The following is a 461373-nucleotide window of genomic DNA, read 5'->3' as shown; positions in this document are numbered from 1 at the left end:
TGCAGCACGCGCAGCAGGCTGGTTTGCGCATCCAGCGGCATTTCGCCGATTTCATCGAGCAGCAGGGTGCCGCCATCCGCCAGCTCAAATTTGCCGGCGGAACCGCCACGGCGCGAGCCGGTAAAGGCGCCATCCACGTAACCGAAAAGCTCGCTCTGCACCAGATCGCGCGGCAAGGCGCCGCAGTTAACGGCAACGAAGGGCTCGTTGCTGCGTGCGCTGCCGTTGTGGATCGCCTGGGCAAACAGCTCTTTGCCGGTGCCGCTCTCGCCGGTAAGCAGTACGGTGCTGTCGCTGCGGCTGCTGGTGCGCGCCTTGGCGATGGCTTCCCGTATGCGGCTGGAATGGCCGTAAATCATGTCAAAGGTATAGCTGGCGCTGATGCCCATCACGCGGCGGGTGATAGCGCGAATACGCTGGTTCTCCCGTAGGGAGAGCACCCGGCCGTCATCCGGTGCGGGCATCAGTGAAATCACGCAGGAGAGGGCCGGCTTGCCTTCGGGCATAAAGACCATTTCACGATCGTTGCAAAACGGCATGGTCAGCAGCGAGCCGGACTGCGGGCGCAGCAACTCGTCGAGGGACAGGTCGCCAGGCTCCAGTCCGTCAAAAATCTGGCGTGCATAACGGTTGACGGTTTTCAGCCTGCCGTGGCGATCGCAGACAATAACGCCTTCATTCAGCGTTTCCAGAATGGACTGTTGCTCCGCCAGCAGCCGGCGCAACTGCAGCTGTTGGCCGACGGCCTCCGCCGCCGCCTGTACCGTGCCCAGGGTGTGGGCGTTGAAGTTATCCGGCGTGGCGGTGAGCGTCAGCACGCCGATCATCACACCCTCGGCGTTACGCACCGGCGCCGCCGCACATTGGCGATGGCGCTGACGCAGAGCCATTTTCCAGTTTTCACCGCTTAACACATATACCAGGCGCTGCTCTCGCAGGCAGCGTGCGGTGCAGTTGGTGCCCTGAACTTCCTCGCGCAGAATGCTGCCGACCGGCGTCAAATCCGCCCCACAGTAATGGAGGGTGACGCCGTTGGCGTCGGTCAGGTTGATGTGGCCGTCAGGGTTGTAGGCCAGCAGGTTTTCCATAATGCTGTGCGCCACCTTAATCAGCTCGCTATTTTGCGCCAGAATCGCCTGCAACTTATCTGCCGGCGGCGAGTGATACACGAATTCCTCGGGGTCAATGCCGTTTTCGCGCGAACGCTGCCAGGATTGCAAGATCGACTTGCGGATCCAGCCGGGTTGCCCACCCTCGTTAAACGCCTGCCAGCCTTGCCAAAACAGGCTGTCCCATTCACCGGCCTCCGGGCCTTCCGGGAGGCTGAAAATCGGGTCGCTCTCATCTTTGATCGGCATCAGTCCGGCGGCAGTGTGCATGCGGTTCTCCAGTTTGGAATGTAATGTTCATTTTATTGACATGTGAAATTGACATGTCAATTTAGTTGTCACTCTGTTGTGACTATCTGTGCAGCGCCTCACAAATTCCCCGCTTTTCGAGCTGGCATCTCCTTTGCAATACCCACGGTGAACTCCGTAGCCCGACAAGGGCGTTAATCCACATAAGGAATCACTATGAGTCATTCACCCCAAAACTTGCGCGTTGGTCTGATTGGTGCCGGCCGCATGGGCAGTTTCCATGCGGAGTCATTGGCGCGGCGCGTGCCGGGCGCCGTTTTGGCCGCTGTGGCCGATCCGCTGCCGGGCGCCGCGCAGCGGTTGGCGGACAGGCTGGGCGTCAACGCCTTTAGCGATTTGCAGAGCATGCTGGATGACAGCGAAATTGAGGCGGTAGTCATTGCCTCCCCGGCACGTACCCATGCGGAATGGGTGATTGCCGCCGCCCGGGCCGGTAAGCATGTGTTCTGCGAAAAACCTATGGCCATCACGCTGGAAGAGGCGGATCGGGCCATCGCCGCCGCAAAACAGGCGGGCGTCGTGCTGCAAGTGGGGTTTAATCGCCGCTTTGTCAGCGGCTTTGCCGCCGCCATTGCGGCCGTAAAGGAGGGGGAGAATGGCGTTACCCAGCTTTCCCGATCGGTAACGCGCGATCCGCAGTTGCGCGATCCGGCGCCGATCCCCGCCTGGACCATTTTTTTGGAAACGCTGATCCACGATTTTGACACGCTGTTGCACTTCAACCCGGGTGCCCGTCCGGTTGAGGTGTATGCGCTGGCGGATGCGCTGGTGCGCCCGGACTTCAAGGATAAGGGGCTACTGGACACCGCCGTGGTGACTATCCGTTTTGATAACGGCGCTATCGCCACCGCAGAAGCCAACTTCCAGGCGGTCTACGGCTACGACGTGCGCGGCGAGGTGTTTGGCAGCAAAGGGATGCTGCAGGCGGGCAATATCAACCTGAATAACTGTGTGCGGTATCACGCCGGCGGCATCGCCATCGAAACCTCGCGTCAGGATACCGATCTGCTGCATGACGCTTATGTGGCGGAGTTGACTGAATTCGCCCGCTGTGTCCAGCAGAGGGAAACGCCGCGCGCGACCGGACAGGACGCCCGCAATGCGCTGGAGATTGCATTGGCCTGTATCGAATCGGTGAAACAGGGCAAACCGATCAAGCTGGGGGGACAATAATGGCCGGATATCAGCTGTCCGTGTGCGCCGAGATGGTGTTTCTCGATCTGCCGTTTGTTGAACGGGTAGCGCGTATTCATGCGCTCGGCTTCGGCGTCGAGATCTGGAACTGGGAAAACAAAGATCTTGATGCGCTGATTGGTACCGGCGCGCGTTTTACTTCGATGACCGGTTATCTCGCCGGCAACCTGACCGACGATGAGGATATCTCCCAACTGTTGCAAACGGCGGAACGGTCGCTCGCCATCGCGCAGCGGCTGAACTGCCCCAGCCTGAATCTGCACGGCACCGGCCTGGATCCCAAGGGGTTGCCGGTGAAGCCGGTAGAGGTGGTGACCGGTGCCATGTGGCTGAAGGCGGCCGATACGCTGGGCAAACTGGCGCAACGGGGTGAGCGCGCCGGCAAGGTGTTCACGCTGGAAAACCTCAACCTGGCGCGGGACCATCCGGGCACGCCCTTTGCCAAAGCCTGCGACACGCTGGCCTTGGTTGAGGCGGTCAACAGCCCTGGCCTGAAGATGAACCTCGATCTTTACCATGCGCAAATCGGCGAGGGTAATCTCATTGAGCTTATTCGCCGTTGCGGACCGGCGATCGGCGAAATCCAGGTGGCCGACGTACCGGGGCGACAACAGCCGGGGACCGGTGAAATCAACTACCGGGCCATCGCCCGCGCGTTGGACGAGATCGGCTATCGGGGCGTAGTGGCATTGGAAGGATGGGCATCCGATGACAGCACCGCGGCGCTGCAACAGTTCCGCGACCATTTCATTTTATAACCGCAGTAAACCCGGGCAGTGGTCTGTTGCCCGGGATAAAGAGTGATGCATTGATTTTAATAATAAATTTATCTCAACCTACAGGATGACATCATGAAAATCAGAAGCTTGCCGTTGATATTGCTTAGCCTGTTTCTGGCCTTTGGCGCCCAGGCGAAAACCTATAAGGTCGGCGTCGCGCTGGCCAATTTCGATCTCAACTTCGTGTCCATTTTACGCTCGCAAATGGCGAGCGAGCTTAAGCGCTTGAACATGGACGGCCAGTTTGTCGATGCCAAAGGCGACGTGGCGCTGCAAGTACAGCAGGTGGACGACTTTATCAACCTGGGGGTGGACGCCATTATCCTCAACCCGGTGGATACCCAGGGCGTGAAGCCGATGATGGATGCCGCCGAGCGGGCCCACATCCCGCTGATTTTCGTCAACCGCAAACCGGAAGTTAAGCTGGGTAATGCCATGGCGTATGTGGGATCGGACTCGGCGGAGGGGGGCAAGTTGCAAATGGAGGCGCTGGCGAAACGGATGAATTATCGCGGCAATGTGGCGATCCTGATGGGGGCCCTGTCCAACGAAGAGGCGCGCGAACGTACCCGCGCGGTGGAAGAGGTGATCGCCAAGTATAAGGACATGAAGGTACTGGAAAAGCAGACCGCCAAATGGCAGCGCAATGAAGCGGTGGATGTGGTGTCCGGGTGGTTGCTGAACGGCCGACCGATCGACGCTATCGCCGCCAATAACGATGAAATGGCGATTGGCGCCATCATGGCGCTGAACCAGGCTAAAAACAAAAGCATCCTGGTGGCGGGCATTGACGGTACGCCGGACGGCCTGCAGTTTATTAAAAACGGTGGCATGGTATTGACCATTTTCCAGGACGCCAAAGGGCAGGCAACCGGGGCGGTGCAGGTCACCAAGGCGCTGCTGGAAAAACAAAAGACCGAGGCTTACAACTGGGTGCCTTATAAAACCATCACTCAGCAGGATCTGGCGGAGTTTGTGGCCGCCAATCAACAATAGCCGCAGGATCTGCGGCTATTGTCGGATGGTTTCATTACTCAGGCGACGGTGCGCGGGGTGCGCTTGGCCAGCATTCGCAGCGCCAGGCCGCCCGCCGCCGCCAGCGTGGCCAGCAACACCACGCCAGGCCAACCGGCGCTTTCGAGGACTTTGCTGCCGAGAGCGGCACCGCTCGCCATACCGATAAACACCAGGGTAAACAGGATGGCATTCAGGCGGCTGCGGGCAGCCGGGTTGATGGCGTAAATAATGGTCTGGTGCGCCACCAGCGTCGCCTGGATACCGAGATCAAAACCTACCGCGCTCAGCGCGATGAGCGCCAGCTGTGCGGGCAGCGGAAGCCAGGGCAGCAGAAACATCAGAGCGAATGAACACACCACCATGGCGGCGCCGATTTTAGTGACATAGTCCGGCCCGTGACGATCGGCCAGCATGCCCGCCAGGGGGGCGGCCAGCGCACCGGCCGCGCCTGCCAGCCCAAAAGCGCCGGCTACTGCGCTGCCAAGCTGATATTTTTCCGCCAGCATGACCGCCAGCGTCGACCAGAAAGCGCTGAACGCGACCGACAACAAGCCCTGAGCCAACGCCGCACGTCGCAGTTCCGGGTAATCGGCCCACAGTTTCCCCAATGAGCGCAGCAGCGCCGGGTAGCTCAGCGTGGTATTGGGTTTAAAACGCGGCAGTACCGCGCCGATCGTGAGGGTGATGACCAGCACCCCCAATGCCGCCAGCATATAAACGCTGCGCCAGCCGAAATATTCCGCCACCACGCCGCTGAACACGCGCGAGAGTAAAATGCCGGCCAGCAACCCGGTCATCACCGTGCCCACCGTTTTGCCCCGGTTGGCGTCTGAAGCGAGTGTGGCGGCCGCCGGGATAATGTCCTGCGCCACCGTAGCGGCCAAACCGACAGCCAGGCTGCTGAGCAACAACAATGGAAATGAAGAAGAAAAACCGCACAGCAGCAGGGTGAGTGCCAGCAGCACGCCTTTTATCCGAATGATCTGGCGGCGATCGTGACGGTCGCCCAGCGGGGCCAGCAGCAGGATGCCCAGCGCATAGCCCGCCTGGGTCAGCGTGGGCACCATGCCGGTATCACTGACCCCGGCGTGGAACGTATCGCCCATAATGCTCAGCATCGGCTGGCTGTAGTAAATGGACGCCACGCTCAGACCGGCACCGGCGGCCAGCAGGAAAACGATTTTGGCGGAAAGCGCAGGGTCAGGCGCGGTGGTAGCTGATGAAATCAGGCTCATGATGGTTATCCAGAACGAGTAAAGTGGAGCTATTCTTGCCAGTTTTCGGCGGAAACTGTAGCCCCAGTACAGGTAAAACTGTTATACGTAATACGTATGAATAAAAATCCATTTCCCAATGGCGACCGTATAGCCATGCTGCAAACTCTGGTACGCATTGTCGACAGCGGCAGCCTCTCGGCTGCGGCGGCGCAAATGAACACTTCGCAGCCCACCATCAGCCGGCGTCTCCAGGTGCTGGAGCAACTGCTTGGCGTTAAATTAATCCAGCGTACGACTCACGCCATGAAGCTGACGGACGACGGCGAGCGTTGTTATCAGCACGCACGCAAGCTGATTGAGCACTGGCAAATCATGGAGGATGAACTGCGCGGCGTGCGTGATGAACCCGTGGGCGTATTGCGGGTGCGCGCGCCGCATGCCTTTGGCCAGGATCAACTGATTGGCCCCTTGGGGGATTACCTGCAACGCTATCGTCAGACCAGCGTGGAGTGGACGCTCAACGATCATTCACCCGATTTCATTCCAGAAGGCGTGGACTGCGCGATCCACGTCGGTGCGGTGACCGATCCTTCGGTGGTCGCGGTGCTGCTGGCGCAGGTACCGCGCATTGTGGTGGCCGCGCCTGAACTGCTGGCGCGCCATACGCCGCTGGCGCAGATCGGTGATTTGGCGCAGTTGCCCTGGCTGGCGCTAAACAGTTTTTATCGCAATGAAGTGACGTTGACGCATACCGCCAGCGGCGAAGATTTCCGTTTTGACATCGTCCCCAGGCTGAGCACCGACAGCCTTTATGCCGTGCGCAAGGCGGCGCTGAACGGCGTGGGGGTGGCCATGTTGTCGTCCTGGGTGGTCAAACAGGATCTGGAGCAGGGGCTGCTTACCCCGTTGATGCCGGACTGGCACGCTGCGCCCTTGCCGATTTACCTGCTTTACCCCTATGCCAGTTATTATCCGGCGCGGTTGCGTAAATTCCTTGAGCTGATGAAAGAGGTGATGCCACGCATCACCGGCGCACAGGCGCCACTGCCGTGAGGGCGACGGCCTGGTAGGCTCCACAGCGGAATAGGTCGTCAGCGGGGCGATAAACAGCGTAAATGTAAAGTTTCTGCGGGCGGATTCAACCTGATTGGCGAGAGTATCTGTTTGATAATCGAAGAACACCTACTGTCCATTTCATTCGAGAGAATCGCCCATGCACTTTACTCAAGCCATTGCCAGACTGCCTGCCGATAGCTGCGGCAGCGGCCAGACCACCGCTCAATTGGGCGCGCCGGATATCGCCGCCACCGGCCGCCAGTTTTTGGCCTATGTGGATACCTTACTGCGCCTGGGGCTGAAAGTGACGGTGTTACCGGCGGCCCCGGCCTTCCCGGACGCCCACTTTGTGGAAGATACGGCTGTGGTGATGCCGGAGCTGGCCGTGATCACCCATCCGGGTGCGCCGAGCCGCCAGGGTGAGGTTGACACCATTGCGCCGCTGTTTGCAGGCGAGCGCCCGGTGGTGCGGATGAGCCGGCACGGCCACCTTGACGGCGGCGACGTGCTGCTGGTCGACCGTCAGTTTTTTATTGGCCTGACGGCGCGCACCGATGAAGCCGGCATTGGCGAATTTGCCGCTGCGGTCGAGCCCTATGGCTACCGGGTGACCGCCATTGAAGTCAGCGCCGGGCTGCACCTGAAATCCATCGTCAACTATGTTGGCCGCAATACCCTGCTACTGACGGAAGACTACCGGCGCCATCCTGCCTTTAGCGGTTTTAACGCCATCGTTATCCCCGAAACGGAGTCCTACGCCGGCAACACGCTGTGGATCAACGATACCTTGATTACCCCACAGGGTTACCCGCACACGTTGGCCCAAATCGAAAAGTTGGGCATGCCTGTCGTTCAGCTCGACACCAGCGAATTTAAAAAAATGGACGGCGGCCTGACCTGTCTGTCACTTCGTTTCTAGCGCTTTCTTTCACCGGGGATCTCAGTCATGAAAAAAACATTAGCGGTTCTACTGACCAGCCTGGCCCTGGGTGGCCCGGCGGCGGCCCAGTCTTTCGATACCATCAGCTTTGGCGTCGATGGCGGTTATCCGCCTTTTGACGTGCTTTCGCCCAGCGGCGAGATCACCGGTTTTGACATCGATATCGCCAATGCGCTGTGTACGCAGCTGCAGGCCAAATGCGTTTTCGTCAAACAGCCTTTTGAAAGCATGATCGCGGCGCTTAATGCGCGTAAGTTCGATGCCATTATCGCGTCGCTGACCATCACCGACGAGCGCAAGAAAGAAGTGGATTTCACCGATCGCTACTACCGCAGCTCGGCGCAGTTGGTGGCGCGCAAGGGCAGCCCGTTGCTGCCGGATGCCGCCAGCCTGAAAGGCAAAACGGTAGGCGTGCAGACCGGTTCCATTCATGAAACCTACGCGAAGAAACATTGGGGCGGACAGGGCGTGAAGATCGTTTCTTATGCCAACCAGGACAATGTCTATCTGGATTTGATGTCCGGGCGGATTAATGCGTCGTTGCAGGATAATACCCAGGCGGCCAGCAGCTTTATCGACACCCCACGCGGGCAAAAGTTTGCCTTCGCCGGCCCGGCGATTACGGACAGCAGCATCTCTTCTGACGTGGGCATCGCGGTAGGCAAAGACAACCCGGCGTTGCGTGACGCACTCAACGGCGCCATTAAGGCCATCCGTGCCGACGGCACCTATGACGCTATCCAGAAAAAGTATTTCAGCTTCGACATTTACGGCGGCTAAACCGGCGCGCTGGGGCCGGCTGGCCCGGCATGAAGTCAAGAATGGGAGGCCGGGAATGGTCATCGAGTATTTGCCGTTGCTGGCTCACGGCGCGGCGCTGTCGCTGTGCGTGATGTTGGTTTCGCTGGCGGTGGCGGTGGCGCTGGCGCTCGGCCTGATTAATGCGCTGATCAAGCTGTTTGGCCCGCGCTGGCTGCGCTGGTTATCGACGGGTTACACCACGCTGGTGCGCGGCATTCCCGAACTGGTGATTATGCTGCTGCTGTTCTTTGGCGGCGAAATGCTGGTCAACGGCTTTCTTGGCCTGCTGGGGCTGGGGCCGCTGCGCTTCAACACCTTTATCTCCGGCGTGCTGGCGATTGGTTTCGTGTTTGGCGCTTACTACACGGAAACCTTTCGCGGCGCTTTTCTCACCGTCGAGCGCGGCCAGCTGGAAGCGGCAATGGCCTACGGCATGCGCCCAGGGCAGGTGTTTCGCCGCGTTCTGCTGCCGCAAATGCTGAGTTTCGCCATTCCCGGGATCAACAATAACTGGCTCGGCTTGATGAAAGCCTCGGCGCTGGTGTCGATCCTGGGGCTGGAGGACATGGTGTGGCTGGCGGAGCAAGCGGGGCGGGCAACACAAAAACCTTTCCTGTTCTATTTCCTGGTGGCGCTGATCTATATGGTGATTACTGCGATCTCCAGCTGGGGCTTTAGCCTGCTGGCGCGCCGCTACGCTCTGGCTTCCTCGACCGCTGCAGGAGCTCGCTGATGACTCTGCAAGATATGCTGGATGTGGCACCCAGTTTTTTGTGGAGCGACGGCTCGGATGTGACCGGGCTGGCGCTGACGGCCAAACTGTTTTTGCTGTCGGTGGTGCCGGGCCTGCTGCTGGCGGTGCTGATGGCGGTCGGCCAGGTGTATGGCCCGCGCTCGCTCTCCTGGTTGATCCGTGGCATCACCTATTTTTTCCGCAGTACGCCGCTGTATCTGCAATTGATGCTGATTTACTACGGCCTGTCGCAGTTCGACGTGGTGCAGTTGGGCTGGCAGGACGATCAGCCTTTTTGGCTGCTGTTTCGTGACGCCACCTTTTGCGCCACGCTGGCGTTGGTGCTCAATACCAGCGCCTACGTCGCGGAGCTGTTGGCCGGCATGATGGGCACCTTTCCCAGGCAAGAGTGGGTCGCCGGTGAGGCGTTTGGCATGAGCCAGTGGCAGATAATTCGCCGGCTGGTGTTGCCGGCGACGTTACGGCGGGGAATTCCGGCGTTGAATAACGAGATGGTCTTTCTGCTGCATGCCACTTCACTGGCCAGCACGGTGACGCTGCTGGATATTACCGGAGTGGCGCGTGCTTTTTATGCCGCCACCTATTCGCCGTTTATTCCCTTCCTGATGGCGGCGGCGCTTTATCTGCTCTGCACCTTCCTGCTGATCTTCCTGTTTTCACGGGCAGAACGGCGCTGGTTGGCCTTTATTCGCCGTGACTGAGGCGGCTCAGGATCGCTTGATGGATTGCAACTCGGTCAGCGTAACGATTTTATCCACCCGGAATTTTTTACTGGTCAGCCAGGCGTCGGCCAGCAGCCGGTAGCTTTCCATGCTGCGGCAGCCGATGCGCACCAGAAAATCGAAACTGCCGCTCACCAGCCAGCAATCCAGCACCTCTGGGGTATTGCGTATTTCCTGCTCGAACGCCGGCTGCGAATGGCCGTGATCGGCCAGCGAGATTTGCGCCTGTATCACAAAGGCATGTTCCGGTTCCGGCAGTTCGATAATGGCGCTGTAGCCGCGGATAATGCCGTCGCGCTCCAGCCCGCGTACCCGTTCCTGGCAGGGGCGAGCGGTCAGGTTGACCTGCTCGGAGAGCTTTTGATAGGAAATGCGGCCATCCCGGCACAGTATTTCAAGGATTTTTTTGTCGATTCGATCAAGCCGGGCTTTTTTTTCCACAGATAGGGCGTCCAATGAAAAGTAAACATCATAAGTTACCTGAACATGCCCTGGGGGGGCAGCGCCAATTCACCAGTTTTCATTTCGGCCAGCCCGGCCAGGGCGAAAAGATTTACCTGCAGGCCGGTCTGCATGCCGACGAGGTGCCCGGCATGCTGGTGCTCAGGATATCGGCCGCCAACTGAGTTTATGAGGGATTGCGTTGTTTACTGCTACCCATTCATTCCCATGGAAAACCTTGCTCCCAGCTTTCCACTAGCAGGTCTATAAAGGCCCGAATTCGCGGTGATAAATGTCGTTTACTGGGATAAATGAGTCGGACAGGTTCCGGAGGGAAAGGAAACTCCTCAAGCACCGGTATTAACTTACCGCTACGCAAATCTTCTCCAAGCAAATAGGTAGGTAAGTGGACTATACCAAATCCGGCAATTGCCGATGCCCGCATGGCTTCCGAACTGTCGAGGTTAAGCCGCCCGGGTCCTTCATAAACAAAAGTGCCTTCCGGAGTTGCAAACCGCCAACTGCGTCTCTTTTCTGCACTCAGAAGAAAAATAGTGTCATGCCTGGTTAAGTCTGCGGGTGTTTCTGGAACGCCCCGTGAGGATAAATACTCGGGAGATGCACAAGTGACAATGTGCTGCGAAGCAATCGTTCGGGTAAGAATGCGGGAGTCATCGCGAGGTTCACCGATGCGAATGGCAATATCAAAGCCTTCTTCAATAAGATCAACAAACCTGTCGCTAAAGGACACCTCCGCACGAAGTTCCGGCCACTTTTTCAGATAAACATCCAGAATGGGGAGGATATGGCGCTGCCCAAAAGAAAGCGGCGCACTCAGCCGGAGAGTCCCCGTTGGCTTACCCCTGCGCATGGCCATGGCTGCATCGACCTCTTCCAGATCATCCAGTATCTGTCGGCAACGATCGAACATGACCCTCCCTTCATCGGTCAGACTCAGACTCCGGGTGGTACGGTTAAGGAGACGAACCCCCATACGCGTTTCGAGCCTGACAATACTCTTGCCAATGGCAGAACGTGTGAGCCCGAGGGAACCCGCGGCGTGGGTGTAACTCCCGGCTTTTACAGCCGCGACGAACGCGGCGATATCACCAATGCTGTTGATCTCCATGCTTTATTTATCTCATCCAATACGGGCGTTAACGTACCCTGATACGGGAAGCACATTCCCTAAATGTTTATATATTATAGGTTCCTGCTATTTTTTAACGCAAATACAAACAGGAATAAAAATGCTGAATAAACAAACCAAGCAAGCCGTAAAAGAATGGTCAGAAAGCCTGGCCGGCCTGGGGCCAATCCTAACGGGTGAGGATATCCTAACGCCTATGAGTGAGGTGCGTGACGCCTATACCCGAATGCTGGCTAATAATCCTGCACCTGCCGGTGTGAGTTTTACTGAGGTCGACATGGGGGGCGTACCGGGAACGCTGGTGACTCCCGACAACCTTGAAACTGATGCCATCGTTATGTACATCCACGGCGGGGCTTACATTGTCGGCGAACCGGCGGGCTATCACGGTATTGGTGGTAACTACGCCAGCATGCTGGGCGCACGGGTTTACATGCCGGATTACCGTCTGGCGCCGGAGTATCCTTTCCCTACGCCCGTTACCGATACCGTTCGTGCGTATGAGTGGTTAATTGAACGGGGCTTTGACGCCAGCAAAATCGTACTGGCGGGCGAGTCTGCGGGCGGAGCGATGGTGGTTACCGTTATGGTTGCTGCACGCAATAAGGGCCTGCCGCTTCCAGCCGGCGGTGTTTCTATTTCCCCATGGGCCAACCTTGAGCACACGGGCGTCTCCATGACCAACCGGGGAGGCCTTGATCCTCTGAACACCAAGGCCGGTCTGGATTTCCTGGCACGCATATTTCTGGGCGATGCGTTGCCTAATCACCCAATGGCATCACCCGTGTTTGCCGATGTAACGGGTCTGCCGCCGGTGCTGGTTCAGATTGGCGAAAACGAACTGATGCTGAGCGACGCGATGCGTCTGGCAACTCATCTGGGTGACAACCGCGTTCGCGTAAATCTGGAAGTCTGGCCAGGTATGTTCCACGCCTGGCATTTCTTCTCCACGCTGCAGCCAGAAGCCGTACAGGCTCTGGAAAGCTCTGTCGTCTTTATGAAGCAGGCTCTGCGGGATGCAGCGAAGTAATCATCAATGATGAACTAAAGATCGTTGCTAACAGATTTTTACCATGAAATGGCTTCAGGAGACAGAATGAGCGAGTTATTGAATATCTACACAATGAATGGAATAAGTCTTAATAATCGTGTCGTTATGGCCCCAATGACCCGATCGCGGGCTTATAACCTTGTTCCCACTGACAGTATGGTCACCTACTATCGCCAGCGCGCAACAGCAGGTTTAATTGTTTCCGAAGGTTCACCTGTTTCAATGGAAGGTCGTGGACAAGCGTACACGCCGGGAATTTACACTGACGAACAGATAGAGGGCTGGAAAAAGGTGACTGAGGCAGTACATGCGCAAGGTGGGAAAATTTTCATCCAGCTTTGGCATGTAGGACGTTCCTCACACATTGCTCACCAGCCTGATGGGCAGGCACCGGTCAGCTCCGTCTCACGCGTTGCAGAAGGCTGCACCACTCACATTCCCGGTGATAACTGTCAGTCTGTGCGCGTATTTCACAGCCAGCCACGCGCATTAGCAACGGATGAAGTCCCGCGGGTGACGCAGGATTTCGTTCGAGCGGCTAAAAATGCTATCGAGGCGGGTTTTGACGGTGTGGAAATCCACGCTGCTAACGGCTACATCTTCGAGCAATTTATCAATGGTGGACTTAACGACAGAACAGATCGTTATGGCGGTAATATTGCCAATCGTCTGCGGTTTACGCTGGAAACTGTGGATGCCGTCTCTGCAGCCATCGGGAGTCATCTGACAGGTATCCGTATAGCACCCTTTGGCCGCCTGCAGGATATGCATGGCTTTGATGATGAGCAGGATACCTGGTTATCTTTGGGTATCGAACTACGTCGTCGATATCTCGCATATGTGCACTTGAGCGATCAGGAATCTCTCGGAGCTCAGGCCATTCCTGCTGGCTTCCTGACAAAGTTTCGCAAGGCCTACGAAGGTACCCTCATCGCAGCGGGCAGCTATACACAGGAGCGCGCAGAAATGGCACTCAGGGAGGGTTTTGCCGACTTAATCGCATTTGGGCGTCCTTTCATAGCCAATCCAGATCTCGTTAAACGCATGAAGAACGGATGGCCGATGGCTGTTTCTGATAAGGATACGTTCTATACCGGGCGAGATGCAGGTTATATAGATTATCCCACGTATCACGTGGATTAAGTTCCCTGAAGCTGGAACGTATCCGGAATGCCTCCGATCCTAATACAGCTCCGGTTTTCACGCCTTTGGGAGAGGAGGAATTCTATTAATAGGGAACCAACAAAATAAATATCGATATTTCATATAATTACTTCGTTAGCGTAGTTTTTTACATCATGGGCCTTCAAACCCCTCTATCAGCAGATCGCTGCCGGTAACGAATCCGGTGTCCGGGCCAGGAAAATCAGCCGCCGAAATCGCTTCTTCATCAGGCGAGGCCATCCGTTTGGCGGGAGACGCGGCAATCAGTGTCCGGTACCCTTTGCCAATCCCTGAATCCAGTTCATGTTGCGCCAAAGCGTGGCAACGATCCCCGGGCGGATTGCATTCACCCGTGCCATGAATGAATAGCGGGAAAGATGGCTAGCCGACCACCGTCCATGTTAAATTTGCTTGGTGCTCCGTAACGCCTTCTGACAAAGAGAATTAAAAATGAAGATCGGCTATTTTTTCCCTATTGCGATTATTATTGCGGCCTTGGTTCTGCTGACCCTGTTTTTTGTCGGCGGCTATGCCACTCCGGGCGGTTGAGCGCCATCATGTAACCGTTCGGGCCAGAGAAGTCAGTGTCTATGAGCACCGCTAAACCGCGCCGCCCGCATGGGCGATGGGTCTATTACATTTTATATGAGGATATTCTGTGGCCTTGCCCCGTCAAGTGGGAGTGGGAAAGCAGTTACAATGCCTGGTTGCCTTTCTACTACTCGCCAACCCTGGAATTCGTTGCCGGTAACCCCGCCAAAGCGACAAAAATCACCAAAGCCAAAACCAAGACCAAGGTCTGAACCGGGTCGTTTGACGAACCCAAGGCCGTCTGGCTACCCTTAACTTGTCTCTGGCGCCAGCGCCCACACGTCCTCTGCCGCTAAGGAAGCCTGACCATGCGCAACTTTTCTTGCCCGAACTGCGGGCAACAGCTGTCGTTTGAAAATTCGCTGTGTTTGTCTTGCTCAAGCTCTTTGGGTTTCGATTTGCCTGGCCGGAGATTGGTGGTTATCCCGGCACTCGCCCCTGTGGGCGACGGCAAGCCGGAACAGGGGCACCTGTGCGCCAATATGCATATTGCACAGTGCAACTGGCTGGTGGAGCAAGAAGGGGATCTGTGCGCGTCGTGTCGCCTGACCCAAACCCGGCCGGCGGACGATGATGCGGAAGCGCTCCCGTTGTTTGCCGAAGCCGAAACGGCCAAACGCCGCCTGATACTGGAGTTGACCGAACTGGGCCTGCCAATCGTCAGTAAAAATGACGATCCGGACAACGGGCTGATCTTCGAATTGCTTTCCAGCGAACGGCGGCAGGTGCTGACCGGCCATGCGAACGGCGTAATTACGCTTGATCTGGAGGAGGGGGATGACGTTCACCGCGAGCAACTGCGCGTTTCCATGGGCGAACCTTACCGTACGTTACTGGGTCACTTCCGCCATGAGGTGGGGCATTATTATTACAGCCTGTTGATCATTCAGCCCGAACAGCGACAGGCGTTTGTCGATCTGTTTGGCGACCCGGATGCGGATTACCAGCAGGCGCTGGATCGGCACTACCAGCAGGGCGCGCCGGAAGGCTGGCATGAGTGCTACGTTTCCGCCTATGCCACCATGCACGCTGCCGAGGACTGGGCGGAAACCTTTGCTCATTATCTGCATATTCGCGACACCCTGGACACCGCGGCGGCCTATGGTTTCGCCTCGCCAGACGCTGCTTTCGGCCATTCGGCTGAAACGCCCGATTTCGATCGCCTGATCGCGCTCTGGTTACCGGTATCCTGGGCGCTGAACCAGCTCAATAGGTCGATGGGGCACGCCGACCTTTATCCCTTTGTGTTACCGGCACCGGTGCTGGAGAAAATGCGATTTATTCACCAGACCATTGCCGACGCGAATAAAAAGGGCACTGGACTGCCAGTGCCCTGACGGGTTGACTTAAAGCGACATGTCGACCACCACGCGGCCGGTGATTTTGCCCTCACGCATACGGCCGAAGATGTCGTTGATTTGCTCCAGCGGCTCTACCGAGATGGTTGCCGCGACCTTCTTATGGCCGGCAAAGTCCAGCGCTTCTTGCAGATCCTTGCGCGTACCGACAATCGAACCCCGCACCGTAGTGCCGTCCAGCACCATATTGAAGATTGAAAGGTCAAAGCTGCCCGGCGGCAGGCCGTTCAATACCATGGTACCGCCGCGCCGCATCACGGTGGTGGCCTGTTCAAACGCCTTTGGCGACACCGCAGTCACCAGCACGCCATGCGCGCCGCCGAACTCCTGCTGGAAAAAGCGGCCAGGATCGACGTTTCGCGCGTTAGCCACCACCGAAGCGCCCAGGCTTTTGGCGAAGGCCAGCTTGTCATCGTCAATATCGACCGCCGCCACGTTCAACCCCATGGCGGTGGCGTATTGGATCGCCAGATGCCCGAGACCGCCGATACCGGAGATGACCACCCAGTCGCCGGCCTTGGTATTGGTCATTTTCAGACCTTTATAGACGGTGACGCCGGCGCAGAGGATCGGTGAGATAGACAGAAAATCGACGTTATCGGGCAAGATACCCACGTAATTGGCATCGGCCAGGCAGTACTCGGCAAAGCTGCCGTTGACCGAATAGCCTGAGTTTTGCTGGGAATGGCACAACGTTTCCCAGCCGCCGAGACAGTGTTCGCAATGCCCGCAGGCGGAATAAAGCCAGGGTACACCTACGCGGTCGCCCTCTTTTACGTGAGTAACGCCTGCGCCCACCGCTACCACATGGCCGACACCCTCATGCCCGGGAATAAACGGCGGATTGGGTTTGACCGGCCAGTCGCCGTCGGCGGCGTGCAGATCGGTATGGCACACCCCGGTGGCGGCGATCTTGACCACGATTTTGCCGGGCGCGACCTCCGGGATCGGGACCTCTTTAATCACCAAGGGTTGTCCAAACGCAGTCACCACAGCAGCTTTCATCGTTTTCATTTTTCAGACCTCGAGAAGTTGTAGGGTTGGAACAGGCAATATTCAGTTAAAACAAGCCCTGCGGTTTGGCGTCATAGCTAACCAACAGGTTTTTCACCTGCTGATAATGCGACAACGCGACCTTGTGCGTTTCGCGGCCGACACCGGAGTTTTTATAACCGCCGAAGGCGGCATGCGCCGGGTAGAGGTGATAACAGTTGGTCCAGACACGCCCGGCCTTGATGGCACGGCCCATGCGATAGGCGCGATTGCTGTCACGGGTCCACAGGCCTGCGCCCAGCCCGAACTCGGTGTCGTTGGCCAGCGCCAGCGCTTCGGCTTCGTCTTTGAAGGTGGTGATGCCGATGACCGGTCCAAAGATCTCTTCACGGAAGAAACGCATGCTGTTATTACCGGTGATGAGCGTTGGCTGGAGATAAAAACCTTGCTGCAACGTCTGTTCCTGGCTGGTGCGCTCGCCGCCGGCAATGATTTTCCCGCCTTCGTTTTTGGCGATCTCGATGTAAGAGAGGATCTTGTCGAACTGCTGTTGGGACGCCTGCGCGCCGATCATGGTGTCGGTGTCAAACGGGTCGCCCTGACGAATGGCGGTGATGCGCGTCAGCACTTTCTCCATAAATTGCGGGTAGATTGACTCCTGGATCAGCGCGCGCGAAGGGCAGGTGCAGACTTCACCCTGATTGAAGAAACCGAGGATCAGCCCCTCAACCGCCTTATCGATAAACTCCGGTTCGGCCTGCATGATGTCTTCAAAGAAGATATTGGGCGATTTCCCACCCAGCTCCACGGTGCTGGGAATGATATTCTCCGCCGCGCAGGCCAGGATATGCCTGCCCACCGGGGTTGAACCGGTAAAGGCGATTTTGTCGATGCGTTTGCTGGTCGCCAACGCCTCACCGGCCTCTTTGCCAAAGCCGTGGACCACGTTGAGCACGCCCGGCGGCAGCAGATCGCCAATCAACTCCAGCAGCACGCAAATGCTGAGCGGTGTCTGTTCTGCCGGTTTGAGCACCACGCAGTTGCCGGCGGTCAGCGCCGGGGCCAGTTTCCAGGCCGCCATCAGCAGCGGGAAGTTCCACGGGATAATCTGCCCAACCACGCCCAGCGGTTCGTAAATATGGTAGGCCAGGGTGTTCTGGTCAATCTCTGTCGCGGTACCTTCCTGCGCGCGCAGGCAACCGGCGAAATAGCGGAAATGGTCGATCGCCAGCGGGATGTCCGCATTCAGCGTTTCGCGGATCGGCTTGCCGTTGTCCCAGCTTTCGGTCAGCGCCAGCATTTCCAGCTGCGATTCCATGCGGTCCGCGATGGCCAGCATCACGTTGGCGCGGTTTTGTGCGCTGGTGTTGCCCCAGGCTTCTGCGGCGGCGTGCGCCGCATCCAGAGCACGCTCAATATCCTGCGCGTCGGAGCGGGGGAACTCGGCGACAGTTTTCCCGGTTACCGGGGAGGTGTCGGTAAAGTAGTTACCGGAAACGGGTTCGACAAATTTGCCGCCAATGTAATTGCCGTAGCGTTGTTTGAAAGAAACCAGCGAGCCAGGCAAACCGGGATGGACATATTTCATGTTAAACACCTCTCAAAGAAACACGGGCTGTAGGTTGGGCGCCAGGCTTTGGCACCCTGTCTAAACATAAGCATTGCCTATGCCACATTGTTCCATTCTTTAGGTGTTTATTTGTAAAACCATTTAATATCATTAAGTTAATTATTTTAAATATCCGCAATCGGCAATAAGAACGGTGATTTAACATTCAGTTCTATTATTTTTTGTGTTCCATGTCGCAACGCATGAGACACATTCATGATACAAAAATGCAACACTTTTGCGCGGGAGAAAGGCATGTTGCATAAAGACCGGACAGCCGTAACGGGGTTCGCCTCCGACCATGAAAGCAGGCCTCTCCCCAACCCACTGTCAGAGTCCTGGCAGCGCAGCCAACACTACGGCCTGAATCGGGCCGACGACCACGTTCCCTTTGTGCGGCCGGCCGTGCTGAATGAAGTGCGCGGGCAAAACGGCTGGGTGGCGCAACTGGCTCAACCGCTGATTGCGCGTTTGGGTGGCGAAATCAACCGACAACCTTCCATCATTGTGGTGTCTGATGCCAGCGGGCTGGTGCTGGAGACCTGCGGCAATACCCATTTCTTGCGCAAGGCGTCACGCATAGCGCTGGCACCGGGCAATCAATGGGGGGAGCAAGAGCGCGGCACCAACGCGATCGGCACTGCGCTGGCGCTGGGAGAGTTGTGCGAGGTGAATGGCGACGAGCACTTTCTCAATCAGAACGCAGGGCTTTATTGCTCAGCCGCGCCGATTTTTCGGCCAGACGGGCAAATCGGCGGGGTGCTGGATATCTCTACGCCGGTGCAACGCCCGTACGGCGACGCCCGGTCACTGATTCTGCAGGCGGTCCGGCACATTGAGCATCAATGGGTGAAGAGCACGATCACGGCTCACCACTGGACGCTCAGCCTGCACGGCGATGCGCATATCCTCGGTACTGCGCATGAACTGATTCTGGTCTTCCGCGATGACGTTTTAACTGCCGCCAACCGGCTGGCGATGCAAGAATTTAACCTTTCACCGGCCTCCTTTGGGGCGCTGGATTTCGCCACGCTGTTCCCGCAGATGTCGCGACAGACGTTGAACGCGCCCTGTCAGACACGGGCAGCCAACAATCGCCGTTATTACTCGCTGCTGGAGATGCCGGAGCGGCATTCACATGTCGTCAGGCCCTTTGTTCAGCCTTTTGATCGGGACGGTGCAGACAAACAGAAAGCGTTGCGTATTTTGAACGCCGGCCTTGCACTGTGCATTACCGGGGAAACCGGCTGCGGCAAGGAGCACTTCAGCCGGCGGCTGTTCCAGGAAAGCAAATGGCGGGAGGGCAACTTTGTGGCGATCAACTGCGCGGCGCTGCCTGAAAACCTGATCGAATCCGAGCTGTTTGGTTATGCGCCCGGTGCCTTTACCGGTGCCAATCCCAAGGGGTACGCGGGCAAGATCAGGGAGGCCGACGGCGGGGTGCTGTTCCTGGACGAGATTGGCGATATGCCGCTGAGCCTGCAAACGCGGTTGCTGCGCGTACTGCAGGAAAAAACCGTCACCCCGCTGGGTAGCCGCCACGCCTGTTCGGTAGATTTTACGCTGATCTGCGCCACCAACCGCAATCTGGACAACCTGGTGGCGGCCGGGGAATTCCGCGAGGATCTGCTGTACCGCATTCAGGAGTTCAGCCTGTGCATCTCACCGCTGCGGCAGCGGGCGCATGTCGATCGCTTCATTCTCAGCCTTTGGCATGATCTGGGCGCCGATAAGCGCGGCATCAGGCTGGCGCCGGACGCGTTGGCCGCGTTGGCCCGCTATTCGTGGCCCGGTAATGTACGGCAGCTGTTGAGTACGCTGAAGGTGTTGCTGGCGTTGGCGGATGACGACAACCTGATTGCGCTTGAGGATCTGCCGGAACAGTTTAATGCGCTGCCGCCGCTTTGCGCGGAGGCCAACAGCGTTTCGCAAACCGAGCCGGAGGTGTTTGCCGCCATCAGAAATGCCAACGGCAATATCAGCCAGGCGGCCAAGTCGCTGGGCGTATCTCGCAGCACGCTTTATCGCAAAATGGAGAAAAAGCGCCTCAATGCAGATTGAATGATCGTAAACCAGAAAACCAAGGTGAAATTAGCCCTTCAAATAACAGGTCACCAACAAGATTAATTCACGTTTTAGATCTGATGACGTTAATTGCCCACGCCGCGATGCATCATGCACGACGCCTTCAATTGCAGAAGCCAGCACTTTGCTGGCGACTTGCGCTCGTTCTGAACCCAACTGACTGGCAGTAAAGGCAGCGTAATACTCAGCATAGCGGCATTCAAAGTCATGATGTGCGTCACGCCCGGAGAGCGGCACTTCATCAAGTAAAACGCGGTGCAAACGCGGATTGATTAAATGCGCGGCGATTATGCCATCAATCATTAGTTCAACCTTCGCCATCAATGAGTCGGCCTGCGTAGCCTCGTTGGCGTTAAGGGTTTCAAAAACCAGCAATATCGACGCCAGGTGTTGCTTGCGTATCGCTTCTGCCAGAGCCAACTTATTGGGAAAATACTGGTAAAGCGAACCAATACTGACCCCGGCAATACGAGCCACTTCATTGGTATTAAATTTTGCCCATCCGTTTTCAGCCAATAAGCGAGTAGCAACATCCAGAATGATGCCGACCAAAAATCGTGAACGGCTTTGCTGCGGCATTTTACGCATGCTTCTTGCTGTATCTGGAACACGAGTATTCACGTGATGGCTCTCCGATTGATAATGCGAGTATTAACTCACATATCAAAAGGGAAATAAAATGGTCTTTGCAACTCAGTACAACAGGAAAATCAATCTGCTTAAACGCTCTTCCGGCATGCCAGGGCCCGATAACTTTGAGATTATTGAGCATCCTGATATAGCCTGTGGCGAGAATGAGATATTGGTTCGCAATCGCTGGTTTCGGGTCTCAATATCTACCCGCCTGATGATGAGTGAAGAAGCCGAAAGTGTAAAAGGCATTCCGTTTCCACCCATCAACATTGGCGATACGCTGGCAGACGCGGCAATTGGCGAGATTGTGTCTGCGCCTGCTGCAAGCGGTTTGCAACCGGGTGAGTTCGTGCTGCATCCGTTTGGCTGGCGAGAATATGCCGCTGTCGACATCGATCTCTGCACTCGATTAGGCACCAAGCTGCTTAATCCTGCCGCCTATCTGGGGCATGGCTGGACGGCATATGCGGCTCTGACGCGTGCGACGCAGGTTAAACCTGACGATGTGGTTTTTGTTTCGAGCGGAGCGGGCGCGATTGGCTCCATGGCGGGACAAATTGCCCGTAAGCTTGGAGCCAAACGAGTCATTGGCAGTACCGGAACGCCTGAAAAAGCTTCATGGATGAAGCAGGAATTGGGTTATGACGAGGTTATCATTCGCGGTGACGGCACTATCAGCGACCAACTGCAGCGCTATGCGCCCGACGGCATTGACTTATTTATTGATATTGTGGGCGGTGAGCAATTGGAAGCCGCGGTTTCTCACACTCGGGAAGGTGCGAGGCTGGTCCTGCTTGGGGCGTTATCGGCCGAACTTGCAGGTGCAAAGTCGACCAAATATGCTCCTGTGGAAATAGACGCTTTCGCTATTATCGTCAAGGGAGTTACGATGCGCGGATACAGTGCTGACGAAAATCCGGAAGTCTTTGCTGAATGGCTTTCCTGTCTATCACAACCTTCATGGGCGGACATCGAATTTCCTGTGACCCGGTTTAAAGGACTGGAATCGGCACCCTTGGCACTGAAAGAGACTTGTTCCGGCAAGGCACGCGGTCTGGTACTGGTTACGCTTTAAACCACATTTAAGGGCGCCGGCGGTAAGAACCGGCGCCTTGAAAGCCGGAAGATCAGTCCCCCAATCCCAGTGGATTGATTTCAGAACGTTCGATTTTCTCGTCGCTTTCCGCCCAGCGATCCAGCACTTTCAGGTAGCTGCCGTTGGCGATGGCGCTGTTGAGCGAAGCCTGCACGGCATCAACCAGGCCGTTGCCCTTTTTCAACGTCACGGCGATGTTGGCACTGCGCGGCCAGCCGCCCGGCACTATGCCGACCAGCTTGGTTTTACCGTTTAATTTAGCCTGATAGGCACCGGCTACGTTCGGCCCGAAAGTCGCCTCGGCCCGGCCGGATTGGATCGCCAGCGTAGAGGCCGCTTTGTCGGTGACGTAGATCGGCTGTAGAGCGGGCAGCCCTTTGACCTGATTCTCTTTATCCCATGCCAGCAACACCGCCTCCTGATTGGTGCCGGAGTCGACGATGATCTTCTTGCCGGCGATATCCGGTGCGGATTTTATCGAGGTGATTTTACTGTCGGCCTTCACGTAGAAGCCCAGCGTGTCCTGGCGATAAGTGGCAAAATCGAATTTGGTTTTACGCTCATGGGTGACGGTGATGTTATAAATTGCCGCGTCGTATTTCCCTGAGGTCACCCCCAGCGGCCAGTCTTCCCAGGATGTTGGCACCAGTTTGAGTTTTAGCCCAAGCCCATCGGCGACCAGCCGGGCAATATCCGACTCGCTGCCAATCACCGTTTTATTGTCGCGGGCGTACAGCCCGAACGGCGGGGCGCTGCCCAATATCGATACGGCCACGGTTAACGTACCCGGCTCAACGAACTTAAATCCCGCCGGGATCTTGGCGACGGCCTCTGGGCTTTTAACCGTGTTGATCGGGGTTTCATTGGCGATCAGATCAATTCCCGGTGCGGCATTGGCGATGAAGGACATGCTCAGGAGTGCCGCCGCTGCGGTTAATTTAGCGCTATACATCATGATTATTACCTGCATTATTATGTTGTTGAGGCGGTCTGCTCACTATCCTCGAAGCCGCTAAATCTGTGAACGAACAAAATTAACTAACTAATTTTAGAAAAATCGGGTTGCAGCGAAATGTTACCCGCCTCAATCGTCGATTTCTTCGTTATCGCGAACATTGGCCCGCAGCAGATTAAGCACGTTGGGTGCTTCAACGGCTTTGCTGAACAAAAAGCCCTGTCCCAAATAAAAACCGGCATTGCACAGCGTCTGGCGTTGCTGCTCGGTTTCAATCCCTTCGGCGATGATATCAATGGACAATTTCTGCCCCAAAATGCCCATGCTTTCGACGATGCCCAATATGGCCGGCTCGTCGTTCATCCGGCGGATAAAATCGCAATCCAGTTTAATGCAGTCCAGCGGGTAATCCATGATGTGCGTAAAGGCAGAATGTCCGGTGCCAAAGTCATCGAGCGCAATCCTGATGCCCATTTCCTTGAGCATTTGCAAGGCCCGCAAAACATACTTCGAACCGTGTTTGTCGAACGCATGTTCGGTGACTTCCAGCTCGATAAGGTGGTGCGGAATGCGGAACATCAGCAATCGTTGCAGGAAGGTTTCGGCATAGTTATCGCGTAAAAACTCGATAGGGGACGCGTTCAACGACACCGGCAAGACTTCTACGCCGGCGGCGATCCAGCGTGAGATGTCGGCAAAGACTTTCATCTGCATGGCTTCACTGATTTTTGTCGCCAGTTCATAGTCGCTGAAGGCTTCACTGACGGTATCCGGCAACTGCATGCCGTTCACCGGGCTATACCAGCGCAATAGCGCCTCAAAACCCACGATCTCGCCGTTGCTCAAATTGACTTTCGGTTGATAGCTGGGGCGGATGCGGTTATCACGCACAATCTGCCGTGCGTGGTTAAGCTGTGAGGCCCGCGCTTTTGCTTTCTCCATCATTTGTTGATTGAACATGTAAACGCCGCCGCGGCCGCCGTCCTTAAGTTCATACAGCGCGGTATCGGCGCACTTCATCAGTTCCGACGGGTCGTGGGCATCCTGAGGATAAACGGCGCAACCGATGCTCATGCCGCAATGCAGCGCCTTGCCGCCGTGGGTGATCGGCGATTCGAGTTGCAGCAGAAAGTTATTGGCGATTTTGAAGATATCCTGCTCATTCTCCACGTCGCTGATGACCACCGCAAACTCATCGCCGCCGAGCCGGGACACAAAAGAGTCAGGATTCAGGTGCGCCGTGAGCCTGTTGGATAACACCCGCAGCAGATGATCGCCCGCAGCATGCCCAAGGGTGTCGTTAACCAGTTTAAAGTGGTCGAGATCCAACAGAATCAGCCCGAGCAATTTATTGTTGCTCAGGGCGCGTTTCATTTCCTGTTTTAACTTTTTCTTGAATAACCGCCGGTTAGGCAAACCGGTCAGTTCGTCATATTCACTGGCGATCAGCAAACGTTTCTCCGCTATTCTTTGCGAGGTCACATCGCGGGAAACGCACAATATATTTTGTATCCGGCCATTTTTATCGGTGACCGGGCTGAGGATATTATCCCAATGCTGCATCTTGCCATTTGGCGTGGCACTAAGGCCGGCGAATCTGGCATTGTGACCATTCAATACCTTGCGCAGCGCTTTTCTGCCACGCTTGCGTATTTCTACCGGCAGCAACCCCAGCCACGACATGCCAAACTTTTTTTGGTTTTCATCCAGGCCAAGAGCAATGCAGCCCGCTCGGTTCATATGCAGCAACGAACCGTCATTATTGACGATCTTGATGCAGTCGACGCTGGCGTCGAGCATGTTTTGCTGCGCGGCAAGGGTCGCGGCGAGGATGTGTTTTTCCAGTACTTGTTCGTGGATATCCACGCAGGTGAGACACCAGCGCGGTTCTCCAGGCAGGGGATCTTTGGCCGCGTTGAACGACAGCAAAAACCAGCGAAACTCACCGCTGCAATGGCGCAGGCGGCTTTCATTCACGAATGAGGTGGCGGTAGTCATTGCCTGCAGCCACAGGCTGCGCACCTGCGCATGATCGGCCGGGTGCAGGGCTTTCAGCCAGCCGTCATCCTCATTATCAAATGCAGCCCCGCCGGTATATTCGCGCCACCCTTTATTAAAGTGTCCGCCCAGGCTTTTACCCACGCCAATGAGGTTCGGTAAACCGTCAAAAATTACATTAGCTATATCAACAGGATGATTCTCATCACTGCGATCAGGTAAAACATTCATGCTTTTTTCCTTCTGAAAACCGCCTGAGATTCGCTCCAAAAGGAACTGTTCTAATAATATTCGTGCCTGCGGGAATATGCCAATAATCGGGCCTGGGGCGGTAAAAAACCGATTGAAAGAATGAGATATAATGCCGGGTAAAACAGTAGGATTATTCTTGTAAAGCGAGGGTTATTTTCTATGGATTAACGCTAATTCGCGATAATTCATAAAAAACGCCCCTGTCATGTGAAAGGGGCGTTTTGTTATTGCGAACCTTGAGCGTTACTTATCAAGCGCGTAGGCGATCACGTAGTCGCCACGGTCCGGTGACTGGCGTGCTCCGCCGGCGGAGATCAGAATGTACTGCTTACCGGTGGTCGGTGAGACGTAGCTCATCGGAGTGCCGCCGCTGCCGACCGGCAGACGAGCTTTCCATACTTCTTTACCGGTGGATGAATCAAATGCCCGCAGGTAGTAATCCTGGGTGCCGGCGATAAACACCAGCCCGCCCTGGGTTGCCAGCGTGCCGCCCAACGTTGGCATGCCTACCGGCATCGGGGCGCGCATTTTAATGCCGAATGGCCCGGTATCTTGTACCGTACCGGCCGGAACTTGCCACACCACTTTCTGGGTTTTCAGATCGATAGCGGACAGGGTGCCGAACGGCGGTTTCTGGCACGGAATGCCCAGCGGTGACATAAAGCGGTTCTTGTTGACGCCGTAAGGGGTGCCTTTTAACGGCACGGCGCCCATACCGGCGTTAACCGATTCGCCGCCGTTGCTGGCCGGCGCGTTGGCGTCGGTTTTTTGCGGGATCATCTGCACCCACAGACCCAAACGCATATCGTTGGCGAAGATGTAGTGGTTGTTCGGATCGACAGACAATCCACCCCAGTTCATACCGCCCAGCGAACCCGGGAAGCTGAGCGAGAGATCGGTGTCCGGCGCGGTGAACAGGCCATCATAACGCATCGATTTAAAGCTGATGCGGCACATCAACTGATCGAACGGCGTTGCACCCCACATGTCGGATTCGGTCAACTTTTCAGCGCCAATCTGCGGCATGCCGACAGAGAAGGGCTGCGTCGCCGAATACTGCTCGCCCGGAATGTTGCGGGTTTTCACCGGCAGCTCTTTCACTTCGGTCAGTGGCTTGCCGGTGTGGCGATCCAGCACGAAGATCTGCCCGGTTTTACCGCCGAAGACCAGTGCAGGGCGAGTGGTGCCGTCCTTCATCGGGAAATCGATCAGGCTAGGCTGCATCGGGACATCGAAGTCCCACAGATCGTTATGTACGGTCTGATAAACCCACTTTTCTTTCCCGGTTGTCGCATCGAGCGCCAGAATGGACGCGCCGTATTTGTGGTCCAGCGCATTGCGGTTCGCGCCCCAAAGGTCCACAGAGGAGCTGCCCATCGGCATGAACACGGTGTTCATCGCCGGGTCGTAGGACATCGGTGCCCAGGAGTTCGGCGTGCTGCGCACAAAGGTCTGGCCCGGTTTCAACGCCGCATTCGGCTCTTGATTGCCTGGGTCGAACGCCCAGCGCATTTCACCGGTGATCACGTTAAAACCGCGCAGCACGCCGCCAGGCATGTCGGTTTGCACGTTATCGGCCACGCGGCCACCCACGACGACGGTAGTGCCCGCCAGCGTAGGGGCGGAGGTCAGCTGGTATTTCGGATCCGAGGCATCGCCCAGGCCGGCTTTCAGATCGACGATGCCGTTGTTGCCAAAGTTCTGACAGAACTCGCCGTTATCGGCGTTGATCGCGACCAGACGCGCATCGATGGTGTTCATCAGAATACGGCGCTGGCAGCTGTCACCGGCGGCAAGCTGAACCGGTGCCGCAGGGGTTGAGCCTGGGACAGTCGGTTGTGGCAGGGTTTTGGTGGCGTCGAAGTAGGCCAGGCCGCGGCAGCGGTTCCAGACCTGCGATTGCGCGTTGATTTCACGCTTCCAGATCTCTTTCCCGCTGTCGGCTTCAACGGCGATGATGTTGTTGTGCGGCGTACACAGGAAGATGCGATTGCCGATTTGCAGCGGCGTCTGCTGGTCTTCTGCGCCGTTACCGCCAGGGCTGATCGGCGTATCGCCGGTGTGGAAGGTCCAGGCGACTTTCAGATCTTTCACGTTGTCGCGGGTAATCTGGTCCAGCGCCACGAAACGGCTGCCGCCTGGAGTATTGCCGTAGTTGTCCCAGTCTTTTTGCTGTTTGGCTTTATCTACCGGGATCAACGGCAACTGCTGGCCGCTGAAAGCGACGGTGGGGTGCGGCTGGAACATCTGCACGAAGGCGCCGACCATACCCACAGCCAGCACGGCGGAGAGCAGATAAGAGAGTTTCGCCAGCGGCGATTTCCCTTCCGGTTTACGCAGCGCGGGCCAGCTAAGGAAGGCCAGAATCATCAGGCCGGTTGGTACCATCAGCCGTGAAATCAGGGGCCAGAAATCAAAACCGGCGTCGGCCACTGACCAAATCAGCGTGCCGATGAAAACCAGCAGGAACAGCGTGACTGCCGAAGATTTGCGGCGGAAGAATTGAACGGCGGAAAGCAGGGTGACGATACCGGCAATCAGGAAGTAGGCGCTGCCGCCGAGCGAGACTAACTTTCCGCCGGCAATGGCGAAAAATAAGCCGGTAACGGCAAGAATTACCCCTAATAAACAACACCATAATTTAAGTTTTATACCCGGCCGGGTAGTTGAATCAGACATGTTCAGGCAGTCTCCGAAAATAATGTGTCTTACGACTCGTTTACCAAAGTGTAATCGTTGCTCCGCACCCTGCATTGAGGCAGGGCGCGGAGCAAAAAATTAAACAGTGAATGTGCCGAATTGTACCATTTGATTCGTTAGGCTGTTAAGGATATGTTGCTTTCAAACCAGGATATTACTCAATTTTATAACGACGCGAAGATGCGGCGGTGCCAGAAGGACAACGCATTCTGGTCAATCTGCTCCAGATATTCAGGCGGTGGATGGTTTTCCAAGACATTTTCGCGTGCATTCTGAAAGCCAGGAACGCCACCGTGGGGCTGCCTGCGCAGAAGGATATTTCTTGCTTCGGCCAGTTCTCGGTCGCTTAACTGCGCCAATTCCCGTTCCATTTGCTGCAAAAAAGTTGCGGTATAATGATCCAGCTGCGCAACGGTATATTTGGGGGATTGTAACGCAAAGAAAATACCTTCGACGTCGACGCAGCGATAATAGGCACAGTGCACGACATAACCAATATTTTGATCGACGCGCAGACGCTGGAAATAGCGCGGGGCATAAAGCTGCGCCAGCAGTTGTAGCGCCCAACGCGCGCCGGCCGATGTTTCCGGCAGCGGATAAAACAGTAACCGAGCGTTTTCATCGCCGTTCTCCGCGAGTGCGACGCGCTCTGCACGAGTACGAATGCGGTATTCCCCGACGGGAACGATCGGCTCGGGAAAATCATTGAGCGAATGCGCCAACTCTTGTCGTAAAACCTCATTCCCGCCGACCAGCGTGGCTTGCCAGCTCACGAGGCCCGGCGTTAATCCTGCCGACAATGCGGCCGGCAACTGCGCCAATAATCGACGGATGGCGATGTCGCCTTGTTCCCGCGCCTGCGCACGCCGGCAGGTTCTGGTTGCGTCACGCTGCATTGCGGGTGACATCGCCGCCAGCCTGCGGTTGATGGCGGTGACGGCGCGGCACATCAAGGTATCCTCTCCGGCCAGTTGCAGTAACCACACTCCCTGGTGACGTTCGACGCTCAGATGCCCATCCTGATGCGCCAACTCTGCCGCCAGGGTACGCAATGCCGATTGCAGGAGATAACCCCGTTGTTCCTCAAAAAGCACATCCGGCGCGGGCCGCAACAGCAAAACGGGAGAACCCTCATCCTGAGGCAGATGTTTTAACGGTGCGTGGCCGGCGGGCGGGGTTGCACCAGGTGGAGATGCGGCGTCTACAGGGAAGAAAGTGAAGCGTGCATTGGCAGGCGGCGCGCTTTGCGGATGGAATAGGGTCAGTTTTAAAGGCAACCCTCGATACTCGGTGACTTCGCCGCCGGCACCGGGTCGTACAGATAAACGGCTCATTGGGGCAGACGAAAGCATGGCGATCTGTTCTGCCCAATGGTCGGTCGCTTGCACCGGCGGCAGACCGAAGGCGTTCGCCCGTAATTGATCGAGTGGGGCAAGGCGGTCAAATGCCCGATTCGCCAGACGGCTATAATGCTCGCGCTGGCGTTCGGTCAGGCAGGTCAATTGCTGCAACCAGTTAAACAGAGCGGCTTCAATGGCCGCCGCTTCTGCGGTTGAGCCCTGAATAACGGTGAACGCCAGCGTGAGCAGTGAACAGGCCTCGCCGCATGTTGCGTGAATTAGCCTGACAGCGTCGCAGTATTCCTCTGCGCGCAGCCAGGCCATCAGGCCGCCAGGCGCTTCATCCAGCAGCAGGCACTCCAACAACCGCAGCCATTGGCGCTGTGTTGCCGGTTGTTGATTGAGGGCAAAGGTCAATCGCAACTGCGGTGCGCCAGGCAAATCGAGCGTGCGGTCGCCTATCGGAACAGCCTGTGAGACGGCCGGCGCTGGATGGCAACTCCCCCTGGCAATGCGCGCGCCATATTCTTCGGCCATGGCGCGTAATTGATCCGGCGACTGGGGCCCTTGCAGCCACAACGTCATGTTAGTGGCGTTGTAATGCCGTTGATAAAACTGTTGCAGCGCAGAGCGCAGCACCGCCATATCCTTGCCAAAGCCGGCGCGGTTGCCGATATGGAAGCGATGCATCGCCGCGATGCCGTCAAAGGCCTGCTGCTGTGCCGCCTCACAGAGTGTTTCTCCCTCCGTGCGCAGTAATTGATATTCGGCGTCAATGATATCCGCCTCTTGATCCAGCGCGTCAGTTGCCAGCAGCGGGGCGATCAGCATATCGATCAGACGGTCAATGCCGGCATCAAATTGCTCGGGGCCGACTTCAAAAAAGAAGAAAGTATGCGTCGCATGAGTGGTGGCGTTAAGACGCCCTCCCTGAGAAGGTGCCCAGTTCATTAAGCCTTCTCGTGCCTGGAATCGTTCGCTGCCGCGAAACAGCATATGTTCAAGCAGATGCGCCAGCCCCGGCCATGCGAGCGGTTCGTGGTAGCTGCCCGCATCGACCTGCATCAGCGCGGCGGCGCGGGTCGCTGCGGGATCGCTGATCAGATTGACTCGCAATCCGTTGCCGAGTCGCACAGATGAGGCGTGACGTCCCATGATTTAGCCTTTGAAGATTAACTTCGAGTTGGCGGCGTTGCGAAAACGCAGTTGCTCAATCCCGATTTGCGTATGGTTGGCGGCCTCGCGTGCGGCCAATATGGTGCCGTGGTGCGGCGATTTAGAACACACAGGGTCGGCATTTTGGGCGTCGCCGGTCAGCATGAACGCCTGGCAGCGACAACCGCCGTAATCTTTCTCTTTCTCGGAGCAGGAACGGCACGGCTCCGGCATCCAGTCATAGCCCCGATAGCGATTAAAACCAAAGGAGTGATACCAGATGTGTTGCAAGTCATGTTCCAGCACCGAAGGGAACTTTACCGGCAATTGACGCGCGCTGTGGCAGGGCAACGCCATGCCTTCCGGCGTCACGCTCAGAAATATCGCGCCCCAGCCGCCCATGCACCCTTTAGGCCGTTCTTCGTAATAATCGGGCGTGACGAACAGCAGGTTTGCCAGATTACCGCTGTCGCGCATTTTTTCGCGGTAACGCTTCACGACCTCTTCCGCACGCGCAATTTGTTCGCGGGTCGGCAGCAGGCCTTCGCGGTTTAACTGCGCCCAGCCATAGAACTGACAGGTCGCCAGTTCGACATCGTCGGCTTCCAGTTGAATGGCCAGCTCGATGATGCGGTCTATTTGATCGATATTGTGGCGATGCAGCACGAAGTTGAGCACCATCGGGTAGCCGAGTGCCTTAACCGCTTTCGCCATCGCCAATTTCTGCTGGAATGCCTTGGCGGATCCCGCCAGTGCAGCATTCAGCGTTTCATCGCTGGCTTGAAAACTGATCTGGATATGGTCCAACCCGGCGTCCGCGAAGGTTTGCAGTTTTTTCTCGGTCAGCCCGATACCGGAGGTGATCAGGTTGGTATAAAAACCCAGATCGCGCGCGGCGGCGATCAGCTCGGGCAAATCCTTGCGTACCAGCGGCTCACCGCCGGAAAAGCCCAACTGTACGCTGCCCATTGCCCTAGCCTGGCGGAACACGTCAATCCACTGTTCGGTGGTCAGCTCTTGCTCCTGGGCGGCAAAATCGAGCGGATTGGAACAGTAGGGGCATTGCAACGGGCAGCGGTAAGTCAGCTCCGCCAACAGCCAGAGCGGGGGATTCACCGCAGGGGCGGCGGTTATGTCAGTCACGGAAAATCACCCATTTTTGCGCATAGGCGCGTTGGAAAAACTCGACTACGTCGTCCGCCAACCCCTGCGCCTCCGGGAAACGGGCATTCAGTTGGCCAATGATGTCATTCAGCGTCGACTTGCCATCGACCAGTTGCAAAATGAGTGCAGCGCTTTCGTTCAGCTTGGCCATGCCCTCCGGATAGAGAATGACATGGCTATTTTGCACTTCTTCCCATTGCAGGCGATAACCGCGCCGGAATAACGGGGTTTGTTCTCGGTTCAGCGTCATTACACCAACCTCCGGTTATGCCACACCCGCGCGTCGGTCACGCAGTGGTAAGGGGGCCTGTTAAGGGTATAAGCCATGCTCATGGCATCCAGCATGCTCCAGAGGATATCCAGTTTGAACTGCAGGATCTCCAGCATGCGTTGTTGTTTCTCCACGGTATCGCAATAATCCAGCGCCAGCGCCAAGCCGTGCTCAACGTCGCGGTTGGCTTGCCCCAGACGGCTGCGGAAGTAATCGTAACCTTCCGCATCAATCCACGGATAATGCTGCGGCCAGCTATCAAGACGCGACTGGTGGATTTGCGGCGCAAACAGTTCGGTCAGCGAACTGCATGCCGCTTCTTGCCAGCATGCGCGGCGAGCGAAGTTGACGTAGGCATCCACCGCAAAGCGCACACCCGGCAACACCAACTCCTCAGACAGCAGGACGTCGCGCTCAAGGCCTACCGCCTCGCCGAGGCGCAGCCAGGCTTCAATGCCGCCTTCGCTATCGCCGTATCCGTCGTGATCGAGAATGCGCTGCACCCATTTGCGCCGTGTGTGCGGTTGCGGGCAGTTGGCCATGATCGCCGCATCCTTGATCGGAATGCTGGTCTGATAATAAAAGCGGTTAGCCACCCAGCCCTGGATCTGTTCCCGCGTCGCTTCACCGTTGTGCATCGCGATGTGATACGGGTGATGGATATGATAATAGGCGCCTTTGGCGCGCAGCGCCGCTTCGAACGCCGCTGCCGAGAGTGGCTGTTGCTGTGTCATGGTACTCACCTACAGTTCAATGTTCATTCCGTCCCAACTCACTTCAATGCCGGCGTCGGTCAGGCTTTGGCGCTCAGCGGAGTCTTCGTCAAGAATGGGATTGGTATTGTTAATGTGGATCAGGATCTTGCGTTTGGCCGGCAGGCTGCCGAGCAATGCCGCCAGCCCCTGTTCTTCGGCCAGCGCCAGATGGCCCATGTCTTTGCCGGTGTTGTGGCCGACACCGAGGCTGGCCAACTCATTGTCACGCCACAAGGTACCGTCGATCAGCAGGCAATCTGCACGCTGTAGCCAGGGGAGCAACGCATCGTCCGGCTCGCCAAGGCCGGGGGCGTAGAGCAGGCTGGTGCCGCGCAGCGTATCTTCAATAAACAGGGCGACGTTGTGGCCTGGCAGCGGGCGATTGCGATAGCGAGAATAAGGCGGCGCATTGCTCAAGATCGGTATTGCGGTGAAGCGGATCCTTGGGCAAACCGCCGTCTGGAACGATTCCAGCGGAACGACAGGGTGATGAATCAAGCCGCCATTCCAATGAGAAAGCATGGTAAAGACCGGGAAACCGGTGTTGAGATCGTCGTGAACTTCACGGGTGCACCAAACCTGGTGTGGGCAACCTTCGCGCAAACTGAGTAAACCTGCACTGTGATCGATTTGGCTGTCGGTCAGGATAATGGCGCCGATGCCGGTACCGCGAAGCACGTCGGGGTTATTCAATTCAGGCGCAGCAAGCAGTTGTTGGCAAATATCGGGAGAGGCGTTGCACAGCACCCAGTTTTTACCGTCGTCGCTGATGGCAATCGAGGATTGCGTCCGGGGCGAGGCGTTGAGCGTCTTGTCGCGTACCCCCTGACAGTTTTTGCAGTTGCAGTTCCATTGTGGAAAACCGCCGCCTGCTGCAGAGCCGAGAACTTTAATCTGCATGTATTGACCAGGAAAAGAGGAAAAGAAGTGCCCGCTCCAGGGGAACGGGCAGACGGGGCGATTAACGGTTGGAAATGTACAGTGTTACTTCCAGCCCCAGACGCAGATCAACAAATTCTGGTTTGCTCCAAGTTGTCATAGCGGTACTCCTGTTGTGTGAATCAAGATGGGACAAGTCAGGCAACAAAATCGATCTCACCCGACGCGGCCCAGATGTTGATGAAATATGATGAAATTCGCAACCTTATAAAGGTAAGTTTTTTATTCGCCCCACGAAGCGGCCAAGGTTCTGAGCCAATTACGCCAGGCCAATTTCTCCAATAACCGGTCATCAAAACCTGCATGCGACATTGCTTGCATCAGGTGCGGTAAACCGCTTACGTCACCAAGCTGTTGCGGAATGTTCACCCCATCGAAGTCAGAACCGAATCCGACGCGATCTTCACCAAGTTTAGCGATCAAAAACTCAATGTGTTTAACAATTTCTGTCAAAGGTGTCGTTGCACTGTCACGTTTTCCGTCAGCGCGAAGAAACGCAGTACCGAAATTAACCCCAACGAAACCATTGCTTTGCGCGATAGTTTCCAATTGTGCATCGGTCAGATTGCGTGGTTGCGGGCACAATGTATGGGCATTTGAGTGAGTGGCGACCAGAGGGCGGTTGCTGAGCGCGGCCGTGTCCCAAAAGGCTTTTTCATTCATGTGCGAAACGTCGAGCATGATACGGCGCTGATTGCAGGCGCGGATGAGCGCTTTACCTGCCGGCGTTAAACCCGCACCACTGTCCGGGGATCCGGGAAATGACCCGGTGACGCCTTCGCCGAACGCATTGGGCAGATTCCAGAAAGGCCCAATACTGCGTACACCCAAATCATAAAACCGATCGAGGCGCGTCAGCTCTGCATCCAATGCGCCGGCGCCTTCGATATGCAGCACTGCGGCAATGAGCTGATGGCGCCGGCAATATTCTATCTCACTGAGGGTGCGGCATATTCGCAGTCGGCCTTCAGAGGCTTGTTCCAACCGATACATTATGGCGATCTGCGCTTCGGTGATCGCCAACGGATCGTAACTGGCGAGAGCTTGCTCTTCGGTCTGGTTACGCATCTGCGCGACATAGCTCACCGGGGGGATGAATACCGCAAATAACCCGCCGAAAAATCCGCCGCGTTTCATGCGCGCAAAGTCCAGATGACCGTTTTCCACCCTGGAGTAAAAGGCAGCAACGGGATCGTCTGGGTGATCCAGCCAAAGCTTGAGCAGCAAATCGTTATGGCCGTCAAAAACAGGCAAGGGGGATAAAATTGTCATGAGTTCCACTGTAAAAATGACCGGTCTGAGGCGGCGACAGGATTATACGGGCCATATTATCGCGCCGGGCAGCGACTGGGTAGCGCCGTCTGGCCCAGGGTCGCGGACGGGCTTCTCGCAGCGTATCTCTGATTCGGTACGGTAAGCGTGCCAATGAAGAAGATATTTGCAGCGGTTAAAACGATTTTTAATGCAATTTAACCGGCGCTATAACCGACTGATTATTTATCGATAGTTACGGCATTGTTTAGTCGTTATCTGCCTAAACTACTTTTCCGACGGATCCTGAAGCACCCCCTAAGAAGGGGCGGCCTGTAAAAAGCGAGTTTCTTTAGTTTCATTAATTTCTTGCGAATATTTACCGTATATAACTAAGGGGTGGACAATTTTCAGCCTTATTTTTTTAATCGAGGGGGTAGCGTGAGGTTTCCGACAATAGTTTTTATTGCCGTTATTTTTTGCACGCCGGCGGCTTTTGCTCGTGGGCTGCCATCCCAGATTCAACCGATATCCTGGGTTTCCTGCAAAAGCAGTTCGTTTAATCAATGGTTCGACGGGGCGAAGATCCCTGCGCGGCTACAATGCGGCTATGTGGAAGCACCTTTATCCTACGGCAGTGACAATACCCATGAAAAAGTCAGGCTGGCAGTCACACGCTTGCCTGCGACCGGTAAGAAGCAGGGCAGCGTGCTGTCGATTCCCGGCGGGCCAGGGCTGCCGGGGATACAGGTGCCTATCGAAACGGAAGAACTCAATGAAGGTTTCGATATTATCGGTTATGACCCTCGAGGCGTCGGGCAATCCAGGCCGAAAATTTCATGTTCCACTCAACCGGATGACAATACTGATGATGTTGCGGGGAATACGGCTAATACCGCCGATGCCGAAAAAGTGAGTAAGACCTGGCTGGAGGGCTGTATTAATCGTACGACGCTCCACGTCTTGAAACACCTGGGTACGGATGAAGCGGTCAATGATGTGGACGTTATCAGAGCCGCTTTGGGTGAGGATAAACTGAATGCTATCGCTTTTTCATACGGCACTCAGGTAGCGGCACTCTACGCAGAGCGCTTCCCGAAGAATATAGGGGCTCTCGTATTCGACGGGGTGATGGACATCTCGGACGATGCGTTCAGCAGTGATTACAAACAGGCATTGTCCTTCCAGCATTCATTTGAGCGTTTTGCCGCTTATTGTGAAGAAGAGCAGCAGTGCCAATTAACGAAAGCCCATGCCACAGCGAACTATCATTCGTTGCTGGAAAAGGTAGATAACCTGGCGTTGACGGATGAAAACGGCGAGGAAATAGGCGCGGGTAATATCATTAGCGCGACCACGAAAACGCTTTATTCCTCTGAGGATTGGCCTGAGTTGGCTAAATTGCTGCGTTCAATCGATAGCGACAAGTTTGATTACCAGGCGTTGGCCATTTTGGATAAAACCGATGAGCAAGCTACGGAGGCAGAGCAAAATATCCGCCCCAGAGCGGTTAATATCCCTAAACCACAATACCTGACAGACAGTAACGCTGATGTGAATGCCGCAAGCGCTGCCGAAGAAGAAGCGGCTAATTTAACCTTGATCGGCTGCATCGATTCGGCCAATCCGGGGGGAAACCTAAAACAGAGCCGGCTCAAAGAGCAGAAGTTAGTGGATGCATCCCCTTTCAGTAACTACCCGGTAAAAGCGCAATCTCCACGTAATGTCTGCGACCTCTGGCCATTTAAAGGGACAATGCCGGCGCATATCCCCGTAGTTTCTGCCGAATTGCCGCCATTGTTATTTGTTGCACAGCTTTATGATCCAGCAACCCCTTATGAGGGAGCGAAACGGATGGCGACGTTTTTTAACAGCCCTTTGATTACGGTGAATGGCGACGGGCATACGATTGCGCTTTCTAACGTGAATCAATGCGTAGATGATGAAGTGATTGATTATTTTATTTCCCCTAAGAAAGTAAGGGCCAATAAAAATTGTTAGCCTTGATGGATAATTAATAGACCGCGGGCGCCAATATATTGTGTCTTCGATATTCCTGGCACTTTACTCTTTGTCTTTTTGGTTTATTTAGTTTCATAAGGTTATGCAATCAGTATTCATTACGTTAATATTCCCGCTCCACTATGCAGTGCTTCGATTGATTGGGCGTCATCGTTTTACTGTACTGCATAGTGGGCACTATTAAAGCCAACCGAATCAAACCAATAAACACCTTTCATGATAATGGTTGCGCTGCGTAATTATTTTCACCAACCTTCCGTTGAGTTCTCTTTACCCTAAACCGTTTTGACGCTTTTATTGCGCTTATCCGACGTTTTGCTCCAGCACAAGTGACGCGTTACGGCATCTGTTTGCTTTTTCATGATGTCGGTGCCTGCCGGCGACAAACACTCAACACCAATTGCCGAAGCCACGATGGGCCGGATCCACTTCGGAACGCGGGTGCCACATTTGCGAGACGGTAATACCCTGGGTTTTTACCGGCAGTTCAAAAGCGAAAAGTGTGGCGACAACCCCGTTCCCATTAACTACAGGTTGATTGATAAGAAAAGACGCGGGCACCAGCGCCACCAGGTCCGACGCCTGCGCCACCGCCAGCGCGGCGGGAAAGCTCGGTACCACGGCGGCGATATTCCGCTCCAGCCCCAGTTCTGCCAGCGCCTGGTCGACCGGCCCGGTTATCCGCCTGGTGCCGTTGTTGGATACCTTCCTGCGCCTTAATGCGACAGAGCCCGATAACATCAGCGGGGTAATGTAACCGTTTAAAGATTTTTTTTGGATGAGAGGCATAAGCAAGCAGTTAACATCAAAAAAAAACAGCACGTTACCTGACCAGACCTTAATACGACAGAACTCGGGAACCCCCGGCATCTTTTTCCTCAGTGTTATATGATTTCCCAGCAGCCGTACCGGCTGCACACCCTGTACAGGAGACTATTATGAGCACAACGCTGTTCAGCACCCCTTCGGTGACGGTCCTCGACAACCGCGGCCTCGTCGTGCGCGACATCGCGTATCACCGCCCCCCTGATGTCCCTGAGGTGACAAATGAACGCATCACACACCACCAGTATGATGCGCGCGGCGCCCTGACGAAGAGCGCCGACCCGCGCCTGCACGCCGTCGGACTGGCGAACGTCACCCCCCTCACGGACTTGACCGGCACCGTACTGCGCACGGTCAGCGCCGACGCCGGCACCACCCTGGCCCTCAGCGATGCCGCCGGACGGCCGCTCATTGCGGTCCGCAATGTCCGTACCGCCCACGACGGCACCGAGGACAGAACCCAGGTAGTGACCCACACCTGGCAATATGAGGACGCGACGTTGCCCGGGCGCCCACTGAGCGTGACGGAACAGGTTACCGGCGAAGCCGCCCGCATCACGGAGCGCTTCGTGTATGCCGGCAATACTGATGCAGAGAAAGTCCTGAATCTGGCCGGACAGTGCGTCAGCCTCTACGACACGGCCGGTCTGGTGCAGACCGACAGCCTGGCACTGACCGGCGTACCGTTGTCCGTCTCCCGCCGCCTGCTGAAGGACGCAGATAGCCCGGATGTGGTGACCGACTGGCAGGGTAACGACAGCGCCGCCTGGAACGCCCTGTTGGACGGCGAGACGTTCACCATCCTGAGCACCGTCGACGCCAGCGGTGCCGTACTGACCACCACGGATGCCAAAGGCAACGCACAGCGGGTAGTGTACGACGTGGCGGGCCTGCTTAGCGGCAGTTGGCTGACGCTGAAGGGGGGCACGGAGCAGGTTATCGTCAAATCCCAGACGTACTCGGCGGCCGGGCAGAAGCTGTGCGAGGAGCACGGCAATGGGGTGGTGACGACGTACACGTATGAAGCCCAGACGCAGCGCCTGACCGGGATTAAAACCGAGCGTCCCGCCGGGCACGCCTCCGGGGCGAAGGTGTTGCAGGACCTGCGCTACGACTATGACCCGGTCGGCAACGTACTGAAGGTGGCCAACGATGCGGAAGAGACCCGCTTCTGGCGCAACCAGAAAGTGGTGCCGGAGAACACGTACGTCTACGACAGCCTGTACCAACTGGTCAGTGCCACCGGGCGCGAGATGGCGAATGCGAGCCAACAGGGCAGTGGCTTACCGCGTGCCACCGTCCCCCTTCCCACCGACAGCGCTGCGTATACAAACTATACCCGCACCTATACCTACGACGAAGCCGGCAACTTGACACAAATCAGGCACAGCGCACCGGCGACAGGCAACAACCACACCACGGATATCACGGTCAGCGACCGCAGCAACCGGGGTGTGCTGAGCACGCTGACGGAAAATCCGGCAGACGTTGACGCCCTGTTCACGGCGGGTGGTCAGCAGAAACAGCTGCTGGCGGGACAGAGCCTAGTCTGGACGCCGCGCAACGAACTGTTGAAGGTAACGCCGGTGGTGCGCGACGGCGGAACGGATGACCGGGAAAGCTACCGGTATGACGCAGGCAGCCAGCGCATACTGAAAGTCAGCGTGCAGAAAACCGCGAACAGCACACAGACGCAGCGGGTGGTGTACCTGCCGGGACTGGAGCTGAGGACGACAAAGGCCGGCGATACGGAAACGGGGCGCCTGCAGGTCATCACCGTCGGCGAGGCGGGCCGGGCGCAGGTGCGGGTGCTGCACTGGGAGAAAGGTAAGCCGGACAGCATTGACAATAACCAGCTGCGCTACAGCTATGACAATCTCATCGGCAGCAGCGGGCTGGAGCTGGACGGCGACGGCAACATTATCAGCCTGGAGGAGTACTACCCGTACGGAGGTACGGCTGTCCTGACGGCACGCAACGCGGTGGAGGCGGACTACAAAACGGACCGCTACTCGGGCAAGGAGCGGGATGCGACGGGGCTGTACTACTACGGCTACCGGTATTATCAGCCGTGGGCGGGACGGTGGCTGAGCGCAGATCCTGCGGGTACGATTGACGGGCTGAACCTGTTCAGGATGGTACGGAATAACCCGGTGACAATGATTGATTCAGAAGGATTAGCCCCTGTATACGCTCCCCGACGGGTTAGTGATACTATTGATGATTTATCAACTCAATTATCAAATACCTTATTCTCTGTGAAGCGTACAAATGATAAGGGTTCAGAGCAGACCAAATGGAAATTAAACGACACAGAGGAGAACAGTGTTCCCATAAATACTAGAGTGAATGAGTATGAATATACTACTTGGGGTCGTGATCGGGGAAGTTTGAGAACCTTTGCAGATGAAAAAATGGTCTTTTATTTCGATGATATATATAAAAATAAAAAGCGCCTGAACATTGTAGGGCATGGGTCCGTTGATGGAAAAGGAAATGGGCAGATGGGGGTAATTTTGGAAGGGAAAAAAGATAATTTAAGTGGCAAAGATCTTAAATATGCATTCGACTTTCGTCATGGAAAGGGGAGTTTAGAAAAGTATAATTACATTCGTTTAATATCATGCTGCTCAGCAGAAGGAATCAACCCTCTGGGACAACAAGTCGCTGATGAATTTGGTTTGGAAACAAAGGCATATAAAGGGCTTGTCCTATCCCTTCCCCCTGAAGTGCTTGACGCGAATAAGCTTAACAGTGAATTTATAGGCACTCGTCCAGATGGAAAAACCATTGATTACAATAAAATCCTCATTAATGCTAAGCAAACCTACGTGGTTAAATTACCACCGACAACGCCTGAAAAGTTAGCCAAATGGACTGGGTATAGTCCAGTAAAATTCAAGCCTAAGAACCTATCCCAAAAGGTGTAGTGGCACACTGATACTGGCCACCTGATCGGAGGTGATATGCTCACCTCCACAACACGACAGGTGATCAAATGGCTAAACATTTCACGGCTGAATTTAAGCTCGAAGCGAGACTGTAATTTAAATTGTGTATCTGCCTGTTTTTGATATGTTCACTCCAACAACGGAGACAGGCAAATTATGGACGAAAACAAACTCAAAGCACTGGCTGCTGAACTGGCTAAAGGCCTTAAAACCGAAGCTGATCTTAACCAGTTTTCTCGGATGCTCACGAAGCTTACCGTCGAAACAGCACTCAATGCTGAGCTGACCGACCATCTCGGGCATGAGAAAAATGCGCCCAAAAAAGGCTCTAATACCCGCAACGGCTACTCGTCAAAAACGCTGCTTTGCGATGACGGCGAGATTGAACTGAACACGCCGCGTGATCGTGAAAATACCTTTGAACCTCAGTTGATTAAGAAGAACCAGACGCGCATTACGCAGATGGACAGCCAGATTTTGTCTCTGTACGCCAAAGGTATGACCACGCGCGAAATCGTCGCGACGTTCAAAGAAATGTACGACGCGGATGTATCGCCCACGCTGATAATCCCACAATGTTTACTGCAAACAGCCAACCGTAGTGCTGCGGATCGACGCCGAAGTACGTGATGTACACAAACGAATCGGCGCGATGGCCATGATTATCATCAGGGTAGAAAGCATTTGTGCTGCACGAGTGCGGCTAAAGAGATCGCGGATCATTGCTCGTGCCAGCATCGGGCCGGTACAGGCCCCTAACGCCTGAAAAACACGCCAGAAGACAATTTGCACGATATCTGTTGATAATGCGCAGCCCACCGAGCCGATGATGAATAGGCCTAAACCGATAAATAGCGGCAGACGACGCCCGTAACGATCGCTAATCGGTCCCCAAATCAGTTGCGCAATGCAAAAGCCGATAAGGAACCCTGTGATCGTCAGCTCAGCATCACCCTGCAAATCTTTCGCCATGACGGGCATAGCCGGAAGATAGATGTCGGTTGATAAAGAGGTAACAGCCATCAGGGCGCTGAGAATGAGTAGAAATGATAGACCTGTATTGTTAGCTGTAGCTGACTGTGTACGCGTCTGTTGATTAAGCATGGTGATCCGTCGGACATGAAGATATAAGGGCATGTTAACGGGTTTGTGCATGCTGATAACCACAGGTGGGAGGATAGGGACTATGAATGACATTCATTAATATTGTGAATTGCGAAGGCAGTGAAAAAATAATTTGAACAGGCGCTTATCTTAGGCCTTATGGGGAAGAATCGAGGTATCGTTTCAGGCTCGATTTGTGATTGCAGACAAGGGCACGAATTATCAGATCATAAAACAGCATACCCCCCTAACATGGCAGTTGGAACCGCTCCCCATTGAATGGCTATCGGGTCATGTGGGTTAAATTTGAAAATGGTCAGCCGGTAGGTACCCCAAAAACGGTCGTAAGCGGTTTCTTGACCGACGATCAGAAGCAGGTCCGCGGTTTGCCGGTTGGGCTGGCGATGGATCGTCAGGGGGGCGTTCTGATTGCCGATGACGCGGGTAATTCACTCTGGCGCATCAGCGCTGCGCAATAATAGATTGCAATGCCGATTTCGTCAGGCCGTTCCGGGTAGTTGGCACTGCCTGACGAAAAGGCAGCGGTATTAATCGCAGCTATTTGGCTTTGAAAAATTAATATCTCGGTGAGTACCCAATAATGTATTCGGAAGTGGTTGGGTTTTTAGGGTTTTTAGGGTTTTTAGGGTTTTTAGGGTTTTTAGGGTTTTTAGGTTTTTTTAGTTTCATAAGGTTATGAAATCAGTATTCATTACGTTAATATTCTCGTTCCACTATGCAGTGCTTCGATTGATTGGGCGTCATCGTTTTACTGTACTGCATAGTGGGCACTATTAAAGCCAACCGAATCAAACCAATAAACACCTTTCATGATAATGGTTGCGCTGCGTAATTATTTTCACCAACCTTCCGTTGAGTTCTCTTTACCCTAAACCGTTTTGACGCTTTTATTGCGCTTATCCGACGTTTTGCTCCAGCACAAGTGACGCGTTACGGCATCTGTTTGCTTTTTCATGATGCCGGTGCCTGCCGGCGGCAAACACTCAACACCAATTGCCGAAGCCAACGATGGGCCGGATCCACTTCGGAACGCGGGTGCCACATTTGCGAGACGGTAATACCCTGGGTTTTTACCGGCAGTTCAAAAGCGAAAAGTGTGGCGACAACCCCGTTCCCATTAACGACAGGTTGATTGATAAGAAAAGACGCGGGCACCAGCGCCACCAGGTCCGACGCCTGCGCCACCGCCAGCGCGGCGGGAAAGCTCGGTACCACGGCGGCGATATTCCTCTCCAGCCCCAGTTCTGCCAGCGCCTGGTCCACTGGCCCGGCTACCCGCCCGCTGCGCGAGGCGACGACATGCCCGCAGGCAACATAGTGCTCGAGGGTAACGTCAGGCTGCAGCGCCAGCGGATGGCCCTTTCTTGCCACCCCTACGAACCTGTCCCTGAATAGCGCCTGCAGGCGTATTTCCGGCCCCATGTCGCCCAACACGCCGATCTCGAGATCAACCAGGCCTTCTCGCAAAGGCTTTGAGCTTTTCTCGGGCTTTGGCGCAAAGCGCAGGCGCACTAAAGGGGCCGCCGCTGCCGCCGCCGCGATAAGCGCAGGGCCAAAAGCCTCCACAAAGCCGTCGTTGGCACGCAGGATAAAGGTTCGTTCCAGCGTGGCCGGATCCAACTCAACGGCAGAAGGGCGGAGCACGGCGCGTGCCTCAAAAAGGGTATTTTGCGTACGCTCGCGTATCTCTTCGGCATAAGGTGTCAGCACCATATTGCGCCCGGCGCGCACCAGTAAAGGATCGCCGGTTGCGGTGCGCAAGCGGCTGAGCGTGCGGCTCATGGCCGAGGCGCTTAACCCAAGACGCCGCGCTGCGCCGGCCACGCTGCCTTCGGCCAGTAACACGTCGAGGGCAATGAGCAGGTTGAGATCGGGTTCCGTCACGCTGTTTAGTCTCCTGAACCAAAGAAAAAGGGAGAAGGCGTTTTGCGCAGGTTATAACTGCAAATGCTGCGTCTTCCGCCTTCTATTATGCATGGTTATATTTGCTGCATGACAAGATATCTCATGTTCGGAGGAAGTAATTTATGCCAACCTGTTCTGCTCAAAAGACCGTTCTGCTGATTGGCGCATCCCGTGGATTAGGGCTCGCCATGACGGAGGAATATCTGGCGCGCGGTCATAAAGTGATCGCTACAGGGCGCGACGGCTCCAAAGGTGCACTACACCAGCTGGCGGAAAAATATCCTGACTCGCTGGAGGTTGAGACGGTCGATATCACGGTGCCCGCACAACTTGAGGAACTGCATGCGCGGCTCGGCGAGCGGCAAATTGATCTGTTTTTCGTCAATGCCGGCGTCAAAAACGACGACAGCGAAACGATCGCGGACGTATCGACCGAAGAGTTCATCCGGGTGATGGTGACGAATTCGCTGAGCCCGATGCGGGCCATAGAGATATTTCAGCAGAAGGTGGCTCCAGACGGGACGATAGGCGTGATGTCTTCGGGGCAAGGCAGCCTGACCAACAACACTAATGGGCAGTATGAAGTATACCGAGGCAGCAAGGCGGCGCTGAATATGTTTATGCGCAGTTTTGCCGCGCGTCACAGTGACGATACCAGAACGCTGTTGCTGATGGCGCCGGGGTGGGTACAAACCGATATGGGCGGGGCGCAAGCTCGCTTAACCATCGAAGAAAGCATTCCGAATTTGGTCAACGTGATTGAAGAGTATGCCGGGCGCTCGGGGCTGCATTACCTCGATTACCTGGGCCGGGTTGTGCCTTGGTAAATAGGGCGACTATGCATCAATCTGCAATAAAAAAGCCGATAGCAGAATGCTATCGGCTTTTGACTGCTATTAACGGCAAACCGGTTTAAGCGGTCGGCAACTGCTGCGCAGTGGTTTCCACCAGCGCCAGCAACACTTTAATGTCTTCCAGGCTCACGGTCGGATTCAGTAACGTCATTTTCAGGCAGGTAACGCCGTCAAACTCGGTAACGCCCACGTTGGCGCGGCCCGATTCCAGCAAGGCATCGCCAATTCGCTGGTTGAACAAGGCAATCGCCGCATCGCCGCTCGCCGCCAACTGCGGCGGAAGGTAGCGGAACAGGACGCTGGCCAACTGCGGCTGCATAACCAGTTCCAGCGAGGGTTGATCGCCGATGTAATGCGCAACCTGCTGTGCCAGCGTAACGCCGTGATCGATGATCTCCGCGTACTGCTTTTGCCCCAGAGCTTCCAGACCCATCCACAGTTTCAACGCATCAAAACGGCGGGTGGTTTGCAGCGATTTGGACACCAGATTCGGCACGCCCTGCGCTTCGTCGAACTCGGAGTTCAGGTAGGCCGCCTGATAGCGCATCAGCTCATAGTGGCGCGCTTCTTTCAGCAAGAAAGCGCCGCAACTGATGGTCTGGAAGAATTGCTTGTGGAAGTCCAACGTAATGGAATCCACCAATTCAATGCCATCCAGATAATCGCGGTATTTCTCCGACAGCAACAATGCACCGCCCCAGGCTGCATCGACATGCACCCAGATCTGGTGTTTCGCCGCCAGCTGCGCGATGGCGCGCAGGGGATCAATAGCGCCGGCATCCGTGGTGCCTGCGGTCGCTACGATCGCCAGGATCTGCTCGCCGTTGGCTTCGGCCTGCGCCACTTTTTCGGCTAAATCGTTCAGATCCATGCGCGCGAACCGATCGGTTTTCACCAGCGTGACGGATTGGTAACCCAGGCCCAGCAACGCCATGTTCTTTTGCACCGAGAAGTGGGCGTTTTCAGAACATAAGACTTTAATCTTTCTCAGGTTGCCTACCAGGCCATCTTGCTGGATAGAGTGCCCCTGGCGCGCAAAGAAGGCGTCGCGCGCCAACATCAGGCCCATCAGGTTGCTCTGGGTACCGCCGCTGGTGAACACCCCGGCATCGCCAGGCTGATAACCCACCTGGGTGCGCAACCATTCGATCAACTTCATCTCAATGATGGTGGCTGACGGGCTTTGATCCCAGGAGTCCATGCTTTGGTTGGTGGCGTTAATCAAGACCTCAGCGGCCTGGCTGACCACCAGGCTTGGGCAATGCAAGTGCGCCACGCACTGCGGGTGGTGAACCGACAGGCTGTCTTTTAAAAAGTACTCAATCGCGCGTTCAATCGCGGCCTGGTTGCCCAGGCCCTGCGGATTGAAATCGAGCGTAATGCGTTCACGCAGTTCGGCAACGGTTTTCCCCTGATACATCTCAGGTTGTTGCAGCCACTGCACAACGGCCTGGCTACTTTGTGCAATCGCTTGCTGGTATGCCTCGGTGCTTTGCGCCGAGGCCGCCAGAATCGGGTTTAACTTGGACATCGCGGTCATTCACTCCACATCAGACGGGTTTGACGCCGGCCGCTAACAGGGCTTGTTCAAATTTATCCAGGAAAATACCCAACTCATCGTTGGTGATCAGCAAGGATGGCAGTAAGCGCAGCACGCAGCCATTGCGGCCACCGCGCTCCAGAATCAGCCCGGCTTCAAAGCATTTTTTCTGCAGCAGTGCGGATAATTGGCCATCGGCAGGGTAGCAACCCATATGATCTTGCGCTTCGCCTGGTTTGACGATCTCAATACCAATCATCAGACCCAGACCACGTACGTGACCTATCACCGGATAACGTTTTTGCAGCTCGGCCAGGCGGGCTTTCAGCCATTCGCCCTGGGCGGCCACTTTTTCGGCAATCTGGTTGTCTTTAAGGTGCTGCAGGGTGGTCAGGCCGGTCGCCATCGCCAATTGGTTGCCGCGGAAAGTACCGGTATGGTGGCCAGGCTCCCAGGCGTCAAACTGTTTCTTGATGGCCAATACGGCCAATGGCAAACCGCCGCCTACGGCTTTCGACATAACGATGATGTCCGGCTCAATGCCCGCGTGCTCAAAGGCGAAGAATTTGCCCGTACGCGCAAAGCCGGCCTGAACTTCATCGATGATCAGCAAAATGCCGTGTTCCTGAGTGACTTTGCGAATGCGCTGCAACCACTCGGCCGGGGCCGGGTTAACGCCGCCTTCACCCTGAACGGCTTCCAGAATGACGGCCGCAGGTTTGCGTACGCCGCTTTCGACGTCATTGATCAGGTTTTCGAAATAGTAGGTCAATGCCTTGACGCCGGCCTCGCCGCCAATGCCCAGCGGGCAGCGGTACAGGTGCGGGTAGGGCATGAACTGGACTTCCGGCATCATGCCGTTGATGGCTTCTTTCGGTGACAGGTTACCCGTTACCGCCAGCGCGCCATGGGTCATGCCATGATAGCCGCCGGAGAAGCTGATCACGCTGGAGCGACCGGTGTGTTTTTTGGCCAGCTTAAGTGCGGCTTCAACGGCGTCTGCGCCGGATGGGCCGGTGAACTGCAGGCAATACTCTTTGCCCTGGCCGGGTAACAAGGAGAGCAGGTATTCGGAGAAACGATCTTTCAATGGCGTGGTCAGATCGAGGGTATGTAACGGCAAGCCGCTGGTAATGACATCTTGGATGCTTTTCAGCATGTCAGGGTGGTTATGCCCAAGCGCCAGGGTTCCGGCGCCAGCCAGGCAGTCAAGATACTGATTATTCTCAACGTCTGTGATCCACACGCCTTCTGCTTTGGCGATGGCGAGTGGCAATTTGCGTGGATAACTTCTGACATTCGATTCAAATTCGGCCTGTCTCGCCAAATAGGTTTCATTGTTTGCATTTAATGAATTCGCAACTAAAGTGTCAATACGGACTTTATCCGTCATCATATCTCTCCTACAACCGGGAGTGTCAAAACGCCCTGGTTGAATTAATTGAATTTAAAAGTAAACCCGGTAAAAAATCGCGTCCAATATATGGCTTTTTAGCCTGGGACTCAATAGCTTATTTCCCTTTGATTTTATTGGGTTTTTTGTACCTTCGTCAATATGTTGCTGTTTTTGTGACCATTCATGCCACCCCCTGGGGCCGTACCCTTGGCCAAAATGTTTGCTGACAACATTTACACGCGCTTTTTGTGTGGCGATAGACTGACCGCCAGAGGACGGTTCGTTCGCCAGGGTGCGCCAGTAGCGGCCTTGAGCCGAGGCGACGCTTAAATCAATAAATATCGAATAATTGCAGGCGTATTTGATTATCATGGTGAGTATATATTCTGATGAATACATAATTTTTATTTGAGGATCTTTGCGGATAATTAATCGGAGTGCTATATTCAAAATTCCATATTTTATCGACTCTTCACATTCAAAGTCATTTGAATAAATATAAAGATCACGCTAATAGAGTTAAACATAAAAACATTAGCATTCAAAGTGACTTTAATTTTTCCTTCATGTGCCGCCACGGGATAATCACGCCTTTTATTTTTCTTCGAAAAAAGGAGGGCGCTGTTTTTATTGTATTTATGTGAGGCTTCTATGAACTCTATTTATCGGGCGTTATTCTACGCCTTTGCATTAGCGCTGTCTTTTTTTAGCGGCACCGCAGTTATTGCCGGCCAGTTAATATTGAAAAATACCTCTTTATCACCCATTACCTGTACGGTGGACGGCTGGACGGTCTCTTCAGGCAGCAGTTTCGATTGGTTCATTAAGGTGCAGCCGGGGCAGTCATTCTTTGTGGGGCAGAACACCAGCAGGCCGAAAGATCCTGTTATCAATTGGGCCAATTGCAATAACTTGCAGACTCGCGCGATGACCATTACGCCCAGCGGCCCAAATCAAACCCTGGTGTTGAATGGGCGGCAAACGCAAGTATTGAACGTTTCGCTTTATCCTTTTCTTCCTACGCTACCCACGGATAATTTCGAAAATTTGGTCGCCTATGTTGTGCAAACTTATCAGTCGCAGCATCCGCAGGTGTTACTCAATGCAGTGCTGAATCCGCAGGTGAATATTTACAGTTTTACTGATTTGCCAGCCCTGCTGGGCAACGATGGATTTGATGTGATGGAGCTTGATGTCCTTTACCTGGGTTTTCTGGCGGATAATCAGTTGATCAATCCCGCCGAGATTACCGGCGAAGCGCCCTGGGCCGTGGCGCTGGCGGGGGCAACTTACCAAGGTAAGTTATGGGCGATCCCCAGTTGGCTCTGCATGAACTTTATCTACGCATTCGATCAGGCGATTCAGCAGCAGCAAAGCCTGTCGCAAATGCTGAATTATTTGAAGACCCAAACGTCGTCAGTCACCAAATTGGTGGGCAGCTTTAACGGCAGTTGGACCATTCCTTCCGACTATATCAACGCTTATGTGCAGACCTACGGTTACGGTGCGCTTCAGCAGGCGATGCAAATGCCGCCTGACAACGACGTCGTTCATCAATTGGTTTCACTGTCTGATACCTGCACTTTTAACGGTATCAATAAGTGCACCAATAACACCTATCACAACGCCCCGAATGGCGGTGTCGAGCAAGTTTTCGCCTCCGGGCAGGCCAGCACCGACATGGGATTTTCCGAACAGTCTTTCTTCGTGAACCTCTATTCGTCAACGCAAAAATCGCTGTATGTCGTGCCAACCCCTTGGGGAGAACACCCCCAGCCACTGTTATTTGAAGACGCTTTCGTTACCAGCGCCGCGACATGCAAGCCGGGCAGCCAATGTGCGCTCAATGCGCAAGCGTTCACCACGTTAATGACCGGCACGGCGATGAAAAATTATATCGTGCAGTCCAAAGATCTGCCTGCCGGTACGCCGTGGCGGACATTGTTGGTGGCCACTCAGCAATTCTGGCAACAGTCGATCATTACCGATAACAGTTATTACCAACAGCTATCGCCGATATTTATGACGGCAAAGGCTTTTCCTAATAACTTCACCCCGCAAAGCCAGGTTGCCATGGCCAATGGCATTTGCAATGCCTTAAAACAGCAGCAGCCTGATTTTGTTTGTAAAAGCAATAATAGCACCCGCATGTTAGCCCCATCTCACGGCAGTTCCACCATCAACCCAGGCACCGTTGAAAGCAGGAGAGGTTTATGAGTATTGGACCCGTTTCCGGTAATGGCATCGCCATCACCTTACCCGTAGGAAAAACGTTATTTTGGACCGCCAATGTTCAGGCATCGTACTCACAATATGTTGTGGTTCGCGACTCGACGAATCAGGTGGTTATTGATAGCAAAGGTTCATCGACAGGCGGGCATTCGCCAACCCAAATTGGCCAGGGCTCGTTTGTTACCGCCGGCAGCGGGGTTTATACCGTTTTCATTGGCTATAACGATGGCCAGTCCTGGTCCCAGGTTATGTGGGATGAAATCGCGTTAAATATCGGCAGCCAGATTTATTCCAGTTGTTTCAATTTCATTAGTGAAGACGGCGCGGATCAGGATTTCAATGATACCTGCCTGACACTGACCTGGTTTAACAGCATTGGTTGAGGAGCACAGACATGGCAATTGGACCCGTAAATGGCAATGGTATTGCCATCAATATTCCCTCCGGGAAAATAGTTTTTTGGTCTGCTTTGGTTCAAAGCTCGGCAAACCAATTTATTCAGCTGAAAGACAGCAGTTCAAACGTGGTCTTCACCACCCAGGGGGCCAGCTCCAGCGGCGGTACCCCTACGCAGATAGGCGAGGGGTTCTTCCAGGCTGCCGATGCCAGCGGGAATTACACTATCTGGATCGGCACCAATAACGGGCAACGTTATTCGCAGGTGATCTGGTCGCAGGATGTGATTACCAGCGGTGCTACGGTTTACTTTGGCAAATACATTTTTGCCAGCGAAGACTATACCGACAATGATTACAACGATTCATTGCTACAGCTGCAGTGGTTCCAGTTCGTGGGTTAAGCCCCGCAACCAAAAGGCAGATCGAGCCGGGCGGGGCAAAACCGCCTGGCTCGAAAAGATCCTCGCACCAATAACAAATCTGACAACGCATTGATGGAGGTAGTTATGAAGGCACTAGCGGGTAAAAATCAAATGTCTTATGGCGGCAATGGTGGGTCTTTCAGCGCAATCCAGGATACCGGCGGCCAACAGGTGGTGATCAAGAGCGGCAGCAAAATCGATTCCATACAAATTGGCAATAGCAAATATGGCGGTGGCGGCGGTGGTACGTCGGCCAGTTTCAAGCTTCCGCAAGATGGGAAATTTACTATTTTGCGCTTGTGCACCAATGATGATGTCGTCGGTTATATCAAGCTGGTATGCGATGGCGTGACCTATGAAGCGGGGAGAGTCACCGGGGATGGCGATTTGTCTTTTGGCAGCGGATTGACCGTATCCTTCGCGGGCTTTTCATCCGGATCCATGATTGACATGATCTTGTTCAATACTTATTGCTGACCTGATTGTTGAAGGCGGCAGCGGGTACTCATTGGCGCACGCACGCGCACGATGGGCATCCGCCACATTTGCATGCTCGGCACGACAGCACGCGAGTCGGTCGGTTTGACGTTGCGTTGGGCGCAAGCCGACATTTTTACCACGACGGTCGCCTGTCCTGGAACGCCGTCGTCAACCATATCCGTGCGATGCATTGCAGACTGAATCTCTCTACCGGCATCTCGGGAGAAGGAGCGATCGTGCGCACGAAATACAAATAGGTAGGGCGGTGCCATGGGAAACAAAAATAATCTTGATGTCAAAGTGCTCGAGAATCAGGCGGCCAACCTGAAAGGGAAAGCGAACTTGCTCACTGCGTCGTCAAGCGAACCCGGATATTCCAATGCACCGACTTACAGTTCCCTTGGCTATGAGGTCGATCCGCGTACAGGGACGCTGCAGGTTACCCTTTCGCCGCCGACTTTCTTTGGCGCCCTGGGCAGCAACATCACGCCATCCATCGTTTATAGCCCGCAATCGATCGCCTCGGGGATCACGCTTCTTGGGCTTCCCTTGGGCTGGAGCTATTCATTCAGTTATATCGCGGCGAGCCAGGTATTCATCAATGGTTCGTCCGCTTACTACATCGACGATGTGTATGAGTCGGGTTTGCGCTACTACAACCTGAAGGATCTCGTCTTCACCAGCGATTCGGGGACCTTCCCTTACGATAATCAGCTAAAGTACAGCAATACATTGCAATTTATCAGCGGCGAAACGCAGTATTTCGACGCTCACGGCAGATTGCTTGGCGTGGTGGACCGCTGGGGCAACCATGCCATTTTTTATTACACGCAAGAGGGCGATGTCTATAGCAGCAAGTTGTCCAGCATCGTCGGGTTCGCCGGGCAGAGGATCACCTTCGCTTATAGCGGAGAGGGCATCGAGATCGCTTATCCCCAGGGAGGGCAGAACGCTATCTCCTTCACCTATCTGGTGGATAACCAAAGCTATTTGGTGGGTTATGTCAATCCGCTTGGGCAAAAGTTCACCATCGCCAATCGGGGTGGGTTGGTCAGGAACGATTTGATTTCTCAGATCACTTATCCGAACAGCGCCTCGGTCGTCTATGAATACACCACTCTGCGTTATTACGTCGATGCGAACCGGTCGCAGTTTTATCGCATCGATGGCATCGCCGCGACAAGGCAGATCTATGTCGATACCACCGGACAAACCCAGACAAGGTCGGTTTCCTATTCCTATGATCCCAACGGCGATGCCCACGACTATACGGGGTATCCGACGTACGTCATGGGGAAATATCAAGATACCCTGCTGCAAAGCAATGATGACGATTACCGTTATGTGAGCCAGGTCGACGATGGCGTGCTCGTTGTGGAGCATCAATACAATCGGCTCCATCTCGAGCTGGCGACGAAGACCTTTACCAAGGATGCTCAGCCCCGGCTTATTCAGCAGGTCACCAATACGTTCATCAGCGAAACCGACGGGAAATATTTTCCGCCGTACTACGAATTAAAACTGATACCGAATTATCAGACCCCCATCAAGGTGATGACCGAGATCTACAACGACGCGGGGGAAAGGTTGATCAGCGAGATAGAATCGGACTTCGACGACTACGGCGCGCCGACGGAAGTCCGCTCTTATGGCAGCAGAGTGGCGGGCGATGCGCCCAAACTGCTCAACAAGGTACAAACTCTTTACGACTATGCCGGCTATGGGCAGCTTGTCCAGCAGGATACTTATGACTATACGGATGGGACCATCGTCAGAAGAATCGCCAATAGCCTGACCGACGACAAGAAGAATATCGCCACGAGCACAGACGGCTTTGTCGTCTCCGCCTTTAGCCCTAACAAGAAGATTACTTATCGCTACAACGCCGCGGGCAAGGTTATTTACGAAAAGCTGGAATGGGCCGATGGCGCAAGCCATGCGCTGGAGAGTACGGAGACCTCGACCCGTTACGCCCTTGCCGTTCCCGTGTTGACGATCACCAGCATCAATGCGCAAGGCATACCGAATACGACTGAAATCGATACGGTGACGGGATGGATGATCAGCCAGGCTAATGCCCTGAGTTATGGTTCCAGCTATACGTATGACAATATCGGCCGCCAACTGACCTCGATCGATCCCATGGGTGTAGTGACGGAGTACATTTTCGACGATTCCGTCAACAAGGCCACGACCCGATATGCCAACGGATTCGAGACCTATGTCTATAACAATGGGTTTACGGACAGGGTCAAAACCGCCGACAACGGCGGCTATGACAAGGCGGAGCGTACGCTCACCGCCAATGGGTACAACGACAAGGGCCAATTGATCTGGACCGAAGGCATCCTGGGCACCGATTCGCGGATCTTGTACGCCTATGACAGCAGAAATCAGTTGGTCACGGCGACGGATGCGTCAGGCAATGTCAATCGCTACGAATATGACGCCGTGGCTCAAACCAAGACGGAATTCTTTAACGACGTCTTGGTGAGCAGGTTGAGCAAGAATGACAATGTGCTCGACGAAGTCACTTACTCCAGCCTGCTTTCTTCCGAGAGGGTGTCGGCGACGAGCCTCTCCAACAGCTATTCGAACATCATCAAGTCACTGACGGGGGAGCCATCGGCAGGGAAGGAATGGCTGGCAGCCTCCTTCCAATACGATGTCAATAACCAGGTCAGTTCCTACAGCGCGACAGGCAGTGACGACATCGTGCAACGCCAGGATATTTCCAGGGATTTATTTACCAATGCGGTATTCACCGGTGTCCATGTCAGCGCGCCTGAAACGCAAGAGTCCACCGCCGGCGGCGATACCTATTTTTACGATAACTTGAATCAGTTGCTCACCGACACCAATGCGCTCGGCCAGCAATACACCTATGTCTATAACGAGATCGGCCTGGTATCCAGTTACACGGATTATGCGGGAACGGTGTTCGCATGCGACTACAACGCCAATAACCAGTTGGTATCGGTTGCATGGACTGACCAGGGGGCACAGTGCAAGAAGCAATATACCTATGATCCCTTGACGCATAAGGTGCGGCAAATAGAAGAGTTCCGCCAGGGGGAGAGCAAAGGGAGTATTGCGTATGACTATGGTTTGGGCGGTGCGATTAAATCGGTGACCTATCCCGACGGGAAAAAGATCCTTTATGAATATGACCTCGGCACGGGACTGCTCAGCAAATTCACCGATGCCATCGGGAAGGTCACGCAATATACGTACGACAATTACGGCCGGATAACTCGGCAACAGATCGTCGGAGAGGATTACAGCGTCCAGACCGACTATTACAGCAAAGAGGAGAGCGCCGCCAACAGCGGCAAACTCAAGTCGATCCGGGTCAGCAACGGCATCTCGAGCCGTTTCTCCTATGATGGTTTCGGTTCCCTTGCGCAGGCGGTCATCACCGATACGTCCGAGGGTGCGACCAGCCCTGTTTTGCTGGAGACGCAATATTCCTATGATCCGATCACCCGTAACCTGGTCAAGCTGCAATCCAGCTCGGGCGCATTTGCGCAAGATGCCAATTTGAATTATCTGGCGAACTACAGTTTCGACAGCCGCAACCAGCTCACGGAAGAGCGGAAACAAATCCTGGGCGGCGACGTTGCCGTCACGGCGTATCGGTATGATGCGGCCTGCAACGTCATCCGGGAAGATCGCAGGGTCGGAACGACCAGCCAGTCGACGACCTATACCTACGATCAGGACAACAAGTTATTGCGCATCGACGCCTCGTCCGGCGCAAGAAACTTCGCCTACGACGCCAATGGCAATTTGACCGACGATGGGGCGGGCGGCACATATCGCTACAACGCGCAAAACAGGCTGATCGGATATAGCGATGCCGGCGGCAATCTGATCGCCGAATACGATTACTACCCCGATGGGCTGCGGGCCAGTAAAAAGGTCAATGATGGTGTGGCGATAGGGTTTTATTACGACTATTCCTCATCCCCCAATATCGTCAATGAGATACAGGGAGATAAAACCAGCCACTACCTGGCGCAGGGCAGCAAGAGATACGTTCGCCTGGTCGACAGCGCAGGGATCACCGTCGCCGAATATTTCATCGCATCCTTCCGGGACGTCGTCGGCGTCGTCGATGCTTCCTGCGAGATGGATGCCAGCTACGCTTACGAACCCTATGGGCAAGAAGAGGGTGCCAGTCATCTTGATGCCGATATCAGCGTAAATCCATTCAGATATACCGCCGAATATACCGACCTCGAGTCTTCCCTGATCTATCTGAGGGCGCGTTACTACCATCCCGGAATCAAGCGCTTCATGGGCCGGGATACCACCGACCTTATCAACCGCTACAACTATGCAAATGGCAATCCCATCATGGGCAGCGATCCCAGTGGGAATTTGGGCATAGGATGGGTGATCGGTGCGGCTATCGCGGGCATCGCCGTGGGCCTTATTACGGGTGGTGTGGGCGCATTGGCCCTGGGTACGGGCATGGGCGCCGCCATCACTGTCGGCGCGGTGGCGGGCGTGGCCGGCACCGCGGCCAGTAATGGCATCACGGAATGGGGTCTCCATGCGAGCGGCGAACCTGGATTGAGCGCCAAAGACTGGGGCGTCAGCCTGTTGGCGGGAGCGGTGTCCGGCGTAGTCGGAGCCGGCGTCGGCGGTGTGGTCGGTCGTGGAGCGATGAGCACCGCGATGAATGCGGGCTGGTCTGCCGGGAGAGTCACGGCTGTCGGTGTCCTGTCGGCTTCAGCGTCCGGCGGTTTCTCCGGCTCGGTGGCCTCCGCCGGCGTCACTGCCGGCTTCGATCATCAGGCATTCTTCAGTGCTGAAGTGTGGGAAAACATCGGCATCAGCGCCGCGGTTGGCATAGGAGCCGGCGTGATGGCATCGGGCGCGCATTTTGGTTTCGGGAAAATCGGCGGCATCCGTACTACACCCGTTGAGATGAGTGCCTCGGAGTTCAGCATCATTACGGACAGGACCACGCCTAATACCATTCTTGAGTTCAACCCTCGGGAAGCCTCTCAATGGCAAGGCAGCAATCTGGGGGCGATGACCGGGGGGCAGGATACTGTGATTGTGCATGGGCATCCGCGATTCTCCTTCCCTGAGGATGTGCAAGGCAGGTATCGGTATGCCTCCGCCAAGACCACGGCCCAGGCGATACAGAATAATATCGGCGGCGGGGGCACCGTAAGGCTGATTTCTTGCTCCGCAGGAAAATGGATAGGCGTGGAAAACATGGCGCAAACCATTGCCAATACGCTCAGTCGGCCGGTAGAGGCCTATACCGTCGACGTCAGCATTGCTGAGGTGGTCAATGGCACAGTGACGCCTGTCACTTATCAGCCTGTGTAGAAGCGGCACCTCGCTGGGAGCACGGCTGTGCCGTCCGTCTGATGTGGTACAGGATGGTCTGTCTGTGCCACAGAAGAGTGGGGTAACCAAGGAGCAGGGTGGAAAAGTCGCTGATGCACAGGTAGCGGACCAAATAGACCCTGAAGAGACATTCTCAGGTGTTGAATGTACCCATTCACCCTGAGGATGGTTTACCTCCTGGTGCTTTGCGTGGATCTGAGTGACATCACCTACCCATACAAAAAGCAGGAGGTCTGGAACGGGTATTTTTCCATCCTGAGATGAGTTTATTTTCGATAATCCATGCTTAATTGAAATTGCTGGTTTTTAACTGAAAAAATAAATCAAGGATATAATAACGACGCAAACGGAGCATATAAACACACTCCCGGAGAATTCCCTTAATGAATCCAAATAATCCTTGCCGTCGGCATTTAATTTACTAATGGCTTCCTTTTCATTTTCGGCTTCTACTTCGATATGATGTTTCCTAAACCCTTTCTGTTTCATCTCTTTAATTAATGAGTGTGTAACTGATCCCTTTGGGATTGCTTTTGCATTATCAGCGCTTATGAACACAACATATTTACTCATGATTTCCTCCATGAAGGCATAGAACTTCACATCTGTTCATTTATCGGTTAATTGGCGTTTAGCACCGGGCTCTTTCGGTTCGGTAGTATGCCGATCGTAGCCTGATGATACTTGCCCACTCCCATCTCTATCCTGCCATCCGCCAGACACTCTGTCATATTGACAGCTTAATATTTCCTTTGTGAATACTTTCATTTGAAATTATTATGCTCGGTAGTCTTATAAACGTCAGGATTACATAGTATCCATATAGGGTATTTGAAAAATGGTAAATTTAATTAAGTTGTAGGCATTGTCACAATATATACAAAAAAAGTAATTAAATCCGGGATGAGCTTGAATAGGTGTGACGGGTGATTCGTCATATTGGTTTGTCTGCTTCCTGCTCAGAAAGGGCCCACTCTTACACAATGCTCCTGAACGCTGTATGCTTTTTTGCGTAGCCTGACTGGCTGCATAACCTGTACAGGAGAATCCCATGAACACATCGCTGTTCAGCAAGACCCCGACGGTCACGGTCCTCGACAACCGCGGCCTGACCGTGCGCACCCTGGAGTATCAACGCAATCCCCACGCTCCGAATGTCACCTACACACACATCACCCGTCAGCGATACGACCCCCGCGGTTTTCTGTCTCAGTGCGCCGACTGGCGCCAGCACGAGGCCGGCCGGGTGAACTTCTCATACCTTACCGACCTTGCCGGCAGCGTTCTGCGCGCGCAGGGCGCCGATAACGGCACCACCCTGTCCCTGAGCGACATCGCCGGCCGCCGGTTGCTGGGTATCGACGCCAACGGCGTCACCCGCACCTGGCTGTATGAAGACGCCGGGCTGCCCGGGCGCCCGCTTGCCACTCTGGAACAGCCGGACGGTCAGGCTGCCCGCATCACCGAACGCTTCGTCTATGCGGACAATGCTGATGCGAATAAAACCCTGAACCTGGCCGGACTGTGCACCCACCATTATGATACGGCCGGTCTGGTACAGACGGACAGCGTGGCCCTGACCGGCATGCCGCTCTCCGTCACCCGCCGTCTGCTGAAGGACGCGGAGAATCCGGACGCTGTGGCCGACTGGCAGGGCGAAGATACCTCAGCCTGGAACGACCTGCTGGAGGGTGAGACACATACCAGCCTGACCCGCGTGGATGCCACCGGCACGGTGCTGACCACCACGGATGCAAAAGGTCACAGGCAACGGGTGGCGTACGACGTCGCGGGCCTGCTCTCGGGCAGCTGGCTGACGCTGAAAGAGGGTAAGGAGCAGGTTATCGTACAGTCGCTGACCTACTCCGCGGCCGGGCAGAAGCTGCGGGAGGAACATGGCAACGGCGTGGTGACCACCTACACCTATGAGCCGCAGACGCAGCGCCTGGTCGGGATTAAAACGGTGCGGCCGGCCGGGCATGCGGCGGGGGCCAGGATGCTCCAGGACCTGCGCTATGACTACGACCCGGTGGGTAACGTGCTCAGTATCCGCAATGACGCCGAAGAGACGCGCTTCTGGCGCAACCAGAAAGTGGTGCCGGAGAACAGGTTCGTCTACGACAGCCTGTACCGTCTGGCCAGCGCCTCCGGGCGCGAGATGGCCAATGCCGGTCAGCAGTCCACGGGCTTGCCGCACATCGCCGTTCCCCTCCCCACCGACAGTGGTGCCTGCACCAACTACACCCGCACTTACAAGTACGACGAATCCGGCAACCTGACCCGGATAAGCCACAGTGCACCGGCGACAGGCAACAACTACAGCATCAACATCACGGTGAGCAAGCACAGCAACCGCGGCGTACTGAGCACGCTTGCCAGCACTGCGGCATACGTGGACGAGCAGTTCACGGCAGGGGGGCAGCAGAAGTGGTTACAGCCGGGACAGGCGCTTGTCTGGACGCCGCGCAACGAGCTGCTGCAGGTAACGCGGGTGGTGCGGGACGGCGGAACGGATGACAGGGAGAGCTACCGCTATGACGCGGGCAGCCGGCGCATCCTCAAGGTCGGCGCGCAGAAAACGGGCAATGGCATGCAGACGCAGCGTGCGCTGTACCTGCCGGGGCTGGAGCAGCGGACCACAAAATCCGGAGAAACAGAAACGGAAAGCCTGCAGGTCATCACGGTGGGCGAGGCGGGCCGGGCGCAGGTGCGGGTGCTGCACTGGGAGAGCGGCTGGCCGGAGAGTACCGGCAACGACCAGCCCCGTTACAGTTACGACAGCCTGATTGGCAGCAGCGGGCTGGAGGTGGACGGAGCGGGGAACATTATCAGCCTGGAGGAGTACTACCCGTACGGTGGCACGGCGGTGTGGACGGCGCGAAGCCAGGTGGAGGCGGACTACAAGACCGTGCGTTATTCGGGCAAGGAGCGGGACGCGACGGGTCTTTACTATTACGGCTACCGGTATTACCAGCCATGGGCGGGCCGGTGGCTGAGCGCGGACCCGGCGGGGGCGGTGGACGGGCTGAACCTGTTCAGGATGTGCAGGAATAATCCGGTAACATTAGTCGATGAAGAAGGATTGACGCCAATATATCCAATATCGGATGAAAGAATAGATTTTGAAATTAAAATTGCTCAGGATGTTTTGGGTGAGGCCATCCGAAAATTAAATCAACAGTATTTATCCAAGAATACAAAGGAAAAAATAAGGGCTGTGTTTAAGACGGCATCGAGAGAAGGTAAAATAAAAACATCCGGATTTAGAAGTGAGCTTCTTGACAGGTTTTTGGCGATGCAAGAATCTCTACGGATAAGTAAAGTACTGTATGATGAAGAAGCGGCGCTGCGTAAATTTGCGGCCTATGTGTACGGTAATGACAAAAAAAGAAACATACACATATCATCAATTTACACGAATAAGATTGGGGAGGTGGATAATATAACCACGTTACTGCATGAAGTATCCCATTTTAATGATGTTAAGCGCAGTGGGAAATTCAATAGGATATATAAAAATGAAGGTTCTTGGGATCACTATTATACTCATATGCCAACATATAAATACTCCAAAACCAAGGAGTATATTGATGAGGCTATTTCTGGGTTTGATGATTTTTATATGAGCATAAACCCGGATAAAAGGGTAACAAAGGCAGGAATAAAAACCAGCATGTTAAACCTGGCACTGGAAAATGCGGATCATCTCGCCATTACAGCCTTAAGTCTGGGGCAGGAGAAAATGAAATTGTATTCAGAAACACCATCAGCAGGAAATCGTTTTGTTAAACGCAATGTTAATAAGCCTGTGAAGCATAGTCGTCCTTTACATAAAAATCATTAGTAACAGTATTGTTGGGCCCTCTCGGCTGCCGGTAAGACCGCTAAAGCGGCTTATTGCTCGTCGATGCCGGTATCTCAACGCGAAGCCTGCAAATCTCCGCAGGCTTTATTTTTTTGTAATGAATTGATAATAAACAATAAATTTAATTTTTCTGGCGCAAGACTTTTTTTGCTGACACCTTACAGCAAGGCGCATTTTTTCAGTGATCAATGTCGATTAATTTTGTGATTACATATCGTTTATTACATTGATAAGGTGACTTGTACCCCATTATTTTCCATTGTTATCCCGTTGTTATCGGAAAGGTGACTTATCTCTCTTTTTAATTGGCCGCCTAGATCTATTTTTTCATTGTTTTAGCTAAAACCTTTCAGCTAACGTTAAGGACAGCACCATGAAAAAGTTAATTACAATTTCGGCGGTTATCTCTTTGATTTCGTGCGCAGTAAACGCTCAGACCATTGTATTGACCGACTCGGAAAAAGGCATTGAACAAGGCAATTGGCAGACCGACAGCCAAAAGCTGAACATCGCAGGGGCAGGCTTCAGCTTACAGCAGCAGGTACTGCACGGCGGAAAACAGGAAGGTTCCAAGGTGATCACCTTAAGCAGCGCCGGCCTGACGATAGCTCTGAGCCCGACACGCGGCATGAATATTCTGAATGTGAAGGGGTCAGACGTCCGGCTGGGCTGGGATTCACCGGTGACCGAAGTGGTCAACCCGGCTTATATCAATCTGGACAGCCGCAATGGGTTGGGGTGGCTGGACGGTTTTAATGAAATGATGGTGCGCTGCGGCTTTGAATGGACCGGGCACCCTGGCGTCGACAACGGCACGCTTTACACGCTGCATGGCCGTGCCGGCAACACGCCTGCCTCGAAAGTGGTGATCGATATCGCCGAAAAAGCCCCGTACGAAGTCCGCATTCGCGGGTTGCTGAAAGAAAATACCTTCAAGAAAAGCAACCTGGAAACCTGGACTGAACTGCGTTATATCCCTGGCTCACAATCGTTTTCAATCCATGATCGCGTGACCAACCGCGCCGATTACCCACGGGATTACGAAATCATTTACCACAGCAATTTTGGCAAACCCTTGCTGGAAGAAGGTGCGGTATTCAGCGCACCGATCAAGGAAATTTCACCCTTTAACGACTACGCCAAAGCCGGCCTGAAAGATTGGGCAACCTATCAGGGCCCGACCAAAGGTTTTGACGAAATGGTGTTCAACATCCTGCCTTATGCGGATGCGCAGGGCAAAACGCTCGCCATGCTGCACAACCGGAGCGGGGATCGCGGTGTGGCGATAGGTTTCGATACCCACCAGTTACCGCTGCTGACACTGTGGAAGAATACGGATACCGAACGCCAGGGGTACGTCACCGGCATCGAACCGGGGACCAACTATGCCTATCCGGTGAAAATCGAACGGGAACAAGGGCGTATCAAACAGTTGCAGCCTGGCCAAAGTGCCGACTTCGAGCTGACCTATACCTTGCTGAAAGATGCTGAACAGGTGAAGTTGTATCAGGACAAGATCAAGACGCTGCAGGGGAGCAATCAGCCCAAACTGGTTGAGACGCCTATCGCAGTAGAATAGTCGTCAGCAGGAACTGAACCGATCGCGGGCCAACCTTGTTGGCCCGTTTTGTTTTCCGGCGGCTATCGCTTAACGCTTGTGCCTGTCCGGGATAATCAAATCCCCGCGCAGCACGCAGGCACCGAGCATATCCCGGGTTTTCTCCGTCAACCAACTGACGATGCGCGCCGCCATGGCGTCCATTGAATATTCGATCGAGGGGATCGCCGGAATGCCGGGTAAATGCAGCGAACCGGCCAGGCTAAAGACCATGATGTCGTCCGGTACGGATTTATTGAACGCCTGTAGCTGGGTAATCACCCGCTGTGCTTCCTGCTCGTCCGCCACCAGCAGCGCGTTGAAATTGAGCGTGGTGGCGTTATTGAGCAGTACCTGTACCGCGACGGAAGAGGTGGTCGAATCCATAAACACCAGGTTGCGATTGAACGGCAAAAAGTTGTTTTCCAGCGCAAGCTTGTAACCGAGCAGCAGTTGATCGGCAGAGCCGCCGGCATCCGGATGGATCAAGGCTATTTGGCGTCTGCCTTGGCTAATCAGGTAATTGCAGGCGCTTTCGGCGGCGAAAGCGTGGTCGAATTGAATGCTGTTGGGCGTGTCGGCCTCAACGCAATCGACCAGGATCACGTTGTCATTCGGGATGTTGAGCGGGAAACGGGCGCCGATAATCAGCACGTCGTCGCACAACCCGCAGGTGAGTTCGTCCAGTGCGTTCATGACGCCCGCTTTGGTGTTGGCGAAACGCAGCAGCAGATGTTTTTGATGCTGGCTGAGCTGTTTTTCCAGCGCATAAAGATAACCTGTGGTCTGGTTAATGTTCTCCTGCGCGCAGATAACCCCGATGCAGCCCGTCGATTGGCTAAGCAATGATTGCGCGATCACATTTGGCCGGTAATTTAGCTCTTCTGCTGCCTGCAATACCGCGAGACGGCTGGCTTCCTTAACGCCGCGCGATCCACTCAACACCCGTGAGACTGTGGCTTTTGACACCCCAGCTAAACGTGATACATCGTTGATTGTTGACATCTTTCTCTCCTGACAGGCCCAAGCTGCAGCCTGTAAAAAACCATCCGGTAATGGCTCACATTATCGCCGCCAGCAGTATAACCCTTTTCTTTTTTTCATGGAAACCGATTTTCCATACCATGTCAAAACCCCTCGAAGTGAGGCGGAAATATGTGATGCAAATCCAATAAAAAACCCTTGCACTGCCTAGATCATGATGAGTATCACACTTCCACTCTCACCTGATGGAAAACGGTTTCCGTATGATATCCAATCATTCCCGCATTCACGTTAATTACCCGTTGAGGATGGTTGTCGATGTACAAAATCATGCTGTGTTGTTCCGCCGGGATGTCTACCAGCCTGCTGGTCAGGAAAATGGTGGAGGCTGCGGATGAAAGGGGGTTGCCGGTCGAGATCGACGCCTATGGCGTAGCCGAGTTCGATACGCAGTTTCCGCGCTATCAGGTGGTGCTGCTGGGGCCGCAGGTAAAATATATGCTTAAAACACTGTCAGAAAAGGCTGCCGTCCAAGGCATACCCGTTCAGCCCATTGATCCGATGGACTACGGCATGCAGCGCGGTGAGAAGGTACTGGACTATGCTCTGTCGCTGATCGCAGCGGCGCACTAAAAAGGTGTTCCTATGAGTTCGTTATATCAGTCAATGATTGCCGTCATCGAGCAATCCATCACTCCGCTGGCCGGCCGCCTGGGGCAGCAGAAATATGTCATTGCCATCCGCGATGGTTTTACCGCCGCGTTGCCGTTTATGATTATTGGTTCGTTCATGCTGGTCTTTATCTTTCCGCCGTTCTCCGCCGATACCACGAACAGCTTTGCGCGTGGCTGGCTGGATTTTTCGCAGACTTATCGCGAACAGCTGATGTTGCCGTTCAACCTGAGTATGGGAGTGATGACCTTCTTTATCTCCGTGGGAATTGGCGCCAGCCTCGGACGGCAGTTTAATCTCGATCCGGTGATGTCCGGCTTGCTGGCATTTATGGCCTTTTTGCTGGTGGCTGCCCCTTATGCGGACGGCAAAATATCTACCCAGTATCTTTCCGGGCAAGGGATTTTCACCGCCCTGATCACCGCCATTTACTCAACCCGCGTTTACGCCTGGCTCAAACAGAACAATATCACCATCCGCCTGCCGAAAGAGGTGCCCACCGGCGTGGCGCGTTCGTTCGAGATCCTGATCCCGGTGCTGGTGGTGATTGGTACGCTGCATCCGCTGAATCTGTTTATCGAAGCGCAAACCGGCATGATCCTGCCGCAGGCGATTATGCATCTGCTGGAACCGCTGGTGTCCGCCTCGGATTCGCTGCCCGCCATCTTGCTGTCGGTATTGCTGTGCCAGATTTTCTGGTTCGCCGGCATCCATGGTTCATTGATCGTCACCGGCATCATGAACCCGTTCTGGATGGCGAACCTGTCGGCAAACCAGGCGGCGCTGGCGGCCGGGGCGGCATTGCCACACGTTTATTTGCAGGGTTTCTGGGATCACTATCTGCTGATTGGCGGCGTAGGTTCGACGTTACCGCTGGCTTTCCTGCTGTTGCGCAGCCGCGTTGCCCACCTGCGCACCATCGGCAAGATGGGCGTGGTGCCGAGCTTCTTTAACATCAATGAGCCGATCCTGTTTGGTGCGCCGATCATCATGAACCCGATGTTGTTCATCCCCTTCGTTTGCGTTCCGCTGATCAACGCCGTACTGGCCTATACCGCGACGCGTTTGGGATGGCTGGCGCAGGTGGTCTCGCTCACGCCGTGGACCACGCCGGCGCCCATCGGTGCCTCCTGGGCGGCGAACTGGGCGTTCAGCCCGGTGGTGATGTGCGTCATCTGTATGGTGATGTCCGCCCTGATGTACTTGCCGTTCCTGCGTGCCTACGAGCGCTCTTTAATGAAAACCGAAGAGCAAAAAGCGCAGAGCGCTGCACCGCTGGCCGAAACCCTCGGCAACAATTGATATTTATGGAGAAGCGAAGCATGAAATACGTATTTCCCGAGCACTTCTGGTGGGGCAGCGCCAGCTCCGCGCTGCAAACCGAAGGGGACAGCCGGCAGGGCGGTAAAAGCCCGACAATCTGGGACAACTGGTACGCCAATGAGCCCTGGCGTTTTCATCAGCAGGTGGGGCCGCAGGAGACGTCAACCTTTTACCGGAACTGGCGTCAGGATATCGCGCTGCTGAAACAGCTCAACCATAACAGTTTTCGGACCTCCCTCAGCTGGTCGCGGCTGATCCCGGACGGAACGGGCGAGGTGAATCCGCAAGCGGTGGCGTTTTACAACAACGTGATTGATGAGCTGCTGGCGCAGGGCATCAAGCCGTTTATTACGCTGTTCCACTTCGACATGCCGATGGCGATGCAGGAGAAGGGCGGCTGGGAAAACCGCGATGTGGTCGCTGCCTTTAGCCGCTATGCGCAGGTCTGTTTTGAGCTGTTTGGCGACCGGGTAATGCATTGGTTCACCTTCAATGAGCCGATTGTGCCGGTCGAAGGCGGCTACCTGTATGATTTCCACTACCCCAACGTGGTCGACTTTAAGCGCGCGGCGACGGTGGCATACCACACGGTACTGGCGCATGCGTCGGCGGTGCAGGCGTTTCGCGCCGGGCTTTATGCCGGGGAGATCGGTATCGTGCTGAACCTGACGCCGTCCTACCCGCGTTCGCAAAATCCGGCGGATGTGAGTGCCGCGCACCACGCCGACCTGCTGTTTAACCGCAGTTTTCTCGACCCGGTGCTGCGTGGCGAGTATCCGGCCGATCTGGTGGCTTTGCTGAAAACCTGGGATCAGCTTCCGGCCTGCCGGCCAGGCGATCGGGCGCTGATTGCCGAAGGAAAGATTGACCTGCTCGGGGTTAACTATTACCAGCCGCGCCGCGTGAAATGCCGCGACAGCGCCGTAAACCCGCTAGCGCCCTTTATGCCTGAATGGTTATTCGAAAACTATGAAATGCCCGGCAGAAAAATGAACCCTTACCGCGGCTGGGAAATTTACGAGCCGGGTATTTATGACATTCTGACAAACTTGCGCGTTAACTATGACAACCCGCGCTGTTTTATTTCCGAAAACGGCATGGGGGTGGAAAACGAGCAACGCTTTGCGGAAAACGGCCAAATCAACGATCGCTATCGTATTGAGTTTGTTTCCGAACACCTTAAATGGCTGCATAAAGGCATTAGCGAAGGCAGTAATTGCCTCGGCTATCACATGTGGACGTTTATTGATAACTGGTCATGGTGCAACGGATATAAAAATCGCTACGGTCTGGTGCAATTGGATTTAGCCAGCCAGCAACGCACCGTCAAGAAAAGCGGAGAGTGGTTTGCCGCCACCGCCGCAGACAATGGGTTTAACGAACAGGAGACAAATGATGATTGAATTGGAAGAGGCGGTCATGGAGATTATCGTCAACGCCGGCCAGTCGCGCAGCCTGTGCTTTGAAGCGTTGCGCGCCGCGCGGGAAGGCAACATCAGCGAAGCCAAAGCGCTGTTGCAGCAGGCCGATGGTTTCTCGCGCCAGGCGCATCATATGCAAACCAAACTGATCGAACAGGATGCCGGTGAAGCCCGGCAGCCAATGACCTTGATTATGGTACATGCGCAGGATCATTTAATGACGTCTTTACTGGCGCGTGAATTATCGGAAGAGATCATTCACCTTTACCAACGTTAATAACACATTGTTCATTGCAACAAGGGGAATAATTACGAAGAAGATTTAATTGCTCTGTACCCATATCAATAATAAATAATCAGCTTGTTTTGGTGATAGCACGGTTTTTTTTAAAAAAAAACCAAAACAGGATGGCTGTTATCTAAATATAAACCAGCCCACAGGATATTATTAAGGCTGCCTTCGGGTGGCTGATAATATCACCTGTGTACAATTGAGATAACCATGAAAATATATAATAAATTGCCAATAGCGCTGGCGGTAATGGCCGCGCTTTGCTCTGGATCCGTACTCGCTCAAGAATTTACCCAAGAGCAAATCGATGCCATCGTGGCAAAAGCGGTCGATAAAGCCCTGGCGGAACGGCAGGCGAAAATAGATACCGCCATGAATAAGAAAGCCGATGTCATTACCGAGCCGCAAAGCGCTGCACAGTCGCCGGATATGGCGATCCCGTTTGGCGTCAAATTTTCTGGTTACGCCCGTTACGGCGCGCAGTTCCAGGGCGGCGATCAGAAATTCGTCGGCGTTGACGGCTCCTACAACGGCGCATCCGCACTGGGCCGCCTGGGCAACGAAGGCAACGGCGGCGAATTCCAGCTGTCCAAAGCGTTCAAAGGCGATAACGGCGCAATCTGGGATGTCAATGTGATGTTCGACCACTGGGGTGACGAGGTAAACCTCAAGAAAGCCTATGCCGGCGTCACCAATATTCTGGCCTCGAACCTTAATGCCTATCTGTGGGCCGGCCGCGATTTTCATCAGCGTCCGCAACAGGGCATCAACGACTATTTCTGGATGACCCACGATGGCCAGGGCGCGGGGGTGAAGAACTTTGATATCGGCGGCGTACAGTTTGACGTCGCCGCCGTCGCTGCCGTTGAGTCCTGTGATCCGAGAGTGGCGGAAGACGAAGCCAACCCGTCGCGCATCACCTGTACCGGCGGTTCAGGAACCGGCGATAAAGGCAACTACGCGCTGACCTCGAAAATTCATGGCATGAAGGTCGGTCCGCTGGATTTGGAACTTTACGCCAACTATGGCTTCGATTCGAAAGCGGTGGAAAGCGATGAGCGCCTGAAAGCCTGGCAGGGCGGCGTGGTGCTGAGTCATACCGGCGACAAAGGGGTGAATAGAGTCATCGCCCGTTACTCCAACAATGCGGATAACAGCGTTTACAACAAAACGGACGAGTTGACGGCGGTTTACGCCAGCTTCGAGGGGAACTACAAGTTTACCCAGCAGGCGCAGGTGGAATACCTGCTCGCCTTCCATGATTACTCCAACGATGCCGACGGCACTGACGATCGCCGTAACTACGGCGCGATTGTGCGGCCGATGTATTGGTGGAACGACGTGCATTCAACCTGGCTGGAGGCGGGCTACCAACGGGTAGACTACGACCAGGGCGGCGATAACCACGGCTGGAAACTCACGCTGTCGCAGAATATTTCGATTGCGATGGGGCCGGAGTTCCGTCCTATGCTGCGCTTCTACGTTACCGGCGGCGAGGTGGATAACAAACATACCGCCCGCGTGAACGGCACCGACGACGATACCCAACTGGATTCGTTCAACGTCGGCGCAATGTGGGAAGCCTGGTTCTGATGACAGACCCGCGGGGTGGCTGCAGAGGTGGCCACCCCGTTGCCCCGTCTATTTGTTGTCGATGAGCAGCAAGTTTCGTTGAATGAAGTCATCAATGTCTTCTTCCGCCTGTTTCAAGGCTTGCGCAGAAGGCAGGGTGAAAAGATGTTCACCGTAACCAAACAGCATGGCGTCCAGTTGCCGCGCTACGCGCTGTGCGTCCACATGGCGAAACGTTTTTTCCTCCATGCCGGATACAATGATCTGAGACAGCACCTGATGCCACTCGTCTAAAAATGACTGCATCAGCGCCGAGTAAGCTTCGTTATGCGTGGAGAGCAGCCATAATGAACCATACAGTTTCCTGGTGGGATCGGGTGTTTCGGAGATCATGCCATCGATAAATTCTTGCAGTTTCCGAGCGGCGGGCAAGGGCGTAATGAGAGTGCGGAACTCTTCCAGTTCGCCATGCATGAAGTTTGTTAAGGCTTCGAGGCACAGGGATTGCCAGTCTTTAAAATAGTGATAAATATGACTGCGGGAGATGCCTACGTATTCGGTAAGTTCGCGCGTGGTGACTTTTTCAATGCCTTTTTCTATAAACAGTTCTACAACGCCATTTAGAATTTTCTCTCTCATCAACTCAGATTTACCTTTCATCTATCTCCTCCCATTGACTTTGAGCAACTGCTCAAATAGCATGCCTTCATTGTTTTGAGCAGTCGCTCTAATTTTGAATTTTAACAGAAAAGACCATAATGAACAGTCAAAACCTTCCGGCAGCGCCTGTGGCCGGCAGTGCGTCCAACACCCTGAAATTACTGGCAAGACGCCACCGCAAAAAGTTGTTTTTTACCTTCCTGCTGGTGGTTGCAGAGAACGCCATGTATCTGCTGTATCCGGTGCTGGCGGGCATTTCCATTAACGCCATCCTGTCGGGGCAGACGTTAAATGCGGTGTTGTATGGAATGATGATCTTATTCATATGGTGCCTTGGCGCTGCGCGCAGAAGCGTGGATACGCGCACCTTTGCCAGAATTTATGCGGCTCTGGCGGTATCTGTGGTCATGACGCAACGTAAAAACAAGCTCAACCCGTCTACCGTTGCCGCGCGTGTGGCGCTATCGAGAGAATTCGTCGATTTCTTCGAGTTGCATTTGCCGATGCTGATCACGTCACTGGCCTCCATGATCGGGGCTGCGGTGATGTTGCTGGTCATTGAATTTTGGGCGGGCATTGCTTGTCTGGCCATACTGGCGTTTCTGGCCTGCTTCCTTTCCGGTTATGCCCATAAAAACGAAGCGCTGTATAACAAACTTAATAACCGCCTTGAAAAAGAGGTGGATTTCGTTAACAAGGCCACCGTGCTCTCCCTGGAGAGGCATTATTTGACACTCGCCAAATTGCGCATACGGCTCTCCGATCGCGAAGCGCTGGGGTATCTGTCGATCGGTGTACTTGTCGCTTTGTTGTTTAGCCTGACTATTGCCTGGATGACTCAGTCGTCGGGGATCACGGCCGGCCATATTTACTCGGTAATGACTTATTTGTGGATGTTTGCCACCAGTCTGGATGACGGCCCGCAACTATTGGAAAAATATTCGGAGCTTAAAGACATCGGTAAACGGGTGAATACCGAGACCGGGGAGGAGGCGTAAGGTTTATCGGTTTTTTAAATATGCATGAAGAATACATTTCGGGCCTATACACCACGTTTAAATCAATACGGATATCATTACATGTCCACCGGAAATCGCCCGACGCAGGGTAACAATCACTGGGCGAGAGCCTTAGCCTTTGAAATTCCATTCAATTTTTTGATAACTGATAACATAATATTGTAAGATAAATGATTGAAAACAGGCTGGGCTATATCTATGTCTCTGAAAATAATAGCGAAAAATCTTGGGTTATCTATCACGGCCGTCAGTCGCGCACTCAATGGTCACAGCGATATTTCTGAAGAGACACGGAATATTATTAAAGCCGAAGCCGAGCGGATTGGTTATCAACCCAATACCAATGCGCAACGTCTGAAAAAGGGAAAAAGCGATGCTGTCGGCCTGGTTTATCCTTATGCATCCTCACTGAGTAATGACTTCTTTTTTGCAATGGTTAGCGCTATCGGCCATCAATTAGCCAAAAAAGAGGTCGATTTTCTTTTGATCACTGACGAGCAGCAGGGAGAATGTCAGACCTTTATTCGATTGATCGAAGGCAGGCGCATCGATGCCCTCATTGTTGCGCATACGCTGGAGCAGGATCCCAGGCTGGCCTTGCTGCAGCAAAAAAAGGTGCCTTTTCTGGCCCTGGGTCGCAGTCAGTTACCCCAACCCTACGCCTGGTTCGATTTTGATAATCGGCTGGGCCTTGATATCGCGACAGAACATCTTATTACTCTGGGCCATCGCCGCATCTCGCTGTTAAGCGAAGACCGCCAGCAAGCCTTTATCATGCAGCGGCGTCAGGGTTACCGTGATGCACTGTTGCGGCACGCTTTGTCTTGTTCTCCGTATTTGAAAACTGCGGATGTGACGCGTCGGGCGGGTTATCGCGCGACGCTGGAACTATTGGCTTTGCCAGAGCCACCCACGGCGATTATTACCGACGGCAGCGTACAGGGCGAAGGGGCCGTAGCCGCACTGCGGGAGGTGGGGCGCTTGAGTGGGCCTGATGCCGTGGCGTTAATCGTTTATGACGGTTTGCCGGAAGATTGCCTGACCAGAGTTGATGCGACAGCCATTATCCAGGCCACGCGGGAAGAGGTGGGTAACCAGATTGCGCAAATGACCCTGGCGCTGATGGCTGGAGAGCCTGTTGAAAAGATCCAGATGTTGTGGCAACCCACGCTACGTCAAGGTACGACCACTTTTCCGCTCAAATCCTAAGGCACACGTAACCGTTCTTCCTGTCGTGTAGATACAGGCGCCTAAAAAACGCCGTTTTTCTCAATCCAAATCACACTTCTTAAACGTTTAAGTTGATCACTTAAACGTTTAAGTTCATCTATGGTTCCATCAATTACATGATGGAGCCTGACCATGAATTCAGAAATTGTTCGACTGACCAGCACAGATACCGATTTGATCATCCGCTGCCACCCTTTTGCTGAAATCCTCTATTGGGGCCCAAAACTCGTCAGATTTTCGCCAGAAGACGTCGCTTCATTACAAAGGCCCGTAGCGAACGGCAAGCTTGACGTTGATCTCCCTTTGACCTTTGCGATGGAGTATGGGCGCGGCCAATTTGGTTCGCCGGGGATTGAGGGGCATAGCGATGGATATCACGCGGCCCCCGTATTTACGACGACCAAGGTGGATATCAAGCCCGGTGCGGTGACGGTGACCAGTGAAGATGAGCTGGCGGCATTACAGTTGATCAGTGAACTGAGGCTTGACGCGCAAACGGGCGTATTGCAGATACGCCATACGCTGAAGAACCTTCATCATCGGCCATGGCAACTGCACCGTCTGGCGGTCACATTGCCCGTACCGGAGCATGCCGTTGAGGCGATGGCGTTTCATGGGCGTTGGTTAAGGGAGTTTCAGCCGCACCGTGTCAGGTTGGAACACGGCGGTTTTATACAAGAGAGCCGTCGGGGACGGAGTTCTCACGAGTACTTTCCCGCTTTTGTAGTCGGGGATGCAGGGTTTAGTGAGCAACGCGGTGCGGTATGGGGAGTGCATCTCGGCTGGAGCGGCAATCACCGTTTGCGGGCGGATGTGAAAACCGACGGTCGGCGAGTCGTGCAGGCCGAAGCGCTCTATCTGCCAGGAGAGATAAGCCTTGGCGAAGGGGAGTCATGTTCCACGCCATGGGTTTACGCCGCATTCTCTCAGGCGGGTTTAAACGGTATGAGCCAGGCTTACCATGCTTTCCTGCGTCAATCCCTGATCCGTTTTTCAGCGAAACAAACCAGGCCGGTGCATCTCAATACCTGGGAAGGTATCTATTTCGATCATGATCCTGCTTACATTATGCAAATGGCAAGTAAAGCCGCAGAGATCGGTGTAGAGCGTTTCATTATCGATGATGGCTGGTTTCGCGGGCGCAACCACGATCAAGCCGGCTTGGGTGACTGGTATTTGGATGAACAAAAATATCCAGAGGGTTTAATGCCCATTATCGAGCATGTGAAATCATTAGGTATGTCTTTTGGCATTTGGGTTGAACCGGAAATGATCAACCCCGACTCGGACCTCTTCCGTCTGCATCCCGACTGGGTGTTGCAATTGCCGGGTTATCAGCAACCCACGGGGCGCTATCAGTATGTGCTGGATCTCAATCATCCCGACGTGTTTGATTATTTATTGGCACGGCTGAGTTGGCTGTTAAGCGAACATCCTGTCGAATACATCAAATGGGATATGAATCGCGAACTGGTCCAGCCGGGGCATCAGGGCAAACTGGCCGCAGATGCGCAAACCCACCAATTTTATCGGCTGCTTGATGAGCTTAACCGACGTTTTCCGCATGTCGAAATCGAGTCCTGCGCTTCTGGCGGTGGGCGTATCGATTACGGCGTGCTGGAACGAACTCAGCGTTTCTGGGTCTCCGACAATAACGACGCGCTTGAACGACAAGCTATTCAACGCGGCATGAGCTATTTTTTCCCTCCTGAAGTGATGGGGCAGCATATTGGCCACCGTCGCTGTCATGCAACGCAACGGCAACACTCTATCGGCTTCCGAGGCCTGACGGCACTGTTCGGGCATATGGGTATTGAGCTTGATCCGGTTCAGTCCGACGAGGAAGAACTGCATGGTTATCGCCATTATATTCAACTGCATAAAACACTTCGGCCTTTATTGCATGGCGGAACTACATGGCGGGTGGATATGCCTGACGATACGATTCAGGTTAGCGGTGTCGTCAGTCAGGACCAGACGTGTGCGGTATTTATGATGGCTCAGTTACAAATGTTGAATTATTCACTTGCAGGCAAGGTGCGTTTCCCTGGGTTACTGCCGGAAGCGCAATACGAGGTCAGCCTGCTGGATAGCCCGGAAATCAAAACCGTGCGTGAAGGCGGGGGGACGATGCGTGAACTGCCATCCTGGTTGCGTCAGCCGATGGTGGTCTCCGGCGACTGGTTGATGCAAGCCGGCCTGGCGCTCCCTGTGTTGGCTCCGGAAAGCGCGTTACTGATAGGGCTTAAACAAGTCTGAATGTTCAGATCATTGATGATACAGACGCTAAACGGCCGCTTTGGCGGTCGTTAAGACCAGAACAATACCTTCATCGGACAAACACCTCATGAACATGAGCTCTTGCTATTACAGAAAAAACCGTAACTTCTGGATATTCGGTACATTCTTTTTCCTTTATTTTTTTATTATGGCGACCTGCTTTCCATTTCTGCCTATCTGGTTGCATGAAGTCATTGGCTTAAATAAAACTGACACGGGAATCGTTTTTTCCAGCCTGTCGTTATTCGCTATAATATTTCAGCCTATCCTCGGGGTTTTATCCGACAAGCTCGGCGTCAAAAAGCATCTTTTATGGGTGATAACGATATTGCTGCTGTTTTTTGCCCCGTTCTTTTTGTATGTGTTCGCGCCACTGCTAAAGGTTAATATTATTCTTGGCGCTTTGCTGGGTGGGGTTTATATCGGTTTTGTCTTTAATTCCGGTGCGGGTGCCATTGAAGCCTATGTGGAAAGAATTAGCCGCCAGAGCGCGTTCGAATACGGTAAAGCCAGAATGTTTGGCTGTTTTGGTTGGGGGATTTGCGCATCTACGGCAGGGATATTATTCAGCATCAACCCTGACATCGTTTTCTGGATGGGGTCGGGTGCGGCCATCATCCTGGCGGTGCTGTTACTGATGGCGAAAACTGAAAACAGCAACACCATTACCGTGATGAATGCGCTCGGTGCTAACTCATCACAGTTCAGCATGCACCTGGTCTTTGACCTGTTTAAACAACGTAAATTCTGGCTATTGGTTCTGTATGTCATTGGTGTGGCTTGTATCTACGATGTGTTTGATCAACAGTTTGCCAACTTTTTCAAATCGTTCTTTGCCACGCCGGAAGAAGGAAACCTGATCTTCGGTTTCGTCACTACCGGTGGGGAAGCCGCCAATGCGCTAATCATGTTCTTATCCCCGTGGATTATTAACCGGATTGGAGCGAAAAATGCTTTGCTGGTGGCCGGCATGATTATGTCAATCCGCATTCTGGGTTCTTCGATTGCCGATTCTGTGGTGGAAGTCATTATCCTGAAAATGCTGCATGCGTTTGAAGTGCCATTTTTGTTGATCGGCGTATTTAAGTATATATCCAATACTTTTGATACCAGACTGTCGGCCACTATTTACCTGGTCGGGTTTCAATTCTCCAAACAATTGATGTCTATTTTCTTGTCGTCAATGGCCGGGAATTTATACGACCGAATTGGATTTAGCCATACTTATATGATACTTGGCGGCATTGCGCTGGTGTTTACTCTCCTTTCGGCATTTACATTATCTGGAGAGCGGGCAGTCAAACCAGCCCAGAGTATAGCGAGTTAATCACGACATGACTTGTTATAGCCGAAGGTTAATTAGTCGCGTTTGTGCGGTTGTCGAAAAATACCCTGCACCGGAAATCGCCCGGTGCAGGGTAATGGCTCAAAGTAACAGACGGCGGATATCGGCCAACAGGCCGGTCAGATAAACGCTAAAACGAGCGGCGAGGGCGCCGTCAATCACCCGGTGGTCGTAGCTCAGCGACAGCGGCAACAGCAGGCGGGGAATAAATTCCCGATTGTCCCACACAGGTTGCCAACACGCGGTCGAGATCCCCAGTATCGCGACCTCCGGAGCATTGATGATCGGGGTAAACGCCAGCCCGCCAATGCCCCCCAGCGAGGACAAGGTGAAGCAGCCGCCGCTCATCTCTGAGGCTGTCAATGCGCTTTCGCGCGCCTTTTTGCTCAATGCTGCGATCTCCTGCGCCAACTGCGTCACGCTTTTTTCATCAACGTTGCGTACTACCGGTACCACCAATCCCTGTGGAGTTTCCACGGCAAAACCGATGTGCAGGTACTTCTTCATAATCAGCTGCTCGCCGTCGATATCCAGCGAAGCATTGAACTGAGGAAATGCCCTTAACGCAACGGAGCTGGCTTTGAGCAGAAATGCCAGCAGGGTAATTTTTACGCCTTCCGGGCCGTTTTCACGGTTCAGCGTTGCCCGCAGCGCTTCCAGCTCGGTAATATCGGCGTGATCATGCTGCGTTACATGCGGGATCAACGCCCAGTTTCGGCTCAGGTTGGCGGCCGACATTCTTTGGATCCGCGTTAGCGGCCGGCGTTCAGTTTCACCGAACCGGCTGAAATCGACCTCAGGCCACGGCAGCAACGCCGCGGTGCGTGTTGACGTCGTCTGAGGTTGAGCGCTCAGAACGGATCTGACATGTTGCATAACATCATTGCGGGTAATGCGCCCCTGTCGGGCGCTGCCGGTTAAACGTTGCAGGTCGACCCCAAGCTCGCGAGCCAAACGGTACACCAGCGGGCTGGCATAAGGTGCAATACCCTGGCGGGCCGGCGCTGTCGGTTCGCGAACGGCTGCGGGCATGGCCGGCACGGGTGAGGGCGCTGGTTCGGCAGCTTTCACCGGCAGCGGCTCGTTTGGCGTCTCTTCTTCGACCTCAATGGCGGCGATCGGGCTACCGGCCGACAGCCGGTCATTCGGCTTGACCAGCAACTCAGTGACGCGGCCACTGAAGGTGGCGGGGATCTCCAACGTCGCCTTGTCGGATTCCAGAGTAATCAACCCCTGATCCAGCGTAATGTAATCCCCCACGGCAACCAGTATCTCGACCAGCGGGATTTGCTGGTCGTCGCCGATGTCCGGTACTACGGCATGTCTTATTTCTGGCATCTTGATTCCCTGTGCTCCTAAGGTGGCAAATCTGTCACTCATCGTTATGAATAGGGATCAGACATAGGCCGGATCCGGCTTATCGCTGTCGATGCCATAGCGTTGCAGGGCCTGGCTGACCAGCGTCGGCGCGATTTTGCCTTCATCGGCCAGGGCTTTAAGCGCTGCCACTACGATGAAATAACGATCCACCTCAAAGCAGCGCCGCAGCGATTCGCGGGTGTCCGAGCGGCCAAAGCCGTCAGTGCCCAGTGCCACGAAACGACGATCCTGAACGTAAGGGCGGATTTGGTCGGCAACGATTTTCATGTAATCCGTCGCGACCACCAACGGCCCAACGTGGCCTTCCAGGCATTGAGCGACATAGCTGGTACGACCCGGTTGCTCAGGATGCAGCAGGTTCCAACGCTCGGTTTTCATTCCCTCGCGGCGCAGTTCGGTCAGGCTGGTGGCGCTCCATATCTCGCTGGCGATGGAGAAGTCATCGGCCAGCAACCGGCCGGCGGCGATCACTTCGCGCAAAATGGCTCCGCTGCCCATTAATTGCACCTGTGGCTGATGGTCTGCCGGTGCGGATTGGAACAGATACATGCCTTTCAAGATCCCGGCTTCGGCACCTGCCGGCATATCAGGTTGCGGGTAATTTTCATTGAGTAAAGTGATGTAGTAATAAATATCCTGCTGTTCTGCATACATGCGTTGGAGGCCATTTTGCACAATGGTCGCCAGCTCATAGGGGAAAGTGGGATCGTAAGATACGCAAGAGGGGATCACGGATGAGAGTACGTGACTGTGGCCGTCATCGTGCTGCAGACCTTCGCCCATCAATGTGGTGCGGCCCGATGTGGCACCCAGCAGGAAACCGCGCGTGCGGGCATCGGCGGCGGCCCAGGCCAGATCGCCGACACGCTGCAGCCCGAACATGGAGTAAAAGATATAAAACGGAATGGTGGTCAGGCCATGGTTGCTGTACGCGGTACCGGCGGCGATCCAAGAGGCGATAGCGCCGGATTCATTGATGCCTTCCTGCAGGATTTGCCCCTCTTTCGCTTCTTTGTAGTAGCTGAGCTGGCCTGCATCCTGCGGAGTATAGAGTTGGCCAAGGTAGGAGTGGATACCAATCTGACGGAACAGGCCTTCCATGCCAAAGGTGCGTGATTCATCCGGGACGATCGGTACTACTCGCTCACTCAACTGCGGATCTTTCAGCAGAGTGCCGAGGATGCGAACAAAGGCCATGGTCGTCGAAGCGCCGCGTTCGCCGCTGTCTTTCAACAGAGCCGAAAATGCGCTCAACGGCGGGACCGGCAGCGTTTCTGCCGTGGCTATGCGCGCAGGCACATAGCCGCCCATTTGGCTACGTCGGGCAGCGAAATAGCGAGCTTCCTCGCTGTCTGGTGCAGGTTTCAGGTAAGGCATTTCCTCCAATTGAGAGTCGCTGACCGGCAGTGCGAAGCGATCGCGGAAGGCGCGTACTGCGTCGGCGCTCATTTTTTTCAATTGGTGGTTAATGTTTTGGCCTTCTCCCGCTTCCCCCATGCCAAATCCCTTAACGGTTTTAGCCAGGATCACCGTCGGTTGCCCACTGTGGGTGCTGGCTTGCGCATAAGCCGCGTACACTTTTTCCGGATCGTGGCCACCGCGGGTCAGTGCCCAGATCTCTTCGTCTGTCATATCTGCTACCAGTTGCAGCAATTGCGGGTATTTACCGAAGAAGTGTTCGCGCACGTAAGCGCCGCTTTGCGATTTAAACGTCTGATAATCGCCGTCGACGCATTCCATCATGCGCTGGCGCAGCAGGCCGCTCTGGTCGCGTTCCAGCAACGCATCCCAACCACCGCCCCACATCACTTTGATTACCTGCCAGCCGGCTGCGCGGAAGGTTGCTTCCAGCTCCTGGACAATCTTGCTGTTGCCGCGCACCGGGCCATCCAGCCGCTGGAGGTTGCAGTTGACGACAAAGATCAGATTATCCAGTTTCTCGCGCCCGCCAAGTGCGATTGCGGCCAGAGATTCCGGTTGATCCATCTCGCCATCGCCCAGGAAGGCCCAAACTTTGCGACCCTGAGGGCTTTTTAACCCGCGATATTCCAGATAGCGCATAAAACGCGCCTGATAGGCTGCAGTGAGCGGCCCCAGGCCCATGGAAACCGTTGGGAATTGCCAGAAGTCGGGCATCAGACGGGGATGTGGGTAGGAGGACAGGCCATCGCGATCGGCTTCCCGGCGGAAATTGTCCAGTTGCGCTTCGCTGATGCGGCCTTCCAGATAGGCGCGGCCGTAAATACCCGGTGCCGAATGGCCCTGAATGTAGATCATATCGCCATCAAAGCTGTCGGTGCGGCCGCGGAAGAAGTGATTAAACCCAACTTCATACAGCACGGCGGCGGAGGCATAAGTGGCTATGTGTCCTCCGACATTGGAATGTTTGCCGGCGCGCAATACCATGACCATCGCGTTCCAGCGCACATAGGCGCTCAATCGCTGTTCCAACTCGAGGTTACCAGGGTAGACCGGTTGCCGTTCTCTGGAAATGCTATTGAGGTAAGGGGTGGTGACCCGGCCATGCAAGTCGCCGTGCCGGATGACATCCTGATCGAGCAATTGGTCGATCAGATAGTGAGTGCGCGTGCGGCCTTCGGCCGTATGAACGGCGTCCATTGCTGCCAGCCACTCGTGGGTTTCCTGCGAGTCGACATCAGGTGAGTTCATGACAATTCTCCAAGTGCGATAAACCGGCTCGGCGAGCCGGGTTTGGGTTACCTGCTTCAATCCATCCCATGACTGAGCAAGACTTATTATCAATTGCAATTGCAACAATGGCGACGAGCATACTATCAGTGTAAAATGCAATTGCAAATGCAATCGTATCTGGAAGGAAAATGCATCATGTCTTCAGGTGAACCCGATCTCTGGTTTTCTTATGTGCGATCTCATCGGCTGATGATCCGCGAAATTGAGCAGCGTTTGTCGCAGGCGGGGCTTCCGCCGTACGCCTGGTATGACACGCTGTGGGGACTGGAGAGCCACCCGCAAGGTTCACGCAGAATGCATGAGCTGGCGGACGTACTGGTGATCGAACGTTATAACCTGACCCGGCTGGTCGACCGACTGGAAAAAGAGGGATTGGTGAGCCGCATTCGTTCGGCCGAAGACGGCCGGGCGGCGTTTGTGAGCATCACAGTGAAGGGGAAAGACTTGCGCAAACGGATGTGGGCCATTTATCAGGCCACGGTAGCCGAGCTGTTTCTCAGGCAGTTTACTCCGGATCAGCAGGCGGTATTTGCCACCGCGCTGGACAACGCCTCAGAGGCGGCGCGCCGCCTGCACGAATAGGGCCGTGCTTATAAGGTTACCCTGTGAACCGGTTAAGTGCAGCCTTGGCCAGAGGAGAAACGGGCCGGCCGATAGTTTTCAAGCATGTCCAGCGCCTTACCGGTGACCAACTCTTCACTGATCATCCTCCCCAGGGTAGCTGCGCAGGTCACTGCCGGATGCATGACCGCCACGTAAACGCCGGTTGTATCACCAATAAATCCGATGATCGGGCATCCATCTGCCGGCACAGGCCGCTGCCCCACAGATTGGCTGAGCAACTGTGCCGACTCTGTGCCTGTTAAAGCGATTTTCATCGCCGCCAGCGTGTCAGAGGCGATGTCATCGATTCCGCCTGTTGCCGGATAATCTTCGACGGCCAGAATATCCCCGTTTCGGGCATGGCGAACTTCGATGTCATGGCCTGAAATCAAGGTGTTAACTACGTGCCCTGTCGCGCCGAACCGCAATAAAATGGCCGGCGAAGCCATGATCGGGAGCGGGGTACCAATGGCATCGAGCAGGGGCGATATGCCCGTTCCGCACGCCAGGATGAGGCAATCCGCCTGTAATACGCCCTCCGGAGTCTCGATACCGGTAATTTTGTTTCCCTCACGGGTAAACCCGATTACCGCCGTCTGGCTTTTCAGCGTGGCTCCGAGACGACAGGCTTTATCCAGCAGGACACGGGTGGCGTCTATCGGATCAACGGCCCCATCTTGCTGCGCATAATAGGCCCGCTGCGGTGGGTTATTCAGCGCGGGTTCAAGCTGGGATATGCCCGGTTGCCGAAGCAAGCTATCGTCGGCCTGGCTCTCCAGTGAAAAATCGTCGTAACTGAGTGCCCCTGTCCAGTTCACCCAGAGTTCCGGGAGTTCTTTTGCCAGCCGGCGCCAATCCGCCACCGAAGCGCGGCGAAGAAGGGCATCTGGCGCATCATCACTCACCGTAGTGTGTATCCAGCCAAAAGAGCTGCCGGTGGCCCCAGACGCTGGCTGGCCTTTATCGATAACGGTCACTTTTATCCCGCGGCTGGCCAGGTGATAGGCTATCGATGCACCCATAATTCCCGCGCCCACAACCATCATGTGTTTTTCTGTGGCACCCATACCGAATCCTTCGTGTCTCTGTCCGTTCAATAAAGAATTTTGCCAGCCTCGCAGGCCATCATTCCGGGATCACCATCTGGATTGCGCGTGTGCCAATCTCGGCCCCGGTGACGGTATCAATGGCTATAGCGTTGACTTCAGTTCCCGCCTCGGCATCCAGCAGGCGGAGCAACTTGCCTTCGCCACGGTGCTTTCTCCCCCAGGCGCCAATCATGATAAGCACCGGCAAAAAGTCGCGGCCAGCCTCTGTCAAAATATACTCCTCACGTAATGGGCGCTCCGAATACTGCCGTTTCTCAAGCAGATTCTCCTCGGTCAACATTGCCAGCCGTTTGGTCAGCATGGTGGGGGCAATCCCCAGGCTTTTGCGGAACTGGTCAAAGCGCGTCATCCCGGAATTGGCATCACGCAGGATCAGCATTGTCCAGGCATCGCCAAGAAAAGCGACGCTGCGGGCGATGGGGCAGATGTTTTCAGAATATGGATTTGTGCTCATGGCTTTTACCTCACTAACTACCGAAACGATACTATCATGCAGGATCGCCTTCGCCGACTTTTTTGTTAGTATCATTTTAGTATTGACTGGCTACTAAAACGATACTAACTTAAGCCGGGTAATCACTGCGACCTGGCGGTGCCGGTACGTGCCTGAGGCACATTTATCCATCACTGATATCTCTATGGCACTGCGGAATGTGAAACCACACTGCCTTTTGGAAAAGATCACTATGAAAAAGACAGTCTTAATTACAGGTGCATCATCGGGTTTTGGGCTGATGCTCGCCAACAGCCTTCACCAGCAGGGGTTTACCGTTATCGGCACCAGCCGTGAACCGGAGAAATACGCGGCTAAAGTCCCGTTCAAGCTGTTGAAGTTGAATATTGACGACGACAGCTCAATGACCTCGTTTGTTTACGAATTATTCCAGTTCACTGAACGGTTGGATGTGCTGGTCAATAATGCCGGTTTTATGGTGACCGGCCTTGCCGAAGAAACGTCGATTGACCTGGGAAGACAACAATTTGAAACCAACTTCTGGGGTACGGTTAAGCTGACGAATGCCTTGCTGCCTTATTTCAGGGCACAAAAGCAGGGGCAAATCATTACGGTCAGTTCTATTGTTGGCCTGATCGGCCCGCCGAACCTGTCTTATTACACGGCGTCAAAACACGCCGTTCAGGGTTATTTCAAATCCCTGCGCTTCGAACTGGAACAATTCAATATCAAAGTCAGCATGGTCGAGCCGATGTGGTTTAAAACCAACCTGGGCCATAATGCCGTTTCCGCACAAGGCCGTGACATTGCCGACTACAACACCTATCGCAAGCAGGCCATGGCCGCGACGCAGAAGGGCATTGATGACGCCGAAGCGCCTGATGCGGTGATCAAAACCATTTCCGACTTGATAACGGCAAAGAAACCGAAATTCAGCAATCCTGTAGGGAAAATGAGCGGAATGATCCTGTTCCTTCAACACCACATGCCAAAAATGTTTGAGGGTGCAATTCTGAAAAGCGTGAAGTCTGCATAAACAGAAATAATGTCTGCGATGTTTAACTGAAATTTAAATGATTTCAATGAGGGGCCGACCATGAAATATTACCTGTGCAAATTTATACCGCCACGAGCGAATTTTCTGACCACGATGTCTGCTGACGAACAAAAATGGATGCAGCAACACGGTGATTTTTTGAACGAGCTGCTTGCCCAGGGCCTGATCGTGGCTCATGGCCCGGTGATTGATGAAAAGGGCGGTTATGGCGTCTCGCTCTACCAAATTCCCGATGAGCAAAATATCGCGGCCATCACGGCGGAAGATCCCATTGTGAAGAATGGTGTTGGCCACTACGAACATTACTCCATGCTGCATTTGAAAGCCCGCGGCTAACCTCAGTCGGCGAAACGTTATCGCCCGTGAGAGGGAGTTATCCCGAAGGGTAAAGATTGATCTTCGAGGCCTGGGGCCGACGGCTGAAAATGACCGGCCCCAAATCTTATCAGGCAACTGCATCAGGGCTATCGTGCGCCAGTGTTAGTGCCGCCAAATTGTTCTCGATCCAGTCTGCTAAATCGCGAACTTTGGCCGCAGCTTCTTTTCCAAGTGGCGTGAGCGTGTATTCTACACGTAGCGGGACGATGTTGTAGTCATAGCGGTTAATCATGCCGTCTTTCTCTAATAACTGAAGAGTTTGAGCCAGCATTCGCTCGCTTACTCCCCCAATCCTGCGGCGAATTTCACTGAACCTCAGTGTTCCGGGCAGCAGCGCGATCAGAATAAGAACTCCCCAGCGGCTGGTAAGATGGCTCAATATTTCGCGTGAAGGACAGGCCGCGATCATTACGTCGCCGCGCAACATTTTTTCGGATAAAGGTTCAACTAAGGAGTTTGTCATAGAGCCTCTTTGGACAGGTGAAATCATGTCTCACTTACTTTTTTGTACGTACTTACTATAAGTTAGTATCTGATCTATAGTCGAGTCGTGATTAACCGAAAAATCAAATTTCAAGGAGTTATGCCATGACTATTGCCATCACCGGTGCTACAGGCCAGTTAGGTCGTATCGTTATTGATAAGCTTAAACAGAAAGTGGCGGTCAGCGACATCGTTGCTTTGGTACGCAACCCGGAAAAAGCGCAATCGTTAGGAGTTAGTGTGCGTGCTGCCGACTATGCGCACCCTGACACGCTCGACGCGGCATTGACTGGCATCGACAGCCTTTTGTTGATCTCTTCGAGTGAAGTCGGTCAACGTACCGTCCAGCACGCCAATGTGATCGCCGCCGCGAAGAAGGCGGGCGTGAAGCACATTGTCTACACAAGCCTGCTCCATGCGGACGTATCGCCTCTGAACCTGGCTGGCGAACATATTGCAACAGAGACCGCGATTAAGGCCTCTGGCCTTTCCTACACGATCATGCGCAACGGTTGGTACACAGAAAACAACACCGGCACCGTTGGCGCAGCACTGGCCAATGGTGCCTTTATGGGAAGCGCCGGTGAAGGCCGGATTTCCTCGGCCAGCCGTGAGGATTTCGCAGAAGCGGCAGTGGCGGTTTTGAGCGGTTCCGGCCACGTGAATGTGACCTACGAATTGGCCGGCGACACTGCATGGACACTGAAAGATCTGGCAGATGAGGTATCCCGCCAGACGGGCAAGGACATCGCATATCATAACCTTCCTGAAGCCGATTATGCGGCGGCACTGCATAGTTTTGGCCTGCCGGCAGATCTCGCCGATGCGATCGCATCCTGGGATGTGGGCGCTTCGCAGGGCGCGTTATTCGATGCAGGTGGTGCGTTATCCAGGCTTATCGGCCGCCCGACAACCCCGCTGGCAACCAGCGTTGAACAGGCTCTGAAGACTAGCTGACCACCTATGATTTTTCGGAACTGGCCTGGAATGGCGAGCCGTTGCCTCTTGAACAAAGGCCCGCGCATGCCAGGCTTGTACCAGGATCAGCCTCCGGTGCCAGGCGCCGGGGTGTTGAGCAGCTGTTGCTCCCACAGCAAGGCGATGCCGCTGCCGCCAACATGGTATTTCAGTATGTCCGCCAGAGCCGCCGTATGCTCTGTGCGGGCCCAGTCGCGCTGCCACTCGGACGCGACCGCCAGCCAGGTCATTATGTTCGCGCCGGCGGCGATCATGCGTTGGATAGCGACTTCATGAGCCTCGACTGACACACCACCTGAGGCGTCGGTAACGACAGTCACATCCCATCCTTCACCGAGCGCCTGTATCGCCGGCATCGCAACGCATATTTCAGTCCACAGACCCGCGATAATCAGCTGTTTGCGGCCTGTTGCCTTGACCGCATCGACCACCTTCGGGTCTTCCCAGGTATTGATAAAGGTTCGATCTATTACCTCCTGTTCAGGAAATACCTCCGTGATCTGTGGAAAAATCAGCCCACCTCGGTCGGCAATCACGCTCGTCAGGATGGTCGGAACGCCAAAGGTCTTGGCGGTCTTCGCCAGCGCCGTCGCATTATTGACAACCATTTGCGGCTCGTGGCTGTTCAGGTTAGCCAGTTGGTAAGGTTGGTGGTCAATCAACACGAGAACAGAGTCTTCAGGGCGGAGAAGGGAATCAAGGCCGTTACGAAAGGTCATTGTTGGTTTCCTCTGCTGTAGTTAGTTGGATGGAACGTCCAGAAACATGCACCTGCGGCGACGTTTTCTGGAATCAGTATTGTGCTGTGCCCATATTTGATACGGTAGTGCCATTCTGTGGAAAGTCGTGTTGCATGATGGGGAACGCTGAATGAACATTGAGGAACTACAGACATTCGTCGAAATTGCCGATGCAGGCGGGATTTCGACCGCGGCACTTCGGCTCGGTGTGTCCAAGTCGATCGTCAGTCGCCGGCTTGCGCGGCTTGAAATGGAACTGGGTGCCCAGTTGATTACGCGTTCTACCCGGGGAACGGTTCTTACAGAAGCCGGGGCCGCGTTTCGGGACTATGCCGCCAGGATCTGCGTTGAGATCGAGGTGGCCAAAGAGACGATTTCGCCCGAAGGTGAGCTGCGTGGCCGCCTGCGGGTTGCCGTGCCGATTTCCTTTGGTCCGACGCACTTCGCTCCCGTGATAGCGGAAATGGCGCGCCGACATCCTTTGCTTCACATCCAAACCAGCTACAGCGACCGCTTTGTCGATCTGATCGCGGAAGGTTACGACTGTGCGATACGGGTGGGTTATCTGGCGGACTCCAATTTGATTGCGAGACGCATTGGTCCAATTTATGGCCGGCTGGTCGCGAGCCCAGACTACATTAAGACGTATGGCAAACCCGAGACGCCTGAAGAACTCGTCGCTCATCAGGCGCTGATGCAAGGTACAGAGGCCTGGCAACTTACGGATGGCGGCAAGACCATCACCGTCCATCCTCAGGGGCGTTTCAAGGCTGATAATGGGATAGCTCTGGTGGCTGCGGCACTGGCAGGGCTCGGAATTGCTTATCTGCCGGATTGCCTTACCCACGAACATATTGCCGCGGGAAAGCTCATCCCACTCATGGAGCGTCATTCACCTCCGCCGGCTGGCGCATATATCATCCGTCCGCCAGGGCAGTATCCTGCACGTAGGATACGAGCCCTGACCGAAATCCTGATCGAGCATTTCGATCACTCGCCGCACTTTGTGGGAACGCATCATAAACAGTCCGATAACAGTGGCCAGTAGGGATCGCATTATGGCCCAGGGGGCCAATAGTGGCATTTAGTGACAATGTCACTAGTTATGTTAAATGACAGGCCAGATAACCAAGTGAATAACTCCATATTATTTAGGCAATTAACTGAAGGTGACGCGGATGATGCTCTGGCATTTCGCTTGAACACCTTGAAAACCGCTCCCTGAGGTTTTCGACATACTTTACGAGGAGAGCTGGCCAGAAGCAGTCAGGATTCTGCGAGCTACAGCGAAGAACCCAGAGTATGAAAGAATGCCGATAGGGTTACAGTGAGGAAGTACTGATGTATCGGCTGATTAAGGGGGTTATTTAACGGTGCGTTTTGGCGAAATCTGCAAAGCCATGGCAGCTAATTCATTTCAGATTTCACGTAGCGCGATCAAAAAAAGAAGGGCATTTTGACCAATTCCACCGGTTTCTTGCCCGTGCTTCAATCATTGGAGGTCCAGCCCCGAGTGCAGGCGACGCGTAACAATGCAGATATCGTCGACGAATGACTGCATGACGATTTTGAATAAACCAGTCGTTTGGAACAACGCTATGACAAAACGGTAAACAGTTGCCGAACTGGAAAATGGAAACTGGCCATCCGCAGATTTTTGCCGAGGAGTTCACGCTGACGATGATTGACGAGAGCGTTGCTGAGATTTAAAAGTTTTCAACTTGATGCAGACGGCAAGGTGGCTCGCCGCATAACGCGTTCGTCAATCTGGTTGTTGTCTTCATTAGAAGGCAGCGGTCATTGGCAAACGCTTTTTCATCAGGACACGGCGATCGATGAGTGAGACCTGAATGTTTACACCAGGACAATGGGCAAGGATGGATACGCCTGAGCAAATTCTGCGAAAGAAGCCGGCAAAGACTGAAGGTGAGGAGAGATAGAGCCTAAAGGAATAGTCCGGTGCGTATCCCTTAATGCAATTTAACATAATATACATTATGCGCACCTAGGTAAGGATACGTAGATTCTGAGGTTTTGGCCTTTGTCATGACCTTATCCGCATTCTGCCTCAGATCGTGCTTTGCGCTAGCCACACTGTTCGTCCTTGGCATTCAGGATCTTCTAAGACCATCTTCACAACGCGAAAGCCATTTTCATGCAGTAACTGCCGATACTCAGCCGGCGCCAGGCTCGAATGATACAATGGCTCGCCTTCAAATGTGCCAATCGCTTCGCCATCACTTGGGCCACTGGTAAACATTAATCCTGCTTTGCTGCCAGCATGCTTGCGAAAAACTTTGAACATCTGACGTTGGTCATTACGAGTAAGATGAAAAAAACTGTCCCAGGCAATCAGCCCGCCAAAGGTTTCATCCAGTGCCAATTCCCGCATGTCTGCCACTCGCCACTGCTGATACGGAAATGTCTTCAGGCATGAGTCAATCATCGATCCTGAGCTATCAATCCCCATTATGCCAAAACCCTGTTGAATGAAATATTCAGCGATCGGTGTTCCATTACCACAACCGATATCCAGGAGCCTTGCATTTGTCGGTACCAGATTCAGGAATCTGTCCAGCCAAGGCCGTTCAAACAGATCGGTTGTCCGCAACCTTTTCCAGGCTTCAGCATGCTGTTCGTATAAACTGATGATCTTCGCGGCCGCAAAATGAGTCATTTGCCCTCTTCTTTTTGATCGCGCTACGTGAAATCTGAGAAAGATTGGCACCTCTGACCTTACAGAATGCGCCAATATTTACCGGTAAAAATCATACTCGGCACCCGATTAAGGACGCGTCTTCAAGATTTGTTGTTTCGAAAAAACGTCTCAAGCCTAAGCTTCTGTACGCCGTCTTCAGTGAAATTTTCAGGTGAAAGCCAGCCAACAAGAGACTGCTCAATGACCGGCCATTCAGTATCTATAACAGACAACCAATCGGTATCACGGTTACGTTGTTTACGGGTCATGGCTTGACGAAATCTCCCTTCAAATATAAACCCCATTCTCTCGGCTGCCTTCCTTGAAGCTTCATTCAGTGAATCACAACGCCATACAACGCGACGATAACCCAGAGAAAAGGCGTTATTCAGCAATAAGTAAATGGCCTCAGTTCCCATGGCAGTTCTTTGCATCAGCGGTGACCAAGTGACATGCCCAATTTCCAGCGCACCGTTAACCGTATCCATATTGCTAAAGCAGACAACCCCAACCGGAGCGGCACTTTTTACGTCCGTCACGGCCCATGAAACAAGGCTGCTGTCTTCGATTTTATTCTTAAGCCAAGACATCATTTCCTGTAAACAGACCGGTCTTTCTGCGCCAAGCCAGGTCCAGTCTCTGTCATCCTCTGCCAGAGAAAATGCATGGAATAAGCCTTCGCAGTGGCTTATCTCAAGGGGCAAGAGATTGCAGTATTGACCGTTAAGCGGGCTATGGTCTGGGAGAGATACCGGCTGCCACTCAGGTAAGGAAAAGCCAACTGGCTGACCATAAATATTTGTATTCAACGCGTTCACCTTTTGTTCTTTCAGCAATTTTGGGCCTGTAGATTTCACCAAAATACGTCGTTTAAATGCTGCAAACGCCTTCGCTAAGTGACGTTGTCACCTGAAATCACCTGCGTAAGTAGCGGTTCTGCCAGGAAATGTGCCAACAGATTATCAATAACCAACTGGACCGTTGCGTCAATGGCTTCGGGAGACCGCCCGGCGATATGCGGCGTTAAAATAACGTTGGTTAACCGCACAAGTTCCGGCGGCACGGTAGGTTCCCCCTCGACTACATCAAGAGCTGCACCGGCGATGCGCTGATGTTGCAGGGCGTTGATAAGCGCCGGGGTATCCACCACGCTACCGCGCGCAATGTTGATCAGAAATCCGTTTGGGCCCAGAGCATCAAGCACCTCCGCGTTAACGATGTGGCTGGTTTGCCCGCCGCCTGGGGTTGCGATCACCAAAAAATCAGCCCATTCGGCCAGGGCGACCGGGCTTGAACAATAGCGATAAGGCGTGTCGTTACGCGGCTTGCGGTTGTGGTAAGCCACGGGCATCTCAAAACCCCTGGCCCCGCGCTGGGCAATCTGCATACCAATGTTACCGAGGCCGAGGATCCCCAGTTTTTTGCCGAAAACCATCGGGCGCGGTTGCCGTGCTTGCTTCCATTCCCCGCGGCGAACGGCCGCATCGGCCTGCGGGATCCCACGGGCAATAGCCATCAGCAGTGTTAACGCGTGGTCAGCAACCGAAGCATCATTGGTACCGGGGCCATGCGTCACGACAATCCCCCGCGCCTGTGCGGCAGTGAGGTCGATATTCTCGTAGCCCGCGCCGAGGGCGCAGATGATTTCAAGCGCCGGCAGTGCGGATATTTCGTCTGTGCTGAGCCCAATGGAACCGTTGGTCAGCACCGCCTGTACATCGACCCTTGCTTTTTGTGCCCTCCATGCCGCTACCGAACTGGCGGCATGGACGGTAAAACCAGCCAGCTCAAGGCTGGCATGATGTTCATGCGCAAGTTCAACCAGTATCAGAAGATGACGTTTCATAGAGAAGGTTCCAGCGGTAAGAAAACTATCGCCAGAATACCGCGACGGCGTCCGGACCTTAAACCGGAAAGTGCTGATTACGAATCTGTGCCTCAGTTCTCTGTGTTGGATGGCCGCAAAAAAGTGCTATTGATATTCAAAGTTAGATTTAGTGAATTATCCCAGAAGCCGGCTGGCATCCGTTAGCTCACTGCCGCGACGATATGTTCACGCAGCCATTGATGCGCCGGATCGCGGTGGGATCGTTCGTGCCACAGCATGGCCATTTCGAATCCGGGGACCTCAATGGGCGCTTCAACCACTTGCAGCGCCCGGTTATTGCGCACCAGCCGCCAAGGCAGCATGGCCACCAGATCGGAACTGGCCAGAACAGACATGATAAACAGGAAATGAGGAACCGAGAGCACCACCCGGCGTTGCAGGCCGGCCTCCGACAATACGCTGTCCGTATTGCCGAAAAATCCCCCGCCGTCCGGCGATACCACCACGTGCTCCAGCCGGCAGAACTGTTCCAGCGTAGGGGTTACCGCCAGTTGAGGATGACCGGCGCGGCCTGCCAGGACGTAACGTTCGCTAAACAGGGTACGCCGGCGCAGATTCTCTGGCGATCCTTCATGCGTATGAAAAGCAAGATCAATTTCCCCTTGCTCCGCCTGCCGGGCGAGGCGAGCGGGCACGGCTTCGAAGACCGCCAACCGGGTGCCCGGTGCCACAGAACGCAGGCTAATCAAGGCGGGCAAGATGATGGTCGATTCACCATAGTCGGAAGCGGCCACCCGCCAGGTATTGCCGGCGCTGGCGGGATCAAAAGGGCTCGCTGGCGCCACCGCTTGTTCCAGCGCCTCAAGCGCCTGCCGCAAAGGCTCGCGTAGCGCCTCGGCACGTGCGGTAGGCCGCATGCCTCGTGGCCCTGGCAGCAACAGCGGGTCGCCAAAAATCTCCCTCAACTTGGCGAGATGCACGCTAACCGAGGGCTGAGAGAAATTAAGGCGTTGCGCCGCTCGCGTCACATTATGTTCGGCGAGCAAGGCATCCAGCGTCACCAGCAAATTGAGATCCAGTCGTCTGAGATTAGTCATGGCAATACCTGGAATGTTGGAAATTCATTTCTAATATACCTGACAAAAACCTACCCTGCTTTTATCTTGCAACGGAGGTCTACCATGAATGCTCTTCTCGTTTACGCACACCCAGAACCGCAGTCACTGAACGGTTCGCTAAGAGATTTTTCAATCAAGCGGCTGGAGGATGCCGGGCATACCGTTCAGGTGTCCGACCTTTACGCCATGCAGTGGAAAGCCGTGCTCGACGCGGATGACAGCACGGCAAAACAAACGGGTGAACGGTTCGATCCTGTGCACGATTCCCAACGTGCATTTGCCGATGGGTTGCAAAGCAAAGACATTGAACTCGAACAGCAAAAACTGCTGTGGGCCGATGCGGTGATCCTGCAATTCCCTCTGTGGTGGTTTTCGATGCCGGCGATCCTCAAAGGCTGGGTGGAACGGGTTTACGCCTACGGTTTTGCCTATGGCGTAGGGGAACACTCCGATACTCACTGGGGCGATCGTTATGGCGAAGGTACGCTGGCCGGCAAGCGCGCCATGCTGATGGTCACCGCCGGCGGTTGGGAAACGCATTACGGCCCGCGCGGTATCAACGGCCCTATCGATGACATTTTATTCCCGATCCAGCATGGGATTTTGCATTATCCCGGTTTTGACATATTGCCGCCGTTCGTTATCTACCGAACCGACAAGATCGACACAGCGCGGTTTGCCGCGGCCTGTGAGGTACTCGGCCAACGTTTGGACAGCCTGTGGGATACCCCGCCTATTCCGTTCCGGCGGCAAAATGCCGGGGAATACCATATCCCTGAGCTGTCTCTGAAAGAGCATATCGCGCCAGGCCGCTCGGGGTTCACTGTGCATAGCAGCGATAATCAATAACTCTTCCGCGCGCGCCATTGAATACCAATACGGCGCGCGCGGTACAGGGTTAGTTCAGATTGGCGATAAAGGCTCGATACTCCGACGCGCTGCGTTCAATATCATGATGATTTAATTGTTCAACTTCGGCGTCCGGGGTATTTTCCTTGCCGTAGAATGCATGGAATGAACCGTATTTTGCCTGCACATAGTTAACCGTGATTTCAAAAGGCCGCAAAATTTCATCCAGTGAGTACTTATATCTGCCCTCCTGCGAGTACCCCTTCTCGCTGATCCCTGCCGTGACGGCCAGTGCAATCTTGCGATCTTTCATCTTATAACCACTGCTCGAACCATAGGCCCAGCCGTAGGTAAATACATCATCCAGCCACTTCTTCAGGAGCGGCGGCGAACTGAACCAGAACACTGGAAACTGCAGAACGATTTTTTCATGTTGTTCAATCAGTTGCTGCTCTTTTTCGACATCAATTCGCCAGTCTGGATAGGCTTTATATAATTCATGAATGGTATAAATATCGGGATATTTCCTCAGTTCGGTCAGCCAGGCTTTATTTATCATCGAGTTTTCGATATCAGGATGAGCGACCACCACCAGCGTTTTCATTCAGACTTCCCCTTTCAATGAGTTCACCGGGGCATCATATGCTATGCTTTCCTAATGTAAAATACGCACACTGACTACATATACTAACCTTTAGGAAAGTATCAAATGAACCTTGAAGATATCTGCAGCCCAACGGGCATCGACCTCGAACAGACCGGATACGGCTATACGCTGTCGGTGATCAGCGGGAAATACAAAATGATTATTATGTACTGGCTGGCACAATATAAGCCGGTATTACGCTTCAACGAATTACAGCGCTGCATCGGCACCATTTCTTATAAAACGCTAAGTTCGACGTTAAAAGAGCTGGAAAGAGACGGCATCGTCATCAGAAAGGAGTACCCGCAGATCCCGCCCAAGGTCGAATACAGCCTCTCGGAGCGTGGACGCACGCTGATCCCGGTCATCGATATGATGTGTGCCTGGGGGGAAACTCACCGCCCTGAAGCGGTCAGCCATGCGGACGAATAAATAATTGCTCAGTCATTGGTTGGCCCCACTGTTCACCCTGCTGCTCTTCTGCCAGGACAAAGCCGAGGCTTTCATACAGATGGCGGGCTGCATCCAGCCCTTTGAACGTCCACAGGTGCGTTTCACGAAACCCGCGTTCATCGCAAAAAGCCACCGCCCGGTTCAGCAATTTCCGGCCTACACCGCTGCCGCGCAGGCTGTCGTCAATGATAAAGGCACGCAAATGAGCGCGGTTATCGCCCAGTGACTCGCCGTCGATGGAAACCGAACCGACAATTCGGCCGCCGCTGAGCGCGGACCAGGTCTCGTTCAGCGGATGAGACAGGCGCCCGGCGAGATCGGCCAGTGCCGTACCCACCGTAGATTCAAAAAATGCGCCGAACCCAACCGTCCGCGAATAATACTGCATATGCATTTCCAGCGTTCTGGCGACAAAACCGGGGCGGTAACCACTGACAATCTCTGTCTCCGGTACCGGCGCTGCCTCTCCGGCCCGGTGGGCGCGCAATGCGGCAGCATAGGTTTGCAAACCGGCGGCAATGTCGGCGCAGGCTGCCGCCGGCAGAATGTCCAACGCATTCAGCACCTGCCGTTCGGCAAAACTATTAATCCCCGCCAACGTTTGCCGCCCTTGTTCCGTCAGCCGCAGAATTCTCTCCCGCGCGTCACGCTCGCCGGGTTGCGTAGCCAGTTCTCCCGCCTTGATTAATTTGTTCAGCATGCGGCTGACGCTGGATTTTTCCAGATTGAGCACCGTACACAGTTGTGCGGCGGTATCAACCTGCCTATCGCCTATTTCGATCAACGCATGCACGGCGGACGGCGGCAAGTCAGTCCCCGCCAAAGTGCTGCCCATAAAACCCAGCTCACGCACCAGATGGCGCGAGGCATCCCTGATGGGATGTAAATACAGACGGCGTTCGGCGATTGGCATAATAGCCTCTTTAATATGGTTGTATAATACAACCATATCAGGGAAAGCTACAAAATCAAGAATACGAATCAACCCTCCTGGGCTGGTCGTTGCAGGCGCTGTCCGTTTCCTATCACCCATGCCGCCAGCATCAGCAAAACTGCACCGCCGATCAACGGCGCGGCTACGCCGATGGAATCCAACAAGTGCCCGCCGAAAGCCCCGCCCAACATGATGGCTAATTGAATGGACGCCACCATCAGGCCGCCGCCGCTCTCCGGTTCGTCATTAATCTCCCTGGCAAGCCAGGTAGACCAGCACACCGGAATGGCCGCGTTCAGCATGCCCCATCCGACCATCATCACCGCGACGCCTGCAAATACATGGCCCGTACCGACCATGCCGAGGGTCACCACCGCCAGGCCGACCGGCAACCAAACCAGCAGCCGATACAGATGATTGCGCTGCAGCATGACGCTGGCAAAATGCGTGCCGGCGAAACCTGCGGCCCCCAGGCACAACAACAGCAAGGAAAGTTTGTCTGAGTCAACACCTGTCGCGCCTTCCAGAAAGGGACGGAAATAGGTGAATGCGGCAAAAGCACCGGCAAAGGTCAGCATGACCGCAAGCATACCTATGGCGACATAGCGGCGTTTGAGCAAACCGAACAGGCGTGTGACCGGAATGGTAGCCTGCGGCGGCATCGACGGCAGGCTTTTCGCCTGCCAGACGAGGTTGATCAAGACCAGGGGAATCAGGCCTGCAAACACCCAGCGCCATCCGAAGTGCCCACCCAAATAGGCACCAATCGGTGCCGCGAACGCGGTGGCGACCGCATTACCCATGTAAATGGTGCCGAGTGCTTTGGGCACCAGGTGCGCAGGAACCAGCCGGATCACCGTGGCGGTAGCCAGCGACCAGAAACCGCCCACGGCCAAACCCAGCAGTGCGCGGGCGACCATTAACAAGGAAAAGCTGGGTGCCAGAGCGATCAAAATCAGCGACAGCAGCATAAGCACCGTCATGCTCATCAATACATAGCGGCGATCAAAACGGCCTGCTATCGGGCCGATAAACAAGCTGGCCAATACGGCAAACAGACCTGAGATGGAAATTGCCTGCCCCGCCATGCCCTGCGTAGTATGCAGATCGCCGGCGATAGGCGTCAGCAGGCTGACAGGCATAAACTCTGAGGCGATCAGCAGTGCCACGCACAGCGCCATTGAACCGACGGCACTCGCCAGAGAGCTTCTTGACGAGGATCGGGTTGAGGTGGTCATGGGTTACTCCGAAATGAAAATGTCCCGTAAAACAACAGGCATATTGTGAGGCAAGATGAGCGAACGCAGTCAAATACAAGTCAGATTGACTCTGACAAACACCCTTTTCAATTCCCTGGGGAGATTGTTACGCGCATGCTTCCCGGTTGATTAAGAGCCTCAATGCCTGAAGTGATTTTGCCAATTTTGATCACCCCTGCGGCTTCAGGTCCGTGGCCTCGGTAAAAAGCAATGTTCCCCCACGGGGCATAATAAGCAATGTCCCCGGTGGCGCCGGCAGCAGACTCGGGGGCCGCGTCTTGCGAAAGGCGATGTGGCAGCGCGCCGCTGATTTTCTCCGCATCACCGTAGTCTTTAAGCGTTATGGTGAGTGGCAGCAGCTTGACGAAGCTCCGCGCCGTCGGATTATCCTCAAGCGTCGCCGTTAGATAGGTGGAACCTATGGCTATCCGAATATCATGCATTTTTACCTGCCGTGTAGCGGCTCCTCTCTGGTTCTCGGAACTGTCTTGGGCTGCTTGTAATGTGCCGACTGCCGGCAGCATAAAAAGTAGGGCTGCATATTGGCTAACCCGCATAGAGGTCTTTCCCATGGCATGTTTTTCATAGTCGACGTCTTCTCCGCGCTGTTAAGCTCAGGTTGAAGACCGCGCCAATGCGCGGCCTGAGGTTGCGGAGACGAAACGCTTACTTCAGATTGCTGTGGAAGAAGGAAGCCAGCTTGGCGAACGGGATCAGGTCGGTACGGTCATACAGATCCACATGGCCGGCACCCGGCACGATGACCAGTTCTTTCGGTTGGCCGGCCAGTTTATAGGCCTCTTCGCTGAACTCGCGCGAGTGCGCTTCAGAACCCGTGATGAACAGCATCGGACGAGGAGAGATCGTCTCAATGTCGTTGAACGGATAGAAGTTCAGGAACTTGACGATACTGGTCAGCGTCGGATGGGTAGTCAGCGTCGGCGACGAACCCTTAGGGGTGAATTCACCGCGCGGCGTGCGGTAATAGTCATAGAACTCACGCTGGATAGCCGGCGTGTCCGCTGTCAATTCATGCACGGTACCACTGACGTATTCGGTTTTTCCGCCCGCGAACTCCACATCACGCTGTGCGGATGCCGCTGCGATCATCTGCTTTCTCTGTTCCAGCGTTTGCGAATGTTTAAGTCCATTGCGTACTGCCGCACCCATATCATACATACTGACCGTCGCAACGGCTTTGATGCGCGAGTCGATTTTCGCGGCGCTGATGACGAAGCTGCCGCTTCCGCAAATGCCCAGCACGCCAATCTGTTCTTTATCAACCCACGGTTGGGTTCTCAGGTAGTCAACCGCTGCGCTGAACGCTTCTGCATAAAGGTCTGGCGCCACGACGTTACGGGGTTGCCCGTCACTCTCGCCCCAGAAAGACTGATCGATAGCCAGCGTGACAAACCCTTGCTCAGCGAGCTTCTGCGCATAAAGGTTCGAGCTCTGCTCCTTCACCGCCCCCATCGGGTGGCCAATGACTATCGCAGGATAGTGGGTGCCCTGCTGCCGATTTTTGGGCATGTACAGGTTCCCTACAATCTTCATTTTGAATTGATTGTTAAAGGTGACCTTTTGCGTCGTTACCTTATCGCTCCGGTAAAAGTTATTTGCGCCGTTCGACATATCGGCTGCCATAGAGGTGAATGAACTGACCAGCAGGGCCAGAGATAACGCTATTTTTTTCATCTGATTACTCTCGGTTGAAATAGTGAAGTTAATTTCTTCGGTGTTCGTTTAAATAAATCGGGGAATAAAAACTCAAACCTGAACGCGGGTCATTTATTTGAACGACTCATTTCAAGTTGATGTAAAGGGCTTGTCGACGCAGTCAATATAGCAATAATGATTAGAACAATTAATGCCAGAAATCTTTACGCTTTTGTGAGTAAAATTCATTAATACTTTTCCCTCAGCCTGCATTTGGATAAGATGATACGCACTCAGGCACCTGCCCCATCAAAGCCTGAACCCAGCCCCAGAGGAGAAGCAAAGTGGATGATCTCAAAGCCTTTCTGTGCATCGCCAGATTGCAGAGCTTTACCAAAGCGGCGGCGGAGATTGGCGTCACCCCTTCGGCCCTGAGCCACACGATCAAAACGCTGGAGGAAAAACTGGGGTATCGCTTGCTGACCCGAACCACCCGCAGCGTGGCCCCGACCGAAGAAGGTGAAATGCTGATGCGTAGCCTGGGGCCCTTATTCGAGCAGATAAGCGATGAGCTGGAAAAGTTGGGGGCGATGAGGAACACACCGACCGGGACGATACGCCTGACGGGTGCCGATGATTCCGTTCAGTACCTTATCCGGCCTGTGCTGGCAGATTTTTTGAAAAAATACCCTGAGATCAATATTGAAATCGGTATCGATTACGGCTTTACCAATATCGTTCAGGAGCGCTTTGATGCCGGCATACGCCTGGGCGAATCTATTGACAAGGACATGGTGGCGGTAAGGATCAGCCGGGACTGGCGATTGTGCGTGGTGGCGACGCCCGCTTATTTCCAACAATATGCCGCCCCGCAAACCCCGAACGATCTTATCCGGCATAACTGCATCAATATCCGCCATTCAATTACCAGCGGTGTTTATGCCTGGGAGTTTGAAAAAGGTAAACGTCAGTTCAGCGTAAAGGTTAAGGGGCAATTCACGGCAAACAGCACGGTGCATCAGTTAGACGCCGTGCTGGCGGGTATCGGCATTGCTTACCTGCCCGATTACCTGGTAGCCCCTTATCTCCAGAGCGGGCAACTGACGGAAATTCTCTCTGAATGGTGCCCGTATTTTCAGGGATACCATCTTTATTATCCCCATCGCCGCCACGGTTCGCCGGCCTTTATGGCTCTGGTCGATATCCTGAAGGAAAATTACCGCAAGACCCTTTAGCCGCGCCGGTGGCTACTCTGACTGGGGCTTAGGCGGCACCCTCGCCTTTTTTCAGTTCTTTCAGGTATTTGTAGACCGTCGCGCGCCCCAGGGATAACACGTTGGCGATATAATCGGCGGCGCTTTTGGCTTTGAAAGCACCCTCATTATAGAGATCGATCACCAATTGCTTTTTTTGCTCACGGCTCAATGATGACAGCGACGTGTTCTGAAGGCGGATCCACTCATGCAGGAAGGTATTGATCTTCTCTTGCCAGTCATCCTTGAACAGCTGCTGCGGCTGCGGTTGCAGACGCGTCACCGACAAGAACATGTCCAGCGCATTTCTGGCGTCCTCAAACATGCCGGTGCTCAGGTTGACGCACAGCAGATAGCTCGGATTGCCCTGTTCATCGCGGGCGGGAATGCTCACCGAGCGCATTTTTTTGCCGTCCCAGTTGAGCTTTTCATAAGGGCCGGTGACCGGCGTGCCGCTGTTGATATCAAAATCGTCCAGGCCGGCATCGTCACCCGGTTTGCGTTTCGACAGGTTATTGGCGAGGTAGGCGACTTGGTTGGTCGACAGATCGTGTATCACCACTTCCACATTAGGGAAAAACAGGGCTGCGATGCCGTCGGCGATCGACTGCAATAATTCAAGTTGGGACGTGGGTTTCAGCACTCTGCCGTTTCTCCGTAGCGATAAGCATGATGACTTTTGCCGATTTTCATCATCTGGTCAGCCGCTTAGCATACCTTACTTGCTGTGGAATGCCGAGCGGGAGAGCGGCCGCCCTGCTGCCGCTTGCTCCTTGATTCACCGCTGCGTTGACAGCACATTTTGAGTCCGAAGCGGCAAAATGCCACCAGCCCTTTTGTTAACGAGAAGTGAATGTTGCTGCACATCATAAAACGACATTTCGAACTGCGCGGTCGCCCACATTTTGTATATGCAGTCTGTTAATGGCATAAGATTTTCAATATATCAGCCAGTTGACGCCGGTTTCGTTTAATAAAAACACGATATCAGGCCGTTTTAACATGAATTCCCCGCCGCCGTCAGGAAACGGCATTGTCAACACGATGCTTAAATAAAATGAAACTTTTTGATCACATTCAAGCTTCTGACAAATAGATAAAGGCAGGGTTTATGCGTTTTTTGTGCATAAAGCATGAATACCTCCCGTAACCTCCTGACAAAAGTAATTAACTATTCATTTTCACCCGTCAAAACCCATTGGAAACCGGCCTGCAGCCCGATCAGGGGGGGCTAACAACCGACAGGTTTAATGGTAAATTTAGCGTCGCAAAAGTGTTATGCACTTAGTAATCCACGGTTAAACAAAATAAATACCTAGATAAAAAAAGGTTGGTTATGGAAAAGCTATCCTACGCTTCAGAAAGCAGCACAACGGCCTGGGCCACCTACTTGCAACAAATCGACCGCGTTGCACCCTACCTCGGTGACCTGTCTCGTTGGGTTGATACCCTGCGTCATCCCAAGCGTGCGCTGATTGTCGACATCCCATTGCAGATGGACGACGGTTCTATCCGCCACTTCGAAGGTTTCCGCGTTCAGCACAACCTGTCGCGCGGCCCGGGCAAAGGCGGCATCCGTTACCATCCGGATGTTGATCTCGATGAAGTCATGGCATTGTCAGCATGGATGACCATCAAATGTGCGGCGGTCAACCTGCCGTACGGCGGCGCCAAAGGCGGTATCCGCGTCGATCCTTTCAAACTGTCTGAAGGCGAGCTGGAGCGACTGACCCGCCGCTACACCAGCGAAATCGGTTTTATCATCGGGCCGCAGAAAGATATTCCTGCGCCGGACGTCGGCACCAACTCGAAAGTCATGGCCTGGATGATGGATACCTATTCCATGAATCAGGGCACCACTATCACCGGAGTGGTCACCGGCAAGCCTATTCACCTCGGCGGTTCTCTGGGCCGTGAAAAAGCCACCGGCCGCGGCGTGTTCGTCACCGGTAGCGAAGTGGCCAAACGTCTCGGCGTTGAAATTGAAGGGGCCAAAGTCGCGGTGCAGGGCTTTGGTAACGTAGGCAGCGAGGCTGCGCGCCTGTTCGTTGGCGTCGGTGCCCGCGTAGTGGTGATTCAGGACCACTCAGCTACCCTGTTCAACCCGGACGGCATCGATCTGGCCGCGCTGACCGAATGGCAGACCAAGAACAAGCAGATCGCGGGCTTCCCTGGTGCCAAAGAGATCGAAAGCGAAGCTTTCTGGTCGGTCGACATGGATATCCTGATCCCTGCGGCACTGGAAGGCCAGATCACCCGCCAACGCGCAGAAATCCTGAGCGCCAAGCTGGTACTGGAAGGCGCTAACGGCCCTACCTATCCGGATGCGGACGACGTGCTGCGCTCACGCAATATCACCGTAGTGCCTGACGTTATCTGTAACGCCGGCGGCGTGACCGTCAGTTACTTCGAGTGGGTACAGGATATGGCCAGCTACTTCTGGAGCGAGAGCGAAATCAACGAGCGTATGGACAAGATCATGACCGACGCTATGGTTCACGTCTGGAACAAGGCCGAAGAGAAAACATGCAGCCTGCGTACGGCGGCTTATATCGTCGCCTGTGAACGCATCCTGACCGCACGTAAAGAGCGTGGCATTTACCCAGGTTAATACCTGAGTCGATGTTCTGTACTTCCCGGCCTGCTTTGTGGGCCGGGATATTCTCCCTTCCCACTCAGTGCAAAAGCCTTTTAAAGTGCCGATCATCGGCAATAGCGCTCATTATCTTTCCCTGATTGCTCACTAGATAGATTCATTCATTTTGATGACCACTTTGCCTTTCGCCCGCCCCTGAGCGAGGTAGGCAAGCGCACTCTTTGCTTCCTCAAACAGAAATACCTTGTCGATCACTGGCTTGATACGCTCGGTTTCGAGCAATTTGCCGATCTCGGTGAGCTGATCGCCATCAGGATGGACGAACAGAAATGAGTAGGTAACGTCTCGTTTTTTCGACAGTCGCATTATCTTGCGGCTCATTAACCCGAAGACCAGCGTCAGGAAGAGGTTTAGCCGCCGGGCTCGGGCGAACGCCGCATCCAGGGGGCCGATGAGAGAGACGATACTGCCGCCAGGCTTGAGGATACTGACGGATTTTTCAAGGGTATCGCCCCTGAGAGTGCCAAGAACCACATCGTAACCACTTAACACTTTTTCGAATTCTTGCTGCTTGTAGTCAACCACTTCGTCTGCACCCAGGCGGCTCACCCATTCCACGTTGCTCGTACTGGTGGTCGTTCCTACCGTTGCGCCAAGGGATTTTGCCAACTGTATCGCAAAGGTGCCAATACCACCGGAGCCTGCGGGGATGAACACCTTCTGGCCAGGTTGAAGTCTGGCGCGCTCTTTCAGTGCCTGCCAGGAAGTGAGAGCAACCATCGGCAGCGAAGCCGCCTGCACGAAGTCCAGATTTGCCGGTTTCATTGCCGCCGCGCTTTCGGGTACTACGGCAAATTCGGCGAGAGACCCCGCCCCCAGATCGAAAATGCTGGCGAAGACGGCATCGCCGGGCTTGAAGCGTGTCACGCGGCTGCCAACCTCGGTGACGACACCCGACAAATCGCTACCCAGGGTGGCAGGAAGCTGGAAAGAGAGTACGGCTTTAAATATTCCGGTTGGGATCATGTTGTCGATCGGGTTCAGGCCGGCGGCATAGACTTTAACCAGGATTTCATCGGCTTTCAGTGCAGGGCAAGCGACCTCGGTGAAATCTATTTCAGGTGATTTGCCATATCGTTTGAAGGTGAGCGCTTTCATCGTTTTATTTTTCATCTGTTATTCCCCGCGTTACGCTTGCTGATAAATGCATTCACTTCACTTTCATGAGGCTTGTACCCGCAGTGGAAGGGTTTAACTCTCTGCTGAACAACCTGCAAGGCAGTTTGATATTGTTCTGCAGAGAGTCGTTATTTTGCTAGATGGTTTTATACCGCTCTGCGGCTTCATCTTGCTTTATGTCGGACAACAGAGCCTGGCGCGCGGTATCGAGCGCATCCCAGCGTGCTGCGTTGTGCAGCGGCGGGATGGTGACGAGTTCACGGCGATCAAAGCCGACCAGCGCGGCGTCGACCAACTCCCCCACCTCCATCATTTTTGGCAATGTGCTGAGGTCGATGCCGGCACGTTCCCAAATTTCCGTATAGGTTCCGGCAGGCAGTACGGCCTGAACATAAACCCCCTTCGGCGACAGCTCAATATTCATGCCCTGAGACAAGAACAGGACGAAAGCCTTGGTTGCGCCATAGACAGACATGGCAAATTCCGGTGCCAACCCCACCACAGAGCTGATGTTGACGATCGAACCTTCACCCGCTTGCGCAAACCGTGGCGCCACCGCGCAGGAAAGGCGCGTCAGGGCGGTCGTGTTGAGTGCGATGAGTTGCTCTATCGAGTCTGGCGTCTGCTCGATAAAATTGCCAGACTGCGCGATGCCCGCGTTATTGATAAGAATGCCTATCTGAGTGTCCTCGCGAAGGCGTGTTTCTACCTTGGCCAAATCGCTGGATTGGGTCAGGTCGGCAGGCAGCACATCGACGGAAATGCCGTGTTCTTTTTGCAAACGATCGGCAAGGGTATCAAGCTTTGCCTTGTCGCGAGCGACCAGCACAAGGTCGTGGCCACGGCGCGCGAAGCGCTCGGCGTAAACTGCGCCAATGCCGGTAGAGGCGCCGGTAATAAGAACTGAAGATGTTGTCATAGCGTTAGTTTCCACATTGATAATTAAACAGATACCGCGCTTGTGCGGCGTATATTGTCGTGCTGCCGCCAACGGCATTATTCGGGGGAATTACAGTGGCGGATAATCGGTGTATCCCTCTGCGCCGCCGCCATAGAGCGTTTCTGGGATGAATGCGGCCAGAGGCGCGTCCTTCTTCAACCTTTCCACCAAATCGGGGTTAGCGATGAAGGGCCGCCCGAAAGCGAACAGATCGGCCTTGCCTTCGGCAAGTTGGGCCGCAGCCAAAGCCAGGTCATAGCCATTGTTGCCGATATAGGTATTTTTAAAGCGTCGGCGCAGAGAATCGTAATCAAAGGGCACTGCGTCACGAGGGCCGCCCGTTGCCCCTTCGACCACATGAAGGTAGACGATGCCTAATGTGTTGAGTTGATCGACGAGGTAATCATATTGCCCCTGCGGATCGCTGCTCGTAATGGCATTGGCGGGTGAAACGGGTGAAATGCGGACGCCAGTCCGCTCAGCGCCGATCTCCCCTGTCACGGCAGCCGTGACTTCCAACAGCAGTCGCGCACGATTTTCAATGGAACCGCCGTAAATATCAGTGCGCTGATTCGCACCATCCTTGAGGAATTGCTCCAACAGGTAGCCATTCGCACCATGAATCTCTACACCGTCGAACCCCGCGGCTATTGCATTGGCTGCAGCCTGTCGGAAATCGTCGATAATTTGCTTTATCTCTTCTGTTTCAAGCGCGCGCGGTTCAGAAACGTCAGAGAAACCGTTGTTCACAAAGGTCTTGGTCTCGGCTCTGATGGCTGATGGTGCGACTGGCGCTGCGCCGTCAGGCTGCAAGTCGACATGGGATACACGGCCCACGTGCCATAATTGTACGAAGATTCGCCCGCCTTCGGCATGTACCGCATCAGTCACTTTGCGCCACCCCTCGATTTGCGCATGCGTATAGATCCCCGGCGTATCCTGATAGCCCTGCGCCTGCGCCGAGATCTGCGTGGCCTCGGTAATCAACAGACCTGCGGTGGCTCGCTGCGCGTAGTACGTCGCCGCCAGTTCGCTGGGCACCAAACCTGTGCTCGCACGATTGCGCGTTAACGGCGCCATCACAATGCGGTTGGCGAGCGTGATTGAGCCAAGGGTATAGGGTTGAAATAACGTTTGATTAGTCATGTTTTTCCTTCGCCAGGTTGTTCGGAAGTTGCCGTCACTAATCATGATGATCACAATCTAAGAAGTCAATCCATTTGATTATGACCATCATCTATATGTGCTGTCCTCTGGATCGCGGCGGTATCAAAAAGCCTGACATGGGTTCGCGTTCCCTGCCCCTATAAGCTATATGTTAGGGATCCTTTCCCCCTCCGGAGAACCTCCTCATGAGCAAGAAAAAGATCCTGATGCTGGTCGGCGACTATGCCGAAGATTACGAAACCATGGTGCCGTTTCAGGCATTGCAGATGATTGGTCACCAGGTGGACGCAGTCTGCCCCGATAAAGTCAAAGGCGACTACATCATGACGGCGATCCATGATTTTGACGGTGCGCAGACCTACAGTGAAAAACCCGGCCACCGCTTTATCCTGAATGCCGATTTTGCCGCCGCACGGGAGGAGGATTATGACGCCCTGCTGATCCCCGGCGGCAGAGCGCCCGAATATTTGCGCCTGAACCCGCAGGTGATCAAGTTGGTGCAGGCTTTTGACGCCGCACGCAAACCGATAGCCGCCGTCTGCCACGGCCCGCAACTGCTGGCCGCCGCCAACGTGTTGAAAGGCAGAACCTGCAGCGCCTACCCGGCCTGCGCCCCTGAAGTGCAGTTAGCCGGCGGGCATTATGCGGATATTGGTATCGATCAGGCTCACGTTGACGGCAATCTGGTGACCGCGCCGGCCTGGCCGGCACATCCGCAGTGGTTGGCGAAATTTGCCGAGGTGTTGGAACACTAAAACCGGCGTAAAAAAGGCCCGCAATCGGACATGCGGGCCAACAGCACAAGGCATCTATTCTGATGCTGCCTCTATACCCGTCGTCTTTCAAGCTGCAGCGTTGTTACCTGCACGCGTTCACCCCAGTCACTTACCGGAGTAAGCTCCTGCGGATGAACGAGCTGGGCGCCTAGCTGCAACTTGAAAGCCATAGGGTATTCATAAGAAGTTCTCTTTTCCGCTGGCGTTAATTTAGCGTCCGGGAGCAGAAAATAATGCGTTATGTTATCCGCACCGGTTTCGCATCATTTTAATTGTTCAATCAGAAAATGGATATCATAAAGCCAGCGTTTAGCCCGGGCGGATCGTACCAGCATGTAAACATACAGTGGCCGGATCCTTTCCATCTCCAGATCCCAGTTATTCATGCGGCGAGGCGACCCGGAGAATAATATTCCCGACTTTGTTTCCTGCCGGAAATACAGCTCATGATTGTAACTGCTGTTATCTATGCCGAAGGTGTCGAAATAGCCACGCATCAGCGTCTCAGACATCGGCAAGGTCAGGTTAAGCTCTTTGTTTATCTCGGTATTCAGAGTGACGGCAATGCCCTTTTTAAGCAAGGCGGGCGCGTTATATCTGTCGACAACGGAAATCACTTGTTGCTGAATATCACTGTCCATTTCAACCTCAATATATTTGGCCGCGGGAAAGATGCGATATTGTTCTGACCTTTCTTATTGGGGCGAGTTCTGCGGGCCGTGACTATTTTCCTTTTCTTTACATTCCTCTCGTCGGATAAATATAAAAAACGCAGGGAGTTCTCTCCCTGCGTAATCGGTTTATTGATTGCGAATAAATTTAACGGGTCAGGATCGTGCTATTGGCGATCACGCTATCCCCCTGCTTCTCCGCCGTAATACCGCCACCCAGTACCTTATACAGCGTAATCAGATTCTGGTACCGCGTTTGCTGCGCGCCGATCAACGACTGGCGGGCGGTGTACAGTGTCCGCTGCGCGTCCAGCATGTTCAGGTAGGTATCCACGCCGTGGCGATAACGCAGTTCTGCCAGGCGATAATACTCCCGCGAAGCGGCTACGTAGCCGGTTTGCGCCGCCAGTTGCTCCCCAATGGTGCCTTTGCGCGCCAGCGCATCGGCAGTTTCCTGGAACGCCGTCTGCACCGTTTTCTCATAGGTGGCGACGTACAGATCCTTTTGCGCCTTGGTGTAGTTGAGCTGCGAGGTGTTATAACCGCCGGTGAAAATCGGCAGGCTGATGCTCGGCGCAAAGGACCAGACGCCGGCGCCCTTGCTGAACAGAGACGAAAGCTCCCCGCTGCCCACGCCGCCGCTGGCGGTCAGGCTGATCGACGGAAAGAACGCCGCACGCGCGGAGCCGATGCTGGCATTGGCCGACTTCAGATTATGCTCGGCTTCCAGCACGTCCGGCCGGTTCAGCAGCACCTGCGACGACACATTGGCCGGCATGTCTTTCATGATAGCGGACAGCGCCTCGATCCCGCTCGGCAACAGGCTTTCAGGCACGCTTCGCCCTACCACCAGATCCAGCGCGTTTTTCGCCTGCGCGGCGCTGGTGGTGTAGCTGGCGACGTCTGAGCGCGCCTGCTGATAAACCGTGTCCGCCGAAGCCACATCCACCATCGACAGAATGCCGTTTTGCTGGTTTTTACGCGTCACTTCCAGCGACAGCCTGGCGCTTTCCATCGTATCTTGGGCGGCCGTCAACAGGCTGCGTTCCGCCGCCACGTTCACCCAGTCGGTGACGATATCGGCGATCAGCGTCAGGCGCGTACTTTTTGCCGCCTCCGACTCCGCCAGATAGGTCTCGAATTTTGCGCGCGACAGGCTGCGGTTTTTACCGAACAGATCCAACTCAAATGAACTGGTGCCGGCGCTGGCTTCGTAGCTCTGGCTGATCGCGGTCGCATTGCCGTTGCCGGTCAGGGAGCGTGAGCGAGTGCCATCCACGCCCGCGTTGATGGTAGGGAACAGTTCGGAACGCTGTTCACCGTATAACGCCCGCGCCGACTCAATGTTGGCGATAGCTTCGCGCAGGTCGCGACTGCTGGTCAGCCCCATCGCCACCACCTGCCGCAGCCGCGCATCCACCACATAATCGCGCCACGGGATATCCGGATAGCTCAGCGAAAGCTTATCGCTCGGCGCAGCATAGGCGGCACCTTGCGGCAGGTTTGCCGGCACCGGCGCCTGCGGCCGTCGGTAGTCCGGATCCAGTGAAATACAGCCTGCCAGCAACAGGGGGAATGTCAGAGTTATCAAACGTTGCAGCACATTATTCTCCTGCCTGTGGCGCGGTGCTTTCTACCTGTTTGGCGACGACCGGTTTACGTGCAAATACCCGACGAACCAAAACGTAGAACAAAGGAACAAAGAAGATCGCCAATAGTGTCGCGGTAAGGGTGCCGCCGATAATCCCGGTGCCAATGGCAATTCGGCTGTTGGCGCCGGCACCGGTGGAAATCGCCAGCGGCAACACCCCGGCGGTAAACGCCAGCGACGTCATCAGGATGGGCCGCAAGCGCATACGGGATGCTTCGACCGCCGAGGCGATCAGCGTTTCCCCGTGCTGGTACTTCTCTTCGGCAAATTCCACGATCAGAATGGCGTTCTTGGCCGACAGGCCAATAATGGTCAACAGCGCCACCTGGAAGTAGATGTCGTTTTCCAGACCGCGCAGCGTGACCGCCAACAGCGAGCCCACCACGCCCATCGGCACCACCATCATGACCGCGAACGGGATCGACCAGCTCTCATACAACGCCGCCAGGCACAGGAACACCACCAATAGCGCGATGGCATACAGCGATCCCGCCTGGCCGCTGGTCAGACGCTCCTGATAAGAAAGCCCGCTCCAGGAGTAACTGCTGCCTGCGGAGAACTTCGCCGCCAGCTTTTCCATTTCATCCATCGCGGTGCCGGAACTGGTGCCCGGAGCGCCTTCGCCGGTGATTTCGAAGGACGAAAGCCCGTTATAACGCGACAGGTTTTCCGGCCCGTAGATCCAGCGGGATGAGGCAAAGGCCGAGAACGGCGTCATGCTGGTCGTGGTCGTGCCTGAACTGGTGCCGGTTGAGCTGCCGCGCACAAACCATTTATCCAGATCCTCAGGTTTGGAGCGGAACTCCACGTCCCCCTGCATATAGACTTTCTTCACCCGGTTGCGGTCGATAAAGTCGTTGACATAGGTGCTGCCGAAAGAGCTGGTGAGGGTGCTGCTGACGTCGCCGGCGCTCAGGCCCAGCGCCTGCAGTTTGTCATTATCGATATCCACCTGCAGTTGCGGGGTATCCGGCAAGGTGTTGGCGCGCACGGCGATCAGGTTCTGATTTTTACCGGCGGCGGCAACAATTTGGTCACGCATCGCCTGCAGTTCCGCGCGGGTCGTTGCCCCTTTGGCCTGCAATTCGAAGGTGAACCCGTTGGACTGGCCAAAACCGTCGATCGACGGCGGGCTCATCGAAAACACCTGGGCATCGCGGATACTGGCAAAGTGCCCCATCGCACGCTTGGCAATCGCATCAGCGGTGTTCTCGCTGCCGCTGCGCTGGCTCCAGTCCTTGAGGCTGACGAAGGCCATGCCGGCGTTCTGGCCGCTGCCGCTCAAACCAAAGCCGTTGATGGTAAAGATGGTATTGACGTTGGCTTTCTCATTGTTGAGGAAGTAATCCTTCACCTCGTCGCTGACCACTGAGGTACGGGCGTCGGTCGCACCGGCCGGCAGCGTATATTGCACCATTACCATCCCTTGATCTTCGTTAGGCAGGAAACCGGTCGGCAGGCGCATATACATGACGGCGGCCGCTATCAGCAACAGGCCGTACATCAGCAGATAACGCATTGGGCGGTGAATCACCATGCCGACCTTGTCGGCATACTTCGCCTGCAGCCGGTCATAGCCCCGGTTGAATTTGCCCAGCAGGCCTTTGTCGGTCAGTTCCTCATGGGCGGGTTTCAGCAAGGTGGCGCACAGCGCCGGTGCCAGCGTTAGCGCCAGGATCACCGAAAGCGCCATGGAAGAGACGATAGTGACGGAGAACTGGCGGTAGATCACCCCGGTGGAACCGCCGAAGAACGCCATCGGCAGGAATACCGCAGACAGCACCATCGCAATGCCCACCAATGCGCCGGTGATCTCTTTCATCGACTTTTCCGTCGCTTCGCGCGGCGGCAGTTTTTCTTCGCGCATCACGCGCTCGACGTTCTCCACCACCACGATGGCGTCATCCACCAACAGCCCGATTGCCAGCACCATGCCAAACAGCGTCAGGGTGTTGATCGAATAACCGAACACTGCCAGTACGCCAAAGGTGCCGAGCAGCACCACCGGCACGGTAATGGTCGGGATCAGCGTCGTACGCAGGTTCTGCAGGAAGATGAACATCACGATCACCACCAGCACCACCGCTTCGAACAGCGTCTTCACCACTTCTTCAATCGAGATGTTGATAAAGTCGGTGCTGTCTTTCGGGTACGCGACCTTGTAGCCGTCCGGCATGGATGACTGGTATTCCGCCACCTTGGCTTTGACCAGTTTGGCGGTGTTGAGCGCATTGGCCCCTGCGGCCAGCTTGACCGCAATACCCGCCGCAGGGTGGCCGTTCAGGCGGGCGCTGGAAGAGTAATCTTCATTGCCCAGTTCAACCCGCGCCACGTCGCCCAGGCGCACCAGGGCCCCGCTGCTGTCGCTTTTCAGGATGATATTGCGAAATTGCTCCGGCGTTTGCAGCCGTGACTGCGCCTTGACCGTGGCGGTCAGTTGCTGATCGTCGCCGGCCGGCAAATCGCCGACCTTACCCGCGGAAACCTGGGTGTTCTGCGCCTCAATCGCCGTCTCCACATCCGACGGCATCAGCGAATAGGACGCCAGCCTGGTCGGATTCAGCCAGATACGCATGGCGTATTCCGAGCCGAACACCTGCACGTCGCCCACGCCGTTAATGCGCGACAACGGGTCTTGCAGGTTACTGACCAGATAGTCGGCGATATCGGCCATCGTCGCCTTGTCGGTCTCATCGTACAGACCGACGATCAGCAAAAAGCTGCTCTGCGATTTCTTGACCGTTACCCCTTGCGCGGTGACTTCAGACGGCAAGCGGCTTTCCGCCTGCTGCACCTTGTTTTGCACCTGTACCTGAGCGATGTCCGGATCGGTACCCTGATCGAAGGTCACGTTGATGCTCACCGAACCGTCGGAACTGCTGGTCGACGAGAAATACAGCAGGCCGTCCAGGCCGGTGAGCTGCTGCTCAATAACCTGCGTCACGCTGTTTTCCAGGGTTTCCGCATCAGCGCCCGGATAGGTAGCCGAAATGGCGATCTGCGGTGGTGAAACGTCCGGGTATTGCGAAATGGGCAGCGAGTTGATCGACATCAGGCCACACAGCATGATGATGATCGCGATCACCCAGGCAAACACCGGCCGCCGAATAAAGAACTGCGCCATGATTACTGCTCCCCACCGTTAGCCGTACCGGTCGCCGTCTGCTGTTGCACTTCAACGGCTTTAACTTCGGCCCCGGCGGCCACCTTACTGGTGCCTTCGACGATCAGGCGATCGCCGTCGTTCAACCCTTTACTGACCAGCCAGTTGCTGCCGATTACCCGTTCGGTGGTGACCGTGCGCTGCTCAACCTTGTTTTGCGCATTGACCACCAGCGCAGTGGCTTCACCTTTGGCATTGCGGGTAATGCCCTGCTGCGGCGCCAGAATGCCATTCGGATCGACGCCGTTATCTACCCTGGCGTGAACGTACATGCCCGGCAGCAATTGATGCTCAGGGTTAGGGAAGACGGCGCGTAGCGTAACTGAGCCGGTAGACTCATCCACCGACACTTCCGTCAGTTCCAGTTTGCCGTCATGCTGATAAGGCGTGCCGTCTTCAAGTTTGATGGCGACTGGAGTGACATCGTCACGTTTTAAGGACGCCTGCAGTTTGCGCAGCCTGAGCAGTTGGCTGCTGGATTGCGTGAGATCGACATAGATGGGATCCAGCGCGCGGATGGTGGCCAGAGCATCGGTCTGGCTGGCGGTAACCAGCGCGCCCGGCGTCACCGAGGAAATACCGATGCGGCCGGAAATCGGCGCGCGCACCTGGGTGTAAGCGAGATTGATTTTGGTGGTTTCCAACGCCGCCTGATACTGGTCGACGGAAGCGACCGCCTCCAGATAGGTCGCCATCGCATCGTCCGCATCCTGTTTGGAGACGCCATTCTCTTTCACCAGTGCTGCGTAACGTTGCGCCTTCAGACGGCTGGCTTTCACCGTCGCCTGAGCATTTTTCAACTGGGCAGCCGCCTGGTTATAACTGGCCTGATAAGTGGCGGGATCGATTTGATACAGTACCTGGCCGGCTTTTACCTCGGCCCCTTCGGTAAACAGACGCTGTTTGATAATGCCGTCAACCTGCGGGCGAACGTCCGAGGTCATGGTGGCGTTGACCCTGCCGCTCAAATCGCTGCTCAGCGTGACCGGTTGGCGGTGCAGCGTCGCGACCCCAACCTCCGGCGTGCCGCCCGCTCCCATCGGGCCCCCGCCGGGTTTGCCATCACAGGCGGCCAACATTAGCGCCAGGCTGACAAGAAAAATCTTTTTCCTTTGCATCGAATATCTATCCTATTGAGAACGTTTATTCTCAATATATAGACTCTGGTATTTTTAGTCTGACAGGGTTACGTAAGGATTCGGTAAAAGTCCTTCGCAAAGCATGAGAAACGCCGCTGCAAACCCTACTTTTGCCGTAGAGGCACGTCTTTCAGCAGCCAGGTCAGCGCACAGGCCAGCACCATTACCCAGGCGGCAATCTGGTACACCGAGTGGATCGCCCCGCCGAAAGCCTGCAGATAGTCTTGCTGCAAGGCCGCCGGCAAATGGTGTACCCCAGCTGCGCCCAGAGAACGCGGCAACTGCGCCCCCTCCGGCAACAACACGGCCAGGCGGCTGTGCAGCACGTTGGTAAAAATCGCGCCAAATACCGCCACGCCGATCGAACCGCCAATCGAGCGGAACAACGTGGCGCTGGAGGTCGCAACCCCCATGTGCTGCGGCTCTACGCTGTTTTGCGCCGCCAGAATCATCACCTGCATCACCATGCCCAATCCCAGCCCCAACAGGCTGATATAGAGATACAGCTGGTGCACCGGCGTCGAATTTGTCAGCGTGCCGAGCAGGATCATGCCGGCCAACGCGCACAGGGTGCCGATAATCGGGAAAATACGGTATTTACCCCTTTTACTGATCAGTCTGCCGCTGACGATCGAGCTGATCATAATGCCGCCCATCAGCGGCAACAGCTGCATCCCGGCCTGCGAAGGCGTCGAATCTTTCACCACCTGCAAATACAGCGGCAGGAAGGTTACCGAACCAAACAGCGACATGCCGATGATAAAACCGATCAGGCTGCATAATACAAAGGTGCGATTACGAAACAGCCCCAGCGGAATGATCGGCTCGCTCGCCAGCCGCTCTTCGTAGATAAACCCGCCCAGCGACACCAACCCAAAGGCCAGAATGCACCACAGTTGGCCGTCCGACCAGGCCATGACAGTGCCGCCCTGGCTGGTAAAGAGGATGATGCAGGTCAGCGCCGAGGCGAGGTAAGCCGCCCCCAGATAGTCGATTTGGTGTTTAACCCGGCTGACCCGCGACTGGAATACCGCGCCGATCACCGACAGGGCGAAAACCCCCAGCGGCAGATTGATATAGAAGATCCAGCGCCAGGAGAAATGCTGCACCAGCAACCCGCCGATCAGCGGCCCGATCACCGTCGCCAGGCCAAACACCCCGCCGAACAACCCCTGATAGCGCCCGCGATCGGCCGGTGGGATCACGTCGCCCACCACCGCCATGGTCACCACCAACAAACCGCCGCCACCCAGTCCTTGCAATGCCCGCATCAGGATCAATTGCGTCATGTTCTGCGCCAATCCGCACAACACCGAACCGAGCAAAAACACCACGATGGCGATTTGCAGCACGATCTTGCGGCCGAACAGATCGCCGAACTTGCCATACAACGGCACCACGATGGTCGAAGCCAGCAGATAGGCCGTCACGACCCAGGACAAATTCTCCAACCCGCCGAACTCGCCGACGATGGTCGGCAGCGCGGTCGAGACGATAGTCTGATCGAGCGCCGCCAGCAGCATCACCAGCAGCAGCGCGGAGAACAGCAAACGGATCGAGGGCGCCTGTTCAGATGCCCTGCCGTTATCTTCGTTGCCTGCTGTGTTATCAATGCCCATTCAAGTGAGTCCGCTTGTAATTAATTAACTGAGTAATTAATATATGAGTTATTCTTTTCTCCGGTCAATGGATCTCGCCGCGATGACAGCACAAAACGTTAAAAAAACCGCCTCTCCACGCCGCCCTGGCAGGCCCAGCGGCGCTGCCAACGGGGCAGAGAAACGGGAACATCTGCTCGACACTGCGTTGAATTTGTTCGCCCGCCAGGGCATTGCCGATACCTCGCTGAACGCCATTGCCCGCGAGGCAGGCGTTACCCCGGCGATGCTGCACTACTACTTTCACAACCGCGAACAACTGCTCGATGTGCTGATAGACGAGCGTTTCCTGCCGGTGAGAATTGCCGCCGGCGACGTTTTCGACGCCAACCAGGACGATCCGGTCGCTGCCTTCACCGAGTTGGCACAGCGGTTTATCGATATTTCCATCGCGCATCCGTGGTTCGCCCCGCTGTGGTTGCGCGAAGTGATGAGCGACAGCGGCGTATTGAAGCAGCGGATGGACGAGCGCTTCGGCGACAAACAGCGCAAAACGGCGATGCAATCCATCGTTCGTTGGCAGGCGGAAGGCAAACTGCATGCCGATCTGGAGCCATCCCTGTTGATTGTCACCCTGTTTGGCATGACGCTGCTGCCGCTGGCCACCGCGTCAAAATGGCAGCGCAATAACTCCCTCAGCCCGCTGCGCGCCGAAGACATTGCCCGGCACGCTATTACGTTGCTCACCCACGGCCTCGGGCCGCAACGCTGAAAAGAGATCCATTCTGGTGCGGGCCGCTCCCGCACCGGGTGCAATACCGTCGTTGACCTGCCCGCTTTCCCGCTATTTGCGCCAGTCGCTTAACTGGCACCCTTTTTGCTTTGGCTACTCCGCCTAATTTGGCTTTTTAATCAGGGGTAGCGCTATGTTTCAAATAATTAGAGTGGCATTTGTTTTATTGACCTTAGGTTGCGCCAACGCGGCGACCGCCGCCGGTGAGTTACCGCACATCGTTATTTTGGCCACTGGCGGCACCATTGCCGGCTCGGCAGCCTCCAATACCCAAACCACCGGCTACAAAGCCGGGGCGCTGGGGGTTGAGACGTTGATCGCCGCAGTGCCTGAAATGCAGAAAGTCGCCCGGGTGGACGGCGAGCAGATTGCCAATATCGGCAGTGAAAACATGACCAGCGAGATCCTGCTCAAGCTGTCAAAACGCGTCAACGAACTGCTGGCGCGCGATGACGTCGCCGGCGTGGTGATCACCCACGGCACCGACACGCTGGACGAATCGCCCTACTTCCTTAACCTGACGGTAAAAAGCAACAAGCCGGTGGTGTTCACCGCCGCCATGCGTCCGGCGACCGCCATCAGCGCCGACGGCCCGATGAACCTGCTGGATGCGGTGACCGTTGCCGCCGATAAACAGGCAGCAGGCCGCGGCGTGATGGTGGTGCTGAACGATCGCATTGGCTCCGCCCGCTTCAGCACCAAAACCAACGCCACCACGCTGGACACCTTCAAGGCGCCGGAGGAAGGCTATTTGGGGGTGATTGTCGGCGGCAAACCTTACTTTGAAACCCGGGTGGATAAAATTCACACCACCCGCTCGGTATTTGACGTGCGCAATGTCAGCGCGCTGCCGAAAGTCGACATTATTTACGGTTATCAGGACGATCCTGAATACATGTATGACGCCGCCATTCAGCACAAGGTAGACGGGATTGTTTATGCCGGCACCGGTGCCGGTTCGGTGTCGGTGCGCAGTTCTGCCGGGATCAAGAAAGCGGAAAAAGCCGGCGTGCTGGTCGTTCGCGCCAGCCGCACCGGCAGCGGAGTCGTTCCTGAAGATGCCGGCCAGCCCGGCCTGGTTTCCGACTCGCTCAACCCGGCTAAATCACGCATTCTGTTGATGCTGGCGCTGACCAAAACCCATAACCCGCAGGTGATCCAGGACTATTTCCACACCTATTAACCTGCTCTGTCACGTCCCGGCAACAGGCCGGGACGTCCATGCCGTTTTATCTGGCCAACAGCGGACGGCGGCCAGAAAGCAGAGTCAGGGAGAAATGCGCTGCCAGCCCGAAGATCAACCCCCAGAATACCGACGCCATGCCTAAAAAGTTCATGCCGGATGCGGTGACCAGAAAGGTGATTAATGCCGCTTCCCGCTGCTTCTCGTCGGCCATTGCTCCGGTCAACCCGGTGCTGATTGCGCCAAACAGCGCCAGCCCGGCCAGGGAGATGATCAGCTCCTTGGGCAAGGCGGTAAACACCGAGGCCAGCGTCGCGCCGAAAATCCCCATCACAATGTAGAAAATACCGCTCGCCACGCCGGCGATGTAACGTTTGCTTTTCTCCCGGTGTGCCTCTTCGCTGGTACATATCGCGGCGGTGATGGCCGCCAGATTCACCCCGTGCGAGCCAAAGGGGGCCAGCAACACCGAGGCAATCGCGGTCATCGAGACGATCGGCCGGGCCGGCGTGGCGTAACCTGAGGAGCGCAACACCGCCATGCCGGGTACGTACTGACCGGTCAGCGTTACCAGCGTAAGCGGCAGTGCGATATTAATGATGGCGTGCCAACTCCAGGCCGGGGTAATCAGGACCGGATGCGCGACGCTGACGACAATATCCCCGCTGTGCAACATGCCGCTCATTCCCGCTACTGTACCGCCGGCAAACAGCACGGCGACAATGGCATAGCGTGGCAACAGGCGTTTAAACAACAGATAGGTTACGAACATGGTCATGACCAGCGTCGGTTGCAGTTGAATGGACACAAACAACTCGGCGCCGAAGTGGAATAAAATGCCGGCCAACATGGCGGCGGCAATTGAACGCGGTAATTTACCGATCAGTTTATCGAAGGCGCCGGACAGGCCGATGACGGCGATAATGAGCGAGGAAACGATATAGGCCCCTACCGCCTCGTTGATCGTCACCCCAGGCAATAACCCGACCAGCAGCGCCGCGCCGGGGGTTGACCAGGCGGTGATCACCGGCACCCGCAGGCGCCAACTTAAAACCAGCCCGGTGATGCCGCTGCCGATGGAGATGGCCCAAATCCAGGAGGAGATCACCTCCGTGGACAAGTGCGCCGCACTGGCGGCCTGAAACACGATGATCAACGGGCCGGCGTAAGACACTATCACCGCAATGGCCCCCGCCACTACCGCCGAAAGAGAAAAATCCTGTCGTAATCTGTCCATCATTACCCCTATCAATGCACATCGATTAAATCGATGTAATAAACAAAAAAGAAAGCATCCCGATAAATCAATTTAAAAACAATAAATTACCAACAACCGTTTAAGCAAAATCCATTCAATAACATCAATTGAATCAACTCAATTTAAGTCGATTGTATCCGTGTAATTCTTTCTGTGTTAATACTTATTACATCAATTTAATGGCTGGCTTATACTGTAATCGTCTTATCCTCGCCCTGCTGCCAACACTGCCAGAGCAGGAAACCTGTGGGGACAGCCATTCAAAGCATACAGAGGGCCTATGTGGACACCGCGCTTCAGTGAGAAAAATGCCCCGGTGTATTTGCTGATTGCAGATGCGCTGCAAAATGACATCAACAACGGCGTACTGCCTGCCGGTTCACGTTTGCCTACATTGAAAGAGCTGGCGCAGACGCTGGCCGTTACGCCGGGCACCGTTAATCGCGCCTATGAAGAAGCTGCGCGGCGCGGTCTGGTTCAGGGCGAAGTGGGCCGCGGAACCTTTGTGCTCGCCACGCCTGAAAGGACTATGGAAAACGTTCAGTTGCCGCACTTCAGCCCTTCATCTTCCGCCCGGCGGGATCATATCGATCTGTCGGTGATCAAACCGGAGGTGCAAGCTCAGGAACAGGGGATCCGCACGGCGCTCGAGCATCTGGTCGCCAGCCCGGAACTGGGGTTGGCGCTCGACTATTCGCCGGAAGGCGGGCATCCGGCGCATCGCGATGCCGGCGCCAACTGGCTGCGGCGTTTTTTGCCTGACGTACACTGGCAGCAAGTGGTGTTGACCGCCGGCGCTCAGCACGGTTTGCTGGTCGCCATCAACGCACTGACGGCGCACCAGGATCTTATCCTGTGCGAAGCGCTGTGTTATCCGGGCATTATCTCGCTGGTACACGGCAATGGGCGGCGGTTGCGCGGGGTTGAAATGGATAGCGAGGGCATCGTGCCCGACTCGCTGAGAGCACTGTGCCGCCAGGAAAAACCGGCGATGCTGATCTGCGTGGCGAGCTGCCAAAACCCCACTACGGTGGTGATGTCGAACGCCAGACGGGCCGAAATCGCGCAGATTGCCCGCGAGTTCGATTTTTACATTCTCGATGATGATATTTACGGTTTTCTTACCGCAGAACCGGTCGAGGCACTGTCTTCGTTTGCCCCTGAACGCTCGGTGTACCTGACCAGCCTGTCGAAAAGCATCTCACCGGCGTTGCGCATCGGTTATCTGCATGCGCCGGCGGAAACCCTGTCGCGGCTGACGTCGATGGTGCGAACCAGCATCTGGATGCCTTCCCCGCTTATCGCGCAGTTGGCCAGCAATATCATTACCTCCGGCATTGGGGCTGAAATGCTGCAAACCCAGAGGCAAGAAGCGGCGGCGCGCCAGGCCATCGCCGCAGAGGTTTTCCACGGGCTGGAGGTCGCTTCGCAACCCTATGGCTACCACATTTGGGTCAACCTGCCGGAACCCTGGACCAGCGATGAATTCGCCAATCTGGCGCGCGCTCAGGGGGTGAATATCTCCAGCGGCACGCAATTCCTGGCCGAACGCAGCGGCCACACGCGTGCCGTGCGCATCGTGCTGATGTCGCCAACCAGCCGCAGCGAATTGAAATTTGCCCTGACCAAGCTGCGCAGCATGATCGAATCTGCAGAGCCCCGCCTGTATTACTGAGGCCCTGGCCCGGCGCGCTTTACCGCGCCGGGCTAGCCTTGTTCAATCAGCATCACCGCCGTGGTATCTGCCTCGAGTGCTTCAAAAATGTGCTCCCGATCGGCGGAGTAACTGATGTAATCCCCCGCACTCAACTCCACCGTCTGCTCCGTCGGGCCGATTCGCGCTCTGCCGCTGCTGATAATCACATGCTCAATGGTCCCCGGCATATGGGGGCGTGAAACCCGCGCCTCACCCGGCTGAACGCGCAAACGGTAAATATCTCGCTGTGCCCCCGGTGGACAGGTTGCCAGCAACGTAGCGGCATAGTTGGCCTGTTCGGAAACCGTGGTGACTCCTTCGTTGGCGCGGATCACCTGCACATGCTGGCGCGGTTGAGAGATTAGCCGGCTGACCGGCACGTCGAGGGCCATCGCCAGCGACCACAAGGTTTCCAGGCTCGGGTTACCGCTGCCGGTTTCCAATTGGGAAAGCGTCGATTTTGCGATGCCGGCGCGGCGCGCCAGTTCGGTCACCGACAGCCCCAACCGCTCGCGTTCACGGCGAATGGCGGCTGAAAGCAGGCCGATGGGCGTGCCGATATTGCTGGAGTTGTCGCTCATTGTTCACCATATCATTCATTTGTTCGACTTGACGAACAGGTGCGAGCTGTTCATCATAATGTTCAGTTGTTCATTTTAATGGTGTTCGTCGATAGCGGCAAGCACAGCACTCAATCAGGGAGAAGGTAAATGAAGGCAAACACCCGCGGCGTATTGCAGATGACCCTGGCGATGGTGATCTCCGGCACCGTCGGCTGGCCGGTGATCGCGCTGGGGCAACCGGCGACGACGGTGGTTTTCTGGCGTTGCGCGTTTGGCGCCCTGGCGATGTTGATCGCCTGCGCCCTGCTCGGCCTGTTGAAGAAAGACATGCTGACCCGCCGTCAGGCCGCCATGGCGGTGCTGGGTGGCATGGCGCTGGTGCTGAATTGGACGCTGCTGTTCGGCGCTTATTCCCATGCCTCTATCGCCGTAGCCACGGTGACCTACCACGTTCAGCCCTTTATGCTGGTCGGGTTGGGCGTGCTGTTGTTTGGCGAAAAACTGACGGCGAATAAACTGGGTTGGCTGCTGTTGGCCTTTGGCGGCATGCTGCTGATTATTACCGGCCGCCCAAGCGCTAACGGTTCGGGGTCGGATTACTTTATCGGCGTGCTGTTGGCGTTGGGTGCCGCGTTTATGTATGCGGTGGCGGCGGCGATCGTCAAAGGGCTAAAAACCGTACCGCCGCATTTGATCGTGTTGATTCAGCTCAGCGTCGGGGTGATCGTGCTGGCGCCGTTCGCCGGCCTGGCCCACCTGCCGTCAACGGCCAATGTCTGGCTGCTGTTGGCGACTATCGGCCTGGTGCATACCGGGCTGATGTCCTCACTGCTGTACAGCGCAATCCAGAAAATCCCCACCAGTCTGGTCGGCGCATTGTCATTCATCTACCCGCTGGTAGCGATCATCGTCGATTGGGCGGTATTCGGGCACCACCTCAGCCTGATGCAGCTATTGGGCGCAGCCGCCATCCTGATTGCCGCGGCGGGCATGAACTTTGGCTGGCGGGTGATACGTGCGGGTAAAACCGCCCGGACAGCGGATGGGCAGTAACCGGCGGGTTATTTTTTCAAGGCGTGCAGGCTGACGATCACCTTCTGCAACGCCCTGTTCAGCGGCTTATCCTGGCGCAGCACGATGCCTAAAGTGCGCTCAAGCGCGGGCGCAAGAGATTCTCCCCGGGTGCCGGACAGTGCCATGCGCGGCACAATGCTGTACCCCAACCCGGCGGCAACCATCTCTTTAATCGCCTCGATGCTGCCCAGTTCCATCACCGGCGCCGGTTTAACCCCCGCGCTCAGAAACCAGTCATCAATCAGGCGGCGGGTGCTGCTGCCGGATTCAAAAGCCACCCACGGGAGCGCACCCAGGGTTTGCGGGGTATAGGTAACCGGCAAATCCGGGAAATCTGCCGGGAAAATGACGGCAAATTCGTCCTGCAACAGCGGCGTCAGCTGCAAACTACGGCCATTGGCCGGAAAGGTCACCAACGCGATATCGATGCGGTTTTCTTCCACAGCTTTCAGCATGTCATCGGTGTTGCCGGTGCGTACCCCGACGTTCAACAAGGGGTAAGCCTGTTTCAACTCACGCAGCAGCGTCGGCAGCAAATGGATACAGGCCGTAGCGCCGGTACCCAGGATCACGGTGCCGGCAATCTCCTGCGCGTGGCCGGCCATAGCGCTCAACGCATTATCCACCGCCGTATTGATGTGGCTGATGTGTTCCAGGAGCGCCTCACCGGCGGACGTCGGCCGCACGCGCCTGGCGACCCGCTCCAGCAGCCGAACTTGCAGCCGCTGTTCCAATTGCCGGATCTGCAAGCTGACGGCGGGCTGCGTCAGCCCCAGCAAGTCCCCCGCGGCGGAAAAACTCCCTTGCCTGGCTACCAAGGCAAAGGTCTGAAGCTGATCCAAATTAAGCTTGCCCACCACGACATACCCCTTCTGCAAAATGCCCGATGCCGGTCCCCCACATGAGGAACCGGCATCGTTGAGTGTATCCTTGCGGGCCGTCTTTGTAATCAGGGCGACGGCCAGAGCGGTCTCCCTGTTCGGCAAGCTGGGTAGCCCTTTATGGGCTTTCTTCTCTTTTGCAGAAAAACGGACAGCGGTGAAAGTATTATCCCGAAAACCACAAAAGCTAAGCGAAATAACGTATTCGATCGGTTTTAAAATAACTGTTACCTCTATTAAGCAGACACGGAGGAGGAATTAACGATGACGCGTTATGTGTGGAATAACCGGCTGAAACAGCGCATCCGTTTCAGTTACTGGAATGAGCTGTGCGTCACTGGTTGCGCGGGTAGAGCCTTCTAACTCGCTGATATTCTTTACCGGAGCGGGAAAATCATCCCTCGTCTATCGCAAAGCTAATTAATCGCTAAGCAATGGACTATTTATAATAAGCCTTTACTTTACACCGCAACCTGCAAATTATTATTATCACTTTGTACCCCGCCGCTGTACCAACTTAAATTTTAATTATATTTCATCGCGCTACGCCCGCGGCAGCGCGCTATTTACTGCTGTCTCCCGTATTGAGGACATCGTTATGGTTGTTTCTGTTTCACCTGCGCCGGATGCGGCCAATTTTCCTCCCGCAGAAGAACGGACCCACAGGATTGTTGACGACCAACAGGCGCTGGATGCAGCACGGCAAGTCGCCGTGGCCGCTGCGCCAGAAGCCCATCTGCGTGACCGCCAACGGTGCTATCCGTTGCAACAGCTGGCGCTGTTTACCCAGTCTGGCCTCGGTGGCATTTCCATCCCACGTGAATACGGTGGGCCGGAACTGTCCTTTAGCACGCTGGCGGAGGTATTTCGCCTGATTTCCGCCGTTGATCCGGCGCTGGGGCAAATTCCACAAAACCATTTCGGACTGATTCAGTTAATCCGTGATGCCGGCAGCGAAGAACAGAAACGGCGTATTTTCGCGGCGGTGCTGGCCGGCCAACGCATCGGGAACGGTGGCCCGGAGAAAAACAGCAAGCACACGCTGGATATGCAGAGCCGCTTACGGCAAACCGCAGACGGCCTGCGCTTTACCGGCGACAAATTTTACTCCACCGGCGCGCTGTTCGCTCATATCGTCGCCGCCAAGGCTCTCGACGATCGGCAGCAGCCGGTACTGGCATTGATCCCCCACCCGACTGCCGGCCTGGAGATCGTTGATGACTGGTCCGGCATGGGGCAGCGCACCACCGCCAGCGGCACGATGCGCCTGCGTGAGGTCCTGGTCGATCCGGCCAATGTGATCCCTCTGTTGCCGCTGGCAGAAAAACCGACGATTCAGGGCGCCGTTTCCCAACTGATTCAGGCTGCCATCGATGCCGGCATTGCGCAGGGCGCGCTGGACGAGGCCACCCAGTTTATTCGCGAGCGTTCTCGCCCCTGGATCGATGCAGGTGTCGAACGCAACGCTGACGATCCCTACATCCTGGCCGACGTCGGCCGGCTCAGCATGGAGCTGAGCGCTGCGAACGCCCTGTTGCGCCGTGCGGCGCGGACGCTGGATGAGGTTGACCACCGGCTGGTGACCGCCGAGAGCGCCGCAGCGGCGTCGATCGCAGTCGCCGAAGCCAAGGTGCTGACCACGGAAGTGGCGCTGTTGGCCAGCGAAAAGCTGTTCGAATGGTCCGGCAGCCGCGCCACGTTGGCGGAGCATGGCCTCGATCGCCACTGGCGCAACGCCCGCACCCACACGTTGCACGATCCGGTGCGCTGGAAATACCACGCCATTGGCGAGTACTACCTCAACGGCCGCTTTCCGGCGCGCCATTCGTGGATATAAAGGAGCAGAACATGACCACCCAGGTCGCCCCTCAACGCGTGGCGCAACGCATTACCAGCCCCAAACAGGCGCTGGAGACCGCACACCGGCTGGCGGAGCAATTCAGTCCGACCGCCGCTGAGCGTGACAGCCAACGGCGATTGCCGGTTGCCGAACTGGCAGACCTGTTCGCCTCCGGCCTCGGCGCGATTACCGTGCCGCAAGAATTTGGCGGCCCGGCGTTGTCGAACCGCGTGCTGGCGCAGGTCATCGCTATTCTCAGCCAGGGTGATGCGTCGATCGGCCAGGTGCCGCAAAATCACTATTACGCGCTGGAAGTGCTGCGTGTGAATGGTTCACCGCAGCAGCAACGTCGGCTGTACCAGGAAGCGCTGGACGGAGTGCATTTCGGCAATGCGCTGGCGGAGTTTGCCAGCAAAGCCGCCCACCACCGCAGCACCTCGCTGGCCAGGCATGAAGGCCAATGGCTGCTGTCCGGCCAAAAATTTTACGCTACCGGCGCGTTGTACGCCGGACGCATCCCGACCGCCGCGCGGGGTGATGACGGTAAAGAACAGTTGGTGTTTTTGCCGCGTAATACGCCTGGCCTGAGCATCACCGACGACTGGTCCGGCTTTGGTCAGCGCACCACCGGCAGCGGTAGCGTGACGCTGGAACAGTGCCCGGTCGATGAAGAGGATATCGTGCCCTTCCAAACGGCGTTTGAACGGCCGACGCCGGTTGGCCCGCTGGCGCAAATCATGCATGCCGCCATCGATCAGGGCATCGCCAAAGCCGCGTGGCAGGACATGCTGCAATTTGTTCGCAGCCGTTCGCGCCCGTGGATTGATGCCGGCGTCGAACACGCCAGCGAGGACCCGCTGACGCTGGACCGCATCGGCAAAATTTCCGCCCGCATTCAGGCCGGTGACGCCCTGCTGGCGGTGGCCGGTGACGCTATCGATACAGCTCAGCGCCACAGCGATGCCCTGTCGGTCGCACAAGCCTCGATTGAGGTCGCCACGGCGCGCGCCTGGACCACCGAGGTCGCGCTGGCCGCCGGTAATCTGCTGTTTGAGCTGGCCGGTAGCCGTGCCACGTTGCAGGAAGATAATCTCGATCGCCACTGGCGCAACGCCCGAACCCACACCTTGCACGACCCGGTACGCTGGAAATACCCGGCGATCGGCAATTACGTGCTGAACGGGGTGCTGCCGCCACGCCGGGGGACGCTGTAATGAGCGCCATCGCCAAAGAGGTTCTGCTGAACGCCTTCAACATGAACTGCGTCGGCCATATTCATCACGGCATGTGGACCCATCCGCAGGATCGCTCCACCGAGTTCAACCAGCTCAGCTACTGGACCGAGCTTGCGCAGTTGCTGGAGCGTGGGCTGTTCGACGGGTTGTTTATCGCCGATATCCTCGGCGTTTACGATGTCTATCAGCAAAACATCGCCCTGACCGCCCGCGAGTCGATACAGCTGCCGGTTAACGATCCGCTGCTGCTGGTGTCGGCGATGGCCGGGGTGACCCAACATCTGGGCTTCGGCATTACCGCCAACCTGAGTTACGAAGCGCCCTATCCCTTTGCCCGTCGCTTGTCGACGCTGGACCACCTAACCCAGGGCCGCATCGGCTGGAATATCGTCACCGGCTATCTGGACAGCGCCGCGCGTGCGATGGGGCTGAACGAACAGATCGGTCACGATCGCCGTTACGATCAGGCCGATGAGTTTCTCGACGTGGCCTATCAGTTATGGGAAGGCAGTTGGGAAGATGACGCCGTGTTGGCCGATCGTCAACGGCGGATTTACGCCGATGCGCAGAAGATCCACAAGGTTACCCACCGCGGCGAATTTTATCAGGTGGAGGGCTATCACCTGTCTTCACCTTCGCCGCAGCGTACCCCGCTGCTGTTCCAGGCCGGCAGCTCGGCACGGGGTATTCAGTTCGCCGCCCGCCACGCGGAGTGCACCTTCGTTAACCACGCCACCCCGGCGGTAATGAAAGCGCAGGTGGACAAGCTGCGTACCGCAGCGGTGGCGGCCGGCCGTCAGCGACAGGATTTGAAAGTGTTTATGGGGGTCGGCGTTATCGTTGCGCCAACTGCCACCGAGGCGCAGGACAAATACCGTGAATATCTGCGTTACGCCAGCCCCGAAGCCGGTCTGGCGCATTTTTCCAGCTCGACCGGCATCGATCTTTCACGCTTTGGTCTGGACGACCCGATCCAGGCCGGGCCGACGCAGGCCATTGAGTCGGTAACCCAAACCTACCGCGGTTGGACCCGCCGCCAACTGCTGGAACAGCACGCCATGGGCGGACGTTATCCGTTGGTGGTGGGCGATCCGCAACAGGTGGCGGATACGTTGCTGCAATGGGTGGATCAGGCCGATATCGATGGGTTTAACCTGACGCGCATCGTTAACCCAGGCAGCTACCGCGATTTTATCGATCTGGTGGTGCCGGAGTTGCAAGCGCGTGGCCGCTACAAAACCGCCTACCGCGCCGGCAGCCTGCGGCAAAAGCTGTTTCGACAGCAGGACCGCTTGCCGCACAGCCATCCGGCGGCCGGCTGGCGTCTGGGCGCGTCTTTACCCGTTTGAACCCTTACTTTTTTTGAAGGAACAACTCTATGACAATACACTTTCGGACCTTAACACTGCTGTTTTCGGCTCTGCTGGCACTCTCCGGCGCGGCGGTCGCGGCCAATGACTACAGCGGTGCCCTGAAAGTCGGCACCACCGCCGCCTTCGCCCCACCGCTGGAGGTGGCGGCGGAAGAGGCTCGCAAACAGGGGTTGAAGGTCGATATCATCGAATTCAGCGACTGGACCGCGCCGAACGTCAGCTTGGAAAACGGCGATATCGACGTCAACCTGTTCCAGCACCTGCCGTTCCTGCACAACGCCAATAAAGAAGGCAATTTCCACCTGGTGGCCTATGCCCCGGCGATTATCAATAACGTCGGGCTGTACTCCAAAAAATACCAGAGCATCGCCGATCTGCCGGAGGGCGCCAAAGTGGCGATCGCCAACGACGTGATTAACGGCGGTCGCGGCCTGTTGCTGTTGCAAAAGGCTGGGCTGATTAAGCTCAAACCGGGCTCCGGCCTGCAGGCGACCCAGGCAGATATCGTCAGTAACCCTAAACACATCAAAATTATCGAAGTGGAAGCGGTGCAACTGGCACGCACGCTGGAGGAAGTTGACCTGGCGCAGGGCTATCCGCACTACCTGCGGCTGTCCGGCACCGTCGATCCCAACAGCGCCCTGCTGTTCGACGGTCTGGAAAACCCGGAGTACGTGATCCAGTTCGTGGTCCGCGATGGCCATCAGGACGACCCGCGCCTGCGCAAGTTTGTCGACGTTTACCAGCATTCGCCGGTCGTGCGTGCCAAACTCGACAGTTTCTACGGCAAGCTGTATCAGCCGGGCTGGAGCCAGTAGTTTATGTCCAGCCTGATTTTGCCTAACCCAGACGCCCTCGTCGCCGACGAGGTGGTGCGCCGCCATGATGACACCCACCTGCGCTTTACCCGGCTCAGCAAGCGTTACCCCGGCCAACTGACCGAGGCGCTGAAGGAGATCTCCCTGGGCATTCGCCGTGGGGAGATATTCGGCATTATCGGCCGCAGCGGTGCCGGCAAGTCGTCCCTGATCCGCACCATCAACCGGCTGGAACGCCCCAGCGACGGTAGCGTTGAGGTCGATGGCGTTGATATCGGCCAATTGAATGAAGATCAACTGGTGGCCTACCGGCGGCGCACCGGCATGATTTTCCAGCACTTCAACCTGCTGTCGGCCAAAACCGTCCGGCAGAATATCGAGTTGCCGCTGCGGGTAGCGGGCGTGCCGGTCGCCGAGCGGCGCAGCAGAGTGGACGCATTGCTGGAGCTGGTCGGGCTGAGCGACTACCCGGACGCCTACCCGGCACAGCTTTCCGGCGGGCAGAAACAGCGGGTCGGCATCGCCAGGGCGCTGGTGCATAATCCCGAATTGCTGTTGTGCGATGAAGCCACCTCCGCGCTCGATCCGGAAACCACCCGCGCCATTCTGGCGCTGTTACAGCGTATCAACCGTGAGTTCAACATCACCATCGTGCTGATTACCCATGAAATGGAGGTGATCCATGATATCTGCCACCGGGTAGCGGTGCTGGAACGGGGTAAGATTATCGAATGCGGCCCGGTGTGGCAGGTGTACGGCAACCCGCAGCAGGAAACGACCCGTATCCTGCTGACCCCTTCCCACGATCGCTTGCCGGAGGAATGGGTTGGGCGGATCGCCGCCACGCCTCCCACGCCGGATGCACCGCAATTGATCCGGTTACGCTACCGCGGCCAAGGTGCATCGCTGGAGTTAAACCACGTACTGGCGGCTTTTCAGGGCAGCGTGACGCTGGTGGAAAGCGCCATTGAGCATATTCAGGGGCGCGCCATCGGTTATCTGTTGTTAACCGTGACGCCGTCACCGAATAATCGAACCATTCCGCAGACGCTGGCCGACAGCGTAGAGGTCCTGGGCTATGTCACTGTTGCTTGAACGGCTGTGGGCCGGATTTCTCGATACGTTACTGATGGTGGGCGTTTCTTCCCTGTTGGCGCTGGTGCTGGGATTGCCGCTGGCGATCCTGTTGGTGGTCAGTGAACGCGGCGGATTGTATGAACAGGTTGGCGTTCAGCGGGTGCTCGGCTGGTTGGTGAATCTGTTCCGCTCGATCCCCTTTCTGATCCTGATGGTGGCGCTGATCCCCTTCACCCGCATGATTGTCGGCACCTCTTACGGCGTATGGGCCGCAGTGGTGCCGCTGACCATCGCCGCCATGCCGTTTTTCGCGCGTATCGCCGAAGTCAGTCTGCGAGAGGTGGATCACGGCCTGGTGGAAGCGGCGCAGGCAATGGGTTGCCGCCGTGGGCATATCATTCGCCATGTGCTGCTACCGGAAGCCATGCCTGGCATTGTCAGCGGCTTTACCATCACCCTGGTGACCATGATTAACGCCTCTGCAATGGCCGGTGCAATAGGCGCTGGCGGCCTGGGTGACCTGGCTTACCGTTATGGTTACCAGCGTTTTGACACCCAGGTGATGCTCACCGTCATCGTGGTGTTGGTGGCGCTGGTGACCCTGCTGCAATTTTTTGGCGATCGGCTTTCCCGCCGGTTAAACCATCGTCACTAACCCTTACTGACTGGACATGTGTAATGAAAAAACTGAAAGCCTCGCTGATCGCCGCTTCGCTGCTGTTGGGGACATTCGCTCTGCCGACCGTTGCGGCGCAGGAAAAACCGCAGCAAATCACCATCGGTTACCAGAAAGCCAATATCTTCGCCCTGCTGAAATATCGCGGTACGCTGGAGCAAGCCCTGACGCCGCAGGGCATCAAGGTGCGCTGGATTGAGTTTCCCGCCGGGCCGCAAATGCTCGAAGGGCTGAACGTCGGCAGCATTGATCTTGCGGCTACCGGCGATGCGCCACCGGCCTTTGCCCAGGCAGCCAAAGCCGATTTGATCTATCTGGGGCATTCGCCGGCCAGCCCGAAAACCGAAGCCATAGTGGTGCCGCAGGATTCGTCGATCAAAACCGTTGCCGACCTCAAAGGCAAACGCGTTGCGCTGAACAAAGGCTCCGACGTCAACTACCTGTTGGTCAGCGCACTTGAACAGGCCGGGCTGAGCTACAAAGACGTAACGCCGGTGTATTTGCCGCCGAGTGACGCCCGCGCCGCCTTCCAGCGCGGCAGCGTAGACGCCTGGGTGATTTGGGACCCTTACTACGCCGAGGTGGAAACCCACGCCAATGCCCGCCTGCTGAAGGATGCCGAAGGTCTGGTGCCGCATTACACCTTCTATCTCGCCAGCCGCCACTTTGCCGAAACCTATCCGGACAGCGCAAAATTGGTGATCGACCAGCTAAGTGAACTGAGCGCCTGGGCCAATACCCATCAGGGCGACGCGGCGAAGATCCTGGCGCAAAGCACCGGGTTGGAGCAGGCAATTTGGGCCAGAGCCCTAGCCCGCATGCCGTTCGGCAGCCAACGCATGACGCCGGCGGTATTTGCCGAACAGCAGCAACTGGCCGACAAGTTCACCGCGATTGGCCTGCTGCCGGTCAAGGTAGACGTCAGCGCCGCACGCTGGTCTGAGGATAAGTAACTTGCTGAATATCTTTGTAATAATTCAGCTAAGCAAAGCGATATTCGGCATTTAACCCGCGGGGATATTTTTACTATTATCAGGATATGTCTCTGGAAGCCTTTTCTTTCAGGGCCTGTCTAACGGAGTTTTTGTCCTTGTTTCGTTCGTCGCGAACTTACTTTGGCCGCACTTTTGTGCGGCTTTTCTTTGTGTGGTTAAAAACACGCTAAACGTGCAATTTTCCACGTTATTCAGGCGCCTCCCTCTATAATGTTTCCAGTGAAAATATATGACCCCTACAGGGTGGAATCGGAGTTAAATAGCTCCCTGACAGAAACCTGAACAGGAACCATGACATGACACGTTTTATCCTTATGCCGCTTGCCACTGTTATTCTGGCAGGTTGTGCGCCAATGAAACCCTCAGGATGTGAAAAAACCAGCGCCGTGGGTGATTGTATTTATGTAAGGGGTGCCGAAAACACCACGTCGAAGGTTGTTCAGCCGCCCAATTTGGGCTGTGACGGGCAAGTTTTTTACGAACGTCCGTTTTATCCCGCTGCCGCAATGGCGAAAAAGATTGACGGTAAAATAACAGGTATGTTTGACGTTGATGATAGAGGTAAAGCAAAGAATATCGAACTAACGGGAAATCCCGAATTCTATTATGAAGCGAAAAGCGCTATTGCTCGTAGCTGCTGGAAACCCGGTAGCTTGCATGAAAAAGTCTCGTTTACCTTCAACGTTACCGGTGATGCAACTCTGGGGGCCGGGGGATAAAAAAACCGGCGCAGAGTATTCTGCGCCGGCTGGGTTATCGCGTCTTGGCCTAATAGTGCTGCAGGTGAAGAGCATGCAGAGCACCGATACGCCGTGAATCCGTCCATAGAGGCTCGTATCGCGCGTCCATGCGCTCAACGGTCGGCTAACCTGCATGCTCCCCACCCGTATCAAGCTTGGGGTATCGCGGTATTAAACGCAGTTATTTAGCGCCCTTTCGCCAGCTTGTGCAAGGTTGCCGCCAACAGATCCACTTCCTCGTAGGTATTGTAAAACGCCAGCGATGGCCGCACCGTGGCTTCGACGCCAAAGCGCCGCAGGATCGGTTGGGCACAGTGATGGCCGGAACGCACCGCAATGCCCTCACGGTTAAGCGCGTTGCCCACTTCTTCGGTACGGTAGCCGCTCAGCACAAACGACAGCACGCTGGCCTTGTTGGCTGCGGTGCCAATCAGGCGCAGGCCGGGAATGCGGATCAACTGCCCGGTGGCATACTCCAGCAATTCATGCTCGTAACGGTTGATGTTGTCCAGCCCCAGGCGTTCGACGTAGTCCAACGCCGCCCCCAATCCCACCGCGTCGGCGATGTTGCCGGTGCCGGCTTCAAACCTGGCCGGTGCCGGCTGGTACAGCGTTTTCTCAAAGGTGACATCGGCAATCATATTGCCGCCACCCTGCCACGGCGGCAGGGTTTCCAGCAGCTCCGCCTTGCCGTACACCGCACCGATGCCGGTTGGGCCAAACACCTTATGGCCGGAGAACACGTAAAAATCCGCATCCAGCGCCTGTACGTTAACCTTCAGGTGCGATACCGCCTGTGCGCCGTCCACCAACACCCGAGCGCCGGCCTGATGAGCCAGCGCAATCACCTGCTCGACCGGCGTCACCGTGCCCAGCGCATTGGATACCTGGGTGATCGAAACCAAACGGGTACGCGGCGACAAGAGCTTGCGGTATTCATCCAGCAGAATCTGCCCGCTGTCATCAACCGGGATCACCCGAATTTTGGCCCCCACGCTGGCGGCAAGCTGCTGCCAGGGCACGATGTTGGCATGGTGTTCCAACTGGGAAACCACGATTTCATCGCCCTCGCCGATGTGTTGGCGGCCAAAGGTGTTGGCAATCAGGTTGATGGCTTCCGTTGCCCCTCGGGTAAAGATAATTTCCGCCGGTGATTTGGCCCCCAAAAAACGGGCGACGCTGTTTCTGGCCCCTTCATAGGCGTCCGTTGCCCTGGCGGCCAGCTCATGCGCCGCACGGTGGATATTCGAGTTTTCATGGGCGTAGAAATACGCCAGCCGATCGATAACCACCTGCGGTTTATGGGTGGTGGCGGCGTTATCCAACCACACCAGGGGTTTGCCGTTAACCCGTTCCGCAAGAATGGGAAAGTCGCGGCGTACGGCATGCACATCAAAACTGCTGCGCGGCCGTTGCTGCGGCGCCGTTTCTTGCCGTGGCTGCCCGTGCTCCAGGAAATAATACTGCCCGCTGGTCGCATCTTGCGCTACACCGCTAACCGGCGCGGCGATGGCGGGAAACAGCGATCCGATAACCGACTCCAGCCCACCGTTGACCGCCCCGGCGAAGGGTTGGTCGCTAAGATGCTCCTGCCCGGTCAGCGCCTGGTTCGCCAGACCGTCCAGCCCGGTATCCGGCGGCAAGCGTTTTTGCTGCGTCTGATTTTCGCTCAGAAAATAGAACCCCGCCGTCACCGCCGGATCCCGTGGCTGAGGCAGCGTCGGCGGAGCCAAAAAGGCCTGCCGCTCTGCGCCCTGCTGCCAACCGGACAACGTTTGTGCCTCCAGGCCGTCGGTGGCCAGTGCCGGCTCGAGAGCCGGCGTAGAGATCTGTGGCAACACCGTCGGGGCGCCAGCCGGTTGCAGCCCTGCACCAACCTCACGCCCAGGCAAGGCACTGAAGATCTGATTAGCCAGGTTAGCCAGCGCGTTAACGTCCGGCAATCCGGCTGACGGCTGCGCCTCGTGAGGCAATGAACTACTTGTAACTGTCTGGATAGTCATGATATTTGCTCACATCAACATCGTCTAAAACGGCAACGGCATCTTCAGTCAGAACCGCCAATGAGCAGTAAAGGGAGATCAGGTAGGAGGCTATCGCATTGCGGTTAATCCCCATAAAACGCACCGACAGCCCCGGGCTTTGCTCACCGGCGACGCCCGGCTGGTAAAGGCCAATGACGCCCTGACGTTTTTCCCCGGTGCGCAGCAGGATAATTTTGGTTTTGCCTTCTTCGTCGATGGGCAGCTTATCCGAGGGGATCAGCGGCAAGCCACGCCAGGTGAGAAACTGCGAACCAAACAGACTGACGGTTGGCGGCGGCACGCCACGGCGGGTGCACTCGCGGCCAAAGGCGGCGATGGCTAACGGATGCGCCAGGAAGAAACCGGGTTCTTTCCATACTTTGGTGATCAGTTCGTCCAGATCGTCAGGCGTCGGCGCACCGGTCAGCGTTGAAATACGCTGGGCGTCATCAACGCTTGCCAATAAGCCGTACTCAGGGTTGTTGATCAGTTCGTTTTCCTGGCGCTCTTTAATGGTTTCAATGGTCAGGCGCAACTGCTCACGAATTTGATCGTGCGGGCTGCTGTATAAATCGGAGACGCGGGTATGCACATCCAGAATGGTGGTAACGGCATTGAGAAAATACTCGCGCGGCGCTTCTTCGTAATCCACATAGGTCTGCGGTAATAACCCTTCATCGCGCTGCGAGCAGGCAACCTGAACATTTAACGGGTTCTTGACCTTGTTCAGGCGGAATATCCCTGCCTCGACCGGTGTCCATTGCAGCAAATGCACCAACCAGCGCGGTGTGATAATGGATAATTGCGGGGCGGTTTTTGTCGCGTTAGCCAATTGCCGCGCTGCATTATCCCCTAATGCAAGCCGGGCATCATTTTGTTGAGACATGGTTGTTTCTCCTGAAAAAAATAGGCTGGTGATAAATAATTAATAATTACCGGTTAAATAGCGCGTTAAATAAAATATCGATTTATTGATTTACGTTTCGCAGACCTCACTGCGGACTAATTAACATGATTGAAATGCGCCAAATTAAATACCTGAGCCAAATTCATGACTGTCGCTCTGGATATTTGCCTGACGAATATTACTGCCCGGTTTAACGCTGCGCGTCAGCCAGACGTTGCCGCCAATGGACGACCCTTTGCCAATGGTAATTCTGCCCAACAAAGTGGCACCGGCGTAGATCACCACATCGTCTTCAATAATCGGATGGCGTGGCTGCCCTTTTTGCAGAATGCCGGACTCCTCGGTGACAAAGCGTTTGGCGCCCAGCGTGACCGCCTGATAGAGACGTACCCGCTTGCCGATAATGGCAGTTTCGCCAATCACTACGCCAGTGCCGTGATCGATAAAAAACCCGTCATCGATTTGCGCACCGGGATGAATATCGATCCCGGTTTCACCGTGAGCCTTTTCGGCGATGATGCGCGCCAGCAAAGGAACGCCCGCGAGATAGAAATAGTGCGCCAGCCGGTGGTGGATAATGGCGTTGACGCCGGGGAAACACAGTAGTACCTCGTCCACGCTGCGCGCCGAAGGATCGCCGTGATAAGCGGCCAGAATGTCGCTGTCCAACCGGCGACGGATGGCCGGCAACACGGTGGCGAACTGCCGCACCAGCGTCACTGCCTGCGCATTGAGCGAGTCCCCAGGCTCGGCGTCGTCGCCCTCAGAACGGCTAAACCCCAGAGCAAGGCGCACCTGAATCAACAGCGCATTCAGCACCGCATCCAGCGTATGGCCAACGAAGTAATCTTCGCTTTCATGGCGCAGATCGTCCGGCCCCAATCGCATCGGGAATAAAATCGCCCGTAGCGATTCGGTTATTTCGCCGACCGCACTTTTCGACGGCAGTTCCTTTTGCCCGGAAAGCGACGCCTGGCCACTGCGCTCGCGCCAGGACAGCCGCGCTGAGCGCAGCTCATTAACGATATCGGCAAGTTGCCAGTTGGTATTTTCTTGCGGCTGAGAAAAGCGAGTCATAATTCCCTCTGTTTATGTGATAACACCCAATGACCCACTCGGTTCGAGCACCGTCAGGCTGTCTTTAGCCAGGGCAAATGTCGCGCACCCTCAATCCCGCCTTGCATCCCGTAAGCCTGCGCATAACCGGCTTTCAGGGCGGCCAGCACCGCATCGGCGGAGCGTTTGCCGGTTTGGCACAGCAAGATGACCTGCTGTTGTTTGTCGACAGCTTTGCTTAACTCAAGGAAAAAGCGTGGGTTGCGGATTTTGTTCGAGCCGGTTAACCAGGGAACCTGCACGGATTGCTCAACGTAGCCAAAGGTTTTTCGCTCTTCCGGGGTACGGATGTCCACCAACACCGCCGCCCCGCTGTTGACTAATTGCCAACTGGCTTCCGGCGTCAGATCGCGTTCAAAAACGGCGGTATTTTGGGCGACGTAGTTATCCCTGCCTGGGTTATCCGCATTCACGTTGGAATGGGCGTTAAACCTTTGTGCAGATGCGTAGGACATATTTACCTCCGGCATATTCTCTATTTTTCAGTAGGGTCGTTTTCTTTCATTAACTTCAATTTATTACCCTTTCCGACCAGCAATAAATAACTTTTCATTAGGGCTTATAGTAAAAGCATCTAGCCCGGCTTAGCTAAAATCAGGCTAATGAAAACCAATTATTGGCTTATGAATTTCGATTTTTGCGTGGCCATGTTACAGCGTGCTGTTACCCGTTTTCTCCCGCCGATCACATTACGGGTAACACAGTTTGTTAACACTCTTCAGCGTGATATCTGTCGCAAAACCGCCGTCTGAAAACCGCTTTGATAACAGCAACGAAACAATGGTGTTTTCTGAACAGGTAAAAATGATGACCGATACCCCAAATAACGTGTTGTTAATCGCCCCGGTAATGGACAGCCTGCTTGCCCGCCTTGAGGCCAACTTTGTGGTGCACCCTCTCTACGAACAGGCTGACCCGGCCGCTTTCCTGGCAGCTAATGGCGGAACCTTCACCGCCCTGGTCACCCGCGGCGATATTGGCGTTGCTACGTCGGTACTGGAACAACTGCCGAATCTGGGGCTGATTGCCGTTTTCGGCGTGGGTACCGACGCCATTGACCTGAGTTATACCCGGCAGCACGGCATCGCGGTCACCATCACCTCCGGCGCACTGACGGAAGACGTGGCGGATATGGCGCTGGGGTTGCTGCTGGCAACCGCGCGCCAGCTGTGCCACTACGACCGTTTTGTGCGTGAAGGCCGCTGGCTGCAGGAAGCGCCGGGCCTGTCGGTACAGGTCAGCGGCAAACGCCTCGGTATTTTTGGCATGGGCAACATCGGCCGCGCCATTGCCCAGCGCGCTGCCGGTTTCAACATGCATATTCAATACGCCAGCCACCAACAGGATGGCGCATTACCCTATGCCTACTTCCCTGATCCCCTCTCGCTGGCGCGGGATAGCGACTTCTTTGTTATCGCCATTTCCGGCGGTAAAGACAGCATCGGCCTGGTGGACAAGACGATCTTCAACGCTCTGCCGCCGCACGCGCTGGTGATTAACATTGCCCGCGGCAGCATCGTTAATGAACAGGATCTGATCGATGCCCTGCAAAGCGGCGCCATCGCAGGTGCCGGACTGGACGTCTACGCCGACGAGCCAAGGGTGCCCGCCGCGCTGATTGGCATGAACAACGTGGTGCTGCAACCCCACGTCGCCAGTGGCACGCACGAAACCCGGCAAAAGATGAGCGACATCGTGTTCGCCAACGTCAGTGCCTATTTCGGGCACCAGCCTCTGCCCAACGCTATCGAATAATTAACAGGCTTTACTCATTTTGAACGACAGAACCTTATTTATACCCTATGAATTTCAAGCTGCAGCCAACAACGCTGCGGCTTGAAAGGCGACGGGTATACCTTGTGCCCGCAAAGAGAGATCGCTATGGATAATAAAATCCCCAACACCCGCTGGTTGCGGGTTATTGCCCCGATCCTGATCGCCTGCATTATTTCTTTTATGGACCGGGTTAATATCAGTTTTGCGCTGCCCGGAGGCATGGAAAGTGATTTGGGCATCACCAGCCAGATGGCCGGCCTGGCCAGCGGCATTTTCTTTATCGGTTACCTGTTTTTGCAGGTACCCGGTGGGCGCATCGCGGTTAACGGCAGCGGCAAACGTTTTATCGCCTGGTCTTTGTGCGCGTGGGCGGTAGTTTCGGTGGCCACCGGATTTGTCACCAATCACTATCAATTGCTGGTGCTGCGCTTTGTTCTGGGCATTTCCGAAGGGGGCATGTTGCCGGTGGTGCTGACCATGATCAGTAACTGGTTCCCGGAGAAAGAACTGGGGCGCGCCAACGCTTTCGTCATGATGTTCGCCCCTCTTGGCGGCATGCTTACCGCACCGATCTCCGGTGCCATCATCAATCAGCTCGACTGGCGCTGGCTGTTTATTCTCGAAGGGTTGCTGTCGCTGCTGGTGCTGGCCATCTGGTGGCTGTTGATCAGCGATCGACCGCAGGAGGCGCGTTGGTTGCCGGCCCGCGAGCGTGAATATCTGATAACCGAATTGGCGCGTGAACGCCAGATGCGCAGTAAAGCGCAGCCGGTCAGTAATGCCCCGCTAAGAGATGTGTTTCGCAATAAAGGGCTGATGAAGCTGGTGCTGCTGAACTTCTTTTATCAAACCGGCGATTACGGCTACACCCTGTGGCTGCCCACCATCCTGAAAAATCTCACCGGCGGCAATATGGCCTCGGTCGGATTTCTGGCCATTTTACCCTTCGTCGCCACGCTGCTGGGGATTTACCTGATTTCGGTACTCACCGACAAAACCGGCAAGCGCCGCCTGTGGGTGATGGTTTCACTGTTCTGCTTCGCCGCCGCGCTGTTGGCTTCGGTAGTACTGCGCCATAATGTGGTGGCGGCCTATATCGCCCTGGTGGTCTGCGGATTCTTCCTCAAGGCCGCTACCAGCCCGTTCTGGTCGATGCCTGGCCGCATCGCCTCGGCGGAGGTGGCCGGCGGCGCACGCGGCGTGATCAACGGCCTGGGCAACCTGGGCGGTTTCTGCGGGCCTTATCTGGTGGGCGTGATGATTTATCTGTACGGCCAGAACGTCGCCGTCTGCGGGCTGGCCGTCTCGCTGATTATCGCCGGTATTATCGCCTGGCGCCTGCCGAAGGAGTGCGATCTGACCGGGTCCGAACCGGCACATGACGCCCTGCTGGAAAAGGCTAAACGCGCCTGAAAAGCAACGGAAACCACGAGCGGGCTACGGCAAAATTTGCTATGTTAGCCCGCTGATTAAGCTCTGTTGCCACTAGCCGGATAAGTCTATGTTTACCCATAAAGCAATCGCCGAACTCAACGCGCTGGAAATGATGGTTTATAACTACGTCATCAAAAACAAGAACCCGGTGATGTACATGACGATCCGCGAACTGGCCGAAGCCGCTGGGGTGTCTACCACCACCGTGTTGCGCTTTTGCAAGAAAATGGGGTGCGAGGGGTATTCCGAATTCCGTATCCGTTTCAAGCTGTATCTGGAACAGGCGGAAGTGATGCCGATGGATTTTGGCACCAGTGAAATCATCAGCTTTTTTAAAAGCATCAACAACGACGAGTTTAATCAACAAATCGATCAGGCGGTGCAGCATATCGCCGCGGCGGAACGCATTATTTTCGTCGGCGTAAGCACCTCGGGCGCGTTGGGCAGATACGGTGCGCGTTTCTTTTCCAACGTCGGAAAATTCAGCACCCATATTGACGACCCTTATTACCCGATCAACAGCGATATGTATAAAAGCGCGGTGGCGATTATGCTTTCGGTCTCCGGCGAAACCGAAGAGATCCTGCGTCTCGCCAGCCAGTTCAGCCTGCATCACTGCAAGATTGTCAGCATCACCAACAACGAAACCTCGTCGCTGGCAAAAATTGCGGACTTCAACCTCTCCTACCACGTTCCCCAACAGCTTATTGCCGGCCAACATAATATCACCACCCAGATCCCGGTCATTTACATTATTGAAACCATCGGCAAGCGGCTGGGGAATATTAACGCCGCAAAATAAAACAGCCTGTTTTTTTAATGTGACAAGTTACCGAAGCGACAATTTGTTATATCGTGACTTTTAATTCCAGCTTGTTACTCTATTCTCAGACGCTAACAAAATAGCCTTTCATTAATAAACGAATGAGAATCCAACAATGAAACAGCAACAGTTACCGAAAGATTTTCTGTGGGGTGGCGCCGTCGCGGCGCACCAGGTTGAAGGCGGTTGGGATCAGGGCGGTAAAGGCCCAAGCATCGCCGACGTGCTCTCGGGCGGCTCGCACGGCGTGGATCGCGTGATGACCGATGGCGTGTTGGAAGGTTATAGCTACCCAAACCATGAAGCCGTGGATTTCTACGGCCGCTATAAGCAGGACGTGGCGCTGTTTGCCGAAATGGGCTTCAAATGCTTCCGCACCTCAATAGCCTGGACGCGCATCTTCCCTAAAGGGGATGAGCTGGAGCCGAATGAAGCCGGCCTGCAATTCTACGACGACCTGTTCGATGAACTGCTGAAATACAACATTCAACCGGTGATCACCCTGTCCCACTTTGAAATGCCTTATCACCTGGTGAAGGAATACGGCGGCTGGAAAAACCGTCAGGTGGTAGATTTCTTCGTGCGTTTCAGCGAAGTGGTGTTGCGCCGCTATCAGCACAAAGTGAAATACTGGATGACCTTCAACGAGATCAACAACCAGAGCAACTACCAGTATCCGCTGTTTGGCTACTGCTGTTCGGGCGTGGTGTACAGCGAAGAACAGAACCCGGAGCAAACGCTGTATCAGGTATTGCACCATCAGTTCGTCGCCAGTGCGCAGGTAGTGAAACTCGGTCACCAGATTAACCCGGAATTCAAGATCGGTTGCATGTTGGCCTGCGTGCCCTTCTATCCGTTCTCCTGCAAGCCGGACGACGTCATGTACAGCGTCGAGGCGATGCACCAGCGTTACCTGTTCACCGACGTGCAGGTGCGCGGTTACTACCCGTCTTACCTGCTGCGCGACTGGCAGCGTAAAGGCTTCCAGATTGAAATGCAGCCGCAGGACGAGCAAACCCTGCGCGAAGGTTGCGCGGACTACATCGGTTTCAGCTATTACATGAGCAACGCCCTGCAGGCGGATGCGCCAAGCAGCAGCGACGCCATGTTCGGCTTCCCGGGCAACGTGCCGAACCCGCACGTTAAAGCCTCCGACTGGGGCTGGCAGATTGACCCGGTTGGGCTGCGTTATTCGCTGAACGTGTTGTATGAACGCTACCAGAAACCGCTGTTTATCGTCGAGAACGGCTTTGGTGCTTTTGACAAAGTAGAGGCCGACGGCAAAATCAACGACGACTATCGCATCGACTACCTGAGCGCGCATATCGAACAGATGAAGAAAGCGGTGATCGAAGACGGCGTAGATCTGATCGGTTACACCCCGTGGGGCTGTATCGACTGCGTGTCCTTCACTACCGGCGAGTACGGCAAGCGTTATGGCTTTATTTATGTAGACAAGCATGACGACGGCACCGGCACCCTCGAGCGTTCGCGCAAAAAGAGCTTTGACTGGTACCGCAACGTGATCGCCAGCAACGGCGAACAGCTTTAAAACTCACTGATTTTGCTTATGAAAACGAGAATGAGCCACAGCGATGCGGCTCATTTTTATTGGACCTTTGACATCCTCACTCGCTCAATAAAAACAATCAAAGCGCCAATCAACATTGATACGAAAAGCATTAAAACAAAAGTTACAAACCCGTCGAAACCATTCAGCGTGTTTATATATTTAATCGTGCAGATACACGTAAATAATGTAAACGCATAACCCATCGATTTCTTGATGCATCCATTCATTGTCAGCCTCGAAAATTCCCATACTACTAACCGAACCACTCTTATTTACCTGAGCGGACATTGTCGTCTGGTATCATCAAATAAGTTGATAATGGTTATCATTATCGAAGTTGAAATATCAGTGACCGCAAACGACATGTCAACCAGTGAAGTAGACAACCGTGACCGACGTCCGAGTTCCTTTGCTTCTTAATATCTCCTCGGAGCATCCTGTTCATTTGCTCTCGTTACATAACCTGAAGTTATGTAAAAAGCCGCTAGATTTCACTTTATCGTAACACTTCGGCTTGCGTAGACTCAGTGTGGGGACCGGGTTTCTCCCCCTTCGCGCTGACATAACAACAAACAGATCAGCCCTTTGTATCCTGCCTATGCCATGAGGATTTCCGCATGAGCCAGATAAACGAACTTTACCATCGCAACTACGATCGGCACCCGCCGGCGCTGGTGCCGGAATATAAAACCAGCGTGCTGCGCTCACCGAAGAACGCATTGATCTCGCTGCAAAATTCGCTATCAGAAATCACCGGTCCGGTATTCGGCCAGCATGAGCTGGGAGCACTGGATAACGATCTGATCCTTAACTATGCCAAACAGGGTCTGCCGATCGGCGAGCGGATCATTGTGCACGGCTATGTGCGTGACGAGAACGGCCTGCCGCTGCGCAATGCGCTGGTAGAAGTGTGGCAGGCCAACGCCGGCGGACGTTACCGCCATAAAAAGGATCAGTATCTGGCACCGATAGATCCTAATTTCGGCGGTTGTGGCCGCATGCTGACCGACGATAACGGCTATTACTTCTTCCGCACCATCAAGCCCGGCCCCTATCCGTGGCGCAACCGGGTCAACGACTGGCGCCCCGCCCATATTCATTTCTCGCTGTCCGGCGACGCCTTCGCCCAGCGGCTGATCACCCAAATGTACTTTGAGGGCGATCCGCTGATTGCCAGTTGCCCAATCGTCCGTGCCATCAAAAATGACGATGCGGTACGCACGCTGATCGCCGGGCTGGACAAAACCGCCTCGATTCAACTGGACAGCCTGGCCTATCGCTTCGATCTGGTGCTGCGCGGCCACCGCGCTACGCTGTTTGAAAACCGTCTGCAGGGGAAAGCATAATGCCGCAACAGTATCTGCCGGAAACGCCGTCGCAAACCGCCGGGCCTTATGTCCACATCGGTCTGGCCCCTCTTGCCGCCGGCTTCGACATCTTTGAAAACAACTTCAATCAGGTTCTGACCCAGCCGGAAACCCAGGGCGAGCGCATCACTATCGAAGGCCGGGTGTTCGACGGCAGCGGCACGCCGATCCGCGATGTGCTGCTGGAAATCTGGCAGGCCAATGCGCATGGCCGCTACAACCACCCTGGAGATCAACAGCAAGACAAGCCGCTGGACGGCGCTTTTCGCGGTTGGGGCCGCAGCTGCTCAGATTTTGAAACCGGCCACTATCGCTTTGAAACCATCAAGCCGGGCGCAGTTTGCGGGCGTGACGGCCGCCTGATGGCACCGCACGTTAATCTGTGGATCGTCGCGCGCGGCATCAATCTTGGGCTGCATACCAGGATGTATTTTGCCGACGAAGATGCCGCCAACCAGCAAGATCCGGTGCTGAATCTGATCGAACTGGAGGTACGCCGAAAAACGCTGATCGCCCATCCCGAGCGTCGTGGCGACGAGCTGGTGTATCGTTTTGACATTGTTGTTCAGGGCGAGCGCGAAACGGTATTCTTCGACCTGTAATTCCCGCCACCGCAGCGGCCGCAAAAAATCTGCACGCCAGTGCAAATATGCGGCCGCCGTCACTTGTTGCCTCTGGGGAAAATTCCCTACACTGGGGCATGAAAAAAGCCAATTTATTTATACAACGCATGCGCTTGCGCCACATCAACGGGTTTGTCGCGGTGGCGCAGGAGCGCTCGCTGAGTCGCGCAGCCGACAAACTGAGCCTGAGCCAGCCGGCACTGTCGAAAACGCTGAGTGAACTGGAAGCCCTGACCGGTAACCGCCTGCTGGTGCGCAGCCGTCAGGGAACCCGGTTGACCGAACAAGGTGAACAGTTTTTGGGGTATGCCACGCGGGTGCTGGAGGCGCTGACCGCCGCCGGGCACGCGCTGGACAGGCTTGACGACGCGCCGGCGCGGGTGCTGCGTATCGGCGCATTGCCGACCACCGCGCTGGGCATGCTGCCTCAGTCCATCGGCCAGTATCAGCAGGCGCGCCCTTATTCACGTATTCAGGTGATCACCGCCAAAAATACCGAATTGCTGACGCAGCTCAAAGCGGGTGACATCGACGTGGCGATTGGCCGCATGGCCGAACCGGAAATGATGAGCGGGATTGCCTTCGAACTGCTGCTGCTGGAATCATTGCTGATGGTGACGCGTCCGGGGCACCCGCTGCTGAGCGAGACCGTCACCCTCGAGCAGGCGCTGAGCTATCCGGCCATTTTGTCGCCCAAAGGCACGGTGCCGCGCCACAATACCGAGAACCTGTTATCTACCCAGGGATTCAGCCTGCCCGGTCAGTATATCGAAACGCTGTCCGCCTCTTTGGCGCGCCAGATGACGTTGCAATTTGACTATGTGTGGTTTGTGCCTTCCAGCGCAGTTAAAGCCGATATCGCCGCCGGGCAGCTTATTCCCCTGCCGCTGCCCACCCAGGGGATGGAGGAAGCGGTGGGTATTTTGAGTCGTAATGACGGCGAGCTGAGTGAAGCGTCGCTGGCGTTTATCGCCACCGTGCGCCGCATCGCCAACGCCACAGGTTCCGCTTAGTTCGCCTCGCGATCCTGCTCGGCGAAAACCTCCTCCGCCAGGTGGAATGCCGAGTTTGCCGCCGGCAGGCCGCAATACAGCGCGCTTTGCATCAATACCTCTTTGATCTCCTCGCGGGTCACGCCATTATTTGCTGCCGCTTTCAGGTGCATGCGCAGCTCGGCTTCGCGGTTAAGGGCGATCAACATGGCAATGGTAATCAGGCTGCGGGTGTGGCGCGCCAGCCCCGGCCGGGTCCAGATCTCCCCCCAGGCATAGCGGCTGATAAAGTGCTGAAACTCTTCGTTCAGCGGGCTGAGCCGGTCAAGGCTGCGGTCAACGTGGGCATCCCCCAGTACGGCCCGTCGTACCTCAATGCCCTGCTGATAACGTTGTTCATCATTCATGCCGTTTTGCTCCTGCGGTTAACCGGGATGCCTGATCCAGCACCCGTTGAGTAAATGTCTGCGCGCTGCCGAGATAACGTTGCGGATCCAGCAATGCGGCCAGCCGCTCTGGGGTTAAATGAGCCATGACCCTGCTGTCTTCCAGCAAGACGTCGAGCAACGTGCGCTGCTGCGCCAGCGCCAGATGGCACTGTTTTTCAATAAGCTGATGCGCCTGCTGGCGGCCGATAACCTCGCCCAGCGCCATAGTGACGGACTCGGCCATGATCAACCCGCCGGTTAACTTCAGGTTATGTTGCATCTGCTGCGGGAATACCTGCAAACCGGCGATCAAATCGCCCGCCGTGTGCAATGCGCCCGTCGCCAGCATCACCAACTCTGGCAGGCTTTCCCATTCGGCGTGCCAGCCGCCCAGCCCGCGTTCGTGTTCCTGCACCATAGCGGCATACAACCCACCGACCAGCGCCGGAACCCGGTTGGCCGCCGCGAGGATCGCCGCGCAGGCCACCGGATTGCGTTTATGTGGCATGGTGGAAGAACCGCCACGCCCTTCTGCCGCCGGTTCGGCGATCTCCGCCACTTCGGTTTGCATCAGTAAAGAGATGTCCCGAGCCAGTTTGCCCAGCGTACCGGTTAAACCGGCGTACCAGCCGGCAATCTCCAGCAGACGATCGCGCTGGCTGTGCCAGGGCGTATCCGCTGCGCTCAGTTGCAACCGCGCGGCCAGAGCCGTCACCAGCAGATCGCCTTCCCCGCGCAGTGACGCCAGCGTCCCCGCCGCGCCGCCCAGTTGCAGCGCCAGCACCCGAGAGCGCATTTCATCCAGCCGTTGACGATAGCGCAGCAAAGCATCCAGCGAACCGGCCAACTTTAGCCCCAGCGTGGTCGGCAGCGCGTGCTGCATCCAGGTTCGCCCGACCAGCACGCAATCCTGATGCCGCGTAATTTGTTGCACCAGCGCCGCCATCAACCGGTTCAGATCCTGTTGCGTGATGGCGATGGCATGCCGCAGTTGCAGCATCAGGCCGCTGTCGATAGCGTCCTGGCTGGTTGCGCCCCAATGAACGAAGCGTGCGGCGTCGGTATCCCGTTGCGCTACCAACGCCGTGAGTTGCTTCACCAGCGGAATAGCCAGATTGCCGGCCTGCGCCGCAGCCTGCGCCAGCGCGGCGCTGTCTAATAAATGACTGTGGCAACAGGCGGCGATATGCTGCGCAGCCTCTGGCGGAATGATCCCCAGCCCGGCTTGTGCCGTGGCCAGCGCCGCTTCGAAATCCAGCATGCCCTGCAGAGTGGCGGCATCGCTGAAACATTCGCTAACCGCTGAAGACCGCAACAGCGGCGTCAATAATTCCATAAATTCTCCGACCTTAAAGGGGCTTTTTCCGATGATGGCGCGGCCCAAGGCCGGCTGCAAGAGCGATAAACGCTGCTTTGGGCGATAATCGAAACATTGGGCATCTTTCTGCTACCGGTTGCGTTTTTTGTGATCCCGGTGGGGTCAGCTCATCTGAAAAGGCGAGCCGACGTAATTTTCCGCCAGCACCGTCATGGCGCTGCGCGACTTCACCGTATATTGCAGTTCCGACAGCTGCAGCCGCTGCTGGAATGGGCTGCCGTCAGGGTGGGTGTGCAGCATATTGGTCATCCACCAGGAAAAATGCTCGGCGCGCCATACCCGCTTAAGCGCATCGTCGCTGTAGCTGTCCAGCCGCCGCCAGCTTTTGCGCAGATAAAACTCCTCCAGCGCTTGTGACAGCAGGCAGACGTCCGCCATCGCCAGATTCAACCCCTTCGCACCGGTCGGCGGCACGATATGCGCCGCATCCCCCGCCAGCAGCAGGCGCTTGCAGCGCATGGGCTCGGTGACAAAGCTGCGCATGCCCACCACGTTTTTCTGAAAAATACGGCCTTTTTTCAGCGACCAGCCATCGTGATTTTCCAGCCGTGTTTCCAGTTCATTCCAGATGCGATCGTCCGACCATTGGGCGACGTTTTCCGCCGGATCGCACTGGAAATACATCCGCTGCACGCCCGCCGAACGGGTACTGATCAGCGCAAAGCCGCGTGCGTGTCGGGCGTAAATCAATTCATCGCTGGACGGTGGCGCCTCCACCAGAATGCCGAACCAGCCGAAGGGATAGATCCGGGTGTAATCCTGTCTCAGCCCACCGGGCATCGCCGCGCGGCTGATACCGTGAAAACCGTCGCAACCTATAACGAAATCGCAGCTTAACTGCCGCTGTTCGCCAGCGTGGCGGTAGCGAACCTGCGGCCGTTCGCTGTCCAGCGCCTGCAATGACACCTGCTCAACCTCAAAATAGAGCTGGGCCTGCGCCGCTTGCCGTGCGGCGATCATATCCTTCAACACCTCGTGCTGGGCATAAACGGTGATCGCCCGGTCAGTGAGCTCGGTGAGATCTATTCGGTGCTGTTGGCCGCCAAATGCCAGCCGGATACCCTGGTGCTGCGCACCTTCCCTGCGCATGCGCTCGCCAAGCCCGGTTTGATTGAGCAGATCTACCGTACCCTGTTCTAGCACCCCGGCACGAATAGTGGATTCCACCGCCTGCCGGCTGCGCGTCTCCAGCACCACGGACTCAATGCCCTGCAGATGCAGCAGGTGCGACAACATCAATCCAGCCGGGCCTGCGCCGATAATGGCAACCTGTGTACGCATGTTTATCTCCTTATAGCGCTTTGTTGAGCGAACCGGGCAGCGCCGGCGTGCGGGTGGAAAAATGTTTGATCATCAGCGCCAACGCAGCAACCAGCGCCGGAATGGCCAACAGGGTAAAAATGGTGCTGAACGACAGCTGCATTTGCATCAGCACCCCGCCGCTCATGGCGCCAAGGATGCCGCCAAAGCGCCCCAATCCCAGCATCCAGGCCACACCGGTCGCCCGTCCCTGGGTCGGATAGAAACCGGCGGCCAGCGCCGGCATTGAAGACTGTGCCCCGTTCATGCAGGTACCGGCGATGAATACCGTCACCGCCATCAGTATCGGATGGGTATAAACATAGCCAATCGCGCAGACAAACAGCCCGGTCAGCAGATACCCCACTGCCACCACCTTGTGCGGGTTCATCCGGTCCATCAGCCAACCGATAATCAACACGCCAATGCCGCCGCCCAGAGGAAACAGCGCAGTAATCAGCGAAGCCTGGCGGATGGATGCACCGGTTTCACGGATCAATAGCGGCAACCAGCTGGTCAGCAGGTAGAAAATCATCAGACCCATAAAATAGGTAAGGCACAGCATCAGCGTGCCCATCAGATAGCGCTGGGAGAAAATCACGCCCAGCGCCGATTTCGCCTTCACCTGGCCGCTTTCACTCAGGGTAAAACGCAACGAGTCCGGCAAGTTGATCGGTGCTATGCGCTTGAGCACCGCAGCGATGCGTTCGCGAGGATAACCGTGCACCACCATGAAACGCGCAGATTCCGGCAAGGCGACAATCAACACCACCGCCAGCAGCAGCGGCATTACGCCGCCCAGTACCATCACGCTCTGCCAGCCAAAGTGCGGGATCAGCCAGGCGGAAACGAAACCGCCCAGTGAGGAACCCAGCGGAAAGCCGCAGAACATCAGGTTCACCAGCAGTGCGCGTTTACGTTCAGGCGCATATTCCGACATCAGGGTGGCGGCATTCGGCATCGCTGCCCCCAGCCCCAGCCCGGTTAAAAAACGCAGCAATGTCAGCATGGGCAAGGAGGTGGCGAATGCCGTCAGCAGGCTGAAACCGCCAAACAGGATCAGCGACATCACCAGCACCTTTTTACGACCAATGCGGTCCGCCAACGGCCCGGCGGTCAGCGCCCCCACCGCCAGCCCCACCAGAGCGGCACTCATCACCGGCCCCAGCGAGGTCTTCTCAATTCCCCAGTCCTGCACCAGCGAAGTGGCGATAAAACCGATGATCGCAGTATCGAATCCGTCCAGCGCTACCGTTAAAAAGCACAGTATCAGGATCATCCACTGATAACGGGAAAAGGGTTTGTCATTGATAAACGATTGAATCTCTAAGGTGTTGTGATCGGACATTGGCGTTTCCTAAGTTGGCCTGGCGCAATAAGCCTGGCGGGAACGGCCAGACTCGACGCTGGCACAACCGCTAATTGTGCGATTATCGGAACTTGGTTCGTTAATCGACTTTCAAATCAAAACACCGCCGACAATAAGTTTCAATATTGTTAAATTAATTAGCGTGCGATTACCGAACGAGAAAAGACTAATGTTTTAAGAAGTTTTTAATTTTCAATTGGGTGAGAATTTTTTCGCAAAAAGGAAGGAATTGAGTTCTGTGAGCAAATTAACACTGGTGAAACATGACTTTCAGCCGCGCACCGGTCAGATTAGCCGGCGCGCTGCCTCAACGATCAAATGCTCTTGGCGATTTCGCCTGTGGGTAACTGAGCCTGGCGATTAAAGCCCCGGATACCCTTCAGGAAGATGGCGCAGGCGGTGATCACCGCTGGAATGGCGATAATGGCAAAGATGCGCTCGAATCCCCAGCCCAGCGCCAGCATCTCTGCACCGGCAAAGGCGCTGAGGATAGCGCCGATGCGCCCGACGCCGTGCATCCAGCTGGAGCCGGTCGCCCGCGCCTCCGTCGGGTAATAGTGCGCCGACAGCGCATTCATGCCGGTATTGGCGCCGTTCAGGCAAAAACCGCAGGCCAACGCCAGCACGCCGAGCATCACGCTACTGTGAGAAGCCAAGCCTATCAACACCGTGAAACAGGCTCCCAGCAGGTAGATAACGCCCAGTGCCCTGTGAGGATTAACCCGATCCATCAGCCAACCGGCAAACAGCGAGCCTGCAGTGCCGCCGGCTTGATAAAGCGCCGTAATTACCGCCGCTTGCGCCACACTCATCCCGATGCCTTTCACCAGCGTCGGCAGCCAGCTGCCAAGCAGATAGACCAGGAACAACGCCATAAAATACCCCAGCCATAGCATGACGCTGCCAAAACGGTACTGAGGCGACACCACAATCTGCATCGAGCCTTTACCGGGGGCTACCAGCGGCGGCAAAGTGTAGCGCGTGTTGGCGTCGGTACTCCCCGGCGCCAGTTTTTCCACAATCTTGCCGATGCGTTCAGGGCTGGCGCGCTTGGTCACCAGGAATCGCACCGATTCCGGCAGCTTGGCGAGCAGCAGCGGCACGCTAAGCAACGGCAGTATGCCCCCCAGCAGCAGCAGCGCATGCCAGCCCATCTGCGGAATAATCCATGAGGCGGCGAATCCCCCCAGCGCAGCGCCGAAGGTAAATCCGCAGAACACGACGGTGATAATGAACGACCGTTTCTTTTCCGGCGCATATTCGGATATCAGGGTGCCGACGTTCGGCATTGCCGCCCCCAGCCCCAGGCCGGTCATGAAGCGGAAGAAAATCATTTGCTCGATATTCTGCGAAAATGCGGTGATCAGCGTCCACAAGCCAAAAAAGAACACGCTGTTGATGATAATCACCCTACGACCCATCCAATCCGCCAGCGGCCCGGACAGCAACGCGCCTATCGTCAGGCCGATCAACGCCGCACTGATCACCATGCCAAGTTGATGATTGCCAACGCCCCATTCGCTTTTCAGCTCCGGCGCGATAAAGCCCATCAGGGTAATATCGAAGCCATCCAGTGCAATAACGATAAATCCAAGCAAAACGATCAATTTTTGATACCCGGATAACGGGCGATCGTTAATCAGTGTGCGAACATCAATTTCGTTTGAAGCCACAATGTCTTCCTCCGTACAGTCGGCTCAGGCCGCAAATGTCGTTATAAGCGTCGGGACTGTCTCCGCGTCGCTGTGTTATTCGCTTTACGGCCACCAGGGCTACAGGCGCAGATGAATGCAAATGTTCGATAATCGCACCAACATTCAAATATCGCACTTCCAATGTAAGAACTCTCAAGCGAGTCGGCAACGGAGGGTATCGATAATCTGGGCGGTTATCGAACCCATTGGTACGTTTGTCGCCAAGTTAAAACACCGCTCTACCGAGAGCCGATAATACAAAACGCTGAAAACTAATATAATTAATAACCTTATTGCCGGGTGAAACGCCAGCGCAGCGGCGAAAAATAATGTTGTCGAAGTGTGAGGAAGATCATCATGACGATGCCGGCACTCACGGATTGCTTAACATTCAGGCAACATGATACCGATCACAAATCGAAAATAGCCGGTTTACACAAGGTACCAAATGGTTCATTTTTTCTTCGTGTCGTGATCCACGGCCCTGAACCCGGAGAAACCATGAAGACTAATGAACAACCTCGCCCGCTCTATTTGCTCGCCCTGCTGGGCCAGGGCATTCAGGGATCGCTGTCACCGCAGCTGTACGAGCAGGAGGCCCGTCGGCAAGGCCTGCGTTGCGCCTATCAACTGCTCGATTTCACCCAGCGCGGTTGGGCCGACGAGCGCCTGCCGGAGGTGCTCGACAGCTTGGCGCTGTTGGGTTTCACCGGCTGTAATATCACGCATCCGTTCAAGCAACAGGTCATTCCCTGGCTGGATGAGCTGTCGCCTCAGGCCAGCGCCATTGGCGCAGTCAATACCGTGCTGTTTCGCAATGGCAAACGCATTGGCCACAACACCGATTGCGACGGGTTTATCACCCACTTTAGCCAAGGGTTGAGCGGCGAAAATATCAATCGCGTGGTGCAGGTGGGCGCAGGCGGCGCGGGCTATGCGGTGGCTTATGGCTTATTGGCGCACGGAGTCGGCCATTTGATGTTGCACGATCGGGATCCGGCGCGCAGCCGCAGCCTGCAACAGCAGTTGGCCCGGCACTTTGGCGAACAGCGGATCGGCGTGACGGAAGACGTGGCCGGGGCGTTGGCCGACAGCGACGGCCTGGTACAGGCCACGCCGATCGGCATGACCGGCCACCCGGGCATGCCGGTGGATATCGACTGGCTGCAACCGCGCCACTGGTTGGCGGACGTGATTTATGTTCCCCGGGAAACCGAGTTGGTGAAAAAGGCCCGCGCCAAAGGCTGCCGGGCTATCGTGGGCGACGGCATGGTGGTGAACCAGGCAGCGCTGGCGTTTCAGCTGTATACCGGGCACGCGCCGGATACCGCAAGCATGAGCCAGGTATTCCGGCAAGCCGGCTGACCGGAACGGGCGCGGTGATGAACCGCGCCCTGCCATCAGCGCAATTGCCGCATCGCCGCCAAACGTGCCGCACCATTTACCGCACCATACTGGGCGTACCCGCCAAGCCTTTGCAGTAATTCAAAGAAAAATCGCCCTTCGGCAAACGGCCGGCTGTAAACGTGCAACAGCTCGCCGCCCTGCGCGTCGCGATCGTAGAGAATATGGTACTGTGCCAGCCGGGCGATAAAGGCGTCGTCGAGATCAAAACGGGCAGCCAGATCTTCGTAGTAGTTATCGGCGATGGTCAACAACTGCATACCCTTGGCCTTGGCCTGTTCAACCGCCTGAAAAATATCCCCGGTCGAAAACGCGACGTGCTGTAGCCCGGCGCCGTGGTAGGTCTCCACCGTTCTGGCGCTGAGCGTCGCGTTGCTCTGCGAGACGTTCAGCGGCAGGCGGATGCCGTTACAACGGCTGTGCATCACCCGGCTGTGCACCAGCCCGTAAGGATCCGGCAGCAGTTGTTCGCCGTCCGGTTCGAAACCCGGCACGCAGCGCAAAAACATCACCCAGCTTTTTAATGCGTTTTCAGGCATCGCCACCGCCAGATGATCGATGCCCTCAAGTTCAGACGCCGTGCGTGTCGGCTTGTCCCGCAAATGGAAGTCATCCTGATAAATCGCCGCTTCGCCGCCGTTAACCGGGGTCTCAACCAGGTATATCAGGCTACCGTCTGGAGCGCACAGCGCCGGGATGCGGTGTTCATTCGGGCCAACCTGCCCCTGATAAACCGGATAACCGAAATCTTGCGCCCGCTGTAGCAAAGCGGACGGGTTAGCCACCCGCCAGGCCATGGCGCACAGCGAAGCGCCATGCCGCTCACGGTAATCAGCGGCAAATGAGTCGTTTTGCTGGTTAAGGATGATGCGCACCGCGCCGTTTTGATACAGCGTCACGGCCTTGGAACGGTGCTCACCGCGCAGGCTGAACCCCATCTGCCGCAGCCAACCGGCCAAGTTTTCCGCCTCCTGCCTGTTTACCGCAAACTCGATAAACTCGATCTGCCGGCTTTCAGGCAAAGGTGCGCTGCTGAATAACTCAGGCGTGGGCGGCTGGGTGGCGGCCACCTGTTCTTCCAGGTACAGCAGCGAGCGCAGGCCGTCCTGCGCCGTGGGCGCACTCGGCGTGGCGCGAAAACCGTCGTTGAAAATCTCCAGCGACCAGGGGCCGGTGTAGCCTTTTTCAACCAGTTTGCGGGTAAATTCGACCAGCGGTAATTCCCCCTGTCCGGGGAAACAACGAAAATGCCGGCTCCATTCGATCACCTCCATGTTCATCAATGGCGCATCGGCCAGTTGCAGGAAGCTGATTTTCTCCGCCGGGATATCCTCCAGGTGATCGAGGTTATCGCCCAGCGCCAAAATATGAAAACTGTCCAGCACCAGCCCCAGCGCCGGGCTGTCGACGGCGCGAACCCGCTCCCAGGCCTGACGATAGCGGTTCACATGCCGCCCCCAGGCGAGCGCCTCGTACCCCACCACCATGCCCTGTTGCTGAGCCAGGCAGGCCAGACGCCCCAGATCCTCAATCTGCAGTTCAATCTCTGCGGAGCAGTCTGGCGCTACGTTGCTGCAAAGCAGCATGCGGTCGCAGCCAAGCTCTTGCATCAGTGCAAACTTGCGCCGCACGCGTTCGAGATTGGCCGCCAGCCGATCGCGTGGGCCGCCCTCAAAGTCGCGAAATGGCTGGAACAGTGTAATCGCCAGCCCAAGATCCTGCGCCAGACGGCGGATATCCGCCGGTTTGCCGGGATAATACAGCAGGTCGTTTTCAAAAATCTCCACGCCGTCAAAACCGGCGGCGGCAATGGCTTCCAGCTTTTCCGGCAGGGTTCCTGCGATGGATACGGTGGCAATTGAACGAAACATGACTTTTCCCCTTTGCGACAGTGGTTACAAATCGGCTCGCCGCCGTTAAAGGGGAAACGGGCGGCGGCATATGCAGTTATAAATGTACCATAAGGTTCATTGTGTCAATGTGCCGCCCGCGAACGTTAACAACTCTTTAACCCGGATCACAAAAGCGCCCGCTGCGGAGGATGTCAGGCGCTATTTGAGGTTAAGCATCTTCCCGAGCAAGATATCTGTGGGTTCGAGTATGTCCGTATCAATCCCTGCCGAGGGTGTGAAGGTCAATTCGCCAAAGATGACTTTGCCATTGGAGATATAGAAATCGACGCGGACAAATTCAAAGGGCTCAGACAATATTCTGGCGTACTCAAAGAGTTCATCGTAACCTTCGGGCTTAACAAAAGCATCGATCTCTTCCTGGCTGAGAGCCAGGCAGTCTTGGCTATAACAAAGAAACTTGAAGTCTTTATCGAAGAAGTAATATTTTGGCATGCCGGTTTCCCTACCGACGCAAAGTAATGTGCAGTAAGGAACGCCATGGAAGCAGTATATTTTATAATCATCAGGGCCAACGCCATTAGATGACTCTATGAATTTCTCACCTATTATTTTTTTATTGATGTTCTTGTAATTTAATTCCGCATAGACCTTCCAATAGTCCTCACGCATCCAGTTTTCAATGGTTTTCGACGTTTTTACGATATCCAGAGAACTTTTATCCTGACAAATCAGGTTGTAACCCGAACCATGGTTTCCCTTGATCACGAACTTATCAGGTAAGGAACCCCATGGGATCTCATGAACCGAATCGCAGGCGAAGTAGAGTTCATTGAGAATTTCCTCACATCCCTTGGCCTTTAGATACTCTCTGACTGCGTATTTATCCGCACATTGCGTGACCAGTGCATTGTTGCTGTAATCGTTGAGTTTGAGATAATTTATCTTCTCGTTCCATGTCGACGGTGGGTTTAAATTCAATCTTTTTCCGAATGCCCTTTCGTATATAAATCTCGTCTTGAACGTCGGCGCAAATGTAGCCAATTGATTCATGATGAATTTATTAATGTATTTTCTCATGCAAGCCATCTCATCATTTGATTAAAATATTAAAAAGGTGACCGAGAGGTCCCAAAGGAATTTAAAGCGATTGGCTGTTCTTGCTCACTGCGCCATTGAATCATCGCCGGGGTGGTGCTCAGATCAAATTGATTCTGACCTAAAGCTCGATTGAGAATGCGCGCCGAACGCCAGGCTATCAGGCTAAGCTGAGGATCGGCGATACCGTGATGGTGCATGCTGGCGTTGACAGCAAACAGGCAATTCTCATGTACCCCTTCCCGCTCAAGGGTAAAATCAGAAGCGATACGGTATTGCCCATCGGCGGTGGTTAACAAACGATCGGCCAGGGAATCAAGAAAGGCCGGACGGGCCTGTTCATAACCGGTGGCAAAGATAACCACGTCTGCATCAAAGCTTTCTCGCCCTTGATCAAGGTGATGCAGCGTCTCTAACTGATAAGCATTGTCTTTGGCATTAAGGGCCGTAACTGAACGGCTGGGTAGCAAGCGCACCCATCGCTTCTCACGGAGCACATCGAAGTGGTGATACATGGCGCGATAAATTGCCAACAGAGACTCGCTGGTGATGCCATCAGAAGTCATCCTTTGTTCCAATAGCATATGTTCTTTGGCCGCGTGACCGAGTGTGTAGAAGTTGTCGACATAATCTGGCGTAAAATACTCGTTGGCAAAGGCGGCTTCATCAAGTGCGTTGTAGTTGTTGCGCCGAGATATCCAGCTAAGTTGTTCTGGCCGACCCCATTCCCCCTGGAAAATATTCAGGAACAGGTCAGCACCGCTTTGGCCTCCCCCCACAATGGCCACGCGTTTTCCGGCAAGTTTTGGCTGACGCAACATCATTTCGCTGGCGTGAAAACATTGATCATTTTGTTGGGTTACGCAGTCCGGCAATTTGATTTGCTTGCCGATACCCACACACAGGTGTTTAGCGTAAAACACATCATTTTGAGTGGTGACGACAAACTGCCGTTGATTGTCATCAAAGTCCACACGACGAACCTCTTGATTGAACATCAGCGAATCCAACCCCGTTGCCGCCCAGTTGAGATAATCGGCAAACTCTTCGCGTGACGCGGTACGCTGCTCAGTCGTCAGGAAGCGGTAGAACTTTTTACTCTTCACCAGATAGTTGAGAAAACTATAAGGATTGGTTGGCGAGACGGCCGTGACCAGATCCTTCAAAAAATGGGTCTGCATGCTGCTATCCGCCAGGATCATGCCTGGGTGCCAAGAAAAGTGCGGTTTGCGTTCGAGGAATTTGCAATTGAAACCCTCGATTTCGCTTCCAAGCGCAGCAAGGCTGAGGTTGGACGGACCGATACCAATACCGATAAAGTCCAAACGCTGGTTCATTGAGTGTGCTCCTGAGTGAATAAAAATATTTCCAAAAAATATATCCCGTGGTCCGGTAAAGTAACGCAACTAAACTAAATAGTGGCATTGGGTTTATTGACGTCCTCAGCGTGAGGCACGATTTTCATTCACCCGCTGCGTATTGTTACTGTTCCCTAACGCTCACCATTAGCGACCACAAGATAAAAACATTAAGATAACCGAAATAGTCCGCCATTTTATTTCACTTAAAAATCTCACGTATCACGTTTTGACAAGCGACTTTCAGCTAAAATAAAAAACACGGCACAGCGCTATAAAAGGAGAATGTTTCAGGAGATAATTTAGAGACAATAAAACCCAATAGATCAATAGAAAAATCCATAACATGTCCCTATGTTATCTGCATGTCCCGCATAACATCATCCTTAATTTGACATTGCCGAATCAGAGTAGCGGCAAAGCGGCAGCCTGGCATGTAAAAAAACATAAAATAAAACTCAACGCGCTTTGTTAATGTAAAAATAAAAGTGAAATCGTCAATATTCATAAAATTTCACTTTGGTTTAGCCATGATTGCAGGCGTTTCTCCAGGTTGCAAGGCTTCTAAAATAAAACGAAAATTCAATTAAATAACTTTAAAATCAATAAGTTAAATAAAATAAATTGTAAAACCACGGCTAAATCTTGCCTTGCGCAATGTCTGTATGCCGCCCACCCTCTCGCAGTGCGTTTTTTGCACAATTTGAAGTTCACCATCGGACTGTTTATCCGGGTTTGCTTTTCGCCACCGCTTTTTTCAGATATTTTATCCTGCCGTTGTCACCTATACGGCAGATACTCCTCCTCGTTTTCCCGCAATATCCATGCTCTGACATCAATGAGCGCCTTATCGGCATGGCCCACACCTCATTTTCAACACGTCGATTCCCCTTGAACAGCGACAAGTCAAATTAAGTCTTTCGGCGTTGAAAGGAAAATGACAGGAGACGTATGAACTACAGTCCATCAGGGAAAAAAGTGCAAACCAACTTCGTAATAATTAACCAGAGGAAAGACTGAATCGGGGAAGCCGGAGGGGGTGAAAAAACACTTTCCGTACGATTCTCCATCCGTTTACATCACTCATTTTTTAAACCCAGAGTTGAGGTTTTTATATCAAACGCAGCCTCTGTTCAGATGGATATATTCTCTACCCGGTGATGAGAAACAAGAAAACAGTCCCTTATTAATAGGATTCTCTCGCAGATTCAGGTTCTTTCTTTACCCCCTATTCCATACTTTTATAGCTGCCGATTGAGCGATCGTCGCTCAACGCAGCGGTATCATCCTGCGCCCCGTCATCGCCTGTTTGAGCAACATGATGGCGCTCACAAAAGCGCCGCCGCAGCGGATTGTATTACCCGGTCACCCCGGTTACTCTTAACCGGTGTACCCAAACGATAAGTGACTGATGTGTTGAACAATGATGATATCCCCGCCACCAAACGCAAAAACGACCCGGTCGGCCTGAAACAGCGAATTTTTGCCGGGGCGCTGAGTGAGTTTGCCGAGGCGGGCCTGAAAGGCGCCCGCATGGAGAACATTGCCGAGCACGCGGCCACCACCAAACGCATGGTGGTTTATCATTTCAAGAACAAGGAGTCGCTCTATCTGGAGGTGCTCGAACACGTGTACCAGCATATTCGCGCGCACGAAACCGCGCTGGATCTGCAAGCGTTGCCGCCAGTGGAGGCGATGACCCGGCTGGTTGAGGAAAGCTTCAACTACCATGCGGAGCACCCTGACTTCATCCGCGTGATTTGCATGGAGAACATGCTGCGTGGCCAGTACATCCGCCAGTCACCGCGCATTAAGGCACTGAATCAGAGCGCCTTGAGTTTGCTGGAAGATATCTTGCAGCGCGGCAAGCAAAGCCGGGAGTTTACTGCAGATGCCAGCGCCGCCGACGTGCACCGCTTGATCAGCAGCCTGTGTTTCCACTATGTTGCCAACCAGTACACCTTTAATACGCTGTTCGAAAGTCATGAACCGCCGGAAGACCAGGTTATCCATAACCGGCGGCTGGCCGTCGTGGCGACCCTGCGCTATCTGGCGCTGTAAGCATTTAAACCGGGAGCCTGAATGGCCAAGATCTCTGCCGGCGAAGACATCGCCATCCATGACATTACGCTGTCCGCCGCCAGCGGCGATCCTTTCAAGGGCGATCCCAATTTTATGGCCTCGCTGGCGCGGGGGCTGGAGGTGATCCAGGCCTTTACCCCGCAACGCCGCCTGATGTCGATTTCGCAAATCAGCCAGAAAACCGGCATTCCGCGCGCAGCGGTGCGTCGTTGCCTGTATACCCTGAACAAGCTGGGGTTTGTTTACGCGCAGGACGGTAAAAACTTCGAGCTGCGCCCGCGTATTCTGACGCTGGCCCATGCCTATCTCGGCTCGACACCCTTGGCCAAAGCCACCCAACCGGTGCTGAAACACATCAGCCAATTGCTGAATGAATCCTGTTCCATCGCCACGCTGGACGGCGACAACATTTTGTATATCGCCCGCGCCTCCGCCGAACGCATCATGACTATCGATCTGAACATAGGCAGCCGGCTGCCGGCGTTCGCCACTTCGATGGGGCGCGTGCTGCTGAGCCATCTGCCGGCGGATAAGCGGGATGATTACCTGCAACGCATCACCCTGATGCGCTATACGCAATACACCATCGGTTCCATCGACAAACTGCGCGAAGAGCTGGATAAGGTCCGCGCGCAGGGTTATGCGATTAACGATCAAGAGCTGGAAATCGGCCTGCGTTCCATTGCCGTGCCGATCACCTCGGCCAACGGCAGCGTAACCGCGGCGTTAAACGTCGGCGTACAGGCCGGCCATGTCCCGGTAAGTGAATTGACCGAGCGCATCTTGCCGATCCTGCTCGAAGGCGCGCAAGAGCTTTCCCTGCTGACGCACTAACCGGCCTCGTGCACGTTGGCCAGGTATTTCGCCATCTCCGCCGCTGGCACCATGCCGCCGCCGGTAGCCCATACCAGGTGAGTGGCTTGGTTCATCTGCCGTTCATCCAGCCCGCGCCCGGCCAGCCATTCGGAGTTAGCCGCCACGCGCCACGGCCCCGCCATGCCCGCCAGCGCCGAAGGTTCCAGCTGAATATGTTCCTGGCTATCCAACAGCCCAAGCAGCGCGAACATCTCGCGATCGCTTAACGTATAAAAAGCGCTGAGCAGGCGCTCCATGGCGCGGCCAACAAAGCCGGAAGCGCGCCCAACCGCCAGCCCGTCCGCTGCGGTTTGGTTATCGATGCCAAGATCCTGAACCGCGATCCGATCATGCAGCCCGGTATAGACCCCAAGCAGCATGCAGGGCGAGTGCGTCGGTTCGGCAAAGATGCAGTGAACGTGGTCGCCAAAGGCCAGCTTCAACCCGAAAGCCACCCCGCCCGGCCCGCCGCCGACGCCGCAGGGCAGATAGACAAACAGCGGGTGCTGCGCGTCAACCCGAATGCCGCGCTCGGCGAACTGCCGCTTCAGGCGGCCACCGGCCACCGCATAACCGAGAAACAGCGTTTGCGAGTTTTCGTCATCGATAAAAAAGCAGCTCGGATCGCCCGCCGCCTGTAACCGGCCCTGCTCGACGGCAACGCCGTAATCCTGTTCGTACTCGACCACGTTGACGCCATTGTCGCGCAGCTTCTGCTTTTTCCATTCGCGCGCATCCGCCGACATGTGCACGCTAACGCTGAACCCCAGCCTGGCGCTGATGATGCCGATCGACATCCCCAGATTACCGGTTGACCCCACGGCAATGCGATAACGGCTGAAAAACTGGCGAAACTCTTCCGAGAACAGCTTGCCGTAGTCGTCCGTAAGCTGTAACAACCCCGCCGCCAGCGCCAGTTTTTCCGCATGCGCCAGCACCTCGTAGATGCCCCCGCGCGCTTTGATTGAGCCGGAGATCGGCAGATGGCTGTCTTTTTTCAGCAGCAAATGGCCACCGAGTTTCAGTCCATAACGCTGGTCGAGCGCAGTTTGCATCGCCGGGATGGCGACAACCTCGGATTCGATCACGCCGTTGGCGGCCCGGGTTTCCGGAAAAGCGGCGCTCAGATAGGGGGCGAAACGCGCCAGCCGCTGCTCCGCGTCGGCGACGTCGTCAGCAGCCAATCCCACGTACGGTAACCCCGCCTGCAAGGTCGTTGCACGCGGGTTGAACCAGGTTATCGGTTTGAGGTCGATCAGGTCCTGCACCAAAGGGAATTGCGTAATCCACTGCTGAATCTGTGATTCATCCATTGTTATTCTCTACGCTACGTAACGATTTCCCTTAGGGTGCAGCGATTCAGCGGCGCTGACAAATGATAAAAACTCAGCCTTGCGTGAGCGGCATTAATGCAAAAACTGATTTTGTTGCACGGCTGGCGTAACTATTACCCCACCGCAGCCCCAAACAGCAGGCCAACGCCGGAGGAAACCGCCATCGCCAGCGCGCTCCAGAACAGGATACGCACTACGCCCGGGCGGATAGGTGCGCCGCCAGCCCTGGCGGCAATCCCGCCGAGAACGCCCAAAGACACCAGTGCGGAAACAACGATAGCCGGAATGGTCCATGCGACCGGCGCCAGCACCGCGACCAGTAACGGCAGCAGCGCCCCGACGGAAAAGCTCAGCGCCGAGGCCAGCGCCGCCTGCAATGGCCGCGCCGTGGTGATGGCCGAAATCCCCAATTCATCGCGGGCATGGGCCCCCAACGCATCATGCGTCATCAGTTTTTCAGCCACCTGTTTGGCCAGCGCCAAATCCAACCCGCGATGCACATAGATAGAGGTCAGTTCACGGTACTCGCCCGGGTAATCGCTGAGCAACTCCGACTGCTCCTCCGCCAGTGCGGCCTTTTCCGTATCTGCCTGCGATGACACCGAGACGTATTCGCCGGTAGCCATCGACATCGCGCCGGCGACCAGCCCGGCAATGCCGGCAAGCAAGATGCCGCCGTGCGCCGCATTGGCCGCCGCCACGCCGAGCAACAGGCTGGCCGTCGAGACAATCCCGTCGTTTGCACCAAGCACCGCCGCCCGGAGCCAACCTATATTCTCAATGCTGTGCCGCTCTTTGTGCATCATGTCCGTCCTTGTTGCGGGGATAAAGTTAGCCGCGAGCCGCCGCTTCCAGCCCGGCGATATCCAGTTTGACCATCTGCAGCATAGCTTCAGTCACCCGTTTCACCTTCGCGCTGTCGGGGTCGCTCATCAACTCCCCCAACCGCCGGGGGACAATTTGCCAGCTCAACCCCCAGCGATCGCGCAACCAGCCGCACTGCTCTATAGTGCCGCCTTCGCTTAACGAAGCCCACAGCCGATCCACTTCCGCCTGATCCGCGCATTCAACCATAATCGAAAAACTGTGATTGAAAGCATCGAGCGGGCCGGCTTCGATAGCCGCATAGCGCTGATCGCCGAGGGTAAAGGCCGCCAGTTTTACGCTGCCTGCAGGGCCGCTCGGAGTATCGGCGGGCAAGGTGGAGCTCCAGGTCAGGGAAGAACCGGGGATCAGCGCGATGTAACAACGCAACGCGGCTTCCATGTCTTTTTCAAACCACAGGTGTTGTGTGATCTTCATCTTACCCTCTCCGTTACTCGTCAAGGATCGGTTCGAAACCGCCGAAAATCATGCGTTTGCCGTCAAACGGCATCTGCTCGCCCAGCGCTTTCATGCGCGGGTCGTTCATCATTTTCTCGTTGGCGGCGTCACGCACCGCTTTTGAGGGGTATTCGATCCAGCTGAAAACCACCACTTCATCGGCCTCGGCTTTCACTGCACCGCGAAAATCGGTGAGTTTACCTTCGGGCACGTCGTTGCCCCAACATTCGACAACCCGCGTCGCACCGAACTCTTTAAACAAGGGTGCGGCCGTGGCGGCCAGCTTAAGGTACGCCTCTTTCTTGGCGGCAGGCACCGCCACAACAAAGCCATCAACATAGTTCATGAGATGATTCCTCTTGTCCGTTTGGACATCAGGTATGGCGCAAGCGACATTGCCCGCGCTCCCTTCCATTTTAGACCCCCTGGCCGGGGTCAACCATGAACGGCAAGCTGCGGGTTTCAGCGGTCGCTGTAAATCAGTGGGGATATTTCTGGCGTGGCGACCCGGTTGCGGCCGCTGTTTTTGGCTTTATAGACGGCCATGTCGGCGATTTTCAACAGATTATCGAGATTTTGCTCCGTACCGCCGATGCAGGTAACCATGCCGATGCTGACGGTGATTTGCAGATGATTGCCTGCAGGCATGGCGATCGATTCGATTTCCACCCGCCGGCGCAGACGTTCGGCCAGATACACCGCATCTTGCTGGCGCTCGATAAGCGCAACGATCGCGAATTCCTCCCCGCCCATGCGGCCAAACAGATCGGAGTCGCGCAGGTCGCCGGTAATGGCGCGGGTAAAGGAAATCAGTGCGGCGTCACCGCCGGAGTGCCCAAAGCGATCGTTGATGGATTTGAAGTAGTCGATGTCCAGCATCATGACGCACACCTGCTCGCCTTTTTGGCTGAGCAACCGCGAGCCGCGCTGCATAAAGGCATTACGCGTCAGCACGTGGGTCAGCGCGTCATGGTTCGCCACGTGTTCCAACTGCCGCAACAGCGCATTGCGGGCGAAATTCATGCTGGCGATCGCAATCGGCCCCAGAGCCAACAGCGCTACTCCGAGCCGCATCGACACGGTGTTCTGCAGCGCCTGCATATCGACGTTAATGGCGATCAAACCCAAATCAATGGCCAGATGGCACCATAAAACGTAGATCAGCACCACCACCAGGGTGGTGAACAGTGAAAACGACATCGCCAGCCACAACAGGATCGGCATCGGGAAAATCACGGCGCCAGGCCCGCCAATCAGGATACTGCCAACGCAAGCCAGCAATAACAGGATCAGAACCGCCAGTTTTCTGCCGGTGTGATACCACGCGTGCCGCCGGGTAATGCCCTGAGCTATACCGCGCAGGTAAGCTCGCCAATCCGCAGGAAAGGCCAGAATAAACGGCATCAGCGTAATGTAATTGGTAAACTCCGAAGACATCCACAGCGCCAGGGCGGGGAAATACTCGCGATCGAACAGCAGCACCGAGGCCAAGGCACCTATTACTCCGGTGGCGGCGGCGCTGGCCAGACAAATGGCAAACAGATAAACGCTGGCTGAGGTGCGTTCCAGCGTTCTGACCTGCGGCGGCAAACGCTTAAACAACTGATACCCCACCGCGACACCGGCAATATTGGCGCCGTTCAGCAACAGGGCTTTGTCGAGTGTGCTGCCGGTGATCAGATCCGCCGTCAAATACCCCAACATCGCCATCAGCCAACCCAGACGGCTGACAAGGGCCGGATAACGAACGAACACCGCCAGCAACACCGCATTGCTCGGCCAAAATGCCGCCAGAAAGCCAATGGGCCGGCTCTCGATACCGAAGATACAGGCGGCGAACACCAGTACAAAGACGGTGAGCGCAGGCTGTAATTTTGTGGTGTCAGGTGACTGGGTGGTGTGCATCTTGCTTCCAGAGCGTTCGAAGAATACGGGTAAAATCCTGCCAACATGATGAGGGGCGACAACCGATTCATCATACCTGAGGATACGCGCGAAAAACGCGTGATTCGATCACCTGTTAATTGAAGATTTGCCAATATATTAATAGATCAACTGTAGCGTCAAATCGCGCTTTGCACCTGCCTTCCAGCACGCATACCGCAAAGCAGGTCAAGGGCATGGGCAATTTGCAGCTAACGGGGGGGAGCCACACAGCCTGAGCCTGTGGCCATGATGTTTGGACCTTTGGCGCCGTTATCAACGGCGCCTTGTTGTGGCAGATTTTTTCGTAATTTCAAAGCACCTTTCGGTACATCACAAAACCGGGTCTGTCCGCCAGCTTGTCGTACAACCTTATGGCGTTAAGGTTGGTTTCATGCGTATTCCAATAGACCCGCGGCAAAGCGAGACTCTCGGCCCGCGCATAGACGGCATTAATCAATGCCTTCGCGACGCCTTTTCCCCGGGCCGCTTCATCGGTAAACAGATCTTGCAGATAACAGTTGGGTTGGATCTGAATAGTGCTGCGGTGCAACAGATAATGTGTCAGCCCCACCAACTTGCCGTCGTCTTCCGCCACCAACGCATGCATAGGTTCATAGGCGTCAAAAAAACGCGACCAGGTGGTTTGCGTCACCTCATCCGGCAATGCCGTAGCGCCCTGGCGACCATAAAACGCATTGTATCCCTGCCACAATAGATTCCATGCAGCAAAATCTCGCGTTTCAAGTTCCCTGATTTTAATGGCTCCGCTCATGCTTTCCTCTATAACCCGATGATTATCAGCATGTAGCTTAGTCCGTACTGCAATATTGCGCTAAGTCGGTGCGCACCAAATGATAAAGCCTCTTAACGCCGATGCGCCAGCGAACGGACCAGACGATCGCCCAGGGTTTGTACGCCCTGCACCAGAATTACCAGAATAATCACCGTCGCGATCATCACCTGATTGTTGAAGCGTTGATAGCCATAACGGATCGCCAGATCGCCTAATCCGCCACCGCCGATCACGCCGGCCATGGAAGAAAAACCAATCAACATCACCACCGTCAGCGTCAACCCGGCCAACAGCGTCGGCAAGGCTTCCGGCAGCAGCACTTTAAAAATGACGTGGCGCACATTGCCGCCCATCGACAAAATCGCCTCGATCCGCCCTTTTTCCACCTCATCCAGCGCCGACTCGACGATGCGCGCAAAGAACGGAAAAGCGCCAATGGTGATCGGCACTACCGCTGCGGAACTGCCTAACGTGGTGCCGATAATCAGCCTGGTTAACGGGATCAAGGCAATCAACAGCACCACAAACGGCAGCGATCGCCCCAGATTGACGATAGCGCCCAGCGCGCCATTGAGGCGCGGTGCGGGCAATATGCCCTGCTTGCGGGTGATAAACAGCACCACGCCAAGCGGCAGACCGATCAATAAGGTAAACAGCGATGCCAGCGCCACCATATACAAGGTTTCGCCGGTGGCGTTCAGCACCAGCGCCAGAAGATCTTCCCAGGGCAATTGGTTTCTCATAGCAGTTCGGCCCTCACGCCCCGTTGATTGAGGAACGCCACCACCTCCGCCAGCGGCAAGCCGCCCTGCGGCGATCGCAATCCCACACGGAAACGGCCGACACTCTGGCCGGCAATCAGTTCAACGCCCCCACCCAGCAGCGTAACGTCCACCGCATGGCGCTGCGCCAGTTCACTGAGCACCGGCGAGGCGCGCACGCTGTCGAAAAATGTCAGCTCCGCCACCTGGGTTTCCGCTTCTACCGGCGTCAGGCAACCCGGCAACAGCGCCTGCCCGAGGGAGGATGCCGGGTCTGCCAACAGCTCGCCAATCGGCCCCCATTCAACCACCCGCCCGGCGGCCAGTAGCGCAGCATGGTCACAAATGGCCTTGACCACGCCCAGTTCGTGGGTGATCAGCACAATGGTTAATCCCAACTGGCGGTTGATGTCTTTTAACAAGGCAAGAATAGAAGCGGTAGTTTCCGGATCCAGCGCGCTGGTCGCTTCATCGGACAGCAAATAGTCTGGCCGGGCTGCCAGCGCCCGGGCGATGCCGACGCGCTGTTTCTGCCCGCCGGAAAGCTGAGAAGGAAAAGCTCGCGCCTTGTCGTTCAACCCGACCAGATCGAGCAATTCACCGGCGCGGCGAATACGTTCCGCACGCGGCACGCCGGCGATCTCCAGCGGCACCGTGATGTTATCCCGGACGTTGCGGGCATGCAGCAGATTGAACCCCTGAAATATCATGCCGATACGTTGGCGCTGGCGCCGCAGTTCAGGTTCGCTCAGTTGGGTCAGATCGCGCCCGTCCATCAAAATGCGGCCCGTGCTGGGTCGCTCCAGCAAATTAAGGCAGCGGATCAGGGTGCTCTTGCCTGCGCCGCTGCGGCCGATAATGCCGAACACCGAGCCGTCGTTAATGGTAAGCGACACCTGCTCCAGCGCAGGCGGTTCACCGGTGCCGTAGCTTTTACCGAGCCGTTCTACGACAATCATCAGCCCGCATCCGCAGGTGTCACGGGGATCACCGAGCCCTGATATTTTTGCCGAATAAATTTGGCCACTTCCGGCGACTGCAAATCTTTGGCCAGTTGTTTGATGCGCGGATCGTTCTCCAGTTGCGGCGTAGTGACCAGAATATTGGCATACGGATTATTTTTCGGGCTTTCCAGCCCCAGCGCGTCCTTGGCTGGCGTAAGCCCCGCCTCCAGCGCATAGTTGCCGTTAATCACCGCCAAATCGACGTCATCCAATGCACGCGGGATCTGCGGCGATTCAATCTCCAGTATCTTGAGGTGTTTGGGGTTACCGGCGATGTCTTTTGGCGTTGCCTGATCCCTGGACGGATCGTTAAAACCGGCTTTCAGGGTAATCAGCTCTTGTGCCTGCAGCAGGTACAGCGCCCGGCTCAGGTTGGTGACGTTATTCGGCACCGCCACCTTGGCGTTGTCCGGTATCTCGCTCAGCTTTTTATACTTGCTCGAGTAAATGCCCAGCGGTTCGATATGCACGCTGGCCGCCACGGCAAATTTTGTGCCCAGCGCCTGTTCCTGCGAATGCAGATAAGGCAGGTGCTGGAAGTAGTTGGCATCCACGTCGCCGTGCGCCAACAGTTCATTGGAATTCACGCCGTTACTGATCTCAATCACCTTCAGTTTCAGCTGTGGATCAATTTTCTGCACGTAGGCCAGGATCTCCGCATGGGGCACCGGATCGGCCGCCACCCGCAGCGGTTCCGCCGCCAGCAGAGAGGCCGGTAGCGCCAGCGCCGTCAGCAGCGCCAAGCGGGAAATTGTCGTTTTAAACATGGTCACCCCCAATGAAAGATCAAAACTCTGCGCCGATTAAGAACCGTACATTCTTATTTATGGTTATTTGATGCCATAAAGTAATAAAAAACTAGCACCGAGCCTTCGCACGCCACCAATACCATTCCGTTATAAGGTATTAATAATCATAATCTTATTAATGAATTAGCTTTCCCGGAAATGGCATATGGGATCCTTTCCTTCATTGCTACGCTGGCAATCTCGTTCCCCACAGGCTGGCGCTCCCATGGATTATTATCTCGGCATCGACATAGGCACTTCGAAGATCAAATCGGTTTTATTCGACGAGCAGTTTAATCAATGCCAGGTCGCCAGCGCCGACAACCTGACCGAAGTGCCGTTCCCCGGCTATGCCGAGCAAGATATGGAACAGTTGTGGCGCAATGTGGTCACGACATTGCGAGCGCTGGCCGACTCGCCCTTGTTGCAACAAGGGCGTATCCGCGCCATTGGCCTCTCGGGCCAGGGCGAAGGCGCCTGGCTGGTCGATGCCGCAGGGCACCCGGTCCGCAAGGCCATTTTATGGAGCGACACCCGCAGCGCGCCGTTGGTGGCACGTTTAAAGCAGCAGCCGGAACGGGAAGAAAGGCTGTTTCGGCAAACCGGGACCCGCCTGCTGCCGTGCAACAGTTCGCTGATCCTGAAATGGTTGGCGGAAAATCAACCCGACGCGCTAAGTAATGCGCGCTATTTTTTCTTCGCCAAAGACTGGATCCGCTATCGCCTCACCGGTGCGGCACACCTTGAGTTGACGGATACCGGCACCTCGCTGCTGGATCTTCACAGCGAAACGCTCTCCAACGAGGTTTTGACAACGCTGGGACTGCAGGCTCTTCGCCCGCTGTTCCCGCCGCTGCTGCGCCCTGGCCAACGCGCCGGAGAGATCACGGAACAGGCGGCGGCTGTCACCGGGCTGGCGGCGGGCATTCCAGTGTGCGCCGGGGCGCTGGATGTGTCGGCGGCAGCGCTGGGCATTGGTGCCGTGAATCATGACGACGTATACACCCTGTTGGGCACCAGCTGCTGCACCGGCATTGTCTGCGACAGCCTGGCGCGGGTCAGCCCGAAGACGCGCTTTGTCGCCCATGCGCAGCAAGGACGTTATATCAACCTGTTCGCCATGCAGGCGGGCACGCCGAATCTGGACTGGGCGGTTCGTGAGCTGGGCGGCGATGGCGATCTCGAGCGTATTGGCGAGCAGATCGCTGCCATTCCCGCCGGCAGCGGCGGCGTGCTCTATCAGCCCTATCTGAACGGTGAGCGGGCGCCTTTTTACAGCCAGGCGGCCCGCGCAGGTTTTTTCGGCATCGGTCAGCATACCGGCAATCTGCACCTGCTGCGGGCGGTGTTTGAAGGGCTGGCGTTCGCCATTAAAGACTCGCTGCATGATTACCCGCCGCAGGGCGATCTTTACCTTGCCGGCGGCGGAGCCGCTTCGGCCGTCTGGTTGCAGATCATCGCCGATTGCACCGGCCGGCGAGTGATTACCAGCCGGGTGAAAGAGCTGAGCGCGCGAGGTGTGGCTATTTTGGCGGCGCAAAGCATCGGAGTGACGGTGTCACATGAAGTGCTTGTTCAGGCCGAAAACCGCCGGCTATTTATTCCCGATCCGGCCAATCAGCAGATCTATCAGGCGCTCTACCCACTGTTCCGCCAGTTACGCCTTCAGCTTGAACCGCTGTGGCAGAGCCGGGAGCAAATACTCAATGCCCTTAACGCAGGAAGCCCCGCACCATGAAAACCCTCTTTACCGCCGAATACGCCGGCTCGCTTGATGATTTCCGCCAATTGGGCGAACTGGTCATTCGCGGTTGGGCGGCCGGCGAAAGCAAGCTGACCGAAGACGCGCTGATTGATCTGGCCCATGACGCCAGCTTTATCATCACCAGCTACGACGATATTACCGCCCGGGTGATCGACGCCTGCCCGCAGTTGAAACTGATTGCCTGCACCCGTGCCAATCCGGTCAATATTGACCTGCAGGCCGCCGCACGGCGCAATATTCCGGTGATCTACACCCCCGGCCGCAATTCGGACGCTGCGGCGGAACTGACGCTGGCGTTGATGCTGAGCCTGGCCCGCCATATTCCCCAGGCCCACGCAGCGCTCAAGCGTGGTGAATTCACCCGCGAACAACCGCACGCGGCGGTGGCCAAAGAGGGTCTGCGCAGCGATGTGGTGTGGGACGTGGATAAGTCCAGCCCCTATGAAGTATTTAAAGGCAGCGAACTGCGCAACAAAACGCTGGGCATCGTCGGTTACGGCAGCATTGGCCAACGCGTCGGCCGCATTGCCCGGGCTTTCGGCATGCGGCTGTTGGTGGCGGACCCTTACGTTTCCGCCGTGGAAATTAACGAACCGGGCATTGAGAAAACCACGCTGGAACGGCTGTTCAGCGACGCCGATTTTATCAGCCTGCACCTGAAGGCGACGCCGCAAACCGATGGGCTGATTGGTCGTGAATTGTTTAACCGCATGAAACCCAATGCGCTGTTTATCAATACCTCGCGTGCGGCGGTGGTGATTGAAGAAGATCTGATTACCGCCCTGCGGGAGAAACGGTTGGCCGGCGCTGCGCTGGACGTGTACGCCAGCGAGCCTGTTTACCGCCGGCATCCGTTTATCACCGAATTCGACAACGTGGTGATCACGCCGCATATCGCCGGCGCCACGCGGGAGACGCTGGTCAAACATACCGAGATGATCGCACAGGACATACAACGCTATCTCAAAGGCGAGCCGCTACTCTACGTCTGGCGCTAAGCGCTGTACGGCGTTTGCTGCATAAACCGCCGGGTGTGTTCCCAGTCGATCACGCCGGCGTCCGATCCCAACCCACCGGCAACCAGCCCAGCCACCGCCGTAGCCAGCAGGCAGGCTTCCGGTACCGCCAGCCCACGGCTTAGCCCGGCGATAAACCCACCGCAGTAGCTGTCGCCGCAGCCGGTGGTGTCTACGACCTCAAACTGACCCCTTAATATATTTTTTACGAGAAAGTAAAACTTCATCTTCGATTATTTCATTTTGGTGGGCAGCTTTACTTATATTAAAAATAAGTCCATCTACGACCAGTCGGCGTCGATATCGACGCCGACCGTGCGTAATCAGCGTTTACTACCGTTCTTTTGCTGCGCATTAAGGTTGGTTTGCCCGTCGCATCATTTACCTTTTGGAATGTCATCTTTATTATGAATATCAAAATGAATTTTTGTAATAGGTACATCTCCTTCCATGACGAGATATAAATCTTTTAATATATTTAAATTTACCTCTATTTTTGATTCATTTGACATGGTGAAGTTTGAAACTTCCACAATAGTTGAAGAGCAATCCAATAAAAATGAACCAATTGCAATATACTCAAAACTTTTCGTATCACGAAAGTAAATTGCGCAAGTTATTGGTTCTGACTGCTTGAGTAAATGAACATATCCATCATCTGTAACTCCACTTATAAAACCTTGTCTTACCTCACCTAATTCATGAAATTTAATTATTATTTCTAGTTTTTTCATTAATTCCCGATCGCCTTCATGGCTAATTTTTATAGTCGTTACAATATCATGTTTTATACTGATTCCTAAATATCCGACGTATTCATCTAAATTATAATCAATATTAGGAAGAGTGGCATGATCTCCACTTTCAAAATGATAATGGCGATAGGTATCTTTAGTAAGTTCTTTAGAAAGTATTGCATTTACAGCAGAGGGGACTTTAAGTGATTTTGGCTTGAATCCTTTCTCGCATCGATTTGCATATACTCCTTCGAATGTATATTTTTTTCCTTCAAAATTTGGTAATTCAAAAGCCAGAATCTGGTTATCAAAAAAACAAACGTCTTCCATATGTGTTATCTCTTTAATTAATTAAATATCGGAAGTATCCGCTATTTTTGTACTAAAAAGCAGGAAAGATATTACTTTGTTAATGTAACTAATGTTTATATAATGCATGTTCTTATATTAGTCAATGTTCTTTAGTTTTTTTATAATTTGATGATGGATTTTTGTATACCCGCTAGTGATTAACGTGGACATCTTTATGTCGTAGAAACAGCCAACTTTTCTTTTACCTAACCAAAGTGCTGAGAGAAATTGGCCGTATTGAGTGAACCGCCCGCCGGGTTCAGCCGGATCTGCTCAATAAACTGCACGCCACCGCCTGCCGGGATAGCGCTCACGGGCCGCCCCGCGATATCGAGCAAGGTTAAACCGACAAATACCGCATCATATTGACTCACTGCCGGCCTCCGCCTGTTGCGTTTGTTTTAACCGGCTTTGGATAAAGGACAGTGCTAGCGCCACCACCAGGATCACGCCGGTCAGCGCGTCTTTCACCATAAAATTCAGTCCCATCAGGTTCAGACCGTTCGCCACCATGCCCAGGAACAGCACGCCAACCAGCGTACCCGGCACGTTGGGGCGCCCCTGCGGATGAAACGCGGTGCCGATAAACACCGCTGCGATAGCGTCCAGCAAATAGGCCTGTCCGGCCAGCGGGGTAAACTGGCGCAGGTTGGCCGAAAGGATCACGCCGCCCAGCGCGCAGGTCATGCCTGAGGCGATCAACAGCCAGCACAGGTAACGACCATTGCGGATCCCCACCGCGCGGGCCGCCTGCGGGTTCAGGCCGATGGCATGAATGCGCTTGCCGAAGATGGTGCGCTCGAAAAACAGAAAGTAGCCCAGCAGCAGTACGGCAGCGATAACTATCGGTAACGGCACGCCGCCGAGATTGCCCACCGCCAGATCGTGATACTGCTGCGCCATGCGGCGGTAGGCTATCGATCCCCCGCCATCGGTATAAATGCGTTCGATGCTGCTGCCGATGAAAAAGGTGCCAAGCGTCGCCAAAAAGGGCTTAACCCGGAAGTAAACGATCAACAACGCATTGAGTACGCCAACCAGCGCACCGCCGGCCAACGCGGCGACTATCGCCATTTGCCAACTGAGCTGATATTGCTTCAGGGCGATCAACGCAAAGGCGGCGCCGAAATCCAATGCGACGCCCACCGACAGGTCAACGCCACCGGCGGTCACCACCAGCGTCATGGCCAGCGCGACAATCAGCAATATTGCGTTACCCTGTAACAAGTTACTGAGATTACCCAGGCTGTAAAACACGCTACTGCCCCAGGAGAAAAACAGGAAAAACACGATGACAATCAGCATAAAGCCGTAGCGAATCAGCAGTTTGTTCAATGCCTTCATGAGTTTGCCCCCCGGCGTTGCCTGGCAGCGGCGGCCAGTACCAGCAGGATCAAACCGCCTTTGATCGCCCCGACCCAAAAGATGTCTACCCGCAACAGCGCCAATCCATTCGACAAGGCATTAACCAGCAAGGCCCCCAGCAGCGCCCCCCAGATGGTCACAACTCGTCGGCGCGAGAAGGCCGCGCCAATAAAAGTCGCCAGTACCATTTCCAACAGTAAAGGCTCTTCACTGCCGGGCGAACTGCCCGAGCCGCGAGCCACCAGGGCAAAGGCCGCCAAACCGGCCGCCGCAGCCGCCAGCAGATAAGATCCCATCACCAGCGGTTTGACGCGCAGGCCGGAGATTTCCGCCGCCTCGCGGTTACCGCCCGCCGCCTGCAACTGCATGCCCCAACGGGTGTGATGCAGCACCCAGCCAAACAGCGCCATTGCGGCGAGCATTAGCCACACCATCAGCGGCAACCCCAGCCAGGTGTCGTCACGCAGTGCGACAATGGCCGCATCGCTGACGCTGATGCGCCGCTGTTGGGTGATCAGGTTGGCGATACCCACCACCGCCACCGAGCTGGCCAGCGTTGCCAACAACGGCGGCAACCCGACAACCACCACCAGCAAAGCATTGACGCCCCCCGCCAGCAGCGCCGCGCCAAACGCCAGCGCCGCCAGCCACAGATACCCGTCACCGCTGTGGGTCAGGCCGTTACTGATGATGGCCGCCGCCAACACGGCGATCGCCGGCAGGGAAATATCGATACCACCGGAAACCACGTCATCGCCGCCGCCGGTAATCACGCAGGTCAGGCCAAAACACAGTATCGCCAAGGGCACGCTTTGTTTGAGGATAGTGCTCAGATTCTGCCAACTGGTGAAATACGGCGCCTGCAGACAGAAAAACACCAGCAGCGCGGCAAACAGCAACAACGGAATTTTATCGACGATCTGCTCTCCGGGCGGCAGAAAACGGTGGCGGGAGGCCCCTGCCGCCACATTGCTCTCAGTCAGTTGGCTCATAGAACCGGCTCCTGTAATAAAGGGGATACCGTTGAACCGCCGCTGGTCAACGCCAGCAGCACGTCCTGCGTCAGCCCGGCGGTACGGACATTCGCGACTATCTCGCCGCGCAACATCACCAGAATGCGATCGCACAACCCAATCAGTTCGCTGCCGTCGCTGGACGACACCAGCACGCAGCGCCCTTCAGCCGCCTGGGCAGCCACCAGTTGGTAAATCTCTGCCTTGGCACCGATGTCTACGCCCAGGGTAGGTTCGTCGAGGATCAACAGTTGCGGGTTAGTCGCCAGCCAACGCGCCAGAATCGCCTTTTGCTGATTGCCGCCGCTTAACAAACGCACTGGCAATTGCAGATTGCGCGGGCGGATATCCAACTGCTCCGCCAGCGCTTTGGCGCGCAACCGGGCCTTTTTGCGCAGTTCCCAACCCGCGCGCGCCAACGCCCCGAGCGACGCCAGGTTAATGTTGTCCGCCACCGGCAAGGGCAACACCAAACCGGTATGGCGCCGGTCACGGGGCACCAGCGCCATCCCGGCGGCGATGGCCTGCGCCGGAGAGGCAATGCGTATCGGCTTACCGGCTATGCGTAGTTGCCCCTGCTTCAGTGGGCGTAATCCGTAGAGAGTGTCGACCAACGCTTCTCGTCCGGAGCCAAGCAGCCCGGCTACGCCGACTATCTCCCCCGGCGCCAGCTGCAAGCTGACACCGCGCAACTGTGTGCCGTCCGACAGGCATTCTGCGCTAAGCCAAGGCTCAGCCACCGCCCGCTGAGCCGGGCGCGGGGCAAACAGGCTGGTGATTTCGCGGCCGACCATCATCGGGATCATGCGCGCGATATCGCCATCGCCCAATTGTTGTAGGGTGCCGACGTTGCGCCCATTGCGAAACACCGTGACACGGTCACAAATCTGGGCGATTTCCGTTAGATAGTGAGAGACATAAATAATGGCGATGCCGCGCTGTTTCAGGCGAGCGATGGCGTTAAACAGCAATTGCGACTCTCTGGCTTCAAGCGGCGCAGTAGGCTCGTCAAACACCACCAGTTGCGCCTGCCCGTCGATTAACGCCCGGGCTATCTGCACCAGCTTGCGTTCGGCAATGCTGAGATCGCGGATCAGCCGGTTACCGTCCAGGCGGGTGTCCAGCACCTGTAACAGAAATCGTTCCGCGTCATGGCGCATGCCGCGCTTGTCCAGCCCTAACCAGCGGTTACGCCGTTCCTGTCCGACATACACGGATTCCGCCACGGTAAAGTGCGGGATCAAATGCAGTTCCTGATGGATAAACCGCACCCCGGCCGCCCGAATCGCCGCCGGGGTGACGGAAGCCAGCCGCCGGCCGCCAATGCGGATCTCCCCGCCGTCTGGCGCATAAACCCCGGCGAGGATCTTGATCAAGGTGGATTTACCGGCGCCATTTTCGCCAATCAGGCCGTGAATCTCCCCTGGCAGCACCCGCAGTGAGGCACCGCTCAGCGCCTGGGTACCGGGAAAACGTTTCTCGATGCCAATCATTTCCAGGCCGCCCACGGCGGGAACAGCCTGCGTTTCCTCCTGGCTCATGGCGTTATTTCAGCTCGCCGTAGCCGAGCTGCTTGTACACCGCCTTCGCCTCTTCCGGCCCTTTCACCGGCAATACCGGCACAAAGGTTTGCGGTTGCAACTTCTCGCCGGCGAAATGGCGCGCCACATTATCCGCTGAAGTGGTGCCGATTAACCGCGGCTGTTGCGCCACGTTGGCGACCAACGGGCTACCCTTCTCCGCCATGATTTCCAGGGTTTCCGGCCCGGCGTCGATCGCCGTGACCTTAACGTCACCGGCGCGGCCACTCTCTTCCAGCGCCTGAACGATACCGATCGCCGGCTGATCCCAGCAGGCGACGTGAATCGCATCCAGCGTGCCTTTCGGGTGTTGGCTCAGTAGTTCGAGGGTTTTCTTGCGCGCATCTTCCGGCGAGTTGGCGTATTGCTCGGCCAGCTCCGGTTGAATGATTTTGATGTCCGGATAATCTTTCAACACGTACTTCCACAGATCGTAGCGAATGCCGCAGATACGCAATGAGTTGGAGAAGGCGTTGAACACCGCCACATTGCCTTTGCCGCCCAGCGCCTCGGCGGTATAACGGCCGATGGTACTGCCGATGCTGTAGTTGTCAGAAGTGGTGTTGTTGATTGAATAAGGCGATACGTGGTCAACGGTGAATACCGGGATCCCGGCGGCGCGCAATGCTTTGAATTTAGGCTCGACGGCGCTGTCGCCCAAAATACTGATCACCGCATCCACCTTGCGCGCCAGCAGGATATCGTGATTGTCGGCATGCACCTGGTTATCGCGGCCGCCATCGACCGCCACCACTTTGCCACCCAGATGCTCCACTTCGTCGCTGGCACCTTTGAATGCTTCGCGATCCCAAAAATGCTGCGTGCCGACTACCGCCACGCCAATGGTTTTCCCCTGCAGCGAAAGCGCTGCCTGGGTACCCTGAGCAGCGAAAACTGACAGTGCCAGCGCTGTGATTTTAATAAGTTTTTTTGTCATTTCTGTTATTACCCTGTTATTCATCCCCTGATGGAACGAACAAAAGCTAGCAACAGGCTATGGTAAAGCGAAATAACAAAACCGGTTATGGTTAGTTAAAAATCGGGATTGTTCCTTGCGATGAAAATGTGGCCGGTACAGCTCTCCTTTTACAAAAAGGTCCCGGCCGCAAAGTGGGTCGAATAAGCCTCTATGCCTGATAAATCCGCGCTTCATAAGGGCGCAACCGCTGCGGCTCTTCGCTCTGCGGGTAATTGCCCAACCGCAGTTGCCAACTGTTCAGTGCCAGAGATTCGGGATCAACCTGCTGCGGTTCGCCGCTCAGGTTGCACAGCACCAGCAGTTGCCGGTCATCCAGGGTGCGGGTATAGGCGTAAATATGCCGATGTTCAGCCAGCAATAATCGATAACGACCATACAGCAGCGCCGGGGTCTGTTTGCGTAGCCGAATCAGCGCGCGGTAGAAATTCAGCACCGAGTCCGGCTCCTCACTTTGGCGCGCCACGTTGATATCGCGGTAGTTGGCGTTAAGCGCAAACCAGGGCGTTGCGGCGCTAAAGCCGCCGTTAGGCCCGTCGTTCCACGGCATTGGCGTGCGCGAGTTATCACGCGAACTGCGGCTCAGCGTCGCCAGGATCCGATCCTCATCCATTCCCTGTCGGCGCAGCTCGGCAGCACGATTTTTGGTGGCGACGTCGTTAAAGTCATCCAGGCAGCCGAAATGGGTGTTGGTCATGCCCAATTCCTGCCCCTGATAAATAAACGGCGTTCCCTGCATCAGAAAATACAGCGCGGCTATGGCCGTAGCGCTTTCGCGTTGGTAGCGCCCGTCGTCCCCCCATTTCGATACCACGCGCGGAATATCGTGGTTCTCGACGTACAGCGCGTTCCAGCCCTTACCCTCCAATAGCGTCTGCCAGCGAGTGAATATGCTTTTCAGGCCGATAACATCCAGCCCGGCATCCGGCGCCTGCTGGTTGGCGGTTTCCCACAGCTTGACGTGCTCGAACTGGAAAATCATGTTCAACCTGCCATGCCGTTCCCCCACCCAGTCCTCACCCTGTTCCGCCGAGGCGCCGTTCATTTCCCCCACCGTCATGATGTCGTAGCGGTTAAACACCTGTTCGCACATCTCATCAACGTAATCCAGCAGCCCGTCGTAGTTGAGATGCCGTTCGAACGACGGCACGTAACGCAACCCCAGCGGGTTCGGCATGTCGCTCAGCCCGGGTTGTTTTTTCATATGGCAGATGGCGTCGATGCGGAAACCGTCGATGCCCTTGTCCAGCCACCAACGCATCATGTCATACAGCGCTGCGCGCACCTGCGGGTTCTCCCAGTTCAGATCCGGCTGGCGCTCAGAAAACAGATGCAGGAAGTATTGTTCGCTGCCGGGGTGATACTTCCAGGCCGAGCCGTTGAAAATGCTCTCCCAGTTATTGGGTTCCGCGCCGTTTTTGCCGTCGCGCCAAATATACCAGTCGCGCCTGGCGCTGGATTTTGATGAACAGGATTCAATAAACCACGGATGTTCGTCCGACGTGTGGTTCACCACCAGATCGAGTATCAGCCGCATGCCGCGCGCATGCGCCTCCGCCAGTAGGCGATCAAAATCCGCCATGGTGCCAAATTCGCTCATAATCGCCTGATAGTCGCTGATATCGTAGCCATTATCGTCGTTTGGCGAGCGGTACATCGGGCAGATCCACAGGGCGTCTACGCCCAGCCACTGCAAATAGTCCAGCCGCGCGGTAATGCCGTTCAGATCGCCAATGCCGTCACCGTTGGAGTCCATAAAGCTGCGCGGGTAGATTTGATAAACCACCGCCTCTTTCCACCATCGCGCCGTTTGCGCACCGCTCATGTCATGCTTCCTTATCATCGGTTAATGTGCCTGTTCGGACGCCAGAATACGTGGGAAAGCGCGGCCCTGGCGGTCAAACAGATAACAACACTCTACCGGCAGGCGCACGCCGACGGTTTCTCCGGCCTGAATGGTCGAGCGTTCGGGATTGCGCAGCACCCAGGGTTCCGCCACGTTGCCGTTATCCAGATAGAGGTAGGTTTCGTTGCCCATATGCTCGACGAACATCACCTCGCCCTGAAACTCGCACTGCGCCTGTTCACCGCCGCGAATATGCTCCGGACGAATGCCTACGTTGACGCTCTGGCCTTCCGCCGCCACCGGCGTGGCGATCGGCAGCACCAGCGCTTTGCCGTTGTCCAGCTCCACCACGCTCTGCCGCTCACCGGCGCGCCGCAGAATGGCCGGGATCAGGTTCATTTTCGGCGAGCCGATAAACTGCGCGACAAATTCATTGGCCGGCTGGTCGTAAAGCTCCAGCGGCGTTCCCACCTGCTCGATATGCCCTTTGTTGAGCACCACGATGCGGTCGGCCAGCGTCATGGCTTCGACCTGATCGTGAGTCACGTAAATAATGGTCGAACCCAGACGTTTATGCAGCGAAGCCACCTCCATGCGCATTTGTACGCGCAGCGATGCATCAAGGTTGGACAAGGGTTCATCGAACAAAAACAGCTTCGGTTCGCGCACTATGGCGCGGCCAATCGCCACCCGCTGGCGTTGCCCGCCGGACAAATCCTTCGGACGCCGCTCCAGCAAGGGTTCAAGCTGCAAAATGCGGGCGCTTTCGCGCACCCGGCTGTCGATCTCCTCCGCCGAATGACCGGCCAGCTCCAGCGCGAACGCCATGTTTTTGTAGACGCTCATGTGCGGATAAAGCGCGTAGGACTGGAACACCATGCCGATACCGCGCTCGGCCGGCGTATCGTCATTGACGTAGTTGCCATCGATATACATGCCGCCGCCGCTGATCTCCTCCAGCCCGGCAATCATGCGCAGCAACGTCGACTTGCCGCAGCCGGAGGGCCCGACGATCACCACGAACTCCCCGCTGTTGATCTGCAGATCCAGCGACTTGATCACCTCTGCGTTTGCGCCATAGCGTTTTTGCAGTTTTTCCAGCGTTAATTGCGCCATATTCCTCCCGAACCCCAGGTAGTTGCATTCAACGGGGCGCAAGCACGCGCCCCGCCATCCGGCTTATTTCAGGTAATCGAGCCACGGCCCCTGGCGTGAGATCATCACGTCCACCAGTTCCGGTATCGCGCGGCATTTATCGTTGACCGAATCTACCAGCAGCGCCTGGATAACCAGGTCGCGCGAGCCTTCAATCACCGCGTCGGCGGTCAGATCGTGAATCGCAATCTGATTGCTCAGCAGGCCGCCGATGCCCGCAGGCATGTCGACCTTGATGCCATGCACACCCTTGCGGTCGATAATCGCCGGGACTTCAACGGCAATAAACGCCGGCAGTTGCTTGATAAAACCTCGGTTCGGAATGTTGACCGCAGACTCTTCATAACCGGAGTCGGTAAGGATCCCTTCCATGATCGGCACTACGCGTTCTTTCAGCTTCAGTTCGATTTTCGGCTGCACCTGCCCCAGATAGTTGCGGTAGAAGGTGTAGAAATCGAGGATACCGCGGTGATCGCTGACCTCGCTGGCCCAGCGGATGTACTCGCCAAAGTGGCTGTCGCCGGTGATCGGCAGATGGTGAAACTTCTCCAGGATCTCTTTGAACAGCGTGCGGTCCGCCCACGGATAGGCGCTGTCTTTACCGCCCAACGCATCGCGCTCGGTGCTGCCTTCGGTCTCCACCAGTTTGCCGTGATTGCGGGTGTAGGCCAGAATGTCGCTGTAGCCCGGCAGGCGCGAGAAATAGTCCGGTGCCTTGGCGCGTACGTCGGGGTAAGCGTCTTTGCCGCTGTCTTTATAGCTGGCCTCCAGCAACACGCTGAAGTGGTTTAACCCGCCAGCGCGCAGAGTGAGATTGTCGAAGGAGGTGCCGAGCATTTCCGGCAGATAGCGCTCCAGTGAGGCGATTTCATGGCACATGCCGACAAAATTGAGCTGCGGGAAGCGGCGGTGCACGGTGGTGCAAATGCGGCTCATCGGGTTCGAATAGTTGAATACCCAGGCGTTCGGGCAAATGTCCGCCACGTCGGCGCAGATGTCGAGGATCGGTGGAATGATCCGCAGCGAGTGGAACAGCCCGCCGGGGCCACCGTTCTCGCCATACACCTGCTGAATGCCGTACTGCTGCGGGATCTGCCAGTCGAGATCCCACAGCGCAAAGCGGTCGCCCACTTCAATGGAGATAATCACGAACTCCGCTCCGCTCAGCGCGGTTTTGCGATCTGTGGTGGCGCTGACGGTAAACGGCAGATCTTCCGTGGCCAGGAAATCACGGGCGGTTTTCTCGGTCACTGCCAGCGCGGTCGGGTTGATGTCATGCAGCACGATTTCACTGCCGTACAGCGTCTTGCTCTGGAAGATGTCGCCCAGGGTACCGTAGCCGAATTGCGCGCTGCCTGCGCCCACTAAAACGATTTTTGTAGCCATTGCATTTCTCCTGCTTCAGGGTTAATCGAAAATCAGCCTTTTACTGCGCCGTTGGTTAATCCGCTGACGATGCGGCGCTGGAAGATCAGAACCAGCACGATGATCGGCAGTGTGACGATGACCGAGGCCGCCATGATGGTGCCCCAGGGGAGTTCGAACTGAGAGGCGCCCTGCAGCATGCCGATCGCCACCGGCACGGTGCGCTTGCCGCTGGAGATGACAAACGTCAGGGCGAACATGAATTCATTCCAGGCGCCGATAAACGCCAGCAACCCGGTGGTCACCAGCGACGGCCCCATGATGGGCGCGAAGATGCGGGTAATGATGGTCCAGGTATTGGCACCGTCGACGATCGCCGCCTCTTCCAGCTCCGCCGGGATCGACTTCATAAAGGTGGTCAGCACCCAGACGGTAAACGGCAGCGAAAAGGTGGTGTAGGACAGCACCAACGCCCCCAGCGAATCGTACAGCCCCATAAAGCGCACCAGTTCGAACATGCCGGACAGCACCGCTACCTGGGGGAACATCGAGACGCACAAAATGGTGAACAGCAGATATTTGCGGCCGCGAAAACTGATGCGCGCCAGCGCGAAAGCGGCGGTAATCGACACCAGCAGGCAGATGCCCACCGTCAACGTCGCCACGACGATCGAGTTCAACAAGCTGCGTGCGATGCCGTTATCCATCAACGCCGTCAGATAATTGCCCCAGTGTGGCGTTCCCGGCAGGTAAGCGACCTGGAACAGGCTGCCCCCCGAACGCAGCGAGGTGATCAGCGCGTAGTAAAAGGGAAACAAACAGATGACGCTGGCCAGCGCGGCGCCGGCGAAAATCAGCGCCTTATGGCCATATTTTTGCTGTTGGCGAGTCAGTTTCATGCGCGTTTCTCCTTGTCATTCAGGCGGCTCAGCGTGAGGAAACAGGCGGCGATACCGGCCACCATCATGAACACCAGCACCGAAGCGGCCGAGCCGGAGCCCATTTCCTGATAGCTGACCATGCGGTCGCGGGCATAACCGGACACCGAGATGGTGGCTTCACTGTTGGAGGTCAGCACATAGATCAGGTCGAATACCCGCAGTGCATCCATCACCCGGAAAATCAGTGCAACTATCATCGCCGGCATGATTAAAGGCAAAGTGATGCGCCGGAACCGCTGCCAGGCGTTAGCCCCATCCACCCGCGCAGCTTCGTACAGATCGCCGGGGATAAGCTGCAACGCGGCCAGCAGCATCAGCGCCATAAACGGCGTGGTTTTCCAGACGTCCGCAATCACCACCGCCCACATCGACAGCCCCGGCTCCGCGACCCAGGCCAGCGGCGCGGCGATAATCCCCGACTTGAGCAGCAGATCGTTCACCACGCCGTACTGATCGTGGAACATCCAGCCCCACATCTTGGCGGAGACAATGGTAGGAATCGCCCAGGGCACCAAAATGGCGGTGCGCACCAGCCCCTGGCCGCGAAATTTCTGGTTCATCAGCAGCGCCAGCAGCATGCCGAACACCAGTTCCAGCGATACCGACAGCAGGCTGAAACGCAGCGTATTGCCCACCGCCTGCCACCACTGCGGATCCGCCAGTACGCCGTACGAGTGGCCGCCCCCGGTCAGATCCAGATAGTTGGCGAAGCCGACAAAGCGGTATTCATCCGGTGCATCCAGCATGGCGTCGGTAAAGCTGTAAAACAGGGTGCGCAGCAGCGGCCAGCCGGCAACCGCCGCCAGCAGCAACATGGCCGGCGCTACCAACAGCCAGGCGATACGGCTGCGGCGCTGCCGGTGATTAAGCTTGCTGCGCCTGACCGGCTGCACTGCCGCCGGAGCGGGCGTGGCCGTCAGGGATAATGTGTGCGTATCGCGTTTCATGCATCAGACTCCGGGCCGTTAATGGGGGGAATTGCACTGCCTTCAACGCCATCCTCTGGCTTTAATCCGCTCCAGCCGCTGCTGTAAATCCGCCACTGCCGTGACACCGTCACTGTCACCGCGCAACACATTGAAGGTGGCGTTGTAGATGGCTTTCGAGACCTGCGCATACTGCCTTTTGGTCTGCGTCGCCGGGCGCGGCATCGCCTGCGAGAAAATACCTTTGAAATCCGACAGATACGGCGCCTGCGCCAACACCTTGGGATCGTCATACAGCGCGGTACGAGACGGCGCCCAGCCCATCAGCGCCAGCGCCTTTTTCTGCGATTCGGCGTCGCTGACGATTTTCAGCAGCGCTATCGCCGCCGTGGGGTTTTTGGTGTAGGCGCTGATCGCCCACTGCCAACCGCCCAGAGCGCTGACCGAGTTGCCGTCCGCACCCTTTGGCAGCGGCAACACGCCGACCTTGCCTTTGATTGCACTGCTGCTGTCCTGCGCCAGTACATAGGCATAGGGCCAGTTGCGCATAAACAGCGCGTCGCCGTTCTGGAATACCGCGCGGGATTCTTCCTCCATGTAACCCAACACACCCTTTGGCGAGATAGTACCGATCCAGCCGGCGGCCCTGTTCAACGCCTGCGCCGCCTGCGGGTTATTGATGGTGATGTTGCCGTTGGCGTCGATAAACCCTCCGCCGTTCTGCGAGGCCACCCATTCCAGCGCGTTGCAGGTCAGCCCTTCGTAGGATTTACCCTGGAACACCAGCCCCCAGAAATTCTTATGGCCCGCCTGCCGTTCACCCTGCTGAATGCGGGTAGCGATGCGCGTCAGTTCATCCCAGGTGACCGGCGGCTGTTCGCCGTACTTTTCCAACAGATCTTTGCGGTAATAGAGCGCGCCGGTGTCCAGATAAGCCGGCACCGCCTTGACCCGCCCATTGACTACGTTGTTCTGCCAGGCGGCGGGGAAAAAATCCTGCCGGATATCGCTCACGCTGTCGGTCAGATCCAACAGGTGTTTGTTCAACACGCCGATCCACACGGTATCGGCCTGAAACAGATCAATGGCGCTGGAATCTTTGGCGGCAAACAACTGCTGAAACAGCGACAGTTTTTCGTCGGAGGCGCGGGGAAGATCGATAAACTCCAGGGTATGGCCGGTCTGAGCCTCAAAGCGCTGCTTAATCTCATTGCAGAACAGACGCCCTTCTTTGCTGGGCGCACATTCCATCCGCAAGGTATCGGCCAGCGCCTGGCCGGACATCAGCGCCAGTGCGGTAGCGACCATACTCGGTATCAATCTTCTCATTGCGTCCTCTCTGGTGGCGGCTGGGAATACCGGCATAAGAGCAAACTATCGAAGGCGGGCTATTGGCGGAAATCGTTTTTTGCCGCTAAGATATAGAAACTTTCTATACCAATAGCGGAAAACATGATCGTGGACAAAATTCTGCGGCAGTTTATCGAAGTAGCGATGTTCAAAAATGTGAGTCATGCAGCAAACAAGCTGTGCCTGAGCCAGCCGACGCTGACCCACAACATGAAGAAACTGGAAGAGAACCTGGGGGTGCAACTGCTGGAGCGCACTTCAACCGGGGTTAACACCACCGAATACGGCGATCTGCTGCTGGAACAGGCGCAGATGATGCAGCGCATTTATGACAACACGCTGATCAAGCTGGCGTTCATCAAGGCACGCCAGGAACAGAGCCTGCGCATGGGTACCGGCCACGCCTGGTGGTATATGTTCGTGCGCGACAGCTTTAATGCCTACCGCAGCCTGCACTCTACGGTGAATATTCATATCGATCTGGGTAACCACCTGCGCCTGATGGATCTGCTGCTGGGCGGGGATATCGATATGTTTATCGGTCATGAAATTCAGGGGTTGAACCCCAAGGCCGGCATCAGCTTTTTGCCGCTGTTCAGCACCACCGACAGCATGTTCGTCCGCAGCGGGCATCCGCTGGCAGGCCGGCAGGTTGGGCCGGACGAATTATTGGATTACCCCTGCGTGGAGCTGACGCCGGATGAAAGCCGCTATCAACATATGGTGGAAGACATGCAGCCGAAGAAAATGGCGCGTAACAGGCTACATCTGGCGGAACGGGTGATTTGCTCGACTAACTCGATGATGTCGGCGGTGGACATGATCAACGATTCTGACGCGGTGATGCTGGCTTATCCCACCTGCATGGCGGGTTATTTCGCCGACTACGGCATTGTGCCGCTGAAAACGACGCAGGAAAGCCTGCGTTGCACGGTGGGTATTTACCTGATGCGCGAAAAGGCAGATGCGCCCCACGTGGTGCAGATGCAGGCGTTAATGCATCAGCATCTGGAGCAGATCCGCCCTCTGTTGCTGTAGTTATTTCTCGCCGGTCACTGCGATCAACGCCTGATACAAGGGCCGGGCGTTGCCTGGCCCCACCACCAGTTGAAACTCGGGGGTTCGGCGCGACGTTTCCACCTCCAGCAACGCCTTAACCCCATCCAGTGCCTCAATCCCCGGCCGATCCAAACGGCTGCCATCGCGCAGTTCCGCCCTGATGCGGCTGGCGCAGTATCGCAGTTTGATCAGATTGTCCGCCCCGCCAAATGCCGCCAACACCGATGCCGCCAGCTCATGCTTTTCCATTATGCCTCCTGAGAGAGTTTGCCACATGCCGCTGCAGCATAGGGCCGCTCACCGGGCAAAGTGAAATTGATTTCAGCCGAGAGGATATAGAGTGAATCTATGGCGGACAAAAAACGGCAATCATTGATATCCCTGCGCCACCGGTAATACGTCGTTTTATTATCGAATTTGGTGACCGCCTGAACGGTCACCTTTCCCCCCATGACGTTTATACATAAATTTATACGTAATATCCTACTTCCACAGTCTTTCCTTTATTATTTCATAATGGTCATTTTTTAGATTCTCATATTTCCAAATAAATAACCCACCAAGATTAAAATCCAACACTTGGTCGATATAATAATTTAAATTCCAGTCAGTCAATCCCCTTGTTGTCAGGGCAAGGATACATTTCTTTTTTTCGGCACCATGCGATAACGTCCGTTTTAAAGCCGGAATGACATTGCCGAGAATATCCTCTTTACTCCACATCGCAGACGCATAGCAATAATGGATAAAACGGTCGCATTGGCCTGACAAGATGAGTTTTTTTATCTTTTCGTTTAAACTCACTCCGGTGCTTGTTTCAGGGTGGTTGTAAGAATAACCGGCAATAAAACCTAAACTCGTCTCTTTCTGACAGTTTTTGAGTAGTTTCATTGCTTCTATAACCAAATCCATATTCATATTGCATTCATCGTCAAAATCCACTCCGTCCCAACCCTGACTTTTGGTGGCCTCCGCGATCCTTGATACTTCCTCTTGATTAGAGGGTTTACCCTCAGGAGAACATCCACCTCCACCATATACCCAAAGCGTTTTCCCTTTAAATCCAGGACTGCCTGTAGGTTTATTTTGTTTTTCAGGGCTCCATCCTGGGTTCATGGATGTCCCCGTGGTTAACCCTTCAAGGTTAGTCACCATTCCATACATCATCACATCGAACTCTTTCCGTGATTCATTAAGCAGTGACTGACTCCACCCACCAATAATAAATTTATTCATAACGCATGCCTCCTTGTAAATTGCCTAACCTTCATGGTTTGTATTTCTCTACCAGCGCATACAGGATCGCGGTAGTTTCAGCGTCCATTTTATTACCAAAAAACGAACTCGGCGGTTAAATCCCTTCACTGAACGATAACTATTATAATCAACCTGATACATATAGATTCCTTTCATAAATAAAACGATGCAATCAGTTTGCTCAACTGAATCATTATACAAAGTTCACCAGATCACCTGGTGGTTATTATTTGTACAGCATTTTATGTATAGGTAAGAGTTGTTTCGTAAAGTTATATCATTGCTTAATTAAATGGCCCGGTCGCAAAGCGGGTTGAACAAGCCCCTATGCCTGATAAATCTGCGCCTCATAAGGGCCGACTCCTCGCTGTCCGGTCATTGTTGCCGGTCCCCCAAAGTGCAGATTGTGCCTCCTGAGAGCGTTTGCCGCATGCCGTTGCAGCATAAACACGGTCGCCGGGCAAGGGTTTCGGCCGGTAGGATATAGAGTGAATCTATGGCGGACAAAAAAACGGCAATCATTGATATCCCTGCGCCACCGGCAGCGCTATGGTAGGCCCTGAGTTCACAGAATAACCAGGGACCGCAGATGAACCGATTAATCTGGGCTATCGTTATATCATTACTGATCGTTTGCATGCTGCTCTACATAATGACCGGCGCCAAGGTCTGAAGCCCTGACACGACGATCAAAAAGGGTATCCGCGGTAATGCACGGCAGTGACATTGATTTCAGGAGAGTGAAATGAAAGCGATAATCCCTGCGCTGCTGATTTTTGTCCTTTCCGGTTGTTTCAGCGGCAGAGGCGGCCCACAAGACGTGCCGCCACCGCCGGCGCAAAACGATCCGCATACCTGCAATAATTCATCCGCCAGCGCCAACAGCGAATGTTCGCAATCGGTAGTGCCGCCAATGCATTAAGCGGCGGACTGGCGGGCCACCGATTAGTGCATCGGCCCGCCGCCCTCCCAGCCAAGATTAAGAAGACTGCTCTTCTTCGTTGGCCAGATTCTTCGCCTGCTGTTTCATAAACACCACTTCCTGCGGGCTGGACATGCTGACCCGCTGCGCGCGCAGCAGTTTAAGAATATTAAACAGCAATTCGCTTTTGGTAGCGCCGACCATACGCGGGCTGGCAACGTAACCGGTCACGCTGAGAATGATGCCTTCCGGACCAAGCTGGCTGAAGCGGACATAAGGCGCCGGCGTTTCCTGAATGGCTTCATACTCCTGATAGGCGCTGAGCAGGATATTGCGCACCTGCTCAGGATCGATTTCCGTCGGGAAGGTCAACGCAATGGTCACCACGCCCTGGGCGTTGCCCATGGTGGCGTTACGCACGTTCTGCGAAATCAGCTGCGAGTTGGGCACGATCATCGTCGAACGGTCGCTGAGTTGGATTTCGGTGGCGCGGATGTTAATCCGGCGCACATCCCCCTCTACACCGCCGATACCGATCATATCGCCGACTTTCACCGGCCGCTCGGTCAGCAGGATCATGCCGGAAATAAAGTTCTTCACAATCTCCTGCAAGCCAAAACCGATACCGACCGACAACGCACTGACAATCCACGCCAGGTTACTCCACTGGATGCCCAGCGCCGCCAGGGTAATCAGGATCAGCAGCACATAACCCACGTTGCTGAACAGCGTGACCAGGGATGCACGGATGCCGATATCTGAAATGGTTTTCGGCAGCAGTTCATGGCTCAGCCAACGCTGGGTCACCCGCATGATATAGATGCCGATGGCCAGGCAGATCACCGCGTTGATCAGGTTGCCGGGCACGATGTTCAGGCTCTTCAACCCTTCGCCACTCAGAATGGCGATAATCTTGTCCAACAGCGAGTTAGGCGTGGTGGTGCCGAAGGTGCCGTTAAACAGCGCGACAATCATCAGCAACAGCAAAGAACATTTGGCGACGGCGGTGAGGATTATCGCCATCTGCTCCAAATGCCGGTCCTTGAAGTTAAATGATTTCTTGAGCATTTTGCCGCTGGCGGTTTGCGGCGAGAAAATCGCGCCGCACAGGTCGACGGCAAACAGCAGCAGGAAATAGAACGCCATCAGCACCAGAGCGATCCAGATCACCTGATAGGTCAGGAAACGGGCGAAAGCGATATAGCCAATCAGCAGCGAGAACAGGATGACCAGCGAGCCCACCAGCGTGCCCATGTGCAGCAACCCGCTGATGGTGGAACGTTTCTCGACGTGTTCGCCCTGCTGCTCCAGTTTGCGGCGGATGCGTTGGGCACGCAGCGGCATCGCCAGCAGCACCATGCCGATCAACCCGGCCACCAGACCATTACCGAAAATGGTCGCGGCCAGGCTGGCGCTTACCACGTTATTGATTTGTTCAATGGTACCGAACGCCAGCGCCAACCCCGCCAGCAACGGCGAGAAGAAACGCAGACCGGAGGCGACGGCGTCATCCAGCGAGGCCAAACGCCATGACGGGCGGTTAAGCGAAAGCGTCGCGCGGCCCAGTCCGGCGATCAGTGCGCAGAAGATCCCCAGCCGATTAAACCCCTCGGCGAAATCCTCCAGCATGGCCGGCAGCGGCTGTACGCGGGTAAAGGTGATATACAGCAGATTCAGCGCGATGCCGGTGGTGATGACCGTGACGCTGACGGTCACCATCGCCATAAAGCTGCGGCGCAAACGCCCGTCCGGCAGATAACGAATGCTCACCCAGGCCAGGAAACGCTCGGAGAAATAGCGGCCCCATGACCAGATAACGACCGCCAATAGCAGCAGGCCAAGGGTGCCGTAGCGCCACTCCTCCTGCCAACTGGCATCCCACACCTCTTTCATGGCGACATGGAACTGATCCAGCCGCTGTGCGTCATCGGCCGTAGGTTGCACGATCGGCGACCAGAACTTGGCCCCCAACACGCTGCCGGTATTTAGCGCCAGCTGGGTTTTGAACGCCACGCGGCGCATATCACCGATTTGCTGCCCCAGATCGAGCACGCCGGTTCTCATCTCTTGTGCGCGTTTTACCGCATCATCCAGCTGCTTCTTGCTGTTGTTCAACGCGTTGCGCTGTTGTACCACGGCAGCGGTTTCAGGCATCGAACCGGCGGCGGGTTGCGGGCCCAGGACGTCCAACTGCCCCTGCAGCTTTTCCTGCGCCGGTTGCAGATCGGTTGCCAGTTTTTCCAGCCCCGCAGCCAGCTCGTCGGTGGTCTGCCTCAGCTTGCTGAGTTGGGTATCTGTGCTGGCCTTGGAAACCTGCTGTTTAATGCTGTCCAACTGCTTTTGGTAGTTTTTCAGCGCGGTGGCGGCATCCGGTGCGCTGATGGCAACAGGGTCATCCTGAGCGGCGACGCTGGTCAGCGGCGCCAACTGCAACCCAAACAGCAGGAACAGGAAAAGAATAATCTGACGGGGTTTTAACATAAATTCAGTGCTCGGCAATGGCATGATAGACAGACGAAACAAACGGGCCGGTATTGATTATTTACCGGCCCGTTTGGTTAAGCATAAACTGGGATTATGATAGCTGCTTAATCTCAGCTTAAATATCAGTATTATTCCCATTCAGCAAGATTATTCCTACTGCTGCATCGCCGCGAACGGCATGACCGGAAACCTGGCTGTTTTTGGTCGTTAGCCTACTGATAACCCGAATTATTAGGCGGTGGCATATCCTGAAGGATCCCCCTATACTCAGCTCACCTATTAACCAACATTATAAAAGGAGGATTACTATGCCGATGTGTGAATTGTTTTTTTACTCACACTTCTATAGTAATTGCCGCTGCTCAAGCATTACCGGTATCGTGCTGCGATAACCCAGGCTTGAGCGAAGCTTACTAAAATCTGAGTCCCTTCCCTCCGGCTTACCGGGTTGTCGTCAGCGATGTTTGACGATAGGCAGTTGCATGCCTGTAACTCTTGAGTAAGCAATGAGCACATTATTATCTGCACAATCCGTCGGTTACGACAACGCGTTCGGCCCGCTGCTGGCCGAGGTTTCCTTCAGCCTGAAAAAAGGCGATCGCATCGGTTTAATCGGCCACAACGGCTGCGGCAAAAGCACCCTGCTTAAAATCCTCAGCGGCGATCTGTCTGCCGGCAGTGGCAGCCTAACCCTCGCTCATCAGTGCCTGATGGCGCGAGTGGAGCAGCATCTTCCCCCCGAACTGCACGGCTGCACCCTGCTTGAGGCGGTGCTGGCACGCCTGCCGGAAAACCAGCGCGTCAACGAAAGTTGGCAAGGCGAAGTCCTGCTGGCCCAACTGGGTTTTGCCGCGTCATCCTGGACATTGACCGCCGGTACCCTGAGCGGTGGCCAGCATACCCGCCTGCTGCTGGCGCGCGCGCTGATACGCCGGCCGGACCTGCTGTTGCTGGATGAACCCAGCAACCATCTGGATCTGCCGACGCTGTTGTGGCTCGAGCGGTTCCTGCAAGGCTGGCCAGGCAGTTTCGTGCTGGTGTCTCACGATCGCTACCTGCTGGATAAGGTGACCAACTGTACCTGGATACTGCGCGACAAAACCCTGCAGTTCTTCCGCTTGCCCTGCTCTGCTGCGCGTCAGGCGCTGGAGGACAAGGACGCGGCGGATACGCATCGCCGGCAGGCGGAGCAAAAGGAGATCGACCGGGTGGAAAAAAGCGCCCAGCGGCTGGCGGTCTGGGGACGGGTGTACGACAACGAGGATCTGGCCCGCAAGGCCAAACAGATGGAAAAACGGGTCGATCGTCTGAAAGAGGATCAAACCCGGTTGACGGCTGGTACCCAGTGGCGGCTCCGGCTGCGGGGCGAAGCCCTGGACGCCGATCGCCTGTTGGCTCTGCCACAGCTGGATGTACGCCCGGCAGCCGATGCGCCGGTGCTGTTTCGCCTGGCGCACCTGCGGGTGAAAAGCGGCGATCGCATCGCCATCGTCGGCCGTAACGGCTGCGGTAAATCCTCGCTGTTGCAGCATCTGTGGCGGGAATACCAAAGCGCCGTTTCCGGTGACGTGGTATTCCACCCCAAGGTACGTCTCGGGTATTACGATCAGAGCCTCCAGCAGTTGCAGGATGGCGATACGCTGAGCGAAGCGTTGACGCACTTCGCTCCGCTGACCGAAGAGCAGCGCAAAATGGCGCTGATTGGCGCCGGTTTCCCTTATCTGCGCCATCAGCAACGGATCAGCGCCCTGAGCGGCGGCGAGCGTTCGCGCCTGCTGTTTGTCGGCCTGACGCTGGCCAACCATTCACTGTTGCTGCTCGACGAGCCGACCAACCATCTGGACATGGAAGGCAAAGAGGAACTGGCGGAAACCCTGCGCGAGTTTGCAGGCGCAGTGATGCTGGTCACTCACGACCGGATGCTGATAGAAAACAGCTGCAACCGCTTCTGGCTGATTGATCATCAACAGCTGGAAGAGTGGCAGGATCTGGAACCGGTCTATGCCCGGCTGGCGGAACAACGCGGTGCCGAACCCCAAGCGGCCAGGCAAACCGTCCCCGGCGACAGCGAGGGGTTACAGCATGACGAAGAGCGGTTGCTGGCCTGCTTGTTCGAACTCGAGGCTAAACTGCAGGAGGATTTGGCGCGCAAAACCAGGCACCAAAAACCGGCGTTGCAACGGCAATGGCGTAACGAAATTGCTGAAATCACTGTCCGGCTGAAGCTGGACTGACCTTCACAGGCCGCCTGTTTTGGCGGCCTTTATTATCTCGTCGAGACGATATTTGTCCTGTTCACTCACCTGCAGCCAGCGTTGTCGGCAGGTGTCCCTGGGGTTAAACACATCGGATTTGACAAGAGAAGTACCCTGCGCCTCTCGATAAAATACGTAGCTCGCGAAGCCATGCCACCGCAAGTGAACTAAGGCCTTAGATTTCCACACTCCAGTGCGGGAAGGAACGTTTCAGTTTCTAAATGGTGTGACGCCATTTCGGCGTGGTAGGTTTGCACACCGTGTTCTGGTTACCAAAGAAGCCGACTTCGTTCACGGCGTCATTTTCACTGCGGGTTTCCAGCCATTTCACAGGAACAAAATACTCTGACTTATCGGGATCATCTGCGTTCCAGTGATAGAGATCGCTGTACTTAAGCACGTCCATCGCGAGTTTTTCGCCGTCTTCGGTGCTAATGGTAAAGCTGCTGGCAGGCTCAACGGCGCTCTGCACAATATCGACGCCGACGTAACCCGTTGCCGGGATTTTCACCCACACACGGTCGCCGGGTTGTAATTGTTTTAAGGTCTGGCTGTACCAGCTTCCGCCGCCCGCACTGATAAACCCGTAGCGTCGTGCCTCTTCCCAGACTCGGCTGTTTGGATCACCAAACGAGACATAAAACTCACCGTTCCAGGGTTCCTTCGCGTTGGCACTTGTTCCGGCAGTGGCCTGTGCGGCGTTGGTTTGCGTTTCGCTCGGGTCGATAAGCCAGGCGCGACTTAAGAACTGCTCATCACCGTGCTGGAACACTTTGAAGAACAGGACGTTAATCGAGATGCCGTTCTTGCTCAGATAGTCCACAATGCGCTCGGTCGATGGATCCAACTCTGCCGCCACAATGATGATTTGGTGCGACTGGTTGAGTGACTCTTCTTCCAATTCTGACGCCCTCCCGATCCCGAGCTGGCGGGCAATGGCCGTGGCCCCCATCTTCTCCTTGGTATACAGACGCCGGACTTCAGCAGGATCTATAGAGGGCTTTCTTCCGCGGTACACGCCCCGGGCTTTCGCCGCAGCAATCCCTTCCATCTGACGCTCACGTCGCAGATTGGTTTCAAACTCAGCGAAAACACCCAGCATATCGAGGAAGGCTTTACCTGCTGCCGAGCGCGTGTCCACAGGCTGTTCTGTAGCCCTGAGCGTACGCCCTGCTGCTTCAGGGCAAACACGATATCCTGCAGATCCTTAATGCTGCGGGCCAGACGATCCACCCGGGTCACCATCAGCATGTCACCGGGACGCAGGAACTCCAGCAACAGCAGTAACTCATCCCTTCCGGTCCGGCTGCTTCGATTGATGATTGCTAAAAAGGCAAGTTAATATTAAATATTGTTACATTGCCCTTTTATTGTCGCAGAAGGATTCTTCCTCACCTTTATGTTAAAATTCACATTTTCACTGTGTTCCACAGTTTTCATTACGGAATAGGCTTCAAGTCCAAATGACTCAAGTACTCTTTTTGTTGATTTCCCATTCGGGGTTCTAAGGAAGAATGCGTTAAAAAGTTCATCGCCTGATAAACCATAAGTTTCATTTAGTGTCCCCGAATTGAGGACGTCAACCCTAACAACTTGCTTTGGCAACATTCCGACAAAATTAAATTTCTCTGAACTCAATGCATATTGATGTTGTGCAATATGACTAGCAAAATAGGGCTCTCTGGAGATCTCACCACGCCCTCCCTCTCTAAAGTTAGAAATAAAATCCCATTTTTCTTTACCAAATCGATTCAAGAACTTACTATTTTTAGGGTGTTTTTTGCTTACGGATAAAATACTGCCATCATCTTTAAATGTATGAGAGAAATTCTCTGGATTAGCTATGTAAATCAGTGCGTTTTTATCAAATTTCGTTTCCTCATGAAAAGAAAACAAAACACTTTGTATCTCTGCTGATTTTCTTTCTGTTGTTTCACTTTTTTTATTAGAAAATTGAGGCACTTGCTGAATATGCCTAACGATAGAATTCACATCCTCCGCTGTTAATTGCATGTAACTTAGCGCATTTTTTACATCATCAATTGAACCAGGATTTCGTTTAAGTATATTGCTGGTAATTTGTTCAAGCTGGGCAGATGATATTAATCCATCCTCGTCCCTCAGAGTAACAGGATTATTCCTGCACATCCTGAACAGGTTCAGGCCGTCCACCGTGCCTGCCGGGTCCGCGCTGAGCCAGCGGCCCGCCCACGGTTGGTAATAACGATACCCGTAGTAGTACATCCCCGTCGCATCCCGCTCTTTGCCAGAGTAGCGTATGGTTTTATATTCCGCTTCCACCGCACTGCGCACTGCCCATACAGCTGTCCCGCCGTACGGGTAGTATTCCTCCATACTGATAATGTTGCCGTCGCCGTCCAGTTCAAGCTGACCGCTGCCAGCCAGGTTATCGTAACTGTATCGTATTTGGTTGGTGTGGATACCTGCTGGCTGACCCGTTTCCCAGTGCAGCACCCGCACCTGCGCGCGGTCCGCCACACCCACCGTAATAACCTGCAGGCCTTCCGTTCCCGTATCGCCCGCTTTTGTACTGCGCAGCTCCAGCCCCGGCAGGTACAGCACTCGCTGCGTCTGTACGTTGTTGCCAGTTTTCTGTACGCTGACCTTCAGGATTCGTTGACTGCCTGCGTCGTAGCGGTAACTTTCCCGGTCATCCGTGCTGCCATCGCGCACCACCGGCGTTACCTTCAGTAGCTCGTTACGCGGCGTCCAGATGAGGCTCTGTCCCGGCTGCAGTTGCCTCTGCAGCCCGCCCGCCGTGAACAGCATGTCCACCTCGGACGGATTTTCCGTCAGTGTGCTCAGCACACCCTGGTTGCTGCTCTCGCTGACCGTGATGTCCGTTGTGTAACTGTTGTTCGTAGCCGGGGCGCTATGTCTGATTTGTGTCAGGTTGCCGGCATTGTCGTAGCTGTAAGTGCGGGTATAGTTTGTAAACGCAGAGCTGTCGGTGGGGAGGGGAACGGCGGCAGAGGGGAGATTGCTGCCCTGCTGTCTGGCGTTTGCCATCTCGCGCCCGGTGGCGCTGACCAGTTGATACAGGCTGTCGTAGGCGTACGTGTTCTCCGGCACCACTTTCTGGTTGCGCCAGAAGCGGGTCTCTTCCGCATCGTTGCTGACCTTCAGCACATTACCCACCGGGTCATACTTATAGCGCAGGTCCTGCAGTACTTTTGCCCCGGAGGCATGACCTGCCGGGCGTTCTGTTTTCATCCCGGTCAGGCGCTGCGTCTGCGGCTCGTAGGTATAGGTAGTCACCACGCCGTTGCCGTGCTCCTCGCGCAGTTTCTGCCCGGCGGCGGAGTACGTCAGGGACTTAACGATAATCTGCTCCGTCCCGTCCTTCACCGTCAGCCAGTTGCCTGACAGCAGACCCGCCACGTCATAGGCCATGCGCTGCTGGTTACCTTTTGCATCCTTGGTGGTCAGCACCGCACCGGTGGCATCCGCCGTGGTCAGCGTGGTGTACGCCTCACCGTCGAGCTGGTCATTCCATGCAGAGGCATCCCCACCCTGCCAGTCGGCGACGGTGTCCGGGTTGTCCGCATCCTTCAGCAGGCGGCGGGTGACCGAGAGCGACTCGCCGGTCAGGGCGATACTGTTGGTCTGCACCAGACCGGCGGTGTCGTAGTGGCTGACGCACTGTCCGGCCAGGTTCAGGGCCTGCTCCGCGTCGGTATTGCCGGCATAGACGAAGCGCTCCGCAGTGCGTGACATGCCGTCCGGGGTCTGCTCCGTGATACTCAACGGACGACCGGACAGCGAAGCCTCCTCATACTGCCAGCGGCGGGTCACCGCCTGGCTTCTGTCTGCTGTCCCGTCGTCTGCGATGCGGATATTGCTGACCGCGATAAAGGGTCGGCCGGCTGTGTCGCTGAGTGCCACGGTGGTCCCGGCATCTGTGCTGACGGTGCGCATAACGCTGCCGGCCAGGTCGGTGAGGTAGATGAAGTTCGTCAGCCTGGCTGCCTGCAGGCGCGGGTCGGCGCTGCGCGACAGGGCGCCGCGGGCGTCGTACTGATGGCGGGTGATGCGCTCACTGGTGACGTCCGGGGTATCAGGATGGCGATGGTACGCGATGTAGCGCACATTAAGGCCGCGGTTGTCGAGCACCGTGACCGTCGGGGTTTTACTGAATGATGGTATATACAAAAAACATCCCCTAATAACCGTTGATGTAATTATCTGTGTGATGCCATGAGCCTCAGTATCGTCTACCGGGCTGCATTAAACTCGCTGGCAGCTGCACCATGAATACGGCATATATCTTGATACAAAAACACCTACCTTTTTGCAGGTTTATCAAGCCATTTAATATTATTAACCTTGGCGAATTTATTCGCCTTCGCAATAACTTCCTTATCAACTTCAGAATTTAGCGCCATAGCCGAGATCCCCTCTTTAAAGTAAACCGGGGCATGCGATTGCCATTCATAATACTCAGTAAAACTCACATCCGCACCAGGATTGCTAATTATATTGTGCATTTGATCCAATTGATTGCCACTCGAATTTGCGATCAAGGGATATAAATTACCTTGAAAACCAGTGGAGTTAACTAGATCTTTAGCACCACTTTCTCTACGATATATGCCATAAGAATCCCATGCAGTAAATGTCATATTCCCTTTCAATTCATTATTTAAGAACATGGCGCCACTGCCATACGATGCAGCCCCCCCTTTATGATCATCAAAAGAAATCGAGCCGTATTTTTGCCTAGCCATCGGAGCGTAATGTCCCGGCGCTTTAAAAAAACCCCTATCAAATCTTTTATCTTTATAAATTTCACCACCACCACTAATATCCATTAGTGTTTCTTCAGCACCATTTCGAATTCTTAGATAATCTTTATTTGTGCGTACTTCCAATTCCCATGTATTCTTTAAGCGCTGATCCTTATCTTTGTAGAACAGAAGGATTTCATCCGGCTTAAAGTTAAAGCTTAATGAGGTGGAGGAGATTTTATCGTAAAACTTTTCTACGGTCTCCCCAAGCTGTTGGCCGCTTAGATTAAATTTATCTCCTACTCTTCTTTCGGCTAATGCTTTGTCTTGTTCTCTTCGCGAAAGCAAAAATGGTTTTATTACATTGTTTAAATTATCAAGTACTCCCTGCTCCACACTATTCAATTTTGGTTTGCGACCATCCGGGTCAAAAAATGAGGCTGGATTATTTCTGCACATGCGGAACAGATTCAGCCCGTCCACCGTGCCTGCCGGGTCAGCACTGAGCCAGCGCCCCGCCCACGGCTGATAATACCGGTAGCCGTAGTAGTACAGCCCCGTCGCATCCCGCTCCTTGCCCGAGTAGCGGTCCGTTTTGTAGTCCGCCTCCACCGCGTTGCGTGCCGTCAGGACAGCCGTACCTCCGTACGGGTAGTACTCCTCCAGGCTGATAATGTTGCCGTCGCCGTCCAGCTCCAGCCCGCTGCTGCCGATGAGATTGTCATAGCTGTAGCGCAGCTGGTTATTGTCAATGCTGTCCGGCTTACCTTTCTCCCAGTGCAGCACCCGCACCTGCGCCCGGCCCGCCTCGCCGACGGTGATGACCTGCAGGCGCCCCGTTTCCGTATCGCCGGCCTTTGTCGTCCTCAGCTCCAGTCCTGGCAGGTACACCACCCGCTGCGTCTGTGTGCTGTTCGCGGTTTTCTGCGCGCTGACCTTCAGCATGCGCTGGCTGCCCGCGTCGTAGCGGTAGCTTTCCCGGTCGTCCGTACCACCGTGGCGCATCACCGGTGTTACCGTCAGCAGTTCATTACGTGACGTCCAGTTGAGCGTCTGACCTGGCTGCAGCCGCATCTGCTGTCCGCCTGCCGTGAACAGCGTGTCCACGTCAGCCGGGTTTTCCGTCAGCGTGCTCAGCACGCCCCGGTTGCTGCGGTCGCTGATGGTGATATTTGTGGTGTAAGTGTTGTTTGTCGCGGGGGCGCTGTGCCGTATCTGCATCAGGTTGCCGGCGACATCGTAAGAGTACGTCCGGGTGTAGTTCGTGTACGCGGCACTGTCGGTGGGAAGAGGAACGGCGGCGGACGGTAACCCGGTGGACTGCGAACCGGCGCCAGCCATCTCGCGCCCGGTGGCGCTGACCAACTGGTATAGGCTGTCATAGACGTAGGTGTTCTCCGGCACCACTTTCTGGTTGCGCCAGAAGCGGGTCTCTTCGGCATCATTGCTGACCTTCAGCACGTTGCCCACCGGGTCGTAGTCGTAGCGCAGGTCCTGCAACACTTTCGCCCCCGAGGCGTGCCCGGCCGGCCGCTCGGTTTTAATCCCGACCAGACGCTGCGTCTCGGGCTCGTACGCGTAGGTGGTCACCACGCCGTTGCCATGCACCTCGCGCAGCTTCTGCCCGGCGGCGGAGTACGTCAGGGACTGCAAGATGACCTGCTCTGTACCGCCCTTCAGGGTTAGCCAACTGCCGGACAGCAGACCCGCCACGTCGTAGGCCACGCGCTGCAGGTTGCCTTTTGCATCAGTGGTGGTCAGCACCGCGCCGGTGGCGTCGGCGGTGGTCAGGGTTGCATGCACAGCACTATCCAGCCGGTCATTCCAGGCGGAGGCGTCTGTACCTTGCCAGTCGGCCACCAGCGCCGGATTATCCGCGTCCTTCAGCAGGCGGCGGGTGACTGACAGCGGCACGCCAGAGAGCGCCACGCTGTCGGTCTGCACCAGGCCGGCAGTGTCGTAATGGCTGACGCATGTGCCAGCCAGGTTGAGGGCCTGCTCGGCGTGCGTGTTGCCGGCATACGCGAAGCGTTCCGTGATGCGGACCGCTTCGCTGGCCACTTGCTCCGTCATACTCACCGGACGGCCCGGAAGCGCTGAGCCTTCATACTGCCAGGTACGGGTGATACCGTTGGCGTCGATACCCAGAAACGGGCGGCCTGCAATGTCGTTCAGCTGTACGGTGATACCGGCATCAGCGCTGACGGTGCGCATAACGCTGCCGGCCAGGTCGGTGAGGTAGATGAAGTTCGTCAGCCTGGCTGCCTGCAGGCGCGGGTCGGCGCGGCGCGACAGGGCGCCGCGGGCGTCGTACTGATGGCGGGTGATGCGCTCACTGGTGACGTCCGGGGTAACAGGATGGCGATGGTACGCGATGTTGCGCACATTAAGGCCACGATTGTCGAGGACCGTGACCGTTGGGGTGTTGGTATACACATCAATGGTGGTTCGAGTCATTATCACTAATACTCCTAAAAGCGCCCAGCAGGTTAAACATCGGCAGTGTCGTTCTCGTCTTCGCTGACGGTGAACCACGGCGTGAACAGCGTACGTTTCAACCCGCCTTTCGCGGTGACCACCTGCACTACGCGCCCGAGTGGGTCGTGATACGCCGTATCTGCGTACAAATCCTGACGAGCGCTGTCATCGCTGACATAACGCCAATCATTGAGGAAGAACGGCTGATAAGTACGTACAGGCAGGCCTTTGTTGTCGTACTCAGTGCGTCCCGTGACGGCCCAGCGAGTCTCGGTCAAAGCCGTCGTTGGTTGCCCGGTACCATCCGTCACCAGGCTGCCGTCTGTCGCGCGTAGCCAAGCCTCTCCGGTAGCCTGGCGGACAGCCGTCTGTAACAGACGACCAAAGCCATCACTGAAGCTAACTTGCTGGCGTATTTGCTGGGCATTGTCACTGTCATACCGGTCCGTCGTCAGCGTGACGGTCTGTGGGGGCTGGGCCGGTGTGCCCAAAAGGTGCGTATACCTCTCTGGCGTCATGCGGCGCCGTGCCATTGCAGTAATGTAGCCATCTTCTGTCACCCCCCTGGCTGATATCAGCCCATCCCGTTTGTCGGCCAACTCCTGAAGCCGCTGTCGGGAGACTCGTGGCATCCAGCTGTCAGCAAAGTAAACCTGACAAGTTGATACCGGTAACGGTCCGATCAGCGTCAGGGCCTCATCCTCCGTTGCCGGCAAGGTGAATATCGTGTCGCTGTAACCGGCTGGCTGACCGTTTTCGGTACCGGAGAAGCGACTCTGCGTTATCCGCCCTAACGCATCCATTGTTACGGTGTGCGTGTTGTTATTCGCATCCTTCAGGGCTGCAGGCGAAAGAAAACGCCAATCATATGCGGCACTGACAGTCAGCCCAGAGGGGTCTTGATGCTGAATAATCACACAGTGATATTTATCCCTGAACACGGTATTGATGCCGGTCAGGGGGCTGTTGCGTATGCTCCGTGGCAGCCAGAACTGTGCTGCGTCACCGTATTCGGTCTGTGCGGAGCGGGCCAGCCACACCTGTCGGTTCTGTTCATCCGGACGGGCGCATACCCCAGCGATGTCAACTGACCGTCAACGCTGTGGATCTGCTCGGTCCGGGCAATCAGCGGACTGATGGAGCCCGCTTCTATAGCACTATGGTTCATGGGGGGTCCTTTTCGGTGTATGGTATAATGAGATCAATTCAATGCAGAGTGGCGTGTTCCATTGCCTGTAAAACGGCTCGTGCATTAAACCAACGCATGTCAATTTTTTACGATATCCCCATGAGATTATGTGTCCAAAATTAATATAATTGGAAGGGGTGTATAATCATTTTCTATTCCAAATGATGTGATTAAATTCAACTTGTGATTTTCATATTTCACCGAATTTAATTAATTCAATTCGCTTTATGTTGATGTAAATTATTACCAAGCTATTCATTGGTGGTGCATCAGTCAGAGTTTGACTCAAAAAGACGGACTCAAGCACATACCATGCACATGGTTATTGGCGAGCCGTTCGGCCATGATAACGATGATACATCAATGATATTGAAATTTTTTACATCACCTCTATCGAGTTTTTTGGAAAAAATGTTCAAGTATATTAATCCGAGAACACATACCATGAAAATACTTTGCGATACGTCTATAAATACCATGCAATACAGTTATTTTAATTGGGAATAATTTATATATTCATCTTATCAAAAAAAAATCCCAGGCCGATAGAGAATTGGCCATATTTCTACAACAAGGAAAGCGACAGCAGGTAACGCTAAATCAAGCCGTTACCTGCTGCAATAGGTTAAATATTACTCTTGGCGTGTAATATGTCCGTTTCTCTAGCCGATATTTGATCTGCGCCGCATGTCTTGTGCCGTGAAAGATCAACCTGACGGGCTGACTTCATAATATGAGACTTAGCCACAGGATGCCTATCAAATCCAGACATCGTTGACCGCAGTACGTTCTCCCCGTTCGTCACCGGTGTTCAACACGCCGCGAGGTTCGATAAGCATCAGTTGGGTTTCGATCTCGGCAGAGGTTTTGTGTTCGATGCCGCGCGGGACCACATACATCTCGCCCGCATTGACCAGCACATGGCCATCGCGAAAATCAATGCGCAAAACGCCGTCCAATACGATAAGGGTTTCATCGGTTTCGGCATGCGTATGCCAGACGAAGTCACCGTGAATTCTGACCACTTTAAACTGGTAGTCATTCATCTCGGCAATCACTTTCGGCTGCCATTGTTCGGTAAACAGAGAGAGTTTATGAGCGAAATTAATAGGTTGATACATTTTCAGGCTCCTTGGTTAACAGGAGCCCAGCATAGTGGGCCCGGCGGGCGGCAATCTTGAATGATTGTGCAACTTCTGGCTCAACCTCCTTTGATAAACCTCAGCCAGCGACCAGGAGAAACACCAAAATTGCTGATAAATTGGCGCGTCATGTGGCTTTGATCCGCAAATCCCGCATCGATTGAAATATCTGCCAGATTATGGCCCGCCAACATCCGCCGTCTGCAATGTTCAAGACGGCGCATAGTGACGTAGCGGTAGGGGCTGGTGCCAAACAGCACCCGAAAATCCCGGCTCAGACTCCAGCGATCTCTGCCGCTGATCAAAGAAAGCTCATCCAGGGTAATATTCTTATCGAAACAGGAATGGATATATTCCCTTGCCCTTTCAGCCGCCTGATAGTCAAACGCCCGCCGTTGATAACGTTGCCCCCCGACAACGGCCAGGGTTTGCGCCAGGTCATAAAGCGCATCCTCTTCCTCAAGCGTTTCAAACGGATCTTCCATGGCCCTGAGCAAGGGTTGAGCCGCAGCAAAGAGCCGTGGGTCACCGGAAAGACCGCCCGGAATAAAGGGCAATGGCTTGCCGCCGAGTATCTTTTGGATTAATGCAGGCTCGACATAAACCATGCGGTACTGAAACCCCTCTTGCGTACCCGCCTCCCCGTCATGAAGTTCATCCGGATGCAATACCAGGGTGCCGCCGGGCAAGCTATGACGCCTGCCGCCACGATAGTTGAAACTCTGCACACCGGACAACGTACGGCCAATGGCGTAGGTATCGTGGCGATGGAGCTCATAGCCGTGCCCACCGAAAAAGGCTTCGATACGCTCAATTTGCATTGGGGAGCGGGCCGGTTTAACCCAGTCTTGCAGGTCTTTACTTCGTGACATGGGGGGATACCTGCGTCTGTCGAGACAACGATGATTGGAGGACGGTTATTGATAATCGTTAAAGCTCGCGTTGGCTAGTTGGTCCGTTAAAAATGACCATTTCAAGATAATGAAAGTCGAAATCTCGGCATAAAGACAGCTTTTTACCCGCTAATCTGGACGCATTCTCATTGAAGAGTGTGACGCATGTTGATATCCAAAAGGCTGACGATTGCCTTACTTCCCTTGTTATCTGCCGGCTGCGTGGTGGGCCCAGGTCAACCTCCCCTCACCACTCTGCCGCTCGCGGCTAAGCCTTTGGCAAAAACGAAAACTATCACACCCGATACGCCGGATAAATGGTGGTCTTTGTATCAGGATCCCGCCTTAAACCAGGCTGTCGAGCAGGCGTTGAGCAACAACCGGGATCTGCGTGCGGCAGCGGCAAATCTGCTTGCGGCCCAGGCAGTTTTACGTGAAACCGATGCGCAAAAACTGCCCAGCACAAGTTTCGCGGCCAAGGGTGGATATGGCAGTTCGCTAGACGATCAAATCGAGGCGGCGTTAGGTCAAAGCGACAATATCCGCACCGGCAGCCGCTATAGCGCCGGGATCGATCTGCAATGGGAACTCGATCTGTTTGGCCGCCTGCGTTCACAGTCCGGCGCGGCACAGGCAGGCACGGAGTCTGCTCAGGCCGAAGAAGACGGCGTGCGCGTGTGGGTTGCCGCCGAAACGACCCGGGCCTGGCTCAGCGCCTGTAGCTACGGTCAACGGATCGGTATTGCTCAACGGGCTTTGGCGCAGGTTGAGCAAGGGCAGCAGATTACCGAAGCGCTGTATCAATCCGGGGCCGGTGTCGCGCTGGATGTGGTGCGTGCTAAAGGTTTGGTTTACCAAACTCGCGCCGACCTGCCGGTGTTGAAAGCCAAACGTCAGCGCGTATTGGCTGAACTTGCGGTGTTAATGGGCCGCCTGCCTGCCAATCCCCCCGCACAGGCGCTTGCCTGCCTGAAACCGCCAACGCTGGCGTATCGCGGCTTGCCTGACAACGACGGTTTAGCCCTGTTACGCCGTCGCCCCGATGTACGCGAGGCACAACAACAGCTTGCCGCCGCAACGGCCAATATTCGCGTAGCGACCACCGATCTCTATCCGCGCATTTCGCTGGGGGCCAACATGCTCAGCTCCGCTCACCAGCCTGAAGATTGGGGTAACAGCGGCGCCACGGTCTGGAGCATCGGACCGTTGATCTCATGGTCCTTCCCCAATATTACGGAGGCCCGCGCACGCATCGCGCAGGCTGGTGCCAAGGAAAGTGCGGCACTCGCGCATTTTGACGGCACGATTTTGGCTGCGCTGAAAGAGCTACAGGTGAGCTTGACAGGCTATGACTCGGCCCTGCAGCAGCAAAAACTCCTTCAGCAGGCTGCCGAAAACAGTCGACAAGCGCTGAAACTATCGACGCTTGCCTATCAGGACGGCGCGGCAACCGCCCTCGACTATCTCGATAATCAACGTAACTACGTCGCCGTTCAGAGTGAGTTGGCGCGCGCAAACACGCGGGTGATTGAGGCTCAGGTGACGTTATTTAAAGCCCTGGGTGGCGGATGGCAGCAGGCTCCCTCTGTGGTGCTCCCGGTACCTCAGCGGTCTAAAACCGCTTCCAGCATGTTATTTCCTCCTGTTTTTAAAAGAGAATCATAATAATGACCGAAAATACTTCGCCTGCTAAAACGCCGGTTTTTGCTGCCCGACGCGCAAAACCACGGCCCCGAACTCTGGCCGGCATCCTGTTGGTTACCCTGTTGGTGTTGGCCTGGGGAATTTACTGGTGGACTACTGGCCGCTGGATGATCGAGACCGATGACGCCTATGCGCGCGCCGACATTGTCACGCTGGCCCCCCGCATCAACGGCTATCTGGTCGCCGTGGAGGTGCAGGACAATCAACAGGTAAAAGCCGGCCAGGTACTGGCCCGAATCGATTCCCGCGATTATCGGGCCAAGGTTGAGCTGGCCGAAGCCGCAGTCGCGGCGGCGATTGCCGAAAATGACGTGAAACAGGCGCGTATCGCCAATCTGGCCGCTCGTCAGCAGCAGCAGACAAGCCTGATTGCAGAAGCTCAAGCCGCCGTCCGCGCCGCCGTCGCAGAATCAAATCGCTCGGCCCTGGAGGACCAGCGCCAGCATCGCCTGGCGCGCCAAAACATCAGCAGCGCCCAACAGGTAGAATCGGCTGACGCGGATGCCCGTAAAACCGCCGCACAGCTGGCGCAGGCGGAGGCGCGGCTCGCCGGCCAGCAGCAGGCGCTGTCCGTACTCGCCAGCAGCCAACAGGCTACCGAAGCCGAGCGGGACAAGGCGAAAGCCATGCAGACGCAAGCGCAGGCCATGCTGGCAATCGCACGCATTAATCTGGCGAGCACCCGGATTGCCAGTCCGATCGACGGCACTGTGGGTGAGCATGCTTTGCGGGCCGGCCAATATGTCGAGACGGGTTCGCCGCTGCTTGCCGTGGTTCCCGGCAATACTTACGTGATTGCCAACTTTAAGGAAACGCAAATTGACCCAATGCAGGTTGGCCAACCTGCCGAGGTACGGGTAGATGCGTTTGATGGGCAGGTTTTCAAGGGCAAGATCGAAAGCTTTTCCCCTGCCTCCGGGGCGCAATTTGCGCTGCTTCCCCCGGATAACGCCACCGGAAACTTTACCAAAATCGTCCAACGGATGCCGGTGCGAATTCGCCTTGATGCCGGCCAGCCAAGGGTTGAACAGGTTCGCCCCGGAATGTCGGTGATGGTGACGGTGGACACCCGCCATGAGTAGCCGTATCTCGACCCAGACCACGGTCATGCCCAATACAGACAAGATCTCGTTACGCACCTGGGTGGCCGTATTGGGCAGTGTCGTCGGCTGTTTCATGGCGGGCATGAATGTACACGTCACCAACGCTTCATTACCCGACGTGCGGGGTTCGCTGGGTGCCACCTTTGAAGAAGGATCATGGATCACCACCGCCTATCTGGTGGCCGAGATCATCATCATCCCGATAACCGGTTGGTTAGTCTCGATATTTTCCATGCGCCGCGTGCTGATGGTCGGAACCTCTGGATTTGTGCTCTTCTCCATGGCCTGCTCGCTGGCCCCCAATATTCAGACCATGATCCTCGCCCGTGCGCTGCAGGGCGCGTTTGGCGGCGTGCTGATCCCCTTGTCGTTTCAGCTAATCGTCGGCGAATTGCCCTCTCACAAGCATTCTCTCGGCATGGCGCTGTTTGCGGTAGCTAACAATGTTGCGCAGGCGGCAGGCCCTTCACTGGGCGGTTGGTTAACCGATGCCTACTCATGGCGCTGGATATTTTATCTGCAAGTCCCCCCTGGGATAGTGCTGCTGGCCGCCATTGGCTGGTCGGTCAAACCGCAGCCCATGAGGCTTGAGAAACTCAAACAGGGTGACTGGTGGGGAATTATCACCATGGCGATTGGCCTTTCCTCTCTGCAAATCATGCTGGAGGAAGGCGGACGAGAGGACTGGTTTGCTTCGTCCTTTATCGTCAATTGCACCTTGCTGGCCGTGTTGGGGATTGCCGGTTTTATTTATGCGGAGCTTAAGAGCAAGACGCCGTTTATTAATTTACGCTTACTGGGCCGCTATAATTTCGGCCTCGCCAGTCTGATGCAGTTTTGCTTCGGCGCGGTGGTGTTTGGCGTGGTGTTCCTGGTGCCCAACTATTTCGCCGAAGTGCACGGATACAACGCCAGCCAGATCGGGGCAATGATGATCCCTTACGGCATTATTCAATTTATCATGTCGTTCGCTACGCCTCGACTGATGCGCTGGACCAGCGCCCGCACCGCGATCGTGGCCGGATTCTTGATTACCGGCCTCGGTTGCCTGATGAACATTCACCTCAATCCCGATGCGGCTTATAACGTCATTGTTCCTTCGCTGATCGTGCGCGGCATCGGGCAATCGTTAGTGGTGGTGGCGTTGGGGGTGATGGCAATTCAAGGGCTGGAAAAGGATCAAGTGGGATCGGCATCGGGGCTTTTTTCGATGGTGCGCAACATCGGCGGGGCTATCGGTATCGCCCTTTCCAGCCAGATCGTGGTTGAGCGTGAAAAACTGCATGCGCAGCGCATTGGCGAATCTGTTACCTCTTTTGCTCAGGCGACGCAGGAACGGCTGGTCGAGACAGTCAGAATGCTCTCGCACGGCCATCTCGATCACGCCGCGGCCCTGTATGGCGCGGGGGCGGCAAGGTTGCGCCTGCAGGCTTTGGGGTTGATTGATCAGATCCTGCATCGTGATGCCCTGCTGCTGGCCTACAGCGACGCTTTTTACCTTGCCGGGCTGGCAATGCTGGCCTGCGTGCTGGCAGGGTTCTTTTTGCGAAAAAACTGAGCGCTAACGATAAAACTCGGAAGGCCGCAATCCAAACTGGCGTTTAAAGGCGGCGGCAAAGGCGCTTTGGCTTTCGTAACCGTGCTGCAGCGCCACCTGCACAATCGGCATGCCTTGAGCCAGGCATTCGAGTGACAAAAGCAGGCGCGCCTGCTGCCGCCAACGCCCAAAGGTGATGCCGGTTTGCCGCTGAAACTGACGATGGAACGTCTTGGCGCTCATCGCTAAATCAGCGGCCCAGTCATCGGCGGCACGGTTATCGGCGGGATCTTCGGACAGTGTCTGGCAAACGCGCAGTATCCGCGCATCCAGTGGCCAGGGAAGATTAAAGGGCAGTACGGGCAAAGAACATAGCTCATCGAGGATAAAACGCATCAAACGGCCGTCGCGGCTTTCCAGATCGTAATGGCCCGTGACTTTGGTCGCGGCAAGGATCAACTCACGCAGCAAAGGTGAAATCTCGATTACGCAGTCTGCGTCGGGCAATCCGGGAATAGCATCCTGATTGACGAAAATACTGCGCATTCGCGCCACACCGCGCATACGCACGGTGTGACTGACGCCCGCTATCAGCCACACGCCCCGGCTCGGCGGGACGACCCAACGGCCTACATCCGTTTCAATGACCAACACCCCTTCCACCGCATAAACCAGCTGCGAACGCCGATGGCTGTGCGCGGGGATCACGTGACCGTTGGAGTAATCGACGGCAACGCCGGTGACGGGCATCGCGATGGAATCATGATAGTGATCGGAAGCAAACTCGGCCATCGCTCGTCCTCGGGTTTCAAACAGCAATACCAACTTGTTGGTTTACCGATATTTTATCTTGTTTGGGCCTTTATTGTCATCCCACTGTCGCAGCGATGCAGGCTCACAAAGCGGGCTTGATCGGTTCCACGTGCCCTATCGCCCGCGAAATGGTGGGATAACTCGCCCGCAGTTGGCGTTCTATACAGTCCACCGCGTCGTGAGCCGCCACAATGGACGCGGCCGGCGACACCCGGCAATGGAAATTGACGATAATGCCCTCTGCCGTTTTGCGCGCCCGAATGTTATGCACGTCCTGCACCATCTCCCCCTTTTCCACCGCAGTTCGCAGGATCTGGCGAATGTTGGCCAGTTCATCCGGCTCTACGTCCTTACTGGCCACCCAATGGTGCATTTGCGGTTCAAGGTGAGTTTCGATTTCCGTATCTTCGCCGATGGCCTGGCGCAGCAGGTTTTCAATCTCGCTGGCGATATCGTGCGCCTGCGCCACGCTGGCGCTGGCCGGCACCGCCAGATCCATGCTGATCGACATGCGTTCCGGCAATTGCTGCAACGCCACATTTTGCACCACCGCGCCGTGATTGGCGGCGATCACCCGGATGCGGGTCGCCATGTCTTCATCGCTGCGGGTTTGCGGGTTGGCAATCACCGTGGCTTCGGCATGGGCATACTGCCGCTCCAGACGCTCGGCGATGGACTGCTTCAGCGCGTTGATGCGCTCCAGCGGCAAAGTGCGGCAGACCGCGACGGTCACCTCAATAAACAGGGCCGCACCGGCGTTGCGAATGCGGATATTTTCGGTGGCCAGTATCGCCGGAAAATTATCCAGTAACACGCCGATCTCCTCTTTGGCACCGAAGGGGGCGGTGTCCATCAGCGAATCGAACGAACGTTTGCCCAGCTTCACGGCTGCGACCACGATAAAGCAGGCCACGATCAACGCTGCGATCGCATCTGCGCGGCCGAACCCCAACAACACAAATACCATCCCCAGCAGCACCACGGCGGAAGACAACATGTCGGAGAAGAAGTGCAGCGCATCGGCTTCCAGCGCCGCGCTGTCGGTGGCCTTCGCCACGCGATTCAGCGCCTTGACGCGGAAATAGTCGACCACAATCGAGATCAACAGTACCGCAATCACCACCGGCGCGGCGACAATCTCATGCGCCTGCCCCAGCAGGCTGGTGCCGGCCTCGTAAACAATCCAGCCCGCCGCGCCCAACAGCAGCAGCACTTCAAACAACGCCGCCAGATTTTCGACCTTGCCGTGCCCAAAGTGGTGGTCCTCATCGGCCGGTTTGTCGCTGATACGCACTGCCAGCCAGGTAATGCTGGTGGCGACAAAATCGGTGAAAGAGTGGATCCCTTCGGAAATAAGACCAATGCTGCCGGTAAAAATGCCTGCAGTAAATTTCCCGGTTGCCAATAGCCCGCTGGCTATCATCGAGTTTCTGGCAACGGACTGTTTTTCATTTTGCATAATACGGCTCATATTCGAAGGGGAATTTATTTTTTCATTTTCGCAGACAATTGCCAGACAAAAGCAACCAGCAGCATACTACCCGAGAATGCCAGCATTAAACTAGCCAGGAATTCTGATTTTCCGGTTGAATAAAAATAAATCTCATTAACACCCGCAGAGATCATTAAAATGGCATACAACAGGCCAAGAATAAAAATAATCATTATCGTTTCACTCGTTAAAACCGCAGGCGGCGGTCAGAGTTTTATCGGTATCCTCCCCGTCGTAAATAAAGCACTTCGGGGAGGATGCATTCAGGCGGTTCTTCGGCGTTCATTAATCATCCCATTTGGTGCTCATATAGGCGGCTAACAGGCCCAGTGAGCTGATGATGCTCAGGAATCCTACAAAAACAGTCATGTTTCCCATTGTTATTTCCTCGGTTAAGGGTTATCGATAAAAACCTCTTTAATTAAAAAGTGGGTTAAATAATTATTCATTGCTATTAACGCGCCTCCTTATTGGGTGAGATTAAATATCCGCTCCGGCCGCGACACGAAGCGGATTTCGGTTTAAATATGCAGAATGTGCTGGGCAATTTTGAAATAGATAATCAGGCCGGTACCATCGATAAAGGTGGCGATAAATGGCGCAGACACCACCGCCGGATCTATCCCCACTCTTTTCAGCAGCATAGGGATAATCGAGGACACAATCGCGCTCCAGACGGTTATCGCCACCAGCGACAGGCTGACGACCATCGTCACGTCCATGCCCACCCCCATGATCCAGGCGCGAACCCAGGCGGCGACACCGATAGTGGCGGCGATCAGCAGTGAGGTAGACACCTCTTTGCGGATCACCGCGCCCAGGTTACGCAGGCTGACTTCACCCAGCGCCATGGCGCGTACCAGTGTGGAGGTGATCTGCGTACCGCTGTTACCGCCGGTGCCAATCAGCAGCGGGATGAAAAACGCCAGGGCGATCGCCGCTTCCAGCTGGTCTTCAAACGCCTTCAGTACGTTGCCGGTGTAGGCTTCGGCGACGAACAGCATCAGCAACCAAACCGAACGTTTGCGCCACAGCGCCCAGGGGCTGGTTTCCAGATAGGGCTTGTCCAGCGGCAGACTGGCGCCCTGTCGTTGCGCATCCTCGGTATTTTCATCCTCAATCAGCCGGGCGATTTCTTTTTCCCCCAATACCCCAACCAGGGTTTTATTCACCACCACCGGCACCACGTCCAGCCCGCCCTTGCCCAATAAATGGGCAACGTCATTGCGATCGTCGTCGGGCGATACCTGGAAATAGCTGTGATTGATCATTACCCCAACGGCTTTATCATCGTCCTCGCACTGCAACAATTTTTTAACCGACAGTGTGCCGCGCAATTGATAATCGTCGGCGGTGACAAACAGCTGGGTTGGAATTTCGTCCGTTTTAAGCTGTGAAAGAAAATATTCCTTGGCTTTATTTACCGTCATATTACCGGGAACGGTAATGAAATTGGCGTTCATATAGCCGGCTACCGAAGACTCGTCAAGAGTTTCAGTGTGGGCCGGCGCCGGGGATGAGTAATTTTGATGTGACTTCATCATGTTAGTCCCTATTTCTGTTTAAACTTCAACAGCGAATCGCATAGGGGCGTTAACCACAGAGGGAGTGCAGACAGCCTATCTCCGCGTCCAGGTTTTAGCACTATACAACGTATCTGATGTATTTATCAGAAGTTACCTTGGGCTAAACCTTAATCCGATAAAGCCTGTCTTAACCTTGGGCATCTCTCGATGTCGTCAGATCAGTAACCTGTGTTTGTATAGGAGCCTCGCCAAACGAGATACTGCATATAAACTACGGGGGGCATTATAGAGGCGTTTTTTTGGCGGCGGGGGTAAATCCGGCTCGCCGTTTATGGAACATTTAGAAAAAACCATTTTAACCACAAAGATAATAAAAATGGGGCAGGAAAATCCCACCCTATTATTACGATGTCAATGAGCGATAATATAGGCGTTCTTGTCGTACAATGGCCCCTGCCGGGTAAAGTCGATGCCTTTCACATAGGGTATTTTAGATGTCCTTGTGAATTGAGCGTGCTGACTGAGGATTTAATGATTTGGATGTGTGTAGTAAATCTTGCTAACCACAGTCCATTTACCTTCGACCTTCAGCAGATGGAAGAAGTCGGTGAAGGAGATGCCGGACATGTCGTTGGCGTCGATCCGAGCGCTAGCCGCCGTACCAACGATTTCGATGCGGGCGATAACCGCCTGTGCGTTAGGAGATGGTCGGAAATCCTTGTCGATCCCATCGAACAGGCTTTGAATCGGGCCACCGACCAGATTGCCATCGGCGCCGACGCTGTACATCGTCGCATTTTTGCTGAATGCGGGTTTCATGATGCTGCTCTTGGCCTGCTTGCAGCCCTCGATGTACTTGTTCAGCACTTCGGCGATGGCTTGATATTCTTGTACATAGGTAGGCTTGCTCATGGTTTTTACTACTGATATGTGTTGGTCGCGCGATAGTCGTTCTGCTTGGGCCGTCGCACTCAAGTCCGTAATCATTACGCCGAAAAATAACGCCTTGAGAATAGTTGTTTTCATTTGGTTGCTCCTAACCAAGGGTTTGACGTACTCATTAATCCTCAGCTGCAAAAAAACGCAGCAGACATCGCGAGAAACTTTCTGCCGCTATAGCCTCGCAATGAAATGAGTGGCGTATTTTCTGTCATTAATGCCGCAGCTTTGCCGTGACCTTTGGGTTCCTTGGTTTTGAAATTACTGGCTCAGGTTATTCTTGAGCTCCTGAGATGCCTGCGCGATCGCACTGCGGGGCGCAGGCAGGTGGCTGAACGCGTTCGACAACCCAAAATCGTGAATCATGCCGTTGTAGCGCACCGACTTCACATGCACACCCGCCGCGTCGAGCTTGCGGCCGTAAGCTTCGGCTTCATCGCGCAGGACATCGAATTCGGCAGTCTGGATCAGCGTCGGTGGCAACCCCTTCAACTGCTCGGTCGTCGCCTGCAGCGGCGAAGTGTAAATATGCTTGCGTGCCTCGGCGTCGGTTGTGTAATTGTCCCAGAACCACACCATCAAGTCCTTCGTCAGGAAATAGCCGTTGGCAAACTCCGTGTACGACGGCGTGTCGAAATTTGCATCCGTCACCGGGCACAGCAAAACTTGCGAACGCAGTGCAGGTGAGCCCTTCTCGTTCGCCATCAAGGCAACTGCGGCAGCCAAGTTGCCGCCTGCGCTGTTGCCAGCCACTGAGAGGCGATTGCCGTCGACGTTGATCTCTTCGCCATGCTCGGCCACCCATTTTGTCGCGGCATAGGCTTGCTCGATGGCGACGCCGTATCCCACCTCAGGCGACAGGCTGTAGTTGACGAAAACCGCCACCGTACCAGAGCCCACCACCAGGTCACGCACTAGTCGTTCGTGGGTCGGGAAGTCGCCCAGCACCCAGCCACCGCCGTGGAAGAACATGAACGCAGGCAGGGTCTTCTGTTGGCTGCCGACCGGGCGGACGATGGTCAGTTTCAGGTCGCTGTCATTGATACGAATCGTCTTCTCGCTGACTTCAGCTGCCGGCAAGGCCATGCTAGAGGCAGCTTGGGCAGCCACCAACGTGGCGCGGGCATCGGTCGGCGTCATGCTGTCGAGCGTCGGGCCGCCTTCAAGAGATTGCAAGAATTTCGCAATGTTGTGTTCGACGCCGGGTCGGTCGGCTGCAGAAGCGTTACCAGGCGACAGGGGCACGACGGAAAGGGCGAAAGCGGAGGTAAGAGTTTTCATGATGTTTCCTTTTTATTGCCTTAGTGTGTGTAATTAAATTGCGGCCTGTTTTATTACTATGTTGCGCCTTCGGTCAGGCGGTCGAAGACAGCGTATTCCAAGCGGTATGCCGGACTCACAGTTGCAGCGCCGCCAGGCCGCAAAGAAAAAAACGACAGACAGGGCTGGAAGCTTCATCTGCCGCGTGTGCTCAAGGCGCGACGTGGGTGTGGAATATTTTGCTGACGACTGTCCACTTGCCATCGACTTTCAGCAGATGGAAGAAGTCGGTGAAGGAGATGCCGGACATGTCGTTGGCGTCGATCCGAGCGCTAGCCGCCGTACCGACGATCTCGATGCGCACTATTGCTGCCGGGGCATCAGGAGATGGGCGGAAACCTTTGTCGATCCCATCGAACAGAATTGGAATCGCGCCGCCGGCCAGCTTACCGTCACCATCGACGCTAAACATCGTTGCTTGCTCACTGAAGGCTGGCTTCATGATGCTGCTTTTGGCCTGTTTGCAGCCCTCAATGTACTGGTTCAACACCTCGTTGATGGCTTGGTATTCGTGCACGTAAGTAGGATTGCTCATGTTAGTACTCCTGATGATTAATTCGAGTCGAGGTAAAAAACCTGCCACTTTTGGCTGGCATAGAGATCACCCCCAGCCCCCTCCGCAGCGGCATCCACTGCTGGGGCCCAAGACCCCAACTTTTGAAGCTTGGTTTTGCAATGGCCGAGCCACCAGCCGGCCTTTTATTAGTTGCCAGTAGGCTTACTCGGCTAGCGCAGGCCAATCGGTGTAACCTTTTGCACCGTTGCCGTAATAGGTTTCGCGTGGCGCGATGGCAAGTTCAGCGTCATTTTGCAAACGATGCACCAAATCTGGATTGGCAATGAACGGACGGCCAAATGCCACTGCATCAACCTTGCCTTCAGCGCGACGAGTAACGGCCAGTTCAAGGTCGTAATTGTTGTTGCCTATGTAGGGTCCTTTGAAACGCGCACGTAATGCATCGAGATCTACGTTTTCAGGCACGACGCGCGACGTAGCTGTTGCGCCCTCGACAAAATGCATATAAGCGAGCTGGAAGCGATTCAGTTGCTCAATCAGATAGCCATAGGTTTGCATTACCTGGCTATCCAAAGGCGTGTTGCCCGCATCTGGCGTCACGGGAGAGAGACGAATACCAACGCGGTCATGACCCCATACCTCGACGACTGCGGCGGTTACTTCCAACGTGAGTCGTGCACGATTCTCAATCGAACCACCATATTGGTCGGTTCGCTGATTGGTAGAATCGCGCAGGAACTGATCGAGCAAATAGCTATTGGCAGAGTGCACTTCAACACCATCAAAGCCGGCACGTTTTGCGCATGCGGCGGCGTGTCGGTATTGCTCGATGATGCCTGGAAGCTCGGATATTTCCAGTGCTCGCGGCATGGAGACATCCATCATTCCGATTTCGGTGTAGGTCTGCCCTTCTGCCCTAATCGCGGATGGCGCTACCGGCGCCATGCCATCGGGCTGCAGGTCCACATGCGAGAAGCGTCCCACATGCCACAGTTGGCAAACAATAAGACCACCAGCGGCATGCACCGCATCTGTTACCAGTTTCCAGCCTGCTACTTGCTCTTCAGTCCAGATACCTGGCGTCAATGCATACCCCCGCGCCTGCGCGGAAATATTGGTCGCTTCACTAATGATCAGACCGGCGCTGGCACGCTGTGCGTAGTAACGAGCGTGCATTTCGTTGGGTACGCCATCTGGCCCCATGCGGCTACGCGTTAACGAGGCCATGACAATACGGTTAGCCAGAGATAAGGCTCCTAAAGTCATTGGAATGAAAAGATCCGTTGATGGGTTGTTGAGTGTCATTGTGATTCCTAGTGATAACTGTTATGCCGGATGAAACTCCTTGCTGTATTAACTATGGAGATCAATGATAATGACGTAAATAGTCATAGGTGTGGATACAGTATGAGCAAAAAAGTCATAATGCAGGGCCCGACCCGCGCTGAGGGCATAGAGGGTTCGCTTCCTTTACCGCCGGTGCATCTTCCCGGTCTTTTGACTTTCGAGGCTGCAGCTAGACATTTGAACTTCGCTCGCGCCGCCGCAGAAATCGGCGTCACGCCAACTGCGGTATCACGCACTATCAAAAGTGTGGAAGCGCAACTCAATGTGCGCCTATTCAATCGCACAACACGCAGTGTCAGCCTGACCGAGGCCGGCGCGTCATTGAACGCAGCATTAGCACCTGCGCTTGCTTTGATCAGAGACTCCTTGTCACAAGCCTTGCTCGCGACCGATCAACCATCTGGCACAGTGCGCCTCAACTCTTCGTACGTTGCCTACCGCATCTTGATCGAACCGCATTTAACCGCCTTCATTGAAAAATTCCCGCTGATTAATGTTGAAGTATCACTGGATAACCAACTTAGCGATATCGTTAATGCCGGTTTCGATATCGGCATACGCATGGGGAAAAGAGTGCAAAACGACATGGTCGCAGTACAGTTGGGAGCGGCACAAAAAAGAATTGTGGTGGCTGCGCCGGATTACTTCAGTAAGCGGGCTGAGCCACAGACGCTGGAGCAACTGTTGAAACAAAACTGCATTCGCCAGCGGTATTCAGTTAGCGGAAGATTCTTTGAGTGGGAGTTTGATGATGGGAGGCACAGGGTTCAAATCGATGTTCAAGGGCGTTTTATATTTGACGAGATGAGATCCGTTCTAGATGCGGCAATACAAGGCCAAGGAATCGGTTTCGTTTTCGAGGACTTTGCGAAGCAAGAATTAGAAAACGGCACGCTTAGTCAGATATTGAAGCAGCACAGCGGCGCGGACGATGCGTTTCATCTTTACTACCCGCATCGTAAACACATGCCAGGCAAGCTGCGTGCGTTTGTTGATTTCATGCGTAGTGCTAATAAGGTGGAGAAGTTTTGATTTAACTTTCCCAATGCAGCATGTTCAGAAACATTGAGTAACCAGCACAAATGAAGTGAGAACAAGAACAAAAGGCAAGATTACTCATTTGTATAACGCTGTGAGTTCAATCGATGGATGCAACACACGGGTTAAGCACCGTATGGGTGTTGTCCCAATACTGGGTGTTACGCCCCACCATCACTTTTTCGTTAACCCCCCACTACGTTAACCGGAAAGCGCCGTTACTAACGAAATTCTGCGGCTGCGTCCAGTTTCTGCCGTATTTTTCTACCGCCTTGCGGTTCACCGGCAACACCGGAAAATGCACCAACTGCTTGATAACTCATAACCAAAAGACGTGATGAATTTCTTTCATTATCAAATAAATACCCGCCATGATGGCAGGCATGGGCTTACAGCGGCTGGAACAGCGTCAGTTGCAATCCGGCCGGCGCTTCCAGCCGATTATTGATCGAATTGAAGGGCGTAACCCGTGGCTCGGACAGCACCTGCGCGCCGCCCTGCACCAGACTGGTCGTGGTCGCGGCAATATCGGTCACCTCAAATGCCACCCTGACCCAACCGGAGACGCGCTCTCCCACTTCGATCTGGTCGATATAGGCGGCGGTGGAAGGTTCCACCAGCTCAAGCGTGGCCTTGCCCGCCTCGAGGATCGCTACCCTGCCGCTGTCTGGCGGCACCGCATCGACCTGGGTCAACCCCAGCCGATCGCGGTAGAAAGCCAGGGCGTTATCAAAATCTTCGGTGGTGATCACCAGACGAAGCTGTTTTACCGATGATGCGGACATGGTTATCTCCTGGTTATTTGGCTGAGTAATTTTCATCTGCTAACCTGCATACAGAAAATAACCTGCCACCATTCGGCAATTCAAAGTCATAGTTCTCAGCCAAAGATGAAAATAACTCATCATGAAAAGAAAACTGCCGCCCCTGGGGGCATTACGGGCTTTTGACGCGGTCGCCAGACTGCAGAGTTTTAAACTGGCCGCTGAAGAAATTGGCGTTTCGCCGACGGCCATCAGCCACCAAATTCGGCTGCTGGAAAGCCTGCTGGGCGTCAGCGTATTTGAAAGAACGCCGCGCAAGGTGGCATTGACCGATGACGGCAAGATCCTGCAACAGGCCAGCGCTCGGGCGTTCAACCTGCTGCAGGCGGCGGTGGAAAATATCGGTGAACGCCATCGGCCGGCGGTGTTGACGTTATCTGCCACCACGGCGCTGATCACCCACTGGCTGGTGCCGCGTTTGCCGGCGCTGATGCAGCAGTTTCCCGCCCTCGACCTGCGGTTGCACGCCGATGACCGCATTGTGGATTTGCGCAGCAAACAGATTGATGTGGCGATCCGCTACGGCAACAAGCCGGATGAGCTGCTGTCGCCGCGATTGCTGCAACGGGACCGCTTCGTGCTGGTCGTCAGCCCGCAGTTGAATGTCGCTTCAATCTCGGATCTGTCGCAGACCACGCTGATACACATCGATGGCCGCCAGGTGCCGCAACCGCCCCCAGACTGGCCGCGTTGGCGCAGCGAGTTTGGCCCGACGGCGCTGGCGGTCGATACCGGCCCGCGCTTTACCGACGAGGCCCACGCCATTCAGGCGGCAATCGCCGGCCAGGGGGCGGTTATCGCCAGCCAACTGATGGTGCAGCATGCGCTGGAGAGTGGCCTGCTGATGGCACCGTTCGGGTACTCGCTGCCGGGCGCTGCGCATTATTTTGTCAGCAACCCCGACGGCAATCACGGCCACGCGGTAGCGCAACTGGCAGACTGGTTTGAGAGTGAGATGACGGATCCTGAGAAGGCGAGCGCGTGAGGGGATATTGTCAACTGCATGAATTCTGTCGACATTAGACAATCAGCTCAGAGTATTCAGGCTGAAGCTTAATTTTTCCTTAGGAAGAGTTAATTAATGAGCGGATTCAAAAAATAATTTAATACGAATCGTTTTCACTATCATTATTAATGTTCTTGGCTACAATCGGGCCTGCTTGCGCTCGCCAGGCGATATTCGCTTTTCTTCTTCGACCTCTAAAAAGGATAACAGTATGAAGCTGCGTCTTTCTTCTCTGGGCCCCGTTGCCCTGCTCGCCTCATCGATGATGCTGGCGTTTTCCGTTAATGCGGCCCCTGCCGATGACGGCATCGTTATTTATAACGCCCAGCACGAAAACCTGGTGAAATCCTGGGTAGACGGCTTCACCAAGGACACCGGCATCAAAGTCACCCTGCGTAACGGCGGTGACAGCGAGTTGGGCAACCAATTGGTGCAGGAAGGCAGCGCGTCCCCCGCCGACGTTTTTCTGACGGAGAACTCCCCGGCGATGGTGTTGGTGGACAACGCCAAGCTGTTTGCCCCACTGGATGCAGCGACACTGGCGCAGGTCGAACCGCAGTACCGCCCACAGCATGGCCGCTGGATCGGCATCGCCGCCCGCTCAACCGTATTCGTCTACAACCCGGCGAAACTGACCGAAGCGCAATTGCCTAAATCGCTGCTGGATCTGGCCAAGCCGGAATGGAAAGGCCGTTGGGCCGCTTCGCCGTCTGGCGCAGATTTCCAGGCGATCGTCAGCGCGCTGCTGGAGCTGAAAGGCGAAAAAGCCACGCTGGAATGGCTGAAAGCGATGAAAACCAACTTCACCGCTTATAAGGGCAACAGCACGGTGATGAAAGCGGTCAATGCCGGCCAAATCGACAGCGGCGTGATCTATCACTATTATCCGTTCGTCGACGGTGCCAAGACCGGCGAAAACAGCAAAAACGTCAAACTCTATTACTTCAAACACCAGGATCCGGGCGCGTTCGTCAGCACCTCCGGCGGCGGCGTGCTGGCATCCAGCAAGCACCAGCAGCAGGCTCAGGCCTTCGTGAAGTGGATCACCGGCAAAAACGGCCAGGACATTCTGCGTACCAATAACGCCTTCGAATATGCGGTAGGCGTGAACGCGGCTTCCAATCCTAAGCTGGTGCCGCTGAAAGAACTGGACGCGCCGCAAATCGACGCTTCACAGCTGAACGGTAAAAAAGTGGTTGAACTGATGACCGAGGCCGGGCTGCTGTAAGCCGGTTTTAGAGAGCTTTTACCCTATGTCGAATATTGGCCTCAACGCCAGCGGCGCCACGACGCGTTACACCACCACCCGGCGGCACCAGCGGCCGGGGCTGTTTATCGTGGCGGCCGCCCTTTTACTCTCCCTGTTGGCCCTGTTGCCGCTGGGGTTTGTCGTCAGCGTGGCGTTTGAAACCGGCTGGCAAACGGTAAAAGCTCTGGTATTCCGCCCCCGGGTGGCAGAACTGTTGCTTAATACCCTGTTACTGGTGGTATTCACGCTGCCAATTTGTGCCATTCTGGGGGTCACGCTGGCCTGGCTGACGGAGCGCACCACGCTGCCGGGCCGCCGCATCTGGTCGCTGCTGGCCACTGCGCCGCTGGCGGTTCCGGCATTCGTGCAAAGCTATGCCTGGATCAGCCTGGTGCCTTCGATGCATGGGCTGGGAGCCGGGATCTTTATTTCAGTCATTGCCTACTTCCCGTTTATTTACCTGCCGGCCGCAGCGGTGCTGCGCCGCCTGGATCCCGGCATTGAAGACGTAGCGACTTCGCTCGGTACCCGGCCGTTGGCGGTGTTTTTCCGCGTGGTGTTACCGCAGCTCAAACTGGCGACCTGGGGCGGCTCACTCCTGATCGCGCTGCATCTGCTGGCGGAGTACGGCCTGTACGCGATGATCCGTTTTGACACCTTCACCACCGCCATTTTCGATCAGTTCCAGTCCACCTTTAACGGCCCGGCAGCCAATATGCTGGCCGGGGTGCTGGTACTGTGCTGCCTGGGTTTACTGCTGCTGGAGGCCGCCAGCCGCGGCCGTGCTCGCTATGCCCGCGTCGGCTCCGGCAGTGCCCGCAGCCAAACGCCCTATCGCCTGGGCCCGGCGGTAACCCTGCTGGCCCTGTTACTGCCATTGAGCCTTACCGCGCTGGCATTGGGCGTGCCCTTTATCACCCTGACCCGTTGGCTGACTCTGGGCGGAATCGAGGTCTGGCGCAATGCCGAGTTACTGCCTGCGTTGCTGCAAACGCTGTCGCTGGCCGCCAGCGGCGCACTGCTGATCACGCTGTGCGCCATTCCGATGGCCTGGCTGTCGGTTCGTTATCCGGCGCGGCTGTATCGCCTGCTGGAAGGCTGCAATTACGTCACCAGTTCGCTGCCCGGCATCGTGGTGGCGCTGGCGTTGGTGACCATTACCATTCACGGTTTCCGGCCGATTTATCAGACTGAAATCACGCTGCTGCTGGCCTATTTGTTGATGTTTATGCCCCGGGCGTTGATCAACCTGCGCGCCGGCATTGCCCAGGCACCGGTGGAGCTGGAAAACGTGGCGCGCAGCCTTGGCCGCTCGCCGGCGCAGGCCTTGTGGAGTACCACTTTGCGGCTGGCCGCACCCGGCGCGGCTGCCGGTGCCGCCCTGGTGTTTATGGCGATAACCAATGAGCTGACCGCAACGCTGCTGCTGGCGCCGAACGGAACCCGCACGCTGGCGACTGGCTTCTGGGCGCTGACCAGCGAGATCGACTACGTGGCGGCCGCCCCTTACGCACTGATTATGGTGGCGTTATCGTTGCCATTGACCTGGCTTCTTTATTCTCAATCTAAACGCACGGCGGGATTATGAGTACGCTTCAACTGCAGGGTATCGGTAAGTCCTATAATTCGGTCAAGGTCCTGGAACACGTGGATTTGCAGGTGGCACAGGGCAGCCGCACCGCGATTGTCGGCCCTTCCGGCTCGGGAAAAACCACCTTGCTGCGCATTATCGCCGGCTTTGAAATACCGGACAGCGGTCAGGTCATCTTGCAGGGCCTGCCTATGGCCAACGGCAGCGGTTGGGTACCGGCGCACCTGCGCGGCATTGGCTTTGTACCGCAGGACGGCGCGCTGTTTCCGCACTTTACCGTGGCCGGGAATATCGGTTTCGGCCTGAAGGGCAGCAAGCGCGACAAGCAGCAGCGAGTTGATGCGCTGATGGACATGGTGGCGCTGGATCGGCGGCTGGGCGCACTGTGGCCGCATGAGCTTTCCGGCGGGCAACAGCAGCGGGTGGCGCTGGCGCGCGCGCTGTCTCAGCAACCCAAGCTGATGCTGTTGGACGAGCCCTTCTCCGCCCTGGATACCGGCCTGCGCGCCGCCACCCGCAAAGCGGTGGCGGAACTGCTGGCGGAAGCCAGGGTGGCGTCAATTCTGGTGACCCACGATCAGACGGAAGCGTTGTCGTTTGCCGATCAGGTCGCCGTCATGCGCAATGGCCGGCTGGCACAGGTCGGCCCGCCGCAGGATCTCTATCTGCGGCCGGTAGATGAGCCGACCGCCACTTTCCTGGGGGAAACCTTGGTGCTTTCGGCCAAACTTGAACAAGGCTGGGCCGATTGCGTGCTGGGGCGGATTGCGGTGGACGATCGCCACCGCCAAGGGCCTGCCCGCATCATGCTGCGTCCGGAACAAATCCAAATCAGCCTGTCCGAACCGGCGCAGCAGGGCCAGGCGGTGGTCACCAGCATCGACTTCGCCGGTTTTGTCTCGACCCTAAACCTGCGAATGAGCGGCAGCGACGCCGCTATCGAAATAAAAACCGTCAGTCGCGAAGGTATCCGCGCTGGTTCTCACGTCAGCCTGAACATTATCGGGCAGGCGCATATCTTTGCCGGGTAACCTTCCGGGGCGGCTCGCCGTCCCGAACATTCAGGCTCCACCTATCGCAGCCATTGCTTAGTAAATCCCCCTTCATCAACTACGATTATTCTGTGACCGGTTCATTCAGTTGAAGGTCCAGAAGGTAACCCATTGAGGATTATCATAATTATTCATGCTATTTAAGCCGCCCTTCTTTAACGCGGCTAAGAAAGGTTAATTATGGCACGTACTACCCCTATCGAACGCTACCGCAATATCGGCATCTCGGCGCACATTGATGCCGGCAAAACCACCACTACCGAGCGGATTCTGTTTTACACCGGGGTCAGTCACAAGCTGGGTGAAGTGCACGACGGTGCGGCCACCATGGACTGGATGGCGCAGGAACAAGAGCGCGGCATCACCATTACCTCGGCGGCGACCACCTGCTTCTGGAACGGCATGCAGCATAATTATCCGCAGCACCGCATCAATATTATCGATACCCCGGGGCACGTTGACTTTACCATCGAGGTCGAGCGCTCAATGCGCGTGCTGGACGGCGCGGTCATGGTCTATGACTCGGTGGGCGGCGTGCAGCCACAGTCTGAAACCGTCTGGCGGCAAGCCAATAAATACAAGGTGCCGCGGCTGGCGTTCGTCAACAAGATGGACCGCGTCGGAGCCGACTTCTTCCGCGTGCGCAAAATGATGATCGAACGTTTGAAAGCCAATCCGGTGCCGATCGTCATCCCGATTGGCGCCGAAGAACACTTCACCGGCGTAGTGGATTTGGTGCGCATGAAGGCCATCCTGTGGGACGAAGCTTCGCAGGGCATGAGTTTCAGCTTTGAAGAGATCCCGGCCGAGCTGCGCGATTCCGCACAAGAATGGCGGGATAAAATGATCGAAGCTGCCGCCGAAGGCTCGGAAGAGCTGATGGACAAATACCTCAACCAGCAACCGCTGAGCGAAGAAGAGATTGTTCGCGGCCTGCGCCTGCGCACTATAGCCGGTGAGATCCAGCCGATGCTGTGCGGCTCGGCCTTCCGCAACAAGGGCGTGCAGCGCATGCTCGACGCGGTGATCGAACTGATGCCCTCGCCGCTTGACGTGCCGCCGATGGAAGGCCATGACGAGCACGACAATATCATCATCCGCCGGGCCGCCGACGACGAAAAATTCTCGGCGCTGGCGTTCAAGCTGATGACCGATCCCTTCGTGGGCCAACTGACCTTCGTGCGGGTGTATTCCGGCGTGCTGGCCAAGGGCAACAGCGTTTATAACCCGATCAAAGACAAGAAAGAGCGCATTGGCCGCATCGTGCAGATGCACGCCAACGACCGCAAAGAGGTCGAAGAACTGCACGCCGGCGATATCGCCGCCTGCGTGGGGCTGAAAGACGTCACCACCGGCGACACCCTGTGCGATCCTGGCGCCATTATCACGCTGGAGAAAATGGTGTTCCCGGAACCGGTGATTGCGCAGGCGATTGAACCGAAAACCAAAGCCGACCAGGAAAAAATGGGCATCGCGCTGCAGCGCCTCACCTCCGAGGATCCGTCGTTCCGCGTACGCACCGATGAAGACTCCGGTCAGACCATTATTTACGGCATGGGCGAGCTGCACCTGGAAATTATCGTCGACCGCATGCGCCGTGAATTTGGCGTCGCCACCACCACCGGTAAACCGCAGGTGTCTTACCGCGAAACCATCCGCAAACGCGTGGTCGACGTGGAGGGTAAATTTGTGCGGCAGTCCGGCGGCAAAGGCCAATATGGCCACGTGGTGTTAACGGTGGAACCGAACGAACCGGGCAAAGGCTTCGAGTTCTTCGATGAAATCAAAGGCGGCGTGATCCCGGGCGAATATATTCCTGCGGTGAAAAAAGGCGTGCTGGAGGCGCTGAATAACGGCGTGCTGGCCGGCTATCAGATGGTTGACGTCAAGGTGCATCTGACCTTCGGCTCATACCATGACGTCGACTCCTCTGAACAAGCCTTCCGTATGGCGGCGATCTTTGGTTTTAGAGACGCCTGCCGTGAGGCTGACCCGGTGATCCTGGAGCCGATCATGGCGGTAGAAGTGGAAACGCCGGAAGACTATGCCGGCAGCGTGATGGGCGACCTGTCGTCGCGGCGCGGTCTGGTGCAAGGCATGGAGGATATCCCCGGTGGCGGCGGCAAGGAGATCCGCGCCAAGGTGCCGCTGTCCGAGATGTTTGGTTACTCAACCACCCTGCGCTCGATGTCCCAGGGCCGCGCGACTTACACCATGGAGTTCAGCCACTACGCCGAAGCGCCGCGCAACGTGGCCGAAGAGATCATTCACCACAGTAAACGTTAAGGGGTTCACTGCCTGCCGCCTTCGCGGCAGGCGTCACTCTTTCTCTGCCAACTGCACTACTACCGGCTGCGGCTTGATACGCATCGCATACACCACCCCGATCATCAGGCAGGCGATGCCGCACAGCGTCAACAGCGGCGGCCACGTTTGGCGCAGCATGAAGGTGTAGACCAGCCCCGCCAGAATTTCGAAGACGATCAGCGGCCCCACCAACACCGTCGGCAAGCGCTGGCTCGCCTCATTCCAGCACAGCGCGCCAATCCACGAACACAGCATGCCGATGGCAATCATCAACGGGACAAACACGTCCGGCCTTGGCCCAAACGGCAGCGCGAATCCCGGCTGAGTGAAAGCCAACTGGCCGCAAACCAACAGGTAACCCGCCAACGCCAGCGGCAAGGTGACTACCCCCTGCGCCGTCGCCCAGGTGGCTGGCCTTTGGTCCGGATTTTCCCGCAGCCAGCGGGCATTGCGCAGCGGGAACCAGGTCCAGCAGGCCACCGCCAACAACGCCAGCCCCAGGCCGCTGATATAGCGCCAGAGATCGAGCGGTGCCGTATTGCCCTTCAGTTCGGCGACGTTGACGAATGCCAGCCCGCAGGCGATCAACACCAGCGCCGGCGTTAACTTCCGCCAGGAAAGCCGCCCGTCATGCCGGCTGTAGAACAGGTTGGCAGTGACCGAAATCACCACCGGCAGCGTGCCGATAATCATGGTGGAAACCGGCGCCCCGGTGCGTTGAATGGCGCTGGCCAGGCACAGGTAATACAGCAGGTTGCCGATCGCCGTCAGTTTGAGCGCTTCAAGCCAGTCTTTACGCTGCAGCTTTCGCAACCGGCGGCGATCGAGCCACGCCAACGGCAAGGCGATCAGGCCGAAGGCCAGGTAGCGCCCGGTGGATTGTAACGCCGCAGGATATTCGGGGATCAATACCGGGCCGACAAAAATCAGCCCCCACATCAGCCCGGCCGAGAGGGCAAATAACACGCCAACAAACATAATGACTCCATCAACCCGTGAATACATTTCAGGGGCAGCGTAGCGCAATCCATGGTGGCAATATTGTAGCAGGTTGCTGTTTTAGCGGGTCATGGCACGATCTGGTTATGGGGATTATCAATGCCGGTCAAAGCGTAAACAACAACCTCTGTACCCACGATACAGAGGCTGTTGTGATAGTGATAAAAATTTCATTTAACGAAATGGAACTCCAGGGTCTCTGCCAGAGTTATTATTGCAGGTTCCGCCAATACCAATGGCTGCGGAACCCATCGCCGTCGCAATCCCTGCACCATTTCGGCTAGCAAATGCTCCAGCGATGCCAATAGCGCCAGAGGCAATAGCAGCCACACAAGGATTTGATAAATCTTGAAATAACCCACAATTTTTAGCAGCAAGATTAGGTTGAAAACCATTAGCCTGAGCCCCATATCCAATGCCGCGGTAAGTTTCCTTGTCCCCGCCATTGTTTCCATCTCCGCTACCGCTGATTAACTGTTGTTCTTTTAAAGTAAGTATTATCATCATATTCCTTTTCGATGTTTTATTTTATGAGCTATTTTTTACTATTGAACCAAAGCCACTTAATTGGCTTTATAATCAATTCCGCCAACTTTATTGAACCATACAAAACGAACAAGGGTATCAGTACCCTATCCAAACCTTCCGGGATTACAACAACTCCCCAGGAAATATGCAATGTATTAAGTAGGGTTGTCATTATAAAAATCGACAATAGCGAAGTGACCGATAATTCAATAACGTTCTGCATCTTCACCCTTTACACCCTCCATTATTTTATATTTAAATCAACAAGTAAAATCAATTACTTAGGTAGAACACCAGGGAGCCACCAGTTTTCATGACCTAAATCAAACCGGAGAAGTGGCTGCAGCCTTCATTATCAACCTGGTCAATGTTATTATTAAATTTCGCCAAAAAAACACATATAAAAACAAGTGTGAATTAGTTGATAATATAAGCCACCTGCTTTAGTCAGAACGCTAATAAATATAAATTACGTCATCTTGATAATTATTACCCGATAAACATCAAAACATCAATGCCAAAAAAGATAAATATCTTTAAAAATTCGATGCGAAGCGTTAGCTTTCTGCCAATACGTCCGTCTGGTAATTAATCCTGTAATGCTCTAACTGTCAGAGAATTGAATGTCACCTTCCCTTGGCATCCCCGCATTCTTGCAAGCCTATATTAATGGCGATACTTAGCGGGCCATGACCTGCTTTTGATAGCGCACTGGCGTGACGCCGTAACGGTTGGCGAAAGCGCGGGTTAAATGCGCCTGATCGGTCAGCCCCGCCGCCGCGGCTACCTGCGCGGCAGGCATGCCGTGCCCCAGCATCAGCTTGGCTTGCGAAAGACGGATCGCCATCAACATCTGCTGAGGCGATACATGGTATTCGGTTTTGAATTTGCGCAAAAAATGGTACGGGCTGAGCGACACCAGCGCCGCCAACTGTTCCAGCGTAATAGCGGCGGAAAAGTTATCGCGCAGGTAGGTTTTGACGATGTCGAAACGGTGCGCCGGCTCATCTTTCAGCGGCCGGGCAATACGTGCGTGGGGGCGAAATATCGTCACCACTTGCAGCAGCAGATCATCAATCGTCATCGGATCCCGCGCTTGCCACAGTGCGGCCAGCGTCGCCGATAATTGCCGCGCCGCCTGCGGATCCTGGCGTACCGCATCGGTAAACCAAAACCCCTGCTCGCCGGACAGCAACTCCAGCACCTGGGGTTCAAGATAGAGCATGCGGTAATTCCAGCCACCGGCCGTTTCCGCCTCCCCGGTGTGAAGTTCGTCCGGGTTCATCAACACCAGCGAACCCGGTGCCGCCAGATGCTGTGCGCCACGATAACGGAAACGCTCGGCGCCGACATCGACGGTGCCGATGGCGAAAGCATCGTGGGTATGGGGTTCAAAGACATAGCGCTCGATATGGGCGTGGTAAAGCTCTACGCCCGGCAGTTGCGGCAACTGCCGGAACTGCGCGCAATCTTTTTCGAAGGGGAACTGCTGAGGAACACCCTGCACTCTATCTCCATCTCCTGCAATCGCCCGGCATCAAGGCCGAACCTGGCTTGTATGATAGTCAAACCAACGCCGTTTGAGTAGTGCGCAACGCGGTTCCCTGGACGATCGCGCTCATTCGGCGTAGGGTATTTTACCCATCGCCCGGTGCCTGTTGATCGGCGTCAGCGGGTTTGATTATCCTGCCGCAGAGCGGGAAAACGGTGTTTAACTCCCTGAAAGTAAGAGGCAAAAATGTATCCAGATACTCAACTCTATATTGACGGACAATGGCGCAGCGCAGTTGCCGGCAAAACCATACCGGTTACCAACCCCGCTACCGATGAGGTCATTGGCAACGTGGCGCACGCCGCACAGGCCGATCTCGATCTGGCGTTGGCCGCTACCGAACGCGGTTTTAAACTCTGGCGCGACACCTCCGCCTATCAGCGTGCCATCCTGATGCGTAAAGCCGCCGCCTTGCTGCGCGAGCGCGCAGAATCTATCGCCGCCATCATGACGCAGGAACAGGGTAAACCGGTGGCGCAGGCCAAGGTTGAGATCCTTAACTCGGCAGACGTCATTGACTGGTTTGCCGGCGAAGCCAGCCGCACCTACGGCCAAATCATCCCTGCCCGCAGCCGCGATGTTCAGCAGCAAACCCTTAAGCTGCCGGTCGGCCCGGTTGCCGCCTTTACACCCTGGAACTTCCCGATCAACCAGATCGTGCGCAAGCTGTCCGCCGCGCTGGCCGCCGGTTGCTCGATCATCATCAAAGGCCCGGAAGAAACCCCGGCCTCACCGGCAGAGCTGATCAGAGCCTTTGCCGACGCAGGCATCCCGGCCGGCGTGATCGCGCTGGTGTACGGCACCCCGGCGGATATCTCCGAATACCTGATCCCGCACCCGATCATTCGCAAGATCTCGTTCACCGGTTCCACCCGCGTGGGCAAACATCTGGCAGCGCTGGCCGGGCAGCATATGAAAAAGGCCACCATGGAGCTGGGCGGCCACGCGCCGGTGTTGATTTTTGACGATGCCGATCTCGACGCCGCCGCCAAAGAGCTGGCACTGGCCAAGTTCCGCAATGCCGGACAGGTCTGTATCGCCCCGACCCGTTTCCTGATCCAGCAAGGCGTCTATGAAGCCTTTGTAGAGAAATTCACCGCAGCGGTACACGACATCAAGCTGGGCAACGGATTGGATGAAGGCGTGACCATGGGGCCAATGGTGCTGGAACGCAGCGTCACAGCCATCGATGCCTTCGTGAAGGACGCCATCGCCCAGGGTGCCAAGGTCAGCACCGGCGGTAACACTCTGCCGGGCAGCGGCAACTTCTTTGAGCCAACGGTGCTGCGCGACGTCCCGCTGAGCGCGCGAGCGATGTCTGAAGAGCCATTTGGCCCGGTCGCCCTGCTGCGTCCGTTTGCCACCTATGAGGAAGCGATAGCCGAGGCCAACCGCCTGCCTTACGGTCTGGCGGCCTATGCCTACAGCCGCAGCATCGCCACGGTAAGCGCGCTGGGGCGCGATGTGGAAAGCGGCATGCTCAGCATCAATCATATCGGTTTCGGCCTGCCTGAAACGCCGTTTGGCGGAGTGAAAGACTCCGGTCACGGCACAGAAGGCGGCAGCGAGGCGATCGAGTCTTACCTGGAGACCCGTTTCGTGACCGTCGCCGGTCGTTAAACCCTCGCAGCCGAAAACGTCAATGCCCCGCAATGCGGGGCATTAGTCACACCAGGCACAGCATTCAGTACATTAACAAAAGGTTAAACGGCCTTGTCAAACAGCAGCCGCGCCGCCGGGGTTAACCCCAGCATATGGATGCAGGCGTGAACCATGCCCGGCAACCGTTCGCAGCGCACCGCCACCCCGTCCTCACGCAATCGTTGCGCATATTGCTCGGCCTCATCGCGTAGCGGATCGTATTCGCAGCTCAGAATGGTCGCCGGTGGCAACCGCCCCAAGGTTATTGCATGCAATGGCTCGGCGTAAAGGGCACGCGTATTCCCCTCTTTACCCAAATATGTCGCCCAGCAAAACGCCATCACTTCCCGGGTCAAGAAATACCCCTGCGCGTAGTCGTCATAACTGGCGGTATTCATTGCACCGCTTAGCGCCGGATACAGCAACAGCTGATGTTCGATCGGCGGTCCTGCGCGGTCGCGGGCCAGCAACGCCACGGCCGCCGCCAGATTGCCGCCTGCGCTGTCGCCGCCAACCGCGATGCGCCCGGCGATAATCCCCAGTTCATCCGCCCGCTCAACCACGGCGCACAATGCCTGGTAAAAATCCTCCAGCGGCCGCGGGAACGGATGCTCCGGCGCCAGCCGGTAATCAACCGACAGGATCAACCGGCCCGTGGCATTGGCCAGTGCCTGGCAAGGCCGATCATACAGCGCCAACGAGCCCAGGCACCAACCGCCGCCGTGGGCGTACAGCATCGCCGGCAAAGGTTCTGTCGCCGCATCCTGTGGAAGATAAGCGCGAATGACGATCTCATGACCGTCGTTGGCGGTTATCGCAAAATCCCGCACGCCGCCGCTGGCTTCAGCTTCGCCCTGCAACTGCAACAACCCAGACTCGGCGGCAGCGCGCATCTCGGCCAGGGAGCCGGGTGCCGCCGCACCTGCCGTATCCGCCAGAAAACGGGCGATTTGCGTATCAAGCGGCATTGGTCTGCGCCTCCGACAGGAATGGCACCACCAGGGCGATAAACGCCTCATGACACTCTTCGGTAATAAAATGGCCGCAGCCGGCGACCGTCTCGCCCCGCAGATCCACGGCGTTATCCCGCAATGTGACAAAAGGCGCATCGCCAGTGGCGTGTTCTGCGCCGATGGTCATCACCGGCATGTCGAGCCGGGTCTCGGCACGCCGCTGGTTTTGCCGCACGGTCTCGGGAATGGCGCGGTAGTAATCAAAACCGGCGCGCAGACTACCCGGTGCGGAATAAGCGGCAATATAGGTTTCTGCGGCCACCCGATCGCGGCGATAAGACCAGCGGTTAAAGATGTAGCTGAGATACTCCCTCTCACGCCCCAGCGTCAACGCCTCCGGCAGATCCGCCAGTTGGTTGAACATGAAATGCCACAGGAAGATGTTTTGGTCCGGTGACACAAAAATCGGCGGTGCCGGTGCCAACCCAGGGATCACCGCTTCGGTCAGTACCAGCCTTTCCACCGCCTGCGGATAGTCGCTGGCCAGCGCATAGCCGATCCACATGCCAATATCGTGGCCGACCAGCGAATAACTCGGGTGCCCAAGCTGCAGCATGGTCTGATGCAGCACGGCTGCGACGCTGCCGGTGTCGTAACCGCCGGTGGGTTTATCAGAATCGCCGATGCCCGGCGGATCCACCGCAATCGCCTTAAAACCGGCCGCTGCCAGCGCCTGCATTACATAACGCCAGGTATACCAGGTCTGTGGCCAGCCAGGGATCAGCAACACCGGCCGGCCTTCGCCGAGGGTGACGCAGTGAATACGGTTGCCGTTGACCCGTGCATAGACGTGTTCGGGTTCAGGTCCATTCAGCATGGACCCGTTATTTTGCATTTTCATGGGTGTTCTCCGTAGTGGAATAATGCGGCTCAGCGCAGGCCGAGCAAAGTATTGATCTGTTGCTGGTCAACCGGAGCGCCGGCAAAGTCGTCAAACACCTTGTCGGTGACGTTGATGATATGGTCGCGGATAAAAGCCGCCCCTTCACGGGCGCCGTCCTGCGGGTGCTTAAGGCAACATTCCCATTCCAGCGTCGCCCAACCTGCGTAGCCGTGCTGCGTCAAGCGGGAGAAAATACCTTTGAAATCCACCTGGCCGTCGCCCAGCGAGCGGAAACGCCCGGCGCGTTCGGTCCACGACTGGTAACCGCCATAAATGCCCTGTCGGCCAGTTGGGTTGAACTCGGCGTCCTTGACGTGGAACATGCGGATAAAATCTTTATAAATATCGATGTAATCCAGGTAGTTCAGCTGTTGCAGCACGAAGTGGCTCGGGTCAAACAGGATCTGGCAGCGCGGGTGGCCGCCGACGCGCTGGTGAAACATTTCAAACGTCACGCCGTCGTGCAGGTCTTCACTGGGGTGAATTTCATAACACAGGTTCACGCCCTGCTCGTCGCAGGCATTGAGCACCGGCAACCAGCGTTTCGCCAGCTCATCGAACGCCGTCTCGATCAACCCGGCCGGGCGCTGCGGGAACGGAAACAGGTAGGGCCATGCCAGCGAACCGGAAAAGGTGCCCATGTCGCTCAGCCCCAGCCGCGCAGAGGCTTTGGCCGCCAACAGCAGTTGTTGCCGTGCCCATTCGCCGCGTGCCTGCGGGTTGCCGTGCAGCACCGGTGGCGCAAAACTGTCGCACAACGCGTCATAAGCCGGGTGCACCGCCATCAACTGACCAAAAATGTGGGTGGTCAGTTCACTGACCACCAGCCCCTTGTCGGCCAACATGCCGATCAGTTCATCACAGTAAGTCTGGCTTTCCGCTGCGGTGGCCAAATCGAACAGGCGGCGATCCCACGCGGGGATTTGCAGCGCTTTAAAACCGGTTTCCGCCGCCCATTGTGCAATGGCGGGCAGGCTGTTAAAGGGTGCGGCATCGTCACTGAATTGTGCAAGATGCAGGCTTGGACCTTTCAAGGTTTTCATCGTAAACTCCTATTGGTTGTCGATTGACAAACAATAGGCTCAAATGACCCCTACAGCAAGCAGATTTTAGAAATTCGTTGGCGTCAGGGGCGATTTAAGCGATCCTATCTCGCTGAATGACAGGCAAACAGGAGCCGACCGATGGCAGGCAGACCACGTGAATTCGACCGTGAACAGGCATTACTGAAGGCACGGGATCTCTTTTGGCGCCAGGGATACGAAGGCACCTCGATGTCAGATCTGGTGGCCGAACTGGGTATCGCCTCAGCACGTATTTACAAGGCGTTCGGTTCGAAGGAATTGCTGTTCCGCGAAGCCATCGCCAGCTACGAAAACCATGAAGGCGGTTTTGCCGAACGCGCCTTCAGTGAGGAAAACGGCGTGCGGGCGGCGATACAGCGCCTGCTGGAAGACGCGGTGGCGCTCTACAGCCGTGGCGATCTGCCGCAGGGTTGCATGGTGGTCTCTTCCGCCGCCAGCGTCAGCGCTGAAAACAGCGGCATCAAAACCTGGCTGGCGGAACACCGCCTGCAGCGCACCCAGGGCATTATTGAGCGGTTGCAGCTGGCGGTGAAAAACGGGGAATTACCGGCAGATACCGACGCCGATAGCCTGGGCGACTACTTCGCGGTCTTTTTGCACGGATTATCGATACAAGCACGTGACGGCGTCACAAAAGAACGGCTGCTAGCGGCGGTTAACGTGGCGTTATCCGCGCTGGGCGGCGGGCATTAATCCTCGGGTAAATCAACAATCACCAGCGTGCCGTGGCTGCCTGCCAACACGCGGTGCGGTACGCCGGCAGCGGCCTGATACAGTTGCCCGGCGTTCACCGTAATTTCTTCGCCCTGCACCGCCAACCTCAGTTGGCCTTCGATCACCAGCAGCGCCTCATGGTATTCGTGAACCTCATCGTCAATGGCGCGCTGATCCATTCGCAACACTTTGATATTGGCCGAACCGACGCGCCCCAGAATGCTGGAACGCCATGCCTGCGGCAAACCGGCAGCCAGAGCAGTAAGATCAAACAGTGACATAAACCCTCAAAGCAAAGCCGCGCCCATTGCGCCACCGCACTATAGCCTGCGCGATGCCTGTGGCTAAATAACCGTTGCTTGTAACCTATAGCCAGACCTTCACACCGGTACCCGGCGGCTGATCTCCACCACCTGATCGCTCGGGAGATAGTAATAATCCGTCACGTGCATGCCGTTACGCACCATCAACGCAAAGATGCTGCGCTGCCACGCCGGCAATCTGCTGTCGTCTTCGCGGCGCACCACGGTTTCATGCCCCAGGTAATAGGTGGCGTCGTCAAAATTCAACCCGGTTTTCTGCGCCTCGGCATGGTGCAATAACCGGGGAATGTTCGGCCGTTCCATAAAGCCGTAACTGGCCACGCCGCACCAGAAACCCGGTGACTGCTGTCGCATCACCAACCGCTCGGCATTCGCCACCCGCGGCTCGTTCACGATCATGATGTTCAGCGTCAATACATCGGCGTGCAGCGAGCCGTTACGTTTGACGTGCCATTTCATCACCGGCGGCGTGCCATTCATATTGCGCGTAAGAAATATCGCCGTACCCGGCACCCGAGGAATGGCCTGCGCTTCGATCTGAGCCAGGAAATCCACCAGCGGCATGCTCTTTTCACCCAGCGTGCGTGAAGCCGCCGCCACGCCGCGATGCCAGATCAGCATCACGCCATAAACCAGGCTGGCCAGCAGCAACGGCACATAACCCCCTTGCAGCACCTTGCTGAGGTTAGCCACCAAAAAGCTGAGATCGACGATAAAAAAACCACCGGCAACCAGCAGGCTGGCGGTGAACCCCCAGCGCCACACCTCGCGCATAGCCACAAACAGCAAACCGCTGGTCATGATCATGGTGAGCGAAACGGCGATGCCGTAGGCGGCGGCAAGGTTATCGGAGGATTTGAAGAACACCGTCAGAAAGACCGTCACCGCCATCAGCAACCAGTTGATGGCACCGATGTAAATTTGGCCGTAGCTCTCTTCGGTGGTTTGCTTCACCCGCAAGCGCGGCAACCAGCCAAGCTGGATCGCCTGACGAGTCATGGAAAAAGCCCCGCTGATGATCGCCTGGCTGGCGATGATGGTGGCAAGGGTAGCCAGGATCACCAAGGGTATTTGCATTATCGGCGGGCACAAGCGGAAGAAAATATTCTGGGTCACGTCGGCGCCTGAGAGGATCAACGCGGCCTGCCCGGCATAGTTCAGCAACAGGCTGGGGAAAACGATGCCGAACCAGGCAAGCCAGATTGGCCTTTTGCCAAAGTGCCCCATGTCGGCATACAGCGCCTCTGCGCCGGTGACGCAGAGGAACACCCCGCCCAGAACCAGAAAACTGGTCACCCCGTTTGAGAACAGAAAGTTAATGCCGTACAAAGGATTCAACGCCATCAGCACCGCAGGGTGCTGGATAATTCCCCAAACGCCCAGGACGGCGATCGAGAAAAACCACAGCGCCATAATCGGACCAAACACCTTGCCGATACGTGCAGTGCCCAGCGGTTGGATAGCGAACAAGCTGACCAGGATCACCACCGCCGCAGGTAAAATATAGGGCTGCGATTCGGGCAGAACAATGTTCAACCCTTCCAGCGCCGACAATACCGAGATCGCCGGGGTGATCGCCCCATCGCCATAAATCAGCGCCGCGCCGAACAAGCCGGCAAATACCACCATCGGCCGGGCGCTCTTCTTGCTGACCAGCAGCGACATCAAAGCCATGATGCCGCCCTCGCCGCGGTTATCGATCCGCATGGCGAACATGGCGTATTTGAGCGAGGTCACTATCACCAGCGTCCAGAAAATCAGCGACAACAAGCCGAGGATCACCGGTGCGGAAGGCGCATCGCCAGACAGATAAAGCACGGTTTTCAGGGTATACAGCGGGCTGGTGCCGATATCCCCGAACACCACGCCCAACGCGCCACCGGCCAGCAGCGGCAGACTCATTTTTGGCGTTTGTTCCAGCTCGTTTTCTGCAGTCATCGGACATTCCTGTTGGCCCATTGCACTCTATTCAGGATAGTCAATTCAGGCAGTTAGCGCGTGTATCTTTATTGGCCTGCGGCCTCACGCAGCAACCATTTTTGCAGGTTCAGCCCCTCTTGCGACAGCTCGCTGTCCGCCCGCACGCACAGGTAATAATCGCGGCCATCGTCAATCGGCCGGTCAAACAACTTAACCAGTTCGCCGCTGTCAAGATAGGGTTCGATCAGCGGCTCGCGCATCAGGGCGCAGCCCAGTCCCGACTGCACCGCCGCCAGCGTCAGCAGGCCATCCTCGAACATCGGCCCGGTGCTGCGCAGCGGCCGCCTGACGCCGGCCTGCTGGAACCACTGCATCCAGGTATTGCGTTCTTCGTCGTGCAACAACGGCAGCGGCGCAAGCTGATCCGGCGTATCCAGCAGCCCGTGCAGCCTGATAAAACTGCGGCTGCACACCGGCACCATTTTGCCGGACATCAGTTTTTCGCTGCGATAGCCGGTCCATTGCCCCACGCCAAAGCGAATCGAAATATCGGCTGCGTCGCTCAGATAGTTGCGGTGATTGGCGTACACCACGTTGATGTCGATATCGGGATTCTCGCGCAAAAAGCTGTGCAAACGCGGAATAAACCAACCCATGCCGAACAGCGGGATCAGGCTGATGGTCACCTGCCGGGAGGCCGATTGCTCGCGCACATGCTCCGTCGCCTGGCGCAGCACGTTAAACGCCGAACGGATCGAGCGGTAATACTCGCGCCCTTCGCTGCGCAGGATCAGCTTGCGCCCCTGCCGTTCGGTGAGCGGCATTTGCAGAAAAGCCTCCAGCGTTTTGAGTTGATGGCTGACGGCCGAAGGCGAGATCGCCAGTTCCTTCGCTGCCGCGGTAATGCTGCCCAGGCGGGCGATAGCCTCGAACGCCCTTACGGCGCGCAGTGGCGGATCGTTCGGCAGCAGTGAGTCGCACTCTTCTGTTTTTTTCATATATTGACTATTTTGGTAAAAAAATGTCCGTGGGTTAAAATTAATATACAAATAAATCAATAAATTAAAAACACACATTTTTTATATAAGAAATTATTTTTCCGTATTTCACAATTTTTTTAAATTCCCTACTCTGTGCCTCCTGAATCATTATTTTCGGGACTCTCCCTATGGATACGCTGGTACAGCAGACCGTCAACGGACTGATGCTCGGCAGTATTTATGCGCTGATCGCCCTGGGTTACACCATGGTGTACGGCATTTTGCGCATTATCAATTTCGCCCACGGCGATGTGCTGATGGTCGGCGCACTGAGCGCCCTGTCGGCCATCGGCGTGTTGCAGCATCATTTCCCCTCTCTGTCGCCGTACACAGTGCTGTTGCTGGCGACGATGATCGCCATGGCGATATGTGCGCTGGTGTCGATGAGCATTGAGCGCCTGGCCTATCGCCGCCTGCGCAATGCCCCACGTCTGGCCCCGTTGATCAGTGGCATTGGCGTCTCGTTGCTGCTGCAAACCTTGGCGATGCTGATCTGGTCGCGCAATCCGTTGATGTTCCCGCAACTGCTGCCCATGTCTCCTATCGCCTTGACTCAGGGCAGCGCCGGGCATGCGCCGGCGGTGATCACCGGTACCGGTATCGCCACGCTGGTTGTCGCCGTGCTGGTGATGGCCGGGCTGCTGTTGCTGGTCGAACATTCGCGCTTTGGCCGCGCGATGCGTGCCACGGCGGAAAATCCGCAGGTCGCCGGCCTGATGGGCATCGATCCCAACCGGGTGATCGTTTTGACCTTCGCTCTCGGCGGTGCGCTGGCGGCAGTGGCGGGCATCATGATGGCCAGCAACTACGGTAACGCCGGTTTCTCCATGGGTTTCCTGCCGGGGATCAAGGCGTTTACCGCCGCAGTATTGGGCGGCATTGGCAACCTGCGCGGCGCCATGCTCGGCGGATTATTGCTGGGGCTATTTGAATCGCTGGGCACCGGTTATCTCGGCGAACTGACCGGCGGCACCTTCGGCAGCAATTATCAGGACGTTTTCGCCTTCCTGATACTGATTGCGGTGCTGGTATTACGCCCATCCGGGCTGCTGGGCGAGCGTGTCGCCACTCGTGCCTGAGGAGATAAAATGACCGTTCTGACCACCACCCTGCAAACCGCCACCCCAGGCCGCGCCAGGCTCGGCGTCGCGCTGTTCATGCTCGGCCTGCTGCTGGCCCCCTGGTTGGCCGGGGCCGCCGGCGGCAACTATTGGGTGCGGGTGATCGACTTCGCGTTGCTGTACCTGATGCTGGCGCTGGGGTTGAATATCGTCGTCGGCCTGACCGGCCTGCTGGACATGGGATTTATCGCCTTTTACGCCGTGGGCGCCTATCTGACTGCGCTGCTGTCTTCGCCGCACCTGACCGAACAGTTTCCGCTGCTGTTGCATTGGTTCCCGAATGGGTTGCATCTGTCCATCCTGCTGCTGATACCGCTGTCCGCCGTGCTGGCGGCGCTGTGCGGCATCCTGCTCGGTGCGCCGACGCTGCGCCTGCGCGGCGACTATCTGGCGATCGTCACGCTGGGCTTTGGCGAAATCGTGCGCATTCTGATGCGCAACCTCGATCGCCCGGTCAATATCACCAACGGCCCAAAGGGCATTTCCGGCATCGATCCTGTCAGTCTGTTCGGCCTGAAGTTTTCAGGCATGCACGAGTGGTTCGGCCTCCGTTTTTCCTCGCTGTATTTGTATTACTACCTGTTCGCCGCCCTGCTGCTGGCGATCCTGTTTATCTGCCTGCGCCTGCAGCACTCACGGGTCGGCCGCGCCTGGACCGCCATCCGCGAAGATGAGGACGCAGCGCGGGCGATGGGCATCAACACCCGTAACTTCAAGCTGCTGGCGTTCGCCATCGGCGCCACGTTCGGCGGCATCGCCGGTGCGCTGTTCGCGGCGTTCCAGGGATTTGTCTCACCGGAGTCCTTCACCCTGCAAGAGTCGATAGCCGTACTGGCGATGGTGGTGCTGGGCGGTATGGGCCACATTCCTGGCGTGATCCTCGGCGCCTTGCTGCTGGCGGCGCTGCCTGAACTGCTGCGCAGCACCATGGGGCCGCTGCAACAGGCCCTGTTCGGCCAGGTGTGGGTCGACCCGGAAATTATCCGCCAACTGTTCTACGGCCTGGCGCTGATTCTGGTCATGCTGTATCGCCCGGCGGGTTTGTGGCCGGCGCGTCATCAATCTGGAGCCGCCTCATGACGCCATTACTCACCCTTAACCACGTCAGTAAACGTTTTGGCGGGCTGACCGCGGTGGACGACGTCAGCATGAGTATCCGCCAGGGGGAAATCTATGGGTTGATCGGGCCGAACGGCGCCGGTAAAACCACCTGCTTCAATCTGATTACCGGCCTGTACCGCGCCGATGGTGGGGAGTTCCGCCTGCTGGACCGCCGCTACAAACCGCAGGCGATCGACAAAGTCGTGCAGGCCGGTATCGCCCGCACCTTTCAGAACCTGCGGTTGTTCAACGAGATGAGCGTGCTGGAAAACGTGATGGTGGGCTGCCATGTACGCACCCGCAACGGCCTGTGGGCGGCTATTTCGCGCCATCGCCGTGCCCGCGAGGAAGAACGGGCAACGCGGGAGAAGTCCCACGCGCTGCTGGAGTACGTCGGCATCAGTCAATTTGCCCATTATCGCGCCGGCGATCTTTCCTATGGCCACCAGCGGCGGCTGGAAATTGCCCGGGCGCTGGCAACCGACCCGCAGTTATTGGCGCTGGATGAACCGGCCGCCGGCATGAACGCAGCAGAGAAAGTGGCGCTGCGCGAGCTGCTGCAACGCATCCGCGAAAGCGGCAAAACCCTGCTGCTGATAGAGCACGACGTCAAGTTGGTGATGGGATTGTGCGACCGCCTGACGGTGCTCGACTACGGCAAAGTCATCGCCGAAGGCGAACCGGCTCAGGTAAGGCGCGAACCGGCGGTGATCCGGGCTTATCTGGGAGGATCCGCGCATGTCTGAACCCTTACTGTCGGTCAAACGGCTAAAAGTGTCTTACGGCGGCATTCATGCGGTGAAAGGCATCGATTTTACGGTTAACCACGGCGAACAGGTGACATTGATCGGCGCCAACGGTGCGGGCAAAACCTCCAGCCTGCGCGCGTTGACCGGCCTGCAACCCTTCGAAGGTGACATCCTGTTCGACGGCCGGTCCATTCGCGGCGTTCCCCCGCATCGGCTGCTGCAACAGGGGTTGGTGATGGTGCCGGAGGGCCGTGGCATTTTCGCCCGCATGACGGTATTGGAAAACTTGCAGTTGGGCGCCTACTCCCGCCACGATAAACCGGCGGTACGGCAGGATCTGGAGCGGGTTTGCGCCCTTTTCCCACGTTTGCGCGAACGGCTGCGGCAACAAGCCGGTCTTCTCTCCGGCGGCGAACAACAGATGGTGGCGATGGGCCGTGCGCTGCTCAGCCGGCCACGCCTGTTGGTGCTGGATGAGCCGTCAATGGGCCTGGCACCGATCGTGGTCGACGCCATTTTTGACGTGATCAAAACCCTCGCCAGTGACGGTGTCACGCTATTGCTGGTGGAACAAAATGCCCGGTTGGCGCTGGAGTCGACCGAGCACGCCTACGTGCTGGACAGCGGCAGCCTGAGCCACAGCGGCCGGTCTGCCGACATGCTCGACGATGAAAAAATCAAACAAGCCTATCTGGGCGAATAACCGTTTTTACTTTTAACCGCACCGGGAGTTTTACATGAACAAGATAACTCGCTTTAAGCCGCTGGTCCTGGCCGCCGCCGTTCTGGCTACCCTTGGCGCTGCTGCGCCTGCGTGGGCCGCCGACACCATCCTGATCGGTCTGGCCGGCCCACTGACCGGCCCTTCCGCCCGTATCGGCAAGGATCTGGAAAACGGCGCTCAGTTGGCGATCGCCGACGCCAACGCCCAGAAACCGACGCTGAACGGCAAACCGGTCACCTTTAAACTGCTTTCCGAGGACGACCAGTCCGACCCGCGTACCGCCGTTGCAGTGGCGCAGCGTCTGGTGGACGAAGGTGTCGCCGGCGTGGTCGGCCATTGGAATACCGGCACCAGCATCCCGGCGGCGCGCATTTATCACGATGCCGGCATTGCCCAGGTTGCACCGGTTGCCACAGGTCATGCCTATACTCAACAAGGGTTTGATACCAGCTTTCGCGTGATGGGCCATGATGACGACGGTGGTAATTACGCCGGTGAATATGCCGTCAAGGTGCTGAAAGCCAAGCGCATTGCAATCATCGACGATCGCACCGCGTTCGGCCAGGGGTTGGCGGACGAGTTTATCAAGTCGCTGGCGGCACAGGGTGTACAACCGGTAGCGCGTGAATACGTCGATGACAAAACCGTCGATTTCAGCGCGGTGCTGACCACCGTTCGCAGCAAGAATGCCGATCTGATCTTCTTCGGCGGCGTGGATTCACAGGCGGCACCGCTGGCCCGCCGCATCAAACAGTTGGGCATGAACACTCAACTGATGGGTGCCGGCGGCTTCGTCAGCCAAACCTTCCTGACGCTGGCGCAGAAAGAAGGCGAAGGCGTGGTGGCGCTGGAACCGGGCCTGCCGCTGGAACAGATGCCGGGCGGCAAAGCTTTTGAGCAGGCTTACCGCGACCGCTACAAAACCCACATCGAACTGCATGCGCCGTTCGCCTATGACGCCACCCGGGTATTGATTGCCGCCATTGAGCAGGCAGGATCCGCCAATCCGGCCGATTATCTGCCGAAACTGCGCGCCATTCATTATCAGGGCGTCACCGGCAACATCGCATTCGATCCGCAGGGCAACCTGCAACAGCCAAGCTTCACCCTCTACAAGGTGGTCGACGGCAAATGGCAGCCGCAGAGCGTGTTGGGCGGCGCTAAAACACAATAATAAAGCAAGGGGAGCAAGGTGATGAGCTGTGCAAAAAACGAATTGGGTATTCTGGCCCGTCGGCGTATAGAGGCCGAGATCATCAAGCCGATCTACCAGATTCTGGTGCGTGAGATCGGCAAAGAACGCGCGCAGGCGGTGATTGGCGAAGCCATCGAAAACGCCGCCATCGATGCAGGCAAGCAGTTTGCCGCGCAGGAGCCGAATGGCGCCGATTTGCAGAGTTTCGCCGCCTTGCAGTATCTGTGGGAAAAAGACGACGCGCTGCAAGTGAAGGTGCTCCATCAAGACGAACAGCAGTTCGACTATAACGTCACCCGCTGTCGCTATGCCGAGATGTATCACGAGATGGGGCTGGGCGAGATTGGCCATCTGCTGTCTTGCGCCCGCGACAGCCAGTTTATCGTCGGTTATGCGCCGGATGTCGAACTGCAACGCACCCAAACCATTATGTCCGGCGCGCCCTGCTGCGATTTCCGCTATGCCGCAAAACCGTCGGGAGAGAAAAAATGATCCCTCAGGTTAACGGCGAGCGTCTGTGGCAAAGCCTGCGCGATATGGCGCAGTTCGGCGCCATCCCGAAAGACGGCGTCACCCGGCTGGCGCTGAGCGAGGAAGATCGTCAGGCGCGCGATCAATTGCGTGCCTGGGCGCTGGAAGCGGGATGCAGCGTGCGGGTCGATCGCATGGGCAATATGTTTTTGCGCCGCGAAGGAACCCGCCCGGAACTGGCACCGGTCGTCACCGGCTCCCACGTCGACTCCCAGCCCAACGGCGGGCGCTTTGACGGCATTTACGGCGTGCTGGCCGGGTTGGAAGTGATCCGCACCCTGAACGATGGCCAGATTGCTACCGAGCGCGCACTGGAGGTGGTTAACTGGACTAACGAGGAAGGTGCCCGCTTCGCCCCGGCGATGATCGCCTCCGGCGTGTTTGCCGGCGTGTTCGATGAAGAATACGGCCTGTCGCGTCGCGATGCGCAGGGCATCAGTATCGGCGAAGCGCTGAAGCAAATCGGCTATGACGGCGAAGACCCGGTCGGAGGCAGGCCAATCCACGCCGCCTTTGAGCTGCATATCGAGCAAGGCCCGATCCTCGAGGCGGAAAACATCGAAATTGGCGTGGTGACCAGCGCGCAGGGCCAGCGCTGGTATGAGCTGGAGATCCTCGGTTTCAGCGCCCATGCGGGCACCACGCCGATGGAGCGGCGCCGCGACGCCCTGCTCGGCTTTGCCGCTATGGTCACGGCGGTCAATCAGATCGGCCTGGATTTCATGCCGGACGCGCGCGCCACGGTAGGCATGGCGCAGATCACCCCCAACTCGCGCAATGTGGTGCCGGGCAAGGTGTTTTTCAGCGTCGAGTTCCGTCATCCGCAGGAGGCGGTGCTGGAACAGATGGAGCAGCGGTTGCTGGCGGCGGTCGCCGAGGTCGATGCCGGCACGTTGAGCGCTCGCGCCGAACGCATCTTCCAGTATCGGCCGATACGCTTTGATGAAAACTGTATCGACAGCGTACGCCAGGCCGCGCAGGCGCTGGGTTATTCGCACCGGGAGATGGTTTCCGGCGCCGGTCACGATGCCTGCTATCTGAGCCGGGTGGCCCCCACGGCGATGATTTTTATTCCCTGCGTGGACGGCATCAGCCACAACGAGCTGGAAAATATTTCGCCCGCCTGGGCCACCGCCGGTGCCAACGTGCTGCTCAACGCGCTGCTGGCGCAAACGGGCGCCTGATCCCCTCGCCCCGGTTAACCGGCCGGGGCAATAGCAAAAAATATTCAACGAATCGGTTGAATATTCACCTCCGTGTTCTATATTCAACCATATGGTTAAATTATCTTCCTCACAGCTGGACGCCATTTTTCACGCGCTTTCCGACCCGACGCGCCGCGCTATTTTGCGCGCGCTGGCCGACGGCGAGCACAGCATTGGTGAACTGGCCGCGCCGTTGCAGATGTCGTTTGCCGGCGCCTCCAAGCATATCAAAGCACTCGAGCTTGCAGGCCTGGTGCAGCGAACCGTGCAGGGAAGAAACCATATCTGCCGGCTTGAACCCGGGCCAATGGCGCAGGCCATGCAATGGCTGCAAACCTACGAGCATTTCTGGACAGAACGGCTGGACGCGCTGGAAGTCGCGCTGCGACAGCCTGAACAGTATCCTCCCAAGGAGTGAACCATGAACGACTACGGTATGATTATTGAAACCGGCACGCTGCGCATTCAGCGGCTGCTGCCTGGCCCGATCGAACGGGTCTGGGCCTACCTGACGGAATCCGACAAACGCGCCACCTGGTTGGCCGCCGGCGTGATGACGCTGGAAAAAGGCGCTGCGGTGGAGCTGGTATTCCGCAATTCGGATCTGACGGGCGAACACGAGCAGACCCCCGCCAAATACCAACAAGGCGGCTGCAGCGGCAAACACCTCGGTCATATCACCTGCCTTTTCCCGCCGCGGCTGTTGAGCTTTACATGGGCGGAGCAGGAACAGGGCCGCCCTTCCGAAGTGACGTTTGAACTGACCGAACAGGACAACGCAGTGCTGCTGACGGTCACCCACCGACGCCTGGCCAACCGCGACGAAATGCTCAGCGTGGCCGGCGGATGGCACACCCATCTCGATATCCTGCTCGACCGCCTGCACGATCGCCAACCACGACCGTTCTGGAGCACCCACGCCAAGCTGGAGGAAGAGTACCGGGCAAGGCTGTAATCAGCTTTCGTCCCGGCGTCTGAACGCCAGGTAACCGGTAACCAGCGTAAAACCGCCGACCAGCAACACCAGCAGAATAAAGCCGTGGTGATTGCTGGCCAGCGGGATCCCCCCCACGTTCATGCCGAAGAAACCGGCGACGATGTTGATCGGCAGCGCCAGCACGGTGATCACCGTCAGGGTGTACAGCGTACGGTTGTTCTGCTCCATTTGCTTGGCGCCAATCTCCTCTTGCAGCAGGCGAATGCGCTCGGTCAGGCTGGCCAGATCGTTCAGTACCACGGTGAACTCTTCGGTAAACTGCCGCAGGTCCTGCACCACGTCCCGGCTCAGCCAGGCCGGTGGCCGGTTCAGCAGGCGGAACAGCGCGGCCGGCTCCGGGGCCAACAGACGCTGAAAACGCAACAGCATACGGCGCATGCGCCCCAGTTCGGTGCGGTTGCGTTTCACATGGTTACTCAGCAGACGATCTTCAATGGTGTCGACATACTGGTTGGCCTGCCGCACCACCTGCTCCAGCACCTCTTCCTGTTCTTCCAGCAAGTGCGCCAACAGCTCGGTGGACGAGGCCAACTGCAATGGCCCCAGACGGCCCAGCAGCCGTTCGATCAACCGCAGCGGCTTGTGCCGCACGGTAACCACCAGCCCGCTGCGGCAATACAACCACAGCGTGGCGATCTCCGGATTATTTTCTTTGGGATGGAAAATTACGTCGTTGAGCACCGCAAACAGATCATCTCCCTGCCGTTCGATGCGCGTGGTGTGGGAGCCGTGACGGATTTCATCGAAGAAAAAGTCGGAGATCGCAAAGTGATTTTTCAGCCATTTCTCCGCCGCCGCATGGTTCAGATTAAGGTGCAGCCAGATAAATCCCCCGCCCGGCGACAGATCCCGGTAAGCCTGGCAGGCCTGTTGCGAAGAGACGCGCAGCGGCGGTTCTGCCGTGCGGAACACGTGGCCGTAAATCAGCCCGGTAACCTCATCATCAAAATCAAGCTTGTGCATTTTATCCGCAACCGTTTGAACCATAAATCTTTATCCCGAATAACTGCATTAATCAATAAACCAGACTCAGCCTTTATATCAATCTTTAAATACCAACGTTAATAATTTTCACTTTTCCAGATGATTAATATTACCGTCATAAAAAAGTCACATTATTTCCCAATACTTTCATGGCAACGCCGTTCAACACCGTCAGTATTCTAATGAAGTTTATCGGGAAGGTCCTTTATGAGCGATAACAGCGCCGTTCAAGCAGGTGTTCCAGCTGCGTCCAGCCTGCCAAAGATCTACCAAAAGAACAGTCGACTCACTGTTCTTTTTTTTGTTTTTTTATTAGTACTGGGGATCGCTTTTGCCGGAGTAAATCTATTTAACGACGTGACCGATGCCGGTGCGATATATACCAGCTACCTGCCTTTTCTTTTATTGGGGTTAGCGTTGCTTATTGCACTGGGCTTTGAATTCGTTAATGGTTTTCACGATACCGCCAATGCGGTAGCTACGGTTATTTACACCCATTCGCTGTCGCCGATGGTAGCGGTGGTCTGGTCGGGATTTTTCAACTTCCTCGGCGTTTTGCTCTCCAGCGGTGTGGTGGCGTTCGGCATCATTTCGTTGCTGCCGGTTGAATTGATCCTGCAAGCCGGCACCGGTAACGGTTTTGCCATGGTTTACGCCCTGCTGTTCTCGGCCATTATCTGGAACCTGGGTACCTGGTGGCTCGGGCTGCCTGCCTCCTCGTCACATACGTTGATTGGTTCCATCATCGGCGTGGGCGTGGCTAACGCCCTGATCCACGGCCGCACCGGCACCAGCGGCGTGGACTGGGGACAGGCGATTAAAGTGGGTTATGCGTTGCTGCTTTCGCCGGTGATCGGTTTTGTGTTTGCCGCCCTGCTGCTGCTGGCGTTGAAGGTGTTCGTTAAAAACCGTCAGCTGTACACCGCACCCAAGAATGATGCGCCGCCGCCGTTGTGGATCCGTGGTTTGCTGATCCTTACCTGCACCGGCGTCTCCTTCGCCCACGGCTCCAACGACGGGCAAAAAGGCATGGGCCTGATCATGCTGATCCTGGTCGGCACCATGCCGATCGCCTATGCCCTGAACCGCTCGATGTCGCCGGAGCAAATCCCGCGCGTGGCCGCGTTGGCGGAGGTCACCAAAAACGATCTGCTGCGCCAATTCCCGGCAGTCCGCCAGGTACCACCGCGCGAGGTGCTGACCGGTTACGTGCGCACCAACGAACTGACGCCGGACGTAGTGCCCGCGCTGGCGCAGCTGACCGGTGCCATCGGCGATCAAGTCCGCCAGTACGGCTCGGTCGACAAGATCCCGGCGCAGGCAGTGTCCAACACCCGTAACGATATGTATCTGGCATCGGAAGCCATCAAGCACCTGAAAGCGGAAAAGCAGCTTCAGTTTTCCGCCGACTCACAGCGCAATCTGGATGCGTTGAAAAGCGACCTGGACAGCGCCACCCGCTTTATCCCGTTCTGGGTCAAGGTGGTGGTGGCGATTGCCCTCGGCCTTGGCACCATGGTCGGCTGGCGGCGTATCGTGGTTACCGTTGGGGAAAAAATCGGTAAAAGCCACCTTACTTACGCCCAGGGTGCCAGCGCCGAGTTGGTGGCGATGACCACCATAGGTGCGGCAGACGCCTTCGGCCTGCCGGTTTCGACCACCCATGTGCTGTCCTCCGGCATCGCCGGCACCATGGCAGCCAACCGCTCCGGCCTGCAAATGTCGACCCTGCGCAACCTGCTGATGGCCTGGGTTCTGACGCTGCCGGCCTCGGTACTGCTTTCCGCCGGGCTGTACTGGGTTTTCACTCATTTCTAAAACCGGGTTAACACGGAGAATCAATTATGGCTATGCATGAATTTAACCGCGACGACACCTTCAACCAGCGCCTGCTGCAGGAGTTTTATGACAGCTATGACGAGGAGCTGGAAATGGAGCTGGATGACCTGCGGTTTGACGACACCGAAGTGGACAGCGATCAGAAAAAAGCCTGGCGCAAACAGTATTTCCGCGAGCTGCTGCGGCTGCAGGGCGAACTGGTGAAGCTGCAGGATTGGGTGATGCGCACTGGCCACCGGGTGGTGATCCTGTTTGAAGGCCGCGACGCCGCCGGCAAAGGCGGGGTGATCAAACGCATCACCCAGCGCCTGAACCCGCGCACCTGCCGCGTGGCCGCGCTGCCGGCACCGAACGATCGCGAGCGCACCCAGTGGTATTTCCAGCGCTACATCGCTCACCTGCCGGCGGCGGGTGAAATCGTGCTGTTCGACCGCAGTTGGTACAACCGCGCCGGCGTGGAAAAAGTGATGGGTTTTTGCAACGACGAGGAATACGAAGAGTTTTTCCGCAGCGTGCCGGAATTTGAAAAAATGCTGACGCGCAGCGGTATTCAGATCGTCAAATACTGGTTCTCGATCACCGATGACGAGCAGGAGTTGCGCTTCCTCAGCCGCATCCACGATCCGCTGAAACAGTGGAAGCTCAGCCCGATGGATTTGGAGAGCCGCCGTCGCTGGGAAGACTACACCGAGGCCAAAGAAGTCATGTTAGCGCGCACTAACATCCCGGAAGCGCCGTGGTGGGTGGTTCAGGGCGTCGACAAGAAAAAGGCGCGACTGAACTGCATCAGCCACCTGCTTCAGCAACTGCCTTACGAAGAGACTGAAGGCAACGTGATCACCCTGCCGCCTCGCAAGCGCAGCCCTGACTATAACCGCCATCCGGTGCCTGACGATATGGTGGTCCCTGAAGTGTATTGATTTTCAATCGGGGGATGGATTGCCATCCCCCTGCCTGACATCGTGATGGATACTCCGGTCTTTTGCCTGCATATTCATCGCCTTCACCCTATTTTCTCCACATTTGCTGTGCAGACTCTTGCTGATATTTTTTAGACGTTTAGGGTAAGAGCCTCGTTTGTCATGTCATTCCTGAATTGTGTTTTCCCTTTTTCCCTGCGGTGTTTTCATGCCGTTATCGCCCTCGGCCTGCTGTTGGTACTCTCTCCGGCGCAAGCCGCAGCCCCGCTGGTATTGCACTCAAAAGCGGTGCTGGTCGTCAATCAGCGCACCGGCAAAACGCTGTTCCAGAGACAGGCCAATCGCGCATTACCCATCGCTTCGCTGACCAAGCTGATTTTAAGCTGGATTAAGCTAAGAAATGCCCCAATAAAAAAGTATTGATGACCAGTCGTTAAAGAACCGGCAAATCATCCCACTAGCACGATCGCATATCGTTTACCGCCCAGATAACAACGCTGAGCACTCCGATGGCGAATTCACGCGTATGCAGGTATGAGCAACCTTTCGGGCTGAGAGTAATGGAGCCCATAAATGCACTCTGTATATCTGATTGGAGAAGCATGATCTATCCACCTTGACACTGTTTAAATATACAGTATAACTAAAAATGCAAAACAACAAAGGAGAATGATTTATGGCATCTTTAAGTACTGACGATAACCTCCGTGACGATTTGTCCTCTACCGCTTCTGGCAAGGGGGCATCGTTAGTTGCCCTAGAACAGGGTGGAAATGTTCAACAAAGCATTAATATCGTTATACCTGAATGGTATGGTGCGAAAGGAAATGGCCAGGATGATGATAGCATTGCATTCAACCAGGCTGCGAATACCGGTAAGAACTTGTATTTAACTCCAGGTAAAACTTATCTTTTAACATCACCTTGCATCCTACCGTTTATTACAAACTATGAGAATGGAGAGCGTAGATCTATTTATGGAAACGGTGCAAAATTAAAAACAACAGGTGCATACAGCCCTTTTAACCAATACACAAATGGAACCAATTCTTCTTTAAGCGCTGTCGTTTATGGATGGAATTTTTTCGATATTTCAATTGAAGGATTTGCCAATAAAGACTCATCTTATAATGCCGTAAATGGAGCTCATGGTATATCATATGGTTTCGGAAAAGCTTATAACATTAACGGATTTGGTTTGTGTAATGTCATAAGAGCATATGGCGAAACACTCACCAGAGATTTATATGGGGATGAATTACGCAACGCTCTATATTCTTGCTACCCGTACCCTAAAGATGTATCAAGAGGAAATAACAAGTTATTCAACGCCTCTGTAAACTGGTGTTCAGGAGATGGTCTTATCCTTAAAGGAAATGACATTCATGTTGATGGTTTCTATTATAAATATGCTGGATGCATTACAGCTAACAACACGGATGGAAGTAATGCAGTACGAGGAGTCGCTATTTCCGCAGGTGCAGACGGAGTGCCTGCCTCATCTATTGTGATTAACAATATTGCCGGGGAGTTTTATGGTTCCGGCTCGCTAAACATAAACGCTTCAAATGTGACGATTTCTGGCGGAATAAATTTGGGCAGTTACTACAAAGATAATTTCAAAGCAGACCTTAGTTCAGCGGCCATATGGCTTAATGTGACTAATGCTGTGATTGGCGATATAAAATGCGAGAATATCTTCACCGGACTCGGCATTAACCCGGGGTGTTCTGATTTTTATATAAGCTCATTCTCTGCCAGAAGCAAGTATAACGTTAGCAATCATCCATTTTTCTCAATCGGTGATTCAGCAGATACAAAAATAACACGTGGTTATATTGGAAATATAAACCTTTTTGGTGAAAGCGCAATAAACAATGATGTTTATATAAATACTGCTGGAGTTACTATTGATTCAATTTACATATCCCAGATGAACAATCAAGATGGGGGGAGTTCAGTAACAATTGCAAAATCCGCGACAATTAATAACATTTCGCTTATATCCACCTCATCAGCCGTGACTAACAATATTTTAAATTTTTTAGCACCAGCCAGAGTGCAAAACATATACATTGAAAGGGTGTTTGGCACAGCCATTACTGTTGCAAATGATATTGCACCAAAGCTAGACCGTATATCTCTGGTAAACAAGCAAGGAACAAAACCACCAATTGTCATAAATGGCACTGGCTCTATAAGCCTTCAATGGGGCAATGTAACGATATCTGGCCCATCGTTAGCAAACCCAAGGATATCTGGCTCACTTACTATGGAAGGATACTCAGGAAATGACTGGAAACGAAATGTAGAAACAGTATCAGGTGTTGTTTCGTATCCGACAAAAGACACATTCACACTAACTTAACTCTTATAGATACTTGATAGAATGAAGCAGCAAGAATAAGGCTGCTTCATTAATAAACCCTTATTCAATATAATTTAAAGTCTCATAGCAATTGTTGATTTTTTTAAAATTTTTATGATTGCGACTCAAAAGTACCCGGTAGTTCTTGCATACAGTTATCGGAAGCCGTTGATGCGGCGATCGCTTTCAACTTCAGCACACTCTACAAATAGCCGGGGTCCATCCCGGTCACTGTCTGGTGATGAGAACCCTGATTAAGGGGCAGCCGGTAGTGATAATTCTGCTGGGAGCCCAGCAGCGTTATGGCCACTACGCCGATGCGCTGCGTCTGAAAACCTGGCTGGAGTCCTGAGTGCTTGCGTAGCCTGGCTTAAACCGCGCTGCGCATATCTAAATCCGTTTTTTATCAATGGAATATCCTATCCCGAATCAGTATTAAGCTCCTGGCGACCCACATGGTATTGATCATAAATAATTGATGATAAAGGAGCGGGAAAATGGCTTATGCCTTAAGCGTGTTGGATAAAAGTCCGATTGCCGAAGGAGAAAGCGCCGCCCAGGCGCTGACGCGTACGCTGCATCTGGCGCAGCAGGCGGAAATCTGGGGCTATCGCCGTTTCTGGCTGGCGGAGCATCACAACACCCCGCAGCTCGCCTGCCCTTCGCCCGAAGTGTTGATCGCCTATTTACTCGGGCAAACCTCGCGTATTCGCATCGGTTCAGGCGGCGTAATGCTGCAACATTACAGCGCTTATAAGGTTGCGGAAAACTTCAACCTGCTGGCAACGCTCGCACCGGGCCGGGTGGATCTGGGCGTGGGGAAAGCTCCCGGCGGGCTGCCGCTCTCTACCCAGGCGTTGCAGGCCGCGCACGACCAGCAGAATAAGCCGGATTTTCCGCAGCAGTTGGCCCAGCTCAATGCTTATCTGAATGACGATGCGCAACCTGGCCTGAGCGCCACTCCGCAGCCTGAGCAATCCGCTCAACGTTTTCTGCTGGGCGCCAGCAGCGAAAGCGCTCAACTGGCCGCCGAGCACGGCTGGGCCTTTGTTTTTGCCGCCCAGCTCAATGGCAATCCGGATGATATTCAGCGGGCGCTGGCGCACTATTCCGCGCAAAGCGGCGGCCGCAAAGCCCTGCTGGCGGTAGCGGCGATCGTCGCGGACACGGCCGCGCAGGCCAAAGAGCTGGCGGCCGGGATCCAGCAATACCGCGTGCATGTGGCCGGCGGGCAGAGCGTGACGGTGGGCAGCCTGGAACAGGCGGAGAGTTTTGTGCAGCAGGCCGGCGCCACCGATTACCGCATCGAACCGCGCGAAAACCACATTCTGCTCGGCACTGCACAGCAGGTGCGCCGGCAGTTGGACCAACTGCACCAGCTCTATGGCGTGGAAGAGTTCGTTATTGATACACCGGTCAGCCAACCCGCAGCGCGCCTGGCCTCTTTGCAACTGTTGGCGCAGGAGAGCCTGGCGTTGGTTTGATCGGGGAACCGGGGCCATAAGCGTTAAATCGGCATTGACCCTTGGCCATACCGATTTAATGCCTTGTCTTCAGTTAACCAGGGTACCGGCAACCATCGCCACCGCCAAATCCTGCGCCAGCCGCTCCCGTTCTTCCGCAAGCAGGTTGGCCAGGCTGATGCGGACAGCCGGGCCACTTTTCAGTCGGAACGGCTCGCCGCTTTGCACCAGCCAGCCGCGCTGCGCCATGATTTGGCTGGCTGCGGCTTCAGAACGCACCGGCAACCAGATATGCACGCCTTCCCCCTGTGGCAACGACGTGCCGGCCAGAGCGCCCAATTGCGCTGCCAGCGCATCGCGCCGCGCCTGATAGGTTTCCTGCGCCCGTAATAGCAAGCCATCGCCCTGCACCTGCGTCCATAATTTGACGGCAATCTGCTGCAAGATATGGCTAACCCAGCGCTCACGGATGTATTGATCGGCACGCATCGCTTGCAATAACGGCGGTGCACCACAGGCCAACGCAATGCGCAGATCCGGGCTGAGGAACTTGCTCAGTGACAACACATACAGACCGTTGTCGGCACCGCAGGGTAAATGCAGCGGCTGCTGCGACAGCGGCCCCCAGAAATCATCGACAATCGCCAGGCAGCCGGGCTGTTGCGCCAGGAACTCACGCCAACACTTGGCACGGGCAGCACTGAGCGACATGCCGGTCGGGTTCTGCGCGCGTGGCGTGAGGATCACTGCGCAACCCAGCGTTGCGGCATCCTTCTCCGGCAGTTGGCACCCTTGTTCATCTATCGCCAGCGGCAGCGGTTTCAGGCGCAGATGCCGCAGCAACGTCAACAACGGCGGCCAACAAGGATCTTCCACCCATACCGCCGCCCCCGGTGCCGCATGGCAGCGCAGCGCCTTTTCAATCGCATCCAGCGCGCCGGAAAACACCGCCGGTTCGCCCAACTCTGCACCTTGCTCGCTGAGCCACTTGCTGCCCAGCGCGCATAATGCCGGTAAATCACCGCTGACGTCATAGCCATTCTGCTGCGGAAATACGTCATCCTTGCCCAGCGACAGCGCCGGTAACAGCGCCGCATCCAGATTGCCACTGGCCAAGTCGCACAGGCCTTCAGGCACCAGTCGTACGCTACGTACCGCCTTTAACGGCGGCTCCAGCACCTGAGTACCGGCGCGGCCACGAGTGGCCACCAACCCGGCATCCCGCAGCTTGGCATACGCACTGGCCACGGTATTGGGGTTCACCCCCAGCTCCCCGGCCAACTGACGCACCGGCGGCAACAGGTCACCCGGTTGCAAGTCGCCCCGCTTTATCTGCGCGCCGATCCGTTCAGCAATCTGGACAGCGCTGCCGCCTTTTGCATACAATGACCCCATACATAAAACCTTTTTGTATTAGTTCAAAGTAGTTTACCCGTTTCGAACGCAAAAGTTAAGGGGTCAAAATGGAAAAACATTACGTACTCGACATTCAGCATGCCGGCAAAGCCTTCGCTCGTTTGCAGATGTTCACGCCCTGGGCTGCCGACCACCTGCAACAGGCCCGCGCGCTATTTCCCGCAGCGCAGGGCTATCAATTACACATCAGCCAGGTCAAAGAGCGCCGGATTGTTTATCAGAGCGGTACCAACGGCATTACCGTGCTCGGCGATGCGCTGGAATTGGAGCCTTATCACGACGCCAGGGAAGTAGAGCAATGAAAAAAGTTGTCGCTATCAGGCATGTAAATTTTGAAAACCTCGGTATTCTGGGATCGCTGCTTTCACTGCGTGGCTATCAGATTGATTATTACGATGCCAGCCGTGACGATATCCGTGCCATCCATAATGAAGACACCGATTTGCTGGTGGTGCTCGGTGGGCCCATCAGCGCCGCTCAGCATTTTGCCGGGTAGCAACAGTATCCGTTTCTCAACGACGAATTGACGCTGGTAACCCAGCGGTTACAGCAACGTCGCCCCACGATCGGCATTTGCCTGGGGGCGCAGGTGATGGCTCAGGCTTTGGGAGCCGGCGTCGTCTCGCTGGGAGTGAAAGAGATCGGTTACGCGCCGCTGACGCTGGCGGAAAATGAAGACTCCGTATTGGCGCCGCTGGCAGCAACGCCGGTGCTGCACTGGCACGGGGATATGTTTACCCTGCCTGAGGGTGCAACCTGTCTGGCCAGCACCGAGGTTTGCCGTTATCAGGCGTTTGAATATCAGGGCTTCGCGCTGGGATTGCAGTTCCACCTGGAGGCCGACCATCGCGATATTGAACGCTGGCTGGTCGGTCACGCCTGTGAGCTGGAGTTGGCCGGCATTGCCCCGCAGCAATTGCGCGAGCAGGCCGCACGCCATGGCGCGGAATTGGCACAGCGTGCCCGCCAGGTGTTTGTGCGCTGGCTGGATAAAAACGAACAAAGGACGTGTTAGATGCAACAGACTTTTCAATTGCAACCGCCGCAAATTGATGTGATCAGCATTCAATCGCAGGTGGTGTATGGCAGCGTCGGCAATGGTATCGCCTATCGCACCCTGCTGAAAAAGGGGCTGGAAGCGCTGCAGGTACCCAGCGTGCTGTTCGGCTGCCCGCCCTATTACGGTGCCCCCAGCGGCGGCGTGATTTCCGCCGAATGGTTCAGCGGCTTTCTCGAAGATTTGATCGCTCGCGGCGTGATGAAACGCACCCGAGCGGTAATTGTCGGCTATCTGGGGGATGTCGGCCAATGTCATATTCTGGACACCTGGTTGCAGCGCGTTCGCGCTATCAATCCGCAGATAAAAATCTATATCGACCCGGTGATGGGCGATTACGGTGAAGGCGTGTATGTGGACCCGCGCATCGTCAATTACTACCGTTCGCCGTTCCTGCGCCTCGCCAACGGCCTGACGCCCAATGGGTTTGAACTGGAACAGCTTTGCGGACACAGCCTGGTTACGTGTGAACAGACGCTGCACGCCGCGCAGGCGCTGTTGAATGACACTACCGAGTGGGTGTTGGTGACCAGCGCGCCGGGCATAGCGGAAAACGACGATGAGCTTGGGTTATTGCTGGTCAGCCGCAATCAAGTGCAAAGCTATACCCACCCCAAAATCAAATCGAAGGTGAAAGGCACCGGCGACATGTTTACCGCGCTGCTGGTCAGCCATTTGCTGCACGGCAAAAGCCTCAACGACGCCATAGTTACCTCCGGTGGCGAAGTGTGTGACGTGTTGGCGGAAGCGGAACATTTCGGGTGGGAGGAGATTGGCAGCCTGCGTGCCTTGAGATAGAACAGAATCATCGAGGGGCAGCCCGCTGCCCCTGTTCGTCTGCTTCAGCGTTTCTTCTTTTTATTGAAATCCAATTCGAACGCAAACACCGCACTCTGTATTTTTCTTTCCATGGCCAGGCCGAGATTGATAAAGCGGCATGACAAACGCGAGAAATGCACCGGTTTGTCATCTTCGTCCAGCTCCTGATCTTCATTGATCACCATCAGCTCCATATTAACCTTGAAGCTGCCATAGCTGCCCAGATCCAACAGCGCCTTTTTGAACAGGATGCCCGGTTGAAGCTTGTCCGGTAACGGGCCATCGAAGCGCAAGCCCACACCGCCGGCAGAGAGATCGTGGATCCTTAACTGATATGCGGTGCCGTCAGCATATTCGCCGCTGCAGAGAAACTGACGCCAGTGTGGCGTGGTGACGCGGAACTGGCGACGACGCTGAATGTAAACCAGCTCTTTAGGCAGGCAGGTAGAACAGACTTGAACGCCCAGTTGGTCGGTAAATTTGGGTTGGCCGACGGTGAATTCGATCTTCGCGTCGTGGCTTTCAATCACGACGGTAAACTCGCCGTCCGCCACGCTATCCGCCTTGTCGCCGCTGAAGACGATATTGTCCGGCCCGACGCTCAATAACAGACTCTGAAACTGCTGCTGCTGGTTAACGACCCGCAGCGGTGTGCGTTGTTTACAAATTTCACGCAAAATCGCCAGAACTTCAAAACGCTCCCGTTTGATAAACAATCCGTTATCATTGTGCTCCACACGTCTCTCCTGACTCTTCCCGATGGCGATACTAATTCCTTGCAGTTATCATCACTGGGAATATTCCTAAAGTCAAATTTGCCAGCGATGCCAGGCCTGTGGGAGCAGTCTTGCGAAGCGTTTTGCCCAGGCCCGCTGGCCCGTTTCATCGGCGATCAGGTCCTGCCGGATCTCGATGCCAACGTAAGGTAACCGGCGCCGTTCCGCATGCACCGGCAAGGTGTAATCCGTCGCATCGGTCATCGCATAAGGTTCGTTGACCCCCACCTGCAAATCCCCTTCCTCCCGCAGCAACTCAGCCAGCAGGTGGGCAAACTCCGGTTGGCGGTTAAACAGCAACCCAACCTGCCAGGGACGCGAGTTACCCTTGAACACCGGCGTAAAACTGTGCATCGCGATAATGGCGGTCGGCTTTTCGCGCAGCTGCCGTTCGCCCAGCGTATCGTCAATGCTGTGATGATACGGCAGGAAAATTTCACGCTCGCGAGCCAACGCGTGCTCTGCATCAATGCCGATATTGCCGGGAACAGGCGTCAGTTCCGACAGATGCGGGATCGAACTGGCGATACCGGGCGCCCGGTTGCAGTCAATCACTAAACGTGAGTAACGCTGATGAATCAACGTGGCGTCCAGATGGCGACTAAGATGACGTGAAACCGCCAAGGCACCGATATCCCAACCGATATGACGGTCGATTTCACCGGGCGGCAGGCCCAGATCGCCCAAACGTTGCGGTATCGCCTGGCCGGCGTGATCGCACAGTAATAAAAAGGGTGCGGTGCCGTTGGGCGTTTCAACCGCAACGGCGGGAGGTTCCTCGGCAGATAGCAACTGCGGGACAAAGGACTGTGACATGCAAAACTCCTGGGTGGGATAAACCTTTATCCTAGCGCTATCCCACCGCAGGCCCCAAGCCGGGGCTTAGATCAAAAACGTATGAACGCGTGGCCGATCACTCTATGCAAGTTTCCTGCGGTTGATGAACTGCAATATAACGCTGGAAGCGCGACGGTTTAAGCCGGGTGAGATCAACCAATACCAGTCCGTCGATACAGTTGTTGAACGCCGGATCGGTGCCGAAATCAATAAACTGCACCCCGCCCGGCTCGCACAGCTCGGTATACTGTTTATACAAGGTGGGGATCGAGCAACCGATGTTGCTCAGCAGGCTTTTCAGCCGCACCAGATCTTCTTGATAATTATCGCCGGCAAACTGCGCCAGGACCTGCGGCAACGAAGCCGGATATGGCTGGCGCGACTGCGCCAGCGCGCTCCCCGGTGAGAAATACAGCCGGTAGAAGGCGATCAACAAATCGCGCGCCGCCACCGGCATACCGCCGGAGATGGAGACCGGCCCAAACAGATAGCGATACTGCGGGTATTTGGCCAGATAGGCGCCAATGCCCAACCACAGGTAATCCAGCCCACGCTTGCCCCAATAGGCCGGTTGGATAAAGCTGCGACCCAGTTCGATGCCCTGCGCCAGGATCGGTGCCATATCGCGGTCATAATGAAACAGGCTGTTGCTGTAGATACTTTCCAGGCCCTTGCGCTCCAGCTGCTCTGCGGTGGGAATAAAACGGTAAGCGCCGACAATTTCCAGCTCGTCCGCATCCCACAGCACCAGGTGATAATAGTCGTCGTCATAGCTGTCCAGATCGCGCCGACGGCCGGAGCCTTCGCCCACTGCGCGGAAAGCGATCTCGCGCAGGCGGCCTAACTCACGCAGAATGGGCGTACGTGCCTCATCCTGGCGGCGATACAAGTAAATGATTTTACCGTCCGGCGTTACGCCCAGTCGCTCGCAGTTTGCCAGCGCCTTCTTCAACTCCAGCCGATCCTCAGGCAGGGCGATGGCCGATTCGCTGGCGAACAGCCCTTCCTTGCCCTGGCCCAGACGATAAACGTGACGACGGAAGCGCTCGGCCAAATCTTTGGCACTGGTGTGGCCATCGTGCCAGTTGGCAAACGGAATGCGGCCGCCAACGCGGATTTTGATACGGCCGCCCTGCTGCTGGAACATTTCACGCACCAGCAACAAGGTGGATAAAGGACGGTAAACCAGCGAGGTGAAATAAAACAGGTTGCTGTTACGCGCGCTGATGTGGATCGGCACAATCGGTGCCCGCGCCTTGGCCGCCAGACGCAAGAAGCCGGTATGCCAGTGGCCGTCGCGAATGCCTTTCGGGCTCATGCGCGACACTTCACCGGCGGGGAACAGGATCAGCGCGCCCTGTTTATCGAGTTGCTCCTGCATGCCTTCGATTTGCTTGCGGCTGGTTTTATAGCCTACGTTGTCCACCGGCACGAACAGGCTGCGCAACGGTTCGATATAGGTCAGCAGTTGACTGGCTACCACTTTCACATCCGGCCGCACCGCCGCGACTGCACGCAGCAGCACCAACCCGTCCAGCGATCCGATCGGGTGGTTTGCCACCAGCACCACCGGCCCCTGGCTGGGAATATTTTCCAGATCACCGTCTACCAGTTCACAGCTGAGGTTGAAGTAGTCCACCACTTGCTCGATCAAATCCAGCCCCTTCAGGTGCGGATAATCGGCGGCAAACTGTTTGAATTCTTTTTCGAAGAGTAAAGTTCTCAGCAGGCTACGCTGCCAGGCCGGGGTATTGCGGTGTGGAAATGCATCTTGCAACAGAGAATCCAAGCTGAACATCGCGTTATCTCCTGGCTTAGTCGCTGCAAACTTATGCCAGCGCCATGACCCTAACATGTCAGTTACATGACAAAAAAATGAAATCCCTCGACCTATCAGGTATAGCAAATTATTGAAGATCAGGTGGCGATGGTTTTTCCATCACCGCCGGTGCCGCATTTTATGCCCCTGAAACCTGTACCTCTACCTCCGCAACGATGCCCAGGCAAAGCACCGAGGCACGCAACCATCGGATAAAAAGCGTCCCCTTGCGCCAACATGACTCCTGTGAGATCCCCCTCCATCTTCATGTCCGAAATCCGCCATCGCACCGCCGCATTTCGTGTAATAATCCCCCCATCAAACGAGAGGAGTAATCAAAATGCAGACCTTTTTTATTGATCGTATGGCGACCCCCGTTGGCGAGCTGGTGCTGATTGCCGACGAACAGGACCGCTTGCGCGCTATCGACTGGACCGAGCACGAAGTGCGCCTGATGAAACTGCTGAATACCCATTACCGCGCCGACCGTTTCCAATTGCAGGAAAAAGCCAACCCCGGCGGCCTGACCGACATCATGCAGCGCTATTTTGCCGGTGAGCTGGCGGTGATTGACAGCCTGCCAGTCATGACCGCAGGCACGGAGTTTCAGCGTACCGTCTGGCAGCAACTGCGCCGGATACCCTGCGGCGAGATCATTACCTATGGCGAATTGGCGAAACGCATCGGGCGCCCGACCGCCTCCCGCGCGGTGGGTATGGCCAATGGCTCCAATCCGATCAGCATCGTGGTGCCTTGCCACCGGGTGATTGGTTCGCAGGGGGCGTTGACCGGTTATGCCGGGGGCGTGCAACGCAAACAGTGGCTGTTGAAACACGAAGGCTATTTGCAGAACGATCTGCTTTAATTCACGTCGCCAGCCATATCGGCGCGCTTCTGCGCGGAGAAGGAAACGGGTTCAGCCGGAACGCATCAGGCAATATCACCAGGTTCCGGCCATAAATGCGCACCTCAGGATGGTAAACACCGATAGTGAAATAGTGCTTACCCTAAAAACCCTGCCTGACCCGAGGTTTCTGACGGTTACAGACGGCCGTCGGGCGGGCAAAGCATTTTCATAAGTTATGAGAAAATCAAAAGTATTCAGTCAACTACAGGATAATCAGCGGCATAACAGAACAAAATTCGCACACAATGCCCCTGTTCATGTTAATGCTACTCTTATCACCTGCGGCAAAAGATGTTAAAATTGACGCATATCAATTATTGAATGAGCGTAATCTATGATCCCGGAAAAACGCGTGATTCGTCGTATCCAGTCTGGTGGTTGTGCGATCCATTGTCAGGACTGCAGCATCAGCCAGCTGTGCATTCCTTTTACTCTTAATGCTCATGAGCTGGACCAGCTCGACAACATTATCGAAAGGAAAAAGCCTATCCAGAAGGGGCAGACCCTGTTTAAGGCCGGCGATGAACTGAAGTCGTTGTACGCTATCCGCTCCGGGACCATCAAAAGCTACACCATTACCGAACAGGGTGACGAACAAATCACCGGCTTCCATCTGGCAGGCGATCTGGTCGGTTTTGACGCCATTGGCGGCCTGAAGCATCCAAGCTTCGCTCAGGCGCTGGAAACCGCCATGGTCTGCGAGATCCCGTTTGAAACCCTGGACGACCTTTCCGGTAAAATGCCTAACCTGCGCCAGCAAATCATGCGTTTGATGAGCGGCGAGATTAAGGGCGACCAGGACATGATCCTGCTGCTGTCGAAGAAAAACGCCGAAGAGCGCCTGGCGGCATTCGTATACAACCTGTCGCGCCGCTTTGCGGAACGGGGCTTCTCACCGCGTGAGTTCCGCCTGACCATGACCCGTGGCGACATCGGCAACTATCTCGGCCTGACGGTTGAGACCATCAGCCGCCTGCTGGGCCGCTTCCAGAAAAGCGAAATCCTCAGCGTGAAGGGCAAGTACATCACCATCGAAAACGTCGACGCCCTGTCGGTGTTGGCCGGCACACCCCGCATCAACGTAGCCGTAAGCGCCTGATCCCATACCAGGTCAATAATTCCGCAGAATTATTGACCTGGCACATCTCCACCGCTGTTCTGTTATTCAATGTTGGGTTACTCTGTAAATTAACAGACTGTTGATTTTCAGCTGTAAGGAGGCCCTATGGCGAAGTATCAGAATCTTCTGGTGGCTATTGACCCCAATCAGGACGATCAGCCGGCGCTGCGTCGGGCGGTTTACCTGGTCAAACGGAACGGCGGGCGTATCAAAGCCTTCCTTCCTATCTATGACTTCTCTTACGAGATGACGACCCTGCTCTCCCCCGACGAACGGACGGCGATGCGGCAAGGCGTTATCAGCCAACGCGCCGCGTGGATTAACGAGCAATGCCGTTTTTACCTCGACGAAGGCGTTCCTATTGAAATCAAAGTGGTCTGGCATAACCGCCCTTTCGAGGCAATTATCCAGGAAGTGATCACCGCCAAGCATGATTTACTGCTGAAAATGGCACATCAGCACGACCGGCTGGAATCGGTCATTTTCACGCCGACCGACTGGCACCTGTTACGCAAATGTCCGTGCCCGGTGTGGATGGTCAAAGATCAACCCTGGCCGGAAGGCGGCAAAGCGGTGGTCGCCGTCAATCTGGCCAGCGAAGAACCCTACCACGATCCGCTGAACATCAGGCTGGTGCAGGAAACCGTCGAACTGGCGCAAAACGTCAACCAGACGGAAGTGCATCTGGTCGGGGCCTACCCTGTTACCCCCATCAATATCGCCATCGAACTGCCTGATTTTGATCCCAGCGTCTATAACGACGCCATTCGCGGACAGCATCTGATCGCCATGAAGGCATTAAGGCAGAAGTTCTGTATTAACGAAGAGTTCACCCATGTTGAAAAAGGCCTGCCGGAAGAGGTGATCCCGGACTTGGCCGAACACTTGCAGGCTGGCGTGGTGGTGTTGGGGACATTAGGCCGCACCGGTATCTCGGCGGCGTTTATCGGCAACACGGCAGAACATGTGATCGACCATCTGAAATGTGACCTGCTGGTGATTAAGCCGGATAACTTCAACTGCCCGATCGAAGTCGATGAAGACGATGAGCACGACGACGAGGACTGATCTTCGGGCATAAAAAAACACGGGCCAATTAAGGCCCGTGTTTTTATTGGCTGCGGTTAAGCCTGCAACGCTCTCAGTATCGCTTCCACACTCTCTTTGGCATCGCCAAACAGCATCTGGGTGTTCTCTTTGAAGAACAGCGGGTTCTGTACGCCGGCGTAACCGGTGTTCATCGATCGTTTAAAGGCAATTACGTTTTGCGCCTTCCACACTTCCAGTACCGGCATGCCGGCGATTGGGCTGCGCGGATCCTCCAGCGCGGCCGGGTTCACCGTGTCGTTGGCGCCGATCACCAGCACGGTATCGGTATCCGGGAAATCTTCGTTGATTTCGTCCATCTCCAACACCACGTCGTACGGCACCCTGGCTTCCGCCAGCAGCACGTTCATGTGGCCCGGTAAACGCCCGGCAACCGGGTGAATGCCGAAGCGCACTTTGATACCGCGCGCGCGCAATTTTTCGGTGATTTCCGCCACCGGATACTGCGCCTGCGCGACCGCCATGCCATAACCTGGGGTGATGATCACCGAAGTGGAGTTCTTCAGTTGCTCAGCCACCTCTTCCGCCGTGGTTTCACGATACTCGCCCATTTCTTCCGCATTGCCGGTCGAGGAACCATCGGTACCGAAACCGCCGGCGATAACGCTGATAAACGAACGGTTCATCGCCTTGCACATAATGTAAGACAGAATGGCGCCCGAGGAACCCACCAACGCGCCGGTAACGATCAGCAGATCGTTGCTCAGCATAAAGCCCGCGGCGGCGGCGGCCCAGCCCGAATAGGAGTTGAGCATCGACACTACTACCGGCATGTCCGCACCACCGATAGAAGCAACCAGATGCCAACCGAACGCCAGCGCGATCGCGGTCATCAACACCAATGCCACCGCCTGCCAGCCCACGCTGTCGGCGCGAACGAATACCACCAGCAGCAGGAAGGAGACCACCAACGCCGCCAGGTTCATCTTGTGGCGATTCGGCAAAGCCAGCGGTTTGGATGAGATGATGCCGCGCAGTTTACCGAAAGCGACAATCGAACCGGTGAAGGTGACCGCACCGATAAAGATGCCGAGGAACACTTCGGTCAGATGGATATTCTCCATCACCGGCTCCATCGGTGCGCCGTGATCCAGGTAGCTGTTCAAGCCCACCAACACTGCCGCCAGGCCAACGAAACTGTGCAGCACCGCCACCAACTCCGGCATTTCGGTCATTTCGACTTTTTTCGCCAGATAGACGCCGATGGAGCCACCGATAATCATCGCAATGATGATCCAGCCCACGTTGCCGGAATCCGGCCCGAGGATGGTGGCAATCAGCGCAATCGCCATCCCGGCGACGCCAAACAGGTTGCCCTGCTTCGACGTTTCATGGCGCGACAGGCCGGCCAGGCTGCAAATAAACAAAATAGCGGCAACAATGTATGCAGCTGTAACTAATCCTCCAGACATCTGTTACCCCTTAGTTCTTGCGGAACATCTTCAGCATGCGCTGAGTGACGGTGAATCCACCAAAAATATTGATGCTGGCAATCAGCACGGCGATGAAGGAGAGGAAACTCACCCAGCCGCCGTGACCAATCTGCAATAATGCACCGACCACGATAATCCCCGAGATCGCATTGGTGACCGACATCAATGGGGTATGCAATGCATGGCTGACGTTCCAGACCACGTAGTAACCCACCACGCAGGCCAGCGCAAACACGGTAAAGTGAGACAGGAACTCTTTTGGCGCCGCATTGGCCAGCCAGCCGAACAGGACAATCGCCAGCGCGATCAGCCCGTATTTCAGCCAAGGTGAAACCGGTTTTGCCGCCGGTTTAGCGATCGGAGCCGCCGCTTGCGCCTGTTTCGGCTGTGCAGAAACCTGGATTGGCGGAGCAGGCCAGGTCACCTCGCCGCTGCGCACCACGGTGACGCCGCGGATCACGGTGTCTTCGAAATCGATATCGATTTCACCGTTTTTCTCTTTCGACAGCAATTTCAGCAGGTTAACCAGGTTGGTGCCGTAAAGTTGCGAAGACTGAGTCGGCAAGCGGCTTGGCAGATCGGTATAGCCAATGATTTTTACGCCATTATCGGTGACGGTCACGCGGTCGGCCACCGTCAGCTCACAGTTGCCGCCGTTTTGCGCGGCCAGATCGACGATCACGCTGCCCGGCTTCATCGAAGCCACCATCTCTTTAGTAATAAGCTTTGGTGCCGGTTTACCCGGGATCAGCGCAGTGGTGACAATAATGTCGACCTCTGCCGCCTGGGCGGCAAACAGCGCCATCTCGGCCTTGATAAAGGCTTCGGACATCACTTTGGCATAACCGTCGCCGCTGCCCGCTTCTTCCTCAAAGTCCAGCTCGAGGAATTCCGCGCCCATGCTCTGTACTTGCTCTTTAACTTCCGGGCGGGTGTCGAAGGCACGCACAATCGCCCCCAGACTACCTGCAGCGCCAATCGCCGCCAACCCCGCTACGCCTGCGCCGATGATCATCACTTTTGCCGGTGGAACCTTCCCGGCGGCGGTGATCTGGCCGGTGAAGAAACGGCCAAACTCGTGCGCCGCTTCAACAATAGCGCGGTAGCCGGCGATATTGGCCATCGAGCTCAGCGCATCCATCGACTGCGCGCGGGAGATGCGCGGCACCGAATCCATCGCCATCGCGGTGACGTTACGCGCCGCCAGCTTTTCGATAAGCTCCGGGTTTTGCGCCGGCCAGATAAAACTGACCAACGTACTGCCCTCACGCATTAACGCGATCTCGTCCTCTTGTGGCGCATTCACTTTCAGAATCAGATCCGATTGCCAGACGTCGGCAGTATCGGTGATCGTTGCTCCTGCGGTTTCATACGCCGCATTGTCAAAACTTGCCAGTTTACCCGCGTCGCTTTCGACAGCGACGGTAAAGCCCAGCTTCAGCAGTTGTTCCACCGTTTTCGGCGTTGCTGCAACCCGGGCTTCATTGGCCAACCGTTCTCTTGGTACACCAATACGCATAATGTTCCCTTCTCACCTGTCTTTGATGATGTTTATTATCTTCCTACCCATAGCAGTAGCGCCGGCTGACATCTGTCTCCATCGTCTTTCAAGACTGCGCGTTGGTGGCCGCAATTTGAAAGCGGGAGGCATACTTGTCGGCATAGAATTAAGGCACCCTCTATAACCTACTGAAAATAGGGTCGATGATCCATAATTGCTTACGCATTCATGCTCGTTTTTACATAAAAATTCAGACAACGACATGACAAATCGCAATTTAAAGTTAAAAAGCCGCGTACAACGCCGTTTTTGCTGCACAATTGTGACGGACACCTGCCTGGAGATATCTGGCCCTGCGCGGCCAAAATGAATGAAAGTTATAAAATTGTGAATAATTAACACTTATGCCATCAAAGACTTTATTATTGAAACTTATGGCGATTACCCGGCAAATGACGTAAACAATCCTTCATGGGATTTGTCTCATGCGATGACATAAAATGCTGAGACACTTGTCGAGATTACATGTAATAATCGGCGGCTGAATTACCCATAAACAGTTCAGCACGTTATAAACGTTAATGCGCTTGGCGAAAGGATTTTTTATGAAGCTGAAGAACACGATCATCGCATCAGCCTTGTTATCACTCACTGCGCTGTCTGCTCATGCTGCGCTTGAGTTAACGCCTGAAAAAGCAGCGGCGTTGAAGCCGTTTGATCGCATCACTATTACCGGCCGCTTTAATGCCATCAATGAAGCCGTTGATGCCGTATCCCGCCGTGCAGACAAACTGGGCGCAGACTCCTTCTACATCCAGGACAGCAACAACAGCAACAACGGCGGCAACTGGCGCGTCACCGCAGATCTTTATCATAAAGACGCGGCAGAAGTGAGCAAGGAACCGAAGTACCGCGTCATCAACGGCGTGACCGAATTGCCGAAAGAACAGGCCTTCCTGCTTGAGCCCTACGATACGGTCAGCGTCAGCGGTTTCTACCGCAGCCAGCCGGACATCAACGACGCCATCACCAAAGAAGCGAAAAAGAAAGGCGCAGCCTCGTTCTTTATCGTGCGTCAGGTCGATGCCAACCAGGGCGGCAACCAGTTCATCACTGCTTACATCTACAAAGCCGATGCGCCCAAGCGCGTAGTTCAGAGCCCGGATGCCATTCCTGCCGATTCTGAAGCCGGCAAAGCCGCACTTGCTGCCGGTGGCGCAGCCGCCGCCAATGTTGAAATCCCGGGCGTCGCTTCCTCAGGGTCGCCGAGCCGTGACGTAGGCCGTTTCTTCGAAACTCAGTCTTCTACCGGTCAACGCTATACCGTCACGCTGCCGAATGGCACCAAGATTCAGGAAGTGAACAACGTTACCGCCGCACAGATGGTGCCGTTCGATTCCGTGACCTTCACCGGCCACTTCAACAGCATGACGGACATTTCCACCGAAGTGGCGAAGCGTGCCGCTGCGAAAGGTGCCAAGTTCTACCACGTGACTCGTCAGTGGCAGAACAAAAGTGGCGGCAACCTGACCGTGAGCGCCGATCTGTTTAAATAAGTGTCACTTCGCGGTTTACTCTCGGGCAGCCATTGAGCTGCCCGTTTTTATGCCGCTTACCGCCCCACCGGTTGAATAATTTTTTGTAAATTCCGCATATTCAATCATTGCATCCGTAACGATCCATCCGTAGAATTTGCGCCTGTTTTTAGGGCTATTATCTATTTGTTCAGTAATTGTCATTACGTTGTTACTGCCAAGCAGTTCCCTTACAGTTGTTTATTCTGCGCTCAGGATCCGTCATTGGAAAAAAAACTAGGTCTTACCGCGTTAACCGCATTGGTGCTCAGTTCCATGCTGGGCGCCGGGGTTTTCAGCCTGCCGCAAAACATGGCGCAGGTCGCCAGCCCGGCCGCACTGCTGCTGGGTTGGGCGATCACCGGTGTCGGCATCCTGTTTCTCGCTTTCGCCATGCTGTTGCTCACCCGCCTGCGGCCCGATCTGGACGGCGGGATCTTCACTTATGCAAAAGAAGGTTTCGGTGAACTGGTAGGCTTCTGTTCCGCCTGGGGGTATTGGCTATGTGCGGTGATCGCCAACGTATCTTATCTGGTGATCGTGTTTGCCGCGCTGAGCTTGTTTACCGATCGCGGCGGTGAAGTCATTTTGGGTGACGGCAATACCTGGCAGGCGCTGGTGGCGGAATCGTTGCTGCTGTGGGTCGTACATGCGCTGGTGCTACGCGGGGTGCAAACCGCCGCCAGCATCAACCTGGCGGCAACATTGGCCAAGCTTTTGCCGCTTGGGCTGTTTGCCGTACTGGCAGCCATTGCGTTCAAAATGGACGTATTCACTCTGGATTTTCACGGCGTCGCGCTCGGCAAACCGGTGTGGGAACAGGTTAAAAACACCATGCTGATTACCCTGTGGGTATTCATCGGCGTGGAAGGTGCGGTGGTGGTGTCCGCGCGGGCACGCCATAAAAAAGATGTGGGCCGTGCAACCATGCTGGCGGTGCTCTCCGCGCTAGCGGTTTATCTGCTGGTGACCCTGTTGTCGTTGGGGGTGGTGCCACGCAGTGAACTGGCCGGAATGCGCAATCCCTCGATGGCAGTGCTGATGGTCGATCTGATTGGTCCATGGGGGGATGTAATTATCGCCGCCGGCCTGATCGTTTCGGTATGCGGCGCGTATCTGAGCTGGACGATTATGGCCGCTGAAGTGCCGCTGCTGGCTGCCCAGCACGGTGCTTTTCCTAAAATATTCCGCAAGCAGAACAAGAATCACGCGCCTTCGGCTTCGCTATGGCTGACCAATATTGCAGTGCAGTTCGCGCTGGTGGTGATCTGGCTGACCGGCAGCAACTATAATTCGCTGCTGACTATCGCCTCGGAAATGATTTTGGTGCCTTACTTCCTGGTTGGCGCCTTCTTGTTCAAGGTTGCGCTGCTCCGCCAGGACAAACGACTGATGTTCGCCGCCACCGGCGCTTGTCTGTATGGCATTTGGCTGCTGTACGCTTCAGGGTTGATGCATCTGTTGATGTCGGTGCTGTTGTATGCGCCGGGGCTGCTGGTGTTTATCTATGCCAGACGTGGGCATGAAGATGTCAAGCTGCTGAGTCAGCTGGAGAAAAGTAGCATTTTGCTGTTACTGGTGGCCACGGTACCGGCCGGCTGGTTTATGTTGCAGTAGTGAGAAGCGGCCGGGTGGAACCACCCGGTCAATTACCTTAGGATGCACGCAGGGTAATGGTCATGCGTTCCTCTACCTGAGAGATGGTCACCCCCTCAATGCACTCTTGCTGAATGGCCGCCAACTGTTGTTGGTCCAGCGCATACGGCAGTTTAATGTCGAACACTGCCAACCCCTGCTGTTGCGCCAGATCGATCAGGCGCACGATATTGGTTTCGTCGCTGACCTGGGTGGATACCACCTGCAGCGCCAGTTCCTTCAACTGCTCTTTCCGCGTTTGCGAAGCGCAAGCCTGAGATTTCAATACCATGCCAAAAAATGGCATCACACCATAGATTGCATCAACAAAGCGCCAGTGCTTCTTGACCGATGCGGACAGAAAATCCATGTAATCAAAGCAGATTTTCTCACTGCGCGCGACGGATGCAAGGTGACTGCTGTTCATCCCTTCCTTCCTCTCATTGCCAGTGTATTACATCCTGAAATGGATAATCGATGCGAAGCTTTAACGAATTTCCGACGTATAATGGCATAATTCCCCTATTGTTTGCCAGTCTGTCCAGGAGCTTTAATCAATGGAACATCACAACTCAGCGCCGGTGCTGATCACGGGCGGCGCACGCCGGATTGGGCTGGCGCTGGCCAGGTCCTTCTTGCAACGCGACATCCCCGTCATCATTGCCTATCGTAGCGATTACCCGGCGCTGAAAGAGCTGAAAGGACTGGGGGCGACTTGCATTCAGGGCGATTTTTCGACTCACGAAGGCATTTACCGCTTTGCCGAACGGGTTCGCCAGACCGCACCGAAACTGCGTGCAGTGATCCACAACGCCAGCGCCTGGCAGGCCGAGTCTGCGGAGGTGCCACCGGAGCAGGTTATGGCGGCGATGCTGCAAATCCACGTTTACACCCCTTATCTGCTGAATCAGTTACTGGAGCCCTGCCTGCTTGGTCAGGGGCAGGCAGGCGCCGATATTATCCATTTGACCGACTATGTGGTGGAAAAAGGCAGCGACAAGCATATCGCTTATGCTGCCAGCAAGGCCGCGCTCGACAACATGACCCGCTCCTTCGCCCGTAAACTGGCACCGGAGGTCAAGGTCAACGCCATCGCGCCGGCGTTGATTATTTTCAATCCGGGCGATGATGAGCCTTATCGTCAGCAGGCGCTGGCAAAGTCGCTGATGAAAATCGCTCCGGGTGAAAGCGAAGTGGTCAACCTGGTCAATTACTTGCTGGACAGCCGTTATGTCACCGGCCGCACCCATGGTGTGGACGGAGGGCGGCCCCTGCGCTAGGCAAAGATGTGCATGGCGTATCGCTGAGCCCCGCGTTATGCTGAACTCCGTTATTCTTATAAAACCGCTGAATATGCATAAAATTGTTTTTGTGGAAGACGATCCGGAAGTCGGCAAGCTGATTGCCGCCTATTTGGGCAAGCACGATATCGAAGTGCTGATTGAGCCACGTGGCGACAGCGCGCAAGCTCGCATTGAGCAAGAATTGCCGGACCTGGTCCTGCTCGACATTATGCTGCCCGGAAAAGACGGCATGACGCTGTGTCGCGATTTGCGCCCGACCTTTCCTGGGCCGATCGTATTGCTGACTTCACTCGACAGCGATATGAACCATATCCTTTCATTGGAAATGGGCGCCAACGATTACATTCTGAAAACCACTCCGCCGGCGGTTTTACTGGCGCGGCTGCGTTTACATCTGCGCCAGCATGGCAATCACCCCAAGGAAGAGTCAACGCAACCGATCACCCAGCACAACGCGCTGCACTTCGGGTTGCTATGCATCGATCCGGTCAATCGCCAGGTGACGCTGGGCGATGAGGTGATCACCCTATCCACCTCGGATTTCGATCTGCTTTGGGAACTGGCTACCCACGCCGGCCAGATCATGGACCGCGAGGCGCTGCTGCAAAACTTGCGCGGCGTGAGCTACGACGGCCTTGATAGAAGCATCGACGTGGCGATTTCCCGCCTGCGCCGCAAACTGTACGACAATGCGCTGGAGCCCTTCCGCGTCAAAACCGTGCGCAATAAAGGTTACCTGTTCGCCCCAAATGCCTGGGAGTTCGTGCAGCAATGAGAAAGCTTTTCGTCCAGTTCTTCCTGCTGCTGTTCGTCTGCTTTCTGGTGATGGCGATGTTGGTGGGCCTGGTGTACAAGGTCACGGCCGAACGCGCCGGCCGCCAGTCAATGGATGACCTGATGAAAAGCTCGCTGTACCTGATGCGCAGCGAGCTGCGGGAAATTCCGTTGAAAGACTGGAACAAGACCATCGCGACGCTGGACTTGAACCTGTCGTTCAAGCTGCACATCGAACCGCTCGGCAAACAGGATCTGAGTGAAGATCTGAAAAAACGGCTACGCCTCGGCGAAATTATCGCTCTCGACGATCAATACACCTTTATGCAGCGCATTCCGCGCAGTCATTATGTGTTGGTGGTCGGCCCCATTCCTTATCTGTTCTATTTGCATCAAATGCGGCTGTTGGATCTGGCGCTGCTGGTGTTTATCGGCATGTCGTTGGCGTTGCCGGTATTTTTATGGATGCGCCCGCATTGGCAGGATTTGCTCAAGCTGGAGAATGCCGCTCAGCGCCTTGGTGCCGGGCATCTGGATGAGCGCACCCATTTCGACCCGACCTCCAGCCTGAACCGTTTGGGGGTGGCATTCAACCAGATGGCGGATAACGTCAATACCCTGATTGCCAGTAAAAAGCAGCTGATAGACGGTATTGCCCATGAATTGCGTACTCCTCTGGTGCGGCTGCGCTACCGGCTGGCAATGAGCGATAACCTTTCCGATAGCGAACAACAGGCGCTAAACCGCGATATCGGTCAGCTGGAATCGCTGATAGACGAGTTGCTGACTTACGCGCGACTGGATCGTCCGCAGGTGGCGCTGAACATAGAACCGCTCGATCTGCCCAAGTGGCTGCAAGATAAAGTAGAAGATATGCGTCTGATCCATCCCGAGCGCGAGATCCAGCTGGATATTCCGCATGTCGGGGATTTTGGCGGCGTCGATTTACGGCTGATGGAGCGGGTGCTGGATAATCTGGTGAACAATGCCTTGCGCTACAGCGAACAGCGACTGCGTATCGGCCTGTGGTTTGACGGCGACGCCGCCTGCCTGCAGGTAGAAGACGACGGACCTGGCATTCCACCTGAAGAGCGTGAACGCGTGTTCGAACCCTTCGTGCGTCTCGATCCCAGCCGCGATCGCGCCACCGGCGGCTGCGGGCTGGGCCTCGCGATTGTTCATTCTATCGCCGTCGCTTATCAGGGCCAGGTTTACGTAGACGCCAGCTCACTCGGCGGGGCCAGCTTCCGTTTCTGCTGGCCAGTGAAACCCACTTTCAATTTAAAAGCAGACCCGGTGTAACCCCCATCAGTTCAACTGAGGGAGCGATCAGGTTATCCGGCTCACAATAATAGGAAGCCAAACAATGACATCTGCACATACGCCTTCATCCGCCTATCACGAACTGCGTGCCATTTTCACCCGGCTATCGCGCTTCGGCCACCTTTCCGCCATTGCCGGCTGGGATATGCAGACCATGATGCCGCCGGGCGGCAACAGAGCGCGTTCGGAAGCCTTGGCCGAACTGAGCGTGTTGCAGCACCAGATTTTAACGGCAGAAAAAACCGGCCATCTGTTTGAACGTGCGCAGCAGGAAACGCTCGATGGTTTTGACCAGGCCAATTTGCTGGAAATGCGCCGCCAATACGACAACGCCGTACTGGTGCCGGAGTCGCTGGTTGAGGCTAAATCACTGGCCGGTGCGCGTTGCGAACACGCCTGGCGCTCTCAACGCCCGGCCAACGACTGGGAAGGATTTTCGGAGAACCTGCGTGAAGTGGTCAAACTGACCCGTCAGGAAGCGCAGATCCGCGCTGAAGCGGCGGGTTCCAGCCGTTACGACGCCCTGCTCAACCTGTATGAACCTGGCATGCGCGGCAGCGATATCGACCGTATTTTTGGCGACCTTAAAACCTGGCTACCCGACCTGCTGCAAAAAGTGGTCGCCAGGCAGGCTCAGGAACCTTGCCTCGTTCCCGAGGGCCCGTTCAAGGTCGATGCCCAGCGCCAACTGGGCTTGAACGTGATGAAACTGCTCGGTTTCAACTTCGACGGGGGCCGTGTTGACGTCAGCGCTCACCCCTTCTGCGGCGGCGTGCCGGAAGATGTGCGTATCACTACCCGCTACAATGAAAAAGAATTCCATACCGCATTGCTCGGGATTATTCACGAAACCGGCCATGCACGTTACGAGCAAAACCTGCCGCGTGATTGGCTGGGCCAACCGGTGGCGCAGGCGCGTTCTACTGCGATCCACGAATCGCAAAGCCTGCTGTTTGAAATGCAGTTGGCGCGTGGCAGCGACTTCCTGAAAATTCTGCGTCCTTTGATTATCAAGCAATTCGGTGAGCAGCCGGCGCTGGAAGAAAGCAACTTCATCCGCCTGAATCAACGCGTCAAACCTGGCCTGATCCGTGTGGATGCGGACGAAGTGAGTTACCCGGCGCATGTGATCCTGCGCTATGAAATAGAGAAAGCCCTGGTCGAAGGCAATATCGAAGTGGAAGATATCCCTGCGCTGTGGAACGAAAAAATGCGCGATTATCTCGGCCTGGACACCGTAGGTAACTACCGCAACGGCTGCATGCAGGATATCCATTGGACCGACGGCGCTTTCGGCTACTTCCCGACTTACACGCTCGGCGCGATGTATGCCGCGCAACTGTTCCACAGCGTGCGCGAAGCTCTGCCCTCGCTGAGCAATGACATCGCCGAAGGTAACCTGAACCCGCTGTTCCACTGGCTGAAACAGAATATCTGGCATCACGGCAGCCGCTTCTCTACCGATGCGCTGATCACCAAGGCGACCGGCGAAGCGTTAAACCCGCGCTATTTCCGTCAGCATCTGGAAAATCGCTACCTGTAACGCCCCCAGGCACGGGCCTACCCGTGCCTTTCTCCCCTGCCTGGCCGACGTCTCCCCATAGAGCACAGTCTTTACTTGCGACACCTTATGTTACAGAGTGCCGATTGGTTGCTCTACATATGTATGTTGTAACTAAAATAACCCAAATGCCACCGTATCGCTACGGTGACCGGGCTATCGCGCCGCGTGCGCGCTGATCATCTCTACCAATTGTGGGCGCAGCTGAGGCGGCAAATCGTGGCCCATATTCGGGATGACCTGCAGTTGCGAATGGGCTATCGCTCTGGCGACGGCGACACCACCGGCTTTACGCACCATGCGATCGGCATTGCCGTGGATCACCAGCGTCGGTGCCGTGATCCGGCGGCTGTAACGCCGCAAATCACCACTGCCGAGTAGCGCGGATAATTGGCGTTGCAGTCCTTCGGCATCCATCCCCCGCTTTAATAACCGCCTTACCAGCGTATCAAGCTCCGCCTCCTCTACCGGATAGGCCGGGCTACCCAGTGCGCGCAGCCCCTCTTTCAGAGACTGGCATTGCTGTTGCGGCGTCGCATTTGCCGGCGGACGACGCAACAGCAGTTTCAGCAGCGAAGGTGCCGGCGGCGGCAATAATGGTTGGTTGGTGCTGGAAAACAAAATGGTCAGCGCCTTTACCCGCTGCGGATATTCAGCCGCCAGTACCTGCGCAATCATTCCACCCATCGAGGCGCCCAATATGTGCGCCCGAGCTATTTGCAGGTGATCCAGCAAATGCACCGCGTCTTTCGCCATGTCTTCAAGCGAATACGGCACCCGGGTTTGCCAGCCCAACTGAGCCCGTAATATCAATAGCCACAAGGGCTGCGATCTTTTGCCCTGCGTCTTGCCGGACAGGCCTACATCGCGGTTATCGAAGCGAATCACCCGAAAGCCCTTTTCCACCAATGCACGGCAGAACTCCTCCGGCCACAGCAACATCTGCGCGCCGATGCCCATAATCAACAGCAGCGGCGGATGAGCGATATTGCCCCAGTCTTCATAAGCTATCGGAACCTCACCCTGTTCGGTGAGCCCACGGCGGATTGCGATATCGTTCATTTACTGTCCCTTTTTGCGTTGTGGGGCCGTGCATCGTAGCGGCCGCAGGCTAGTTCCCACGGCTTGTACATTAGGTTACACGCCGAAACCAATCACTCACGGAAAGCATTCCGCCATTTGCCTACTATCTTAACACCGGCCCCGCAGTGGGCTTGATACATGACAAGTAATTTGAGGACTCTTCGATGAAAAAAGTATTAGCTCTGGTTGTTGCCGCTGCAATGGGTCTGTCTTCTGTTGCCTTCGCTGCTGACGCGGCCACTACCGCACCTGCGGCGACAGCTACCACTACTGCTGCTGCACCGGCTAAAACCACTCACGTGAAAAAACATCACGCGAAGAAAGCGGCAGTTCAAAAAGCGCAGGCGGCTAAAAAGCATCACAAAGCCACCGCTAAAAAAGCCCCGGCTCAGAAAGCCCAGGCAGCAAAAAAACACCACAAAAAAGCCAGCCATAAAAAAGCGGCGTAACAGCAATCTGATGTGAGGTTCCCCTCACCAGACCAGAATTGATTTGTCCAACACCCGGTTCGCCGGGTGTTTTTTCATCGGGGGTTCTCATCAATGCTGCGCCGTTACTTATTTGAAATCATTCTGATCGCCCTGATCCTGTGCGGGTTGATCGCCACCTTCTTTTATTTGTAGCCGCAGATCCCCCTCGGGTTATAAATTATCGAAAAATCAATCACTGCCCATCCACACAATAGCTAAATCAGTCTATAGTTAGCATTCCGTGTGTTTATGGATGATTCGTATTTGCCAGGCAAGAGACCTATGCGCATAACCGTTTTGCTGTTGCTGTGCTCATTCCCGCTCGCACTCCCCCTCTCAGCACGGGCCGACAGCCCATCCGACACGTCGACGGCTGAGCAAACCCGCTTGTTTTTTGGCAAGGATGAACGGATAAAAGTCACAGAAACCGAGGGTTGGCCCTGGCAGGCGATTGGCCAGGTAGAAACGGCCAGCGGCAACTTGTGCACCGCCACACTGATCTCCCCTCATCTGGCGTTGACTGCCGGCCATTGCGTACTGGCGCCGCCAGGCCAATTGGATAAAGCCATCTCCCTGCGCTTTGTTGCCGGCAATAAAAGCTGGAAATACCAGACCGACAATATTGAAACCTTGGTCGACCGCAAGTTAGGGAAAAAACTCAAGCCTGACGGCGAGGGCTGGATTGTACCGCCGGCTGCCGCAGCCTATGACTTTGCGCTGATCCGCCTGAAGGATAAAAGACCGCTGCCGATTAAACCTCTGCCGCTGTGGCAAGGCGACAGCAAAGCGCTGACTCTGGCGATGAAGCAGGCCAAGCGGCTGATTACCCAAGCGGGTTACCCGGAAGACCACCTGGACGATCTTTACAGCCACCAGAACTGTAAAGTGACGGGTTGGGCGCAGCAGGGAGTGTTGTCGCACCAGTGCGATACCCTGCCCGGAGACAGCGGTTCGCCCTTGCTGCTGAAAACCGCCGACGGCTGGTCGTTGATCGCCATTCAAAGCTCCGCGCCGGCGGCCAAAGACCGTTACCGTGCCGATAACCGCGCGTTGGCAGTGACCGGCATTCGCGATGCGCTGGACGCGCTGGATGCAGGAAAGTAACGACGGGGTCAGCATGCTGACCCCTCTTTGTTTTAAGCTGAAAGCTGCTCGATAGTCTGCATGATGCGTTTGTCCGAAATCGGGTAAGGCGTACCGAGTTGCTGGGCGAACAGGCTGACGCGCAGCTCTTCGATCATCCAGCGTACTTCTTTCACTTCGTCATCCTGCCGGCGTTTCGGCGGCAGCTTGTTCAGCCACTGTTGCCATGCCTGCTGCACCTGATCCACCCGCAGCATCTGCGCGCGGTCGCGGTGCGGATCAATCGCCAGCTTCTCCAGCCGGCGTTCAATCGCTTGCAAATAGCGCAGCGTATCCGGCAGGCGCTTCCAGCCGTTGTTGGTGACGAATCCACGATAAATCAGGCCGCCAAGCTGGTTTTTGATATCCGACAGCGCCAGCGCCAACGACATGTCCACCCGGCCTTTCAACCGCTTGTTGATGTTGAACACCGTGGTCAGGATTTGCTCGACTTGCCTGGCCACCCCCACCACCGTTTCATTCAACTCGCCGCGCACCAACTCCTGCAGGCGCGCGAAGTTATCTTCCTGCCATACCGGCCCGCCATGTTCGGCAATCAGTTTGTCGATACCGCACGAGATGCAGTCGTCGATCAAATCCAACACCTTGCCGTAAGGGTTAAAATACAGCCCGAGCTTGGCTTTGTTGGGCAACTTTTCATGCAGATATTTGATCGGTGAAGGAATATTCAGCAACAACAGGCGGCGCGTGCCTTGCCACATCGCCTGTTGCTGCTCCTGCTCGCTGTCGAACAGGCGGATCGCCACGCTGTCTTTTTCATCCACCAGCGCCGGGTAGGCTTTCATCGAGTAGCCGCCGCGTTTCTGCTCATAAAACTCGGGCAATTTACCGAAGCTCCAGATATGCAAATTGCTTTGTTCCAGCCCGTCATCCGCCACCGCCGACAGCGTCTCCTGCACTTTATCCTTCAGTTGCAGCTTCAGCGCCGTCAGATCCTTACCTTCGAGCAAGGTTTTGTGATTTTCGCCGACGACCCGGAAAGTCATTTTAAGATGATCGGGCACCTGATCCCAATGCCAGTCTTCACGTGACACTGTCACCCCTGTCATGCGCCGCAGTTCGCGCTCCAGCGCATCCAGCAGCGGCAGCTCCAGCGCGGTCACCCTCCCGAGGAAAGCCTCGGCGTAGTTCGGTGCCGGGACAAAGTTACGGCGAACCGGCTTCGGCAGCGACTTGATCAGCGCAATCACCAGCTCACGGCGAATACCCGGGATCTGCCATTCAAAGCCCTGATCTTCAATCTGGTTGAGAATAGGCAGCGGAATGTGCACCGTGACGCCATCGGCGTCGGTGCCCGGTTCGAACTGATAAGTCAGGCGCAGCTTGAGATTGCCCTGGTGCCAGGCATTCGGGTAGTCCAGCGCGCTGACTTTGTTGGCGCCGTCCTTGATCAGCATCTCTTTTTCAAAGCTGAGCAGATCCGGCTTTTGTTTACCGGCGGTTTTCCACCAGTTGTCAAAATGACGCCCGGACACCACATCGCTCGGTATTCGCTGGTCGTAGAAACTGAACAGGGTTTCGTCATCCACCAAAATGTCACGGCGACGCGATTTATGCTCCAGCTCTTCCACTTCGGCGAGCAGCTTCAGGTTGGCGCTGAAGAATGCATGCCGCGTCTGCCAGTCGCCTTCCACCAACGCATGGCGGATAAACAGCTCACGGCACAGCAGCGGATCAATAGTGCTGTAATTGACTGGCCGCGCAGCGACAATCGGCAACCCAAACAGTGTCACTTTTTCATTGGCCATCACCGCGCCCTGGGATTTCGACCAGTGCGGTTCGCTATAACTGTGTTTCACCAGGTGCTGGGCCAGCGGTTCAATCCACTCAGGCTCGATGCGTGCGGCGATGCGGCCCCACAGGCGGCTGGTTTCCACCAGTTCGGCCACCATCGTCCACTTCGGCGGCTTCTTGAACAGGCCGGAGCCGGGGAAGATCGAGAACCGGGCGTTGCGGGCACCGGTAAACTCCTGCTTGTCGGCATCCTTCTGGCCGATGTGCGACAGCAGCCCGGTGAGCAACGCGGTATGCACGCTGCGGTAATCGGAAGGCTCGCTGTTAACCGGCAGCCCCAGTTCTTTCACCACCTGGCGCAGTTGGGTGTAGATATCCTGCCATTCGCGCACCCGCAGGTAGTTAAGGAAATCATTGCGGCACAGCCGACGGAACTGGCTGGAGGAGTGCTCTTTTTGCTGCTCTTTCAGGTAGTCCCACAAGTTAACGTAGGCCAGGAAGTCCGAGTCTTTGTCGGCGAAGCGGCGGTGTTTCTCGTCCGACGCCTGCTGTTTGTCCATCGGCCGCTCTCGCGGATCCTGGATCGACAACGCGGCGGTGATGATCATCACCTCACGCACGCTGCCGCTCTTTTGCGCTTCCAGTACCATGCGCGCCAGGCGCGGATCGATAGGCAACTGCGCCAGTTGGCGGCCCTGCGGGGTGAGTTGGTAATGGCCATTTTCGGCCGTTTTAATCGCACCCAACTCTTCCAACAGGCGCACGCCGTCCAGAATATTGCGCTTGTCCGGCGCTTCGACAAACGGGAATGCGGCGATATCGCCCAGCCCGAGCGACGTCATCTGCAAGATAACCGACGCCAGGTTGGTGCGCAGGATCTCCGGATCGGTAAACTCCGGCCGCGACAGGAAATCCTGTTCGGAGTACAGGCGGATACAGATACCGTCCGACACGCGGCCACAGCGGCCTTTACGCTGGTTGGCGGAGGCCTGTGATACCGGCTCGATCGGCAGGCGCTGGACCTTGGTACGGAAACTGTAGCGGCTGATGCGCGCGGTGCCCGGATCGATGACATATTTGATGCCCGGCACCGTCAGCGAGGTTTCCGCCACGTTGGTCGCCAGCACAATGCGGCGGCCATGATGCGACTGGAACACCCGGTTTTGTTCGCTGTTCGATAGCCGCGCATACAGCGGCAATACTTCGGTATGCGGTAAATCAAGACGGTTCAAGGCGTCGGCGGTGTCGCGAATTTCACGCTCGCCGCTCATAAAGATCAGGATATCCCCCAGCCCTTCATGGCCGAGTTCATCTACCGCGTCGAAAATCGCCTGCAGTTGATCGCGGTCGGTATCCTCGGCGTCGTCCACCACCGGGCGATAACGCACCTCGACCGGATAAGTGCGGCCGGAAACTTCGATAATCGGCGCGTTATTGAAATGGCGCGAAAACCGCTGCGGATCTATGGTCGCCGAAGTGATGATGACTTTCAGATCGGGGCGCTTCGGCAACAGTTCGCGCAGATACCCGAGGATAAAGTCGATATTCAGGCTGCGTTCGTGCGCTTCATCGATAATCAGCGTGTCGTATTGCATCAACAGCCGATCCTGCTGGATTTCCGCCAGCAGAATACCGTCGGTCATCAGCTTGACCAGCGTATTTTCACTGACCTGATCGTTAAAGCGCACCTTATAACCGACGCTGCCGCCGAGCGGCGTTTCCAGTTCATCGGCAATGCGGTTTGCTACGGTGCGTGCCGCCAGGCGCCGTGGCTGGGTATGGCCGATCAGCCCCTTCACCCCACGCCCCAGCTCCAGGCAGATCTTCGGCAACTGGGTGGTTTTTCCCGAACCGGTTTCACCGGCGACAATCACGACCTGATGGTCACGAATCGCATTCAGGATATCCTGCTTTTTCTGGCTGACCGGCAGGTTTTCCGGATAGGTGATTTTCGGGCAAGAGGCAGCGCGCGCCTGCACTTTCTGCAACGCCGCCGCAATGTCACTTTCTACTTCAGCGGCGACCGCCAACTGAGCATCGGGATTTTTGATTTTTCGTGCGCCCTGCAACCGACGTTGCAGGCGTTGTTGATCACGGAGCATCAGTTCGCCCAGTTGGGCAGAGGATGCCGCGAGCGGAGATTTCACGTTCGGTATTCCTTGTCTCATCGCTGCCGTATCAAGCTTTAGCAACGGTTTAATAATGTATTGGCACGGTTTCAGCTTTAGCCGCTCAGAGTATCACAAGCCGCTTTTTCCCCATAACGCCTCTGTTCAAGAGGCATTGAGTCATTCAATAAAATCGAACAAAGAACTCGAAATATTGCGCTATCACTGTTGGATAAATGTGAATAAAGTGTACCGCATGCAAGGGACGCTTTGTCCTGATGTCACTGTCATAACGTAAGGAATTACCGATGAGCAAAGTATTGGTTCTCAAATCAAGCATCCTGGCGGGCTATTCTCAGTCTAATCAACTGGCCGACTTCTTCGTGGAACAGTGGGCCAACACCCACGGCAACGACACCATTACCGTCCGCGATCTGGCCGCACAGCCAATCCCGGTGCTTGACGGCGAACTGGTTGGCGCGCTGCGCCCTTCCGATACGCCACTGACCCCACGTCAGCAAGAAGCGCTGGCGCTGTCAGACGAACTGATTGCCGAGCTGCAGGCCAATGACACCATCGTTATGGCGGCGCCGATGTATAACTTCAACATCCCGACCCAGCTGAAAAACTATTTCGACCTGATTGCCCGCGCCGGCGTGACCTTCCGTTACACCGAAAACGGCCCGGAAGGCCTGGTGAAAGGCAAGCGCGCCATCATCCTGACCAGCCGCGGCGGCATTCATAAAGGCACCGCAACCGATCTGGTTGAACCTTATCTGCGTCTGTTCCTGGGCTTCATCGGCATTACCGACGTTGAGTTCGTGTTCGCCGAAGGTATCGCCTACGGCCCGGACGTCGCAACCAAAGCGCAGGCCGATGCCAAGGCCGTGCTGGCGCAGGTTGTTGCCGCCTGATGCTTATCGCAGGGGCAGTATGCCCCTGCCGAACCACACAGGCCTGCGTTAACGCCCGTCAAACTTGTACTGCCCTCAAAATAATTCCCGATCTGTATCGCGATTGCGCGCCAAACGGCGCGCTTTTTTATTTCTTCAACCACTGGCCATTAATGCCGCGCACATACTCCCCCGCAGGCGCACGCGTCACCAGCTTCTGCCCGGCCATACGCGCCACTTCATCAATGGCGATATGGTTACCGTCCGCCACTTCCTGATATTTTAGGGTTCGCCCGGCGTTAATGTTTTTCACCAAAGTCAGGGTTTCGGCGTCCTGTTTGACCGGCGCAATATAGCCGCTAAGCGTCTCGCCCACACGGCCCTGCTGTTTGGCTTCATCAAGCGTCAGCGCCATCGCCATACCACTGAATAACCAGGCGGCACCCATCAAGCCTAAATAACATTTTTTCATTTTTGTTTGGCTCCTAGAACAGACCGCTTTGGGTTTTCAGCAGATTATCCACGTCCTTATCCACCTTGATATGAATTTCATGTTCGATCTTCACGTTCATATTGATGGTAATCGGGTCTTTGGGCGTCGCGACCTCAATACGCGGCACGCAGCCGCTCAGTAAAGACGTGCCCAACACGGCGACCAGCAAGGGTCCGCTGATGATTTTCATGGTTGTTCCCCAGGTTTTGAGAGGGCCTGTTCAAGCCACTCCTGTAAATTGTCGCCAAAACGCAGACTGCGCCATAGCTGAAACACGTTTTCCTGATGGGTATAATTCAGGATAACCTCACGTTTGGCACTTTTCTGCGGATTTACCCCGTCAATGCGCGCTTTTAGCGTCAGCTCGCCCAGGTTATCGAGATCGACACTGGCCTGAGAACGGTTGATCTCCATGTAGCGCAGCCAGTCTATCGCCGCGCCGGTCGCCAAATTATTGCTGCCGATAGCATCGGCCATGTCCTTGTCCAGCCGCAGCGTCAGCATGCCAGCATTGGCGATCCACCCATTGCGCACCAGCCATTTGGGGTGATTGAGGTACAAAGGCAGTTCGCCGTCGACCTTGCCGGACATGGCAAACTGCTTTGGCTTCAACGCGGTAAACAGCGCGCTGAGATCCACTTTATCCAGCTTCAGCACCGCAGCATCATGTTGCGGCATCCGCAATGCCGACAGGCTGATATGCCCGTTCAGCGCATCCAGGCCGACATTGCTCAGCGTTAACGGCGCCGGCTCGCTGTAGGGATAAAAGCCCTGAAGATCGGCAGTGATATTCTGCATTTCGAACAGGTTGCTGAATGACTTGATGCGCAACGTTACCGGCCGTTTGGCGCCCAGTTGCCACAAATGATTTTTGAATCGGTAGGACATGACAAAATCCAGACCGCTCATCTCACCGTCCTTCAGCCACATGCCGCCATTGTTCACGACCCAGTGGCCTCCGGCTTCAAAGCCCTGCACGCGGGCAGCCGAGAAGGCCGACTGAGCATAAAACTCGCCATCGCGCAGCGTGATATTGAGATCCGGCGAGATCAGTGGCTGGAATACTTTCAGCGATTGTTTCGGCCACCAGCCTTCACCGCGCAGCCGTTCGCCGTCCCAGCGGCCATGCAGCGCTATTGGCCCAATCTGTTCCGCCTGCAATTTGCCCTGCCACTGGAAGCTGTCCGGCGTGGTGCCTTTAAGCTGTAGCGCCAGCACCGGCGAGGGTAAATGGCCACCGTCCGTAAAGCTGACCTTGCCGGCAACCAGTTGTATATCGGCATTGAACGCCGGGTTCCGCTCACCACGCTGCCAGCGCAGTGGCTGACCAAGGCTGAGACGCGGCGCATCCACCGTCACCAGGCCGTACTTCAGCTTGTCGAAGCCGGTGGAAAGACGGTCGAGAACAATCGTCGTGTCCTGCCAACTGCCGCTGCCGGCAACGTCCCAGGCCGCCTGCAACGGCGGTAACTGACCCTTTCCCCAATAGCGCCATTGCCAGTTGCCGTGATCCGGCCAAAAATCCTGTGCCTTACCGTCCAGGTGCAGTTTAAAACGCCCCCAGTAGCTGTCGCTGGCGTTGATGATGGCCTGCAGGCGGCCGGTAATGCCGGCGGCGGTAACCTTGACGCCGGCCAGCGGCAGGCGCGCCTCTTCCAGCTTCATTTCTGGCGAGGCGTTGCCCCACAGACGCAGCAACGACCCTGGTTGCAAGACCAGCGTCGGATTAAGGATAGTGCCACTGAGAATACCGGGAATAGAAGCGGTCATGGAAAAATCGGCCAGATTAGCCTGGCCGGTCAGTTGGAAGCGCAGATCGCTGTCAATCAATCCGACCTTGCCCGGCCCCAGCGTCAACACTGCATTGCCTTTACCATTGTGACCGGCGGTAATGACATTCAAACGAGCGCTGATTTGGGTTTCATCCAGCCCCTTGCTCCAGTCGTGCAGTGCCACGCTCAGCCCGCCGTTAAGCGGCTGCCGGCTATAGGGCCAACGCCACTCTCCTTGATTGATGCTGACCTGCTGCGGGGTGATTTCCCAGGGTAACGTCACCAGCGGTTTATCGTCGCCCTTTTCCGTTAGCGTCAACACGCCTTGCTGCTGTTGCCAGCGCATATCGAGCAGCAACGGCTTTTCCAGATAGCCGGTTTGCATCTCGCCCTGCAACGCGCCCTGAACGGGCATGCTGTCCAAATCCAGCGGGATGGCAATCTTGCCGGTCAGATGCAGCGGTTGCGAGCTGTTGGGCGGAGTAAGCGTCAGGCTGTTCAGCGTCAGTTGCTGGTGATCATCCAACACGGCTTCGGCGCTGAGGTTTTTCCCCTGATACTGCAGACGTTGGCCACCAGCCGAAGCGTGCAATTGCAGTTTGCCGGCATAGTGTTGCCACGGGATCACCGTGAAATCATTGATGGTGATATCCAGCAGCGGCAATTGTTTTTGCACCCTGTCGAGCGCCAGAGGAGCGCTGTCGGCATCGCCGGCTGGCAATTTTGATAAACAGGCGCTATCAATGCTGAGTTTGTCGCCGATCAGTTGCCAGCGCCCCTGCCGATAAGCCAACCGGGTCGGCCCCACGGCGGCCAGCAAACAATCCTGCGCGGTAAATCGGGCGCCATCCAGTTGCAAGGCCCCCTGCTGCCACCGCAGTTTACCCTGCAAAACCAACTGACTGCCCTGCGGCAACCAATGGGTAAGCACGCGCGGCAGCCAGCGCGGCAGCGTTTGCCACAGCGCCAACAGCAGGATCACAATACCCATCACAATCCCTATGAATACTTTCAATCGCTTAGTCATTAAATGATTGCTTCATTCCTGAGTTGGGCATTAATCCCCCGAACCGAACGCCGTGTAGGGTAAGTCTATGCCTGAATTGGCAATAATGATGGCACGAATTTGACATAGGGTGAAGTCGATAGCGCAGGCAACGCCTGTTCAGGCGGGTTTCCAGTCATCAATGCTGACTCTGTAGGGTTTAGTTACATATTCACTGCGTGAATACGTTATGTTTCGGACTTTTGTTATTGTAGTTGCCTTTGTTCATTAATAGTCTTGCAAGCATTCTAACAAAAGTCAGCCGCGAGCTTACTGTACTAGAGAAGCCATTCCCCACCCCCCGTGGGGATTTTTTTGCCTCGCTCTCCGCCGCCTCCCGCTACTCTTAAACCTGCCCTCAATAAAAATCTCACCCATGCCGGAATGAGCTAACCAATTGTAGAATTTACTAAAATCTGTTAAATTTGTCACAAAATCACGGTGGAGAAACCACGATGAAATTGGCGATATACAGCACCAAACAGTATGACCGTAAATATCTCGAACTGGTGAATCAACAGTTTGGCTATGAGCTGGAATTCTTCGACTTTCTGCTCAGCAAGAAAACCGCCAAAACTGCCGCCGGTTGCAAAGCGGTATGCATTTTCGTCAATGACGACGGCAGCCGTGAAGTGCTTGAAGAACTGGCGGCGTTGGGGGTTGAAATCCTGGCCCTGCGCTGCGCCGGTTTCAACAATGTGGACCTGGACGCCGCCAAAGAATTGGGCATCAAAGTAGTACGCGTGCCGGCTTATTCGCCGGAGGCAGTGGCGGAACACGCCGTAGGGATGATGATGTGCCTTAACCGCCGCATCCACCGCGCCTACCAACGCACCCGCGACGCCAACTTCTCGCTTGAGGGGCTGATCGGCTTCAACATGCATAATCGCACCGCCGGGGTGATTGGCACCGGTAAAATTGGTGTGGCGACCATGCGCATCCTGAAAGGGTTCGGCATGAAACTGTTGGCTTACGATCCCTACCCAAGTGCGCAGGCGCTGGAGTTGGGCGCAGAATATGTTGATCTGAAAACGCTGTACGCGCAATCAGACGTGATCACCCTGCACTGCCCTCTGACGCCGGAAAACCATCATCTGCTGAATACCGACGCTTTTGCCATGATGAGAGACGGCGTCATGATCATCAACACCAGCCGCGGCGGGCTGATTGATTCCTCGGCGGCGATTGACGCGCTGAAGCAACAAAAAATCGGCGCTCTGGGGATGGACGTGTATGAGAATGAACGCGACTTGTTCTTCGAAGACAAATCCAATGACGTGATTCAGGATGACGTATTCCGCCGTCTGTCAGCCTGTCACAACGTGTTGTTCACCGGTCACCAGGCTTTCCTGACTGAGGAGGCGCTGACCAGCATTTCGGAAACCACGCTGAAAAACGTCAACCAGTTGGATCGCGGGGAAAATTGCCCTAATCAGCTTAATGCCTGAATTTTCAGTGAGGAAAACGCATGAAAAAGTGTCTGTCGGCGGCGTTAGCGGCGCTGTTATTAGCGGGGTGTGGAATGAACCAGAACAGTAAAACCGTTACGGAAAGCGACCTGTTACATCACAATTTCGTGCTGCAAAGCGTGGACGGCGTTGCGGTGAAGCCACAGCCCGGTAGCGCCCCAAGTATTGAGTTCGGTGAAAAAATGCATGTTTCCGGCGCGATGTGTAACCGTTTCTTCGGCAGCGGCCAGTTGCAAAACGGCGTGCTGACGGTGCAAAACCTGGCCTCAACGCGCAAGCTGTGTACCGATGAGCAACGCAATCAGTGGGATCAAACGATCGGCGCAGTGCTGGGAAAAGGCGCAAAAGTCAGCCTTAACGCTCAGCAACTCACGCTGAGCGGTGGCGACCATATCCTGGTATATACCCTGCGAGACTGGGTGCAGTGATCCCTGTTTACCAGGCTGCTAAAGCGGCCTGGTCTTCTTTCGCCTTAACCGGCGGTTGAGCAAGCTCCTTGCCCCAGAGTCCACTCTTCACACTGCTTGCCGTTCGGCATCTGGCACATTCTTACCGCCTCGCCGTTTAAATTATGAGCCACGGTAGTGACGCCACCCACGCTGGCGCAATTGGCGCTGGTCTGTAACGTATTGATTCTTGCACTATTGCCCTGCTGAACTGGTTCTTCATTCTTGCTGCTGCATGCGGCCAAAAGCAGTACGGCGCCGGCAAGCAGCCACGTTGATTTTTGCATTATTTTCACTCCTGAACCCGGAACTGCGCTGTGTAAAATCGCCATTGCTGATAACTCGCGTCACTTTAATGCGGACACGTTCAGTTATCTTTGATGCAAACCCGTTTAATTTAGCCTGATAAATTAATTATGGAAATATATTCCTGCAATTATTTGGCGTTTATTTGAACAGAATCGACATTATTATCGTTACAGGATTTCTTTCCCTCTGATACCCATCGGGTGTCAAAGGTCGGCGACGTAACACGGCTTGCAGACAAAGGAGTTTCAATCGCGAGGGGCAGCGGTCACCACATTCGAATTTTACCAGCGAGTGAAGTCGTGTCGGTGGCCTTGGGCGGCTGCGCAACTCTTGGCTATCGGCGTGGGAGATATTGCGAACTTTGCGGTTACGGATTAATACATTCGTGACATTCAGGTTGCAGCTTCATTGGCCCAAACTGAAATGATCAGGGGGTTAATCCCTTATTTTCCGTTATTTACTCCTGAATTATTCAGCCAGCGTCACTGAATGTCACGCCGGCTATTTTCACATTAAAATAACAATCAATGAGCCGCCGTTTTCGACAGTAAATTAATCACCAGTACGCCGGCAATAATTAATCCCATGCCGATCACCGCCGGTAGATCCAGCTTTTGCTGATAGACAAATACGGCAGCTATCGACACCAGAACAATGCCCATACCCGACCAAATAGCATAAACAATCCCCAGCGGCATGGTTTTCACCACCATCGACAGCCCCCAGAAAGCCACGGCGTAGCCCACGATAACCGCCAGCGACGGCCACAATCGGGTAAAACCTTCGGAGGCTTTCAGCATGGTGGTGGCGATCACTTCAGCAACAATCGCCATGGTCAAATAGATAAATCCGCTCATCGTCTTTTCTTCTGTAAGTGAACATGTTCACCAGTATGGCGCGTCGTGAATAAATTGTCGTTAAACCACCCGATTAATTCTCCGTTTTAAAACGATTTTTATCGAAGATATTACCTGCGCGTGCTTCCTGCCGATTTTTCGCCCGCCACACAAACGCGATAAAGGGCCAATATATCCCTCTGCTAGACTTTGTTAATTACTGCAAGAGGCAACTTTTGCGGCTTTTTGAGCAATGAAAGGTAAAGTCGATGATTACTACAGATGGTAATAATGCAGTCGCTTCCGTCGCCTATCGCACCAGCGAAGTGATTGCCATCTACCCGATCACCCCCAGTTCAACCATGGCGGAACAGGCGGATGCCTGGTCCGGCGACGGTCGTCCAAACATCTGGGGAGACGTGCCGCGCGTGATGGAAATGCAGTCGGAAGGCGGAGCCATCGCCACGGTGCACGGTGCGCTGCAAACCGGCGCGCTGTCGACCTCATTCACCTCATCGCAGGGCCTGCTGCTGATGATCCCGACACTGTACAAACTGGCCGGTGAATTGACGCCGTTTGTATTGCACGTCGCCGCACGCACCGTGGCGACCCATGCGCTGTCGATCTTCGGCGATCATTCCGACGTAATGGCCGTACGTCAGACCGGTTGCGCCATGCTGTGCGCCAGTAGCGTCCAGGAAGCGCAAGACTTTGCGCTGATTTCCCAAACGGCGTCCCTCAACAGTCGCCTGCCGTTTATTCATTTTTTTGATGGTTTCCGCACCTCGCACGAAATCAATAAAATCGTGCCGCTGGACGACGACGCCCTGCGCAAGATGCTGCCGCAGGAGGCGATTGACGCCCACCGCAGCCGTGCGCTGTCGCCGGATCACCCGGTGGTGCGCGGCACTTCCGCTAATCCGGATACCTATTTCCAGTCGCGTGAAGCCACTAATCCCTGGTACGACAGCGCCTGCCAGCATGTGATTGATGCAATGGATAAATTTGCGCAGATCACCGGGCGGGCATATCAACCCTTTGAATATTACGGCCACCCGCAGGCCGAGCGTGTAGTGATCCTGATGGGTTCCGCGATCGGCACCTGCGAAGAGGCGATTGACACCCTGTTGACGCGTGGCGAAAAGGTCGGCGTATTGAAAGTGCGGTTGTTCAGGCCCTTCTCCGCTCGGCACCTGCTCAGCGTGCTGCCGGAAAGTGCCCGGAAAATCGCCGTACTGGACCGCACCAAAGAGCCTGGCGCGCTGGCGGAGCCGCTGTACCTGGATGTGATGACCGCGCTGGCCGAGGCCTTCAGCCGTGGCGAACGCGCGGACATGCCGATGGTGATCGGTGGCCGTTACGGTTTGTCTTCGAAGGAGTTCGGGCCGGACTGTGCATTGGCGGTATTCAACGAGCTGCAACTTGCCAGACCGCGTCCGCGCTTCACCGTCGGTATTTTCGACGATGTGACCGGCCTTTCCCTGCCGCTCAGCGAAGAAACCCTGCCGCAGCGCGCTTCGCTGGAGGCGTTGTTCTACGGCCTGGGCAGCGACGGCTCCGTCTCCGCCACCAAGAACAACATCAAAATCATCGGCAACAGCACGCCGATGTACGCACAAGGGTATTTTGTCTACGACTCCAAAAAGGCCGGCGGCCTGACGGTTTCTCACCTGCGCGTCAGCGAACAGCCGATCAATTCGGCCTATCTGGTCAGCCGCGCCGACTTCGTCGGTTGCCATCAACTGCAGTTTATCGATACCTACCAGATGGCGGAGCGTCTGAAGCCCGGCGGCATCTTCCTGCTTAACACGCCATACGGTGCCGAAGAGGCGTGGTCACGGCTACCGCAGGAAGTTCAGGCGGTGCTGCAACAGCGCCAGGCTCGTTTCTATATTATCAACGCGGCAAAACTGGCACGCGAGTGCCAACTCGGAGCGCGCATCAATACCGTTATGCAGATGGCGTTTTTCCGACTCACGCAAATTCTGCCGGGCGACTTGGCACTGCAGCAACTGCGGGACGCTATCGCCCGCAGCTACGGCAGCAAAGGCCAGGAGATCGTCGAACGCAACTGGCAAGCGCTGGATGCCACGCTTGATGCATTGATTGAGATCCCGCTGCAACCGGTCGACGCCGGCAGCCCGCTGCGCCCACCGGTAGTCTCGGATGCCGCACCCGACTTTGTCAAAACCGTTACCGCCGCGATGCTGGCCGGGTTGGGCGATGCGCTGCCGGTCTCGGCCTTCCCACCGGACGGAACCTGGCCGGTCGGCACTACCCAATGGGAGAAACGCAATATCGCCGAGACGATCCCGCTCTGGCAGCCGGATCTCTGCACCCAGTGCAACCACTGCGTCGCCGCTTGCCCGCACTCCGCCATTCGCGCCAAAGTGGTGCAACCGCAGGCGATGGAGCACGCCCCCGCCAGCTTGCAGTCGCTGGATGTCAAAGCGCGTGATATGCGCGGCCAGAAGTATGTGCTGCAGGTAGCGCCGGAAGATTGTACCGGCTGTAACCTGTGCGTAGAGGTGTGTCCGGCCAAAGATCGCCAGAATCCGGACATCAAGGCGATCAACATGGCTTCGCGGCTCGATAATCTCGATGCGGAAAAACGGCATTACGATTTCTTCCTGCAATTGCCGGAGATCGACCCGGCGCAGATTGAGCGCATCGACATCCGCACTTCGCAGTTGATCTCGCCGCTGTTCGAATATTCCGGCGCCTGCTCGGGCTGCGGCGAGACGCCGTACATCAAGCTGCTGACCCAGCTCTACGGCGACCGGCTGCTGATTGCCAATGCCACCGGATGTTCATCGATTTACGGCGGTAATCTGCCGACCACGCCTTATACCACCAACGCCGAAGGCCGCGGCCCGGCGTGGGCCAACTCGCTGTTCGAAGATAACGCCGAATTTGGTCTGGGCTTCAGGTTGACGGTCGATCAGCACCGGAGTCGTGTGCTGCGGTTGCTGAATACCCTGTCGCCGCAACTGCCGGAGCCGTTGGTCAACGCTTTGCAGATGCAGGACGTCGCGCCCGAACCACGCCGCAAACAGATCGCTGAATTGCGTGGCCTGCTGGCGCAGATCGAGGGTGACGACGCTCGCCAACTGGCGACCGACGCCGATTATCTGGTGGATAAATCCATCTGGCTGATTGGCGGCGACGGCTGGGCCTACGATATTGGTTTCGGCGGTTTGGATCACGTCCTCAGTCTGACCGAGAACGTCAACATGCTGGTGCTGGATACCCAGTGTTACTCCAACACTGGCGGGCAACAGTCGAAAGCCACGCCGCTCGGTGCGGTAACCAAGTTCGGCGAGCACGGCAAACGAAAGGCACGCAAGGATCTGGGCGTCAGTATGATGATGTACGGCCATGTCTATGTGGCGCAGATTTCGCTGGGGGCACAGCTTAACCAGACGGTGAAGGCCATTCAGGAAGCAGAGGCCTATCCGGGCCCATCACTGATTATCGCCTACAGCCCGTGCGAGGAGCACGGTTACGATTTGGCGCTCAGCCACGATCAGATGAAACAGTTGACTGCCACCGGTTTCTGGCCGCTGTACCGTTTCGATCCGCGCCGCACCGACCAGGGTAAACCCGCGCTGGCGCTGGATTCTCGGCCGCCAAACAGCGAGCTGACCGAAACCCTGCTCAAAGAACAGCGCTTCCGCCGCCTGAACTCGCAGCAGCCGGAGGTCGCCAGTGCGCTGTACCAGGCCGCAGAGAAAGAGCTGAAAGAGAAGTACGACTTCCTCAGTATGTTGGCCGGCAAGACGGAAAAATCGTCCGCCGAGTAAATACCCCTTCAGGGCGCGATCGGTTCGCGCCCTGCTTCCAGCCAGCTTTGCCGCTGGGCTTCTTTTACCGCACCGCGTACGTAGCTTTCTTTTCCCTGCCATTGCGCAACGTCGAACCGCGCCTTCTCAATCACCGGCTGATAACGACGTAAAACAAAGCAATAACCCGGCCTGCAAGAATTTTCGCATAGTCCCCGCTACCATGATGAACCCTTATACAGTTCTGCCGTTGGGATAACGCCCGGCAAACCGGCAATATGTCAGGAGTGAAGTTCGGCTACGGTCATGGTGAAGAGCAGCTTTCCCTCACCCCGATTGGCATAATGATGCGGCACATCGGTGCTGGCGACGGCAGAAGAACCCGCAGGAATAATCATCTCGGTACTCCCCACCTTCAGGCTGAGAACGCCCTGCTCAACATGCAGCAGCTCGAAGGTGCCTTGAGGATGGCCCGCTGAGGCAAACAGCTCATCAGGAAACATCTCCCAGCGCCACAGCTCAATCATATCCGGCCCGCGCGTCCCCGCCAGCAAACGGGCTGTACCGCCTGAGTCACCCGTCCATAATGTAGGTATTTCCTTTTTATCGATAAGGTAAGCGGAGGGCGCATCGGTGACATTAACGATATCGGCTACAGAAAGGCCCAGCGCCGCCGCTATTTTGCACAATATGGCAATGCTCGGGTTAGCTGCACCCTTCTCGATTTCTACCAGCATCCCTTTGCTGACACCGGCCCTGCGTGACAGCTCATCAAGGGTCAATTTCTTGTTTTTTCGGTGCTGTTTGATGGTGCTTGAAACCGCTTCATTGACGGTTTGAATATCCGCGCCGTGCTCGGTCGATATATTGACTTTATTGGTCATTAGTCATTACCATGAAATAAATTAGTCATTATAGGATTATCAGATGTTTTCAGTTCTTCCGTCAATCGATCCCAAAGTGTCCTCCGTGGCACCCGGCTTCAGAGCCTTGAGCATTGCCGTTGAAGCCGCACCTATTACCAACCCGAGGATTGCCGACCAGGCTTTGAAACAGGCTTGTCATTCGATTTCTGCGGGTGACGCGCCCTGGGCCGAGGCTCATCTTGCCGCCTGGGGAGAGGCATTTACCCGATTCGGCGCCAAACCCAAACGCACCCCTTGTTCAGCGGAAGCTTTGCGCAAACGGGTTCTGCGAGACGGCTCGCTACCCAGTATTGATCCCGTTGTTGATCTTTATAATGCCATCAGCATTCGCTATGCCATTCCCGTTGGCGGGGAAAATGTTGAAGCCTATGTCGGGCAACCCAGGTTAGTGGTTGCCGATGGAAGCGAGCTGTTTGATACGGTGAAAGACGGTGAGGTTACGCATGAATCGCCGGAACCGGGGGAAGTGGTCTGGCGCGACGATCTGGGTGTAACTTGCCGTCGCTGGAACTGGCGCCAGGGGGTAAGAACCCGGCTGAACGCAGATGCCGGCAAGATGTGGTTTATTCTGGAAAGCCTGCCGGCCATGCCGTTACAGGCGCTGTATGATGCCGGTGAAGAGTTGATCGAGGGGCTGCATCAGATGATGCCGGGCGTAAAAACCGAGCAGACACTGATTGGTTTCGATCTGGCTGAAGAGCACCAAACAAAGTAAAAAAGACGGCTTTCGCTCCTCATTGGGCCATGTCTGGGGCTGATGCATAAAACGCGCTGGTATTCGGCGGCGTAATCCGTACCATACGCGACATACTTTTGCCTGCTGGTTGCTGCCAGCTGGCGCGAACCCATTTTTATCGCAAACCAGATGGGGCATGATATGCACAAAGGGCCTTCAAGGCCTAAGGTGCAAAGCGGGAAGATATGAATACTGACCCAAATAGCCTGTTGAATGCTAAACTCTCGGTCTAAATATCATGCCCCCATAGTGCCCCCCATTGAAAACGAGCACGATTTAAATGTCAGAAAAACAAACCGTTAGTCAAAAAGAGCAGTACAACCTCAACAAATTGCAAAAGCGCCTGCGTCGCAACGTGGGCCAGGCGATCGCCGATTTCAACATGATTGAAGAAGGCGACCGCATCATGGTCTGCCTGTCCGGTGGCAAAGACAGCTACACCATGCTGGAAATCCTGCGCAACCTGCAGCAAAGCGCGCCGGTGAACTTCTCGCTGGTTGCGGTCAACCTCGACCAGAAACAGCCGGGCTTCCCCGAGCATATCCTGCCGGCTTATCTGGAAAACCTGGGGGTGGAATACAAGATTGTCGAGGAAAATACCTACAGCATCGTCAAAGACAAGATCCCTGAAGGCAAAACCACCTGCTCACTGTGTTCTCGCCTGCGCCGCGGCATTCTTTACCGCACCGCCACCGAGCTGGGCGCGACCAAGATTGCCCTCGGCCACCACCGTGACGACATTCTGCAAACGCTGTTCCTCAATATGTTCTATGGCGGCAAGCTGAAAGGCATGCCACCCAAGCTGATGAGCGACGATGGCAAGCATGTGGTGATCCGTCCGCTGGCCTATTGCCGCGAAAAAGACATCGAGCGTTTCTCGGTGGCTAAAGAATTCCCCATTATTCCGTGTAATCTGTGCGGTTCGCAGCCAAACCTGCAACGTCAGGTGATTGGCGACATGCTGCGCGACTGGGATAAACGCTATCCGGGCCGCCTGGAAACCATGTTCAGCGCAATGCAAAACGTGGTGCCTTCACACCTGAGCGATTACAACCTTTTTGATTTCAAAGAGATTCACCACGGCAGTGAAGTGGTTGACGGTGGCGATCTGGCTTTTGATCGTGAAGATATTCCGATGCAACCGGTCGGCTGGCAGCCAGAAGATGCGGATGAAGCCGCACCGGCGCTGGAACGTTTAAACGTTCTCGAAATCAAGTAAACCGCTGCGCCGCCCGTTTTCTGCGGGCGGCGTTTCTGCCCGCAGACAGTTTTCGATCCTGCTCACAATTCCAGCATAATTTATCGGACAGTGCCGTCTTTACTCTATACTGTACATTTATACAGTCACAAGGAGATTGCCGATGAACATTACCCCCTGCGTATCCCACGTTTCCCTGGGCACCAATCATTTCGATGCCGCCGCCGAATTCTACGATAGCACGCTCTCCGCATTAGGTTGCCGACGAGTGCTGGAGCATCCTGGCGCTATTGGCTATGGCCGTGATTACCCGGAGTTCTGGTTGCAGGTGCCGATAGACAACCAACCCGCAGCGACCGGTAACGGTATGCACGTAGGTTTTTTCGCCACCAGCAAGCAGCAGGTCGATGATTTTTACCGGTTGGCGTTACAGGCAGGCGCAAAAGATGAAGGAGCCCCTGGATCACGGCCGCACTATGGCGAAGCCTATTACGGGTGCTTTGTGCGCGACCTGGACGGGCATAAAATCGAGGCCAGTTTCTGGGACGAAAGCGCGGCCTGAAGGCGGTAAATTGCAGACAAAAAAATGCCGGTGGTTAGACCGGCATCGTATGAATCAATGTGCTATGCAGTAATTCTAAATAATAAGAAAGTAAGACAATTATGGAGCGCAACGCCCATCGCTTGACGTTGCATTCACCTGCGAGAGAGATCATGCCCCATTTTCCCGAGGCAAAAGTTGATATCGCTCAATGTTAACCGGGTTTTCACGCTTTTTTGGCTACAGCCAACGGCTGCGTTTCAGCCACCAGGCCACACCGAGCACCAGGCCCGTCAGCATCAGGCAAAAGGTGGCAAAGCCAAAGGGATTACCGCCACCAGGAATGCCGCCCAGGTTAACGCCGAACAATCCGGTCAAAAACGTGGTGGGCAAGAACACCATTGCCAGTAGCGACATGGTGTAAGTACGGCGGTTCATGGCATCGGCCATCACGGTGGTGATTTCATCGGAAAGGATCGCGGTGCGCGCAATGCTGCCATCCAGATCGTCCAGGCCGCGCCCCAGCCGGTCGGCAACATCTTGCATGCGCCGTCGGTCGTCATCGTTCATCCAGGGCAACCGCTCGCTCGCCAGCCGGGAAAATACGTCGCGCTGCGGCGCCATGTAGCGGCGCAACACAATCAGTTGTTTGCGTATCAGTGCCAACTGCCCGCGCTCCGGAATTTGCTGCTCCAAAAGCGCATCTTCCAAATCGATGATCTTATCGTGCAGATCCTCTATAAAATCGCTGGTGTGATCGTTCAAGGCATCGGCAATTTCCACCAGCCAGTTGCCGCTGTTGGTTGGCCCAGTACCGCTTTGCAGATCGCTCACCACCTGATCGATGGAGTACACCTTACGATGTCGGGTAGAAACGATCAGTTTATCGGTCATATAAACGCGAATGGTCACCAACTGATCCGGCCGCGAGTTGGCGTTGAAATTAATACTGCGCAACGTGATCATGGTGCCATCGCCCAAGCGGCTGACCCTCGGACGCGAGCTTTCCCCCGATAACGCTTCTCTTACCGCATCCGGCAACAACGGCGTAGTGTTCAGCCATTCAGCGCTGGCCGGGTGCGCATAATCCAGATGCAGCCAGCAAGGCTCATCGCAGGTGATTTTATCATCGTAGTCAATCGATGTTACGCCGCCCTTGCCATCGAGCTGGTAGGCATACACCGCATCAGGAACCTGTAACTCGCGCCCCTCAATGACATCCATTCCTTATCCCCTTCGCTTTTCAGTTACACCAGAGTCTAGCGTTAATGCTTTGCGACTCAAAGATAAAGCCACCCGATGGTTACCCCTGACCCGCGCCTTATGCGTTAACATGGGTGAATAATGCCCAACTTTCAGCCCGGTCCCCCATGAAATGCACATCGACGTTACTGCTGGCCTCTGTTTTGACACTGGCTCCTGCGCCTTTTTATCCGCTGTTTGCCGCAGATAATTCACTCGAGGGCATCGCTGATGCCTATCAGCTCAAGCTCGATGACTCGGCAGGTAATTTGCCTTACTACGTCGTAAAATCCCACGGGCGCACGCCACATTCCGCTTTAGTCGTGCTGCACGGTTACCCCAGGGATGCCGGAAAAACGCTGACTGCGGCCCTGAAGGCGGCCCAACTGGCAGATAAAACCGACGACACTTTACTGGTTGCGCCGCTCTATCCGGTTCCCGCCGCTCAGGCCAGGCGCTGCCATTCGCCCGGCGTTCCTGCGGCGCAGCCGGATGATACATTGTGGAGTTGCAGTTCCTGGATCGAGGGTGGGTTGGATTTACAGTCAAGAGTCAGCTCGTTTTCCGCACTTGACCAATTGATCGCCGAGCTGAAAATCAAATGGCCGCAGTTACGGCAGGTCACTGTCGCTGGGTTTTCCGCCGGCGCGCAGTTCGTGCAGCACTATGTCGGGTTTGCGGAACCGCCCACCGGCGTGAGCCTGCGTTATGTCGTGTCCGACCCCGGCAGTTGGCTTTACTTTGATCGTTTTCGGCCACAGCCGGTTGCCGACTGGCGTAGCTGTAGTCAGGAAAAAGGCTGCGGCTTTACCTGGACGGAAATGACCGCTGACTCATGCCCAAACCTAAATCGCTGGAAATACGGTATTGAAAATATCCCCGGGTTTCACGGTCAAACCCGCGAAACTGTGCGCCAACGCTATGCCGCGGCGGACATCACTTATATTGAGGGCGAAAAAGATACCGGGCACGCACCCGGCACCTTCTACAAGATACTCGACAAATCCTGTGCTGCGCAGGCTCAGGGCCCCTATCGTCTGCAACGCGGCGTCGCCTATGCGGCTTACGATCGGCGTTTTATCGCCCCGAGTGTCAAGCGTCAGTTACTGATCGTCCCCGGCTGCGCGCACGACGTGTCTTGCATATTTCCTTCCTCTGTTGCGCGCAGCGCGTTGTTTGTGTCGCCATTAGCCAAATAAAAGCCCCGCATTTGAGCGGGGCCTGAAAAGTACCTTAAGAACAACGCTGATCAATCAGTGCTGCAAAATATACATCGTCTGGCTGTAAGCCACGTCTTCCGGATTGGTGATCGGGTAACCTTTTACCCAAGGCTTGATCAGGCGACCGTTGGTGTACTGGTAAATTGGCGCGATCGGTGCCTGTTCCGCAATGATCTGTTCCGCTTTATTGTAATCCGCCGTCAGAGCCTTTGCGTTGGTTTCCCGGCTGGCCTGCGCCAGCAGATTGTCATACCTGGCGCTCTTGAATTTGGCGATGTTGCCGCTGTGGGATGAACTCAACAACGACAGGAAGGTCGATGCCTCGTTGTAATCGCCCACCCAGGAAGCACGCACTACGTCGAAGTTACCGGTGTTGCGGCTGTCGATATAGGTTTTCCATTCCTGGTTTTGCAGCTTGACGTCAATACCGAGCGTTTTCTTCCACATCGAAGCCACGGCAATCGCGATTTTCTGATGGCTTTCAGAGGTGTTGTACAGCAATGTCAGCTTTAACGGGTTATTTGGGCCGTAGCCGGCGGCCTGCATCAGCGTCTTGGCCTGCGCATTCAGTTCCGCCTGCGATTGCTGCTGCATCAGGCTCACTTCCGGTTTAAACCCGGCGGTGACGTCCGGTGTGAAGTGATAAGCCGGTTTCTCACCGGTGCCCAGCACTTTTTCGGCAATAATTTTACGGTCGATCGCATAAGACAGCGCTTTACGCACTCGCACATCGTTGGTCGGCGCACGTTGGGTATTGAAGGCGTAATAATAGGTACCGAGCTGATCCGGGGTATAAACCTGGTCCGGGATATCTTTCAGCAACTTCTGGTACATGTTTTTCGGGAAGGACTCAGTGATATCAATGTCGCCGGCCAGATAGCGCTTGGTGGCATTGGACTCCTGGTTGATCGGCACAAAGGTTACTTTGGTCAGCACGGTATGTGCGTGATCCCAGTAATGTTCATTTGGCGTCAGCACCAGTTTCTCGTTGACCACACGTTCCTGCAGTTTGAATGCACCATTGCCCACCAGGTTGCCGACTTTGGTCCAGTCATTGCCGAACTTCTCCACCACCGACCGGTTCACCGGGAACAGGCTGAAGTTGGCGGTCAGGCTGACAAAATAGGGTACCGGTTTGTTCAACTGCACTTTAAAGGTGTAATCGTCCAACGCCGTTACGCCCAGCTTGTCGGCAGGCAGCTTGCCTGCAATGATCTCGTCGGCGTTCTGAATACCGGCCAATTGGGCGAACCAGGCGAAAGGTGACAGATTTTTCGGCTCGACCAGGCGTTGCCAGCTATAAACGAAATCTTTTGCCGTTACAGGGTCACCGTTTGACCAGCGCGCATCTTTGCGCAACGTGAAGATATAGGTTTGGTTATCGGACGTTTGCCAACGGGTGGCAACGCCAGGGATCACCTTGCCGTTGGCATCCTGATTCACCAGCCCTTCGAACAGATCGCGTGCCAATTGCGCCTCCGGCAACCCCACTGCCTTGATCGGATCCAGCGAAGCCGGCTCATCTTTAATATGACGCACAATTTCCTGCTTTTCCGCCAGAGTGGTGCCTGGGGGAACCTGCGCCGCCATCGCGCTGCTTAATCCTGCGCCAATAGCCACTGCACACAACGCCAAACGAAAACCTTGCTGAATTTTTCTTCTCGTCATTCTGATTCATCCCCGTTAACCATCTGAATTTTTTATCATATAGCACAAGATCCCTCTCACCTATAGCTCAGGGCGGACAAGATGCAAAAACTGAGGGCCAGACAATAAAAAATGCCCGTGCGACAGCGTCGGCACGGGCATTTTGGTCTCAGGCGTGATTAGTCGTAAAGATGAATGCTGTTGATGCGGTAGCTGAACTCTTCACCCTCTTCCTCGTCGAAAATGGTGAAGAAGCTTTGTTCGGCGAGCGGTTTAGAATAAATATCGGTCTTCTGCATCTGGCGCGACTCGGCATCGTCATAACCATAGTCGAGATAGAAGGTGTTTTTCTGGTAGTCGACGTGCAGGGTAAAGGGATAATTGGACTCATCGCCGCGCCCATCGTCATTCTTCACCACGCCGAACCATTCCCCCTGACGGATCTGGTTTTCCTCATCCACGCCGCACAGCAGCGTGATGGTATCCTTTTCATTTTCGCTATAGCTGGCAACTATTCTGGCTACTGGCATGTTAAATCCCCTGCTTGGTTATTGGGTTAGCTTTGCCGATAGTATAACAACAGCGAAATGGCCGGCGCGGTTTTATTGTTGCCTGCGCCAACGCACAGCTCACATATCAGGCAAAGGTGAAACGATTGCTCTGGGAAAGATGAGCCAAAGCGTAATACACTGAATAAAATGATAATGACTCTCGACGTTTAACCCAGGGACAACACCATGATCCAGCATCGACCGCGCAGTGAACGTGGCCAATTGGCCGTTGCAGGAGAGAATTACGGCAGTTCGCTGTTAGGCGCACCGTTGCTCTATTTCCCCGCAGCCATCAGCGGCCCGGAAACCGGGCTGATCATCGCCGGTACCCACGGTGACGAGGGGGCCGCTATCGTCACCCTTTCTTGTGCGCTACGCAGCATTGCGCCAAACCGGCTGCGCCATCACGTGGTGTTGGCGGTCAATCCCGACGGCTGCCAACTGGGGTTGCGCGCCAATGCCAACGGCGTTGACCTGAACCGTAACTTCCCCGCCGCCAACTGGCGCTCCGGCGATACGGTTTATCGTTGGAACAGTGCGGCAGAAGCGCGGGACGTCAAGCTGTCAACCGGCGGCCGTCCCGGTTCGGAACCGGAAACCCAGGCGCTGTGTCACCTGATTCATCGGCTGAAACCGCGCTGGGTAGTGTCGTTTCATGAACCCTTGGCCTGCATTGAAGATCCCGCCAGTTCCCAACTCGGTGTCTGGCTTTCACATAAATTTGCCTTGCCGCTGGTCACCAGCGTGGGTTACGAAACGCCGGGTTCGTTCGGCAGTTGGTGCGCCGATTTGTCGCTGCCTTGCATTACCGCCGAGTTTCCGCCAATTTCCGCCGATGCCGCCAGCGAGAGTTACCTCGATGCGATGGCAGAGTTGCTGACCTACCAGGATTAATTCTGCCGCGGGGCGAGATTGATCGCCCCATAGTCGAAATCCAGCCCCGCATCAACGTCCCGTGCCAGCCAGGTTGGGCCATCCAAATCCACAAAGCGCGCTCCCGGGGCCAGCGGTAACGCCGCGTTGATTGCCCGTGAAGTACACAACATGCAGCCGAGCATAATGGCAAACCCCTGCTCCCGCGCCTGCGCAGCCAGCGCGAGCGCTTCCGTCAGGCCACCGGTTTTATCCAGTTTGATATTGACCATCTGATAGCGGCCGATAAGCGCCGGCAGATCGCGGCGGGTGTGGCAGCTCTCATCGGCACAAATCGGCAGCGGGTGGATAAAGTTCTCCAGCGCGCCGTCATCGGCGGCAGACAGTGGCTGTTCCAACATCGCCACGTCCAGATCCGCCAACAGTTGACAACGCGCCGCCAGCCCCTCCGCCTGCCAGGATTCGTTGGCATCGACGATCAGCGTCGCATTCGGCACCGCTGCGCGGATAGCCACCAGTCGTTCGCTGATCAGGTGATTATCCAGCTTGATTTTCAACAGACGAGCGCCCTGCTGGTCGAGTTCGCGCGCAGCGAACGCCATGGCCTCCGGCGAGCCGATGCTGACGGTTTGCGCCATCAGGATGCGTTCCGGCTCCATGACACCGCTGCGCTGCCAGCGGCTCTGGCCGCTTAGACGGCACTCCAGATCCCATAGCGCCGAATCCACCGCATTCCGCGCCGCGCCCGCCGGCATCAGAGACTGCAATTGCTCACGCGTCACTCCCCGCTCGATAGCCGGTGCCACCTCGGCCAGTTGCGCCAGCACCGAGGCTTCACTTTCGCCATAGCGCGCATACGGCGTACATTCGCCGATACCGCGTACACCCTGCAGTTCAATCTCGACCACCACCACTTTCGCTTCGGTGCGGCTGCCGCGGGCAATGACAAAGGCGGTATGCAATGGCCAGGCTTCTGGGTAAAAACGCATGCTTCTCATAACGGCTCCTGAGCAAAAATAGCGCATAAAATCGGGCGAACAGGCGAATAGTTTTTGGACACAACCTAATATATACAACTATTTAGCAAACTTTATATATCCAACCCACAATTGTTGACTTAAACTGACGCCAGGGCGTGAACCTAATGGTAATCCCAGCCATTGGGACTGTTTTATTAGGCTCATACCCTTTGTATAAACACCTGTAAAAGGAACCAAGCCAATGACTCAGACAGTACATTTCCAAGGTAACCCGGTCAGCGTTGCAGGCCACCTGCCACAGTCGGGCGAACAAGCCAAAGCATTCTCGCTGGTTGCCAAAGACCTGTCAGACGTAGCGCTAAGCAGCTTCGCGGGTAAACGCAAAGTCCTGAACATCTTCCCAAGTATTGATACCGGCGTTTGCGCTGCCTCGGTACGTAAATTCAACCAACTGGCGAGCGGTCTGGATAATACCGTGGTGCTGTGCATCTCCTCCGATCTGCCGTTCGCCCAGTCACGCTTCTGCGGCGCGGAAGGCCTGAGCAACGTAGTGACGCTGTCCACCCTGCGTGGCGCGGAATTCAAACAGGCTTACGGCGTTGAAATCGCTGAAGGCCCGTTGGCGGGTCTGACGGCGCGTGCGGTCGTGGTGCTGGATGGCCAGGATAATGTGCTGTACAGCGAGTTGGTGAATGAGATCACCAACGAGCCGGATTACGATGCTGCGCTGGCTGCACTGAAGTGATGTAACCAGGGCCGGCTTTCGCGGGCTCTGATCAGCGAAACGGGCGCCTCGGCGCCCGTTTTTTATTCTTCGCTTTCCCCTGTCGCCTTGCGGCTGCTCAACCCATACTCACGCAGCTTATTGGCGATCGCGGTATGTGAAACCCCCAGACGCTTCGCCAGTTTTCTCGTACTCGGGTAAGTGCGGTACAACCGCGTCAGCACCGAACGCTCGAAACGCTTGCTGATATCGTCCAGCGAACCGTCCAGCACTTCGTCGCCCAGCGACATCTCGACCTCAAACTCCGGCAATACGATATCCTGCGGACGCAGTTCAAAGCCTTCAGTTTGCGTCAGAGCGCGGTAAATGGCGTTTTTCAGCTGCCGCACGTTACCTGGCCAACCGTACTTGCTGAGGAAACTGCCCAGATCGTTCGCCAACTTCGGCCGCGCCACACCCTGTTCGTCGGCAAAGCGCGCCACAAACAGCTCGGTCAACGGCATGATGTCCTGCGGACGCTCGCGCAGCGGCGGAATAGTGATGGTCAGTACGTTAAGGCGATAATAGAGGTCCTCGCGGAATTCACCGCGCTGCACCAGCTCAGTCAAGTTTTTCTGGGTGGCGCAGATGACTCGCACATCCACGTGTACTTCATGCTCTTCCCCTACGCGGCGGAAAGTGCCGTCGTTGATGAAACGCAGCAGTTTGGTTTGCATTCGCGGCGACATTTCACCGATCTCATCCAGCAGCACCGAGCCGCCGTGCGCCTGCTCGAAGAAGCCCTTTTTGCCTTCCAGCGCATTGGGATAAGCGCCAGGCGCATGGCCGAACAATTCGCTTTCCACCACGTCATCCGGCAGTGCCGCGCAATTTAACGCCAGAAACGGCTGTTTGCCGCGTGGGCTGCGCAGGTGGCAGGCGCGAGCCAGGATGTCTTTGCCGGTGCCGGTGTCGCCGACCAGCAGCAATGGCGCATCCAGCATCGCCAGTTTACGGGCCTGCTCCAGCACCTGGCGCATTTTCGGGCTGACGGCCACGATATGATCGAATTCGGTATCGTCGTTCACCGACAGGTTCTGTAGCTGGCGCCCCATGCGCGCGGTCGACTTGAGCATGACCACCGCACCAACGGTGGCGTTCTGCTGGTTTTCGTCTTCCAGGTAGATGGGCGTGATATCCATCAGGAAATCCTGACTGCGGATCACGACACGTTCTGAGTGCGGCGCCGTTTGTTCGCTCTCCAGCCAGCGGTTGAAGTTATAGCCACCAATCAGAGCCGTAGCCGTTTGATTGCGGATTTTATCTTCGCTGAAGCTGAACAACACCTGTGCTGCCGGGTTGGCCAACTCGACCTTGCCCCGCATATCAATCGAAAATACCGGCTCCGGCATCGACTCCAGCAGCGCCCGCAACGCACGGTGTTCGCGCTCGGATGGCATGAAGTTAACGGTGCGCACGTCGGTCACACCGGCAATGCGGCGGATTTCCGCCATCAGCGCGCGGAAGGTGTCAAAATCCAGCTGGGAAAAATTGAGGTAAATGCGGCCGATGGGATCGATTTCGATACCCCGTAAATCAATGCTGCGCGATACCAAAAGATCGAGTAATTCTCGAGTCAGACCGAGTCGGTCTTCGCAAAATACTTCCAAACGCATCAGTATTGGCCTTATCTCTGCAGGTGCGGGGATGACTGACGATGATGATACTCTCTCACCCCGAGCGGTAGAAGCAATCTGTCAGCAAAAGTTGACAGAACTCTGATTTATCGCTGTCGTTGATGATTTTAAACGCAAGTAAATAACACCATCGGCGTCATTTTAGTTCATTCGCAGAGAGTTATGATAACCGGCAATAATTTTTTAGATAAATATAATGTGATTGCAGGGAGATCGTCTTTCGTCAACCAGGGGTTACGTATCAAGCTGAGCGGCGGTCATTGATGCAGAAATAAGCAACTGCGCCCGGGTGGGCGCAGTTGGCGAGTTATTTGGCTTTGTTATCGTTTTTTTTCATGGCGTCTTTCAGTTGACCGACCAACTGACTGCGGAAATCCCCAAGTTTGGGCTTCTCACCTTCCAGCCAAGGGAGCGGGCGGCACAGTTCCATGGCCTTGATGCCCAGCCTGGCGGTCAGCAAGCCTGCGCCAATCCCCTGGGCTGCGCGCGCTGACAGCCGTGCGGCGAGATCCTGTGACATCCAATCCATCCCCACCTCACGCACCAGCTCCGACGCCCCGGCAAAGGCGATATTCAGCAGCACCAGGCGGAACAGCCGCAGACGGCTGAAATAGCCCAGCTCGATGCCGTACAACGCCGCAATGCGGTTGATCAGCCGAATGTTACGCCAGGCGATAAACGCCATATCCACCAGCGCCAGCGGGCTGACGGCGATCATTAACGTGGATTCGGCCGCCGAACGGCTGATTTCACGGCGCGCCTGATTATCCAATACCGGTTGCACCAGCTTGGCATAAAGCGCTACCACTTCACGGTCGTTTTGAGTTTCATGCAGTGAAGCCTGCCAGCGTTGTAACGCCGGGTGGCCCTGATCGAGGCCGGCCTGCCGCGCCAGCTTCTCGCAGAACTCTCGGCCCTTGCCCAACCCGTGGCTGTGCAACAGTTCTCGCGCTACGTCGCGCTCTTCCGCACGCTGGCGCAGACGATACAACCGGCGCCATTCGGTCACGACCGAACCCACCCCGGCAAACACGATCAAGCCGCCTGCCACGCCGCCGCCCATGGCAATCCAATCCTGCTGCACCCAGGCGGTATGCACCCACTGCACGCCCTGCGCCACTACGCTGACGCCGAACAGCGCCAACCCGGCGGTAACCATTTTGCGCCACAGACTGCGTTTGGGTTTCAGCGCAGCATTGATAATGCCTTCGGCACGCCCTTCGTCCTCTTCCTGCTCCAACTCCGGCGCGGCCGGGAAAAAACGCTCAGCCTGCTGTTCATCAAAGGCGACGTTGGCGCGCAATACTGGCTCTTGCGGCGGCTGCAACGGCTCTTCAAAATCGATACGCGGCTTTATAGGTTCGCTCATCGCAATTTATCTCCCAATAAAAACTCCATCACCGCATCCAGGCGGATATGCGGCAGCGGGCTGTCCACGCTCATGGCCCGAGGCCGAAACTCATCAAAGTGGAAACCCTGGTTTTGCCAGAAAGCCGGCCCCGGCAAACGCGCCGGTACTTCGCCGGGGAACACCGTCAATGGTGCGCCATCGTCGAGGCGATTGCCCTTCAAGGCCGGGATCCGCTGCCCCTGGTGATCGACGATGCCGCTTTCGGTCGCCTGCACGGAGGCCAACCCCACACAGTCCATACTGATGCCCTCAAACGCCGCGTTCTGCCACGCTTCCTGCACCAACTGCTGCAACAACGACACCAGATTGGCGTGCTGGTCGGCAGTAATGTGATCGGCCTTGGTGGCGGCAAACATCAGCTTGTCGATGGTCGGCGAGAACAACCGGCGGAACAACGTGCGCTTGCCGTAGTGGAAACTTTGCATCAGTTGGGTCAGCGCCAGACGCATGTCGTTGAATGCCTGTGGGCCGCTGTTGAGCGGTTGCAGGCAGTCAACCAGCACAATCTGCCGATCGAAACGGACGAAATGTTCTTTATAGAAGTTTTTGACGATTGACTGGCAGTAGTAATTGAAACGCGCCCGCAGCATGCCGATGTTGGTGTGCTTGTCAGCCTGCGCCAGTTTCGATTCGCCGAGACTGTCGACATTGGGCCACGGGAAGAATTGCAGTGCCGGCGCACCGGCCAGATCGCCCGGCAGCACGAAACGGCCCGGCTGGATAAAGTGCAAGCCTTCGCTTTTGCAGCGCAGCAGATAATCGGTGTAAGCCTGAGCAATAGCCGCCAACTTGTTTTCGTCGGCCGGCGCGAACGGATCGCAGCCTTTGCACAGCTCAAGCCAGGGTTTGGCCCACTCGGCGCGATCGCCCTGCAACAGACCGGCCATCTGACGCGACCAGGCCAGATAGTCCTGTTCCAGCATGGGCAAGTCCAGCAACCACTCGCCGGGATAATCGACGATCTCCAGATACAGCGTCGAAGTATCTTTAAAATGCCGCAGCAACGAGTCGTTGGAACGGTAACGCAGCGCCAGGCGAATTTCGCTGACGCCACGCGTCGGGGTCGGCCAGCTTGGCGGAGTGCCATAAAGCTGCGCCAACCCTTCGTCATAGGTAAAACGTTGAATGCCAAGATCGCGCTGCGGAATGCGTTTCACGCCCAGAAGTCGCTCTTCGCGCACTGGCGAAAACAACGGCATGCGCGCACCGCTGTGAACGTGCAGCAGTTGGTTGACGAAGGCGGTGATAAAGGCGGTTTTACCGCTGCGGCTAAGGCCGGTCACCGCCAGGCGCAAATGGCGATCCATCCCGCGGTTGACCAGCGAGGTTAACTCATTTTGCAGTCGTTTCATTGTTCTCCTTGGCGTAACGCCCAAATACCTTGTTCAGGCCTTTGCGGAACAGGGGTTCCAGCACCAGCGCCAGCACAAAGCGAATCGGTTTGCGACCAACGGTCCGCAACAACCAGCCGGCCGCGCCGGCAGGGCCGTAATTCAGTAACGCTATGATGATCACTTTAGACAATGTCTTCAACACTGTACCTGCTCCTTGTTTGATTCCAGCGGATTTAACGGCTTTTGCGGCATAGGTTTTATTCATTATCAATGCCCTCCGGCACGGTTTGCTTTAAAAAGGATATGGCAGGCACAATGCCTGACCTGCGCCACGCGCAGGTCATAGCACGCGAGGCAGGATTACAACTTGCGGAAACGACTCTGCACGCCGAAGGTATCCGACGTGACATAACGCTCAACCTGACGCAGTTGCTGTTCGCCACTGCCCAGTTCGTACTCCAATTGGTCGAGCAACTGGCGCGGTGTCTTGTAATTTTCGCCTTCGAAACGGCTGGCCGGCGCTTCATCCAGCACGAAAACCAGCGCGAAATAGGCCACCAGCGTGAAGAAAAACAGGCCGAAAATCATCGACAGCACCACTATTACGCGGATCAGGCGCACCGGCACGTCAAAATAATGAGCCAGACCGGCGCAAACGCCCTTCACCATGCCTTCCTCAGGTACGCGATAAAGCTTTTTACTGCCCAGAGTGTTGCTCATCAAGACTGTCTCCAGTTCGGGTGTTCTGCATCGAGGATTTCTTCCAGCGCCTGAATGCGTTCACGCATGCGCTTGGCATCGTCGGCCAACTGCGCCAGACGCTGCATTTCCTGATGGCTCAGTTGAATGCCGTTTTGTTGCCGATTGCTGTAATGCAGCCAAAGCCAAATCGGTGCGACAAACAACACAAAGATTGTCAACGGGATGGCAAGTAGTAGAGCACTCATTTCTTTTCCTTCTTATTGCGTCTTTAATAGGCGGCCACATTACCGTGGCCGCTGTAGCCTTACTCAGTACGGTTCATTTTGGCTTTCAGCGCCGCCAGTTGCTCGCTGATGGCATCGTCGGCTTTCAGCTCGGCAAATTCCTGGTCCAGAGACTTCTTTTTACCGATGATGACGCTTTCCGCTTCGGCTTCCATATGATCGATACGGCGTTCGAACTGTTCGAAACGCGCCATCGCCTCATCCAGTTTGCCGCTGTCGAGCTGGCGGCGCACGTCGCGGGAAGAGGATGCTGCCTGATGGCGCAGCGTTAACGCCTGCTGGCGCGCCCGGGTTTCGGTCAGCTTGTTTTCCAGCTCGCCGATTTCGCTTTTCATCCGGGCCAGCGTCTCTTCCACGGTAGACACTTCGTGAGTCAGCGTTGAGATCAGGTCAGCTACCTTCTGTTTTTCGATCAGCGCCGCACGGGCCAGATCTTCTTTATCCTTGCGCAATGCCAGTTCGGCCTTGTCCTGCCAATCGTTGAGCTGATTTTCACCCTGCTCAATGCGACGCAGCAGTTGCTTTTTCTCCGCCAGCGCACGCGCCGAGGTGGAGCGCACTTCAACCAGCGTGTCTTCCATCTCCTGGATCATCAGGCGCACCAGTTTTTGCGGATCTTCCGCCTTATCCAGCAGCGTATTGATATTGGCGTTCACGATGTCGGCAAAACGAGAAAAAATACCCATAATTCACTTCCTCTTGGTTCTGATGGCGTCTGAAGCGCCGCGTTAAGTAATACATCTTGCCCAAAGACTTAATCAAAACCCGTGCCAACTTTTATTTCATTGAATAATAACGATTATTTATTTTTGACTCTCCACCAGCATGCTGTAGAGTGATTATTTTCACCAAACATTGGCGAATTTCATCATGAGCGAACAGTTAGAAAACCTGCTGGGCGAAGCGAACGCCTTTGTCGAAGTATTGGAGCAAGTCTCGCAACTGGCAAAGTTGAACAAGCCGGTGTTGGTGATCGGCGAACGCGGCACCGGTAAGGAGCTGATCGCCCATCGTCTGCACTACCTTTCCAACCGCTGGCAAGGGCCGTTTATCTCGCTTAACTGCGCGGCTTTGAACGAAAACTTACTGGATTCCGAGCTGTTCGGCCATGAAGCGGGTGCCTTTACCGGTGCGCAGAAACGCCACCTGGGCCGCTTTGAACGCGCCGACGGCGGCACGCTGTTTCTCGACGAACTGGCCACCGCCCCCATGCTGGTGCAGGAAAAATTGTTGCGGGTGATCGAATACGGGCATCTGGAGCGCGTAGGCGGTAGCCAACCGCTGCAGGTTGATGTGCGGTTGGTGTGCGCCACCAACGATGACTTGCCTGCGCTGGCCGCTGCGGGGAAATTCCGCGCCGATCTGCTGGACCGGCTGGCGTTCGACGTCGTTCAACTGCCGCCGCTACGCCGGCGCCAGCAAGACATCATGCTGCTGGCCGAACATTTTGCGATTCAGATGTGCCGCGAGCTGTCGCTGCAACTGTTCCCCGGCTTTACCGAACGCGCCAGAGATACGCTGCTCGCCTATAACTGGCCAGGCAACGTGCGGGAACTGAAAAACGTGGTGGAACGTTCCGTATACCGGCACGGCACCAGCGCCAGCGCGCTGGATGACATCGTTATCAATCCCTTTGCCCAACGGGAGACCCCTCTTACACCACCGGCTCGCGAAACGCGCAATGATCGACCGATGCTGCCGGTCGATTTAAAAGCCTGGCAGTTGGAACAGGAAAAATCGCTGATCGAAACGGCGCTGCAACAAGGGAAATTTAACCAACGCAAGGCAGCGAGCCTGCTGGGGCTAACCTACCATCAGTTGAGGGGCATGCTGAAAAAACATGCGCTATTGCAAAACGGGGATGCGGACGAAGAATAACGGGCAAAAAAAAGCCAGCACCCGAGCTGGCTTAAAAAACACTGGAAGCAATGTGAGCAATGTCGTGCCTTTCACAGTCGGGCCACTAATCCTGGCCTTCCGTGAACTGCCAGGTGATGATAATGGTTATCAGTATCACCTGTAAAGCGATTTGTTGAGAATTATTCCCATTACCACACTAATGTTGTGCACTTACCATTCAGGGAAGGGATCGGTCATATCCAGCCAATAGTCCACCCCCGCCGCCATTTGGTCATCATTCAGCAGGCAGGCATCCAACAAACGGGTGATTTCCGCCTGCCGCAGGTGCTGGCCGATAAACACCAATTCCTGACGCATATCGCCAAACGGCTCCACCCATTTTGCCTTAATCTGCGCCCGGGTTTCTTCATCTTGCGGCCAGTTCTCCTGCGCCAGCGCGCGCCAGAAGGTGCCCGCCAGCCCATAATGCGCGATGCCACCGGCCTGGTTCCACTGCCCCGCTTGCCGCGGGCGAGTAGCCAGCCAGAAGAACCCCTTTGAGCGCAACAGCTTGCCGCCCCCCCAATCGCCGTTGATCATCCGATAAAACTTATCCGGGTCAAAGGGTCGCCGCGCCTGATAGACAAAGCTGCTGATGCCATAATTTTCCGTCTCCGGAACATGTTCACCCCGCAACTCCTTCAACCAGCCTGGCGCCTGTTGGGCTTTTTCGAAGCTGAAACTGCCGGTGTTTAATACCGCCTTCAGCGGTAATTTACCGGGGGAAATAGGGATAATATTGGCGACCGGGTTCAGGCTGGCAAGCAGTGCCATGATTTCCCCTTGCTGTTCTGGCGTCAACAAGTCGGTTTTACTCACCAGCATCACGTCACAAAATTCGATTTGCTCGATCAGCAGGTCCGCCACGCTGCGCAGATCGTCCTCGCCCAGGCTTTGCCCGGCCTCCTGCAAGGTCTGAGCCTGCTGGTATTGCTGCATGAAGTTCACGCCATCCACCACCGTGACCAGCGTATCCAGCCGGGCGAACTGCGACAGGCTTTCACCCTGTTCGTCTTCAAAGGTGAAAGTTTCCGCCACCGGCAGCGGCTCTGAGATCCCACTGGATTCAATCAGCAGATAATCGAAACGACCGGCCAGCGCCAGTTCACGTACCGAAATCAACAGATCTTCACGCAGCGTGCAGCAAATGCAGCCGTTGCTCATTTCCACCAGCTTTTCCTGTCGGCGATCGAGCTGGACCTGGTTCTCGATCAGCGCGGCATCAATGTTCACTTCGCTCATGTCATTAACTATCACCGCCACGCGCATGCCTTGGCGGTTATTCAGAATATGGTTCAGCACCGTGGTTTTACCGGCGCCGAGAAAACCGGAAAGTACGGTAACGGGTAACGGATTCATCAGGTTCCTCGCTTAAAACTCATTACGTAATGCCTGGTAGCCGCGAACCAGTTCGACATTCGTGGCGGCCACTTCTTCAGAAAATTGCAGCGCGCGGCGATCAACCTGGCGATACAACGACAGATCGCTGTCGGCACCGACGCGTTCGGTAGATGGGATATACAGGTTCTCCGGTAGCGTGACGCCATCCACCACCGCGTTGTAGCGCACCACGCAGCCGGAACGGATATGGCAGTTGAACAGCACGCTGTTGAACCCGATAAACACCCGATCCTCTATGCGGCACGGGCCGTGAACAATCGCGCGATGCGCGATGGAGCTGTAGCTGCCGATGGTGACCGCCGCTCCGCTTTTCGAGTGGATCACCACGCCGTCCTGAATATTCGAGTGAGAACCGATAACGATCGGTTCCATATCGCCGGCGGCATTCAGTTCATCGGCGCGGATCACCGCGTAGGGGCCAACGTAGACAAAATCTTCGACAATCACCCGGCCACAGATAATGGCGGTAGGATCGATATAGGCCTTTGGCGATACCTGCGGCAGGTGGCCGCTGGGGTTTTTACGCAGCATCGCCTTCCTCCCGCCAGCTCAGTTCGGCCACCGCATTGTGGGCATGCAGGCTTTCCTGATGCTCAACCCGCAGCGAGAAACCTCGCTGGCCACATTGGCTGCGCAGCATCCGGTACAGCCGACGCGCGGCATCTTCGCAAAACATCAGGTTCTGACCGTTAGCCAGGGCAAATGCCTGTTCGTCTCGACGCTTTACCAATGTTTGCGACGGCGTACCCAGCGCATGCTCAATGCGATCGATTAAATTGACCGCCGGTAACGCCGGTTCACTGCCAGTCAGTACCTGCGTCACCCAGGCCCAACTGCGCTGGCTGTGCGGAGTCGCGGGCATTCCCTGCTCACCCAACCAATCGATCACCTGCTGCCGATCGACCCTCTCCGACTCCTGTTCAAAATCAAACTGAAACTGCTGTTGCGCCAGTTGGCGGCTGAGCGCCGCCGAGCTGGGACAGGTGGAGGAATACGGCACGCCGACCGTCAGCGATAGCGCCAGAGCCTTGGTCAACCTGGCATCAATGCGCAACGGGTAGGCTTTCCAGCCGCGGTGTGGCGACAGCAATGCTGGCCGCGACAACAGCAGCTCGCCGCTGATGCTCAGGCTGGCACGGTCGCTGTGTTCGGGCTGAGAAGCCAAAATGGCATTTAGCGTCTGCCCGATGCGCTGCGGCGTCAGCTCGCCCTGCGTCAATTCGTCCAGCGCCAGATACAGCCGTGACATGTGTATTCCCCGCGAACCTTGACGGTTGGCGAGAAGATTGATGCCAACGTTGACCTTCGTCATCAACGGCTTGCCCGCCAACTCCAACGGCAGCGCTATCTCTTGCATCCCAACCCAATCGAGCCCGACTTCACTCATCTCACCCTGCCTGGCCTGGGCATCCGGCAACGGCTGGGGTGGTGGAAGTGCAATCTTGTTCATACGTCCCCTTGCGATTATTGATATCGTGCCTGAGGACGGTAACATAAAATTGTTATGTTATAACATATCATTTGCGTTATTTTTTGCCTGTGACGGCAAAGTGTTCAATCAAGTAGCAGAAAACTCAGCCATTTTGCTCAATGGATTGGGCAGTTCGCCAGAGTGCGATACACTAACGCTATTGCTTATTAACCCATGAAGCCTCTATGCGTGGTTTACCCCTTTGGATCCTGTCATTGAGCTGCCTGGCGAGTTCCGCCATGGCCTCAACACCGCCCGCGCCCATCGCGGCGACGCCGTTGCCGGACATCCGCCAGAGCGGCTTTGTCTATTGCGTCAGTGGCATACTGAACACCTTTAATCCGCAGATGGCCAGCAGCGGGCTGACTGTCGATACCCTGGCCGCGCAGTTGTACGACCGCCTGCTGGATGTCGACCCTTATACCTACCGGCTGATCCCCGAACTGGCGCAAAGCTGGGAAGTGCTGGATAACGGCGCAACCTACCGTTTCCACCTGCGCAAGGACGTGCCATTCCAGACCACCGCCTGGTTTACGCCGACGCGCAAATTGAACGCCGACGACGTGGTGTTCAGCTTTGAACGCATGTTTAATCAGAAGCATCCGTATCATGACGTCAACGGCGGCGAGTACCCTTACTTCGACAGCCTGCAGTTTGGCGACTCGGTGCAAAGCGTGAAGAAGCTCGACGACTATACCGTCGAGATCCGCCTGCAGGCGCCGGACGCCTCGTTTTTGTGGCATATCGCGACCCACTACGCTCCGGTGATGTCGGCAGAATATGCGCAAGATCTGACGCGCGAAGGCCATCAGGAAATGATCGATCGTGAGCCGGTCGGCACCGGTCCCTTCCTGTTGAATGAATATCGTTCGGGGCAATATATCCGTCTGGCGCGCAATGACCTGTACTGGAAAGGCCAGCCACGCATGCCACAGGTGGTGATCGATCTGGGTGCCGGCGGCACCGGCCGGTTGTCGAAGTTGTTGACCGGCGAGTGCGATGTGCTCGCCTATCCCGCAGCCAGCCAGCTCTCGATTCTGCGCGACGACCCGCGTCTGCGCCTTACGCTTCGGCCGGGCATGAACATCGCCTATCTGGCTTTCAATACCCGTAAACCGCCGTTGAACGATTTAAAAGTGCGTCAGGCCATTTCACTGGCTATCAACAACCAACGCCTGATGCAGTCGATTTATTACGGCACGGCGGAAACCGCTGCCTCCATTCTGCCGCGCGCCTCGTGGGCCTACGACAATGAAGCTCACGTTACCGAGTTTGATCCGGCAAAATCGCGCGAAATGCTCAAGCAAGCGGGTATTGAATCCTTGAATCTGAAGCTGTGGGTACCTACCGCATCACAGTCCTATAACCCCAGCCCACTGAAGACCGCCGAACTGATCCAGGCCGATTTGGGCCAGGTTGGCATTAACGTCACTATCGTGCCGGTCGAAGGCCGCTTCCAGGAAGCGCGGCTGATGGAGATGAATCACGATCTGACCCTCACCGGCTGGGCCACCGACAGCAACGACCCGGACAGTTTCTTCCGGCCGCTGTTGAGCTGCGCGGCAATCCGCTCGCAAACCAACTATGCTCACTGGTGTGAGCCGGAGTTTGACGAGGTGCTGCAAAATGCGTTGCTGTCACAGCAGTTGTCGCAACGCATCGAAAACTACCAGAAGGCGCAAAAAATTCTTGAGCAGCAACTGCCGGTGTTGCCACTGGCGTCCTCATTGCGCCTGCAGGCTTACCGCTACGACATCAAGGGACTGGTATTGAGCCCATTCGGCAATGCGTCATTTGCCGGGGTGTACCGTGAATCCGCGGAGGGGCCGAAAAAGTGATTATCTTTACCTTGCGCCGCATCTTGTTGCTGCTGATCACGTTGTTCCTCCTGACTCTGGTCAGCTTTAGCCTGAGCTATTTCACGCCACGCGCGCCGTTGAACGGTGCCGCTCTGCTCGATGCCTACCACTTTTATTTTGTCAGCCTGCTGCACTGGGATTTTGGCGTTTCCAGCATTAACGGCCAGGCGATCAGCGAGCAACTGCGTGAAGTGTTCCCCGCCACCATGGAGCTGTGCATTCTTGCTTTTACTCTGGCGTTATTTATCGGCATTCCGTTGGGGATTATCGCCGGCGTAATGCGCGGCAAATGGCAGGACACCGCCATCAGCACTTTTGCTCTGCTCGGGTTTTCGATGCCGGTTTTCTGGTTGGCGTTGCTGCTGATGCTGTTTTTCTCGCTGCACCTTGGCTGGTTGCCGGTTTCCGGCCGTTTCGATCTGCTGTATCAGGTCAAGCCCATCACCGGTTTTGCGCTGATTGATGCCTGGCTGTCGGATTCGCCGTACCGTTCCGAGATGATCGGCAGCGCGTTGCGCCATATGATTTTGCCTATTGCCGCGCTGGCGGTAGCGCCCACCACCGAAGTGGTGCGCCTGATGCGGATCAGCACCGACGACGTGCTCAGCCAAAACTACATCAAAGCCGCCGCAACCCGGGGGTTATCCCGCTTTACCATTATCCGTCGCCACGTGCTGCATAACGCACTGCCGCCTATCGTGCCCAAGCTGGGGCTGCAATTCTCCACCATGCTGACGCTGGCGATGATCACCGAAGTGGTCTTCAGTTGGCCTGGCCTCGGCCGCTGGATGATTAACGCCATCCGCCAGCAGGATTATGCGGCGATCTCTGCCGGCATAATGGTGGTCGGCACGCTGGTGATCACCGTTAACGTATTGGCCGACATTTTGGGTGCGGCAACCAACCCATTGAAACATAAGGAATGGTATGCCCTTAGATAACGTATACCGCGAAAAGAAAATGCCCAGCCCGCTGCTGTACACCTGGCGGATTTTTTACGGCGATGCCCTGGCTATGATCGGCTTCTACGGCGTGATCGCGCTGCTGCTGCTTTGCGTATTCGGCAGCCTGCTGGCACCCTATGCGCTCGATCAACAGTTCCTGGGCTATCAGTTGCTGCCGCCTTCCTGGTCGCGCTACGGCAACGTATCCTTCTTTCTCGGCACTGACGATCTTGGCCGCGATATTCTTAGCCGCCTGCTGACCGGTACTGCAGCGACCTTTGGGTCGGCGTTATTGGTTACCCTGGCCGCCGCCTTTTTCGGCGTGATCCTCGGCGTATTTGCCGGCGTTACCCACGGCCTGCGCTCGGCGGTGCTGAACCATATTCTCGATACCCTGCTCTCCATTCCCTCGCTGCTGCTGGCGATTGTGGTGGTGGCGTTCCTTGGGCCAAAGCTCGAGCACGCGATGCTGGCGGTCTGGCTGGCGCTGTTGCCGCGCATGGTGCGCACCATTTACAGCGCGGTGCACGACGAGCTGGAAAAAGAATATGTAGTGGCGGTGCGTCTCGACGGCGCCTCCACGCCGCAAATCCTGTGGTACGCGGTGATGCCGAATATCGCTGCGGTGCTGGTAACCGAATTTACTCGCGCACTGTCGATGGCGATCCTTGACATCGCCGCACTCGGCTTCCTCGATCTCGGCGCGCAATTGCCTTCGCCGGAATGGGGCGCCATGCTCGGCGATTCGCTGGAGTTGGTGTACGTCGCGCCCTGGACGGTAATGTTGCCCGGTGCGGCGATCCTGATCAGCGTGCTGCTGGTTAACCTGTTGGGCGACGGTATGCGCCGCGCAATCAACGCAGGAGTGGAATAATGCCTTTACTTGATATCCGCAACCTGACGATTGAATTTATGACCGCCGACGGGCCGGTCAAAGCGGTCGATCGCGTCAGCATGACGCTGACCGAAGGTGAAGTACGAGGTCTGGTGGGTGAATCCGGCTCGGGCAAAAGCCTGATCGCCAAAGCGATTTGCGGCGTAACCAAAGACAACTGGCGCGTCACCGCCGACCGTTTCCGCTTTAATGATATCGATCTGTTGCAGTTGACGCCGCGCGAGCGACGCAAGCTGGTCGGGCATAACGTCTCGATGATTTTCCAGGAGCCGCAGTCGTGCCTGGATCCTTCGGAAAGCATCGGCCGCCAACTGGCGCAGGCGATCCCTGGCTGGACTTATAAAGGCCGCTGGTGGCAGCGTTTCAACTGGCGCAAACGTCGCGCCATTGAGTTGTTGCACCGGGTTGGCATCAAAGATCATGTCGACATCATGGGCAGCTTTCCTTATGAGCTGACCGAAGGCGAATGCCAGAAAGTGATGATCGCCATCGCCCTGGCCAACCAGCCGCGCCTGCTGATCGCCGACGAGCCGACCAACGCCATGGAGCCCACCACCCAGGCGCAGATTTTCCGCCTGCTGGCCCGGCTGAATCAAAACAACAACACCACCATTTTGTTGATCAGCCACGATCTACAAATGATGAGCAAATGGGCCGACCGGGTGAACGTGTTGTACTGCGGCCAGACGGTAGAAAGCGCGCAGTGTGAAGATCTGCTGGCGGCGCCTCATCATCCGTACACTCAGGCGCTGATCCGCTCAATGCCGGATTTTGGCCGCTCGTTGCCGCATAAAAGCCGGCTCAATACGTTGCCGGGCGCCATTCCGTCACTGGAACATCTGCCGATCGGTTGCCGTCTGGGGCCACGCTGCCCCTATGCGCAGAAAAAGTGCATCGAGACGCCGCGTCTGCGCCCGGTGAAAAACCACTTCTTCGCCTGCCACTTCCCGTTGAACATGGAGGAGCAATAACATGGAAACGCTGTTGGAAGTGCGCAACCTGACCAAAACCTACCGTTACCGCACCGGGCTGTTCCGTCGCCAGCACGTTGAGGCGGTGAAATCGGTCAGCTTTACCCTTCGTGAGCGGCAGACGCTGGCGATCATCGGTGAAAACGGTTCCGGTAAATCGACGCTGGCCAAGATGTTGTCCGGCATGGTTGAGCCTTCATCCGGCGAACTGCTGATCGACGATCGCCGGCTCGACTACGGCGATTACCGCTACCGCAGCCAGCGCATCCGCATGATATTTCAGGATCCGAGCACGTCACTTAATCCGCGCCAACGCATCGGCCAACTGCTTGACGCCCCGCTGCGGCTGAATACCGATCTGGAAGGCCCGCAGCGCGAACAGCGCATCTATCAGACGCTGCGCCAGGTGGGGATGCTGCCGGACCACGCTTATTACTATCCGCATATGCTGGCCTCCGGCCAGAAACAGCGGGTGGCGCTGGCCCGAGCGTTGATCCTGCAGCCCAAGGTCATCGTCGCCGATGAGGCGCTGGCTTCGCTGGACATGTCGATACGTTCGCAGATCATCAACCTGATGCTGGAACTGCAGGAGAAACACGGAATTTCGTACATCTATGTAACTCAGCATCTGGGCATGATGAAGCACATCAGCGATCAGGTCATGGTAATGCACGAAGGGGAAATCGTTGAACGCGGCAGCACCGCCGAGGTGTTGGCTGCGCCGTTGCACGATCTGACCAAACGGCTGATCGCCAGCCACTTCGGCGAAGCGCTTACCGCAGACGCCTGGCGGCGCGACGGCGGCCGATTCTGACGCTTGCAGGAAACCCGCTTTCGAGCGGGTTTTTTATTGCCGAACAGCCCACTGCGCTTATCCAATATCCTCAAATACAAATTACAATTTTGTTATATATCATTATATTTTATTCCATTCAGTTATTGATTAGCACTTAACATTATTTTATCTCGTCAATCGAATCGGTGAGGATATCCCCTACGTTGAGCTTATTAAACGACAGGATATCGCACTGATGAACAGCCCACGCAATCGTCGACTCGCGCAGTTTCTGCTCGCTTTAGCCGCAGGTTTCTCTGTTTATGGCCACGCATTGTGTTGCGATGATCGTCGCTGATCCTGCCATTCCGTGCCCGTATCCGGGCATGTACCTCTTTTGTCTCGCCGCCGCTGCCTGTCGCACCGGTGGCTGTCGTTCATGATTAAGGATTACCGCCCTATGGAACTACTACGTCGACAACATAATGCCCAGTGGTATCACGAAACCCAAAGTAGCGTTCGCGGAGACCAGCCGCTTGAGCCGCAGGCAGCCACCCTCCGCGACAGATTTCTGCTGGGGTTGGGCGCATTTGCCGACGAAGCGCTGAACACCGCACTGACCGCCCGTGCCGGGGTGTTTAACGCCTCGCATGCCGGTTATCATGTGCTGTTCCCGGACCAGGTGGAACTGACAAGATTAGTGACATTGTCACCTTACGATCGCCTCAGCACCGCGCTGACCGTGGCTCAGGTGACCGGCGTACAATCTCTTTGTAGCCATTACGCTGCCCGCCTCGCCCCGCTGCACAGCCCCGACGCCTCCCGTGAAAGCAACATCCGCCTCGCCCAGATCACCCAATACGCCCGCCAGCTAGCCAGCCAACCGACCCTGATTTGCAGCAAAGCGCTGCAACAGCTCACTGATGTCGGTTTAAGCCCGGCGGATATCGTGACCTTTTCGCAGATTATCGGTTTTGTCAGTTACCAGGCGCGCGTCGTCGCCGGAGTGGCTGCGCTGGCCGGGCGGCCAACGGCAGTAGTGCCGGGTTTTCCGAATATAGAGGATGCCGAAGGCGTGGAATTCACCGAAGAGGAATTGGCTTGGCAATCCCGGTTACCGCCGATAACGCAGGAAGACGCCCGGGCAGAGCAACTCGACGTGCTCGACCAAAGTCACCCGGACGCCCGCAGCGAGCCTTATTTTCTGCTGCTGGCCCACGATGCCCCCGCGTTACGTGAACGCAACGGCGTTTTTAACAGCATCAACGCGGACGGCTACGGCCTGTCGGCGCGGCTGAAAGCGCTGGCGACACTGGCGGTTGCGCGTATTAACGGCAGCCGCTACTGCGCCTCGACCGTGGCGCAGGATATTCAGGACGCCGCGTTGGCAGATGCCATTTTCACCGACATTAACCGCGGGCTGGAGATCAGCGATAATCCTGTGGCCCAGGCGGTGATCCGCGTTGCCGCAGACCTGACCCGCACGCCGGAAAAATTCACTCCGCGCAGCGTGCAACCGCTGTTTAACAGCGGCCTGAATCAGGCCCAGGCGCTGGACGTGATCCTCACCGCCGCGCTCTACGCCTGGGAGAACCGTTTACGTCAGACCCTCGGCGATACGCAGGCGCCCGGCGAAAGCCAACCGGCATAATTACTGCTGCAGCCAATTGCCGGCAGCGTCAAAAAAGTGCTGAGCCAACGGCGTTGCCCGCCCCGGCTCAGCAATCACCACTGCCGCATGTCGTGACATGGCAGGAATGGCGATTGGCCGCCGCTGCAGGTCCGGCGTCATGGCCGGCAGCAGGTTACCTTGCGGAAACAGACCGCAACCCAGGCCAACAAAAATGCCCTCCAGCAGTTGGAATATCGACGTGGTTTCCATGCGCGCATGCAGCGTCAAACCGGCTTCACGGAAGTGTTGATCGAGGTAACGACGGAAGTAACGCGTGGGTTCAGCCAGGCACAGCGGCAGCGCGGTCACCTCCGCCAGCGTCAGCGGTTTGTCCCCCACCAATTGCGGGAAGTGCTGCGGATGGAATACCAGTTCGATACCCGAGTCCGCCAAAGGTTGCGACTGGAAGTGCAGCTCTTTCAACGTCGCCAACTCGAAGAAACCGATACCGATATCCACGGTATGCGCCGTCAAGGCTTCCAGCAACTGATCGGCGCTCAGCACCGCAATCCGGTAGTCCAACTGAGGAAAACGTTCGCTAACCGCCTTCAGCATCTGCGCCAGCGAAATGCTGCACTGCGGAACGGCACCGATACGCAGGGTGCCGTTAAAGCCGTGCTTGAGCGATTCCACCTCCAGTTTCAATCCCTGATAAACCGACACAATCTCGCGCGCCCACGCCAATACACGCTCACCTTCCGCGGTAAAACCTTCAAAGTTATTACCGCGGTTGATCAACGAAACTCCCAATTCTTTTTCCAGATTTTTCAACCGCATGGATAACGTCGGCTGGCTAACGAAGCTGGCCTCCGCCGCCCGGCCAAAATGGCGTTCTCGTTCCAGATTACAGAGGTAAATCAGTTGTTTGATATCCATAAAGCGGCTCGAAAAATAATGACTACCCTCAGTATATCATCGCGGGGGCTTTTTGGGCGCAGTGCCCGATGGCTCAGAGTTTCAGCTTCACATAGTCCATCAGGCGCGAGAACATACCGCCGTTGTTTACCGGCTGCAGCGCCACCAGCGGCAGGGTTTTCAATAGATTGCCGTTATCGCTGATGCGGATCTCCCCAATCGGCTGTCCCTTTGTCAGCGGGGCGTCAAGACGCGAAGGGGTTATCACATACTGGGCTTTCAACTTGTCCGCCTCGCGCTTTGGCAAGCTGAGGTATTGATCCTGCTCGCTGCCCACCGGCACCAGATGGCGATCGCCATACCACACTTTTTCCTGCCCCAGAGTTTGCCCTGCGCTAAACAGATGCACGGTGGCGAAATCTCGCAGACCCCAGGTCAGCAGTTTACGGGCCTGATCTTCTCGCCCTTTGGCGCTTTTACCGCCCATCACGACAGCAATCAAACGCCGGTCGCCTTCGGTCGCGGAGGCAATAATGTTAAAACCGGCCGATGCGGTATGGCCCGTTTTCAGGCCGTCTACCCGCAGGTTTTTATCCCACAGCAGCCCATTGCGGTTCTGTTGGGTAATCCCGTTCCAGGACAGCGATTTTTCGCTGTACATATGATATTCCGCCGGTTCGCTCATGATGATGGCACGCGAAATCAGCGCCAGATCGCCGGCCGTAGTGAACTGGCCTGGCGCGTCCAGCCCGTGGACGGTTTCAAAATGGGTATTTTGCAGGCCAAGCTGAACGCTTTTTTCATTCATCAGTTTGACGAACGCGGCCTGGCTGCCCGCCACGTAGTCCGCCATCGCCACGCAGGCATCGTTGCCGGAGTCAATAATAATGCCGCGACTGAGATCACGCACCGTGACCCTGTCACCGGGTTTCAGGAACATCAGCGAGGACCCCTTGAACACCGGATTGCCCTGCGCCCAGGCGTCTTTGCCCACGGTCACCACGTCATCCAGGCCAATTTTGTGCTGATCGAGCGCATGATCAATCACCAATCCGGTCATCAGTTTGGTCAGGCTGGCCGGATTGCGCCGCTCGTCCGCATTGTTCTCCGCCAGTACCTGACCGGTGGTGTAATCCATCAATACGTAAGAAGCCGCGTCTATCGCCGGCGGTGTATTGAGAGGAAAACTGAGTGGCGTATCCGCCGCCTGTACCGCCAACGGCAGCCAAATTCCGGTTATCACAGACAATACTGAACGCTTCACTCACCCATCCTTAAATAAAATTCTAATATAATCCGAGAGATAGACTGCCCTAAAGCGGCGCGCAGCGGAATCATTAGTCTTTTGCAGGGGATAACATAGTGAAACCATTTGTATGCCCGGCCGAGGACCAGGACGGCGAGCGATAAATCCGCTCTATGCCGCGATTACCCAATTCTATTAGACGCTCATGCCGTCCACACCTAAACTTGCGACATAAATGCTTAAAACACTTAAAAAATAATTTACTTTTTGGCTACAACACATGCGAAGACAATCATGAAATTCAAACCCTCAATAAAGCCGTATACCGGCGCAGCAGGCGGCTGGGGTTCACTCGAAGCCACCACCCGTTTTGTGCTCGACAGCAAACAGGCGCTGAAAAACCTGCGCAATCTGATGCGCGTGAATAAGGTCCGCGGCTTCGACTGTCCGGGCTGCGCCTGGGGCGACGACAATCACAGCACCTTCAGTTTCTGCGAGAACGGCGCCAAGGCAGTCAGTTGGGAAGCCACGCGCAATGCGGTTGAACCGGCGTTTTTCGCCGCCCACAGCGTCAGTACCCTGCAACAACAAAGTGACTATTTCCTCGAGTATCAGGGCCGCATTACCCATCCGATGCGCTATAACGCCGAAACTGACCATTACCAGCCGATCGGTTGGCCGGAGGCACTGGCGCTGATCGCCCGGCACATCCGACAAATGGATAACCCGAACCAGATCGAACTTTATACCTCCGGCCGCGCCAGCAACGAGGCCTCTTATCTGTATCAGCTGTTCGGCCGCATGCTCGGCACCAGCAATTTCCCCGACTGCTCGAACATGTGCCATGAGGCCAGCGGCGTCGGCTTGAAACAAAGTATCGGCGTGGGCAAAGGCACCATTCGTATGGATGACTTTGAAAAAACCGACGCCATCTTTGTGTTCGGCCAAAATCCCGGCACCAACCATCCGCGCATGCTGCACAGCCTGAAAAACGCCGCCGGTCGTGGGGCGCGCATCGTCAGTTTTAACACCCTGCGCGAACGCGGTCTGGAGCGTTTCGCCGATCCGCAAAACCCGATTCAGATGTTGACGCCTGCATCTTCGCCAATAAGTTCAGCGTATTTTCAGCCCAACCTCGGCGGGGATATGGCGGCAGTGCGCGGCATGGTGAAAGCGCTGCTGGAAAACCATCGCCAACGTTTGGCGGCCGGTGAGCCTGGCCTGTTCGATTTGGCGTTCATTGAGCAGCACAGCGTCGGCGTGGAAAGCTACCTGGCGCAGGTGGATGCCACCACCTGGGATCACATCATCCAACAGTCTGGCCTCAGCGAAGCGCAGTTGCGGCAGGCGGCAGAGATTTATCAGGGCGCCGAACGGGTGATTTGCACCTGGGCGATGGGCATCACTCAGCATAAGCATTCGGTGCCGACGGTGCGCGAGATAACCAATCTGCAACTGCTGTTCGGTCAATTGGGCAAACCGGGCGCCGGCCTGTGCCCGGTGCGTGGTCACAGCAACGTACAGGGTAACCGCACCATGGGCATTGACGAGAAATCGCCCAAGGCGCTGCTCGACAGCCTGGAGAAACATTTCAACTTCTCCCCACGACGCGAGCCGGGCCATAACACGGTAGAGGCCATCGAAGCGATGCTGCGCGGTGAAGTGAAGGTGCTGTTGGCACTGGGCGGCAACCTGGCGGCGGCCGCACCGGATACCGAACGCACCGCCCGCGCCCTGCGCTGCTGCGACCTGACGGTGCATATCAGCACCAAGCTCAACCGCAGCCATCTGGTCACCGGTAAAGACGCGCTGATCCTGCCAACGCTGGGGCGTACCGAGCAGGATCTGCAGGCCAGTGGCCCGCAGTACATCACGGTGGAGGATTCATTCAGCATGGTTCACGCCTCCGAAGGCGTCGCTAAACCGCTGGCGGATACCCAAAGGTCGGAAACCGCCATTGTTTGCGGCATCGCCGATGCGGTGTTGGGCAACAGGTCGTTGGACTGGCTGGCACTGGCGGATGACTACTCGCTGATCCGTGACCATATCGCCGCCACCGTTCCCGGTTTCGAGGATTTCAATCGTCGCTGCGATCAACCCGGCGGTTTCTATTTGGGTAATGCCGCCGCCGAATTGCGTTTCGCCACGCCTAGCGGTAAAGCGGAATTCAGTGCAGCCTCGCTACCAGAGAGCCTGCTCCCGGAGTTCGACGGCAAAAAAGCGCCCTTTACGTTGCAAACCCTGCGTTCCCACGATCAGTACAACACCACCATCTACGGGTTGGATGACCGCTATCGCGGCGTGTATGGCCAGCGTGAAGTGCTGTTCATCCACCCGGAAGATCTGGCCGCGTTGGACATGCAGGACGGTGAATTGGTGGAGATCGAAACCCTGTGGAATGACGGCGTCATTCGCAAGGTGAGCGGTTTCAAACTGGTGAGCTACGATATTCCACGCGGCAACCTGGCGGCCTACTATCCGGAAACCAACCCGCTGGTGCCGCTGGCCAGTTTTGGCGACGGTACCGGTACACCGACGTCGAAATCCATCCCGGTGGCGATCCGCCGCTGCACTGTGCAACCCACGTTGCGTATCGCCTGACCTGAGGCGCCCGGTTTACGCCGGGCGCACGACTCCCTACGGCCACCTTGCGCGCTGCGGTTTTCTTTCCCGCCTTTTGATCGCCTGATATTCAGTAAAATCGCGCGCCAACGCAGGAAAACCGTGACGTTAGGCTTGCCCGCAGCAGGTGATTCGCGTAAAACTGTCTGCCGCAAATCTTGCCACTCACAACCCATTCACTGGACGATATGTTTCAAGATAACCCGCTGCTGGCGCAGCTTAAACAGCAACTTCACTCTCAGACCCCGCGCGTTGAAGGCGTAGTAAAAGGGACTGAGAAAGGCTTTGGCTTTCTTGAGGTCGACGGTCAAAAGAGCTATTTCATCCCACCGCCGTACATGAAGAAAGTCATGCATGGGGATCGTGTGATCGCCACCCTGCACACCGAGAAAGAACGCGAAATCGCCGAGCCGGAAACCCTGGTCGAGCCATTCCTGTCGCGCTTTGTCGGCCGTGTGCAAAAGCGTGATGACCGCCTGTCCATTGTGCCCGACCATCCGTTGCTGAAAGACGCGATTCAGTGTCGCCCGGTGCGTGAACTGACCCATAACTTCCAGGCCGGTGACTGGGCGGTAGCGGAAATGCGCCGTCACCCGTTGAAAGGCGATCGCGGTTTCAACGCCGATCTGACCCATTTCATCGCCGACGGCGAAGACCACCTGGCCCCTTGGTGGGTCACGCTGGCCCGCCATAACCTGGAAAAAGAAGCGCCGGAGATGGCTGCCATCAGCGAGCCGGACGCCGCGCTGCAGCGTGAAGATCTGACCGCGCTGAATTTTGTCACCATTGACAGCGCCAGCACCGAGGATATGGACGATGCATTGTTCGTTCAGGACAACGGCGACGGCTCACTGCAACTGACCATCGCCATTGCCGATCCTACCGCTTACGTAGCGCAAGGCAGCCCGCTGGATGATATCGCCCGCAAACGTGCCTTCACCAACTACCTTCCGGGTTTCAACATTCCGATGTTGCCGCGCGACCTGTCTGATAACCTGTGCTCTCTGCGCCCGAACGAACGCCGTCCGGTACTGGCTTGCCGCGTCACCATCGGTGCCGATGGCGCGTTGGCTGACGACATTCACTTCTTCGCCGCAGAGATCGAGTCAAAAGCCAAACTGGTTTATGACGAAGTGTCCGACTGGCTGGAAGGCATCGCCGGCTGGCAGCCGCCAAGCGACGAGATTGCACAGCAAATCACCCTGTTGAAACGCGTCTGCGATGCCCGTAACGCCTGGCGCCACCAGCATGCTCTGGTGTTCAAGGATCGCCCTGACTACCGCTTTGTCCTGGGCGAAAAAGGCGAAGTGCTGGACATCATCACCGAACAACGCCGCAGCGCCAACCGCATCGTTGAAGAGTGCATGATTGCCTCCAACGTCTGCGCCGCCATCATGCTGCGCGATCGTCTGGGCTTCGGGATTTACAACGTGCATACCGGTTTCGATCCGGCGTTGGTTGAGCAGGCGGTTACCGTGCTGCAAGCCAACGGCGTGGAAGCCGATGCCGAGAAACTGCTGACGCTGGAAGGGTTCTGCGAACTGCGCCGTCATCTCGACTCGCAGCCGACCCAGTTCCTCGACAGCCGTATCCGCCGTTTCCAGACCTATGCAGAGATCAGCACCACGCCGGGCCCGCATTTCGGCCTGGGGCTGGAAGCCTACGCGACCTGGACCTCACCGATCCGTAAATACGGCGATATGGTCAACCACCGTCTCCTGAAAGCCATCATCACCGCACAGTCTGCCGAAAAACCGCAAGACGAAGTGACGGTGCAATTGGCAGAGCGCCGTCGTCTTAACCGCATGGCTGAGCGTGACGTCGGTGACTGGCTGTATGCGCGTTACCTGAAAGACAAAGCCGGCACCGATGAGCGCTTCAATGCGGAAATCATCGACGTGACCCGCGGCGGCCTGCGCGTGCGCCTGCTGGACAACGGTGCCGTCGCCTTTATCCCTGCGCCGTTTATTCACGCGGTGCGTGACGAAATGGTTTGCAGCCAGGATACCGGTACGGTCCAGGTGAAAGGCGAAGTCGTCTATCGCCAGAGCGATACCCTGGAGGTCAACATCGCCGAAGTGCGTATGGAAACCCGCAGCGTGATCGCCAGACCGGCGGCATAATCCTGCGAGATTAACCCAACGTCATCTCAACACCGGCAGGGAAACCTCCGGTGTTTTTTTTCGCCGGTTGCCCCCTATCGACGATAAAAAAACCTTGCCCGCCACTCAGTTGGCAGGCACCGGGCGAGACTTCATTATCGCCTTTTCACTGCCCTCTCGGGCGGCCGCAACGGCGACATCACATTGTTTTTACGCTATTACTCAACCAGCATCACATTTCTCATCCGACCTGCTACTTTTCGCGCGCAAAACTCCTATTTTTAATCTGTATTCATTCTCTATAAGAACATCTCTTTCTTTATCTCTGCACACCAAGGAGTTGTTGATCATGAAAAACGTCAAGTCCGGGATCATCTGGCTGGTGGTGGCGTTAGTCGGCGCATTTGCCTTCGCCATGCTGGCGCTCAGCCGCGGGGAGCATGTTAACGCGGTCTGGCTGGTGGTGGCTGCCGTTGCCTGTTACAGCATCGCTTACCGTTTCTATAGCCTGTTCATCGCCAAAAAAGTGTTTGAGCTTGACGATCGCCGCATGACACCGGCGGAGCGTCGCAATGACGGCCTGGACTATGTCCCCACCAACAAGTGGGTGCTGTTCGGTCACCACTTTGCCGCCATCGCCGGCGCGGGGCCACTGGTCGGGCCGATTCTGGCCGCGCAGATGGGCTTTTTGCCGGGCACCATCTGGATCCTGGTCGGCGTCATGCTGGCCGGGGCGGTGCAGGATTTCCTGATCCTGTTCATTTCTACCCGCCGCGACGGCCGCTCGCTGGGTGAAATGGCCAAGCAGGAACTCGGCGCCTTCGCTGGGGTGATCACCATGCTTGGCGCACTGGGCGTGATGATCATCATTCTGTCTGCGCTGGCTCTGGTGGTGGTAAAAGCGCTGGCCGACAGCCCATGGGGGCTGTTCACCATCGCCGCCACCATTCCTATCGCGCTGTTTATGGGCGTGTATATGCGTTTTATCCGGCCGGGAAAAATCGCCGAAATTTCGGTGGTCGGCTTCGTCCTGATGCTGCTGGCGATCATTTACGGCGGCAATGTGGCGCAACACCCTTACTGGGGCCCCTTCTTTACGCTGCATGGCACCACGCTGACTTGGGTACTGGTGATCTACGGTTTCGTCGCTTCGGTGCTGCCGGTATGGCTGCTGTTGGCCCCGCGTGATTATCTTTCCACCTTTATGAAGATTGGCGTCATTATCGGGCTGGCGATAGGCATCGTCTTTGCCATGCCGGAAATGAAAATGCCTGCGGTATCGCGGTTTATCGACGGCAGCGGCCCGGTATTCGCCGGTTCACTGTTCCCGTTCCTGTTTATCACCATCGCCTGCGGTTCAATTTCCGGCTTCCATGCGCTGGTGTCCAGCGGTACCACGCCGAAACTGGTGGAACGTGAAAGCCACATCCGTTTTATCGGTTATGGTGCCATGCTGATGGAATCCTTCGTGGCCATCATGGCACTGATTTGCGCCTCGGTGATCGACCCCGGCGTTTACTTCGCCATGAACTCTCCGGCGGCGCTGATTGGCACCACGGTGGAAAATGCCTCGCAGGTCATCAACAGCTGGGGCTTTATCATCACGCCGGAAACCCTGACGATGATCGCCAAAGACGTGGGTGAGCATTCGATCCTGTCGCGCGCCGGTGGCGCACCGACCTTTGCTGTGGGCATGGCGCACATCATCACCGAAGTGTTTAACAGCCGCGCGATGATGGCGTTCTGGTATCACTTCGCCATTCTGTTCGAGGCGCTGTTCATTCTGACCGCCGTCGATGCCGGCACCCGCGCCTGCCGCTTTATGGTGCAGGATCTGGTTGGCGTGGCAGTCCCACGGCTGGCCAACAACCGTTCATGGTTCGGTAATCTGGCAGGTACGACGGTGGCCGTAGCCGGTTGGGGGTTCTTCGTTTATCAGGGCGTGGTCGATCCGCTTGGCGGCATCAACACCCTGTGGCCGCTGTTTGGTATCGGCAACCAGATGCTGGCCTCAATGGCGTTGATCCTCGGTACCGTTGTGCTGTTTAAAATGAAAAAACAGCGCTACGCCTGGGTGACCATTCTGCCAACCGTCTGGTTGTTCATTACCTCTATGACCGCCGGCTGGCAAAAAATCTTCCACGAGAAACCCAGTATCGGCTTCCTGGCGCAGGCGAAGAAATTCTCCGCCGGCATTGAGCAAGGAACCCTGATTGCCCCGGCCAAAACGCTGAAAGATATGGAAACCATAGTGTTCAGCAATCAGATTAACGCCGCGCTCTGCGCTTTCTTTATGCTGGTGGCGGTGACCATGCTGGTTTCCGCATTCTTTGTGATCCGCCGTGCGCTGAACGCCAGCCAGCCTACGGCGAATGAGTCGCCAGTCACCCTTCGTGAAGAGACTGGCAAGATCTAAAGGTTAAGAGCACTCTAGCAAGGGCGCTGCGGCGCCCTTTTTTTTGCTTATTTCACCACCGCCATTTGTTCTCGCATGGCGGCTCTGGCCTTGGCGCGTTTCGACCAGACCGCAGTTACGATCGGCACCAGAATCGAAGTGACAATCACCGATGTCGCCACCAAGGCCGTCGCCGCCGGGGCTACCGCCTTGAACTGCGGCACCATTTCAGCAATCAGCACCGGCGTCGCCACCGCAGCGCCGGCAGAACTGGACGCGGCCACGCCCGCCGTGCCGTCACCCCCGCCAATCAGTTTATCGGCGATAATCAGCGGGATCCCGGTAATCACTATTACCGCTACGCCCAGCAGGATGCCCAACAGCCCGGTTTGCGCTATCACCGCAAGATCTATGGTATTGCCAAGCGCAAAGGCAAAGAACGGGATTAACGTCTGCACCGCCTTGCCGAAGAATTCGCGCAGTTCGGGATCGAGGTTACCCAGCGCAAACCCGACCAGGAATGGCAGCACCGCACCGACAAACACGTGAGGTTCGAACGAGGCTATTCCGGCGGTACCGAGGATAATCATGGTCATCAGCGGCCCGGATTCCAGCGACATCAGCACAAAAGCGCCCGCCTCTTCCTTGCTGCCGTATTGTTGCATCACCGAGGCATACAAACCGCCGTTGGTCATGTCCATCGCCGCCACCAACGCCAGCGTCGACAGGCCGGCGAAAAAACCGACTTCGACACCGTTTTCGGGCATTACCCGCGATGCCACCGCCGCCACCAGCCAAGCCACCGCGACCTTGGTCACCACCAGCGTGCCGGATTTACGCAATACCGTACCGGTGGCACTCAGCTTGATTGAGGCCCCCATACAGAAAAACCATACCGCCAGAATCGGCACCGTGCCGCTGATGAGCCCGTTGGTGAAGGAACCGAAATATTTCCCGGCGCCTGGCGCAAAAGTATGACACACCGCGCCAATGAACAGCGGCACCAACATCATGCCGCCAGGGATCTTGTCTATCGCACGCTTAATCTGCATCACTCATTCCACCTTACTGTTGAATTGTCAAAGCAATGCACCGCCGACAGCCGCCGTTCCAACGGACAGGCCTGGTGATGATTGGGTCACTCAAGCTAACTGTTCACCGAGGGAATAAAAGTGATCGACAACATAAAATTAAAACATTGTTTCTATTTTTAAGGTTCGTTATTTCAAAATTAAATCATGCGCACAAAAAAGGCGGCCATAGCCGCCTCTCGTCACCGAAAAAAGGATTAGTTAAGCAGGTTGGTACCGAATGCCCCCAGCCAATCCTGCTCGAACTTTTCGACCGCCGCCTGCACCGCCGGAGCAACAAGGAACTGTTCGGCCACATCGACCGGCAAGGTAATGGCCTGGCAACCCGCCAACAGGCATTCCAGCGCCTGTCGTGGCGTCTTGAAGCTGGCTGCCAGCACCCGGGTGCCCGGCGCATGCAGCGTCAGCAATTGCTGCAGTTCGTGCACCATTTCGATACCGTCTCCGCCCTGTGCGTCCAGCCGGTTAACGTAGGGGGCTACATACTCCGCACCGGCCAACGCCGCCAATAGCCCCTGACCGGCGCCATAAACCGCCGTACCCAGCGTGGGTATCGACATCGATTTCAGTTTTTTAATCGCCGCCAGCCCCTCGGCGGTCGCCGGGATCTTGACTACCAGGCCAGGCACTCGCTGATGAAGCAGCGCCGCCTCCGCCACCATGCGCTCTGCGTCGTTGGCCATCACCTGAGCAAATAGCTTGCCGGTACCGCCCAGTGCATCACGCAGCGCCGGCAACACCTCCCAAATGGGCTTCCCCTCTTTGGCGACAATGCTCGGATTGGTGGTGACGCCGTGCAGCGGCAGAATGCGCGCCAGGCGTTTTACGGCATTCACATCAGCGGTATCGAGATAAAGCTCCATTACGGACTCCTGAATCTTCTGTGGGCGAATTCAAACTCTCATCATAGTAGGACAAAGAACTCATGATTTGTGATCGCAATCAAATCAATTTTCATTCAAAACAACCTTAATGGGAAAAGTAGAGCCACTGAATGGCAGAGTTCATGATCTTCACTTCGCAACGCTGGATAATCCGCTTTCTTTACCTCATCATCCTCTGACGCGCAGGATGATATTATGGCGCGAACAGAACATACTATTTAAACAATAAATATTAGCGGCCGCACATTGGTAGCCGCGCATCAGGTCGATATGAATTCAAGACAACAAACAATTCTGCAGTTGGTGAACGAACGTCGAAAGATCAGCGTCAGCGATCTGTCGCGCACCACCGGGGTGTCAGAGGTCACTATCCGTCAGGATTTGAACCTGCTGGAAAAGCGCAGCTATCTGAAACGGGTGCACGGTTCCGCGCTGGCGCTGGAAAGCGACGACGTCGATGCGCGCATGATGTCCAATTTCGCTCTCAAGCAGAAGCTGGCGCGGTTTGCCGCTTCGCAGGTTAACGACGGCGAAACCATCTTTATAGAAAATGGCAGTACCAATGCGCTATTGGCGCGCTATATCGCCGAACGCAAAAGCATCACGCTGATCACCGTCAGCCACTATATCGCCAATCTGCTGAAAGAGAGCGACTGTGAGGTAATAGTGCTGGGGGGCATGTATCAGAAAAAGAGTGAGACCGTAGTCGGGCCGCTGACGCGCATGTGCATCCAGCAGGTTCATTTCAGCAAGGCGTTTATCGGCATTGACGGTTACCATGCGGAAACCGGCTTTACCGGCCGCGATATGATGCGCGCCGACGTGGTCAACGCCGTGCTGGCGAAGGGTATGGAAAATATCGTGCTGACAGATTCATCCAAGTTTGGTCAGATCCAACCCAATCCGTTGGCACAGCAAGGAAAGATTGATCGTGTGATCACCGATTCGCGCCTGGACCTGGAGTATCAGCATCAGTTGAAACGCCAGGGAATACGGTTGGATAGGGTCAGCGATTAAACGTCCTTCGGAACGGCTGCGGGCACCCTTCGGTTGCCCGCCTGATGATCACTGCCCGTAATAGGCGTTTTTGCCGTGCTTGCGCAGGTAGTGTTTATCCAGCAACGTTTGCTGCATGTTCTCCAACCCAGGCGTCAGTTGGCGTGAAAAAATCCCCATATAGGCAATTTCCTCCAGCACAACGGCATTGTGCACTGCGTTATCCGCGTCTTTGCCCCAGGTAAACGGGCCGTGCGAATGTACCAACACCGCCGGCATGCTGGCCGGATCCAATCGCCTTTCGTGGAAGGTTTCGACGATCACCCTGCCGGTCTCCCATTCATAACGCCCGGCAATTTCCTCATCCCGCATGGTTCGCGTACAGGGAATGTCACCGTAGAAGTAATCGGCATGAGTGGTGCCCCAGGCGGGAATATCCTGGCCGGCCTGCGCCCAGATGGTGGCATGTCGCGAATGGGTGTGCACAATGCCGCCGACCGCCTCGAACTCGAGATACAATGCCCGGTGGGTATCACTGTCTGAAGAGGGTTTTTTATTGCCCTCCACCACATTGCCGCTTTCCAGTTCCACCACCACCATATCGTCACAGGTCATTAGCGCATACTCCACCCCTGAAGGTTTGATCACCATCAGCCCTGTCTGGCGATCGATGGCGCTGACATTTCCCCAGGTGAAGGTCACCAGATGATGACGCGGCAATGCCAGATTAGCTTCCAATACCTGCTGTTTAAGATCGTTGAGCATTTGTCTTTCCCGGTTAAGCCTGTCTGTGAATATTGTCGGCAGGCCGGCGACGGGGCGGTATGGCATAAATCGCTAAAGACCGCGTAGGCTTCTGCTGGATGCGGAGTTCTGCGGGGTTAACGGTGATTCGCTTACTTATAGAAAAGAAAGGGAGGCATCAGGAATTTAGGACTATTTACCTGTTCATTGATCAACAGTAGCTTATAGTGAATTTGGGCAGAGAGACCGCTTTCAACTTTTTAATGTTCTGCCTTTAACAAATAATGCCATTTTTTATATCGATACTGTATGGGAGCCGATAGCAGGCCGAATTTATGGTTCACGCCTATACTTAAAGGGCACTTCCATATAGCCAATGCTAAGGAGAAGTCATTATGATGATTATCAATAAACGTTTCGCCACCGCCGCTCTGGCACTGACTCTGGCGTTTTCACTCAGTGCTTGTTCCAACATGTCCAAACGTGACCGCAACACCGCAATTGGTGCCGGCGCAGGGGCCGTAGGCGGCGCAGTACTGACCGATGGTAGCGCATTGGGTACGCTTGGTGGGGCCGCCGTTGGGGGCATCATTGGTCATCAGGTTGGTAAATAACCTGCACGGCCGCTATAGATACCTCTGCCGACAGGCTGGCAAAAGCGTTTTCGCTTTGACGTATTAAGCATAATAAAGATTATTTCAGGTCTGTATTACCTTTAATCCATGGTGTTTTCGCCATCGATGGGCTCCGGCCCGACAGCACGACCTAAGCCATGCCGCAGCATTGCACCGCGGCATGGCACTCCGCCTGCAGCCGTTAACCGCCCGCCAGCTTGACCTTCATCCCTTTGGCTTCCAGCAACTGCTTGAGGAGATCGCGTTTATCTCCCTGGATCTCGATCACCGCGTCTTTGACCGAACCACCGCACCCGCATTTCTTCTTCAGCTCTGCCGCCAGCTTTTCAAGTGCTGCATCGTCCAAATCAATCCCGGTGATCAGGCAAACGCCTTTCCCCTTGCGCCCACTGGTCTGGCGCTGGATGCGCACTATGCCGTCACCTTTGGCTCGCTGCGGTTTGACCTCTTCCTGCTTGATGCGCCCGCTGTCGGTGGAGTAAACCAGCCGGCTATTGTCGTCATTCATTTTAAGCCCCTTCAAACCAGCGAGGCGCGAATAGCGCTCAGTGTGGCAGCAGGATCGGCGGATTGGGTGATCGGGCGCCCAATCACCATATAATCGACCCCGGCGGCCTGTGCCTGTACCGGCGTCATAATGCGGCGTTGATCGCCGGCTGCGCTGCCCTCTGGACGAATGCCCGGCGTGACCAACTGGAACTGACGCCCGCAGGCTGCTTTCAGCCGTTCAGCTTCATGCGCTGAACAGACCACGCCGTCCAGCCCGCAATCACGAGTCAGGCGTGCCAGCCGCTCAGCCTGTTCGGCCGGAGAAACGTTAATGCCGATAGCCTGCAGATCCTCCGCCTCCATGCTGGTGAGCACGGTAACGGCGATCAACAACGGCGCCTCTGCGCCATAAGGCAGCAACGCCTCTTTAGCTGCGGTCATCATGCGTGCGCCACCGCTGGCGTGGACGTTGACCATCCATACGCCCAGTTCGGCCGCTGCAGCTACCGCATGGGCGGTGGTATTGGGGATATCGTGGAATTTTAAATCCAGGAATACGTCGAAGCCACGCTCGTGCAAATCTCGCACCAGCTGCGGCCCAAACAGGGTGAACATTTCTTTGCCCACTTTTAATCGACAGTCCTGCGGATTAATGCGATCGGCAAACGCCAACGCGGCGCCAATATCTGCATAATCCAGCGCAACGATGATCGGAGATGATTTTAAGTCATTGTTATTGATATTATTTTCAGACTTCATTTCTTCTACCTTCTTTAAAATGGACATGACCAGGTAACAACCCACCAAACTGACCGCCGCATTCTACATGCCGGCCGGCAGAAATCCCAGCCACAGCGCACCCTGCCGTTAAGTAATGTTAATCCATCGTTCGTCATCAAGCGTCAACAAAGCCCCAAAACCAATAGCGCAGGCTGCGTAAAGCGCCGTAAAGATGCGTAAATTATCAATCAGATATTTTGAATAAGATGCTCAGCATTATCAGATTTTAAATCCGTACGGATGCTTTATTATTCAACACATCGGAAGCGAACTGCTTCCAACCTAAACGAACTGACTGGAGTCACCCATGAAAACCATCAAATATTTTGCAGCCGCTACCGCCATCGCCCTGACCTCTTTCGCGACTTTCGCCGCTGAACCGGTCAATTTGCAACAGGCCAACGACCTGGCTCCTGCCGGTGTAGTCTCCGCAGGCCACGCGACGACCCTGAGCGGCCTGGAAGCCAAACTGGCAGCCAAAGCCGAAGCCCAGGGCGCCAGCAGCTACCGCATTATCTCCGCCGGTGGTAACAACCTGCTGAGCGGTACCGCTGTCATCTACAAATAAGTTTCTTCGCCAGAGGCCCGGTACGCCGGGCTCTGCCTATTTCCCCGCCGTTCCGTTCATTATTCCCGCACCTCAATGTTACATAAATATTAAATTTTTATTACACCCTAGACTCTTACTCATTACTGGCTTAGCTTGAAGGTATCTTCCCGCAGAAAGGCTTCAAAATGAGCGAGATATCTACACTAACCATCAAAATCCCTCTGGAACTCAAAGAGAAAATTCGTGCTATCGCCGCCGAGAATCAACTCTCGCTGAGCGCTGAGGTATGTCAACGCCTTGAAAGCAGCTTCGACGCGCCGGTTAAAGCGGAAAAATCCGCTAAAAAATCGGATGAGCTGCACCACGGCGAAATTGATAATCAGGGGATTGAAGAGGAAATCGAGCAGCCTCTGAATCAGAAAGAATTGAAGAAACTGCGTCAGTTGCTGAAAGGCGGCGTGAAAGCCGGCAAGAAAAAGTAATTCCGTTTACTACGAAAAACGGGGCGATTATCGCCCCGTTTTTTATTGCCCATCCAGCCCTCGAATCGGCTTAACCGACGCCCAGGCCCGGCACGACGGGCAATGCCAATACAGTGAATGCGCGGTAAAACCGCATTTATGGCAACGATAGCGCGGTTTGGTACGGATTTGCTCACCCACCATGTCCCGCAGCAACAGCAAGCTCTCTTTTGCCCGCCCATCTTCGGCGTCCGCCAGGTGGTAATCCATCAGGCGGTAAAACACGCGCATGGTCGGATGGCGTTGTAATTGACGGTTGATATATACCTGAACGACGTCGCGCCCTTCGTGCAGTTCAATGATCTCCGCCAGCATCAGCTCGGCGGTGGCACCCGTATTTTCCTCCACGCAACGCTTGAGGAACTCCGCCCAGTCCTGCTGATTTTCCAAATGTTGATAACATTCGTGCAGCATGGGCAAAGTTTCGCTAACCAGCTCTTTATCCTGATTCAGCACCCGCTGCAGAGACTCGACCGCTTTGGCGTATTCAGCCTGGGCCATATAGATGCGACCGAACATAATCGACACACGGGCGCACTGTTTATCCGCCGAGGCCGCGCGTTTCAGCAGGCTCATCGCCTTATCAAGATCGTCACTACCCATTGCCTGTAGCGCCAGCTCACAGTAGAAATGCGCGATCTCTATACGTTGTTTGTCTTTACCCAGCTTGACCAGTCTTTCCGCCACGTCGATCGCTTTCAGCCAGTCGCTGGTTGCCTGGTGGATCACCAGCAATTGCTGCAGCGCCGAGATGCGGAAATCCTCTTCGCCGACCAACTGGCCGAACATGTCTTCCGCACGATCGTACATGCCGGCGGCCATATAATCGCGCCCCAGCTGTTGCACCGCCAGCAGACGTTGTTCGAAGGTCAGAGAAGCGCTTTCCATCAGCGCCTGATGGATGCGTATTGCGCGGTCGACCTCGCCGCGCGAGCGGAACAGGTTACCCAGCGTCAGATGGGCCTCAACGGTGGTGCTATCCTCTTTCAACATATCGAGGAACAGATCGACCGCTTTATCCTGTTGATTGGAAAGCAGGAAGTTCACCCCGGCCACGTACTCACGCGACAGACGGTTGGCTTCCTGTTGTTTATCCTGTTGAGCACTTCTGCGCCCCATGTACCAACCGTACGCGGCAGCCACGGGCAGCAACAGAAACAACAGCTCTAACATAGAAGATTATTCCTTGCTGACAACAGACTGAGCTGCCGGCTCAGCAGGTTGTTCAAGCTGCAGTTCCAGTCTCTTGATTTTGCGTTCGGCTCGCCCCAGCGCAATACGGGTGCGCAGATAGAACAGGCCACAAATGACCCAACCGAGAACAAAACCGGCGCCAAACAACGCAGCCAACAGGGTCGATATACGGTAATCGCCCTGCGCAACCAGGTAATTAAAACTCACGACCTGATCGTTATGCGCGCCCAACGTGACAGAAATCACGAAAACCACCAGAACCAACAAAAAAATCAGCAAATATTTCACATTCTTTCCCGCGATGCCGAGTTAATCGGATGAATTATACCCGATGTATTTCAAGTTGCCGCCTGGCGGCGACTCGAAAGACGAAAGGTATATGCCAATGCGTGGCGTCCCTCTCATTAAGTTAGCATTTCCCATCGTGCCTGGGAAACCCTGCTGCACGATAAAACCAGATATCTGCCGGCATATTCGTCAGTAAATGGCGCCCCCAAGGGAATTAATGAGAAAGCTTCTCAAAATAATGAATTTATAAAGATATGGGGGCTGCCACGGGAATTGCAATGACTGGCGAATGTAAGAGATTAATACGGCGCCTGCCCGGCGCCGTGATAAGTGACTGTGTCACCTAATGTTTCCTGCCGGACGTTCTTTCCACCATTTCCTGTCGCTCCTGAGGAGGCAACGTCAGCGGACCAAACCAACGTTGCGCCAGCCAGCAAGCGATCGTCACCAGCAGCCAACTGATCAATGTCGCCATTGCCAGATCGCGCGGCCAGTGCATGCCCAGCAGCAAGCGGCTGCCCATCACGCCGGTTGCCCACAGCATCAGCAACGCGACGGTTTTGTAATGGCGGCGCGGCCACAGTAGCCCCACTCCCAGCAACGCCCAGGTGGCGGCAAACATTGTATGTCCTGAAGGGAAGGCGAAGCCGGTTTCAAACTGCCAGTGCTTGCTCAGCCAAACGGGCACCAGCGGCTGATCCCGCAACTGTTCCGCTACCAGCGCGCTGCGCTCTTTGCGATGCAGCGAGTAAAAGTATTTACCGTCCACGCCATGGTTCTGCTCCAGCCAGACGACAAACGGCCGCGGTTCCTGTACCCGATCCTTGATCAGTGATTTTACGCCCTGGCCAATCAATACCGCAGCAGAGAGTAAAATGACCAGGCCGATGGCCGCCTTGAGACGAAAGCGCAGACACCAAAGAAACCAGGCGGAGAGAATGACGCTGGTGATAATCCCCCACGGCGAGGTCACGGTTTCGGTCACCCAATAAAGGCCTCTCAGCAACTGTTCGTTACCGCCCGGCCGCCATTGCCAGCCGGATAACCACACGGCCAGCGGCATCAGCAACAGCACTATCGCCCCCGCTGCCGTGCGTTTTGCTATCTCAAACATTCCACGTTCCCTTTGTTTAAGCCAAGGGCCAGTGTAACAATCTTGCAATATCGATAACACTCGAAAAATTAAACAGATAAAAAACCTGTCGCAATAATAATGGGCTGAAAACGCCGGATGCTGGTTTGATGAGCACCGCAGGGCAAGAAGTTATGGCAAAATAGCCGATAATTAACGAAATAGAGATCGTCGTTGCGCGTTTTAATACTGGTCAGGTCACTGTGTCGGACGTAGGATGCGCAACAATGATTGAATCGGATGTGTTTGTGGAGAGCAACATGCAGCTTAAACGGGTGGCAGAGGCAAAACTGCCAACACCTTGGGGCGATTTCCTGATGGTAGGATTCGAAGAACTGGCTACCGGGCACGATCATCTGGCGCTGGTCTTCGGTGATATTGCCGGCGCGACGCCGGTACTCTCACGCGTACATTCTGAATGCCTGACCGGCGATGCGTTATTCAGCCTGCGCTGCGACTGCGGTTTTCAGCTGGAGGCCGCGCTGGAACATATCGCAGAAGAAGGCCGCGGCATCCTGCTCTACCACCGCCAGGAAGGTCGCAATATCGGTTTGCTGAACAAGATCCGCGCTTATGCCCTGCAGGACAAGGGCGCCGATACCGTAGAAGCCAACCATCAACTCGGCTTTGCCGCTGACGAACGTGATTTCACCCTGTGTGCGGACATGTTCAAATTGCTGGGCGTGGACGCGGTGCGTTTGTTGACCAACAACCCGAAAAAGGTTGAGATCTTGACCGAGGCGGGAATCAACATCACCGAGCGCGTACCCTTGATCGTCGGCCGCAATCCAAAAAATGAACGCTACCTTGCGACCAAAGCCGCCAAAATGGGCCATTTGCTGGACCAGAAGTAATGCCCTTTCGAAAAAATCAGGGCGCCATCAAAGGCGCCCTTTTTTATTACCGCATTCTTACAACATTTTCCTGATTACATAGTGCAGGATGCCGTCGTTCTCGTAGTAGGTCAGCTCATTGCCGGTATCGATGCGGCAACGCGTATTAACCACTTCCTGGCGACCGTCCGCGTAGGTGATATGCACCGGTACCCTCTGCCCCGGTTTCAGCGTTTGCAAACCACTGACGCTGATCTGCTCATCCCCGCTCAGCCCCAGCGTTTTGCGGTTGACGCCTACCGGGAACTCCAGTGGCAGAATGCCCATACCGATCAGGTTCGAGCGATGGATACGCTCAAAGGACTCGGCAATCACCACCCGAACCCCCAGCAGGCGCGGCCCCTTCGCCGCCCAGTCGCGGCTGGAGCCGGAACCGTACTCTTTCCCGGCAATGACCGCCAGCGGTACCTGCTCCTGCTGATACTGCATAGCGGCGTCGTAGATCGACAGCTGATTTTGCGAAGGAATATGGCGAGTGTAACCCCCTTCAATTCCCGGCACCATTTCGTTGCGGATGCGGATATTGGCAAAGGTGCCGCGCATCATCACCTCATGGTTACCGCGGCGCGAGCCGTATGAGTTAAAGTCCTGGGCCGCGACACCGCGATCGCTCAGGTAGCGCCCCGCCGGGCTGTCGCGCTTGATATTCCCCGCCGGGGATATATGGTCGGTCGTCACGGAATCCGCCAGAATCGCAAGAATGCGCGCATTCCTGATATCCTGTACCGGGTCCGGTTTCGCCTGCATGGTGCTGAAGAACGGTGGGTGGCGAATATAGGTGGAGTCAGCCTGCCACTGGTAAGTGGCCGAACCGGCAACCTGAATTGCCTGCCAATTGGCGTCACCATCAAACACCGCGCCATATTCCTTGTGGAACATTTCGGTGCGGACCTGTTCCACCGCCAGAGCGATGTCCTGGCTACTCGGCCAGATATCCTTCAGATAAACCGGCTTGCCATCGCGGCCATCACCTAGCGGCTCGTTGGTCAAATCAACCTTCATGCTGCCTGCCAGCGCATAGGCCACCACCAGCGGCGGCGAGGCCAGCCAGTTGGTTTTCACCAGCGGGTGGATGCGCCCTTCGAAGTTGCGGTTACCCGACAGCACCGCACCCACGGTAAGATCGCCCTCTTTGATAGCTTGCTCGATGGGCTCAGGCAATGGCCCGGAGTTGCCGATACAGGTGGTACACCCATAGCCCACCAGATTAAAACCCAGCTCTTCAAGGTATGGCGTCAGCTTGGCGCTGTCGAAATAGTCGGTGACCACCTTGGAACCAGGTGCCAGCGAAGTCTTCACCCAAGGCTTGGTCCGCAATCCTTTCTTCACCGCATTCTTCGCCAGCAGGCCGGCGGCCATCATTACGCTGGGATTGGAGGTATTGGTGCATGAAGTGATCGCTGCAATCACTACCGCGCCATTGTGCAGTTCGTGTTCCTGACCACTGAGAGTAAAGGTTTTAAATTCCGACTTGCCCTTTTGGCTGCCGATATCCAACTCGGTTGCGGCATTAAACGCCCTCGGCACATCCGGCAACGCCACGCGATCCTGCGGGCGTTTCGGCCCGGCGAGGCTGGCCACTACCGTCGACATATCCAGCGCCAGCGTGCTGGTAAACACCGGTTCATCGCCAGGGTGGCGCCACATGCCCTGCACTTTGGCGTAGGCTTCCACCAGCGCTATTTGCTCATCGCTGCGGCCGCTCAACTTCATGTACCCGAGTGTGACTTCATCCACCGGGAAGAAACCGCAGGTGGCGCCAAACTCCGGCGACATGTTGGCGATGGTCGCCCGATCGGCCAGCGGCAGGCTGGCCAGCCCGTCGCCGTAGAATTCAACGAATTTACCTACCACGCCATGCTTACGCAGCATTTGGGTTACCGTCAACACCAGATCTGTGGCGGTGATGCCTTCGCCGAGTTTGCCCGTCAGCTTGAAACCCACCACGTCCGGGATCAGCATGGATACCGGTTGACCAAGCATCGCCGCTTCGGCTTCGATACCGCCAACGCCCCAACCGAGAATGCCCAGACCGTTAATCATGGTGGTATGAGAGTCGGTGCCGACCAGGGTGTCCGGATAGGCAACATGCCTGCCGCTTTCGTCGGTATGCCACACCGTCTGGCCGAGGTATTCCAGGTTAACCTGATGGCAGATGCCGGTGCCCGGCGGTACCACGCGGAAGCGGTTGAAGGCTTTCTGCCCCCAACGCAGGAAAGTGTAGCGCTCGTGATTGCGCTCCATTTCGATACGCACGTTTTCTTCAAACGCATCGTCGTCACCGAACTCATCCACGGTGACCGAGTGGTCAATCACCAGATCAACCGGCGACAGCGGATTAACCTGGTCAACATTGCCCCCCAACCGCTGCACCGCTTCGCGCATGGCGGCCAGATCTACCACCGCAGGCACGCCGGTAAAGTCCTGCATCAACACGCGCGCCGGGCGGTAGGCAATTTCGCGATCGGCATGGCCGGTTTGCAACCAATCGACTATGGCTTTCAGATCATCAACCTGCACGGTATCGCCATCCACATGGCGCAGCAGGTTTTCCAACAGCACTTTCATCGATTTTGGCAGCCGGTCGATATCTCCCAACTGTTTCGCCGCCAACGGCAGACTGTAGTAGTAATACTCGCTGTTCAGCGCAACCAGCTTATCCAGACTCGTTTCTCTAAGATCGGACGACATAGCTCCTCCATTTCTTATTATGACTAAAACAGGGTAATCACTGAGGTCTTGTTTAAAGATACCACATAGAAGAATTAACGTTTTGATAACAACACGTTTTGATCAGAACGATAGGCAGAAGCAATCAACGGCGGAAAACACTCACGCCTGCGGCTAAATCATGTACTGAAGGACCGTAACTGTATACATCCCTACACACGGGCGGCACGGCGATAACGCATTTTTCCCTGTCCAATTTGACCGGACAATTTTGGAAACTCATGCTGGGTGTCTATAGACTGGAGAACGCGGCAAAGTTTCGCCAATTCGCCGATCCCGCCGCAGCTAAACTGGTATTGCGCTTTATCGTCACCCAAAACGCGGCCGGATAAGGCGACGCACTCTGCTCCCACTATTAGACTGAGTGACATTCGACAGTCAGACGATCAGCGTTGAGCGTGATCTGTTTAACGACCACCTCATTACTGGAAGCATCCAGACTCGGCCCCGTAATACCAGTAGGAAAGCAGTTGAAAACGTTCCATGTGACATACAGCACCTTACCGGATTCATCGGTCAAGCTAATGGATATGTCCTTCTTACCATCGCTGTGATTGGCATAGTTATATAACCATTCATAAAATTTGCACTCACCCGGAAAAACCGCTTGCGAAAGCGTAATTGAGGGGAGCTGTGCACGAAACAATCCCCCCATACCATCACGGTAGTCAACACTATCGTATTGCTGATCTAATCCACTCACGGAACTACAGCGAATCACATCATCGCCAATGGTAACCGTGAAACGGAATGAGGGAACAGGGTTAGTTGCATCAATAATATCGGAAGAATCTGCCATAGTTATTTCTCTGTATATACAGTAGTGGTAATAATGATAATGTAGATTTTTTTAATTATTTCACTGTTAAACTTTTTTAGGAATTCCCTCACTCTGTAGGCTTATGCTCGAGGCAATTGAAGCCAGAAAACAGCACAAAACCGCCCTGAGAGCGTTTTAGAGGGGTAGGCAGAGAGAATGTGTGGCTAGATGTGTAACGTGGTCGACAACGCGGTTAAGAGGCGATCTAACGAAAGGTGAAAACGGGAGAGTTGAATTTCCCCTCCCGTTGAGTCAAGCTCACCGCCTGTTTAGATCAACAGGATCGAAACAGGATACAAACAGGTGAGCGAACACCAGAGAATCGAAGCCTGCGGTAAGTCATTGGTTTACCGACTTACTTAATCGGCAGCTTGATGTCCTTGAACATTGCCTCGATCTCTTCGTTCGATCGCAGTGCTACCGCATTGTCGACCACGTCGCGGGTCAGGTGCGGAGCAAAACGCTGGATAAAATCGTACATGTAGCTGCGCAGGAAGGTACTGCGACGGAAGCCGATTTTGGTCGTGCTGTAGGTGAAGATATCGCGCGCATCCACAGTCACCAGATCCGGATCCTGCACCGGATCCACCGCCATACTGGCGATAACCCCAACCCCTAGCCCAAGGCGCACGTAGGTTTTAATCACATCAGCATCAGTTGCGGTAAATACGATGCGTGGCGTCAGGCCGGCGCGGTTGAACGCCGTGTCCAGCTCGGAACGCCCGGTAAAGCCGAAGGTATAGGTGACGATCGGGTACGCCGCCAATTCCTCAATGGTGATATGGCTTTTGCCGGCTAATGGGTGATCGGGCTTCACTACCACCGCGCGGTTCCAATGGTAGCAAGGCAACATGATCAAATCGTCGTAAAGATGCAGCGCTTCGGTGGCAATGGCAAAGTCCGCGTTGCCTTTGGATACCGCTTCTGCAATTTGCGTCGGCGACCCCTGATGCATGTGCAACGAAACGCGCGGGTAGCGCTCGATAAAGCCTTTGATGACGTTGGGCAGCGCGTAACGCGCCTGAGTATGAGTGGTAGCGACGTACAGCGAACCTTTATCTGGATAGGTGTGCTCGCCGGCAACGGCTTTGATCGCGTCCACTTTAGACAGAACCTCACGCGCGATGCGGATGATTTCCTGGCCTGCCGGGGTAACCTGAGTAAGGTGTTTGCCGCTGCGAGCGAAAATCTGGATACCCAACTCATCTTCCAGCATACGCACTTGCTTGCTGATACCGGGTTGTGAAGTGTAAAGCCCTTCTGCCGTCGAGGAGACATTCAGGTTGTGGTTAACCACTTCCACAATGTAACGAAGCTGCTGCAATTTCATATCTTATACCATCCTAGGTTAAACACTGCGGCTTACCCGCAGCCAGGTATATCGGTGTCGCCCCGGTATGCTGAAAACTGACAAGCCTAAACACAGTGTCTTACCCAGATGCTGAAGAAAACGCCGTTATTAATAAGCTTTAATCATAAAAAAACTTTTTATATAACCACTATATCACGTAGCCGCTTCAAGTATAGATCCACGTCACATCATGATAACGATTATTTTGCATTGCTATCAACGTGAAACCTTGGCTCCCGGGCAGGAAAAATAGGCCTGCCCCCGTTTAGGCAACAAAAAACCAGCCACCAGGGCTGGTTTTTATTATTGCATCCATGACGCTGCAGATTTACTTTTTGCCTTCCACCCATTTGCCATCAACGTAGAAAGCGGACCAGCCAGTGGCCTTACCGTCTTTCTCTGAAGAGACATACTGTTGTTTGGTTTTACGGCTGAAGCGCACCATCGTTTTGTTGCCCTCGCCATCCGCGACCGGCGCATCCGCCAGGTAACGCAGTTTTTCCGGCAGACGATCCTTGAAACGGGCCAGCTCTTCTACCAGTGGCGCACGAGTTTCGCGCGATTTGGGGAAGGTATTGGCCGCCAGGAACACGCCGGCAGCACCGTCGCGCAACACAAAGTAAGCGTCTGACTTTTCGCATGGCAACTCCGGCAACGGAACCGGATCTTCCTTCGGCGGTGCAACGTCGCCGTTACGCAGGATCTTACGGGTGTTTTTGCACGTCTCGTTGGTGCAGCCCATATACTTGCCGAAGCGCCCCATTTTCAGGTGCATTTCGGAACCACACTTGTCGCACTCAACCACCGGGCCGTCATACCCTTTCAGACGGAATTCGCCCTCTTCGATTTCATAGCCGTCACACGCCGGGTTGTTACCGCAGACGTGCAGCTTACGCTGGTTATCGATCAGGTAGCTGTCCATCGCCGTGCCGCATTTCTGGCAACGATGGCGAGCACGCAACGCGTTGGTTTCTGCATCATCCCCTTCGAGGATGTTCAGCACTTCCGTTTCCGGAATCAGGTTGATGGTGGTTTTGCAGCGCTCCTTCGGCGGCAGCGCATAGCCGGAACAACCGAGGAACACGCCGGTACTGGCGGTTCGGATACCCATTTTACGGCCGCAGGTCGGGCAGTCAATGCTGGTCATGACCATCTGATTCGGGCGCATGCCGCCGTCTTCAGGATCTTTCTCCGCCGTCTCCAGCTGTTCGCTGAACTCGGCAAAAAACTCATCCAGCACCGCTTTCCACTCGGCGTGATTATTGGCTACCTGGTCAAGGCCATTTTCCATGCGAGCGGTAAAGTCATAGTTCATCAACTCGCGGAAGTTCTCTTCCAGACGGTCGGTAACGATCTCACCCATTTTCTCGGCGTAGAAACGGCGACTTTCGACCCGTACATAGCCACGATCCTGAATGGTCGAGATAATCGATGCATAAGTCGATGGACGGCCGATACCGCGTTTTTCCAGTTCTTTCACCAGCGAGGCCTCGCTGTAACGCGCAGGCGGCTTGGTGAAGTGCTGGCTCGGGATCAGCTTTTGCAGTTCCAGATCGCTGCCTACTTCGACGTACGGCAAAGTGCGGTCTTCGTCACCCTTGCGCAAGGCAGGCATCACTTTGGTCCAGCCATCGAAACGCAGCGTACGGCCTTTGGCGCGCAACTGATAATCACCGGCCTTCACTGACAGCGTAGTGGAGTCGTACTGTGCCGGCGTCATCTGACAGGCCACAAACTGACGCCAGATCAGTTGATACAGCTTTTGCGCATCCGCTTCCATATCTTTCAACTGCTCGGACAGCACGTTCACATCCGACGGACGGATAGCTTCGTGCGCTTCCTGCGAGTTTTCTTTGCTGCTGTACTGATTCGGCGCTTTCGGCAGGTACTTGTCGCCGAAATTGTCGCCGATATAGCCACGCACCATGTTGAGCGCATCCTGGCTCAGGTTGGTGGAGTCGGTACGCATATAGGTGATGTGGCCGGCTTCATACAACCGCTGTGCCATCATCATGGTTTTCTTCACGCCAAAACTCAGCCGGGTGCTGGCCGCCTGTTGCAACGTAGAAGTAATGAAAGGCGCGCCAGGCTTGCTGCTGGTGGGTTTGTCTTCGCGATCAAGCACCGTATAACGGGCTTTCTCCAGCAGTTTAAGGGCGGCGTGGGTCTGCTCACGGTTAACCGGTTTGAAGGGTTTGTCGTGGGCATGCGTCACTTCCATCTGCAGCGCGGTATCGTTCTTCGCCAGCAGATCGGCGTGCAGCTCCCAGTACTCTTCCGGCACAAAGGCTTTGATGTCGCGCTCACGCTCCACCACCAACCGTACCGCAACAGATTGCACGCGCCCGGCAGACAGGCCGCGGGCAATTTTCTTCCACAGCAGCGGCGATACCATGTAACCCACGACGCGGTCCATAAAGCGACGCGCCTGCTGTGCGTTAACACGATCGATATTCAACTCACCCGGCTGTTTGAAGGCCTGTTGGATCGCATTCTTGGTGATTTCATTGAACACCACGCGGCTAAAGCGTTTGTCGTCACCGCCGATCACTTCCCGCAGGTGCCAGGCAATGGCTTCCCCTTCGCGGTCAAGGTCGGTTGCGAGATAAATATGGTCGGCGTTTTCCGCTAACGATTTTAACTCTGCGACAACTTTTTCTTTACCTGGCAGAATTTCATAATCCGCTTTCCAGCCATGATAAGGATCGACGCCCATCCGATTTACCAGCGCCGTTTTCTCATCTTTTTTAACTTTCTTCTTGGCTTTGTCTTCGGTTGAGTCAGCGCTCTTTTTGCTGGCTGAGCCACTGGTCGGCAAATCACGGATATGACCGACGCTGGACTTCACCACGTAGTCATTACCTAAGTATTTATTAATAGTTTTGGCTTTTGCCGGGGACTCAACTATTACGAGAGCTTTACCCATATTTACCTTTACCTAAATTTGTTTCTTCTAAAAAGAAGTCTTTTATCTCGCCGTGCCGCAGCGATTCATATCTCTTTTTTATATTGCGGCAGTCTGGCAAGAGATCAACATGTTTTTTTCTATTGGTTGCTTAACTGCTCAACCTGAATGCAAGTTGTTGATCCTGCCGACTATTCACTCATGCCCCAGAAGTATGGCTGTGTGAGACTCATTCATGGCGTAAACAAAAGCTTCCACCCGACACCGCAAAATCCCACACTGTACCTGATAAAAAGCGTCACGCAACCTAATTAGCACGGAAAGAGAGATTTCGCCAATCGATGGATACAGCTAGCCATCCAGATGGCAAATAAACCTTAGTCTGTTTGCGGATAAATGCGAACCGGCGTTAGAATACGCGCAGAATTTATGATTGGAGAGTAATAATGCGCATTAATACCACCCCCATTGGCCGCGAGGCCCTGCTGCAAGAAGCAAATAACATTATTCGGCAGCATAGCGATTATCTGCAGGGCATGGTGGCTAACGATGTTGAACAAAAAGGCAGCGTTTTAGTTTTCCGTGGCGAATTCTTTTTGGATCAGGATGGATTACCTACGGTAAAAACCACTGCAGTATTTAATATGTTTAAACATTTGGCCCACGTGCTTTCCGAAAAATATCATTTGGCTGACTAAGCAAAAAAACGGGGGTTTTAGCCCCCGAGGTGTTTAATCAAAGCGCTTAAAGCAGCGGTTTTTCACCGCGCTGCCACCAGCGCAGCAGCAAACGATCAACGCTTTCCGCCGCGCTGCCGGTAAAACGATCCATCAGACGTTTACGACGCGCATAGCGCACCCCGACCACTTCGTGATTTTCCATTTCGGCGATCAGCAAATCATCACTGGTGCCAATCGCATCAATCAGCCCTTTATCTTTCGCCTGAGAGCCAAACCAGTGCTCGCCGGTCGCCACGCTGTCGATATCGAGCGAAGGTCGCTGCTGGTGCACAAACTCTTTAAACAGTTCATGGGTTTCATTCAGATCTTCCCGGAATTTCTCGCGCCCCTGCTCGGTGTTTTCACCAAACAGCGTCAGCGTGCGCTTGAACTGGCCGGCAGTATGCAGTTCCACATCAATATCGTTCTTTTTCAGCAGGCGGTGGAAGTTGGGGATTTGCGCCACTACGCCGATTGACCCTATGATGGCAAAGGGCGCCGCGACGATGCGATCCGCCACGCAGGCCATCATATAACCACCGCTGGCCGCCACCTTGTCTACCGCTACCGTCAGCCGGATACCCCCAGTGCGCAAGCGGGCCAACTGCGATGCCGCCAGGCCATAACCGTGCACTACCCCTCCCGGGCTTTCCAACCGCAGCAGAACCTCGTCCTGCGGCGTTGCCACCGCCAGCACCGCCGAGATTTCCTCACGCAGAGAAGTCACTTCATGGGCATCCATACTGCCTTTGAAATCGAGCACATACAGGCAAGGTTTGGTCGCTTCAACCGCACCGGCCTTAGCGCGCTGTTTTTTCAGTTTATCGTCGGCTTTGGTCTGTTTTTTAAACTGTTTGCTCCAGGCCTTTTGTTCCGCATCGCCCATCCGTGCCAGGCGCATGTCGCGTTGCATCTCCCGATATTGCTCTCCGAGATCGGTAAGCTGCAATTCCCCTTTGTGCCGGGCCTTGCGTTGCCCAATACTGACCGCCAGCAACGCCAGCGCGGCGATGGCAATCACTACCGTCGCGACTTTGGCCAGAAACAGGCCGTAAACAGATATAAACTCCACAGATTCCGCCTTTATTTACAGGTTGTTAGTATGATCTCATTCATTCTAGCCAACCGACGCTGTGGCTGTCGTGGCTAAATAATAATTCCTTGTGATGCCTCTGTACTATGTGGGCGCTTTTTGACTTAACCAAGCCACCGCTGTTCCATTTTTGTTACAAAAGAATGCCGATTCTGCCGCCTAATCATTGAAAATACGATCCATTTGAGGCATATAACACGGATTATTCATCAACATGATGAGCCAAATTCGCTGCGGGATCCTGCATGCGGTCGAGCCTTTGCTCCCGCCAGGGCCTCTTAATCCACACCACTCCCCGATGCAAGCGGGAGACAGCCACCACGGCGCGAGGAATTATTGTGCATTACCACCCTAAACATGATCTGCTGGAACAAAGAGTCATCCTGGTCACCGGTGCCGGTGACGGCATCGGACGCGAAGCCGCACTCACCTACGCCAAATTCGGTGCACAACTGGTGCTGCTGGGCCGTACCGAAAGCAAGCTGCGGGAGGTACAAACCGAGATAGCCCGACTGGGAGGCGCGCCAAGCTTCACCGTTACGCTGGATTTGCTGCACACTACGCAGGAACAGTGCAAACAAGTTGCGGACGCTCTGGCAACTCAGATCCCGCGCCTCGACGGTGTGCTGCATAACGCCGGGCTGTTGGGAGATATTGCGCCGATGGCTGACTTGTCGATGGAAATGTGGCACGAAGTCATGCAGGTCAACGTCAACGCGACCTTTATGCTCACCCAGGCGCTGTTGCCGCTGCTGCTGAAATCCAATGCGGGATCGCTGGTCTTTACCAGCTCCAGCGTTGGCCGCACGGGCCGGGCCAACTGGGGTGCCTATGCGGTGTCAAAATTTGCCACGGAAGGCATGATGCAGGTGCTGGCCGAAGAATATAAAAGCCGCCATCTTCGGGTAAACTGCATCAATCCTGGTGGAACCCACACCAAAATGCGCGCATCCGCATTCCCGAATGAAGATAAAAGCAAGCTGAAAACGCCGGCGGATATTATGCCGCTTTACCTCTATTTAATGGGCGATGACAGCCGCCGCAAAACCGGTATGAGCTTCGATGCTCAACCCAATCGTAAACCCGGCGCCGCTGAATAAAGGAGGCTTTATCATGACCGAAGACCGCCATCAACAACGTCAGCAGCGCCTGAAAGAACAGGTCGACGCTCGTATCGCCGCCGCCCAGCAAGTACGAGGTTTACTGCTGGTGTTCACCGGTAACGGTAAAGGCAAAACTACTGCGGCGTTCGGCACAGTGACGCGCGCCGTCGGCCACGGTATGAAGGCCGCCGTCATTCAGTTCATCAAAGGCGAATGGCCGAACGGGGAAAAAAACCTGCTGCAGCAGCACGGGATAGAGTTCCAGGTAATGGCAACCGGTTTCACCTGGGAAACCCAGAATAAAGCCGGCGATACCGCAGCCTGTCAGGCCGTATGGCAACACGGCAAACGCATGCTGGCCGACAACAGCCTGGATCTGGTGCTGTTGGATGAGCTGACCTATATGGTCAGTTACGGTTATCTTGAGTTAGACGAGTTGCTGGAAGCCTTGCGACAGCGCCCTGCACACCAGACGGTGATTATCACCGGGCGTGGCTGCCATCGCGATCTGTTGGAAATGGCGGATACGGTGACGGAAATGCGGCCGGTAAAACACGCGTTTGACGCAGGTATCATGGCGCAAAAGGGAATTGACTGGTAACGAAAAGAAAACGCCGCGGCCCTGAGAAGCTGCGGCGTAATGATTAGCTGCGCTTGCTTGGCTTGCCAGGCTTGCTGCCCACTGCACTACGGCGACCGCTGCCGGCCACCTGGGTGTGGCGCTTGACCGCACGACGGATTTGATTCGCTTTCACGCGGCGACGTTCACGCTCCACCGGCATCTTGCTGACGGTTTCAGGTTTCAGTTCAACCAATTCGCGCAGGTAGTTAATCGCCGGCAGTTCCAGCTCGGTCCAACCGCCACGCGGCAGACCTTTAGGCAGATCGATATCGCCATAACGCACTCGGATCAGGCGGCTGACCTGAACGCCAACCGCTTCCCAAAGACGACGAACCTCGCGGTTACGCCCTTCGGTCAGCGTCACGTTGTACCACTGGTTAATGCCTTCGCCGCCCTGGAAAGTGATGGTGCGGAAAGCGGCCGGGCCGTCTTCCAACTGAACGCCCTTGCTCAGTTGCTTCACTTTTTCATCGTCAATCTGGCCAAATACGCGCACTGCGTATTCGCGCTCGACTTCGCGGCTCGGGTGCATCAGGCGGTTTGCCAGCTCACCGTCGGTGGTGAACAACAGCAGGCCTGAGGTATTGACGTCCAGACGCCCTACCGCTACCCAGCGAGAACCACGCAGTTTTGGCAGACGATCAAACACCGTCGGGCGGCCTTCAGGATCGCTACGAGTACAGAGTTCACCTTCCGGCTTGTAATAAGCCAGCACGCGGCAAACCGTTTCTTCGGATTCTTTAATTGAAAGCACGTGACCATCCAGGCGAATTTTCATCGCCGCAGTCACTTCAACGCGATCGCCCAGTTTGGCAATTTTACCGTCAACGCTGACGCGGCCGGCTTCAATTATGGTTTCGATTTCACGACGCGAACCATGGCCGGCGCGCGCTAAAACTTTTTGTAACTTTTCGCTCATTGAGCAACCTCTAGTGTCGCCTTCACAGGCGTCGGGGGGATGACCGCTGCGGCGACAGGCACCACAGCGGTAACAATACGTTTACTTGGATCGAACCGCGCATTATACAGGCTTTCAATAGGGTTGGAACCCACTTTATTACCCGGCCGATTATCGAAATCTGTTAACCGCGAGCTCTTGCCCGCATTAGGTCAAAGCAAGAAAGAAGATTAATCGCCAAGAAAGTTAACCACCGCCCGATACACTTCATCAGGCCGCTCAAGGATCCCCAGGTGCGTTCGGGCATGCTCCAGTCGCACTACCGAGAAAAACGGATATTCGGCAGCAAACGCCCGCTGTTGCTCCAGATAATTTTCATCGCGATCCAGCGAGTAAATATGCCGACAAGCCGGGGGAGAATTTAATTCGCCCAACCGGTTAAGCGGCGATTGATATTGTCGGTAAGCTTGCTCTATCGCCACGCCGGCGGCCTGCCAGACGCGGAAATCCTCGCGGGCCATTTCAACGGTCAGGTGATGTTTCACTCGCGGATGATCAAGACCGCCCTGCCAGAACGCAAACAGCGCATCGCGTGCCGCCAGCCATTGTTCGGACCCTTGCATTTGCTGTACCGACTGGAAAAATGCCGGCACCGGCTGCGTCATGATCCAATCGAGAAAGACCTGGCCCTTGACCTGCTGCGGCATAAGCTCTGCCAGCGCGACGGCAATCCAGCTGGCGTGAGCCACCGAAAGCGTCACAAAATTATCCACCTGCAGCGCAGTCAGCAGATGATGGACGTCCTCCAGCAGATCTTCGGCGCCAAGCGAAAGCGCAGCCTCGCGGGAAGACAGCCCCTGGCCGCGCCAGTCGAGGCTAATCACCCGGTAACGCTCACTCGCCAGCATGCAAAAGGGGTCAAATACCGTTTTTGGCTCACACCAGCCGGGCAGCAAGACCAGCGTCAGCGGACCTGAGCCGAAGTCATGATAATCGAGAGAGTGGGTACCAAAGTGAAACGCTGTCATTTTGCCTCCTGAAGCGTCACGTCCTCAAAACAGTTAAGAGGACTTGTGCACAGGAAGTAAACTGACAGCGTTTGGCGATCTAATCTATTGAAGAACGTGCTAAAAAACGAGGGGCGCACCTAATGAAAAAATACGCACCAAATGAACAGATTTAGTGTCTTTCACAAGGATAAGCAGCGGTTAATGCCAGCATGATCACTGAAGGTGCAGAATAGTGCAGCTGTTCCGGATGTTCATTTAAATAATGCAGTACTGCGTCAGAAGCCATACCTACGCTCATGCCGGCGTCCGGGCAAATATTGCGATTGCCCTGCATCGAATAGGTGTCAAAAACGCCGGCCACATACCCCATAAACAGCCCGCCATCCAACGCCTCGGCAACGGTAGCCGCCCCATTTTTATTTTTCACATAGCCGCCGGTTTCAGACAGCAAAGCGTTGCCGGAATAAAAACCGGCATTGGCCACAGAAGAAAACAATAAGACCGCTAAAAGAGAACCCCGTTTAATCATCGCTACGCATCCTGCCTATTTTCAGTTTTCGATACTGTAGAATAGCGGCTTTCACGATAAATGACGTCGTTTCAGCCACTTTTCAGAAAATGAGCAACCGCCGCAGCGATGAGATCAACGGAAAGGCGTTGTGTCGCCCGCACCTTCGCGGACCACCTCTGGCGCCGACTCAGTCAGATCAATCACAGTGGTCGGCTGCTGGCCCAGGAAACCGCCGTGGATCACCAGGTCTACCTGTTTGCCCAGATGATCGCTGATCTCTTCCGGATCGGACTCGGCGAAATCGTTACCCGGCAACATCAGCGTGGTCGACATCATCGGCTCGTTCAGCACTTCCAACAGCGCCAGCGCAATCGGGTTCGAAGGTACGCGCAGACCGATGGTTTTACGTTTGTCATTCATCAGGCGGCGTGGCACTTCTTTGGTCGCCTTCAGGATGAAGGTGTAATTGCCCGGCGTGTTGTTTTTGATCAAACGGAATGCGGTATTGTCGACATAGGCATAAGTAGAGAGTTCGGACAAATCGCGGCACACCAGCGTAAAGTTGTGGTTACCGTCCAACTGGCGAATACGGCAAATACGTTCCATAGCCGATTTTTCTTCCAGCTTGCAGCCCAGCGCGTAACCGGAATCGGTGGGGTAAACAATCACCCCGCCTTTGCGCAGCACGTCCACCGCCTGGTTGATCAGACGCGGTTGAGGATTATCTGGATGAATATAAAAAAGCTGACTCATGACTTGCTCCTAAAAATGATGCACGCAGGCGCCTCCGCCCACGTTAAATCAATATACTGCGGCCTGCTGCGGCTCCGGCCAGTCACGCCACACCGGCTCAACGCCACCGGGTAACCACAGTTTACGGCCCAGTTCGATCCACGAGCAGGGCTGATGAAAATCCGACCCCTGCGACGCCAGTAATTGATACTCTTGCGCGTACTTCGCCAGTTGCGAACGCTCATGCGGTGCTTGCTGGCACTGGGCCACTTCCATCGCGTCGCCGCCGTGTTCGGCAAAATGCGCAAACAGCCGCTTCAACCATTTAGCCGTCAGATCGTAACGGCCCGGATGCGCGATCACCGCCTGCCCGCCAGATTGATGAATCACATCAATGGCTTGTTCTATTGTACACCACTGTGGCGGAACGTAACCGGTTTTGCCCTTGGCCAGATATTTCTTGAACACCTGCGCCATGTTGTCGGCAACGCCGATCTGCACCAGATAACGTGCAAAGTGCCCGCGGGTCACCGCTCCGCCGTCCGCCAGCTTTTGCGCGCCTTCGAAGGCACCATCGATACGCGCCTTTGCCAGCCGAACGCCAATTTCCTGCGCCCGCAGGTTACGACGTTCACTTTGTTCGGCCAATAGTTGCACCATCGCCGGATGGGTAATATCAATCCCCAGACCAACAATATGAATCTCGTGGTTTTCCCACAGCGTAGAGATTTCTACCCCGTTCACCAGTTGCAATGGCAGCGACAGCTCGGCAATCGTGGCGGCGGCGGCGGCCAGCCCATCGGTGGTGTCGTGGTCGGTGATGGCCAATACGCCAACCCGCATTTCAACCGCCCGCTGCACCAGCTGCGCCGGCGTCAGATAGCCGTCGGAGGCGGTGGTATGGCTGTGGAGGTCGTAAAGGGTAAACGCGGAAGGCTGGGGGTTGCTGTCTGTCAAAAGAAATATCCGGCAATGGCTTGGCCTTCTATCATACCCGCGATCGTCGGCCGGACGGAAATCTATTCTGGATTGCGCACTTCCGCCCTGATGAAAATAACTCACGCTTGCCGCTAAAACATTGTGTAAAAAGAGGGTTGACTTTATTCCTTCGAACCAGTTAACTAGTACACAAGTTCAGGGGCATTCCCTGGTTGGATGATAATCGAGAGAGCACAGAAATGAATAAGCAAACTTCTCTTCTTCGTTGGTGGCGTACTTCCCTTTCGCGGGCGGTGTAATCACGCATACCTGTCATCTGACACTGCAGATTCCCTAAGCCCGCTGGTAATGCGGGCTTTTTTATGGACAAAATCTAACTGGAACCACCCATGATGAACATCAAACCACAACTCACACTGCTGAAGGCGGAAACCCGCTACCGGGGCGATCCTACTACCATTTTCCACCAGTTGTGCGGCGCACGCCCGGCCACCCTGCTGCTGGAGTCTGCCGAGATAAACAGCAAGCAGAACCTCCAGAGCCTGTTGGTGATCGACAGCGCCCTGCGCATCACCGCACTGGGTCGCAGCGTCACGTTGCAGGCGCTGACCGCCAACGGCGCGGCGATGCTGCCGCTGCTCGATGAAGCGCTGCCGGCCGAAGTGCAGATTCAGGCTCGCCCAAACGGCCGCGAACTGACCTTCCCGGCCATTGATGCAGTGCAGGATGAAGATGCCCGTCTGCGCTCGCTGTCAGTATTTGACGCGTTGCGCACTCTGCTGACACTGGTTGACGCCCCGGCTGACGAACGTGAAGCGGTCATGCTCGGCGGCCTGTTTGCCTATGACCTGGTCGCCGGTTTCGAAAATCTGCCGGCACTGCGCCAGGATCAACGTTGCCCGGACTTCTGCTTCTACCTGGCGGAAACCCTGCTGGTGCTGGACCACCAGCGCGGCGTCGCCCGCCTGCAAGCCAGCGTGTTTACCGCCGACACGGCGGAAGAACAGCGCCTGCAGCAGCGTCTTGAGCAGTTGCAGACCCAGTTGAAGCAGACCCCGCAACCCATTCCGCACCAGAAGCTGGAAAACATGCAGTTGAGCTGCAACCAGACCGATGAGGAATACAGCGCCGTGGTCAGCGAGCTGCAGCAGGCCATTCGCCAGGGCGAGATTTTCCAGGTGGTGCCATCACGCCGCTTCTCTCTGCCATGCCCGGCACCGCTGGCGGCCTATCAAACGTTGAAAGACAGCAACCCAAGCCCTTACATGTTCTTTATGCAGGACGACGAATTCACGCTGTTCGGCGCCTCTCCGGAAAGCGCGTTGAAATACGACGCCGGCAACCGCCAGATCGAAATTTACCCTATCGCCGGTACCCGCCCGCGTGGGCGCCGCGCCGATGGCTCTCTGGATCTGGATCTCGACAGCCGCATCGAATTGGAAATGCGCACCGACCACAAAGAACTGGCCGAGCATCTGATGCTGGTCGATCTGGCGCGTAACGATCTGGCGCGCATCTGCCAGGCCGGCAGCCGCTACGTGGCGGACCTGACCAAAGTGGATCGCTACTCTTTCGTGATGCACCTGGTTTCCCGGGTGATCGGCACCTTGCGCGCAGACCTTGACGTGTTGCACGCCTACCAGGCCTGCATGAACATGGGGACCCTGAGCGGAGCGCCCAAGGTTCGCGCCATGCAATTGATCGCCGCCTCAGAGGGCTCCCGTCGCGGCAGCTACGGCGGCGCAGTGGGCTATTTCACCGCCAGCGGCGATCTGGATACCTGTATTGTCATCCGCTCCGCGTATGTTGAAGACGGTATCGCCACCGTGCAAGCCGGCGCCGGCGTGGTGCTGGATTCTGTTCCTCAGGCGGAAGCCGATGAAACCCGTAATAAGGCACGTGCCGTGCTGCGTGCCATTGCCAGCGCGCACCAAGCCAAGGAGGTGTTCTGATGGCCGATATCTTACTGCTCGATAACGTTGATTCCTTTACCTATAACCTGGTCGATCAGCTGCGTGCCAGCGGCCACCAGGTGGTGATTTACCGCAACCAGATTTCCGCAGACATGATTATCGAGCGTCTGCAACAAATGGAGCAACCGGTGCTGATGCTGTCACCGGGCCCGGGAACGCCGTCCGAAGCCGGCTGCATGCCGGAACTGCTGCAACGCCTGCGCGGCCAGTTGCCGATTATCGGTATCTGTCTGGGGCACCAGGCGATCGTGGAAGCTTACGGTGGCCACGTCGGCCAGGCGGGCGAGATCCTGCACGGCAAAGCCTCGGCCATCAGCCACGATGGCGAAGGCATGTTTGCCGGTATGGTGAACCCGCTGCCGGTGGCTCGTTACCATTCACTGGTCGGCAGCAATATCCCGGCCGAACTCACCGTTAACGCTCGCTTTGGCGACATGGTGATGGCAGTACGTAATGACCGGCATCGCGTATGCGGTTTCCAGTTCCATCCGGAATCGATCCTCACCACCCACGGCGCGCGTTTGCTTGAGCAAACTCTGGCCTGGGCGCTGGCGAAATAATAAGGGAAACGACGATGCAACCTATTCTTGAAAAACTGTACCGCTCAGAGACAATGAGCCAAGAGGAAAGCCGGCAGTTGTTCAGCGCCATAGTGCGCGGTGAGCTGGAGCCAAGCCAACTGGCAGCGGCACTGATCAGCATGAAAATCCGCGGTGAACGCCCGGAAGAGATTGCCGGTGCGGCCAAAGCCCTGCTGGCCGACGCCCTGCCGTTCCCGCGCCCGGACTATCCGTTTGCCGATATTGTCGGCACCGGCGGCGACGGCACCAACAGCATCAATATCTCTACCGCCAGCGCTTTCGTGGCAGCGGCATGTGGCGCCAAAGTGGCGAAACACGGCAACCGTAGCGTCTCCAGCCGTTCCGGTTCTTCGGACCTGTTGGCGGCCTTCGGCATTCGCCTGGATCTGCCGGCGGAAGAGTCTCGCCAGGCGCTGGATGAACTGGGCGTGTGCTTCCTGTTTGCACCGCAGTATCACACCGGTTTCCGCCATGCGATGCCGGTACGCCAGCAGCTGAAAACCCGTACGGTATTTAACGTGCTCGGCCCGTTGATCAATCCGGCGCGTCCGCCGCTGGCGCTGATCGGCGTTTACAGCCCTGAGCTGGTACTGCCGATTGCGCAGACCCTGCGTGTGTTGGGCTACCAGCGTGCAGCAGTGGTGCACGGCGGCGGCATGGACGAAGTGGCGATCCACACCACGACCCAGGTGGCGGAGCTGAACAACGGTGAAATTGAAAGCTATCAGTTGACCCCAGAGTCCTTTGGGCTGCAAAGCTACCCGCTGGAGGCCCTGCGGGGCGGTTCACCGGAAGAAAATCGTGACATTCTGGCACGGTTGTTACAAGGTAAAGGTGACCCGGCGCACGCCGCAGCGGTAGCCGCTAACGTGGCGTTGCTACTGAAGTTATTCGGGCATGAAGACCTGCGCCAAAACGCGCAGCAGGCACTGGAAACGATTCACAGCGGGCAAGCTTACGAGCGCGTCACCGCACTGGCAGCAAGAGGATAAATGATGCAGGAAACCGTGCTCAACAAGATTGTTCGTGACAAAGCGCAATGGGTCGCAGCACGACAGCAACAACAGCCACTGGCCAGTTTTCACGATGAAATCGTCCCAAGCGAACGCGGCTTTTATCATGCGCTGCAAGGGGCCAGAACGGCGTTTATTCTTGAATGCAAAAAAGCGTCCCCTTCCAAAGGATTGATCCGCGAAAACTTTGATCCGGTCGAAATCGCTTCGGTTTACAAGGATTTCGCGTCGGCCATCTCGGTGCTGACCGATGAGAAGTACTTTCAGGGCAGCTTTGACTTCTTGCCGCTGGTCAGCAAAACGGTGACGCAGCCGGTGCTGTGCAAAGATTTTATTATCGATCCGTATCAGATCTACCTGGCGCGTTTCTATCAGGCCGATGCCATCCTGCTGATGTTGTCGGTACTCGACGACGAACAATACCGCCAGTTGGCGGCCGTGGCGCACAGCCTGAATATGGGCGTGCTGACCGAAGTGATCAGCGAAGAAGAATTGCAACGGGCGATCACCCTGGAAGCGCGTGTGGTCGGCATCAATAACCGTGACCTGCGGGATTTGAGCATCGACCTGGATCGCACCCGCCAACTTGCGCCACGCGTGCCGCACGGCGTGACGGTGATCAGCGAATCAGGTATCAACAATTACGGCCAAATCCGCGAACTGAGTCACTTTGCCAACGGCTTCCTTATCGGCAGCGCGCTGATGTCGGAAACCGACCTGCGCACCGCCGTACGCCGGGTAACGCTGGGCGACAATAAAGTTTGCGGGTTGACCCGCCCGCAGGATGCCGCAGCCGCCTATCAGGCCGGCGCCGTCTACGGCGGGCTGATTTTTGTCGGGCGTTCACCGCGCTATGTCGACATCAACCGCGCCCGCGAAGTGATCGCCGGTGCGCCGTTGAAATACGTCGGCGTGTTCTGCGATGCGCAAGTGGAAACCCTGGTGCAAACCGTTGAACGCCTTGGTCTGCAAGCGGTGCAATTGCACGGTGCGGAAGATCAAACCTATATCGACGCCCTGCGCGCCAAACTGCCTGCCTCCTGCCAGATTTGGAAAGCGCTGAGTGTGAAAGACAGCTTGCCGGCGCGTGACCTGCAGCACGTTGACCGCTATCTGCTGGATAACGGCGCCGGCGGCACCGGCCAGCGTTTCGACTGGTCAGTGTTGCACGGCCAAAACCTGGATAACGTGATGCTGGCGGGCGGCCTGAGCGCAGACAACTGCGTTGACGCAGCCAAACTCGGCTGTGCCGGGCTGGACTTTAACTCCGGTGTCGAGAGCCAGCCCGGGATTAAAGACCCTGCCCGCCTGGCGGCGGTGTTCAAGACCCTGCGCGCCTACTGAATCAAATATACCCAATAGATTTCAAGGCACAGGAAGGCGGGAAGAGAGCGAATCCCCAGGAGCTTACTCAGGTAAGTGATTGGGGTGAAAGAACGCAACCGACGCACCTGCGGTTTGAAAGATGAAGGGTAGACAATTTAACGGATAATAACGGGAACTATAATGACGCTGCTTAACCCCTACTTCGGCGAATTTGGTGGCCAGTATGTGCCGCAGATTCTGATGCCGGCATTAAAACAACTGGAAGAGGCCTTCGTCAGCGCCCAGCGCGACCCTGAATTCCAGGCGGAGTTTATCGATCTGCTGAAAAACTACGCCGGCCGCCCGACGGCGCTGACGCTGTGCAAAAACCTCACCGCCGGCACCAAAACCAAGCTGTACCTGAAGCGTGAAGATTTGCTGCACGGCGGCGCGCACAAAACCAACCAGGTGCTGGGGCAAGCATTGCTGGCCAAGCGCATGGGCAAAACCGAAATCATCGCCGAAACCGGTGCCGGTCAGCATGGCGTGGCCTCTGCTCTGGCCTGTGCGCTGCTCGGTTTGAAATGTCGTATTTACATGGGCGCCAAAGATATTGAACGCCAGTCGCCGAACGTGTTCCGCATGCGCCTGATGGGTGCGGAAGTCATCCCGGTGCACAGCGGTTCCTCCACGCTGAAAGATGCCTGTAACGAAGCGCTGCGCGACTGGTCCGGCAGCTATGAAACTGCCCACTATATGCTGGGTACCGCAGCTGGCCCGCATCCGTATCCGACCATCGTGCGTGAATTCCAGCGCATGATCGGCGAAGAAACCAAAGCGCAGATGCTGGAGCGCGAAGGTCGCCTGCCGGACGCAGTTCTGGCCTGCGTCGGTGGCGGTTCCAATGCTATCGGCATGTTTGCCGACTTTATCGATGACACCAGCGTTGGCCTGATCGGCGTGGAACCCGCCGGTCTCGGTATCGAAACCGGCCAACACGGTGCGCCGCTGAAGCACGGCCACGTCGGTATCTATTTCGGTATGAAAGCGCCGATGATGCAGACCTCCGAAGGCCAGATCGAGGAATCCTATTCCATTTCCGCCGGGCTGGACTTCCCGTCCGTCGGGCCGCAGCACGCCTATCTGAACAGCATTGGCCGTGCCGAATACGTGTCGATTACCGACGATGAAGCGCTGGATGCCTTCAAGGCACTGTCGCGCAGCGAAGGTATTATCCCGGCGTTGGAATCCTCCCACGCCCTGGCGCATGCGCTGAAAATGATCCGTGAAACGCCGCAGAAAGAACAGATCCTGGTGGTTAACCTGTCCGGCCGCGGCGACAAAGACATATTTACCGTTCACGACATACTGAAAGCTCGGGGAGAAATCTGATGGAACGTTATCAGCAACTGTTCAAACGTCTGGAAAGCAACAAGGAAGGTGCCTTCGTCCCGTTTGTCACCCTGGGCGACCCGAACCCGGCGCTGTCGCTGCAAATTATCGATACTCTGGTTGAAGCCGGTGCCGATGCGCTGGAGCTGGGCATCCCGTTCTCCGATCCGCTGGCCGACGGCCCGACTATCCAGAGCGCTGCGCTCCGCGCTTTCGCCTCCGGCGTGACGCCGACCCAATGCTTTGAAATGCTGGCCGCCATTCGTCAGAAGTACCCGACCATTCCTATCGGCCTGCTGATGTACGCCAACCTGGTGTTTCATAAAGGCATCGATGCGTTTTACCAGCGTTGCGCCGAGGTCGGCGTGGATTCGGTGCTGATTGCCGACGTACCCTTTGAAGAATCTGCGCCCTTCCGTGCCGCCGCCACGCGCCATGGCATCGCCCCTATCTTTATCTGCCCGCCAAACGCAGACGACGATTTGTTGCGTGAGATCTCCTCACACGGTCGGGGTTATACCTACCTGCTGTCACGTGCCGGCGTTACCGGCACCGAAAGCCGCGCTCAATTGCCACTGCATCATCTGGTGAACAAACTGCGCGAATACCGTGCCGCGCCACCGCTGCAGGGATTCGGCATTTCCGAGCCTGCGCAGGTACGTGACGCACTGCAGGCCGGTGCCGCCGGGGCTATCTCCGGTTCGGCGATCGTCAAAATTATCGAGCAAAATCAGGCGCAGCCGGCAGAAATGCTGACTCGGCTGGCGAACTTTGTCAGCGAAATGAAAGCCGCGACCCGAACCTGATCCTTCCTGCGGTGGGCGTGATGGATCGCGCCCGCCGATAACATCTTGTTTCCTCTCAAGGTTGTTCTATTTTTTTACATCTAAAATTTGAACAAACCCGCTTATTGACTCACACTTGAAGGTGCCCGTTGCAGATTTCCGCATTTTGCGGAAATACTGAGCGTTTTCAGGTAATAACCTGAATGTAGTTTCAACAATAACATTGCATGGAGAGTAATTTATGAAGCTATTTAAAACCCTTTCGGCCTTATGCATGGCAGCCGTTGTGGCATTCGCAGTAAGCGCCTGCGCGCCGACAGCGAAATCCGAGGGGACTGGCGGTTATATTGACGATACGGTGATTACCACCAAAGTGAAATCAGCACTGCTGGCAGATAAAAACATCAAGTCGAGAGAAATCAGCGTAGAGACTTTTAAAGGCCGGGTGCAATTGAGCGGTTTTGTCACTTCCAGCGAAGATGCCAACCGTGCGGTGCAGACCACACGCGGCGTGGCGGGTGTTAAATCCGTTGAGAACGTCATGCAGCTCAAATAACGATCGCAGGGAGGCATTGTGCCTCCCTGTCTCGGTCATCCTCAGAAGCGATAACCCGCCCCGAACATAAACACCCAAGGATCCAACCGCGTATCAATGCTGTGATGATTGCCGTTGGCGTCATCAAAGCGGGTTTTGGTCTCGATATTCATCCACCACACCGACATATTCAACATCCAGTGTGCATCGAGGTTGTAATCCAGGCCCGCCTGCGCAGCGACGCCCCAGGAGTCTTTCAGACTCAGATTACTCAGCCCAGCCTCTTTGCCATTGTCATTGAACTTTTCATCGAAGAAAGTGGTGTAGTTCACGCCAAGCCCCAGATAGGGACGCAGTTTGTCCTGCTTGTCGCCAAAGTAATATTGCGCCATCAGGCTCGGCGGCAGATCGCGCACCGTGGCAATATTGCCGTTCACTGCAGCGCCGTTCAACGACACCTTATGGCGGAACGGCGTCGCAGCCAGCAGTTCCACGCCGATGTTGTCCGTCACCATATAGCCGAAAGTCAGGCCGAGCTGGGTGTTATTATCGGCATTGAACGATCCCTGCCCCAGTACGTCGTCCGATCCTGCATTAGGCCGTACCGTCGCCGCACCCGCGCGGAAAAGAAAATCACCTGCCTGATGCGCACTTGCCACCATAGGGGCCATCATAGCCGCCAATACCACCAGAGTTGTCTTTTTCATTATCCATTCCATTTGTGTGGTTACTGTTCGGAAGGGAATATACCTACTTACGGGTATTTATGATCCCATCGGGATCACATCTTATGTGTAAATTTTTTAATTCCTACTAAAAACAAGGTTACCTAAAGGACTAATAAATCGAGGATTGATCTGAATCAAAAAATGGATTTTGTTGCAAATTATCTACATGTTCAAATTTCAGTTGCTAAAAAAACAACCGCTGAGTAATTTCATCATCCGTGTTGGTTTTGGTTGGTGCCGTAAGGAGTCGGCGCAATCAAGATGAGCGAAATTCTTAATCCCTGTGTCAGTTGCGGCGCATGCTGCGGCTATTTTCGAGTGTCATTCTATTGGGCCGAAGCGGAAGATGGCGGCGGCGTGGTTCCTCTATCTCTTACCGAACCCTTAACTCCCTTTTTGCGCTGTATGCAGGGGACCAACAGCAAGTCCCCGCGCTGTACCGCTCTCGAAGGTGAAATCGGCAAGGCCGTGTCCTGCTCCATTTACCTCAATCGCCCCAGCCCTTGTCGCGAGTTCGATCAGTCCGGAGAAAACGGCCTGCGCAACGAAGCCTGCGATCGCGCTCGCGAGCGTTATGGTCTGCCGCCGCTGCCGGTTCTTTTACCCTTGTCGCTGCCAATAACGGTGATTGCCGAAGAAATAGCCGCAGTGCAACTCGCGGGGTGCCACAGCGACGCGGAACAGGGTACAATCGCCCACTGATTTTGCCATATACCTATGAATTTCAAGTTGCGGCCAACAATGCCGCAGCTTGAAAAGCGATGGATATATCTTTGTTTCTCGACGCCAAGGAGTCTGCATGCCTATCACGGCCAACACGTTGTACCGTGACAGTTTTAACTTTTTCCGTAATCAACTGACCAGCATCCTGATGCTGGCGCTGTTGACCGCGTTCATTTCTGTGCTGCTCAATCAGGTTTTTAGCCCTGACGTCGAGCAGTTGAAGATCTTGTCCGCAACGGAAGGTGATTTTACGGCATCTGCCGGAATGGGGATCCAGGAAATCATTCAGCAAATGACACCCGAGCAGCAGATGGTGTTATTGAAGGTTTCGGCAGCCGCCACTTTCTCCGCTTTGGTGGGCAACGTGTTGCTGGTTGGCGGGATGCTGACGCTGATTCGCCTGGTTTCCCAGGGGCAACGCATCAGCGCGCTGCGCGCTATTGGCGCTTCTGCGCCGGAGTTGCCGCGTTTGCTGCTGCTGCTGTTTATCTGCACTCTGCTGATTCAACTGGGCTTGACGCTGTTCGTCGTGCCGGGCGTAATCATGGCGATCGCCTTCTCGCTGGCGCCGGTCATCACCACCGCCGACAAAAAAGGCGTATTCGCTTCGATTAAGCTGAGCTGCAAACTGGCCTTCGCCAATGCGCGCGTGATTGTGCCGGCCATGATGCTGTGGCTGGCCGCCAAGCTGCTGGTGTTGTTTATGGTGAGCCACCTTTCGGTGCTGACCCCGAATGTCGCCAGCGTAGTGCTTACCGCGCTGAGCAACCTGGTTTCCGCCCTGTTGCTGATTTACCTGTTCCGTCTGTACATGCTGCTGCGCAGTTGATCTGCCCGCAGTAACCAAAAGGGCACGCCTCGGCGTGCCCTTTTGGCTTATGGAACCGCTGCCGTCTCAGCCTGTTCCTTACTTTGAATCAGCTTCAACGCCAGATACAAATCCGGCACCAGAATCAATTCCCGATCGCGTCCCAGCCGATTGATACGAAACCAGCGCGTCAGCTCGGTTCGCCGTCCCGCCAACACCAGTTTCACGTTACGCTGTAACAAATCGCGCTTCAGTTCATCTATCGCCGCCAGAACGCTGATATCCGCGTGGGTAAAGCTGGCGACCGCATCCACCACCACCCAACGCGGCTGGAATGGCGTACTGTCCACCAAATTCAGGATCCGGCGCTTGAAGTACGCCACGTTAAAATAGGTTAACGGCGAGTTGAAGCGGTACATCATCACGCCAGGTACCGCCTTAACGCCGTTGTTGTTGCCCATCGAGTGGATCATGCCCTCATCGTTCACACCCAGCAACTGCTCCGTCGGGCGAAATACCGTACGCAGGAACTGCATCAGCCCCAGCAATACCGCCAGGCCGATGCCGCTGATCACCCCCACCAGCAGCACGCACATGAAGGTGAACATTGCCAACCTGAAGGCCTGCGCATTGCGGCGGCGCATGATCCAGATGCCCCGAAAATCCAGCAGCGACCAGGCGGCATACATCAGCACTACGCCTAACCCCGCCACCGGAATAAACTGCAGCGGCGCCATCAGGAACAACAGCACGAAAGCAATCACCCCCGCGGCAATGATCGACACCAATTGACTCTTGCCGCCGTTGGCATCGTTAACCGCAGTGCGGGAATCCGCCCCGCTGATGGCAAATCCCTGCGAAAGCGCCGAAACGATATTCACCAGCCCCAGCGCACGGAACTCGGCGTCGGCATTCACCTCATAGCCGTTCTTCGCCGCAAAACTGCGAGCGGTCAGCATCATGCTGACAAAACTCACTACCGCCAGGTTGAGCGCCGGAATGACCATGTCTCGCAGCAAACCCGGTTGGAAATCCGGCCACTGGACTATCGGCAGCACGTCGCTAAAACCGCCCACCGTCACCACGCCATGCTGCTGCAACCCGCCTATCCAGGTGGCGAAAGCCGCCAATACGATGGCAAACAGCGGTGCCGGCCAATTGGGCCGCCATTTTTTAAACCCCAACAGCGTGACCAGCGTCAGCAACGACACTGCCATGGTCAGCCAGTCGCTGTGCATCAGGTTGCCCGGCAGAGCGTAAATGCGCTCAATCAACTGCGCTGGTGGAACGCCAAAACCGAGGACCTTGCCGATTTGATCGACCATTATGGTGATCGCCACGCCATTCAGCAGCCCGCTGAGTATCGGCCGGGAGAGCAGATCCGCCAGTGCGCCCAGTTTGAAACGGCTAGCCAACAGGCACCAGGCGCCCATCATTGCCGTCATCATGATGGTGAGCTGCCAGTGCCGCTCCATGTTACCCGCCGCCAGCGGCGTCACTACTGCGGCTATCACGGCGCAGGTGGCGGCGTCCGGCCCGACAATAAGCTGGCGCGATGATCCGAAAAACGCGTAAGCGACCATCGGCAAAATGCAGGAGTACAACCCCACCACCGGGCTGACCCCGGCCAGCTCGGCGTAAGCAATCGCCACCGGCAATGCCACCGCGGCTACGGAAAGCCCGGCGCGTATATCCGGTTTAAGCCAACTGCGTTGATACCCTAATAAATGCGTCAAACCGGGCGTTAGCGCCTGGAGAGATTTCCACTGCATAAATTGTTTTCCGTTATAAATTATCAGGCTATTATTACATGTATCATGATATGCCAGTGCCGTGCCGGCAAGCAGCCCGCCGCTAACTCGCGACCTCAATCGTAAGTTTATGCAAATTCCTGCTTTCATGGCAGAAATCCGGTTCTCAAACGCCGATAATCAGCGCCTCCCTGCGGTACACAGAGCCAGCCGAATCCGGTATAGTCGGCTGATGAACAGATGATGGATTGATTTATGAAGCAGTTTCTTGATTTCCTCCCGTTAATTGTCTTTTTTGCTTTTTACAAGCTCTACGATATCTACGTCGCCTCCGGCGCCTTGATTGTCGCTACTGCGCTGGCGCTGGTGTTTACCTGGATCAAATACCGCAAGGTCGAGAAGATGACGCTGATCACCTTCCTGATGGTGCTGGTGTTCGGTACCCTGACGCTGGTATTCCATAACGATTTGTTTATCAAATGGAAAGTCACGGTCATTTATAGCCTGTTTGCGTTGGCGTTGCTGGTCAGCCAACTGGTGCTCAAGAAACCGCTGGTTCAGCGCATGCTGGGTAAAGAGCTCACGCTGCCGGACAAGGTGTGGAGCAACCTCAACCTGGCCTGGGCGGTGTTCTTCCTGCTCTGTGGCCTGGCAAATATTTACGTCGCCTTTTGGCTGCCGCAAAGCGTTTGGGTTAACTTCAAAGTGTTCGGCCTGACAGCCCTGACGCTGGTATTTACCCTGCTCAGCGGTATTTATATTTATCGGCATATGCCGGAAGAACAGAAAAAATAGTTACAAAATTGTTAATGCCCGTAGCGCTTGCTGCGGGCAGTATAATGAAAACCCTTCTTTGATAAGCAGACGGCTATGACTCAACAACGACCTTTACCCAGTGGCGAGATGGTACTGAGAACGCTGGCGATGCCGGCAGATACCAATGCCAACGGTGATATTTTTGGCGGCTGGCTGATGTCGCAAATGGACATCGGCGGCGCTATTCAGGCAAAAGAAATTGCCGAAGGACGCGTGGTGACAGTGCGTGTCGACGGTATGACCTTCCTGAAACCGGTCGCAGTGGGTGATGTGGTTTGCTGCTATGCGCAGTGTATCCGTACCGGCCGCAGTTCGATCACCATCAATATCGAAGTGTGGGTGAAAAAGGTATCCTCTGCGCCTATCGGCCAGCGTTACCGTGCAACCGAGGCGGTATTTACCTATGTCGCGGTGGACGACGAGGGCAACTCACGCGCCCTGCCCGATGGCAAAATGAACTTCCGCGTCGGCTTTGAAGAATAGCTGAAATGCAGCCAGCAAAAAGGGTCGCTTCGGCGACCCTTTTTCTGTTGGCGCCAACGTCGATATCAGTTCATCTCCGTGGTGCCGTTTATTTTAAAGCGAATGTTAACGATGCGATCTTTCGCTTCTTTGGCTTCATAACGCCACTTGCGCAATGCCTGCTTCACTTCACGCTCGAACATATTGCGTGGCTCCGCATTCAGAATACGCACGTTCGTCACGCGCCCGTCGCTGTCGATATCAAATTGAACCCGCACATTGCCTTCGATCTGCAATGCCCTGGCGCGCGGCGGGTAGATCGGATCCGCACGGCTGATTGGCTTCGGCCCCACATCACGCGAATTGCCCTGAACCGGCGCTGACGGCGCTTGCTTCACCGGCGCTTTATCGACTGGCTTGGCCGGTTCGTTATTTTCAAACGGCGACGGCTCGCGCGGCTCGACTTTCTGCGGTTCGCGTTTGACCGGCTTTTCAACCTTCGGCTTCGGTTTTGGCTTCGGCTTGGGCTTTTCCGGCTCAGGTTTCAGTATCGCCTTTGGCGGCGGCTCTGGCAGCGGTTCCGGCTCAGGTTCTGGTTCCGGTTCCACCTGCGGTTCCGGCTCAGCAGGCGCAGGTGGCGGCGGTTCCGCCATCGCGGCGGTATTGACCATCATGACGCTGATTGGCGCATCCTCCGGTTTCGGCAACTCCATAACCTCCTTGACGGAAGCATAGAGCAACCCCACCACCAGGGCGCTGTGTAAGCCAACGGACAGGACAATCGGCACTGACAAACGGCGATTAAGGAACATCTTTTTTAGCGGCATAATGATTCTGTTTCCTCTGGTTCGCCAAGTTTAAATGCAAATAGCAATCATATTCAATAACGAATGGCGAACTATCGCTTTAATCGTCATTATTCATCGCTAAAACCTGCAAACTCATAGGGATATTAACCTTTCATTTGCTTTTTTATTGAGGATTTCACACGCTCTATTAACCTGGTTTACCGCGACAAAAACCAAAAAACCCGCCGTAGCGGGTCCTTTTTCACCAATGCGGCGTTATTCTTCATCACCGTAGTACAGCGCACCCAGTTTGATCAGGGGTCGCCCCTGCGCTTTGCGATGCAGGTTGGTGTCACGCAACGAATAAACGCAGCCGCAGTACTCCTGCTGGTAAAAACGTTCGCGCTTGCTGATTTCTATCATTCGCGACGCACCGCCTTTTTTGCGCCAGTTGTAGTCCCAATACTGCAGATCAGGATATTTTTCTGCTGCGCGGATGCCGCAGTCGGTGATTTGCTGCATATTCTTCCAGCGGGAAATACCCAGCGAGCTGGAGATGGTGTCGTAGCCATGCTCATGCGCGTACAACGCAGTGCGCTCGAAACGCATGTCGAAACACATGGTGCAACGGATCCCGCGCTCTGGCTCGTTTTCCATGCCTTTGGCGCGGGCAAACCAGTTATCGGTATCGTAATCGGCGTCAATAATGGGTATCCCGTGTTGCTCGGCAAAGCGAACGTTCTCTTCCTTGCGCAGCAGATACTCTTTTTGCGGGTGAATATTAGGATTATAGAAAAAGATGGCGTATTCGATGCCGGAGGCCTGAATGGCTTCCATCACCTCACCGGAACAAGGCGCACAACAGGAGTGCAGTAACAGCTTGCTTTTGCCCTCAGGCAAGTCGAGTTTATCCCTAACCAGTTCCGTCATTTCCTCACCTCTCACACAGGAGTTCAATTCATCGCGCGGCCGCACTATACGAATAAAAACTAGCTGCTTCAAGGCATAAGCGCCAGCTGCAGATAAATTCCCCCGGCCAGGCATTCCCATGACGCGCCTTTTGCGCTACTTTGAATCACCCCTTCTATACTAATGATTTTAAAGGTGAAACATGCTTTATCTGATCTATGCGCAGGACGTTCCCAACTCATTGGAAAACCGTCTGGCAGTGCGCCCGGCACATCTGGCACGCCTGCAGGCGCTGAGGGATGAAGGCCGTCTGGTGATAGCCGGCCCAAACCCGGCTATCGACAGCAACGATCCGGGCAGTGCGGGCTTCAGCGGTTCTACGGTGATTGCGGAATTCGCCTCGCTGGCGGATGCTCAAGCCTGGGCTGAACAGGATCCCTACGTCGCCGCCGGCGTTTATGGTGACGTGACGGTAAAACCCTTTAAACAAGTATTTTAGATAGCTATCAAGTAAATCCGTTACTTTCCATTATAGCGAGTTGCACTGTTACAATTACGGGCCACATTAGTGGTCCGTTACTTATTTTGCCACCCGCCTCAGAATGAACAATACCGTAAAAAAAAAGCCAGCACGGAGTGGCTGGCCAAAGGGTTCTTCGAGGGAATATCTTGTCCGATAACCCTACGCTCCCCCCTTTCGCCCCGCCAGCTATCAGTGCGATAGCTTTCTTCTTACAGCAAAGCGTCTGGCGGCGCATTCCCGCTTCTGGTATGGTTAACGGGCAGCCTATAACCATATAAATAATAATGAATTAACAGGGGGAGTCTACTTGCAGCGACAACCGGTTTCATCTTCAAGAATGATATCAATAGGCTATGATGAAAATGCTCAGATTCTGGAAATCCAGTTTCGTGATGCGGGGACCTACCAATATATCGGGGTTCCCAAGCGAATCTACCAGGATTTTGTGGTGGTGGTTTCAAAAGGCAGATTTTATGACGGCGTCATAAAAGGCAAATATTTGTGCCGTAAAACCGGGTAACCGGCCAGGTTGAATATCAACCCGACCTGCGCGCCGACCCCGAACAGTGTCGGGGTTAAGATTACTTTCTATTTTACTTCGATGCCGGATCCGCTACAGCCGTTTGGCTTTGCGCCAGAACCAGTACCTGCATATCCGCAAACATAGCGTCCCACTCTTGCTGGCCAATATCCATCAGGCCAAAAAACCGCAGCATGAATGCCCCTTCGGTGGCCAGAAAAGCCAATCGCGCACGCCTTCCTTCCTCAGTGGTCAAATCCAGACCGGCAATCCGACTGCGGTACCAGTCGCGCGTGCTGTTCAGATGCTCCGGCGTTTGAATCAGCGTCGCCATCAACCCCGCAGCCTTGGCGCTGGACGCCTGATCGGAGCTTCTGGTCGCCTGCATATGCGCCTGCACGGCGGTGGTAGCAGAGGGATTTTCCCCGGCAATCGCGTCGAACACTGTGTCATACGCCTTACCCCAGCGTTCAAACATCGCATCAATCAACGCGTCTTTACTGCCGAAGCAGTATTGCACTCCGCCTTTGGAGATCCCCATCGCTTTTGCGACGGAATCAATGGTCAGCCCGGCGGCACCCTGGTTGGCGACTATCTCTTCGGCCATATCCAGAACCTTGTCACGATCGATGCTGCGTTGACGTCCCATTGATAAACCCCTCTTTTCAATACGTACGTATGGATATATATTATGACCAGTATACCACCAGTTGAGACTGGGGTTTACCTTCTGGCGGCGCATCCGCGCTGCCCGCATTTTTTGGAATAATATTATGTTCGTAAACAATCGCTGGTTGATACTGGCCTTAATCTCCAGCGCCCTATTTCTCATCGTCATCGACATGACGGTGTTATATACCGCTTTACCACGGCTGACGCAGGCGCTGGATGCCAATGCGTCACAAAAATTGTGGATCGTAAACGCTTACCCGTTGGTGGTCGCAGGTTTGCTGCCTGGCGCCGGCATGCTGAGCGACCGCATCGGTCATAAGCGCCTGTTTATGGCCGGATTACCGGTTTTTGCCGTCGCCTCGCTTTGCGCCGCCTTTTCCCCCTCCGCCGAGTGGTTGATCGCTGCGCGTGCATTTCTCGCCGTGGGTGCCGCCATGATGATGCCGGCAACCTTGTCCATCGTCCGCCATATCTTTACCGACGAACGCGAGCGCGCGTTGGCTATTGGTATTTGGGCTGCGGTAGCCTCCAGTGCAGCTGCGCTGGGGCCTGTGGTCGGCGGGGTGTTGCTGGAATATTTCTGGTGGGGTTCGGTGTTTCTTATCAACGTGCCGGTGGTGATGTTGGTACTGCCACTGGCATGGCGACTGATACCGCACTGTGGCGGGGAAAATAAGCGCCCTTACGACATTGTCGGCTCGGTACAGATCATGATCGGTCTGGTGGGCAGCATCTACGCGCTGAAAGAATTGAGCAAAACGGCCCCTTCCTTCATTGCGTTAGCGATTGCCGCTGCGATCGGCATTGTCTCTCTTGTCCTTTTTGTACGCCGCCAAAGGCAAGCGCAATACCCGATGATTGACTTCTCGCTGTTCCAAAACCGGCTGTTTGCCGGTGGCGTCGGCGTTGCCTTGCTCTCGATGATAGCGCTGATTGGCGTGGAACTGGTTCTGAGTCAACGTTTGCAATTGGTTCTCGACCTGAGCCCATTGCAGGCCGCGCTATTTATTCTGCCGATCCCGCTGGCTTCCGTGCTGGCCGGGCCGCTGACTGGTTTATTCCTGCCCCGCTACGGCGAACGTCGTATGATGCTCGGCAGCTTTATTCTGACCGGTCTCGGGATCGCCGGCCTCGCCCTGTTTTATCAAAGCAGCGTTTTATTGCAATTGGCGTGTCTGTGTATCACTGGTTTTGGCGTCGGTGGCGCCATTACCGCCGCATCGACCGCCATCATGTTGAATGCGCCCGAAGAGAAATCCGGCATGGCGGCGTCGATTGAAGACGTCTCCTATGAGCTGGGCGGGGTTCTGGGCATCACTTTGCTGGGTGGGTTGATGACAGCCGTCTATAGCCACAGCCTGACGCTGCCGGGCAGTTTGCCGGTGAACGACATCGCTTATGACAGCATTGATGAGGCTCTGCGGCTGGCCGCCACTCTGGCCGATGAGCAGGCCGAACAACTGAGACAACTGGCGCGCACGGCTTTCGACCGGGCATTTATCGCGGTACTGATAGCTGCTGCGCTGTTGATGGCGCTGGGGGCAGGCATGGCGAAATGGACTTTAGGCAAGAAGCGATAAAGCCCATTATCAGCGAGAGCTTGTCGACAGGGGGACAAGGACGCCCCCATAATATCCCCCGGGCCTAAAGACAACTTTCATCAAATCACAGTCCCTGCCGGGACTGTTTTCGTGTTACCACTCGTAGGCCACCACAAACAGCAATGCGCGCCGGTGCTGATCATCCAGGCGACGTCGTACCCGGATAATGTGCCGGTTGCTGCATGACTGGCGCTCCAGCCAGCGATGCCTGCGGCGCTGACTCTGCCGCAGCATCCGCCAGCGACCCACCTCGTTTCTACTGCGTCTCATCGTTTCGTCACTCGTCCGTCAAATGCCAACGGCGGGCATTATAGCCCTTTCGTCGAGCGATCCAAGTCGCAGTTCGTCGCACTACCACGTCGCCGAGCGACACGATGACCGGATAAAAAAGTTTTTTTCGCTTTCAGCAAGTGCCTTAAGACAATCATATTTATGCAATATAAGCGCCGAGAAAAGGTTCCCCCTTTACCATTCTGTGCGTACACTCATTGTTGGTGGTTTGCGAACAGGATTTTTCGCCTTTATGACAACATTTTATACCGTAATCAGTTGGCTCATGGTATTCGGTTACTGGCTGCTTATCGCTGGGGTCACGCTACGTATTCTGATGAAACGCCGCGCTGTGCCTTCCGCTATGGCCTGGCTGTTGGTTATCTATATTCTGCCGTTATTCGGTATCGTGGCTTATTTGTCTTTCGGCGAATTGCATTTAGGCAAACGCCGCGCCGAACGCGCCAAGGCGATGTGGCCTTCGACCGCGCGCTGGCTCAGCGAATTAAAAGAGAGCCAACGGATCTTCGCCACAGAATACAGCGAGGTCGCCAGGCCTTTGTTCCAGCTGTGCGATCGCCGCCAGGGCATCGATGGCGTTAAGGGCAACCAACTGCAATTGCTCACCACCACCGACTCAACAATGAAAGCGTTAATCCGCGATATCGAGCTGGCACGCCATAATATTGAGATGGTGTTCTATATCTGGCAGCCCGGTGGGCTGGTGGATCAGGTCGCCGAATCGCTGATGGCTGCCGCGCGACGCGGCGTGCACTGCCGGCTGATGCTGGATTCTGCCGGCAGCCTGCAGTTTTTCCGCAGCCCTTATCCGGGCATGATGCGCAATGCCGGCATTGAGGTGGTAGAAGCGCTCAAGGTTAACCTGTTCCGCGTGTTCCTGCGCCGGATGGATTTACGCCAGCACCGCAAAGTCGTCCTGATCGACAATTACATCGCCTATACCGGCAGCATGAATATGGTCGATCCGCGTTATTTCAAGCAAGGCGCCGGCGTCGGCCAATGGATCGATCTGATGGCGCGTATGGAAGGACCGGTCGCCAGCACCATGGGTATCGTTTATGCCTGCGACTGGGAAATTGAAACCGGCAAACGCATTCTGCCACCGCCGCCGGATGTCAATATCATGCCGTTCGAACAGGAAAGCGGCCACACCATTCAGGTCATCGCCTCCGGCCCCGGCTTCCCGGACGAGATGATCCATCAGGCGTTGCTGACCGCCGTGTACTCCGCACGCGAGCAGTTGATCATGACAACGCCCTATTTCGTGCCGAGCGACGATCTGCTGCATGCGATTTGCACCGCCGCACTGCGTGGCGTCGAAGTCAGCATCATAGTGCCGCGCGACAACGACTCGACGATGGTGCGCTGGGCCAGCCGTTCCTTCTTCTCTGAATTGCTCGAAGCCGGCGTGCGCATCTATCAGTTTGAAGGTGGCCTGCTGCATACCAAAAGCGTGCTGGTCGATGGCCAACTCAGCCTGGTAGGCACGGTGAATCTGGACATGCGCAGCCTGTGGCTGAACTTTGAAATCACCCTGGTCATCGACGATGACGGCTTCGGCAGCGATCTGGCCTGCGTGCAGGATGATTATATTGCCCGTTCGCAGTTGCTGAACGCCCAAGAGTGGCAGAAACGACCATTCTGGCACCGCATTGTTGAACGTCTGTTCTACTTTTTCAGCCCGCTGCTATAAAAGCCGCGTCGGGCATGGTTTAATAACGTCAAATCATTTTTTATCAGGATTTTTTTATGGATTTGAATAACCGCCTTACCGAAGACGAAACGCTGGAACAGGCTTACGACATCTTTCTGGAATTGGCCGGCGACAATCTGGATCCGGCGGATATTCTGCTGTTCAACCTGCAGTTTGAGGAACGCGGCGGCGCCGAGCTGTATGATCCGGCGGAAGACTGGTCGGAACATGTGGATTTTGACCTGAACCCGGACTTTTTTGCCGAAGTGGTCATTGGCCTGGCGGACAGCGATGGCGAACCGATCAACGACGTGTTTGCCCGCGTATTGCTCTGCCGTGAGAAAGACCACAAACTGTGCCACATTTTGTGGAAAGAATAAGCACCCTGCTTGCATGAAAAAACCCGCCAACATTGGCGGGTTTTTTGTTGCTGACGCCGCTAACGACGCTGCGGCGTGAAAGACCACGGGGAATTAGAGAGGGTCTACTTTCAGGCACGACACCGCGTGACGGAAACTCCCCTCCAGCAGTGGCCGGGTCTTGGCGCATTCCGGCCCGGCAATCGGGCAGCGGGTGCGGAACACGCAGCCTGAAGGCGGGTTGATCGGCGAAGGCAGTTCCCCTTCCAACAGCTGGATCTGCTTTTCCCTCTCCTTGTCCGGATCCGGGATCGGCACCGCCGACATCAGCGCTTTGGTGTAAGGATGCTGCGGGTTGTGGTACACCTCATCGTAGGTCCCCAGTTCCACCGCATGGCCCAGATACATCACCAGCACGCGGTCAGAAATGTGCTTAACGACCGCCAGGTCATGCGCGATAAAAATCAACGACAACCCCATTTCACGCTGCAGCTGCTGCAACAGGTTCACCACCTGGGCCTGAATCGACACGTCCAGCGCGGAAACCGGCTCGTCGCAGATCACCAACTTCGGTTCCAGGATCAACGCGCGTGCAATACCGATACGCTGGCATTGGCCGCCGGAGAACTCATGCGGATAGCGGTTGATCAGGTTTGGCAGCAAGCCCACCTTCAGCATCATCGCTTTGACTTTGTCTTTCACTTCCTGACGCGGCATTTTCGGGTAATAGGTGCGCAACGGTTCGGCGATGATTTCGCCGATGGTCATGCGTGGGTTCAGCGAGGCCAGCGGATCCTGGAAGATCATCTGAATATCGCTACGCGTTTTGCGCCAGTCGGTATCGCTCATGCCGAGCAGATCCTTACCCAACCAGGCAACGCGCCCACTGGTGGCTTTCACCAGGCCGATAATGGCACGGGCGAAGGTCGACTTTCCGCAACCGGACTCGCCAACCACACCCAGCGTTTCTCCTTCGTACAACCGCAGCGTCACGCCGTCGACCGCTTTCAGGGTTTTCGCCGGTTGCCAGAACCACTGTTTGTCATCATGAATGTCGAAGTGCACTTTCAAATCGGTCACTTCGAGCAACACTTTCTTGTCGGTTACCGCTGTCATACCAACGCCTCCACCGGTTTAAAGCAGGCGCGCAGGCGCCCTTCACCAAACTCCTCCAACGGCGGAGCGCTCGCGCATTGTTCCATCGCGAACTGACAGCGCGGCTGGAACGGGCAGCCTTTCGGCAGACGCAGCAGATTCGGCGGATTGCCGGGAATGGTCATCAAGGCTTCACCTTCAGCGTCCAGACGCGGAACCGCATTCAGCAGACCGATGGAGTAAGGGTGGCTCGGGTGATAAAACACATCACGTGCGCTGCCGTATTCCATAGTGCGCCCGGCGTACATTACCAATACCTTATTACAGATACCGGCCACCACGCCCAGATCGTGAGTGATCATGATAATGGCCGTATTGAACTCTCGCTTCAGCTCATTCAACAGCGTCATAATCTGCGCCTGAACCGTCACATCCAGTGCGGTAGTAGGCTCGTCGGCAATCAACAGCTTGGGCCGGCACAACAACGCCATGGCGATCATCACGCGCTGGCGCATACCGCCGGAGAACTCATGTGGGTACATGCGCATGCGTTTGCGCGCTTCCGGCATTTTTACTGCATCGAGCATGCGCACCGACTCTTCGAAGGCTTCGCTTTTGCTCATTTTCTTATGCAGCATCAGCACTTCCATCAGTTGCTCGCCAACGCGCATATAAGGGTTAAGCGACGTCATCGGATCCTGGAAGATCATCGAAATCTCTTCCGCCCGCAGCTTGTTGAGCTGTTTTTCCGGCAGGTTGAGGATCTCGCGACCATTAAACTTGGCCGAACCGCCAATGCGGCCATTGCTGGCCAGCAGCCCCATCAACGCAAAAGCGGTCTGGGATTTGCCTGAACCGGACTCACCGACGATGCCCAGCGTTTCGCCGGCTCGCAGATCAAAGTTCAGATCGTTCACTGCCGTCACGTCGCCGTCCGGGGTGCCGAAGGTCACGCGCAGGTCTTTTACATCCAGCAACAGCGGCGATTTGGCGGCGGCGCCGGTTTGCAACTGCGGGTTTTCAATGGTGCTCATGATGGCACTCCTTAACGATCTTTCGGGTCGAGGGCGTCACGCAGACCATCGCCGATAAAGTTGAAACAAAACAGAGTGACAACCAGGAAACCCGCCGGGAACAGCAGCAACCACGGTGAAACTTCCATCGAGTTGGCGCCATCACTGAGCAATGCGCCCCAGCTGCTTAACGGCTCCTGCGTGCCCAGCCCCAGGAAGCTGAGGAAGGATTCGAACAGAATCATGCTCGGCACCAGCAACGAGGCGTACACCACTACCACGCCGAGCACGTTAGGCACGATATGGCGCAGTACGATATTTCGGGTTGAAACCCCGCACACCAATGCCGCCTCGATAAATTCTTTACGCTTTAAGCTCAGGGTTTGCCCGCGCACAATACGCGCCATATCCAGCCACGACACCATGCCGATCGCCACAAAGATCAACAGGATATTTTGGCCGAAGAAGGTCACCAGCAGGATCACGAAGAACATGAACGGGAAGGAGTTGAGGATCTCCAGCAAGCGCATCATCACCGAGTCGGTTTTGCCGCCCAGGTAACCCGACATCGCGCCGTACAGGGTACCGACAATCACCGCCACCAGCGCTGCGGCCACGCCGACCATCAGCGAGATGCGCCCGCCAATCGCTACGCGCACCAGTAAATCGCGGCCGGAGGAGTCCGTGCCGAAGTAGTGCGCAGATTCAAGACTCGGCGCGGCCGACATCATCGCCCAGTCGGTATCGTCATAGGCGAACTGCGACAACCACGGCGCTACAATCACAAACAGGGTAATCAGCGCCAGCACAAACAGGCTACTGACCGCCGCACGGTTATGCACAAAGCGGCGGCGAGCATCCTGCCACAAGCTTCGCCCTTCCACTTCCAGCTTTTCGCTGAAGTGTTCCAGAGCTTCGCTGTTCTTTTTCGTCAACATCATTTGCGTGCTCCAGCTTAATAACGAATTTTTGGATCGATAACGGCGTACAGCACGTCCACGATCGCGTTAAACAAAATAGTCAGGCCGCCCACCAGAATGGTCAGGCTCAATACCAGGGAATAGTCACGGTTCAGCGCACCGTTAACGAACAGTTGGCCGATACCCGGCAAACCATAAATGGTTTCGATCACCATCGAACCGGTGATGATGCCGACAAAGGCAGGCCCCATATAGGAAAGCACCGGCAATAACGCAGGCTTCAATGCATGACGCAGAATGATGCGGCGCATTGGCAGGCCCTTGGCGCGAGCGGTACGGATAAAGTTTGAGTGCAGCACTTCAATCATCGATCCGCGTGTAATACGGGCGATACTGGCGATATAGGCCAGCGATAACGCCACCATCGGCAGAATGATAAATTTCGGTGCCCCGCCGTTCCAACCGCCGCCCGGCAGCCATTTCAGCGTGATGGCGAAAATCAACACCAGTAACGGCGCCACCACGAAACTGGGGATAACCACCCCGGTCATGGCAAAGCCCATTACCGTATAATCCCATTTGGTGTTTTGATTCAGCGCGGCAATGACGCCGGCGCTAACCCCCAATATCACCGCCAGCAAAAATGCGGCCAGACCCAATTTGGCTGAAACCGGGAAAGAGGCGGCCACCAGATCGTTGACCGAATAATCCTTGTATTTGAAGGACGGGCCAAAGTCGCCTTGCGCGAGCTGGCCTAAATAGTTGAAGTACTGCTTGTAGATAGGATCGTTGAGGTGATATTTCGCCTCAATGTTGGCCATCACTTCAGGCGGTAACGCGCGTTCGCCGGTAAAGGGACTTCCCGGCGCCAGGCGCATCATAAAAAACGAAATGGTGATCAAAATAAACAGCGTCGGAATTGCTTCCAGACAGCGGCGTAGAATAAATTTTAACATTGCCCGTACCTGTTCCATGAATCCGCCTGCCGTCGACGTGCGTATCGGCGGCGGATTTCTAGCCTTTACTTCAGCTCTATCATTATCAGCCGATCAGTGACGAGGCGCCGAAGCGCCCCGGCATAAAAATCAATGTTTGATAATATAAAGATCTTTTACGTGGAGATTATCCAGCGGGTCTTTACCGGTATAACCGCCAACGTAAGGTTTCACCAGACGGGCGTTCACATAGTAATAAACCGGCACAATGGCTGAATCTTTATCCAACTGGACTTCGGCCTTTTGGTACAGGGCTGCACGTTCGTCGTCAGTTTTCGCTTTCAGGGTATCGCCAATCAGCTTGTCGAATTCCGCGCTCTTATAATGTGCAGTATTGTTGCTGCTGTCGGACAACATGGTATTCAGGAAGGAGGAAGGCTCATTATAATCCGCACACCAGCCTGCGCGTGCAATATCGAAGTTGCCCTGATGACGGGTGTCCAGGAAGGTTTTCCACTCTTGGTTAACCAGCTTCACATCTACGCCCAGGTTTTTCTTCCAGATAGAGGCGGCAGCGATCGCCAGCTTCTTGTGCAGATCCGACGTGTTGTACAGCAGGCTCAGCGTCAAGGGTTTACCTGGGCCATAGCCGGCTTCAGCCAGCAGTTTTTTCGCTTCTTCGTTACGCTTGTCCTGGGTCCAACCGAACCACTCTGGTGGTGTCAGCTTGGCACCGTCGGTGTATGGCGGGGTGTAACCGTAAGCTGGCAGATCGCCCTGGTTTTTCACTTTGTTAACGATGATATCGCGATCCATACCCAACTTCAGGGCGGTACGCACGCGCACGTCGGTCAACGGCGACTTCTGGTTGTTGATTTCGTAGTAATAGGTACACAGGTACGGATCGACGTGAACTTCTGTCGGGATCTCTTTTTTCAGCTTCTGGAACAGCTCAATCGGCATGTTGTTATAGGTCATGTCGATCTCGCCGGTGCGGTAACGGTTAACGTCCGTGACTTCTGAAGAGATTGGCAGGTAGGTAACCTGGTTGATCACGGTTTTGGCGTTATCCCAGTATTCCGGGTTGCGCTCCAGGACGATACGTTCGTTCACCGTCCAGCCTTTCAATTTGTATGCGCCATTGGCCACGAAGTTCTGCGGCTGGGTCCACTTCTCGCCAAATTTTTCTACCGCGGCTTTATTGACTGGCGACATGGAGGGGTGCGCCAGCAGTTTAGGCAGATAAGGCACCGGCTCGGTCAGCGTCACTTCGAAGGTATGATCGTCAATCGCTTTCACACCGAGCGCTTCCGGCTTTTGCTTGCCGACGATGATGTCGTCGATATTGGCAATGTGCGCATACTGCACATAGCTGGCATACGGAGAGGCGGTTTTAGGATCGGCCAGACGCTGCCAGCTGTAGACGAAATCTTGCGCCGTAACCGGCTCGCCGTTCGACCATTTCGCGTCTTTGCGCAGGTGGAAGGTCCAGACTTTAAAGTCTTTGTTATCCCAGCTTTCCGCTACGCCGGGAACGATGGCGCCATTTTGATCGTTGATGGTCAAGCCTTCCAGCAAATCGCGGGAGACGTTGGACTCGGGTACCCCTTCAATTTTATGCGGATCCAACGACTGCACTTCTGCGCCGTTGTTACGTACCAGCACTTGTTTCTCTGCCAGTTGCACGCCCGCCGGCACGTCGGCCGCAATGGCACTTCCGGTTGCTGTGATGCCCAGCGCGGCAAGGATGCCGGCGGCAAGGATGGTTTTTTTCGTGATGTTGGTCATTGATATACTCCAGTTTTTTATTATCACAGACTCATCGTGGAGCCTGCGTTGCCCGTGAGCGGACCTTGTTATACCGACTGCAGGTGAACGAATGCGGCAGGCGGCCTTCCCTGTATTACTCCCCGATGTTGGCGTGGCGTAATACCCCTTTTACTGCTTGATGATGTACAGATTTTTCACATCGGTATAATCCAGCGGATCTTTACCGGTAAAGCCCCCCACAGACGGCCTGATCAGGCGCGCGCTGATGCGGTAATACACCGGAACCAACGCCGAATCTTTATCCAACTGCGCTTCCGCCTGTTGGTAAATAGCGGCGCGTGCAGCCTCATCCGGCGCCTTCAGCGTACTGGCCATCAGGGCGTCGAATACCGGGCTCTTGTAGAAGATAGTGTTCATGCTGCTAGTGGACATCACCAGATTCAGGAAGGCGCTTGGCTCGTTATAATCGCCGCACCAGGTCGCACGCGCCACGTCGTACTGGCCTTGATGGCGGCTTTCCAACGAGGTTTTCCACTCCTGATTGCGCAATGTGACATCCGCCCCGAGGTTTTTCTTCCACATCGAAGCCGCAGCGATCGCCTGCTGTTTGTTTTGATCCGAGGTGTTGTACAACAGCGTGAACTTCAAGGGATTTGCCGCAGTGAAACCGGCTTGCGCCAACAGTTTTTTCGCTTCGGCATTACGCTGTTCCTGGCTCCAGCCCGCCCATTCCGGCGCGGTGAACCTGGCGCCATCGGTAAAGGTTGGGGTGAAGTTGTACGCCGGGATCTGGCCCTGGCCCATGATTTTGTTGGCGATGATGTCGCGATCGAGCGTTAATTTCACCGCAGTGCGCACCCTGGAGTCGGTAAAGGGTGCGCGCTGATTATTGAGTTCGTAATAGAACGTGCACAGGAACGGGTTAACGTGCAGCTGCTCCGGGATTTCTTTTTTCATCTTCACGAACAGGTTCGGCGGAATGGCACTGTTGGTGATATCAATCTCACCGCTGCGGAAGCGGTTGACGTCGCTGACCTCTGAAGCCAGCGGCAAGAAGGTCGCCTGATCGATGATCGTTTTTTTGTTGTTCCAGTAGCTCGGGTTGCGTTCAAGCACAATGCGCTCATTCACCACCCACTCTTTCAGGCGGTAAGCGCCATTGCCGACATAGTTGGCGGGCAACGTCCATTTGTCGCCAAACTTTTCAACGACCGCCCGTTTTACCGGTTTCAGCGAGGTATGGCTCAACATGCTGACAAAGTACGGCACCGGCTCGCTCAGTTGGACCTGCAGCGTCTTGTCATCGATGGCCTTAACGCCAAGGGTTTGCGGGCTTTTCTTGCCGGTCAGGATAGCGTCGACGTTTTCAATTTTGGCGTATTGCAAATAGCTGGCGTAAGGGGAAGCGATTTTGGGATCGGCCAGACGCTGCCAACTGTAGACGAAATCCTGCGCGGTAAGCGGGGAGCCGTCGCTCCACACCGCATCCGGGCGCAGGTGGAAGGTCCAGGTTTTAAAATCCTGATTTTCCCAGCTTGCCGCGGCGGCCGGCACCACATGCCCATTGGCGTCGGTGCTGACCAATCCTTCCAGCAGGTTAAGAATGATATTGCTTTCAGGCGTCCCTTCGACCTTGTGCGGATCCAATGAAGCGACTTCGCTGCCGTTGTTGATCACAATGCTTTGCTGTTGGGCCAATTGCACCCCGGCCGGAACATCGGCCGCCTGTACGGAATAAACGGCGCCGAGATTCAGCATACCGGCAAAGAACATGGTCAACGGTGTGCGCTTCATTGTTTGCTGCATAGTCGAGGCTCCTTTTCACCAACAAGCATTGCTTATCGATATTCGTGAAGTATTTATAAGAATTCTAAATAACGGACACCAGCAAGAATCGTTCCCACTTTGACGACGCTTTGCAATTAATTAAGCGTATAAAGTTGCTCGGAAATTAGCAGAAGCCAAATTCCATAGCCAATAATTTTTACGAAAATGTTACGCAATTCTCTTTTATTGACCAAAGTGCGATTTGGCGCATCCCCAGTCAGGTAACCACACCAAAATTCAACATAATGATTTTATTGATAAAAACCAAAAAACTCATTGCGCAAGCTCCGCGGGAAAGACAGGCAAGCACAGCAAAGAAACATTCAGTTAACAAAGGGGCAGTTCAAAGAACAAACACCTGCTTATACGCGGTTAATCACTAATAACACCTGGATGAAAGCGAGACAAGCCCTACAGAATGATGTGACTAAATTAACAGCAGATTTGACGTCAGGAGGGTTATAAAGGGCAAAAAAGGCGCAAGATAAGGGTCAAAAATAACGCTTAGAGCTTTTATTGAGCAGTAAAGTGAGATTTATGCCACATAGTGGTGCAAGTGAGGAAAATTCATTCATATTACGCACTATATTAATGCGAGCTGATAATTAATTTTAATTTTTAAAATTAATTTGAGTCGCGAATTATCCTATTCGCGACTCACTGACCTGATTACAACAGTCCCGGGAATATGGCTTTAATACCGGTAACAATAAACTCGATGCCCAATGCCATTAGCAGCAACCCCATAATACGGGTGATAACGTTGATGCCGGTTTGCCCCAGTAGACGCACCAGCAAAGGAGCGGCACGGAACAGCAACCAACAGCAGAAGGCAAACAACGCAATCGCCAGGCTAAAACCCAGCAGGTTTTGCCAGTTATGGTAGCGGGAACTCCAGACTATCGTGGAACTGATAGCGCCCGGCCCCGCCATCAGCGGCAGCGCCAACGGCACTACGCCAATGCTTTCGCGGATCGCGCTCTCTGATTTTTCCTGTTTGTTCTGCTTATCTTCACCCAGCTTGCCGCTGATCATCGACATGGCGATGGTCACCACCAGAATGCCGCCGGCGATGCGAAACGAATCAATGGAGATACCGAACATGCGCAAAATCCCTTCCCCCAGAAACAACGAGGTCCACAGGATAATGGCGACCGACAGGTTGGCGGTCATATTCGTTTTATTGCGCCCGGCCGCTGCCTGGTAACTGGTCATGCTGATAAACACCGGCAAAATGCCCACCGGGTTCACCAGCGCAAACAGGCCGACAAAAAATTTAATGTAGCCGGAAAAATCCAACAGAGATTGGCCCACAAATGACTCCGCTTAAATAGCTCTGAAAAGTGATACTGCCTACGCGCGCTAATGTAATGGAATTGCCACGGGTAATCCATTGGCCGAATGCAGCATTTTTATCCTTTAAGAGCAAATAATCTGAAATAATTCGCTATTGTTAAAGTAATGTACGGTTTATGATTTTTTATGTTTAAAAAACACATCTGCCACAGTGTTATCAAGAATAACTCTCAACAACTCGAGCTGAATGGTGTCAGCCTGCACTTTTCATGATTTAAATCACAAAACCGCTAATCAAGAGTAGTTAAGCTCTTAGTCGTAGTCAGGGAGTAGAACAGGTTAAGGAAAAAGAGGTATCTCTGTTCAACCCGCCGCTTCTCCCCGGAAGCCGTGGGAAAGCTCTTTAAGCAAATCAGCAGCATGCGTTGCATAGTATGGAAAGTCCTTGTTTTTAAGCAGCATTTTCCATTTAGGCGTCTATACTTGTTGCTCGCACGGCTTATTTACTGAAAGAGTTTAACATTATCAGGAGAGCATTATGGCTGTAACGAATGTCGCTGAACTGAACGAGCTAGTTGCACGTGTCAAAAAAGCCCAGCGCGAATATGCCAACTTCACTCAAGAGCAAGTTGATAAAATCTTCCGCGCTGCTGCCCTCGCCGCTGCCGATGCCCGTATTCCTCTGGCTAAAATGGCCGTTGCTGAATCCGGCATGGGTATCGTTGAAGATAAAGTGATCAAAAACCACTTCGCTTCAGAGTATATCTACAACGCTTATAAAGATGAAAAAACCTGCGGTATCCTGTCCGAAGACGATACTTTCGGTACCATCACCATCGCCGAGCCTATCGGTCTGATTTGCGGTATCGTGCCAACCACCAACCCAACTTCTACGGCTATTTTCAAAGCGCTGATCAGCCTGAAAACCCGTAACGGCATTATCTTCTCCCCGCACCCACGTGCGAAAAACGCCACCAATAAAGCCGCGGATATCGTGCTGCAGGCAGCGATTGCCGCCGGGGCGCCAAAAGACATCGTCGGCTGGATTGACCAGCCTACCGTTGAACTGTCCAACCAGTTAATGCACCACCCGGACATCAACCTGATCCTCGCTACCGGCGGCCCTGGCATGGTGAAAGCCGCCTACAGCTCCGGCAAGCCTGCCATCGGCGTCGGTGCCGGTAACACCCCGGTGGTGGTTGACGAAACGGCGGATATCAAACGCGTCGTTGCATCGATCCTGATGTCCAAAACCTTCGACAGCGGTGTCATTTGCGCCTCCGAGCAGTCTGTCATCGTCGTAGACTCCATCTACGATGCAGTGCGTGAACGTTTCGCTTCCCATGGCGGCTACCTGCTGCAAGGCAAAGAGCTGAAAGCGGTCCAGGACATCATTCTGAAAAACGGCGGGTTGAACGCGGCCATCGTGGGTCAGTCTGCACCGAAAATTGCCGAAATGGCCGGTATTAAAGTGCCTGCAAGCACCAAGGTGCTGATCGGTGAAGTGAAACTGGTTGATGAATCCGAACCTTTCGCTCACGAGAAACTCTCTCCGACACTGGCAATGTATCGCGCCAAAGACTTTGAAGACGCCGTCAGCAAAGCCGAAAAGCTGGTCGCCATGGGCGGTATCGGCCATACGTCGTGCCTGTATACCGACCAGGATAACCAGCCGGAACGCGTTGCCTTCTTCGGCGACAAGATGAAAACCGCACGTATCCTGATCAACACCCCGGCATCTCAGGGGGGGATCGGTGACCTGTACAACTTTAAACTCGCTCCGTCATTGACGCTGGGCTGCGGTTCATGGGGGGGGAACTCCATCTCTGAAAACGTCGGTCCAAAACACTTGATCAACAAGAAAACTGTAGCGAAGCGAGCAGAAAACATGTTGTGGCATAAACTTCCGAAATCAATCTACTTCCGCCGTGGCTCACTGCCTATCGCGCTGGAAGAAGTAGCGACCGACGGGGCAAAACGCGCCTTCATTGTGACCGACCGCTACCTGTTCAATAACGGCTATGCAGACCAGATTACTACGGTTCTGAAATCGCACGGCATTGAAACAGAAGTGTTCTTTGAGGTAGAAGCGGACCCAACATTGTCCATCGTGCGTAAAGGCGCCGAGCAGATGAACTCCTTCAAACCAGACGTGATTATCGCGCTGGGCGGCGGTTCACCGATGGATGCTGCGAAGATCATGTGGGTACTGTACGAACACCCGGAAACCCATTTCGAAGACCTGGCGCTGCGCTTTATGGACATCCGTAAACGTATCTACAAGTTCCCGAAAATGGGCGTCAAAGCGAAAATGATTGCCGTCACCACCACCTCAGGCACCGGTTCTGAAGTCACGCCGTTTGCGGTAGTGACCGACGATGCGACCGGCCAGAAATACCCGCTGGCTGACTACGCGCTGACGCCGGATATGGCGATCGTTGACGCCAATCTGGTGATGAACATGCCGAAATCGCTGTGTGCATTCGGCGGTCTGGATGCGGTTACCCACGCGCTGGAAGCTTATGTTTCGGTACTGGCGAACGAATACTCTGACGGCCAGGCGCTGCAAGCGCTGAAATTGCTGAAAGAATATCTGCCTGCCAGCTACAAAGAAGGTGCCAAGAACCCGGTAGCCCGTGAGCGTGTGCACAACGCCGCGACCATTGCCGGTATCGCATTTGCCAACGCCTTCCTGGGGGTTTGCCACTCCATGGCCCACAAACTGGGCTCCGAGTTCCACATCCCGCACGGCCTGGCCAACGCCATGTTGATCTCCAACGTCATTCGCTATAACGCGAACGACAATCCGACCAAGCAGACGGCCTTCAGCCAGTACGACCGCCCACAGGCACGTCGTCGCTACGCAGAGATCGCCGACCACCTCGGCCTGAGCGCCCCGGGCGACCGTACCGCGCAAAAAATCGAGAAGCTGCTGGTATGGCTGGATGAGATCAAAACCGAGCTGGGCATCCCTGCATCCATCCGTGAAGCCGGCGTGCAGGAAGCCGATTTCCTGGCGAAGGTCGACAAGCTGTCCGAAGACGCTTTCGACGACCAGTGTACCGGCGCCAACCCGCGTTATCCGCTGATTGCCGAACTGAAGCAAATCATGCTGGATACCTTCTACGGACGTAAGTTCAGCGAAGCGGACGATGAAGAAGTTGTGGTTGCACCGATTGCGGCCAAAGCGGAAAAAAAGTCCAAAAAATAACGGTTCATTGAGCCGACAAAAAACCGCCGAAAGGCGGTTTTTTTTATGCTGCGGGATCATTCACTCGACCTCGCAGCTCAATAGCGCCAAAACATCCCACATGGCGCGCTACGCCGCCCAGAGGCTCACTCCGGCGCGTGTATGGCTTCCTTGTAATGTTTGCGGCAAACGGACACATAGCTCTCGTTACCGCCTATCACTACCTGTTCACCTGCATGCATTGCCTGACCGCTTTCATCCAGCCTTAGCACCATATTCGCCTTGCGACCGCAATGGCAGATGGTTTTCAACTCCACCAGCTTATCCGCCCAGGCCAGCAAATATTGACTGCCTATGAACAGCTCACCCAGGAAATCGGTGCGCAGCCCATAGCACAGCACCGGAATATCCAGTTGGTCAACCACGTCGCACAATTGCTCAACCTGCGCTTTCGTCAGGAATTGGCTTTCATCCAGTAACACGCAGTGTACCGGCTGCTGATGATGTTCCTGAGCAATCATGGTATAGAGCATGGAATCATTATTATAGAGCTGCGCCTGGGACGACAACCCGATGCGCGAACTCACCTTACCGACGCCAAAACGGTGATCGATTTCGGCAGTAAACACCAGCGTGCGCATACCACGTTCTTGATAATTATATGAAGATTGTAACAGCGCGGTGGATTTTCCTGCATTCATAGCAGAATAATAAAAATAAAGTTGAGCCATGGGCCCGCAACTCCAATGGTATAAGAAATATTCAGACGTTGATTCAAGCGCTAAGTGTACCATAAGCCGCCTGCCTGCTCATGCTCTCGGTTCAATATCCCGGCAAAGGTAATAGCAGGCTTTCAAATGAAACATTTCGTTCTGACCCTCCCCTCGTTTTACATCTATTTACAGGATAATCTTTGCCTGCCATCACTATTAATTACCGCTAATGATTTACCCTCAGCATTAATGGTTAAGCTGGTGGAGAGAAGCAGCAGCGCCATCGCAACCCCGTTACAGGCTCAAATCTATTAGCCCCCTCCAGGGTGACGCCGAAAACTTTAATGACATAAAACAGGCAAAGGCACAGTTCTTGACGTTATCTTTACCTGCATACCCCCATTGTTTACAATGTTTGCAGACCAGAACGCGTGATTGAGCCCACAGAATTCATCGTAATATTGATATAAAACACAATTATAACTTGGCCATAAATGCCTTGCAGCCCCGTCAAACATAGTCCGGTTGTTGAAAATTTGACTTAAAAATGGAGGTTGTAATACTTAACATCCCTACCTATATTAGCCGGACTGATCTGATTAATCGTTTTTTTAAAGATAAATTTGAGTACTCCTTTCAATTTGGCTATTGCAGAAAAGAAAAGAGCACTCTATTATTATCCAGACGCCCCCCCACCAATATAATTTGAGACTAGGACAATGAGCGAAGCATTAAAGATTTTGAACAACATCCGTACTCTACGCGCACAGGCAAGAGAATGCAGTCTGGAAACGCTGGAAGAGATGCTTGAAAAACTGGAAGTTGTTGTGAACGAACGTCGCGAAGAAGACAGCCAGGCTCAAGCAGAAGTGGAAGAACGCACTCGTAAATTGCAGCAATACCGTGAAATGCTGATTGCTGACGGTATTGACCCAAATGAACTGCTGCAAACCATGGCTGCAACTAAAGCTGCCGGTAAAGCTAAACGTGCAGCACGTCCAGCCAAATACCAATATAAAGACGAAAACGGCGAACTGAAAACCTGGACCGGCCAAGGCCGTACCCCAGCAGTGATTAAGAAAGCTATCGAAGAGCAAGGTAAATCTCTGGACGATTTCCTGCTGTAATAGCATTTCGCTGCATGTTAAAAAGGCTCCCATGAGGAGCCTTTTTGTTATGCGTATTTTCTGCGTCCCTGACCCATCGCCTGGTTTTTAGGTAAATATCCGATACATCCCCCCCTAACTCTTCTTGTCCCTGATAACTATTGGGTAGCCAGGCGTTTTTCAAGTCATAAAAAAGGGGCCGTAGCCCCTTTATAACATTGCTCAGTTGTTCAATTACTGAACTTTATAAAATGATTTATACCACTCAACAAAGCGCTTCACGCCTTCTTCAACACTGGTTTCCGGTTTGAAGCCGATGACACGATAAAGATCGGCGGTATCGGCGCTGGTATCTAAAACGTCGCCAGGTTGCATCGGCAGCATATTTTTGCGCGCCTCAATCCCTAACGCCTGCTCCAGTGCGTGAATATATTCCATCAGCTTCACCGGGCTGCTATTGCCGATATTATAGACATGGTATGGCGCAGAACTGGTCGCCGGTGAACCCTGCTCGACCGTCCATGCCGCATCAGCCTGAGGAATAACCGCCTGCAACCGCACAATAGCCTCAGCAATGTCGTCAATGTAGGTAAAGTCACGGTGCATCTCACCGTGGTTATATACATCGATACTTTCACCCGCCAATATGGCCTTGGTAAATTTAAACAATGCCATATCTGGGCGCCCCCAGGGGCCATATACGGTAAAGAAGCGCAGACCTGTGGTCGGAATACCATATAAATGGGAATAGCTGTGCGACATCAGCTCATTGGCTTTTTTGGTGGCCGCATACAATGACACCGGATGATCAACAGAGTCTTCTGTCGAAAATGGCAGTTTGCGGTTCAGGCCGTATACCGAACTGGAAGAGGCATATAACAGATGCTCAACTTTATTGTGGCGACACCCTTCCAGTACGTTTAAATGCCCAATGAGATTGGCATCCGCGTAGGCCAGAGGATTTTCCAGCGAATAACGCACGCCCGCCTGTGCACCAAGATGAATCACCCGTTGAAACTTCTGCTCTGCAAACAGCTCCGCCATGCCTTCGCGATCGGCCAGGTCCAGCTTAATAAACTGAAAGTCGGATTTATCTGAAAGCAATTCAAGGCGGGCCATTTTCAGGCCTACATCGTAATAATCATTCAGGTTATCGATACCGATAACCTGATGCCCGGCAGCCAACAAACGCTCAGCGACGTGATAACCAATAAATCCTGCAGCGCCTGTAACCAGGAATTTCATGTTAACCCCTTAGATAACCGGCTGAATGGACGCGCCACGGCCAATTGCATAATACGTGAAGCCACGGCTTTCCAGACGTTCCGGATCAAACAGGTTGCGGCCATCAAAGATTACCGGCTGTTTCAGAGTACCTTTAATCACATCGAAATCTGGTGCGCGGAAGTTCTGCCATTCGGTACAGATAACCAGAGCGTCAGCCCCCTGCAACGCAGCCTCTTTGGTGCCTACCAGCTTCAGGTCGTCACGCTGGCCATAGATACGCTGAACTTCGTTCATCGCTTCCGGATCGAAGGCCTGAACGATAGCGCCCGCTTCCCACAGTTGCTCCATCAGCACACGGCTGGATGCCTCGCGCATGTCGTCGGTATTCGGCTTGAATGCCAGCCCCCACAATGCGAAGGTTTTGCCTTTCAGATCTTCGCCGAAGTGATGTTTGATAAATTTGGTCAGCTTATATTTTTGCTGATAGTTAACCTGCTCTACCGCCTGCAACAGTTTTGGCTGGTAACCAATATGCTCCGCGGTGCGGATCAGCGCTTGAACGTCTTTCGGGAAGCAGGAACCGCCATAACCACAGCCAGGGTAGATGAAGTGATAACCGATCCGCGAGTCAGAACCGATCCCCTGACGTACTTTCTCAATATCCGCCCCCAACATTTCAGCCAGGTTAGACATTTCGTTCATAAAGCTGATCTTGGTCGCCAGCATGCAGTTGGCGGCATATTTGGTCAGCTCGGCGCTGCGGATATCCATCATGATCATACGATCGTGATTGCGGTTGAATGGTTCGTAAAGCTCACGGATCGGCTCGATAACCTCTTTGTTATCGGTACCGATAACAATACGCTCCGGACGCATGCAGTCCGCAACCGCCGCGCCTTCTTTCAGGAATTCCGGATTGGAAACCACGTCGAAAGGCACTGTGCTACCGCGTTGCTTCAGGGTTTCTTCCATCACCTGGCGGACTTTATCTGCGGTACCGACCGGAACCGTAGATTTATCGATCACCACTTTGCGATCGGTCATATGTTCCGCGATGGTGCGCGCAACGGCAGTCACGTATTTCAGATCGGCAGAGCCGTCTTCGTCTGGTGGCGTCCCTACAGCAATAAACTGAATGGTACCGTGTGCAACGCCGGCTTTGGCGTCGGTGGTGAAGTGCAAACGTCCAGCTTCAAAGTTCTGTTGCACCAACGGTGTCAGGCCAGGTTCAAAAATAGGGATATTCCCTTTTTTCAGGTTTTCGACTTTACGCTCGTCTACATCAATACACATTACGTCATGACCGACTTCGGCCAGTACCGCAGCCTGCACCAGGCCAACATAGCCAATACCAAAAACTGTTACTTTCATGGGAAAATCCTAGTTTTTCAAATTAAGACGAAAGATAAATAAATTACTTCTTATCAGCGGCCAGCAACTGTTGCAACCACTGAGAAAATTCTTTACCAAGGCTGGCATGGCGCAGACCATACTCGACGAAAGCCTGCATGTAACCCAGCTTGTTGCCGCAGTCATGGCTCACCCCTTTGAGGTGATAGGCTTCTACCGTTTCTTGTTGCATCAGCATTTCAATGCTATCGGTAAGCTGAATCTCTCCACCGGCGCCCGGAGGCGTTTTTGCCAGCAACGGCCAAATATCGGCAGAAAGTACATAACGGCCCACAATGGCCAGATTTGAAGGCGCTTCGTCTGGCGAAGGTTTCTCCACCACGCTGACCATCGGAGCGCTTTCACCCGCCTGCAGTTCATAACCCTTGCAATCCGCTACGCCATAATTACCGACATCTTTCTGCGGCACAGGTTCGACCATGATCTGGCTGATACCGGTTTGTTCGAACCGCTGCAGCATTTCGTGCAAATTGTCTTTTTTCAGATCGGCGCTGTACTCATCAAGGATCACGTCCGGCAAAATTACGGCAACCGGTTCATCGCCCACCAACGGATAAGCGCACATAATGGCGTGCCCAAGGCCTTTCGCTACGCCCTGACGCACTTGCATCACGGTGACGCCCTTTGGGCAGATAGATTGGACTTCATCCAGCAACTGACGTTTAACTCGTTTTTCCAGCATCGCTTCCAGCTCAAAACTGGTATCGAAGTGGTTTTCAATCGAATTCTTGGAGGAGTGGGTGACCAACACAATCTCGTTGATCCCTGCGGCAATACATTCATTGACCACGTACTGGATCAAGGGCTTGTCAACCAGCGGCAACATTTCTTTTGGGATGGCTTTTGTCGCCGGCAACATTCGTGTTCCCAAGCCTGCAACCGGGATCACTGCTTTTCTGACTTTACGATTTACAGCAGGCATTATTTCCTCTCTCTAATAGCGCTCGTTTTATGAGCTTCATCTGCCACACAAAAAACCTTCGGAGTATACCAGCTTATGTCTGCCAGGCATTAGTCCGGTCACAAATAGAAAAAATTTAGGACAATTACCTAATCAGATTTCTTGAGATAAAAAATAAGCAGGTTCAATATTTGAATTTCAAATAACATTTTTACAATTGCTTACTGTTCAGCGCTGAGCATCAGCCGTAGCCTGCCCCCGGAGCCCCAGACCTGACACTGCCAGGCGGAACAATGCTGGCTGATTTGGTTCATGTAGGTCGCGCCCAGCATGCCCAAAGGCACACCGTTGCTAAGTTGGATTTGATTGTCACCGGTATTCACATTGGCATGCAGGCCGGCAGAGACCAGAATCAGGTTTTTATATTCGGCGTGATAATAACCGACTAACAGGGGGAATTGCCCTTCCAACTTACCTTGTCGCAATAATTGATTAACTTGCTTTAACAATGTCGTCATTTGCGGCAGCCGATGACGCTGATTAGCTAAATGATCCTGCAATAATCCATTAAATAAAGCACGCAGCAACAGTGCCGCCAATACGCCATTATCGCCGGCACGGGTTACATCCAGGCAATAGAAAGCGAGATCCTTATCCGACAGCGCCGCTATATCCAACACCAAACCCGGATTCTCGCTGGTGGTTAATTGCCGGTAATTGATCCGACAATGAGCTACGGTCTGTTGCACTGGCGGCTGAAGTTGTTTGAGCAATTTTACCGCTTCAGAAGGATTTTTACTCAGCGCATCCCAATCTTTGAGCAGGTCGGCTTCTTCCAGAGCCGGGGAGGTAAACATATTGGGATACAAACACCCCAATACCGCTTCACGCAACCGATTGAGATCCGCCAAGGGTTTTAGCAACACATCCTGGACGCCCAAGCGCAACACTTTGGCAATATCCGCCATTTTATCCGTGGCCGAAATCACCAGCACAGGAATTTGCACGCCTTGAAGCCGCAGATGTTCGACAAACTCGATCCCGCCCATTTCCGGCATGGCGAGATCGCACAAGATTAAATCGGGATGGACATCGTCAACTGCACTCAGCGCCTGCAAACCATTGGTCGCTTCACTGGTCTCCGCTCCCAACGATTTCAAATAGCCGACAAGCACGGAACGAAACACCAGTTCGTCCTCGACGATCAAAATGCGCTTGTGAGTGAATGGTAATGACATCAGCCGAGCCTCTTCCCTTTTCATAGTGTAATAGTGGCTCAAAAAGGTCATTTACGCTTGCCGGAAAATTTCCCAACCACACGTTGCGCCCCTGGAACCGGCAGTTATTTATTTTTTATCAATGGCAACAACATATCGATCTGTTTTTCCACCGCCAGTTGGCCAGCCTCAATCGCCTCGTGGGCGCGGTGAAAGTCCAGCGTTGAAATCTGCGGGCAATAGGGTTGGAGCAACACATCGGGAGGATCGCCTGCCATCCGGTTGCGTTTCAAACGATTCTCCAACACCTGTATCGAAGTCCCCATGATTTCCATCGCCGTTGGCGTGAAATTAGGCTTTCTCAACGTCATCTTGCCGATTCGCTCCCGCAAGCGCCCCCGCCAGTTACGGGCAGGAAGATCGTTCGGCTCTTCCTCATCATGGCGAACCGAGAACAAATCCTGCTGCATCAAATGCGCATCATGTTGCAGATCAACGGCGATGACGATATCGGCGCCCATCGCGCGGGTTAACGAGATGGGAACCGGGTTAACCACGGCGCCATCCACCAGCCAATAACCGTCGAACCACACCGGCGCCAACAAACCGGGCATGCTGCATGAAGCACGCACCGCCTGATGAATATCCCCTTTCGTCAACCACAGCTCCCGTCCAGTACTCAGATTAGTCGCTACGGCACCAAATTTCAGCGAGCACTCGGCAATATCATCGATTTTCAACAACTGCCCCACCGCATTGAAGACCCGCTCACCCCGCAACAATCCGCCCCGCTGCCAGGACAAATCCATCAGCCGAATGACATCCCAATAGCTGAACGATCGCACCCACGTCTCCATGGCCGGCAAACGATGGCTGGCAAATGCGGCGCCTACTAACGCGCCAACCGAGCAACCGGCTACTATATCGACCTCAACGCCCAATTTCTTTAGCGCGTTGATAACGCCGATATGCGCCCAGCCTTTGGCTGCCCCCGCCCCCAATGCCAGCCCCACTTTAATTTGTCGCATAACGTCTGCCCTCTGCCCGGTGAATTGTATCAAACCAACCGTCAGCGTAGATTGTCACGACCGAATAATGTTAGGTAACATATGCGCTAAATTCTTTTCATCATAATTGGCCCGTTCTTTTGCGTTCCGGCCATTTTAGGAGCCACCTTGCCTGAATTATGCCCCTGCGGCGGCGGTCTGGAGTATAGCGCATGCTGCGAACCCTACATTAACGGGGTCAGACCCGCTCCCACGCCAGGCACGTTAATGCGCTCGCGCTTTACCGCCTACGTGAAACACAACGTTGATTATCTGATTGCCACCTGGCACCCCGATTGCCACGCCGATGAATGGCGCAAGTCCATTTTCGACAGCTTCAAAGGCACCGAATGGCTTGGCCTGACGGTAGTGGAAGAAAGGGAAGGTCATGATGCCGGGGAAGGGTTTGTAGAATTCATTGCGCGCTTCGTTGACACCGGTAGCGACGAACACAAGGCGATGCATGAGCGTTCGCGCTTCCTTCAGCTTGACCAACGCTGGTACTATATTGACGGAACCAAACCCCAGCCTGGCAGAAATGCAATTTGCCCCTGTGGTTCAGGTAAAAAATATAAAAAGTGCTGCGGGCGCTAGCCAATTATCACTGTGCCCCATAGAGTTCGAGCCACAGCCGACAAGGCTGCAGCTTGAAGATGAAGACTATAAAAACTCTCGCCTGCACAGACAGGACGTTCAGTATCAGACAGGATCCTCATTCCCATGCCACACCAAAATGTACAAAGAAAAGTTTTGCGCACCATTTGTCCGGATGCCAAAGGCTTGATCGCCAAGATCACCAACATTTGCTACAAACATGAGCTCAATATTGTTCAAAACAATGAGTTTGTTGATCACCGTACCGGGCGTTTCTTTATGCGCACCGAACTGGAAGGTATCTTCAACGACACCACGCTGTTGGCCGATCTCGACAGTGCGCTGCCGACAGGTTCCATTCGCGAACTGCACAACTCCGGCCGTCGCCGCATTGTGGTGCTGGTGACCAAAGAAGCACATTGCCTGGGCGATCTGCTGATGAAAAGCGCTTACGGCGGCCTGGATGTAGAGATTGCGGCGGTGATCGGCAACCACGATACACTGCAAACACTGGTGGAACGCTTCGATATTCCGTTCCATCTGGTCAGCCATGAAGGGCTGACACGCGACCAGCACGATCAAAAAATGGTGGCCCAGATCGACCAATATCAGCCGGATTACGTGGTGCTGGCCAAATATATGCGCGTGCTGACTCCGGCATTCGTTCAGCACTACCCGAACCAGGTGATCAATATCCACCATTCGTTCCTGCCGGCCTTTATTGGCGCGCGGCCTTATCATCAGGCTTACGAACGCGGAGTAAAAATCATCGGCGCTACCGCGCACTACGTTAACGATAATTTGGATGAAGGCCCGATCATCATGCAGGACGTGATTCATGTTGATCACACTTATTCTGCTGAAGACATGATGCGTGCCGGGCGCGACGTTGAGAAAAATGCGCTCAGCCGCGCGTTGTATCATGTGTTGGCGCAGCGAGTATTTGTTTACGGCAACCGGACGGTTATTCTGTAATTGCTTGATATACGCTGTGAATTTCAAGTTGCTGCCGGGAGGCCAACTCGTTCATCCCCAGGTATTGCAGGTGCGAATATCTTCGCACCTCAAGGGGGATCAAACGCAGGCCAAAACGCTGCAGCTTGAAAGGTCAGGAGTATAAAGCGGCGCCTTTCGTTCAGGAATGCACCGCCGCGGGCAAAAAAACGGCAAACGATTCATTTTCTGCATTTCAATACTTTACACACGCGTTTCATTTGATATGATGCGCCCCGCTTACCGAGACAGACGTTTCGCAAGCAAGGCCAGTGGTGGGGTTCCCGAGCGGCCAAAGGGAGCAGACTGTAAATCTGCCGTCACAGACTTCGAAGGTTCGAATCCTTCCCCCACCACCATCTTCTCTCTGTTGATGAGAGCACAGCGAAAGCTGAAGCTGCATAAAACATCGAGGGGGAGGATGAGAAGCTTCGACAAGGTTCGAGTCTCACACAGTGAGACAACGCGCTTCAGCGCGGCCCGAAGGGTGAGGAACGAAGAGACGAATAATCCTTCCCCCACCACCATCTTCTCTCTGTTGATGAGAGCACAGCGAAAGCTGAGGCTGCATAAAACATCGAGGGGGAGGATGAGAAGCTTCAAAGAAACCGGCCAGGTTTCTTCCGGGTAAAACTGGAACGACAATTTGTAAATCCATGAATATCATGGTGGGGTTCCCGAGCGGCCAAAGGGAGCAGACTGTAAATCTGCCGTCACAGACTTCGAAGGTTCGAATCCTTCCCCCACCACCATCCTTGCAGACTCCCCTCAATTTAAATCAAACTCAGCCGTAGCCTGTTATTCCCTATCGGGGAAGAATGAGAAGCTTCGACAAGGTTCGAGTCTCACATCGTGAGACAACGCGCTTCAGCGCGGCCCGCAGGGTGAGTCGCGTAGCGGCGAATAATCCTTCCCCCACCACCATCCTTGCAGACTCCCCTCAATTTAAATCAAACTCAGCCGTAGCCTGTTATTCCCTATCGGGGAAGAATGAGAAGCTTCGACAAGGTTCGAGTCTCACATCGTGAGACAACGCGCTTCAGCGCGGCCCGCAGGGTGAGTCGCGTAGCGGCGAATAATCCTTCCCCCACCACCATCCTTGCAGACTCCCCTCAATTTAAATCAAACTCAGCCGTAGCCTGTTATTCCCTATCGGGGAAGAATGAGAAGCTTCGACAAGGTTCGAGTCTCACATCGTGAGACAACGCGCTTCAGCGCGGCCCGCAGGGTGAGTCGCGTAGCGGCGAATAATCCTTCCCCCACCACCATCCTTGCAGACTCACCTCAATTTAAATCAAACTCAGCCGTAGCCTGTCATATCACTAATCAAAATAGTTGCACGTCACATTTATCAGTTGCCTTAACCATTCACCTCAGGCTCAACTTGAACTCCAGCCAACAATTCGCTATACCACTGACTTCTTTAATGCAGTAAGGAAAAGTGCATGCGTAACAATATCTGCGTTTTTTGTGGCGCCAGCGAAGGCGTTAACCCTGCTTATGCCGATAACGCTCGGCAATTGGGCCAAGCGCTTGCTACCCAAGGCAGACGCCTGATCTATGGCGGCGGTAAAAAAGGGTTAATGGGCATTGTGGCGGACGCAGTGCTTGAGGCCGGCGGTGAAGCCGTGGGGGTTATCCCTGAACGGTTGGTAGAAGCAGAAACCGCGCATCGTAGCCTGACCGAGCTGGAAATCGTGCCAGACATGCATACCCGCAAAGCGCGCATGGCGGCCCTGGCGGACGGTTTTATCGCCTTGCCCGGCGGCATTGGTACTCTGGAAGAACTGTTCGAGATCTGGACTTGGGGCCAGATCGGTTATCACAGTAAGCCGGTTGGCCTGCTGGATGTGAATGGATTCTATCGACCGCTAAACAATTTCCTGCAGCACGTAGCCGATCAGGGCTTTATGCGCCATGACTACCTCGGTACCCTGCACCTCAGCGAATCACCATATACCCTGCTGCAACAATTCGACGATTACCAACCGAAAAATTACGATCGTTGGGCAAAATAATCCCACCCCACTGGCGGCAAGTGCCGCCGGTCTGCGTTACATTTCCGGCCAAACTCTGCTACTATCTCAACACATTTTTCTCGCGAAAACGGCACCGCTCATGAAGTTTGTCTCTTTCAATATCAATGGACTGCGCGCGCGTCCGCATCAACTGTCCGCAATTATCGAACAGCACCAACCCGACGTGATTGGCCTGCAGGAAACCAAAGTTCACGATGACATGTTCCCACTGGAAGAAGTCAGTCAGCATGGCTATCACGTGTTCTATCACGGCCAAAAAGGCCACTACGGCGTCGCACTGCTGACCAAAGACGAACCGATCGCCGTACGCCGCGGATTCCCTACCGATGACGACGACGCACAGCGTCGCATCATCATGGCCGATCTGGCCACACCTCAAGGCACGTTGACCGTAATTAATGGCTATTTCCCGCAGGGAGAAAGCCGTGACCATCCGATCAAATTCCCGGCCAAGTCACGCTTCTATCAGGATCTGCAAAACTACCTGGAGCAGCAACTGTCGGTGGAATCGCCGGTGCTGGTGATGGGCGACGTAAATATCAGCCCAAGTGATTACGATATCGGTATCGGTGAAGAAAGCCGTAAACGTTGGTTGCGCACCGGCAAATGTTCCTTCCTGCCGGAAGAGCGTGAATGGATGGACCGCTTGCTGAGTTGGGGTCTGGTGGATACCTACCGCCATGCCAACCCAGAGCGCAACGATGAATTCTCGTGGTTCGATTACCGCTCACGCGGCTTCGACGAGAACCGGGGCCTACGCATCGATCTGCTGCTGGCCAGCACGCCGCTGGCAGCGCGCTGCACCGCAACCGGCATCGATTATCAGATCCGCGGAATGGAAAAGCCTTCGGACCATGCCCCGGTCTGGGCTGAATTCTCGCTGTAATTCCTCCAACCCCGGCCGCGGTCGGGGTTTCACAATGTGGTACGCATGAAAATCATCGACGTCGTCGCCGCCATCATTGAAAAGAATGGCAAAATTTTACTGGCCCAACGTGATGCAAACAGCGATCAGGCCGGTTTGTGGGAATTTCCCGGCGGCAAGGTTGAAGAAGGCGAAAGCCAGCCGCAGGCGCTGGCACGTGAATTGGATGAAGAGTTGGGGATTATGGCGAGCGTAGGGAATTACATCGCCAGCAACCAGTGGCAGCACAACGAACGCACTATCCGGCTGCATGCCTGGCGTATTGAGGCATTCAGCGGTGAATTACAGAATCGCTGCCATTCTGATTTTGCCTGGCTAACACCGGAACAGGCCGGCGACTATTCACTGGCCCCGGCGGATGTGCCGCTGTTAGCCGCTTATATTGCCTCTTTGCCACCTAAAAACTGACAGACTGCGTTACCTTGTCACTTTTTCAAACGGACCCAAATCAACGGGTTGGTGCCAACTACGTTGGGATCGCGAGTACATTGCAGCATTTCCCCTTCGATCTTGAGCACTGCCCCTTCAGAATAATTTTGATCCTGATAAATGCAGCAGCGGCTGCAAGGTTGTGCTGCCGGCTGAGCGGCGGCGTTTTTCGCCGCGCCCCAGATTTCCGGCGCCACCGGTAACACCACATCCACATCACCACGATTGGCCGCCGCTGCGGTGGAAAACAGCAACCCGCCTGCGACCAGCATCAGTAAACTGTGATTCATTCGCTTTTCTCCCGCGCTTTGCCGGCGCTTTTCTTGCGTTTTTTTGCCCCGGCGGAAGGTGACGGCGGCAACCCGCGAAACGCCATACTCGCCCGGCTTTGCTTGGCCTGATAAATCAGCTCCTGCAAAGTGCCTACCAAGGGTTGCATAAAGTCCTGATAACGGCAGGATTTCTCACTGATTTGCGTCAGTGTAGCTTCCCAATTGGCCGTCATGTCAGGGCGAGCCGCAATATCCGGCAGCGAATGGATCAACGCCCGGCCGGTTTCGCTGGAATGAATATAGCGCCCCTTCTTATACAAAAACGCCCGTTTGAACAGTAATTCAATGATGCCCGCACGCGTCGCCTCAGTACCTAAACCATCGGTCGCTCGCAGGATTTTCTTTAGCGCTTTATCTTGTACGAAACGCGCTATGCCGGTCATGGCAGAAAGCAGGCTGGCATCGGTAAAGGGCCTCGGAGGCTGCGTCTGACGTTCTACCACCTCACCACGTTCGCACAGCAATTCATCATCTTTCGCCACCACCGGCAGCGGAGAGCCTTCGTTTTCTTCGTCGCGCTCTTTACTGCCCAGCAGCGTTCGCCAGCCAGCCTCAGCCAGGAAACGTGCCTTCGCAACGAATTTACCGCCGGCGATATCCAGCTCAATCACACATTTGCGGAACATGGCATCCGGACAAAATTGCATCAGGTATTGGCGCGCCACCAACCCGTAGACGTTCAGTTCGTCCTGGCTGAGGCTCACTTTGCTGGCGCGGGCGGTGGGAATAATGGCGTGGTGGGCATCGACTTTTTTGTCGTCCCAACAACGGTTGCGGCGGTCGTTGTCAATCACCGGTTGCGGGTAAAGATCCGGCTGGTGAACGCTGATCGCGTTAAGCACCGCATGACGCCCGGCGAAATGTTCTTCCGGCAGGTAACGGCAGTCAGAACGCGGATAGGTGATCAGCTTATGGGTTTCGTACAACCGCTGGCATACGTCCAACACCTGCTGCGCACTCAGGTTGAAACGTTTGGAAGCCTCAATCTGCAGCGTCGACAGTGAAAACGGCAGCGGCGCGGTATCCGACTCCCGTTTATCATTATAGGATGTGACCAGCGCCGGCTGGCCCTCAATGCGTTTAAGCACGTGCTCCGCCAGCGGCCGGTGCAGCAAGCGCCCTTCTTCGTCCTGATAAGGTTCACAGGAGTCACTCGGTTGCCAAAGCGCGACAAAGCGCTCTTCCTTTGGCGTCACAATGTGCGCTTTGACTTCAAAGAAGTCTTTCGGCACAAAGTTTTCAATCTCTTCATCACGCCGCACCACTAATCCCAGCACCGGCGTTTGTACCCGCCCAACGGACAACACACCGTCGTAGCCGGCATTTCGCCCCAAAATAGTATAGGCGCGGGTCATGTTGATGCCATACAGCCAGTCAGCGCGAGAACGCGCCAGCGCGGAGACGCACAACGGGATAAAGTCGCGGTTGTCACGCAACCGATCGATGGCACGCTCCACCGCCTGCGGGTTGAGATCGTTAATCAGGCAACGGCGCACGCTGTGACGTTTTTCCGGCGTCAACGCCAGATAGTCCAGCACCTCGTCCACCAGCAACTGCCCTTCGCGATCCGGGTCACCGGCATGTACCACCTCGTCGGCCTCATGCAGCAGCTTTTTGATGGCATTAAGCTGTTTACTGACCGAAGGACGCGGCTGCAGTTGCCACTTTTCGGGGATAATAGGCAGATCCGCCAACGACCAGCGCGCATAGCGGCTGTCGTAGGCATCCGGCTGCGCCTGCTCCAATAAATGGCCCACACACCAGGTGACCACATCGTTGTTGCCGCAGGCGATAAACCCGTCACCGCGGCGATGCGGTTTGGGAAGAACGTCGGCAATGGCGCGCGCCAAACTCGGTTTCTCGGCAATAAAAAGTCGCATTATTCACCGTTATTCTGGCTGTACGTCATCAGGAATTCTCTTACTTCGGCATAATTCCCGCGGAAGGCAATCCGCCGGGATTTCTTTTCCAATTGATAGTGATACATCGGATCATAGTAGTGCTGCAACAACGGCACCAGCCACTCCTGATGCACGTCACTATTACCGCTGGCATGATTACCGCTGGCATGCTGGAATTGCAACGCCCATTCCAGCCGCTGCGTCAGCAGTTGGAAGCGTTCCATTCCCAGACGGCGGCGAATGGCGAACAGGCCGTGATGCAGATACTCAGCGTATTTCTGCCAGCCCAGCTCCGCGCCGTAGGTCTGTTCAAACCCCATGCGCATGCGAACGATATATTCATCCTGCAACCGCGCCAGACGCACCTCAAAGGGATCGTCAATAACGGCCACCGGCGCTTGCTGCATGCGGTTGAAGATCGGTAGCGGCAGATTGTTGCTGCCGATAATGCGCCCTTCATCCTCCAGTATCCAACGGCGGCAGCCACCATGCTGTTTTTTCAGCAATAACACAGCCAGACGATTCTCAAAATCAATCTGCGAGCTCTGCGCCACCAGCGTTCGGCCAAAAGATGAACCGCGATGGCGCGCTGCGCCTTCCAGATCGATACCCTCTGCCAACTCGTTGACCAACAGGGTTTTACCGCTGCCGGTGTTGCCGCCGACCAGCACCATGGGCAATTTGGCGCTCTGTTCCAGCGTGTCTAGCAGGAAATGACGCAGCGCCTTGTAGCCGCCGCTGATGCGCGGGTATGCCACCCCAGCCTCACGCAGCCACTGCTGTACCAGCTGTGAACGCAACCCGCCACGGAAACAGTAGATATACCCTTCCGGCCATTGGGCGCACTGTGCCAGCCAGGCCGCCGTGCGCTGCTCACGCAACCTGCCGTTTACCAAACTGTGACCCAGCGCTATCGCCGCATGTTGCCCCAGCTGTTTGTAGCAGGTACCCACCGCCTGACGCTCGCTGTCATTCATTAGCGGCAGATTCAGCGCATTGGCAAAGGCGCCCTGTTGGAACTCAACCGGCGCTCGCACATCAATCAGCGGAATATCCTGCAAAAAAATACGACGATAGTCCTGGGTGTCGGCCCGTGGCGGAATAAATGACACTACACAACCTCAATCAGTGGCTTGCCCGGCGTTGCCGTATGCAGTTCACCGATGGCGGTGAGCTGAATGCCGTGGCGTTCGGCAATCGCCAGCACCTGCTGTTCCGCTTCGGGAAGCACCGCCAGCAGCAGGCCACCGGACGTCTGCGGATCGCACAGCAATTGGCGCTGCAGATCGGTCATTTCGCCAATCAGGTGGCCATAGCTGTCAAAATTACGTCCGGTACCGCCCGGCACGCAGCCTTCGGCGATATAACGTTCGACATCCGGCAGTTTCGGTACCCGGTCAAACCACAGCGTCGCCTGCAGACCGGAACCCTGACAAACCTCGCTCAGGTGACCCAGCAGCCCAAAGCCGGTGACGTCAGTCATCGCCGTCACGCCGGCGACCTCGGCAAAGTCCGCTCCCGGTTTGTTCAGTTGGCACATCACCTCAGTCGCCAGGCCTTCATGTTCAGGGCGCAGTTTGCTTTTCTTCTCGGCGGTGGTCAGTACGCCAATACCCAGCGGCTTGGTGAGGAATAATTGGGTGCCGGCTTGCGCGGCACTGTTTTTCTTGACCCGTTCGGTATTAACGATACCGGTTACCGCCAGGCCAAAAATAGGTTCAGGCGCATCAATCGAGTGGCCGCCGGCCAGCGCGATCCCCGCCTGTTGGCAGGCGTAACGCCCACCGTCAATGACCTGCTGTGCCACTTCCGGCGACAGTGTGGCGATTGGCCAGCCGAGAATGGCTATCGCCATGATCGGTTTGCCGCCCATGGCGTAAACGTCACTGATGGCGTTGGTGGCGGCAATACGGCCGAAATCGAACGGATTATCGACGATCGGCATAAAAAAGTCGGTGGTACTGATGATACCAACGCCATTGCCGATGTCATACACCGCCGCATCGTCGCGGGTTTCATTACCCACCAGCAAGCGCGGATCGACAAACTTTTCACGTTCGCTATGCAGAATGGTTTCGAGAACTTTCGGCGAGATTTTGCAACCACAGCCGGCACCATGGCTGTACTGGGTCAAACGGATCGTTGACGATGTCATATACCACTCCCTTCGGTTAACGGCATTCAAGATATCATAGGGTAGCGCTTGCCGACGGGATTGATAAGAGCGGGCTGCCGATAACCGTACAGCCTGCTCAGAAACAAGGCGGAATTGCGGGATTCGGCGCATTTTCGCCCAATCCCGCGGCAGGATTCAGAAGTAACTGACGAACGGCGTGCTGTCGGGAGCGACAACTTTAGTAGAGGCTTTCAACTGCGGGGTGCCCAGATAGAGGAAACCGACGATTTCGTCCTGCTCGCGGCAACCGAAGGCTTCGCGAACCAGTAGGTGCTCGGTCCATGCGCCCGTGCGCCAGATCCCGTTGAAACCCTGCGCTAGGGCGGCCATCTGCATCGCCTGCACCGCACAACCGGCAGAAACCACCTGCTCCCAGCGCGGCACCTTGGTTTCTTCGTTGCAATGCGCCACTACAGTGATGATCAACGGGGCACGGAACGGTGCCTTTGTTGCCTTTTCTATCGCAGCATCATCCATCTGATCCTGTTTCGCAGCAGTTTGTAACAATTGACTGAAACGCTCCAGACCCTGATTCTCGATCATCACAAAACGCCACGGCTGCAGCGCGCCGTGATCGGGCGCACGCAGGCCCGCATTGATGATATTCTGACGAATATCCCCCGTTGGCGCTGGAGCCGCGAGGCGCGATGCAGAACGGCGATTCAGTAAAAGATCCAGTGCATCCATTGTAAACTCCTGATAACAATTTTCATTAAGATCACGTTAACATAGCTCAACGACGAGTTACAGCCTCGGCAATAGCCTCAGTGACCCTCGATTTAAAGCTGACTTTTCTTCGTCCGCTCATTAGGATAGCGGAACATTCTCGACTCTTGTTGGAGAGCACATGCGCACATTGTGGCAAATCATTGCCGGCGTTTTCAGGTGGACATGGCGTCTGCTGAACTTTATCAGGGAACTGATCCTTAATCTGTTCTTGGTGTTGCTGATCCTGGTTGGGGTCGGTATTTATCTTTCATTCCAAAGCTCCACTACCCCTGCCGTCCCGAAGAGCGGTGCGCTGCTGGTTGATCTGAGCGGCGTGGTGGTTGACCAACCGTCAATGAACAACAAAGTCCGCCAGTGGGGCCGTGAGCTGTTGGGTGCTTCCAGCAACCGTCTGCAGGAAAATTCGCTGTTCGATGTGGTTGACAGCATCCGCAAGGCCAAAGACGACAAAAACATTACCGGCATGGTATTGCAGTTGAATGACTTTGCCGGTGCCGATCAGCCTTCGCTGCAGTACATCGGCAAAGCGCTGCGCGAATTCCGCGACAGCGGCAAACCGATCTTCGCCATCGGCGACAGCTATAACCAGACGCAATATTATCTGGCCAGCTACGCCAACAAGGTTTATCTGTCGCCACAGGGCGCGGTCGATCTGCACGGTTTTGCCACCAACAACCTTTACTACAAATCGCTGTTGGAAAAACTCAAGGTGACCACCAACATTTTCCGCGTCGGCACCTACAAGTCGGCCGTGGAACCGCTGATCCGTGACGATATGTCACCGGCAGCGCGTGAGGCTGACAGCCGCTGGATCGGCGGGCTGTGGCAGAATTATCTGACGACCGTGGCGGCCAACCGTCAGATCACGGCGCAGCAGCTGTTCCCGGGCGCGGCAGGCGTGCTGACCGGCTTGCAGGCCGCTGGCGGGGATACCGCCAAGTTTGCGCTGGACAGCAAATTGGTGGATGAGCTGGCGTCACGCACCGTCATCGAGAACCAACTGATAAAAACCTTCGGTTGGGACAAGCAGGCTAACGACTTCAACGCCACCAGCATTTACGATTATCAGCCAAAACCAACGCCGGATCAGGGCGGCAAAATCGCCGTGGTGTTTGCCAATGGCGCCATCATGGACGGCCCGCAAACACCGGGCACCGTTGGGGGGGATACCACAGCTGCACAGCTGCGCCAGGCGCGTCTTGACCCGGCAATCAAAGCGGTGGTGTTCCGCGTGAACAGCCCGGGGGGTAGCGTCAGCGCTTCCGAAGTGATCCGTTCGGAACTGGCTGCAGTGCGTGCCGCAGGCAAACCTGTGGTGGTGTCGATGGGCGGCATGGCGGCTTCTGGCGGCTATTGGGTTTCTACGCCGGCGGACTACATTATCGCCAGCCCGAGTACCCTCACCGGCTCCATTGGCATCTTTGGGGTGATCAATACCTACGAACAAACGCTGGACAGCATCGGCGTGCATACCGACGGTGTCGCAACCTCGCCGCTGGCGGATCTCGCCGTGACCAAGGCGCTGCCGCCGGAGTTCTCGCAAATGATGCAGTTGAATATCGAGAACGGGTATAAAAACTTTATCGATCTGGTTGCCAAGTCGCGCAAAATGACGCCACCACAGGTCGATCAGATCGCTCAGGGCCACGTGTGGCTCGGCAGTGACGCCAAAGCCAATGGTCTGGTCGATCAATTGGGCGATTTCGACGATGCGGTGAAGAAAGCCGCCGAGTTGGCGAAACTGAAACAGTGGCAGCTTAACTGGTTTGTCGATACCCCAAGCCTGACCGACATGGTGCTCAGTCAGTTTGGCGTCTCTATTCACGCCATGTTGCCGGCGGCCATTCAGTCGATGCTGCCGGCTCCGCTGGCATCGGTCGCCATGGCGGTGAAGGAGCAACCGGGATTGTTCAATAATCTGAACGATCCGCAAAACCGCTATGCCATCTGTTTGACCTGCGGAGAAGTCCGCTAACAAAATATTCCTGCGCCCGGCACACGCCGGGCTTTTTTTCTGCCGTTATCCCCCTATAATTCAGCCCATCTTATTTCTGTCAAAACAATTACTATGCAAAAAAAATCCATTTACGTCGCCTACACCGGCGGTACCATCGGTATGCAACGCTCGGAACAGGGCTACATTCCGGTTTCCGGCCATCTGCAACGCCAACTGGCACTGATGCCCGAGTTCCACCGGCCGGAAATGCCGGACTTCACCATTCATGAATACGCGCCGCTGATCGACTCTTCAGACATGACACCGGAAGATTGGCAGCACATCGCCGACGACATCAAACAGAATTACGATCGCTATGACGGCTTCGTCATTCTGCACGGTACCGACACCATGGCCTTCACCGCTTCAGCGTTGTCGTTCATGCTGGAAAATCTGGACAAACCGGTGATCGTGACCGGCTCGCAAATCCCGCTGGCGGAACTGCGCTCAGACGGCCAAACCAACCTGCTGAACTCGCTCTATCTGGCCGCCAATCATCCGGTAAATGAAGTCAGCCTGTTCTTCAACAACAAGCTGTTCCGGGGCAATCGCACCACCAAAGCGCATGCAGACGGTTTTGACGCCTTTGCTTCGCCCAACCTGCCGCCGCTGCTGGAAGCCGGGATTCACATCCGCCGCCAGAACGGTATCGACAGCCCTGTTTGTAACGGTGAATTGCGGGTCCACAACATTACGCCGCAACCGATCGGCGTGGTGACGATTTATCCGGGGATTTCCGGTGCGGTGGTACGCAACTTCCTCCTGCAACCGGTGAAAGCGCTGATTTTGCGCTCTTATGGCGTAGGCAATGCACCGCAAAAAGCGGAGCTGGTCGATGAATTACGTGACGCATCTGAACGCGGCATCGTGGTGGTGAACCTGACGCAGTGCATCTCCGGCCGGGTGAACATGGAAGGCTATGCTACCGGTAATGCATTGGCCCATGCAGGCGTCATCAGCGGCTTTGACATGACCGTCGAAGCGGCGTTGACTAAATTGCATTATTTGCTGAGCCAACCGCTGACGCCGGAACAAATCCGCAGTCAAATGCAACAAAACCTGCGCGGCGAGCTGAGCATTACCGGCTAACCCTGCCCAGATTACGGAGCCGAGATGAAAACAGCCCTGTTGTTGATCGATTTGCAAAATGATTTTTGCCCCGGCGGCGCGTTGGCGGTGACTGACGGCGATGCCACCGTTATCGCCGCCAATCAGGCGATAGCCGCCTGCGTGGCACGCGGTGAACCGGTGGTCGCTTGCCAGGACTGGCACCCGGCCAATCACCGCAGCTTTGCGGTAAATTCAGGGGAAAAGGTCAACACGCTGGGTGAGCTGGAAGGATTGCCGCAGGTGTGGTGGCCAGCGCACTGTGTGCAGGAAAGCCCAGGGGCGCAATTGCATCCGCAGTTGCACCAACAGGCGATTGCAGCCGTATTTCAAAAGGGCCAAAATCCGGATATCGACAGCTACAGCGCATTCTTTGACAACGGCCACCGCGCGCAAACCGCGCTGGACGGCTGGTTGAGGGCTCAGGGCGTCACCCATTTGGCCATCATGGGGCTGGCGACCGATTACTGCGTGAAGTTCAGCGTTCTGGATGCGCTGGAGCTTGGGTATGAGACCATAGTCATTACCGACGGCTGCCGTGGTGTCGATTTGCAACCAGGCGATAGCCAGAAAGCGTTCCAGACGATGGAACAGGCCGGTGCACGGCTCGTTACCCTGTCACAATTTATCGCTCATTAATTCCATCGGGCGCCCCGCGCGCCCGCATCTTCTCCCCCTCGCAAACCTCGACATCGCTCACATTCCAACCATTCTCCTGTGATTACATCTTGTTCCTGCGCGTTGCTTTTGCTGTTATGACCGCTGATGCCTTGGCATCAATGAGTTATACGCATCCGGGGCCCTTTTGAGCCCGGCTTTATGTTACCGCCTGAGGCGGTTTCGGTCGGCCTTGTCGACCAAAGGAGATAACATGGCATTACCCCGTAAACTGCTGCCTTTGCTGGTAGCGGTGCAGTTAGGTATGGCCGGAGCCGGCATGGCTCACGCGGCCTCTTACCTGTCCGTCGGTTATTTTAACGGTGGCGGTGACGTCACTGCCGGCCCCGGTGGCGATATCAACAAGCTGGATGTTACCCAAATCACCCACCTCAACTACTCTTTCGGCCTGATTTACAACAACGAGAAAGAGGAAACCAATCCGGCGCTGAAAGACCCGACGCGTCTGCATCAGATCTATTTATCGCCGAAGGTTGAAGCCGATCTGAAGCTGTTGCCGGTATTGCGCAAACAAAACCCGGCGTTGAAGGTACTGCTTTCCGTTGGCGGTTGGGGAGCGCGCGGTTTTTCCGGTGTCGCTGCCACACCGGAAAACCGGGCTATCTTTATCCGCTCGGTACAAGAGGTGATTAAACACTATCAACTCGACGGCATCGATCTCGACTGGGAATACCCGGTCAACGGCGCCTGGGGCCTGGTCGAAAGCCAACCTGCGGATCGAGCCAACTTCACCCTACTTCTGGGGGAACTGCATAAGGCGCTGGATAAAGGGAAATTGCTGACCATCGCCGTCGGTGCCAATGTCAAAAGTCCGCAGGAATGGGCAGATGTGAAAGGTATTGCGCCCTATCTCGATTACATCAATCTGATGACCTACGACATGGCGTACGGCACCCAGTATTTCAATTCCAATCTGTATGACTCCAAGCAGTGGCCAACCGTCGCCGCCGCCGATCGTTACAGCGCCAATTTTGTGGTGGATAACTATCTGGCTGCCGGGCTGAAGCCCGCACAGTTGAACCTGGGCATCGGCTTTTACGGCCGGGTGCCCAAACGGGCTACGGAGCCGGGCGTCGATTGGGATAAACCGGATGCGGCCAAAAACCCGGTCACCCAGCCCTATTTTACCGCGCGTGAAACCGCCGTGTTCAAGTCACTGGGGTTGGATCTGACCAGGGACAGCTATTTCAAGTACAACGATATCATCAGCAAGCTGCTGAACGATCCGCAGCGCCGCTTCAGCGCCCATTGGGACAGTGACGCCCAGGTCCCCTACCTGACCCTGCAATCCACCGAGGGCAAACCGTTGTTTGCTATTTCGTATGAGAATCCGCGTTCGGTCGCGATCAAGGCTGACTACATCAAAAGCAAGGGGCTGGGCGGTGCCATGTTCTGGGAGTATGGCGCAGACGACAACAATCGGCTGGCACGCCAGTTGGCGGAATCACTGGGGATAAACGGCGGGAAAGGCTAAACCAGAGGGCGATGCCTGCATCGCCCTGCTGTTCGATTTATTGCGGCTTCAACTTGACCAGCGGTTCGGCAACGAACTGCTGTTTCAGCTCCTGCTTGCTCTTCATCACAATCTGGCCGTCAGTGCCAATAGTCATATGTTGCGGATCGGCATTGTTCAACGACTGCCACAGCATCACCGCCTGCAGACTGTTTTCTTTCTGTTCCGGCGTCAGCGCAACGCCGTCCGGCCATTTGCCCAATTCTACGGCCTGCACCAGGCGCTGATAGATTTCCGGGGTCATTGCGGCAATCAGGTCTTTCACGTCCATCAGAGCATTTCCTCACTCGTGGAAGAATAATTAGCTGAATCGATTTTTCTGGCTGAATAATCCTCAGCCGGCGGTTTTTTCGCCGTTCTCACCGTCGGTAAAGCTCAGTGAAGCCGAGTTAACGCAGAAACGCTCACCGGTAGGCTGCGGGCCATCGGGGAATACGTGCCCCAGATGAGCGTCACACTGACCGCAGCGAATCTCGACTCGATGCATATTGTGCGAATTATCATCAAGATAACGAATCGCATCGTCGGATACCGGCTCATAGAAGCTTGGCCAGCCACAGCCGGAGTCGTACTTGCTGTCGGAATAGAACAGCGGATGATTGCAACACAGGCAATGGTATACACCCTCGCGCTTGTTGTGCAGCAATTTACCGGAATACGGCGCTTCGGTACCACGTTGTTGGGTCACATAACGTTGGATTTCATTCAGTTCCGTGGCCGGATGGTCAGGGGTTGTCTCTTTAGCCATTTGCGTGATTCTCTGAATGTGGATAATGTCAACGAAAACAATGAGTAATAATAACAAAAAATTAACAACATTGCAGTGCTTTTTGGCCTAAACTGTAGCGCATAAAGGTCACGTCGCGACATTATGTGATACCGATCACATATATGAAGCAGCGTGACTTTATACTTAGCGGTTTGACCCCATATAACGGATGAGGCCGAACGCAAACGGAATGTGCAATAAGCACGCAGATCAAGCTCCGTGATTTGATTTGCAGCAAGAATTGACACGATTCCGCTTGACGCTTGGTAAGGTTTTTGTAATTTTACAACCAACCTTTTATTCACTAACAAATAGCTGGTGGAATATATGACTATCAAAGTAGGTATCAACGGTTTTGGCCGTATCGGTCGCATTGTTTTCCGTGCTGCTCAAGAACGTTCCGACGTCGAGATCGTTGCAATCAACGACCTGTTGGACGCAGAGTACATGGCTTACATGCTGAAATATGACTCTACTCATGGCCGTTTCAAAGGCACTGTAGAAGTCAAAGACGGCCATCTGGTTGTTAACGGCAAAACCATCCGTGTTACCGCAGAGAAAGACCCGGCTAACCTGAAGTGGAACGAAGTGGGTGTTGACGTGGTTGCAGAAGCGACCGGTATCTTCCTGACCGACGAAACCGCACGTAAACACATCACTGCAGGCGCTAAGAAAGTTGTTATGACCGGCCCTTCAAAAGACGCGACCCCAATGTTCGTACGTGGCGCAAACTTTGAAAAATATGCTGGCCAGGACATCGTTTCCAACGCATCTTGCACCACCAACTGCCTGGCTCCGCTGGCTAAAGTCATCAACGACAACTTCGGCATCGTCGAAGGTCTGATGACTACCGTTCACGCGACCACCGCTACTCAAAAAACCGTTGATGGCCCGTCTCACAAAGACTGGCGCGGCGGCCGCGGCGCATCCCAGAACATCATCCCTTCTTCTACCGGCGCAGCTAAAGCAGTTGGCATCGTTCTGCCAGAGCTGAAAGGCAAACTGACCGGTATGGCGTTCCGCGTTCCAACTCCAAACGTGTCTGTAGTTGACCTGACCGTTCGTCTGGAAAAAGCGGCGACCTACGAAGAAATCAAGAAAGCCATCAAAGAAGCTTCTGAAGGTTCTATGAAAGGCGTTCTGGGCTATGTTGAAGACGAAGTGGTTTCTACCGACTTCAATGGCGAAATCCTGACTTCCGTGTTCGACGCCAAAGCAGGTATCGCACTGAACGACAACTTTGTGAAACTGGTTTCCTGGTACGACAACGAAACGGGTTACTCCCACAAAGTTCTGGATCTGATCGCTCACATCTCCAAATAATGGAATGATGTAAAGCTGATAATGAGGGCGACATTTTTGTCGCCCTTTTTTGTTTCTACGGCGAACAAAAGGCTACATAATGAACGAAAAAATTTTCACCCTGCCCGTTACCGAACAAATTTCACCTTACATCAGCCAACGTCAACTCGATGAACTGCCGGTGGTGGTCGTTTCCCACCCGAAAGTTCGCGCTGCTGTCGCGCTACAGGGCGCGCATCTGCTGGCCTGGCAACCTGCCGGCGACAAACCGGTTATCTGGCTGAGCAATAACACGCCATTCAAAAAAGGGAGTGCCATTCGCGGCGGCGTACCTATTTGCTGGCCCTGGTTTGGTCCGGTAGCACAACCCTCGCACGGCTTCGCCCGCAATCAACCCTGGAACCTGACCGCGCATGATGAAGACGACAGCGGCGTCATTCTGACCTTTACGCTGAAAGACAATGAGCAAACCCGCAAGCTGTGGCCACATGCCTTTACGCTGATTGCCCGTTTCAAGCTGGGCGAAGAATGCGAGATCGAGCTGGAGTCCCACGGCGACTACCAGGCTACCGCTGCGCTGCATACTTACTTCCAGATCGGTGATATTGAACAAGTTAAAGTTGCAGGCCTCGGCGAACCTTATCTCGACAAAGTGGCCGGTGGAGCAGAAGCTCACCAGACTGGGGATTTGGCGTTTATTGGCCAAACCGATCGGGTCTACACCAAGCCCGACGCTTTCAGCCTGATCAAAGATCCAGCGCTACAACGCACCATTGAGGTTCATCACCATCATATGAGCGATGTCATTGCCTGGAACCCGGGGGTGGAACTGTCCTGCAGCATGGCGGATATGGCGAATGACGGTTATAAAACCATGGTTTGCGTGGAAACCGGCCGCGTCAGTAAACCACTGGTGGCCGCAGGCGAACAACCTGCACGGCTGGCGGTAACCTTCCGCAGCCGTAAAAACGCCTGATGCTTTCAGGGCGACAAACCGCTCGCCCTGCTTAATCCCCCTCTCCAGCCACTCAAACGACCTATCCCACGCTCCCTGCACGATATCAGCAGCATTTAATGCACTACAGATATGCAAAAGGGGCGCGAACGCCCCTTTATAATGCATTGGTTGCACAATATTTGTGCAATTTGATTTTAGAAGCTGTAGCTCACACCCGTCATCAACAACCCGGTGTAAGATTTATCGACCATTGGGCTGTCTTTGACTTCATCAGACAGTTGGATGTAACGCCCGGTGAAGAAAGCATTCCAATCCTTGTTGATCTGATAGTTGGCGCTCAGCTCAACGTAAGGCGCCCAACTGTCGCCTGGCGTGTAGCTGTTCAGACCACTGCGGCGAGATTCGTGATCGCTGATGCCATAGTAGTATTTGTTCTGGTTTTTGCTGTTCCACATCACACCCACACCAGGAACCAGAGTCAAAGCGTCTAAATCGAATTTGTAGAGGTAAGCGACATCCCCCACCAGACCGTTGCTGTTGTCCAGCATATCACCGGTAAAGGTGCTGCGGATCGAGCCCCACTCGGCATTATGGGTATAAGCCAGGCCAGCCATCAGCGTGCCGCGACGTTTATCCAGGCGCTTCATGCGATCGTCGTCACTGTCGCCAGGACGGTAGCCAAACGGCGAGTAATAGCCCATGACGCTCAGTTGGTTTTCCTGATCTTTCCACAGGTAATACCCGGCAGTCAGCGTGCGGAAGTAGAAGTCGTCGCCTTCATAGTTAATGACTGGCACCGGGTAGACGCGAGTATCATAACCACGATACGCGTCAGGACTAACCAGCGCTGCGGCACCGAGCGACCAGGTCCCTGCCTGAGCACTTTGTGCGCAAACCATTGCGGAAGCGATAATTGCTAGCGTTTTGAGTTGAAATATCTTCACTGGTTCTTTTTCCATAAATAACAGGGTTAATAGCCGACTTAGTTTATGTGAAAACACCGTAACACGCCTAATCTTTACAATAGAAAACGACCAAGATCGAATAACTTAGATCGGAAATATGAATTAATCATGGCAGAACAATGACGTTTTTTGCCGCAACCCGCGCCAGACAAGGCGTTTGGCCATCCCTGTCACAACTGAGTCATTGATATGACTTAAAAAAAGCTTTTTATGGCGCAGGAAATTTTCCGGGATGCCAACTAAGCTTAATCAGAAGGTGAATTTATCCTGGGCCCAGTGGCAATACAGCGCAACTCGCGATAATAAGCGCACCAAGTTGGCATACGGGTTGCTGTACTCAGGTAATAACTTCTGCTTTCGGGAGCCAAAACACTATCACCAGCTCCCTTTAACCTGTGCTAATAACGAAAAGGACGGGCATCATGAACATATTTGACCACTATCGCCAGCGCTATGAAGCTGCCAAGGACGAAGAGTTCACACTGCAGGAATTTCTTACCATTTGCCGGCAAGATCGCAGTGCGTATGCCAATGCGGCCGAACGTCTGCTGATGGCTATCGGCGAACCCGTTATGGTCGACACCGCGCTTGAGTCACGCATGTCTCGCCTGTTCTCCAACCGGGTGATCGCACGCTATCCGGCATTCGAAGAGTTCTACGGCATGGAAGAAGCTATTGAACAGATAGTTTCTTACCTGAGACACGCCGCACAAGGGCTCGAAGAGAAGAAACAAATCCTTTACCTGTTGGGCCCGGTGGGCGGCGGGAAATCATCGCTGGCGGAACGCCTGAAAGCGCTGATGCAACGCGTGCCGATTTACACGCTGAGCGCCAACGGAGAACGCAGCCCGGTCAACGACCATCCGCTGTGCCTGTTCAATCCGCAGGAAGATGCCAATATTCTGGAAAAAGAATACAACATCCCGAACCGCTACCTCGGCACTATCATGTCGCCGTGGGCCGCGAAGCGCCTGCATGAATTTGGCGGCGACATCACCAAATTCAAAGTAGTGAAAGTGCGCCCTTCGATTCTGGAACAGATCGCCATCGCCAAGACGGAACCCGGGGATGAGAATAACCAGGATATCTCTGCGCTGGTGGGGAAAGTGGACATCCGTAAACTGGAGAACCACGCCCAGAACGATCCGGACGCCTACGGCTATTCCGGTGCCCTGTGCCGTGCCAACCAGGGGATCATGGAGTTCGTAGAGATGTTCAAAGCGCCGATTAAGGTGCTGCATCCTCTGCTGACCGCCACCCAGGAAGGCAACTATAACGGTACCGAAGGCATCTCCGCCCTGCCGTTCAGCGGGATTATTCTGGCTCACTCCAACGAATCCGAATGGGTCACCTTCCGCAACAACAAAAACAACGAGGCCTTCCTCGATCGCGTTTATATCGTCAAGGTACCGTACTGCCTGCGGGTGTCGGAAGAGATGAAAATCTACGACAAACTGCTGGATCACAGCGAGTTAACCCATGCGCCTTGCGCTCCTGGCACGCTGGAAACGCTGGCACGCTTTACCGTGCTCTCGCGCCTGAAAGAACCGGAAAACTCGAGCATTTACTCGAAGATGCGCGTTTATGACGGTGAAAGTCTGAAGGACACCGATCCAAAAGCCAAGTCGTATCAGGAATACCGCGACTACGCTGGGGTCGATGAAGGCATGAATGGCCTGTCCACCCGTTTCGCTTTCAAAATCCTGTCGCGGGTATTCAACTTCGATCACGCCGAGGTTGCCGCTAACCCGGTACACCTGTTCTACGTACTGGAACAGCAGATCGAGCGTGAGCAATTCCCTCAGGATCAGTCGGAGAAATATCTGGAGCACCTGAAAGGCTATCTGATCCCGAAATACGCCGAATTTATCGGTAAAGAGATACAGACTGCCTATCTGGAATCCTATTCGGAATACGGTCAAAACATTTTTGACCGCTACGTGACCTATGCAGACTTCTGGATCCAGGATCAAGAGTACCGTGATCCGGATACCGGCCAGCTGTTCGATCGCGAATCCCTGAACGCTGAACTGGAGAAAATCGAGAAACCGGCCGGCATCAGCAATCCGAAAGATTTCCGCAACGAAATAGTCAACTTCGTGCTGCGCGCCCGGGCTAATAATAGTGGTCGTAACCCTAACTGGACCAGCTATGAGAAGCTGCGTACCGTGATCGAGAAGAAAATGTTCTCGAACACCGAAGAGTTGCTGCCGGTGATTTCGTTTAACGCTAAAACCTCAACGGATGAGCAGAAGAAACACGACGACTTCGTCGACCGCATGATGGAAAAAGGCTACACCCGCAAACAGGTTCGCCTGCTGTGTGAATGGTATCTGCGGGTCAGAAAGTCTTCATAACGGCTAATGAGAATTAGCGTCATGGAGATGGCGTAGAAAGTTGGCAACGTCGTTTGGGGGAAGTATGGCGTATTTTATTGACCGACGTCTTAACGGCAAAAACAAGAGCATGGTTAACCGCCAGCGCTTCTTGCGCCGCTACAAGTCGCAAATCAAACAGTCGATTGCCGAAGCCATCAACAAGCGTTCGGTCACCGACGTGGACAGCGGGGAGTCGGTTTCGATCCCCAATGGCGATATCAACGAGCCGATGTTTCATCAAGGCCGCGGTGGCACACGCCACCGCGTTCATCCAGGTAACGATCACTTTGTGCAGAATGACCGTGTCGAGCGCCCTCAGGGTGGCGGCGGCGGTGGCGGCGGTCAGGGGAACGCCAGCCAGGACGGCGAAGGCGAGGATGAATTCGTTTTTCAGATATCCAAAGACGAATACCTTGATCTGCTGTTTGAGGATTTGGCGCTGCCGAACCTGAAAAAGAATCAGTATAAGCAGCTTACCGAGTACAAAACTCATCGGGCCGGTTACACCGCCAACGGCGTGCCGGCCAATATCAGCGTGGTACGTTCGCTGCAAAACTCTCTGGCGCGACGTACCGCCATGACCGCCGGAAAACGGCGAGCCTTGCATGAGCTGGAAGACGAGCTCACCCAGTTGGAAAACACCGAGCCGATGCAGCTGCTGGAAGAAGAGCGGCTGCGCAAAGAAATTGCCGAACTGCGCAAAAAAATCGAAAGCGTACCCTTTATCGATACTTTTGATTTGCGTTACAAGAACTATGAACGTCGTCCGGAACCTTCCAGCCAGGCGGTAATGTTCTGCCTGATGGACGTTTCCGGTTCCATGGATCAGGCCACCAAGGACATGGCAAAACGTTTCTATATTCTGCTCTATCTGTTTCTGAGCAGAACCTATAAAAACGTCGACGTGGTGTATATCCGCCACCACACTCAGGCGAAGGAAGTGGATGAGCAGGAATTCTTCTACTCGCAGGAAACCGGCGGCACCATCGTTTCCAGCGCGCTGAAACTGATGAATGAAGTGGTTGAAGAGCGTTACGACCCGGCGCAATGGAACATCTATGCCGCTCAGGCCTCGGATGGCGACAACTGGGCCGATGACTCACCCTTGTGTCACGAACTGTTGGCGAAGAAACTACTGCCGATGGTGCGTTATTACAGCTACATCGAAATCACGCGCCGCGCCCATCAAACGCTGTGGCGTGAATATGAAGACCTGCAGGTGAAATTCGATAACTTCGCCATGCAGCATATCCGTGAGCCGGACGATATTTACCCGGTATTCCGCGAGCTTTTCCATAAGCAGACCGTCTAACTAGCAACTAATTCCTATATAATCAGCCGGTTAACTATTTTTTCCGGCTTTTTTTTTACTTCCTTTAGTGATTGTTCCCCTAGAGCGCTACAACGTGGCACCAGGAACCCGCGTGCTAGTACTTAATCAGCGCGAAGAAAAGCTGCACCTCGATCCTATTGAGTGGGGGTATGGCCCGGAATGGTGGAGAGAAATGAAACGCCAGCCGGTTATCAATGCTCGCGTTGAAACTGCAGCCACCAGCAGAATGTTTAAACCATTATGGAATCATGGCCGCGCGCTGGTGATGACTGATGGCTGGTATGAGTGGAAGAAAGACAAACACGACGCAAAAGTAAAGCAGCCTTACTTCATCTATCACGAATCGAAATCGCCGATATTTTTCGCTGCGATAAGCCGCCATCACCCCGATGATAAAGATCCTCCAGATGATGACGGCTTTGTGATTGTGACCTAACAGATTTTAGAGAGGGCCAGTATTCGAGATTTCAAAGTTGCCGGGGCCCATCCGAGTGTTATTAAAAATTTAAGTTTAACTTCTCTTATAATAAACGTTAAGCTTGCAAAGTAATTGTTGCTTCTTGAGGATATTTGACGACAGCCTTTTTCGCGGGGTCCCCTGCTTGCCACGTTTGTGGGCTACGCCATGATGCTAAAGATAAGGTTCCTATTAGAGTTGGTTTTGCAGTAAAACTACCCGAAACAACTACAGGTCCCCATGACATAAAAGCACTACCATCACCATCGATCTTGATAGGAGGCTTGAGTGTGTTTTTCATATTAAAAAGCATAATTCTACCAAAGTTCGGCAAAGCTCCCGAAGTGACAAATATTGCAGTGCCATATAAACCGTCTACTAAAACATCTTTTATTGTCGGGGAACCAATTATTTCTATTAGAGTCTGTTCAGATATAGCATTCGCTGGGTTATACACTTCTATGCTGCCAAACTTACTTTTACCGTTAATATAAATCGCACTATCTAATGATTTGTTATCAATACCACGAATATAAATCCTTCCAATTTCTACGCCATCAGTTCTGATAAGCACAGCTCGACCTACGCTTACGTATGCATCACAAATGATTGACGAAATATGAACTCTTTCTATTTTTTGCGTTGGATCTGCCGAGTCGTCAGCGGAAAGGATTACTTCAGAAGAGGCTATAAATGAGCCTCTAATGTAAACATTACCTATAGATATATCTGAAGACCCCCGCTCTATTTGCACGCCAGAATAAACGGATTCCATAGTAGTATCACCAATTGAGATATTATTCCCTTTTATCCAAATCCCTTTATATACTTTTTTCTCATCTTTAACAAATGAGCCTTCAAATAGACTACCGATATTAATAACACCAGATACATTAATATGCTCACCAACGAGCACCAACCCAGCAGCACCATGATACCTACATTGGACATCTGATATATTTACATACTTACACTCATCTTTATATGTGTCCTGTCCGGTACTGATCAAACATCCTCGTGGTGTCGTTGCCAATTGACCTGCAGGCAACACCCCGGCATATTCAACATTAATATTATGACATGAAACAAACTTGCTGTAGATAACAATTGCATCACCAGCACAAGTACCACACTTTACATTACTGATGTGATTATTATTATTCCTTTCTGACCAAATAGTATTTCTTAAGTTGTCGGTATTGATTTCCGAAGTAAATGTATTCCCAAACGTTTTGAAAGCATTAGCGAACCCAGATATAGTAAGGTTTCTAGCATAACCATTTGAAAACTCAATGGCATGACAATTCTCAACCTTTTCCCAAACTTCATCTAAAGCCACAGGCCCTTTTACGGTAAAATTCTCATAATTCTTTCCAGATGTGTATGTAATCACAGTAGCATTGGGAGTTCTTTGCCCCCACATCCCCACCTCTTTCTTTTTCCAGTCAAATGAACATCCATTACCATTTATAGTTTGCGGTTTAGAGCCATACTTAAATAACAACGTATTTGTTATCAAGTATTTTTTCCCGCTGGTACCATGCACATTTAACTCAGTATCTAAAGCCGCTTGCCATGCATTGGTATCATCTGTAATTCCATCCCCTTTCGCTCCGAAAAATTCAGGGGTGGTATATTCGCTTATGACTTCAGCCATAACTCCTCCAGTTTTTTATTGGCAAAATCAGCTTAGCAGTAAAATTCATTCTAGATTTTTTAGTTTATAGTTATACCACATACCTGACAGCATCGCAGATGCATTAATCTCAAAAAAAACAATGTTATTCAATTGATTAGCTGATAAATGCTAATATTCCTAAAATTTAAATGGTGCCATCGGCGTTTACCACTGAGTTGTTATAAAAAAACGAGTTGGGCCTGAACATTAACCCCGTTCCTTGGCTATAGCCCGTTGCCGTGATCGTACTGTTAGCCCTTACCTATTTCACCATGTCCGCGCACATGCAATGATAAAGCCTGGCCAGAGCGTTGATACTAGTTCGTTAAGTAGGTCATTTCTAGAAACTCGGCAGGCAGCAGGTGTTAACCCACCTAAAAATGGTACAGCCCCTAGTTTCCATGAACAGCGATCGTTAGCAGAGCGTTTGTATAGTGCTCAGGAGATTGATACCCAAACATTGCTTGGACATAAAACACAGGAAATGACTGATAGATACCATGATGATATAGGCGCGGACTGGACCACGTTAGTGGTATAGCTCTGTGTAAAATCTGCAGAGCAATCCCTGAGCTTCTCTCTCAATTTTCAAATCTGTTTTTGGGGAGATTTTGGAGTGAAATTTAAAATAATAGATATCAGATAGTTATGCTTTCACTTTGTGTTCCATAAGCAAACGGCATAATATTTATTAAAACAGCCAGCTAATCTTGTTAGCTGGCTGTTCCTTTTACAGGAAAAAAGAACAGCCTCTCAGGATCGTTTTCATCCAGGTTTTCAATACAACCGCTCTCAGTAAAGCCGGTTTCCAGCAGCAGCTTCTTCATGGGTAAATTCGAAACGTTAGTTGAGGTAAAAAGCTTGGGGCGTTCGCAAAGCGATTTTAAGTGTTCGAGTAACTTTCGCCCCACTCCTCTGCGTCGGAACCGCTCATCGACCATAAGAATTTCGATAAATCCATAACCGTAAAAGTGATAGTGCAGCACGCCATAAGCCACTATTTCACCAGCAAGATCTACAACATGGCAGGCACCGGCCTCGCACCACTCACGGATCTCGGTATGACGGTGCAAATCATGCGATGCAAGGGTATCAAAACCGATCAGCACATTAATATCCTGCATTGTTGCAAGGCGAAAAATCATTGTTCCTGTCCCCTTCGTTCTTTCCATTAGCGCAGTCCACCGCTAAGGGAATTCCTAATTACGTTTTCTTTACTCGCTGCTCATTGCACAAGTTAGGAATATTCCTATTTAATGGGTTGCCAAATTGCAATCTTAGGTGAGTGCTATGGAACTACTTCCAATCGCAATCATCGTCGTTTTGATGGCAGTTGTCGTATTTTCCTTTGTCCTCTATTGGCGGCAAAGAAAAACAAGTACTTTCAACACCAAGCGGAAACGACGTTAGGACGACTATCCACAAGGAGGTGGTCCCACAGTAACGCTTCTCAGCCTGCCCAACTACCGCGTAAGTCCCTGTTTGAGGATATTCTGATACATACGGCGCCTTGAATCTTTCACTTGTCCATAAAGTTTACGTGGGTTACTGTCACCTTCCGAAGGTTCACACCACCTCGCTTGTAACCAGAATAAGATCCAATAGCTAGCTATCATCCCTTAATCCCGCCGTCGCGCGGGATCTTTTTAACGCCAGAAAAATCACTACTGCCAGAAATTGACAGTGACGCCCGCTAAATTTGGGATCCTGCGGGTGAACAATTCCGTGGGCTATTTTCAGTATCATTAGGGAAAACCTGCCAATGACATGTGCCATCACTGTTCTTACCGATAACTTTTCCGATTGGGAAACCGCGCTGATCAATTCCACTTGTCGCGGCTATTACGGTTTCGATACCCGTTTTGCTTCGCCCAAAGGCGCCTCGGTTATGTCCTCCGGGGGCCTGCTGGTTACCCCACAGTTATCGATCGAAGCCATCGAACTTGACGATATTGACCTGTTGATCGTCTGCGGCGGCACGGCCTGGCAAAGTGGGCAGCCGCCAGATATCACGGCGTTGGTCGCCGAGGCTCACAGAAAGAACATCGTCGTCGCCGGGATTTGCGACGGAACCCGCGTATTGGCGCAGTCGGGCGTGCTCGATAACCTCCGCCATACCTCAAATTCGGCTGAAAACCTGTCGCAGCTGGACTATGCAGGCGCCGCGTACTATCAGGATGTGCCCTATGCCGTTGCAGACCAACGCGTAGTTACTGCACCAGGCACCGCGCCCGTCAGTTTTATGGCTGAGATCCTGGGGGCACTTGGTTTTAATGACGAGAATCTTAAAGCCTATTTGTCCATGCACGCGGCCGAACACAGCAAGCCGCTTTAACAACAATGCATAGTTGGCTTCACGTATAATCTTTTTAGCATTCGGCGGAGCCAATATAGCGACGTAGCGTTAACGCCGTTAACCGGCCTTCGTCTTAGCGTTCCATTCGCTCCGGGTCATTTCCCAGATTTCTGATGGCATGCGGCCACCGATATAATCTGTTTCTTTGGTGGCGACGACTCGCATGCCATTACGCTCTGAAATACGCCGCGATGCCTGGTTATCTTTTGCCTTGGTCACTCTCAGCACCTCCTGCCCCAGCACATTAAACCAGAACTCCGTGACGCTGTGGCAGGCTTCGCTCATCACCCCCTGATGCTGCCATTTCGGCGCTAACCAAAAGCCACGGTTGCTGTCGCCACCCAGGCTAAGGTTTATCACACCGATCAGGTGCCGCTCATCCTCCTTGCGGCGGATGGACCAAAACCATCCGGTTCCTCTTTCCATCGCCGACAGCGCAACATGGTTTATAAAATCAAGTGCGGCCCCCGCCGGATAGGGCCAGGGGATTTGCTTCGTCAGATAACGCACAATTTCCCAGCATGGAAATAAATACTGAATATCTGCGGCGTCATCAGGTTCCAGCGGGCGCAACACCAGCCTGCTGCTGGTTAAAACGGGGATCGCCAAGGCAAACACCTCCAATAACCCAGGTCCAAAGTCAGTTTCAAATCAGCATCAAAGCCACATTAAAACTAGGATTTTTACCCATTACGTTCTAAAATCCCATTTGAAAACAACAACAAGTAATATCATTAACATCAAAAGGGAATTGTCACGTGAAGGAAATGATCTCCATCCTTTGCATCGTAAGTCTGTTGGCGATGCTTTTTTCATGGTTGTTTGTCTACGGCCTCAACATCTATTAGACGGCCGATGGGCATAAAAAACCCCGGCATGCGCACGCATACCAGGGCTGATAGTCCGGGCTACATGAAGATATTCCCGGTGCAAAACGGCTTGGCTCGTTGATGGCACCGCTACTGTTTGGTCTGGATCCAGAAAGCATGAATCAGGCCTGGGAAATAGCCCAACAGGGTCAGGATAATGTTGAGGATAAAAGCCCCGCCGATGCCCTTATCAAGCAACACACCCAGCGGCGGTAGAATAATGGTAAATACGATTCTCCAAAAGCTCATACTCGCTCCTCATTTGCTCCATGGCCTACCAACATATTATATCCATTAAATATTTTCAAATATCCGCTTATTTGAGCAATCGCAAGATGCGGGGAGTTATGTTCTTCGACATCGCCATTACCGCCCACCGGGGCAGTCTTCCCCGCGCCAAACGCCATAACAATACTATTATTGTGGTTATAAATAATAAACTAAATAAACAACCAATAAGCATTGATTATGGGGAATTAAGTCCCTAGAATTCGCGGCTGAAAAATACGACTGGGATAAGGTTTCATGTCACCGCTGTGGGTTGCAACACAATATTTTTATTTAATTGGCCTTTTGGTTTCTATGGTTTTTACCTATTTAGTCAGCCGGGACACCATCAAAATACGTTTTATCAGCGCGTTAACTATTGGTTTGACCTGGCCGCTAAGCCTGCCTGTGGTGTTGCTTTTCTCCCTGTTCTAGCGATCCACCCCGTCGGCAAAGCGACGGGGCGATACGGCCACTTTCCTCAGAAATCATACCCCAGGGTAGCCACCACAGAACGTTCCGCTCCCCAATAGCAATAACCGGTGCCATAACAGGCCGCAACGTATTTCCTGTCGGTCAGATTATTGACGTTCACCTGAACGTAGGCACCTTTCAGTGACGGATTCACACCATCGAGATTCATTCTCATCGAAGCATCCACCAGCGTTACCGAAGGAATGCGTAGCGTATTTTCGTTGTCTGCCCACTGCTTGCCGATATAGCGTACCCCCGCGCCAAGATCCACGCCGAACCCGGCCGCGTATTTGCCCCACAGAGAAACCATTTGGTCAGGTGCCAAATACGGCGTATTGCCGTTGTTGCCATCGATCGCGTCTTTAAACTTCACTTTGTTGTAACTATAGCCGGCAATCAGATCGAAACGTTCGGTGATCTTGCTGCGGGCTTCCAGTTCAATCCCCTGCGAATGCACTTTGCCGGCCGGCAGATAATAACTTTGCTGCACTACGCGGTTGGCAACGTCTTTCTGCGTCAAATCGTACAATGCCACGCTGTAGATCGATGCACTGCCTGGCGGCTGATATTTCAACCCCACCTCATACTGCGCGCTGGTGCTTGGTTTCAGCATGTGTCCGTTTTGATCGGGCAGCGCCTCGGGCGTTACTGCGGTACTGTAGCTGGCGTAAGGTGAAAGACCATTATCAAAGTGATACAACAAGGAGGCACGGCCACTGAAGTTATCATCGCTGCGCGCATCGCGGGTGCCAGTATTGAGCGTGGTATTTTTAGACTCGATGCGATCGAAGCGGCCGGACAAGTTCAGGTACCAGTCCTGCAAGCTGATTTCATCCTGCAGATAAACGCCGCTTTGCTCATAGTGCCGTCTGGAGTCGGTATGCGTCAGGCCGGTTAACGCCGCCCCGCCGGATACACCGGTATAAGGATTAAGCTGCGATGCGGCAGCAGACTCTTCCCACAAATTATTGCGAAAGCGCTGGTAATCCAGGCCCAGCATGACCTTATGATCCAGCACTCCGGTGGCAAAGTCGGCTTCCAGCTGGTTATCGACGGCAAAGGCGTCCAGCGAAGTGGCAGAGCCGCTGTAATAACGGTTCAGCAAACGGTGATCATCATTCCAGCCAATTTGATAGACCTGTTGCAACTCAACATTGGAGTGGGTGTAACTGGCATTCTGACGGAAAGTCCAGACGTCGTTAAAATTGTGGGAGAAAGCATAACTGTAGATCTGTTCCCAGCGCTTGAACACATTCCGGCTGCTCTCACCGTCAAAGAATCCGCGCCCCAATTTGTCGCCCGAGCGGGAATAGAGGCTGCCATCTGCCGGCACAGCGCTGTGGTAACCGCCGGACGGATCCTTCTGCAGGTAAGCTTTAAGTAATAGCGAGGTATTGTCATCCGGCTGCCACAGTAATGAGGGAGAGATGGCATAGCGCTCTTCACGCTGATGGTCATACATGGTTTCGCTGCTGCGCGTCATGCCGGTCAGCCGGTAAGCCCACTGCTCAGACAGCGGACCGGTCACATCGAAAGCTCCGCCCTTGGTGCCGTTATTGCCCGCCATCAGGTTCACGTGCCCTTCCGTGGCAAACTGAGGCCGCTTGGACGTCAACGCCACCAGCCCCCCCGGGATACTTTGTCCGTACATCACCGAAGAGGGCCCTTTGATGACGTCGACACGTTCCAGGAACCAGGGATCGACCTGCAATGCATTATAGGTGCCGCCATCGCTCAACAGCCGCAGGCCGTCAAGGAAGGTGTTATTGACGTCACCGCCATGAAAGCCGCGCAATGCGATGGTGTCATACCGGGTGGCGCCACCGGAAAAGTTGGTGAAAACACCCGGCGTATATTTCAACGCATCGTTAACCGTCTGGGCACTCTGATCGGTCATCTGCTGACGGGTAACGACCGAGACCGACTGAGCCGTCAAGATTAGCGGTCTGTCGGTTTTGGTCGCTCCCTGGCTGGTCGTAGCCTGATAGCCCCGAGTTGCGGTTTCCGCCGTATCGGCAGGTTTGGCAGTGACCACCAAAGTATCTTCAGCGAGCGACGCCAGCGGCAGGAACATGGCGAGCGCGCATAACCTGCGCGACGGTTTGACGGAAAAAGGTATCGGCATCTCTTGTAACCCCCTGGTAAATAACCTAAATAACACTAATAAGCATCTCCGCCAGCAACACTGTCTGACAACGTCCTTAGAGGATCTATCGGTGTGACGAATGCAACAAGAAACGAATATTAATGATAATTATTATCTTTATCGATAGGTAATTTCAAATAGAGGGCGCTTTTTATGAACCGGCGACGTGTGTCATCGCAGTTGAAAATCCATGGGTAGGTTGGGGGTTAATGATCTGAAATGAAAGACATAAAAAATGCCAGCGCGAGGCTGGCAACAAACACTGGAAGCAATGTGAGCAATGTCTTGCCGGCTTGGGTGGCACACAAGGAGACAACCCTTTTTCTCCCTCACCGACCATTAAATGATAACGACTATCATTATCCTTTGCAAGATACTTTTACCCGCGTACGGCATGAAACCATCAATGCTTTGCCCCGCCAAACCGCCGATATAAACCCACTATGGCCAAAAAAATGGCCGCTATCACGACATTGACCAAAACCCACACAATTAATATAGGCACAGCGGTTTGATAGAGCGGAATGCCCCGGGCGGCAGAAAAGGGATTAAGATGCCAGGACCTGATAAGAAAGAAGGGATTCAAATTAAACCATTGGCAGAACAAAGCTATCAACGTCGGCGGCAGGAAAAAATAAAGCCCCACAGTGGCAACCAGTAAACATACTGTCGAACGACTGTTTTTATAATTTTTCATATCACTATCTTGCCATTACTCTTTCGCTGAAAACGCCTTGGCCGTTATTGGTTGAACAGACTCGGCAAGGGCCGATTAGTTCCCCTTTTGGGGTAAAATAAAGCCCGTTTGGCGTTTAATTTTCATTTAGCCACCTGATGTTATAACGCTATTCAGCTCAGGAGGCTCTCATGATACCGGACTATTGCCCTATCCCGCCAAACACCAAAAAGTTCAAAATCATCTATGGCTGGTATATATATGCCGTCTATACGCTGTTGATCTTTAATATCTACCTGGCGGTGTATAACGTCTGTGTCAGACACCCCATTGAATCGCCGCTGACCTCATGGCTCCATAGCCTGTTCATCGCCTTTATGCTCTACCAGTTGCTGAAAAAACGAACGCGTTTCGCCTGGCTGATGCTCGCCTATTTTATCCTGATGCGGCTGTATTACGCCAACGTGTTGCATATCGAATTTAATTCCTGGAGCCGCGGGCTGGTCTTCGTGATCCTGACGGTCTTGCTCAGCGGCACGGTTGCACTGGGGCAACTTGCGACACCGCCGTTGCGCCAGGATTGGCTGGCACGTTTGGGCTGGCGGCAATGGGCTACGTTGACCGGCTTGTCCGGGGTACTGACGCCATTGATTACTACCGATTATCTGGGGTGACGGCAGTCATTTATTTGGGAATATGCGGCTCGGAGATATCGACCATACGGCACAGCTTGGTGTAGTTACTGGATTGCTCGCATAACTTATCGGTGACGTAAACACCAAGATAACCCAGCACCAGCACATAGCCGGCCATGCACAGAATAAAAATAAACGTTCTCACCGATAGAACCAACCTGACAACAATACCTTGAGCATCATACCTTGATTTTCCTGCTTTAGATCATTTCAAAGTATTTCAGAAATCTGCTGGTCATTTCCCGCCAACGAATGTTATGTTATTACATATCAAAAACAACATTTACAGATACGCTAATGGAAACCCAAAGCCCACCGTTACTCACCGTAGAACATCTGACACTGTCGATTAACGGGGAAGTCAAAATCAGCGATCTGAACTTCACCCTGCATGTCGGCGAGCGGCTGTGTCTGCTTGGCGCATCCGGCTCAGGCAAGTCACTCACCGCCGCAGCCATTTTGGGCACGTTGCCATTCGACGCAACACTCAGCGGATCGATACGGCTGCTGGGGCAGGAAATCAGCGGCCAACGTTTACAACAGCGCAAGCCCCTCGCGCTGGCGGCCATTTTTCAAGATCCCTTTACCAGTCTCAATCCCCTGACCACCGTGGGTAAACAACTGATCATGGCCCTGCGAGCCCGAAGCGGCATGAACAAAGAACACGCCCAATGCTGCGCCGCCGAGTTGTTGGCCGCGCTGGGCTTGCCGCCGGATATGATGAAGCGCTATCCGGGACAATTGTCTGGTGGCCAATGCCAGCGAGTCTGTGCGGCGCTGGCGCTGAGCGGCGAGAAAAACCTGTTGATAGCGGATGAACCCACCACCGCGCTTGATATGGTCAGCCAGTATCAGTTAATCGATATCCTCAAGCGCTATACCGAGCGCCCCGCAGCACCGGCGCTGCTGTTTATCACCCACGATCTTTCCGTCGCCGCCAGCCTGTGCCAACGCGCAATCGTGCTGGCGAACGGCAAGATAGCTGAGCACGGGTCTGTCACACAGCTGTTGCGCCAACCGGTACATCCCTATACCCAGCGGTTGGTTGCCACGGCACTGCGTCCGGCATTCAGTGATTATCCCGCCATGAGTATGGCGGGATAATCCAGTGAATCACTCGCCGGTCAACGCCACACTGCCCTTTATCAGCCTGCAGAATGTCTGTCGGCAATATGCGCCTGCATCTGGTGGTCTCGGCCCTACTGACCTGAATCTGCATGCCGAAGAACGCATCGGGCTGGTTGGCTGTTCCGGTGCAGGCAAATCCACCTTGCTTAAACTGCTGTTAGCGCTAGAGGCACCGGATTTCGGCCACATTCTCTGCCAGGGCACAGCAATTCGCCCAGCGTCCGTTCGCCGGCTGCGCTGGTACCGACGTTTGGTGCAGTATGTACCGCAAGACGCCCATGCCTCGCTCAATCCGCGCCATACGGTCGCCGAACTGATTATCGCCCCCTTGCGCCAACTCGGTCTGCCGCAGGATCTGGGTATCACTGCCGAACGCGCTCTGCGCCAGGTTGAACTGGATGAACACCTGCTGTACGCCAGGCCGGGCCAGCTTTCCGGCGGGCAGGCGCAGCGGGTAGCCCTGGCACGCGCCATCGCGCTGCAACCCCGTTTTTTACTGGCCGATGAGCCGGTCAGCGGTCTGGACCTGCCCTTGCGCCGGCAGATCGTCAACCTGCTCGATCGTCTTGCCCGTCAGCAACGAATGGGAATGTTACTGGTCTCCCATGATATTTCGTTGGTGGCCGCCTTATGCCAACGCACGCTGGTGATGGATCGCGGCACCATCGTGGAAGATCGCCCAACCCACGAGCTGCTGCAAACGCCCCGGCATGTCGCTACCCGCGCCTTGATCGCCGCAATCCCATCTTTGTCCTCTTTTAAGCCCTGAGATCCCGAGGAATTTTGCATGCTGAACCTGCGCTTTATTGGCCCTACCGGCTGCCTGCTTGCCGGCAGTTTGCTGCTTGGCGGTTGCTTTGAACCTGCCAAACCGAAAAAAAGTGCCACCGAAGAAAAACGTATCCGGCTGGCCATGCTACAACCGCCCCGCTCCGGGTTAACGCCGTTGAGCGATGACGCATTTAAACTCTCGCGCTGGAGCAACGCCGAAACCCTGGTGGTGCTGAACGCCAATGGCGATGCCGAGCCGGCGCTGGCGACCGAATGGCAGCAAATAGATGAACGCCGCTGGCGCTTTGTGCTGCGTCAGGGCGTCAGTTTCCATGACGGCAGCCTAATGACGGCACAAAGCGTAGTGCGCTCACTTTCAGCCGCAATGAATGCTGCGCCAAAACCGCGCATTCTTGATGGCGTGGAGCTATCGGTTGCCACCGAAGGCGATAACGCCGTGGTGATCACTACCGCTCATCCTGATCCCCTGATCCCGCAACGGCTGTCCAGCCCGCAATTGGCGATCCTCGCTGAACGGGCCTATGCCGCCAACGGCGTGGTTAATCCGTTGCAGGCCGGAACCGGGGCCTTTGTGCTGACGGAAATCAACGGCACCAGCAGCGCACGGCTAAACCGCTTTGAGGGTTACTGGGGGGAAAAAGCCGCCGCACCGGGGATAGACGTCAGTTTTGTGCCGGACAGCAACGCCCGCGCCGCCGCCTTGCGCACCGGTAGCGCCGATCTGGTTGAAGCCCTGCCGGTATCGCAGTTGCCGCTCATTGAAGCGGGGCTGATCCACGAAGTCCCGATGCCGCGCACCAATACGCTGTATCTGAACACTCGCCTCGGCGCTTTCAGCGATCCCGCGGTGCGCGCAGCAGCGGCAGCGGCGGTTCAACGCCAACAGTTGGTGGACAACGTCTACGAAGGCCGCGCCGATCTTGCCAACGGGCTGCTGGGTCCGGCATTGCCCTGGGCCGCCTCATTACGGCAACCGCAACCGGCTAAGCAAGCGGCGGCCGTGCAAGGCAAAACCATTACCCTGGCGACCTTCAGCGATCGCGCAGAGCTGCCCGAAGTCGCGGTTTATCTGGCGCAACAGCTCAGCGCCGCCGGCTTTATAGTGAAGCAGGAAGTGAGGGAATACGCCCACATTGAAGCCGATGCGTTGGCGGGCAAATTCGACGCATTCATTTTGTCGCGCGCCACAGTGTTGGATTCCGGCGATCCGGTGGCCTACATGTACAGCGATTTTGCCTGTCAGGGATCGTTCAATATCGCTCAACTCTGTGACCCCAAGGTGGACGAGGCATTAACCCTGGCCGCAGCCATACCGGCCGGTGCGCAGCGGCGCCAGGCGATTATCGAGGCGGAAAGCCGCATTCTCGCCACGCATGCCGCAATCCCCTTGTTGCATGAAAGGGTGATCCAGGGCGAAGCCGGCGCGATGCAATACGCAGAACGCGACCCGCGTGAACGCCGATTGGTGACACCGCACAGCGTTATTTCCGCCGGGCAGCCCTGATAGTGAAAAAGCGCTCGATAATGATGTTGTTGCCGCTCTTCTCACGCTTGTTTGCCCTGCTGGCGATGATTTTGCTCATTGGTCTGATGCCCTGGATTTCCGGCCGCGATCCGGCGCTCAGCCTGCTGCGTGCCCGCTCAAGCGAGCAAGAAGCGACGCCGGAAGCCCTGAACGCCATTCGTCAACGATTCGGTCTGGATGACGGGCCGTTGATGCTGCTTGGCCGGTGGTTTGCCGGCTTGCTGCGCGGGGATGCCGGCAACTCCTGGATCTCGGGCCGGCCGGTGCTGGAAGGCATGCTGCAAGCCGCCGGAGTGTCTTTGGCCCTGATGGCCTGTGCGCTCACGGTGGCGCTGTTGGTCGCGCTGCTGTTGGCGCTGCCAACCCTGTGGCGTGGCCTGTGCGGCCACCACCAGCGCCCTGCCGGCGTACTGGCTGTGGCGCTGACCTCCCTGCCGGAATTTTTGCTGGCGGCGCTGTTGCTGATTGTCGGCGCCGTCTGGTTGCGCTGGTTCCCGCCCTATGGCTGGCAAAGCCTGCAACACGTCGTCCTGCCTGCGCTGGCGCTGGGTTTGCCGGCAGGAGGCTTGCTGGGCCTGCTGTTCAGCGACGGGCTGGCCGCAACTTTCTCTGAACGCTGGTTGATCACCTGGAGCCTTGCCGGTATCTCCCGGAGGCAACGTCTGTTGGCGGTATTGCGCCGCACATTGCCCGCCCTGCTGCCCCAGATCGGTCTGGTGCTGGTAGGGCTTACCGGCGGTGCCATTGCCGTCGAGAAAGTGTTTGCCATTCCCGGTCTTGGCCGGGCGACCTTAGGTGCCGCCATCGCGCAGGATCTGCCTGCGCTGCAGTGCGGCATCCTGATTCTGCTGGTGATCGCCTTCAGCGCCGGTTTCCTGGCGCAGGGAGCGCATTATCTGCTGCTGGGCCGTATCGCCGCGTCGCTGCCCAATTCGCCGCAACCCCAACACAGCGTCAGAGGCAGTTATCTTGTCGCCGCCCTCGCCGCGTTATTGCTATGCCTGCTGGTGTTTAGCGGGGTCATACGCGATCCTTTCTCGTCCCTGCATATGCGCCTGCAACCGCCGAGCCTGGCACTGCCCTTTGGCGCCGACGCCACTGGCCGGGACATTCTGGCGAGGGTCGCACAGGGTGCGGTGAATACCAGCCTGCTGGCGCTAGGCGTCAGCTTCGCTTCGCTGCTCCTCGGAATACTGTTTGGCCTGATGCCGCGCCTGATGTGCGGGGTGATTGAGCTGGCCAACGCCACGCCGCCCGTCGTGGCGGGCCTGTTGGTGATCGCCATTACCGGCCCCTCAGCCTACGGTGCCGCCTGCGCGGTAATGCTGATCAGTTGGGCACCGCTGGCGGCACACTGCGCCTCGCTATTGACCGAGGCGCGCACGCAGCCCTATATCCGCATGCTGCCCGTATTGGGAATAGGCCCCCTGTGCACGCTGACGCACTACCTGCTGCCGGCGTTAATGGGGCCGTTGCTTCGTCACGCCATGCTGCGCCTGCCGGGGATTGCATTGGCGCTGGCGGCGCTGGGCTTCCTTGGGCTCGGGCCCCAACCGCCCAGCGCAGAATGGGGATTGGTGCTGGCCGAAGGCATGCCTTATATCGAACGAGCGCCCTGGGGCGTTGTGACCCCGGTGGCCGCCCTGGTGCTGCTGGCGGTGCTGGCGGTCACTCTGGCGAATGCCGCAGGCCGGCGCCGTGGCTGACTGCGCATCCTCGCCCGGTTTGTAGTAACATACTACGATGATTCAGCCAGCGGAGACCGCCAATGCACCATCTGATGCTAGACATTGAAACTCTGGACATAAAACCCAGTGCGGTGATCCTGGTGGTTGCCGCCGTATTTTTTGATCCCAAGACCGGCCAGCTAGGCGCGGAATTCGAAAACGCCGTCAGCAGCCAAAAAGATCAGCCTGGTAGAACCATCAGTCTGGATACCGTGGCCTGGTGGGCAAAACAGTCTGATGAAGCACGCAAGCTGGCCTTTGGCGGAACCGAAAGCCTGAAGCGGGTACTGACTAGCCTGAGCCGTTTTATCCATATGAACAGCACTGACAGGGTGAAAGTCTGGGGGAACGGCAAGGAGTTCGACTGTACGATCCTCGAACATGCTTTCCAGCAGTTTGAAATGCCCTGTCCCTGGAAGTTTTGGGACACGCAGGACGTGCGTACGGTGATCACCCTGGCCGAACTGCACGGCTTCAACCCGAAGAAGGAACGGCCCTTCGAAGGTACACCGCATCGTGCGCTGGACGACGCCAAACACCAGGCCCGCTATGTGGCGGATACGGTTTCTGCACTTTATTATCGCCAGGCCTCCGCCGTGTAATTCAGGCCGGCAAAATTCACCTGGCGAACGCTTGTGCCTTGCCTCTTTCCATTTGACGCCAGAATCTCTACTCTACCCCTCTTTGTCACTAGGACGTGCTGTTTTTGTTATGCAAAAATTTCTGTTTCTGCTTCTTAGCCTGGTGCTGCTCGGCCCGCTGGGCATCGATCTCTATCTGCCGACCATTCCCGCGATCGCTCTTGGCCTTAACAGCAGTGAAGCGCTGATTCAGTCCACCATTTCACTGTTCATTCTGGTATTGGGTCTTGGGCAGGTTATCGCCGGCCCGCTGGTGGATAACTACGGCCGCAAGCCGGTCGCGCTGGCCGGTATTGTTATCTACATGATCGGCGCGGCAATGGCGGCACTGGCGACCACGCCAACGGTGTTTGTTGCCTCACGCCTGCTGCAGGGCGTGGCGGTGTGCTGTACGGCGGTAGTGGCGTTCAGCGGCGTACGTGACCGCCTGAATGGCGACGACGCCGCACGTGCCTACGGTTTTCTCAACGGCACGCTGAATATTATTCCTGCGCTGGCGCCGCTGCTCGGCGGGCTGCTGGCGGAAGCTTTCGGCTGGCGCGCCCCATTCTGGTTCCTGGTTTGCTATGCCCTCGCCGTGCTGGTGCTGATCGCCCTGCGCCTGCCGGAAACCCGGCCGGCGGATACCCTTCGGGTCAAAGGATTGCCGATGCGGCAATATGCGCGCATCCTCAGCGATCGCAATTTCCTGTCCTTCGCAGTAGTGAACTCCGGGGCGATGGGGATGGCGTTAACCTATGTTTCGCTGGCGCCGAACGTGCTGATGGGCACCGCCGGATTGACGCCGCTGCAGTTCTCGCTGGTATTCGGCGCCAACGGCTTTTGGATCATGCTGGTCAGTTTTTTCGCCAACCGCATTATTCACAAAGTCGGCCGGCCGATTTGCCTGGCGACCGGCGGGGTATTGATGGGAATCGGCTGTATTGGGCTGTTACTGGGCGTTAACCTGCTTTCCGGCGCGGCGCAAACTCATTGGCTGGCGTATATGCTGCCGGTCGCCTTCGCCTGTGCGGGCCTGGCGTTTGTGATGGGCCCGGCAACCAGTTATGCGCTGGAGCCATACTCCAATGAAGCCGGCGTCGCTTCGGCGTTGGTGGGCTTCGTGCAGATGGCCGGCGGCGCAGCATTGGGCCTGTTGGCAATGGCGATGCCGTTGCAGCCGAAATTGTCGCTGGCGTTGGTAATGCTGGCGGGTTGCCTGCTGGCGCTGCACGCACGGCAGCGCAGCAAGCAAATTAAAGGTCAGTTGAAGACAATTGCCTGAGGCTTACGCCTCGACGGTGACTGGCACTCTCGCTGCCAGCGCCGTCAGCAACTCATAACCCAGCGTGCCTGCCGCAGCGGCGACATCGTCAACCGGCAGGTGCCGTCCCCACAGTTCTACTTCCGTGCCAATGTCAGCGCGTGGACAGGGCGTCAGATCGACTGCCAGCATATCCATCGAGACCGTGCCTACAGTACGCGTCAACACACCATCCACCCAGACCGGCGTGCCGCTCGGCGCATGGCGAGGATAACCATCCGCATAACCGCAGGCCACCACACCGATACGCTGCGCGGTATTGGCGCTGTAGCGCCAGCCGTAGCCCACGCGGTCACCGCTTTTCAGCGCCTGAATACCAATGATTTCACTGCTCAGCGTCATGGCTGGCCGCAGGCCGCTGTCGGCGATATCGCGCCACTGGCCGCTTGGCGATGCACCATACAATACAATGCCTGGCCGCACCCAGTTGCCGTGGGTCTGCGGATGCCACAACGTGGCGGCCGAGTTCGCCAGACAGCGCGGCAGTGGTATTCCCGCCGCCGCGCCCTCAATGGTCGTCATCTGCTCTGCCACGCCTTGCGGGCCGTCGGCGGTGGCAAAGTGGCTCATCAGCGTCAGGCTGGCGATATTACCCATCTCCCGCGCTTGCAGCCAAAGGCTATGCAAACGATCAGGGGCAAAGCCCAGGCGATTCATCCCGCTGTTCACTTTAAGATAAATATCCAGCGGTGCGGACAACTTGGCCTCGGCGATCGCCGCCAGTTGCCAGTCGCTGTGCACCGAGGTGGTTAAACGATAACGATCGAGCAGGGCCAAATCCTGCGGCTTGAAAAAACCTTCCAACAGCAAAATCGGCCCTTGCCAGCCGGACTCGCGCAATAAAATGGCTTCGGCGAGATCCAGCAAGGCGAAACCGTCGGTCTTCGCCAGGCTACGCCAGACATGCTTGATTCCGTGGCCATAAGCATTGGCTTTTACTACCGACCAAATTTTAGCGCTGGGGGCAAAACGGCGAACCACCTGCAGATTATTTTCAAAAGCGGAAAGATGCAGCGTGGCGGTAATCGGGCGAGGCATGGATTCTCCTGCGGACTGGCGGTTGAGGTCACGGGCCGGCGCCCGTGACTACAGCATTATAAATTAAGAGGATTAACGCGCTGGATGCACATCGTTCAAGGGTGTGGGGTGCTCGTTGCGAAAGCCGGCACTGTATCGCGCCACCGCCAGATCGTCTGAAGGGATAGCCGGCGTGGTGCCGGAAATCAGATCGGAAAGCAATTGCCCGGAGCCGCACGCCATGGTCCAGCCCAAAGTTCCGTGCCCGGTATTGAGGAACAGGTTTTTCAGCGAGGTCTTGCCAACGATCGGTGTGCCGTCCGGCGTCATAGGACGCAGACCGGTCCAGAAAGTCGCCTCTTCAACCCGTCCGCCGTTGGGGTAGAGATCCCGTACCACCATTTCCAACGTTTCCCGACGTTTCTGCTCCAACTGGGTATTAAAGCCGACAATTTCCGCCATGCCGCCGACACGAATACGTTGGTCGAAACGGGTAATGGCGATTTTGTAGGTTTCATCCAGAACGGTCGAGAACGGCGCCGCAGCTTCATCCGCAATAGGAATGGTCAGTGAATATCCTTTTAGCGGGTAAACGGGGATCGAGACCAGATCGCGCAACAGCGCAGTGGAGTAAGAGCCGAAGGCCACTACGTAGCTGTCGGCCTTGAACACTTCTGTGCCGCACTGCACGCCGCTGATTTGATCGCCGTCCACCAGCAGACGATCAACACTGCGGTTATACAAGAAGGTGACGCCCGCCTGCTGCGCCAGCTTGGCCAGCTGCTGAGTAAACAGCTGGCAGTCACCGGTTTCATCATTCGGCAATTGCAGACCGCCGGTCAGCTTGTGCGCTACCTGCGCCAGCGCAGGTTCAACCGTTGCCAGTTGGTGGGCTTCCAGCAGTTTATACGGCACGCCTGCATCTTCCAGCACGGCAATGTCTTTCGACGCGTTTTCAAACTGCTGCTGGGTGCGAAACAGCTGCAGCGTGCCGCCCTGACGCCCTTCGTACTGAATGCCGGTTTCCTGGCGCAGCGCCTTGATGCAGTCACGGCTATACTCCGCCAGCCGCACCATGCGCCCTTTATTGGTCATGTAGTGCGAGGTGTCGCAGTTTTTCAGCATTTGCCACATCCAGCTCAACTGGAAGCTGCTGCCATCCAGACGCACCGCCAGCGGTGCATGGCGCTGGAACATCCATTTAATGGCTTTCAGCGGCACGCCAGGCGCAGCCCACGGAGCCGCATAGCCCGGCGATATCTGGCCTGCGTTCGCCGCGCTGGTTTCCATTGCCGGGCCAGGTTGGCGATCGATTACCGTCACCTCATGCCCGGCTTTCGCCAAATACCAGGCACTGGCAACGCCCACCACCCCACTACCTAAAATTACCACTCGCATCGCTGACTCCAGCTCAAGGCTTCACAAAGCATAATCTTCTGCTCACAGGAAATTAACTCAGTGGAAAAATCCGTCCAACATCTTCGTCATCAAACGTGACCACATTCACAATTAATTTATCGTTCATGGCCACGCCTTTTGCAATACCTACCTATAAATAGCGATAAGATGTCGTAGAAGGCCGCTTTTAGAGGGCAACAACCGCTGATATGATGTCAATGACAGCATTGATGTCATCAAAAAAAGCCACAGCGCGCAACAAGCTTTTAACAGAATATAAAAGCAAAATAAGCGTCATTAGTCAGAATAAAAAACCAATAAAACATCCTTTTATCACTATAACCTTTTACCGATAGTCGGGTCTGCCATAGCAGAAAAAACTCAGGGCAAAACCCCCTCGGCTCCCCTTCGTGAAGAGGTTGCGGGCAGATCGTTGAATTTTTACGCTTTATATCATTATTCCCTATGCGCAGTTTGAGCTACGATTGATACAGGGTCTGCCGTTCGAGCAAGGTCCGTAATAACGAGGGTGCGCTGATGACTACTTCAACACATGATAAGGTCAAGGAAGATAAGCGTCTGAGCGATGGACCGGACTGGACGTTCGAGCTGCTGCAGGTGTATCTGGAGCACATCGATCGCGTAGCCAAACATTACAAGCTCGACACCTACCCACATCAGATCGAGGTCATCACCTCAGAGCAGATGATGGACGCCTATTCGAGCGTCGGCATGCCGATTAACTATACCCATTGGTCATTCGGCAAAAAGTTCATTGAAACCGAGCAGCGTTACAAGCATGGGCAACAGGGCCTGGCTTATGAGATCGTTATCAACTCCAACCCCTGTATCGCCTATCTGATGGAAGAAAATACCATCACCATGCAGGCCCTGGTGATGGCGCACGCCTGCTATGGGCACAACTCCTTCTTCAAAAATAATTACCTGTTCCGCAGTTGGACCGACGCCAGTTCGATCGTCGACTACCTGTTGTTCGCCCGCCATTACATCAGCCAGTGCGAAGAGCGTTATGGCGTTGAGGAAGTAGAAAAGCTGCTCGACTCCTGCCATGCGCTGATGAGCTACGGCGTGGACCGCTACAAACGGCCGCAGAAAATTTCTCTGGTCGAAGAAAAAGCGCGACAGAAAAGCCGTGAGGAGTACCTGCAAAGTCAGGTCAATACGCTGTGGAAAACCCTGCCACGGGTCGAACGCGAAGAAGCACCTGAACAGGCCCGTCGCTATCCGAGCGAACCTCAGGAAAACATTCTCTATTTTATGGAAAAAAATGCGCCACTGCTTGAGCCCTGGCAACGTGAGGTTCTGCGCATAGTGCGCAAAGTGAGCCAGTATTTTTATCCGCAGAAACAAACGCAGGTGATGAACGAAGGTTGGGCGACATTCTGGCACTATACCATCCTCAATCACCTGTACGACGAAGGCCGGGTCACCGAGCGTTTCATGCTGGAATTCTTGCACAGTCACACTAACGTGGTGTACCAGCCGCCGTACAACAGCCCGTATTACAACGGTATCAACCCGTATGCACTGGGCTTTGCCATGTTCCAGGACATCAAGCGCATTTGCCAATCGCCGACGGAAGAAGATCGTTACTGGTTCCCGGATATCGCCGGTAAAGACTGGCTGGAAACCTTGCATTTCGCCATGCGCGACTTCAAGGATGAAAGCTTTATCAGCCAGTTCCTGTCACCCAAGATCATGCGTGATTTTCGGCTGTTCACCGTGCTGGACGACGATCGCAATAACTATCTGGAAATTGCGGCTATTCATGATGAAGCCGGTTACCGGGCGATTCGCCAAGAGCTGTCGGCGCAATATAATCTGAGCAACCATGAGCCGAACATTCAGATTTGGAATGTGGATTTACGCGGCGATCGTTCCTTGACGCTGCGCTACATCCCGCAAGATCGCGCACCGCTCGACAAGAGCCGTCGCGAGGTGATGAAACATCTGCATCGCCTGTGGGGCTTCGACATTATACTTGAACAACAGAACGAAGACGGTAGCGTCGAATTGTTGGATCGTTGCCCGCCACGCCCGACACCGCTCTAAGTTCGCTTAATAACTCGTTTCCATAATAACAAAGGGGCGCCACTTTCAAGTGGCGCCCCTTTTGCTTCATGCAGAAAACGTGATGAATTAACGGCGGGCTTCGGTCAGATCGCTCGGCATGGTGCCTTGCATGCTGTGCCAAATGGCACCGCTGTCTTTACCGTAGTTACGCACGCAGTCCATAACCTGATCGTGCGATTTCTCATGGCACAGAGTCGACAGCTTGCTGTAGAAGGCCAACGCCAGCTTGCGTGATTCCGGGTTGGAGAAGTAGTAACGACCAACGCGCGTATACAAGCCTTTCAGGCCGTTGAAGATCAAACCGTAAATCGGGTTGCCGGAAGCGAACGCCAGACCGCGGAAAATCTCGTAATCCAGCAGGTTGAAGGCATCCGCCTGATCTTCCACTTGGCTGGCTTTCGCCAGCACTTCCTGAGCCTGCTCAGGATGATTACGCACCGCGGCGCGAATAAAGATTGAGGCGATATTGGTGCGCACGGACAACAGATTGTCGATCAGTTGCGGGACGCTTTTATGATCGAGGCGCGCCAGAGTCTCGAGAATATTGAGGCCGGATGTTTCCCAGAAATTGTTTACTTTGGTCGGTTTGCCATGCTGAATGGTCAGCCAGCCATCGCGGGCCAGGCGTTGTAAAACTTCACGTAACGTGGTGCGCGTGACACCAATCAGTTCTGAAAGCTCACGCTCCGCGGGCAAAATAGAGCCAGGGGGGAAGCGATTATTCCAGATACTCTCGATAATGTATTCTTCCGCGAAACCGGCAGGACTCTGCGCCTTTATGACCATGTTTTTGACGTTCCGTTGCGACGATAATCAGTAATAGTAATCGGCTGATCATACCAGATCGCTCCAGCATGACATAGCGTGAGCGAAAAACATTAAACGAAAGTGTGCATAAAGTGGCAAAAATTGTGCAAAAACACCACTTCGGAGAAATTGCTCTTCATAAAGCAAGGCCCTATTGCCTCCGCCCCGGCGGCATTGTTAGGGTAATATGCAACAACTTATTTTCAGGACATGTCACGCAAAATGGAAACAACCTTACGCAGTGCTCTGGTGAAAAACTTTCTCGGGCATTCACCTGACAGCTATAAATTGGCCATCATCGTTTTCTTATTGGTCAACCCGCTGGTTTTCTTCCTGGTCGATCCCTTTATCGCCGGTTGGCTGTTGGTGATCGAGTTTATCTTTACCCTGGCAATGGCACTGAAGTGTTATCCGCTGTTGCCGGGCGGCCTGCTGGCGATTGAAGCGGTGCTGATTGGCATGACCAGCCCCGCTCGCGTGGGCGAAGAAATTGCCCATAATCTGGATGTGTTGTTGCTGCTGATCTTTATGGTGGCCGGCATCTACTTTATGAAGCAGTTGCTGCTGTTCGTGTTTACCAAGCTGCTACTTAATATCCGCTCGAAAATGCTGCTTTCACTGGCGTTCTGCCTGGCTGCGGCGCTGCTGTCCGCCTTCCTGGATGCGCTGACGGTGGTCGCTGTGGTGATCAGCGTCGCCACAGGTTTTTACTCGATCTATCACAACGTGGCCTCTAATCGGGCAGAGGGTCATAGCGATGTCGGTGACGACAGCGAACTGGCAAGTGAGGATCACAAGCAAACGCTGGAGCAGTTCCGCGCCTTCTTGCGCAGCTTGCTGATGCACGCCGGCGTCGGCACCGCGCTGGGCGGCGTAATGACCATGGTGGGTGAGCCGCAGAACCTGATTATCGCCAAAAGCGCCGGCTGGGGATTTGCCGAGTTCTTCCTGCGGATGGCGCCGGTTACCCTGCCGGTAATAGTGTGCGGCCTGATGCTCTGCCTGCTGCTCGAACGCTTTGGCATTTTCGGCTATGGCGCCAAACTGCCGGAACGCGTACGTGAGGTACTGAAAGAGTTTGACCGTCAGGCCACCGCAGGACGCAGCAAACAAGAACAGGTCAAGCTGGCGGTGCAGGCGCTTATCGGCATTTGGCTGGTCATGGCGCTGGCCTTTCATCTGGCGGAGGTTGGCCTGATAGGCCTGTCGGTGATCATTCTCGCCACCTCCCTGTGCGGCGTAACCGACGAGCACGCTATCGGCAAGGCATTTCAGGAAGCGCTGCCCTTTACTGCCCTGCTGACGGTATTTTTCACCGTGGTCGCGGTGATCATCGAGCAGCACCTGTTCAGCCCCATCATCCAGTTTGTCCTGCAGGCGGAACCCTCTTCGCAGTTGGCGCTGTTTTATCTGTTTAACGGCCTGCTGTCGTCGGTCTCCGATAACGTGTTCGTCGGCACGGTTTACATCAATGAGGCGCGCGCCGCGTTCAACAGCGGAGCAATCTCCCTAAAGCAATTCGAGATGCTGGCAGTCGCCATTAACACCGGAACCAACCTGCCCTCGGTCGCCACGCCGAATGGCCAGGCGGCATTTTTGTTCCTGCTGACGTCTGCATTGGCGCCGCTGGTGCGTTTGTCCTATGGGCGAATGGTGTGGATGGCTTTGCCCTATACTGTGGTACTGACCCTCGTTGGGCTGCTGTGCGTACAGTTTACTCTGGCGCCAATGACCGACCTGCTAACCCAGTGGCATTGGCTGACATTGCCTTCGATCGAAGCGGCTTCTCATTAACAGTGCCTGCCCACTCGGTTGCCAGCGACTATTTTTGTGCTGAATCCAGCCCAGGTGGCTGGCAGCGGGGTTGAATTGGTTTACACTGCCGGTTCAATTGCTTACTGCATGGAAGAATAAATATATGTTGCAATTCTTTAACCGTTGCTCGCAGGGGCGCGGTGCTTGGCTGCTAATGGCCCTGACTGCGCTGGTGCTGGAATTAGTTGCGCTCTACTTTCAGCACGTAATGCTGCTGCAACCCTGTGTGATGTGCATTTATGAACGCTGCGCGCTGTTTGGCATTCTCGGCGCCTCATTGGTCGGTGCCATCGCGCCGAAAACGCCGCTGCGCTACGTCGCGATCCTGTTGTGGATTTACAGCGCCTGGGAAGGTGTACAGCTGGCATGGAAACACACCATGATCCAACTGCACCCTTCGCCGTTCAATACCTGTGATTTCTTCGTCAGCTTCCCATCCTGGCTGCCGCTGGATAAATGGCTACCGGCGGTGTTTCACGCTTCCGGTGACTGTTCGGTGCGCCAATGGCAGTTCCTGTCGCTGGAAATGCCGCAGTGGCTGGTGGGTATCTTCGCGGCCTACCTGCTCATCGCCATCGTCGTGCTGATCGCGCAGTTTGTCCGGCCGCGTCGCCGTGACCTGTTCAGCCGCTAAATGCGGCATTGCGGTATTAATGAAAACGGCGCCTCTGGGCGCCGTTTTGCATGGGATTGCTTGTGATTTTCAGAGGTAACCCGACGTCAAGTATGCGTAAGGTAATAAACGAGCACTATCAATGCCCCAGCTACGGCAAACAGTCGTATCATTTTCATTATTGTACTCTCGGAACCTGCGGGAGAGTGGTCAAACTACTTAATATCACAACGATAAAGAAGCATTCAGACGGGATTGGGCGGGTAATTTACATAACATTAAGTTTGAAGGGCATAACGCGTTAATCGCAGAGGCAATGCATTACCCGATCGCTGCCTGGCAGCAAGACATAAAGGGTGATGTTTTTGTACTCATCAAGTTCATACAAAAAAACTCATCATAGTGATGCATTATTGCATCAATATTCTGATGAACTTCAGCCAAAAAATCCTTATAGTAACCGCATGTTGTATTACCGATTTCCCTGGTGTTGTTGTGTGTCTTGCCCCTCTCTCTTTGCAGGGGCTTTTTTCCTTATCTCGCCCAGCTCGGCTTGTTCAAGATGTGATCCTGCCAGTCCACCACTTCACTCTCACGCACCGCAATGTGCCGCACCGTAATACGTTCACCGTGCATAGCCGCCTTGGAACCGCTTACCAGCGGATGCCATGAAAACAGCGGTTTGCCTTCGCCAATCAGGCGATACGCACAGGTAGGCGGCAGCCAGTCAAAGGTAGTCAGGTTTTCGCGCGTCAGTTTGATGCAATCTTCTTCCAGTTCGAAGCGGCGCTCATAGTTGCGGCACTGACACGACTTAATATTCAACTGATTGCAGGCTACGTTGGTGAAATAAATCTCGTCGGTATCTTCGTCGATCAGCTTATTCAGACAGCATTGCCCACAACCGTCGCACAGCGATTCCCACTCTTGTTCTGACATTTCCGCCAGCGTTTTTTGTTGCCAAAAAGGGGTTTGTGACATATTCGCGTCCGGTATAGGTAAATGAATAGATAACCTGCGCACAGGTTTTGAGGGTGCACTATATAGATATTCCAGCCGAATGAAAAGACTAAAAACACAGTACAATCATAATGATAACGCAAGGTGCGCTTAAAAAAAACGCTATTTAAAACAATGACGTCCAACTTTGGGCAACCGGAATATCAAAGCGTTGCCGGTTTTATCTGGCGGGGAAACCGCCCCCTTCCCTCAATTATAAGTACAAATTACCTGCCCTCACCTTTTTGGTTTCTGCCGTCTGATACCTTCAGTCTCCCCTGCGGTAATGCTCGGATTCTTCTCATAAAGCAGGTTATGCCGCCCGCCCCGCGATAATGCTGCTATGGTTAATGTTCGCCTTTAGAACAGAGATAAGGAGCTAAACATGTTTGGAAAAGCAGAAGACAAGGTCAATGAAGCTGCCGGCGCTGTTCAGGAAGCCTTCGGTGAGGCGACAGATTCGCCGGAACATCAGGTCAAAGGCGCAGCCCGCAAGTACGCCTCTCAGGCCAGCTATGCGGCTCGCGACGCGGCAGACACCGTGCGGACCCAGGTTGAGTCCAACCCACTCGCCGGCGTCGCCATCGCCGCCGCTGTCGGTATCGTTTTCGGCTTCTTGTTGGGCCGTAAGTAATCAGGTTACCGATCCGAAATGCGGACAAACAAAAGGCCCTTCAAGGGCCTTTTTAGTTTTCTTTGGTCACGATTTTAAATCACGCGAGTGCTCAGTGATTTGCCGTTAAGCGTAATTTTCAACATGTCGCCAGAACTCATCGGGCCGACGCCCTGCGGCGTGCCGGTAAGAATAATGTCGCCCGCGCGCAGCGTGAAGAAACGGCTCATATAGCTGATCAGCGGCAAGATTGGGGTAATCATATCGCGAGTGTTGCCCTGCTGACGCAGTTGGTCATTTACCGTCAGCGACAGCTCGGCATTTTGCGGGTCGCCAAACTCCGCCACCGGAATAAAACCGGAGATCGGGCAAGAGCCGTCAAAACCCTTGGCTTTTTCCCAGGGTTGCCCAGCCTTCTTGAAACCTGCCTGCAATTCGCGCAGCGTCAGATCGAGCGCCACACCATAACCGGCGATAGCACGAGCTACGCGATCTTCATTCGCCTGCTTTAACGGCGTACCGATAAGCACCGCCAGCTCCACCTCATGGTGCACCGACCCAAACTCTTTGGGGATCGCCACCGGCTGGCGAATGTCGCACAGCGCTGTTTCAGGCTTGATAAACACTACCGGCTCTGCCGAGGCCGCACTGCCCATTTCCTTAATATGATCGGCGTAGTTACTGCCGACGCAGACCACCTTATTAACCGGGAAATCAAGTAGTGAACCCTGCCAGTCTCTATGTTGATACATACCGCCTCTCCCTACAATCATGTAGGGGCTTAGCATGCTAAGCCCGTTATTCCACGCTCTGGTGGGGGTACCGTAGCGCTAATCTATTGCCCGATACCGTCAGCCATCATACCCACAGCAATCGCAAAATAGTAAGAGCGATTCCAGTGCATGATGGTTCGGAAATTATCATAAACCAGAAACGCGCGGCCCTGCATGTCATCCGGTGTGATAACCCAGCTTCGCAGAGTGGAGTGAGGAAGCGCTGAACCGTCAGGCCGCCGCACGCCCTGTTTTTGCCATTCGTTTACGCTGCGCGCCTGACTGTCTTTCAACCCCAGGCTATCGGCGCCGAAGCCGGCCGGCAACGTCACTTCCCTACCCCAGCCGATGCCCCGTTGCCAACCCTCGCTCGCCAAATAGTTGGCGGTGGAAGCGAACACGTCATCAGGATTGTTCCAGATATCAATGCGGCCATCGCCGTCGCCGTCCGCCGCATAGTTCAGGAACGAAGTCGGCATAAACTGACATTGGCCCATCGCACCGGCCCAGGATCCTTTTAGTTGGGTACTGCTGGCATGACCCTGCTCCACGATCTGCAGCGCCGCCATCAACTGTTGGGTAAAGAAGGCTTCACGCCGGCCTTCAAACGCCAGCGTGGCCAGAGCCGAAATGACGTCTTCATGGCCCTGAATCTTGCCGAAGGCGCTTTCCATTCCCCACAACGCCACGATATAACGCCCGGGGACACCGTACTGAGCGGTGACGCGCATCAGTTGCGGCCGATATTGCAGGGACAGCGTTCGGCCCTGCTCGATTTTGGCGGGTGGCAGCACACGTTTAAGGTAATCGTCCAGCGTGATTTTCTTTTCCGGTTGATTGCGATCGGCCTTGATTACGCGGTCAACAAAATGTGCGTTGGCAAAGGCGTTGTCGATGGTTTTCTGACTAATCCCCTGTGCCAGCGCCTGGCCTTTCAACTGCTCGACATAGGCCGGAAATTGCGCCGGATCGCGGCCGGTTTCGGCCAATGTGCCCGCAGCAGCAGTTGTCGGCGCAGGCACGCCCGACGGAGCGACCTGAGCCGCCGTCTGTTGACAGACGCCGCATCCCAGCGCCAGCAGGGTTGATGCCACTACTATCGCCGACAATTTCATCACAGGGCTCCTTAGCCGTTTCACGGGGCTGACTTAGCCTGCCCCCTGCGCGCCAGCGGTGATTATTTTTTATCCTCTGACAAATGTCGGTTTAATAAATTTTCTACTGGCGGCGGGAATTGCAGATAAAACCCTTCTTCTTTCAAGGCTTCCTTCACTTTCTCAATATCCGCCGAGGCTAACTTTTCCCGTCCTTCGAGGGAAAGTACCATCGCCAATTGCGGCGTGCCGAAACTTTTCATCAGATCTTCCGGCACTCGGGAGAAATCGTCTTTTTTTTCGACATAAAGATAAGTTTGATCCCGTTTTGGGCTTCTATAGATCACACAAAGCATTTTTTTAACTCTATTTAATTGGGGCAGCGTCTTGCCTGGATATAACTCTGACTATAACATGCTTATAGTACATCGGAATATCGCACCCCGATTGGTATTCCGGGGATTTAAAGTTGCTGAGACTGAGTCAGGATAGATGTCACAATCGCCAATTGAGCTAAAAGGCAGCAGTTTTACCCTATCGGTTGTTCATTTGCATAATTCGGAACCCGAGGTAATTCGTCAGGCGTTACTGGAAAAAGTGGAGCAAGCGCCCGCTTTTTTGAAAAACGCCCCTGTTGTTATCAACGTTGCAACGCTGAACGGCGATGCAAACTGGAAAGAACTTCAACAGGCTGTCACGGCTGCGGGTCTGCGCGTTGTTGGCATCAGCGGTTGCAGAGATGAGCGTCAGAAACGCGCTATAACCCGTGCCGGGCTGCCGTTACTGAACGAAGGCAAAGGCCAGAAAATGGCCGCCCCGGAACCGGCCCCTGCGCCAGTCCCGGTGGTGGATATCAACGCCCCTGCCAAGACGCGAATCATCAGCGCCCCTGTTCGTTCTGGCCAACAAATTTATGCACGCAACTGCGATCTGATCGTGACCAGCAGCGTCAGTGCCGGGGCCGAATTAATTGCCGACGGCAATATTCACATTTACGGCATGATGCGCGGTCGTGCGCTGGCCGGCGCTTCAGGTGATACGCAGTGCCAGATTTTTTGCACGCACCTGGGTGCTGAGCTAGTCTCTATCGCAGGGCAATACTGGTTGAGCGACCAAATCCCGTCCGATTATCTCGGGCAGGCAGCACGGCTCAGCCTGTTGGATAACGCTTTAACCATACAACCTTTAAATTAAGCCCTTTTGACAAGGAATCCATTTCATGGCACGCATTATTGTTGTTACATCGGGTAAAGGGGGCGTTGGCAAGACCACTTCAAGCGCGGCCATCGCTACCGGCTTAGCCCAAAAAGGCAAGAAAACCGTCGTGATCGATTTCGATATCGGTCTGCGGAACCTTGATCTGATCATGGGCTGTGAACGCCGGGTGGTATACGATTTCGTCAACGTGATTCAGGGTGACGCCACGCTGAATCAGGCGTTAATCAAAGACAAACGCACTGATAACCTTTATATCCTGCCGGCTTCGCAAACCCGCGACAAAGACGCACTGACTCGTGAAGGCGTTGAGAAAATCCTCAACGATCTGGGCGAGATGAATTTTGATTTCGTGGTCTGCGACTCCCCTGCCGGTATCGAAACCGGTGCGCTGATGGCGTTGTATTTCGCCGATGAAGCGGTGATCACCACTAACCCGGAAGTCTCCTCGGTACGTGACTCTGACCGTATCCTGGGCATTCTGTCTTCCAAATCCCGTCGCGCTGAGAAAGGCGAAGCTCCTATCAAGGAGCACCTGTTGTTGACCCGTTACAACCCGGGCCGTGTCAGCCGTGGTGATATGCTAAGCATGGAGGACGTGCTGGAAATTCTGCGTATTCCATTGGTCGGCGTTATCCCGGAAGACCAGTCCGTGCTGCGCGCCTCTAACCAGGGTGAGCCAGTTATTCTTGATATCGAGTCAGATGCCGGTAAGGCCTATGACGATACCGTTAGCCGCTTGTTAGGAGAAGAACGCCCCTTCCGCTTCATTGAAGAAGAGAAGAAGGGCTTCCTGAAACGCCTTTTTGGGGGATAAACCATGGCATTACTAGACTTCTTTCTGTCCCGCAAAAAACCGACAGCCAATATAGCCAAGGAACGGCTGCAAATTATCGTCGCAGAGCGTCGTCGTGGGGACAGCGAGCCCCACTATCTGCCTGATTTAAAGCGCGATATTCTGGCGGTAATTTGCAAATACATTCAAATCGACCCTGAAATGCTGCACGTGCAGTTTGAGCAGAAAGGGGATGATATTTCGGTACTTGAACTCAACGTGACATTACCGGAATCGGAAGAAGCAGCTAAATGATTGCGACGCATTAATTACCCCCTGTATATTTTTTGCAGGGGGTAACTGTATGCACATCCAGTTATTGAGATAAAAAACGCCCATTAATCGTTTTTTCGCCTTTGGGATTAATCTCAATTAATGTTGCGCCGCACTTGTTTAAAGTAAATCCTGCCGAAAAATATTTTCTTCGATTATTTTTCACGAATAACCAGAGCAGCGTTTCCTTACCCTGCCCCGATTTTTCTACCTACCGATTAATAATTTTTCAGAATGTCCTGAAGTGGCGACGCTAATAAATCACCGCGCCAACCGCTGACTAATTCCGGCAGGTTATCGCCGCTTTTCAATTTCCAGTGCCAGTTCAGCAGTTGGTTAATCTGCCTGCGCGATGCCAGCAATTCGCTGCTTAACCCGCTTTGTTCACTGACAATAACGATCGCCGCTTTGATATCCTTGAACACTTTCTTATAACCCGGTTGGTCGATCAGGTTGGACAACGGCTCCGGCAGTGCAGCTTCATCCAGCTCGCTGGCCTCGGCCACCAACGCCAGCAACGTCTTACCGTGATAACGAATTTCCGGGCCGCTCAGGCCAAGCGAATCCAATTCCCCCAGCGAAGTTGGCATATAGCGCGCCACCTGCCAGAGATTTTCCTCGCGTACCACAAAATTGACCGCCAAATCACGCTCACGCGCCTGGCGCAGCCGCCATTCCGCCAGCTTCTGCAAACAGCCCAGTTGGCGCGGACGCAACTGCCAGGCGTTGGTGATTTCACGGTAGGCCAATTCCGGCGCCAGCGACTCGCTGCGGCGTTGACACAGCAGCAGACACTCATTGGCGGCGGCGGCAGTCCAACCGGCGTCTTCGGTTTCCTGCACCAGTTGCTTGGCCATCGGCAACAGGTAGAACACATCGGCAGCGGCGTATACGCACTGTTTTTCCGTCAGCGGGCGTGCCAGCCAATCGGTGCGGGATTCGCTTTTATCCAGATCTACCTGCATATACTCCGTCACCAGGGTCGCAAAACCACAAGACAAAGGTCGGCCGGTGAAGGCTGCCAGTATCTGGGTGTCGACCATCGGGGTCGGCAGCGTTTTGAACGCATTCAGGAACACCTCGAGGTCTTCACTGCCGGCGTGCAGGAATTTCACAATTTGGGTATCGCTCAGCAGATCGATAAACGGCTGCCATTGCTTGATCGGCAAGGGATCGATCAGGGAGAGTTGTTCACCGTCGTATAACTGAATCAGGCCTAACTGCGGATAGTAGGTGCGCGTTCTGACAAATTCGGTGTCCAACGCAATCTGGGCATGGTTTCTCGCCTGCTCGCAGACCTGCTGCAATCCGGCATCGGTAGTGATCAACTGATAGTTCAAAACGTCATTCTCTTGGTCGCTTTCATGATTCAAACACAACAACGCCGGCATTCACCGGCGTTGTTGATCTGTAAGGCGTGGATGATAACCTAGGCTGCATCTGCCGCTAGCGGCTTTTTCTGCTCATCACGCAGTTCTCGCCGCAAAATTTTACCGACGTTAGATTTCGGCAACTCGTCGCGGAACTCAACAATTTTAGGCACTTTATACCCGGTCAGGTACCGACGGCAATGGGTCAACAGCTCTTCCTTGGTCAGAGAGGCGTCTTTCTTCACCACGCAAATCTTGACCGTTTCACCGGATACGTCATTCGGTACGCCAATCGCCGCGGATTCCAGCACCTTCGGATGCTGGCTGACCACATCTTCGATCTCATTCGGGTAAACGTTAAAACCGGAAACCAGAATCATGTCTTTCTTGCGGTCGACCACGCGTACAAAGCCCGACTCGTCCACTGTAACTATATCGCCGGTTGCGAGCCAGCCCTCTTTTAACACTTCATCGGTGGCGTCCGGCCGCTGCCAATAGCCTAACATAACTTGCGGTCCTTTAACCCACAGTTCGCCCGGTTCCCCCACCGGCACATCGTGCCCATTATCATCCACCAGCCGAATATCGGTGGAAGATACCGGCAGGCCGATGCTGCCGCTGTAGTGCGTCAGATCGTGCGGGTTACAGGTGACCAGCGGCGCACATTCTGTCAGGCCATAGCCCTCAAGCAAATGCCGGCCGGTGACCTTCTCCCACTTGTCCGCAACCGCCTTCTGTACCGACATCCCGCCGCCGACCGAGAAACGCAAAGTCGAAAAATCCAGCTTGTGAAAATCTTCATTATTGAGCAGCGCATTAAACAGCGTATTGACGCCGCTGATGGCAGTGAATGGGTATTTGGCCAGCTCTTTCACCAACCCCGGAATATCGCGCGGGTTGGTAATCAGCAAATTACGTCCGCCCAACTCGAGAAACAGCAGGCAATTCACCGTCAGCGCAAAGATATGGTAGAGCGGCAATGCAGTGACTATCAATTCCTGACCATCGCGGAACAGCGGCCCGTAGGCGGCGTTGCACTGCGCCAAATTGGCCTGCATATTGCGGTGCGTCAGCATCGCGCCTTTCGCCACGCCAGTGGTACCGCCGGTATATTGCAGGAACGCCAGATCGGAATTGATGATGCCAGGTTTGACATACTGCAAGCGGCGCCCACGCTGCAAAGCGCTACGGAAAGAAATCGCGGCCGGCAGGTGGTATTTCGGCACCAGTCGCTTAATGTATTTCACCACGAAGTTAACCAACGTGCCTTTGGCGGTGGAGAGCTGATCGCCCATACGCGTCAGGATCACATGCTTTACCTGGGTATTGAACACCACTTTTTCCAACGTGTGGGCAAAGTTGGAGACGATTACGATGGCACTGGCGCCGCTGTCATTCAGTTGGTGTTCCAGCTCGCGCGGCGTATACAGCGGGTTAACGTTTACCACCACCATGCCGGCGCGCAAAATACCGAATAGCGCGATAGGATACTGCAACAGGTTTGGCATCATCAGGGCAACGCGATCGCCCTTCTGCAAGCCCAGCTCATTTTGCAGGTAAGCGGCGAAGGCCCGACTGCGTTCTTCCAGCTTACGGAAGGTCATCATCTCGCCCATGTTAATGAAAGCCGGTTGATCGGCATAGCGCTGAACCGCATTTTCAAACATTTCGACCAAAGATGAATAACGATCGGCGTCGATCTCTGCCGGAACATCTGCCGGGTAACGTTTTAACCAGACCTTATCCAAGGTATTACTCCTGAAATCATTGCTCATTATCATCGCAGTCCCCAAGAATGCAGCCAAACCATAACAATATTTTAACTCAGCAGACCAGTTTGGTTTTAAACATTAATTCAGGTTGCGATATACATCACTAATTGGCGGTATTTCCCTGTGCCAAAAGAAAAGGCGGCCGGAGCCGCCCTATTAAAATTTGTTGATCTCAAGCAAAAGCCTACTCGGTAACGATGGTTTGCACCTGTGCCGGACCAGGATTGTACCAGCCGTACCCTACCCCCCAACCCGGGCCCCAGGTACCGCTACGCCAGCCCCATGGCCCCATTGGCGCCGGTGGCATCATCACCTGCTGGGTCAGGCGCCAGCGCTTGTAACCGGTAGCGTTCATCGTCACGAACTTGTACTGCGTCGTGCCGATCTTGCCTTCTTTCACCCCAGTGATTGGCCCGACAACGGTAACCAACTGCCCCTTGAAATCGACCGGCTCCAGAAAACCGTTAACCGTAGCCAGCAAACGGCCCCGCGACGGCTCACCCAAAATCGGCCGGGCACCCGAATCGAGCGGCACCGCCGCGATCTCCAGCACCGTGCGCCCCTGCTCGTTAGCGACGTTCACTACGGTGCCGCCAAAGCGGGCTTCAGCTCCGGCAAACAGATTCGGCGCATTCTGCACCGAAGACAACTGCTGCACCGGCGTTGCCGTACTGCCTTTAATCGCATCCGGTACGGTTACGCAACCTGACAATGCCAGCGCGCTGCAGGCCATGGCCAGCAGCGACATGTTGTTACTTACAGTGCGGGTTAACATCGTCGCAATCTCCTGAAATGACTGTAACTTTGACAGCAAATCGCTGAGCAAGTTGCAGATCATTCATAGCCCGAATTCAACCTCAGCACAATAGGCGCCGTTATTCGCGCCCAGGCAGTTTTTTCCAGGTGACTTCGTTACGCAAGTAAGTCGGTTCGGCATTTTCTACCGCCACCGCCAATCCTTGCTGCCAGGCAAACAGCGCAAGCGGTAGCATATCTTCCGCTTGCGGCAGCAGCATTTGCCCGTCGCGCAGGCCCAGAGAAGCGCCCGCAATCAAGTCCGGGTAAGTTTGCCAGCCGGTACCCACATGCGCCCAGTTGCCTTGCAGGCCTTGCGCACGTTCCAGCGCTTGCTGGGGTGAAAGCACCGCTTCACCTTCGCTTTCCAGCCAACTGCCGTCTTGCAGACGCTCAAACTGGCCCCAGTAGACTTCCCCCATCCGCGCGTCTATCGCCGCCAGCACTCGGTCGGCGCCGGTAACTCGCCAGGCACCTTGCGCCATGGTTTGCAAGGTTGAAATGCCCAGCATTGGTAACCCGGCGCCCAGCGCCAGCCCTTGCGCGATGCCGATACCGATACGCACGCCGGTAAAACTGCCGGGCCCACGGCCAAAAGCCAGTGCGTCGAGTTGATTAAGGGTTAAACCGGATTCCGCCAGCACTTGCTGTACCATCGGTAAAATGCGTTGCGTATGCTCACGTGGGCACAGTTCAAACAGGGCGTGGACTTCGCCTTGATTCCAGATGGCAACGGAACAGGCTTCCGTCGCCGTATCGATCGCTAAAATTCGCGTGGACATACCAACCTCTGGCGGGAAAAAACAGGGCGCGCATTGTAGCACAGCCCCGTGTCCGCGCCTATCCGCTAGCGTTCAGCCTGCAGGAAGGCGATCGCCTGGGCGATATCCCGGGTACGCGGCGTCGGCGGCAGACTATTGAGGAACACCTCGCCATAAGGCCGCATCACCAGGCGGTTATCGCAGATCACCAACACGCCGCGATCGTCCGTATCGCGGATCAGGCGTCCGACGCCCTGCTTCAGGGTAATGACCGCATCCGGCAATTGCACGTCGTTGAACGGATCGCCGCCACGCAGCCGGCAGTCTTCAATTCGCGCCTTCAACAGCGGATCGTCCGGCGAGGTAAACGGCAGTTTGTCGATGATCACGCAAGACAGCGCGTCACCGCGCACGTCCACGCCTTCCCAGAAACTGCTGGTCGCCACCAACAACGCGTTGCCGGCTTCGACAAACTGCGCCAATAGTTGGCCTTTGCTGGTCTCCCCCTGCAACAGTACCGGCAGCGTCATGGTGGCACGGAACTCCTCCGCCAGTTCGCGCATCATCTGGTGCGAGGTGCAAAGGAAGAAACAGCGCCCGTTATTAGCTTCAATCAAGGGTCGCAGCATGCGCGCCAGCTGGCGGGCGCCGCCGGGTTGATTGGGCGAAGGCAGAAAACGCGGTACGCACAGCAACGCCTGTTTGGCGTAGTCGAACGGGCTAGGCAGCAGCAAGGTCTTGGCTTTGGTCAGGCCCAACCGTTCGGTAAAGTGCCCCATTTGCTCATTGACCGACAGCGTTGCCGAGGTGAAAATCCAGCTGCCCGGTTTCTCATCCAGCAGCTCACGGAAGCGATCCGCCACTGTCAGCGGCGTCAGCGCCAGCACGAAGTGGCGTGAATTGCATTCATACCAGTAACTGAAGCCCGGCTCATTGACCTCTTTCAGTCGTTTGAGGCGTGCACGATACAGTGTAGCGCGCTCGAAGGCGGCATCCAGCAAGGCCGAGCGGCCGAGGGACAGTTTAACCACGTCGTAGCACAGCTCCAGCGCGTCATCGAGCAGCAGCAGGGCGCGCTGCACGTTCGGTTGACTGAGCACGTCACGCAGGTTGCCGCGAAACCCCGGTTCTCCCAACATCAAACGGAAATCCTGGGTGCTCTGGCTGAGGCGATCGGCGCTTTTTTGCAACTGCGCGGCGTCACGGACTTCGGTACGGTAGGCAATGGTAATGTCTTTAGCCAGATCCAACAGTTGGCGGCTGGTCAGCTGCTTGCCGAAATACTGGCTGGCAATATCCGGGATCTGATGGGCTTCGTCGAAAATCATCACGTCGGCTTCAGGAATCAACTCGGCAAACCCGCCCTCTTTCACCACCATATCCGCCAGAAACAGATGATGGTTCACCACGATAACGTCAGCATCCATGGCCCGACGGCGGGCTTTGACCACAAAGCAATCTTTATACAGCGGGCAGTCGCTGCCCAGGCAGTTGTCGTTGGTGCTGGTCACCAGCGGCCAGATAAAGCTGTCTTCCGCCACGTCGCTGCAACTGCTGATGTCGCCTTCTTTGGTCAATGACGACCATTTACGCAGATGAACCAGATCGATCAGCGTCTGCCCGGCCAACTCACCGCCGGCCATCGATTGTTGCTCCAGGCGTTCCAGGCACAGATAGTTGGAGCGGCCCTTCAGCAACGCCATCTTGCCTTTGTACTTGAGCGCTTTGGCGACGGTAGGCAGATCGCGCGCGTAAAGCTGGTCTTGCAGGGCCTTTGAACCGGTGGAAATAATCACTTTGCGATCGGCACGCAGCGCCGGCGCCAAATAGGCGAAGGTTTTACCGGTGCCGGTGCCCGCTTCGACCACCAGCTCCTGTTTGAAATTAATGGCTTCGGTTACGGCTTCCGCCATCTGCCGCTGAGGTTCGCGCGGTTTGAAACCCTTGATTGCCTGCGCCAGTGCGCCGTCTGTTGCGAAATCGTCCGTCACGCTATCTCTCTGCCAGTGTAATTCAGCGGTGATTATGCCAATCCTGCCGCACGGCTACCACCGACTTTTAGCCGATGGCTTTCAAGTTGGTCGCTCTGGCGCATCCACGCGCTCGCGGCATTTGCATATCCCTGTACAGCACAGTGCAGGTAACAGGACTGTAGCTTGAAAGACGACGGGTTTATCGCCACGCATTTCTACCGTTGGCTGTGTTACCCTTAAGGTGATGATGATATGGAGATAACTGAATGAATATCGAACGCATTGACCCCGATCAGCGCTGGTCCGAAGCCGTGGTTCACAACGACACCGTCTATTACACCAGCGTGCCGGAAAATCTGGATGACGACGCCACAGCACAGACGGCAAACACCCTGGCAGCCATTGACGTGCTGCTGGCTCGCGTTGGCTCCGACAAGAGCCGAGTGCTGGATGCCACGATTTTCCTGGCTGACGCTGCCGACTTCGCCGCGATGAACGCCGCCTGGGATGCCTGGGTGGTCGCCGGCAGCGCGCCGGTACGCTGCACCGTGCAGGCCAAATTAATGAACCCGAAGTACAAGGTTGAAATCAAGATTATCGCCGCGCTGTAAACAAAAAACCGCAGGGAGTGACCCCCGCGGTTTTTACTTTGTCATTCTGCGCGCTGATTAAGCCAGTTTGATAATCACCATGCCCGCCAACAGCAGCGCCAGGCCGATCCAGCCCTTGGCATTCAGCCGCTGGCCGAACAGGATCCAACCGGCAGCAATGGTCGCGGCAATACCGAAACCGCCCCAAAGCGCATAGGCCACCGACAGATCAATCCCCTTCACCGCCTGCGCCAGCGCACTGAACGCGCCCAACACCGACAGCAGAGACAACAGACCCATCCACATTTTACGGAAGCCGTCCGACATTTTCAGAAAGATGTTGGCGACAATTTCCAAGACAATCGCCAGTGCCAGAAACCCGATGTGGTACAACTCAAGCTGTTGCATGGTTGTCACCTCGCGGGCTGACCTGTTTTCGATCCTTGCGGGTACCGGACTTCACCAGCATGATGCCGGCAATCAGCGTCACCAGACCCAACACTTTCAACGCAGAGATCGGCTCATCAAACCACAATACGCTGAACAGCGTGATAAACAGGATACCGATGCCTTCCCACAGCGCATAAGCCACGCCAAGGGCGACGCGTTTTATCGCCAGCGACAACATTACGTAAGAAGCGGTGATCATCACATACATCACAATATGACCGGTCATGCCACCGCTGATACTGGCGTATTTCATTGACAGAGTACCGATAATTTCGGCCACGATAGCCAAACCCAAAAAGATCCAATAAATCATGATTTTTCTCCCAAACGGCGAATAACGCACGCTAAGGCATATTTATCCCGATTTATCTCGTCGGACAGGCGCAACGAGGCGCTGACGACGCAGAGATCCCTGGGGATAAACTGACCCAAACGTAATAAAAATGTTTGCCCGGCTACGCGGAATGACGAAGGACTGAGCCTGTCACCAGCACCGGTTAAGGGAGAAAGACGCTATAGCTCGCTGCACCAGTGATGCTCACTGGCAAGGATGGCAGACAGGAAAAGTTGGCAAGTAGAGGTTTTGAGGGTGGTTCCATTAAGTTTCATCATAATTATTCTCTATTCTCAGCCGCACACCGTGCGATTTGCCCAATATCCTCATAAAAGTGAAATTTTCAACTGCGATATTTGTACCATAGCCAAAATAATAAAGCAAACTGCCATTTTTCACAGAAAACAGAAAAAAACGGGTTAAAAATAAGAAAGTTAAGCATTTTAAAAATAAAAAAAGGTTCAACGCGCCGTTGAACCTTGATGATTTCAGGGATGGGCAAACTATCGCCGAACCCAGGCTCGGCGCGGGTTACAACGCAGCGCCCTTGACGGCGCTGCGCGCCAGTTCGCTGATGCGTTCGTAGTCGCCGATCTCCAACGCATCGGCCGGCACCAGCCAGGATCCGCCGATGCACAGCACGCTTTTCAGCGCCAGGTAATCTCGGTAGTTATTCGGCGTGATGCCACCGGTCGGACAAAAACGCACCTGCGGGAATGGGCCGCCGATAGCCTGCAACGCTTTCACGCCGCCGTTGGCTTCTGCAGGGAAGAACTTGAATTCGCGCAACCCGTGATCCATGCCCAACATCAGCTCTGAAACGGTGCTGATGCCCGGAATTAACGGAATGGTTCCTGCGGTAGCGGCTTTCAGCAGCGCCTCGGTCAGGCCTGGGCTGATAGCGAATTGCGCACCGGCCTCAGTCACTTCTTGCAACTGCTGGGGATTAATCACCGTACCTGCGCCGATAATCGCCTCCGGCACTTCTTGGGCGATGGTGCGGATCGCCTCCATGGCGCAGGCGGTACGTAGTGTCACCTCCAGCACGCGAACACCACCGGCGACCAGCGCCCTGGCCAGCGGCACCGCATGTTCCAGTTTATTGATCACAATGACCGGAACCACCGGGCCTGCCGTCAGGATTTGTTCTGCGCTGGTTTTCCAGTTTTTCATTAATACCTTCTCCACTACTTACGGTTTATAAATGGCACGCCCCTGCCACAGGGCTCCGCAAGTTAATGCGGGCGTCCGGCCGTACCCTAAGTGAGGTTGTTGTCCCGCGTTCAACGGGCAAAAAAATGCCGGCAGATAAACTGCCGGCGACCTGTTACTCGAACTCGTTCCAGGAACGGCCATCGCGGGTGATCATCGCGACCGAGGCTACCGGGCCCCAGGTACCGGACTGGTACGGCTTCGGCGCTTCGTTGTCCGCTTTCCAGGCGTCCATGATGGAGTCCACCCATTTCCAGGCTTCTTCCACCTCGTCACGACGCACGAACAGCGCCTGAATACCGCGCATGGTCTCCAGCAGCAAGCGCTCGTAGGCGTCTGCCACGTGCTCCTGATTGAAGGTTTCCGAGAAGCTCAGATCCAGCTTGGTGGTTTGCAGGCGGTGCTTGTGATCCAACCCCGGTACCTTATTCAGTACCTGGATCTCGATACCTTCATCCGGCTGCAGACGAATGGTCAACTTGTTCTGCGGCAGTTGCTGGTAAGAGTCGCTGAACAGGTTCAACGGCGGGTTCTTGAAGTAAACCACTACTTCAGAACATTTGGTCGGCAGGCGCTTGCCGGTACGCAGATAGAACGGCACGCCGGCCCACTGCCAGTTGTCGATATCCACGCGGATAGAGACGAAGGTTTCGGTGTTGCTGCTTTTGTTCGCCCCTTCCTCTTCCAGATAGCCCGGCACTTTTTTGCCCTGCACAAAACCGGCGGTGTATTGGCCGCGCACCGTGGTTTCGCGCACATTGCTCTGATTAATGCGGCGCAGCGAGCGCAGCACCTTCACTTTTTCGTCACGAATGCGATCGGTGGTCAAATCCGCCGGTGGCGACATGGCAATCATGGTCAGAATTTGCAGCAGGTGGTTCTGGATCATGTCGCGCATCTGGCCGGCCTGATCAAAGTAACCCCAACGCCCTTCGATGCCCACCTCTTCCGCCACGGTGATCTGTACGGAATCGATGGTACGGTTGTCCCAGTTGGAGGCAAACAGCGAGTTGGCGAAACGCAGCGCCAGCAGGTTCAGCACCGTTTCTTTACCGAGGTAGTGGTCAATACGGTAAACCTGGGACTCGTTGAAGTATTCCGCCACCTGATCGTTGATCACGCGGGAAGACGCCAGATCGGTGCCCAACGGTTTTTCCATCACGACGCGCGCCGGGTCGTGGTTCAGCTTTGCCTCGCCCAACCCTTTGCAGATCGCGCCGAAGGTGCTTGGCGGCATGGCGAAATAGTTGATGGTGGTGCGATGCTTCTGGTCCAGCATTTTACCCAGTTTGGTAAAGTTTTTGCTGTCGTTCACATCCAGGTTGCAGAAATCCAGGCGTGCGCTCAGCGTGGCCCAGAGTTCGTCATCCAGCTTTTCTTTCATAAAGGTGCCAAGCGCTTCCTTGACCACCTTGATATAGGCTTCTTTATCCCACTCGGCACGACCAACGCCGATAATCCGGGTTTCCGGGTGGATATGGCCGGCTTTTTCTAACTGGTACAGGGAAGGCAGCAGCTTACGACGCGCCAAATCGCCCTTCGCGCCGAAAATAACCAGGTCACACGCCTGGGCTGTAGAGGTTACCGCCATGTTCATCTCCTCGTTGCAGGATATTTGTAATTTTCTTACATTACTAATGTACTCTCTTTGACTACGGCCAGTAAACCCGGATCAAAAGCAGAAAAAAAGCCCCAGAAACTCCAGTGTTAAGCGCGATCGGGCCTAAACGCCGCCGCCGAAACCAAAAACTGTAATTTTCTGTCTTTTTTGACGCTCTTTTACCATTATGAAAGTTAGACACAGGTCATGTTCTGATGAAAAAAGTCTGCATACCCTCTGTCGAGACTGCCAACGGTTACCGGCACGTAGTATATTTTCATTAAACCGGCATTGATTTCTCCTTTGATTGAAATCGACATATCCGATGGATTTCAGGTGGAAACTTGAAAGATTGCGGGTATAAAACCATGAGTGACTCTCGTTATATGAATACGCTGGAAAAAATCCAGAGCCATCTGGAGCTCCTGAGCAAATCTGAAAGGAAAGTCGCCGAGGTGATCCTGGCCTCCCCGCAAACCGCCATTCACTCCAGTATCGCAACGCTGGCCAAAATGGCGGACGTCAGCGAACCTACCGTCAATCGTTTTTGCCGCCGTCTCGATACCAAGGGTTTCCCGGATTTCAAGCTGCATCTGGCGCAAAGCCTGGCCAACGGCACCCCTTACGTAAATCGCAACGTGGAGGAAGATGACAGCGTCGATTCCTACACCGGTAAAATATTTGAATCGGTAATGGCCTGTCTGGATACAGTAAAGGCAAATTTAGATATTGCCGCAATCAATCGTGCGGTTGACCTGCTTACGCAGGCAAAAAAGATCTCTTTCTTTGGTTTAGGCGCGTCGGCGGCGGTCGCCCACGACGCGATGAACAAATTTTTCCGTTTTAATATCCCGGTGGTCTACTTCGATGACATCGTCATGCAGCGCATGGGATGCATGAACTCCAGCGAAGGCGACGTGGTGGTGCTGATTTCCCACACCGGCCGCACCAAAAACCTGGTTGAAATGGCGCAACTGGCGCGTGAAAACGACGCCACGGTGATCGCCATCACCTCCCGCGATACCCCTCTCGCCCATGCGGCGACGCTGTCTCTGCTGCTTGATGTGCCGGAGGATACTGACGTTTATATGCCGATGGTGTCCCGAATTGCGCAATTAACGCTCATCGACGTTCTGGCCACCGGATTTACCTTGCGCAGAGGGGCTAAATTCAGAGATAACTTGAAGCGGGTCAAGGAAGCGTTAAAAGAATCGCGCTTTGATAAGGGTGCGGTTATCCCGAATAATTTCGACTCGTAACCGATGTAAAAAACCTGCCGGGAAGATTCGAACGGCAGTATTAGATGCAGTACCTGTAAAACGCTCATGCGGGTAACCCGGGTGAAACATCAGTGTAGTAAAATTACATTTCACTCCTGGTTTCGTTATCCGACGTTATCGCAACACCAATACTTTGCTTCACCAGTCAACGGAGTAATACATGTCCAGACGGCTCAGAAGAACCAAAATTGTTACCACCCTTGGCCCGGCTACTGACCGCGACAATAATCTGGAAAAGATCATTGCCGCAGGCGCTAACGTGGTTCGGCTCAACTTTTCCCACGGCAGCGCGGAAGATCATCAGGCTCGTGCAGATAAAGTGCGCGAAATCGCTGCCAAACTGGGGCGTCACGTCGCTATTCTGGGCGACCTGCAAGGGCCGAAAATCCGCGTTTCCACCTTTAAGGAAGGCAAAATCTTCCTCAATATTGGTGACAAATTCCTGCTCGATGCCAACATGTCAAAAGGTGAAGGCGATAAAGAAAAAGTCGGTATCGACTATAAAGGCCTGCCAGCCGACGTGGTACCGGGCGACGTACTGCTGCTGGACGACGGCCGCGTACAGCTGAAAGTGCTCGAAGTTCAGGGCATGAAAGTGTTTACCGAAGTGACCGTTGGCGGCCCGCTGTCCAACAACAAAGGCATCAACAAGCTGGGCGGTGGCCTGTCCGCAGAAGCCCTGACCGAGAAAGATAAAGCCGATATCATCACCGCGGCGAAAATCGGCGTCGACTATCTGGCGGTTTCCTTCCCGCGTACCGGCGAAGATCTGAACTACGCACGCCGTCTGGCGCGCGATGCAGGTTGCAACGCCAAGATCGTTTCTAAAGTTGAACGTGCCGAAGCCGTGTGCAGCGACGAAGCAATGGACGACATCATCCTGGCTTCCGACGTGGTGATGGTTGCCCGTGGCGACCTGGGTGTCGAAATCGGCGATCCTGAACTGGTCGGCATCCAGAAAAAACTGATCCGTCGCGCCCGCACGCTGAACCGCGCCGTCATCACCGCGACCCAGATGATGGAATCGATGATCACCAACCCGATGCCAACCCGCGCCGAAGTCATGGACGTGGCGAACGCCGTGCTGGATGGTACCGACGCCGTCATGCTGTCTGCCGAAACCGCAGCGGGCCAGTACCCGGCCGAAACCGTAGCGGCAATGGCACGTGTTTGTTTGGGCGCTGAAAAGATCCCAAGCATCAACGTTTCCAAACACCGCTTGGACGTGCAGTTCGACAACATCGAAGAAGCCATTGCCATGTCTTCAATGTACGCAGCCAACCACCTGAAAGGCGTAACTGCACTGATCGCCATGACAGAATCAGGCCGTACTGCGCTGATGATGTCCCGCATCAGCTCCGGGTTGCCGATCTTCGCCATGTCACGTCATGAGCACACGCTGAACCTGACCGCGCTCTATCGCGGCGTTACCCCGGTTTACTTCGACAGCCATAACGACGGCGTCGTCGCGGCCAATGATGCGGTGAATCGCCTGCGCGACAAAGGCTTCCTGGTTTCAGGCGACCTGGTTATCGTGACGCAGGGCGACGTGATGGAAACCGTTGGCACCACCAACACCAGCCGTATCCTGCGCGTCGAGTAATCGCGCTTGCCGCCGGCCGTTAACGCGGCCGGCATTTTTTCCCGCACCGCTCTTTCCGCCTGATAAACTCGTCTCCAGTCGCCACGACGGCAAACGGAGAGCCAAGATGCTTCATCAACACCCACAGCAAAACTGCAGCTCGCTTGAACTGGATCTTGACGGCCAGGGGCTGGAAAGCCTGGAGGGATCCCACCTGCAGGGTAGCGCATTACTGAAAATCAGCTTGTACGGCAATCGCCTCCGCCAGTTCCCGGCGCAAATTTTTCAGCATCGCGACCTGCAGGTACTGAATATCTCTTGCAACCAACTCAGTGAACTGCCGGAAGAACTAGGTCAATTGCAAAAGCTGGCGATGCTGGATTGCGGCCACAACAAAGCCGACCGGGTGCCCGCCGGCATCGGCCAACTCAGCGAACTGACTTATCTTTATCTGAGCGACAACGCTTTCAGCACGCTGCCCAGCGAGCTGGGCTGCTTGCATAAATTGCGTTATCTGAACGTGACCGATAACCAACTAAGCGAACTGCCTGCTGCCATTGTTCAATTGAGTGGTTTGCAGGAATTGAGGCTATATAACAACCAGATTACCGCGCTGCCGGCTACCATCGGCCAGTTGACCGCGCTGCGGGAACTGCATCTGATGAACAATCGCCTGGAAACGCTGCCTGAAGAAATCTCGCAATGCCCTGAACTGGCGGTACTGGACGTGGAAAATAACGCCATCAGCAAGCTGCCTGCGGCACTCTGCCACCTGGCCAACCTGACCGACCTCAATCTGCGCTCTAATCGGCTACGGCAGCTTCCAGACGGCTTTGGTCAACTAACCACGCTCACCACGCTTGATCTGCGTGCCAACCGCTTGTGTGAGCTGCCGGACAGCATGGCGGCATTGACTCGCCTGCGGCGATTGGATTTGCGCTGGAACAACTTCGCCCAGATGCCGGCGGTGCTGGAGCCGTTGATTGCGCAGGGCTGCCTGGTACATATATAAGCGCAGCAAAAACAAAGGGCCAGACACCTTTCGATGACTGGCCCTTCAGGCCTGAGCGACGATGTCGCTTAGCGATACAAATCGTCGCGCGAATAGGGCTCGGTTTCCCCTTCTTTACGCGTTTTCAGCAGTTTGAGGATCCAGGTGTACTGCTCTGGATTCGGCCCCACCAAATTCTCAACTTCTTCATTCATGCGGCGCGCAATATAGGGATCGTCAGCCACGGCCAAATCATCCATCGGCGGGCGAATATAGATATCCAACATGCTGGTTTTGCCGTCATACACCGGGAACAAAGGCACGATTGCCGCACGGCACACCTTCATCAAACGGCCTACCGCCGGCAACGTCGCTTTATAGGTAGCGAAAAAGTCGACGAACTCGCTGTGTTCGGCACCGTGATCCTGATCGGGCAGATAATAGCCCCAATACCCCTGACGCACTGAACTGATAAATGGCTTGATGCCGTCATTGCGCGCATGCATCCGGCCACCGAACTTACGGCGCACCGCATTCCACAGATAATCCACCAGGGGATTGCTTTGGTTGTGGAACATCGCCGCCATCGGCTGGCCACGCGCCGCCATCAGCATTGCGGGCACATCCACCGCCCAACCATGCGGCACCAGGAAAATCACGTTTCGGCCTTCCTCGCGGATCTTATCCAGCACCTCTTCACCATGCCAACGCACGCGCTTCAGCACTTTCTCCGGTTTGGTGCAGGCCAGTTCCGCCATCAGAATCATCGATTGCGGTGCGGTGGCGAACATCTCGTCAATAATATGCTCGCGTTCGTTCTCCGGTACTTCCGGCAGGCAATACAGCAAGTTGATACGCGCACGGCGGCGCGCGCTTTTGGCCACTTTGCCGGCCAACTTGCCCACGGCTCCGAGCACCGGGTCGCGCAAGCGAGCAGGGATCAGTGAAATACCGGCCATCAACCCGGTTCCCAGCCAAACGCCCCAGTAGCGCGGATGGTAAAAGGCTTTTTGAAATTGCGGGATGAACTCCAGGTTCGATTTTTTCTCGTTTTGCATGCACAAGCTCTTAACTTAGCGGTTCGGCTAATCATAATTGCAAAGAATGATTTTGCAATTAACAACCACGAATCGCCAATATAAAACAGCATCGGCCCGCAATCAGGCCGATGGGATCACTGGCGCGGCAACGCGCCCGAACAGAAGGATCAATCCAGCTGAAGTTGAGGAACCACTTCCTTCACCTGCGCCAGATAATCGCTGCGATCTTTACCGCTCAGCCCTTCAGAGCGCGGCAGTTTCGCCGTCAATGGGTTGACTGCCTGTTGGTTGGTCCACATTTCGAAATGCAGGTGCGGCCCGGTAGAACGACCGGTGTTGCCCGATAACGCGATACGGTCGCCACGTTTCACCTTCTGCCCTGGCTTAACCAGCAGTTTTTTCAGGTGCATATAACGTGTGGTGTACTGGCGACCATGGCGAATCGCCACATAATTGCCTGCGGCACCGCTGCGTTTGGCGATCAATACTTCACCGTCCCCCACCGCCAGCACCGGAGTACCAACCGGCATCGCAAAATCGACGCCTTTGTGCGGCGCAATGCGCCCGGTTACCGGATTCACCCGGCGCGGATTGAAGTTTGAAGAAATGCGGAACTGCTTCATGGTTGGGAAGCGCATAAAGCCGCGCGCCAGGCCGGAGCCTTGACGATCATAGAATTTGCCGTCTTCGGCGCGGATGGCGTAATAATCCTTGCCGCCGGAACGCATGCGCACGCCCAGCAACTGGCTTTGCGAGCTCTTGCCGTCAAAGTGTTCGCGGGACATCAATACCGAGAATTGGTCGCCTTTGCGCAGTTTGCGGAAATCCAACTGCCACTGCAGCGCTTTGATCACCGCATTGATTTCGGCGCGGCTCAGGCCGGCATCACTGGCGCTGCTGACGAAACTGCCATTGAGGCGGCCGCTGATCACGTTATTACGCCACTCGCCCTGTTGGGCTTCCTGAGTTTCCTTGAAACTGTTGCCTACGCGATCGTAGGTACGGGTTTCACGCCGAGAAATTTCCCAGGTCAAACGTTGCAGATCGCCGGCATCGTTTACCGTCCACGACAGTTGCTGACCGATCTTCAGATTACGCAGGTCGCGATTTTGCGATGCGAGCAGAGATACGTCTGACATATCTATGCCGTACTGGGTCAGAATGCTGCCCAGCGTATCGCCGGTAGAAACTACATATTCATGCACGCCATCTTCGCCGGCGACCTTCTGGTCCAGCTCATCCTGTGGGATGTCATCATCGGGAGTGGCTTGGTCAAGGTCGATCGGCTCACTGGCTTCTGGCAGTAAGGACCGTAACTGGCTGGATTCTAACTCGATATTCTTAACGATAGGGTTATGATCTGGGTGATAAACAAAAGGCCGCCAAACGGCAACGGCCAGTGTGACCACTGTCAGCGACCCCAGCATGACGCGATGGGGCCGTGGCAGATTGTTATACGCCAGAGCGATAGTTCGGACTATCTGCTGCACTCGATATTATCCTCATAATCTTTACTTCAGGCAGCTCACGTACTGGCTTGACAGCTGAGTCAGGAAGTTCCCGTAGCTGTCTTTCCCCAGTGCGATGCCGGTGCCCAGCGGGTCCAGCGTTCCAGAACGCACTTTGGTCCCCTTGGCAACGGCATTGATTACGGCCGGTCTGAATTGTGGCTCAGCAAAAACGCAGACTGCTTTCTGCTCAACCAACTGTGTTCGAATTTGGTGTAAGCGCTGTGCTCCAGGCTGTATTTCGGGATTAACGGTAAAATGGCCCAGTGGGCTCAAGCCGAAGTGTTTTTCAAAGTAGCCGTAAGCGTCATGAAAAACAAAATATCCCTTACCTTGCACAGGCCTAAGCATGTTACCAACATTTTTGTCAGTTTGCGTCAGCAGATTCTCGAACTGGCGCAGGTTTGCGTCTAATTTGTCCTTATTTTGCGGCATAAGTTCCAATAACCTGTCGTGAATCGCGATCGCGGTCACTTTTGCCACTTCCGGGGACAACCAAACGTGCATATTATATTCGCCGTGATGATGGCCGTCCTCTTCTTCATGATCCGCATGATTATGCGCATCGGCTGCATGATCATTGCCATGATCGTGATCATCGTCGCCCTTCATCAACAAGGGTTTGATCCCGTTAAGTTCGCTGATAGCCAACTGCCGATTGGCCGAAACCGGAGTTAACGACTTGGTCAGAAAAGCTTCCATGTCCGGCCCCACCCACACCACCAGATCGGCGGCACGCAGGCGTTGGATATCGGAAGGCCGCAGAGCAAAATCATGCGGCGAAGCACCATCCGGCAACAGCACCTCGGTGGGTGTCACGCCATCGGCTATCGCAGAAGCGATAAACCCCAGAGGACGAATGGAAGTCACTACCGCGGCATAAGCGCCGTTCAGCGGCCCGACCATCATCAATGCGCTGGCCAGCAGCGTACGTTGCAGCCATTTATTTTTCTGTGCCATTCTCAGTAATCCCGTCGTTTTCATCAGCGAGGCGTGATATTATAACATTCGGTTAGTTCTGCAAAATGTAATCACGAGATGTCTACACTGACAACGCTAAAAAATATCACCGTCACCTTTGGTAGCCGCAAGGTTCTGTCGAATATTTCGCTCAACCTCCAGCCGGGCCGTATTCTGACGCTGCTCGGCCCTAACGGCGCGGGTAAATCTACGCTGGTACGGGTGGTGCTGGGGCTAATTGCGCCAACCGAAGGCACCATTGTGCGCGAGCCGGGCCTGCGCATCGGTTATGTGCCGCAAAAACTGCACCTCGACGCCACCCTGCCACTCACCGTCAGCCGTTTTATGCGCCTGAAACCCGGTGTAAAAAAAGCTGATATCCTGCCTGCGCTGAAACGCGTGCAGGCGGCTCATCTGCTCGATCAACCGATGCAAAAGCTCTCCGGCGGCGAAAACCAGCGGGTTCTGCTGGCACGTGCGCTGTTGAATAAACCGCAGTTGCTGGTGCTGGATGAACCGACGCAGGGGGTCGACGTCAACGGCCAACTGGCGCTGTACGATCTGATCGATCAACTGCGTAAAGAGTTGGGCTGTGCGGTATTGATGGTTTCCCATGACCTGCATCTGGTGATGGCAAAAACCGATGAAGTGCTGTGTCTCAACCAACACATCTGCTGTTCCGGCGCGCCGGAAGTGGTCTCCATGCACCCTGAATTTATCGCCATGTTTGGTAATCGGGGAGCGGAGCAGCTGGCGGTTTATCGCCACCACCATAACCACCGTCACGACCTGCAAGGACGAATCGTGTTGAAGAAAACCGGGGGCCGTGAGGCATGATCGAACTGTTATTACCCGGCTGGCTGGCCGGGGTGCTGCTGGCTGGGGCCGCCGGCCCGCTAGGCTCATTTGTTGTCTGGCGCCGAATGTCCTACTTTGGCGATACCTTGGCGCACGCCTCGCTGCTTGGTGTGGCCTTCGGCCTGCTGTTGGATGTGAATCCTTTTTATGCGGTGATTGCCGTAACGCTGGTGCTGGCTCTGGTGCTGGTGTGGCTGGAGCGCCGGCCGCAACTTTCCGTTGATACCCTGCTCGGCATTATGGCGCATAGCGCGCTGTCGCTGGGTTTGGTGGTGGTGGCGCTAATGTCCAACGTGCGGGTCGATCTGATGGCTTACCTGTTTGGCGATCTGTTGTCTGTCACCTTTAGCGATATCTGGATGATTGGTATCGGCGTCAGCGTCGTGCTGCTGATCCTGTGGTGGCAGTGGCGCAACCTGCTGTCGATGACCATCAGCCCTGAGCTGGCGCATGTAGACGGCGTTAATCTGGTACGGGCGCGCACCGTGCTGATGCTGGTCACCGCTCTGACCATTGGTCTGGCGATGAAGTTCGTCGGCGCGCTGATCATCACTTCTTTGCTGATTATTCCGGCGGCGACGGCTCGTCGTTTCGCCCGTACGCCTGAGCAAATGGCCGGTTATGCGGTGCTGACAGGCATGCTTGCCGTCACTGGCGGGCTGGCCTTCTCGGCATTTTACGATACCCCGGCCGGCCCATCTGTGGTGCTGAGCGCTGCGGTGCTGTTTGTGCTGAGTTTATTCAGGAAGCAGCAGGCCTGATTCCAGGCTGTCTGCAGATGTGACAAGGGCCGCAACAGCGGCCCTAATGAGATGGTCACCCCCACCCTGTGAGGCGTACGCTGACAGGGTGTTTTTCTTTCTGAAGGGGATCATCATGCAAAACGTTACGCTGATTGGTATCGACCTTGGTAAACACAGCTTCCAC

406 protein-coding genes, 2 tRNA genes, 4 other RNA genes, 15 pseudogenes, 1 riboswitch and 1 other annotated feature (1 of these 429 only partly in view) are annotated in these 461373 nt (G+C 55.3%); of the genes and pseudogenes, 204 read left to right on the top strand and 223 right to left on the bottom strand.

The features are described 5' to 3' along the window. A protein-coding gene (locus D4100_RS02140) for a sigma-54-dependent Fis family transcriptional regulator (RefSeq protein ID WP_119802850.1) crosses the window boundary here: on the bottom strand, window positions 1-1379 show its 5' portion. The gene continues 592 nt to the left of window position 1, outside the view; 1379 of the gene's 1971 nt are visible here — the first part of the coding sequence; it begins with the start codon at window positions 1377-1379; the stop codon falls past the left edge of the window. A gap of 195 nt (window positions 1380-1574) precedes the next feature. Here D4100_RS02140 and D4100_RS02135 point away from each other — a divergent pair, with 195 nt between their 5' ends. From D4100_RS02135 to D4100_RS02125, 3 genes are all read left to right on the top strand, one after another. Continuing rightward, window positions 1575-2591: a Gfo/Idh/MocA family oxidoreductase gene (locus D4100_RS02135; protein WP_006318371.1), complete on the top strand. Its 1017-nt coding sequence runs from the start codon at window positions 1575-1577 to the stop codon at window positions 2589-2591. Next, a complete protein-coding gene (locus D4100_RS02130) occupies window positions 2591-3370 on the top strand; it encodes a TIM barrel protein (protein WP_119802848.1) in 780 nt (259 codons plus the stop codon). The genes D4100_RS02135 and D4100_RS02130 overlap by 1 nt, the downstream gene beginning before the upstream one ends. A gap of 93 nt (window positions 3371-3463) precedes the next feature. Continuing rightward, a complete protein-coding gene (locus D4100_RS02125) occupies window positions 3464-4387 on the top strand; it encodes a substrate-binding domain-containing protein (protein ID WP_119802846.1) in 924 nt (307 codons plus the stop codon). Window positions 4388-4425: 38 nt separating this feature from the next. Here the strand turns inward: D4100_RS02125 and D4100_RS02120 are convergent, their stop codons facing one another. Beyond that, window positions 4426-5643: an MFS transporter gene (locus tag D4100_RS02120; RefSeq protein WP_119802844.1), complete on the bottom strand. Its 1218-nt coding sequence runs from the start codon at window positions 5641-5643 to the stop codon at window positions 4426-4428. Window positions 5644-5739: 96 nt separating this feature from the next. On the opposite strand from D4100_RS02120, the gene D4100_RS02115 reads away from it, so the two are divergent. The 5 genes from D4100_RS02115 to D4100_RS02095 all read left to right on the top strand — a co-directional run bounded on the left by D4100_RS02115 (window position 5740) and on the right by D4100_RS02095 (window position 9877). Further along, window positions 5740-6678: a LysR family transcriptional regulator gene (locus D4100_RS02115; protein ID WP_006318380.1), complete on the top strand. Its 939-nt coding sequence runs from the start codon at window positions 5740-5742 to the stop codon at window positions 6676-6678. Window positions 6679-6838: 160 nt separating this feature from the next. Then, window positions 6839-7600: a dimethylarginine dimethylaminohydrolase family protein gene (locus D4100_RS02110; RefSeq protein ID WP_006318382.1), complete on the top strand. Its 762-nt coding sequence runs from the start codon at window positions 6839-6841 to the stop codon at window positions 7598-7600. Between the two features lie 27 nt (window positions 7601-7627). Further along, window positions 7628-8401 carry an ABC transporter substrate-binding protein gene (locus D4100_RS02105; protein ID WP_119802842.1) on the top strand — a complete coding sequence of 258 codons (774 nt, stop codon included), beginning with the start codon at window positions 7628-7630 and terminating at the stop codon, window positions 8399-8401. A gap of 55 nt (window positions 8402-8456) precedes the next feature. Further along, a complete protein-coding gene (locus D4100_RS02100) occupies window positions 8457-9155 on the top strand; it encodes an ABC transporter permease (RefSeq protein ID WP_119802840.1) in 699 nt (232 codons plus the stop codon). Further along, on the top strand, window positions 9155-9877 hold the full coding sequence (locus D4100_RS02095; RefSeq protein ID WP_119802838.1) for an ABC transporter permease: 723 nt from the start codon (window positions 9155-9157) through the stop codon (window positions 9875-9877). The genes D4100_RS02100 and D4100_RS02095 overlap by 1 nt, the downstream gene beginning before the upstream one ends. 6 nt (window positions 9878-9883) lie before the next feature. Here D4100_RS02095 and D4100_RS02090 read toward each other — a convergent pair whose 3' ends face one another. Next, on the bottom strand, window positions 9884-10339 hold the full coding sequence (locus D4100_RS02090) for an Lrp/AsnC family transcriptional regulator (protein ID WP_119802836.1): 456 nt from the start codon (window positions 10337-10339) through the stop codon (window positions 9884-9886). A gap of 14 nt (window positions 10340-10353) precedes the next feature. Between D4100_RS02090 and D4100_RS02085 the strand changes: the two are divergent. After that, window positions 10354-10503: pseudogene (locus tag D4100_RS02085) on the top strand (succinylglutamate desuccinylase/aspartoacylase family protein); the annotation flags it as partial. 56 nt (window positions 10504-10559) lie between these two features. On the opposite strand, the gene D4100_RS02080 reads toward D4100_RS02085, so the two are convergent. Further along, on the bottom strand, window positions 10560-11468 hold the full coding sequence (locus D4100_RS02080; RefSeq protein WP_004944446.1) for a LysR family transcriptional regulator: 909 nt from the start codon (window positions 11466-11468) through the stop codon (window positions 10560-10562). A 121-nt stretch (window positions 11469-11589) separates the two neighbouring features. Between D4100_RS02080 and D4100_RS02075 the strand changes: the two genes are divergently transcribed. After that, window positions 11590-12519, top strand: a complete 930-nt coding sequence (locus D4100_RS02075) for an alpha/beta hydrolase (protein WP_119802832.1) — start codon at window positions 11590-11592, stop codon at window positions 12517-12519. Window positions 12520-12585: 66 nt separating this feature from the next. Further along, window positions 12586-13683 (top strand): alkene reductase, encoded by a 1098-nt coding sequence (locus D4100_RS02070; protein ID WP_119802830.1) that lies wholly within the window; start codon window positions 12586-12588, stop codon window positions 13681-13683. 153 nt (window positions 13684-13836) lie between these two features. Here the strand turns inward: D4100_RS02070 and D4100_RS02065 are convergent, their stop codons facing one another. After that, window positions 13837-14019, bottom strand: a complete 183-nt coding sequence (locus D4100_RS02065) for a Rossmann-fold NAD(P)-binding domain-containing protein (RefSeq protein WP_006318401.1) — start codon at window positions 14017-14019, stop codon at window positions 13837-13839. A gap of 135 nt (window positions 14020-14154) precedes the next feature. Between D4100_RS02065 and D4100_RS25550 the strand changes: the two genes are divergently transcribed. The 3 genes from D4100_RS25550 to D4100_RS02055 all read left to right on the top strand — a co-directional run bounded on the left by D4100_RS25550 (window position 14155) and on the right by D4100_RS02055 (window position 15632). Continuing rightward, a complete protein-coding gene (locus tag D4100_RS25550; RefSeq protein WP_006318402.1) occupies window positions 14155-14253 on the top strand; it encodes a YoaK family small membrane protein in 99 nt (32 codons plus the stop codon). A 41-nt stretch (window positions 14254-14294) separates the two neighbouring features. Next, the gene (locus tag D4100_RS02060; RefSeq protein ID WP_119802828.1) at window positions 14295-14507 is read left to right on the top strand and encodes a hypothetical protein; all 213 of its coding nucleotides are present in this window, start codon (window positions 14295-14297) and stop codon (window positions 14505-14507) included. 96 nt (window positions 14508-14603) lie between these two features. Further along, window positions 14604-15632, top strand: a complete 1029-nt coding sequence (locus D4100_RS02055; RefSeq protein ID WP_006318404.1) for a zinc-binding metallopeptidase family protein — start codon at window positions 14604-14606, stop codon at window positions 15630-15632. Between the two features lie 9 nt (window positions 15633-15641). Here D4100_RS02055 and adhP read toward each other — a convergent pair whose 3' ends face one another. Together adhP and exaC are read right to left on the bottom strand one after the other, a co-directional pair. Continuing rightward, window positions 15642-16667, bottom strand: a complete 1026-nt coding sequence (gene adhP, locus D4100_RS02050) for an alcohol dehydrogenase AdhP (protein ID WP_043912312.1) — start codon at window positions 16665-16667, stop codon at window positions 15642-15644. A 46-nt stretch (window positions 16668-16713) separates the two neighbouring features. Further along, window positions 16714-18234: an acetaldehyde dehydrogenase ExaC gene (exaC, locus tag D4100_RS02045; protein WP_119802826.1), complete on the bottom strand. Its 1521-nt coding sequence runs from the start codon at window positions 18232-18234 to the stop codon at window positions 16714-16716. A gap of 276 nt (window positions 18235-18510) precedes the next feature. On the opposite strand from exaC, the gene D4100_RS02040 reads away from it, so the two are divergent. After that, entirely contained in the window at window positions 18511-20316 is a 1806-nt protein-coding gene (locus D4100_RS02040; protein WP_119804098.1) for a sigma-54-dependent Fis family transcriptional regulator, read from the top strand. A gap of 30 nt (window positions 20317-20346) precedes the next feature. Here D4100_RS02040 and D4100_RS02035 read toward each other — a convergent pair whose 3' ends face one another. Beyond that, entirely contained in the window at window positions 20347-20928 is a 582-nt protein-coding gene (locus tag D4100_RS02035) for a TetR/AcrR family transcriptional regulator (protein WP_006318408.1), read from the bottom strand. A 91-nt stretch (window positions 20929-21019) separates the two neighbouring features. Here D4100_RS02035 and D4100_RS02030 point away from each other — a divergent pair, with 91 nt between their 5' ends. Beyond that, the gene (locus D4100_RS02030; RefSeq protein ID WP_119802824.1) at window positions 21020-22048 is read left to right on the top strand and encodes an MDR family NADP-dependent oxidoreductase; all 1029 of its coding nucleotides are present in this window, start codon (window positions 21020-21022) and stop codon (window positions 22046-22048) included. A 52-nt stretch (window positions 22049-22100) separates the two neighbouring features. Here the strand turns inward: D4100_RS02030 and D4100_RS02025 are convergent, their stop codons facing one another. The 10 genes from D4100_RS02025 to D4100_RS01980 all read right to left on the bottom strand — a co-directional run bounded on the left by D4100_RS02025 (window position 22101) and on the right by D4100_RS01980 (window position 34870). Continuing rightward, window positions 22101-23024 carry an ABC transporter substrate-binding protein gene (locus D4100_RS02025; protein ID WP_199685631.1) on the bottom strand — a complete coding sequence of 308 codons (924 nt, stop codon included), beginning with the start codon at window positions 23022-23024 and terminating at the stop codon, window positions 22101-22103. 129 nt (window positions 23025-23153) lie between these two features. Then, a complete protein-coding gene (locus D4100_RS02020; protein WP_119802822.1) occupies window positions 23154-25253 on the bottom strand; it encodes a putative bifunctional diguanylate cyclase/phosphodiesterase in 2100 nt (699 codons plus the stop codon). 264 nt (window positions 25254-25517) lie between these two features. Continuing rightward, window positions 25518-27953 carry a glucose/quinate/shikimate family membrane-bound PQQ-dependent dehydrogenase gene (locus D4100_RS02015; protein ID WP_119802820.1) on the bottom strand — a complete coding sequence of 812 codons (2436 nt, stop codon included), beginning with the start codon at window positions 27951-27953 and terminating at the stop codon, window positions 25518-25520. Window positions 27954-28138: 185 nt separating this feature from the next. Beyond that, window positions 28139-30469: a pyrroloquinoline quinone biosynthesis protein PqqF gene (gene pqqF, locus D4100_RS02010; RefSeq protein WP_119802818.1), complete on the bottom strand. Its 2331-nt coding sequence runs from the start codon at window positions 30467-30469 to the stop codon at window positions 28139-28141. Between the two features lie 3 nt (window positions 30470-30472). After that, window positions 30473-31612: a pyrroloquinoline quinone biosynthesis protein PqqE gene (gene pqqE / locus D4100_RS02005; RefSeq protein WP_006318436.1), complete on the bottom strand. Its 1140-nt coding sequence runs from the start codon at window positions 31610-31612 to the stop codon at window positions 30473-30475. Further along, a complete protein-coding gene (gene pqqD, locus D4100_RS02000) occupies window positions 31605-31883 on the bottom strand; it encodes a pyrroloquinoline quinone biosynthesis peptide chaperone PqqD (protein ID WP_006318437.1) in 279 nt (92 codons plus the stop codon). The genes pqqE and pqqD overlap by 8 nt, the downstream gene beginning before the upstream one ends. Then, entirely contained in the window at window positions 31883-32638 is a 756-nt protein-coding gene (pqqC, locus tag D4100_RS01995; protein WP_119802816.1) for a pyrroloquinoline-quinone synthase PqqC, read from the bottom strand. Before pqqC ends, pqqD begins: the two co-directional genes overlap by 1 nt. A 9-nt stretch (window positions 32639-32647) precedes the next feature. Beyond that, the gene (gene pqqB / locus D4100_RS01990) at window positions 32648-33559 is read right to left on the bottom strand and encodes a pyrroloquinoline quinone biosynthesis protein PqqB (protein ID WP_006318441.1); all 912 of its coding nucleotides are present in this window, start codon (window positions 33557-33559) and stop codon (window positions 32648-32650) included. A gap of 61 nt (window positions 33560-33620) precedes the next feature. Further along, window positions 33621-33698 carry a pyrroloquinoline quinone precursor peptide PqqA gene (gene pqqA / locus D4100_RS01985; RefSeq protein WP_071919955.1) on the bottom strand — a complete coding sequence of 26 codons (78 nt, stop codon included), beginning with the start codon at window positions 33696-33698 and terminating at the stop codon, window positions 33621-33623. A 122-nt stretch (window positions 33699-33820) separates the two neighbouring features. Then, complete coding sequence (locus D4100_RS01980; protein ID WP_119802814.1) at window positions 33821-34870, bottom strand: dipeptidase; 1050 nt, start codon at window positions 34868-34870, stop codon at window positions 33821-33823. 420 nt (window positions 34871-35290) lie between these two features. On the opposite strand from D4100_RS01980, the gene D4100_RS01975 reads away from it, so the two are divergent. Next, window positions 35291-36850 (top strand): alpha/beta hydrolase, encoded by a 1560-nt coding sequence (locus tag D4100_RS01975; protein ID WP_006318445.1) that lies wholly within the window; start codon window positions 35291-35293, stop codon window positions 36848-36850. Between the two features lie 379 nt (window positions 36851-37229). Here the strand turns inward: D4100_RS01975 and D4100_RS01970 are convergent. After that, window positions 37230-37552 (bottom strand): annotated as a pseudogene (locus D4100_RS01970) (LysR substrate-binding domain-containing protein); the annotation flags it as partial. A gap of 257 nt (window positions 37553-37809) precedes the next feature. Here D4100_RS01970 and D4100_RS01965 point away from each other — a divergent pair. Together D4100_RS01965 and D4100_RS01960 are read left to right on the top strand one after the other, a co-directional pair. Next, on the top strand, window positions 37810-40626 hold the full coding sequence (locus tag D4100_RS01965; RefSeq protein WP_119802812.1) for an RHS repeat domain-containing protein: 2817 nt from the start codon (window positions 37810-37812) through the stop codon (window positions 40624-40626). Window positions 40627-40803: 177 nt separating this feature from the next. Continuing rightward, window positions 40804-41214 (top strand): annotated as a pseudogene (locus tag D4100_RS01960) (transposase); the annotation flags it as partial. Here the strand turns inward: D4100_RS01960 and D4100_RS01955 are convergent. Then, window positions 41186-41751, bottom strand: a pseudogene (locus D4100_RS01955) (MFS transporter); the annotation flags it as partial. The pseudogenes D4100_RS01960 and D4100_RS01955 overlap by 29 nt on opposite strands. A 251-nt stretch (window positions 41752-42002) precedes the next feature. Between D4100_RS01955 and D4100_RS01950 the strand changes: the two are divergent. Continuing rightward, a pseudogene (locus tag D4100_RS01950) lies at window positions 42003-42230 on the top strand (PQQ-dependent sugar dehydrogenase); the annotation flags it as partial. A gap of 493 nt (window positions 42231-42723) precedes the next feature. On the opposite strand, the gene D4100_RS01945 reads toward D4100_RS01950, so the two are convergent. Continuing rightward, window positions 42724-43656 carry a LysR family transcriptional regulator gene (locus D4100_RS01945; RefSeq protein WP_119802810.1) on the bottom strand — a complete coding sequence of 311 codons (933 nt, stop codon included), beginning with the start codon at window positions 43654-43656 and terminating at the stop codon, window positions 42724-42726. A 143-nt stretch (window positions 43657-43799) separates the two neighbouring features. Between D4100_RS01945 and D4100_RS01940 the strand changes: the two genes are divergently transcribed. Further along, the gene (locus tag D4100_RS01940) at window positions 43800-44504 is read left to right on the top strand and encodes an SDR family NAD(P)-dependent oxidoreductase (protein WP_006321864.1); all 705 of its coding nucleotides are present in this window, start codon (window positions 43800-43802) and stop codon (window positions 44502-44504) included. 85 nt (window positions 44505-44589) lie between these two features. On the opposite strand, the gene D4100_RS01935 is transcribed toward D4100_RS01940, so the two are convergent. From D4100_RS01935 to D4100_RS25545, 3 genes are read right to left on the bottom strand one after another with little or no spacing between them, the layout of a single operon-like run. Continuing rightward, entirely contained in the window at window positions 44590-46062 is a 1473-nt protein-coding gene (locus tag D4100_RS01935) for a pyridoxal phosphate-dependent decarboxylase family protein (RefSeq protein WP_119804096.1), read from the bottom strand. Window positions 46063-46081: 19 nt separating this feature from the next. Continuing rightward, window positions 46082-47467, bottom strand: coding sequence for a diaminobutyrate--2-oxoglutarate transaminase (locus D4100_RS01930; RefSeq protein WP_006321866.1), 1386 nt, complete (start codon window positions 47465-47467; stop codon window positions 46082-46084). Between the two features lie 51 nt (window positions 47468-47518). Next, window positions 47519-47866 carry a hypothetical protein gene (locus tag D4100_RS25545; protein ID WP_148661025.1) on the bottom strand — a complete coding sequence of 116 codons (348 nt, stop codon included), beginning with the start codon at window positions 47864-47866 and terminating at the stop codon, window positions 47519-47521. Between the two features lie 252 nt (window positions 47867-48118). Between D4100_RS25545 and D4100_RS01925 the strand changes: the two genes are divergently transcribed. The 4 genes from D4100_RS01925 (at window position 48119) to D4100_RS01910 (ending at window position 50996) form a co-directional block, all read left to right on the top strand. Continuing rightward, window positions 48119-49684 carry a type 2 periplasmic-binding domain-containing protein gene (locus tag D4100_RS01925; protein ID WP_006321867.1) on the top strand — a complete coding sequence of 522 codons (1566 nt, stop codon included), beginning with the start codon at window positions 48119-48121 and terminating at the stop codon, window positions 49682-49684. After that, a complete protein-coding gene (locus tag D4100_RS01920) occupies window positions 49681-50082 on the top strand; it encodes a hypothetical protein (RefSeq protein ID WP_006321873.1) in 402 nt (133 codons plus the stop codon). Before D4100_RS01925 ends, D4100_RS01920 begins: the two co-directional genes overlap by 4 nt. Before the next feature lie 11 nt (window positions 50083-50093). Continuing rightward, complete coding sequence (locus D4100_RS01915) at window positions 50094-50498, top strand: fucose-binding lectin II (protein WP_006321874.1); 405 nt, start codon at window positions 50094-50096, stop codon at window positions 50496-50498. Window positions 50499-50603: 105 nt separating this feature from the next. Next, window positions 50604-50996 (top strand): hypothetical protein, encoded by a 393-nt coding sequence (locus D4100_RS01910; protein WP_006321875.1) that lies wholly within the window; start codon window positions 50604-50606, stop codon window positions 50994-50996. Here D4100_RS01910 and D4100_RS25540 read toward each other — a convergent pair. Beyond that, entirely contained in the window at window positions 50987-51190 is a 204-nt protein-coding gene (locus D4100_RS25540; protein ID WP_147417733.1) for a hypothetical protein, read from the bottom strand. The genes D4100_RS01910 and D4100_RS25540 overlap by 10 nt on opposite strands. Before the next feature lie 79 nt (window positions 51191-51269). On the opposite strand from D4100_RS25540, the gene D4100_RS01905 reads away from it, so the two are divergent. After that, a complete protein-coding gene (locus D4100_RS01905; RefSeq protein WP_119802808.1) occupies window positions 51270-56348 on the top strand; it encodes an RHS repeat domain-containing protein in 5079 nt (1692 codons plus the stop codon). Window positions 56349-56675: 327 nt separating this feature from the next. Here the strand turns inward: D4100_RS01905 and D4100_RS01900 are convergent, their stop codons facing one another. Next, window positions 56676-56942, bottom strand: a complete 267-nt coding sequence (locus D4100_RS01900; RefSeq protein ID WP_119804095.1) for a hypothetical protein — start codon at window positions 56940-56942, stop codon at window positions 56676-56678. Between the two features lie 478 nt (window positions 56943-57420). On the opposite strand from D4100_RS01900, the gene D4100_RS01895 reads away from it, so the two are divergent. Together D4100_RS01895 and D4100_RS01890 are read left to right on the top strand one after the other, a co-directional pair. After that, the gene (locus D4100_RS01895; RefSeq protein WP_119802806.1) at window positions 57421-60213 is read left to right on the top strand and encodes an RHS repeat-associated core domain-containing protein; all 2793 of its coding nucleotides are present in this window, start codon (window positions 57421-57423) and stop codon (window positions 60211-60213) included. A 394-nt stretch (window positions 60214-60607) separates the two neighbouring features. After that, window positions 60608-61813 (top strand): aldose 1-epimerase family protein, encoded by a 1206-nt coding sequence (locus D4100_RS01890; RefSeq protein WP_006321879.1) that lies wholly within the window; start codon window positions 60608-60610, stop codon window positions 61811-61813. Between the two features lie 69 nt (window positions 61814-61882). Here the strand turns inward: D4100_RS01890 and D4100_RS01885 are convergent, their stop codons facing one another. Continuing rightward, a complete protein-coding gene (locus D4100_RS01885) occupies window positions 61883-62836 on the bottom strand; it encodes a LacI family DNA-binding transcriptional regulator (protein ID WP_119802804.1) in 954 nt (317 codons plus the stop codon). A gap of 297 nt (window positions 62837-63133) precedes the next feature. Between D4100_RS01885 and D4100_RS01880 the strand changes: the two genes are divergently transcribed. From D4100_RS01880 to D4100_RS01860, 5 genes are all read left to right on the top strand, one after another. Then, window positions 63134-63448: a PTS sugar transporter subunit IIB gene (locus D4100_RS01880; RefSeq protein WP_006321882.1), complete on the top strand. Its 315-nt coding sequence runs from the start codon at window positions 63134-63136 to the stop codon at window positions 63446-63448. Between the two features lie 12 nt (window positions 63449-63460). Further along, window positions 63461-64789 carry a PTS sugar transporter subunit IIC gene (locus D4100_RS01875; protein ID WP_119802802.1) on the top strand — a complete coding sequence of 443 codons (1329 nt, stop codon included), beginning with the start codon at window positions 63461-63463 and terminating at the stop codon, window positions 64787-64789. A gap of 20 nt (window positions 64790-64809) precedes the next feature. After that, window positions 64810-66213, top strand: a complete 1404-nt coding sequence (locus D4100_RS01870) for a glycoside hydrolase family 1 protein (protein ID WP_006321891.1) — start codon at window positions 64810-64812, stop codon at window positions 66211-66213. After that, window positions 66206-66508, top strand: coding sequence for a PTS lactose/cellobiose transporter subunit IIA (locus tag D4100_RS01865; RefSeq protein ID WP_006321892.1), 303 nt, complete (start codon window positions 66206-66208; stop codon window positions 66506-66508). The genes D4100_RS01870 and D4100_RS01865 overlap by 8 nt, the downstream gene beginning before the upstream one ends. A 225-nt stretch (window positions 66509-66733) precedes the next feature. Further along, window positions 66734-68116 (top strand): carbohydrate porin, encoded by a 1383-nt coding sequence (locus D4100_RS01860; protein WP_119802800.1) that lies wholly within the window; start codon window positions 66734-66736, stop codon window positions 68114-68116. A 48-nt stretch (window positions 68117-68164) separates the two neighbouring features. Here D4100_RS01860 and D4100_RS01855 read toward each other — a convergent pair whose 3' ends face one another. Continuing rightward, a complete protein-coding gene (locus D4100_RS01855) occupies window positions 68165-68755 on the bottom strand; it encodes a TetR/AcrR family transcriptional regulator (protein WP_119802798.1) in 591 nt (196 codons plus the stop codon). A 98-nt stretch (window positions 68756-68853) separates the two neighbouring features. Here D4100_RS01855 and D4100_RS01850 point away from each other — a divergent pair, with 98 nt between their 5' ends. The 4 genes from D4100_RS01850 (at window position 68854) to D4100_RS01835 (ending at window position 74611) form a co-directional block, all read left to right on the top strand. Further along, on the top strand, window positions 68854-69753 hold the full coding sequence (locus D4100_RS01850; protein WP_119802796.1) for an ABC transporter six-transmembrane domain-containing protein: 900 nt from the start codon (window positions 68854-68856) through the stop codon (window positions 69751-69753). 219 nt (window positions 69754-69972) lie between these two features. Further along, entirely contained in the window at window positions 69973-70983 is a 1011-nt protein-coding gene (locus D4100_RS01845; protein WP_119802794.1) for a substrate-binding domain-containing protein, read from the top strand. A gap of 153 nt (window positions 70984-71136) precedes the next feature. After that, window positions 71137-73263, top strand: a complete 2127-nt coding sequence (locus tag D4100_RS01840; RefSeq protein WP_119802792.1) for an alpha-galactosidase — start codon at window positions 71137-71139, stop codon at window positions 73261-73263. A gap of 88 nt (window positions 73264-73351) precedes the next feature. After that, window positions 73352-74611, top strand: coding sequence for an MFS transporter (locus D4100_RS01835; protein WP_119802790.1), 1260 nt, complete (start codon window positions 73352-73354; stop codon window positions 74609-74611). A 99-nt stretch (window positions 74612-74710) separates the two neighbouring features. Here the strand turns inward: D4100_RS01835 and D4100_RS01830 are convergent, their stop codons facing one another. Both D4100_RS01830 and aceE read right to left on the bottom strand, forming a co-directional pair. After that, a complete protein-coding gene (locus D4100_RS01830) occupies window positions 74711-75967 on the bottom strand; it encodes a 2-oxo acid dehydrogenase subunit E2 (protein ID WP_119802788.1) in 1257 nt (418 codons plus the stop codon). A gap of 57 nt (window positions 75968-76024) precedes the next feature. Further along, a complete protein-coding gene (gene aceE / locus D4100_RS01825) occupies window positions 76025-78679 on the bottom strand; it encodes a pyruvate dehydrogenase (acetyl-transferring), homodimeric type (RefSeq protein WP_119802786.1) in 2655 nt (884 codons plus the stop codon). Between the two features lie 177 nt (window positions 78680-78856). Here aceE and D4100_RS01820 point away from each other — a divergent pair, with 177 nt between their 5' ends. Beyond that, window positions 78857-79303 carry a MarR family winged helix-turn-helix transcriptional regulator gene (locus D4100_RS01820; protein ID WP_119802784.1) on the top strand — a complete coding sequence of 149 codons (447 nt, stop codon included), beginning with the start codon at window positions 78857-78859 and terminating at the stop codon, window positions 79301-79303. A gap of 32 nt (window positions 79304-79335) precedes the next feature. Here D4100_RS01820 and D4100_RS01815 read toward each other — a convergent pair whose 3' ends face one another. After that, entirely contained in the window at window positions 79336-80391 is a 1056-nt protein-coding gene (locus D4100_RS01815; RefSeq protein ID WP_119802782.1) for an NAD(P)/FAD-dependent oxidoreductase, read from the bottom strand. Window positions 80392-80449: 58 nt separating this feature from the next. After that, a complete protein-coding gene (locus tag D4100_RS01810) occupies window positions 80450-80887 on the bottom strand; it encodes a winged helix-turn-helix transcriptional regulator (protein ID WP_119802780.1) in 438 nt (145 codons plus the stop codon). Between the two features lie 184 nt (window positions 80888-81071). Between D4100_RS01810 and D4100_RS01805 the strand changes: the two genes are divergently transcribed. Beyond that, the gene (locus D4100_RS01805; protein ID WP_244941627.1) at window positions 81072-81923 is read left to right on the top strand and encodes an SDR family NAD(P)-dependent oxidoreductase; all 852 of its coding nucleotides are present in this window, start codon (window positions 81072-81074) and stop codon (window positions 81921-81923) included. A gap of 60 nt (window positions 81924-81983) precedes the next feature. Continuing rightward, a complete protein-coding gene (locus tag D4100_RS01800) occupies window positions 81984-82280 on the top strand; it encodes a YciI family protein (RefSeq protein WP_119802778.1) in 297 nt (98 codons plus the stop codon). A 109-nt stretch (window positions 82281-82389) separates the two neighbouring features. Here D4100_RS01800 and D4100_RS01795 read toward each other — a convergent pair whose 3' ends face one another. After that, window positions 82390-82812, bottom strand: coding sequence for a winged helix-turn-helix transcriptional regulator (locus D4100_RS01795; RefSeq protein ID WP_119802776.1), 423 nt, complete (start codon window positions 82810-82812; stop codon window positions 82390-82392). A gap of 98 nt (window positions 82813-82910) precedes the next feature. Between D4100_RS01795 and D4100_RS01790 the strand changes: the two genes are divergently transcribed. After that, window positions 82911-83762, top strand: a complete 852-nt coding sequence (locus D4100_RS01790; protein ID WP_119802774.1) for an SDR family oxidoreductase — start codon at window positions 82911-82913, stop codon at window positions 83760-83762. Window positions 83763-83848: 86 nt separating this feature from the next. Here the strand turns inward: D4100_RS01790 and D4100_RS01785 are convergent, their stop codons facing one another. Then, a complete protein-coding gene (locus tag D4100_RS01785; protein ID WP_119802772.1) occupies window positions 83849-84502 on the bottom strand; it encodes a hydrolase in 654 nt (217 codons plus the stop codon). Window positions 84503-84653: 151 nt separating this feature from the next. Between D4100_RS01785 and D4100_RS01780 the strand changes: the two genes are divergently transcribed. Then, the gene (locus D4100_RS01780; protein WP_119802770.1) at window positions 84654-85571 is read left to right on the top strand and encodes a LysR family transcriptional regulator; all 918 of its coding nucleotides are present in this window, start codon (window positions 84654-84656) and stop codon (window positions 85569-85571) included. Between the two features lie 1020 nt (window positions 85572-86591). Here the strand turns inward: D4100_RS01780 and D4100_RS01775 are convergent. The 4 genes from D4100_RS01775 to D4100_RS01760 form a co-directional block, all read right to left on the bottom strand. Beyond that, window positions 86592-87200, bottom strand: coding sequence for a class I SAM-dependent DNA methyltransferase (locus D4100_RS01775; protein WP_119802768.1), 609 nt, complete (start codon window positions 87198-87200; stop codon window positions 86592-86594). A 122-nt stretch (window positions 87201-87322) separates the two neighbouring features. Beyond that, a complete protein-coding gene (locus D4100_RS01770) occupies window positions 87323-88030 on the bottom strand; it encodes a GNAT family N-acetyltransferase (protein ID WP_119804093.1) in 708 nt (235 codons plus the stop codon). A gap of 83 nt (window positions 88031-88113) precedes the next feature. Continuing rightward, window positions 88114-89067, bottom strand: a complete 954-nt coding sequence (locus D4100_RS01765; RefSeq protein WP_119802766.1) for a 2-hydroxyacid dehydrogenase — start codon at window positions 89065-89067, stop codon at window positions 88114-88116. A gap of 182 nt (window positions 89068-89249) precedes the next feature. Beyond that, entirely contained in the window at window positions 89250-90146 is an 897-nt protein-coding gene (locus D4100_RS01760) for a LysR family transcriptional regulator (protein ID WP_119802764.1), read from the bottom strand. 84 nt (window positions 90147-90230) lie between these two features. On the opposite strand from D4100_RS01760, the gene D4100_RS01755 reads away from it, so the two are divergent. Further along, entirely contained in the window at window positions 90231-91016 is a 786-nt protein-coding gene (locus D4100_RS01755) for an NAD(P)H-dependent oxidoreductase (RefSeq protein ID WP_006321898.1), read from the top strand. Window positions 91017-91065: 49 nt separating this feature from the next. Here D4100_RS01755 and D4100_RS01750 read toward each other — a convergent pair whose 3' ends face one another. Next, the gene (locus D4100_RS01750) at window positions 91066-91620 is read right to left on the bottom strand and encodes an NAD(P)H-dependent oxidoreductase (RefSeq protein WP_006321899.1); all 555 of its coding nucleotides are present in this window, start codon (window positions 91618-91620) and stop codon (window positions 91066-91068) included. A 105-nt stretch (window positions 91621-91725) separates the two neighbouring features. On the opposite strand from D4100_RS01750, the gene D4100_RS01745 reads away from it, so the two are divergent. Then, entirely contained in the window at window positions 91726-92094 is a 369-nt protein-coding gene (locus D4100_RS01745) for a winged helix-turn-helix transcriptional regulator (RefSeq protein WP_006321911.1), read from the top strand. Here D4100_RS01745 and D4100_RS01740 read toward each other — a convergent pair. From D4100_RS01740 to D4100_RS01725, 4 genes are all read right to left on the bottom strand, one after another. Beyond that, window positions 92075-93028: a bifunctional helix-turn-helix transcriptional regulator/GNAT family N-acetyltransferase gene (locus tag D4100_RS01740; protein ID WP_119802762.1), complete on the bottom strand. Its 954-nt coding sequence runs from the start codon at window positions 93026-93028 to the stop codon at window positions 92075-92077. The two genes, D4100_RS01745 and D4100_RS01740, sit on opposite strands and share 20 nt — an antisense overlap. Before the next feature lie 68 nt (window positions 93029-93096). Continuing rightward, window positions 93097-94287, bottom strand: a complete 1191-nt coding sequence (locus tag D4100_RS01735; RefSeq protein WP_081304025.1) for an MFS transporter — start codon at window positions 94285-94287, stop codon at window positions 93097-93099. Window positions 94288-94394: 107 nt separating this feature from the next. Beyond that, a complete protein-coding gene (locus D4100_RS01730; protein WP_119802760.1) occupies window positions 94395-94880 on the bottom strand; it encodes a cyclophilin-like fold protein in 486 nt (161 codons plus the stop codon). Between the two features lie 94 nt (window positions 94881-94974). Beyond that, window positions 94975-96003, bottom strand: a complete 1029-nt coding sequence (locus D4100_RS01725; RefSeq protein WP_006321919.1) for an alpha/beta hydrolase — start codon at window positions 96001-96003, stop codon at window positions 94975-94977. A 305-nt stretch (window positions 96004-96308) separates the two neighbouring features. Between D4100_RS01725 and D4100_RS01720 the strand changes: the two genes are divergently transcribed. After that, on the top strand, window positions 96309-97199 hold the full coding sequence (locus tag D4100_RS01720) for a LysR family transcriptional regulator (protein ID WP_119802758.1): 891 nt from the start codon (window positions 96309-96311) through the stop codon (window positions 97197-97199). A gap of 28 nt (window positions 97200-97227) precedes the next feature. Here the strand turns inward: D4100_RS01720 and D4100_RS01715 are convergent, their stop codons facing one another. Beyond that, the gene (locus D4100_RS01715; RefSeq protein ID WP_119802756.1) at window positions 97228-97860 is read right to left on the bottom strand and encodes a helix-turn-helix transcriptional regulator; all 633 of its coding nucleotides are present in this window, start codon (window positions 97858-97860) and stop codon (window positions 97228-97230) included. 693 nt (window positions 97861-98553) lie between these two features. Between D4100_RS01715 and D4100_RS01710 the strand changes: the two genes are divergently transcribed. Continuing rightward, window positions 98554-99828 (top strand): Glu/Leu/Phe/Val family dehydrogenase, encoded by a 1275-nt coding sequence (locus D4100_RS01710; RefSeq protein WP_006321922.1) that lies wholly within the window; start codon window positions 98554-98556, stop codon window positions 99826-99828. A gap of 132 nt (window positions 99829-99960) precedes the next feature. On the opposite strand, the gene D4100_RS01705 is transcribed toward D4100_RS01710, so the two are convergent. The 3 genes from D4100_RS01705 to D4100_RS01695 form a co-directional block, all read right to left on the bottom strand. Beyond that, a complete protein-coding gene (locus D4100_RS01705; protein ID WP_119802754.1) occupies window positions 99961-100986 on the bottom strand; it encodes an NADP-dependent oxidoreductase in 1026 nt (341 codons plus the stop codon). 142 nt (window positions 100987-101128) lie between these two features. Continuing rightward, entirely contained in the window at window positions 101129-101911 is a 783-nt protein-coding gene (locus D4100_RS01700) for an SDR family NAD(P)-dependent oxidoreductase (protein ID WP_119802752.1), read from the bottom strand. Between the two features lie 90 nt (window positions 101912-102001). Then, entirely contained in the window at window positions 102002-103078 is a 1077-nt protein-coding gene (locus D4100_RS01695; protein ID WP_119802750.1) for an alkene reductase, read from the bottom strand. A 206-nt stretch (window positions 103079-103284) separates the two neighbouring features. Here D4100_RS01695 and D4100_RS01690 point away from each other — a divergent pair, with 206 nt between their 5' ends. Continuing rightward, the gene (locus D4100_RS01690) at window positions 103285-103854 is read left to right on the top strand and encodes a DJ-1/PfpI family protein (protein ID WP_119802748.1); all 570 of its coding nucleotides are present in this window, start codon (window positions 103285-103287) and stop codon (window positions 103852-103854) included. 284 nt (window positions 103855-104138) lie between these two features. Here D4100_RS01690 and D4100_RS01685 read toward each other — a convergent pair whose 3' ends face one another. The 5 genes from D4100_RS01685 to D4100_RS01665 all read right to left on the bottom strand — a co-directional run bounded on the left by D4100_RS01685 (window position 104139) and on the right by D4100_RS01665 (window position 112118). After that, window positions 104139-104516, bottom strand: a complete 378-nt coding sequence (locus D4100_RS01685; RefSeq protein WP_006321931.1) for a DUF1493 family protein — start codon at window positions 104514-104516, stop codon at window positions 104139-104141. Window positions 104517-104694: 178 nt separating this feature from the next. Beyond that, window positions 104695-106149 (bottom strand): efflux transporter outer membrane subunit, encoded by a 1455-nt coding sequence (locus D4100_RS01680; protein WP_119802746.1) that lies wholly within the window; start codon window positions 106147-106149, stop codon window positions 104695-104697. 1 nt (window position 106150) lies between these two features. Then, entirely contained in the window at window positions 106151-109321 is a 3171-nt protein-coding gene (locus tag D4100_RS01675; RefSeq protein ID WP_119802744.1) for an efflux RND transporter permease subunit, read from the bottom strand. Between the two features lie 2 nt (window positions 109322-109323). Then, window positions 109324-110478, bottom strand: coding sequence for an efflux RND transporter periplasmic adaptor subunit (locus D4100_RS01670; RefSeq protein WP_119802742.1), 1155 nt, complete (start codon window positions 110476-110478; stop codon window positions 109324-109326). A gap of 125 nt (window positions 110479-110603) precedes the next feature. After that, window positions 110604-112118 (bottom strand): MDR family MFS transporter, encoded by a 1515-nt coding sequence (locus tag D4100_RS01665; protein ID WP_119802740.1) that lies wholly within the window; start codon window positions 112116-112118, stop codon window positions 110604-110606. A 43-nt stretch (window positions 112119-112161) separates the two neighbouring features. On the opposite strand from D4100_RS01665, the gene D4100_RS01660 reads away from it, so the two are divergent. Together D4100_RS01660 and D4100_RS01655 are read left to right on the top strand one after the other, a co-directional pair. Further along, window positions 112162-112869 carry a TetR/AcrR family transcriptional regulator gene (locus D4100_RS01660; RefSeq protein WP_119802738.1) on the top strand — a complete coding sequence of 236 codons (708 nt, stop codon included), beginning with the start codon at window positions 112162-112164 and terminating at the stop codon, window positions 112867-112869. Between the two features lie 154 nt (window positions 112870-113023). Next, window positions 113024-114073 carry a type II asparaginase gene (locus tag D4100_RS01655; protein WP_006321938.1) on the top strand — a complete coding sequence of 350 codons (1050 nt, stop codon included), beginning with the start codon at window positions 113024-113026 and terminating at the stop codon, window positions 114071-114073. 46 nt (window positions 114074-114119) lie between these two features. Here the strand turns inward: D4100_RS01655 and D4100_RS01650 are convergent, their stop codons facing one another. After that, entirely contained in the window at window positions 114120-115310 is a 1191-nt protein-coding gene (locus D4100_RS01650; RefSeq protein ID WP_119804092.1) for a benzoate/H(+) symporter BenE family transporter, read from the bottom strand. Between the two features lie 301 nt (window positions 115311-115611). Here D4100_RS01650 and D4100_RS01645 point away from each other — a divergent pair, with 301 nt between their 5' ends. Continuing rightward, window positions 115612-117006, top strand: coding sequence for an aminotransferase-like domain-containing protein (locus D4100_RS01645; RefSeq protein ID WP_006321942.1), 1395 nt, complete (start codon window positions 115612-115614; stop codon window positions 117004-117006). A 32-nt stretch (window positions 117007-117038) separates the two neighbouring features. On the opposite strand, the gene D4100_RS01640 is transcribed toward D4100_RS01645, so the two are convergent. Further along, a complete protein-coding gene (locus D4100_RS01640) occupies window positions 117039-117608 on the bottom strand; it encodes a helix-turn-helix domain-containing protein (protein WP_119802736.1) in 570 nt (189 codons plus the stop codon). Between the two features lie 129 nt (window positions 117609-117737). Between D4100_RS01640 and D4100_RS01635 the strand changes: the two genes are divergently transcribed. Then, window positions 117738-118643 (top strand): DMT family transporter, encoded by a 906-nt coding sequence (locus tag D4100_RS01635; RefSeq protein ID WP_119802734.1) that lies wholly within the window; start codon window positions 117738-117740, stop codon window positions 118641-118643. Window positions 118644-118651: 8 nt separating this feature from the next. On the opposite strand, the gene D4100_RS01630 is transcribed toward D4100_RS01635, so the two are convergent. After that, on the bottom strand, window positions 118652-119521 hold the full coding sequence (locus D4100_RS01630; RefSeq protein ID WP_199685629.1) for a LysR family transcriptional regulator: 870 nt from the start codon (window positions 119519-119521) through the stop codon (window positions 118652-118654). 622 nt (window positions 119522-120143) lie between these two features. Here D4100_RS01630 and D4100_RS01625 point away from each other — a divergent pair. From D4100_RS01625 to D4100_RS01590, 8 genes are all read left to right on the top strand, one after another. After that, entirely contained in the window at window positions 120144-121382 is a 1239-nt protein-coding gene (locus D4100_RS01625; RefSeq protein WP_119802732.1) for an SfnB family sulfur acquisition oxidoreductase, read from the top strand. Window positions 121383-121393: 11 nt separating this feature from the next. Beyond that, complete coding sequence (locus D4100_RS01620; protein WP_119802730.1) at window positions 121394-122599, top strand: SfnB family sulfur acquisition oxidoreductase; 1206 nt, start codon at window positions 121394-121396, stop codon at window positions 122597-122599. After that, window positions 122599-123969, top strand: coding sequence for an LLM class flavin-dependent oxidoreductase (locus D4100_RS01615; RefSeq protein ID WP_006321949.1), 1371 nt, complete (start codon window positions 122599-122601; stop codon window positions 123967-123969). The genes D4100_RS01620 and D4100_RS01615 overlap by 1 nt, the downstream gene beginning before the upstream one ends. 29 nt (window positions 123970-123998) lie before the next feature. After that, window positions 123999-124811 (top strand): MetQ/NlpA family ABC transporter substrate-binding protein, encoded by an 813-nt coding sequence (locus D4100_RS01610; protein WP_006321950.1) that lies wholly within the window; start codon window positions 123999-124001, stop codon window positions 124809-124811. 3 nt (window positions 124812-124814) lie between these two features. Next, a complete protein-coding gene (locus D4100_RS01605; RefSeq protein WP_119802728.1) occupies window positions 124815-125906 on the top strand; it encodes a methionine ABC transporter ATP-binding protein in 1092 nt (363 codons plus the stop codon). Further along, entirely contained in the window at window positions 125890-126543 is a 654-nt protein-coding gene (locus tag D4100_RS01600; RefSeq protein WP_013812980.1) for a methionine ABC transporter permease, read from the top strand. The genes D4100_RS01605 and D4100_RS01600 overlap by 17 nt, the downstream gene beginning before the upstream one ends. Window positions 126544-126566: 23 nt before the next feature. Next, window positions 126567-127517, top strand: coding sequence for a sulfonate ABC transporter substrate-binding protein (locus tag D4100_RS01595; protein WP_119802726.1), 951 nt, complete (start codon window positions 126567-126569; stop codon window positions 127515-127517). 338 nt (window positions 127518-127855) lie between these two features. After that, the gene (locus D4100_RS01590; protein ID WP_006321954.1) at window positions 127856-128278 is read left to right on the top strand and encodes an energy transducer TonB; all 423 of its coding nucleotides are present in this window, start codon (window positions 127856-127858) and stop codon (window positions 128276-128278) included. A 206-nt stretch (window positions 128279-128484) separates the two neighbouring features. Here the strand turns inward: D4100_RS01590 and D4100_RS01585 are convergent, their stop codons facing one another. The 4 genes from D4100_RS01585 to D4100_RS01570 all read right to left on the bottom strand — a co-directional run bounded on the left by D4100_RS01585 (window position 128485) and on the right by D4100_RS01570 (window position 132801). Then, window positions 128485-130302 carry a family 2A encapsulin nanocompartment cargo protein cysteine desulfurase gene (locus D4100_RS01585; RefSeq protein WP_119802724.1) on the bottom strand — a complete coding sequence of 606 codons (1818 nt, stop codon included), beginning with the start codon at window positions 130300-130302 and terminating at the stop codon, window positions 128485-128487. Further along, window positions 130277-131209 carry a family 2A encapsulin nanocompartment shell protein gene (locus tag D4100_RS01580; protein WP_006321956.1) on the bottom strand — a complete coding sequence of 311 codons (933 nt, stop codon included), beginning with the start codon at window positions 131207-131209 and terminating at the stop codon, window positions 130277-130279. Before D4100_RS01580 ends, D4100_RS01585 begins: the two co-directional genes overlap by 26 nt. Window positions 131210-131353: 144 nt before the next feature. Then, window positions 131354-132307: a serine O-acetyltransferase EpsC gene (epsC, locus tag D4100_RS01575; RefSeq protein WP_119802722.1), complete on the bottom strand. Its 954-nt coding sequence runs from the start codon at window positions 132305-132307 to the stop codon at window positions 131354-131356. Between the two features lie 53 nt (window positions 132308-132360). Continuing rightward, entirely contained in the window at window positions 132361-132801 is a 441-nt protein-coding gene (locus tag D4100_RS01570) for a rhodanese-like domain-containing protein (protein WP_006321958.1), read from the bottom strand. A gap of 349 nt (window positions 132802-133150) precedes the next feature. On the opposite strand from D4100_RS01570, the gene D4100_RS01565 reads away from it, so the two are divergent. The 7 genes from D4100_RS01565 to D4100_RS01530 all read left to right on the top strand — a co-directional run bounded on the left by D4100_RS01565 (window position 133151) and on the right by D4100_RS01530 (window position 140955). Further along, entirely contained in the window at window positions 133151-134101 is a 951-nt protein-coding gene (locus tag D4100_RS01565) for a 2-hydroxyacid dehydrogenase (RefSeq protein ID WP_119804089.1), read from the top strand. 126 nt (window positions 134102-134227) lie between these two features. Beyond that, window positions 134228-135535: an MFS transporter gene (locus D4100_RS01560; RefSeq protein ID WP_119802720.1), complete on the top strand. Its 1308-nt coding sequence runs from the start codon at window positions 134228-134230 to the stop codon at window positions 135533-135535. Window positions 135536-135623: 88 nt separating this feature from the next. After that, window positions 135624-136358 (top strand): MurR/RpiR family transcriptional regulator, encoded by a 735-nt coding sequence (locus D4100_RS01555; protein ID WP_006321961.1) that lies wholly within the window; start codon window positions 135624-135626, stop codon window positions 136356-136358. A gap of 136 nt (window positions 136359-136494) precedes the next feature. Beyond that, window positions 136495-137931, top strand: coding sequence for a 6-phospho-beta-glucosidase (locus D4100_RS01550; RefSeq protein ID WP_006321962.1), 1437 nt, complete (start codon window positions 136495-136497; stop codon window positions 137929-137931). 638 nt (window positions 137932-138569) lie between these two features. Further along, entirely contained in the window at window positions 138570-139298 is a 729-nt protein-coding gene (gene pcaH, locus D4100_RS01540) for a protocatechuate 3,4-dioxygenase subunit beta (protein WP_006321964.1), read from the top strand. After that, the gene (gene pcaG / locus D4100_RS01535; RefSeq protein ID WP_006321965.1) at window positions 139298-139921 is read left to right on the top strand and encodes a protocatechuate 3,4-dioxygenase subunit alpha; all 624 of its coding nucleotides are present in this window, start codon (window positions 139298-139300) and stop codon (window positions 139919-139921) included. Before pcaH ends, pcaG begins: the two co-directional genes overlap by 1 nt. A gap of 98 nt (window positions 139922-140019) precedes the next feature. Continuing rightward, on the top strand, window positions 140020-140955 hold the full coding sequence (locus D4100_RS01530; protein ID WP_119802718.1) for a LysR substrate-binding domain-containing protein: 936 nt from the start codon (window positions 140020-140022) through the stop codon (window positions 140953-140955). Here the strand turns inward: D4100_RS01530 and pcaC are convergent. The 5 genes from pcaC to D4100_RS01505 all read right to left on the bottom strand — a co-directional run bounded on the left by pcaC (window position 140952) and on the right by D4100_RS01505 (window position 147084). Continuing rightward, on the bottom strand, window positions 140952-141341 hold the full coding sequence (pcaC, locus tag D4100_RS01525; RefSeq protein WP_006321967.1) for a 4-carboxymuconolactone decarboxylase: 390 nt from the start codon (window positions 141339-141341) through the stop codon (window positions 140952-140954). The two genes, D4100_RS01530 and pcaC, sit on opposite strands and share 4 nt — an antisense overlap. Then, window positions 141334-142698, bottom strand: a complete 1365-nt coding sequence (locus tag D4100_RS01520; protein WP_119802716.1) for a 3-carboxy-cis,cis-muconate cycloisomerase — start codon at window positions 142696-142698, stop codon at window positions 141334-141336. Before D4100_RS01520 ends, pcaC begins: the two co-directional genes overlap by 8 nt. 144 nt (window positions 142699-142842) lie before the next feature. Next, window positions 142843-144021 (bottom strand): 4-hydroxybenzoate 3-monooxygenase, encoded by a 1179-nt coding sequence (locus tag D4100_RS01515; RefSeq protein WP_119802714.1) that lies wholly within the window; start codon window positions 144019-144021, stop codon window positions 142843-142845. A 10-nt stretch (window positions 144022-144031) separates the two neighbouring features. Next, window positions 144032-145387 carry an MFS transporter gene (locus tag D4100_RS01510; protein ID WP_119802713.1) on the bottom strand — a complete coding sequence of 452 codons (1356 nt, stop codon included), beginning with the start codon at window positions 145385-145387 and terminating at the stop codon, window positions 144032-144034. A gap of 335 nt (window positions 145388-145722) precedes the next feature. Beyond that, window positions 145723-147084: an MFS transporter gene (locus D4100_RS01505; RefSeq protein WP_418346468.1), complete on the bottom strand. Its 1362-nt coding sequence runs from the start codon at window positions 147082-147084 to the stop codon at window positions 145723-145725. Window positions 147085-147603: 519 nt separating this feature from the next. On the opposite strand from D4100_RS01505, the gene D4100_RS01500 reads away from it, so the two are divergent. Further along, window positions 147604-148467, top strand: a complete 864-nt coding sequence (locus D4100_RS01500; RefSeq protein WP_119802712.1) for a shikimate dehydrogenase — start codon at window positions 147604-147606, stop codon at window positions 148465-148467. A 35-nt stretch (window positions 148468-148502) separates the two neighbouring features. Here the strand turns inward: D4100_RS01500 and D4100_RS01495 are convergent, their stop codons facing one another. The 3 genes from D4100_RS01495 to D4100_RS01485 form a co-directional block, all read right to left on the bottom strand. Then, window positions 148503-150377 carry a bifunctional sugar phosphate isomerase/epimerase/4-hydroxyphenylpyruvate dioxygenase family protein gene (locus D4100_RS01495; RefSeq protein ID WP_119802710.1) on the bottom strand — a complete coding sequence of 625 codons (1875 nt, stop codon included), beginning with the start codon at window positions 150375-150377 and terminating at the stop codon, window positions 148503-148505. A 180-nt stretch (window positions 150378-150557) separates the two neighbouring features. Next, a complete protein-coding gene (locus D4100_RS01490; RefSeq protein WP_006317303.1) occupies window positions 150558-151436 on the bottom strand; it encodes an ATP-grasp fold amidoligase family protein in 879 nt (292 codons plus the stop codon). 29 nt (window positions 151437-151465) lie between these two features. Further along, a complete protein-coding gene (locus tag D4100_RS01485) occupies window positions 151466-152791 on the bottom strand; it encodes a lysine N(6)-hydroxylase/L-ornithine N(5)-oxygenase family protein (protein WP_119802708.1) in 1326 nt (441 codons plus the stop codon). Between the two features lie 1434 nt (window positions 152792-154225). Here D4100_RS01485 and D4100_RS01475 point away from each other — a divergent pair. Further along, window positions 154226-154873, top strand: coding sequence for a TetR/AcrR family transcriptional regulator (locus D4100_RS01475; protein ID WP_119804088.1), 648 nt, complete (start codon window positions 154226-154228; stop codon window positions 154871-154873). Between the two features lie 21 nt (window positions 154874-154894). Continuing rightward, complete coding sequence (locus D4100_RS01470; protein WP_006317300.1) at window positions 154895-155728, top strand: IclR family transcriptional regulator domain-containing protein; 834 nt, start codon at window positions 154895-154897, stop codon at window positions 155726-155728. Here the strand turns inward: D4100_RS01470 and D4100_RS01465 are convergent. From D4100_RS01465 to D4100_RS01425, 9 genes are all read right to left on the bottom strand, one after another. Continuing rightward, window positions 155725-157062: a D-serine ammonia-lyase gene (locus D4100_RS01465; RefSeq protein ID WP_119802706.1), complete on the bottom strand. Its 1338-nt coding sequence runs from the start codon at window positions 157060-157062 to the stop codon at window positions 155725-155727. The two genes, D4100_RS01470 and D4100_RS01465, sit on opposite strands and share 4 nt — an antisense overlap. Window positions 157063-157196: 134 nt before the next feature. Beyond that, window positions 157197-157886, bottom strand: a complete 690-nt coding sequence (locus D4100_RS01460; protein WP_006317295.1) for a VIT1/CCC1 transporter family protein — start codon at window positions 157884-157886, stop codon at window positions 157197-157199. A gap of 28 nt (window positions 157887-157914) precedes the next feature. Beyond that, on the bottom strand, window positions 157915-158385 hold the full coding sequence (locus D4100_RS01455) for a VOC family protein (RefSeq protein ID WP_119802704.1): 471 nt from the start codon (window positions 158383-158385) through the stop codon (window positions 157915-157917). 13 nt (window positions 158386-158398) lie between these two features. Then, a complete protein-coding gene (locus tag D4100_RS01450; protein ID WP_119802703.1) occupies window positions 158399-158752 on the bottom strand; it encodes a DUF1428 domain-containing protein in 354 nt (117 codons plus the stop codon). Between the two features lie 116 nt (window positions 158753-158868). After that, on the bottom strand, window positions 158869-160311 hold the full coding sequence (locus D4100_RS01445; protein WP_119802702.1) for a GGDEF domain-containing protein: 1443 nt from the start codon (window positions 160309-160311) through the stop codon (window positions 158869-158871). 331 nt (window positions 160312-160642) lie between these two features. Further along, entirely contained in the window at window positions 160643-161104 is a 462-nt protein-coding gene (locus D4100_RS01440; protein ID WP_006316969.1) for a GNAT family N-acetyltransferase, read from the bottom strand. Between the two features lie 92 nt (window positions 161105-161196). Next, the gene (locus D4100_RS01435; protein ID WP_006316972.1) at window positions 161197-161868 is read right to left on the bottom strand and encodes a methionine ABC transporter permease; all 672 of its coding nucleotides are present in this window, start codon (window positions 161866-161868) and stop codon (window positions 161197-161199) included. Next, window positions 161865-162845 carry a methionine ABC transporter ATP-binding protein gene (locus D4100_RS01430; protein ID WP_119802701.1) on the bottom strand — a complete coding sequence of 327 codons (981 nt, stop codon included), beginning with the start codon at window positions 162843-162845 and terminating at the stop codon, window positions 161865-161867. The genes D4100_RS01435 and D4100_RS01430 overlap by 4 nt, the downstream gene beginning before the upstream one ends. After that, window positions 162845-163657 (bottom strand): MetQ/NlpA family ABC transporter substrate-binding protein, encoded by an 813-nt coding sequence (locus D4100_RS01425; protein ID WP_006316975.1) that lies wholly within the window; start codon window positions 163655-163657, stop codon window positions 162845-162847. The genes D4100_RS01430 and D4100_RS01425 overlap by 1 nt, the downstream gene beginning before the upstream one ends. A gap of 247 nt (window positions 163658-163904) precedes the next feature. Here D4100_RS01425 and D4100_RS01420 point away from each other — a divergent pair, with 247 nt between their 5' ends. Continuing rightward, window positions 163905-165416 carry an FGGY-family carbohydrate kinase gene (locus D4100_RS01420; protein ID WP_119802700.1) on the top strand — a complete coding sequence of 504 codons (1512 nt, stop codon included), beginning with the start codon at window positions 163905-163907 and terminating at the stop codon, window positions 165414-165416. Further along, a complete protein-coding gene (locus tag D4100_RS01415) occupies window positions 165413-166441 on the top strand; it encodes a 2-hydroxyacid dehydrogenase (protein ID WP_006316988.1) in 1029 nt (342 codons plus the stop codon). Before D4100_RS01420 ends, D4100_RS01415 begins: the two co-directional genes overlap by 4 nt. Here D4100_RS01415 and D4100_RS01410 read toward each other — a convergent pair. The 13 genes and pseudogenes from D4100_RS01410 to D4100_RS01345 form a co-directional block, all read right to left on the bottom strand. After that, window positions 166438-166638: pseudogene (locus tag D4100_RS01410) on the bottom strand (PfkB family carbohydrate kinase); the annotation flags it as partial. The gene D4100_RS01415 and the pseudogene D4100_RS01410 sit on opposite strands and share 4 nt — an antisense overlap. A 198-nt stretch (window positions 166639-166836) precedes the next feature. Then, entirely contained in the window at window positions 166837-167526 is a 690-nt protein-coding gene (locus tag D4100_RS01400) for a hypothetical protein (RefSeq protein WP_119802699.1), read from the bottom strand. 269 nt (window positions 167527-167795) lie between these two features. Beyond that, window positions 167796-167921 (bottom strand): annotated as a pseudogene (locus tag D4100_RS01395) (kinase); the annotation flags it as partial. After that, window positions 167908-168891, bottom strand: coding sequence for an ABC transporter permease (locus D4100_RS01390; RefSeq protein WP_006316992.1), 984 nt, complete (start codon window positions 168889-168891; stop codon window positions 167908-167910). The pseudogene D4100_RS01395 and the gene D4100_RS01390, both read right to left, overlap by 14 nt. Further along, window positions 168888-169904 carry an ABC transporter permease gene (locus tag D4100_RS01385; protein ID WP_119802698.1) on the bottom strand — a complete coding sequence of 339 codons (1017 nt, stop codon included), beginning with the start codon at window positions 169902-169904 and terminating at the stop codon, window positions 168888-168890. Before D4100_RS01385 ends, D4100_RS01390 begins: the two co-directional genes overlap by 4 nt. Then, on the bottom strand, window positions 169901-171466 hold the full coding sequence (locus tag D4100_RS01380; protein WP_119802697.1) for a sugar ABC transporter ATP-binding protein: 1566 nt from the start codon (window positions 171464-171466) through the stop codon (window positions 169901-169903). Before D4100_RS01380 ends, D4100_RS01385 begins: the two co-directional genes overlap by 4 nt. A 4-nt stretch (window positions 171467-171470) precedes the next feature. Then, on the bottom strand, window positions 171471-172442 hold the full coding sequence (locus D4100_RS01375) for a sugar ABC transporter substrate-binding protein (protein ID WP_006316995.1): 972 nt from the start codon (window positions 172440-172442) through the stop codon (window positions 171471-171473). A 190-nt stretch (window positions 172443-172632) separates the two neighbouring features. After that, window positions 172633-174306, bottom strand: coding sequence for a glycoside hydrolase family 13 protein (locus tag D4100_RS01370; protein WP_119802696.1), 1674 nt, complete (start codon window positions 174304-174306; stop codon window positions 172633-172635). A 21-nt stretch (window positions 174307-174327) separates the two neighbouring features. Beyond that, a complete protein-coding gene (locus D4100_RS01365; protein ID WP_119802694.1) occupies window positions 174328-175443 on the bottom strand; it encodes an ABC transporter ATP-binding protein in 1116 nt (371 codons plus the stop codon). 63 nt (window positions 175444-175506) lie between these two features. Next, window positions 175507-176868 (bottom strand): family 4 glycosyl hydrolase, encoded by a 1362-nt coding sequence (locus D4100_RS01360; protein WP_119802692.1) that lies wholly within the window; start codon window positions 176866-176868, stop codon window positions 175507-175509. A 32-nt stretch (window positions 176869-176900) separates the two neighbouring features. Beyond that, on the bottom strand, window positions 176901-177746 hold the full coding sequence (locus D4100_RS01355; RefSeq protein WP_119802690.1) for a carbohydrate ABC transporter permease: 846 nt from the start codon (window positions 177744-177746) through the stop codon (window positions 176901-176903). Beyond that, window positions 177743-178735, bottom strand: coding sequence for a carbohydrate ABC transporter permease (locus tag D4100_RS01350; RefSeq protein WP_119802688.1), 993 nt, complete (start codon window positions 178733-178735; stop codon window positions 177743-177745). The genes D4100_RS01355 and D4100_RS01350 overlap by 4 nt, the downstream gene beginning before the upstream one ends. Before the next feature lie 42 nt (window positions 178736-178777). Further along, complete coding sequence (locus D4100_RS01345; protein ID WP_119802686.1) at window positions 178778-180043, bottom strand: ABC transporter substrate-binding protein; 1266 nt, start codon at window positions 180041-180043, stop codon at window positions 178778-178780. Between the two features lie 123 nt (window positions 180044-180166). Between D4100_RS01345 and D4100_RS01340 the strand changes: the two genes are divergently transcribed. Continuing rightward, window positions 180167-181102, top strand: a complete 936-nt coding sequence (locus tag D4100_RS01340; protein ID WP_006318272.1) for a LysR family transcriptional regulator — start codon at window positions 180167-180169, stop codon at window positions 181100-181102. Here the strand turns inward: D4100_RS01340 and D4100_RS01335 are convergent, their stop codons facing one another. The 3 genes and pseudogenes from D4100_RS01335 to D4100_RS01320 form a co-directional block, all read right to left on the bottom strand. Further along, entirely contained in the window at window positions 181103-181372 is a 270-nt protein-coding gene (locus tag D4100_RS01335) for a PTS sugar transporter subunit IIB (protein WP_119802684.1), read from the bottom strand. It abuts the gene before it with no gap. Between the two features lie 234 nt (window positions 181373-181606). Further along, on the bottom strand, window positions 181607-182359 hold the full coding sequence (locus D4100_RS01325) for a hypothetical protein (RefSeq protein ID WP_119802680.1): 753 nt from the start codon (window positions 182357-182359) through the stop codon (window positions 181607-181609). Window positions 182360-182440: 81 nt separating this feature from the next. Beyond that, a pseudogene (locus D4100_RS01320) lies at window positions 182441-182521 on the bottom strand (N-acetylmuramoyl-L-alanine amidase); the annotation flags it as partial. 604 nt (window positions 182522-183125) lie between these two features. Here D4100_RS01320 and D4100_RS25720 point away from each other — a divergent pair. After that, on the top strand, window positions 183126-183302 hold the full coding sequence (locus D4100_RS25720; protein WP_006318269.1) for a YdgH/BhsA/McbA family protein: 177 nt from the start codon (window positions 183126-183128) through the stop codon (window positions 183300-183302). Between the two features lie 57 nt (window positions 183303-183359). On the opposite strand, the gene D4100_RS01315 is transcribed toward D4100_RS25720, so the two are convergent. Further along, the gene (locus tag D4100_RS01315; protein ID WP_119802678.1) at window positions 183360-185783 is read right to left on the bottom strand and encodes a DUF3772 domain-containing protein; all 2424 of its coding nucleotides are present in this window, start codon (window positions 185781-185783) and stop codon (window positions 183360-183362) included. A 509-nt stretch (window positions 185784-186292) separates the two neighbouring features. Between D4100_RS01315 and D4100_RS01310 the strand changes: the two genes are divergently transcribed. Then, window positions 186293-188020 carry an ABC-F family ATP-binding cassette domain-containing protein gene (locus tag D4100_RS01310; protein WP_119802676.1) on the top strand — a complete coding sequence of 576 codons (1728 nt, stop codon included), beginning with the start codon at window positions 186293-186295 and terminating at the stop codon, window positions 188018-188020. 925 nt (window positions 188021-188945) lie between these two features. Here the strand turns inward: D4100_RS01310 and D4100_RS25715 are convergent. The 6 genes and pseudogenes from D4100_RS25715 to D4100_RS01280 form a co-directional block, all read right to left on the bottom strand. Beyond that, window positions 188946-189352 (bottom strand): annotated as a pseudogene (locus tag D4100_RS25715) (recombinase family protein); the annotation flags it as partial. Between the two features lie 33 nt (window positions 189353-189385). Then, window positions 189386-192214: an RHS repeat protein gene (locus D4100_RS01300; RefSeq protein ID WP_244941625.1), complete on the bottom strand. Its 2829-nt coding sequence runs from the start codon at window positions 192212-192214 to the stop codon at window positions 189386-189388. 131 nt (window positions 192215-192345) lie between these two features. After that, the gene (locus D4100_RS01295; protein ID WP_244941624.1) at window positions 192346-195246 is read right to left on the bottom strand and encodes an RHS repeat domain-containing protein; all 2901 of its coding nucleotides are present in this window, start codon (window positions 195244-195246) and stop codon (window positions 192346-192348) included. A 32-nt stretch (window positions 195247-195278) separates the two neighbouring features. Beyond that, window positions 195279-195785 (bottom strand): hypothetical protein, encoded by a 507-nt coding sequence (locus D4100_RS01290; protein ID WP_199685627.1) that lies wholly within the window; start codon window positions 195783-195785, stop codon window positions 195279-195281. 1429 nt (window positions 195786-197214) lie between these two features. Then, window positions 197215-197577: a cupin domain-containing protein gene (locus tag D4100_RS01285; protein ID WP_006319691.1), complete on the bottom strand. Its 363-nt coding sequence runs from the start codon at window positions 197575-197577 to the stop codon at window positions 197215-197217. Between the two features lie 80 nt (window positions 197578-197657). After that, window positions 197658-198470 carry an AraC family transcriptional regulator gene (locus D4100_RS01280; protein ID WP_119802674.1) on the bottom strand — a complete coding sequence of 271 codons (813 nt, stop codon included), beginning with the start codon at window positions 198468-198470 and terminating at the stop codon, window positions 197658-197660. 186 nt (window positions 198471-198656) lie between these two features. On the opposite strand from D4100_RS01280, the gene D4100_RS01275 reads away from it, so the two are divergent. Genes D4100_RS01275 through D4100_RS01265 form a run of 3 tightly spaced genes read left to right on the top strand, consistent with a single transcriptional unit; the run spans window position 198657 to window position 202856 of the window. Beyond that, window positions 198657-200156 carry an efflux transporter outer membrane subunit gene (locus tag D4100_RS01275; protein ID WP_119802672.1) on the top strand — a complete coding sequence of 500 codons (1500 nt, stop codon included), beginning with the start codon at window positions 198657-198659 and terminating at the stop codon, window positions 200154-200156. Between the two features lie 2 nt (window positions 200157-200158). Continuing rightward, on the top strand, window positions 200159-201277 hold the full coding sequence (locus D4100_RS01270) for an HlyD family secretion protein (protein WP_119802670.1): 1119 nt from the start codon (window positions 200159-200161) through the stop codon (window positions 201275-201277). Further along, entirely contained in the window at window positions 201270-202856 is a 1587-nt protein-coding gene (locus tag D4100_RS01265) for a DHA2 family efflux MFS transporter permease subunit (RefSeq protein WP_119802668.1), read from the top strand. The genes D4100_RS01270 and D4100_RS01265 overlap by 8 nt, the downstream gene beginning before the upstream one ends. 3 nt (window positions 202857-202859) lie before the next feature. On the opposite strand, the gene D4100_RS01260 is transcribed toward D4100_RS01265, so the two are convergent. The 9 genes from D4100_RS01260 to D4100_RS01225 form a co-directional block, all read right to left on the bottom strand. Further along, window positions 202860-203627, bottom strand: coding sequence for an AraC family transcriptional regulator (locus D4100_RS01260; protein WP_006319678.1), 768 nt, complete (start codon window positions 203625-203627; stop codon window positions 202860-202862). Between the two features lie 103 nt (window positions 203628-203730). Further along, on the bottom strand, window positions 203731-205107 hold the full coding sequence (locus tag D4100_RS01255; protein ID WP_119804087.1) for a cation diffusion facilitator family transporter: 1377 nt from the start codon (window positions 205105-205107) through the stop codon (window positions 203731-203733). Window positions 205108-205133: 26 nt separating this feature from the next. Then, window positions 205134-205313 (bottom strand): hypothetical protein, encoded by a 180-nt coding sequence (locus D4100_RS01250; protein ID WP_006319676.1) that lies wholly within the window; start codon window positions 205311-205313, stop codon window positions 205134-205136. A 112-nt stretch (window positions 205314-205425) separates the two neighbouring features. Beyond that, complete coding sequence (mgtS, locus tag D4100_RS25535; RefSeq protein WP_420876395.1) at window positions 205426-205509, bottom strand: protein MgtS; 84 nt, start codon at window positions 205507-205509, stop codon at window positions 205426-205428. A 152-nt stretch (window positions 205510-205661) separates the two neighbouring features. Further along, entirely contained in the window at window positions 205662-206684 is a 1023-nt protein-coding gene (gene mgtE, locus D4100_RS01245; protein WP_006319674.1) for a magnesium transporter, read from the bottom strand. Between the two features lie 72 nt (window positions 206685-206756). Continuing rightward, a riboswitch (M-box (ykoK) riboswitch) is annotated at window positions 206757-206930 on the bottom strand. 264 nt (window positions 206931-207194) lie between these two features. Then, the gene (locus D4100_RS01240) at window positions 207195-207692 is read right to left on the bottom strand and encodes a nuclear transport factor 2 family protein (RefSeq protein WP_244941623.1); all 498 of its coding nucleotides are present in this window, start codon (window positions 207690-207692) and stop codon (window positions 207195-207197) included. A 174-nt stretch (window positions 207693-207866) separates the two neighbouring features. Then, window positions 207867-208886: an alpha/beta hydrolase gene (locus D4100_RS01235; protein ID WP_006319672.1), complete on the bottom strand. Its 1020-nt coding sequence runs from the start codon at window positions 208884-208886 to the stop codon at window positions 207867-207869. 190 nt (window positions 208887-209076) lie between these two features. After that, a complete protein-coding gene (locus D4100_RS01230; RefSeq protein ID WP_006319671.1) occupies window positions 209077-209460 on the bottom strand; it encodes a nuclear transport factor 2 family protein in 384 nt (127 codons plus the stop codon). Window positions 209461-209643: 183 nt separating this feature from the next. Next, on the bottom strand, window positions 209644-210747 hold the full coding sequence (locus D4100_RS01225; protein WP_119802666.1) for an alkene reductase: 1104 nt from the start codon (window positions 210745-210747) through the stop codon (window positions 209644-209646). 102 nt (window positions 210748-210849) lie between these two features. Between D4100_RS01225 and D4100_RS01220 the strand changes: the two genes are divergently transcribed. Beyond that, entirely contained in the window at window positions 210850-211821 is a 972-nt protein-coding gene (locus D4100_RS01220; protein WP_006319669.1) for a LysR family transcriptional regulator, read from the top strand. Window positions 211822-211951: 130 nt separating this feature from the next. Here the strand turns inward: D4100_RS01220 and D4100_RS25860 are convergent. Together D4100_RS25860 and D4100_RS01210 are read right to left on the bottom strand one after the other, a co-directional pair. Beyond that, window positions 211952-212146: pseudogene (locus D4100_RS25860) on the bottom strand (oligopeptide ABC transporter substrate-binding protein OppA); the annotation flags it as partial. A 70-nt stretch (window positions 212147-212216) separates the two neighbouring features. Then, window positions 212217-212612: a VOC family protein gene (locus D4100_RS01210; protein WP_119802664.1), complete on the bottom strand. Its 396-nt coding sequence runs from the start codon at window positions 212610-212612 to the stop codon at window positions 212217-212219. Between the two features lie 121 nt (window positions 212613-212733). On the opposite strand from D4100_RS01210, the gene D4100_RS01205 reads away from it, so the two are divergent. From D4100_RS01205 to fusA, 5 genes are all read left to right on the top strand, one after another. Beyond that, the gene (locus D4100_RS01205) at window positions 212734-213636 is read left to right on the top strand and encodes a LysR substrate-binding domain-containing protein (protein ID WP_119802662.1); all 903 of its coding nucleotides are present in this window, start codon (window positions 212734-212736) and stop codon (window positions 213634-213636) included. Between the two features lie 232 nt (window positions 213637-213868). After that, entirely contained in the window at window positions 213869-214885 is a 1017-nt protein-coding gene (locus tag D4100_RS01200; RefSeq protein WP_119802660.1) for an iron ABC transporter substrate-binding protein, read from the top strand. Window positions 214886-214910: 25 nt separating this feature from the next. After that, complete coding sequence (locus D4100_RS01195; RefSeq protein WP_119802658.1) at window positions 214911-216494, top strand: ABC transporter permease; 1584 nt, start codon at window positions 214911-214913, stop codon at window positions 216492-216494. Further along, the gene (locus tag D4100_RS01190; RefSeq protein WP_119802656.1) at window positions 216491-217528 is read left to right on the top strand and encodes an ABC transporter ATP-binding protein; all 1038 of its coding nucleotides are present in this window, start codon (window positions 216491-216493) and stop codon (window positions 217526-217528) included. The genes D4100_RS01195 and D4100_RS01190 overlap by 4 nt, the downstream gene beginning before the upstream one ends. Window positions 217529-217729: 201 nt before the next feature. Next, complete coding sequence (gene fusA, locus D4100_RS01185; protein WP_119802654.1) at window positions 217730-219835, top strand: elongation factor G; 2106 nt, start codon at window positions 217730-217732, stop codon at window positions 219833-219835. A 33-nt stretch (window positions 219836-219868) separates the two neighbouring features. On the opposite strand, the gene D4100_RS01180 is transcribed toward fusA, so the two are convergent. The 3 genes from D4100_RS01180 to D4100_RS01165 all read right to left on the bottom strand — a co-directional run bounded on the left by D4100_RS01180 (window position 219869) and on the right by D4100_RS01165 (window position 222890). After that, window positions 219869-220834, bottom strand: coding sequence for a DMT family transporter (locus D4100_RS01180; protein ID WP_119802652.1), 966 nt, complete (start codon window positions 220832-220834; stop codon window positions 219869-219871). Between the two features lie 195 nt (window positions 220835-221029). Then, window positions 221030-221362 (bottom strand): hypothetical protein, encoded by a 333-nt coding sequence (locus tag D4100_RS01175; protein ID WP_119802650.1) that lies wholly within the window; start codon window positions 221360-221362, stop codon window positions 221030-221032. 700 nt (window positions 221363-222062) lie between these two features. Then, the gene (locus D4100_RS01165) at window positions 222063-222890 is read right to left on the bottom strand and encodes an AraC family transcriptional regulator (RefSeq protein WP_006319659.1); all 828 of its coding nucleotides are present in this window, start codon (window positions 222888-222890) and stop codon (window positions 222063-222065) included. A gap of 231 nt (window positions 222891-223121) precedes the next feature. Here D4100_RS01165 and D4100_RS01160 point away from each other — a divergent pair, with 231 nt between their 5' ends. Next, window positions 223122-224555 (top strand): NAD-dependent succinate-semialdehyde dehydrogenase, encoded by a 1434-nt coding sequence (locus D4100_RS01160; RefSeq protein ID WP_119802648.1) that lies wholly within the window; start codon window positions 223122-223124, stop codon window positions 224553-224555. 83 nt (window positions 224556-224638) lie between these two features. On the opposite strand, the gene D4100_RS01155 is transcribed toward D4100_RS01160, so the two are convergent. Genes D4100_RS01155 through D4100_RS01145 form a run of 3 tightly spaced genes read right to left on the bottom strand, consistent with a single transcriptional unit; the run spans window position 224639 to window position 227515 of the window. Next, a complete protein-coding gene (locus D4100_RS01155) occupies window positions 224639-225544 on the bottom strand; it encodes an alpha/beta hydrolase (protein ID WP_006319657.1) in 906 nt (301 codons plus the stop codon). Further along, on the bottom strand, window positions 225534-226430 hold the full coding sequence (locus D4100_RS01150; protein ID WP_119802646.1) for an alpha/beta fold hydrolase: 897 nt from the start codon (window positions 226428-226430) through the stop codon (window positions 225534-225536). Before D4100_RS01150 ends, D4100_RS01155 begins: the two co-directional genes overlap by 11 nt. A 29-nt stretch (window positions 226431-226459) precedes the next feature. After that, window positions 226460-227515: a sugar phosphate isomerase/epimerase family protein gene (locus tag D4100_RS01145; RefSeq protein WP_119802644.1), complete on the bottom strand. Its 1056-nt coding sequence runs from the start codon at window positions 227513-227515 to the stop codon at window positions 226460-226462. 141 nt (window positions 227516-227656) lie between these two features. On the opposite strand from D4100_RS01145, the gene D4100_RS01140 reads away from it, so the two are divergent. After that, window positions 227657-228250, top strand: a complete 594-nt coding sequence (locus D4100_RS01140; RefSeq protein WP_006319654.1) for a TetR/AcrR family transcriptional regulator — start codon at window positions 227657-227659, stop codon at window positions 228248-228250. Here D4100_RS01140 and D4100_RS01135 read toward each other — a convergent pair. From D4100_RS01135 to D4100_RS01125, 3 genes are all read right to left on the bottom strand, one after another. Further along, window positions 228247-228552 carry a cupin domain-containing protein gene (locus D4100_RS01135; RefSeq protein ID WP_006319653.1) on the bottom strand — a complete coding sequence of 102 codons (306 nt, stop codon included), beginning with the start codon at window positions 228550-228552 and terminating at the stop codon, window positions 228247-228249. The two genes, D4100_RS01140 and D4100_RS01135, sit on opposite strands and share 4 nt — an antisense overlap. Window positions 228553-228651: 99 nt before the next feature. Further along, the gene (locus tag D4100_RS01130) at window positions 228652-230532 is read right to left on the bottom strand and encodes a potassium transporter Kup (RefSeq protein ID WP_119802642.1); all 1881 of its coding nucleotides are present in this window, start codon (window positions 230530-230532) and stop codon (window positions 228652-228654) included. Window positions 230533-230600: 68 nt separating this feature from the next. Beyond that, window positions 230601-231512, bottom strand: a complete 912-nt coding sequence (locus D4100_RS01125) for a LysR substrate-binding domain-containing protein (RefSeq protein ID WP_420876391.1) — start codon at window positions 231510-231512, stop codon at window positions 230601-230603. A gap of 170 nt (window positions 231513-231682) precedes the next feature. On the opposite strand from D4100_RS01125, the gene D4100_RS01120 reads away from it, so the two are divergent. The 9 genes from D4100_RS01120 to D4100_RS01080 all read left to right on the top strand — a co-directional run bounded on the left by D4100_RS01120 (window position 231683) and on the right by D4100_RS01080 (window position 239135). Further along, a complete protein-coding gene (locus tag D4100_RS01120) occupies window positions 231683-232633 on the top strand; it encodes a branched-chain amino acid ABC transporter permease (protein ID WP_006319650.1) in 951 nt (316 codons plus the stop codon). Between the two features lie 9 nt (window positions 232634-232642). Further along, window positions 232643-233755, top strand: a complete 1113-nt coding sequence (locus tag D4100_RS01115) for an ABC transporter permease subunit (RefSeq protein ID WP_006319649.1) — start codon at window positions 232643-232645, stop codon at window positions 233753-233755. After that, the gene (locus tag D4100_RS01110) at window positions 233752-234522 is read left to right on the top strand and encodes an ABC transporter ATP-binding protein (RefSeq protein ID WP_006319648.1); all 771 of its coding nucleotides are present in this window, start codon (window positions 233752-233754) and stop codon (window positions 234520-234522) included. Before D4100_RS01115 ends, D4100_RS01110 begins: the two co-directional genes overlap by 4 nt. After that, entirely contained in the window at window positions 234515-235228 is a 714-nt protein-coding gene (locus D4100_RS01105) for an ABC transporter ATP-binding protein (protein WP_119802638.1), read from the top strand. The genes D4100_RS01110 and D4100_RS01105 overlap by 8 nt, the downstream gene beginning before the upstream one ends. Before the next feature lie 34 nt (window positions 235229-235262). Further along, complete coding sequence (locus D4100_RS01100; RefSeq protein ID WP_119802636.1) at window positions 235263-236423, top strand: branched-chain amino acid ABC transporter substrate-binding protein; 1161 nt, start codon at window positions 235263-235265, stop codon at window positions 236421-236423. A 21-nt stretch (window positions 236424-236444) separates the two neighbouring features. After that, on the top strand, window positions 236445-236936 hold the full coding sequence (locus D4100_RS01095; RefSeq protein WP_006319645.1) for an L-2-amino-thiazoline-4-carboxylic acid hydrolase: 492 nt from the start codon (window positions 236445-236447) through the stop codon (window positions 236934-236936). Next, window positions 236933-238159, top strand: a complete 1227-nt coding sequence (locus D4100_RS01090) for a Zn-dependent hydrolase (protein ID WP_119802634.1) — start codon at window positions 236933-236935, stop codon at window positions 238157-238159. The genes D4100_RS01095 and D4100_RS01090 overlap by 4 nt, the downstream gene beginning before the upstream one ends. A 91-nt stretch (window positions 238160-238250) precedes the next feature. Further along, window positions 238251-238598: an ArsR/SmtB family transcription factor gene (locus D4100_RS01085; RefSeq protein ID WP_006319643.1), complete on the top strand. Its 348-nt coding sequence runs from the start codon at window positions 238251-238253 to the stop codon at window positions 238596-238598. A 3-nt stretch (window positions 238599-238601) separates the two neighbouring features. Further along, complete coding sequence (locus D4100_RS01080) at window positions 238602-239135, top strand: SRPBCC family protein (protein ID WP_006319642.1); 534 nt, start codon at window positions 238602-238604, stop codon at window positions 239133-239135. Here D4100_RS01080 and D4100_RS01075 read toward each other — a convergent pair whose 3' ends face one another. Beyond that, window positions 239136-240164 (bottom strand): transporter, encoded by a 1029-nt coding sequence (locus D4100_RS01075; protein ID WP_006319641.1) that lies wholly within the window; start codon window positions 240162-240164, stop codon window positions 239136-239138. 204 nt (window positions 240165-240368) lie between these two features. On the opposite strand from D4100_RS01075, the gene D4100_RS01070 reads away from it, so the two are divergent. From D4100_RS01070 to D4100_RS01050, 6 genes and pseudogenes are all read left to right on the top strand, one after another. Then, window positions 240369-241979, top strand: a complete 1611-nt coding sequence (locus D4100_RS01070; protein WP_119802632.1) for an inorganic phosphate transporter — start codon at window positions 240369-240371, stop codon at window positions 241977-241979. Between the two features lie 26 nt (window positions 241980-242005). Next, the gene (ppk2, locus tag D4100_RS01065; protein WP_006319639.1) at window positions 242006-242920 is read left to right on the top strand and encodes a polyphosphate kinase 2; all 915 of its coding nucleotides are present in this window, start codon (window positions 242006-242008) and stop codon (window positions 242918-242920) included. A 162-nt stretch (window positions 242921-243082) separates the two neighbouring features. Continuing rightward, entirely contained in the window at window positions 243083-243343 is a 261-nt protein-coding gene (locus D4100_RS01060; RefSeq protein WP_244941622.1) for a hypothetical protein, read from the top strand. Window positions 243344-243596: 253 nt separating this feature from the next. Further along, a complete protein-coding gene (locus D4100_RS25530; RefSeq protein WP_147417732.1) occupies window positions 243597-245288 on the top strand; it encodes a hypothetical protein in 1692 nt (563 codons plus the stop codon). 226 nt (window positions 245289-245514) lie between these two features. Further along, a pseudogene (locus tag D4100_RS01055) lies at window positions 245515-245640 on the top strand (peptidase S11); the annotation flags it as partial. 145 nt (window positions 245641-245785) lie between these two features. After that, complete coding sequence (locus tag D4100_RS01050; protein WP_006319637.1) at window positions 245786-246772, top strand: LLM class flavin-dependent oxidoreductase; 987 nt, start codon at window positions 245786-245788, stop codon at window positions 246770-246772. A 69-nt stretch (window positions 246773-246841) separates the two neighbouring features. Here D4100_RS01050 and D4100_RS01045 read toward each other — a convergent pair whose 3' ends face one another. Next, complete coding sequence (locus D4100_RS01045) at window positions 246842-248146, bottom strand: aminotransferase class I/II-fold pyridoxal phosphate-dependent enzyme (RefSeq protein WP_119802630.1); 1305 nt, start codon at window positions 248144-248146, stop codon at window positions 246842-246844. Between the two features lie 68 nt (window positions 248147-248214). Here D4100_RS01045 and D4100_RS01040 point away from each other — a divergent pair, with 68 nt between their 5' ends. From D4100_RS01040 to pdxY, 3 genes and pseudogenes are all read left to right on the top strand, one after another. Beyond that, the gene (locus D4100_RS01040) at window positions 248215-248469 is read left to right on the top strand and encodes a hypothetical protein (protein WP_119802628.1); all 255 of its coding nucleotides are present in this window, start codon (window positions 248215-248217) and stop codon (window positions 248467-248469) included. Beyond that, window positions 248466-249182 (top strand): annotated as a pseudogene (locus tag D4100_RS01035) (glutamine amidotransferase). Before D4100_RS01040 ends, D4100_RS01035 begins: the two are co-directional and overlap by 4 nt. Continuing rightward, window positions 249183-250022, top strand: coding sequence for a pyridoxal kinase (gene pdxY, locus D4100_RS01030; protein WP_119802626.1), 840 nt, complete (start codon window positions 249183-249185; stop codon window positions 250020-250022). Window positions 250023-250066: 44 nt separating this feature from the next. On the opposite strand, the gene D4100_RS01025 is transcribed toward pdxY, so the two are convergent. The 3 genes from D4100_RS01025 to olsF form a co-directional block, all read right to left on the bottom strand. Further along, on the bottom strand, window positions 250067-250780 hold the full coding sequence (locus D4100_RS01025; RefSeq protein WP_006319632.1) for a flagellar brake protein: 714 nt from the start codon (window positions 250778-250780) through the stop codon (window positions 250067-250069). 72 nt (window positions 250781-250852) lie between these two features. Continuing rightward, entirely contained in the window at window positions 250853-251635 is a 783-nt protein-coding gene (locus D4100_RS01020; protein WP_006319631.1) for an N-formylglutamate amidohydrolase, read from the bottom strand. Between the two features lie 97 nt (window positions 251636-251732). After that, window positions 251733-253454, bottom strand: coding sequence for an ornithine lipid synthase OlsF (gene olsF, locus D4100_RS01015; RefSeq protein ID WP_006319630.1), 1722 nt, complete (start codon window positions 253452-253454; stop codon window positions 251733-251735). Window positions 253455-253815: 361 nt separating this feature from the next. Here olsF and ogt point away from each other — a divergent pair, with 361 nt between their 5' ends. From ogt to uspE, 3 genes are all read left to right on the top strand, one after another. Further along, window positions 253816-254340 carry a methylated-DNA--[protein]-cysteine S-methyltransferase gene (gene ogt / locus D4100_RS01010; RefSeq protein WP_004944976.1) on the top strand — a complete coding sequence of 175 codons (525 nt, stop codon included), beginning with the start codon at window positions 253816-253818 and terminating at the stop codon, window positions 254338-254340. Window positions 254341-254716: 376 nt separating this feature from the next. Next, window positions 254717-255481: an FNR family transcription factor gene (locus tag D4100_RS01005; RefSeq protein ID WP_006319629.1), complete on the top strand. Its 765-nt coding sequence runs from the start codon at window positions 254717-254719 to the stop codon at window positions 255479-255481. A gap of 126 nt (window positions 255482-255607) precedes the next feature. After that, window positions 255608-256570 carry a universal stress protein UspE gene (uspE, locus tag D4100_RS01000; RefSeq protein ID WP_006319628.1) on the top strand — a complete coding sequence of 321 codons (963 nt, stop codon included), beginning with the start codon at window positions 255608-255610 and terminating at the stop codon, window positions 256568-256570. Between the two features lie 56 nt (window positions 256571-256626). On the opposite strand, the gene pntB is transcribed toward uspE, so the two are convergent. Both pntB and pntA read right to left on the bottom strand, forming a co-directional pair. Then, on the bottom strand, window positions 256627-258021 hold the full coding sequence (gene pntB, locus D4100_RS00995; protein ID WP_006319624.1) for a Re/Si-specific NAD(P)(+) transhydrogenase subunit beta: 1395 nt from the start codon (window positions 258019-258021) through the stop codon (window positions 256627-256629). Window positions 258022-258031: 10 nt separating this feature from the next. Further along, on the bottom strand, window positions 258032-259561 hold the full coding sequence (pntA, locus tag D4100_RS00990) for a Re/Si-specific NAD(P)(+) transhydrogenase subunit alpha (RefSeq protein WP_119802624.1): 1530 nt from the start codon (window positions 259559-259561) through the stop codon (window positions 258032-258034). Between the two features lie 587 nt (window positions 259562-260148). Here pntA and ydgH point away from each other — a divergent pair. Then, window positions 260149-261099: a DUF1471 family protein YdgH gene (gene ydgH / locus D4100_RS00985; protein WP_006319620.1), complete on the top strand. Its 951-nt coding sequence runs from the start codon at window positions 260149-260151 to the stop codon at window positions 261097-261099. Window positions 261100-261114: 15 nt separating this feature from the next. Here ydgH and D4100_RS25835 read toward each other — a convergent pair whose 3' ends face one another. Beyond that, on the bottom strand, window positions 261115-261282 hold the full coding sequence (locus tag D4100_RS25835; RefSeq protein ID WP_214609630.1) for a hypothetical protein: 168 nt from the start codon (window positions 261280-261282) through the stop codon (window positions 261115-261117). A 60-nt stretch (window positions 261283-261342) separates the two neighbouring features. Between D4100_RS25835 and D4100_RS00980 the strand changes: the two genes are divergently transcribed. Next, window positions 261343-262734 (top strand): amino acid permease, encoded by a 1392-nt coding sequence (locus tag D4100_RS00980; RefSeq protein ID WP_006319618.1) that lies wholly within the window; start codon window positions 261343-261345, stop codon window positions 262732-262734. 37 nt (window positions 262735-262771) lie between these two features. On the opposite strand, the gene D4100_RS00975 is transcribed toward D4100_RS00980, so the two are convergent. After that, window positions 262772-263179 (bottom strand): hypothetical protein, encoded by a 408-nt coding sequence (locus tag D4100_RS00975; protein ID WP_119802622.1) that lies wholly within the window; start codon window positions 263177-263179, stop codon window positions 262772-262774. A 130-nt stretch (window positions 263180-263309) separates the two neighbouring features. On the opposite strand from D4100_RS00975, the gene folM reads away from it, so the two are divergent. The 4 genes from folM to D4100_RS00955 all read left to right on the top strand — a co-directional run bounded on the left by folM (window position 263310) and on the right by D4100_RS00955 (window position 267696). Beyond that, entirely contained in the window at window positions 263310-264032 is a 723-nt protein-coding gene (gene folM, locus D4100_RS00970) for a dihydromonapterin reductase (RefSeq protein WP_119802620.1), read from the top strand. Window positions 264033-264105: 73 nt separating this feature from the next. Next, window positions 264106-264831 carry a two-component system response regulator RstA gene (rstA, locus tag D4100_RS00965; RefSeq protein WP_006319612.1) on the top strand — a complete coding sequence of 242 codons (726 nt, stop codon included), beginning with the start codon at window positions 264106-264108 and terminating at the stop codon, window positions 264829-264831. Beyond that, window positions 264828-266132 (top strand): two-component system sensor histidine kinase RstB, encoded by a 1305-nt coding sequence (rstB, locus tag D4100_RS00960; RefSeq protein ID WP_119802618.1) that lies wholly within the window; start codon window positions 264828-264830, stop codon window positions 266130-266132. Before rstA ends, rstB begins: the two co-directional genes overlap by 4 nt. A gap of 64 nt (window positions 266133-266196) precedes the next feature. Next, window positions 266197-267696 carry a carboxypeptidase M32 gene (locus tag D4100_RS00955; RefSeq protein ID WP_119802616.1) on the top strand — a complete coding sequence of 500 codons (1500 nt, stop codon included), beginning with the start codon at window positions 266197-266199 and terminating at the stop codon, window positions 267694-267696. Window positions 267697-267870: 174 nt separating this feature from the next. Here the strand turns inward: D4100_RS00955 and D4100_RS00950 are convergent, their stop codons facing one another. After that, window positions 267871-268776 carry an alpha/beta fold hydrolase gene (locus D4100_RS00950; protein ID WP_119802614.1) on the bottom strand — a complete coding sequence of 302 codons (906 nt, stop codon included), beginning with the start codon at window positions 268774-268776 and terminating at the stop codon, window positions 267871-267873. Window positions 268777-268961: 185 nt separating this feature from the next. Between D4100_RS00950 and asr the strand changes: the two genes are divergently transcribed. The 3 genes from asr (at window position 268962) to D4100_RS00940 (ending at window position 270371) form a co-directional block, all read left to right on the top strand. After that, complete coding sequence (gene asr, locus D4100_RS00945) at window positions 268962-269246, top strand: acid resistance repetitive basic protein Asr (RefSeq protein ID WP_006319589.1); 285 nt, start codon at window positions 268962-268964, stop codon at window positions 269244-269246. 93 nt (window positions 269247-269339) lie between these two features. Further along, window positions 269340-269420 (top strand): small membrane protein YdgU, encoded by an 81-nt coding sequence (gene ydgU, locus D4100_RS26100; RefSeq protein WP_472541809.1) that lies wholly within the window; start codon window positions 269340-269342, stop codon window positions 269418-269420. 129 nt (window positions 269421-269549) lie between these two features. Continuing rightward, window positions 269550-270371: a trypsin-like serine peptidase gene (locus D4100_RS00940; protein WP_119802612.1), complete on the top strand. Its 822-nt coding sequence runs from the start codon at window positions 269550-269552 to the stop codon at window positions 270369-270371. A 32-nt stretch (window positions 270372-270403) separates the two neighbouring features. Here the strand turns inward: D4100_RS00940 and hrpA are convergent, their stop codons facing one another. Beyond that, a complete protein-coding gene (gene hrpA, locus D4100_RS00935) occupies window positions 270404-274291 on the bottom strand; it encodes an ATP-dependent RNA helicase HrpA (RefSeq protein ID WP_119802610.1) in 3888 nt (1295 codons plus the stop codon). 269 nt (window positions 274292-274560) lie between these two features. On the opposite strand from hrpA, the gene azoR reads away from it, so the two are divergent. Then, window positions 274561-275166: an FMN-dependent NADH-azoreductase gene (gene azoR, locus D4100_RS00930; protein ID WP_006319569.1), complete on the top strand. Its 606-nt coding sequence runs from the start codon at window positions 274561-274563 to the stop codon at window positions 275164-275166. A 127-nt stretch (window positions 275167-275293) separates the two neighbouring features. Here the strand turns inward: azoR and D4100_RS00925 are convergent, their stop codons facing one another. Genes D4100_RS00925 through D4100_RS00915 form a run of 3 tightly spaced genes read right to left on the bottom strand, consistent with a single transcriptional unit; the run spans window position 275294 to window position 278437 of the window. Continuing rightward, window positions 275294-275617, bottom strand: coding sequence for a YdbL family probable chaperone protein (locus D4100_RS00925; RefSeq protein WP_006319568.1), 324 nt, complete (start codon window positions 275615-275617; stop codon window positions 275294-275296). A 13-nt stretch (window positions 275618-275630) separates the two neighbouring features. Beyond that, the gene (locus tag D4100_RS00920; RefSeq protein ID WP_004945033.1) at window positions 275631-275828 is read right to left on the bottom strand and encodes a YnbE family lipoprotein; all 198 of its coding nucleotides are present in this window, start codon (window positions 275826-275828) and stop codon (window positions 275631-275633) included. Further along, window positions 275825-278437, bottom strand: a complete 2613-nt coding sequence (locus tag D4100_RS00915; RefSeq protein WP_119802608.1) for a YdbH family protein — start codon at window positions 278435-278437, stop codon at window positions 275825-275827. The genes D4100_RS00920 and D4100_RS00915 overlap by 4 nt, the downstream gene beginning before the upstream one ends. 473 nt (window positions 278438-278910) lie before the next feature. Between D4100_RS00915 and D4100_RS00910 the strand changes: the two genes are divergently transcribed. Continuing rightward, entirely contained in the window at window positions 278911-279903 is a 993-nt protein-coding gene (locus D4100_RS00910) for a 2-hydroxyacid dehydrogenase (protein WP_006319566.1), read from the top strand. A gap of 20 nt (window positions 279904-279923) precedes the next feature. Then, entirely contained in the window at window positions 279924-280352 is a 429-nt protein-coding gene (gene hslJ / locus D4100_RS00905) for a heat shock protein HslJ (protein WP_006319565.1), read from the top strand. Window positions 280353-280396: 44 nt separating this feature from the next. Here hslJ and D4100_RS00900 read toward each other — a convergent pair whose 3' ends face one another. Together D4100_RS00900 and D4100_RS00895 are read right to left on the bottom strand one after the other, a co-directional pair. Next, window positions 280397-280657 carry a DUF333 domain-containing protein gene (locus tag D4100_RS00900; protein WP_006319564.1) on the bottom strand — a complete coding sequence of 87 codons (261 nt, stop codon included), beginning with the start codon at window positions 280655-280657 and terminating at the stop codon, window positions 280397-280399. Window positions 280658-281203: 546 nt separating this feature from the next. After that, window positions 281204-281536 carry an SMR family transporter gene (locus D4100_RS00895; RefSeq protein WP_006319563.1) on the bottom strand — a complete coding sequence of 111 codons (333 nt, stop codon included), beginning with the start codon at window positions 281534-281536 and terminating at the stop codon, window positions 281204-281206. Window positions 281537-281784: 248 nt separating this feature from the next. On the opposite strand from D4100_RS00895, the gene nifJ reads away from it, so the two are divergent. After that, entirely contained in the window at window positions 281785-285318 is a 3534-nt protein-coding gene (gene nifJ, locus D4100_RS00890) for a pyruvate:ferredoxin (flavodoxin) oxidoreductase (protein ID WP_119802606.1), read from the top strand. Window positions 285319-285578: 260 nt separating this feature from the next. On the opposite strand, the gene D4100_RS00880 is transcribed toward nifJ, so the two are convergent. After that, the gene (locus D4100_RS00880) at window positions 285579-286181 is read right to left on the bottom strand and encodes an XRE family transcriptional regulator (protein ID WP_119802604.1); all 603 of its coding nucleotides are present in this window, start codon (window positions 286179-286181) and stop codon (window positions 285579-285581) included. A gap of 43 nt (window positions 286182-286224) precedes the next feature. On the opposite strand from D4100_RS00880, the gene D4100_RS00875 reads away from it, so the two are divergent. From D4100_RS00875 to D4100_RS00860, 4 genes and pseudogenes are all read left to right on the top strand, one after another. Continuing rightward, window positions 286225-286938, top strand: coding sequence for a B3/B4 domain-containing protein (locus D4100_RS00875; RefSeq protein WP_119802602.1), 714 nt, complete (start codon window positions 286225-286227; stop codon window positions 286936-286938). A gap of 16 nt (window positions 286939-286954) precedes the next feature. Next, window positions 286955-287192, top strand: a pseudogene (locus D4100_RS25855) (site-specific integrase); the annotation flags it as partial. A gap of 47 nt (window positions 287193-287239) precedes the next feature. Then, window positions 287240-288178, top strand: a complete 939-nt coding sequence (gene ttcA, locus D4100_RS00865; protein WP_006319558.1) for a tRNA 2-thiocytidine(32) synthetase TtcA — start codon at window positions 287240-287242, stop codon at window positions 288176-288178. A 142-nt stretch (window positions 288179-288320) separates the two neighbouring features. Further along, window positions 288321-288719 (top strand): VOC family protein, encoded by a 399-nt coding sequence (locus tag D4100_RS00860; RefSeq protein ID WP_006319557.1) that lies wholly within the window; start codon window positions 288321-288323, stop codon window positions 288717-288719. A 219-nt stretch (window positions 288720-288938) separates the two neighbouring features. Here D4100_RS00860 and zntB read toward each other — a convergent pair whose 3' ends face one another. Further along, window positions 288939-289922 (bottom strand): zinc transporter ZntB, encoded by a 984-nt coding sequence (gene zntB, locus D4100_RS00855; RefSeq protein ID WP_006319556.1) that lies wholly within the window; start codon window positions 289920-289922, stop codon window positions 288939-288941. Between the two features lie 146 nt (window positions 289923-290068). On the opposite strand from zntB, the gene D4100_RS00850 reads away from it, so the two are divergent. Further along, window positions 290069-291139, top strand: coding sequence for an alpha/beta hydrolase (locus tag D4100_RS00850; protein ID WP_119802600.1), 1071 nt, complete (start codon window positions 290069-290071; stop codon window positions 291137-291139). A 54-nt stretch (window positions 291140-291193) separates the two neighbouring features. Here the strand turns inward: D4100_RS00850 and D4100_RS00845 are convergent, their stop codons facing one another. Together D4100_RS00845 and D4100_RS00840 are read right to left on the bottom strand one after the other, a co-directional pair. Next, entirely contained in the window at window positions 291194-292828 is a 1635-nt protein-coding gene (locus D4100_RS00845) for a peptide ABC transporter substrate-binding protein (protein WP_043912595.1), read from the bottom strand. Between the two features lie 158 nt (window positions 292829-292986). Further along, the gene (locus tag D4100_RS00840) at window positions 292987-293337 is read right to left on the bottom strand and encodes a hypothetical protein (protein ID WP_004945080.1); all 351 of its coding nucleotides are present in this window, start codon (window positions 293335-293337) and stop codon (window positions 292987-292989) included. 207 nt (window positions 293338-293544) lie between these two features. Between D4100_RS00840 and mpaA the strand changes: the two genes are divergently transcribed. Further along, a complete protein-coding gene (gene mpaA / locus D4100_RS00835) occupies window positions 293545-294252 on the top strand; it encodes a murein tripeptide amidase MpaA (RefSeq protein ID WP_006319552.1) in 708 nt (235 codons plus the stop codon). Here mpaA and ycjG read toward each other — a convergent pair. After that, on the bottom strand, window positions 294249-295229 hold the full coding sequence (gene ycjG, locus D4100_RS00830) for an L-Ala-D/L-Glu epimerase (protein WP_006319551.1): 981 nt from the start codon (window positions 295227-295229) through the stop codon (window positions 294249-294251). The two genes, mpaA and ycjG, sit on opposite strands and share 4 nt — an antisense overlap. Before the next feature lie 223 nt (window positions 295230-295452). On the opposite strand from ycjG, the gene tpx reads away from it, so the two are divergent. Further along, a complete protein-coding gene (tpx, locus tag D4100_RS00825; RefSeq protein ID WP_006319550.1) occupies window positions 295453-295956 on the top strand; it encodes a thiol peroxidase in 504 nt (167 codons plus the stop codon). 62 nt (window positions 295957-296018) lie between these two features. Here the strand turns inward: tpx and tyrR are convergent, their stop codons facing one another. The 7 genes from tyrR to pspA form a co-directional block, all read right to left on the bottom strand. Continuing rightward, complete coding sequence (gene tyrR, locus D4100_RS00820) at window positions 296019-297590, bottom strand: transcriptional regulator TyrR (RefSeq protein WP_006319549.1); 1572 nt, start codon at window positions 297588-297590, stop codon at window positions 296019-296021. A 328-nt stretch (window positions 297591-297918) separates the two neighbouring features. Next, window positions 297919-298980, bottom strand: coding sequence for a YcjF family protein (locus D4100_RS00815; protein WP_006319548.1), 1062 nt, complete (start codon window positions 298978-298980; stop codon window positions 297919-297921). Then, a complete protein-coding gene (locus D4100_RS00810) occupies window positions 298977-300374 on the bottom strand; it encodes a YcjX family GTP-binding protein (protein WP_006319547.1) in 1398 nt (465 codons plus the stop codon). The genes D4100_RS00815 and D4100_RS00810 overlap by 4 nt, the downstream gene beginning before the upstream one ends. After that, window positions 300355-300621, bottom strand: a complete 267-nt coding sequence (gene pspD, locus D4100_RS00805; RefSeq protein ID WP_006319543.1) for a phage shock protein PspD — start codon at window positions 300619-300621, stop codon at window positions 300355-300357. Before pspD ends, D4100_RS00810 begins: the two co-directional genes overlap by 20 nt. A gap of 95 nt (window positions 300622-300716) precedes the next feature. Further along, on the bottom strand, window positions 300717-301076 hold the full coding sequence (pspC, locus tag D4100_RS00800; RefSeq protein WP_004945110.1) for an envelope stress response membrane protein PspC: 360 nt from the start codon (window positions 301074-301076) through the stop codon (window positions 300717-300719). Further along, window positions 301076-301303 carry an envelope stress response membrane protein PspB gene (gene pspB, locus D4100_RS00795; protein WP_006319541.1) on the bottom strand — a complete coding sequence of 76 codons (228 nt, stop codon included), beginning with the start codon at window positions 301301-301303 and terminating at the stop codon, window positions 301076-301078. The genes pspC and pspB overlap by 1 nt, the downstream gene beginning before the upstream one ends. Window positions 301304-301362: 59 nt before the next feature. Then, on the bottom strand, window positions 301363-302028 hold the full coding sequence (pspA, locus tag D4100_RS00790) for a phage shock protein PspA (RefSeq protein ID WP_004945117.1): 666 nt from the start codon (window positions 302026-302028) through the stop codon (window positions 301363-301365). A gap of 184 nt (window positions 302029-302212) precedes the next feature. Between pspA and pspF the strand changes: the two genes are divergently transcribed. Continuing rightward, window positions 302213-303220, top strand: coding sequence for a phage shock protein operon transcriptional activator (gene pspF / locus D4100_RS00785; protein WP_119802598.1), 1008 nt, complete (start codon window positions 302213-302215; stop codon window positions 303218-303220). Between the two features lie 192 nt (window positions 303221-303412). Here the strand turns inward: pspF and zigA are convergent, their stop codons facing one another. The 3 genes from zigA to folE2 are packed head-to-tail and all read right to left on the bottom strand — an operon-like array spanning window position 303413 to window position 306092. Beyond that, window positions 303413-304600, bottom strand: coding sequence for a zinc metallochaperone GTPase ZigA (gene zigA / locus D4100_RS00775; protein WP_119802596.1), 1188 nt, complete (start codon window positions 304598-304600; stop codon window positions 303413-303415). Window positions 304601-304612: 12 nt separating this feature from the next. Further along, window positions 304613-305173 carry an LbetaH domain-containing protein gene (locus D4100_RS00770; protein WP_119802594.1) on the bottom strand — a complete coding sequence of 187 codons (561 nt, stop codon included), beginning with the start codon at window positions 305171-305173 and terminating at the stop codon, window positions 304613-304615. Next, window positions 305163-306092: a GTP cyclohydrolase FolE2 gene (gene folE2, locus D4100_RS00765; RefSeq protein ID WP_119802592.1), complete on the bottom strand. Its 930-nt coding sequence runs from the start codon at window positions 306090-306092 to the stop codon at window positions 305163-305165. Before folE2 ends, D4100_RS00770 begins: the two co-directional genes overlap by 11 nt. A 206-nt stretch (window positions 306093-306298) precedes the next feature. Between folE2 and sapA the strand changes: the two genes are divergently transcribed. From sapA to D4100_RS00730, 6 genes are all read left to right on the top strand, one after another. Then, window positions 306299-307951 (top strand): ABC transporter substrate-binding protein SapA, encoded by a 1653-nt coding sequence (gene sapA / locus D4100_RS00760; RefSeq protein ID WP_043912592.1) that lies wholly within the window; start codon window positions 306299-306301, stop codon window positions 307949-307951. Continuing rightward, window positions 307948-308913, top strand: coding sequence for a putrescine export ABC transporter permease SapB (sapB, locus tag D4100_RS00755; protein ID WP_006319529.1), 966 nt, complete (start codon window positions 307948-307950; stop codon window positions 308911-308913). The genes sapA and sapB overlap by 4 nt, the downstream gene beginning before the upstream one ends. After that, a complete protein-coding gene (sapC, locus tag D4100_RS00750; protein ID WP_006319527.1) occupies window positions 308900-309790 on the top strand; it encodes a putrescine export ABC transporter permease SapC in 891 nt (296 codons plus the stop codon). The genes sapB and sapC overlap by 14 nt, the downstream gene beginning before the upstream one ends. After that, window positions 309790-310782 (top strand): putrescine export ABC transporter ATP-binding protein SapD, encoded by a 993-nt coding sequence (sapD, locus tag D4100_RS00745; protein ID WP_006319525.1) that lies wholly within the window; start codon window positions 309790-309792, stop codon window positions 310780-310782. The genes sapC and sapD overlap by 1 nt, the downstream gene beginning before the upstream one ends. A 1-nt stretch (window position 310783) precedes the next feature. Next, window positions 310784-311596 carry a putrescine export ABC transporter ATP-binding protein SapF gene (gene sapF / locus D4100_RS00740; protein ID WP_006319524.1) on the top strand — a complete coding sequence of 271 codons (813 nt, stop codon included), beginning with the start codon at window positions 310784-310786 and terminating at the stop codon, window positions 311594-311596. 421 nt (window positions 311597-312017) lie between these two features. Next, entirely contained in the window at window positions 312018-313208 is a 1191-nt protein-coding gene (locus tag D4100_RS00730) for a CMD domain-containing protein (protein ID WP_065506295.1), read from the top strand. On the opposite strand, the gene D4100_RS00725 is transcribed toward D4100_RS00730, so the two are convergent. Together D4100_RS00725 and dacD are read right to left on the bottom strand one after the other, a co-directional pair. Next, a complete protein-coding gene (locus D4100_RS00725) occupies window positions 313209-314105 on the bottom strand; it encodes a LysR family transcriptional regulator (RefSeq protein ID WP_006317130.1) in 897 nt (298 codons plus the stop codon). A gap of 73 nt (window positions 314106-314178) precedes the next feature. Next, window positions 314179-315348, bottom strand: a complete 1170-nt coding sequence (gene dacD / locus D4100_RS00720; protein ID WP_119802590.1) for a serine-type D-Ala-D-Ala carboxypeptidase DacD — start codon at window positions 315346-315348, stop codon at window positions 314179-314181. Window positions 315349-315624: 276 nt separating this feature from the next. Here dacD and D4100_RS00715 point away from each other — a divergent pair, with 276 nt between their 5' ends. The 3 genes from D4100_RS00715 (at window position 315625) to D4100_RS00705 (ending at window position 322470) form a co-directional block, all read left to right on the top strand. Further along, on the top strand, window positions 315625-317931 hold the full coding sequence (locus tag D4100_RS00715) for an FdhF/YdeP family oxidoreductase (protein WP_119802588.1): 2307 nt from the start codon (window positions 315625-315627) through the stop codon (window positions 317929-317931). Window positions 317932-318140: 209 nt separating this feature from the next. Next, window positions 318141-320075, top strand: coding sequence for an exoribonuclease II (locus D4100_RS00710; RefSeq protein ID WP_006317133.1), 1935 nt, complete (start codon window positions 318141-318143; stop codon window positions 320073-320075). 328 nt (window positions 320076-320403) lie between these two features. Continuing rightward, on the top strand, window positions 320404-322470 hold the full coding sequence (locus D4100_RS00705) for a carbon starvation CstA family protein (protein ID WP_006317138.1): 2067 nt from the start codon (window positions 320404-320406) through the stop codon (window positions 322468-322470). A 47-nt stretch (window positions 322471-322517) separates the two neighbouring features. Here D4100_RS00705 and kdgT read toward each other — a convergent pair whose 3' ends face one another. Both kdgT and fsa read right to left on the bottom strand, forming a co-directional pair. Next, entirely contained in the window at window positions 322518-323501 is a 984-nt protein-coding gene (gene kdgT, locus D4100_RS00700) for a 2-keto-3-deoxygluconate transporter (RefSeq protein WP_119802586.1), read from the bottom strand. A 236-nt stretch (window positions 323502-323737) separates the two neighbouring features. Further along, complete coding sequence (fsa, locus tag D4100_RS00695) at window positions 323738-324403, bottom strand: fructose-6-phosphate aldolase (RefSeq protein ID WP_119802584.1); 666 nt, start codon at window positions 324401-324403, stop codon at window positions 323738-323740. 291 nt (window positions 324404-324694) lie between these two features. On the opposite strand from fsa, the gene D4100_RS00690 reads away from it, so the two are divergent. Then, window positions 324695-325441, top strand: a complete 747-nt coding sequence (locus tag D4100_RS00690) for a DeoR/GlpR family DNA-binding transcription regulator (RefSeq protein ID WP_006317145.1) — start codon at window positions 324695-324697, stop codon at window positions 325439-325441. A 48-nt stretch (window positions 325442-325489) separates the two neighbouring features. Here the strand turns inward: D4100_RS00690 and araD are convergent, their stop codons facing one another. Beyond that, a complete protein-coding gene (gene araD, locus D4100_RS00685; RefSeq protein WP_006317147.1) occupies window positions 325490-326185 on the bottom strand; it encodes an L-ribulose-5-phosphate 4-epimerase in 696 nt (231 codons plus the stop codon). A gap of 374 nt (window positions 326186-326559) precedes the next feature. On the opposite strand from araD, the gene osmB reads away from it, so the two are divergent. After that, window positions 326560-326778, top strand: coding sequence for an osmotically-inducible lipoprotein OsmB (gene osmB, locus D4100_RS00680; protein ID WP_004945176.1), 219 nt, complete (start codon window positions 326560-326562; stop codon window positions 326776-326778). A 202-nt stretch (window positions 326779-326980) separates the two neighbouring features. Here osmB and yciH read toward each other — a convergent pair whose 3' ends face one another. Then, window positions 326981-327307: a stress response translation initiation inhibitor YciH gene (gene yciH / locus D4100_RS00675; protein WP_006317152.1), complete on the bottom strand. Its 327-nt coding sequence runs from the start codon at window positions 327305-327307 to the stop codon at window positions 326981-326983. Window positions 327308-327318: 11 nt separating this feature from the next. Continuing rightward, window positions 327319-328047, bottom strand: coding sequence for an orotidine-5'-phosphate decarboxylase (pyrF, locus tag D4100_RS00670; RefSeq protein ID WP_006317153.1), 729 nt, complete (start codon window positions 328045-328047; stop codon window positions 327319-327321). A 328-nt stretch (window positions 328048-328375) separates the two neighbouring features. On the opposite strand from pyrF, the gene bhsA reads away from it, so the two are divergent. Beyond that, window positions 328376-328636: a multiple stress resistance protein BhsA gene (bhsA, locus tag D4100_RS00665; protein WP_006317154.1), complete on the top strand. Its 261-nt coding sequence runs from the start codon at window positions 328376-328378 to the stop codon at window positions 328634-328636. Between the two features lie 167 nt (window positions 328637-328803). After that, a complete protein-coding gene (locus D4100_RS00660; protein WP_006317155.1) occupies window positions 328804-329100 on the top strand; it encodes an Arc family DNA-binding protein in 297 nt (98 codons plus the stop codon). Window positions 329101-329142: 42 nt separating this feature from the next. Here the strand turns inward: D4100_RS00660 and lapB are convergent, their stop codons facing one another. The 3 genes from lapB to pgpB all read right to left on the bottom strand — a co-directional run bounded on the left by lapB (window position 329143) and on the right by pgpB (window position 331735). Beyond that, window positions 329143-330312: a lipopolysaccharide assembly protein LapB gene (gene lapB / locus D4100_RS00655; protein WP_006321113.1), complete on the bottom strand. Its 1170-nt coding sequence runs from the start codon at window positions 330310-330312 to the stop codon at window positions 329143-329145. 6 nt (window positions 330313-330318) lie between these two features. After that, the gene (locus D4100_RS00650; protein ID WP_020439141.1) at window positions 330319-330621 is read right to left on the bottom strand and encodes a LapA family protein; all 303 of its coding nucleotides are present in this window, start codon (window positions 330619-330621) and stop codon (window positions 330319-330321) included. A gap of 343 nt (window positions 330622-330964) precedes the next feature. Further along, the gene (gene pgpB / locus D4100_RS00645; RefSeq protein WP_006321115.1) at window positions 330965-331735 is read right to left on the bottom strand and encodes a phosphatidylglycerophosphatase B; all 771 of its coding nucleotides are present in this window, start codon (window positions 331733-331735) and stop codon (window positions 330965-330967) included. A 278-nt stretch (window positions 331736-332013) separates the two neighbouring features. On the opposite strand from pgpB, the gene ribA reads away from it, so the two are divergent. Beyond that, window positions 332014-332607 carry a GTP cyclohydrolase II gene (gene ribA, locus D4100_RS00640; protein WP_006321116.1) on the top strand — a complete coding sequence of 198 codons (594 nt, stop codon included), beginning with the start codon at window positions 332014-332016 and terminating at the stop codon, window positions 332605-332607. A 57-nt stretch (window positions 332608-332664) separates the two neighbouring features. Here ribA and acnA read toward each other — a convergent pair whose 3' ends face one another. From acnA to topA, 4 genes are all read right to left on the bottom strand, one after another. Further along, window positions 332665-335337 carry an aconitate hydratase AcnA gene (acnA, locus tag D4100_RS00635; RefSeq protein WP_119802582.1) on the bottom strand — a complete coding sequence of 891 codons (2673 nt, stop codon included), beginning with the start codon at window positions 335335-335337 and terminating at the stop codon, window positions 332665-332667. 394 nt (window positions 335338-335731) lie between these two features. Beyond that, a complete protein-coding gene (locus D4100_RS00630) occupies window positions 335732-336175 on the bottom strand; it encodes a phage tail protein (protein WP_006321118.1) in 444 nt (147 codons plus the stop codon). Between the two features lie 376 nt (window positions 336176-336551). Further along, window positions 336552-337526 (bottom strand): HTH-type transcriptional regulator CysB, encoded by a 975-nt coding sequence (gene cysB / locus D4100_RS00625; RefSeq protein ID WP_004945202.1) that lies wholly within the window; start codon window positions 337524-337526, stop codon window positions 336552-336554. A gap of 349 nt (window positions 337527-337875) precedes the next feature. Further along, window positions 337876-340473 carry a type I DNA topoisomerase gene (topA, locus tag D4100_RS00620; protein ID WP_119802580.1) on the bottom strand — a complete coding sequence of 866 codons (2598 nt, stop codon included), beginning with the start codon at window positions 340471-340473 and terminating at the stop codon, window positions 337876-337878. Between the two features lie 425 nt (window positions 340474-340898). On the opposite strand from topA, the gene D4100_RS00615 reads away from it, so the two are divergent. Continuing rightward, window positions 340899-341150 (top strand): YciN family protein, encoded by a 252-nt coding sequence (locus D4100_RS00615; protein ID WP_119802578.1) that lies wholly within the window; start codon window positions 340899-340901, stop codon window positions 341148-341150. A 46-nt stretch (window positions 341151-341196) separates the two neighbouring features. Here D4100_RS00615 and sohB read toward each other — a convergent pair whose 3' ends face one another. Continuing rightward, window positions 341197-342243, bottom strand: a complete 1047-nt coding sequence (gene sohB, locus D4100_RS00610; RefSeq protein WP_006321124.1) for a protease SohB — start codon at window positions 342241-342243, stop codon at window positions 341197-341199. A 359-nt stretch (window positions 342244-342602) separates the two neighbouring features. Between sohB and D4100_RS00605 the strand changes: the two genes are divergently transcribed. Next, a complete protein-coding gene (locus D4100_RS00605; RefSeq protein ID WP_006321126.1) occupies window positions 342603-343364 on the top strand; it encodes a YciK family oxidoreductase in 762 nt (253 codons plus the stop codon). A gap of 13 nt (window positions 343365-343377) precedes the next feature. Next, window positions 343378-343968 (top strand): cob(I)yrinic acid a,c-diamide adenosyltransferase, encoded by a 591-nt coding sequence (gene cobO, locus D4100_RS00600; protein ID WP_119802576.1) that lies wholly within the window; start codon window positions 343378-343380, stop codon window positions 343966-343968. A 43-nt stretch (window positions 343969-344011) separates the two neighbouring features. Here the strand turns inward: cobO and rluB are convergent, their stop codons facing one another. From rluB to rnm, 5 genes are all read right to left on the bottom strand, one after another. Beyond that, entirely contained in the window at window positions 344012-344908 is an 897-nt protein-coding gene (rluB, locus tag D4100_RS00595) for a 23S rRNA pseudouridine(2605) synthase RluB (protein ID WP_119802574.1), read from the bottom strand. A 209-nt stretch (window positions 344909-345117) separates the two neighbouring features. Then, a complete protein-coding gene (locus D4100_RS00590; RefSeq protein ID WP_119802572.1) occupies window positions 345118-345915 on the bottom strand; it encodes an alpha/beta fold hydrolase in 798 nt (265 codons plus the stop codon). A gap of 151 nt (window positions 345916-346066) precedes the next feature. Then, the gene (locus D4100_RS00585; RefSeq protein ID WP_006321147.1) at window positions 346067-346426 is read right to left on the bottom strand and encodes a Rap1a/Tai family immunity protein; all 360 of its coding nucleotides are present in this window, start codon (window positions 346424-346426) and stop codon (window positions 346067-346069) included. 114 nt (window positions 346427-346540) lie between these two features. After that, a complete protein-coding gene (locus tag D4100_RS00580) occupies window positions 346541-347161 on the bottom strand; it encodes an L-threonylcarbamoyladenylate synthase (protein ID WP_006321148.1) in 621 nt (206 codons plus the stop codon). Window positions 347162-347209: 48 nt separating this feature from the next. After that, window positions 347210-348097 carry an RNase RNM gene (rnm, locus tag D4100_RS00575; protein WP_119802570.1) on the bottom strand — a complete coding sequence of 296 codons (888 nt, stop codon included), beginning with the start codon at window positions 348095-348097 and terminating at the stop codon, window positions 347210-347212. A 242-nt stretch (window positions 348098-348339) separates the two neighbouring features. Then, window positions 348340-348443 (top strand) — a sequence feature (Trp leader region). Window positions 348444-348468: 25 nt separating this feature from the next. Between rnm and D4100_RS00570 the strand changes: the two genes are divergently transcribed. The 6 genes and pseudogenes from D4100_RS00570 to D4100_RS00540 all read left to right on the top strand — a co-directional run bounded on the left by D4100_RS00570 (window position 348469) and on the right by D4100_RS00540 (window position 355684). After that, on the top strand, window positions 348469-350031 hold the full coding sequence (locus D4100_RS00570; protein ID WP_006321158.1) for an anthranilate synthase component 1: 1563 nt from the start codon (window positions 348469-348471) through the stop codon (window positions 350029-350031). Next, a pseudogene (gene trpD, locus D4100_RS25850) lies at window positions 350031-351625 on the top strand (bifunctional anthranilate synthase glutamate amidotransferase component TrpG/anthranilate phosphoribosyltransferase TrpD). The gene D4100_RS00570 and the pseudogene trpD overlap by 1 nt, the downstream one beginning before the upstream one ends. Before the next feature lie 3 nt (window positions 351626-351628). Beyond that, window positions 351629-352990 carry a bifunctional indole-3-glycerol-phosphate synthase TrpC/phosphoribosylanthranilate isomerase TrpF gene (gene trpCF / locus D4100_RS00555; protein WP_199685662.1) on the top strand — a complete coding sequence of 454 codons (1362 nt, stop codon included), beginning with the start codon at window positions 351629-351631 and terminating at the stop codon, window positions 352988-352990. Window positions 352991-353149: 159 nt separating this feature from the next. Next, complete coding sequence (gene trpB, locus D4100_RS00550) at window positions 353150-354343, top strand: tryptophan synthase subunit beta (RefSeq protein ID WP_172479814.1); 1194 nt, start codon at window positions 353150-353152, stop codon at window positions 354341-354343. Beyond that, window positions 354343-355149: a tryptophan synthase subunit alpha gene (trpA, locus tag D4100_RS00545; protein ID WP_119802564.1), complete on the top strand. Its 807-nt coding sequence runs from the start codon at window positions 354343-354345 to the stop codon at window positions 355147-355149. The genes trpB and trpA overlap by 1 nt, the downstream gene beginning before the upstream one ends. Window positions 355150-355369: 220 nt before the next feature. After that, on the top strand, window positions 355370-355684 hold the full coding sequence (locus D4100_RS00540) for a BON domain-containing protein (RefSeq protein ID WP_004945257.1): 315 nt from the start codon (window positions 355370-355372) through the stop codon (window positions 355682-355684). A 41-nt stretch (window positions 355685-355725) separates the two neighbouring features. On the opposite strand, the gene ompW is transcribed toward D4100_RS00540, so the two are convergent. Beyond that, on the bottom strand, window positions 355726-356370 hold the full coding sequence (gene ompW, locus D4100_RS00535; protein ID WP_006321164.1) for an outer membrane protein OmpW: 645 nt from the start codon (window positions 356368-356370) through the stop codon (window positions 355726-355728). Between the two features lie 282 nt (window positions 356371-356652). Between ompW and D4100_RS00530 the strand changes: the two genes are divergently transcribed. Beyond that, window positions 356653-357093: a YkgJ family cysteine cluster protein gene (locus tag D4100_RS00530; protein WP_119802562.1), complete on the top strand. Its 441-nt coding sequence runs from the start codon at window positions 356653-356655 to the stop codon at window positions 357091-357093. 97 nt (window positions 357094-357190) lie between these two features. Further along, window positions 357191-357943 (top strand): YciC family protein, encoded by a 753-nt coding sequence (locus tag D4100_RS00525; RefSeq protein WP_006321166.1) that lies wholly within the window; start codon window positions 357191-357193, stop codon window positions 357941-357943. A 47-nt stretch (window positions 357944-357990) separates the two neighbouring features. Here D4100_RS00525 and D4100_RS00520 read toward each other — a convergent pair whose 3' ends face one another. After that, window positions 357991-359694, bottom strand: coding sequence for a SulP family inorganic anion transporter (locus D4100_RS00520; RefSeq protein ID WP_006321167.1), 1704 nt, complete (start codon window positions 359692-359694; stop codon window positions 357991-357993). Window positions 359695-359928: 234 nt separating this feature from the next. Here D4100_RS00520 and D4100_RS00515 point away from each other — a divergent pair, with 234 nt between their 5' ends. Next, entirely contained in the window at window positions 359929-360468 is a 540-nt protein-coding gene (locus D4100_RS00515; protein WP_006321168.1) for a septation protein A, read from the top strand. A 75-nt stretch (window positions 360469-360543) separates the two neighbouring features. Then, window positions 360544-360972: an acyl-CoA thioester hydrolase YciA gene (gene yciA / locus D4100_RS00510; protein WP_004945276.1), complete on the top strand. Its 429-nt coding sequence runs from the start codon at window positions 360544-360546 to the stop codon at window positions 360970-360972. A gap of 65 nt (window positions 360973-361037) precedes the next feature. On the opposite strand, the gene tonB is transcribed toward yciA, so the two are convergent. Together tonB and D4100_RS00500 are read right to left on the bottom strand one after the other, a co-directional pair. Further along, complete coding sequence (tonB, locus tag D4100_RS00505; RefSeq protein WP_006321170.1) at window positions 361038-361778, bottom strand: TonB system transport protein TonB; 741 nt, start codon at window positions 361776-361778, stop codon at window positions 361038-361040. A 237-nt stretch (window positions 361779-362015) separates the two neighbouring features. Beyond that, entirely contained in the window at window positions 362016-362669 is a 654-nt protein-coding gene (locus D4100_RS00500) for an epoxyqueuosine reductase QueH (RefSeq protein WP_006321171.1), read from the bottom strand. A 181-nt stretch (window positions 362670-362850) separates the two neighbouring features. Between D4100_RS00500 and D4100_RS00495 the strand changes: the two genes are divergently transcribed. Together D4100_RS00495 and D4100_RS00490 are read left to right on the top strand one after the other, a co-directional pair. Further along, entirely contained in the window at window positions 362851-363147 is a 297-nt protein-coding gene (locus D4100_RS00495; protein ID WP_006321172.1) for a YciI family protein, read from the top strand. Window positions 363148-363478: 331 nt separating this feature from the next. Then, a complete protein-coding gene (locus D4100_RS00490) occupies window positions 363479-363691 on the top strand; it encodes a KTSC domain-containing protein (RefSeq protein ID WP_006321174.1) in 213 nt (70 codons plus the stop codon). A gap of 73 nt (window positions 363692-363764) precedes the next feature. Here the strand turns inward: D4100_RS00490 and D4100_RS00485 are convergent, their stop codons facing one another. Next, window positions 363765-364340 carry a TetR/AcrR family transcriptional regulator gene (locus D4100_RS00485; protein WP_006321175.1) on the bottom strand — a complete coding sequence of 192 codons (576 nt, stop codon included), beginning with the start codon at window positions 364338-364340 and terminating at the stop codon, window positions 363765-363767. 124 nt (window positions 364341-364464) lie between these two features. Between D4100_RS00485 and D4100_RS00480 the strand changes: the two genes are divergently transcribed. Continuing rightward, window positions 364465-365943 carry an MFS transporter gene (locus D4100_RS00480; protein WP_006321176.1) on the top strand — a complete coding sequence of 493 codons (1479 nt, stop codon included), beginning with the start codon at window positions 364465-364467 and terminating at the stop codon, window positions 365941-365943. 114 nt (window positions 365944-366057) lie between these two features. On the opposite strand, the gene D4100_RS00475 is transcribed toward D4100_RS00480, so the two are convergent. Then, window positions 366058-366234, bottom strand: coding sequence for a YciY family protein (locus D4100_RS00475; RefSeq protein WP_004945296.1), 177 nt, complete (start codon window positions 366232-366234; stop codon window positions 366058-366060). Window positions 366235-366487: 253 nt separating this feature from the next. Between D4100_RS00475 and cls the strand changes: the two genes are divergently transcribed. Both cls and D4100_RS00465 read left to right on the top strand, forming a co-directional pair. Continuing rightward, window positions 366488-367948, top strand: a complete 1461-nt coding sequence (gene cls / locus D4100_RS00470) for a cardiolipin synthase (RefSeq protein WP_006321178.1) — start codon at window positions 366488-366490, stop codon at window positions 367946-367948. A 56-nt stretch (window positions 367949-368004) separates the two neighbouring features. Beyond that, the gene (locus D4100_RS00465) at window positions 368005-368328 is read left to right on the top strand and encodes an HI1450 family dsDNA-mimic protein (RefSeq protein WP_004945300.1); all 324 of its coding nucleotides are present in this window, start codon (window positions 368005-368007) and stop codon (window positions 368326-368328) included. Window positions 368329-368421: 93 nt separating this feature from the next. On the opposite strand, the gene oppF is transcribed toward D4100_RS00465, so the two are convergent. The 7 genes from oppF to D4100_RS00430 form a co-directional block, all read right to left on the bottom strand. Further along, complete coding sequence (gene oppF, locus D4100_RS00460; RefSeq protein ID WP_119802560.1) at window positions 368422-369423, bottom strand: murein tripeptide/oligopeptide ABC transporter ATP binding protein OppF; 1002 nt, start codon at window positions 369421-369423, stop codon at window positions 368422-368424. Beyond that, a complete protein-coding gene (gene oppD / locus D4100_RS00455; RefSeq protein WP_006321180.1) occupies window positions 369420-370436 on the bottom strand; it encodes an ABC transporter ATP-binding protein in 1017 nt (338 codons plus the stop codon). The genes oppF and oppD overlap by 4 nt, the downstream gene beginning before the upstream one ends. An 11-nt stretch (window positions 370437-370447) precedes the next feature. Then, window positions 370448-371356, bottom strand: coding sequence for an oligopeptide ABC transporter permease OppC (oppC, locus tag D4100_RS00450; RefSeq protein ID WP_006321181.1), 909 nt, complete (start codon window positions 371354-371356; stop codon window positions 370448-370450). A gap of 14 nt (window positions 371357-371370) precedes the next feature. After that, complete coding sequence (gene oppB, locus D4100_RS00445) at window positions 371371-372291, bottom strand: oligopeptide ABC transporter permease OppB (protein ID WP_006321182.1); 921 nt, start codon at window positions 372289-372291, stop codon at window positions 371371-371373. Window positions 372292-372420: 129 nt separating this feature from the next. Continuing rightward, the gene (oppA, locus tag D4100_RS00440; RefSeq protein ID WP_119802558.1) at window positions 372421-374058 is read right to left on the bottom strand and encodes an oligopeptide ABC transporter substrate-binding protein OppA; all 1638 of its coding nucleotides are present in this window, start codon (window positions 374056-374058) and stop codon (window positions 372421-372423) included. Window positions 374059-374208: 150 nt separating this feature from the next. Beyond that, the gene (locus D4100_RS00435) at window positions 374209-375846 is read right to left on the bottom strand and encodes an ABC transporter substrate-binding protein (protein ID WP_119802556.1); all 1638 of its coding nucleotides are present in this window, start codon (window positions 375844-375846) and stop codon (window positions 374209-374211) included. Between the two features lie 690 nt (window positions 375847-376536). Then, entirely contained in the window at window positions 376537-377181 is a 645-nt protein-coding gene (locus D4100_RS00430; RefSeq protein WP_043912971.1) for a YchE family NAAT transporter, read from the bottom strand. Between the two features lie 520 nt (window positions 377182-377701). Between D4100_RS00430 and adhE the strand changes: the two genes are divergently transcribed. Continuing rightward, a complete protein-coding gene (adhE, locus tag D4100_RS00425; protein ID WP_006321186.1) occupies window positions 377702-380374 on the top strand; it encodes a bifunctional acetaldehyde-CoA/alcohol dehydrogenase in 2673 nt (890 codons plus the stop codon). Window positions 380375-380499: 125 nt separating this feature from the next. Here adhE and D4100_RS00420 read toward each other — a convergent pair whose 3' ends face one another. Further along, window positions 380500-381084, bottom strand: a complete 585-nt coding sequence (locus tag D4100_RS00420; RefSeq protein ID WP_006321187.1) for a thymidine kinase — start codon at window positions 381082-381084, stop codon at window positions 380500-380502. A gap of 701 nt (window positions 381085-381785) precedes the next feature. Here D4100_RS00420 and hns point away from each other — a divergent pair. Further along, a complete protein-coding gene (hns, locus tag D4100_RS00415) occupies window positions 381786-382193 on the top strand; it encodes a histone-like nucleoid-structuring protein H-NS (RefSeq protein ID WP_006321188.1) in 408 nt (135 codons plus the stop codon). 213 nt (window positions 382194-382406) lie between these two features. Here hns and D4100_RS00410 read toward each other — a convergent pair whose 3' ends face one another. The 5 genes from D4100_RS00410 to rssA all read right to left on the bottom strand — a co-directional run bounded on the left by D4100_RS00410 (window position 382407) and on the right by rssA (window position 387955). Next, a complete protein-coding gene (locus D4100_RS00410; RefSeq protein WP_119802554.1) occupies window positions 382407-383417 on the bottom strand; it encodes an NAD-dependent epimerase in 1011 nt (336 codons plus the stop codon). A gap of 9 nt (window positions 383418-383426) precedes the next feature. Continuing rightward, window positions 383427-384770, bottom strand: coding sequence for a UDP-glucose dehydrogenase family protein (locus D4100_RS00405; RefSeq protein WP_119802552.1), 1344 nt, complete (start codon window positions 384768-384770; stop codon window positions 383427-383429). 43 nt (window positions 384771-384813) lie between these two features. Beyond that, entirely contained in the window at window positions 384814-385731 is a 918-nt protein-coding gene (gene galU / locus D4100_RS00400) for a UTP--glucose-1-phosphate uridylyltransferase GalU (RefSeq protein ID WP_119802550.1), read from the bottom strand. A gap of 200 nt (window positions 385732-385931) precedes the next feature. Next, a complete protein-coding gene (gene rssB / locus D4100_RS00395; protein ID WP_119804085.1) occupies window positions 385932-386948 on the bottom strand; it encodes a two-component system response regulator RssB in 1017 nt (338 codons plus the stop codon). Between the two features lie 104 nt (window positions 386949-387052). After that, window positions 387053-387955, bottom strand: a complete 903-nt coding sequence (rssA, locus tag D4100_RS00390; protein WP_006321193.1) for a patatin-like phospholipase RssA — start codon at window positions 387953-387955, stop codon at window positions 387053-387055. A gap of 147 nt (window positions 387956-388102) precedes the next feature. On the opposite strand from rssA, the gene D4100_RS00385 reads away from it, so the two are divergent. The 11 genes from D4100_RS00385 (at window position 388103) to D4100_RS00335 (ending at window position 392932) form a co-directional block, all read left to right on the top strand. Next, window positions 388103-388567 carry a YchJ family protein gene (locus tag D4100_RS00385; RefSeq protein WP_006321194.1) on the top strand — a complete coding sequence of 155 codons (465 nt, stop codon included), beginning with the start codon at window positions 388103-388105 and terminating at the stop codon, window positions 388565-388567. Window positions 388568-388693: 126 nt separating this feature from the next. Next, window positions 388694-389542 (top strand): formyltetrahydrofolate deformylase, encoded by an 849-nt coding sequence (purU, locus tag D4100_RS00380; RefSeq protein WP_006321195.1) that lies wholly within the window; start codon window positions 388694-388696, stop codon window positions 389540-389542. A 292-nt stretch (window positions 389543-389834) separates the two neighbouring features. Beyond that, window positions 389835-389919, top strand: a tRNA-Tyr gene (locus D4100_RS00375). A gap of 41 nt (window positions 389920-389960) precedes the next feature. Next, window positions 389961-390087: non-coding RNA, RtT sRNA (locus D4100_RS00370), on the top strand. Between the two features lie 140 nt (window positions 390088-390227). Beyond that, window positions 390228-390312: transfer RNA gene (locus D4100_RS00365), tRNA-Tyr, on the top strand. A gap of 45 nt (window positions 390313-390357) precedes the next feature. Further along, window positions 390358-390484, top strand: a non-coding RNA gene (locus D4100_RS00360) — RtT sRNA. A 45-nt stretch (window positions 390485-390529) separates the two neighbouring features. Continuing rightward, window positions 390530-390656, top strand: a non-coding RNA gene (locus tag D4100_RS00355) — RtT sRNA. Window positions 390657-390701: 45 nt separating this feature from the next. Then, a non-coding RNA gene (locus tag D4100_RS00350) (RtT sRNA) lies at window positions 390702-390828 on the top strand. A gap of 177 nt (window positions 390829-391005) precedes the next feature. Continuing rightward, window positions 391006-391578, top strand: a complete 573-nt coding sequence (locus D4100_RS00345) for an LOG family protein (protein WP_006322598.1) — start codon at window positions 391006-391008, stop codon at window positions 391576-391578. A 100-nt stretch (window positions 391579-391678) separates the two neighbouring features. Beyond that, window positions 391679-392485, top strand: coding sequence for an exodeoxyribonuclease III (gene xthA / locus D4100_RS00340; RefSeq protein WP_006322599.1), 807 nt, complete (start codon window positions 391679-391681; stop codon window positions 392483-392485). A gap of 45 nt (window positions 392486-392530) precedes the next feature. Further along, window positions 392531-392932, top strand: a complete 402-nt coding sequence (locus D4100_RS00335) for a pyrimidine (deoxy)nucleoside triphosphate diphosphatase (protein ID WP_119802548.1) — start codon at window positions 392531-392533, stop codon at window positions 392930-392932. 17 nt (window positions 392933-392949) lie between these two features. Here D4100_RS00335 and D4100_RS00330 read toward each other — a convergent pair whose 3' ends face one another. From D4100_RS00330 to D4100_RS00310, 5 genes are all read right to left on the bottom strand, one after another. After that, the gene (locus D4100_RS00330; protein WP_119802546.1) at window positions 392950-393243 is read right to left on the bottom strand and encodes a DUF1496 domain-containing protein; all 294 of its coding nucleotides are present in this window, start codon (window positions 393241-393243) and stop codon (window positions 392950-392952) included. Then, window positions 393240-395165: a DNA topoisomerase III gene (locus D4100_RS00325; RefSeq protein ID WP_006322602.1), complete on the bottom strand. Its 1926-nt coding sequence runs from the start codon at window positions 395163-395165 to the stop codon at window positions 393240-393242. The genes D4100_RS00330 and D4100_RS00325 overlap by 4 nt, the downstream gene beginning before the upstream one ends. Further along, on the bottom strand, window positions 395165-396298 hold the full coding sequence (gene mnmH / locus D4100_RS00320; protein ID WP_119802542.1) for a tRNA 2-selenouridine(34) synthase MnmH: 1134 nt from the start codon (window positions 396296-396298) through the stop codon (window positions 395165-395167). Before mnmH ends, D4100_RS00325 begins: the two co-directional genes overlap by 1 nt. Further along, window positions 396298-397341 carry a selenide, water dikinase SelD gene (gene selD, locus D4100_RS00315; protein ID WP_119802540.1) on the bottom strand — a complete coding sequence of 348 codons (1044 nt, stop codon included), beginning with the start codon at window positions 397339-397341 and terminating at the stop codon, window positions 396298-396300. Before selD ends, mnmH begins: the two co-directional genes overlap by 1 nt. A gap of 156 nt (window positions 397342-397497) precedes the next feature. Further along, entirely contained in the window at window positions 397498-398049 is a 552-nt protein-coding gene (locus D4100_RS00310; protein ID WP_119802538.1) for an NAD(P)H nitroreductase, read from the bottom strand. 160 nt (window positions 398050-398209) lie between these two features. On the opposite strand from D4100_RS00310, the gene sppA reads away from it, so the two are divergent. The 4 genes from sppA to chiD all read left to right on the top strand — a co-directional run bounded on the left by sppA (window position 398210) and on the right by chiD (window position 403346). Continuing rightward, window positions 398210-400066, top strand: coding sequence for a signal peptide peptidase SppA (sppA, locus tag D4100_RS00305; protein ID WP_119802536.1), 1857 nt, complete (start codon window positions 398210-398212; stop codon window positions 400064-400066). Between the two features lie 93 nt (window positions 400067-400159). After that, window positions 400160-401176, top strand: a complete 1017-nt coding sequence (gene ansA / locus D4100_RS00300) for an asparaginase (RefSeq protein ID WP_006322607.1) — start codon at window positions 400160-400162, stop codon at window positions 401174-401176. A gap of 24 nt (window positions 401177-401200) precedes the next feature. Beyond that, window positions 401201-401833 (top strand): bifunctional nicotinamidase/pyrazinamidase, encoded by a 633-nt coding sequence (gene pncA, locus D4100_RS00295; protein WP_006322608.1) that lies wholly within the window; start codon window positions 401201-401203, stop codon window positions 401831-401833. Window positions 401834-402065: 232 nt separating this feature from the next. Next, window positions 402066-403346: a chitinase ChiD gene (gene chiD, locus D4100_RS00290; protein ID WP_119802534.1), complete on the top strand. Its 1281-nt coding sequence runs from the start codon at window positions 402066-402068 to the stop codon at window positions 403344-403346. A 37-nt stretch (window positions 403347-403383) separates the two neighbouring features. On the opposite strand, the gene D4100_RS00285 is transcribed toward chiD, so the two are convergent. Beyond that, window positions 403384-403656 carry a YeaC family protein gene (locus tag D4100_RS00285; protein WP_004945385.1) on the bottom strand — a complete coding sequence of 91 codons (273 nt, stop codon included), beginning with the start codon at window positions 403654-403656 and terminating at the stop codon, window positions 403384-403386. A gap of 63 nt (window positions 403657-403719) precedes the next feature. After that, window positions 403720-404133 carry a peptide-methionine (R)-S-oxide reductase MsrB gene (gene msrB, locus D4100_RS00280; protein ID WP_006322610.1) on the bottom strand — a complete coding sequence of 138 codons (414 nt, stop codon included), beginning with the start codon at window positions 404131-404133 and terminating at the stop codon, window positions 403720-403722. Between the two features lie 348 nt (window positions 404134-404481). On the opposite strand from msrB, the gene gapA reads away from it, so the two are divergent. Both gapA and D4100_RS00270 read left to right on the top strand, forming a co-directional pair. After that, a complete protein-coding gene (gene gapA / locus D4100_RS00275) occupies window positions 404482-405477 on the top strand; it encodes a glyceraldehyde-3-phosphate dehydrogenase (RefSeq protein ID WP_006322611.1) in 996 nt (331 codons plus the stop codon). A 79-nt stretch (window positions 405478-405556) separates the two neighbouring features. Further along, a complete protein-coding gene (locus D4100_RS00270) occupies window positions 405557-406432 on the top strand; it encodes a D-hexose-6-phosphate mutarotase (RefSeq protein ID WP_119802532.1) in 876 nt (291 codons plus the stop codon). A 176-nt stretch (window positions 406433-406608) separates the two neighbouring features. On the opposite strand, the gene D4100_RS00265 is transcribed toward D4100_RS00270, so the two are convergent. Continuing rightward, the gene (locus D4100_RS00265) at window positions 406609-407373 is read right to left on the bottom strand and encodes a MipA/OmpV family protein (RefSeq protein ID WP_006322613.1); all 765 of its coding nucleotides are present in this window, start codon (window positions 407371-407373) and stop codon (window positions 406609-406611) included. A gap of 428 nt (window positions 407374-407801) precedes the next feature. On the opposite strand from D4100_RS00265, the gene yeaG reads away from it, so the two are divergent. From yeaG to D4100_RS00245, 3 genes and pseudogenes are all read left to right on the top strand, one after another. Beyond that, window positions 407802-409736 carry a protein kinase YeaG gene (yeaG, locus tag D4100_RS00255; RefSeq protein ID WP_006322614.1) on the top strand — a complete coding sequence of 645 codons (1935 nt, stop codon included), beginning with the start codon at window positions 407802-407804 and terminating at the stop codon, window positions 409734-409736. Between the two features lie 64 nt (window positions 409737-409800). Next, window positions 409801-411069 (top strand): YeaH/YhbH family protein, encoded by a 1269-nt coding sequence (locus D4100_RS00250; protein ID WP_119802530.1) that lies wholly within the window; start codon window positions 409801-409803, stop codon window positions 411067-411069. Between the two features lie 76 nt (window positions 411070-411145). Further along, window positions 411146-411523: pseudogene (locus D4100_RS00245) on the top strand (SOS response-associated peptidase family protein); the annotation flags it as partial. 100 nt (window positions 411524-411623) lie between these two features. Here D4100_RS00245 and D4100_RS00240 read toward each other — a convergent pair. Then, window positions 411624-413204 (bottom strand): glycoside hydrolase family protein, encoded by a 1581-nt coding sequence (locus tag D4100_RS00240; protein ID WP_119802528.1) that lies wholly within the window; start codon window positions 413202-413204, stop codon window positions 411624-411626. A 241-nt stretch (window positions 413205-413445) separates the two neighbouring features. Between D4100_RS00240 and D4100_RS26045 the strand changes: the two genes are divergently transcribed. After that, window positions 413446-413766 carry a tyrosine-type recombinase/integrase gene (locus D4100_RS26045; RefSeq protein WP_420876390.1) on the top strand — a complete coding sequence of 107 codons (321 nt, stop codon included), beginning with the start codon at window positions 413446-413448 and terminating at the stop codon, window positions 413764-413766. Between the two features lie 172 nt (window positions 413767-413938). Here the strand turns inward: D4100_RS26045 and D4100_RS00230 are convergent, their stop codons facing one another. Continuing rightward, complete coding sequence (locus tag D4100_RS00230) at window positions 413939-414370, bottom strand: GNAT family N-acetyltransferase (protein ID WP_119802524.1); 432 nt, start codon at window positions 414368-414370, stop codon at window positions 413939-413941. Between the two features lie 617 nt (window positions 414371-414987). On the opposite strand from D4100_RS00230, the gene D4100_RS00225 reads away from it, so the two are divergent. Then, window positions 414988-415560, top strand: coding sequence for a type 1 glutamine amidotransferase family protein (locus D4100_RS00225; RefSeq protein WP_006322618.1), 573 nt, complete (start codon window positions 414988-414990; stop codon window positions 415558-415560). 78 nt (window positions 415561-415638) lie between these two features. Here the strand turns inward: D4100_RS00225 and D4100_RS00220 are convergent, their stop codons facing one another. Beyond that, complete coding sequence (locus D4100_RS00220) at window positions 415639-416199, bottom strand: GNAT family N-acetyltransferase (RefSeq protein ID WP_338068441.1); 561 nt, start codon at window positions 416197-416199, stop codon at window positions 415639-415641. A 341-nt stretch (window positions 416200-416540) separates the two neighbouring features. Beyond that, window positions 416541-416699, bottom strand: coding sequence for a YqaE/Pmp3 family membrane protein (locus D4100_RS00215; RefSeq protein WP_006322621.1), 159 nt, complete (start codon window positions 416697-416699; stop codon window positions 416541-416543). Window positions 416700-416975: 276 nt separating this feature from the next. On the opposite strand from D4100_RS00215, the gene D4100_RS00210 reads away from it, so the two are divergent. After that, a complete protein-coding gene (locus D4100_RS00210; protein ID WP_004945419.1) occupies window positions 416976-417152 on the top strand; it encodes a GhoT/OrtT family toxin in 177 nt (58 codons plus the stop codon). A gap of 46 nt (window positions 417153-417198) precedes the next feature. Here D4100_RS00210 and D4100_RS00205 read toward each other — a convergent pair whose 3' ends face one another. Both D4100_RS00205 and D4100_RS00200 read right to left on the bottom strand, forming a co-directional pair. Further along, a complete protein-coding gene (locus tag D4100_RS00205; protein ID WP_119802522.1) occupies window positions 417199-419316 on the bottom strand; it encodes a TonB-dependent siderophore receptor in 2118 nt (705 codons plus the stop codon). Window positions 419317-419740: 424 nt separating this feature from the next. Then, complete coding sequence (locus D4100_RS00200) at window positions 419741-420034, bottom strand: hypothetical protein (RefSeq protein WP_071919912.1); 294 nt, start codon at window positions 420032-420034, stop codon at window positions 419741-419743. A 170-nt stretch (window positions 420035-420204) separates the two neighbouring features. Here D4100_RS00200 and D4100_RS00195 point away from each other — a divergent pair, with 170 nt between their 5' ends. Beyond that, on the top strand, window positions 420205-420687 hold the full coding sequence (locus tag D4100_RS00195) for a hypothetical protein (RefSeq protein WP_065506298.1): 483 nt from the start codon (window positions 420205-420207) through the stop codon (window positions 420685-420687). Window positions 420688-420697: 10 nt separating this feature from the next. On the opposite strand, the gene D4100_RS25710 is transcribed toward D4100_RS00195, so the two are convergent. Further along, the gene (locus D4100_RS25710) at window positions 420698-420853 is read right to left on the bottom strand and encodes a hypothetical protein (RefSeq protein ID WP_013813239.1); all 156 of its coding nucleotides are present in this window, start codon (window positions 420851-420853) and stop codon (window positions 420698-420700) included. A gap of 152 nt (window positions 420854-421005) precedes the next feature. Here D4100_RS25710 and D4100_RS00190 point away from each other — a divergent pair, with 152 nt between their 5' ends. From D4100_RS00190 to D4100_RS00165, 6 genes are all read left to right on the top strand, one after another. Next, the gene (locus D4100_RS00190) at window positions 421006-421812 is read left to right on the top strand and encodes an ATP-binding cassette domain-containing protein (RefSeq protein ID WP_119802520.1); all 807 of its coding nucleotides are present in this window, start codon (window positions 421006-421008) and stop codon (window positions 421810-421812) included. A 4-nt stretch (window positions 421813-421816) separates the two neighbouring features. After that, window positions 421817-422605 carry an ABC transporter ATP-binding protein gene (locus tag D4100_RS00185; RefSeq protein WP_065506300.1) on the top strand — a complete coding sequence of 263 codons (789 nt, stop codon included), beginning with the start codon at window positions 421817-421819 and terminating at the stop codon, window positions 422603-422605. Between the two features lie 18 nt (window positions 422606-422623). After that, window positions 422624-424132 (top strand): ABC transporter substrate-binding protein, encoded by a 1509-nt coding sequence (locus D4100_RS00180; protein ID WP_119802518.1) that lies wholly within the window; start codon window positions 422624-422626, stop codon window positions 424130-424132. A 23-nt stretch (window positions 424133-424155) separates the two neighbouring features. Then, the gene (locus D4100_RS00175; RefSeq protein ID WP_119804083.1) at window positions 424156-425859 is read left to right on the top strand and encodes an ABC transporter permease subunit; all 1704 of its coding nucleotides are present in this window, start codon (window positions 424156-424158) and stop codon (window positions 425857-425859) included. Between the two features lie 62 nt (window positions 425860-425921). Next, window positions 425922-426482: a 3'-5' exonuclease gene (locus tag D4100_RS00170; protein ID WP_119802516.1), complete on the top strand. Its 561-nt coding sequence runs from the start codon at window positions 425922-425924 to the stop codon at window positions 426480-426482. A 109-nt stretch (window positions 426483-426591) separates the two neighbouring features. Further along, window positions 426592-427785 carry a multidrug effflux MFS transporter gene (locus D4100_RS00165; protein ID WP_065506303.1) on the top strand — a complete coding sequence of 398 codons (1194 nt, stop codon included), beginning with the start codon at window positions 426592-426594 and terminating at the stop codon, window positions 427783-427785. 3 nt (window positions 427786-427788) lie between these two features. On the opposite strand, the gene dadX is transcribed toward D4100_RS00165, so the two are convergent. Both dadX and D4100_RS00155 read right to left on the bottom strand, forming a co-directional pair. Continuing rightward, window positions 427789-428862, bottom strand: a complete 1074-nt coding sequence (gene dadX / locus D4100_RS00160) for a catabolic alanine racemase DadX (RefSeq protein WP_065506304.1) — start codon at window positions 428860-428862, stop codon at window positions 427789-427791. Between the two features lie 72 nt (window positions 428863-428934). After that, window positions 428935-430239 (bottom strand): D-amino acid dehydrogenase, encoded by a 1305-nt coding sequence (locus D4100_RS00155; RefSeq protein ID WP_119802514.1) that lies wholly within the window; start codon window positions 430237-430239, stop codon window positions 428935-428937. 537 nt (window positions 430240-430776) lie between these two features. Here D4100_RS00155 and D4100_RS00150 point away from each other — a divergent pair. Beyond that, entirely contained in the window at window positions 430777-432312 is a 1536-nt protein-coding gene (locus D4100_RS00150) for a SpoVR family protein (RefSeq protein WP_119802512.1), read from the top strand. An 87-nt stretch (window positions 432313-432399) separates the two neighbouring features. On the opposite strand, the gene fadR is transcribed toward D4100_RS00150, so the two are convergent. Then, window positions 432400-433119, bottom strand: a complete 720-nt coding sequence (gene fadR, locus D4100_RS00145) for a fatty acid metabolism transcriptional regulator FadR (protein WP_065506307.1) — start codon at window positions 433117-433119, stop codon at window positions 432400-432402. 243 nt (window positions 433120-433362) lie between these two features. On the opposite strand from fadR, the gene nhaB reads away from it, so the two are divergent. Together nhaB and dsbB are read left to right on the top strand one after the other, a co-directional pair. Continuing rightward, on the top strand, window positions 433363-434934 hold the full coding sequence (gene nhaB / locus D4100_RS00140) for a sodium/proton antiporter NhaB (protein WP_065506839.1): 1572 nt from the start codon (window positions 433363-433365) through the stop codon (window positions 434932-434934). Window positions 434935-435058: 124 nt separating this feature from the next. Continuing rightward, window positions 435059-435589, top strand: coding sequence for a disulfide bond formation protein DsbB (dsbB, locus tag D4100_RS00135; protein WP_065506308.1), 531 nt, complete (start codon window positions 435059-435061; stop codon window positions 435587-435589). Window positions 435590-436102: 513 nt separating this feature from the next. Here dsbB and D4100_RS00130 read toward each other — a convergent pair. Continuing rightward, a complete protein-coding gene (locus D4100_RS00130; protein WP_065506309.1) occupies window positions 436103-436549 on the bottom strand; it encodes a YcgN family cysteine cluster protein in 447 nt (148 codons plus the stop codon). Window positions 436550-436952: 403 nt separating this feature from the next. Here D4100_RS00130 and D4100_RS00125 point away from each other — a divergent pair, with 403 nt between their 5' ends. Continuing rightward, entirely contained in the window at window positions 436953-437201 is a 249-nt protein-coding gene (locus tag D4100_RS00125; RefSeq protein WP_004945460.1) for a CsbD family protein, read from the top strand. Window positions 437202-437275: 74 nt separating this feature from the next. Here the strand turns inward: D4100_RS00125 and D4100_RS00120 are convergent, their stop codons facing one another. From D4100_RS00120 to D4100_RS00110, 3 genes are all read right to left on the bottom strand, one after another. Beyond that, complete coding sequence (locus tag D4100_RS00120) at window positions 437276-437932, bottom strand: fumarylacetoacetate hydrolase family protein (RefSeq protein ID WP_004945462.1); 657 nt, start codon at window positions 437930-437932, stop codon at window positions 437276-437278. Between the two features lie 83 nt (window positions 437933-438015). Further along, window positions 438016-439068: a lytic murein transglycosylase gene (locus D4100_RS00115; protein ID WP_119802510.1), complete on the bottom strand. Its 1053-nt coding sequence runs from the start codon at window positions 439066-439068 to the stop codon at window positions 438016-438018. A gap of 62 nt (window positions 439069-439130) precedes the next feature. Continuing rightward, entirely contained in the window at window positions 439131-439403 is a 273-nt protein-coding gene (locus D4100_RS00110; RefSeq protein ID WP_065506311.1) for a YcgL domain-containing protein, read from the bottom strand. A 136-nt stretch (window positions 439404-439539) separates the two neighbouring features. Between D4100_RS00110 and minC the strand changes: the two genes are divergently transcribed. The 3 genes from minC to minE are packed head-to-tail and all read left to right on the top strand — an operon-like array spanning window position 439540 to window position 441352. Then, window positions 439540-440241, top strand: coding sequence for a septum site-determining protein MinC (gene minC, locus D4100_RS00105; RefSeq protein WP_065506312.1), 702 nt, complete (start codon window positions 439540-439542; stop codon window positions 440239-440241). 25 nt (window positions 440242-440266) lie between these two features. Beyond that, window positions 440267-441079 carry a septum site-determining protein MinD gene (gene minD, locus D4100_RS00100; RefSeq protein ID WP_013813311.1) on the top strand — a complete coding sequence of 271 codons (813 nt, stop codon included), beginning with the start codon at window positions 440267-440269 and terminating at the stop codon, window positions 441077-441079. Between the two features lie 3 nt (window positions 441080-441082). Next, window positions 441083-441352, top strand: a complete 270-nt coding sequence (minE, locus tag D4100_RS00095) for a cell division topological specificity factor MinE (RefSeq protein WP_004945472.1) — start codon at window positions 441083-441085, stop codon at window positions 441350-441352. A 236-nt stretch (window positions 441353-441588) separates the two neighbouring features. On the opposite strand, the gene rnd is transcribed toward minE, so the two are convergent. The 5 genes from rnd to D4100_RS00070 all read right to left on the bottom strand — a co-directional run bounded on the left by rnd (window position 441589) and on the right by D4100_RS00070 (window position 448059). After that, window positions 441589-442710, bottom strand: coding sequence for a ribonuclease D (rnd, locus tag D4100_RS00090; protein ID WP_119804082.1), 1122 nt, complete (start codon window positions 442708-442710; stop codon window positions 441589-441591). A gap of 89 nt (window positions 442711-442799) precedes the next feature. Beyond that, window positions 442800-444488 carry a long-chain-fatty-acid--CoA ligase FadD gene (fadD, locus tag D4100_RS00085; RefSeq protein WP_065506313.1) on the bottom strand — a complete coding sequence of 563 codons (1689 nt, stop codon included), beginning with the start codon at window positions 444486-444488 and terminating at the stop codon, window positions 442800-442802. A 208-nt stretch (window positions 444489-444696) separates the two neighbouring features. Next, complete coding sequence (locus D4100_RS00080; protein WP_119804081.1) at window positions 444697-445287, bottom strand: Slp family lipoprotein; 591 nt, start codon at window positions 445285-445287, stop codon at window positions 444697-444699. A gap of 100 nt (window positions 445288-445387) precedes the next feature. Then, window positions 445388-446089 carry a tRNA (adenosine(37)-N6)-threonylcarbamoyltransferase complex dimerization subunit type 1 TsaB gene (gene tsaB / locus D4100_RS00075; RefSeq protein WP_065506314.1) on the bottom strand — a complete coding sequence of 234 codons (702 nt, stop codon included), beginning with the start codon at window positions 446087-446089 and terminating at the stop codon, window positions 445388-445390. Between the two features lie 65 nt (window positions 446090-446154). Further along, the gene (locus tag D4100_RS00070) at window positions 446155-448059 is read right to left on the bottom strand and encodes a DNA repair helicase YoaA (protein ID WP_065506315.1); all 1905 of its coding nucleotides are present in this window, start codon (window positions 448057-448059) and stop codon (window positions 446155-446157) included. A gap of 248 nt (window positions 448060-448307) precedes the next feature. On the opposite strand from D4100_RS00070, the gene D4100_RS00065 reads away from it, so the two are divergent. After that, complete coding sequence (locus tag D4100_RS00065) at window positions 448308-448652, top strand: RidA family protein (RefSeq protein ID WP_065506316.1); 345 nt, start codon at window positions 448308-448310, stop codon at window positions 448650-448652. A 57-nt stretch (window positions 448653-448709) separates the two neighbouring features. Here the strand turns inward: D4100_RS00065 and mdtI are convergent, their stop codons facing one another. The 4 genes from mdtI to zwf form a co-directional block, all read right to left on the bottom strand. Beyond that, complete coding sequence (mdtI, locus tag D4100_RS00060; RefSeq protein ID WP_065506317.1) at window positions 448710-449039, bottom strand: multidrug/spermidine efflux SMR transporter subunit MdtI; 330 nt, start codon at window positions 449037-449039, stop codon at window positions 448710-448712. Continuing rightward, window positions 449026-449394, bottom strand: coding sequence for a multidrug/spermidine efflux SMR transporter subunit MdtJ (gene mdtJ, locus D4100_RS00055; RefSeq protein WP_065506318.1), 369 nt, complete (start codon window positions 449392-449394; stop codon window positions 449026-449028). The genes mdtI and mdtJ overlap by 14 nt, the downstream gene beginning before the upstream one ends. Window positions 449395-449946: 552 nt before the next feature. After that, a complete protein-coding gene (locus D4100_RS00050; protein ID WP_119802508.1) occupies window positions 449947-450588 on the bottom strand; it encodes a bifunctional 4-hydroxy-2-oxoglutarate aldolase/2-dehydro-3-deoxy-phosphogluconate aldolase in 642 nt (213 codons plus the stop codon). Between the two features lie 154 nt (window positions 450589-450742). Further along, complete coding sequence (gene zwf / locus D4100_RS00045; RefSeq protein WP_065506320.1) at window positions 450743-452218, bottom strand: glucose-6-phosphate dehydrogenase; 1476 nt, start codon at window positions 452216-452218, stop codon at window positions 450743-450745. A gap of 395 nt (window positions 452219-452613) precedes the next feature. On the opposite strand from zwf, the gene D4100_RS00040 reads away from it, so the two are divergent. From D4100_RS00040 to D4100_RS00030, 3 genes are all read left to right on the top strand, one after another. Next, window positions 452614-453486, top strand: coding sequence for a MurR/RpiR family transcriptional regulator (locus tag D4100_RS00040; RefSeq protein ID WP_006325867.1), 873 nt, complete (start codon window positions 452614-452616; stop codon window positions 453484-453486). 181 nt (window positions 453487-453667) lie between these two features. Next, window positions 453668-455110 (top strand): pyruvate kinase, encoded by a 1443-nt coding sequence (gene pyk, locus D4100_RS00035; RefSeq protein WP_065506321.1) that lies wholly within the window; start codon window positions 453668-453670, stop codon window positions 455108-455110. A 106-nt stretch (window positions 455111-455216) separates the two neighbouring features. Continuing rightward, the gene (locus D4100_RS00030; RefSeq protein WP_065506322.1) at window positions 455217-456101 is read left to right on the top strand and encodes a leucine-rich repeat domain-containing protein; all 885 of its coding nucleotides are present in this window, start codon (window positions 455217-455219) and stop codon (window positions 456099-456101) included. A 68-nt stretch (window positions 456102-456169) separates the two neighbouring features. On the opposite strand, the gene lpxM is transcribed toward D4100_RS00030, so the two are convergent. The 3 genes from lpxM to znuA all read right to left on the bottom strand — a co-directional run bounded on the left by lpxM (window position 456170) and on the right by znuA (window position 459588). Continuing rightward, on the bottom strand, window positions 456170-457138 hold the full coding sequence (lpxM, locus tag D4100_RS00025; RefSeq protein WP_065506323.1) for a lauroyl-Kdo(2)-lipid IV(A) myristoyltransferase: 969 nt from the start codon (window positions 457136-457138) through the stop codon (window positions 456170-456172). 149 nt (window positions 457139-457287) lie between these two features. Further along, a complete protein-coding gene (gene mepM / locus D4100_RS00020) occupies window positions 457288-458610 on the bottom strand; it encodes a murein DD-endopeptidase MepM (protein ID WP_065506324.1) in 1323 nt (440 codons plus the stop codon). A gap of 21 nt (window positions 458611-458631) precedes the next feature. Further along, entirely contained in the window at window positions 458632-459588 is a 957-nt protein-coding gene (gene znuA, locus D4100_RS00015) for a zinc ABC transporter substrate-binding protein ZnuA (RefSeq protein ID WP_065506325.1), read from the bottom strand. Window positions 459589-459666: 78 nt separating this feature from the next. Between znuA and znuC the strand changes: the two genes are divergently transcribed. Together znuC and znuB are read left to right on the top strand one after the other, a co-directional pair. Continuing rightward, window positions 459667-460425: a zinc ABC transporter ATP-binding protein ZnuC gene (gene znuC / locus D4100_RS00010; protein ID WP_065506326.1), complete on the top strand. Its 759-nt coding sequence runs from the start codon at window positions 459667-459669 to the stop codon at window positions 460423-460425. Continuing rightward, entirely contained in the window at window positions 460422-461207 is a 786-nt protein-coding gene (znuB, locus tag D4100_RS00005; RefSeq protein WP_065506327.1) for a zinc ABC transporter permease subunit ZnuB, read from the top strand. The genes znuC and znuB overlap by 4 nt, the downstream gene beginning before the upstream one ends. Window positions 461208-461373 lie beyond the last annotated feature (166 nt).

This window comes from Serratia inhibens, from assembly GCF_003591175.1.
Taxonomy (GTDB): Bacteria; Pseudomonadota; Gammaproteobacteria; order Enterobacterales; family Enterobacteriaceae; genus Serratia; species Serratia inhibens.
Note: the sequence above shows the minus strand (reverse complement) of the source record. Positions and strands in the feature narration are given on the sequence as shown.

What these genes read in the sequence shown, in the direction of transcription:
- D4100_RS02135 (WP_006318371.1), top strand. Translation starts at nt 1,575, where the DNA reads ATGAGTCATTCACCCCAAAACTTGCGCGTTGGTCTGATTGGTGCCGGC.
- D4100_RS02130 (WP_119802848.1), top strand. Translation starts at nt 2,591, where the DNA reads ATGGCCGGATATCAGCTGTCCGTGTGCGCCGAGATGGTGTTTCTCGAT.
- D4100_RS02125 (WP_119802846.1), top strand. Translation starts at nt 3,464, where the DNA reads ATGAAAATCAGAAGCTTGCCGTTGATATTGCTTAGCCTGTTTCTGGCC.
- D4100_RS02120 (WP_119802844.1), bottom strand. Translation starts at nt 5,643, where the DNA reads ATGAGCCTGATTTCATCAGCTACCACCGCGCCTGACCCTGCGCTTTCC.
- D4100_RS02115 (WP_006318380.1), top strand. Translation starts at nt 5,740, where the DNA reads ATGAATAAAAATCCATTTCCCAATGGCGACCGTATAGCCATGCTGCAA.
- D4100_RS02110 (WP_006318382.1), top strand. Translation starts at nt 6,839, where the DNA reads ATGCACTTTACTCAAGCCATTGCCAGACTGCCTGCCGATAGCTGCGGC.
- D4100_RS02105 (WP_119802842.1), top strand. Translation starts at nt 7,628, where the DNA reads ATGAAAAAAACATTAGCGGTTCTACTGACCAGCCTGGCCCTGGGTGGC.
- D4100_RS02100 (WP_119802840.1), top strand. Translation starts at nt 8,457, where the DNA reads ATGGTCATCGAGTATTTGCCGTTGCTGGCTCACGGCGCGGCGCTGTCG.
- D4100_RS02095 (WP_119802838.1), top strand. Translation starts at nt 9,155, where the DNA reads ATGACTCTGCAAGATATGCTGGATGTGGCACCCAGTTTTTTGTGGAGC.
- D4100_RS02080 (WP_004944446.1), bottom strand. Translation starts at nt 11,468, where the DNA reads ATGGAGATCAACAGCATTGGTGATATCGCCGCGTTCGTCGCGGCTGTA.
- D4100_RS02075 (WP_119802832.1), top strand. Translation starts at nt 11,590, where the DNA reads ATGCTGAATAAACAAACCAAGCAAGCCGTAAAAGAATGGTCAGAAAGC.
- D4100_RS02070 (WP_119802830.1), top strand. Translation starts at nt 12,586, where the DNA reads ATGAGCGAGTTATTGAATATCTACACAATGAATGGAATAAGTCTTAAT.
- D4100_RS25550 (WP_006318402.1), top strand. Translation starts at nt 14,155, where the DNA reads ATGAAGATCGGCTATTTTTTCCCTATTGCGATTATTATTGCGGCCTTG.
- D4100_RS02060 (WP_119802828.1), top strand. Translation starts at nt 14,295, where the DNA reads ATGAGCACCGCTAAACCGCGCCGCCCGCATGGGCGATGGGTCTATTAC.
- D4100_RS02055 (WP_006318404.1), top strand. Translation starts at nt 14,604, where the DNA reads ATGCGCAACTTTTCTTGCCCGAACTGCGGGCAACAGCTGTCGTTTGAA.
- adhP (WP_043912312.1), bottom strand. Translation starts at nt 16,667, where the DNA reads ATGAAAACGATGAAAGCTGCTGTGGTGACTGCGTTTGGACAACCCTTG.
- exaC (WP_119802826.1), bottom strand. Translation starts at nt 18,234, where the DNA reads ATGAAATATGTCCATCCCGGTTTGCCTGGCTCGCTGGTTTCTTTCAAA.
- D4100_RS02040 (WP_119804098.1), top strand. Translation starts at nt 18,511, where the DNA reads ATGTTGCATAAAGACCGGACAGCCGTAACGGGGTTCGCCTCCGACCAT.
- D4100_RS02035 (WP_006318408.1), bottom strand. Translation starts at nt 20,928, where the DNA reads ATGCGTAAAATGCCGCAGCAAAGCCGTTCACGATTTTTGGTCGGCATC.
- D4100_RS02030 (WP_119802824.1), top strand. Translation starts at nt 21,020, where the DNA reads ATGGTCTTTGCAACTCAGTACAACAGGAAAATCAATCTGCTTAAACGC.
- D4100_RS02025 (WP_199685631.1), bottom strand. Translation starts at nt 23,024, where the DNA reads ATGATGTATAGCGCTAAATTAACCGCAGCGGCGGCACTCCTGAGCATG.
- D4100_RS02020 (WP_119802822.1), bottom strand. Translation starts at nt 25,253, where the DNA reads ATGAATGTTTTACCTGATCGCAGTGATGAGAATCATCCTGTTGATATA.
- D4100_RS02015 (WP_119802820.1), bottom strand. Translation starts at nt 27,953, where the DNA reads ATGTCTGATTCAACTACCCGGCCGGGTATAAAACTTAAATTATGGTGT.
- pqqF (WP_119802818.1), bottom strand. Translation starts at nt 30,469, where the DNA reads ATGGGACGTCACGCCTCATCTGTGCGACTCGGCAACGGATTGCGAGTC.
- pqqD (WP_006318437.1), bottom strand. Translation starts at nt 31,883, where the DNA reads ATGACGCTGAACCGAGAACAAACCCCGTTATTCCGGCGCGGTTATCGC.
- pqqC (WP_119802816.1), bottom strand. Translation starts at nt 32,638, where the DNA reads ATGACACAGCAACAGCCACTCTCGGCAGCGGCGTTCGAAGCGGCGCTG.
- pqqB (WP_006318441.1), bottom strand. Translation starts at nt 33,559, where the DNA reads ATGCAGATTAAAGTTCTCGGCTCTGCAGCAGGCGGCGGTTTTCCACAA.
- pqqA (WP_071919955.1), bottom strand. Translation starts at nt 33,698, where the DNA reads ATGACAACTTGGAGCAAACCAGAATTTGTTGATCTGCGTCTGGGGCTG.
- D4100_RS01980 (WP_119802814.1), bottom strand. Translation starts at nt 34,870, where the DNA reads ATGACAATTTTATCCCCCTTGCCTGTTTTTGACGGCCATAACGATTTG.
- D4100_RS01965 (WP_119802812.1), top strand. Translation starts at nt 37,810, where the DNA reads ATGAGCACAACGCTGTTCAGCACCCCTTCGGTGACGGTCCTCGACAAC.
- D4100_RS01940 (WP_006321864.1), top strand. Translation starts at nt 43,800, where the DNA reads ATGCCAACCTGTTCTGCTCAAAAGACCGTTCTGCTGATTGGCGCATCC.
- D4100_RS01935 (WP_119804096.1), bottom strand. Translation starts at nt 46,062, where the DNA reads ATGTCCAAGTTAAACCCGATTCTGGCGGCCTCGGCGCAAAGCACCGAG.
- D4100_RS01930 (WP_006321866.1), bottom strand. Translation starts at nt 47,467, where the DNA reads ATGATGACGGATAAAGTCCGTATTGACACTTTAGTTGCGAATTCATTA.
- D4100_RS25545 (WP_148661025.1), bottom strand. Translation starts at nt 47,866, where the DNA reads ATGTATTCATCAGAATATATACTCACCATGATAATCAAATACGCCTGC.
- D4100_RS01925 (WP_006321867.1), top strand. Translation starts at nt 48,119, where the DNA reads ATGAACTCTATTTATCGGGCGTTATTCTACGCCTTTGCATTAGCGCTG.
- D4100_RS01920 (WP_006321873.1), top strand. Translation starts at nt 49,681, where the DNA reads ATGAGTATTGGACCCGTTTCCGGTAATGGCATCGCCATCACCTTACCC.
- D4100_RS01915 (WP_006321874.1), top strand. Translation starts at nt 50,094, where the DNA reads ATGGCAATTGGACCCGTAAATGGCAATGGTATTGCCATCAATATTCCC.
- D4100_RS01910 (WP_006321875.1), top strand. Translation starts at nt 50,604, where the DNA reads ATGAAGGCACTAGCGGGTAAAAATCAAATGTCTTATGGCGGCAATGGT.
- D4100_RS25540 (WP_147417733.1), bottom strand. Translation starts at nt 51,190, where the DNA reads ATGCATCGCACGGATATGGTTGACGACGGCGTTCCAGGACAGGCGACC.
- D4100_RS01905 (WP_119802808.1), top strand. Translation starts at nt 51,270, where the DNA reads ATGGGAAACAAAAATAATCTTGATGTCAAAGTGCTCGAGAATCAGGCG.
- D4100_RS01900 (WP_119804095.1), bottom strand. Translation starts at nt 56,942, where the DNA reads ATGAGTAAATATGTTGTGTTCATAAGCGCTGATAATGCAAAAGCAATC.
- D4100_RS01895 (WP_119802806.1), top strand. Translation starts at nt 57,421, where the DNA reads ATGAACACATCGCTGTTCAGCAAGACCCCGACGGTCACGGTCCTCGAC.
- D4100_RS01890 (WP_006321879.1), top strand. Translation starts at nt 60,608, where the DNA reads ATGAAAAAGTTAATTACAATTTCGGCGGTTATCTCTTTGATTTCGTGC.
- D4100_RS01885 (WP_119802804.1), bottom strand. Translation starts at nt 62,836, where the DNA reads ATGTCAACAATCAACGATGTATCACGTTTAGCTGGGGTGTCAAAAGCC.
- D4100_RS01880 (WP_006321882.1), top strand. Translation starts at nt 63,134, where the DNA reads ATGTACAAAATCATGCTGTGTTGTTCCGCCGGGATGTCTACCAGCCTG.
- D4100_RS01875 (WP_119802802.1), top strand. Translation starts at nt 63,461, where the DNA reads ATGAGTTCGTTATATCAGTCAATGATTGCCGTCATCGAGCAATCCATC.
- D4100_RS01870 (WP_006321891.1), top strand. Translation starts at nt 64,810, where the DNA reads ATGAAATACGTATTTCCCGAGCACTTCTGGTGGGGCAGCGCCAGCTCC.
- D4100_RS01865 (WP_006321892.1), top strand. Translation starts at nt 66,206, where the DNA reads ATGATTGAATTGGAAGAGGCGGTCATGGAGATTATCGTCAACGCCGGC.
- D4100_RS01860 (WP_119802800.1), top strand. Translation starts at nt 66,734, where the DNA reads ATGAAAATATATAATAAATTGCCAATAGCGCTGGCGGTAATGGCCGCG.
- D4100_RS01855 (WP_119802798.1), bottom strand. Translation starts at nt 68,755, where the DNA reads ATGAAAGGTAAATCTGAGTTGATGAGAGAGAAAATTCTAAATGGCGTT.
- D4100_RS01850 (WP_119802796.1), top strand. Translation starts at nt 68,854, where the DNA reads ATGAACAGTCAAAACCTTCCGGCAGCGCCTGTGGCCGGCAGTGCGTCC.
- D4100_RS01845 (WP_119802794.1), top strand. Translation starts at nt 69,973, where the DNA reads ATGTCTCTGAAAATAATAGCGAAAAATCTTGGGTTATCTATCACGGCC.
- D4100_RS01840 (WP_119802792.1), top strand. Translation starts at nt 71,137, where the DNA reads ATGAATTCAGAAATTGTTCGACTGACCAGCACAGATACCGATTTGATC.
- D4100_RS01835 (WP_119802790.1), top strand. Translation starts at nt 73,352, where the DNA reads ATGAACATGAGCTCTTGCTATTACAGAAAAAACCGTAACTTCTGGATA.
- D4100_RS01830 (WP_119802788.1), bottom strand. Translation starts at nt 75,967, where the DNA reads ATGCCAGAAATAAGACATGCCGTAGTACCGGACATCGGCGACGACCAG.
- aceE (WP_119802786.1), bottom strand. Translation starts at nt 78,679, where the DNA reads ATGAACTCACCTGATGTCGACTCGCAGGAAACCCACGAGTGGCTGGCA.
- D4100_RS01820 (WP_119802784.1), top strand. Translation starts at nt 78,857, where the DNA reads ATGTCTTCAGGTGAACCCGATCTCTGGTTTTCTTATGTGCGATCTCAT.
- D4100_RS01815 (WP_119802782.1), bottom strand. Translation starts at nt 80,391, where the DNA reads ATGGGTGCCACAGAAAAACACATGATGGTTGTGGGCGCGGGAATTATG.
- D4100_RS01810 (WP_119802780.1), bottom strand. Translation starts at nt 80,887, where the DNA reads ATGAGCACAAATCCATATTCTGAAAACATCTGCCCCATCGCCCGCAGC.
- D4100_RS01805 (WP_244941627.1), top strand. Translation starts at nt 81,072, where the DNA reads ATGGCACTGCGGAATGTGAAACCACACTGCCTTTTGGAAAAGATCACT.
- D4100_RS01800 (WP_119802778.1), top strand. Translation starts at nt 81,984, where the DNA reads ATGAAATATTACCTGTGCAAATTTATACCGCCACGAGCGAATTTTCTG.
- D4100_RS01795 (WP_119802776.1), bottom strand. Translation starts at nt 82,812, where the DNA reads ATGATTTCACCTGTCCAAAGAGGCTCTATGACAAACTCCTTAGTTGAA.
- D4100_RS01790 (WP_119802774.1), top strand. Translation starts at nt 82,911, where the DNA reads ATGACTATTGCCATCACCGGTGCTACAGGCCAGTTAGGTCGTATCGTT.
- D4100_RS01785 (WP_119802772.1), bottom strand. Translation starts at nt 84,502, where the DNA reads ATGACCTTTCGTAACGGCCTTGATTCCCTTCTCCGCCCTGAAGACTCT.
- D4100_RS01780 (WP_119802770.1), top strand. Translation starts at nt 84,654, where the DNA reads ATGAACATTGAGGAACTACAGACATTCGTCGAAATTGCCGATGCAGGC.
- D4100_RS01775 (WP_119802768.1), bottom strand. Translation starts at nt 87,200, where the DNA reads ATGACTCATTTTGCGGCCGCGAAGATCATCAGTTTATACGAACAGCAT.
- D4100_RS01765 (WP_119802766.1), bottom strand. Translation starts at nt 89,067, where the DNA reads ATGAAACGTCATCTTCTGATACTGGTTGAACTTGCGCATGAACATCAT.
- D4100_RS01760 (WP_119802764.1), bottom strand. Translation starts at nt 90,146, where the DNA reads ATGACTAATCTCAGACGACTGGATCTCAATTTGCTGGTGACGCTGGAT.
- D4100_RS01755 (WP_006321898.1), top strand. Translation starts at nt 90,231, where the DNA reads ATGAATGCTCTTCTCGTTTACGCACACCCAGAACCGCAGTCACTGAAC.
- D4100_RS01750 (WP_006321899.1), bottom strand. Translation starts at nt 91,620, where the DNA reads ATGAAAACGCTGGTGGTGGTCGCTCATCCTGATATCGAAAACTCGATG.
- D4100_RS01745 (WP_006321911.1), top strand. Translation starts at nt 91,726, where the DNA reads ATGAACCTTGAAGATATCTGCAGCCCAACGGGCATCGACCTCGAACAG.
- D4100_RS01740 (WP_119802762.1), bottom strand. Translation starts at nt 93,028, where the DNA reads ATGCCAATCGCCGAACGCCGTCTGTATTTACATCCCATCAGGGATGCC.
- D4100_RS01735 (WP_081304025.1), bottom strand. Translation starts at nt 94,287, where the DNA reads ATGACCACCTCAACCCGATCCTCGTCAAGAAGCTCTCTGGCGAGTGCC.
- D4100_RS01730 (WP_119802760.1), bottom strand. Translation starts at nt 94,880, where the DNA reads ATGGGAAAGACCTCTATGCGGGTTAGCCAATATGCAGCCCTACTTTTT.
- D4100_RS01725 (WP_006321919.1), bottom strand. Translation starts at nt 96,003, where the DNA reads ATGAAAAAAATAGCGTTATCTCTGGCCCTGCTGGTCAGTTCATTCACC.
- D4100_RS01710 (WP_006321922.1), top strand. Translation starts at nt 98,554, where the DNA reads ATGGAAAAGCTATCCTACGCTTCAGAAAGCAGCACAACGGCCTGGGCC.
- D4100_RS01705 (WP_119802754.1), bottom strand. Translation starts at nt 100,986, where the DNA reads ATGAAAAATAAAACGATGAAAGCGCTCACCTTCAAACGATATGGCAAA.
- D4100_RS01700 (WP_119802752.1), bottom strand. Translation starts at nt 101,911, where the DNA reads ATGACAACATCTTCAGTTCTTATTACCGGCGCCTCTACCGGCATTGGC.
- D4100_RS01695 (WP_119802750.1), bottom strand. Translation starts at nt 103,078, where the DNA reads ATGACTAATCAAACGTTATTTCAACCCTATACCCTTGGCTCAATCACG.
- D4100_RS01690 (WP_119802748.1), top strand. Translation starts at nt 103,285, where the DNA reads ATGAGCAAGAAAAAGATCCTGATGCTGGTCGGCGACTATGCCGAAGAT.
- D4100_RS01685 (WP_006321931.1), bottom strand. Translation starts at nt 104,516, where the DNA reads ATGGACAGTGATATTCAGCAACAAGTGATTTCCGTTGTCGACAGATAT.
- D4100_RS01675 (WP_119802744.1), bottom strand. Translation starts at nt 109,321, where the DNA reads ATGGCGCAGTTCTTTATTCGGCGGCCGGTGTTTGCCTGGGTGATCGCG.
- D4100_RS01670 (WP_119802742.1), bottom strand. Translation starts at nt 110,478, where the DNA reads ATGCAAAGGAAAAAGATTTTTCTTGTCAGCCTGGCGCTAATGTTGGCC.
- D4100_RS01665 (WP_119802740.1), bottom strand. Translation starts at nt 112,118, where the DNA reads ATGGGCATTGATAACACAGCAGGCAACGAAGATAACGGCAGGGCATCT.
- D4100_RS01660 (WP_119802738.1), top strand. Translation starts at nt 112,162, where the DNA reads ATGAGTTATTCTTTTCTCCGGTCAATGGATCTCGCCGCGATGACAGCA.
- D4100_RS01655 (WP_006321938.1), top strand. Translation starts at nt 113,024, where the DNA reads ATGTTTCAAATAATTAGAGTGGCATTTGTTTTATTGACCTTAGGTTGC.
- D4100_RS01650 (WP_119804092.1), bottom strand. Translation starts at nt 115,310, where the DNA reads ATGGACAGATTACGACAGGATTTTTCTCTTTCGGCGGTAGTGGCGGGG.
- D4100_RS01645 (WP_006321942.1), top strand. Translation starts at nt 115,612, where the DNA reads ATGTGGACACCGCGCTTCAGTGAGAAAAATGCCCCGGTGTATTTGCTG.
- D4100_RS01640 (WP_119802736.1), bottom strand. Translation starts at nt 117,608, where the DNA reads ATGAGCGACAACTCCAGCAATATCGGCACGCCCATCGGCCTGCTTTCA.
- D4100_RS01635 (WP_119802734.1), top strand. Translation starts at nt 117,738, where the DNA reads ATGAAGGCAAACACCCGCGGCGTATTGCAGATGACCCTGGCGATGGTG.
- D4100_RS01625 (WP_119802732.1), top strand. Translation starts at nt 120,144, where the DNA reads ATGGTTGTTTCTGTTTCACCTGCGCCGGATGCGGCCAATTTTCCTCCC.
- D4100_RS01620 (WP_119802730.1), top strand. Translation starts at nt 121,394, where the DNA reads ATGACCACCCAGGTCGCCCCTCAACGCGTGGCGCAACGCATTACCAGC.
- D4100_RS01615 (WP_006321949.1), top strand. Translation starts at nt 122,599, where the DNA reads ATGAGCGCCATCGCCAAAGAGGTTCTGCTGAACGCCTTCAACATGAAC.
- D4100_RS01610 (WP_006321950.1), top strand. Translation starts at nt 123,999, where the DNA reads ATGACAATACACTTTCGGACCTTAACACTGCTGTTTTCGGCTCTGCTG.
- D4100_RS01605 (WP_119802728.1), top strand. Translation starts at nt 124,815, where the DNA reads ATGTCCAGCCTGATTTTGCCTAACCCAGACGCCCTCGTCGCCGACGAG.
- D4100_RS01600 (WP_013812980.1), top strand. Translation starts at nt 125,890, where the DNA reads ATGTCACTGTTGCTTGAACGGCTGTGGGCCGGATTTCTCGATACGTTA.
- D4100_RS01595 (WP_119802726.1), top strand. Translation starts at nt 126,567, where the DNA reads ATGAAAAAACTGAAAGCCTCGCTGATCGCCGCTTCGCTGCTGTTGGGG.
- D4100_RS01590 (WP_006321954.1), top strand. Translation starts at nt 127,856, where the DNA reads ATGACACGTTTTATCCTTATGCCGCTTGCCACTGTTATTCTGGCAGGT.
- D4100_RS01585 (WP_119802724.1), bottom strand. Translation starts at nt 130,302, where the DNA reads ATGACTATCCAGACAGTTACAAGTAGTTCATTGCCTCACGAGGCGCAG.
- D4100_RS01580 (WP_006321956.1), bottom strand. Translation starts at nt 131,209, where the DNA reads ATGTCTCAACAAAATGATGCCCGGCTTGCATTAGGGGATAATGCAGCG.
- epsC (WP_119802722.1), bottom strand. Translation starts at nt 132,307, where the DNA reads ATGACTCGCTTTTCTCAGCCGCAAGAAAATACCAACTGGCAACTTGCC.
- D4100_RS01570 (WP_006321958.1), bottom strand. Translation starts at nt 132,801, where the DNA reads ATGTCCTACGCATCTGCACAAAGGTTTAACGCCCATTCCAACGTGAAT.
- D4100_RS01565 (WP_119804089.1), top strand. Translation starts at nt 133,151, where the DNA reads ATGATGACCGATACCCCAAATAACGTGTTGTTAATCGCCCCGGTAATG.
- D4100_RS01560 (WP_119802720.1), top strand. Translation starts at nt 134,228, where the DNA reads ATGGATAATAAAATCCCCAACACCCGCTGGTTGCGGGTTATTGCCCCG.
- D4100_RS01555 (WP_006321961.1), top strand. Translation starts at nt 135,624, where the DNA reads ATGTTTACCCATAAAGCAATCGCCGAACTCAACGCGCTGGAAATGATG.
- D4100_RS01550 (WP_006321962.1), top strand. Translation starts at nt 136,495, where the DNA reads ATGAAACAGCAACAGTTACCGAAAGATTTTCTGTGGGGTGGCGCCGTC.
- pcaH (WP_006321964.1), top strand. Translation starts at nt 138,570, where the DNA reads ATGAGCCAGATAAACGAACTTTACCATCGCAACTACGATCGGCACCCG.
- pcaG (WP_006321965.1), top strand. Translation starts at nt 139,298, where the DNA reads ATGCCGCAACAGTATCTGCCGGAAACGCCGTCGCAAACCGCCGGGCCT.
- D4100_RS01530 (WP_119802718.1), top strand. Translation starts at nt 140,020, where the DNA reads ATGAAAAAAGCCAATTTATTTATACAACGCATGCGCTTGCGCCACATC.
- pcaC (WP_006321967.1), bottom strand. Translation starts at nt 141,341, where the DNA reads ATGAATGATGAACAACGTTATCAGCAGGGCATTGAGGTACGACGGGCC.
- D4100_RS01520 (WP_119802716.1), bottom strand. Translation starts at nt 142,698, where the DNA reads ATGGAATTATTGACGCCGCTGTTGCGGTCTTCAGCGGTTAGCGAATGT.
- D4100_RS01515 (WP_119802714.1), bottom strand. Translation starts at nt 144,021, where the DNA reads ATGCGTACACAGGTTGCCATTATCGGCGCAGGCCCGGCTGGATTGATG.
- D4100_RS01510 (WP_119802713.1), bottom strand. Translation starts at nt 145,387, where the DNA reads ATGTCCGATCACAACACCTTAGAGATTCAATCGTTTATCAATGACAAA.
- D4100_RS01500 (WP_119802712.1), top strand. Translation starts at nt 147,604, where the DNA reads ATGAAGACTAATGAACAACCTCGCCCGCTCTATTTGCTCGCCCTGCTG.
- D4100_RS01495 (WP_119802710.1), bottom strand. Translation starts at nt 150,377, where the DNA reads ATGTTTCGTTCAATTGCCACCGTATCCATCGCAGGAACCCTGCCGGAA.
- D4100_RS01490 (WP_006317303.1), bottom strand. Translation starts at nt 151,436, where the DNA reads ATGAGAAAATACATTAATAAATTCATCATGAATCAATTGGCTACATTT.
- D4100_RS01485 (WP_119802708.1), bottom strand. Translation starts at nt 152,791, where the DNA reads ATGAACCAGCGTTTGGACTTTATCGGTATTGGTATCGGTCCGTCCAAC.
- D4100_RS01470 (WP_006317300.1), top strand. Translation starts at nt 154,895, where the DNA reads ATGGCCAAGATCTCTGCCGGCGAAGACATCGCCATCCATGACATTACG.
- D4100_RS01465 (WP_119802706.1), bottom strand. Translation starts at nt 157,062, where the DNA reads ATGGATGAATCACAGATTCAGCAGTGGATTACGCAATTCCCTTTGGTG.
- D4100_RS01460 (WP_006317295.1), bottom strand. Translation starts at nt 157,886, where the DNA reads ATGCACAAAGAGCGGCACAGCATTGAGAATATAGGTTGGCTCCGGGCG.
- D4100_RS01455 (WP_119802704.1), bottom strand. Translation starts at nt 158,385, where the DNA reads ATGAAGATCACACAACACCTGTGGTTTGAAAAAGACATGGAAGCCGCG.
- D4100_RS01450 (WP_119802703.1), bottom strand. Translation starts at nt 158,752, where the DNA reads ATGAACTATGTTGATGGCTTTGTTGTGGCGGTGCCTGCCGCCAAGAAA.
- D4100_RS01445 (WP_119802702.1), bottom strand. Translation starts at nt 160,311, where the DNA reads ATGCACACCACCCAGTCACCTGACACCACAAAATTACAGCCTGCGCTC.
- D4100_RS01440 (WP_006316969.1), bottom strand. Translation starts at nt 161,104, where the DNA reads ATGAGCGGAGCCATTAAAATCAGGGAACTTGAAACGCGAGATTTTGCT.
- D4100_RS01435 (WP_006316972.1), bottom strand. Translation starts at nt 161,868, where the DNA reads ATGAGAAACCAATTGCCCTGGGAAGATCTTCTGGCGCTGGTGCTGAAC.
- D4100_RS01430 (WP_119802701.1), bottom strand. Translation starts at nt 162,845, where the DNA reads ATGATTGTCGTAGAACGGCTCGGTAAAAGCTACGGCACCGGTGAACCG.
- D4100_RS01425 (WP_006316975.1), bottom strand. Translation starts at nt 163,657, where the DNA reads ATGTTTAAAACGACAATTTCCCGCTTGGCGCTGCTGACGGCGCTGGCG.
- D4100_RS01420 (WP_119802700.1), top strand. Translation starts at nt 163,905, where the DNA reads ATGGATTATTATCTCGGCATCGACATAGGCACTTCGAAGATCAAATCG.
- D4100_RS01415 (WP_006316988.1), top strand. Translation starts at nt 165,413, where the DNA reads ATGAAAACCCTCTTTACCGCCGAATACGCCGGCTCGCTTGATGATTTC.
- D4100_RS01400 (WP_119802699.1), bottom strand. Translation starts at nt 167,526, where the DNA reads ATGGAAGACGTTTGTTTTTTTGATAACCAGATTCTGGCTTTTGAATTA.
- D4100_RS01390 (WP_006316992.1), bottom strand. Translation starts at nt 168,891, where the DNA reads ATGAAGGCATTGAACAAACTGCTGATTCGCTACGGCTTTATGCTGATT.
- D4100_RS01385 (WP_119802698.1), bottom strand. Translation starts at nt 169,904, where the DNA reads ATGAGCCAACTGACTGAGAGCAATGTGGCGGCAGGGGCCTCCCGCCAC.
- D4100_RS01380 (WP_119802697.1), bottom strand. Translation starts at nt 171,466, where the DNA reads ATGAGCCAGGAGGAAACGCAGGCTGTTCCCGCCGTGGGCGGCCTGGAA.
- D4100_RS01375 (WP_006316995.1), bottom strand. Translation starts at nt 172,442, where the DNA reads ATGACAAAAAAACTTATTAAAATCACAGCGCTGGCACTGTCAGTTTTC.
- D4100_RS01370 (WP_119802696.1), bottom strand. Translation starts at nt 174,306, where the DNA reads ATGAGCGGTGCGCAAACGGCGCGATGGTGGAAAGAGGCGGTGGTTTAT.
- D4100_RS01365 (WP_119802694.1), bottom strand. Translation starts at nt 175,443, where the DNA reads ATGGCGCAATTAACGCTGGAAAAACTGCAAAAACGCTATGGCGCAAAC.
- D4100_RS01360 (WP_119802692.1), bottom strand. Translation starts at nt 176,868, where the DNA reads ATGGCTACAAAAATCGTTTTAGTGGGCGCAGGCAGCGCGCAATTCGGC.
- D4100_RS01355 (WP_119802690.1), bottom strand. Translation starts at nt 177,746, where the DNA reads ATGAAACTGACTCGCCAACAGCAAAAATATGGCCATAAGGCGCTGATT.
- D4100_RS01350 (WP_119802688.1), bottom strand. Translation starts at nt 178,735, where the DNA reads ATGAAACGCGATACGCACACATTATCCCTGACGGCCACGCCCGCTCCG.
- D4100_RS01345 (WP_119802686.1), bottom strand. Translation starts at nt 180,043, where the DNA reads ATGAGAAGATTGATACCGAGTATGGTCGCTACCGCACTGGCGCTGATG.
- D4100_RS01340 (WP_006318272.1), top strand. Translation starts at nt 180,167, where the DNA reads ATGATCGTGGACAAAATTCTGCGGCAGTTTATCGAAGTAGCGATGTTC.
- D4100_RS01335 (WP_119802684.1), bottom strand. Translation starts at nt 181,372, where the DNA reads ATGGAAAAGCATGAGCTGGCGGCATCGGTGTTGGCGGCATTTGGCGGG.
- D4100_RS01325 (WP_119802680.1), bottom strand. Translation starts at nt 182,359, where the DNA reads ATGAATAAATTTATTATTGGTGGGTGGAGTCAGTCACTGCTTAATGAA.
- D4100_RS25720 (WP_006318269.1), top strand. Translation starts at nt 183,126, where the DNA reads ATGAAAGCGATAATCCCTGCGCTGCTGATTTTTGTCCTTTCCGGTTGT.
- D4100_RS01315 (WP_119802678.1), bottom strand. Translation starts at nt 185,783, where the DNA reads ATGTTAAAACCCCGTCAGATTATTCTTTTCCTGTTCCTGCTGTTTGGG.
- D4100_RS01310 (WP_119802676.1), top strand. Translation starts at nt 186,293, where the DNA reads ATGAGCACATTATTATCTGCACAATCCGTCGGTTACGACAACGCGTTC.
- D4100_RS01295 (WP_244941624.1), bottom strand. Translation starts at nt 195,246, where the DNA reads ATGACTCGAACCACCATTGATGTGTATACCAACACCCCAACGGTCACG.
- D4100_RS01290 (WP_199685627.1), bottom strand. Translation starts at nt 195,785, where the DNA reads ATGACGCCAGAGAGGTATACGCACCTTTTGGGCACACCGGCCCAGCCC.
- D4100_RS01285 (WP_006319691.1), bottom strand. Translation starts at nt 197,577, where the DNA reads ATGTATCAACCTATTAATTTCGCTCATAAACTCTCTCTGTTTACCGAA.
- D4100_RS01280 (WP_119802674.1), bottom strand. Translation starts at nt 198,470, where the DNA reads ATGTCACGAAGTAAAGACCTGCAAGACTGGGTTAAACCGGCCCGCTCC.
- D4100_RS01275 (WP_119802672.1), top strand. Translation starts at nt 198,657, where the DNA reads ATGTTGATATCCAAAAGGCTGACGATTGCCTTACTTCCCTTGTTATCT.
- D4100_RS01270 (WP_119802670.1), top strand. Translation starts at nt 200,159, where the DNA reads ATGACCGAAAATACTTCGCCTGCTAAAACGCCGGTTTTTGCTGCCCGA.
- D4100_RS01265 (WP_119802668.1), top strand. Translation starts at nt 201,270, where the DNA reads ATGAGTAGCCGTATCTCGACCCAGACCACGGTCATGCCCAATACAGAC.
- D4100_RS01260 (WP_006319678.1), bottom strand. Translation starts at nt 203,627, where the DNA reads ATGGCCGAGTTTGCTTCCGATCACTATCATGATTCCATCGCGATGCCC.
- D4100_RS01255 (WP_119804087.1), bottom strand. Translation starts at nt 205,107, where the DNA reads ATGCAAAATGAAAAACAGTCCGTTGCCAGAAACTCGATGATAGCCAGC.
- D4100_RS01250 (WP_006319676.1), bottom strand. Translation starts at nt 205,313, where the DNA reads ATGATTATTTTTATTCTTGGCCTGTTGTATGCCATTTTAATGATCTCT.
- mgtS (WP_420876395.1), bottom strand. Translation starts at nt 205,509, where the DNA reads ATGACTGTTTTTGTAGGATTCCTGAGCATCATCAGCTCACTGGGCCTG.
- mgtE (WP_006319674.1), bottom strand. Translation starts at nt 206,684, where the DNA reads ATGATGAAGTCACATCAAAATTACTCATCCCCGGCGCCGGCCCACACT.
- D4100_RS01240 (WP_244941623.1), bottom strand. Translation starts at nt 207,692, where the DNA reads ATGAAAACAACTATTCTCAAGGCGTTATTTTTCGGCGTAATGATTACG.
- D4100_RS01235 (WP_006319672.1), bottom strand. Translation starts at nt 208,886, where the DNA reads ATGAAAACTCTTACCTCCGCTTTCGCCCTTTCCGTCGTGCCCCTGTCG.
- D4100_RS01230 (WP_006319671.1), bottom strand. Translation starts at nt 209,460, where the DNA reads ATGAGCAATCCTACTTACGTGCACGAATACCAAGCCATCAACGAGGTG.
- D4100_RS01225 (WP_119802666.1), bottom strand. Translation starts at nt 210,747, where the DNA reads ATGACACTCAACAACCCATCAACGGATCTTTTCATTCCAATGACTTTA.
- D4100_RS01220 (WP_006319669.1), top strand. Translation starts at nt 210,850, where the DNA reads ATGAGCAAAAAAGTCATAATGCAGGGCCCGACCCGCGCTGAGGGCATA.
- D4100_RS01210 (WP_119802664.1), bottom strand. Translation starts at nt 212,612, where the DNA reads ATGTCCGCATCATCGGTAAAACAGCTTCGTCTGGTGATCACCACCGAA.
- D4100_RS01205 (WP_119802662.1), top strand. Translation starts at nt 212,734, where the DNA reads ATGAAAAGAAAACTGCCGCCCCTGGGGGCATTACGGGCTTTTGACGCG.
- D4100_RS01200 (WP_119802660.1), top strand. Translation starts at nt 213,869, where the DNA reads ATGAAGCTGCGTCTTTCTTCTCTGGGCCCCGTTGCCCTGCTCGCCTCA.
- D4100_RS01195 (WP_119802658.1), top strand. Translation starts at nt 214,911, where the DNA reads ATGTCGAATATTGGCCTCAACGCCAGCGGCGCCACGACGCGTTACACC.
- D4100_RS01190 (WP_119802656.1), top strand. Translation starts at nt 216,491, where the DNA reads ATGAGTACGCTTCAACTGCAGGGTATCGGTAAGTCCTATAATTCGGTC.
- fusA (WP_119802654.1), top strand. Translation starts at nt 217,730, where the DNA reads ATGGCACGTACTACCCCTATCGAACGCTACCGCAATATCGGCATCTCG.
- D4100_RS01180 (WP_119802652.1), bottom strand. Translation starts at nt 220,834, where the DNA reads ATGTTTGTTGGCGTGTTATTTGCCCTCTCGGCCGGGCTGATGTGGGGG.
- D4100_RS01175 (WP_119802650.1), bottom strand. Translation starts at nt 221,362, where the DNA reads ATGATGATAATACTTACTTTAAAAGAACAACAGTTAATCAGCGGTAGC.
- D4100_RS01160 (WP_119802648.1), top strand. Translation starts at nt 223,122, where the DNA reads ATGTATCCAGATACTCAACTCTATATTGACGGACAATGGCGCAGCGCA.
- D4100_RS01155 (WP_006319657.1), bottom strand. Translation starts at nt 225,544, where the DNA reads ATGCCGCTTGATACGCAAATCGCCCGTTTTCTGGCGGATACGGCAGGT.
- D4100_RS01150 (WP_119802646.1), bottom strand. Translation starts at nt 226,430, where the DNA reads ATGAAAATGCAAAATAACGGGTCCATGCTGAATGGACCTGAACCCGAA.
- D4100_RS01145 (WP_119802644.1), bottom strand. Translation starts at nt 227,515, where the DNA reads ATGAAAACCTTGAAAGGTCCAAGCCTGCATCTTGCACAATTCAGTGAC.
- D4100_RS01140 (WP_006319654.1), top strand. Translation starts at nt 227,657, where the DNA reads ATGGCAGGCAGACCACGTGAATTCGACCGTGAACAGGCATTACTGAAG.
- D4100_RS01135 (WP_006319653.1), bottom strand. Translation starts at nt 228,552, where the DNA reads ATGTCACTGTTTGATCTTACTGCTCTGGCTGCCGGTTTGCCGCAGGCA.
- D4100_RS01130 (WP_119802642.1), bottom strand. Translation starts at nt 230,532, where the DNA reads ATGACTGCAGAAAACGAGCTGGAACAAACGCCAAAAATGAGTCTGCCG.
- D4100_RS01125 (WP_420876391.1), bottom strand. Translation starts at nt 231,512, where the DNA reads ATGAAAAAAACAGAAGAGTGCGACTCACTGCTGCCGAACGATCCGCCA.
- D4100_RS01120 (WP_006319650.1), top strand. Translation starts at nt 231,683, where the DNA reads ATGGATACGCTGGTACAGCAGACCGTCAACGGACTGATGCTCGGCAGT.
- D4100_RS01115 (WP_006319649.1), top strand. Translation starts at nt 232,643, where the DNA reads ATGACCGTTCTGACCACCACCCTGCAAACCGCCACCCCAGGCCGCGCC.
- D4100_RS01110 (WP_006319648.1), top strand. Translation starts at nt 233,752, where the DNA reads ATGACGCCATTACTCACCCTTAACCACGTCAGTAAACGTTTTGGCGGG.
- D4100_RS01105 (WP_119802638.1), top strand. Translation starts at nt 234,515, where the DNA reads ATGTCTGAACCCTTACTGTCGGTCAAACGGCTAAAAGTGTCTTACGGC.
- D4100_RS01100 (WP_119802636.1), top strand. Translation starts at nt 235,263, where the DNA reads ATGAACAAGATAACTCGCTTTAAGCCGCTGGTCCTGGCCGCCGCCGTT.
- D4100_RS01095 (WP_006319645.1), top strand. Translation starts at nt 236,445, where the DNA reads ATGAGCTGTGCAAAAAACGAATTGGGTATTCTGGCCCGTCGGCGTATA.
- D4100_RS01090 (WP_119802634.1), top strand. Translation starts at nt 236,933, where the DNA reads ATGATCCCTCAGGTTAACGGCGAGCGTCTGTGGCAAAGCCTGCGCGAT.
- D4100_RS01085 (WP_006319643.1), top strand. Translation starts at nt 238,251, where the DNA reads ATGGTTAAATTATCTTCCTCACAGCTGGACGCCATTTTTCACGCGCTT.
- D4100_RS01080 (WP_006319642.1), top strand. Translation starts at nt 238,602, where the DNA reads ATGAACGACTACGGTATGATTATTGAAACCGGCACGCTGCGCATTCAG.
- D4100_RS01075 (WP_006319641.1), bottom strand. Translation starts at nt 240,164, where the DNA reads ATGGTTCAAACGGTTGCGGATAAAATGCACAAGCTTGATTTTGATGAT.
- D4100_RS01070 (WP_119802632.1), top strand. Translation starts at nt 240,369, where the DNA reads ATGAGCGATAACAGCGCCGTTCAAGCAGGTGTTCCAGCTGCGTCCAGC.
- ppk2 (WP_006319639.1), top strand. Translation starts at nt 242,006, where the DNA reads ATGGCTATGCATGAATTTAACCGCGACGACACCTTCAACCAGCGCCTG.
- D4100_RS01060 (WP_244941622.1), top strand. Translation starts at nt 243,083, where the DNA reads ATGTCATTCCTGAATTGTGTTTTCCCTTTTTCCCTGCGGTGTTTTCAT.
- D4100_RS25530 (WP_147417732.1), top strand. Translation starts at nt 243,597, where the DNA reads ATGGCATCTTTAAGTACTGACGATAACCTCCGTGACGATTTGTCCTCT.
- D4100_RS01050 (WP_006319637.1), top strand. Translation starts at nt 245,786, where the DNA reads ATGGCTTATGCCTTAAGCGTGTTGGATAAAAGTCCGATTGCCGAAGGA.
- D4100_RS01045 (WP_119802630.1), bottom strand. Translation starts at nt 248,146, where the DNA reads ATGGGGTCATTGTATGCAAAAGGCGGCAGCGCTGTCCAGATTGCTGAA.
- D4100_RS01040 (WP_119802628.1), top strand. Translation starts at nt 248,215, where the DNA reads ATGGAAAAACATTACGTACTCGACATTCAGCATGCCGGCAAAGCCTTC.
- pdxY (WP_119802626.1), top strand. Translation starts at nt 249,183, where the DNA reads ATGCAACAGACTTTTCAATTGCAACCGCCGCAAATTGATGTGATCAGC.
- D4100_RS01020 (WP_006319631.1), bottom strand. Translation starts at nt 251,635, where the DNA reads ATGTCACAGTCCTTTGTCCCGCAGTTGCTATCTGCCGAGGAACCTCCC.
- olsF (WP_006319630.1), bottom strand. Translation starts at nt 253,454, where the DNA reads ATGTTCAGCTTGGATTCTCTGTTGCAAGATGCATTTCCACACCGCAAT.
- ogt (WP_004944976.1), top strand. Translation starts at nt 253,816, where the DNA reads ATGCAGACCTTTTTTATTGATCGTATGGCGACCCCCGTTGGCGAGCTG.
- D4100_RS01005 (WP_006319629.1), top strand. Translation starts at nt 254,717, where the DNA reads ATGATCCCGGAAAAACGCGTGATTCGTCGTATCCAGTCTGGTGGTTGT.
- uspE (WP_006319628.1), top strand. Translation starts at nt 255,608, where the DNA reads ATGGCGAAGTATCAGAATCTTCTGGTGGCTATTGACCCCAATCAGGAC.
- pntB (WP_006319624.1), bottom strand. Translation starts at nt 258,021, where the DNA reads ATGTCTGGAGGATTAGTTACAGCTGCATACATTGTTGCCGCTATTTTG.
- pntA (WP_119802624.1), bottom strand. Translation starts at nt 259,561, where the DNA reads ATGCGTATTGGTGTACCAAGAGAACGGTTGGCCAATGAAGCCCGGGTT.
- ydgH (WP_006319620.1), top strand. Translation starts at nt 260,149, where the DNA reads ATGAAGCTGAAGAACACGATCATCGCATCAGCCTTGTTATCACTCACT.
- D4100_RS25835 (WP_214609630.1), bottom strand. Translation starts at nt 261,282, where the DNA reads ATGACAATTACTGAACAAATAGATAATAGCCCTAAAAACAGGCGCAAA.
- D4100_RS00975 (WP_119802622.1), bottom strand. Translation starts at nt 263,179, where the DNA reads ATGAACAGCAGTCACCTTGCATCCGTCGCGCGCAGTGAGAAAATCTGC.
- folM (WP_119802620.1), top strand. Translation starts at nt 263,310, where the DNA reads ATGGAACATCACAACTCAGCGCCGGTGCTGATCACGGGCGGCGCACGC.
- rstA (WP_006319612.1), top strand. Translation starts at nt 264,106, where the DNA reads ATGCATAAAATTGTTTTTGTGGAAGACGATCCGGAAGTCGGCAAGCTG.
- rstB (WP_119802618.1), top strand. Translation starts at nt 264,828, where the DNA reads ATGAGAAAGCTTTTCGTCCAGTTCTTCCTGCTGCTGTTCGTCTGCTTT.
- D4100_RS00955 (WP_119802616.1), top strand. Translation starts at nt 266,197, where the DNA reads ATGACATCTGCACATACGCCTTCATCCGCCTATCACGAACTGCGTGCC.
- D4100_RS00950 (WP_119802614.1), bottom strand. Translation starts at nt 268,776, where the DNA reads ATGAACGATATCGCAATCCGCCGTGGGCTCACCGAACAGGGTGAGGTT.
- asr (WP_006319589.1), top strand. Translation starts at nt 268,962, where the DNA reads ATGAAAAAAGTATTAGCTCTGGTTGTTGCCGCTGCAATGGGTCTGTCT.
- ydgU (WP_472541809.1), top strand. Translation starts at nt 269,340, where the DNA reads ATGCTGCGCCGTTACTTATTTGAAATCATTCTGATCGCCCTGATCCTG.
- D4100_RS00940 (WP_119802612.1), top strand. Translation starts at nt 269,550, where the DNA reads ATGCGCATAACCGTTTTGCTGTTGCTGTGCTCATTCCCGCTCGCACTC.
- azoR (WP_006319569.1), top strand. Translation starts at nt 274,561, where the DNA reads ATGAGCAAAGTATTGGTTCTCAAATCAAGCATCCTGGCGGGCTATTCT.
- D4100_RS00925 (WP_006319568.1), bottom strand. Translation starts at nt 275,617, where the DNA reads ATGAAAAAATGTTATTTAGGCTTGATGGGTGCCGCCTGGTTATTCAGT.
- D4100_RS00920 (WP_004945033.1), bottom strand. Translation starts at nt 275,828, where the DNA reads ATGAAAATCATCAGCGGACCCTTGCTGGTCGCCGTGTTGGGCACGTCT.
- D4100_RS00915 (WP_119802608.1), bottom strand. Translation starts at nt 278,437, where the DNA reads ATGACTAAGCGATTGAAAGTATTCATAGGGATTGTGATGGGTATTGTG.
- D4100_RS00910 (WP_006319566.1), top strand. Translation starts at nt 278,911, where the DNA reads ATGAAATTGGCGATATACAGCACCAAACAGTATGACCGTAAATATCTC.
- hslJ (WP_006319565.1), top strand. Translation starts at nt 279,924, where the DNA reads ATGAAAAAGTGTCTGTCGGCGGCGTTAGCGGCGCTGTTATTAGCGGGG.
- D4100_RS00900 (WP_006319564.1), bottom strand. Translation starts at nt 280,657, where the DNA reads ATGCAAAAATCAACGTGGCTGCTTGCCGGCGCCGTACTGCTTTTGGCC.
- D4100_RS00895 (WP_006319563.1), bottom strand. Translation starts at nt 281,536, where the DNA reads ATGAGCGGATTTATCTATTTGACCATGGCGATTGTTGCTGAAGTGATC.
- nifJ (WP_119802606.1), top strand. Translation starts at nt 281,785, where the DNA reads ATGATTACTACAGATGGTAATAATGCAGTCGCTTCCGTCGCCTATCGC.
- D4100_RS00880 (WP_119802604.1), bottom strand. Translation starts at nt 286,181, where the DNA reads ATGACCAATAAAGTCAATATATCGACCGAGCACGGCGCGGATATTCAA.
- D4100_RS00875 (WP_119802602.1), top strand. Translation starts at nt 286,225, where the DNA reads ATGTTTTCAGTTCTTCCGTCAATCGATCCCAAAGTGTCCTCCGTGGCA.
- ttcA (WP_006319558.1), top strand. Translation starts at nt 287,240, where the DNA reads ATGTCAGAAAAACAAACCGTTAGTCAAAAAGAGCAGTACAACCTCAAC.
- D4100_RS00860 (WP_006319557.1), top strand. Translation starts at nt 288,321, where the DNA reads ATGAACATTACCCCCTGCGTATCCCACGTTTCCCTGGGCACCAATCAT.
- zntB (WP_006319556.1), bottom strand. Translation starts at nt 289,922, where the DNA reads ATGGATGTCATTGAGGGGCGCGAGTTACAGGTTCCTGATGCGGTGTAT.
- D4100_RS00850 (WP_119802600.1), top strand. Translation starts at nt 290,069, where the DNA reads ATGAAATGCACATCGACGTTACTGCTGGCCTCTGTTTTGACACTGGCT.
- D4100_RS00845 (WP_043912595.1), bottom strand. Translation starts at nt 292,828, where the DNA reads ATGACGAGAAGAAAAATTCAGCAAGGTTTTCGTTTGGCGTTGTGTGCA.
- D4100_RS00840 (WP_004945080.1), bottom strand. Translation starts at nt 293,337, where the DNA reads ATGCCAGTAGCCAGAATAGTTGCCAGCTATAGCGAAAATGAAAAGGAT.
- mpaA (WP_006319552.1), top strand. Translation starts at nt 293,545, where the DNA reads ATGATCCAGCATCGACCGCGCAGTGAACGTGGCCAATTGGCCGTTGCA.
- ycjG (WP_006319551.1), bottom strand. Translation starts at nt 295,229, where the DNA reads ATGAGAAGCATGCGTTTTTACCCAGAAGCCTGGCCATTGCATACCGCC.
- tpx (WP_006319550.1), top strand. Translation starts at nt 295,453, where the DNA reads ATGACTCAGACAGTACATTTCCAAGGTAACCCGGTCAGCGTTGCAGGC.
- tyrR (WP_006319549.1), bottom strand. Translation starts at nt 297,590, where the DNA reads ATGCGTTTGGAAGTATTTTGCGAAGACCGACTCGGTCTGACTCGAGAA.
- D4100_RS00815 (WP_006319548.1), bottom strand. Translation starts at nt 298,980, where the DNA reads ATGAGCGAACCTATAAAGCCGCGTATCGATTTTGAAGAGCCGTTGCAG.
- D4100_RS00810 (WP_006319547.1), bottom strand. Translation starts at nt 300,374, where the DNA reads ATGAAACGACTGCAAAATGAGTTAACCTCGCTGGTCAACCGCGGGATG.
- pspD (WP_006319543.1), bottom strand. Translation starts at nt 300,621, where the DNA reads ATGAATAAAACCTATGCCGCAAAAGCCGTTAAATCCGCTGGAATCAAA.
- pspC (WP_004945110.1), bottom strand. Translation starts at nt 301,076, where the DNA reads ATGAGCAACACTCTGGGCAGTAAAAAGCTTTATCGCGTACCTGAGGAA.
- pspB (WP_006319541.1), bottom strand. Translation starts at nt 301,303, where the DNA reads ATGAGTGCTCTACTACTTGCCATCCCGTTGACAATCTTTGTGTTGTTT.
- pspA (WP_004945117.1), bottom strand. Translation starts at nt 302,028, where the DNA reads ATGGGTATTTTTTCTCGTTTTGCCGACATCGTGAACGCCAATATCAAT.
- pspF (WP_119802598.1), top strand. Translation starts at nt 302,213, where the DNA reads ATGAGCGAACAGTTAGAAAACCTGCTGGGCGAAGCGAACGCCTTTGTC.
- zigA (WP_119802596.1), bottom strand. Translation starts at nt 304,600, where the DNA reads ATGAATCCGTTACCCGTTACCGTACTTTCCGGTTTTCTCGGCGCCGGT.
- D4100_RS00770 (WP_119802594.1), bottom strand. Translation starts at nt 305,173, where the DNA reads ATGCTGCGTAAAAACCCCAGCGGCCACCTGCCGCAGGTATCGCCAAAG.
- folE2 (WP_119802592.1), bottom strand. Translation starts at nt 306,092, where the DNA reads ATGAACAAGATTGCACTTCCACCACCCCAGCCGTTGCCGGATGCCCAG.
- sapA (WP_043912592.1), top strand. Translation starts at nt 306,299, where the DNA reads ATGCGTGGTTTACCCCTTTGGATCCTGTCATTGAGCTGCCTGGCGAGT.
- sapC (WP_006319527.1), top strand. Translation starts at nt 308,900, where the DNA reads ATGCCCTTAGATAACGTATACCGCGAAAAGAAAATGCCCAGCCCGCTG.
- sapD (WP_006319525.1), top strand. Translation starts at nt 309,790, where the DNA reads ATGCCTTTACTTGATATCCGCAACCTGACGATTGAATTTATGACCGCC.
- sapF (WP_006319524.1), top strand. Translation starts at nt 310,784, where the DNA reads ATGGAAACGCTGTTGGAAGTGCGCAACCTGACCAAAACCTACCGTTAC.
- D4100_RS00730 (WP_065506295.1), top strand. Translation starts at nt 312,018, where the DNA reads ATGGAACTACTACGTCGACAACATAATGCCCAGTGGTATCACGAAACC.
- D4100_RS00725 (WP_006317130.1), bottom strand. Translation starts at nt 314,105, where the DNA reads ATGGATATCAAACAACTGATTTACCTCTGTAATCTGGAACGAGAACGC.
- D4100_RS00715 (WP_119802588.1), top strand. Translation starts at nt 315,625, where the DNA reads ATGAAATTCAAACCCTCAATAAAGCCGTATACCGGCGCAGCAGGCGGC.
- D4100_RS00710 (WP_006317133.1), top strand. Translation starts at nt 318,141, where the DNA reads ATGTTTCAAGATAACCCGCTGCTGGCGCAGCTTAAACAGCAACTTCAC.
- D4100_RS00705 (WP_006317138.1), top strand. Translation starts at nt 320,404, where the DNA reads ATGAAAAACGTCAAGTCCGGGATCATCTGGCTGGTGGTGGCGTTAGTC.
- kdgT (WP_119802586.1), bottom strand. Translation starts at nt 323,501, where the DNA reads ATGCAGATTAAGCGTGCGATAGACAAGATCCCTGGCGGCATGATGTTG.
- fsa (WP_119802584.1), bottom strand. Translation starts at nt 324,403, where the DNA reads ATGGAGCTTTATCTCGATACCGCTGATGTGAATGCCGTAAAACGCCTG.
- D4100_RS00690 (WP_006317145.1), top strand. Translation starts at nt 324,695, where the DNA reads ATGAATTCAAGACAACAAACAATTCTGCAGTTGGTGAACGAACGTCGA.
- araD (WP_006317147.1), bottom strand. Translation starts at nt 326,185, where the DNA reads ATGCTCAACGATCTTAAACAGCAGGTATTGGAAGCTAATCTGGCATTG.
- osmB (WP_004945176.1), top strand. Translation starts at nt 326,560, where the DNA reads ATGATGATTATCAATAAACGTTTCGCCACCGCCGCTCTGGCACTGACT.
- yciH (WP_006317152.1), bottom strand. Translation starts at nt 327,307, where the DNA reads ATGAATGACGACAATAGCCGGCTGGTTTACTCCACCGACAGCGGGCGC.
- pyrF (WP_006317153.1), bottom strand. Translation starts at nt 328,047, where the DNA reads ATGAAGTCTGAAAATAATATCAATAACAATGACTTAAAATCATCTCCG.
- bhsA (WP_006317154.1), top strand. Translation starts at nt 328,376, where the DNA reads ATGAAAACCATCAAATATTTTGCAGCCGCTACCGCCATCGCCCTGACC.
- D4100_RS00660 (WP_006317155.1), top strand. Translation starts at nt 328,804, where the DNA reads ATGAGCGAGATATCTACACTAACCATCAAAATCCCTCTGGAACTCAAA.
- lapB (WP_006321113.1), bottom strand. Translation starts at nt 330,312, where the DNA reads ATGTTAGAGCTGTTGTTTCTGTTGCTGCCCGTGGCTGCCGCGTACGGT.
- pgpB (WP_006321115.1), bottom strand. Translation starts at nt 331,735, where the DNA reads ATGTTTGAGATAGCAAAACGCACGGCAGCGGGGGCGATAGTGCTGTTG.
- ribA (WP_006321116.1), top strand. Translation starts at nt 332,014, where the DNA reads ATGCAGCTTAAACGGGTGGCAGAGGCAAAACTGCCAACACCTTGGGGC.
- acnA (WP_119802582.1), bottom strand. Translation starts at nt 335,337, where the DNA reads ATGTCGTCCGATCTTAGAGAAACGAGTCTGGATAAGCTGGTTGCGCTG.
- D4100_RS00630 (WP_006321118.1), bottom strand. Translation starts at nt 336,175, where the DNA reads ATGGCAGATTCTTCCGATATTATTGATGCAACTAACCCTGTTCCCTCA.
- cysB (WP_004945202.1), bottom strand. Translation starts at nt 337,526, where the DNA reads ATGAAATTGCAGCAGCTTCGTTACATTGTGGAAGTGGTTAACCACAAC.
- topA (WP_119802580.1), bottom strand. Translation starts at nt 340,473, where the DNA reads ATGGGTAAAGCTCTCGTAATAGTTGAGTCCCCGGCAAAAGCCAAAACT.
- D4100_RS00615 (WP_119802578.1), top strand. Translation starts at nt 340,899, where the DNA reads ATGCGCATTAATACCACCCCCATTGGCCGCGAGGCCCTGCTGCAAGAA.
- cobO (WP_119802576.1), top strand. Translation starts at nt 343,378, where the DNA reads ATGACCGAAGACCGCCATCAACAACGTCAGCAGCGCCTGAAAGAACAG.
- rluB (WP_119802574.1), bottom strand. Translation starts at nt 344,908, where the DNA reads ATGAGCGAAAAGTTACAAAAAGTTTTAGCGCGCGCCGGCCATGGTTCG.
- D4100_RS00590 (WP_119802572.1), bottom strand. Translation starts at nt 345,915, where the DNA reads ATGACAGCGTTTCACTTTGGTACCCACTCTCTCGATTATCATGACTTC.
- D4100_RS00585 (WP_006321147.1), bottom strand. Translation starts at nt 346,426, where the DNA reads ATGATTAAACGGGGTTCTCTTTTAGCGGTCTTATTGTTTTCTTCTGTG.
- D4100_RS00580 (WP_006321148.1), bottom strand. Translation starts at nt 347,161, where the DNA reads ATGAGTCAGCTTTTTTATATTCATCCAGATAATCCTCAACCGCGTCTG.
- D4100_RS00570 (WP_006321158.1), top strand. Translation starts at nt 348,469, where the DNA reads ATGATGAACATCAAACCACAACTCACACTGCTGAAGGCGGAAACCCGC.
- trpCF (WP_199685662.1), top strand. Translation starts at nt 351,629, where the DNA reads ATGCAGGAAACCGTGCTCAACAAGATTGTTCGTGACAAAGCGCAATGG.
- trpA (WP_119802564.1), top strand. Translation starts at nt 354,343, where the DNA reads ATGGAACGTTATCAGCAACTGTTCAAACGTCTGGAAAGCAACAAGGAA.
- D4100_RS00540 (WP_004945257.1), top strand. Translation starts at nt 355,370, where the DNA reads ATGAAGCTATTTAAAACCCTTTCGGCCTTATGCATGGCAGCCGTTGTG.
- ompW (WP_006321164.1), bottom strand. Translation starts at nt 356,370, where the DNA reads ATGAAAAAGACAACTCTGGTGGTATTGGCGGCTATGATGGCCCCTATG.
- D4100_RS00530 (WP_119802562.1), top strand. Translation starts at nt 356,653, where the DNA reads ATGAGCGAAATTCTTAATCCCTGTGTCAGTTGCGGCGCATGCTGCGGC.
- D4100_RS00525 (WP_006321166.1), top strand. Translation starts at nt 357,191, where the DNA reads ATGCCTATCACGGCCAACACGTTGTACCGTGACAGTTTTAACTTTTTC.
- D4100_RS00520 (WP_006321167.1), bottom strand. Translation starts at nt 359,694, where the DNA reads ATGCAGTGGAAATCTCTCCAGGCGCTAACGCCCGGTTTGACGCATTTA.
- D4100_RS00515 (WP_006321168.1), top strand. Translation starts at nt 359,929, where the DNA reads ATGAAGCAGTTTCTTGATTTCCTCCCGTTAATTGTCTTTTTTGCTTTT.
- yciA (WP_004945276.1), top strand. Translation starts at nt 360,544, where the DNA reads ATGACTCAACAACGACCTTTACCCAGTGGCGAGATGGTACTGAGAACG.
- tonB (WP_006321170.1), bottom strand. Translation starts at nt 361,778, where the DNA reads ATGCCGCTAAAAAAGATGTTCCTTAATCGCCGTTTGTCAGTGCCGATT.
- D4100_RS00500 (WP_006321171.1), bottom strand. Translation starts at nt 362,669, where the DNA reads ATGACGGAACTGGTTAGGGATAAACTCGACTTGCCTGAGGGCAAAAGC.
- D4100_RS00495 (WP_006321172.1), top strand. Translation starts at nt 362,851, where the DNA reads ATGCTTTATCTGATCTATGCGCAGGACGTTCCCAACTCATTGGAAAAC.
- D4100_RS00485 (WP_006321175.1), bottom strand. Translation starts at nt 364,340, where the DNA reads ATGGGACGTCAACGCAGCATCGATCGTGACAAGGTTCTGGATATGGCC.
- D4100_RS00480 (WP_006321176.1), top strand. Translation starts at nt 364,465, where the DNA reads ATGTTCGTAAACAATCGCTGGTTGATACTGGCCTTAATCTCCAGCGCC.
- D4100_RS00475 (WP_004945296.1), bottom strand. Translation starts at nt 366,234, where the DNA reads ATGAGACGCAGTAGAAACGAGGTGGGTCGCTGGCGGATGCTGCGGCAG.
- cls (WP_006321178.1), top strand. Translation starts at nt 366,488, where the DNA reads ATGACAACATTTTATACCGTAATCAGTTGGCTCATGGTATTCGGTTAC.
- D4100_RS00465 (WP_004945300.1), top strand. Translation starts at nt 368,005, where the DNA reads ATGGATTTGAATAACCGCCTTACCGAAGACGAAACGCTGGAACAGGCT.
- oppF (WP_119802560.1), bottom strand. Translation starts at nt 369,423, where the DNA reads ATGACAGCGGTAACCGACAAGAAAGTGTTGCTCGAAGTGACCGATTTG.
- oppD (WP_006321180.1), bottom strand. Translation starts at nt 370,436, where the DNA reads ATGAGCACCATTGAAAACCCGCAGTTGCAAACCGGCGCCGCCGCCAAA.
- oppC (WP_006321181.1), bottom strand. Translation starts at nt 371,356, where the DNA reads ATGATGTTGACGAAAAAGAACAGCGAAGCTCTGGAACACTTCAGCGAA.
- oppB (WP_006321182.1), bottom strand. Translation starts at nt 372,291, where the DNA reads ATGTTAAAATTTATTCTACGCCGCTGTCTGGAAGCAATTCCGACGCTG.
- oppA (WP_119802558.1), bottom strand. Translation starts at nt 374,058, where the DNA reads ATGACCAACATCACGAAAAAAACCATCCTTGCCGCCGGCATCCTTGCC.
- D4100_RS00435 (WP_119802556.1), bottom strand. Translation starts at nt 375,846, where the DNA reads ATGCAGCAAACAATGAAGCGCACACCGTTGACCATGTTCTTTGCCGGT.
- adhE (WP_006321186.1), top strand. Translation starts at nt 377,702, where the DNA reads ATGGCTGTAACGAATGTCGCTGAACTGAACGAGCTAGTTGCACGTGTC.
- D4100_RS00420 (WP_006321187.1), bottom strand. Translation starts at nt 381,084, where the DNA reads ATGGCTCAACTTTATTTTTATTATTCTGCTATGAATGCAGGAAAATCC.
- hns (WP_006321188.1), top strand. Translation starts at nt 381,786, where the DNA reads ATGAGCGAAGCATTAAAGATTTTGAACAACATCCGTACTCTACGCGCA.
- D4100_RS00410 (WP_119802554.1), bottom strand. Translation starts at nt 383,417, where the DNA reads ATGAAATTCCTGGTTACAGGCGCTGCAGGATTTATTGGTTATCACGTC.
- D4100_RS00405 (WP_119802552.1), bottom strand. Translation starts at nt 384,770, where the DNA reads ATGAAAGTAACAGTTTTTGGTATTGGCTATGTTGGCCTGGTGCAGGCT.
- galU (WP_119802550.1), bottom strand. Translation starts at nt 385,731, where the DNA reads ATGCCTGCTGTAAATCGTAAAGTCAGAAAAGCAGTGATCCCGGTTGCA.
- rssB (WP_119804085.1), bottom strand. Translation starts at nt 386,948, where the DNA reads ATGTCATTACCATTCACTCACAAGCGCATTTTGATCGTCGAGGACGAA.
- rssA (WP_006321193.1), bottom strand. Translation starts at nt 387,955, where the DNA reads ATGCGACAAATTAAAGTGGGGCTGGCATTGGGGGCGGGGGCAGCCAAA.
- purU (WP_006321195.1), top strand. Translation starts at nt 388,694, where the DNA reads ATGCCACACCAAAATGTACAAAGAAAAGTTTTGCGCACCATTTGTCCG.
- D4100_RS00345 (WP_006322598.1), top strand. Translation starts at nt 391,006, where the DNA reads ATGCGTAACAATATCTGCGTTTTTTGTGGCGCCAGCGAAGGCGTTAAC.
- xthA (WP_006322599.1), top strand. Translation starts at nt 391,679, where the DNA reads ATGAAGTTTGTCTCTTTCAATATCAATGGACTGCGCGCGCGTCCGCAT.
- D4100_RS00335 (WP_119802548.1), top strand. Translation starts at nt 392,531, where the DNA reads ATGAAAATCATCGACGTCGTCGCCGCCATCATTGAAAAGAATGGCAAA.
- D4100_RS00330 (WP_119802546.1), bottom strand. Translation starts at nt 393,243, where the DNA reads ATGAATCACAGTTTACTGATGCTGGTCGCAGGCGGGTTGCTGTTTTCC.
- D4100_RS00325 (WP_006322602.1), bottom strand. Translation starts at nt 395,165, where the DNA reads ATGCGACTTTTTATTGCCGAGAAACCGAGTTTGGCGCGCGCCATTGCC.
- selD (WP_119802540.1), bottom strand. Translation starts at nt 397,341, where the DNA reads ATGACATCGTCAACGATCCGTTTGACCCAGTACAGCCATGGTGCCGGC.
- D4100_RS00310 (WP_119802538.1), bottom strand. Translation starts at nt 398,049, where the DNA reads ATGGATGCACTGGATCTTTTACTGAATCGCCGTTCTGCATCGCGCCTC.
- sppA (WP_119802536.1), top strand. Translation starts at nt 398,210, where the DNA reads ATGCGCACATTGTGGCAAATCATTGCCGGCGTTTTCAGGTGGACATGG.
- ansA (WP_006322607.1), top strand. Translation starts at nt 400,160, where the DNA reads ATGCAAAAAAAATCCATTTACGTCGCCTACACCGGCGGTACCATCGGT.
- pncA (WP_006322608.1), top strand. Translation starts at nt 401,201, where the DNA reads ATGAAAACAGCCCTGTTGTTGATCGATTTGCAAAATGATTTTTGCCCC.
- chiD (WP_119802534.1), top strand. Translation starts at nt 402,066, where the DNA reads ATGGCATTACCCCGTAAACTGCTGCCTTTGCTGGTAGCGGTGCAGTTA.
- D4100_RS00285 (WP_004945385.1), bottom strand. Translation starts at nt 403,656, where the DNA reads ATGGACGTGAAAGACCTGATTGCCGCAATGACCCCGGAAATCTATCAG.
- msrB (WP_006322610.1), bottom strand. Translation starts at nt 404,133, where the DNA reads ATGGCTAAAGAGACAACCCCTGACCATCCGGCCACGGAACTGAATGAA.
- gapA (WP_006322611.1), top strand. Translation starts at nt 404,482, where the DNA reads ATGACTATCAAAGTAGGTATCAACGGTTTTGGCCGTATCGGTCGCATT.
- D4100_RS00270 (WP_119802532.1), top strand. Translation starts at nt 405,557, where the DNA reads ATGAACGAAAAAATTTTCACCCTGCCCGTTACCGAACAAATTTCACCT.
- D4100_RS00265 (WP_006322613.1), bottom strand. Translation starts at nt 407,373, where the DNA reads ATGGAAAAAGAACCAGTGAAGATATTTCAACTCAAAACGCTAGCAATT.
- yeaG (WP_006322614.1), top strand. Translation starts at nt 407,802, where the DNA reads ATGAACATATTTGACCACTATCGCCAGCGCTATGAAGCTGCCAAGGAC.
- D4100_RS00250 (WP_119802530.1), top strand. Translation starts at nt 409,801, where the DNA reads ATGGCGTATTTTATTGACCGACGTCTTAACGGCAAAAACAAGAGCATG.
- D4100_RS00240 (WP_119802528.1), bottom strand. Translation starts at nt 413,204, where the DNA reads ATGGCTGAAGTCATAAGCGAATATACCACCCCTGAATTTTTCGGAGCG.
- D4100_RS00230 (WP_119802524.1), bottom strand. Translation starts at nt 414,370, where the DNA reads ATGATTTTTCGCCTTGCAACAATGCAGGATATTAATGTGCTGATCGGT.
- D4100_RS00225 (WP_006322618.1), top strand. Translation starts at nt 414,988, where the DNA reads ATGACATGTGCCATCACTGTTCTTACCGATAACTTTTCCGATTGGGAA.
- D4100_RS00215 (WP_006322621.1), bottom strand. Translation starts at nt 416,699, where the DNA reads ATGAGCTTTTGGAGAATCGTATTTACCATTATTCTACCGCCGCTGGGT.
- D4100_RS00210 (WP_004945419.1), top strand. Translation starts at nt 416,976, where the DNA reads ATGTCACCGCTGTGGGTTGCAACACAATATTTTTATTTAATTGGCCTT.
- D4100_RS00205 (WP_119802522.1), bottom strand. Translation starts at nt 419,316, where the DNA reads ATGCCGATACCTTTTTCCGTCAAACCGTCGCGCAGGTTATGCGCGCTC.
- D4100_RS00200 (WP_071919912.1), bottom strand. Translation starts at nt 420,034, where the DNA reads ATGAAAAATTATAAAAACAGTCGTTCGACAGTATGTTTACTGGTTGCC.
- D4100_RS00195 (WP_065506298.1), top strand. Translation starts at nt 420,205, where the DNA reads ATGATACCGGACTATTGCCCTATCCCGCCAAACACCAAAAAGTTCAAA.
- D4100_RS00190 (WP_119802520.1), top strand. Translation starts at nt 421,006, where the DNA reads ATGGAAACCCAAAGCCCACCGTTACTCACCGTAGAACATCTGACACTG.
- D4100_RS00180 (WP_119802518.1), top strand. Translation starts at nt 422,624, where the DNA reads ATGCTGAACCTGCGCTTTATTGGCCCTACCGGCTGCCTGCTTGCCGGC.
- D4100_RS00175 (WP_119804083.1), top strand. Translation starts at nt 424,156, where the DNA reads ATGTTGTTGCCGCTCTTCTCACGCTTGTTTGCCCTGCTGGCGATGATT.
- D4100_RS00170 (WP_119802516.1), top strand. Translation starts at nt 425,922, where the DNA reads ATGCACCATCTGATGCTAGACATTGAAACTCTGGACATAAAACCCAGT.
- D4100_RS00165 (WP_065506303.1), top strand. Translation starts at nt 426,592, where the DNA reads ATGCAAAAATTTCTGTTTCTGCTTCTTAGCCTGGTGCTGCTCGGCCCG.
- dadX (WP_065506304.1), bottom strand. Translation starts at nt 428,862, where the DNA reads ATGCCTCGCCCGATTACCGCCACGCTGCATCTTTCCGCTTTTGAAAAT.
- D4100_RS00155 (WP_119802514.1), bottom strand. Translation starts at nt 430,239, where the DNA reads ATGCGAGTGGTAATTTTAGGTAGTGGGGTGGTGGGCGTTGCCAGTGCC.
- D4100_RS00150 (WP_119802512.1), top strand. Translation starts at nt 430,777, where the DNA reads ATGACTACTTCAACACATGATAAGGTCAAGGAAGATAAGCGTCTGAGC.
- fadR (WP_065506307.1), bottom strand. Translation starts at nt 433,119, where the DNA reads ATGGTCATAAAGGCGCAGAGTCCTGCCGGTTTCGCGGAAGAATACATT.
- nhaB (WP_065506839.1), top strand. Translation starts at nt 433,363, where the DNA reads ATGGAAACAACCTTACGCAGTGCTCTGGTGAAAAACTTTCTCGGGCAT.
- dsbB (WP_065506308.1), top strand. Translation starts at nt 435,059, where the DNA reads ATGTTGCAATTCTTTAACCGTTGCTCGCAGGGGCGCGGTGCTTGGCTG.
- D4100_RS00130 (WP_065506309.1), bottom strand. Translation starts at nt 436,549, where the DNA reads ATGTCACAAACCCCTTTTTGGCAACAAAAAACGCTGGCGGAAATGTCA.
- D4100_RS00125 (WP_004945460.1), top strand. Translation starts at nt 436,953, where the DNA reads ATGTTTGGAAAAGCAGAAGACAAGGTCAATGAAGCTGCCGGCGCTGTT.
- D4100_RS00120 (WP_004945462.1), bottom strand. Translation starts at nt 437,932, where the DNA reads ATGTATCAACATAGAGACTGGCAGGGTTCACTACTTGATTTCCCGGTT.
- D4100_RS00115 (WP_119802510.1), bottom strand. Translation starts at nt 439,068, where the DNA reads ATGAAATTGTCGGCGATAGTAGTGGCATCAACCCTGCTGGCGCTGGGA.
- D4100_RS00110 (WP_065506311.1), bottom strand. Translation starts at nt 439,403, where the DNA reads ATGCTTTGTGTGATCTATAGAAGCCCAAAACGGGATCAAACTTATCTT.
- minC (WP_065506312.1), top strand. Translation starts at nt 439,540, where the DNA reads ATGTCACAATCGCCAATTGAGCTAAAAGGCAGCAGTTTTACCCTATCG.
- minD (WP_013813311.1), top strand. Translation starts at nt 440,267, where the DNA reads ATGGCACGCATTATTGTTGTTACATCGGGTAAAGGGGGCGTTGGCAAG.
- minE (WP_004945472.1), top strand. Translation starts at nt 441,083, where the DNA reads ATGGCATTACTAGACTTCTTTCTGTCCCGCAAAAAACCGACAGCCAAT.
- D4100_RS00080 (WP_119804081.1), bottom strand. Translation starts at nt 445,287, where the DNA reads ATGTTAACCCGCACTGTAAGTAACAACATGTCGCTGCTGGCCATGGCC.
- tsaB (WP_065506314.1), bottom strand. Translation starts at nt 446,089, where the DNA reads ATGTCCACGCGAATTTTAGCGATCGATACGGCGACGGAAGCCTGTTCC.
- D4100_RS00065 (WP_065506316.1), top strand. Translation starts at nt 448,308, where the DNA reads ATGAATATCGAACGCATTGACCCCGATCAGCGCTGGTCCGAAGCCGTG.
- mdtI (WP_065506317.1), bottom strand. Translation starts at nt 449,039, where the DNA reads ATGCAACAGCTTGAGTTGTACCACATCGGGTTTCTGGCACTGGCGATT.
- mdtJ (WP_065506318.1), bottom strand. Translation starts at nt 449,394, where the DNA reads ATGATTTATTGGATCTTTTTGGGTTTGGCTATCGTGGCCGAAATTATC.
- D4100_RS00050 (WP_119802508.1), bottom strand. Translation starts at nt 450,588, where the DNA reads ATGAAAAACTGGAAAACCAGCGCAGAACAAATCCTGACGGCAGGCCCG.
- zwf (WP_065506320.1), bottom strand. Translation starts at nt 452,218, where the DNA reads ATGGCGGTAACCTCTACAGCCCAGGCGTGTGACCTGGTTATTTTCGGC.
- D4100_RS00040 (WP_006325867.1), top strand. Translation starts at nt 452,614, where the DNA reads ATGAATACGCTGGAAAAAATCCAGAGCCATCTGGAGCTCCTGAGCAAA.
- pyk (WP_065506321.1), top strand. Translation starts at nt 453,668, where the DNA reads ATGTCCAGACGGCTCAGAAGAACCAAAATTGTTACCACCCTTGGCCCG.
- D4100_RS00030 (WP_065506322.1), top strand. Translation starts at nt 455,217, where the DNA reads ATGCTTCATCAACACCCACAGCAAAACTGCAGCTCGCTTGAACTGGAT.
- lpxM (WP_065506323.1), bottom strand. Translation starts at nt 457,138, where the DNA reads ATGCAAAACGAGAAAAAATCGAACCTGGAGTTCATCCCGCAATTTCAA.
- znuA (WP_065506325.1), bottom strand. Translation starts at nt 459,588, where the DNA reads ATGGCACAGAAAAATAAATGGCTGCAACGTACGCTGCTGGCCAGCGCA.
- znuC (WP_065506326.1), top strand. Translation starts at nt 459,667, where the DNA reads ATGTCTACACTGACAACGCTAAAAAATATCACCGTCACCTTTGGTAGC.
- znuB (WP_065506327.1), top strand. Translation starts at nt 460,422, where the DNA reads ATGATCGAACTGTTATTACCCGGCTGGCTGGCCGGGGTGCTGCTGGCT.